This is a genomic window from Arthrobacter sp. CAN_C5 (assembly GCF_017875735.1).
Lineage (GTDB): Bacteria > Actinomycetota > Actinomycetes > Actinomycetales > Micrococcaceae > Arthrobacter_D.
The window spans coordinates 3,267,500-3,728,872 of record NZ_JAGGMZ010000001.1 but is presented as its reverse complement, the minus strand read 5'-3'; the positions used below and the strand labels follow the sequence as shown (position 1 = coordinate 3,728,872).

Sequence of the window (461,373 nt, the reverse complement as noted above, 5' to 3'; positions counted from 1 at the left end):
AGAATCGACGGATCGATGTCGCCGGAGCGGGTGCCCATCACCAGACCCTCGAGCGGGGTGAACCCCATTGACGTGTCGATGCTGGCCCCGGCCTGCACCGCAGTGATCGAGGCGCCGTTCCCGAGGTGGGCGATGATCCCGGTGAAGGCGGCGGGGGCGACCCCCAGCAGGGCGGCGGCGTGGTCGGTGACATACCCGATGGACGTGCCGTGGAACCCATACCGGCGGATCCCGAACCGGGTGTAGAGCTCATCGGGGACGGCGTAGCGCCAGGCCTGCTCGGGGATGGTGCGGTGGAACGCCGTATCAAATACAGCCACCTGGGGCATGTCAGGCCATTTGGCGGTGATGGCCCTGATGCCCTGGACATTCGCCGGGTTGTGCAGGGGTGCGAGGGGGCTGAGGCGTTCGATTGCCCTGGTGATCTCGTTGTCCACCAGGACCGGCTCGCTGAACCGTTCACCGCCGTGGACCACCCGGTGCCCCACAGCGTCAATGGCTTTGCCCTGCAGCGCCTGCTCGACGTCGTCGGTCACCCGGTCGAGCGCCGCCTGGTGGTCGGCGGGCCCACCGTGGGTGGAATCACCGATCCGTTCCACGGTGCCGTCGGCCAGCCGTTCGCCGGTCCCGGTGTCGCGCACCTGGTACTTCAACGATGATGAGCCCGAATTGATGACAAGAATGATCATGATGCCTCCTGTCAGAAACTCTACTGGAGGCTGCTGACGTCGTCCGGCGGCGTCTTACGGCAGGCGACTGGGGCACCAGCAAAAACCCATTTCCGATGTAGGTGGATGGCAAGTCGAGTAGCATCGGCGTATGGAAGCTACCGAGGTGGTCCGGCAGTATTGGTCGGCGGTGTGGAGCCGGGACTGGAACGCTGTTGGACGAACCCTTGCCGACAACGTGGAGGTCTTCTGGCCCGTCACGCGCGAAATCATCCGTGGCAGGGACAACCTGGTTGCGGTGAACTCGGAGCATCCAAACGGGTGGAGCATTGACGTGCTAAATGTTTACGACGCTGGCGACGTGGTGGTGTCTGAGGTGCAGGTGCCTCAGGAGGACGTTGGCATCTTCCGCGTTGTGTCCATCTGGACCGTGGCCGACGGCGTTATCATTTCGGGCCGCGAATACTGGACCCTCTACGGCGGGGAGGAAGGCCGCGACTGGCGGCGCAAGTACAGCACCGTTGGCGACATTCCCTCCTGAGATCAGCGTCAGGCAAGCCGAACCAGTCGATCGCCTCTGCCAATCACTCCCCGGTGTTCTGCGCCTGGACCGCTGTGATCGCGACGGTATTCACGATGTCCTCAACGGTGCAGCCACGGGAGAGGTCATTGACCGGCTTCCGGAGCCCCTGCAATACCGGCCCCACCGCAACCGCACCGGCCGACTGCTGGACCGCCTTATAGGTGTTGTTGCCCGTGTTGAGGTCGGGAAAAATGAACACGGTGGCCTGACCGGCTACCGAGGAACCCGGCAGCTTGGACTCGGCGACTGTCGCATCGACTGCGGCGTCGTACTGGATGGGTCCCTCCACGGGAAGGTCGGGCTGGCGTTCGCGTACCAGTTCGGTGGCGCGGCGCACCTTGTCCACCGCACCTCCGGAGCCTGACTCGCCGGTCGAGTAGGAGAGCATCGCCACCCGGGGTTTCACACCGAACTGCTGGGCTGTTGCGGACGACGCGATAGCAATATCGGCGAGCTGCTCGTCATTGGGGTCGGGGTTGACCGCGCAGTCACCGTAGACCAGGACACGGTCACGCAGCAGCATCAGGAAGACCGACGAGACAATCTTTACTCCCTCCTTCGTCTTCACGAACTCAAGAGCCGGACGAATGGTGTTCGCGGTGGTGTGGGCTGCCCCGGACACCATTCCGTCCACTTTCCCGAGCTGCACCATCATGGTCCCGAAGTAGGCACCTTCCAGCATGCGCTCGCGGGCGCTTTCGATGGAGACGCCCTTGTGGGAGCGCAGCCGCGTGTACTCGGCGGCGAATTCCTCGCGGAGCGCGGAGGTCGCAGGGTCAATCAGGGTCAGCCCGGTCAGGTCGATACCCTGTCCGGCAGCGAGTTCCCTGACCTTCGCCTCCGGCCCCAGAATGGTGAGATCGCAGACGTCGCGCCGGTGCAGGATTTCGGCGGCCCGGAGGACCCGCAGGTCCTGCCCCTCGGGCAGGACAATGTGCCGGCGCTGGGACCTCGCCCGTTCAATCAGGTCGTGAAGGAAGCGCAGCGGGGTCATCGTGAGTGCCCGGGGCAACTCCAGCCGCTCAAGGAGTTCCGGCTCGTCCACCTGCCGCGCCCACGCGCCCAGGGCTGCCGCCGCCTTGCGCCGCAGGCCGGTAGCGATCTCGCCGCGCACCTCGCTGACCCGACGCGCTGCGGTATACGTGTCGTCGTCGACCGCGAACACGGGGAACGGCGCCTGGGCCAGCAGGGAAAGGATCGTGGAGTCAGGGGCGAGCCCTCCGGTGAGGATCATCCCGGACGGGACCGGGAACTCGGCCGAGAAGGATGATGCGAGGGTTGCCACCATGACGTCGGCCCGGTCGCCGGGAACAATCACCAGGGCGCCGTCGGTGAGCTTGTGCAGGAAGTTGCCCACATTCATCGCCGCGACCTTGATCGACGCGACATCCCGCTCAAGGGTAGGACTACCGGCGATCTGACGGGCGCCGAGTGCCTTCGCCACCTCGCCGACGGTGGGCCGGGAGATCTCGGACAGTTCGGGAATCACATAGACGGGACGCCCGGAGCGCCCCGGCCGGACCTGCGCACTGATCTCGGCGACGGCGTCGTCGGCGGCCCGGTTCACCATCATCGCCAGCAGCGAGACCTGCGCGGCGTCCAGTTCCCTCCGGGCGACGTCGACGGCGTCGGCCGCTTCGGGAACCGACATCTCCTTCGCGTTCACCACCGCCAGCACCATGGCGCCCAGGTTGTTTGCCAACCGGGCGTTGAGATCGAACTCGAGGGCGGCGTCGTGCCCGCTGAGATCGGTGCCCTCGACGATGATGACATCGCAGTCGCGCGCGATCTCGCTGTAGATGGCAACGCAGCGGGTGTCGATCTCCTCACGCTGCCCCTTGACCAGCAGCGCCCGCGCTTCCGTGCGGGTGAGACCGCCGCGCGCCCGCGACGCGGACAGGTCGAAGGTGCGTTGCATCAGGTTGACCATCGGGTCCGCCTCAACGTCATCCCCCTCGACGATGGGCCGGAAGAATCCGACCCGGTCGGAGTGCCGGTGCAGCATGTCGGCCAACCCCAGTGAGATCAGTGACTTTCCTGAGCCTTCGGTCATGGCGCTGACGTATATTCCACGAGTCATTGACTCATCCTCCCAAACCGCGGCGTCAGTAGCCATGACGGCAGGCACATCCGCGGGCTTTATCTTCGGACCGGGGACTTTTTTGGGGTGCACCAGGGCACCTGCGGCGGGACCAGGTACGCCCAACCCGCCACCCCTGCGCACAAGATTCCCGACGACGGCCGGTCTGGTTGATCACGGACCTTCATGCCAGACTTGGACCATGCTTGTAGCCTTCTCAGTTGCCCCAGCCGGACACGGCGCCACCACAGGTGAAAACGCGGACGGCTCGGTCCACGATGCGGTGGCCGAGGCCGTGAAGATCGTCCGCGATTCGGGTCTGCCCAACCAAACCGACTCGATGTTCACCACCATCGAGGGTGACTGGGACGAGGTGATGGAGGTGATCAAGCGGGCCACCGAAGCTGTCGGCAAGTACGGAAGCCGTGTCTCACTGGTCCTGAAAGCCGACATCCGGCCCGGCTATTCGGGTGAGTTGACCGGCAAGGTGGAGCGCCTTGAACAGGCCATCGACGAGATGGACGAGTACCAGGGCCATTCATGACCGGCGGGGTTGACCAGTGACCGAATGGGCCGACGTCGAGCGTTATCTGGTGGATACAGTGGTCCACCCGGATGGCGCGTTGGTCCTCGCCGTTGAGGCGACAGCCGACGCGGGAATGCCAGCCATCGAAGTGACCCCTACCCAGGGGAAGTTCCTGATGCTGTTGGCGAGAATCGCTGGCGCTCGCCGGGTTCTCGAGATTGGCACCCTCGGCGGGTTCAGCACCATCTGGTTGGCGCGGGGGATTCCCGACGACGGGACGGTTGACACCTGCGAGTACGAGCAGGCTCACGCCGACGTCGCCCGCAGGAACCTTGACCAGGCGGGTGTGGGCGGGAAGGTCAGGATCCATGTGGGCGCGGCATTGGACACGTTGCCCACCCTGACCGGGCCCTACGATCTGTTTTTTATCGACGCTGACAAGGTCAACAACCCTCGTTACCTCGACTGGGCTGTCCGGCTCTCCCGGCCGGGCAGTGTCATTGTGCTCGATAACGTGGTGCGCGGGGGATCAGTCCTGGACGTAGACGGGGATGAGGCGGTGCAGGGTACCCGCGGCGCGCTCGAACTGCTGGGCTCCCACCCCCAGCTGGAGGCCACCGCGCTGCAGACCGTCGGTTCCAAGGACTGGGACGGGTTGGCGTTGGCCGTGGTGGTAGCCGCCGCGCCCTAAACTGGACTGGTGAAATTTTCCATCCGCCGTGCGTCCCCCGACGACGCCGAAGCGTACTCGCGCACGCATCTGCAGGGCCTCCACGAGACCTACGCCCAGATCATGCCACCGGCCTTCCACAGCCATTACGACGCCGAACTTCCGGTCCTGATGGCCAAGCGACGGGATGCACTCGAGGCTGGCGCTGCTAGTTGGCTGGCGTTCGATAAGGCAGGGACAGCGGTCGGCATTGCGACCTCGGGGCCGGGCCGCGACGACGACCGGCCCGACTTCGAGCTGCACCACATCTACACCCTCGCCTCCACCCACGGCACCGGGCTGGGCCAGCAACTGCTGGACACGGCGATCATGGACCAGGCAGCATACCTGTGGATACTGAACGGCAACCCCCGGGCTGAGCGCTTCTATCGGCGCAACGGGTTTGAACCCGATGGCACGTCCACTCTGTGTGGGCCCACCTGGCACCACCGGCCCATGTTCAGGATGCACCGGCAGCGACAGGTACGCAGCAGCGACGAACGGACGCCGGCGTCGGATTCACGGCAGTGACGGATGCACAGGCGGTTCAGACCCCGGTGCGACTAGCATGGGCCCCATGTCCCCGTTCACCATCCGGCCAAGCGCCGCCGACGAGGTGGAGGCCGTGCTCCGCATGAAGAACCTCGCGTGGCGGCAAACCTATGCCGGCAAGCTCAGCGATGCTGTGTTTGACCGGCTCGACGCGGAGCTCCCCGCACAGGCGGTCGCCCTGCAGGACAGTATCCTGCAGGGCGCGCAGCCACCGCGGGTGGCAACGGATGCCAGCGGCCACATCGTCGGGGTCGCCGCTGGCGGGCCCGCGCGAGGTGACAACCCCCCGACAGAGGTCGAGCTCTACATGGTCTACGTGCTGACCGAAGCGCACGGCATGGGTGTGGGCCATCAGCTGGTGAGTGGAGCCATCGGTTCCGCCCCGGCCTTCGTCTGGGTGTTGGAGAGCAACGCCCGAGCCATTGCGTTCTACCGGAAACTCGGCTTCACCCCCGACGGAACCGCTGAACCCCTGTCCGCGCAGTGGAACCACCAGCGCGAGCTGCGCATGGTCCGGGCAACGACGCCGTGACCGTGACAGTCCGCCGGGCGACCCCCGACGACGCCGACGCCCTGGTGGTGCTGCATAACCGGACCTGGCGCGAAACCTACGGCCACCTGGGACCGCCCGAATTCTTCGACGCCCGAGACGCACGCGCCGCCGCGGACGCCGTCGACCGCCGCCGCCAGCTCGACGACGGCGTCCCGTGGACGGTCGCGGTCGACGACGACGACACACTCGTCGGGTTGGCGCTTGCGGGCCCCAGCCGGGACGCGGACCGCGACGGAACTGAGCTGTACTTTCTGTACGCGCTCCGGCGGGTTCACGGCCGCGGAGTGGGTCCGGCGCTGCTCACCGAAGTGCTTGGTGAACGGGCGGCAAGCCTCTGGGTGCTGGAAGTGAACCACCGGGCTACCGCCTTCTACGGCAGGAACCGGTTTGTCGCTGACGGTGCCCGCCGGAAGGTCAGGACCGAAGGATCCGATCTGCAGGAAATCAGGATGGTGCGTCACTAATGGGCCGGCAACGTGCGCCCCGCTCCGGAGCTCCGAAAGCAGCGGCTGACAATGAAACGGGACCGGTCTCCGGAATCTACGAGACCGACACCGGCACGTGCGAGCTGGAACCCGATCCGTTCAACCCCAACGGCTGGATCCTCAAGGTCAACGGGGTGCCGAGCTCCCACATCGATCTCAGCGACCCGCTGCAGCTGGACTTCGAGTACATGCGGTGGATTGCGGCACTCGTCGAATCCCACCGCCGCGAACTTCACCGCGGCGAGGGCGCTCCACTGCGCGCCCTGCACCTCGGCGGCGGCGCGTGCTCGTTGGCACGCTATCTGGCAGCGGCATTTCCTGAAGCGCGTCAGGTGGTGGTGGAGCTCGACGGAAAGCTCGCCGGGCTGGTGCGGGACTGGTTCGATCTGCCGCGGGCTCCCCTGGTGCGTATCAGGGTGGGGGAGGCGAGGGAAGTGACCGAGTCCCTCACCGCCGGCAGCCGGGACCTGATTATTCGTGACGTCTTTGCCGGCAGCACCACCCCGCGGCCATTGACCACCCTTGAGTTCACCCAGCACGCCAGACGGGTCTTGAGCGAGGGTGGTCTCTACCTGGTGAACTGCGGTGACTCGCCGGCTCTTGCCGGCGCGCGACGGGAGGCGGCCACGATCGGTGAGGTCTTCGCGTACACGGCGATCATCGCTGATCCGGCAATGCTCAAGGGCCGGCGCTACGGGAACGTGATCATCGCGGGAAGCGACAGTCCGCTGGGCCAGGACCCAGGTCTGGCACGCGTGCTGCTGGGCGGTGGGGTGCCCGCCCATGCCTGGGATGACGCGCGGGTGCGGAAGTTCAGCAACGGCGCCCAGGTGCTCCGCGACCAGTAGGCCCGACCGGAACGCAGTGGGGCCTCAGCCCGTCGCGTGCCGGCCCAGCAGGCGGTCCTCATAGGCGGTGGTTGCCTCCCGCAGTGAGGCAACCACCGCGGCGACCGCAGGCTGGCGGAGCGAATCCGGCCTCGCCACCAGCCAGTACCCGAGCCGCTCCGCAATCTGGTCGGGGAGTAGGCGGACCAGGTCGCGGTGGCGGTCGGCCATGAAGCACGGCAGCAGACCGATTCCGGCGCCGGAACGGGTTGCCTCCACGTGCACAAAGACGTTGGTTGAACTGAGCGAATCCCTCATGGCCGGGAGCAGGCGGCGCGGGGTGTCGAGGCTATCGACCTGCAACATCGAGTCGATGAAGTAGACCAGCTGGTGCTCGGTGGCTTCAGCGACGCTCCGCGGTGTCCCCCACTCGGCCAGGTAGTCACGCGATGCATAGAGTCCCAGCATGTATTCACCCAGGCGGATGGCCTCCGCGCGATGCACCTGCGGTTCACCGACCACCACCTCCAGGTCGAGCCCGCTCCGGGTCTGGGACGCGCGGCGGGTCGCTGCGACAATCTCGATCGACAGTAGCGGGTGTAGACGGCGCAATCTGGCGAAGGCCGGTGCGGCAATATACGCGCTGAACCCGTCGGTGGCACTCATGCGCACGACGCCGGCAACGGGGGCGTCGTCGTCGTCCCCGCTGGCGAGCCCCGACACCGCTGAGGCTACCCGTTCCGCTGCGGCGACAGCCCGGTGCCCCAGCTCGGTAAGCTCCCATCCTCCGCTGGCCCGGACAAGCACATGGCCGCCGAGGCTCTTTTCCAGGGCCGCGATCCGGCGCGAGACGGTCGTATGGTTCATCTCAAGGGCGTCCGCGGCGGTGGTGAAGCGACCACTGTGCGAAACGGTGAGCAGGATCAGCAGGTCGTCGGGATTCAGTGAGCTCATATCTGCATTTTCGCACCTTGCTGGTGCGATATTGATCATTGAACTGCCTCGAATCTGCAGTGATACTCAATGAGGTTGTCCGTGGAGTGATGTCAGTCACTACGCCACGCAGTACGCATCGTGTCACCGACGACACAGAAGGAGAACGCCATGAGCGTCAATCAACGCTCCACCCAGCCCGGGCCTCAAGGATCCGCCGGGAACGACCGAACCGACGAATCTGGCCTGAAGAAGGTCGTCGCCGCCTCAATGGTGGGAACCGTCGTCGAGTGGTACGAATTTTTCCTCTACGCCACGGCCGCAACTCTGGTCTTCGCGGTTGTTTTCTTTCCCAACGCTGCCACGCCGCTGGACGGGATCATCGCCGCGTTCCTGACCTACGCCGTCGGCTTCATCGCCCGCCCCCTTGGTGGGATCTTCTTCGGCCAGATCGGCGACAAACTCGGACGCAAGCACACCCTGCAGGTGACGATCATTCTGGTGGGCGTCGCTACGTTCCTGATGGGCTGCCTGCCGGGTTTTAACACTATCGGCTACTGGGCTCCCGCTCTCTTGGTGGTCCTGCGCTTCATCCAGGGTTTCGCGGTAGGTGGTGAATGGGGCGGAGCTGTCCTGCTGGTTGCCGAGCACAGCCCCAACAAGTCCCGTGGTTTCTGGGCCAGCTGGCCACAGGCGGCTGTGCCGGTCGGGAACCTGCTCGCCACGGTGGTTCTCCTGACCATGTCCTTCATCCTGCCGGAGGACGAGTTTCTCGCCTGGGGCTGGCGGGTGGCGTTCTGGCTGTCAGCAGTCATCGTGGTGATTGGCTACTACATCCGGACACACGTCAGCGAAGCTCCGATCTTCCTTGAGGCCCGCGAGCAGGTGGAGCGGGAGAAATCGATCAACTACGGGGTCCTTGAGGTAGTGAAGAAGTACCCCAGGGGGATCCTCGGGGCGATGGGTCTGCGGTTCGCCGAGAACATCCTGTACTACATCATCGTCAGCTTCTCGATCGTCTACCTCAAGACCGTCCACGAATACGACACCAGCCAGCTCCTCCTGGCGCTCCTGATCGCGCACGTGGTGCACTTCCTCGTGATTCCGCAGGTGGGACGGTTGTCCGACCGGTTCGGTCGGAAACCTGTCTACCTGGCGGGAGCCATCCTCGGGGCGACCTGGGCGTTCTTCGCCTTCCCCATGTTCGACACCCAGAACCCCGTGATCATCATCCTGGCCGTCACCATCGGCCTGTGCTTCCACGCACTGATGTACGCGGGCCAGCCGGCGATCATGGCGGAGATGTTCCCCACCCGGATGCGGTACTCAGGCGTTTCACTTGGCTACCAGGTGACATCGATCATCGCCGGGTCGATGGCCCCCATCATCGCGACCGCCATCCTGCAGGAGACAGGCTCCTGGGTTGGCGTGGCCCTGTATGTCCTCGGCGCCTGTGTGGTGACCGGAATCGCCGTCGTGACCCTGCGTGAAACCAGGGGTATTTCCCTGCGCGACGTCGACGCCGAAGACGCGCACCGGCATGGCCTCTCGGCACCCCAGGCTGCCAGCTAGTGGTGGCTTCACGCGCGCAGCACCCGGCAGCATCGGAAGCCACCGGCGGGCAGCCACTCGTTGGGCGCCGGGCGCTGGTGACCGGCGGTGCCAGCGGCATTGGTGCTGCGACCGTGCGCGCCCTCGCCGCACAGGGTGCGTTCGTAACCGTGGCCGATCGGGATGGTGACGGAGCGGCCGCGCTGGCGAAGGAGGTTGGCGGAGTCGCCTGGGCGGTGGACCTGCTGCACACCAGGGAGCTGGAGGGCATCTCCCTTGATGTGGATATCCTGGTCAACAACGCGGGGATCCAGTCCGTACAGCCGATCCACACGTTTGCCCCGGCCGACTTCCGACGCATTCACACCCTGATGCTGGAGGCCCCCTTCCTGCTGATCCGCGCGGCACTGCCGGGGATGTACGAGAGGGGATTCGGGCGCATCATCAACCTGTCCTCCATCCATGGGCTCCGGGCGTCACCGTTCAAGGCGGCGTACGTCTCCGCGAAACACGGTCTCGAAGGTCTGTCCAAGGTGACAGCGCTCGAAGGCGGGGAGCACGGTGTGACGAGCAACTGCGTGAACCCCGGGTACGTACGGACACCGCTGGTCGAGAATCAGATCAGTGACCAGGCGCGCCTGCATGGGATCTCCGAGGAGGACGTGCTCGCGACCATCATGCTGACGGAGAGCGCGATCAAACGGATGGTGGAGCCGGAGGAAGTGGCGGGACTCGTGTGCTGGCTGGCATCCGACCTGGCAGGCATGGTGACCGGTTCGTCTTACGTGATGGACGGCGGTTGGTCGGCACGCTGACCGGCTGACGGGTGCTAGCGCAGGCCCAGCGCCAGTTCGATCGGCCCAATCCCGAAGAACACGACGAACGCTCCGGCGACAGCCCACATCAGCGGGTGGATCTCGCGTGCCCGGCCCTGGAAGGTGCGGACCAGGACGTAGGCGATGAACCCGGCCCCCAGCCCGTTGGCGATTGAGTAGGTGAACGGCATCAGGATGAAGGTCAGGAACGCGGGGATGGCGACCCCCCAGTCCTCCCAATCAATCCGACCGACCTGCGCCACCATCATGAACCCGACGACGACGAGAGCCGGCGCCACCGCCTCGAACGGCACCAGGGAGATCAGCGGGGTGAAGAACATTGCCAGCAGGAACAGGACACCTGTGACGATGTTGGCGATGCCGGTGCGTGCACCCTCGCCGATCCCGGCACCCGATTCGACGTAGATCTGGTTGGAGGACACGGACCCGGCGCCGCCAGCGACGGCGCCAAGAGCGTCAACCACGAGGACCCGGTTGACGCCCGGGATATTCCCCTTCTTGTCCACCAGCTTCGCCTCGTTGGCCAGACCCACCATGGTGCCCATGGCGTCGAAGAAGATGCTCAACAGGATGGTGAAGGTCAGCAGCAACGCGGCGGTCGCACCGATCGTGCCGAAGGCGCCGAACAGGCTCACGTTGCCGATCAGGGACAGATCCGGCACGCCCACCCACGAGCCGGTCGGAATCTCGGGTACCACCAGGGACCAGCCCTGGACGTTTGCGCCGTCGGGGCCGACGCTCGGACCCACGTTGGCTACTGCCTCGATGATGACGGCGAGGATGGTGGAGGCAATCACGCCGATCAGGATGCCGCCGCGGACCTTCCGGACCACCAGGGCGATGGTGAGGATCAGCCCGAACACGAAGACGAGCGTGGGCCAGCCAAGCAGCGCGCCCTCGAAACCCAGACCCACCGGGACGGTGGTCTGCGCGTCGTCGGGGACCCGCCTGACAAACCCCGCGTTGACCAGGCCGATCAGGGCGATGAACAGACCGATGCCCACCACGATCGCGGTCTTGAGGCTTTCGGGGACGGCGTTGAAAACGGCGGTCCGGAAGCCGGTGAGGACCAGAATCAACATGGTCAGTCCAGCCAGCATCACGAGCCCCATCACCTGTGGCCAGGTGAGTTCGGGGTTGGTTGCCACAGTGATCGCAACGAAGGCGTTCACCCCGAGTCCTGTGGCCAGCGCGAACGGGTACTTGGCCCACGCCCCCATCACGATCGTCAGTACTCCGGCCACGAGCGCGGTCACTGCCGCAACCCGCTCGAAGCCCAGTTCGGCGCCGGAGGAGTCCGCTCCCGCCAGAATGAGCGGGTTAAGGACCACGATGTAGCTCATGGCAAAGAAGGTGGCCACCCCACCGCGGATCTCCCGCGCGTAGGTGCTGCCTCGTTGGGAGACTTCGAAATAACGGTCCAGTACGGAACCCTTTTTGAGCATGGTCATTCCTTGAACGAAGTGGGGAGGTCTGCGGATCGAGTCTATCTGCTGCTCAACGGTCTCCCGCTCCCTCCCAGCGAGCTGACAGGACCGACACGTAGAGTTGGCCTATGAGTAGCACCAACCCCCGTTCAACACGGACCGCAGCCGGCCACCTTTTCGTCAGGGTGCCCGCCCTGCTTGCCGCGATGCTGCTGGTGGTCCTGATGACAGCATTGGGCTCCGCGTCCACCGCCAACGCCCACGACGAGCTGGTCGGCAGCAATCCCGAGGCCGGAGCAAGCGTCGAGCAGCTCCCCGAGGCGATTGAGCTGACATTCTCCAGCGTGCCGTCGGGGATCGGATCGGAAGTTGAAGTTCTTGACGAGACTGGCGGCAACTGGGCCGAAGGCGACGTCGCCATCGTTGATCGGGTGGCGAGCCAGCCGCTCCGCACCGGAGCGCCAGCAGGCGAATATACGGTGAACTGGCGCGTAGTTTCCTCGGATTCGCACCCGATCGAGGGAACCTTCACCGTCACCGCGGCTGCCGCAGGTACTGCCCAGTCCCCTTCCGCAGCGGTAGGCACCCAGATGCCGATCGAAATCGAGGAAGCCGAGCAGACGGTCCAGAACGATTTCCCGTGGAGCATCGTGGTGATGGTGGTAGTTCTGATCGGGCTGGCAGTCTACCTGGCAGTTACAGCACGGAAGCGGTTGCGGCAAGGATCCGATTCCTAGCACTCCCGCAAGGATCGGCGCACCGATTCAATTCGCAATTTTTGCTCATTAGCTGATGTTTGCTTATCGCCCTATGGGCTGTACTCGGCAATTAATGCACCGGCCAAGATAACGAAAGAACATCAATTCGTTGACGTCTCGTGGTGACTTCGTCCGACGTCGATAATCCCCGAGTTCATCGGGATCGAGGCGCCTTCAGGGTGTGTCGGAGGGCTCCAAAGCTGCCATCAAACGGCGCCGATCCCAGCTTTTTTACGGGGTTCGGCCGCGCCTGAGGCGAGTCATCGCCGGTATATTGGGGTTATTCAATACCGCTGATTGTCATCGCCGATTTTGGACTGAGGCCATTGTTGCCCGTCCCCTCCTGCAAATAAGCAGGCTTATTTTCCGATTTATCCGTGATCCGCAGGGTGTGATTTTAATGCCTTGACCGCCAGGTCCGATTGTCCTGGGTGGTGCCATTCAGCGTTCCGTGCGTGTCCAAATTGTGCTGTCCCAGGGCAGGCATCGAAAGCAACGCAGAGCGAGGAGCAAGATAACTGTGCCAGTCATTGAGGCCCAAGGGGTCTTTAAGATCTTCGGAAACAGACCCGTTCGCGCCGTCGAGCGGTTGCGTGCCGGGGCGACCCGTGAGCAACTTCGCAAGGACAACCTGACCCCCGCGGTCATCGATGCCACTTTCGACGTCGCTGAAGGCGAGATCTTCGTTGTGATGGGCCTGTCCGGGTCAGGCAAGTCGACCCTGATCAGGATGGTTAACGGTCTACTCATGCCAACCGCCGGATCGATGAGCATTGCCGGCAATGACATCACCCGTCTGAAGGGCAAGGATCTGCGGCGGGTGAGGCGGGAAAAGGTCAGCATGGTCTTCCAGCACTTCGCGCTGTTGCCCCACCGAACGGTCGGCGAGAACGCCGCCTATGGGTTGAAGGTGCAGGGGCTGAACCGTTCCGAACGGGAGAGAAAGGCTGAGGAAGCACTGCGACTGGTCGGGCTGGATGGCTGGGGAGGATCGCTCCCCGGTGAGCTCTCCGGTGGAATGCGGCAGCGGGTGGGGTTGGCGCGTGCCCTGGCAGCCGAGACCGACGTGATGCTGATGGACGAAGCGTTCAGCGCGCTCGATCCGCTCATCCGACGCGAGATGCAGGACCAACTGGTCGAGCTGCAGCACAAGCTCGGCAAGACCATCCTGTTCATTACCCACGACCTCAACGAAGCGATGCGGCTTGGCGACAGGATTGCGATGATGCGAGACGGTCGGATAGTGCAGATCGGGACGACCGAGCAAATCCTGAACGATCCTGCCAACGATTATGTCGCCCAGTTCGTCCAGGACGTTGACCGGACGCGGGTGCTTACCGCATCGGCGGTCATGGAGCCGGCCGTTGCCGTGCTCGGAAGCGAACAGGGCCCACGGGCTGCCCACAAGCTGCTGAGAGAGCATCAGCTCTCCAGCCTGATGGTTGTCAGCCGGGACAAAACCCTGCAGGGGATCGTGCATGAGCAGGACGTGGCCGTCGCCGTTTCGCGGGGCGCCGACAACCTCGACGGCCTGCTGCGGTCGGCTGCGACGGTTCGCCTGGATACGCCGCTCGCCGACCTGATGACGGCCGCGGCGGAGAGCGTCGTTGCCCTGGCGGTGGTCGACAACCAGGGCCGGCTCTCCGGAGTGATTCCAAGGGTCACCCTGCTCAACGCGCTCGGCGACCCCAACGCGAGAGTCGAACATATCGGTCCCGATCAGGAGGTGATGGCATGAGCCTCACAACCAGCCGCACCGACGGCGAAATAGTGCCCCGCATCCCTGTCGGCGAAGGGATCGAGACGGTCTTCGACTGGGTGGACGACACCCTGGGCAGCTTCTTCACCTCTGTCCGCGATGTGATTCTAGGCGCGACCGACGGCCTGGCCGACGCGCTCAACACCCCGGCTCCGCTCGTGATGGTGATTCTGTTCTCGCTGTTGGCATTACTGGTCAAGGACTGGAAGTTCGCCCTCGTGGCGTTTGTGGGGCTCGTTTTCGTTATCGGCGTCGACCAGTGGGAGAACGCGATGACGACGCTTGCCCTCGTGCTGATTGCCACTTTTATCGCCCTGGTGATAGCCATCCCGCTCGGTGTCGTCGCGGCAAAGTCGGATTCGATGAGCAATGCGATCCGCCCGGTGATGGACCTGATGCAGACCATGCCGGCTTTCGTCTGGCTGGTACCGGTGGTCACCCTCTTCAGTATTGGTGTTGCTGGCGGTGTCGTCGCCACAGTCATCTTCGCGTTGCCGCCGGGTGTCCGGCTCACCGAGCTGGGCATCCGTCAGGTGGACTCCGAGGTGGTCGAGGCCGGTCACGCGTTCGGCAGCACCCCGGGACAGATCCTGCGCGGCATCCAGCTTCCGCTGGCGTTGCCGACGATCATGGCGGGCGTCAACCAGGTGATTATGCTCGCGCTCTCCATGGCGGTCATTGCCGGTCTTGTGGGCGCTGGTGGGCTCGGCGGCGCCGTGACCTCCTCGATCTCGCAACTCGACATCGGGCTTGGCTTCGAAGCTGGCCTGTCCGTGGTGGTCCTGGCGATCTTCCTCGATCGTGCGACGGCGGGCGTCGGCGACGGCAGGTCGGACCGCGACCGCCGACTCATGAGAGGGCTGGCCAGGATATTCGGCCGGCCTGGGGCGAAGCCGGTTCCACAAACCACTACATCTTGACCCTCCAACCACTCCACGGGCGCCCTTTCGATGGGCACCCTCCGATGAATAAGGAAAGAAGATCAATGACTAAGAAACTAGGCACACGACGCGTCGGAGTACTTGCGGCACTGATGACAGTTGCTCTCGGAGTGACAGCCTGCGGCGGATCAGATGCGTCCAGCGACGAGGGAACCGAAGATGCGGCACAGGCCATTACCCTGGGCATCATCCCCTCCTGGACTGACGGACTGAGCACCGCCTACCTGTGGGAGAACATCCTCGAAGCCGAGGGAATCGACGTCGAGATCCAGGAACTGAGCGAGGCTGCCCCGCTCTACACTGGCCTTTCGAACGGCGATCTTGACGTGTACCCCTCGGGCTGGTCCGAAGCGACCCACGCCGAGTACATGGAAGAGTACGGCGACGACATCGAGGATCTTGGCGCTTACTACGACAACGCCAAGCTCACCTTCGCCGTCCCGGAATACACGGACATTGACTCGATCGCTGACCTCACCGGCAACGCCGACATGTTTGACGGCCGGATCGTCGGCATCGAACCGGGAGCCGGCCTCACGGCCGTGACCAAGGACGATGTCATGCCCGCGTATGGCCTTGAGGACGACTATGAGCTTGTCGAGTCGTCCACGACGGCGATGCTGACGGAGCTGCAGAGCGCCGTCGACGCCGAGGAAGACATCGTGGTGACCCTGTGGAAGCCTTTCTGGGCGAACAGCTCCTTCCCCCTGAAGGATCTTGAGGATCCCGAGGCTGCGCTGGGCCCGGTTGAGGGACTGCACACGTTGGCGCGGACCGGGTTCACCGAGGACTTCCCGGAGGTCGCCGAGATGATGTCCAACTTCAAGCTCGACGACGAACAGTACGGTCAGCTTGAGAACCTCGTCGTCAACGAGTTCGGTTCAGGCCAGGAAGCTGAAGCCGTCGAGCAGTGGCTCGAGGAGAACCCCGACTTCATCGATGGCCTGAAGGGCTAGCACTCAGCTGATTTTTCAGGGGTAGCGCCCCGAGGCGGGAGGACCGGACATTTGTCGGTCCTCCCGTTGTCGTCGATGCCCGGTTCGTGTACCAGGAAAGCTCCGGTCGGCTGACTAGACGTTGATGGCCCGCGTCGGCACGAGCAGCGGTGGATGCTGGACTATCGCGGCGCTGACCAGCTTGGCCTGACGGACAATTTCCCGGGTGGTGGGGCTCAACAGCTCTCCCACCCCCACCAGATGCAGGCCGATCGCCTGGGTGGCCGACTTCAGGTCATGGCCTACAGCTAAGCCCAGGGAGAGCAAAAACCGGCGCAACTGATTCTGGGGGTACTTCGTGAGCACCACATGGTCAGCCAGCAGCACGCCGCAGTCAGTTTGCACAGCCCATTTCTTGGCTCCAAGGATCGGGGCGGGCAGCAGCTTCGAATGGCCTACCACGCACAGGTTCTCGGCGAGCGTGCTGTGACGGATATCCAACGAATGGCTGCTGGCATACCCGCGCAACAGCCGAAGCAACTCGGTCCGCTCAGCGAGGGACACCGAATCGGTCAGCGCGGTCCGGGAAAGCTGCCCGGTGTCCACCGGGTCCAGACACTCGACCACGATGGAGTGGATACCCCGTCGACTCAGTTCGCTGGCCACCGCCAAACCGGGAAGTCCCGAGCCAATCACCACCGTGGTAGTGAGTTCCGCGCCGCCGTGCACGGCTGAGCTTGTGACCACAGTTCCGGGCATCGGCGAACTCACAGATAGACCTCCGGGGGATGGTGTAATTCCGCACAGCCCGGCGCCTCTTCCGGGCCGTGCGGACACTTGGCTGCGAACGGGTCAACCAAGCGCACTTCGTTACAGACGACCCACGAGTGGCTCATTCCAGTAACGATTTCTCGAAGCGTACATAACTTTGGCCACGGTGAATAGTCCTATGCGGGAGAGTAGGCTTTGAAATAGTGTGGCGGCGGTTCGCGATTGGCGACTGGGTGCCGGAGTTTGTAACCGTAGAGAGGCGTGGCCATGAAAAAGGCACAGTCTGAGAATGGTATGAACAGTCGCTACGGCAGTGGGATTGTCGTCGGTGTGGACGGGTCCGACCAGAGCCAGTGCGCTCTGGTCTGGGCGGCCCACGAGGCCGAGCGCAGAGGCACCCGCCTGAGTGTGGTGACGGCCTACACCGTTCCGGTGTTCGCAGCGTCCAGCATGGACGCCGGATACGCCACGATTGATGACGCAGTCATCCGTGAGGGTGCGGAGGCAGTGGTCAACCAGGCCGTCGAACGTGTCAAGGGCCTCCCGATCGACGTCGTCCCCAGGGTGGAAGCTGGCGACGCCGCCGGGGTGCTTCTGGAGCTTTCGGAGGAAGCCGAACTGATTGTGGTCGGCTCCCGCGGGCGAGGCGGCTTCGTCGGTCGACTGCTGGGGTCGGTCAGTAGTGCGGTCCCCGGACACGCCAAGTGCCCCACTGTGGTGATTCCCCTCTGCGCAGCCCGCCGCCTCCATGAGGCAGGTGTGGAGCCGCCCCGGATGAAGGGCGAGCCCGGCCCCACCGCTGATCAGGTGGAAAAGGTGGTGGTGGTGGGCGTTGACGGTTCGGAGCAGGCTCGCATGGCGTCCCTGGCCGCAGCCGAGCAGGCGGTTTCACGGGGAATGCCACTGCGGGTGGTCTGCTCGCTTCCGCCGTTCACCGGGTCACTGGCGTGGGTGCCAGCCCCGCTGGACCGGGAGGCGCTGCACGCTGACATCCGCGTCCAGCTGAACGCCGGGAAGAAATGGCTGCAGAGTCACTTCCCAAGCCTCCAGATTTCCGTCGACCTCCTCGATGGACCTCCGGTGGAGGTGCTCATCGAATCCTCCCGCACGTCGGAGTTGCTGGTGGTTGGCACCCGTGGGCGGGGAGGGTTTGCGGGAATGCTGCTTGGCTCCACCAGCCAGGGGGTACTGCATCACGCCAAAGGTCCGGTGCTGGTTGTCCCCGACAGTGATGACCCACGGCTAGTGGACCGCGAAAAGTTCGGACCGATGGTCGCACCCACCAGCTGATGGGCGGCCGTCCGGCCAGCCCGCCAACCAGGGCCGCAGCTGCGGTGTCATTTCCGGGCTTTCCGGCGCGGCGTGTCACACATCCGCGTCCTGTCAGGCATGTTTGCGGGTTTCGTGGACGGCATGTTCGGTTGGTTCGATCTGGAAGGTGCAGTGGCAAAATGGTTTCGAAGACAGTGGGTCAGTCGGTCAAGAACCTGATCCACTCCCTCCGCATGGAGGGTTCCGCCGTCAACCACCACATGGGCTGAAAAGACCGGAACGCCTGAGGTGATGGTCCAGGCATGAATATCGTGAACCCCCAGGCTTTCCGTTTGGCCGTCACGCAGGCTCAGGAGGCAGGCCAGGTTGGCAGCCGCGCCGATCATCGCGGTCACAATCATCACGTCGGTACGAATGTCGGGCCTGGTCGAGATGCGCCGCAACGCCTCGATAATGATGACAACGGCGATCACCACCAGGATGATCGCATTCGCGAGGGCCGCGAGTACCTCAGGCCGTTGATACCCATAGGTACTTCGTCGGGTGGCGGGGCGGGTGGCTATCGAGGCGGGGAAGTGGGCAATCGAGGCGAGCCGCGGAGGCCTGCATCTATCCCCAGCCCAGTTCGTGCAGCCTGTCGTCGTCGATTCCGAAATGATGGGCCACTTCGTGGATGACCGTGATGAGGATTTCCTCTATGAGCTCCTCGCGGGTTTCACAATGGCGCATCAGCGGCTGCCGGAAGATGCTGATGCTGTCCGGCAGGGAACCGGCCTCCCACCAGGAGTCACGTTCGGTCAGAGGGGTGCCCTCGTAGAGTCCCAGGAGCTCGGTGTCCGGGTCCTCGCCAGGACCGGGCTCGTACTCCTCCCGCACAAAGATGGCGACGTTGTTCATGGTGCGCATCAGATCCTCGGGAATCTGATCGATCGCGTCATCCACAGCTGACTCGAAGTCTTCAAGGGTTATCTCTATCGGCACACTCACGACTGTACTGCCGCCGCCGGATGGCCGCAGCGGGCAGCCGCCGTCGCCGTTTTGTGGAATCGCCGCACAGGCCCTATAGTTTTATAGGTCCACAGCAGGGGAAAATTTCTTGCCCCGTGTGGTCCAGGCCCCCATCGTCTAGCGGCCTAGGACACCGCCCTTTCACGGCGGCGGCACGGGTTCGAATCCCGTTGGGGGTACGCAGGAGCAGAACGTCATCGGGTAAAACTGGGACGGTCAGGAAGCGGCAGAGATGCTGGTAGGCTGAAGCTCTTGTAAAAAAATGCAAGGCCCTGTAGCGCAGTTGGTTAGCGCGCCGCCCTGTCACGGCGGAGGTCGCGGGTTCAAGTCCCGTCAGGGTCGCTCAGGTTTGCCAGTTTAGGCTGGTTGACCGCGGTGACTGTCGTAGGATAGTTGCACGGCTCTGTAGCTCAGTTGGTAGAGCGTTCGACTGAAAATCGAAAGGTCACCGGATCGACGCCGGTCGGAGCCACCAGCTAAAACCCCCGGTCAGCCGGGGGTTTTTTCTTTTTAACCGCCCTTTCAACCGGCCTATCAGAATCATCTGGCCCGCGCGGGGTTCCAGCCGATCGCTCCGGATCTGAGAGGCGAAGGATGGATCGAACTGCCCTTCAGCGCGATCTCGCGGACGCAGCGCGCAGCGGATGTTCTGACGCTGCTTGACTCGCTTGGTCATGACCGGGTGAAAGTGGCGAGCCACGACATGGGTGCAATCACTACGTACCAGCTCGCCCTGAACTTCCCCGACCGCGTTTCTGCCCAGGTAGTCCTCGCGGTGCCACCCCCACAACTGAAGTTTTCTCCCGACATGGCCCCGGCATGAGGCATTTTTGGCAGCGGGAGCCGGGCACTTCGTCGTCGACGAGGAGCCGGACGCCACAGCGGTGCTCATTGTGGAGTTATTCGCGTCGGTCTGACATCCGGTTCACACCCGACAGGGCACAGAAAAGCGAATGCCCCACCCTCCGCAACTGCGGAAAGCGGGGCATTCGGTGAATCGACTCAGAGGACGTCTACCTAGACGGTGTTGGGGCGGGTGTCGTCATCCTGGTTCTGGAACGGTGTTTCCTCGACCTTGGCCGGGTTGCCGCCGCTGGGGCCCGTCGATGCGGAACCAGCGGACGGTGAGGTCTTGGCGTCGTCCGCCTTGTCGCTGCGGTGCAGCGCGCCCGTGACGGTTTCCCTGGCCTTCTTGACGGCGCCGCCAGCCTGCTCCTGCACCTCGGGCATCTTGTTCTTCAGGGTCGAGGTCGTGTCTGCGACCGTCTCCTGTACCTTCGGGTTGTTCCACAGCTCATCGGCTTTGGTCTTGAGCTGCTCATAGCTTTCCCTGCCGGCACGCGAGCCGAGCACATAGCCTGCGGCCATGCCTGCTACGAATACAAGTTTGTTCTTCAAAATGGTGCTCCTGTCTGATTGTCCAAGGTGGTTGTGGAAGGCTGGTTGATCCCGATTGTCACCGAATACCGACCAAGCTCATAAGTAACCTTAGTTTATTTCCGGTGTTCCCAACAGTTCCCGCGCTGACCCTCCGCCCTCTCGTTGGCTTCAGCGACGGCCAGCGTTCAATGCCAGCTGCAGTTCGAACCGGACCTGGGGGTTCTCCAGATCTTCGCCGAACGCTTCCCTCAACTGGGTCAACCGGTAGCCCACCGTCTGGGGGTGGATCTGCAGCTCGGCAGCAATCGGAGCCCGCTGGCCCCAGTGCTTCAACCAGGACAGGAGCGTCTGCACCAGCCGTTCCCGCTGGGCAGGCCGGAAGCCGTCCAGTGGGGCCAGGCGGCGCTGGGCAAGTTCGGTGATTGCGGTGGGCTCCGCGCCAAGGATCACCTGGGCGAGGTGCTCATCAGCCCAGACCGGCGGATCAGCGGGCCCTTCCCGCGGCGGGAAGACCGTAGCGGCGAGGACCGCCAGCCGCAGCGAATCCGGTACGCGCTCCCAGCCCCCAGCAGGGCCAACAGCCGCAGACCTTCCCTGGAGGGCCTTCGACAACGCTCGACGCGTCGATGGTGTATCCCGGGTAGGAACCAGCACCACCGCATCTGTTTCCCGTTCAACCAGGAGCGAGCCGGGGTCCAGCTGCCTCCGCAATCCCGCCGCCCGGTCAAGGGGGAGGGTAACCACGGTCATCTGTGCCGGGAGCGCCCAGTCGGCGATCGACGCCGCCTGCCGCAGCGCCGCCTCATCAGCCTGCCCCAAGAGGAGTAGCTCCAGGAGTTCGGTTCGCCGTCGGTCAACGGCACCGGCGCGTTCGGACTGTTCAAACGCGTACGCCTCGGCACTGACCGCTGATAGCTCGTCAATATAGGCAAGGATTGACTCGCCCAGGTTCACCACCACATCGAGACCGAGGTTCTCCTTCATGGAGATCCTCGACATCTCCCGGAAGGTGACCCGGGCACCCATCCGATAGGCACTGAGAAGTGCGTCCATACTCCGTCCCTGACGGAATTCGCCACTGCCCAGGCCCGCCACCAGCTGGCGGCTCTCCTCCGACAGGGCGGGAAGATGGGTGCCGGGAAGCTGGAGGAAGCGTTCCAGTGCGACGGCTACCCCTCGGCGGAGCCCCCGCCCGAACCGGCCCTCGATGGGCCGGGCATAGGTGGGGACCAGTTGGGGCACCGCCTCGATGATCGCTTCAACCACCCCCGGCATCAGGGGTCGGAGTAGCCCACTGATCTCCGCCGGGAGGGCGAGCCAGGGCGGATCCAGGGCGATGTTAGCCGGGTCATCGAGGGGCATTGAGCTCATGGGTGCCTCAGAAACTGTTTCGACGGGATAGATTCGAGAGGTCAATCGTATGCCCTGCTAGGAGAAGTGTGACGGAGCATCTCCTAGACTTAAAGCATGATTCGGCTCCGTCGACTGGCTCGCGCCGCATCCGTCCTGACCACTCCTCTCACCGCTGAAGACGTTCTTGCGCTCTTCAACCCGGTGTATTCGAGCCGTCAGCTGCGTGGTGTGGTCACTAAAGTCGTGTCCGAAACCCCAGACTCGGTCACCATCGCCTTCCATCCCGGGTGGGGATGGAAGGCCCATCAGGCCGGCCAGTGGGCCCGCATCGGGGTTGAGCTGGACGGCGTCCGCCACTGGCGCTCCTATTCGCTCAGCGCCGCAGCAGGAGAAGATCCTGCGATCACCGTGACCGACGCCGGGGCGGTATCGGGTGTCCTGGTGCGGAACACCAAGCCCGGCGACATCCTGTTCCTCGCACCCCCGCAGGGTGAGTTCGTGCTCCCGGAGCACCCCCGACCACTCCTGATGCTCACCGCAGGAAGCGGCATCACCCCGGTCATGTCAATGGTGCGCACCCTGGTGCCACGCCGCCCGGACGCCGACGTCGTCCTCATCCACTCTGCCCGGACGCCCGCGGACAGTCTGTTCCTTGAGGAACTGAACGAACTGGCCGACCAGTTTTCCAACCTCCGCGTGACCCACCTGTTCACCGCCGAGCGGGGCAGGCTCGACTTCCAGTCCGACGCCGATCTCGAGTCGCTCTGCCCCGACTGGCGGGAGCGTGCGGCCTACGCCTGCGGCCCCGAAGGGTTCCTCGACGAAGCCGAGGCGCTGTGGGCTGCCCAGCCCGAGCTGACACCGGAGCATACGGCCTCCGAACGGAGCACGCTCACGATCGAGCGGTTCAGCACCAATCTGGCTGGCGGCGACGGGCACGATGGGGGACTCGTGCAATTCGAAGCCTCCGACCGCGAAGTCGAAGCGGACGGCGATACACCACTTCTCGACGTCGGAGAGGACGCCGGAGTCCTCATGCCCAGTGGATGCCGCATGGGCATCTGCCACAGTTGTCTCACCCCATTGCGTGCCGGACAGGTTCGTGATCTGCGCACTGGGGAAGTCCATGGGGAACCCGGCCAACTAATACAGACGTGCGTTTCGGCAGCAGCCGGACCCGTCAATCTGGACCTTTAAGGAGCAGCACCGCATGACCACACTGACTGAACGCACCAAGACCACGCCTGCAGTTACCCGGCCCGGGGCGCTCGCCGCAACTGGGCATCCACTGGTGCGGCCGCCGGCCGCCGCGCACCTGTCCGATGAGCAGGTCGCTGAACTGGGTCGCGAGCTGGATGCGGTCCGTGACGAGGTGCTCGCGAAGCGCGGAGCCACCGACGCCGCCTACATTCGCCGGGTCATCAAGGTGCAGCGCGGGCTGGAGATTGGTGGCCGCGCCGCCCTGTTGGTCGGACGCAACAAGGCAGCCTGGGTGGCTGGCACGGCGATGCTGAGCGTCGCCAAGATCCTCGAAAACATGGAAATCGGGCACAACGTCCTCCACGGGCAGTGGGACTGGATGCGAGATCCAGACATCCACTCCACCACCTGGGAATGGGACTTCGTCACCCCAGCTCGGTCCTGGCAGCACACCCACAACGACCTCCACCACCGCTGGACCAACGTGGTCGGCAAGGACCGCGACGTCGGATACAACCTGCTGCGTATGGACGCTGATCAGCCGTGGACCCCCTTCAACCTGGGCAACCCGCTGTACAACGCCATCCTGGCACCCGTCTTCGAATGGGGGATTGCGCTGTACGATCTGGAGCTCCCCGAGTTCAAGGAAGGGCTGAAGTCCAAGGAGGCCATGAACCGCGACCTCAAGGCCGTGGGCGTGAAGGCTGTCAAACAGTTCACCAAGGATTACGCGGCCACCCCTGCGGTCGCCATGCTCACCGGCTCCGGCAAGCAGGCGCTGTATGGCACGCTGGCCGCCAACGCCATCCGCAACGTCTGGGCGCACGCGGTGATTTTCTGCGGGCACTTCCCTGAAGGCACCGACACGTTCACCGAGGAAATGGTCGAGGGAGAAACCCGGGGCGACTGGTACGTCCGCCAGATGATTGGGTCAGCCAACATCTCCGGCTCCAAATTCATGCATCTGATGACCGGCAACCTGTCGCACCAGGTGGAGCACCACTGCTTCCCCGATCTGCCGTCCAACCGCTACGCGGAGGTTGCCGTGAAGGTCAAGGAAATCTGCAACCGCTACGGACTGCCCTACACCACCGGACCGCTGCCCAAGCAGGTTGCGTCCACCTGGGCCAAGGTGTTCAAGCTCGCGCTGCCTGACAGCGGACCCTTCTCACTGAAGAAAAAAGCCGCACCAGCGGGCGTCAGCTAAACAGTCGCCCAGAAAGCGCCCCGGTCAAGGAGAAGACCGGGGCGCTCGTGCGTTAAGTACCATTGACATGTTCATTTCGTAGCCGTGAAGATCAGGAGTTGCTTGGGTGTTGAGACCGCGTTTCGCCGCCGCTGCCGTGCTGGCGCTGGCATGTTCCCTCACCGGGTGTGTCGGCTCAACGCCCGACAGCGCCGGAACAGCGATCGAGCTTCCCGAAATAGTCACTGAGACACCCACTCCCGACGCGCCCGACGATGCGACGGACCTGGACAGCGAACCGGACACCGGCGGCGAAGCCGCGGCAACGGAGTCAGAACCAGCGGACAGCGGCTCGCCGTCACCCGGCGCCGCGGACACCACGCAGCCGGAGACCACCCTGAAGGACTGCGTCATCGTGGCGGCAGGCGTGTCCTCGATCCTGCTTGCACCCCTCAGCCTTCTGGGTGGAACTGACAGCGACAATGTCGACCGGTTGCATGAGCAGATCGACGATCTGCGGTCAATGGTTCCACCGGAGCTCACCGATGACTTCGACCGGTTGCAGGACGTTGTCCCTGCCAGTACCCAGGCCGGTGGAACCTTCGACGAAGCCGCCTACCGGGCCGCCGTCGCCCCCATCGAGGAGTGGCTCCACCAGCACTGCAGCGAGCCCATCAAATAGTTCCTTTTCACTCGCCGACTAGCGACCGTGCCTTCGTGGCGGGGTAACCGTTAGGCTGAGCACAACGAAAGGCGAGGACAGCTGATGGATGAGAGACGGACACCGCCGCCGCAGCGACGGCCGATGGATGAGCTTCCCAGGTTCCCGCATGACTCACCCTCGGGCGAGGTGGCGCTGGCGAATGACCATGAGGTTGCGACCGGCGGACGAACCACCATCGCCGACCCCGCCGTCGCGAAGGTCGCAGCTATCGCCGCACGCAAGGTCCCGGGCGTCTACAGCCTCGGTACCGGGACGGGCAGGGCGCTCGGCGCCATCCGTGACGCCGTCGGCGGCAGCGATCTCAGCCAGGGTGTGCAGGTCGAAGTTGGCGAAACCCAGGTTGCCGTGGATATCGTTCTGGTGGCTGAATACGGCCATCCCCTCACCGGCGTTGCCGACCAGGTGCGCGCCGCCGTCTACCACGGGGTGCAGGAGCTGGCGGGGCTACAGGTGATCGAGGTCAACGTCGAGATTACCGATGTTCACGTCCCGGGTTTGAATGATCCCAAAAGCCCCGACAAATCCCGCACAGCAGGTTAGGCCACATGATGACTCCCACAGCAGTTGGCATAGCGATCGGCGCCATCCTCGCCTTCACCGCCCTGATCTTCGGGTTCTGGGGCTTCCTCCTGATGACCTTGTTCCTAGCCGTCGGGGCCCTGCTCGGTCGGGTCGCTGAAGGCAAGCTGGATCTGGGTAGCGTCCGTGACGCGCTCACAGGCCGCCGCTCGTCCTCGTGAGCGGCGCACCCTCGGAATTTGCGGGACATAACCGGATCAGTACACAGGCCCTGACCAGTACCGCCCAAGCCGTTGCCGCCGACGTCTTTGGCGTACCGGCGCAACAGATCAAGGCAAGCTGGTCCGACGACCGGGGTCTGCTGGCACTCCGCCTGTCGCTGCCGATTGGCGTGCCCTCACTGACCCGTGCCGCCCGCGAGCCCTCCCTGATCAGTGGTATCGGCGGATCGATCTGGGACCGCACGCACGCCGCGAAGGCGCTCATCCTCCAGCGAGTTGCACACTTGAGTGGTTCACGGCTCAGCAGGGTCGATATCCGCATCACCGGTATCAAGCTGATTGAAGGGGGACGCACCAGGTGAGCGAACGGATGACGCAGCTGACCCAGCGGGCGGTGCGCCGTGAGCTACACTCCTCACGCGCTGCACCCTCTATCGCGGCGGCGGTCCTCATTTCCGCATTCTGCCTTTACGTGATGTTCGAGGCCGCCTTGAAGGCCACCGGGCAAAACCCGTGGCTGGTCGGCCCGGATCGGGCGGCCGGATGGCTGGGCAGCCTCTCCGACAACGTTGCGGCGGCACCGCTGGTCGGCGCCGGACTGCTGGTATTCGTCGTCGGGCTGCTGTTCTTCCTCAACGCTGTGCTCCCCGGACGCCGGGCCCGTCACACCATTCCCAACCCGCGCACCGCTATCATGGTGGACGCCGAAGTGCTCGCGTCGGCCCTGGCCCGCCGCGCGCGGGTGGCCGCCGGCGTAACAGGAGACCAGGTGATGGTGACAGTGGGACGCCGCGCCGTCGAGGTGCAGGTGCGCCCCACGTCCGGCGTACCCGTCGACGTCGAGGGTGTTCGCGGTGTCGTCGAGGACGAACTGCGGAAGACGTCCGTTGAACCGCTGCCAGTCGTCCGGGTGGCAGCCGCGCCGTCGGGGGTGATCGGCCAGTGAATAACACACCGCGGATGCTGAACCGGGTGATGTTGGGGTTGCTTGGCGCCATGCTCATGGCCGTGGGCGGGCTGACCGCACTTCAGGTGGTCCCTGCCGTGGCCCGCTGGTGGAACTCGGCCGCAGCGGATCTGGGCCGGTCGATCGATGGGCTTCTCGAACGAACCACCCTCACCGGTCAGCAGGACAGCTGGCTCTGGATTGTGGTCGCGCTGCTGATGTTGCTGATGGTCATTCTCATGGCGGTCTGGGTTGCGGCGCAGGGTCGCGGACGATCGGGAACCCTGGCGCAGGATTACGCCGACGGCGGGGACGGCGGGGAGGCTGCCGGGCGGATTATCATCAACGGCTCAGTGGCAGAGCAGGCGTTGAAGTCAGCGCTGCAGGAGCGCAGCGACCTGGTGAACGCCACCGTCACCACCTTCGAGTTCGGCGGGGAACCGGCGCTGAAGGTGAGGGTGTTCCCCCGGCCGGGCGTCTCCGCGCATGAGGTGGCAACCGAGGTCACGGAGCTGGTCGAAGCCCTCGACCTGATGGTCGGACGGCAGACGCCGGTGCTGATCAGTATCAGCGCCGGCGCCCGCACCCGTTTCACCCGGGTGGAACGGGTCCGCTAACCTGCGGACTCTGCGGACTCTGCGGACTCTGCGGACTCTGCGGCCACCAGCCACACCGACGCATCGGCAGTGAGCCGACCGCCGTCGACCGCCGCCTCACTGCTGGACAGGATCACCCGGTGGTCATTCGGAAGGTCGATCGTTTCGCCGCCCATGTTGGCGAAGACCAGGACCTCGCCATTGCGGTAGCAGAGCACCCCCTCCTGGGGGCTATTCAGGGGGGTCCACTCAAGGCGGCCCGTTCCCAGCCCATGCCTGCGGCGCAGGCCGAGGGTGCTGCGGTACAGCTCAAACGTGGAGCCGTCCACGCCCACCTGTCGGTCGGCGGCGTAGCCGGCAAAACTGGTCGGCTGCGGCAGCCAGGGGGCCGCGCCCGGTGCACTGACGGCGTCGTACACGCCGAAGCCGAAGCCCGGGGCCTCCGCCACCCAGGGCAGGGGCACGCGGCACCCGTCCCGACCGATCTCGCTTCCGCTGGTGCGGGCGTAGGTGGGGTCCTCACGGACGCCGTCGGGAAGTGTGGTGTGCTCCGGCAACCCCAACTCATCACCCTGGTAGAGGTAGGCGGAGCCGGGAAGGCCCAGCATCACCAGTGCCGCGGCACGGCCACGCGCCAGGCCGAGGGACTCATCCGGCTGCTCGTGCTGTGAGCCCAGCCCCTTGGGGAACTGGGTGGGGTCCTCCAGACCGAACCGGCTGGTGTGCCGGACGGTGTCATGGTTGGACATCACCCAGGTGCTCGGCGCGCCCACCTTTCCCGCCTCTGTCAGCGACTCGGTGATGCTGCTGGTCAGCTGGGCCGCATCCCAGCCGGCCAGCAGGAAGTCGAAGTTGAACGCCTGCTGCATCTCATCGTGCCGGACGTAGCGGAAGAGTCGTTCAGCCGGTTCAACCCAGGCTTCGGCGACCAGCATGCGGTCCCCGTCGTACTGGGCCAGCACCTTGTTCCACTCGCGGTAGATATCGTGCACGCCCGGCTGATCGAAGTAGGGCGGGGTCTTCTCGGTGCTGACACCGTCGGAGTCGGCAGGCTGGTCGGAGTGTCCGCCGTCGATCATGCGGGCCTGCTCCGCCCAGTCGGGCAGTCCCTCGGCTTTGACCATGCCGTGCGCGACGTCGATGCGGAAGCCGTCCACGCCGCGGTCCAGCCAGAACCGCAGCACCGAGACCATCTCGGCCCGCACCTCGGGGTTGTCCCAGTTCAGGTCCGGCTGCTTGGTGTCGAAGAGGTGCAGGTACCACTGGCCGTCGTCGAGCCGTGTCCAGGCGTTACCACCGAAGATTGACTGCCAGTTATTCGGTGGCAGCTCGCCTGCTGAGCCCTTGCCATCGCGGAAAATGTACCTGTCACGTTCCGGTGAGCCGACCGGCGCGGCCTTGGCGGCCTTGAACCAATCATGCTCGTCCGACGTGTGGTTTGGAACCAGATCAACGATCACCTTCATGCCGGAATCGTGGGCCTCGGCGAGCATTGAATCGAAATCGGCGAGCGTACCGAAAAGGGGGTCCACGTCGCGGTAGTCGGCGACGTCGTACCCGGCGTCCGCTTGCGGCGAGACGTAGAACGGGGACAACCAGAGTGCATCCACCCCGAGGTTCCTGAGGTAGGGGAGCCGGCTTCTGACTCCGGGCAGATCGCCCATGCCGTCGGCGTTGCCGTCCGCGAAGGACCGCGGGTAGATCTGGTAGATCACCGCGTCCGCCCACCACGGGCTCTGGGTAGCGGGTGTATCGGTCGAGCGGCCGACAACGGGTGCCGAGGCAGTCATTACTCTCCTAGGAGAAATTGGGGGAAGGGCGCGAGTCACGATTTGGTATCAAACAGTGTGACTTCTGGCAGACGTATTGTCGCAAAGTACGTAAGCGCTTACATTCATTCTATCAAACGCTGAGGCGGGGCGCTCTTTATTCGCTGCCACCGCCAGACAAAGGAGTCTTTTTCATGGCGACAATTCGCACCAAGAAAGCGCTGCTGCCGATCGCGGCACTGAGCGTACTGACACTGGCCCTATCGGCCTGCGGCGGCGGGGCAGCCGACGACAGCGAGGGTGGCGGCAACGAGCCAGCTGCTGACTGCGCGGCTTACGACACTTACGGCACCTTCGAGGACACCGAGGTGAGTGTCTACGCAACCATTGTGGACACCGAGGCTGAACTGTTAGAGAACTCCTGGGCGGACTTCTCAGAGTGCACCGGGGTGGAGGTGGTCTACGAGGGATCGAAGGAATTCGAAACCCAGATCGGAGTCCGCTCGCAGGCAGGCAACCCGCCGGACATTGCGATCTTCCCGCAGCCGGGCTTGCTCGCTGCCGAAGTAGCGGGCGGCAATGTCCTACCTGCCCCGTCCGAGGTGGAAGCCCTCGTGGACGAGAACTGGTCCGAGGACTGGAAGGGCTACGGCACAGTCGACGACGTCTTCTACGGCGCTCCCATGCTCGCGAACATCAAGGGCTATGTCTGGTACGACCCGGCAGTCTTCACAGAGATGGGATGGGAAATTCCTGAAACACTCGACGAGATGATGACCCTAACCGAAGACATCGCAGCTGACGGCACAATGAAGCCGTGGTGTGCAGGCTTCGAGTCGGGTGAGGCGACAGGCTGGCCGGGCACCGACTGGGTTGAGGACTACGTCCTCCGCCAGGCTGGTCCGGAGGTCTACGACCAGTGGGTGAATCATGAGATCCCCTTTAACGATCCGCAGATAGCCGAAGCGTTCGATTCCGTGGGCGAGATCCTGAAGAGCGAGGAGTTCGTCAATGGTGGTATTGGGGACGTGCGCTCGATCCTTTCGACACCGTTCGCTGATGCCGGCCAGCCGGTTCTCGACGGTACGTGTGCAATGCACCACCAGGCATCGTTCCAGGCCGCCAACTGGCCGGAAGGAACAACAGTTGCTGAGGACGGCGACGTTTGGGCGTTCATGACGCCAGGCGTAGAGGCAGGGAGCAGCGCAGTTACCGGCGGCGGCGAGATCATCGGCGCCTATGCCGACCGCCCCGAGGTTGTTGCGTTCCAGACCTTCATGGCCAGTGGAGAGTTCGCCAATGCACGAGTGTCCCAGGGCAGCGGAATCAGCGCCAACCTTGCGCTTGACCCATCGGTGGCAACCTCTGATTTGGACCGGCAGTCAATCGAACTGCTTCAGAGCGAAGATACGGTCTTCCGGTTCGACGCATCGGATCTGATGCCGGGTGCGGTCGGCGCTAACTCCTTCTGGAGCGGCATTGTGGAGTGGATCAACGGTACCGAGACAGAGGAAGTCCTCGACACCATCGAAGGCACCTGGCCTCAGTAGTCTCCAACCCAAACCCGGCGTCCCGTCCATCAGGCGGGACGCCGGGTTTGTCCTGACACTCTTCACACGGTGTAGTTTCGCACCGACCCTTTTCGCACCAAGGAGGCTGCGTTATGGAGGATCTTGGAAATAAGTTCCTGCAGGTGGTGGTGGCTCTTGCCATTTTCGCCGCCATTATTGGATTGATCATGCTGCTGGTCGACCGGGCGCCGAAGTCCTTCCGGGACAAGGCAACTGTCATTGGCTTCCTCGCGCCAGCAGCGATCCTTCTGGTTGTCGGGATGATCTGGCCCGCAGTCCAGACCACCCTGCTGGCGTTCACCGACCGTGACGGGAACATCAATGGGATCGATAACTTCATCTGGATGTTTACCGAATCGACTGCCCTCATCACCCTGCGCAATACGGTGCTGTGGGTGATCCTGGTTCCCCTGCTGTCATCCGGCATAGGTCTGGTGTACGCCGTATTCATCGACAAAGCTAAGGGCGAACGCACCCTGAAGGCTCTGGTCTTCATGCCGATGGCCATCTCAATGGTCGGTGCCGGCGTTATCTGGCGGTTCATGTACGCCTACAAGGGGCCGGAGCAGGACCAGATTGGGCTACTCAACCAGATTCTGGTGTGGTTCGGGGGCGAACCCCAGCAGTTCCTTCTTGATGCCCCCGGCAACACCTTCTTCCTGATCGCTGTGATGGTCTGGATCCAGGTGGGCTTCGCGATGGTGATTCTCTCGGCAGCCATCAAGGGTATTCCGATGGAGATCGTCGAAGCGGCCCGGCTCGATGGCGCGTCAGCGTGGCAGCAGTTCCGTGACATCACCATTCCCTCCATCCGCGGAGCCCTGGTGGTGGTGGTGACCACCATCACCATTATCACGCTGAAGGTCTTCGACATCGTGCGCACCATGACTGCAGGCAACTACGATACCTCAGTGATCGCCAACGAAATGTATACCCAGGCGTTCAGAGCCAACGAACCGGGCCGCGGCGCCGCGCTGGCCCTCATTCTGTTTCTGATGGTGCTCCCCGTGGTCATTTACAACGCACGAGTCCTCAAGCAGCAAAGGCAGATCCGATGAGCTCGACGCCGACCATCCCGCCGATCCCCGCTTCTCCCGGACCTGCCGACTCCCCGGCCGTGGCCCAACCGCCCATCACCCGCCGGGTGAAGCAGCGCCTGACATCTCGCGGGGCCACCATTGCGGCGATCATTATCGCCATCGTGTGGACCATTCCCACCCTGGGGCTCCTGATCTCTTCCTTCAGGCCAGAAGAGAATATTCAGCGCAACGGCTGGTGGAATGTACTGAGTGATTTCGAGTTCACCCTCGACAACTACGCGGACGTGCTGGTGTCGGGAGGTAGCCAATCCCCGAATTTGGGTCAGTACTTCGTTAACTCACTGGCGATCGTCATTCCGGCCACACTCATACCCCTCGTCATTGCGGCCATGGCTGCCTATATGTTCGCGTGGGGGAAGTTCCGGGGTAAGGACACGATGTTCGTGTTCATCTTCGCGCTGCAGATCATCCCCCTCCAGATGGCGTTGATCCCGCTGCTGAAATTGTTCGTCAACCTGCAGATCGGTGACTTCCAGCTACTCCCGTCGGGTTCCTACGCCCAGCTATGGATCGCGCACACCATCTTCGCGCTCCCCTTGGCGATCTTTCTGCTCCACAACTTCATTGCCGAGATCCCCGGAGAGGTAATCGAGGCAGCCCGGGTGGATGGGGCCGGGCACGCCACCATCTTCTGGCGGATCATCATCCCACTATCGGTTCCTGCGCTCGCCTCCTACGGCATCTTCCAATTCCTGTGGGTCTGGAACGACCTGTTGGTGGCACTGGTCTTTTCTGGAGGTACGGGCGACGTCGCCCCCATCACCCAGCGGCTGGCGGAACTCACCGGGACCCGCGGGGGCGAATGGCACCGACTAACCGCCGGCGCGTTCGTTTCGATGATCGTTCCACTGCTGGTGTTCTTCGGCCTGCAGCGGTACTTCGTCCGCGGGCTGCTGGCGGGTGGTCTGAAGGGGTGATCCGCCATGACCAGCATTGACCATGTCGCCAGGTCAATCGGGGTTTCCACCGCCACCGTCTCCCGCGCACTCCGGGGGCTGCCAGGGGTATCGGCCGACACCCGGACAAGGGTCCTCGCCGCGGCGGAGGAGCTCGGCTACGTACCGTCGTCGTCGGCTTCTGGGCTGGCCTCCGGCCGGACCATGGCGATGGGGGTGCTGTTGCCGCTGATCGAACGCTGGTACTTCTCTGCCGTGCTGGAGGGGGTGGACCGCCAGTTGCGTGCCGCCGGTTATGACCTGGTGGTGTTCAGCCTCGGCGGGACCGGCGTGAACCGGGAGCGGGTGTTCCACCGGTCGATACTCCGCAAGCGCATCGACGCGCTGCTGGTGATGTGCATGGAGCTCACCGATGATGAGCTCCAGTCGTTGCACGCGATGGAGTCGCCAACCATCGTGGTCGGCGGATCGGTCAGGGGGGTGCGCCACGTGGGGATCGACGACGACGCTGCCGCCCGCGACGCCGTCGAACACCTCATCTCGCTGGGACACACCAACATCGCCCACCTGCGGGGCGGGGGGTCCTACGGCATCGAGTTCGAGGTGCCACGGATCCGGGAGGAGGCGTATCTCGGCGCAATGGCAGCCCACGGTCTGCTGGTGCGGCCGGAATGGTCACTGTTCGGTGATTTCCGGTTCAAGCAGGGCAAAGAGGCCGCCATGACCCTCCTGCAGGATCCCACCGATCGGCCGACGGCCGTCTTCTGCTCGTCGGATGAAATGGCGTTCGGGGTCATCACCGCGGCCGCCGAGCTGGGCATCAGCATCCCGGAGCAGCTCTCGGTGGTGGGTATCGACGACCACGAGTTCGCGGAGCCGATGAACCTGACAACCATTCGTCAGCGACCGGAGGAGCAGGGTGCCTACGCGACCGATCTTCTTCTCGCCGAACTGGAGGGTGCGCCGCCGCTGGCCGTGCCTACCCCCCGGCCGCACGAACTGATCATCAGGAACTCCACGGCACCACCCGGGGGGCGTGTCAGAGGTCGCTAGACTCGGCAGATGGCTACCGAACTGATGTACCTCAACGACTTTGACGTGTTGACCCTTACCGCCCGCGTCCTGTCAGTGACCGACGAGCCGGTGAACGCTGACTCAGCGAATACCGATTCAGCCAACGAAGACGGCGACGGCCGCACCGTGGTCGTCCTGGACCGCACCTGCTTCTACCCGCGCGGCGGCGGCCAGGACTGGGACACCGGCGTGATCCGCACCCTCTCCGCCGCAGGAGCCACTGACGGGTTCACCGTGGAAGAGGTGCGGCTGGATCCCGACGGCGTGGTGCACCACATCGGGACCGGCGCGATCACTGCGGGCAGCGAGGTGTCGCTGGAGGTCGAGGCCGACCGGCGGGCAGTGAACACCAGGCTGCACTCGGCCGGACATGTGGTGGATCTGGCCGTGGAGCGCCTGGGACTCCCATGGGTTCCCGGCAAGGGCGCCCACTATCCGCATATGTCCTTCGTCGAGTACACCGCCAGCCTCGCCCCGGAGGAGGTCGACGCCGTCGTCGCGCAGGTCCAGGAGGCCGCCCGGGGTGTGATCGACGCGGGCAGCACCAACGAGATCCGGTTCATGCCGGTTTCCCAGATGGGCGGGTACTGCCGGAACGTCCCGGACAACATTCCGACTAACAAGCCGGCCCGGATCGTCCTGTACACCGCAGATTTCGGTGTCCCCTGCGGCGGCACCCATGTGGTGGACGTCCGCGACATCGGGACCCTGACCATCACCAAGATCCGGTCCAAGAAGGGCATCACCAAGGTGTCCTACGCGGTGGAGGGCATCAACTAGGACAGGGCGCGTCAGCCGGGCAGACGTCGTTGCGCAGTGCCTAGTTGGCCCGCGCCAGCTGCCGGATCGGGATCCAGCGGGACGCCAACCGCCGATATGAGGCAGCGGCACCGGTCATGTCCCCCTCGGAGAGACACTCGATGCCCAGGCGGACATCCATGGGTGATTCATCGGGAAACACCAGGTCAGCGACCGGGCCGTAGTCCAGTTCCACCACGGCGTCCAGGCGGAAGAGTTGCAGCCACTCGATGATGTCGGTCAGGTCATCGATCAGGTCGAGCTCCGGCGCGGCAATAGCCAGCGAGGCCATCGCGTGTTTGGCCCGCTCGATGCACTCGTGCACTGGCGCAGCGACGCGGACGGTGCGTACCTCCCCGCCGTCCTCGATCACCTCGGTGAGGTCATCCTCATGGATCAGGACGAACCACGAAAACGGGATCCCCCAGGTGGCCGAGCGGGTGTGCAGCTTGGCGGTGGTCTCCGCGACGGTCTCGGGGTCGAGCCGTGCCTGGTGGGCGTCGGTTGCGGCTTCGGGAAGGAGCACGTCCACCAGCGGACCGCGGATGGTCTGGCCCAGGGATTCGGCGGCCAGGGACGTGCGTACCGCCAGCTGGTTGGGGCAATAGTACTGGGTTGTGGTGCCGCTGGCGCCCGGGAAGTGCAGCACCCGGACCAGGTCCGCTCCGTGATGGGGGAAGGGGTCGGACACCTGCCGGAGGATCCGGTGCAGCGAATGGGTGCGCTCAATCCCCTCGGTGACCTTGCGCTCCCGGGAGCGCTGTTCGAGGATGACCAGCTGTTGGGCATCACTGAAAGCCTCAAGCGGCTCATAGACCCTGAGGTAGGACACGTAGGGGAAGGTGTGGCCCGTGGCGGCCGGACCGGTGGCCGCCACCAGCTACCCGAGCTCCACGATGACCGGGGCATGGTCGGATGCGCCCTTGCCCTTGCGTTCCTCGCGGTCAATCGATGCGCCTCTCACGCGTTCCGCCAGCGCAGGCGAGGCCAGCACAAAGTCGATACGCATGCCCTTCTTCTTGGGGAAGCTCAGTTGCTTGTAGTCCCAGTACGTGTACACGCCGGGTCCAGGGGTGTGGGGCCGGGCGACGTCGGTGAAGCCCGAACTTTCGAAGGCGTGGAATGCCGCACGCTCCTCGGGGCTGACATGGGTGTAGCCTTCCCGCTGAAACAGGTCGATGTCCCAGACGTCCTCATCCTGAGGGGCAATGTTCCAGTCGCCGGTGAGGGCGATCTGCGCCGACGGGTCAGCCTCGATCCAGCCGAGCGCCTTGGCCCGCAACGTGTCCAGCCAATCGATCTTGTACCGCATATGCGGGTCGTCGAGGGACCGGCCGTTGGGCACGTACAGGCTCCACACCCGGACGCCGCCGCAGGTGGCGCCGATCGCGCGTGCCTCCTGGATCGGTTCCGCGTCCTTCCCGAAGGTCGGTTGGTCCTCAAAGGTGCGTTCGACGTCGGCGAGTCCCACCCGTGACGCGATGGCGACACCGTTCCATTGGCTCAGGCCGAAATGAGCCACTTCGTAGCCGTTCGCTTCGAAGAGCTCCCAGGGGAAGTTCTCGTCCTTGCACTTGGTTTCCTGAATCGCCAGCACATCGACGTCGGAGCGGGCGAGCCAGGCCTCGACGCGGTCGGCGCGGGCTCGGAGGGAATTGACGTTCCAGGTGGCTATCTTCACAGGGAACACGTTACCAAGGACCTGGAAAGCGTCAGCTCCGCCACCAGGTGTCGAGGATGGTGACCGGCACGGTGCGCTTGTGGCGGGTGATGGCGTGACGGCGTTCGATGGCCAGCGCGGCCGCCTCGTCGATCTCCCGGCCCTGAAGATAATCGTCGATCTGATCGTAGGTGATCCCGAGTTCGTGCTCGTCGGTGCGGCCGGGCTGGAGGTCGAGCAAATCGGCCGTCGGCACCTTCGCGTAGATCTGCTCGGGCGCGCCGAGCTCCTTCAGGAGCTCCCGGTTCTGGCGTTTGTTCAGGCCGAACAGGGGGAGGATGTCCGCGCCGCCGTCTCCATACTTGGTGAAGAACCCGGTGACCGATTCGGCGCCGTGATCAGTGCCGATCACCAGCAGGTTGTGCTGCCCGGCGAGGGCGTACTGGGTGACCATCCGCGCCCGGGCCTTGATGTTTCCCTTGGTGAAGTCGGAGATGTCCTCGCCTGTCGCGGTGGCATACTCGGCCTCGAAACCGTCGACGGCCGCGGCGAGGTTGAAGGAGCGCTGGCTCTTCGGCTGGATGAACTCGAGGGCGGCCTGGGCGTCATCCTCGTCGTGCTGCTCGCGGTAGGGAAGCCGGACGGCGATGAAGTCCGCCTCGACGCCCTCAGCGGTCAGCTCGGTCACAGCCAACTGGGCGAGCCGGCCGGCGAGGGACGAATCCACTCCGCCGCTGATCCCGAGGACAAACCCGTTGGTGCCGGTGGCCCGAAGGTAGTCCTTCAGGAAGGTGACCCTGGCCCTGATCTCCGCGGCGGGGTCAATGGTGGGCTGCACACCCATTTCCTCAATGATCCTGGCTTGGTTTTTGCGCATGGGGACAGGCTACTACGGGGGCGTAACGGGCGTGTTACGGCAAATCACACCGGCCCCGCCGTTCACGCCCGCCAGCCCCGGGTTGCCGGCGGGGAGGCGCGGATTACTGTTTGAAGGCCGCGTCGAAGGAGGTCCCGGACGGGGCGAAATTGAACCCCTTCAGGAAGGCCAGCGCCTCCGGGGCGCCCTGCAACCGGTCCATCCCGGCGTCCTCCCACTCGACCGAGAGGGGACCGTCGTAACCAATGCTGGTGAGCGCCCTGAAACTGTCCTCCCAGGGCACATCACCGCGGCCGGTGGACACGAAGTCCCAGCCGCGGCGGGGATCGCCCCACGGCAGATGGGAGGAGAGGATGCCGTTCCGCCCGCCACCCATCCGCATCTTCGTATCCTTGCAGTCGACGTGGTAGATCCGGTCGGCGAAGTCGGAGATGAATGCCACCGGGTCGATCTGTTGCCACATGAAATGGCTGGGATCCCAGTTGAGGCCGAACGCGGGACGGTGACCGATGGCCTCGAGGGCACGCTGGGTGGACCAGTAGTCGTAGGCAATCTCTGACGGGTGCACCTCGTGGGCGAACCGGACGCCGCACTCATCGAACACGTCGAGGATGGGGTTCCAGCGGTCAGCGAAGTCCTGGTAGCCGGCGTCGATAACGTTCTGGGATACCGGGGGGAACATGGCCACGTACTGCCAGATCGAGGACCCGGTGAATCCCACAACCGTTTGCACCCCGAGCTTTTGTGCCAGCCGTGCAGTCAACTTCATCTCCTCGGCGGCGCGGGTCCGTACGCCGTCGGGATCCCCATCACCCCAGACCCGGGGCCCCACGATGGCCTCATGCCGGAAGTCGATCGGGTCATCGCAGACGGCCTGTCCCTTGAGATGGTTGGAGATGGCCCACACCTTCAGCCCGTTGCGCTCAAGGATGTCGAGCCGCCCGGCGATGTACTCGTCGTCGTCCCAGCGCCACGCATCCAGGTGGTCGCCGGAGACGGCGATCTCGAGGCCGTCGAAGCCCCACTCGCCAGCCAGACGCGCCACCTCCTCGAAGGGGAGGTCGGCCCACTGGCCGGTGAACAGAGTGTAATTGCGTGGCATGGGGTGCTCCTAGGTCAGGGTGAGCTGGGCTGGGTCCCAGTCCTCGGGAAGGGGATCGAGCGCCGCAGCGGAACTGGTCACCGGGACAAACTCGCCCGTCTCGATGGACTCGGCGGTCGCCACCATCGCATCCAGGATGTGGAACGCCGTCGAGCCCTGCGCCCGGTGCGGGTGGCCCGCCCGGATGGCGCGTGCCATGTCGAGTACACCGGAGCCCCGGCTGAACACCGACCCGACGGCGGGGATGGTCTCCCAGTCCGCCGCGCCGTGCCGGTAGATCCGGACATCGCCGTGGAACTCGTTCGGGTCGGGAAACGCGATCGTCGCCTCGGTGCCGGTGATTTCGACGAAACCGGTGCGGGGCAGGGGCGAGTCGAAGCTGAAGATGCTCTGCGACGACTGGCCGCCGTCGAACTGGGTGAGGGCGCTGACATGGGTGGGAACTGACACCTGGAACTCCTTACCGGCAATCGGTCCAGATCCGACCACCCGGGTGTCGCGGGCCCGCGAGCCAGCCGCGGCCACCCGCCGGATCGATCCGAAAACCTGGACCAGGGTGGTGAGGTAGTACGGCCCGATATCGAACAGGGGACCAGCACCATCCTGGAACAGGAAGGCGGGGTTGGGGTGCCAGGACTCCGGTCCGGGGGACTGCATGAGTGTCAGAGCCGTGAGCGGGGTCCCAATGTCCCCGCGCTGGATGCAGCGCAGCCCGGTCTGCAGCCCAGCACCGAGGAAGGTGTCGGGGGCGCACCCCAGGCGCACCCCGGCCGCTTCCGCTGCGGCCAGCAGTCCTGCGCCGGAACTCCGGTTGAGTGAGAAGGGTTTCTCGGACCAGACATGCTTCCCGGCTGCCACCGCGGCGAGGGCCACCGGCACATGCGCGGAGGGGGTGGTCAGGTTCACCACGATCTCCACATCGGGGTGGGTCAGGGCAGCTTCCACCCCTCCGGACGTGTCGATTCCGAACTCGGCCGCCCGGGTGCGGGCCGCGTCCTCGGAAAGGTCGGCCACAACGTGCACAGTGAGATCGGGGAACGCGGTCAGGTTGGTTAGGTACTCCTTGCTGATCACCCCGGCGCCGATCACGGCGACGCCGACCGGACCCCTCATGCGTCGGCCCGGGCGAGCAGGAACCGGCGGCTGTCCTCGATCGCCGCGAAGAGGTCCCCGGCGCTGTCGTCGAGTTCGACGACGACTGTCTCCACCATTGAGGCCGCCTGCAGGACGCCCTCGATGTTCATCCGGCCCGCGCCGACAGCGACCTGCGAGGTGGGGTCCCTGTCGACGGCGCCATCCTTGAGGTGGATGAGCCGGACCCTCTCGCCCAGACGCTCCAGCAGGGCAGCAGGATCCTGCCCGCCGACCGCCACCCAGTAGGTGTCCACTTCCAGGACCACTGCAGGGTCCAGGTGCTCTGCCAGCACTTCAAGGCCGGTGCGGCCATCGAAATCCGTCTCCACCTCGAACCAGTGGTTGTGGTATCCGACCCGGAGGCCGTATCCGGCCGCCACCGTGGCAGCATCGTTAAGCTGCGCGGCGGTGGCTGCGATGTCCTCGACCGATGCCCAGCGGGCCGGATCCACGAACGGGTCGATCACGGTGCGCATCCCGAGTGATTGGGCGGCCGCGTAAATGTCATCCTGGTTCGCGGAGAGCAGTGGTGCGTGGCCGGACGGGGCTGCCAGGCCGTTGCGTCGAAGTGCCGCAGCCAGCCGGTCGTGGTCGGCTGCAAAATTGTAGGGCTCCACGTTGGTGAAGCCCATCGCAGCTATCCGGTCGATGGTGTTCTCGAGGTCGGCAACGAGAGCGTCGCGGACCGTGTACAGCTGGACTGACAATTCCATGGATCTCCTTCGTGCGGTGGGCAACTCAAGCGGGTGGGACGGCGGTGCCGGCCTGGGAGGCACTTTCCTCCAGCGCGGCCAGCACCCGCTGGGTGGCCAGCCCGTCCTCGAACGACGGCGACGGCGGTGTCCCCGAGTCGATCGCGGCAAGGAAGTCGGCCGCCTGGCTGGTGAACGTGTGATCCCAGCCGAGGGTGTGGCCAGCGGGCCACCATGACCCAAGGTACGGGTGCGACGGTTCGGTGACCAGTATTTTGCTGTAACCCTGCAGCTCGGGTGGCACACCGCTGTCGTAGTACTGCAGTTCGTTGAGGTGCTCAAGGTCGAAGCGCAGGCCCCCACGGGAACCGTAAACCTCGATCTGCAGAGAGTTCTTGCGCCCGGTCGCGAAGCGGGAGACTTCAAGGCTTGCGACGGCGCCTGAGGCGAGTCGCAGGGTGGCCCAGGCGGCGTCGTCGACGGTCACCGGTTCCAGGCCGTCCGGGCCTGGGCGCTCAGTGACGAAGGTGTTGACCGTTCCGGATACGGTGACTACCGGGTCGCCAAGCAGGAAGCCCACCTGGTCGACGGCGTGGGAGGCCAGATCGCCGACGGCGCCCGAGCCGGCCGACGCCTTGCGTAGCCGCCAGCTCATCGCCGCACGCTCATCGGCCAGCCAGTCCTGCAGGTAGCTCACGCGAATCTGGCGGACGTCCCCCACCCGCCCGCCAGAAATCAAGGACCGCGCCAGGGCTAGCGCGGGGAGACGGCGGTAGTTGAACCCGACCATCGAATGAACGCCCTGGGCCCGCGCGGCGATCGCAGCGGCCACCATCTGCTCGGCTTCGGCCACTGAATTGGCCAGTGGCTTCTCCACCAGGACGTGTTTGCCGGCCTGCAGGGCAGCGATCGCGAGTTCGGCGTGCAGATGACCAGGGGTGCAGATGTCAACGATGTGGATGTCGTCGCGCTCCAGCACCTCACGCCAATCGGTTGAGCTCTCGGCCCAACCGAACCGGGTTGCCGCATCCGCGACCTTCCCGGCGTCGCGTCCCACCAGGACTTGCTGTGCCACCCGGGGCGTCGGATAGAAGGCGTTCACGTTGCGCCAGGCGTTGGAATGAGCCTTCCCCATGAAGGAGTAACCGAGCACGGCCACTCCGAGCGTGCCGGGCACGTCAGCTGCTGCCGGGGAGGGGGTGGTCATAGGTGGTCTCCTTGAAACAGGGGCGTGCCGGTCCTGGGCGGGGTGATCGAGCGCAGGAACGCGAGGCCGTCTTGGGCGAGCCGGTCCTGGGACTCGGCGAGGGGCCGCCAGATGGAGGCGGCGGTGGCAATGCTGGCGTTATGGGCGGTGAAGCTCTCAATGTTCAGCGGACCCTCGTACCCGATGGTGTCGAGGGCGGCAAGGATGGCTGTCCAATCGGTCTGGTCGCCACCCGGGGCGCCGCGGTCATTGCCGCAGACCTGCAGATGCACGAGGTGCTTTCCCGCAGCCCGGATGGCATCCGCCGAGGAACGCTCCTCGATGTTCAGGTGGTACGTGTCCAGTGCCAGGCCAAGGTGCGGTCCCAGGAGCGGGTCCAGCGCATCCAGTCCCTGGGCGACCGTGTTGATGAGCGGCGTCTCGTACCGGTTCAGTGGCTCGATTCCGAGGACGACGCCGGCGCCGGCTGCCTCGTCGACGAGCGGGGCGAGGTTGTGGCGCAACTGCCGGTACGCCGCCGCACGTTCGTCGTCGTCCATCCGCCAGACCCGGCCGGTGGAGGAATAGAACGGTCCACACACCGATGGTGCGCCGATGTCGTGCGCCAGCTGGATGCAGGCGCTGAGGTACCGCTGGGTCCGCAGAATGACCGGGCGGTCGGCGAGGATCAGGTCACGGCCGAGCGCCATCGCACCCACCAGGTACGGGTGCATCCCGTGCAGGGACTCGGTGACAACATCCACGGTGAAGTCGCCGATGTTCTCGAGCGGCAGTTCAACGGCGTCGAACCCCATGTCGGCAATGGACCCCAGCAAGGGAGGCAGGATGGCGTCGGCGAGGGGGGAAACCCACACCCAGGTGTTCACGCCGATGGGTCGCTGGAATGAGCTCTCCAAGGCCCTGCCTCCTCTCGCTATGGTGGGTTGACTGTTGTGCCGCCGGTGCGGCCGGTTACGGAATCTGGCGTTCCTGCCAGACCTCGGGGTAGCCCTCCATGTCCTCGCCGCCGAACTTGGCGTAGTGGCCATCGGGCATGCCCTCGTTGGCGGTCAGGAACTCGCCCCGTTCGTCCTCGGTGATTGGTGTCTGGGGGAGGATCCATTCGGCCGGGACTTCCTCGCCGGCGAAGATCTTCTCCAGCGCCAGCAGCGGGGTCCGCCACTGGAAATTGGAGTAAACCGGCGCGAGCGCGTCGATGCCCGTTTCCTCCCACTTGCGCAGGAAGCTCATCTCGTCCTCGCCGGTCATGACCGGGAGATCCGCGCCGGCATCCTCGAAGGCCTCGATCGCCGCGACAGCGCCGTCGCCGGCGTCCATCCAGATGCCCTGGACGTCACCGGTCGCCAGTTCATCCGCCAGGAGGTCCTTGATCTCGGTGGGGTCTGCTCCGGTGAAGTAGTCCACTGCCTCGATGCCGTTCTCCTCGAAGATCCGCTCGGCAGCGGCCCAGCGCTGCTCCAGGACGTCAACACCGGGCAGGATGCGCAGGGCAACCACCTTGTCGCCTTCCTCGAGCCGTTCGCTCAGGAACTCGGCGGTGTCGATTCCCCAGGCGAAGCCACCGATGGGGTGGATGAAGGTGACGGCGCAGTCGGTTTCGACGCCGCGGTCAAACACCACCACCGGTTTTCCGGTCTCGCAGGCCCGCTCAACTGCTGGGGTCATGGCTGCCGTCGAGTTGGGGGAGATGATGAACGCGTCGCAGTTGCCTTCAGCGATGAAGTAGTCGATGTCGGCGATCTGGGTGTTGTCGTCGTCCTGCGCGTCCCGGGTCTCCATTTCGGAGATGACCCCCGAGTCCTGCAGTGCCTTCAACTGTTCGTTCATGGTGATCCAGCCGGTCTGCCGCCACGGGTTGGAGATCGAGGCGTTGGCGAAGCACGCCTTCTGCGCGCCGTCCGCCGCGTACTCGGCGGTGTCGGTCATCTCCCCGTCGATGTACTGCAACCAGGGCTGCTCCGGGTCACCCTCGAAGGTGGCGGAGCGCTGCTCGAACTGGTCGTCGTACACCTCCTGCACAAACCACTCGTCGCTGCTGGTCTCCTCGGCAGCGGGTTCGGTTGCCGCGGCGGACGCCGCGGTGTCTTCCGTAGGCGGGTCCTCAATGGATGAATCGGTAGTGCACGCGGTCAGGGCGAGCAGCGAGGTTGCTGCCACCACCGTGACCTTTGTCAGGATGCTTCGTTGCATCATATTCCTCTCTCATTGGTGCCCACGGTGGGCGGTGGAGCGATGGGGTGTGTCGGTTCGTGGGTGCGGGAGCTGGTGCCCCGGCGTGTGCGTTGCCAGGTCTGTGCCGCCGCGGCGACCGCGACGATGATGATGATGCCCTGGACGGTGTCCCGCCAGGTCGACTGGACGCCCAGGAAGTTGAGCAGCGTGAACAGGGTTTCGAGGGCGAAGGCCCCTGCCGCTGCCGAAAGCACCCAGCCGCGGCCGCCGCCCAGCACCACCCCGCCGAGGACGACGGCGGTGATGGCGGTGAACTCGTAGCCGCGCCCCACGGACGGATGAACCCCGGCGTAGCCCACCAGGATGATGCCAGCGACCGTCGCCGACAGCGACGACAACATGAACGCGCGGGTCTTGACCCACCAGACGCGGGCGCCGGTCAGTGCTGCAGCGCGCGAATTGTCGCCGACGGCGATCAGGGTGCGACCATACGGGCGGCGCATCAACCACAGCGCTGCTGCGGCGGTGACAATGAAGATAATGACCGGGTAGGGGATGATCTCCAGTATCGGGACATCGCGGATGCCGCCCCGCCCGATCTGCCGGAAGCTGTCCGCCGGGTTGCCGGTTGCGGCGCCTCCGGTTGAGTACAGCACCATGCCGAGCAACGCGAGCATCATGCCGAGGGTGACGATGAAGCTCGGTACCTTCAGCAGGGTCGTCACCAGCCCATTGATCAGGCCAATAAAGGCGCCGAACACGAACATCAGCACCAGTACCGGGATGACCCGGGCGTCGTCGTCGCCAATCAGGTTGCCGGCGATGAAGACCTGCGCCGTGACCACCGATCCCATCGACAGATCGAATTCTCCGGAAACGATCACGAAGTACTGTCCGATGGCCGCGATCGCAATCGGCGCTGTCCGGCCGATGAATCGGATCAGGGAACCGGGTTCACTGAACGACGGGTTGGCCGCAATCACCGCGATCAGCAACGCGATAAGGAGGATGAACACGCCCCCGCTGGGGGTCCGTAGGGCCCGGAGCAGCCGGTCCCCGGCCGAAGAGCGGTTCCGGGCGAGGACCTCGTTCCGGGTTCCCTGGGCGTTTTCGCTGACGCTCATGCCGACACCTCGCGTGCTGCGGTGGTGGCGGATTTCTCGAAACGCGGTGGGCGGGTGATGACCGTGCGGCGGGCGTAGACGGCGACGGCGATCACGATCACCAGCCCCCGGACCACGTCCTTGAGGAAGGGATTGATCTGCATGACGCTCATGATGTTGTCCAGCATGGCGAAGATCAGCACCCCGCCGAGCGTCCCCACCAGGGACCCCTTGCCGCCGGCAAGGAGCGTCCCGCCAAGAACGACGGCGGCGATGGAGAGCAGGTCGTACCCACCCTGGGAGCCGATGGTGGGGCTCCCGACACCGAGCCGTGCGGCCAGCAGCAGGCCCGCCAGGCCTGCCATGACCGAGCACAGGACGTGTGCGGTGATGATGGGGGTGCGGGTGCGGATCCCTGACATCCTGGCGACGCCGAGGTCCCCGCCGACCGCGTAGATATGGTGGCCCACCCGGGTTCGGTTCAGCATCAGCAGGACCAGGCCCGCGGTGGCGAGCATGATCAGGGTGGAAATCGGGACGGGTCCGAGCCCGGTGGCCCCGATCAGCCGGAAGGACAGCGGTGCCTGGCCGGAGCTGCCCTGGTAATTGGTGGCGAGGTAGCCGCTGATGATCAACCCCATCCCGAGGGTGGCGATGAAACCGTGCACCTTTAGGCCGGAAACCACAAGACCGATGGCCAGCCCGATGAGCCCTGAGATAGCCAGGGCAGCGAGCACCCCGGGGAGCACGTTCGCGCCCTGGTTGGCCATGATGCCTGCGGCGATGAGGCTGGACAGGCTGATCACGTACGGGACTGACAGGTCGAGGCTGCCGACCAGGATGACCAGGGTCTGCCCGATGGCAATGAACCCCAGGACGCTGGTTCCGGTGAGGATGTCGGAGATGTTGCCGGTGCTGAAGAAGCTGCGACCTACCGAGCCGACCAGGACGGTGCCGACGATGATGGTCAGCAGCACCACCAGGTACACGATGTGCGTCGAGGTCAGCCGTGAGAGTCGGTTCATGATGGGGTCTCCTCGGTCCGCGCGCCGGTGGCTAGCTGCAGGACTTCTTCCTCGGTGGATGTCGGTGACAATTCACCGGCGATGAGCCCGTCCCGCATCACCAGCACCCGGTCGGACATACCCAGCACCTCCGGCAACTCACTGGAGACCATCAGGATGGCCTTACCCTCGGCGGCGAGCGCCCGCATGAGGTTGTACACGGCCACCTTGGCCCCCACATCAATGCCGCGGGTCGGCTCATCGAGCAGCACCAGCCGTGGGCTGATGGCCAGCCACTTGGCGAGAACCACCTTCTGCTGGTTTCCCCCGGAAAGGTATTGGACCTCCTGGTCAAGGTCACGGGCAATCACTTCCAGGGAGGAGAACACTCCCGGTGCATCCTGGCGTGCCTGGTTGGTGCGGCCCGGGAACACCGAGCGGATCACGCTGAGCGCGTTGTCCAGAATCGACTGGTTCAGGCTCAGCCCCTGCGATTTCCGGTCTTCGGTGATGAGGGCAACGCGGTGCGTGATGGCGGCCCGGGTGCTCCGGGCCGCGTAGGCTTCGCCGGCGAGCCGCATGCTGCCCCGGGTGAAAGGGGCGGCACCGAAGATCGCTTCGACCAGCTCGGTGCGTCCCGAGCCCTGAAGCCCCGCGATGCCGACAATTTCGCCGGTGCGGAGGGTGAGGTTGATCGAATCGAGCTGTTCGTTGCCGGCGCCGGTCACTTCGAGCAGCGGTTCACCGATGGTGGTGCCGGGGGTAACCTCCGGGAAGTAGGCGGAGATTGGCCGGCCAACCATCATGCGTACCAGTGAGGCGTCGTCCATTGACGACGCCGGTTGGGATCCGACCACTTCGCCGTCTTTCAGGACGGTGATCGTGTCGCAGAGGTCGAAGATTTCCTTGAGCCGATGCGAGACGTAGAGGATCGCCACACCCCGCTCCTTCAGGCGCCCGATGATGCCGTAGAGCAGTTCGACCTCCGGCCCGGCGAGCGCTGCGGTGGGCTCGTCCATCGAGATAATCCGTGCGTCGTAGCTGACTGCCTTGGCGATCTCCACAATCTGCTGCTGGGCGACCGAGAGGTTGCTCACCGGGGTGGACGGCTGGATGCTGGTGATTCCGAGTTGGTCCAGCAGCTCTGCGGTGCGTTCCAGCATCGCCTTCCGGTTCACCAGGATCCCACTTCGGGGTTCCCTGCCCAGGTAGATGTTCTCCGCGACGGTCCGGTCGGGGAGAAGGTTGAACTCCTGGAAAACCGTTGAGAGCCCGGCCTCGTGCGCCTGGGTGGGATGGGAAAAATCAACGGGGGAGCCTGACAGTTCGATGGTGCCCGAGTCCCGGTGGTGTACGCCGGCCAGCAGTTTCATCAGGGTCGACTTGCCGGCACCGTTCTCGCCGACCAGGCCGTGGACTTCACCCGAGCGCAGCTCAAGAGAGACGTCCTTCAGTACCTCGATGCCGAAGAAACTCTTCGACAGTCCGGAGACACTCAGCACCACCGGCGTGCTGACCCGAGACTCCGCGGGGAAGACTTCTTTATCCACTCGCTCACTGTGACATAAGACTCATACTTTTGTCGAGCATCACGCAAAAGTATCCCTTCGATCATCAGTTAGTAGTTTGTGAGACAGCTCCAAGTTCTGCGTGGTTTACTAAAACCGTGTTGAAGATTGAGTCCGAGAAGCAGGGCCGCACCTCCGCGTTGCCCGCGCCCGGCGCCAGCGAGGTGTTCCAGCTCCTGCGCGACGGACAACCGCGGACCCGGGCGGAACTGGCGCAACTCACCGGGCTCGCACGTTCCACCGTCGCCTCGCGGGTGGAGACCTTGATGACCCTCGGACTGGTGGCCCCCTATGGTGGAGCCGTGTCCACCGGGGGGCGGCCGCCGTCGTTGTTCGCGCTGAACCCCGGAGCCCGGGTAGTGATCGGTGCCGACATCGGCGCCACCCACGCCCTGGTGATCCTGACCGATCTCTCCGGCGCAGAACTGGCCAGCGCCCGGCAGACACTGAACATCTCCGATGGGCCGGAAGCGGTGCTGGGCTGGCTGGTCGCAACGATCGGTAAACTGTTGGTGGAGGCACACCGGAGCAGTTCCGAGCTCGCGGCCATCGGCATCGGGCTGCCCGGTCCGGTGGAGCACGAGACCGGACGCCCCATCAACCCGCCGATCATGCCGGGCTGGGATCGCTTCGATGTGCCAGGTCTGGTGCAGCGAACTTTCGACGTCCCGGTACTCGTGGACAACGACGTCAACATCATGGCCCTGGGGGAGCTGAGCAGCAACTGGCCGGACACCTCCGACCTGATGTTCATCAAGGTGGCTACCGGCATCGGCGCCGGGATCATCTCCGGGTCAATGCTGCAGCGCGGCGCCCAGGGAACCGCGGGGGACCTCGGCCACGTACGCGTGCCGCGCGGCGGGGACATTCCGTGCCGGTGCGGGAACACCGGGTGCCTCGAAGCAATGGCCGGCGGCCCGGCGCTTGCCGCCGCCCTTAATGCACTGACCGGCGGAACCCTCACCAACAGCCAGGGCGTGATCGACCTGGTGCGCTCAGGTGACGGGAACGCCATCCAGGTGATCCGTCAGGCCGGCCGTGATATCGGCGACGTGCTGGCGACCTGCGTGAACCTGATCAACCCCGCGGTGGTGGTGATTGGCGGAAGTCTGGCGCAGGCCGGTGAACACCTGTTGGCGGGGATCCGCGAAGTGGTCTATCGCCGCTCCCTGCCGTTGGCCACGGAGCACTTGCGGATTGTCCCCTCGGTTGCCGGGCAGAATGCTGGGGTCAGGGGTGCCTCGGTGATGGCCATCTCCCATGTCCTGTCTCCGGAGTCGATCGAGACCGCGAGCCTGGCCGCACCCTGACCCGTGCCGCGCCACGGCTCATCCCGACCGGCTCAGCCCCACCGGGCGGGGTCGGTTTCCAGCTGGGTCCTGTCCCAGCGGCCGGTCGTCGCGGCGGCGGCGTAGGTGGCCTGCAGGAATTCGAGCAGCACCCGGTCGGGGTCCGCAGCGGACCGCACCCTTTCATACGGAAGGAGAAACTGCCCATTCTCGGCCGAATAGAACGCCCCCGGCGGTCCCGGTGGCTGGTCGGCAAAACCGGACGGCTCCGGATAGGCGTACGCGTAGAACGCCCCCTCCTCCCCACCGCCAGGCCAAAATCCGCAGCTGCTGAGCTCCTTGGAATAGCCCTCCTCCATCACCCAGTCACCGCAGTTCGGGGCCCCGCCGGGGTGGACTGGCGCGTCCCGACCGGAGAAGCGGGTGCACGCCAGGTCCATTGCGCCCCAGAAAAAGTGGACAGGGCTGACCTTGCCGATGAAGTGGGCCCGAAATTGATTCATCACCCGGTCCGCCTGGACAAGCTGGCGCCAGAACAGGTGGGCGGCCACCGGGTCGTAGGAGGCGTGCACGGTGTCTTCCGCGAACGGGATCGCCGGGTCCACCTCGTTGGGTTGTGACTGGATGACCGTCTCGATGCCCAGTTCGGTGAGCGCCCCCATAATCCAGGAATGAAAATCCTTGACCGGCATGGACGCCAGGGCGAGCTCCCGGGTCTGCCCATCCCCGCTGCGGAGCCGGAGCCGATGGTCGCAGAAATCGAATTCGATGTCGAAGACGGTGTCCCGGTGGGGGATTGCCGACGTCCTCAACCCGCGGGCACTCACGTACAACGTGACCTGCCACCAGTGGTTGACCAGCGGGGCGTGGGCGAGACGGATCTTGCCGATGATCTGCGTCCACATGTGCAGGGTGTCCCGCGTGTCAGACCAGTCGTCGACCCGGAGCCGGGGCCATGCTGTTGATGTTTCCTCGCGCTGCACCATGGGCTTACCTTCCGTCCGCTCTCCTTGTGATGCTGAGCCTAATCCAGACGGGATATTCAGCCCAGGGAGTGGGTGGCAGACTCATCAAGGCTGCCGGGCACTCGGATAGGCTTGAGCGGCAGGGCGGCGCATCGACGCCAAAGCATAGAAATGGGGAAATGTGCATCGATTCCTGATCCGATTGCTGGTGGTTTTGACAGTGATTCTGGGGGTCAACTACATCGGATGGCGCTGGCTGGAGTCATTGAACTGGTCTGCCTGGTGGATCGCTATTCCGCTGGTCTTAGCCGAGACCTACAGCCTGATCGACGTCATGCTCTTTGGCCTGACCACCTGGCGGACCCGGGAACGGATACCCCCGCCCGCTCCCGAGGGCTTGACCGTCGACGTTTTCATCACCACCTACAACGAGCCGTTGGACATGGTGATGGACACTGCCGTGGCGGCCCAGCGGATCAGGTACCCACATCAGACCTGGATTCTCGACGACGGCGCGAGGGACGAACTCAGGTTGCTGGCCGAGGAACACGGGATCGGGTATCTCACCCGGGGAGACGAATGGGCGAATCGGCCCCGCCACGCAAAGGCAGGGAATCTCAACAATGCGCTGATGATGACTCAGGGTGAATTCATGCTGATCCTCGATGCGGACCAGATCCCCAGGCCGAAAATCCTGGACAGGACGCTGGGTTACTTCAATAACCGCAAGGTGTCCCTGGTGCAGACCCCCCAATGGTTCGTCAACGTTCCTGAGGATGACCCGCTAGGTAGTCAGGCACCCCTGTTTTACGGCCCGCTGCAGCAGGGCAAGGACGGCTGGAATGCCGCCTTTTTCTGTGGTTCGAACGCACTGCTGCGCCGTGAAGCGCTCATGCAACTGGGCCTGGTGGGCTACGTCGACGAGGTTGAGCGCAATATCCATTCCGCGTTGAAGGGCGCTCGGACGGCGGTGCGTAAGGCGCGCAAGTCCAAGGACTCCACCGCTCCAATGGTGGCCGGCCTGCTGGACGAGGTGGAGGTTGCAACGAGGAAAGCCAGCGCCGATCTCAAGGCCGGCAGGTCGTTCAGCGAGATCACCTACAACCTGCGCCGCACGGTGGATGGTGCCGTCCAGCAGCTCGTCGCGGCGGACTTCTCGGTACTCCAGGCTGACCTGGCTGAGATCTCGGCGATGGGCCTGGACGGCGGTGTCCCTCTCACCCCTGACGACGTCGATGCTGCCGTAGCGCACCTGTCGTCGAGGCATTGGTCCCCTCTGGGCGCCCTGGAATCAGTGCAGGCGGTGCTTGAGGCCATCTCGGTGGAGCGTAATGACGAGGCCCAGCCGGTGATGCCTTTGGCCACGATTTCCGTGACGGAGGACATGGCCACTTCTATGCGGATGCACTCTCTCGGCTGGAAGAGTGTCTACCACCATGAGATCCTCGCCGTTGGCCTCGCCCCGGAGGATCTCAAGACCATGCTTACCCAGCGGCTGCGCTGGGCGCAGGGCACGATCCAGGTGCTGCTGCGGGAGAACCCGCTTACGAAGCGGGGAATGAAATGGACCCAACGGTTGATGTACTTCGCGACGATGTGGAGCTACCTCTCAGGATTCGCCGCCGTGGTCTACATCGCCGCGCCGGTCATCTATCTCCTGCTCGGCATCCTGCCCGTCAACAGCCTCAGTACGGAATTCTTCATCCGTTTCATTCCCTTCATGGTGGCCAACCAACTCCTGTTCATCGTGGCCGGACGAGGCGCGAAGACGTGGCGGGGACAGCAATATAGCCTTGCTTTGTTCCCGATCTGGATCAAGGCATGCACCTCAGCGGCACGCAACGTGTGGTTCGGCCGCCCCTTGGATTTTGCCGTCACACCCAAGGTCAAGCAAGGCAACAGCCGCGACTGGCACCTGATCCGCCCGCAGCTGCTTGCGATGGCTCTGCTGGCTGGAGCAGCGGTGGTCGGGCTGGTGCGGCTCGGGGTAGGCCTGAATGAGCCGCTCGGCACAGCAGTCAACGTGTTCTGGGTTGTCTACGACCTGGTTGTGCTCAGCGTCCTGATTAAGGCGGTTCGCTATCAGGGGTTCGCCCCCAACGAGCAACCAGTTGGCGTCCTGAAACCGTGACCGACTCCAGCATCCCCGGAAGGATCAGCCGCTCTGGATGATCAACGCCGGCTCACGAGCGCCGCTTTGAATGCGTTGGCGGATGCTTCGCTGCTGTTGATCCGCCAGTCGGCTTCCTTTGCCAGGTGGAACCAGACCAGAGCAACGATGTCTGGTTGGTTGGAGAGGTAGTCGAAAAGGGCCGTATTCCACGCTGCTTTTGACCCGCCGAGTTCCGAGGATGCTGTCTCGGCGATCATGATGGGCTTCCCCGGTGCCAACCGCCTCAGTTCTGCGAGACCCTCACCGAATAGCAGCCCAGGCTCTTGCCAGGCGCTCCAGATCTGGGAAGTGCCCCAGTTGTAGCCGTCCAGTGCGGTCACGTCGACATAGGCTGCTCCCGGGAAAAGCTCTTCCAGTGGGGTGGAACCCGCATAGGGGACATTCGGGTTCCAGATCCAGCGGATGTTCGTCGCCCCGGTGGCGGTGACGACGTCGTGGACGTGCCGGTAGGCGGCCACATAGTCACCCGGCCCGTTCCCGTTGACTCCCTCAGCCCACGGGTACCAGTCACCGTTCATTTCATGACCAAACCGCAAATAAACCGGGTGACCCCACTGGCCGAGAGCCGTTCCCCATTGCCGCAGGTAACCGTCGAAATCGCCGGCGGCGATGCGGTCCAGCGAATAGGCGGGCTGTTCCACGCCGCCACCCCAGGACCACGGTTCCCAGGTCAGGATTGTCTCTGCGCCACGGGACCTCACCGCGTCAAGTTCGGTCAGCGGTGGTGGTTGACGGAAGTCCTTGTAGGAGAGCACCAGCGAGGGTGCCTCTCCGGCAATGGCTTCGACCTCGTCGAGCTCTGCCGTTGCTGCCGGACCACCATTCGTTCCGACACCGAAGCGGATAGCTTTGGGGGTTGACGAATCGGGGCTGGTGGAATGAACAGGGTCCGTGACGGTGAAGATGGAGGTGGCCGATGCAGAGCCTGCAGTCGCCCTGATCTCCACACTCGATGCCCCGGCAGGGATGATCACTGAGGCCTGGAACGAGCCAGCTCCGTTCACCCGCATCCCGACACTCGTCGACGCGGCAACTATCGAACCCTTCGTGTTCTTGGGGAAACCCAGGCCGGTAATGGTCACTGACGTCCCGGCTGGCCCCTGGGAACTGCTAAGGCTTATTGCTGCGCCTGCCTGGGCGGCGGGAAGAATCCCCGTCGATAACAGCGCAACGGCGCACATCATCAGGAGCACCCTGGTGGTAGTCCTCCGCGCATGTCTTAATGCTGGTGCGAATGAGCGAAGCGGCACGGGGAAGACCATGGCTGGCACCTTTTTTGAGAATCAGTAGCCCGGCTGACCCGTGCGGGCCCCGTGGCTTTGCGTCGCCGGCTTGCACCGGTTTGGCCCTTTACATCATGACGGTCGCCCTAATGTGCCGGCTCGGTGGCTCGATCCGGCTCCTCATTGTCCCGTGGATGCGGTCGTGAGAACCGGTGAAAACAACAAGTATTTGTGCAGGTTTTCCACAGGGTGGACTGATCCCCCGCGGGCTCTCATCATCAGACTCAGCTCTGCGGGGTCCGGGACAGTACCCAGGTATTGGTCGCATCCTGCCGCTCGAATGTGACAGTTGTGACCAGAGCCTCGATGAGCGCAAGTCCCCGGCCAGACTCCGCGTCCTCACCAGGCATGTGCGGATTCATCATGCCAAGGGGAGGCTTGGCGTGGTAGGCGCTGATCTCAGCTTTCAGCTGGGTGGTTCGGACCTCGACGTGAACGCTCAGCTCCACCGGTCCCCGACCTTCCGGCTCGGCGTGCTGGACAATGTTCGACACGGACTCGATGACCGCCGTTGTGAAAGTCATCTGGTCCATTTCCTGGACAAAAGGGGCATCGGTCCAGAGCTCGTCCAGATCGGTGTGGACCTCATCGATGACGCTTCCTACCGCCAGCCCCCGATACCGTCGGGAGGCGAGAACGTCACTCATTGCTGAACGCATCATCGGCAGATGCATAGGGTGTGAGGACCTTGTCCATACTGGTCAATTGAAGAACCATCTTCACCTGGGGTTGGACACCTGCGATCCGCAAATCACCGCCGGCCTGACGGGCCGCTTTCAGGCAACCAATCAGCGCGCCGAGCCCGGAGGAGTCCATAAACACCGCCTGTTCCAGGTTGATGACAATCCGGGAGGACCCCTCGGTAATCAAGCCGGACACGAATTCGCGCAGCTCTGGGGCGGAAACCATGTTCAGGCGTCCATCCGCCTTGACCTCGGTGTACGTACCTTTGGGCATATGACTGAACTTCATTCAATTCCTTTCGAAAACATTCAAGCTGCACACCGACCAATGCTCGTCAAAGCATCGCATGTACTGGGTTGCTAAAGACCATCTAAACCGACTGTGAGCTCGTTCCTGCGCAGGATGAGAACGGTGGTGTCGTCGGCGCCGGTGACCGCTTCGCTGGAGAGTCTGTCAATGAAGTCTCTGGGGTCGTCAGCGGAGGAAAGCTGCGCCAGGACATGCGCGAGTTCTTCCAGGTCGTCGTTGACCAGTTCAAGGACCCCGTCGCTGGGAATCATCAGGGCGTCGCCGGGGCCCAGGGTCAGAGACTCGGTGTGCCATTGCATGCCAGGAAAGATCCCCAGCGGGCCGCTGGAGGTGGGAAGCCGGATCGGTCGCCCGCCCGCAGGCAGATAGTGCGCCAACCCGTGTCCCGCATCCGAATACGACACGGTGCCCGTGTCCGGGTCCAGGTCGCCGTGGAATGCGGTCACGAAGGAATCGGTCCGCTCCAGGTTGCAGGTCAACTCGGTTGAGACTGCTGCGAACGCGCCGGCGGGATCCAGGTTTGCGTTGGCTCGCAGGCCAGCTCTCACGGTGGCAGCCAGAATGGCCGGGCCAGTTCCCTTGCCCATGACATCGGCCAGTGTGAACCGGAACCGCCCTTGTACAAGGTCCCAGTCATAGAAGTCACCTGATAATTCGCCCGCCGGACGAAAAGCCGCGGTTACCCTGTAGCCGGGGAGGGATGGTGCGCTTTCCGGAAGATGAGCGTGCTGAATTCGTGCGCCGTTCTGGAGATCCGTGCGAACGTTAATCTCGCGCTGCACGACGGCGGCAAGGTCGCGGAGGACTTTTTCCTGTTCACCGTTGAACGTGCGTGGCTGCTGATCGCTGATGCAGAGAGTGCCGATATTGTGTCCCCCTGGGCCCTGCAGGGGCTGCCCGGCGTAGAAGCGGATATTGGGGATGCCCAGGACATAGGGGTTGGAGCTGAAGCGGTCATCTTCCCCGGCATCCTCGACCACCAGGGTGTCCGGGGTCATGATGGTGTGGGTGCAGAAGGACGCCTTTCGGGGGCTGTTGACGTCGAGGGTGCCGGCGACTGATTTGAGGAACTGTCGGTCTTCCGCGATCAGCGACACCGAGGCGGAGCTGACCCCGAAGAGCTTCTGAGCCAATCGGGTGATCCGGTCAAACCCCTCCTCGGGCGGGGTGTCGAGCAGTGCTGTCTCTGCGAGGGACTTGAGCCTCTCGGTTTCGTTGTGAGCAGACCCGGCAGATTCGTTGAAGAGGTTAGGCGATGGTTCGTTCATGCGTACACCTGTTCTTTCACTTGCCAGTCTGTGCTGGCGGTTGAGCTGGGACTCACGCCGGTGAGTTCCCCTCCGTGTCAGGCAGCGCCTACCTGGAGGGTTTCGCTGTGGGCCGCGTTAGGCGATGCTGTCTGGTGCGCGGACCTTCGGACCGCGAGGATGGTCACGTCATCAGGGTTGACAGATCCTGACGCGAGGACCTGAACAGTTTCCACGATATCTTTCGCCGAAGAGGCTGAGATGGCCAGCAGGGCGAGCTCGTCGATGGCGCTCAGAGTTCCGTCATAAAGGTCCAGCACTCCATCGCTGAAACTGACGATCATATCGCCGGGCTCAAGCCTGATTTCGAACGAATGCCAGGTGGATTCCGGGAGGAGGCCTACCGGCAGTTCCCGGGAGGCGAGCCTTTCCCAGCTCCCATCTGCTCTGATGCAAAGCGTTAGCCCATGTCCCGCATCACAGAAGGAAAGGCGACCATCCGCTGCGCGGAGTCTTGCGTGGAAGAGGGTTGCAAAGGATGCGGCCTGGCTTAGCTCCGACGTAAGACAATCTGAGGTTAATCTGAGCGCTACCGCCGGGTCCTCGTTGTTTCGGGCGCTGCGGATCACCGCCCGGGTAGTGGCGGCGATCATGCCCGCCCCCGCGCCCTTGCCCATCACGTCGCCCAGGGTGAACCCAAGACCCCCGTCGATTTCGTACCAGTCGAAGAAGTCGCCACCGACAGCTTTCGATGGCACACAGGCCCCGGCAGTTTCGTATCCAGGTAGTGGAGCTGCTTCCTGGGGGAGGAGATAGCGCTGAATTTCGGCGGCCCGGCTGAGCTCCTCTGCTGAAGCCGCTGCCTGCGCACGCGCCGAAGACAGTCGTCGTCGTGACCTCGAGGCGAGCTCATTGACAATTCCGGCGGCCAGGGCGAACACGAGGAGGCTGTACATGCCTCGGAGCAGTTCGTTGGGATTTTCGTCCGTCCCGGCGCCCAGGGCGAACGGCACCAGGATGGCCACTACGCCACCGAGGATGGCGTAGAGCACATGACGTCGCCCTTCGATTGTTGCCAGCCACAGAATGGGTAACAGCACCAGGGAAGCGTAGATCGACTGGCTTTCGCCGGTCGCGTATCGAAGCATACCCGCAGCGAGCAGATCAACGGCCGGGATGAGTACCGAGAAGCGCGATAGCGTTGGTCGCGAAAAAGCTAAGGCAAACAGGGTTGCGGCAATGGTTAGACAGACGCCGATAATCAATACTGGTCTGCTGCTGACCGTCAGAGTAGGTACCAGGCTGCTCATCACCGCTGCGGCAACGAAGAGGACAGCGATCGGAAGCTGTTTGACGAGGGGTGAAATGTCATCCGGTCCCGTCAAACGTCGAACGGGACCGAAAGTCATGGTGGTTCCTCTCTAGGGCTGCTCGTTATTGCTCCGGGGGCAAGACCAGGTGCTCTTTCTGCAATGGTATCCGGCGGCCGGTGGACGCGCCGGACCTCCGCTGTCGGCCCGGTGGGTCGCATGCAGCGCAGGTCGCCACCGGAGGAGAGATTAGGATTGCAACCATGACCGTCGATACCGCCGCCCGCGACCGCCTGCGTGAACTCATCCAGGAACTGGCCATCGTTCACGAGAAGGTGACCCTGTCCAGCGGTAAGGAAGCCGACTACTACATCGACCTGCGCCGGATCACGCTCCACCACGAGGCGTCGCAGCTGGTGGGCCGGGTCATGCTGCAGATGCTCGACGACGCCGGCATCGCCTTTGAGTGCGCTGGTGGGCTGACCATGGGCGCCGACCCGGTGGGAACCGCCGTCATGCACGCCGCGGCCCGCGACAATCGGGGCATTGACGCGTTCGTGGTGCGCAAGACCCAGAAAGCCCACGGCATGGCGCGACAGGTGGAGGGCCCCGACGTCGCCGGCCGGACCGTCGTCGTCCTTGAGGACACCTCAACCACTGGCGGGTCGGCACTGACCGCCGTGGAAGGTGTCCGGCGGGCGGGTGGCAACGTGCAGGCCGTGGCGGTCATCGTCGACCGGGACACCGGGTCCAGGGAACGCATCGAGTCGGAAGCAGGGGTGCCCTACCTCTACGCGTTCGGTAAAGATGAGCTCGGCCTGAGCTAGCACCTGAGCAGACCGATGACTGAGGACGCCGAACGGCTGCTTCGCTATGCGCACGGGATCAAAGGCATGTCCCGCCGCTCCTTCATCGCTGGTTCAGCGTTTGGGCTTACCCTTGCTGCCGACCTGTTCCTGACCCGGCAGGTCCAGGAGGAACGCGAGGAACTGCAGATCCTTCCGGTTGAGGACGCGGAAGCCGCACGCCGGTTCCCGCGAACACGGTGGATCATCTTCCCCGGCTACAAGACTGGCTGGGAAGAGGGCGGCTGGATCGCGAACTCACTCCAGCCAGCCCTGAGCCAGCGTGGGCAGATCGCGGTGATGGGATATTCGAACCGTGGGCTGAACATCGCGAGCATCGTCGCAGCGCTGAACCGGTACGTGAGGATCTTCCAGGTTCAGACCCTCTACTTCTACGGCCACAGCTTCGGCGGGATGGTGGCGGTCGAGGTGGCTTCGCAGTTGCGCGGGCTGGGGATCGCGGTGGAGCTGATCATCCTCGATTCCAGTCCGCACTCCCGTGATGATGTGCTGGACCAGGCCGTGTTCGAGGGCGTGGTGTTCCTGTATGACGCCGGCTACCGGGTCCCCACCGTGCTGCGCGGCGGCTATGAACTGGGGGAGCGGATTGTCAACAAGAACGAGCGCACTTGGCGGCAGGTCCTGAACCAGAGCCTTGAGCAACTCTCCCCGTTCGCACCATCGAGCGTCCTGATCCAGTCGCAGTCTTCGTACATCTACCACTACAACGTCACCCGCTTCCAGGGGACGCTGGGCGATACGCAGATCGCTTTCATCGGCAACCCCAACGACGGTACGGTCAACTACGCCCGGGCCAGGCCCGGCTGGGCGGAAGCCTTCCCGGACAACCTGGTGTCGGCCGACTACGTCACCGACGGCGCCCTGCCCGCGCACGCCAGCCCGCAGTGGAACCCGCTGATTTACCAGAGCATCGTCGTCGCGCTGCAGGACGAATTCCTGCCCGTGCCGCGGGGCGGTTCCCGGCGAAGCGCCTACTGACCCCTGAGGGTTCTCCGGAGTTGACCCAGGTCGCGGCGGTCCATCCCGGCGCCCTCCAGGAACGAGTCGACGGTGCCGAACTCGCGGCGCATCCCCTCAATGAACGTGGCCATGGCGCCCGCCGGTGAGGTCAGGATCACCGGCGGGTTCTCGATCGACAGCCGGCCCGACCCCGCGGGCGCGTCACCCATCCATAGTTTCGCCAGTGCCGGCAGAATCTCCGGCAGGGCGCCTGTCGTGTGGGCGTAGTCCTTGATGATCAGGTCATCGGAGACCCCGGCAGCCAGGAGAATCACCGCGGTGATCACTCCCGTGCGGTCCTTGCCTGCGGCGCAGTGCACCAGTGTGGTCCGGCCCGCCACAATCGGCTCGAGCGCGTCGACCACCACCGCGGGCCGACTGTGCAGCCAGCCCAGGTAGTAGTTCCCCAGGTCCGCAGCGGTCAGTAACCCCATGGTCGACGCCGGGTTGGCCTCGGAGGGGTCCAGCGGGGCGGCAACGACGTCGATTCCCGTATCGGCGGCCACCTGCCAGGGTGCCATTCCGGCCTCGCGTTGACTGCGCAGGTCAACGATCGATTGGATCCCTTGACCCGTGAGGAAGTTCATGGTCGACTCACGGTCCCAATCGAGCGGCTGGCTGGAGCGGAACACCTTGCCCGGCACCGGGGCCCGGGGGTCGGCGGCGGTGAGCTCCGCGATGTCGCGCAGGTTGAGCACCCCCGGCACGGGACTAGACCTGGTCGATCAGGTCCGCCACTGACTCCATGATTTGGGCGGGCCGGAACGGGTAGGCGTCGATGTCGGCGCGCTGGGTGATGCCGCTGAGCACCAGCACCGTGTGCAGGCCCGCTTCCATCCCCGCAATAATGTCGGTGTCCATCCGGTCGCCGATCATCGCGGTGGTTTCGGAGTGGGCGTCGATCTGGTTCATGGCCGAGCGGAACATCATGGGATTGGGTTTACCCACAATGTAGGGAACACGGCTGGTAGCAGCGGTGATCAGGGCCGCGACTGCCCCCGTCGCAGGCAGCGGTCCTTCCTTCGACGGCCCGGTAACATCAGGGTTCGTTGCAATGAACCGGGCCCCGCCCTCTACCAACCGGATGGCCTTGGTGATCGCCTCAAACGAGTAGGTGCGGGTTTCCCCGAGCACCACATAGTCGGGCGCCTGGTCCGTGAGTACAAAACCGGCCTCATGCAACGCCGTCGTCAGGCCGGCCTCCCCGATCACGTACGCCCGGCCCCCCGGCAACTGCTCCTTAAGGAATTGCGCGGTGGCCAGGGCCGAGGTCCACAGGTTCTCCTCGGGGACTTCCAGGCCGGAGGCCTTCAGCCGGGCTGCAAGGTCCCGCGGAGTGTAGATGGAGTTGTTGGTCAGCACCAGGAACCGCTTGGACGTGGCTACCCAGCGGTCAATCAGCTCTGCTGCGCCCGGGATCGCCTGGTTTTCATGCACCAGGACGCCATCCATGTCCGTCAGCCAGCACTCGATATGTTCGTTCTCACCCATGTGATATCTCCCTGCCGTCCGGCGGTGCTCTAGGACCCCAGTCTTTCACCTTAGGCTGGGAGCGTGAAAGAAAATCCCGAAATCCCGCTGGTCCCGGTCGGCGTGGGCCCCTGGGAGGGGCAACTTCCAGAGGGAGAGCACTGGGATGCCGACCTCCTTGCTGCTGGGGACACCCGCAACGTCGTCGACCGGTACCGGTACTGGACCCACGATGCGATCGTCGCGGACCTCGACTCCCGCCGCCACAACTTTCACGTCGCCATCGAGAACTGGCAGCATGACCTGAACATCGGTTCGGTGGTGCGCACGGCGAACGCCTTCATGGCCAGGGAAGTCCACATCATCGGACGACGGCGGTGGAACCGTCGGGGTGCGATGGTGACCGACCGCTACCAGCACGTCCGGCACCATCCCACGGTCGAGGAATTCGTCACGTGGGCGGCAGGGGAGGGGCTGCGGATCATCGGGATCGACAACTTTCCGGATTCAGTGCCCCTGGAAACCTATGAACTGCCGGAGAACTGCGTGCTGGTCTTCGGCCAGGAGGGGCCGGGCCTGACACCCGAGGTGCATGCCGCCGCCGACGCCACCCTCTCCATCGCCCAGTTTGGGTCCACCCGGTCCATCAACGCATCTGCCGCTGCCGCGATCGCCATGCACGGATGGGTCCGCCGGCACGTCTTCGGGCAGGGGATCTGACCAGCAGTGCACCTGCCTGGGTCAGAAACGTCTGGACAGTCAGAACTGCCGCGCGCAACCGGCGAACCCGACCCCGGGGGCCGTTTCTGCTGATCGAGCAGTCGAATAGGATGGCTTAAGCGGTCAGTTTTCATCCCGCCTGTTTACGCACGCATTCCACAAAGGAGTCCTTATGCCTATCGCAACACCTGAGATCTATTCAGAAATGATCGACCGTGCCAAGGCTGGGGGCTTCGCGTATCCGGCCGTGAACGTGACCTCCTCCCAGACCCTCAACGCTGCGATGCGTGGGTTCGCCGAGGCCGGTTCCGACGGCATCGTGCAGGTGTCCACGGGCGGCGCTGCCTACTGGTCGGGCGCATCGGTGAAGGACATGGTGGTCGGTTCTCTTGGCTTCGCCGCCTTCGCCCACGAGGTGGCCAAGAAGTATGACGTGAATATTGCGCTGCACACCGACCACTGCCCCAAGGACAAGCTGGACGAGTTTGTCCTGCCGCTCCTCGCGGCATCGGAAGAGGCGGTCAAGCGCGGCAACAACCCGATCTTCCAGTCCCACATGTGGGACGGCTCAGCGGAAACCCTTGAGGAAAACCTGCGGATCGCCAAGGACATCCTGCCCCGCGCAGCCGCAGCGAAGATCATCCTTGAGGTTGAGATCGGCACCGTCGGCGGTGAGGAGGACGGCGTCGAGAACGCCATCAACGACAAGTTGTACACCACTGTCGAAGACGCGCTGGCCACTGTCGAGGCGCTGGGCTCCGGCGAGCACGGCCGCTACCTGACCGCCCTGACCTTCGGGAATGTGCACGGCGTGTACAAGCCCGGCGGCGTCAAGCTCCGCCCCGAGATCCTCAAGGACATCCAGGACCAGATCGGCTCACGGCTCGGCAAGGACAAGCCCTTCGACCTCGTGTTCCACGGTGGATCAGGATCCTCGGACCAGGAAATCTCCGACGCCGTCTCGTACGGTGTCATCAAGATGAACATCGACACCGATACGCAGTACGCGTTCACCCGCCCGGTGGTTGACCACATGCTGAAGAACTACGACGGCGTGCTCAAGGTCGACAACGAGGTAGGCAACAAGAAGGTTTATGACCCCCGCGTGTGGGGTGCAGCCGCCGAAGCCGGACTGGCCGCCCGCGTGGTGGAAGCCGCAGCATCCCTGGGCTCCGCCGGAAAGAAGCTCTAACATGTCCGATGAATTCCGCCGGAACCTTCTGGGCCCCGAGCCCACCCTCCTTCCCGAGGAGACGGACCTCGGCGTCCGGATCGACGCCGGTGACGAAGCGGTAGATCTCGCCGCCAAGTACCCGACGTCGTCGTTGGTGTGGGCCATCCTGGCCGACGAAGCCTACGCCGATGGCCGCACCATCGAGTCCTATGCGTACGCCAGGACCGGCTACCACCGTGGTCTTGACGCGTTGCGGCGCAACGGCTGGCGCGGCACCGGGCCCGTGCCCTACTCGCACGAACCCAACCGTGGATTCCTCCGCTCGCTTTATGCGCTGGGCAGGGCAGCGGCCTCGATCGGCGAAATCGACGAGGCCGAGCGGATCGCGAAGTTCCTCGGCGAATCCGACCCGGAAGCCAGTAAGCAACTGGGCAATTAGGTCCAGGTAGGCAACTGGCTCAAGGACGCCTGATGCTGGTCACCACGGTGACCAGCATCGGCGCGGCAGGGGCAGAGCTGAACCCAAACCGCACTGGCGGTGTCAACGGTGCCAGGATCCCCAGGTCCTTGCCGTGCCAACGCACCGACGCGGCGGTGATTTTCACCGCCGTCGTCACCCCGTAATATATTTTCACCGCCGTCGTCACCCCGTAATATTCAGTGCGGCCATTGCCAGCCGATCCCGCCGTGCTGACCCCGGGCATGAGCAGCCCAGCCACCGGATTGATGAGGCTCAGCCAGCGCGGCGACGTCGCGAGCCGCGCCGGAATGAGGCGCAACATCCGCCCCAGCCCGGTTACCGCGCCGAGCTGCGCGGTGACTGCCAGCCCTCCCGCGGTCACGGTCAGTTGCCGGTCGTCGAGCGTTGAGTCCACATCCACCACCCGGACCACATCGAAGCTGTAGGTAGAGCTGACGTAGTCGGCAACCGCCTGCGACGGGGCGAGCAGGGTCCGCTCACCGTTGGCATCCTCCATCATGACGTCGGTGAACGCCCCCAACGGCGACGTGTCCCACCTGCCGATCACCAGCCGTGTTCCCGACGCCGTGCCCAGCCCTGCAATGTTGCCCGCGAAACGATCCATGAGGACATTCTCTCCTCCTTGGGGGCCCCATGGCATCATGGCGGTATGCAGAAGAGCCGGAGTGAACTGGTGTGGTTGGGGCTGGCAGCGATCCTGGCGTTCTTTTTTGTGCGGGCCGGGATCGAGAAGGTGATCGGCGAGCCTGCTGCGCTGCTTCCCTTCCAGAAGTCGGGGCTGCCGGAGTGGACGGTGTACCTGACTGCCGCCGGCGAGTTCCTCGGCAGTGCCGCGCTCTTCGTTCCCCGGCTGCGCACCCTGGGAGCACTGGTGCTGGTGCTGGTCATGCTGGGTGCCGCAGTGACCAACATTTTCAACGGCGACGTCGGGTACGTGTGGACCAACGTGCTGCTGGGCGCCGGAGCACTGCTGCTGGCCTGGCAGGGGCGTGGTCAGCTACCGGGCCGTGGCCGGCGAGGCATACCCCGCGACTGACAGGGAGGCGAATCCCACACCGGTCGGGTCTCTCGAGGAGCCTCCCGTCCACACCGATTGGTCACCAAGCTGAGGGTCGGCGGGATCTCTTGCTAAACTTGGGTGGTAAGAGCCCCAGATCTCTTGCGCACACGCACTCGCAGGTCTTGGGGCATTCTCATGCACTTCTGGCGGCATCGCGTGTGGTGCGGGTGCTGCCGCAACGATGGGGGAGGATCCCATGCCAGCGATCGTTATTGTCGGAGCCCAGTGGGGCGACGAAGGTAAAGGCAAAGCAACCGACCTGCTCGGCGGACGGGTTGACTACGTCGTCAAGCCGAACGGCGGAAACAACGCGGGGCACACCGTGGTCGTCGGCGGTGAAAAATACGAGCTGAAGCTGCTGCCCGCAGGCATCCTGAGCCCCAACGCGATCCCGATCATCGGAAACGGGTGCGTCATCAACCTCGAAGCACTGTTCGAAGAGATCGAAGGGCTTGAAGCCCGCGGCGCCGACACCTCAAAGCTGCGCATTTCGGCGAACGCCCACCTGGTGGCGCCGTACCACCAGGTCCTGGACAAAGTCACCGAACGATTCCTCGGCAAGCGGGCGATCGGCACCACCGGGCGCGGTATCGGGCCCGCCTACATGGACAAGGTGGCCCGGCTCGGTATCCGCGTCCAGGACGTCTTCGACGAATCGATCCTGCGGCAGAAGGTTGAAGGCTCCCTCGCCCAGAAGAACGAACTCCTGGTCAAGGTATACAACCGCCGCGACGTGGAGGTGGAGGAAGTGGTCGAGTACTTCCTCGGCTTCGCCGACCGCCTCCGGCCGCTGGTCATCGACTCCACCTACGTGCTCAATGAAGCGCTCGACGCCGGAAAGGTGGTCCTCATGGAGGGCGGCCAGGCCACCTTCCTCGACGTGGACCACGGCACCTACCCGTTCGTGACCTCGTCGAACCCCACGGCCGGTGGCGCGTCGGTCGGTTCGGGCATCGGCCCCACCCGGATCAGCCGCGCCGTGGGCATCATCAAGGCCTACACCACGCGGGTGGGAGCTGGACCGTTCCCCACCGAACTGTTCGACGACATGGGCATGTACCTGCAGACGAAGGGCGGCGAGTTCGGTGTCAACACTGGCCGTCCCCGCCGCTGTGGCTGGTACGACGCCGTTCTTGCCCGCCACGCTGCCCGGGTCAATGGCTTCACCGACTACTTCGTGACCAAGCTTGACGTACTCACTGGGATCGAACGGATCCCGGTGTGCGTGGCGTACGACGTCGACGGCGTCAGGCACGACGAGATGCCGATGACCCAGACCGACTTCCACCACGCCAAGCCCATCTTCGAGTACTTCGAGGGCTGGACCGAGGACATCACCACGGCACGCACCATCGACGACCTGCCGGAGAACGCGCAGGTCTACGTAAGGGCGCTGGAGAAGATGTCGGGCGCACGGTTCTCAGCCATCGGGGTGGGCCCGGACCGCGACCAGACCATCGTCATCAACGACCTGATCGGCTAGACCAGCTAGTGGACCCCGCCAGCGCCGGCACCGGCCAGCTCCTTGAGGCCGCCATCCGGCGGTTGCTCGACGATCGCGCACCCGAGGCGACGATCTGCCCGTCGGAGGCCGCCCGCGCCGTCTCCGACGGGCAGTGGCGGGACCTGATGGACGCGTCCCGCGACGCCGCCAGGCGGTTGGTGGCGGCCGGCGAAGTGGAGATCACCCAGGGCGGGACGGTCATCGACCCGACGACGATCAAGGGTCCCATCCGGATTCGGCGCCGGCACCCTTAGACCCCTTACATTTCCAGCGTACCCGCCGACAGTTCAGTGAGGAGCCGACGGCCACAGACCGACCGTCGCACACGCTTTCCTAGGTGGCAGCAATGGCGTTTCATGAGCGGGCACAGCCCGCGCCCCGGCGCTCGCCGTGAACGGCGACGGGCTGGACTACGAGGCGTTGTTCCAACAAGCTCCCTGTGGGTATCTGCTGACCGACGACGACGGCACCATCACCGCCGTCAACGGCACCTTCCTCTCCTGGTCGGGTTACGCCCGCGCGGACCTGCTCGCAACACCGCTGCACCAGTTGCTGCCCGCCAGCGACCAGTTCCTGTACACCATGCACTGTGTCCCGCAGCTGCACCTGATCGGTTCGGTCGAGGAACAGGCGCTGGAGGTGATCGGCAGGGACGGGGTGCGGCGTGCTGCACTGCTGTCCGCAACCCGGGTGCCCCCGTCCGGGTGCACTCCGGCCATGGTGCGGGTCGGGATCTTCGGGGCGCACCAGCGGCGCCGCTACGAAGAACACCTTCTCGAAGCGAGGCGTCAGGCTGAAGAGTCGGAGGCGCGGTGCGCCGCGGCCGAGGCAGTGATGCGGCGTCTTGCATCCCATGACCCCCTGACCGGGCTGCTGAACCGCCCCGCGTTGGTCACCGCGTTGGATGCCGCTCTCGCCGGCGTCGCACCTGGACGGCGCACCGTGGTGTTCTTCGTCGACCTGGACCATTTCAAGGCGGTCAATGACAGCCTCGGCCATGCCGCGGGCGACGAACTACTCAGCTCGGTGGCGCGACGGCTCCAGGTCGCTGCCCGTGATCCCCTGTGCATCGCCCGGCTGTCGGGGGACGAGTTCGTCGTCGTCGCGGCCGTCAGCGGCGCGACCGCGGTCGACGAGGTGGGTCAAATGGCAGAACGGCTGCTGGGCGCCCTCCAGGAACCGTTGGTGATTGAGGGCCTTGAGGTGGTGGTGAGCGCCAGCATTGGTGCGGCGGTCTGCGAGGACGGTGACGCCGCGGAACGCTTGCTGCGCCGGTCCGACATCGCCATGTACCAGGCAAAGGCCAGCGGGCGGAACACCTGGGAACTGCACGATCCCTCGCAATCGGATCCCGCGGTGGATCGGTTGCAGCTCGTGGGGGAGCTCCGCCACGCAATCAGCGATGGCGAGTTGCGCGTGTACTACCAGCCCCGGGTGAACCTGCGGGACGGACGGCTGACCGGGGTGGAGGCACTCGTCCGGTGGGAGCATCCCCGCCGGGGACTGTTGCCGCCGTCGGAGTTTATCGGCCTCGCGGAGGAGTCGGGTGTGATTCGCGAACTGGGGGCGTGGGTGCTCAACGAGGTGGTCGCCCAGGCAGTGCGCTGGGCCGACGAGGATCCCAACCGTGGGCCGGTGGAGATGGCCGTAAACCTCTCCACCCGTCAGCTGGCCGACCCGGAACTGCCACGACGGGTCGCCTCGGTGTTGGGCCGCCATGGCTTCGACCCGTCGCTGCTGACCCTGGAATTGACCGAGACCTCGCTGATGGTGGGACCGGAGGCAGCCCTGCGGGCGCTCAGCGCGTTGAAGGCACTCGGTGTCGGGTTGGCTGTCGATGACTTCGGGACCGGCTACTCAAGCCTCACCTACCTGAGGCAGTTCCCCATTGATGAGCTGAAAATCGACCGATCCTTCGTTTCGGGGTTGGGTATCAACAGTGGCGACTCGGCAATCGTGGCCAGCTGCGTGCAGTTGGCCCACGCCGTCGGTATCAAGGCGGTGGCTGAGGGCGTCGAGACCGAGGGGCAACGAGAGGCCCTGATCGGCCTCGACTGCGACCTCGCGCAGGGGTACCACTACGCCAGGCCGCTACCGGCGGAAGAGCTGGCGTCCTGGTTCGCGATGGAGCCAGTCGTACCGGTGCAAGCTGTCGGCGGCGCCGCGGGCTGATCGCCTTGGCGCCGCCTGACGGTCCCTGGGCTACAGGTTGACCGTCACATCAGCAGCCTCACGGAGGCTGGAGACCAGGGAATCGGCGGCAGCCGACTGCTTCTGCGTCTGGAGCTGCTCCTCGAGAGCGGTGCGCACCTCTTCAAACGGGGGAATCTCGGGTTCCTGTTCGCTGGCGGCGTTCTGCTCCTCCTGCTGTGCCACTGCCTCGTCGTAGGCGGCGGTGAGCTCCTCCTCGGTGGGCGCGGTGTCGCCAGCCTCTTCCTCTATCAGCTGCTCCACCTGAACCTGGGTGGCGAGCTGCTCGTTGACGGTTTCCTCGTCGGTGCCCTGTTCAGCCAGGGTCGCGTAGAACTCGTCGGCTGAACTGAGCTGGTAGGTCGCAACGAGCTCGTCGAGTGCGGTGGCGATCGCTTCGTCGGTTGCCTCGATACCCCGCTCGGACGCTTCCTGGATCAGCAGTTCGGTACCGATCATGCCCTCGATGGTCTGGCTCTTCAGGGCGTCCTGATCGACGGGCTCACCTGACATCTGGGACTGTGTTGCTGCCGTCTCGTACTGGGCGGTGTACACAGACTCGAAGTCGGTCTTTGGAATTTCGGTCCCGTTGACCACCGCCACCACGTCGGGCACACCTTCCAGGTCAGGGTCGGCTACCTCTGGTGCTGCCTCGGGTGCCGCGCTCTCATTGGCGGGCGCCTGCGACGTCTCGGATCCCGATTCACTACCGTCATCCGCGGTGCCACATGCCGACACCACCGAGACAATCCCGGCCAAAGCAATACTCAGTAACAACTTCTTCCGCACAACGATCTCCTGCCAGTTGGTTAATCAACCTGCGAAGCTATCAGGCTTGAATGGGTGTTAGCTGGGCGTCGCCCGGCCGGCGCCGCAACGACACGCTGCACCGGCGGTTCACCACCCCCAGGTGCCGGGCGCTCCCTTGAAGGGCCCGACAACGCGCTTGGTAATCCAGCCACCGTAGAAGTCCCCTTCCTGCGCCTGGACCTCCTCGCCGTCGATCAGGCATTTGTCCATGGCACCCGGGTAGATGGCTATCCGGGTGCGTAGGGGTTCGAACCCTGCGGTCGGGGTGGGATAGGTCCACCCGGCCCGCGGTGCCCGGTGGCGCCGGCTGACGACGTCGTAATAGGCGGCCATCCCCTTGTACTCACACAGGGATGAGCCTTCCGCGGGGACCAGCGCGCCACCCTCAAAATCGGAGATCGGCACGTAGTACACCGGCGGGTGGCTGGTTTCCAGGACTCGGACCGCGTTGGTGGTGTCAGCGATGACCACCCCACCAAACTCGATCACCACCCGCTCGGAGGTGGTTTCCAACCGTGGCGGTCGCGGGTAGTCCCAGACGGATTCCTGGTCAGGGCCAGGGACAATACGTTGCAGTCTCATAACCCAACGATAGGACCTGGCGGCATTCGGTACGCTGTGAGGGCACCTGTTTCTTAACTGAAAGCGGAAACGATGAAGATCAGTGTTGGGCAGTTCCGCCCGAGTGGGGACGTTTCGGAGAACTTGTTGACCATGCGCAGGCTTTCCGAGCAGGCCCGCTCGGAGTCCTCGGAGCTGATCGTCTTTCCGGAGGAATCCATGTTCTCCATTGGGAAGGTGGAAGGGTCTCTCGCTGCCGCCGTCGACGAAAACTGGTCCAAGTTCGTGCAGCAACTTTCCTTCATGGCCGTCGAACTGGGGATCGCGGTGGTTGCTGGCGGGTACGAAGCCAGCGGCGAGGATCGCCCCTACAACACGCTCGTCCTGGTCGATGCCACCGGCCGGATTGTCGATACGTACCGCAAGCTGCACCTCTATGACGCGTTCAGCTATCAGGAATCCACCCGGATCAAACCGGGCGACGGCGGCATCAAGGTGGTCCAGATCGGCGACCTGTCGGTCGGGCTGATGACCTGTTACGACATCCGCTTCCCCGAACATGCCCGCGCGCTCGCCGACCGTGGCGCGGACCTGATCCTGGTGCCGGCGGCCTGGTTCAAGGGCGATCACAAGGTGGACCACTGGGAGACCCTGCTGAAAGCACGTGCCATCGAGAACACCGTGTGGATCGCTGCTGCCGGTACCTCCAGCGGACACACTATCGGCCACTCGGCCATCATTGATCCGATGGGCATCCCCCAGGTCTTCCTGACCGACGAGGATGAGTCAGTGGTGACCACTGACGTATCCCGACGGCGGATCGCCGACGTCCGGGAGTTCCTGCCGGTCCTGAAGAACCGCCGCTTCGCTCGCAACGAGGAGATCGTCGAGTCCCACTGAGGCGGATCCCGGTGTAGCCGCGTCGGGACGGCGGCCGTGGGATAGTCCTGGAGTACCCGCACGCGGTCATGGATCGGGTGCTCGCCGCCGCCGGTGAGCGGCTGCCACCGCAGTGGGCGCTCCAGGTCCCCCCTAACTACGTGGACGTGCTCCGCACCGCAGTGCCCGAGGCCGTGCGGGCCGCAGGAATCGACCCCCGCGACGTTATCGGCATCGCCACCGACTTCACCGTTTGCACCATGACGACGGCGGACGGCACGACGACGACGACGACGGCACGCCCGCTCAACGAACTTCCCGGTCTTGAGACCCGGCCGCATGCCTACGTCAAACTTTGGACGCCGGGAATGCACTGAAATAGCTGGGGTCGCATCTGACCCCACGCACAAAAGGCCCTGAGGCCAAGGAATGCCGGTTCCTACCGGCGTTCCTTGGCCTCAGGGCCGTTTCTGTGAGGGATGGAGTCGAGTGGTTTTACCCGGCCCGCGTTGCCCGAACGGCGTCCATGATGGTGGCGTCGGGATGTTCCTCACGGTATTGACACACCTTCGCGGCGTTGGCTGGTCCGGTGCCGGTTGGTCCGGCGTTGGCGCCGCCCGGTGTGGCGCGTCCGGCGGTGGTGGCCGAATAGGCCCAAAGCCCGAGCGCCAGGGCGACCCAAGCAAGGCCGGTGAGAAGGTTCGAGAAGACCACGCCAACGGTGATCCCCGCGGCGGCAAGCACCAGAATGGCGATCGGTAAGAGCTTCTTCATGGATTGCCCTTTCGCGTCGGTAGCCAAGGTAGTTTTCGCTCCGGTAATCAGGCTAGTTGAAGCACGTCGACGGGTTCAGCCTGGATACGCAAAAACGGCCCTAAGGCCAAGGAGTACCGGTTCCTACCGGCGTTCCTTGGCCTCGGGGCCGTTTCTGTGAGTCGCTAACCGAGCTAGCGGCGTGTTTGCGGGAGTTAGGCGGTGACCTGCCGCTTCGAGGAAATCACGCCGGTGTTGAAGCCGGCCAGGTTCAGCCCGCCGTGGAACCGGGCGTGTTCAATCTTGATGCACCGGTCCATCACCACGTTCAGGCCAGCCTCCTCGGCGTCGTGAGCGACGTCCTCGTGCCAGGAACCGAGCTGTAGCCACAGGGTCTTCGCGCCGACGGCTTTCGCCTCCGTGAGGACACCTGGCAGGTCGTCGTGCTTCCGGAATACGTCAACAATGTCGGGCACCTCCGGCAGGTCCGCCAGCGACGCGTACACGGGCTTGCCCAGGATCTCCTTCGCCACCGGGTTCACGAAGTACAAGCGGTACGGCGACGACGACTGCAGGTAGGTCGCCACGAAGTAGGACGCGCGGGACGGCTTGTCGGACGCCCCGACAATCGCCACCGACTTGGCATTACGCAACAGGGAGAGCCGCTCAGGGGCTGATGGGCCCTCCCAGGTACGTGCCGTTTCCAGGTCAGCGCTCACGCCTTCACTCCATCAACATTCGGGTCCAATTTATCCTCCAGGTTCGGTGCCGTAGCGAGGTCCAGGGCTTGGTCGAGGTCCCACAGGATGTCCTCCAGATCCTCCAGGCCGATCGAAATCCTCACCAGATCCTCGGGGATGCCTGCCGTGACCAGCTGCTCGGCGGAGAGCTGCTGATGCGTCGTCGACCCGGGGTGGATAACCAGCGTCCGTGCGTCGCCGACATTCGCCAGGTGGGAGGCCAGCTGCAGCGACTCGATGAACGTCTGCCCCGCAACGCGGCCGCCCTTCACCCCGAAGCTGAACACCGAGCCGGGGCCCTGCGGCAAATACTTGGCGGCCCGCTCGAAGTGCCGGTGGGAGGGCAGCCCCGCATAGTTGACGTACTCCACCCGGGGATCGTTCTCCAGCCACTCGGCGACTGCCTGCGCGTTGGAGAGGTGTTCATCCATCCGCTGGGCCAGCGTCTCGACCCCCTGGAGCAGCTGGAACGCGGACATGGGGGACAGCGACGGGCCGATGTCCCGGAGCTGCTCGGTGCGCAGCTTGGTCAGGAACCCGTACTCCCCGAAGTTCGCCCACCACTGAATGTTGCCGTAGGAGGGCACCGGTTCGGTCATGGTGGGGAACCGGCCGTTACCCCAGTTGAAGGTGCCGGCCTCGACGACGACGCCGCCCAGGGTGGTCCCGTGCCCGCCGATGAACTTCGTCGCCGAGTGGATCACAATGTCGGCGCCGTGCTCGATCGGACGAATCAGGTAGGGGGTGCTCAGGGTGGAGTCGATGATCAACGGCACACCGGCGTCGTGAGCGATCTTCGCCAGCCCCTGAATGTCGGCCACCTCGCCCGATGGGTTGGCGATCACCTCGGCGTAGACGGCCTTCGTGTTGTCCTGGATGGCGGCCGCATAGTCGGCTGGGTCGGTGCCCGGGACGAAGGTGGTATCGATGCCAAACCGGCGCAACGTCACGTCGAGCTGGGTGACGGTGCCGCCGTACAGCTGCGACGCGGCGACGATATGGTCCCCGGCCTGGCAGAGCGCAGCGAAGGTGATAAATTCGGCGCTCATGCCCGACGCCGTCGCGACCGCCCCGATGCCACCCTCCAGCGACGCGATCCGCTCCTCGAAGGCCGCGACCGTGGGGTTGCCGATCCGTGAGTAGATGTTGCCGTACTTTTGCAGCGCAAAGAGGTTTGCGGCGTCGGCCGTGTCCTTGAACACGAACGATGTCGTCTGGTAGATGGGGACGGCCCGGGCACCATGTGCCGAGTCGGGGGTGCCCCCTGCATGGAGTGCACGCGTACGGAATCCGAAGCTGCGGTCAGCCATTAGACACCTGCCTTAATGTTCTCGTGAGTGACGTCGTTGACGATGAAATCCAGGCCCTCTTTGCGGGCGAGGTCCGCTTCAAGTTCGCGGACGATGGGGAGGACGTCTTGGCCGAAGGCTTCGACTTCCTCCTGGAAGTGGAGGTAGCAGGTCAGCATCAGGTTGACGCCGATCTTCTTGTACTCGACGATCCGCTCGGCAATCTGCTCGGGCGTGCCGATCAGCTGGGTCTTGAAACCGTCGTTGTACTGGATCAGGTCCTCAAAGGAGGAATCTGCCCACATGCCCTTGCCGTCCTTGGTGGAGGCACCGGCTTCCTGGACGGCGCCACGGAACCCCTCGACCGCTGGCTTGTGTGCCTTGGCCACAATCTCGCGGAGGGTTTCGCGGGCTTCCTTCTCGGTGTCGCGGGCAATCACGAACCCGTTGAGTCCGAACCGTGGCTTGCGCCCGGCCTCGGCGGCGGAGGCCTGCACGCCGGCGATGTTCTCCTTGAACCCCTCAAGGTCCTTGCCGTTGGAGAAGTACCAGTCGGCCACCCGGCCAGCGGTGGCCTGTGCCGCGGTGGAGTTCCCACCGAAGAAGACCTCCGGGTGCGGCCGCCCGGGCACGTCAACGGGTGGTGGGTTGAGGGTGAAGTCGGTGATGTTGTAGTACTTGCCGGACTGCGAGAAGTTCTGCTCTGTCCAGAGGCCGCGGAGGATTCTGATGAATTCCTCGGTGCGGACGTAGCGTTCGTCGTGCTCCAACCAGGGGAGGCCGAAGCCCGTAAACTCGCTCTTCAACCAGCCCGAGACAATGTTCACGGCCGCCCGGCCCTGCGAGATGTGATCAGCGGTGATGATGAACTTCGCGAGGACACCGGGCTGCCACATGCCGGGGTGGACGGCGGCAATCACCTTCAGCTTCTCGGTCGCGCCGAGCAGGGCCAGCGAGAACGCCGTCGCCTCGTGCTGCTTGTCTGCCCCGTAGCTTGCCGCATACCGGGTTTGCGAGAGGGCGTACTCGAACCCAGCGTTCTCCGCGATGCGGGCCAGCTTCTTGTTGTACTCAAAGTCCCAGCCGGTGCGCTGCTCAATAGTGGAGACCACCAGGCCGCCGCTCACATTGGGAACCCAGTACGCAAACTTCAGGGGTTGGGAAAGGTCAATAGCCATATTTGTCCTCCATCGTGCCTGGCATTAGCACCCTAATGTCACTGCCGTGGGCAGCGGCCAGGGTTGCTGCGGTGTCAATGAGCCAGATCTCTCAACCGCTCGGGATGGTCCCCACCAGTGTGACAGCACGATCGCGGTGCACCAACATTGTTGCTCTCCGTTGCAGTGGTTGGCGGAGTGGCGACCTCACAGCTGGCGGCGGACGCCCGCCTCCCGGGCTATCCCTTCGACCTGCTCGCCCATGTCGTCGGCCAGCGGCTTGGTCCCCGATCCGCGGCGCAGCAGCGGGACATGGAACGGCCCGCCTGCTTCCTCCGTTTCGAAGCCGATCGCTGCGTAGATCGCCAGGGCGCCGAGCGCGAACCCAAAGATCCCGGCGGCGGTCTCCCAGCCATCCGCACCCGTCAGGTGGGCGACGCCGGTGAAAGCGAACCGCAGCGCGGAACCAGCGAGCACGGCGGCGGCCACCAGCTTGCCCTTCGCGCCCAGGATCGGTGCCAGCATAGCTACCGCCGCGGTAATCAGGAGCACCCCGAGCGCGGAAATCGATGCGCCCCCCGGGGTGACCAGCATCGCCACCGCGATCAGCGCCCAGGTACCGGCAACCATGGCCATCCCTGTCCCGGCAATCGGATCACGGGCGCCGAAGCCAATGACGGAGGAGAACAGTTGCAGCGGTACCGTGAGCACCAGGATCCCCAGCGCAACGATCTGTTCCTCTTGAGCCGGAATGATCCCCAGTTGCAGCGCGCTGACGCCGATGGTCGCCACTGCCAGCGCCATGAACGCCAGCGGGAGGGGTGTTCCGGTGGGCCGAAGCACGATCCGGGTAATTGCCAGCCGTTCCTCGCGCCGCTTCTGTTCATCCTTGTCAATGCTCATGGCACAACCCGATCACACGCGCGTAACAACCGACAAACGCTGCGTCGGGGCGGCCCGATGCCCGGGAAGGGTGAGCAACCTGGACCGGATGGGTCAACCTGGACATCCGTGAGGGACATGGTGATCACCGATGTCCAGGTTGCTCACCGGAAGGAGGTGCGGGTCACCGGACCGGGCGCGCGGCGAGCACTGCCGCGATGCCGGGCACGCACCCCTCGTTCTGGAGCGACGTGGTGTCGCCGAGCGCCGTGTTCTCGAACAGCTGGGTCAGGAGCCGCCGCATGATCTTCCCGGATCGGGTCTTCGGCACGTCGTCGACGACGACGACGGCGGTCGGTTTCGCGATCGGCCCGATCACTGCGGCGACATGGTTCCGCAGCACCCGGTCCACGTCCTCCCCGACGGCGGGACCGGTGCCCTCCGAGGGTGACAGGACCACGAACGCGGCGATTGCGTGACCGGTCCGCGGATCAGCAACAGGGCAGACACCGGCCTCGACCACCCAGGGGTGGGCCACGAGGGCCGATTCGATCTCGATGGTCGAGAGCCGGTGCCCTGACACGTTGAGCACGTCGTCCACCCGCCCGAGGATCCAGGTGTCGCCGTCGTCGTCGTACCTCGCGCCGTCCCCGGCGAGGAACCAGCCCTGCGCAGCGAACTTCCGCCAGTAGGAATCGAGGTAGCGCTGGGGGTCGCCCCACACGGTGCGGGCCATCGCCGGTCCGGTCCGGTCCACGACGATCAGGCCTTGTTCGCCGACGGGCACGGGGTGGCCGGCGTCGTCGACAATCCGGGTGCTGACACCGGGCAGCGCACGTGTTGCGCAGCCAGGCTTGAACGAGGGGTCGGTCGGTCGGGGGGAAAGGATGGTCGCGCCGGTCTCGGACTGCCACCAGGTGTCCACCACAGGTGCGGTGCCCGCCCCGAGGTGTTCCCTGAACCAGCGCCACGCCTCGGGGTTGGTGGCCTCGCCGACGGTGCCGAGAAGCCGGATCGAGGACAGGTTGTAGTCGTTGGGCACCCCGTCCGGGAACCAGCCCATCAGCGACCGGATCAGCGTGGGCGCCGTGTAGTAGCTGGTGACGCCGTAGCGTTCGATGATCTCGAAGTGCCGGCCCGGGTGCGGCGTGTTGGGGGTGCCCTCGAAGATCACCTGGGTGACGCCGTTGGAGAGCGGACCGTAGATCTCGTAGGTGTGGGCGGTGACCCAGGCCAGGTCGGCGGTGCACCAGTGGACGTCGTGCTCCCGCAGCTCCGGGTCGGGGTGGCTGAACAGGTACTCGAAGCTCCAGGACGCCTGGGTGAGGTAGCCGCCGGAGGTGTGGACCAGACCCTTGGGCTTACCGGTCGTCCCGGAGGTGTACATGATAAACAGGGGGGTCTCGGCGTCGAACGCCTCAGGAGTGTGGTGCGGGGAGGCGGAGCCGACGACGTCGTGCCACCAGACGTCGCGCCCCTCGGTCCACTCGACGTCGTCGCCGGTGCGGCGGATCACGAGGACGTGCTCGATGCTGGGTGAACCGGACACGGCCTGGTCAGCATTGGCCTTCACGGGGACCGCAGCGCCGCGACGATACTGCCCGTCGGTGGTCACCAGGAGCTTGGCGCCGGTGTCTTCGACGCGGAAACGGAGGGCTTCGGCCGAGAAACCGCCGAACACCAGCGAGTGGACCGCCCCGATTCGGGCGCACGCCAGGGTGATCACCACCGTTTCCACGAGGACCGGGAGGTAGATCACCACCCGGTCGCCCTTGCCGACTCCGAGGGACAGCAGCGCGTTGGCGGCCCGTGACACCTCGTCCTGCAGGTCCGCGTAAGTGACGGTGCGCCGGTCTCCCGGCTCGCCCTCGAAGTGCAGGGCCACCTTCTTCCCCAACCCGGCATCGACGTGCCGGTCCACGCAGTTGTGAGCCACGTTCAGGCGGCCGCCGGCGAACCATTCGATGACCGGGACGGTCAGTTCGACGTCGTCCCCACCGTCGTCCCCACCGTCGGCCCCTCCCGGAAGCGGGCGGGCGGGGTCGAAGCTGTGCACGGCCGACCACTCGGTGTCCCAATCCAGCCGGCGGGCCTGCCGGTCCCAGAAGTCGAGATGCTCTGCCTCGGTGAGCGGGTCGGCGTCCTGCAGGCTTAGGCCCATCGTCGTACCGCCCACTTCTCGGCGATCCCCAGCAAGGCGTCGGTGGTCTTGCCAATGATGGCCAGCAGGATGATGGCCAGGAAGATCCTGTCCACCCGTCCATTGTTCTGTGAATCACTGAGCAGATAGCCGAGCCCCAGGGAGGAGGCAATCAGTTCCGCGGCGACCAGGAACAGCCACGCCTGGGCGAGCCCCAGCCGCAGGCCCGAGAAAACGGCGGGAATCACCGCCGGGAGTTGCACGGTGGTCAGCAGCTTCAGGCCCTTGAGGCCGAACGCCCGGCCAGCTTCGACCAGGTTCCGGTCCACGTGGCGCAACGCAATGTAGACGGTGGTGAACACCGGGAAGAAGGCGCCGATGAGAATCAGGGTGATTTTCGAGTCTTCACCGATTTTCATCCACAGGATCAGCAGCGGTACCCAGGCCAGGGAAGGGACGGCCCGGAGCGCGCCGATGGTCGGTGCCAGCAGGGCGTCGGCGATCCGGGACAACCCCACCAGTGAGCCGACCACCAGTCCCAGGGCCGCGCCGAACGTGAAGCCCAGCAGCACCCGTTGGGTGGAGATACCGATGTGGGTCCACAGCTCGCCGCGCTGAATGAGTTCGACGGCGGCGTTGAACACCGCAGCCGGCGGCGGGACCTGGACGGAGCTGAACAGGCCGGTGACCGAGTTCAGCTGCCAGACGGTGATGATCAGCGCCGGCAGGAGCAACCCGAGGAGCAGACGCACCCAGCCACGCCGCAGCGGGCCGGTCTGGGACCATCCATGTGCCGGCCCACCCCGTTCGGGCTGCGGCTGGGTGGCGTCTGCCGTTGTCACGGTGGAGCCTGAGGCCTCTAAACCGGCCTTGCTCGCTGCCGTAACACTGTTCCCGGTCACGTACGGGTTCCCCAGATGGGTCATGAGGAGGCCTCAATCGCCGCGGGGTCCGCGTTGCGCACCAGGGAGTCATCAAAGAGGGTGTCCAGCGCTTCATCGACCTGTTCCTGGCTGGAAACATCACCGGATTCGACGAATACCGGCCCGATCTTTTCCAGCACGGCACGCTGCGCATCCCCCGGGGCGGGGTCGACGGACAGGTTGGTGCGGTCGATGATGACGGCGTTGGCGATCTCGACGTCGATTCCAGCGACTTCGGCGAGGATTTCCGCTGTCTCTTCGGGGTTCTCGGTAGCCCATTCGCGGGCCTTTTCGTAGGCATTCACGACGGTCTGGGCCAGTTCGGGGGATTCTTCAATGAACTCCTCGGTGGCGTTGAGGAAACCGTAGGTATTGAAGTCGATGTCCCTGAAGAAGAGGGTGGCGCCATCCTGCTCGGCGGAGGCCATGATCGGGTCGAGTCCGGACCATGCATCGACCGACCCGTTGGCCAGCGCAGCCCGCCCATCGGCGTGCTGCAGGTTCTGCACCGTCACCTCGGAGGGATCTACCCCGCCGGCCTCCAGGGCCTGCAACAGGAAGAAGTACGGGTCAGTCCCTTTGGTGGCGGCGATTGACTTGCCGCGCAGGTCCCCGATTTCCTCGATCCCGGAATCCGCGTTGGTTACCAGGGCAGACCATTCCGGCTGGGAGTAGATGTCGATGGTCTTGATGGGTGAGCCGTTGGAACGGGCGAGCAACGCGGCCGAGCCGGCGGTGGACCCGACGTCGATCGCCCCGGCACGCAGGGCCTCGTTGGCTTTGTTGGACCCGGCGGACTGGATCCAGTTGACGGTGACGTTCTCCTCGGCCAGTTCAGCCTCGAGCCAGCCCTGTTCCTTGATGACCAGGGACAGGGGGTTGTAGGTAGCAAAGTCGATGTTCAGTTCCCCGCCCGCCGGACCGGCGGCGTCCTCGCCGGCCATGCACCCGGTCAGGGCGAAGGAGGCGACGACGGCGAGGGAGGCCGCGCCCAGGGCGGTGCGGCGGGGGAGGTGCGATGGGTGGCGGTTCATGGGGGTCCTTTGGTGAGACACGTCGTGGGGGACGGGGTGGGTGGGAATGGGAAAAAACTGGGTGGTACTGGGTGTGGCGCGGGTGCCGGGGGTGCAGGAAACTACTGCAGCGCCGGGAGGTGGGTGGCCGCGGAAGAAGGACAGGAAGGCGCGGCCTAGTGGCCGGTCACTCCCAGGGAAGTCAGCAGGGAACTGCGCATTCGGCCGAGATCGGCCGAGTTGCGGTCGCGTGGCCGGTCCCCGGGGACGGTGAGGACCTCGGTGATGGTGGCGCCGGGTTGGTCGCCGTCGGCGCCCAGGACAATGATCCGGTCGGCGAGCTGCAGCGCTTCATCGACGTCGTGGGTGACCAGCAATACCGTGGTCGGTTGGGCCTTGTGGATGTCGAGCAGGAGGTCCTGCATTTTGATCCGGGTGAGGGCGTCCAGGGCACCAAACGGCTCGTCGAGGAGGAGGACCCCGGGGTTCCGGGCCAGCGCCCGGGCCAGGGAGGCCCGCTGTGCCATTCCGCCGGAGACCTCCCTCGGGCGGTGCTTGGCGAACTGGTCGAGCTCGACCAGCTGCAGCAGCTCAGCCACTTTCGCCTTGCCCTCACTGGCGCTGGACGCCTTGGGCAGGCCGATCGCGACATTGGCCTGAAGGGTGTGCCAGGGCAGCAGTCGTGGCTCCTGGAAAGCCACCGCGCAGCGTTCGTCGATGCCACGGACCTCGGTGCCGTCGATCACCACCGAGCCGGCGTTGAGGGCGTCCAGGCCCGCTGCGGCCCGCAGGAGGGTGGATTTTCCGCACCCGCTGGGCCCGAGGATGGCGAGGACTTCCCCCGCAGCGACGTCGAAGTTGATGTCGCGGAGGACGGTGCGCCGGTCAGCGGCGGGTCCAAAACTGCGGCCCAGGCCGGTGAACCTCACATTGAGCGCCTGCTTGGCGGACACGGTGGTAGGGGACTGTGGTGATGCCAGAACGGTCATAGGATTAACTCCATCGATCCTGGCGGTAGCACCCTACTGTCACCGGCTGCCCTCTGCACTGATGCTTTGCAAATGGTTAGCCGGATGGCCAGGGTTGCTGCGGCTTCATCGATCCAGGTCTCTCGGCCGCTCGGGATGGTCAACCACTACTAAACTCCTGTGCAGGGGTTCCCCGCAAGTGGTGGCGTAACAATCCGACCGATTGCAGCGAAAGGCATAGCACCGTGACTCACAGCAACGATCCTGAAGTGATCCGCAAACTCCTGACCACGCCTGGACGCTGGGCGGTGGTGGGGCTCTCCAACAACCCCCGGCGTGCGGCGCTCGGGGTCTCCCGATTTCTGATCGACAACCTCGGCCTGGACGTGGTTCCGGTCAGTCTCAAGGGCGACGACGTGCACGGGCGCACCGGGTACCAGCGGCTCGCTGACATCCCCGGAGCTATCGACGTCGTCGACTGTTTCGTGAACTCGTCGAAGGTTGGAGCGGTAGTGGACCAGGCCATCGAGGTGGGCGCCAAGGCGGTCTGGCTGCAACTCGGGGTCATTGACGAGGCCGCGGCGGAGCGGGCCAAGGCGGCAGGGCTCGACGTCGTCATGAATACCTGCCCGGCCATCGAGGCCCCGGGAATGCGTCGCTAAGTGGAGGCCTGTAACCGCTACATCTTCTGGTAGCGGGACCGGATCACCATAAACACGCCGTAAGCAATCAACCCGAGAGCCACTACGCCCAGGATCCAGGCGCCGTACGGCTGACCCTGCAGCGACTTCAGCGCGCCGTCCAGGCCGGTGGATTCCTCGGGGTCATTCTGCACCGTCGCGACGATGAACAGCAGGCCCAGCACCAGGAGGGCAACCCCCTTGGCAATGTAGCCCACCACGCCAAGATTGACGACGGCGGCCCCGGCGCCCTTTCCGGGCAGCGCCTTGAGGTTCTCCTTGAACTTCTTCGTGGCACCGCTGTAGACGAAGTAGCCGCCTACCACCATGACACCGGCGCCGACCGCCATCAGCAGCACCGAACCCGCCGGGTTGGACATCAGGGAAGCGCTCACGTTCTGGGTGCTCTCGCTGCTGTCGCTGCTGCCACCCGAAGCATAAGTGGCGAACGTTCCACCGATCACGCCGTAGGTCACGGCCTTGGCCGCATTTTTGGCGCGGAACTTGAGCTTGTCGGAGTCCTTCATGCCGCGGGCACCGAAGAACACCTCACTGAGCATGAACAGTGCCAGGGCGATCGACCCGATCGAGCACGCCCACAGGAGGAGCGAACCGCCGGGGCCATCGCCGAGGGCGCTGATCGCACCGCTCTGGTCCGCACTGCCGGAGCCACCCATGGCGACGCGGAGGGCGATCACCCCGATCAGGATGTGCAGGAGCCCGGCAGCGATGTAGCCGGCCCGTGCAGCGACCTCGAATGCCTTGGAATCCGATACGTCCTCGGCGGCATCTGCTGCCTTGCCAGCCTGGCGTTTTGCCTCGCCCATGGTGTGCTCCTGCGGTTGGTTTTCTCCTATCCTGCCACCTTTTGACGGTAGGCTCGGCCCATGGATCCAGTTGTTCTGCGGGAGTTCTGTCTTGCGCTGCCTGGAACCTACGAGGACTTCCCGTTCGGTCCGGACGCCTCGGTGTTCAAGGTGAAGGCGCCGGGCGGCGCCGCGAAGATGTACGCCCTGTCAGACCTTGCCGCCCCTGACCTGTCGGTGAGCCTCAAGTGCGACCCACTCCTCGCCGAACAGCTGCGTGCCGCGCACCCCGAGATCGTGGGTGCCTACCATCTGAACAAGACTCACTGGAACGGTGTCTCGTGCACCGGGGAGCTTCCGGATCCGATGATTCGGGACATGATTGAGGATTCATACGACCTGGTGGTGGCGTCCTTGCCCCTCCGGGACCGCGTAATGCTCGGCTGGAGCAGATTGGCAGCAGATGACGACTCCTGAATTCACCTATCCGACCGTTGGCCTGAGCCAGCGGGGCGAATCTCCGGCGGGGTTCCGCCTGGTGACCCGGCGGGTCCGGGTCGGAGCGGGTTACGCCGCCTACGCCCGACTCGCCGAGGGGATCCTGTCCTGGCAGCTGCACCGGGGGGCCGGGTTGAGCGTTCCGGCGGGCCAGGCCAGGGCCGCCGTCGGCGTTGAGGTGGTACCAGCGTTTGGGATCGGCCCAGTCCGGTTACCCGCCCCGTGCCGGGTGGTGTGGGTCGAGGAACCGGGCGACGACGACGGCGGACCGCAGCGTGCCGGGTTCGGGTACGGCACGCTTCCGGGTCACCCGGAACGGGGTGAGGAGGCGTTCATCGCCGTGCTTGATCCGGAGGGTGCGGTGTATTTCGAGGTCTTTGCCTTCAGCCGGCACGCCAACTGGTTCTTCACGCTGGGTGCGCCGGTGGCCCGGTTCTGCCAGGAGCTGGTCACCCGCCGGTACCTGTCCACGGCGCAGCGGCTAGCCAGCTAGCCTTCGCGACAAAGGTGCCGGGAGGGTGCAGGTTTCCCCACCTTCTGGCCCAAACCCTGCGTGTCGCAGTGCAACACGCAGGGTTGCTGGGTAATCCAGACGACTGGGTGGGGAAACCTGCACGGTTGACGGATGCTCGACAGCAACACCCGCAACTCGATCAGACCCTCGGCTACGCGAAGTGCTCCGGCAGGGTCGCCTCGTGGGCTTTCCGCAGTTCCTCCAACGGCAGGGTGAAGTGGCCCTGCACGTCCAGGGCGCCATTTTCCACATCGACCACACCGATCCGCAGATGCGGGTAGTTGCGCGCCGTGCACATGTCGTTGAACCGCACCTCTTCGGAGCGGGCGACGCTAACGACGGCGCGGCCCTGGCTCTCGGAGAACAGGGCGGTGAACGGGTCGATGCCGTCGCGCTCGCAGAGTTCGTCGATCCCGATCCGCGCGCCCACGCCGAAGCGGAGCGCCGACTCGGAGAGTGCAGCCGCGAGGCCTCCCTCGGAGAGGTCGTGGGCGGCGTCGATCATCCCGTCCCGGGAGGAATTGATCAGGATGGCGGCGAGGGTTTTTTCAGCGGTCAGGTCTGCGGCCGGGGGCTGCCCGCCGAGGTGCCCGCGGAGGTTGGCCCATTCCGAGCCGTCCAGCTCGTCCCGGGTGGTGCCGAGCAGGTAGATGGCCTGCCCGTCGTCGCGCCATCCTGAGGGGGTGCGGCGGGCGACGTCGTCAAACACGCCGAGCACGCCGACCACCGGGGTCGGGTGGATGGGAACGCCACCGGTCTGGTTGTACAGGGACACGTTGCCGCCGGTGACCGGGACGCCGAGTTCCTGGCAGGCGTCGGCGAGGCCGCGCACGGTCTCAGCGAACTGCCACATCACCTCGGGGTCCTCGGGGGAGCCGAAGTTCAGGCAGTCGGTGACGGCCAGCGGCTTGGCGCCGGTGGTGGCAACGTTCCGGTAGGCCTCGGCGAGGGCCAGCCGGGCACCCTCGTAGGGGTTGAGGTAGGAGTAGCGGCCATTCGCGTCCGTGGAGATGGCGACGCCGAGACCGGTTTCCTCATCCACCCGGACCACGCCGGCGTCGTCGGGCATGGCCAGAGCCGTGTTGCCCTGCACAAACCTGTCGTACTGGTTGGTGATCCAGTCCTTGGAGCACATGTTCGGCGCGGCCATCAGCTCCAGCACCGCGGCGCGCAGGGCGTCGCCGTCCGCCGGCCGGTCGCCGTCGAAGGTGTTTTCCTGCAGCGCGTCGAGCCACTCGGGGCGGTGGAACGGCCGGTGGTAGACGGGCCCGTCGTGGGCGACGGTCCGCGGGTCGACGTCGACAATCTTCTCGCCGTCCCACTCGATGATGAGCCGGCCGGTGTCGGTGACCTCGCCGAGCCAGGAGTATTCGACGTTCCACTTGTCCATGATGGCTTCAAACGCGGCGGCGTTGGCCGGGGTGACGACGGCCATCATGCGTTCCTGCGACTCGGACATCAGGATCTCGCCGGGGGTCAGCGACGGATCGCGGAGCAGCACGTCGGTCAGCTCGACGTGCATGCCGCCGTCGCCGTTGGACGCCAGTTCGGACGTGGCACAGGAGATGCCAGCGGCACCCAGGTCCTGGATACCCTCCACCACCGAGGCCTTGAACAGCTCGAGGCAGCACTCGATGAGGACCTTCTCGGCAAACGGGTCGCCCACTTGGACGGCGGGGCGCTTGGACGGCTTGTCGGCGTCAAAAGATTCGGAGGCGAGCACCGATGCGCCGCCGATACCGTCGCCGCCGGTGCGGGCTCCGAAGAGCACCACCTTGTTACCGACGCCGGAGGCGTTGGCCAGGCGGATGTCCTCGTGGCGCAGAACCCCGACAGCCAATGCGTTGACCAGCGGGTTGCCCTGGTAGACGGAGTCGAAAACCACCTCGCCGCCGATGTTCGGCAGCCCGAGGGAGTTGCCGTACCCGCCGATACCCGAGACGATCCCGTGCACCAGGCGCGGGGTATCCGGGTGGTCGATGGCGCCGAACCGCAGCGGATCCATGATCGCCACCGGGCGGGCGCCCATGGAAATAATGTCGCGGACAATGCCGCCGACGCCGGTCGCAGCGCCCTGGTAAGGCTCCACGAAGGAGGGGTGGTTGTGGGATTCCACCTTGAACGTCACGGCCCAGCCGTCACCGATGTCGACGACGCCGGCGTTCTCGCCAATGCCCACCAGAAGATGCTCCTTCATGGCGTCGGTGACCTTGTCGCCGAACTGCGCCAGGTGCACCTTTGAGGACTTGTAGGAGCAGTGCTCGCTCCACATCACCGAGTACATCGCCAACTCGGCGGCGGTGGGGCGGCGTCCAAGGATCTCGACAACCCGGTCGAACTCGTTTTCCTTCAGGCCGAGGGCGGCCCAGGGCAGTTCGACGTCGGGAGTCTCGGCGGCGTGGGCCACGGTGTCAATGTTGAACTTACGGGCCTCGGCGGGCGCGGAGGAGCTATTGATCGTCACTTACTTAACCAGCTTCTTCAGTACAGAGGTGAATATTCCGAGTCCGTCGGTGCCACCGCGGACACCAACCAGCCCTGCAGCAGAGGAATCCGGGCCAAAACCCGCCTCGACCGCGTGCTCGGGGTGCGGCATTAGGCCCACCACGTTGCCGGCGGCGTTGGAGATCCCGGCGATGTCGCGGCGTGAACCGTTGGGGTTGGCGCCGACGTAGCGGAACACCACCCGGCCCTCACCCTCCAGCTCGTCGAGGGTGCGCTCGTCGGCGACGAACTGTCCATCCTGGTTCTTCAGGGGGACCACAATCTCGTCACCGGCCGCGTAGGAAGCGGTCCATGCCGTGTCGGCGTTCTCAACCCGGAGACGCTGGTCACGGCACAGGAAGTGCAGGTGGTTGTTCTTGATCATTGAACCGGGCAACAGGTGGGCCTCGGTGAGGACCTGGAACCCGTTGCAGATGCCCAGGACGGGCAGCGCGCGCTCGCCGCCGGACGCGGCAGCGGTGATCTGTTCCATCAGCGGTGCGAACCGGGAAATGGCGCCAGCACGCAGGTAGTCGCCGTAGGAGAAACCACCGGGGACGACGACGGCGTCCACACCCTGCAGGTCGTGGTCCCCGTGCCAGAGCGGGACTGCGGTGCCGCCGGCGAGGCGTACTGCGCGTGCCGCGTCGCGGTCATCGAGCGAGCCGGGGAAGGTGACAATGCCGACCCGGACGGAGTCCAGGGCTGGAGCGCCGAACGGTGCGTCGGTTTTCAGGGTCACTGCTCGCCCTCGGCGGTGTCGTCGGCAAGGACCTCCACACGGGTGACGTCCTCGATGACCGGGTTCGACAGCAGGGTGCTGGCGGCGGTCCGTGCCTGCTCCAGCAGTTCCTCGGTCACCTCGCCGTCAACGGTAAGTTCGAACCGCTTGCCCTGCCGGACTCCGGAGAAACCGGTAAAGCCCAGCCGGGGCAGTGCACCGGCAATGGCCTTGCCCTGCGGGTCAAGGATCTCGGGTTTGGGCATGACGTCGACAACTATCCGGGGCATCCGGTAACTCCTGGGCTCAAGGTGCGTTAAATGCAGTGGCTCCGGAGGTGCCGTCTCACGCTGAAAAGTATGGTGAATCCAGCGCTCCGCGAGCTTGCCCTACCAGTCTAGCGGCGATCGCCCATCACCCGTCATTTGCTGGCGATTCCACGGCGGAGCTACTGGACGCCCCCGGGGGAGCCGAGCAGCGGCTCGAACATGTCCCACCGGTCGATGGCGCACCCATTGTCCCGGGAGAAGGTGGCGTTTACCTGGGTTTCGTTGAGGGTACCGGTCACGACGGCGGTCTCCGGTCCGCCGTACAGCTGGGTGCACATCATCCCGGGATCAGGCTCGTCCATGAGCAGGTCTCCGTTCGACGCCAGCACGTCGCAGGCCGCCGCCGGATCCGGGAGCGCGGATTCCCCGACCGGCTCGCCGGCCTCGCAGGCGAGTTCGTAGGTAACCGGTTCGGCGCCTTCCCCGGCGGTGAGCACCACCGAGAGTTGGGACTCGGCGGCGGCGTTGCCGGTCGCTGGGTCCGAGGTTTCGGGCGTCGGCTGCCCGGAAGGCGCGGGCGTCTCACTCTGGGGGACGGTGGTCGGGGAACCTAGCGTGGTGTTTGGTGCCGTGCCGCCGCTTTCGGCGCCACACCCGGCAAGCACCAGCAGTGCAAGGCCGGAACCCACCAGAAATCTGCTGGTCGAGAGCTGTCGACGTGCCAGACGGTCGCGGATCATTGAAACTCCTTCACCAGCCGACGGCGACTCTGCCGTGGCTATCGGATGCTGCTCTGGACTGGAACCGTTCCTTCACCTAGCTCAACGCTGGCTCGTTTGTGAGCAGTTCCACGCTTTCCAAAGCGGTACCCAATTGTTGCCGGAGCGCCTGGGACTCTTCGGAGAAACCGCGCTGGAGGCGCGCGTATTCGGCACGCCCCTCAGGCGTTTCGATACGGATCGGCGCGTACCCCCATGCTCCCAGGTCATACGGCGAGGCACGCATGTCCATGGCACGGATCCGCCAGGCCAGTTCAAAACAGTCCATCACCAGGTCGCTGGGAAGCAGGGGAGTGAGCTTGTACGCCCACTTGTACAGATCCATATTGGCGTGAAGGCAGCCAGGCTGTTCCAGGTCGCGTTGTGTCTCCCGGGTGGGCTGAAGGGTGTTCAGGGGTGTCGCCTGCGGGGTGTAGAAGCGGAACGCATCAAAGTGGGTGCACGTGATCCTGCTGTCCTGAACCAGCTGGTCGGTACCGGCAGCACCGAGCCGCAGTTCAAGGTACTCATGCCGGATGCCGTTTACCTGCGACCGGTAGGCCATGGCCCACTCGTGCAGCCCAAAGCAACCCAACTGGGCTCGCCGGGCCTGGGTGCGCCGGACGATGATCGCAGCGAAGTCCAGTGCCTCAGCCCGGTCGCGCCGGAACCCCTCAACGTCTCCGGTGACGGCGTCGACGTCGTCCGGCAGGTCGAGGGCTACGCGCTCCGCGGCGCTAATCGGCCGATAGTGCTTCCAGCTGGCCCGCTCGGCGGCCTCGGGCCCAATCAGGACGACGCCGGCGCCCGGGTGCCACCGCGCCAGCGGGCCAGGTTTCTGGGTGTAATAGGTGAACAGGAAATCCTCCACCGGGTGTTTCTTCCCAGCGGCGCGCCGCTGAAGGTAAGGCCGGGCAAACGGCTCCACCCGGTCCCGGTGTGCTGCCGCGGCGGCGAGCCATTCCTCACGCTGGAGCACCGTCAGGGTGGGAGCGCTGGGGGGTGCCGTCGCGCTGCTGGGTGGGCTGATCACCCTTCCAGTGTCTCACCGCGGCCTCCCGGGGGTCCCCGGGGGTTCACGGGATCCCGGGCGCAAACCCGGGGGATCCACCGGGAGGATAATGGGAAGGGACGGCACCATCTTGCCGATCAGGACGCGTGGAAGGAACGAGATGGCTAAGCCAAGTTTTGTACAGCGGTTCATGACGGCGACCGGCCGCGCGCGGGCCGTTTTCGGTCCCGCGCAGAGCAGCTCGCTGGATCACCCGATGACACGCGAGAATCAGGCGTTGCTGAAGGAGCGGGAGGCTGACGCGTCGCAGTGGGAAACGGTGAAGCGCCCCGACGGCAGCACCTATATCGTGCCGAAGAACTAGCCCGCTGCCGCATGACCGCTCAGGCGCGGGGCGCCGCCGCCCGTGAGGCGGGCGGCCTCCACCGTTCGCCCCGAGACGGCGAGGAGCAGATCGATGCCGTCGGCCTCGACGGTGTCCCCCTGGCCCCACGAGGCGCCGGTGTCCCGGTCAACCAGCCGGAGATTATGCGCGCGCTCCCGCCCTCCGCCATAGGAGACACGGGTTTTCAGCTGGTAGTCGAGGGCGGTGGCTACCGCGTCGTGGGGATACCTTGCCGGGATGCCGAGGGGCCGGCGGATGTCCTCACCGTGCACAAAGGCTTCGACCAGCCGGGTGGCCAGGTTCGCAGGCGGTGTCCGGGTGAGATACGCGTCGCGGCCGAGCGCGGCAAGGGTATCCCGCGGGTCGGAGTGTTTAGCCCTGGCGATACCGATCTCATTCAGCCGATCAAAATCAAGTCGGGCCGCCAGCAGGCCCCTGGCGAACGACGCACGGCCGGTGCGGGCTGTATCGACCAGGTGGGCCAGGACATCGTGGATATCCCAGCCCGGGCAAAGCGACGGGGTCAGCCATTCGTCGCCGCTCACCGACGACAGGTCTTCGACCAGCTCGCGTCTTGCGGCATGGACGGTCTGCCAGATTTTCGTCGTTGACTTCCGCATGAATGATCCTTCGGGTGGGTGGCGTTGATTGTCCTCCCGATTCTGGTGCATGCGGGCCGGAAGGAGAAGGAAAGACCCCCGAAAGCGGCGGCGCCTTTTCTGCGGTTCGGCAGTAAAATTAGCTTCAGGCGTATCGCACAGAGAGAAGGCGGTTCGAATGAGCAATTCCAAGAAGCGGTCCCCCCGGAAGTGGCTGAAGAACCCGGCCAGGGTGTTCATGGGCCCCGCCGAGCGCAGTGATCCTACCCTCCCGGTCGTTCACCGGCACGACGAGTTTGAGCAGGCATCGGAAGCGGACCTCGCTGGTTTTGAGGTGGAGGAGGATTCCGCGGGGCATCACTACGCCGTGCGGAAGGAGCACCCGCCGGTCCGCTCGCCGGAGCCACCGGTGAGATACACGGACTACACGGGCAAGAAGGCCCTACACACCGAGGTTTAGCGCCCGGTCCCCGCGTGGACCGTGGCCACCGACTCGCCGTCGAGGTCAAACGCGGCATGCACTGCGCGGACTGCGCGGTCCAGCAGGTCCGCGTCGGTCACCACCGAGATGCGGATCTCCGAGGTCGAGATCATGTCGATGTTCACGCCGGCGTCGGAGAGGGCCTTGAAGAACCGGTAGGAGACGCCCGGGTTGGATCGCATGCCCGCGCCGATCAGGGAGAGCTTCCCGATCTTTTCGTCGTAGTCGACGCTCTCGTATCCCACCCGTTCCTGCGCGGCCTTCAGCGCGGCCAGGGCGTCTGAGCCCTCGACGATCGGCAGCGTAAAGGAGATGTCAGTGCGGCCGGATCCGTGCGTGGAGACGTTCTGCACGATCATGTCGATGTTGGAGTGGGCGCCCGCGACGATACCGAAAATTTCGGCGGCCTTGCCCGGGATGTCGGGGACACCCACCACCGTGACCTTGGCTTCCGATCGGTCATGGGCCACGCCCGAGATGATGGGTTGTTCCATGGGATCTCCCTCTTGAATCTTGATCTGGTCGTCAGGGCTGGGAAGCACCCAGGTGCCAACGTGGTCACTGAACGATGAGCGCACGTGGAGCCGGACCCCGAACCGCCGCGCGTATTCCACGCTGCGCAGGTGCAGAATTTTCGCGCCCGAAGCAGCCATTTCGAGCATCTCCTCGCTGGAGATCTCCTCGATCTTCTTTGCGCTCGGGACAACCCGCGGGTCTGCGGTGTAGATGCCGTCGACGTCGGTGTAGATCTCGCACACGTCAGCGCCCAGCGCCGCGGCGAGGGCAACCGCCGTCGTATCGGAACCGCCCCGGCCCAGCGTGGTGATGTCGTTACTCTCCCGGCTCATGCCCTGGAAGCCGGCCACGATCGCGACATCGCCGCGGTCGATTGCGGTCCTGATCCGGTGGGGCGAAACGGAGATGATGCGGGCACGGCCGTGGATCGCGTCGGTGATCATGCCAGCCTGGCTGCCGGTGAACGACTGGGCGGATGCGCCCAGGCCGTGGATTCCCATCGCGAGCAGCGCCATCGAGATGCGTTCGCCGGCGCTCAGGAGCATGTCCATTTCGCGGGGGTTCGCGACGGCGTCGTTGGAGACCTGGGAGGCGAGGTCGAGGAGCTCGTCGGTGCTGTCGCCCATCGCCGATACCACCACCACCACCTGGTGGCCGGCGCGCTGGGTCTGGACAACTCGTTGCGCGACACGCTTGATTCCGGCGGCATCCCCAACTGAGGAGCCACCAAACTTCTGGACGATCAAGCTCATGCGCACGCTCGCTGACGGATGTTGGGGTTAGCCGTGCGACATCATTGGCGCCTCGGTAGACGGTCCAAGTTTAGCCCTGCGCGTTTTGCGACAGCCAATTGCGCGTCCGATTGTTCCGTCGATGTCCCCCACACGTGACGCACGTCGCATAGGGTTCACCCTATGAACAACGGGTATGGGGGAATCGTTGCCACGGGGATCGCACGGAGCTTCGGCACCGTCGCCGCGATCAGGCACATTGACTTTGCAGCGCCGGCCGGCGAGGTGACGGCTCTGATCGGGCCTAACGGGTCGGGTAAGACCACACTGCTGCTGATTTTGGCGTCCCTGTTGGCGCCCGATACTGGAACCCTGCGGGTCGGGGGCGTGGACCCTGCGCAGGATGCTGCGGCAGTGAGGCGCACCGTCGGCTGGATGCCCGACACCCTGGGTGTCTGGGAATCCCTGACTGCCGCCGAGATTCTGACCACGATGGGGTCTCTCTATGGAATGCCAGTAGCTCGGCGCCGGGAGCGGGCCGCCGAGCTGCTGGCTGCGGTCCGGCTGGAGGAGTTCGCTGACAAGCCCGCACGGGTGCTCTCCCGGGGGCAACAGCAGCGGCTGAGTCTCGCCCGTGCGTTGATCCACGATCCGGCGGTGCTGCTGCTGGACGAGCCGGCGTCAGGACTGGACCCGGGATCACGGGTGGAGCTCCGCGCGACCTTGCGCTCCCTGGCAGACCGGGGGAAGACGGTGGTGGTGTCCAGCCATGTGCTCTCCGAACTGGACGAGATTGCGGACCGCGCGGTGTTCATCAACCGGGGCGAATCGGTCAAGAACCAGACACTTGATGAGGCTGGCACCCAGATTCGCCGCTACTACATTCAGGCTGACCCAATGGAGCCGCTGGCGGAGGCGCTCGCCAGTCACGGAGTCACGTTCGAGGTGCGGGGTGACTCCCGCCGTGTCGAGTATCAAGTGATGGTCAGCAGTACTGATCAGGCGGCCTGGCTGCTCCGTACCCTGATCCTGGCCGACGTCGCGGTCACCGCCTTCGCGCCGGCGGGCGGGGCCCTCGAAGAAACCTACATGAGCCTCGATACGGACAGACAATGAGCACCTCAATGACTGAGCAGCCGGGCTCAACCGGCGCGTCGACCGACCTTACCCTTTCCTACTGGAGCGGGGTGAAAGCAGTGTTCGGCCTCGAAATGCGTCAACGGTTGCGGGCCCGGGCCTGGTACATCATGCTCGTCATCTGGTTCTTCGTCATCGGCCTGGTGTTTCTGTTGGCCTCGGTCACCACCTCGGCCACCGTTGGTTCGGGCGCCATCCTCTTTGACATGGTGGTGGGGTTTGTCTTGTTTTTCGGCCTGCTCGTGGCACCGGGGCTTTCGGCCAATGCCATCAACGGTGACCGCGCTGCCGGGACGCTCGCCATCCTGCAGATCACCCTCCTCACCCCGGGCCAGATCCTGTGGGGCAAATGGCTTGCCTCCTGGGTGGCTTCGCTGGCCTTCCTCCTGGTCAGCTCACCGTTCATCTTCTGGGCGCTGGCGCTGGGCGGGGTGAACCCGGCGGAGGCCTTCATCTCGCTGCTGATGCTCAGTGTGGAGTTAGGGATCGTGTCGGCGATCGGCATCGGCATCTCTGCCCTCGCCAACCGGCCGCTGTTCTCCATTGTCACCACCTACATGGTGGTGGCGCTGCTTGGCATCGGCACCCTGATCACGTTTGGTCTGAGCTACGCTCTGGTCGATGAGGAAAATGTGGAAGTGACGTACTCCTACCTGGATTACCCGCCGGGCACCGACTTTTCGGCCGAGATCCCTGCGTCGGTCCAGATGGAATGCATCACCCGTACAGAACTGCAGACCGTGCATCACACTGAACGGACCACCTGGCTGCTGGCCGCCAATCCCTTCGTGATCGTGGCCGACTCGGTGCCGTACTCCCGAGGTGGTGACTTCGGGCAGGTGGCCCAACCCGGTTACCCAGACGTGTACGTCCAGCCCGGCGTAATGGAAAGCATTAGTGAGGGGGTCCGCCTGTTGCAGGCCGGCCCAGACTACGAGACGACCTGCGAAGAAGCTCAGGGTTTTGGCCGGGAGCTGGCGGAGGACAGTTTTCCCATCTGGCCCCTGGGCCTCGTGCTGCAGTCGGCGCTCGCCGGTGGCCTGCTGTGGCTGGGACGCGGAAAACTTGCCACCCCCGCCAGGCGGCTCGCCCAGGGGACCCGGATCGCCTGAGTGGTTCGCTGGCGCAACCCTCGGGTCGCCCCGTTTCAGTGAGCAACCTGGACCGGAGGTGTGAACCTGGACATCCGTGAGTGAAAGGTTGCTCACCAATGTCCAGGTTCCTCACCGGATCACCGGATCACCGGAGCTGGGGTCAGGAGACGGTCCTGCGTCCTTCGAAGGCCCTACCGAGCGTCACTTCGTCGGCGTACTCAAGGTCGCCGCCGACCGGTAGCCCCGAGGCCAGACGGGTCACTTTGATCCCGATGGTCTTGAGCATCCGGGCGAGGTAGGTAGCGGTTGCCTCGCCCTCCAGATTCGGGTCGGTGGCGATGATGATTTCTTCGATTTTGTCATCGGAGAGCCTGCTGAGCAGTTCGCGGATGCGGAGCTGGTCCGGCCCAATCCCGGCGATGGGGTTGATGGCCCCGCCGAGCACGTGGTAGCGCCCCCTGAACGAGCGGGTGCGTTCGACGGCGATCACGTCTTTTGACTCTTCGACGACGCAGATTGCCGTCGGGTCCCGCCGCGGATCACGGCAGATGCCACAGGTGTCCTGCTCGGCGACGTTACCGCAGACACTGCAGAATTTAACGCGCTCTTTCACCGTGACGATGGCTGTGACAAGGCGTTTGATATCTTCGCTGTCGCCTTCGAGGATGTAGAACGCCAGCCGTTGCGCTGACTTGGGCCCTACCCCGGGAAGCCGGCCCAGTTCGTCGATGAGCTCCTGGACTGCGCCTTCGTACACTGAACCTTCTTCTGGTTGCTGGTTTGCTGGGAGGAGAGCTAGGGGCTGTCGACGCCGCGTTCCTCTATCAGCCTTCCATTGAGGATGCGTTCGATTGCCGAACGGCCCACCAGCCCAGACTCCTCGATGGTGACATCGTCGGCGCTGGGCTCGTCCTCAACGTAGGTCAAGTCTACGGCGCCCTTCCGGGGATTCGCCGCTTCCTCCTCCTGCCGTTTCCGCTCGGCTTCATCCAGGAGCCGCTGGTACCGGCTGAGCGGTTTAGCCGCGGACGCGGCTGCCTCCGGTGAAGGGGCTGCTGGATGCTGCACGGGCGGGGTGACTTCCGGGCGCTGCCCTGAATCCGCCCGGCGCGAGGGTGCACTCTCCTGCAGAGAGGTGGCGGGTGGCGTGGCTGGTGCAGGCTGAGCCGATTCGGGTGCCCAGGTTTCAGCTTCGGTTGGCTCCGGGGTCTGCCAGGCGGTGCTTTCCGGTCCCAGGTCGTACTCATCGGAGGGAGGTTCCACCGAGGCCCACGAGTCGTCCGGCGGGGGAGCGGTCCGCGTGGTCCGGGCGCGGCCGGGCGCCCCCGATCCATCGCGTGCGTCTGGTCCGGGGCTTGCGCGTGGTTTTTGGGCGGGGGACTGGTTCCCCGCAGTGGCTGGGCCCGTGTTCCACCGGGTTGTGGGGGCGTGCCCCGCCGTCGACGACGTAGCGGGGGGCCGACTCGTCGACTGCACGGCCTCCGGGGCGGATGCGGGTGGGACAGCTGCCGGGGTGGCAGGTGTTGCAGCCGACGGGGCCTGCCTCACGGTGGCAGGCTCGGGAGCTGCCGGTGCCACGGTGGCGAGGGAAGCGGCAGAGGGTGTCACGGTGGCGGGTAAGGCGGCAGAGGGGGCTTGCCGTGTTGGGTTGGGCTCGGCACGCGTCGGCGCAGCAGCCGGTACCGCAGCGACGGGAGCTGGGTTCGACTGGGGCTCGTCGGGGGAGTTGAGCGGTGCGGTGGCACCGGGTGGCTCGGTCGAACGCATATCCGGGGACGCCGATGCCGGTCGCGGGGTCGCGACGGCGGGCTCGACGCGACGTGTTTCGGGCGTTGAGCTGCTGGGCGGCTCCGTCGGCGCCTGCCGACTAGTGGGTACTTTTGGGTTTGGCTCACCCGCTGCCGCCGCTCCGTCGTGCACCACGTCGATGGTGACGTCGAGCGCAAGGATTTTGTGGATGGCCTGCTTCACATTGTCCATGTGGGTCCCACGCTGGAAGGCGATGGCGTTTCCCTGGGTGGCGAAGGCGAGCACCAGCTGGTTGCCGTTCATGGTGCGTGGCTTGGCGTCGGGGTTGACGTTGAGCCAGGTGGTGCGTTTGATTCTCGCCAGCTCGTCCATGATTTCGGGCCAGGCACGCCTTATCATCTCCACCTGGGGTGCACCCGCGGCGGTGGGGGCGGGCTCCGCCTGGGCTGACGTCCCCGCCGCCGGTGCGGGCGTGGTTGGGGCAGCCGGTGCTGATCCTGTTGAACCGGGTGCGGACCCAGCGAAGGAGGACTCATCGGGCCACGCGGCGTCGTCCTGAGCCGGACGCGCGTTGTCCTGGGTCGGGCCGGGGTCAACCGCGTCCGCTGCGGGCGGGGTGGTTGGCTCCCGGGGGGCCGCGCCGGCGCCCGGGGCAGTGACCGCAGGAACACCCCGCTCAGGGGCGCCACGTTCAGGAACACCTTGATCAGGGGCGCCGTGTTCAGGGGAGACACGATCCGCTGCACCGGGGTCCGGCTCACGTGCGGGCGCCGGCGCGGTGGGTGCCGCTGCGGGCACGGCGTCGGACCCGGCGTACTGCAGGCGACGTTCAATCCGGTCCACCCGGGCCAGTGTTCCCCGCTCGGTTTCATCGGCGGCTGGCAGCAGGATCCGCGCGCACAGCAGTTCAAGGTGAAGGCGCGGGGAGGTGGCGCCGGTCATTTCGGTCAGTGCCGTGTTGGTGATGTCGGCGGCGCGGGACAGCTCACCGCGGCCCATCTGATTGGCCTGGGTCCGCATGCGGTTCAGCTGGTCATCGGGGGTGCCGCGGAGGATCGCGGCGGCACTGTCTGGGACGGCATTCACGATGATCAGGTCACGGAATCGTTCCAGCAGGTCCTCGACGAACCGGCGGGGGTCGTGTCCGGTCTGGATGACCCGGTCGACGGCGCTGAAAACGGCGCCGGCGTCGCCCGCGGCGAAGGCGTCGACGACGTCGTCGAGCAGCGAAGCGTGGGTGTACCCGAGGAGGGACACCGCCAGTTCATAGTCGAGGCCGTCGGGACCGGCGCCGGCCATCAGCTGGTCGAGGACCGACAGGGAATCCCGTACCGATCCGCCGCCGGCGCGGATCACCAGGGACAGGACCCCGGGGACAACCGGGATTCCTTCCTGCGTGCAGAGCAGATCCAGGTATCCCATCAGTGGCTCGGGTGGTACCAGCCGGAACGGATAGTGATGGGTGCGGGACCGGATGGTGCCGATCACCTTGTCCGGTTCAGTGGTGGCGAAGATGAACTTGATGTGCTCGGGCGGCTCCTCCACGATTTTCAGGAGCGCGTTGAAGCCCGCCGACGTGACCATGTGGGCCTCATCGATGATGAAAATCTTGTAGCGGTCACGGACGGGCGCGAACGTGGCACGCTCGCGGAGATCCCTCGCGTCGTCGACGCCACCGTGGCTGGCGGCATCAATTTCGATGACGTCGAGGCTGCCGGATCCGCCGCGGGCCAACTCAACGCAGCTGTCACAGACACCGCAGGGGACGGGGGTGGGGCCCTGCGCGCAGTTCAGGCAGCGGGCAAGAATGCGGGCGGAAGTGGTCTTTCCGCAACCGCGGGGACCGGAGAACAAGTAGGCGTGATTGACCCGGCCCTTCTCGATGGCAGCCATGAGGGGAGCGGTAACGTGCTCCTGGCCGATGACATCCGCGAAGGCTTCTGGACGGTATCGGCGGTAAAGGGCTGTGCTCACAGAAGAACCCTATCGGTTGGTGGTGACGTAGTGCAGTGGCGGAATCAGGACAGCTCGCCGGGCTCGACCACCCAGGCTTCCCGCGGTAACCCTGCGGGATCAAACGCCTCAAGCGCTCCTGCCAGCGTACCCGCAGGGAGGCCCGCCGAGCGAAGGATCAGGTCCCTCACCAGCTCCGGGCCCAGGCCCTTCCCGGCGAGCGATTCAAGGGTGACAGCACCGTCGCGTTTGGCCAGGCGTCGTCCGTCCTTGTTCAGGGCGAGAGGGACGTGGGCGTACCGGGGCGGGGTCAACCCCAGGAGGCCAGCCAGGTAGGCCTGCCGCGGCGTGGAGCTCAGCAGATCATCACCGCGGACCACCTGGTCGATGCCCTGCGCGGCGTCGTCGATGACCACCGCCAGGTTGTACGCGGGCACCCCGTCGCTGCGAACGATGACCAGGTCATCCACCGGGCCGGTGTAGCTTCCCTGCAGCTGATCTTCGATGGTCCAGCTGGTGACCTCGGACCGCAGGCGGAGCGCCGGCGGTCTGTCGTGGCGCTGGCCATCCTGCTCGGGAGTGGCCGCCTTCGACAGGTTGCGGCAGGTACCGGGGTAGGAGCCGGGGAGGGAATGGGGTGCGGTGGCGGCCTCGGCAATGTCACGGCGGGTGCAGTAGCACTCGTACAACAGGCCGGCTGCCTGGAGCGACCCAATCGCCTGCCGATAGAGGGGGAGACGGTCGCTCTGGCGGACGGGTTCATGGTCCCAATCGATCCCGACGGCGGCAAGCTCGGCGAGTTGGGCGGCCTCGGCTCCGGCGCGGGAACGGTCCAGGTCTTCGATCCTCACGAGGAACTCCCGGGAGGTGCTGCGCGCGAACAGCCAGGCCAGCATGGCGGTGCGAAGGTTTCCCACGTGCAGCTCCCCGGAGGGGCTCGGGGCGAAGCGGCCAGCGCCGGGGCTGTTCATCGGTGCTCCTGCTGCGTCAGGGAATGAGAAGACCCCCCATGCACCTGCCAGAGCCCGCTTACCCTTGCTACCTTCCGGTCCTGGGGGAGTTCACAGGGTGACACCACATGAGGGGCCGGGAAATAGTCTACAGGAATCCCTGGGGCGGTTTTGAACCGTTGGAATCGCCCGGTGTAGTGCTGGAAGGCGGGCCAGATTGCGGGTCAGAGGGCGGCCCAGGAACCGATCGGCATGGGCTCAGCGTCCGTGAATTGAGTTCCTCCCGGTGAACCCATATGGGGTTTCTGTGAGGGGCACAGGACCGCGATTCGTTAGATCGTTCCCTAGTGGGTATTCTGGTATCTGCTCCAAACTAGGAGGATTCGCCTAGCGGCCTATGGCGCACGCCTGGAACGCGTGTTGGGTTAACGCCCTCGGGGGTTCAAATCCCCCATCCTCCGCCACATGTGAGTTGCAACAAAGAAACACCCCCGGCTTTGGCCGGGGGTGTTTTTTATTGGTCAACCGTCGAGTTGCCCATTGATGGGCGGCGATCGGTGGGAATGTCTAGACAATCCCACTCATTGCGACTGTTCAGTGTGAAAAAGCGCAGCCTCACACCTCGGGCCGGGGCGGATTCGCCTCGGCTTCGGTGCCGCGCAGCCGGTCCAGGCGGCGCTTGGCAGCCGCTTCGCTCGGGCCCTCGGGGCCGAGTCCCAGGCGCACTATGAACATCACCAGCCGGGTCGCGGTGCGTACCGGGAGCGGGAGGGGACCCAGCGAGGGGACGCGGAGGCCCAGCAACTCCCGGTGCCGCGGCTCGAGCGTGGAAACCGCGCCAGCGAACAGCACCTGATACCCGAACCGCTGCGACACGGGCAGTGGCGGGCGTTTGATGTAGCGCAGGGCTTCGGTGACCTGCGGGCCACAGACCAGTCGGTCGTCGAACGCTGCCAACTGGGCGGCGAGTTCGGCCGCCGAGGTCGGGGGATCGGTCACCCCCATCAGGCGGCCGGCCTGAGCCCACTCTGCCACGTACCCGTCGGCGCCGCCCGGGATCGGCGGACCATAGGCCAGATGGGATGCGAGGAACGCGTCCGTGAATGCCAAATGCACCCAGCGCAGCAGGTCGGGGGAGCCCGCGGAGTAGGGCTGGGTGGCACCCTTGCTGTCGATGTAGGTTCCGGTGACCCGCTGGTGTAGCCGCTGCACCCAGGCTGAACCACCCTTGGCCGCCTCTGCAGAGCCGTAGGTGACGGTGAAGATCCACTGGATGGTTCCCGCCAACCGGCCGAGCGGGTCTTCGCGGTAGCGGGAGAAGTCATGGACGCCCGCCATGGCCCCGGGGTGTAGGGCCTGCAGGAGCAGCGCGCGGATCCCGCCGACCAGCGGGGTCATCGAGCCGTGCACCGCCCAAGCCGCGGACGACGGCGGGAAGTACCCGACGTCGTCGCCCTCGTCCAGTTTCTCAGCCCAGGACGGAGGCACCTCGGAGTTGCCGGTGAACGTCTTGCGGAGCTGCGTCCGCCAGCTGTCGAGGGAACGGTTGAGCCAGGTGTTCTTCAGTGAGGGCACCCCCTCATTATTGCGTAGGCCAATCCACCGGCTGCTACCGTACGAATGCTAAGCAGTCGCCTACCGGGAGTAACCATGCCATCAACGAATCTTCACTCAATTCCTCTGACCATGAACGACGGCGCCGAGAAGTCGTTCGGCGACTTTTCGGGGAAGACGGTGATGGTGGTCAACGTTGCGTCGAAGTGCGGCTACACCCCGCAGTACGGCGGACTGGAGAATCTGTACCAGAAGTACCGGGATCAGGGATTCGTGGTGGTGGGGGTGCCCTGCAACCAGTTCATGAGCCAGGAGCCCGGCACCGACGAGGACATTCAGGCGTTCTGCTCCACCACCTATGACGTCACATTCCCGCTGACGAAAAAGGCCGATGTGCGGGGAAGGAACCAGCACCCCCTGTACTCGGAACTGACCAAGTTCAAGAACGGTGTGCTACCCGGGCTGGTGAAGTGGAACTTCGAGAAGTTCCTGGTGAACGCTCAGGGCTCGGTGGTGGCGCGCTTCGCTCCCACGGTTGAGCCAGAATCGGCCGAGGTGGTCGCCGCAATCGAGGAGACCCTGGCCAAGACGGCCTAACTACCGGCTGGCTCCTCGCTGACGGCCTGCAGGGACTGCACGCAGCCGGCGAGGAAAGCGGCGCCCGCGTCGTCGTTGGTCAACTGACCCTCGGTGAGCACCGGGTACGGCTTGTCCGGGACGCCGTCGGCTGGGCGGACATCCACGTGCGCGACGTCGTACCCGTGCTCATGGAGGTAGTCGGCCATCGCGTAGTCGGTACGTGAATCCCCAACGGTCCGCCAGCGGGCCGGGATGGCGGTGCCCAGCAGGCCCAGGGCCCGCTCAGCGCCGAGATCCTTCCCCAGCCGGACGGACTCGATGTCGGTGGAGATGATGGTTGGGTCGATCCGGAAGTCGATGTTGTCGTCGCTGTCCGGGGCGTGGTGGGCCAGCCGGCATACCCCCATCCCGAAGGAGCGCATCAGGGCCAGCGCGTCGGCGTCGAACCCGGCCTGTTCCGCCAGATAGTCGGTGTTCTCCACCTCGATGTGCTGTTCCACCGACACCATTGCGTACTTGGTCTCATCAAAGAACATGTGGTCCGAGTACTTTTCGGCCACCAGGTCACGGATCCCCGCGCCGAACTCCCGTGGCAGGGCGAGCGACTCGTCGACGTTCAGCTCTCCCGCTCCGGACTGGTCGAAGCTGAACCACACGCCTCCCTTCTCACAGATAGCGTGGAACACCACGCCCTCGGGGATGCCGGCCGCGAGCATCGGGGCCATGACCTCGCTGCGAATAAACGCGTCGGAGCGGCCCGTGTTGAAGATCACCGGCCACCCGGCGGCGGCAAGGGTCAGGAGGTCGCCGATGATGGCGGGGCGCACGGTCCGCGACACGGGACTCGCGACAGGTCCGTCGACGTCGAGCAGGAGTCCGGTCAGTTCGGGGGAAGTCATGGGAGCAATTATTCTCGCACTTGCCCGGTATCCACTATTCGGGGCCCGGGCGTAACCTTTTGGCTACTAAACCCCGTGGGATCCAGCCCGTGTTCCATTGCCCCGTGATCTTCTCTAGTCTGTATTGGTGATATTCAAAGCCGTAAGCGCAGGACGTCCCTACCCTGACCATGGTTACGTGACCCCCAAGGACTGGGCCGGAGTCGCCCCCCGCCAGGTGCGCCTGGACGACTTGGTGACCACCAAGACCACCCTTGACCTCGAGGCGCTGTTGGCTGAGGATTCCACCTTTTTCGGGGATTTGTTTCCGCACGTGGTCCAGTGGAACGAGACGCTATACCTGGAGGACGGTCTCCACCGAGCGGTGCGCACAGCGCTGCATCAGCGAACCATTCTGCACGCCCGCGTGCTGGTGATCGATGACTGATCAGCCCCCGCAGCGGCATGTGACCAAAAAGTCCAGGAAGAACCCGATTGAGTGGCACGGCCACCGGATCGTCACCGAGAACGACCTGGACAACGTGTTCGCCGACACCGGCGACGTCGAACGCCCCCACATCTACATGCGGCGTCTCCGCCACGGCGTGGTGCTCGTGCTCCTCGTTGTGCTGGTGGCGGCGGCAGTGTTTATGGCGATCGGCATTAATCGCGGCGATATCCGGATCGCCGCGCTGGAACCAGACCCCGAACCCACCTACACCTGCCCCGCCGGTCCGTTCGAGGTGCAGTCGCCCTCGGCGGTCACCGTCAACCTGTACAACAGCACCACCATTTCCGGGTTGGCCGGTACGGTCGGGGAGAGCCTGCGGGAGCGGGCCTTCGTCCTTGGCGAGATCGGCAACAGGACGGTGAACCGGGAAGGGATGACGGCGATCGTGGTGGCGGGGCCCAACGGCTACGCGAACGCGTTCACGGTGCAACGCCAGATCCCGGGGACCGTCTTCGTTGAGGACGAACGTGTCGATGCGTCGGTCGACGTCGTGGTCGGCTCGGGTTACCAGGCGCTCATTCCCGAGGAGGACCTCGACGCGACAGCCGCGGGCCTGGTCTGCACGGATCCGACGACGTCGTCCGCCGAGGCGGAATCGACGACGGGTGCGCCAGCGTCAACCCCGGCGGCTCCCTAGCTGCAGCCGTCCGGTCCGCAGGCTTCGCCGTCGGCCGATTGTGCGCCGGTGCGGGCAGGACTCACCAGGGTCAACGGGTTGGCTTCCTTCCACGCGGTGTCGAGCGCCTCGGCGAACAGGTCTGTCGGCTGCGCACCGGAGATCCCGTACTTCCGGTCAATGACGAAGAACGGGACGCCGCTGATGCCGAGGGTCTGAGCCTCGGCGATGTCGTGATGTACGTCGTCCGCGAACCGGTCGGAGCCCAGCGTGTCACGCACGTCCTGCTCGGTGAGGCCGATCCCGGCTCCCAGTTGCACCAGGAACTCGGTGTCGGAGGTGTCCTTGCCCTGCTCGAAGTGTGCGGACAGGATGGCTTCCTTCGCCTGGTCACCCAGACCCTGGGACTTGGCCAGGTGCAGGAACCGGTGCGCCGTGAAGCTGTTGCCCACCACCACGTCCTCGAAGCGGAAGTCCAACCCCTCGCCCGCTGCCGACGCGGACAGGCTGTCCCACATCGCACGGACCTGATCTTCGGGGATGCCTTTGCGCTCGGCAAGGTACTGCTGTTCGGTCCCGTCATAGTGGTCCGGGAGGTTCGGGTCCAGCTGGAAGCTCTTCCAGGTCACGGTGACCTGTTCCCTGTGCTCAAACCCTTCGAGGGCTTTCTCGAACCGGCGTTTCCCTACGAAACACCACGGGCACTTCACATCTGACCAAATTTCAATCTGCATATCCGGCATAACGCGGGGGTGGCTCCGGGGTATTCCCGGGACCACCCCCGCAGCCAGCTGGGACTAGACGGCCGCCAGTTCCCGGCTCTCGTGCAGGTAACGGGCGTAGGCCGGAACGGTGAGGAAGGTGGGGAACTCCTCGCCGAGGGCCACCTCCTCGAAGATGGCGAGAGCGTCGTCGAACCGGTCACCGTCGAAGCGTTCCACCGCCTCGAACTCTTCCTCCAGGAGTTCAGCGACCCAGTTGTGGGTGATCATTTCGCCCTCATCGGTGACGGCGCCGGAGTAGATCCACTGCCAGATCTGCGACCGGGAGATCTCTGCCGTCGCCGCGTCCTCCATCAGGGAATTGATGGCCGCAGCCCCGTTGCCGCGCAGCCACGACTCGATGTACCGGACCCCCACTTCCAGGTTTTCGCGGATCCCCGCCTCGGTGATGACCCCCGGGGTGCCGGCGATGTTCAACAGCGCCTTGGCATCGGGTACGACGTCGTCACGCAGCTTCCCCAGCTGGTTCGGCTGCTTGCCCAGGACGGCGTCGAACACCTCCATGGCCACCGGAACCAGGTCCGGGTGCGCCACCCAGGAGCCGTCGAAACCGTCGTTCGCCTCCCGGGTCTTGTCGGCCCGCACCTTCTGAAGCGCGACGGCGTTGGCCGCTTCGTCCCGCCGGTTCGGGATGTTCGCTGCCATGCCGCCGATCGCATGGGCTCCACGACGGTGGCAGATCCGGACCAGCTGCTCGGTGTAGGACCGCATGAACGGGGCGGTCATGGTCACCATTGACCGGTCGGGCAGGACGAAGCGCGGTCCCCGGGTCCTGAAGTTCTTGATCACCGAGAAGATGTAGTCCCAGCGGCCGGCGTTCAGGCCCGCGGCGTGTTCGCGCAACTCGTAGAGGATCTCCTCCATCTCGAACGCCGCGGTGATGGTCTCGATCAGCACCGTCGCGCGGATGGTGCCCTGGGGGAGTCCCAGGAGCTGCTGGGCCTGGACGAAGATGTCGTTCCACAGCCTCGCTTCCAGGTGGTTCTCTATTTTCGGCAGATAGAAGTACGGTCCCCGCCCCTGGCTGATCAGGGTGCGCGCGTTGTGGAAGAAGTACAGGCCGAAGTCCACCAGGCCGCCGGCGATCGGCGTGTTGTTGATCAAGAGGTGCTTCTCGGGCAGGTGCCAGCCGCGGGGGCGGACAACGATTGTCGGCCGGTCGGCACCGAGCCGGTACTCCTTGCCCTCCGGGGAGGTGAAGTCGATCCGCCCGGCCAGCGCATCGCGCAGGTTGAGCTGCCCGTTGATGACGTTGGACCAGCTGGGGGTGGACGAATCCTCCATGTCGGCGAGCCATACCCTGGCCCCCGAATTCAGGGCATTGATGGTCATCTTGCGGTCCACCGGCCCGGTGATTTCCACCCGGCGATCCTCCAGGCCGGGAGCGATCGGCGCCACTTTCCAGCCGTCGTCGTCCCTGATGTGTTTGGTCTCCGGGAGGAAGCGCGGGTCGGTGCCGTTGGAGATCCTGGCACGGGACTGCTGCCGCAGTTGCAGCAGCTCCTGCCGGCGGCTGGCGGTCGACTGATGCAACCGGCGCAGGAATTCGAGGGCCTCGGGGGTGAGGATTTCGTCCTGGCGGCGCACGGCCGGCGCCGTCAGGGTAACGCCGTTGAGGGTGATCAATTCGTTCATGGTGTGCCTCCTGGAAAAGTGGGGCCCCACGATCGAGCCAACAGAAGTAGCAGGTATCCGGGTGGACGGTGGCCACTTCTGTTGACTCGATGCAAGGCAGGGGTCAGACGGTTAGTGGAACTGCTGTGCCTCGGTGGATCCGGCCAGTGCAAGGGTGCTGCCGGTCGGGTTCAGTGCGGTGGCGATCTGGTCGAAGTAGCCCGTTCCCACCTCACGCTGGTGTTTTGTCGCGGTGTACCCGCGGGACTCGGCAGCGAACTCCCGCTCCTGCAGTTCGACGTACGCGCTCATGCCGTTGCGGGCGTACCCCTCGGCGAGGTCGAACATCGAGTAGTTCAGGGCGTGGAAGCCAGCCAGGGTGATGAACTGGAAGGTGAAGCCCATCGCTCCGAGCTCCCGCTGGAACTTGGCGATGGTCGAGTCGTCGAGGTGCTTCTTCCAGTTGAACGACGGCGAGCAGTTGTAGGCGAGCATCTGGTTGGGGTGCTCCGATTTGATACCCTCCGCGAACCGGCGCGCCAGGTCGAGGTCCGGGGTCCCGGTCTCCATCCACAGCAGGTCAGCGTACGGGGCGTAGGCCCGGCCCCGGGCGATGCAGGCGTCAAGGCCGTTGCGCACCTTGTAGAAGCCTTCGGGGGTGCGCTCGCCGGTGATGAACGGCTGGTCCCGCTCGTCCACGTCCGAGGTGATGAGGGTTGCGGCCTCCGCGTCGGTACGGGCCACCACCACCGATGGCGTGCCCGCCACGTCGGCGGCCAACCGGGCAGCGTTGAGGGTGCGTACGTGCTGCTGCGTCGGGATGAGCACCTTTCCGCCGAGGTGCCCGCACTTCTTCTCGGAGGCCAACTGATCCTCCCAGTGAACGCCAGCAGCGCCAGCCTGAATCATCGACTTCATCAGCTCATAGGCGTTGAGTGGTCCGCCGAAGCCGGCCTCGGCGTCGGCGATGATGGGAACCAGATAGTCCTCCACCGTCTGGACGCCCTCCGCGAAGTCGATCTGGTCGGCGCGGAGCAGCGCATTGTTGATGCGACGCACCACAGTGGGTACGGAGTTGGCGGGGTACAGAGACTGATCCGGGTAGGTGTGTCCGGAGTTGTTCGCGTCCGCCGCGACCTGCCACCCGGAGAGGTAGATGGCCTTGAGTCCGGCCTTGACCTGCTGCACCGCCTGGTTCCCGGTGAGCGCGCCCAGGGAGTGGGTGTAGTCCCCGGTGCGTGCTTGGGTAGTCAACTGGCTCCACAGCTTCTCGGCGCCGCGCCGGGCCAGGGTGTGCTCCTCCTGGACCCGGCCGCGGAGACGGACGACGTCGGCAGCGGAGTAGTCGCGACTGACGGATTCCCAGCGGGGGTTGGCTGCCCATTCGAGTTCCAGTTCCCGCTCCGTCGAACCCTCGGTGGTGGATGGTGTTCCCTGGTCCTGTGTCATTGCATTCTCCTTTGAATTCCCGTGCCGTCGGTGTCTTGGGCTTCGTAAAACCAACCTTTCTCTCTTTTCAACCACCTTTCTAGGGAAAACCTCTGGCAAGAAACGCACTTCTTGGCGTAACCTCAATAAATGACGAAGATGAGGACCACGTCCACCTGGAACCGACCCGGCCCCGACGCTTCCGGTAGCGGTTCGCCGGTGGCGCCTGAGGAGCTGGACGTGATCAGTCTGGGTCGCCGGATCCGCCACCTTCGTAAAGCCAAGGGCATGACGCTCGACGATCTGGGGGCGCTGGTGGGGACGGTGGCGTCCCAGCTATCGCTGATCGAGAACGGCAAACGGGAACCCAAGCTGGGCATGTTGCAGGGTCTGGCCTCCGCCCTCGGGGTGGGGATCGACCAGCTGCTGGGTGCTGAACCGCCGACCAGGCGGGCCGCCCTGGAGATCGAGCTGGAAAGGGCCCAACGCGGGCCACTCTACGGGTCCCTGGGGTTGCCAAAGGTGCGGATCTCGTCCCGGCTGCCCATGGAGGTGCTCGAATCCCTGGTGGGCCTCCAGGGCGAATTGGAGCGGCGTCTCAACGAGCAGGTCGCCACACCGGAGGAAGCGCGGAGGGCCAACGCCGAACTGCGGCGGGAAATGCGCAAGCAGAACAACTATTTCCCCGAGCTCGAGGCCGAAGCGCAGAAGGTCCTCGACTCGGTGGGACACACCTCCGGGCCCATGTCGCAGCACCTGATTGCCGACATCGCCGCCCACTTGGGGTTCACGCTGCACCATGTGGGGGACCTGCCGCACTCCACGAGGTCAGTCACCGATCTGAAGAACCGCAGGATCTACCTGACCCAGTCGCAGCGGACCGACCACGACCCGCGCTCCGTCCTGCTGCAGGCCCTCGGCCACTACGTGCTGGATCACCAGACGCCCGAAAGCTACCGCGAGTTCCTGCGGCAGCGGGTCGCAACCAACTATTTCGCTGCGGCACTGCTGCTCCCGGAGAAGCCAGCAGTGGAGTTCCTGCAGCGGTCCAAGGCGGCCAAGGAGATTGCCGTCGAGGACATCAGGGACGCCTTCGCGGTGTCCTACGAGACGGCGGCGCACCGGTTCACCAACCTCGCCACCGAGCATCTGGGTATTCCCACCCACTTTCAGAAGACCCATGAGAGCGGGATCATCTATAAGGCGTATGAGAACGACGGCGTCACCTTCCCCCAGGATCACACCGGAGCCATCGAGGGACAACCGTCCTGTAAACGGTGGACCTCGCGGGTGGTGTTCGAGGTGGCCGACAAGTTCCGTGCCTACAACCAGTACACCGACACTCCCAGTGGCACCTACTGGTGCACGGCGCGCACCGAGCGGTCGGCGGCCGGTGAGTTCTCACTGAGCATCGGGGTGCCGTACGCGCACGTGAAGTGGTTCAGGGGCAGGGACACCCCCATGCGGGAGAAGTCATTCTGCCCCGACGAGGCGTGCTGCCAGCGGCCGCCGTCGTCGTTGGCGGAAAACTGGGCGGGCCACGCCTGGCCCAGTGCACGGGCACACTCTCACCTGTTGGCCGCGATGCCCCCCGGGGCGTTCCCCGGCGTCGACGAAACCGAGGTCTACACCTTTCTCGAAGCCCACTCGGGCTAGATCGTCAGCACTATCCACACCTAGCGCAGGAGACACCATGGAAACAGCTACCGCAGACCTGTACGACGAGCTCGGAGAGACTCTCCAGTCGGTCCCCACCCAGTTCCAGGACCTGGGCCTGACGAAGGCTTTCAGCGGGCGGGTCAGGACCGTGCAGTGCCACCACGACAATGTGGTGCTCAAGGCGGTCCTCTCCACGCCCGGTGCGGGCGACGTCCTCGTCGTCGACGGCGGTGGCTCACTCGAGCGTGCGCTGATGGGTGACATGATCGCCAAAATCGCGGTGGAGAACGGGTGGCACGGGGTGATCATCAACGGAGCCGTTCGGGACCGGGCGGTCCTGGCCGGCCTCCCACTCGGAATCAAGGCGCTCGGCAGCAACCCCCGCAAGAGCGCCAAGGAGGGGGCCGGTGATGTTGATGTACCCGTCACCATCGGCGGAGTCGTCTTCACCCCCGGTGCCACCGTCTACGCCGATGAGGATGGCATCCTCGTGCAGGAACCGACGCAGTAGCGCGCTCGCTGATGCCGCGTCCGGCCGGGACGCAAGAACGTCTGCAACAAAAAGTGGTGGCCACCCGTTTCCGGGTGGCCACCACTTTTTGGTGTCTAACTGTTTTAGCTGCTGCTAACCCTGGTTACGGGTTGCAACCGCCGTTGTTCTCGGTGTAGCCATCGAGACGCTGGATGAAGGCTGCCATCGCATCACGGGCGACTGGCTGAAGGCGCTTGTATTCGCCGTCAGGGAAGCCGGTGGTGATTTCATTCTCAGCCATCCAGGAGATCTCCCGGTGGAACTGATCGTTCACGGGAACATCCGGGAACGGTGCAACCTGGGGTGCCTCGTAATCCTCGGCGTCCGCAATGCTGCAGTACTCGCCAGCGAAGCGGTTCATGAACGCGGCCATGGCGTCGCGGTTGACGGGTGCGAGCGGACGGAAGGTGCCGTCGCTGTAGCCGGTCGACAGGCCAGTCTCAGCCATCCATGCCATCTCCTTGTAGAACTGGGTTTCAGGAGTGATGTCAGCGAATGGTGAGGTGGTGGGCTCGGCGTAAGCCGGCTCACCGGCCAGGCGGTAGAGGAACGCCGCCATGGCATCACGGTTGATCGAGGCGGGCGGGCGGTAGGTACCGTCGCTGTAGCCGTTGGTCAGACCCTGGTCAGCAAGCCAGTTGATGGCATCTTCGTGAAGGTTGCCAGCAACATCAGGGAACCGGATCAGCGGCGACTCGTTCAAGGGTGGAGCATTGCTGACGGTCACCGTCTGAATAATCGAGGACGTAGTACCGTCGGTGACGGTGACGGTGACGGCGACGTCATAAGTGCCAGCCGATGCGAACTCCCGGGTGAAGACCGCTGCCGTCCCGGATCCGCCGTCGCTGCTGGTCCAGGCAAAGGTGTTGATAGTCCCGTCGGAATCGGTGGATCCTGCACCATTGAATGTGCACTCGAGACCATCACATGTTTGACTGAAACTGGCCGACGGCGGCTCGTTCATAGGTGGGGCATTGCTGACAGTCACCTTCTGAGTGGTCGAGGACGTAGTACCGTCATTGTCGGTGACGGTGACAGTGACATCGTAGGTGCCGGCAGTGGCGAACTCCCGGGTGAAGACTGCTGCCGTCCCAGACTCGCCGTCGCTGCTGGTCCAGGCGTACGAGTCGACAGTTCCGTCCGGATCGGTCGATCCTGCACCATTGAATGTGCACTCAAGACCATCACATGTCTGGTTGAACCTTGCGGAAGGTAGGCCATTGGCTGGTGGAGGGGCCGTTCCCGGTTTGGTGATCAGCGCCTTCGCTGTCCAGTTGGTCCCATCCCGTACTGGACCGCTCACGGTAGTGGAGGTGCCTGAAACGGTTCCGTCACCCACCGATTCCGTCCAGTCCAGAGCATTGAGATTGCCGTCCGCGGACGCCCAATACAGCCTGTTGCTCGCCAGGAACATCCCCCGTACGTTGCTCCAGGTCATGCCGCCAGTAGCCCCAGCGATGGTGAACCGCTGGGCACCGACGATCCCACTGTCAATCTCGAAGTGGCGCATGAACAGACTGGTTTGGCCTGCCAGGGTGAAGTAGATGCGGCCGTTCGAGTAGAACAAACCAGTCATTGTCTGCATCTCGTTAGCGAAGTTCGTTAGACCGTACAGGTTGAGAATCGTTGGCCCGCCAATCTGCGACCCGTTGAAGGATCGCTGATGCAGTTCTCCGTTCGCCATTGCGAGATACATCGATCCAGCTGCAACAAACCCACCACGAACGTTGTCCCATGGGACAGTACCCGTCACATTCGGGCTGCCTGATGATCCCTGACTACCTGTGAAATACACCTGGCTCAGCTGGTTTGTCTGGCCGCTGGGTTTCCCACTTTGTAGCACATCGACTGGCAACGATGGCGCCGATGCAGCGGGTATCGCCGTCCCGCCGGCTACCGGGAACAGGGCTATTTTCGCGTGGTACAGGTACCGCGCAATGCGGTCTGTGTCAGATCCGACCCACAGTCCTTGGGACGTTGCGAGAAGGTCAAAGACACCGCGTCCGCGGTCTCTGCCCGGATTCCACTTCATGGGTAGTCCGCTGAGAGCGCTCAGGGCGCCGATCCCCTCACGCCCTACCGCGCCTTGTCCTGCAGCATCAGCTCGGAACGGGTTGTTCATCCAACGATTGTGTCCACCGAAGTAGACAGTATGCCCTGTCGCCTCAAGTGCGTAAACGCTGTCACCACCTGTGTAATCCACCCACACTGGGTTCAGTGCGGCACCGCGAGCGTTGGTTTCCCACCTGGAGACGGTGTCGCAGAGGGTTGGCGGACCGCTGCCGTAACCGCCCATGGAGCCGAGCACGAAGTAGGATCCGTCGGGCGAAATATCCAAGTCGTTGAGGTAGTAGGCGAATACTGAGTAGCAGTTCGGCTTCCACCGGTTGGTTTGCCAGTTCGCCACGGTGGAGGTAGCTGAAGATAGATCTACCATTCCAACCTGGACCCGGTCCAGGCCGTTCATGGTTGTGAAGTTGCCTGTGACCACCATGGTCCGGCCGTCCGGGGTGACATCGAACTTGTGGACGAAGGTGTTTCCGCCGCGGTGGGTGCCGGCGAAGACAATGTTGGTGTTGGTGCGCAAGGCGCCTGAGACGGGATCAAGTTCGGCGAGTGCGGTTCGTGCCTGTCCTCTGACTGCGGTGAACTCTCCGCCGATGAAGAGCCGGTTGCCGGAGAGTTTCATGTCGTGGACGACGGCGTTGATATTCCCCGCATTGAATGCGGTGATTCGGGCTCCATTGCTGAGAGCAAGCCGGACCACCTTCGGGGTGCTTGCACCGTTGAGGGTCCCGAACTGTCCGCCGACGTAGACCGACTGTCCATCCGCCGCGGCTACCACGCTGCGGACTGTGCTGTTGAACTGGGGTGCAAAGCCAGCACTGATCTGACCGTTGTTCTTGTTGAATGCAACCACACCGTTGCGGGTCAATACTGGTCCGCCGGCGCTGGCTTGAACCTGGGTGAACGAGCCCCCAAGAACGATCGTGTCGCCTACCTCGGCGACTGAGAACACAATTCCGTCAAGCACATGGGGGGTGTAGTTGACAGGTGTTGAACGGACTACCGATGACAGAGTCTGTTCTGATGCGGTTGCTGCTCCGGGAATCGCGACACCGAAGCCAGCAACCATTAGCAACCCGAGAAGGATCGAAATGAGTTTTCGCACTGACATTCTTCTTCCAGTTTTGGCTACGCCAGAGCTGATTGCCGCACTCCCTTGTGCAGCAAACTGAGACCGGACGAGGCCTCGGATGCATCATTATGAGATCAAAAAAATAGAAAAGAAACACTCATAACGCGCATCGGCTACTGGTCTTTTGGCACTCGCTACTCGGTTTTTGAGAGGCAGCGCCGGAGAGAATCCGTCGACCCCCTCGTCGGCACCATCTCGGATCAAATCGCGAAGATTGCGATGGGGAACGGGCGGCAGGGTGATCACCTACGATGTCCTTCAGGACCGGGATGTTGGCCGGTCTTCCGCTCGGGATACCAGCGTCTGACCGGCAACAAAAAAGTGGTGGCCACCCGTTTCCGGGTGGCCACCACTTTTTGGTGTCTAACTGTTTTAGCTGCTGCTAACCGTGGTTACGGGTTGCAACCGCCGTTGTTCTCGGTGTAGCCATCGAGACGCTGGATGAAGGCTGCCATCGCATCACGGGCGACTGGCTGAAGGCGCTTGTACTCGCCATCAGGGAAGCCGGTGGTGATTTCATTCTCAGCCATCCAGGAGATCTCCCGGTGGAACTGATCGTTCACGGGAACATCCGGGAACGGTGCAACCTGGGGTGCCTCGTAATCCTCGGCGTCCGCAATGCTGCAGTACTCGCCAGCGAAGCGGTTCATGAACGCGGCCATGGCGTCGCGGTTGACGGGTGCGAGCGGACGGAAGGTGCCGTCGCTGTAGCCGGTCGACAGGCCAGTCTCAGCCATCCATGCCATCTCCTTGTAGAACTGGGTTTCAGGAGTGATGTCAGCGAATGGTGAGGTGGTGGGCTCGGCGTAAGCCGGCTCACCGGCCAGGCGGTAGAGGAACGCCGCCATGGCATCACGGTTGATCGAGGCGAGCGGGCGGTAGGTACCGTCGCTGTAGCCGTTGGTCAGACCCTGGTCAGCAAGCCAGTTGATGGCATCTTCGTGAAGGTTGCCAGCAACATCAGGGAAACGGAGCTCGTCAACCTGCAGGTCGAGGATTTCATCCTTCAGACCCGTTGCGTTGTGGTGGTGCAGGAACAACGCGCGGGCGTCGGTGACGCCTTCCTGACGGTTGACGTTGAGGGTTGCCCCGTCGGTTGAAGGGAACACAGTGCCGGGAGTTGCGCCTTCGAACCACAGCTCAGGCTCGGTAACGTTGAAATCGATCCAGTCGGTTGAGTCAACCGGACCGTTCTCGCCTTCTTCGTCCACGTTGAATGGACTGAATGTCGACACCCGGTACTGAATCGGGGCTGAAGCTTCCAGATCCAGATCAAGCGCAGCAGCAGAAATTGGGAAGGTGACGACGTTGGTATCGAAGGTATTTGTGTCAACGTCACCAAAGACGCCATTGGCGAAGGTCTGAGCTAATGGCACCGGGTTACCCGCAGCATTCACGGGGCCAAGTGAACCGTCAGCGTTCAGGATGTAGACCTCAAACAGGATGAGGTCCAGGTCGTCGAGGCGGCGCGTGAAGCCCACGTAATCTGTTTCGCCGTCGCCATCGGTGTCGAATTCAACCTCGATGCTGCTATTGCCGCCAAGCTGTGCCCAGTTCTGCCAGGTGCTCACTCCGATGTTCAGGACGCCGTCGTCAGCCGAGCCTCCCGATGCAACCTCGGCGGGAACCGTTGAGGCAATCCCGACCGAACGCAGGTCAAGGGAGTACAAAGACTCCAGTGGACGCTCGTCGGCCCGAGGGCTTTCGGCGCCAAGAACCAGCGGGGTCACGAGGGAGAGGTAAGTTGAATCCGCGCCGCCCTGTGCGAGGCCGCGGCCCTCCATCGTTATTGTGGTCTCAAGCGTTGAAGCGTTCTCGAACAGGATCTGCGATCCAGCCGAGATATCCGAGGTGGGCTTTGGGGCCGAGTAGACGGGAACGCGCAGGGTGTTCACTTCACTCGCGAACTGAACGCGGCCTGAAACGTCGGCCAGGTATTGACGGGGGACACCGAGCTGGGTTTCCTCAGCGGCCGGATCGATCGTCTTTGCCAGTGCGGCGGGATCATCGATGGTCAGTGTGACGTCGACTGTTGCCGTGCCGTTGGCTGGGACATCGAAGGCGTTGGTGAGGGTTCCCGGTGCGAGTACCTGTGGGGTCACAGTGATCTCGGCACCTGGCATCGTGGACGCCTCCAGGTAGGAAGCGCTGTAGCGAATCACTTCGTCCGACTTGTTCTCGACGGTGATCTGTTTGGTCATGGTCGTGGCTTCGCTGCCCAGTTCCAGAACGCCGAAGTTTACCGAGGTCAGTGATGGCTGCTCTGTTGCGTAGGCGAGGACCGGGGTGTCGAGTGCCAGTACGGCGTCGACGCGTCCGGAACCCACGCGGTTGGGGGCGTACTCGACACCTTCGTCAGTCACCAGATCGGCGATCGCCGTGTTCATGATCATCGACTTGATCTCGTACGGGTTGAAGTCGGTCTCTGCGTAGAGCAGGGCGGCGATGCCAGCCACGTGTGGGGCTGCCATCGAGGTGCCGCTCTTGACCGATGCGCCAGTTCCCGTGCCCACCTGGACTGAGCCAGTGGATACGCCGGGGGCCGCTACATCGGGCTTGACCACTCCGTTGGAGCCGTGCAGGCCGCGGGAGGAGAAGGCCGCCAGCGTGTCGAGAGCCTCGGAGCTGCCACCGGCAGTCGCCTGGTACTCGGAATCCAAACGGATTTCCAGGGTGCCAGCTTCTGCGGCCGGTTCCAGCTGCTCGGAGAACTCGGCGTTGAACTGAACGCCGGGGATGGTGGCGTTGCCGCCGATACCTGATTCGAAGACCGAGCGAGGCGAGTCGAGGACCACACCTGCTCCGCCTGCGGCTTCAACGTTGTTGAAACGTGTGACGGAGCCACAGGGGAAGGCGCCGTCCTCTTCCCACTGCAGCCATACCCACTCGCCATCGAAGGTGCCGGGCGCGAAGGGGGCGCAACCAAACGCATTGGCGGGGTCAGCCTTGACGACAGTACCGGTGAGCTCTTCCTCGGATGCGGTGGAGTAGTCGAAGTTGACGCTGTACTGGCCAGCGGCCTGTCCGACGACGTCGTCCGGAGCGAGCACATCGGCCCGGTCCAGGGTGATCTGCGAGCCGACGCTGGCAGCGACGGTCAGGGCTGACTCGGAGCTGCCGGGGGAGCCACCGATGTCGTAGACATCGCCGCTGTTGCCGGAGGAGACAACCGACAGGACGCCCTGAGCGGTGAGTGCGTTGACAATGTCGTTTTCGGGATCGTCATAGGCGGGGAATGCTGCGCCGAGTGACATGTTGACAACCTGTGCGCGGTCATCGAAGTTGCCGTCGCCGTTGGGGTCAAGCACGAAGTCGAGGGCCGATCCGACTACTGCGCTGGAGCCCGTGCAGCCGAAGACGCGGAGTGCGACCAGCTGGGACTCGGGAGCGGAGCCGGGGCCGATCCGCATGGCGTTGACGCCGTCGGCGTCGAGGGTGCCGTAGTCGCCCTCGAAGGTGGATCCGTCATCGTTTACGCCGTAGCCGGAGGAGGTGCCGGCGACGTGGGAGCCGTGGCTCTGGCAGTCGAGGGGGTTGAGGTCTGGCTGAGGAATGTCATTATCGGGGTCGCCAGCGTTGTAGTCGTCGCCCACCAGGTCGTAGCCGCCAACGTACTTGGCAGCGTCGAAGAGTGCGGGGTCAGGAACCAGATCCGCCTGTGCCTGCTCGAAGGCCTCGATGGTTCCCGGTCCGCCGAAGCCGGCGTGGGTGTAGTCGAGTCCGGTGTCGAGGACGGCGACGGTGATGCCGTCGCCGGTCTGATCGCGTGTGGTCCAGGCATCAAGTGCACGGGTGTCGATGTCCGCGCCCTTGTTGGTGACGGTCTTCGGCACGATACCGGTGATTTTCACGACGTCGGGGCGGGCAGCAAGTGCCTTGATGGCCTCGGCGTCACCCTGGATGGCAACACCCGGGATGGTGTTGGTGGTGGTGTAGAGCTGAGAGGCTGATGCCTCGGCCGCTACGTCGTCAGCCTGAGCCTGGATGCCGGCCCTGATGTTCAGCACATCGCTGGTCCGATTGACCGGGGACTGGATTCCGTCGCGCACCTCGACGGGCTGCGTTTGTTCGAAGGCGCCTTTTCCGGCGAACTGGACGTAGGCAGCCGTTGGGCCCGTCCGGTCCGCCAGTTCGCTACTGACCTTCAGTTTTTCGGGGACCGCCCGGAGCTCGATTCCCTCAGCTGTGGGCTCACCCGATGACGGTGATTCCAGAGCTGAAGCAGGCGCCCACATGCTGGAAGCCAGGACAAGCCCTGTTAGCGAAGCCAACACAGCCTTTCCCGTATTCCGGTGGTATGACTTGCTCATACTTCTCCTTAGTGAGGCTCAGTCATGGCCACCCGCTGAGATCTTTGATTAGCTCCCCGCAAGTACTGCTGACACGGCCGTGACAGATGTGAGTGACATTCCTGGTGTGAACAAGTTGCGTCAGCAGTAGTTGATCTGTGGATGCCGGACACCCGGCCCCCTCCACCCACACCACTTTTCTGTGTAGTGGGTCACAAGTCAACGGGTAGCACACAAAAAACTTAGTTAAGTTAGGCAATTTCCTGATAATTGCCTGAGAACAGCATCGCGTCACACAATTGGTGACCAGAATCGGGGGTCTAGCGGCGGAGCGCGCGGTCTTTCAATCGACGGTATCGGCGCCGTAGCAGGGCGACCAGGCTGGCGTCGCTGATCGACTGCTCGAGGACCTGCACGCGGTCGACGAGGTGACGATTCGTCTCGAGGATCTGCCGTAGCAAGTCCTCCGAGTAGTTCTGGCGTTCGTGCAGATGGTCAAATTCCCGCTGCTGGTAGGCCGTCTGATAGAGCACCGCGCCCAGGCCTGACTGGCTGACGTGCTCCTTGAGGTGGTGTTCGCGGACACTCTGGTCCAGTCGTTTGTGCTCGGAGTCCTCGACGATGACACTGTTGCCCAGATCTCCGATCGCCTCCCGGCGTTGGTTCCAGTAGGCCAGCGGGACCTCGTCGATGAATCCCAGCGTGTGCTGCTGCAACAGGCGGAGCTGGAATTCCCAGTCACCGACTACCGAGAGGGATTCGTTGTAATAGCCGATCTGATCGTGAATCGCGCGGCGATACAGCACCGAAATGGGGACGCAGCGGTTGTGCCGGATGGTGTCGAAAAGGGTGACCGCCTTGAGCGCTGGCTGGAAAATCTCCCGGCTGACCTCCTCGATGGTCCCGTCGGTGATCCGCTCGAACACGATCTCGGTGCGCACAGCAACGCCGGCGTCGTCGTGCTGGGCCAGGTACGCGAGGGTGCGTTCGAGGAACGTCGGGTGCCACTCGTCGTCGTCGTCGTGGATGGCTATGTACTCGGAGTCCGACGCCCGGATTCCGGCGTTGGAGGCGGCCTCCATCCCCAGGGAGGTGTCGTGGTGGATGACCTGTAACCGGTCGCCCAGACGTGCGCGGTGACGCTCCACGACCGGGTCCACTTCGGCGCGGTCGCCGCCGTCATTGACGACGACGACGGTCCAGTCCGTGACCGTCTGCTGGAGAACGTCCCGGAGGGCTCTGTCCAGTAGCAGCGAACGGTTCCGGGACCGCATGATGATGGCTACTGACGGTGTGGGTGCAGTCGGCACGGGCAGTCCTTAGGGGTTTCGGCGCGGGCGCAGCCGCGATCGTAATGAGGCAAGCTTGCGAACCAGCGTGAAGCTGCTGGAGTTGAACCATCCCTGCAGCTCGGCGCGGGCGGCGGACGCCTGGCCCTCGAGATCCTCGCGGACCTTGCGCAGCTCGCCGAGCTCGGCGGACATGGGCAGGAAGACCACCCTCGCTGCTCCGGCGTCGGAGGCCCAGGACCCCTCCACCTCCAGCCGGTGCCCCGGGTCCGGTGTCGGGGCTTCCACTTCCAGCCCCTGCAGGGCCCGGACCACCAGGTCCCACCAGGCGGCGGATTCCGCGACCTTCCGGGGGTGAAGAGAGTGCACGTGGGCGGCTATCTCGTCGCGGCGCTGCCAGGCTTCGCGGATGGCGGCTCCGACCGATCCGGCCAGGAGCGATGGCAAAGGCAGCGCGAAGTCGGCGAGCCCCCAGTTGGCCATTGCCCCGCGCAGCCGGACATCGCTGTACTCATCGAGGGACAGGGCGACCGTCGGGACACCGCCGTCGAGGGCAAACACCACCGGGTGATAGCGCGAGGCGATCACAAGTGCTGCCCGTGCGGTCAGGGCCGCTGTGTCGCGGGCGGACGCGATGTGCCGTGACTCGACCCGGGCGGTCATCGCCGCCGCAATCTCGGAGTGGAGCGTTTCGTCGACACCACCCTCGCCTTCCACCGCCATATGGGGCAGGAGGAGGACGGGCAAGCCGGAAAGCTCCGCGGCGTCGTCCAGGATCTTCGCGGCCGCGGCCACGAACTGACCGCGGGGGCAGGCACCGGTGCTTCCCGAAAAGGTCCCCACCAGGTAGGAGTCCGCTGGCGGTGCGGTGTCTGATGGGGCTGCGTCTGGGGTGGTGGTGGCGAGAAACGACGCGTCGTCGAGGCAGGGGACCACGGTGGCACCCGCCAGCGCACGGCCCAGTATTAGCGAACTGTCCTCCCGCGCACCCACCAGCGCGGCGCGGGAAAGCATGCGTGCTGCGACATCGCGGTCGGCACCGTAGAGCAGGGGGCCGATGGTCTGGCCGGCAATCACCACGGCCTTGCCGAGGTGGTGGGCAATCTCAACTACTGCCGCCCGCTCGTACAGCAGCCAGCCGTACACGGAGTTCATGTTGCCCCCGCCAGCGATCAGCACCGCATCGCAGCCGCTGAGCGTGTCGATCAGGCGGTGGACCTGGTCATCCGGTGCGAGCCCGTGCGGCTTGCCGGCCAGGAAAGACCGAATGTCGGTCAGGTATCGCTGGTAGTCGGCGTACGGCCACGGGAATTCGATCGTCGGGGCGGCGTCCGTGCCGAACCGCACGGTGGTGTCCTCAACGTTCCGGCTCAGCAGCACGACGTCGTTGACGCCCCGTGCAGCGAGCTCATCGACAGCGGCATGGGTCATCGCGTCATCGCCCACGTGGTAGACGTGCTGCCCGATGTCACCCAGGATGGCTACCCTCATGCGGAGGTCCCGGCGGCGCCGCCCTGCCAGACGGCGTCGAACGGTGCGTGCGAGGAAAGCCGGTTCTGGATAGCCCTGGTGACAAACGCCTTGGCGGTGCGGGCCGCGTCCAGCGGGGTCGCGCCCTTGGACAGTTCGGCGGCGATGGCCGCAGCGAGGGTGCAGCCCGCGCCGCTCACCGCCACGTCGCCCACCTTCGGGGCGCTCAGCAGCTCAAGGGTGGTGCCGTCGTAGTACACGTCGACGGCGTTCTCGCCCTCCAGCCGGATTCCGCCCTTGGCGACGACGACGGCGCCGCTAAACTCGTGAATCCGTTTCGCCGCTTCCTGCAGATCCTCAATGCTGTTGATGGACATGCCGGAGAGCGATTCGGCTTCGAAGTGGTTGGGAGTGACGACACTCGCCAGCGGAAGGATGTGCGCCTTCAGCGCCTGATCGGTGTCGAGTGCGGCGCCCGGTTCCTGCCCCTTGCAGATCAGCACCGGGTCCAGCACGATATTCCGCCACGGCTGCGACTTCAGCGCCGTAGCGACGGTGTCGATGGTGGCCGGGGTGCCGAGCATCCCGATCTTGACGGTTTCCAGCGGGTGGCAGGTCTGCACCGCTTCCAGCTGGTCGGCGATGACCTGTGGCTCCACCGGGACGAAACGGTGATTCCAGTTGTCCTTCGGGTCGAACGAGACAATGCAGGTCAGGGCCGCAACTCCGTATACCCCCAACTCCTGGAAGGTCTTCAGATCCGCCTGGGCGCCGGCGCCGCCGGTGGCTTCGGATCCGGCGATGGTGAGCGTCACGACTGGGGCAGGGTTAGTTTGCGACATTTGTACAGTCTGCCCATTTTCTGTCGGGGCGGCCAGTTCAGGCTCCGCCCGCCGACCGTGGCAGAATTGAACTGCCCGGGGGCAGCCGGGCATCAGTGCTAATACAGCGGACCAAAAGCGTTCGCGAACCACTTCGATGAATGAGATGACGTTGACTCAACTGCAGGAAAAAACCCGCGCCAAATTTGCCTCCTCCGGGAGTACCTACTTCGCCATCATGCTGGCGACCCTCGCCGTCGTCGTCCTGCTGTCCAACATTGGTGCCTCCAAGGGCGTGGTGATCGGACCGCTCTTCGACGGCTTCAGCATCATCACCGATGGCGGGTTCTTCCTCTTCCCGCTCGCCTACATCCTGGGTGACGTGATCAGCGAGGTGTACGGGTTCAAGGCCGCACGCCTCGCCATTGTGGTGACGTTCCTGTTGTCGGCCTTCGCGTCGCTCTGCTACCTGATCATCATCGCGCTCCCCGGATTCGACGACGACTTCGGCACGTCAAAGCAGGCCGCGATTGAGGGGGCGCTCGGGCCGGTGCCATTGATTGTCCTGGCCTCGCTGCTCGCCTTCGCCGTGGGTCAGACCCTCAACGCCTGGGTGCTGGTCAGGCTGAAGGGCCGGTTCGGTGAGCGTGGCCTGGTGGGCCGCCTGCTCGGTTCCACGGTGGTCGGTGAGTTCGCCGACACCCTGATCTTCTGCGCCATCGCCGCATCGGTCATCGGCATCACCACCTTCGGTGGGTTCCTGAACTACCTGCTGTTCGGGTTCCTCTACAAGACCTTGATCGAGGTCCTGTTTGTGCCAGTCACCGCGATGGTCATCCGCTGGATCAAACAACGCGAGCCAAGCTACGCCGCCTCCTAGGAGCGCCCGCGGAGCCGCGAACGCACCGCCGGAAAAGTGCCGGAGCCGCGAACGCACCGCCGGAAAAGTGCCGGAGCCGCGAACGAACCGCCGGAAAAGTGCCGAAGCCGCAGACGAGTGGTGGGGCGGCCACTCGTCTGCGGGTCAAGCACTTTTCCGGCGGAGCAGGCTGGCCCGGTGCAGGGCGTTGGCGATCCGTCGCCTCAGTTTGGCCTCCCGAAACAGGTCTGCCCATTCAAGACGAACGAACTGCCAGCCGTCCTCCATCAGCGCCTTCTCCCGCCGGCGCTCTTCGAAGAGCACCTCGTCGGTCGGCGCATACGCGAAGTACTTGATCCGGCCGTCGAACTCAAGGGCCAGCAACAACTCACGCCAGGCGAAATCCAGCCGATGGTCGCCATGCCTGGTCCGCACCTGTACCTGCTGCTCGGGCATCGGTACCCGCATCTTCCTGATGAAGTGTCTGGAGAGGGTCTCACCTGGCGACTCGGCCAGGGGGCTCGCGTCCGCCGTGACCCTTCGCGCGTTGGCTGCGCCTTTGCATCCTGCCAGGCGACCAGCGATGTCCTGCATCTGCGGCTGGCTGCCGCCGAGCCGCAGCGCGTGGTCCGCAACGATGAGCGCCTTCTGATAGGAGAGGACTCGCGCGCAATCCACTGCAGTGCGTTCCAGGGTCGTCACGCGAAGATTCTGCCGGTACGTGATCTCCTCGGGTTCCAATGGTGAGCAATGGGCTCTGACGTCCGCAGCGGGACCGTGTGCCGAGGTGGGGTACTTCTGAGCCAGATGGATGGTGTGGTCCACGTTCCACAAATGCAGTCCGTGAATCCGTGCCGCCGAAACGTGGGTGTACACAGGCGGTGTCGGAGCACCCCGCTGCCGCGAATGATGGTGGGCGTAAATGCGGTGTAACGCCCGCGTCTCGGCTGACTGCTGCTCCCAGAAGTGGCCGGGGATGTAGCACCCGCGACGCAATCTCACCAGGTCTCCCGACTGGACTAGCCGTGCCACCTGTCGACCGCTGATCAACCGGTCAGCGAGTTCCTCGGTGGTCCAGGGAGCCCGGGAGTCCGTCAGCCAGGGTGGGCATTGGATGTTCATGCAGCCAGCATGCGCCAGTCCTGGTCCGCGTTGTCCGACCGGTCCGGAAATGTGGACAACTCCAAGGGATCGGTGGCTGTGGAGGGGCGGTGAGTCGAATCGCGGGGCGCTGGAGTCTCATAGGGGGCAGGTGTCTGAGCGAAAAGTGCTGACCGTGCAGGAACGCCGTTGCCTGACCACTGACCTGCCGGTTGACCACTTTCCTGGGGCGGACCCTGCCGGTTGACCACTTTCCTGGGGCGGACCCTGCCGGTTGACCACTTTTCTGGGTGGAAAAGGCCGGTGCTAGGCGTAGTAGCGGCCCAGCACCTCCGCCTTGAAGTCGAAGAAGGTGCCGTCCTCGATCGCGTCGCGGGCATCGTCGACCAGTTTCACGATGAAGCGTTCGTTGTGGATGGAGATGAGGGTGGCCGAGACCATTTCCTTGGCTTTGAACAGGTGGTGGATGTAAGCGCGGGTGTAGTTGGTGCAGGTGTAGCAATCGCACCCGTCCACCAGCGGGGTGAAGTCCTTCTTGAAGCGGGCGTTGGACAGGTTCCACCGTCCGTCGGGAGTGTAGAACGCCGAATTCCGGGCGACGCGGGTGGGGGAGACGCAATCGAAGGTGTCGGCGCCGTTCTCGATCCCCGTGAAGAGGTCATCCGGTTCCGAAATTCCGAGCAGGTGCCGCGGCTTGTTTTCCGGTAACTCGTCGGCGCACCAGCCCAGGATGGTCCCCAGATTCTCCTTCTCCAGTGCTCCGCCGATGCCGAACCCGTCGAAGTTCATGCCACCGAGATCGCGGGAGGCCTTCCGGCGGAGATCTTCATACTGGGCACCCTGGATGACCCCGAACAATGCCTGGTACGGCTTCCCCACTCGTTCCTCGGTCAGCCGGTCGTGTTCGGTAAGGCAACGCTCGGCCCATAGGCGGGTGCGCTCAAGGGACTCCTCCTGGTAGCCACGGGAATTCATCAGGGTGGTGAGCTCATCGAACGCGAACATGATGTCGGCGCCGAGCTGGTGCTGCACCTGCATCGAAATTTCGGGGGTGAACCGGTGCCGGTCTCCGTTGAGGTGGGACTTGAACCACACGCCGTCGTCGTCAATGTGGGCCAGACGCTCCTTCCCGGCGGCCACCGCATGGTCGGAGGTGCCGGCGTCGGCGACGTTCATGGTGATCACCTTCTTGAACCCGGAGCCCAGGCTCATCACCTGGAAACCACCCGAGTCGGTGAACGTGGGCCCGTTCCAGTTCATGAAGCGGCCCAGCCCGCCCGCCTCGTCAAGGACGTCCGGGCCAGGCTGCAGGTACAGGTGGTAGGCGTTCGCCAGCAGGGCCTGCGCGCCGAGGTCCTTCATGGACTCGGGGAGCACCGCCTTGACAGAGGCCTTGGTGCCGACGGCGATGAACGCGGGGGTACGGATCTCGCCGTGCGGGGTGGTGATGGTGCCCGTGCGGCCGTGCAGCGGCCCGCCGGTTGGGTCACTCAGGCGCTGGTCGACGGTGAAGGAGAACGAGGGTTGCTGAGTATCAGTTGGCACCAACCCATTTTGCCAGCAATTACCGGGCTGACTTGCTCCTGTGCTTGAGGGTGGAGGTGACCAGCGGGTCGGCATTCGGGTAGTGGTCGCGCCGCACGGCCTCCCAGCCGTCCCAGACCTCGTGCAGGGCTTTGGCTCCCAACTCGTACGTCGAGGCGATCACCAGGTCCGAGGGTTCGTCACGGACGCCTTCGGTCAGCGGCTGCTCGGCGAGGATCAGGAGCCCGTCACCGTGTTCGGCGTACTGGGCGACGGTGAGCCCTAGCTGGCGTTCGGTCCTGAACCACACCTTGCCGGTGAGCTCCTGCCCGCTGGGCAGGGTCAGGGCGTAGGAGTCCCCGGGGTCGCCCACCGCGGTGGCCCCCACTTGTTGCACCAGGGCGCGCCCGTCAGCGGGGGTGCCGGAGAAGAAGGCTGTGTGTCGGTTGGTGTTGGGGCGGCGTTCCAACGCGAACCGCAACTGCTGAAGGAATGAGATCCATCCCTCGGTGATGTCCTCATGCCAGTCCGACAGGTCCGACCCGGGCTCCGGCTGGCCCCGTTCAAGCGTGACCTCAGTGCCGTCGGGGCCGGGCGTCAACCGGAAGGTGTCGCCGTCCTCCAGGGCCAGCGAGAGGTGGTCGGAGCCTTCAGCGACACTGGGGGAGAAGTAGATGAGCCGAATTTCCTCGGCCAGGCCGTCGTAATCCCAGCCCTGCCATTGCGCGACCTTCGCCGGTTCGCGGAGCATCACCCAGATCTGGCGGGCATCGGCGTTGATGTGGACACTCAGCGGGTTGGCACCGCCACCGGAATCGGTGTCGGTGCCCGCTGCGGGGGCTGATGAGTGATTCATGGCGTCACTCTACTCCCGCGGGTGTTACCGCTCCAGAGCGAAAAATTACCTACAGTGCGCGGATTGCGACGAGTTCGTTGTGGATCCGTCGGGCCAGCTCCTCGGCGGTCAATGTCTCGGACCCGCCGTGCGAGCGCAGGTACAGGAGGGCGGTGAGGCGCACCACCCGCCAGTCCTTCTCGGCCCTCGTATCGCCGGCCGCTGCTGCCCGGTTGATCTCCGGATCGTAGAGGTTGGGTGCGTTGAGCTGGCGCTGCCGGACAGCCGCCGCGAGCTTGGCCTTGAGCGGATCGGTTTCGGCGTCGTCGGCAGTCCGGAGCGACGCCGAGTAGGTCTCCGCGCGGTCGGTGTCGCCGTCGTCGAAGGCCAGATACGACGCGAGTGCCAGCGCGCCCTCAATCCACTTCCAGCGACCGAAGTTTCCGTCGAAGGGCAGCGGGGTGAGCAGATCGCAGACCCGCCGGGCGTTGGCGACGTCGGCAAAATCCACCAGGAGGCTCAACGCGAGGTCGTGCACATCCTGCAGGTTGCTTCCCGATTTGAAGTTCATGCCGCGGGTGAGGCGTTCGGCGATGCCCTGAAGGTGCTCGCTTTCGGGATGGACCGACACGACATGCGCGATCACCGCCTCGGGGGTCCCGTCCTGGGCGGGGATGGACCCGGCGGCGACCTCACGGTCGTCGACAGCAACCTGGACCTGTGACCCCGTGGCGATCCGCAGGGTGTCTCCGGAATCGAGCGTCGCGACGACGACGGCGGGAGTCCCGTAGTCATCCGTCTCGATGTCGGTATCGACCACCTCGGCGGCGTCCGTGCCGTCGGGGCCAATGATGTGGTGACCGGCGGCGACGGCCTCGGCGTTAAGCCGACGCACCCGCGTCGGCTTCCGGGATTCGTTCACCGCTTAGCGTCCCCAACCGGCGTAGGCCAGTGCCTGGCGGAGCAGTCCGCCGCGTCCGCCGGAGAACTCGGACTGCACGCCTGGGCTCAACGCCTCATCGGGTGTCATCCAGGAGAGTTCAAGGGCGTCCTGCCGGGGCTGGCATTCCCCGGTGACGGGAATCAGGTAGGCGAGGGCGACGGCGTGCTGTCGGTCGTCGGTCATCCCGGTTTCGGACGGCGACGGGAAATACTCGGCGACGGTAAAGGGGACCGGGCAGGGTGGCAGCTGGGGGAGGGCGAACGGTCCCAGGTCCTTCTCCAGGTGGCGGACCAGCGCCGCGCGGATGGTTTCCCGATACATGACCCTGCCGGACACGAACGTCCTGACCATCTCGCCCTGGTCGTTCGCCTGCAGCAGCAACCCCACCTCGGTCACGTAGCCGAGTGAGTCGCAGCGCACCGGAACGGCCTCCACATACACCATGGGTAGGCGGCGGCGGGCTTCGTAGAGGTCATCTTCCGAAAGCCACCCGGGATTGGGGTCTGGTGTGCGAACGTTCATACCTTTGTTTTATAGCAGACACGGGCACGACGGCGGACGGCGCGCTGCGCTTCGGCCATTGGCTGAATCTGATGACACGACCGTTAACCCCCGCAACCGGGTGCCGTTGGGTGCTGACGGGACAATCGCCGGGTCAGCCGGAGGGTAATCGCCTTAGCCCCGTGACCCCGCCCGTGACCCAGCCCCGTGGCCCCGCCCGTGACCCAGCCCCGTGGCCCCGCCTCGGCCTCAGGAGTTGGTTCAGCGCCGAGCCTCGCGCCCGGGGTCAACCTCTGGCCGTTTGGCAATACGGACCGGCCGGCCAGCGCCGAGGTCCACGGTCAGGTGGCGGTCGGCGTCGGTGACTCGTCCGGCAAAGCCGGCCGCCTCGACCCGTTCACCCAGCACAGTCAGGTCTCCCGCGTATTCAAAGCCCACCTCGAACTCCTGGCGCGGTGCCCGCCGTACAGCCACCACCCCACCATTCTTCGCCAGAAAGTCCACGGGCCCGTGACCCGGAAGATCGCTGGCGTCTCCGGCGTCCGGGGTGGCGGCCCGTACCCGGGCGCCCATGTTGGCGAGCACCCCGGCCGCGCCCGCAGTGTCCGGCGTGCGCCAGATCGTCACCACGGTCAGGGCCGGGTCGGGGCCGGTGGGAAGCTGCCGCTCGCCGAGCCCGGCATGGAAGGTGAGCGGGGGTGCCGATACCCGGACCCTTGGGACGCCGTCGGGATCGTTGACGACCTCCGCCGCGGTGCCGCTCACGCGGGTACGCTGGGCGAAAACTTCGAGGTCCCCCACCTCGAACCCCAGGGTCGTCGACGCCCCGCCAGGCCCGGACGGGCAGAGCGTGATCCGCCCGCCGCCGGCATCGAGCACCATCCACCCGTTTCCCTGGGCGGCCCGGGCCAGCCCGAGAGCGACAAGCACGGCGCCCAGCCGCCCGGGATCAGGTGTGTGGAGCAGAGGGTGGACCCGCAGCATCGGTTGTTCTCCAGGTTCGGGGTAGGGACTCGACGGAGCTCAGGGGATTACAGTAGCCCCATGAAGGCCGAACTGCCCGAACTGTTGGTCCCCGATGCTGACGCGTGGAAGGCCTGGCTGGAAGCCAACCACTCCACCTCTGGCGGTGTCTGGCTGATCCTGCACAAGAAGGGCGGGTTCGTCACCGAGTTGACCTACGCTGCCGCCCTCGATGAGGCGCTCTGCGTGGGGTGGATCGATGGCCAGGCGCGCCGGCGAGGCGACGAAAGCTCCCTCCAGCGGTTCACGCCCCGCGGCCCACGCAGTATCTGGTCGCTGCGCAACATCGGGTACATCGAGCGGTTGACTGCGGAGGGGCGGATGAGGGCGGCCGGGCTCGACGCCGTCGCCGCGGCGAAAGCGGACGGCAGGTGGGAGCGGGCCTACGCCGGGCCGGCGTAGGCGGAAGTTCCCGCCGCCCTGGCAGAGGCCATCGCCGCCGACCCCAACGCACAGGCGATGTTCAACGTTCTGACCTCCCAGAACCGGTACGCGATGATCTTCCGGCTCAGTCAGCTCAAGACCGAGGCGGCCAGGGAACGGAATATCGCCAGATTCGTGGCGATGCTGGCCCGCAGCGAGACGCTCTATCCGCAGCGGAAGCTCCCTTAGAGCCCCGCCAGACCGCATCGGAATAATTACGTCACATTTTCGTGACTAATTCGACGGCGAACCGGTGTAAGGTGATCCTTAGTTCATATCCAAAGTTCACCCCTGGAGACCACCCCATGCACAATCGATTTGCCGCCGTCGCGGCCGGTGCCACCATCCTCGCCCTCGTCGGGTGCGGAACGACCACCGAGCCCGCCGCCGAATCCGACACCTCACCCGCCGCCACCGAGCTGGAGAGCGACAACACGTTCACCCTCTACTCGGGACGGGACGAGGACCTGATCCAGCCACTCATCGATCAGTTCGAGGAAAGCAGCGGCATCGAGGTGGACGTGCGCTACGGCAACACCGCCGAACTGGGTGCACTCCTGCTGGAGGAGGGGGAACAGACCCCCGCCCAGGTGTTCCTCTCCCAGGACGCCGGTGCGCTCGGCGCCCTCAGTAGCGCGGGGCTGTTCACCACCCTGCCTGAGGACGTCACCGCAACCGTCCCCGACGGATTCACCTCCACCGACGACAGCTGGGTGGGAATCACTGGCCGTGCCCGCGTCATCGTGTACGACGGCGAGACGCTGGAAGCCGACGAGGTCCCGGCCACCGTGGATGAGCTGACCGACCCCGACTGGTCTGGCCGGGTTGGCTTCGCGCCCTCCAACGCCAGCTTCCAGGCCTTCGTCACGGCCTACCGGGTATTGAAGGGCGAGGAAGCCGCGGATGAGTGGGTAGCGGCGTTGGCCGCCAACGAACCGCAGATCTTTGAGAACAACGGCGCCGTCCTGACCGCCGTGAACGAGGGAGTGGTCGAGACCGGGCTGATCAACCACTACTACTGGTTCCGCCAGGCCACCGAAACCGGGGAGGAGAACATGCGCGCCCAGCTGTCCTACCCTGAGGCTGGCGACCCCGGATCGATTGTCAATGTCACCGGCGCGGGGATCCTCTCCAACGCCGGCCAGGACGCCGACGCTCTGGAGTTTGTCGAATTCCTCGTGTCCGCCGACGCCCAGCAGTACTTCGTCGAGGAGACCTTCGAGTACCCGCTGGCCGAAGGGGTCGAGGCTCCCGAGGGGCTGCCCGCCCTGGATTCGCTGGTCAACCCGGACCTGGACCTGTCGGACCTCGAATCGCTTGAGCAGACCCAGGAGTTACTGAGCAAGCACGGCCTGATCTGAACCTGATCAACTATTGGTAGCAGGTGACCCACGAATGACCCTCACCCGAACGGAACGTGCCAGCGCTGAGCCGGCGCGTTCCGTTCGTGTGCCCAGATCGGCTCCACCGGTCTGGCTGCTGGTGCTGGCGGGACTGTGTGCGGCGACGGCCGCCATCCCCCTGGTCTATCTGGTGGCGCGGACCACCGACGCCGGGTTCGCCGAACTCGCTGACACCCTGCTGCGGGCACGGGTCCTGCAGCTCGCCCTGAACTCGGTGCTGTTGGCGGCGGCAGTGACAATCACCTGCCTGGTGGTCGGAACGGCGTCGGCCTGGGTGCTCACGCGGGTGCGCATCCCGGCGCCGCGCGCCATGCTCCTGATCTCCGCGCTGCCGCTCGCCGTCCCGTCCTACCTTGCGGCCTACGGGTGGCTGGTCTGGCTCCCGACCCTGGACGGGTTCTTCGCGAGCTGGATGATCATGACCGCGGTCTGCACCCCGTACGTCACCCTGCCGGTCGCCGCCGCCCTCCGCGGGACGTCGGGGGATCTCGAAGCGGTGGCCCGCACCCTGGGGCGTGGGCCCTGGGGCGCTTTCCGTGCCGCCACCTGGCCCCGGGCACGACCCGCCGCGGCGGCCGGTGCCCTGCTGGTCGCCCTGTACACCCTTTCCGACTTTGGGCTGGTCTCCATGCTGAGGTATCAGACCCTGACCTGGGGCATCAACTCGGCATACGGGGCGAGCTTCGACCGGAACCAGGCAGCACTGCTCGCGCTGATGCTGGTCGTCCTGGCTCTCACGGTGGTCGCCGGAGAGAAGAGGTTCCGGGGCCAGGTCACGGCGGGGGCCGGGCGGGGAAGGATCGCGCTCGTCCGTCCCGGACGGTGGCTGCCCGTCGCGATGGCCCTGGTGCTCAGTGCTGCGTTAGTGAGCGTCGTCGTCCCCGTGGGCGGTCTGATGAGCCGGCTCCTGGAAGCCCAGACGCTCCGGGAGATCGACACCGTACGCCTCGTCGAGGCCATCGGGGCAACCCTGGGCCTCGCGGTCGCCGGTGCGCTTGCCGCGGTGGTGCTGGCCCTGCCGATCGCAGTGCTGGCCGCCCGCTACCGGGGACGCCTGGTCGCCGCGGTGGAGGCGGTGGGGTTCCTGGGGCACGCTCTGCCCGGAATCGTGGTGGGGCTGGCCCTGGTGTTCTTCGCGCTCGCCGCCGTCCCCGCCCTGTACCAGACGGTGGTGGTCCTCGTCTTTGGCTACGCCGTCCTGTTCATGCCGAAGGCGATCGGGACCATGCGCAGCGGGATCGCCGCCGTGCCCGGAAATCTGGTGGACGTGTCCCGGATGCTGGGCCTGTCACCATTGCAATCATGGTGGCGGGTGACCGCCCGGCTGGCGCTACCCGGGATCGGCGTCAGCGCGCTGCTGGTGGCCATCTCGGTCATGAAAGAATTACCTGCGACGTTGCTGCTGCGGCCCACGGGAACCGCCACCCTCGCCACCGAACTCTGGTCCCGCACCACGGTGTTCGAATACGGGGCGGCCGCACCCTATGCTGCCACCCTGGTGCTGCTCGCCGCCGTCCCCGCGGTGGTGCTGTCCGGATTTCGGGGCGTCGCGAAGGAGGATCTGTGAGCTGGGTAACCATTGACGGGTTGAGGGTGACCTACGGGAGTGCCGCCGTGCTCGACGGTGTGAACCTGCAGATCCCGCGGGGCGCGCTGACCGCCGTGCTGGGTCCGAGCGGCTGTGGCAAGACCACGCTGCTGCGGGCCATCGCCGGGCTGCTCCCAGCCGCCGGCGGCACCATCCGCGTCGGAGATAAGCTGCTCTCCTCCGCGACCGTCCAGTTGGCCCCCGAAAAGCGCGGTGTCGGCTGGGTCCCGCAGGATGCGTCGCTGTTCCCTCATTTGTCGGTGGGGGAGAACATCGGTTTTGGCCTCAAGCGGGGCCCTGGACGGGCAGGCCGGATCACCGATCTCGCCGCAATGGTGGGCCTGGCTGATTTCGTCGATCGCGCGCCGTCCCAGCTGTCGGGTGGTCAGGCGCAGCGGGTGGCCCTCGCCCGGTCGTTGGCTCCGCGCCCCGACCTGATTCTCCTCGATGAGCCCTTCGCCGCGCTGGACCCCCAGTTGCGTTCGACGTTGCGGCGTGAGGTCTCCGACCTGCTGCGCGGGCAAAGCAACACCAGCCTGCTGGTCACCCACGACCAGGAAGAGGCACTCTCGCTCGCCGACTACGTCGCAGTGATGCGCGACGGCCGGATCCTGCAGTGGGGCACCCCGTGGGAAGTTTACGAACGCCCGGTCAGCCGCTGGGTGGCGGCGTTCGTGGGCGACACCGTGGAACTTGATGGACACTGGGCCGATGGGCAGGTGCAGTGCGTGCTCGGGCGGGTGGATGCAGAGACCGCAGACGGCACAGCACCGGTGGACGGGGCGGCGGTTTCCCTGATGCTGCGGCCGGAATGGCTGCAGGTCACATCCGGAGGGTCCGATGCCACAGTCACTTCGGTCGCCTATGCCGGCCATGACGCACTGGTAAGCCTGGAGCTCCTGTCAGGGGCGACGGTGCGGGCACGGGTTGCAGCACCTGGCCTGCCGCGGCGGGGTGAGAGGGTGTCGATCGGTATCAAACACCGCGCGCTCGCCTACCCTCGCTCATCCGCCGCCGCGCGGGTGGAGCCGGCGGCCACCCGGTAGCCAGCTTCCAGGATCATCCACGCCTGCAGTTGTGTGGAGAGCTGGGCTCCCCCGGGTGCGGCGGCCTCTCCCGTTCCGGCCGGGAAGGTCAACAGGTCGGGGGCTCCGCCGGGACGAACCCCCCTGAAGCGATGAAAACGACGAGGCGATGGCGCTGTCTCAGCAGTCCGTCCGGCCCAGAGATTCTCGGACGTCGCCGTCACCAGGGTCTCGGCGGTCCGCCGGGCGGAATCCGGGAGTAGGGGGTTGAGCGCGGCGAAGGCCAGATACCGGACGAGGATGCCGGTGAATAGTCCGCCGTCCCCGGCCCCATGGGTCAGCAGGACACCCTCCGTGCCGAGTTGGCTGTCGACAGCGGAGACCAGGTCCGCGGCCGTGGCAAGGTTGGCCGTTCCTCCCAGTTCCAGTAGCGCTCCCAGCACCGGACCCTGGTTGTAGGTGTAGACGGTCGGGACCAGCGTCTCCCGTCCAGCCTTCACCCTGATCCCATCCAGGTACAGCCCGGTCTGGCCGTCCCGCAGGCGCTCACCGAGCCAGTCCACAAGTTCCTGCCCCCGCTCCGGTTGTCCGCGACGGGCGAAGAATAGTGCGGCGGGTCCGGTGGCCGGGGTGTTCTTGAAATCGCGGGAAGTATTCCAGTAGAGGCCGCCGCCCAGGTCAGCTGTGTGAGCGGAGCGCAGCGCCCGGTCGAGGGGTGCCAGGGCCCGCCCTCCTCCGCCCCGGACCCGTCCCATCCGGTCGACGGCGAGGGCCAGCCAGGCCATGTCGTCGTAGTAGGCGTTGGTCCACCGCAGACCATTGCGCAGGTGGATTCCCCGTAGCAGCCGCAATGCGGTGAGCGCAGACCGGGCCGCCGCGGAAGAGCTTCCCCGGTCCGCCTCGCGCAGCGTCTCGTCCACCAGGACGTCAAGGTACTGTGCCTGCCACCAGTAATGCCAGGGGGAGCGAGTTCGCTCCCGGGGGTGCTGCACGGCACCAAGGTGGGTAAACGGCAGCCCGAACAGGCGGTGGCCGAACCGGGACCTGACGGACTCCGCCGCAGCCCGCGCACGATGATCAGCCGTACGGATGGGGTCATCCTGGCGCGAAGTGAGCATAATTCCACCCTAGCCGGACGGCCCGGCGCCGGTATTGAGCACTCTGCCAACCCCAGCGGACCGCGGGTGCAGTATGGGCTGGGTCACAGTAGTGTTTGGTTGGCATCAGGTTCGTCCTGCGCACCAGATACTGACAGAACGCCCAATGCCGCCAGAAGCTCGAGGAGACACCATGGACATCACCAACACTGTTGCCCTGATCACCGGGGGCGCTTCCGGGCTGGGCCAGGCGACTGCCAGGAAACTTTATGGCGAGGGCGCCACCGTGGTCCTGGTCGACCTGCCCCACTCGTCAGGTTTAGAGGCAGCCGCCGAGCTGGGTGAGCGGACCGTGTTTGCCCCCGCAGACGTGACCGATCCGGCGCAGGTCCAGGCCGCCGTCGACACCGCCGTCGCGCTGGGCCCCCTCCGCACCGTCGTCAACTGTGCGGGGATCGCCACCCCCGGCAAGGTACTCGGACGCGACGGTGTGCTTCCACTGGAGGATTTCGCCAGGGTCATCAACATCAACCTGATCGGAACCTTCAACGTCATCCGGTTGTCTGCGGCGGCGATCGCGGCGACCGAGCCGGTCAGCCCTCCCGAAGGGTCCCCCGAGCGGGGGGTCATTGTGAACACTGCGTCGGTGGCGGCGTTCGATGGTCAGATCGGTCAGCCAGCGTACGCCGCCTCCAAGGGCGCGGTGGCGGCGATGACCCTGCCGATCGCCCGGGAGCTCGCCCGCTCCCTGATCAGGGTGGTCACCATCGCACCGGGGATCTTCGAAACCCCGATGATGGCGGGCCTGCCCCAGCAGGCCCAGGACTCTCTGGGAGCCCAGGTGCCGCACCCGTCCCGGCTCGGCCGCCCCCATGAATACGCGGCCCTCGTTTCACACATTCTGCAGAACCAGATGCTGAACGGCGAAACCATTCGCCTCGACGGCGCCATCCGCATGGCGCCAAAATAGCTGCCCCCGCAGCCCACGAAAGGAACAGCTCAATGGAGAGCACCCTCCCCACCGCCGACTTCATGGGCTTCGAGTCCCTGCTCAGCCCGACGGAGAGCGCCAAACTCGCCGATGTCCGTGACTTCCTCGACAAAGAGGTGTCGCTGAACGCGGAAGGCTGGTGGAACCGGGCCGAATTCCCCATCGAGGTGCTACCCAAGCTCGCCGCCCTGAACCTCAGTACCCCGGTGCAGCAAGGGTATAGCTACCTTTTCGGCGGCATGGTGATCGCCGAAATGACGCGGGCCGACACGTCCCTGGCAACCTTCTTCATGGTCCACCACGACCTCTTCGTCGAGGCCCTGCACGAGTTCGGATCCGAGGACCAGAAGGCCCGGCTACTGCAGGACGCCATGGATCTGAAGATCACCGGCGCGTTCGCCCTCACCGAGCCGCTGCACGGATCCGATGTGGCCGGCGGGCTGGCAACCACTGCAACCCGCGACGGTGACACCTGGGTCCTCAATGGGGCCAAACGGTGGATCGGCAACGGAACATTCTGCGACTACATGCTGCTCTGGGCACGGGACACCGCCGACGGAAGCATCAGGGGGTTCATCCTCGATGCTTCCCTGCCGGGGGTAAGCCGCACCCGGATCGAGAACAAGATCGCACTGCGTACCGTCCAGAACGCTGACATTGTGCTCGACGGTGTGCGCGTGCCCGAGGCGGACCGTTTCGCGGGCATCAACACCTTCGCCGACACCCGGAAGCTCCTCCTCGGTTCCCGGATCCTGGTGGGCTGGCAGGCGGTGGGCCAGCAGCTTGCTGCCTTCGACGTCGCCCGCCGGTACGCGGTGGAACGGCACCAGTTCGGCCGCCCGATCGCAGGGTTCCAGCTGGTGCAGGACCAGCTGGTGCGGATGCTCGGCAACACGACAGCGAGCCTGGGAATGATGGCGCGGGTGGCGCAGCTGCAGGAGGATGGCGGCGGTGACATGCCGCAGGCGGCTCTCGCCAAGGCATACACCACGGCACGGATGCGTGAAACCGTGGCGCTGGGGCGGGGGATTCTCGGCGGTAATGGCATTACCACCGAGTTCCGGATGGCCAAGATCTTCGCTGACGCCGAGGCCATCTACACCTACGAGGGCTCCTACGAGATCAACACCCTGATCGTCGGGCGTGCCATCACCGGGCTCTCCGCAATCAACTAGGCCGCGCAACGCCGGTACGTCCCGCGGGCGCGGGGTATATCGTGGGGCTACCTGCGAGGTCGGAGCCCCGCCAGTCACGCCCACTCCCTTGAGACGAGGTGCCGATCAAGCGTTTCCGCATCGGCCACTACCTGAAGACGAGCCTCTGGACCATCCCGCTGCTCTTTATTCTTGGTGGGGTCGCGATATCTCTCATCACCACGTCGATCGATGACGGGACGCTGGTCCCGGAGAGCATCAGTGGTGACACCACCGCAGCCCTCCAGATCCTCTATCTGATTTCTTTCGCCATGCTGACCCTCACCGGTCTGGTGCTGTCGCTGCTGATGGTGATGGTCCAACTCGCGATGGGCGTGTTCTCCCCGCGTATTGTGAGGCAGATTCTGCAGGACCGGCCGAGCCAGTGTGCGATCGGGCTGTTCGCTGGGACGTTCGCCCACTCGATTCTGTCCATGCGCTCGGTGAAGACCACCGCAGACGGCGGGACCGTGCCCGGTCTGGCGGTTGTCGTGGCAATGGTCCTGGTCTTGGGTTGCATCGGCACCCTGGTCTGGTATTTGAACCATATCGGGCAGTCGCTGCGGACCGCGGCCCTGGTCGGGTGGGTGGCCAGAGGCACCATGAAAACCCTCGACCATGTCTACCCGGACCCTGGCACTGAAACGGACCTTGATCCAGAACTGATTGTTACTCCGAGCGCCGGAGTGATGTTCGCCGTGGACCACAAGAAACTCGTCACCCTCGCCGGTCGCGCCGAATGCCAACTGGAGTTGCTGTGGGCGGTCGGGGACTACATTCCCACGGGTTCCGCTCTCTTCCGGATTGTCGGTGAGCAGGGTGCGCTCTCGCGGTCCGGCGTCGTGAGGGCAGTGGCGATCGGCCCGGAACGCACCATGAACCAGGACGTTGCTTACGGCCTCCGAATGCTGGTGGACATCGCCATTCGTTCGCTGTCCTCGGGGCCTTTCGAAGACCCCACCACAGCGGTTCAGGCCATCGATCGGATCCACGACATCCTGCGGCAAATCAGCCGCCGCCCGCTGCATTCAGGGCATTACGACGACGACGGCGGTACCCTCCGGCTGACGGTCCCCACCATGCTGTGGGACGGCTACGTGCGGCTCGGGTTCGACGAAATCCGGATCGCAGGGTCGGGCTCCCCCCAGGTGGCCAGACGGCTGCGGCTGGCCCTGGACGACCTGATGGCGGTGACCCCCGCCGACCGGCAGCTGCCGTTGAAGTACCAGCGGGAGCTGCTTGATGGCAGCGCCCGCGCCGCAGCCTCGTCGAAGGCGGACGGAAAAGCGGCACTGGTACCAGACGCGTCCGGAATCGGTTCCGCGGCAGACCTCGTGACCGCTCCCCACGAAGATCGCCGCTGAAGCAGGCCGGACCAGGCCTGGCGGGCCCGACGGTGGCAGACTTTGGGGATGTCCTCCTTCCGCGCCCAACTCGACATCCTGGGTCTTCTCCCAGGGCATGCACCCGAAGCCGTCATGGAGTCAGCGGAGGCCGCCCTTGGTGCCGCCCACCTGGTGGAGGCCAAGCAACTCGATGTGGTGGCAGGGGTCCCCCGGATCACCCTGCGTTTCCTGGTGGAGGAAACCGACTACGAGACCGGCGCCAAACAGGCCGTGCAGGCTGCGGTGAAGATGCGCCATGCCGTCGAACGGGTCGCTACTGTCGGGCCGTTACGGGTTCTCCGTCGTCGAAGAAATCGATGGGAGGGACTGTAGCCATCTGGCGCGCCCGCAGCTCGCGCCGGTAGGCATGGTCCACCCGGTGGCGCCGCGACCCGGCGGAAATGATCAGCAGGAAAGCCCCCAGCCCGGCGGCGAACGCGACCGGGATGGACTGGGGGTCACCGAGCAGCCGCTCGGGAACGATCAGGACCAGACCCCAGACGACGGCCAGCGCGACGGCGATCCGGCCCCGATCGGTCATGCAGACGGCCATCGCGGCGAGGGTCAGCAGGATTACCCCGATGAGCGCCCACCGCTGAGCGCCGAACTCCAACCAGTCAACGCCCAGGGTGGTCAGCACCGCAGCGGTATGTACGGTCGCGGTGACGCCGGTCCAACCGAGGAAGAGGCCCAGCGGTATGTCCACGAGGAGGCCTTCCGGCCGGGTCTGCGCCGGGTAGTGGTTGAGCCAGCGGAGGGAAGCCAGCAACGTGGCCAGGAGCAGGAAGATCAGCACCAGGCTCATCGCGGGCATGCCCCGCTGAACGGCCACCGCCCAGCCGAGCGTCACCAGGAGGGCAACCACCACTGCCCACCCGAGCCCCCGGTGCCGGGGGCTCCGCTGGTGGGCGGGCAGCCACTGGTGGATGGTGTACCCGATCAGTCCCACACCGATCAGCAGCCACGCATAGGCTGCCGGTGCGGCCGGCGAGACCAGGGTGGCGGCAGGATCAAAGGTCCCCAAAGAGGCCTCACGGAGGTCCGGTCCACCGAAGGCGCCAGCTACCTCGGCCGTCCCCAGGACGGCGCCGATCGTCACCACGGTGACGACGATCCGCCGCACCAAATCCGGGTCCCAGGAGCCAATGTGTCGAATCACCGACGACCCACCCGCCGCCGCACGGGAAGCCGTCACCCGGACCGCCGCCGTCGTCGACCCGGTGGGTTTCTTGCCGGCAGGCTTCGGCACTGGAGGTGCCGGTGCTCCCGGCTTCGTTCCTGCCGGTGAGGTGCGGGCTGACGTGGCGGGTGGTGGTCCCGGGTAGGAGCTGCCGGGTCCGGCGTCGTCAGAAGGAGCCGCGGGGCCGGTATTCTTCGGCCGCGCGGCACGGAGCCGCTCCAGCACGGGAGAAGGCGTCTCCGATGGCGCCTCGGATCCGTTGGAGTCTGGGGTCCCTGCAGGCAACCTAGTCGGTTTGGCTGGCAGCCGGGGGGTGGGCGGCGTCGGGGTGCTCATCGGTTGTCTTACCCTTCCGGCGTTGCTTGAGCGCGAGGAATGCAGCAATTACAAGTCCCACCAGAGTACCTACCCCCATTCCGAGGAGGGCACTCACCCACAACGGGAAGCCCGTGGTGGCATCGGTGACATACCCCAACATCACCAACCAGCAGGACCATAGAATACCGCCGACGGCGGCGCACGCGAGAAACGGCCGCAGCGGAAGGTCGGCGATCCCGGCCGCTGCCACGCCCGCGGTCCGGCCCGCGGGAAGGAATCTGAGGGCGATGAGACCGGCGTAGGTGGGAGACTTGCCTGCCTTTTCCACTGCCGTGCGGATGCTGCGGTGAATGGCGCGGCCCCACCTGAACTTGTCCAGCCACAAGGTCAACCGGTTGCGGAAGAGCAGATACAGGATGATGTCGCCCAGCCAGCTTCCGAGCGTGGCTGTCAGCAGGGCGATGGGGAGGAGCAGTGTCCCTTCGGACGCCATGGTGCCCGAGGCGATCACCAGGAACTCCGAGGGCACGGCGGGGATGAACACGTCGACGACTACGACTATGAAAGTCAGGGGATGGAACAGCGGCGACCATGCTCCGAGATCGGTGAGATCCACTTTTCCAATCTACAGGGGACCGGTGGGGTGAGGTCTAGGGGGTGGAACGGCTCCTAGCCGAAGTCCTGCAGGCTCAACCGGCTGTCGAAGCGCCGTTCGGCGCCGCTGAGCGGGTCGGTGAAAGCGATACTTTTGGCAACGAGTTGCAGTGGCTTGCTGTAGTCGTCGGGGGCCTGGGGGAGCAGCACCGGGTAGAAGGGGTCGTTCACGATCCCCAGTCCAAGACCGGCCATGTGCAGGCGCAACTGGTGGGTCTTCCCGGTGTGGGGGGTGAGGCGGTAGCGGCCGCGGCCATTGCGGTCCTCCACCAGGTGCACCAGGGTTTCCGTGTTGGGTTCCCCGTCCACCTCCTGGGCGAGGAGGTACGTGCGGCTCTTGACGATGCGGCTGCGGACCACCCGCGGCTGCGCCATCAGGTCCAGGCAGGGGTCCACGGGGGCGGCAGCCTCATACTCCTTGGAGATGAGCCGGTTCTCGAAGAGCAACTGATAGTTTCCGCGGGTCGCCGGGTTGGTGGAGAAGAGCAGAATGCCGGCCGTCAGCCGGTCGAGCCGGTGCATGGGGATCAGGTCGGGCAGGTCCAGTAGGACGCGGAGCCGGACCAGCGCGGATTCCGCGACGTACCGGCCGCCCGGCGTGGTGGGCAGGAAATGCGGCTTGTCGACCACCAGCAGGTTTTCGTCCTGGTGCAGTATGCCCACCTCGACCGGGAGCCGCTCCTCGACCGGCAACTCCCGGTAATACCAGACGAAGGTGTGCTCGGTGAGGGGCGTGGTCCGGGTGAGCCGCTCCCCGTTCAGGGCGACCACCTCACCGCGGTCGAACCGGGTGGCGATGCCTTCGGGATCGACGTGGTCCCAGCGGTCCAGAATGTAGTCGAGCGCGGTCCCCCAGGGGCCCTCAGAGGGCAGGCGCAACCGGGTGGCGTTGACACCGTTGCGGACGGGAAGGGGGGATTGCATCACCTATCTAGGGTACGCGTGTGCGGTCCCCGGGCTGCCCGGTCTTAGTTGCACCCCACAATCCGGTACAGCGACGCCTCCCCTTCGCGGTCCACCAGCTCAAAGCCGCCCGCCAGGGAGAGGTCAGTCAGGCCGGCGAAGGGAACCACCTGCCCGCCGTGCACGGAAGCCGTCCCGAAGTCCAGCACAAACGCTGTGTTGGTGCTGCGCACCGCGTCGCAGACCGAAGGGTTCAGCCGCATGGTGTCGAGATAGCCGAAGACGGTGCGGGCCTCCTCGGTGGCGGGATTGGTGCCGTAGGGGAGCAGCGACTGCCGGCCGGCGAAGGCGTAGGACAGCGAGGCGCCGGTCAAGGGGTTACCCGCGATCACCGCATCGGCTGGGACCTGCTCCGGGAGCCGTTCCAGCAGCGTCAGCTCATCGATGGTCAGCAGCCGGGAATCCTCGGTGTACCGGTAATGGAAGGCTGCCTCACTGACTGCGCGCTGTACCGCGAAGAGCGGTGCGACCGCCAGGCCGATCACCACGAGGACCGCCGACGCCGCCGGGAGGAACCACGCGGGCTCGGGGCTGCCCCGCCGGGCGCGTAGGCTCTGCAGACCCAGGATCAGTGTCTGGGCCAGTGCGACCCCGCCGATACTGGCCACCAGGATCCCCGCCGGCGCGAGCATGGCGCTGATCCGGAAGTAATCGTTGTACCAGACGCCCGCGACAATCCACCGCAGGGTGGGGGCTTCCTGCCAGCTGCCGAGCACGAACAGCGCGCCAGCCACGAGGTACATGGCGATGACCCACCGATGGCTGCGCAGGTAGAGGACGACGGCGGCACCCACCGCGGTGAGCACCGTGACCAAGAGTGCCACCGGGCGTCCCAACGGGCCGTGGAACAGCACCTCCGAGACGGCTCCTCCGGCGTCGCCCATCTGTGCCCAGTTCTCGGCGCTGCTCCGTGCGGGCCGCACCGTCATCCACAGCACGGCGGTGAGCACCAAAAATGCCGCAGCCCCGGACGCCGCGGCCAGCCGACGTCGGCCGCTGCTGTTCCGGATCCGGGCTAACGCCACCGAAAGGACGGCCGGGGCAGCCAGCGCGAGGAGCCCCAGCAGGGACGAGGGGTGTGCCAGCAGCAGTCCCGGGAGGAGACCCAGGAGCAGCAGGGCACTCCCGGCACGGGTGAGGGACACCTCGGTACCGGCGCGGATCAGCTGGATCACGAGTCCCAGCGCGGCGGGAAGGATGGCGATGGACAGCATGAACGGGTAGACCACGCCGAACTCGAGGAGCAGGTAGGGAAAGGAGCTGTAGGCGGTGGAGAGCACGCCGGCAACCAGGAGGGGAAGCGCACGTTCACCGGTGAGACGGCTGACCAGGAACAGGCAACCGACGCTCCAGATGCCGGTGATCAGCACCAGGTTGGTCACATTGATTGCGGCGGTGAGGGGGATGCCGGCGGTGGCGATCACCAGGGAGACCACGGCGTGCCACCCCGCAGGGTAGAACGTGCCCTCCCGGGTCCCCAGGTACCCCAGGGTCAACGACGACGAATTGCCCGTTTCGGTGATGTACCGCAGGGCATTGAGATGGAAAATGTTGTCGTGGGACTGGGCGATGTTTTCGGGTGCGCCGAACATCCAGAACATCACCGCAGCTACCGGCACCGCAGCAACTGCCCACGCGGTGAACACCAGCCGCCAGCGGGCGGTCGGCTCGGCAGGCATGGGGGGACCATGAATCAGGTGCCCGAACTGTCGGCGCAGGAACCAGAGCGCTCCGGCGACAACCGCTGTGACCGCCAGCACCGGCGGTAGTGACCAGCCCACGCCGGCGAAGGCTGCGACCTCGGCGGACAGCACCACGGCGGTGATGCTGAAAGGCCCGGCGAGGGCCAGCAGGGTCAGCCGTCGCAGACCCAGCGCGGCCCCCCAGGCCAGGCCGGGTCCGAACACGACGGCGAGTGCCACCACGAACGCCGGGAGGGTCGCTGCCCAGCTCATAGGCCCCCTCGGGTGATGGTCGGTGAACTCATTCGGCGGCCGCCGTGCTGGCGGGCTGACAGTACGGGCAGTAATACAGGTCGCGCAGTTCCAGTTCGTTGTCCCCGAGCTGTTCCAGTGTGACCCGGGTGCCGCAGCGCAGGCAACCGCGGTGTTCCCTGCCGTACACCCACAGGGTGTTCCCCCTCAGATTCCCGGTGGTCGCCCGGGTGGACCGTGCCTTGTTGGCCTCCAGAAGTTTCTTCGCCAGCGCCACCATCCGGGGGAGGTCCCTGACTCCCGCCACCGGGGTCAGCGGGTGGACCCCGGCGAGGAAACACAGCTCACACCGATACACGTTCCCGATCCCCGCCAGGTTCCGCTGGTCCAGCAGGGCCAGCCCGATGGGGCGGTCCGGCTGGGTGCGGAGCCGGCGCAGCGCCTCCTCGGGATCCCAGTCCGGGCCCAGCAGGTCCGGACCCAGATACCCCACAGCTTCTTCCTCGGCGGAGCGGGGGAGGACCTTCAGGAAACCCAGTTCAAAACCGACCGCTGCGGAGTCGGGGGTCTCCAGGATGCAGCGCGCCTTGAACGCCGGACGGCGCCACTTGGCCCCCTTGGCGTAGATATGCCACAGGCCCTCCATCTTCAGGTGCGAGTGGATGGTCCACCCGTCCTCGCCGCCCACCCGGATCAGCAGGTGTTTGCCCCGTGCCACCACGTTCTGCACCGTTTCGCCGGTGAAGTCCACCGTCGCGAACTTCGGGACCCGGATATCGCACCGGGTCAGCGTGCGGCCCGCGAGGGCCGCGTTCAGCTCGCGTGCCGCCCGCCAGACGGTATCCCCCTCAGGCACGAATCCTCAGTCCCCGCGGGGTGGAGTAGAAACCCGCAGCGGTCAGCGCGCGGCCCACCTCCGAGTCCAGCACCGGTTCCCCGTTGACCTTCTCGATCGCCATCTTCTCGGCCGCGCCGCGGCGGATGATGGCAACCAGGGCACCGGCCGCGGCGTGCAGCGCTGCCGAATCCTCGGTGAACGCCAGCACCGTCTTCCCGCCCCGCTCGACATACAGGGCCAGGCGCCCGTCCTGCAGAATCACCAGCGCGCCAGCTTTCCGGCCCGGACGGTGCCCGCCATCGGAGGAGGGCCACGCCAGGGCCGCCCCGTAGGGATTGGCCGGGTCCGTTGCCGCGAGGGCGATCGAGGACCGCACGACGCCGGGGTCCTCACCCGGGCGCCGTTCCTGCTGGGCGTCGCCGCCGAACGAGCGGAGCCGGTCAACGGTTGCGGGAACCGCGAACTGGGCGGCGCCGAGGTGTTCGATGAAATACCCGCGCCGGCACCGGCCCATCTCTTCGAGCCGGGCCAGGACTTTGTATTGCAGGCCGAAGCCGCCGGGGGTGCCCTCGCTACCCACCGAGCCGCGGGTGACAACCCCGTACCGGTCCAGGAGCAGCTCGGCGGTGGCGTGCGCGTGGACGGTGGTCTCCGCTTCCACGGGCGGCAGCATGGTCCACCGTCCGGCCGCCATCGGCGGGGTGCTGCGCTGGTAGCCGCGGGCGCCGTCGTCGGCCCCTGACATCCGCAGGGAGGAACCGGTCAGCGATGCCCCGGGGGCACGACCGAGCCGTCCCAGCCGGGAGGATCGCGCGCGGGGTGGGGCGGCACGCTGTTTGTGAGCGGTCTTGCCACCGGCGAGCAGGCTGCGCACCGGAGTGAAGGTGTCGTTGCTGATCCGCCCGGCCCACACCAGTTCCCACAGGGCGTTGACCACCTCGGTGTCATTCAGGGGCGCCGTGGAGTCCAGGGACTCCACGAGCTGCCGGAAGAAATACGCGCCGCCCCGGTTCAGCAGTTCGAGCAGGTTCAGTTGCAGGGCGGAAGGGTCGAACACGGGGTCGGGGCGGAGGGTGAGCGGCGCGTTCTCCGCGAGGTGCAGGGCAATCCACCCGTCGTTGCCGGGCAGGGAACCGTCACCGGACCAGACCACCTCCCCGGTAGCCGTCAGCTCGTCAAGCATCGCCGGAGTGTAGTTGGCCACCCGGGACCCGAGGATCAGCGGTTCCCAGGCGGACGCGGGGATAGGCACCCCTGAAAGCTGGTCGACGACGGTGGCCACACCGTCAAGTCCGCGCAGGGTGGACCCGACATGCTGCCAGGCGGGAAGGAACCTTCCGTAGGCGGCGGGATCCACTGGTTCCACTTCCTGCCGGAGCGCGGCCAGGGAACGGCGGCGGAGCCTGCGGAGCACTTCGACGTCGCACCATTCGCTGGGGGCCGCGGTGTGGGTGGTCTCCGAGGTACTCTCCGGGAGGGAGGCAACCGGGCGGAACTCGCCCTCCACCACCCGGCCGTCGGCGGCGAGGCGTTGCAGGGCGGTCAGCACCACGGCAACACCCAGGCCCAGGCGCTGCGCCGTTTCGACGACGGTGAACGGCCCGTGGGTGCGAGCGTAGCGCCCCACCAGGTCCCCGAGGGGATCCGCGACAGGTTCAATGAACGCGAGCGGAATCCCCATCGGCAACGGGACCCCGAGCGCGTCGCGCAGCCTGGCGGCATCCTCGACCGCGGACCAGCGTTCCTCACCGGCGACGAACACCTGCAGCGCACGGTTGGCCTGCACCAGTTGTGTGAGCAACGGGCCCACCAGGTCGACGGCCGGGGTATCGCCGGATTCTTCGGGAGTTTCGAAGCGCTCGGCCACCTCACGGGTGGTCAGGGGCCCGAGGAGTCTGAGCAGGTCGGCCACCCCCTCAAGCCCACGCACCAGGCGGTCCGGGGCGAGACGCTGCAGTTCGCTTTCCGTGGAGGTGATCACCCCCGGGTCGAGGAGCTCACGCAGTTCGGCCCGTCCCAGAAGCTCGTTGAGCAGGGTGGGGTCCAGGGAGAGGGCGGCTGCCCGCCGTTCGGCCAGGGGCGAGTCCCCCTCGTAGAGGAACGACGCCACGTAGCCGAACAGCATGGAGCGGGCGAAGGGCGACGGCTGGGAGGTGGTGGTCTCCACGATCCGCAGTTCCCGGCGTTCAATGCTCGCGGCAATGTCCTTCAGGGCGGGCAGGTCGTAGACGTCCTGCAGGCATTCACGGACCGTTTCGAGCACGATCGGGAACGTGGGGTACTTCCGGGCGACGTCGAGCAATTGCGCGGAACGCTGCCGCTGCTGCCAGAGCGGGGACCGTTTCCCCGGGTTCTGGCGGGGCAGCAGGAGGGCGCGGGCAGCACACTCGCGGAACCGTGAAGCGAAGAGGGCCGAGCCGCCCACCTCGGTGGTCACAATCCCGTCCAGCTCCTCGGCGTCGAACAGGAACAGCTCCGCACCCGGCGGCTCGTCCTCCATCAGGGGTACCCGCAGCACGATCCCGTCGTCGGAGGCCATCGCCGAGCCGTCCATGCCGTACCGCTGCTCGAGGCGTGCCCCGACGGCGAGCGCCCAGGGGGCATGCACCGGCATGCCAAACGGGCTGTGGAGGATGACCCGCCAGTCGCCGAGCTCGTCATGGAATCGTTCGACCACCAGGGTGCGGTCGTTGGGCACAATTTCGGTGGCCGCCCGCTGCTCGGAGAGGTAGGTCAGGAGGTTGCCCGAGGCCCAGTCGTCCAGGCCGATGGCCTTGCACCGTGCCTGCGCGTCCTCGGGGGAGGCGAGGGACGTTTCTCGGACGAACGCGCCGACCGCGCGGCCCAGTTCCACGGGGCGGCCGAGAGAATCGCCTTTCCAGAACGGCAGCCTGCCCGGCTGCCCGAAGGCGGGGGAGACGAGCACCCGGTCGTGGGTGATGTCCTCGATCCGCCAACTGGTGGCGCCCAGGGCGAACACATCGCCCACCCGGGATTCGTAGACCATCTCCTCGTCGAGTTCACCAACCCGCCGTCCGCCCTGTTTGCCGCCGGTCCCGGGTTCGGCGGAGCCCACCAGGAAGACGCCGAACAGGCCGCGGTCGGGAATGGTCCCGCCGGAGGTGACGGCCAGGCGCTGGGCGCCAGGCCTGCCGGTAATGGTCCCCTCCACCCGGTCCCAGATGATCCGCGGCCGCAGCTCGGCGAACTCGTCCGAGGGGTACCGGCCGGCCAGCAGGTCGAGGGTCGCGTCGAACGCCGAGCGGGGCAGGGTGGCAAACGGTGCGGAGCGGCGGACGACGTCGAACCATTCCTCCACGTCGATGGTGCCCAGGGCTGCGGCTGCCACCGTCTGCTGCGCCAGGATGTCCAGGGGGTTCGCGGGAATGTAGAGGGGCTCGATCTTCCCGGCGAGCATCCGCTCCACGGTGACCGCGGTGTTCACCAGGTCGCCGCGGTGCTTGGGGAAGAGGACACCCTGGGATACCTCACCCACCTGGTGCCCTGCGCGGCCCACCCGTTGCAGGCCGCTGGCCACCGAGTAGGGCGACTCGACCTGGACCACCAGGTCAACGGCACCCATGTCGATGCCCAATTCCAGCGACGACGTTGCCACCACGCAGCGCAACCGCCCGGATTTGAGGTCATCCTCGATCAGCGCCCGCTGGTCTTTGGACACCGACCCGTGATGGGCCCGCGCCAGGAGCGGCTCAGCGCCGTCGGTCTGGCCGGCCTGGCCCATCAGCTGGGCGGGGGGTGCCTGCTCAGTCCACTGACCTGCGGGCCGTCCGGCTGCGGGACCCGATTCGTCGGGTCCCGCAGCCCGCAGGGCTGCCGCTTCCAGCCGCTCGGCATGGATCTCGTTCAGGCGGGCGGTCAGCCGTTCGGCGAGCCGACGGGAGTTGGCGAACACGATCGTCGAGCGGTTCGCCTGGATCAGGTCGACGATCTTCTCCTCGACGTGGGGCCAGATGCTTCCCTGCGGGACGGCCTCGGCGCCGTAGGCGTCGTCGTTGTCAGGCTCATTGCCCCCGTTTTGCGTCGGCGGCCCGCCCAGCTCGGTCATGTCCTCCACCGGCACCGTGACGGTCAGGTCCCACTGCTTTTTCGACGGCGGGGCGACGATTTCCACCGTCGCATTGCCGCCCAGGAAGCGGGCCACCGTTTCCTTCGGTTCCACGGTGGCGGATAGCCCGATCCGCTGCACCGGCTTCTCCAGCAGCGCATCCAGCCGGGCCAGTGACACCGCAAGGTGTGCCCCGCGCTTGGATCCCGCCACTGCGTGGACCTCATCGACGATGACGGTGTCGACGTCGGTGAGGGTTTCCCGCGCCTTGGACGTCAGCATCAGGAACAACGATTCCGGGGTGGTGATCAGGATGTCCGGGGGCCGGGTCAGCAGGGCCCGCCGGTCCGCCTGCGAGGTGTCGCCGGACCGCACCCCCACCGTGATGGACGGCGCGGGCAACCCCAACCGTTTGGCCGTCTGGGTGATCCCGATCATGGGGGCACGCAGATTGCGTTCGACGTCGACGCCGAGGGCCTTCAACGGCGAAATATAGAGGACCTTGGTGCCGCGCTTCTTCGCCGGCACGCCCTTGGTCGCCGGTTTGTCCGTGGCCGGTGTCCCCTTGGCTGGCGGCCCGGAGTCGTCGGTGCCGGCGGCGATGAACTTGTCCAGTGCCCACAGGAACGCCGCCAGGGTTTTGCCGGAGCCGGTGGGTGCGATCACCAGGGCGTTCGACCCCGCCGAGATAGCGTTCCAGGCCCCCTCCTGCGCGGAGGTGGGCGCGGCAAAGGCCCCGGCGAACCACTGATGGGTCGCGGGGGTGAACTTGTTCAGCACCGAGGTCACCGGTTTATCATCTCGCAGCCTGCTGACATTTTGTGACGCTGCGGGCGTAGGCTCCCGCGCCGCGGGCAAATGCGGGGTAGCTTTCAAGGTAGAACGCCCTGCTGCAGGAGGAAAGGCTCGTACATGAGTGGCCAGGTAGGCAACAACTGGGTCCCATTGGCCGGAGTATCGGTGCTCTTTGTGGGTGGTGCTGTCGCGAGCTTGCTTGCGGGTGACAACACCGGGGCCGTGGCCGCCTACTTCGTCGTTGCGACCCTGGTACTGATCCTCGTCGCCGGGCCGTGGCTGGTGCGCAACCCGCCGGCGATCAACGCGAACACGGGCGCCTACCTGGTGCTGGCCGTCGTGTTGGAGCTGGGAGCCCTGCTCGGCGGATCAATCGGGGTGCTGCGTGGTCTTGGCGGGTGGATCGTGCTGGGCCTGGGCCTGGTGGCGTACGGCCTGCTGGAACGTGGCCGGGTCATGGTGACGGCCGGGGTTTTCGCCGTCGTTGCCGGCGTCGTGGCCGTCGTGGCGCACCAGACCTGGCTGACGCTGGCCCTCCAGTTGCTCACCGCCGCTGTCTTCGCCCTCGCGACGGGGCGGCTGCGGCACCTGTTGCTGTCCCAGCGACACGCTACCGAGTCCGTCCCGGCTGCTGCCGCGGGCTAACCCACCCAGCACCGGCCTGCCTGTGCCGGCCGACTACTTTCGGAACGGCGCCCGCGGCACTGCTAACCCGCGGCATTCCTACATGGCAGCCATCGGGCCGATGGTCATCAGGACGATGTCCTCGGCTGCGCAACCAACCGATTCCTGGAGCGCGATCAGGGAATCGGTGGCGCCCGGCGGATAGATGCGCACACCGGTGGTGTCGGTGAGGTTGCAGGCGTCCCCGTAGTTCTGGGCACTCGTCTGCAAGAGGGTGGAGATTGCCGATTGGCCCGGCTCCAGGACCACGGTGGGGACCTCGACGCCGGGTTCCCGGTCAGCGGGGGCGCCCACCTGTGCCTCAGCCGCATCCACGTAGGACACGCCCGGGTAGCCGGTCATGGTGCATTCCGCGTCCGAGGTGTTCGAGAGGATGAGGGTGCGCTCCACCGTCCCGGCGCCGCCCGCACCCATGGGGGTCTCCACCACCGCGGAGAGATCTGCCGCAGTGCACATCCCGGCCTCGGCCGGCTCGGTAGCAGACGGCCCCTCGGAGGCTTCCGCGGTGGGGGTGGCAGAGGTCGCCGGTCCGGGAGAGGCCGACTCGCTTTGTGCTTCGGTGGGCTCCTCCGCCGGCTCTTCAGAGGACTCGGCCGATGTGCTGACCTCGGCCGCGGGCGCAGTGGTGTCCTGGTCGGCGGGGTCTGATGTTCCACAGCCCGCGAGTAAAGCGATGGTGCTCAGGGCCGCGAGGACGGCAGCGGCTTTGGACGAAGTCCGTGTGTGGATACCCATTGACTCACCATCGCCGTTGATCGCCCCTGCGTCAATCGGCCGCGGTACTTCGCAGCCGATTGACGCAGGGATCGTTACGGACAGTTACTTGGTGCTGCGGGTCCGGACCAGGGCCAGTACGCCAGCGACCAGGCCGAGCAGGCCGGCGGCGAGAGCCACCCAGAGGACCGGCTGGTTGGTGGTGGACTCGGTGGCGGAGGCCTGCTCGGCGTCAGCTGCCTCGGCCTCGTCGGCCGCTTCCGTGCTGTGATGTCCACCCTCTTCGGTCTCGGCCGTGGTGACGAAGGACGGAGCGGGGCTCTCGGGCTCCTCCGCGCCTTCCTCGGCGACCTCATCCCAGCTGGACACACTGCCATCAGAGTAGGTCTGGATGGCAGGCAGCGTCACGGTGGTTCCTTCTTCCGGGAGTCGCCCGACTGACAGGGAGAAGATCTGGTATTCGTCGGCCGTGAGCTGGTCTTCCGCACTGTCCGCCGTCCAGATCACCGACAACACACCCTCGGTGACGGTGGCTCCATCGATTTCCACGGGCTCTGGAAGTTCGCCACGGACTACTTCGGCGGTCCAGCCCTCGACTGGCTTTGCCCGGACCGAGGTGAAGGGTGAATCGGTCGGCAACTGGACCTCAATTTTCTCGGTCAGTGCGGTGTCCGACTCGCTGGGCACCGAAAAGTTGAGCTGCGTGTAACCGCCGGCAGTCGTGCTGGCCGGGCTGACGTTCACGTGTGCTGACGCTGTGCCGAGGCCCAGCGCCATGAGGCCGGCAGTGGTGGCGGCGAGCGCGGAGGTGGTGACAGTGCGGCGTGCTGAAGTCTTCATGGAATTGCCTTTCTGGATGCTGTCCGGGCGCATGGCGCTCTCAGGCAGCGAAAAATGGGTGGGGTGATGTGTGCACCCCGGCCGTCCGGTGGATCAGGCGGGGGAAAGAGCTGGGACGGGCCTCAACGGTGGGCCACGCAGCGGCGGAACGTCCCGAAAGGCTCGGGCGGACCGGCGGACGGGGGCGGGCGGAAACAGCGGGATCCGCGGTGCTGGGACGGGGCCGACGACGTCGGGCAGCCTCAACAGTGGGACAAGCCAGGACGCTGCCAGCCGTGCCGCGGCCTCACCCCGTTGCAGCATGAACCCGGTGGCGACGACGGCGAGCGCATGGAGGGCGAGCATCCACACGTCGGTGTGGGCGGAGGCCGCATGGGCGTGCGCGCCGTTGGGGAGGCAGCTGACTGACTGGACGGCGTAGTGCCGGGCCGGTGCGGCGACGCAGGCTGAAGTGGTGGAGGCGAGACTGAACGCAGTGTGCAGGAGCCACTGACCCAGCCCGAGAACCAGAAGGAGGGCGGGTAGCGATAGAGCCTTTTTGGCGATGACAGTCACTGCTAAGAGCGTTGCCGAACCCAGCACGGCAACGATCAACGGGGCGGGGAGATGTCCCCCACCGATCACGTGCGCCCCGGCAGCAAGGGAGAGGACAACCACTGACGTCGCCAGAGAACGGGCCAGGCGGGAGAAAGGCGATGCGCCGTTCATAGTCCCCCTGGATCAAGTGGTTGTCCGCACTTTTACTGCAGCTGTTGGGCTACCCGCCCCACCTAAGAGTATTCGACGCGGTGGGGTGCTCGGCTTGGTGGAACGGGGCTACTCGTGGTGGTAGGGCCGACCGCCGGCAATCTCCTGCGCACGGTAGAGCTGCTCGGCGAGGATCAACCGCACCAGCTGGTGGGGAAACACGAGGGGGGAGAGGGACCACACCAGATTGGCCCGGGCATGCACCGACGGGTCCACGCCATAGGCTCCGCCAATAATCATGACCACCGTGCGGGCGTTATCAATGGGTTGCTGCAGGGTGCGGGCCAGGCCCGGCGAATCCAGGGCCTTGCCCCGTTCGTCGAGCAGGATCACAAAGTCGTCCACTGTGAGTTTCGCCAGCAGCCGCTCGGACTCTTCCCGGCGGGCTGCATCGTTTTCCCGCGACGAGTGGGGGATCAGCTGCCAGCCCAGGTCGAACGGCTTCTTGAGGCGCTTCTCGTACCGCGCGATGCCGTCGCTGACCCACGCCTCGTGCTTCTTGCCGACCGCCAGAATCTTCAGTGCCACAGCCCACACGATACAAGGAGGGGCATGCCCGTGGAGAATGAGGTGATGGCCCACCGACAGCGCGAAACGGCTCGCGTACCGGAAGACAAGACCTGCGTATCCTGCGGGCGACGGATTCAATGGCGGGCCAAGTGGACCTCGAACTGGGACGAGGTGCGCTATTGCTCCGCCGACTGCCGACGCCGCGGGGTGACCCAGATTGATCAGGAGCTGGAAGCCCGGATCCTCACCCTGTTGAGGACGGCATCGAGCATCGGCTCGGCGGACGCCGCCCACGCGGTGGGTGGCGACGGCTGGCGGGACCTTGTCGAGCCCGCGCGGCGAGCAGCCCGGCGGCTGGTGAGCGCCGGCCAGGTCCAGATCATCCAGAACGGGTCAGTGGTCGATCCGTCCACTGCGAAAGGGCCCTTCCGTATCCGTAGGACGCGGTAATTACGCCTGAATTCACGTCAGACATCGAAACGTGTCGATGTCATACAGTATTGTGGCTCCCACGAGGACCACTCACATCACGGGCTTGAAGCTAAGGGCGACACATGACGAATCATTCCGACGAGCGTGCGGACCGCGTGCTTCCTGCTGTGCTGTTCGTGTGCGTCAAGAACGGCGGTAAGTCCCAAATGGCTGCCGGCCTGATGAAGCATGAGGCGGGCGCCCAGGTCCTCGTCTCATCGGCCGGTATCAAGCCGGGTGCGGCAATCAACGCCCTCTCGGCCGAGGTCCTGATTGATCTGGGTATCGATATCAGTAGCGAAAAGCCGACGCTGCTTACCGAAGACAACATGCGTGCCGCGGGACTTGTCGTGGTGTTGGGGACCGAAGCCCAGGTGCCTGCCGTTGACGGGGTTGCAGTGGAGGTGTGGGACACCGACGAGCCCTCACTGCGGGGAATCGAAGGCCGCGACCGGATGGAGTTGGTCCGTGATGACATCCACGCCAGGGTCCGGGATCTCAGGGACCGCCTGCTCCCAGCGGACTAGTACCGGGCCAAACAGGGCGGTCTGTGGGCGGTAGCTGGCGGAGCGGCGTCGTACTTGGTGGGATCCAGTACCGGCATCATCGATCGGTTAACGCGAAAGGCCCTCGAGTCTCTGGTAAACCAGGAGATCGAGGGCCGTTCTGAGTGGCGGTGACGGTGGGATTTGAACCCACGTTGGCTTTCACCAAACAACATTTCGAGTGTTGCACCTTCGGCCGCTCGGACACGTCACCAACGCGTCCACACTACCGGCTGGCGGGCCCAAGCCCCAAAACGGCTAGAGGTCGACGACCTCGTTCTTGCCTGGATCGGCGCGCTCGCCGGTGATCAGGCCCTTGGCGATCTTGAATGCCGAGACGATCTTCGGGGAGTCGAGGGTCCAGTATTCGGCGGTGTCGGCGTCGACCTTGATCAGGGCAACCGATGTGTCGTCCTTGCCGTTCTCGAACCATGGCTCCACCGACGCGCTCCACAGCTCGTCGATCTTCGCTCGGTCCTTGGTCACAGATGCTGTGCCGGTGATCGAGACGTAGCCCTTGCCGCTGCTGACCGAGACGTTTACCTGAGGGTTGGTGCGAATCTCGGCGGTCTTTGGTGACGGGTCCTCGGTGAAGAACCACAGATCGCCGTCGAACTCGGTTTTTTGTACGGCGAGTGGGCGGCTGACCAGCTGGCCCTCACCGTTGATAGTGGTGAGGATCGCGATGTCCGCGTCCTTCAAGACCTTGTGAAGTTCTTTCATGCCATCCTGCTGCGCGTTCATCAAGTGCTCCTTAAACTGTGCGGCTGTACCGGATTTAGTCAGCCTACGCACTACCTTTGTTCAGCGACACCGACTCAGCGGGGAGCGAAATTGATTACCGGCTTGGCGGCCTACCGTTCCCGGCGGTGGGCAGCGAAAAAGCTGCGCAGCAGCTCGGCACATTCATTCTCACGCACCCCAGGGATGACCTCGGTCCAGTGGTTGAGCCGCCGTTCGCGGAGGACGTCGAAAACCGACCCGGAGGCCCCGGCCTTGGGATCCCAGGCCCCGAACACCACGCGGGGAATACGTGCCAAGACGGACGCCCCGGCGCACATGGCGCATGGCTCCAGCGTGACCACCAGGGTGCAGTCATCCAGCCGCCAACTGCCTGTGGCCGCCGCCGCACGCCGCAGGGCCAGCACCTCCGCATGGGCGGTCGGGTCGCCGGACGCCTCCCGCTCGTTCCAGCCGGTGCCCAGTACCGTTCCGTCAGGGCCGACGACGACGGCTCCGATCGGCACGTCAGCCGTCTGTTCGGCCCGCCGGGCAGCGTCGAGGGCGAGGCCCATCCACAGGGAATGGAGTGGGCTGGCTCCGGGGGAGGTTCGAGGCATGTCCCCAATGATACTTTTGAGCTATGCGCGTACTGGTTGTAGATCATCCCCTTGTAGCCCACAAACTCACAGTCCTCCGGGACAAGGACACGGCTTCACCGGTGTTCCGGCAGCTGACGGAGGAGCTGGTCACGTTGCTCGCCTACGAGGCGACCCGCAACGTCCGGGTGGAACCCGTTGAGATTGAAACCCCCGTGACAACAGCCATCGGAACCGGACTCGTGAAGCCCACTCCACTGGTGGTCCCGATTCTCCGCGCTGGCCTGGGCATGCTGGAGGGAATGACCCGTCTGGTCCCCACTGCCGAAGTGGGCTTCCTTGGCATGGCCCGCAACGAGGAAACCCTCGAGGCCATCACCTACGCCGAACGGCTGCCCGATGACCTGACCGGGAGGCAGGTCTTTGTTCTTGATCCGATGCTGGCCACCGGCGGCACCCTGCGTGAAGCCATCAAGTTCCTCTTCAAGCGCGGCGCGGCCGATGTCACCTGCATCTGCCTGCTGGCTGCACCGGAAGGACTTGCAGCCCTGCAGGCAGAACTCGAGGACGCTAACGTCACCATCGTTCTGGCCTCCATTGACGAGAAGCTTAACGAAAACGCCTACATCGTGCCGGGCCTCGGCGACGCTGGCGACCGCCTGTACGGCGTGGTCGGCTAGCTCTTCCCAACGGAGCTCCTCGCCCGGGTTGGGTCGGCAGTGTGTCTCCCAACCGCGGTGGGAGTGATCATTCCTCGCGCGAGCGCTGGCCACTCTGGACGAATAACGCGATTCTGGACGTAGGTGTGGACAAAAGTGATACTCGCAGCAGGCTTAGGGTTGCCCACGAACAGTTTGTCCAGCCCGAATGTGGGCAGCAGTATGCCCAATAATGCTTTGTTACTTGCGCGTAAAGGAATGTGACGTGCAATAATCGGTAACGTGTTTACCCACTCATCGGCATCTCCAGCCGCATTCTCCACAGCAGGCGCCAAGCCTGCCCGTGGGGCGCGCTGGTGTCGAATGCACGCGTAACGGCTCACCCCCACCCGTACGCACTCCTAGTCCAACGGCGGGCTCCATTGAAGCCATCTCGACCGGGCACACCCCCGCATTCGTGCCGTGATGACGGCCATTCACGTAGAGGCAAGCAATATGTCAGTAGCATCTGGATACGTCCACATCTCACTTCGCAACGCTCAGAATCGCGGTACGCTCCAGGCCCGCTCCTACCAGCCGCGGCCGTCCTTTGTTCCCTATGGTGAACTGCCGGCACAGGACCCGCCGACGCCAAAATATCGGCCCCTGCAGGCGGTGCCGGGCTCAGCCGACGGCTCCCACACTGACACGGCACCCACCCCTGTCGTCACCCCGAACGGGATCCCCGGACCGCAATCGGTCAGCGGAGACACCACCGCCCGCGGCTTTGTCCTGTATGTGGCACTCGACGAGGAGACCGCCGCCGCGAACGGAACAACCCTGACCAGGCTGGCGCAGGATGTCCGGGCCCACGTCCGCTCCCTTGTACCGCAGGCCCAAAGTCACGCCGCAGTGGCGCTTGCCCCGGCGGATGCCGTCGGCAGCGATATCGACGTCGTCAGGCAGGCCCTCGGCGATCCGACAGTCACCCGCCGGGCACCTGCGGCCCCCGCCCAGCCGGCCGCGTCGCGTCCGACCGGGGTGCTGATCGATCTGTCCCGCCGTGAGGTCCATCTCGATGGCGACACCCTGAACCTGACTTTCAAAGAGTTCGAGCTCCTCAACTACCTCGTCGAAAATGCGACGCGGACGGTTGGTCGCGAGGAACTCCTTAGCGGGCTGTGGCGCAACGCCGAGGAAGTACCCAACGAGCGAACGATCGACGTCCATATCCGGAGGCTGCGTTCCAAGCTCGGCCGACTAGCCAATACGGTTCGGACGGTTCGCGGCCAGGGCTACCGGTTTTACGAGCATCCCGAAGTAATCGTCTGGGCTGCCCCCGAATACTCCATTTAGGCCGTCAGAGGTTTGGGCTCCGTGGAGGGGTTCCCAACCCGTGGCGTAAATGGTAGCCTTCGGAAATCTTGTCATTGGGACGACTGTTGGGAGTCTGTCGTCCACGTAGATGAGATGAGCCGGGTAACCAGTGGCTGCAGAAGCGGAAGATTTCACCATTCCCTGCGCCCGGTGGGCGTGGGGCGGTGTTTAAAGAGGCGGTAGTAGCTGCCAGTTCCCTGTTAAGAAAACGCCACATTGGGGACATGTATGAGTGGGGACAGCACCCGAGGCCAGCTGATGACACAGCTGGAGGATTTCCTCCAGCATGGAGTCTCCGTGGTCGTCGAGGGACAATTCGGGTCAGGAAAGACCGAGTCTTTACGGGCGGCATCCCTTTCGCTCGAATCCGACAGCCACATCGTCCGTCTTCGAGGGACGCCCCGGGGCAGCGGAACCGCATACCTCGCACTGGGAGAGCTCATCCGGGTGCCTGCGGGCTCGACCCTCCACCCGGCGACCGTTTTCGCCCAGCTCTCGGCCAGGCTGCGGGACTTGGCCACTGACCGGCCGGTCATCCTGCTGATCGACAATTTCGATTTCCTGGACCCCGAGAGCCGGGCCCTGTGCACCATGGTGCTGGGAATGTCATCGGTCACACTTCTCGTGTCCTGCAACCGGGTAGACGACAGCCCGGAATTGCGGGCAGCAGTCAATAGCCGGTCCATTGAGCTCCTGACTCTCACGCCCTTGTCGGTGGACGAGGGCAGGGACGTGATTACACGTGTCCTGGGTGGACCGGTCTCCACCTCGGTGGCGAACTCCCTACACGCGCATTCCCGGGGGAACGCCCGGATTCTGGCCATGCTCTGCGCCCACGCACGGGAGAACGGCAACATTGCCCTGGTCGACGGGCGATGGCGGACTACCCCGCACTACTCCGAACCTTTCACCAGCGGATCCCTCCGCAGCGGTCTGGCTGTGCTGCAGTCACGGCTCAATAGTGCTGAGCGGGCTGCGCTGGAGATCCTCGCCGCCGCCGGGTCCGTCCACATCGACGTCCTTGCCCAGCACTGCGACATGGGGGCGCTGGAACGACTGCAACGCGAAGGTATGGTCGAGGCGCGCGACGGTGGAAACACGTATTGGCTGCATAGCAAAGGCCTCGCCCACATCCTGCGGCAAACCCTGGGCATAGCCAGGAGCCGTGAGGTTTGGTCAACAATTGTCGAGCCCGGGATGGCGCAGCGAGGGGTGCGGCCGCCCGGTGCCAACATCGTCTGGGCATTGCAGCGCGGTATTGAGGTGAATGACTCGGCACTGCTGGCCGCAGCCGACGACGCGCTGCGGGCCTACTCGCCACGAATAGCGCTCGACCTCGCCTCGGCGGTCGCAGCGCAAACCGGATTGGCCCAGCGGGTCCAGGCCGAAGCGCACTGGTTCCTTGGACAGTCCGAGGAGGGCAGGAAATTCCTGTTTGCAGGTGCCGCTGACGTTGCAGGGGCACCCGGAGCGGTAGTAGGCGAAGCCGACGTCGGACGACTCTTGCAGTCCGTCTTTGCTGCCCGTGAGGCTTCGCTGGAAGAGGTCGGGGGCGACACCGTGGCGCAGTTGCTGGTCCTGCGGCGCACCGGCGACTATCGGGCAGTGCTTGATCTCTTTCGCTCGATTACCCTCCCTGCGTGGCCCGACGCCCGCTACCTGGTGACCATGGTCGCCGCCGAAGCCCATGCGGTATGCGGGGACTCGGCCCGTGCCCGCATGCTCACCATTGAATGCGGGCTGGTGTACCGCAGCGTGCGCTCCGCGGTGGTGCGGGAGATTGGTGAGACCGCCCACTACCGGGTGCTGTTCCTCAACGGCGAGTGGCGCGGTCTCACCGACATCCTCAGCCAGAATGTACTCCGGCGCCCAGGCCGGCTTCTCTTCGGGGAACAGTCCACGCTCCTGCTGCCAAGCCTGGTCTCCCGGGAACCACGTGACGCGGTGATCGGTGGGGAGCGTGGCGTGCGGATTCCTACCGACACGTTTGGCTGGTTCGCAGCCCGATGCGCCGACCTCTTCGGAGAACCGGACGACCATGGACAGGTCGCCGCCGGGTTCAAGGAACTTGCTGGACATGGGAAGCTGGCGGGGCTGCTGGGCCTGCAGCTCTTCGCGCTCGGATCCATGGTGTTAACACAGGGCCAGCACAACGCGGACGCCACTCCCGACCACGGCTTCAACGAGTTGGATCTCAAGCGTCTTGAACGGTGTGCCCGATCCACCACGGGGCCTCTCGCCCGCCAGCTGGGCCTGCTCGCCGATGGTGTGCTGTCAGGAGAGCCGATCACCCTCGTCAGGGCCGCGCAAGCAGCAGCCCGGCAAGGCAACACCGCGTTGTCGGGGGTGGCCGCCACTCTGGCGTCCCGCGCAGCGGGCAGGGTCAGGCAGCCTGACGTCCAACGGGCCGCCCAGGAGCTGGTCCCCGGACCTGAGCTTCACCTTGACCTGCAGGCAGAGACCGAGGTGCTGACGCGCCGGGAGCGTCAGGTGGTTGATCTTGCCGTGTCCCGCAGCAAGAACTCCGAGATCGCGGCACTGCTGGGAATTTCCCCCAGGACCGCCGAGCGTCACCTGCAGAATGCGTACCGGAAACTGGGGGTCTCGACCAGGGAGCAATTGCGGCAGGCACTGCTGCCTCTCGATGACGGTGCAGAATCGGGCGGTGCATGACCAGCCAGCCCCGCGCAGACAACCTCAAACGAAGCATTCTCGACGAGGTACTTCACGCAGCGGGACGCGAGTTGGTGACTGACCGAGGAGGCGGGTTGATTCTGACCACCTCCACCGTCTTCGGCGGAGACTTCCTGCTTGCACGCATACTGGCATCCGCTGCCCCCGGCTGCACGGTGAACGTGCAGGGCACCGAGCCCTTCGCGGATGTCTCGTATGCCCCGCTGGCACCCCTCCTCCTCGATTCGCCCGACATCAACTTCCGGTCGGAACTTGAAGTGTTGTCCGCTGTCCGGGACCGTATCAAGCGACTGGCCGACGGGGGGAGCTGCGTGGTGGTGGTGCGTGGCCCCGAGCACCTCGATTCGTCGAGCATTGCCATCCTGACCAGGCTCGCGGAATCTCCGGAGATTGGACTGCTCATTCGAAGCGGCCCCCGTAGCCAGCTTCCCCTGGACCTTGAACTGTCGCTGGCGGACGGCTTCATCGACGAGGTCCAGATCCCGGTACTCTCCCCGGCAGACGTCCGGGAGTACTTCGGGACCATCCTGGGAGCGACGCTGCCGATGCTTTCCAGCACCCTCGTATGCGACGTGATCGGGGGAAGCCCGGTGTTGCTGGAAATGGTCTCCCGGGATGAAGAGTTACAGCATCTGATCGAGGTCCGTGACGGTGTCTGGATACTTCCCCGGGAGCTCAGCCTGACCGATCGAATGGCTGAAAGGATCTTCAGCCTGATCGCCGACTACGGTCAGCAGGAAACCGATGTCCTCCTCACAGTCGCCCTCGCCCACCAGATTCCGGTGGACGTGGTCGTTGATCTGTGGGGGGTTAATGCGGTCAACGACCTGCTTCTGGAGGGTGCGCTGACCCGGGTGGAAGACGCCGGACAGATCTGGCTGCGTGCCTCCCCACCCATCCTTGGAGCGGCCATCCGACACCGGATCGAACCGTTCCGGTCGCGACGGCTCTGGGAGAACGTCAACCAGCACCTCAGTAACCTCTCCAACACCCCTGGCGTGATCCACCGGGTGATGTGGAAGCTGTCAGTGGGGGTGGTCGTCGAGGACCGGGAGGTTCTCATCGCCGCCACACTGGCTAACTGCCTTGACCAACCGGACACCGCCGAACTGCTGCTGCAACTGCTCCCGTCCGACTTGACCGTTGACGATGCAGGGATCGTCGCAGCCGCCGAGGTGCAGCGGGCACGGGCCGAATTCTACGACGGCCGGACAGATCTCGCGCTGTCCCGCATCCGCCAGCTCCTGATGGGAAACCCTGGCCCTGAGGTGCTCGCCTCGGTGGTCCACTTTGTCTTCCAGCTCAATCTTGCCACCGGGATGGGCGCCTCCACGCTGGCGCAGGCGATCCGGCGTCGGTCCGCTGCAGCGTCAACGGGGGAGACCTATGAGCGCACGCTGATGATGCGGCTCGGCAGCGACCTGCAGCAACTCGTGGGGGGCACCATTCCGGAGGAACCGGTTGTAGAAGCGGCAGGGCTGCCCGACGATCCGAATGAGGCGATGTGCTGGCACGTCGTCGCAGGGGAGTTGCACTACCGCCGTGGGGATCTTCACGCTGCGGCCGCGGAGTTCACGCGCGCCCTCGACATCATCCTTGAGGAAGATTGTCTACGGAACTACGGCGGGTATGTGGTGGTGCGGCTGATGTTCCTGTTGGCCGGCGGTGGCTTTTGGGAGGACCTGGCGGCCCTCCAAGCCAAGCTCACGCATGGCAGGGCGCCGTGGGTGAAACGGTCTATCGGTTTCTGGGAGCTGGTGGTGGGCCTGACAGAGCTTCGTCGTGGACGGCCGGTAACGGCCCTCGTCCATCTGCGGACTGCCGTGGTGGTGCTCCGGGGCAGGGACATCAAGCGGTTCAGGCCACTAGCCAACGCACTGGCCGCCTACACGGCCTGGCTGATCGGAGATCCCAGCCTTGAGGGGTACGTCGCGGAATATGGCCGGCTCACTCACCTGGGGCCCCCCGAACGCCTGATGCTGGCGGAGGCCTACATGGCGGTGGTCCGGGAACCACCCGATTCCCCGTTGATCCGTCAGCGCAACGCTGTGACGGCGGAGGTGGCGAATCCCCAACTCCGCACCGAACTGACCGTTCTGGGGGTGCAGGCTGGTGCGTCCGATGCCATCTCCAGGGCCATCCACTGTTCGGCAGGGCTGACTGATCCACGTGCCCAAAGCCTGAACACGGTGTTGAGCGCCCTGGCGGAAGGGGATCCGGCCCGACTCATCGAGGCAGCGGAGTTTTGCCTCGCCCATCGGCAGGAGTTGCTGGTTCCCGTCTGTCTGGGGGTGCTGCTTACCCAATCAGCTGGCTCGAACGGCAAGGTGGTCAGGAGTGCATCGAAACTGCTGGGGCAGCTCGATCCTGAACTTCAGCGGGCGCACCCACAACTGGCGGCCCTCCGCCAGGCCACCCGTCTTACCCCTCGTGAGACGGTTGTCGCCGCAGATGTCGCCGCCGGGAAAACCGCCCGCCAGATCGCGAAGGAGCAGGGAGTGTCCATCAGGACCGTGGATGGGCACGTGGAGAGTATTCTCACGAAGCTGGGTTTGTCCTCACGCAAGGACATCGGTAAGCAAGATCGCTAGGTACCCGCAGCCGCATTTCAAAAACTACGTAAGCGCCACGAAAAGTCAGGTAGTACCTGCGTAGAGAAGGTCAGCCATTCACGGCATAGATTGTTTTCAGGGAAGAAATTCCCAGGTCGGTGCAGACACCAGCACTGAAGCTTAGAGCCGGAGGCGGCTGAGGGACTCCCCAACGATCCTCGCCGCCTCCGCCTCCGCCAGTGCGGAGGTCAGCATCGACCGAGCGGATAACCGACCGCTGACCCACAGATCGGGGCGGTTTCCCGGGGCGAGAGCCGGGAAGCCGCTCTTTCTGTTTTAACCCGGCGTCCTGTCAGCAACGTCAAACCCCATAGACTTCAGGCCATGGCATCCCATCACCTGAAACGACTTATGCTGCTGCGGCACGCCAAATCGGACTGGCCCCGCAACGTCGAGGATTTTGAGCGTCCCCTGAGTTCCCGCGGGCACCGGGATGCCCCGCTTCCCGGTGCGTGGATGGTGGAGCACGACGCCGTCCCGGACCTTATCCTCTGTTCCTCGGCTCTGCGGACGCGTCAGACCTGCACCTGGATTTGCCAGGAGCTGGGCGACAAGGCGCCCACCCCCAAGCTCGAGGACCGCCTCTACTCTGCGACCGCCACGGACATCCTGGCACTGATCAATCACGTGCCGGCAACGGTCACGAGCCTCCTGGTCATCACCCATATGCCGGGCGTCCAGGAGCTGGCCATGCGGTTGGCCTCAGCGGACTCCGACGAGGATGCGGTGATGGAAATGGCAACCCACTACCCCACGTCGGGGCTGTCGGTGCTCGAGCATGACCGGCGCTGGAGCGAACTGGATGGACGCGACGCGGTCATGACCGACTTCGTGGTGCGGCGGGCCTAGAGTCCATACTTCTCGAGCAGGCGCAACCAGACTTCGCTGATGGTCGGGTAGGCGGGTACCGCGTGCCAGAGCCGGTCCAGCGGGACCTCGCCCGCAATCGCTATGGTGGCGGCATGCAGCAGTTCTGCTACGTCTGGCCCGGCGAAAGTCACCCCGACGAGGACCCGGCGATCCTCATCAACGACCATCTGGGCCCACCCCTGATAGCCATCCGTGTGCAGGGCCGATCCGGCCACGGCGATTTCCAGCGACGTCTCGCTGACGGTGAGTCCGGCTTCCCGTGCCTGTTCGACGGTGCGCCCGGCCATCGCGATCTCGGGATCGGTGAACACCACCTGGGGTACGGCGTAGCGGTCAGCTGACGCCGCGTACGGGCTCCAGTCCTCGACGGTGTCGCCGAGGGTACCCGCCGCGCGTGCCGCGATTGCCGAGCCGGTGACGCGGGCCTCGTATTTGCCCTGGTGGGTCAGCAGGACCTTGCCCGCCGCATCGCCGACGGCGTACAGCCAGTCCGCGCCCTCGACCCGGCCGGACTGATCGGTCACCAGGTTCCCGGGGTCGAGGTCAAGGTCTTCCAGGCCCAGATTTGCCAGCGCCGGACGCCTGCCGGTGGAGACCAGGAGCTTCTCGGCGGTCACCGTCTTGCCTCCGCCGAGGGCGATCGTGAATGAACCGCCTGCTGGCTGCCGCACGGACTCAGTGGCTGTGTCAGTCAGGACGACGACGCCGTCGCCTTCCAGCCCCTTGCGGACCAGGGCACCAGCAGGCTGCGGGTAGTTGGAGAGCAGGCCGCTTCGGGCGATGATGGTGACCTTTGTCCCCAACCGGGCGAAGGCCTGGGCCAGTTCGGCGCCTGCGACGCCGCCGCCCAGGACTGCCAGCGACTCGGGCACCTGGGTGGCAGAGGTGGCTTCCCGTGTACCCCAGAATTCCACATCGTCCAGGCCGTCAATGGGCGGGGTGGTGGGTGTGGATCCGGTGGCAAGGACTACCGCCACGCGCGCGGTCAGGTCAGTGGCGTCGTCGTTGTTGTCCCTCACCTCGACCGATCGCTCACCCGTGAGCCGCGCCGTTCCCCGGACCAGGGTGATGCCGCTGTCCCTGACCCAGTCGGCCTGCGAGGAATCGTCCCAGTTGGAGGTGAACTCGGTGCGACGGTCCAGGACCTGTTGGGCGTCGAGGGTGCCGGTGACTGCCTCCCGCGCACCGGCGACCGAGGATGCGGCCTTCAGCGCGGTCCCGGGGCGGAGGAGGGCCTTGGACGGCATACACGCCCAGTAGGAGCATTCCCCGCCCACCAGCTCGGATTCGATCAGCGCGGCGGACAGGCCAGCCTGCACCACACGATCCGCTACATTCTCGCCGACAGCGCCGGCGCCAATCACGATTACGTCGAAGTCATGTGAGTCAGTCATGCCTTGAGCTTTTCACCGTCGGTGCCGCGGGGCAACCTCTGCGGGCTGCGGGCAAAAGAAATGCCCTCCACCTGTGGGGGAGGGCATTTCATCAAACCGTGCGCGCGAAGGGACTCGAACCCCCAACCTCCTGATCCGTAGTCAGGTGCTCTATCCATTGAGCTACGCACGCATCGCCGTTAGCTAACGTTGTGTCACTGCCGTTTTCAGGCGAACCACGCGGTTATTGGCCGTAGATAACTTTACAGCTATTGCCGACCTACGCCTAATTTGCCGGACCCCAGGGGCTGATCGAGGAGGCAGGGGCTTCCCTGGCCCGTTCGTGACTAGACCGGTCTACGTGACCTTAATCACATTAAGTGCTCTTGACACGGCCAAGTCACCGTGAATTCTAGGGAAATATCTAGGAAGACCCCGGTGAAGCCCTCGTGACGGTGCTCAGCGCCTGAGTGACATGGACCATAGCATCGTTACACCACCGACCCAACGAAGGGACATGTTATGGGCGATCCCGTACGCCAGCTGGTTGATGACCACCACCTGAACGCAACTGATCAGGGCACGCAGGCCCCTGCGCCGACCACTCACGCTGGATTGATCGCGTGGGTTCAGGAAGTTGCCGATATGGTCCAGCCTGAGCGGGTGTATTGGGTCACCGGATCCGTTGAGGAGAACAAGGCGCTCACCGACGAACTGGTGGACGCTGGAACCCTCCGGCGCCTTAACCCTGAAACGTTCCCCAATTCCTTTGCGGCCTTCTCTGATCCAGCGGACGTGGCACGGGTTGAGGAGCAGACCTTCATCTGTTCCCAGAACGAGCGTGACGCGGGGTTCACCAACAACTGGATGGACCCCGACCAGATGAAGGAGAAGCTGAGGGGACTCTTCACCGGTGCCATGCGCGGCCGCACTATGTACGTGATCCCGTTTGTGATGGGTCACCTCGATGCCGCCAACCCCAAGTTCGGTGTCGAAATCACCGACAGTGCCTACGTGGTCAGCTCCATGCGCATCATGGCCAACATCGGCACCGAGGTGCTGGCACGGATGACGGAGCTCAACGCCGAGTACGTCCCCGCGCTGCACTCCCTCGGTGCGCCCCTCGCCGAGGGTGAGACGGACGTGCCCTGGCCGTGCAACGCCGACAAGTGGATTGTCCACTTCCCGGAGGAGCGTTCCATCTGGTCGTTCGGTTCCGGATATGGCGGCAACGCCCTGCTGGGCAAGAAGTGCTACGCCCTGCGGATTGCCTCGGTGATGGCACGGGATGAGGGGTGGCTGGCGGAGCACATGCTCATCCTCAAACTCACCTCCCCGGAGAACAAGACCTACTACGTGTCGGCCGCATTCCCCTCTGCCTGCGGCAAGACCAACCTTGCCCTGCTGGACCCCACCATTGAGGGCTGGAAGGTTGAGACGCTGGGCGATGACATCACCTGGATGCGGTTCGGCGACGAAGGCGAACTGCGGGCCATCAATCCCGAAGCCGGCCTGTTCGGCGTCGCGCCCGGCACCGGCTGGCTCACGAACCCCAATGCGATGCGCGCGATCGCCAAGGGCAACTCAATCTTCACCAATGTTGCCCTGACCGATGACGGCGGCGTGTGGTGGGAAGGGATGACCGCCGAGGTGCCCGATCACCTGACCGACTGGCAGGGGAATGAATGGACGCCCGCGTCGGACAAGACAGCGGCCCACCCGAATGCCCGGTTCTGCACCCCGATCGACCAGATCGACATGCTGGCCGACGAGTTCAACCACCCGGAAGGCGTGGAAATCTCGGCCATCCTCTTCGGCGGCCGACGGAAGACCACAGTGCCCTTGGTCACCCAGTCGCGCGACTGGACCAACGGCATCTTCATGGGCTCCACCCTCTCCTCCGAGACCACCGCGGCGGCAGCAGGCGAGGTCGGCCGGGTACGCCGCGACCCGATGGCAATGCTGCCCTTCATCGGGTACGACGCCGGTGACTACCTGCGCCACTGGATCACCCTGAGCGGCAAGGCCGACCAGGACCGGTTGCCCAAGATCTTCCTGGTGAACTGGTTCCGGCGGACCGCTGACGGTGGATTCGCCTGGCCGGGCTTCGGCGAAAACTCCCGGGTGATGAAGTGGGTCATCGAACGCCTGGAAGGAACCGCCGACGCCGTCGAAACTCCCATCGGTTTCGTGCCTACCGGAGATTCGCTGGACCTCGCCGGTCTGGACATGACCCCGGAGGAGGTCGACGCCGCCGTGCGTGTTGACCCCGAGGAGTGGGCGACCGAACTGGCCGGTATCGAGGAGTGGTACTCCCGGTTCGGGGACTCCCTCCCCGCCGAGCTCCAGGATCAGCTGACCGGGCTCAAGGAGCGATTCGCTCACTGATTGGCTCGATCCCTCTGACTGACGGAAGGCACCCGGTGAAGAAATCTACCGGGTGCCTTCCGTTGTCCACGGGCTGCGGGGAGATGCCGCGGCGTCCCTTACTGGCGAACCTGCTCCAGCACCTGCTCGGTCAGCGTTTCCAGGACCTGTGGATCGACGGCTTCAGCGTTCAGCCGCAGGTAGGGCTCAGTGTTGGAGGCACGGAGATTGAACCACCATGATCCGTCATCCGCTGTAAACGTCAACCCGTCGAGTTCGTCCACCGTGACGCCGTCGTTCTCGAATTCCTCGCGCACCCGGGCAACAGCCGAGGGGACGTCGTCCAGCCGCGAATTGATCTCACCCGAGGCGAAGTAGGGCTCGTACTCGCGGCCCAGTTCGGACAGCGGCCCGGACTGCTCACCCAGTGCGGCCAGCACGTGCATGGCCGCCAGCATCCCGGTGTCGGCGTTCCAGAAATCCCTGAAGTAGTAGTGAGCGGAGTGCTCGCCGCCAAACACGGCACCCTCCTCGGCCATCACGGCCTTGATGAAGGAGTGCCCCACCCGGGTGCGGACGGGGCGTCCACCCAGGCGTTTTACCAGTTCGGGCACCGCGCGGGAGGTGATGAGGTTGTGGATGATGACGGGGGTATCTTCTCCGTCGGCCTGCGCGCGCACTATTTCCCGGCGGGCCACCATCGCGGTGACAGCGCTGGGTGAGACCGGGTTGCCCTGTTCGTCGATGACGAAGCAGCGGTCGGCGTCGCCGTCGAAGGCAATCCCAATATCCGCCTGGTTGCTGACCACTGCCGCCTGCAGGTCCCTGAGGTTCTCCGGTTCCAGCGGGTTGGCCGGGTGGTTCGGGAACGACCCGTCGAGCTCGAAGTACAGGGGGATGATCTCGAGGGGAAGTTGGGGCAGCAGCGTGTCGCCCAGAACGGCCGGTGTGGTGAGACCGCCCATCCCGTTGCCTGCATCCACCACCACCTTCAGCGGGCGCGACCCGGAGAGGTCAACCAGCGAGCGCAGGTACTCGGCGTAACCGCGGAGCGCGTCTCGGACGCCCATGGTGCCGGTGCGTTCCGCCGCTGGAATGGACCCGCTGTTCAGGTACTGCTCGGCGAGGGCCTGGATCTCTACCAGGCCGGTCTCCGAGGACACTGGAACGGCTCCGGCCCGGCACATCTTCATGCCGTTGTACTCGGCAGGATTGTGGCTCGCGGTGAAGGTTACGCCGGCTGCGTTGAGGGTGCCGCTGGCGTAGTACAGCTCATCGGTCGAGATCAGGTCCAACAGCACGACGTCGGCACCCCGGCCAGTGGCACCGCGCGCGAACGCCTGGCTGAACTCGGGCGACGACGGGCGCATGTCACCGCCCACCAGAACGGTCTGCCCCCCGAGGTCGAGCACGTCCACGAAGGCAGCGCCCACCGCTTCGACAATCTCGGTGGTGATGCTCTCGCCCACGATGCCGCGGACATCGTAGGCCTTGAAGGATGCTGAAAGATCGAAGGATTTGTTCACTGGGAGAGTCTAACTGTTGGCCTCCGCCAGACAAGGCGTGTGGAGGCGAAGACGGGTGCGGTATCCACAGCCGGTGACCCGCCCACCGAGGGTGTCAGTGGGGGCTGCAATACTAGGGCTCATGGTTGACACCACAACACTCCATGACCAAGCAGCCGAAATTCTACGGACCCTGGTAGGTCGGGACGACGCCGAGTTCCATGACGGCCAGTTCGAGGCGATCGAGGCTCTGGTGAACGGCGGGCGACGGGCGCTCGTGGTGCAGCGCACTGGCTGGGGCAAGTCAGCGGTGTATTTCGTCGCGAGTCTGCTGCTGCGATCGCGCGGCGCGGGGCCCACGCTTATCGTGTCGCCCCTGCTGGCGCTGATGCGCGACCAGGTCGCGGCGGCGGCGCGGGCCGGTGTCCGGGCCGAAGCGATCAATTCTGCGAACCAGACGGACTGGCAGGAGATCACCGCCAAGCTCGACGACAACACGGTCGACGTCCTGCTGGTATCACCGGAGCGCCTGAACAACCCGGCGTTCCGCGAACGACACCTTCCAGAGCTGATCCGGCGCACGGGCCTGCTGGTGATCGATGAGGCACACTGCATTTCCGATTGGGGACACGACTTCCGCCCGGATTACCGCCGGCTCCGGGACCTGATCACCCAGCTGCCGGCAGGAGTGCCGGTGCTGGCGACCACGGCAACCGCCAACTCGCGCGTGGTCAGCGATGTCGAGGAGCAGCTGGGCACCGATGGCACCGAGGTGTTCACGCTGCGCGGCACCCTGAAACGTGACTCCCTGCGGCTCGGCGTGCTGCGGTTGCCGAGCCCCCGGTCGCGGTTGGCCTGGGTGTTGACCCATATCGAGGAGCTGCCGGGAAGCGGGATCATTTACGCGCTGACGGTTGCGGCGGCCGAAGATACGGCGCACCTGTTGCGGGCAAACGGGCATCAGGTGCTCGCCTATACCGGCCGCACAGACCCGGCGGATCGCGAGTCGGCCGAGGCTGCCCTGAAAAGCAACGAGGTCAAGGCGCTGGTAGCCACCAGCGCACTGGGCATGGGCTTCGACAAACCGGATCTGGGTTTCGTGGTCCACCTCGGTGCGCCATCGTCCCCTGTCGCCTACTACCAGCAGGTGGGGCGCGCCGGACGTGGCACCCCCAACGCTGACGTTTTGCTCCTGCCGGGCACCGAGGACCGCGAGATCTGGGAGTACTTTGCCACCTCCTCGATGCCGTCCGAGGAAAAGGCAACCCGGGTGCTCGACGCGCTCGGCTCCGGAACGGTTTTGTCCACGCCGGCCCTCGAAGCGCAGGTCAACCTCAAACGCACCCCGCTGGAGCTGCTGCTCAAGGTGCTGGACGTGGATGGCGCCGTCCGGAAGGTGCAGGGCGGCTGGGAAAGCACCGGCACCCCGTGGCTGTATGACAGCGAACGGTATGGGCGGATCGCCCAGGCGCGGGTCGCCGAGCAGAAATCAATGCTGGACTACGAGAACACGACGGGCTGCCGGATGGAGTTCCTGGCCGCGGCCCTCGACGATCCGACGGCGGCGCCCTGCGGACGGTGCGACAACTGCGCCGGCCCCTGGTACTCGGATGAGGTGGCGCACGACGCGTCCGATAGCGCCCAGAAGGCGCTCAGCAAGGTTGGCGTCGAGGTGGACCCGCGTGGCCAGTGGCCCAGCGGGATGGACAAGCTGGGGGTGCAGGTCAAGGGCCGCATCCCCGCAAACCAGGCCAACGGGTCGGGAAGGGCGCTGGCACGGTTCACCGACCTTGGATGGGGGAGCCGCCTCCGCGAGATGCTCGCTGATACGACCCCCGATCAGCCCCTCGGCCCGCTGGCCGTTGAAGCCTGTGTCTCGGTGCTGGCCCAGTGGGGATGGGAAACCCGTCCGGTCGCCGTGGTCAGTGTGCCATCGCGGCGGCGCCCCCTGCTGGTGCAATCTCTGGCGGAAGGGCTGGCCGGAGTGGGCCGGATCCCGTACCTCGGCGCCCTGCAGACACCGCACGGTTGGCCCACCGGAGCTCCCGGCGGCAACAGCGCGTTCCGGCTGGCAGCGGTCTGGGATCGGTTCGCCGTCCCGGAGGAGGGCCGGGAATGGTTCGCGGCCAACCCTGGGCCGGTGCTGCTGGTGGACGATCTTGCCGACAGCCGCTGGACCATCACCGTGGCCGGCAAAGCGTTGCGGGACGCCGGTACACAGGAAGTTCTCCCGTTTGTTCTGGCGTTGAAGGCTTAGTCCTTCCCCGGACACACAAAAGCACCCCCAACCGAGGTTGGGGGTGCTTTCACTTTTCGCGGAGACGGGGGGATTTGAACCCCCGGTAGGCTTTAGGCCCACACTTCATTAGCAGTGAAGCCCATTCGGCCGCTCTGGCACGTCTCCAGCGGCTATTACTAGCCACCCAAGGCTACCTGTAAGAACCGGGCAAGAGCAAAACCACTGATGGCTACAGCCCGCCGGTCAGTGCCTTCCACAGAAACTCCTGCGACATGACGTGCATGCGGGCCGCCTGCCGGTTGTCTGACGCGCCCGCGTGGCCACCCTCCAAGGCCTCGTGGAACCACACATTGCCGATCTCCATCGCCTTCATCCGGGCGGCCATCTTTCGCGCCTGGACCGGCCCCACCCGGTCATCGCTGGTAGCGGTCCAGATCAGCGTGCGCGGGTAGCTGACCCCTGTCCGCAACTGGTGGTACGGGGAGAAGGTCTTCACGTACTCCCATTCCTCAGGCTTGTCTGGGTCACCGTACTCGGCAATCCAGGAGTAGCCGGCAGAGAGCTTCGTGTAGCGGCGCATGTCCAGCAGCGGCACCCCGCAGGAGATGGCGCCGAAGAGGTGCGGGTAGTGGGTGAGCATGTTACCCACCAGCAGTCCGCCGTTGCTGCGCCCAGTGCACCCGAGCAGCTCGGGGCGCGTCACCCCGCGGGACACCAGGTCTTCGGCGATAGCCGCGAAGTCCTCGTAGGCGCGGTGGCGGTTGGCATGCAACGCCGCCTGATGCCAGGCCGGGCCGTACTCACCGCCGCCGCGGATATTCGCCAGCACATACACGCCATTCCGGCCGCCGTCGGTAGTCCGCTCCAACCAGCCGCGGCCGATGACACCGGAGTAGGAGGGGAGCATCGCGTTCTCAAATCCTCCATAGCCGGACAGGAGGGTGGGATTCGTGCCGTCGAGCACCAGGTCCTTCGCCCCGACCTGGAAATACGGCACGCGGGTGCCGTCCTTGGACACTGCAAAGTGCTGCTCAACCGTGAACCGGTCGTCATCGAAGAACGACGGCGTGGCCTTCACCGGGGCATGCGTTCCGCCGATGGCGCCACGCAGCAGGGTCGACGGGGTGAGGAAACCGCTGATCACCAGCCAGTAGTCGTTTCCTGCGTCGTCCTCGTCATCCACGGCGAAGGCCTCCACCGAATGCAGCGGCGGGCACGCATCAAGGATTTCCGACCGCCAGTTGTCCGAGGGCTTCAGGACCCGAATCTCCGAGGACACATCGTTGAGGAGGTTGACCATGAGGTAGTCCCGTGTCCAGCTCCAGGACTGCAGTGAGGTCGTCGCATCGGGCTGGAACAGGGTGATCAGTGAGCGGTCGCCAGCCAGGAACGAGTCCAGTTCCACCCCGAGCAGGGACCCTGCGGCAAACACCGTGCCGTCTACGTCCCAGTCCGTCCGCGGCCGGAGAATCAGCCATTGCCGGTGAAACGAGACGTTCACGTCGTCGGGCACATCCAGCTGGACCCACCCGTCGGCGCCGCGCAGGTGGGTCCGGCTGGTGTAAAAGTCGATGGTGTCCACGGCGATGTCCCGCTCGTAACCGGGTGTCTGGTCCCGCACCACCAGGGCCATCATGTGGGTTTCAGGGATCTCGAAATCCAGTGCCGCGGTGGCCAGCGGCTGACCCCGGCGCACCGTGCGGACCGTCCGGGGGTAGGAACTGGTGGTGATGGACCCGGGACCGAAGTCGGTGGCGACGTGCAGTGCATCAGGTCCGGCCCAGCTGATCCGGCTCTTCGCGGCCGGGACGTCGAAACCGCCCGCCACGAAAGTCCGGGAGACGACGTCGAACTCGCGGTAGCGGCGCGCATCTCCACCGTCGGGGGAGAGCGCCACCAGGCAGCGCTGGTAGGGCGCTCCATCGACCGGGCGGAGGAACGAAGCCCCGCCCCATACCCATTCGGTGCCCTCGTCGGCGCTGAGTGCATCGAGTTCCAGGAGCACTTCCCACTCGGTGTGGGCTGCCGTGAAGCTATCCCAGGTGGTGCGGCGCCACAGTCCCTTGGGATGTTCGCGGTCCCGCCAGAAGTTGTAGTAGTGACCGCCCCGCTTGGAGACCAGCGGGATGCGCTCCGTCGAGTCGAGGACTTCCAGGACTTTGCGCTCCATGTCCTGGAAATCGTCGGTGACCAGCTGCTGCTCGGTGACAGCGTTCTCGGCTCGGACCCATTCAAGGGGTGAATCGCCGTAGATGTCTTCGAGCCAGATGAACTCGTCGTCGGAGGTCGGACCGGTTTGCTGGTCTGTGGTGGAGGTCATATTTCTATCCTATGCACGCCTCGCGCGGCCCCCGAACCGGGGGCGGCCCGGACGGGCGCCCTGCCCACCGCCGTCGGAGCGGATACCCTTGTCTGATGCAGACGGGTCGTAACCAACAGGTAGCTGTGGTGGGCGCCGGCCCCCGCGGCACCTCAGTGACGGAACGGCTGATCTCCCAGTGGAGCGCCCTTCCGGACGGTCAGCGGCAACGCCTCGACATCCACCTGATCGACCCGGAACTCCCCGGGCCCGGCCATGTGTGGCGCCCCGACCAGTCGAGACTGTTCCTGATGAACACCCCGTCGCTGTTCCCGTCGGTGGTGCCCGTGGGGCGTGCAGCTGACGGGCTCGTGCCTTCGGTGGTGGACCGATCGTTCAATGACTGGCGTACCGAGATGACCACCGCTCCGGCGCCGTCCCTCTCCTCGGGTGACCGTGAGGAACTGGCACGCCTAGGGGGCTCCGACTTTCCCAGCCGCGCGCTGTACGGCAGGTACCTGGAGTGGATCTACCAGCGGTTGGTGGCCCACTGCGGGGACGGCATCACCGTCACCCACCACGCCACCGACGCACTGAAACTGACGCGGGAGGCCACCGGGTTCCGGGTCGACCTGGCCGACGGTGCGGCCCTCGCCGCCGACGCCGTCGTGCTGTCTCTCGGCCACCTCCCAGCGCAACTCAACCCCGAACAGGACGCCCTGCGCGACGGCGCCGCCCGGCACAGCCTCAACTATTGGCCCCCCGCAGTCCCGGCCGATATCGACTGGAACAGGATTCCGGCGCGGAAACCTGTCCTGGTCAGGGGGCTGGGGCTGAACTTTTTCGACGTGATGATTCAGCTTTCCGAGGGGCGCGGCGGACACTTCGCTCCGGATGAGGCCGGCCAGCTGCAGTACCATCCCACCGGGCGGGAACCGCTTCTCATTGCGGCGTCCCGCCGGGGCGTTCCCTACCGGGCGAAGGCCCAGCTGGACAGTTACCTTCCCCGCAGTGTGTCGCTGCGGCATTGCACGGTGGCTGCCCTGCGGTCCTTCGCGGGCCAGGGTATCCGGCCGGGGTTCGACCATGACATTTGGCCATTGCTTCACCGGGACGTTTTGGGCACCTACTACGCCACCCTGGCCCGGGGCGCGGGTGACCGGCCGGCCGACCCTGACGCCTTCCTGGCGCGGCTCCACGCGGCCCTGGACGTCACCGGCCCGGGGTGGACCTCGGCACTCGAGATGCTTCTCGCCGAGGAGATGCCAGGAGCGCACCGGCTCGACGTCGAAGGGCTTGCACGCCCGTTTGCGGGCCGCCGGTTCGCTGATGCGCAGGAGTACCAGGACGCGGTGCTCGCCTTCCTCGACGCCGACGTCGACGAGTCGATCCGGGGTGAGGACAGTCCCCTGAAGATGGCAATCGGTGCGATGAATGCCGGCCGGACCGTCATCAAGACGGTTGTGGCCGACGGCGGATTGACCGACCAGGCCTGGATGTCCGAGCTCCGCGGCTGGTTTGAGCCCCTCGTGGAAGGCCTGGCCAGTGGTCCGCCGGCTGTGCGGATCGCACAGCTGGCCGCGCTGGCGCGTGCCGGCGTCGTCCGGTTCGTCGGCCCGAATCCCCAGTTCACCATCGACGGCGGGACGGGGCGGTTCGTGGCGTCCTCCCCGTGGGTCGACGGCGAGGAGGCTTCGGCCAGTCATCTGGTGGATGCCATGATGCCGCCGAACCGTGCGGAGGACAGCCTGTCCCCGCTGCTGCGGCAGCTGCTGGAGGACGGGTTGGTCCGGGCCAGGGTGATGATGTCAGAGGACGGTGCGCCCGTCACCTCTCCCGGACTGGACGTGACCCTACCGCCCTACCGGGCGATCGATGGGGCCGGCAGGGCGCAGCCGAACCTGTACGTGATCGGGCTGCAGCTCGCCTCGGTCCAGTGGGGGACGGCCATCGCCGCCGAGGCGCATGCACCCGCCGACGCCGGGGGACGGACCCTGCGCGATGCCGACGGTATTGCAGCGGCGATCCTCGCCAACGGGAGGCAGCCAACAGGGAGCTAGCCATCAGGCTGTCAGCATCGGGTGGTGAGCTGACGGCTGGTTAAGCGCCAAGCGGCGGGCCCCCGAGGGGACCCGCCGCCTGACTGGCAGTTTGGTTGGTTCTGAGAATCTACCGCAGGGGTTACCTGCCGCAGGATCCAAACGTGTCATCGAACCGGTTGACGAATGCTGCCATTGCGTCACGGGCTACCGGGGTAACCGGACGGTAGGTGCCGTCGCCCCAGCCCTCGGAGATCCCGGTGTCTTTCATCCAGGAAATTTCCTCTTCGAACATCTTGCCCTCGGGAACGTCCGAGAACGGAGCGCCACTGGGGTCGACGTATTCGATTGCTTCCTCGTTCAGGCAGATCTGCCCGGCGAAGCGCTTCAGGAACGCAGCCATCGCGTCCCTGTTGACCGGGGTGACCGGACGGAAGGTCCGGGTACCATCGGCTTCGGGCCAGCCGGTGGACAGGCCCGTGGAGTGCATCCACATGATCGCGTCGAAGTGCTCAACCCGATCGGCTTCATCAGCCGGGAAGGCGATGTCGCTGAACGGTGACTCCGCAGGCAGACGGTATTCCGGTTCGCCAGCAAGGCGGTACAGGAACGCGGCCATCGCGTCGCGGTTGATGTTCGACAGCGGGCGGTACGTGCGGGTGCCGTCTGCTTCGAGCCAACCGGTGGCGAGACCGTTTTCGGCCATCCACTCGATGTGGTCCTGGTGCTCGTTGCCTTCGATGTCCGTGAACTCGACGACCTCGACGCCGATGGGCAGGCGCACCATGGTGCCGGAGTCTGGCGCAGTCAGGCGGAAAGTCGCACCGAAAGCGTCGGCCGGAACGGTGAACGCAATCCGCGCGGCACCGTCGGTGACGGAGTAGGTGTCAATTTCCACTGGATCTCCGTCGCCGACCGAGTAGGACAGGACGATGCTGGTGTTGGTGGGGCTTCCCAGCGAGGTCAGGTCCAGCTTGGAGACGTCGAAGGCGACTTCCTGGCCGGGTGCCACGATCTCCGGAGCATCCTGGACTGCCACAGCGCGGCGGTCGAAGGTTGGAGAAAGTGGTGAGTTGGCCTCGATGTAGTCGAACCAGGCATCGCGGTCCACCAGACCTGAGTCCAGGGTGTCGCTGCCTTCGGTGAAGACAGGGAAGTCGTCTCCTCCCTGAGCCAGGAAGCTGAAGGTTCCGATCCGGTAGTCCCGGGCCGGATCCAGCGGCTCCCCATCGATGCTTACCGATGTGATGCGTGAACCCTGGGCGGCCGCGGGGTCGTAGGTGTAGGTGACGTTATCCGACAGTCCCAGGTGCGCGAACGCGGTGCGGGAACCACCCTCGCGGGGCCACTGCTGTTCGAGCAGTTGGGTGAACTGTTCCCCGGTCAGCGTGGTGGTCCACAGGTTGTTCAGGAATGGCAGCACCGCGTTGGCTTCAGCCACCGTGATGTCACCGTTCTCGTCGTAGTACAGCTCGGCGCGGAGGCCACCCGCGTTGGCTACGCCGATCTCGGCGCCGCCACGTTCGGCAGGTGCCAGCGAGGACAGCAGCGAATCGGCGACCAGGTTGCCGAGGGTGGACTCCGAGGTGCGGTCATCGCGTGAGTCACCGACGAACGCTGTGGTGATGTCGTCGGTGACCTTGCCGAGAACCACGCTACCGAGTTCCTTAGCGGTCTCCAGTGCCTGGTTGACGATGGTCTGGACCTCGGCGACCCGTGGGTACGTGGAGGCCAGAGCCGCGTCGTCGGCAGTGGTGCGGGGCACGTTGCGTGCCTCGTAGTCGACGACGTCACCTGTCGCGATATCGACGGTCAGTTCAACCTGACCAATGAATTCGCCGTAGGACCCGGTCTGTACGATCGGACGGGTTTCTCCGGCTTCACCCGGCACTGGCGCATCCGATGCGTAGAACGAGTGGGTGTGACCGTTGAAGATCGCGTCGACGAGGGGAGTGGTCTCGTTGACGATCGCCTCGAATTCGCTGCCCGGGATGATTTCCGGGAGCACTGTCGAATCTTCGCTGGAGCCATCAGCACCAGCGTGGAACTCGGCGATGATGACGTCGGCGAGGCCGCCGTCCTCAATCTCCTGTGCTACCCGGTTCACTGCTTCCACGGGGTCCCCAAAGTCGAGGTCCGAGATGCCGCCCGGGCTGACCAGAGTGGGAGTCTCGACGGTGACCGCTCCGATGATTGCAACATCGATGCCATCAACGGTGAAGATGTCGTACTCGTCCATCGCTGGATCTTCGGTGCCCTTGGTGTAGACGTTGGCGCCAAGGTAGGAGAAATCAGCGAGGGGTTCCACGCGGTCCGTGAGGTCGGCGAAGCCGCCGTCGAACTCGTGGTTTCCGACGGCTGAGGTGCTCAGTTCCAGTGCATTCAGTACGTCGATCGTGGGCACGTCGCCCTGCGATGAGGACGCGTAGAGTGACGCTCCGATGTTGTCGCCAGCAGAGATGAACAGGGTGTTCTCCTCGCCTGCGGCTTCACGCAGCTGCTCCACTGTTCCAGCGAACTTCACCGTGTTGGCGTTGATTCGTCCGTGGAAGTCATTGATGTTCAGCAGGTTGATCTCAGCCGTGGTGCTCGGCTCGGTCACCTCGGCGTCGAGATCCAGACCAACAATCACGGGGTCGTGGTCGCTGGCACGGTACTGGTCCGGGGTGTAGTAGTTCACCGGGGTGTAGTTGAACCGGCTGTACTCAAGCGCCAGCGATTCCACTGCGTTGATGTTCCAGATGTCCACGCCGGTCACGGTTGCATCCGCCTCGGGTGAGGCGAGGATGTGGTCGAGCGACCCGGACTGTCCGCCGAAGACGTACGAGTACTTTCCGGTCTCCAGTCCCTGGTTGATGTATCCGGCCTCGTAGAACACCTGCATGGGGTCTTCTGCGGAGTAGGAGTTGAAGTCGCCCGTGAGGAAGACGTTCTCGGTGCCGGCCTCATCCTGCATGGTGTCGGCGAACGCCACCAGAGCGGTTGCCTGCTCCACACGGTCAGCGTTGGAAGCGCCCTGGCCGTCACCCTGGTCAGCGTTTTCGCCTGAACCGGAACCCTTGGACTTGAAGTGGTTCACGATGGTGAGGAACTTGGTCGACTCGTCGCCGTCCGCGGCCTGGAAGACCTGGGCCAGCGGCTTGCGGGCGTTCGAGAACGCAATGTCGTCGTCAAGGATGACCGACTCGCCGACGGTTTCCACGGCTGCGGTCTTGTAGATGAATGCGTTGCGGATCACGTCTTCGTTGGCCGGAAGGTCAGCGGGGGACCGAACGTAGTCCCAGACGCCGGGCTCAGCCTCGTTCAGTGCGGCGGTCAGGGTAGCGAGGGCTTCGTCGCGGTCCTTGCCGAAGGCTGCTGAGTTCTCGATTTCTTCCAGCGACACCATGTCGGCGTCGAGGTTCGTCAGGGCATCAACGATCTTCGCTTCCTGACGCTCAAGGCTCTCAATGTTGGCCGCGCCGCGTGCGTCACAACCGCCACGGACAGTGATGGGGTTGCCTGCGCGGTCGTTGAAGTAGGTGCAGCCCTGGAGCTCAGCTCCGGTGGTACTGAAGTAATTCAACACGTTGAACGAGGCGATCTTGATGTCGCCGCCCACATCAACGGGGGTGGCTGGACGCTCTCCCGCGAAGGTTACAGGCTGGACCGTTTCGGCGTTCTCAGCGGTCAACTGGGTCACCGGCTGGAACCGCCACACGCCGAAGTCGAAGTCGACAATGACGTCGGAGGTGAATGTCGCCGTGCCGTTGACCCGGACCGGATTATCGAGCGACAGGTAGGGCAGGGCCAGGTCCCTGTTCTGCACATAGTCCACTGTGGCGCCGTCGTCGAGCGTAACTCCGAGGGCGCTGTTGGTGGCCTGCACCGCGAGGTTCTCGGGGGTACCCGGAGGTGCAACCTCGGTGGGCTGGACCAGGGCGTCAGGCCCGGAAGCCAGATCGATTTCGCCGTAGCGGTTCAGGTCATAGTTGTCGGAGACGGTGAACTCGCCGTCGGGCCTGATTAGCATGCTTTCCAGCAGCTCACGCTCTTCGGCGGTTTCAGGCCACGCGGTGACGAGGGACTTGACCTCTTCGGCCGGCTCGGTGAGGACGCTCGCGGCTCCCGCGATTACCTCAATCTGGGTGACCCCGAAGTTCTCCGAAACCTCACCGGTAACCTCTACGTGGTCACCTATCTCCATCTCATTGACGGTTCCCGGGGAATAGATGAAGATGCCATCGGAGGCGGTGCGCCCGGCCGAGGCGGTCACGCCGGTGCCCTCGGTCTGGATCACGTAGCCGTCGATGCCCCCCGTGGGGTAGGCAGCGGTGACGACGCCCCGCGTAGTGAGGGTGTCACCCACAAACGGTGACGTGTCAGTGGTGCCCTGGATCTCGGCAATCGGGACTACCTCACCCGCGGTGGGGGGTTCCGGCTCGGGCTCCGGTTCAAACGTGCCGGTCTCGCCGTCGGCGTTCGTCGGAGTCACAGCTTCATTCAGGGTGAAATCGGCCGAGTTGTCGTTGGTGTCAACGAAGTCAGTCCGGTTCAGGGACCGCGGATCGGAGTTGGTGTCCGGCTTGGGTGCGACAGCCGTTTCGAAGGTGTTGGAGGACCCATACCCCAACAGGTCTTCGACAGCCGGGTTGTCGGTTACCGAGCCAACTGCCAACGGGTCGACTGCCGTCGAACCGTTGGACAGGATCAGGGTTCCGCCGCCCCCGGCGAAACTTGCTCCGATGGTGGCATCCGTTGCAGGAAGTGCGACTCCATTGTCAGCATTGCTGGAGCCACCAATCAGGTAGTAGCCATTTGCCGGGATGATTCCGCTGAGCGATGACACCCCCGTTGGTGCGCCGGTGCTCCCCGATGCGCGGTACTGCAGCGACCAGCCGCTGATGTCGACCGGTTCGTTGGTGGTGTTGCGCAGTTCGACAAACTTGTTCAGATACGGGGCGTTGGCGCTGCCGCCATTGACGTACGCCTCATTGATGACGACGCCGTTTGGCGCCGCATAGGCGGGTAGTGCTGCGATCGGCGAGGCAAGAAGCCCGACCGTGATCACGGCACCAAGCCCGCCCTTCCATGACGAATGTTTCATCCGGTGGTTCTCCTTGGCTTTTGGCTGCTGACAGCCGCGAGTGAGTCCGCAAAAAGACAGCATCTTCGAACGGTTATTGGCCCGAGATCTGGACAATTGTGATCCAGATAACCAAATGGGTCAGGTTCGAGCCAATCAGACAATAGTGAACGAGAGATTACGGAAAGTGAAGGGCCAAGGCGATTGTGGTTAACAAAAAGTTGGCCCCGGCAACTACCGGGACCAACTTTTTGTTACGGGCGGAAGGTAAGAGATTCGAACTCTTGGTACGGGGTTACCGCACACTGGTTTTCAAGACCAGCTCCATCGGCCGCTCGGACAACCTTCCCAAGTGAGTAGTGTTTCACGTAGTTTCCAGTTCAGCCAAAAACCATTCCCCCGGAGGACCCTTTGAGAGCAGTAGTCATCACTGAACCAGGTGGGCCGGAGGTGCTCTCCGTGTCCCAGGTGGCGGCACCCCCTACGGAGCAGGGCGAGGTGCTGATCGACGTCGTCGCCGCCGGATTGAACCGGGCCGATGTCCAGCAGCGTCAGGGCCACTATCCTCCGCCGGCGGGTGCGCCGGAGTATCCGGGTCTGGAGGTCTCCGGGAGGGTTGCTGATCCCGGTGCGTCGGGATTTGCCGTCGGGGACGAAGTGGTGGCGTTGCTGGCCGGCGGAGGCTATGCGGAGCAGGTAGCGGTACCGGCAGGCCAGGTGCTGCCTGTTCCCGCGGGCGTGGACCTGGTGGCGGCTGCGGCACTGCCGGAGGTGGTAGCCACTGTCTATTCGAACCTGTTCCTCACGGCACAGCTGCAGCCGGGGGAGCGGGTGCTCATCCATGGGGGCTCCGGCGGGATCGGGACCATGGCTATCCAGTTGGCGCTCGCGTTTGGAGCCATCCCCATCGTCACCGGAGGGTCAGCGGGGAAGCTTGAGGTCGCCCGCAGCCTTGGCGCCGCGACCTGCATCAATTACCGGGAGCAGGACTTTGTGGCCGAGGTGGCCGCCGTCACCGGAGGCAAGGGGGTCGATGTGATTCTCGACGTCGTCGGCGCCAAATACCTGGCGCGGAACGTCGAGTCCCTCGCGACTGGTGGGCGCCTGGTGGTGATTGGGCTGCAGGGCGGAGCGAAGGCCGAACTGAATCTTGGCGCCCTGATGACCAAGCGCGCCTTGGTGGCGGGCACCACCCTCCGGGGCCGTCCCGTGGCCGAGAAAGCATCCATCATGGCTGCAGTGCGGGATCACGTTTGGCCTCTGATCGCATCCGGGTCGGTTGCAGGGATGGTGGACCGGACCTTCCCGCTGGACGACGTCGTGGCGGCGCACCAGTACTTCGATTCCGGCGAGCACACGGGGAAGATCCTGCTCACCATCGATCCTGCCCATTGACCAGCGGCCGCCAGTGGGATAGTCCAGACAATCCCACTGACGGCGCTGATCTGGTGGGAAATCATCCTTCATTTGCGGTGTGTCCGACATACCTTTCGGCGCAGAAAAGTTGCCGCCTGGCAGGATGCCAACCCCGAGGGGCGCTGCTGCTAGACGGCCTCTTGACCACAACTGCCCGCCCACTGGTGAGTCTGCTGAGCATGAACGTTGATGCTCAGCAAACCGCACCGGTGGGTGGGCGGTTGTGCCTGGACTTCAGCCGTCCCTGACCAGCAGGATCCCTGAGCGGGTCGGTTACCTGTCGAAGTGCGTGGTGGTGGGAGCCTGGTTTGCCGACGCCACGACGGCGCTGGCGACGTCGCGCAGTTTAATGTTGCGGGCGCTGGAGGCGGTCTTCAGGATTTCGACGGCCTCGTTCTGGGAGCACCGGTTCTGGGCCATGATGATGCCAGCTGCCAGGTCGATGACGGTGCGTGACTGCATCGCCGCTTCCAGATGCTTGCTGGCATCGCTGAGCTGGGCCATCCGCACCGCCAGGCGCAAGGACTTGGAGGCCTCCAGGGCGAACGTCTCGGCGGCCGCGACGGCGTCGTCGTCAAACGCGTTCGCTTCGGTGGAGTAGAAGTCGAGTCCGGCGCGGGACTCACCAACCAGCGGCACGGGAATTCCCAATGCAGAGCGGAGGCCGTGTTCGGCCACAGCGTCCCGGTAATGAGGGAAGCGGGTGTCATGAGGGATGTCCGGAACATGAACAACCACGTTTTCCCGCGCTGCCCGCAGGCAGGGTCCATCATCGAAGGCGTACTGGATTTCGTCGGTCCGCTGGGCCAGCTCGCTGCTGCTGGCAACGGTTCCCATCGTGCGGGGCCGGAGCAGGGTCAGCCCACACAGGACCTCGCCGGAGGCTTTCGATGTGAGGGTGGCGGCGGCCAGCTGCGTCAGCCCCGTGAGGAAGGTGCTCACGTCGTCGGTGTCCATCACCATGTCCAGCAGGACGTTGTGAACGTCCGGTTCCATGGGGGGGACTTTCGACATGATGCTCTCCGTTCCGGGCGCCGTCCAGAGACTCCCTACCTGACGAACTCAACTGTAATCGTTGAGAGCGAAGTGTTGGTCATAGCTGCCCCCGAAGGCTGTGGATACGATGGCTGAAGGTAGGTCCGGATGGGATATGGTCATAGTCAGGTTGAGCAGACAGCCACGGGAACTTCTCCTCAGTAAGCAGGATTTTAATGGCGACAGTGCTGCACGGATTGCCCCTCTGGGCCCCGGTCAAGACATCCCTTTCTCTCCGCACGGCGGATATCCTTCACGCGCACATCCCGCTGGCTATTTCGCGCCTGTAGACGCCCTACCCTGCGTCCGGCCAACTGGTGTCCCACCCGCTTGGCCCTGCTGTTGAGTCAGCACCTCCCAGCACTAAGTCATTTGGAAGGACCCCTCATGAACGACATCACCCGCCTCGCTCCCGATGAGCCGTTTCCGGAAGACCTGACCCAGCTCCAGAACGTTGAAGTTGAGGTCCTTAACAGCAGGATTCATCGGGAACTTGATGCCGAGTACGTGCGCTATGGTCTTCCGGATCCGGAAACGGAGGGACGCCTTGAGGAGCTCACCGAGGAACTCGACCGCCGCGAGCACGAGAACTACCGGGCCGATCTGGCTCCGACGGAGCGTGCCGGCGAGTAGTCGCAGCCGGACGGCAGGGGGCCGGGGGGATAGGCTGGAGGATTCCCCGGGCCGGCGGGCCTGCCCCTCATGAGACGATAATCCCATGAGTGAACAGCAGGGATTCGACCATCTGGACACCATGCCGACGCCTTCCGTCGCACCGGCATGTCCACCTGCCCAGCGTTCGCACGCCTAAGCGGCCATGGGATTTTTCACTGCTGCCCGTCAAGGACGCAAGGACGACGCGGAACTGGGTACCGGCGTCTGGCGTCGCGCGCACGACCGTTTTCGGCGAGGCCTGGACCGTTACCACCAGATCCTGGAGGGGGTGGCCGACGACGACGTCTACAACCAGCTCGCCCGGCTCGCCAACGACCTGGGACCGCTGCTCGAGCGGGTACGGGTGGTCTGCGTCACCGCTCAGGCGTCCTCCCCAAGCGAGGGAATGGATATTCCCGGAGCCCTCACGCCCGTGCACCGCGCATTGTCGCGGGCCGGCAACGCCCTGGCCACCACTGCGGAGGCGGCAGCCATGGCACGGCTCGACGGCGAACGGTGGGGGCTCGCGTCAGCCGGCGTGGAGAACGTCAGACGCCGGGCCGAGCTGGTGGAAGAAGACATCGCCGATGCTGAGCGCCAGTTGGCCAGCAGCTAGCCCCGTGGATCAGAAGTAGGCTGACGAAATATTTGGGCGCGGGCGGCGGTTCACTTAACCACACAGTATTTATTCGCATCGCGAAAGGCATACATGACTACCTCACCGAACCTTTCCTTCCACAACGGCGTCACCATCCCCCAGCTGGGTTACGGGGTGTGGCAGGTTGACGACAACACCGCCGAAGACGTCGTGGGGCGGGCCTTCAAGGCTGGCTATCGCCACATCGACACGGCTGCCGCTTACCAGAACGAGGCAGGTGTAGGCCGGGCGATCGCCAATTCTGGCCTCGACCGAAGCGAACTCTTCATCACCACGAAGCTGTGGAACGCCGACCAGGGCTACGAAAGCACCCTGAAGGCCTTCGACACCTCGATGGAGAAGCTCGGCCTGGAAAAGCTGGATCTGTACCTGATCCACTGGCTGCAGCCCAAGCAGGGCAAGTACCTTGATACCTGGAAAGCTCTCATCGAGCTGCAGAAGCAGGGCCGCGTAACCTCGATCGGTGTCTCGAACTTCACCGTTGAGGCACTGCAGGAGATCATCGACGCAACAGGCGTGGTCCCGGTCATCAACCAGGTGGAAACCCACCCGTTCTTCAACCAGGCCGAGCTGCGGGCGTTCCACGAGGACAAGGGCATCCTGCACGAGTCCTGGTCGCCCCTCGGGTCAGGTAAGGGGCTCCTCGAGGACCCCACCCTGGTGGAGATCGCTGCCAAGCATGACGCCACACCGGCGCAGGTTGTTCTGGCCTGGCACCTTGCGCTTGGCAACGTCGTAATCCCGAAGTCGGTCACCGAATCACGGATCGTCGAGAACTGGGACGCACTGGACGTCACGCTCGACGCGGGCGACCTCGACGCCATCACCGCACTCGACAAGGGTGCTGACGGCCGGATTGGCGCGGACCCGGCAACTGCCGACTTCGCCTAACAACCCGTTCCGATAAGGAACCTGGACGATGGTGGGTGTCTTTGCCTGCCATCGTCCAGGTTGCTCACTATGGCGGCATCGCATGATCCAACGTCGGTGGTATCTTTCATCTTGTAACCGTCAGCGCAGGGGCAACAGTTCTCGGCCTAGCTAAAAGCGTGCTGGCGACTCTCGCACCAAAAGAGTTGGGGAACTCAAGATGAAGCGGTCCAATCACAGCATGACTGGCGCAGACCCGCACCAACAGAGCCTGATGAGTGACGGATGCCCGGGATGAGCGATTTTGTATCGGCAGTCGCTACGGCCATCATTGGCGCCCGGACTGGTTCGCAGAAGGCCGCTTCGGTGTTGATGAGTCTGCACCCTGACCAAGCGGCAATGGTCTTAGGCATGTTTTCGCCCAGCGAAGTTGCAGAAATTACTGCCGAAATGATGCGGCTATGCGAGGCTGGTTGGGCCCCCGTTAGCAGTCCAGCGGCTATGCGATAGCTAATTGGTTCTCTGCGGTCCAGCGTTCCCAGTATCTGGACGGAGTCAGTCCGTCGAGGGATCCGTGGGGTCGTTCATGATTATAGATCTCTTTCCATTCGTCGGCCAAGTATTTCGCCTCGGCCATCGTGTCCATGATTTCTCCGGTCAGTTGTTCCCTTCTGAATTGGGCGTTGAATGATTCGGCGAATCCGTTCTGCCAGGGTGAGCCCGGGTCGATGAACGCGGTATCGACTCCGGCGGTGGCACACCAGTCGATCAGCGCGCCGGCGGTGAACTCCGGACCATTGTCCGATCGGACATAGGTTGGCACGATGCCGGTTTCGGCGATGATGTCCTCCAGCACTGCGACCACATCGTTGGAGGTGAAGGACCGGCGCGGGATGATGGCCAGGGCGGTGCGGGTGTATTCGTCGATGACGTTGAAGAACCGGATATGCCGACCGCAGGAAGTCACGTCGGATTGGAAGTCGAAGCTGACCACGTGCATCGGGTACTCGGCCCGCAGGCGCTTGTGCTCGCCGGCGCCGGGACCGGTGCGGCGCTTCTTGCGCGCCTTGGGCTTGCACGTGAGTCCTTCGAGGCGCCAGAGCCAGCGCACGCGCTTCTTGTTCAGCGCCACGCCGTCCCACTGCGGTTGCTCGAGCAGGTGCCAGCGCGCCTTGCGCCAGCCCCACGCCGGATGCTTGCCGGCAACAGCCCGCAGATCAGAGCGCAACTGTGCCTCTTCAAAGCTGACCACGGGTCGGCCTTTGCGCAGCGCTGACCGGTTCTGCCCCAACACCTTGCAGGCGAACCTCTCGGACGCCCCGAACTTCTCCTGCGCCATACGAACGGCGCGGTGACGTGGTTCGGGGCTCAGAATTTTCCCCGCGCCACCTCATTCAAAATGTCATTGGCCAGGACCTGATCGGCTAACAGCTTCTTCAGTCGCGCGTTCTCCTTCTCGAGGTCCTTGACGGCCTTGGCCTGGGTGGCGTTCTTCTCGGACCCGTACTGCTGCAGCCACCGATACCAGGTCGCCTCGGTCACCTGTAACTCTTTGATGACCTCGATCATCGGTCGTCCGTCGTTGAGCATCTTCTGGCCCTGACGCACTTTCGCGATGACCTGATCCGGGGTATGTCTACGTGCCATAATCTGTGAATTTCCTCCTGCATCCATTATCGGATGCGAAACTCACACAGTCACCGGACTCCTACCCGGGGACCCAACCAAGGCGACCCCGCCCCAGTTGGATGCGCTGCCATCCCATAGCAGCCGGACACCTTGGCAACCGTACTGTGCTGCCCAGACTTAGTGGAGCCTCCTGCCAGAGTCGAACTGGCGACCTTCTCATTACGAGTGAGACGCTCTACCGACTGAGCTAAGGAGGCTGAAGCTTCATGGAACACGCGTTGACGCGGCCCAATCCACAAGCGACAACTCTATAAGAGCAGCCGCGTGCAGGTCAAAAGCGAGTAACCCGGGGCGCTAGTCGCAGCGCACTCCATCCTCAGGCACCGTCCCGTCGACGAAGTACGCGTCCACCAGGTCTCCGATGCAGTCACCTGCACGGCCGTAGGCGGTGTGGCCCTCGCCCTCCCAGGTGACGTGCACGGCGGTCTCCAGTTGGTCGGCCAGGGCCAGCGACCAGTCGTACGGCGTCGCCGGGTCCCCGGTGGTCCCGATGACCACGATCGGTGCGGCATCCGGCGCCGACGCCGGTGCGGGTTCGAGCACGGGGCCATACTCCCACGCGTCACAGGTGACGCCGCCATAGGCAAGGTACGGGCCAAACGTGGGGGAGACCTCCTCGAGTTCCTCGGCATCAGCGTTGAGCTCTTCGAAGTCGCTGGTCATGGGGTAGTCGAGGCAGTTGATGGCGACGAACGCCGCGTTGCTGTTGGTGGCGTAGACGCCGTCGGGCCCGCGCTCGGCGCCCAGGTCGGCCAGCTCCAGCATGGCCGTGGGGTCGCCCTGCAGTGCCTGGTCGATCGCGGCGGACAGCAGAGGCCAGTTGTTGTTCTCGTAGAGCGGCAGGATGAAGCCGGAGAAGAAGGTGCCGATGGTGACCAGGCGCCCGTCCGAGGCCGTCATGGGGCTTTCCTCCACCGAACGGAACAGCTCCTGGATCACTGCGACACCCTGGTCCACCCCGGACGGCAGGGGACACTCACTGGACAGCTGGCAGTCAGCCACAAACGTGCGCAGGGCGGCCTCGAAGCCTCGGGCCTGGCCCAGGGTAATCTCCTCGTTGCTCAGCGACGGATCCACGGCACCGTCAAGGACCAACCGGCCGGTGTTGGTGGGGAACAGCTCGGCATACGCGGTACCGAGCGCGCTGCCGTAGGAGAAGCCCAAATAGTTCAGCTGCTCATCACCCACCACGGCCCGCAGGATGTCCAGGTCACGGGCTGCGCTGTCGGTGTCGATGTAGCCCAGCAGCTCGCCGGTCCGTTCAGCGCACTGCGCGGCGAATTCCTCCGCCTCGGCGGAAAGCGTCTCAAATGCCTCGGCGTCCGGGATACCCGGCTCCAGGAACTCCAGCCGGTCCGCCTCGCGTTCCTCGTCCGTCAGGCAGTCGACGGCGCTGGACTGCCCCACCCCGCGCGGGTCGAAGCCGACGACGTCGTAGTGCTCGCGCAACCGGTCGCTGGTAATGAACGGCAGCGCATCCCTGACAATGTTGACGCCGGACCCGCCCGGGCCGCCCGGGTTTACCAGGACGGTGCCCTGTGCCTCGCCCGTTGCGTCGCTGCGGATGACTGCGACGTCGATCGACTCACGCGAGGGATCAGCGTAGTCCAACGGCATCTCGATCGTGGCGCAGGCGAACGCCTCCTCGCACAGCTCCCACTGAACTACCTGGGTGTAGAAACCTTCAAGGTCCGCAGGGACCTCGCCCACCACCTCCGGGGCGGCGGACTCCACCCCGACCTCCGGCGAGTCACCTGACCCGGGCGAAAGCAACTGGCAGCCCGAGAGCACCAGAGCGCCAGACAGGACGACGGCGGCGGTAGCCAGGCGGCGGGGTGAAAATCTTCTCACGCGGTGTAATCCTTTTCGGGCAAAAGACTGACGGCCATCGCCTCGATGGCCAGGAGCGGTGCAACGTTGGTGTTAACGATCCGGTCGCGCACTTTGTTGATTGCCTCGATCCGCGCCAGCGTCCCCTCGGGGGTGCCGCCGCGGGCAAACGCCTCCAGCTCGGGGCGGAGCGGCTCATTCACGAGGTCCCTCCCGCTGGAAACCTGCAGCATCAGCACATCCCGGTAGAACGAGGTCAGATCGGTCAGCGCACGGTCGAAGTAGTCGTTCTTGGACCGTTTGGCCCTGCGGGTCTGGTCATCCTCCAACCGTTTGACCTGCCCCCGGATAGCCGGCGGCAGGGTGCCGCTTTCGGGTGCGCCCAGCGTCGCCAGCAGGGCAGCCTTCTCCTGGGCGTCCCGCTGCTCGAAGGAGCTCTGCGCCTCGGCCTCAGCGAGTTTCACCAGGTCCGCTGCGGCCTTCATCGCGCCGGCTACATTCTTCAGGTCCAGGGGCAGCCGGACGATCTGGTTCCGCCGGTCCCGCGCGCCGTCGTCGGTGGCCAACCGCTTCGCGACGCCGATATGGCTCTGCGCCGCCCGCGCGGCAGCTTCCGCGGTGGCCGGGTCGATGCCGTCGCGGCGGACCAGCAGGTCGGCAACATCCTGCACCGGGGGCAGCCGCAGGTTCACGGCGCGGCACCGCGACCGGATGGTCACCAGCACGTCGCCGGGGCTGGGTGCGCACAACAGCCAGATGGTCCGGGGCGGTGGCTCCTCGATCGCCTTGAGCAACACGTTGGTGCTGCGTTCCTGCATCCGGTCGGCGTCCTCCACGATGATGACCCGCCAGCGTCCGGTAGAGGGCTTGTCCTGGGCCTTGCGGACCAGTTCCCTGGCCTCGTCGATACTGATGGTCACCTTCTCTGTGGTGACGTTGGTGATGTCAGCGTGGGAGCCGGCGAGTGCTGTCCGGCACGCCCGGCACTCCCCGCAGCCCCGCTCGTCCAGGGGCTCCCGGTCGCACAAGAGTGCCGCCGCGAACGCGCGGGCTGCGTTGGACCTGCCCGATCCGGGTGGGCCCGTGAACAGCCAGGCGTGGTTCGGCTGGTCGGCGGACGCCGCACGCTTCAGCTGCTCGACCACCGGCTCCTGGCCCATCAGGAAGGTCCACACGCTCATCCGAGGCGCTCCTCGACGGCGGCGAGGATCGCCGTCGCCAGTTCCTCGACGGGCTGCCGCGCGGGCAGCACCAGGTACTGCGCAGGGCTAGCCGCGGCCCGGTCCAGGAAAGCACCCCGGATCAGGGCGTGGAACGCGTCGGGCTCGGACTCCAGCCGGTCTTCCGCGCCGTTCTGGACGCGACGGCCACGGCCCTCGAGCGGCTCGACGTCGAGCAGCACCGTCAAGTCGGGCCGCAGCCCCTCGACGGCCCACAGGTTGACCTCGAGGACGCTGTTGGTGCCCAGCCCCCGGCCGGCCCCCTGATACGCCACCGATGAGTCGATATACCTGTCACAGACAACGACGGCGCCACGCGACAGGGCGGGCAGGATCGCCTGATGGACGTGGGCTGCTCGTGACGCGGCGAAGATCAGGGCCTCGGTGCGGGGGTCGATCTCGCCCTGCCCGTGGTCGAGAACCAGGGACCGGAGCTTCTCGCCGATGGTGGTGCCACCGGGCTCGCGGGTGCGCAGCACTTCCAGGCCGCGCTCCTGCAGGGCAGCAGCCAGCAGGCCGGCCTGGGTCGACTTGCCGGCACCGTCGCCGCCCTCAAAGGCGATGAAAAGCCCGGACGTGCGGCGGGGGGAAGGTGTAGTCACCTGCCCAGCCTATCGAGTCTCACCGACCTCCCGGTTAGCGTCCCAACGCCCCACTCCCAGCGGGCCGGGGAGAGCAGTCACATTTCACCCGGTTGCCACAGCCAACTACCCTGAATCCATGACCCACCACGCTGACCACGAGCTCGCCCAGGACACCATCGTGGTGGCCTCCGGACGCCCCCCGCGGGAGCATGACGCCCCGGTGAATCCGCCGATTGTCCTGTCCTCCACCTTCCACGAGGCCGTCGACCCTGCTGTGGGGGACCGTATTTACGGCCGCATGTCCAACCCCACCTGGGACCCGTTCGAGGAGGCCCTCGGCCAGCTTGAGGGTGCGGCCCTGCCCGCCCTGGTGTTCAGCTCCGGTCTTGGCGCCGCGGCGGCCGCGCTGTCACTCGTGCCGACGGGCGGCGTCGTCGTCATGCCCCGCCACGCCTACGCCGGTTCCCTCAGCCTCGCCGACGACGAAGCGGCGCGCGGCCGGTTCGCCCTCGTCCGGGTGGACGTCGCCGACACCGACCAGGTGCTCGCCACGCTGGACACAGCAGACCTGCTCTGGCTGGAAAGCCCGACCAACCCGATGCTTGAGGTCGCCGACCTCCGCACCCTCATCGCCGCTGCGAAGGCCGCCGGAGTGACAGTGGTCGTCGACAACACCTTCAACACGCCGCTGGTCTGCAAGCCGCTCGACTTCGGCGCCGACGTCGTGCTGCACTCGGTCACCAAGTACTTGGCGGGCCATTCCGACGTCGTCCTCGGCGCACTTGCCACCTCCGACGCCGCAGTCCGGACGGATCTGCTCAAACACCGCACCCTGCACGGTGCCATCGCCGGGCCCTTCGAGGTATGGCTGGCGCTCAGGGGGCTGCGTACGCTCGCGCTGCGGGTGGAACGGTCCCAGGCGAACGCGCTCTACCTGGCGGATAAACTCGCTCAGCATCCCGCCCTGACAAGGGTCCGCTTTCCCGGGCTGGCCACCGACCCCGGCCACCAGCGCGCCGCAGACCAGCTGAACGGGTTCGGCTCGATCATCAGCATCGAACTGGCGGATGTTGCCGCCGCCGAAGCCCTCGTTGCCGCCGTCCGCCTGTGGCTGCCGGCTACCTCACTGGGCGGCGTCGAGTCTTTGATTGAACGACGACGGCGGCAGCCGGGTGAGCCCGCCACCGTGCCGGAGGCGCTGGTCCGGCTGTCGGTCGGGATCGAGAATCCCGAGGATCTGTGGGCGGATTTGGAGCAGGCCCTCGCTCCGCTGCGACCAGGCGGCGACTCCACCCGATAGGCTTGTGCCGTGGACATCGCATATGACATTCGGAACTATCTGTACCTCGCGCTCGGTTTGGTGGCGCTGGGCATTGAGATCTGGGCACTCATCGACTGTGTAAAGCGTCCCGCGGCCAACTTCGAGGCCACGATGAAGCGCACCAAGGGCTTCTGGACCGCGATGACCGGTGGCGCTGTCGCCGTCGGCGCGCTCACCGTGCTGGTGACCTCCACCGGGCTCTTCGGGCTGCTGCAGATCGTCGCCGTGATCGCCGCCTGCGTCTACCTGGCCGACGTCAAGCCAGCTGTCTCAGAGGTCCGTGGCAGCAGCGGTCCCTACGGCCCCTGGTAACCGTTCGCGGGTAATAGAACCGCGCCACAGGTGAACCTGCGGCGCTCATGCGGCAGACTGAACCTATGACTTCCTACAAAGTGATCCTGCTCCGCCACGGCCAAAGTGAGTGGAACGAGAAAAACCTGTTCACCGGCTGGGTCGATGTCCCGCTGACCGAACAGGGCCGAGCCGAAGCCATCCGCGGCGGGGAACTGCTCGTCGAAGCCGGCCTGCTTCCCGACATTGTGTACACGTCCCGGCAGAAGCGGGCCATCATCACCGCGAACCTGGCACTCGAGGCGGCTGACCGGAGCTGGATTGACGTCAAACGCCACTGGCGGCTCAACGAGCGCCACTACGGTGCCCTGCAGGGCAAGGACAAGGCGCAGACCCTCGCGGAGTTCGGCGAGGCCCAGTTCATGGAGTGGCGCCGCTCCTACGACACCCCGCCACCACCCATCGAGGACGACAGCGAATTCTCCCAGGCAAACGATCCGCGGTACGCGGACCTCGGCGACGCCATCCCCCGCACCGAATGCCTCAAGGACGTCCTGGACCGGTTCCTCCCATACTGGGAATCAGACATCGCGCCGGACATCAAGGAGGGCAAGACGGTCCTCATTGCAGCGCACGGCAACTCCCTGCGCGCGCTGGTGAAGCACCTCGACGGGATCAGCGACGGCGACATCGCCTCCCTGAACATCCCGACCGGCATCCCCCTGATCTATGAACTGGATGAGAACCTCGTTCCGGTCAAGGCAGGCGGCACCTACCTCGACGCCGACGCCGCGGCGGCAGCGATTGAAGCCGTCGCCAACCAGGGCAAGCACTAGCACCCAGGGTCACGAGACCACCACAGCACGAACGACGACGGCCGGCCCCGAGGGGACCGGCCGTCGTCGTTCGTGCTGCGCCGCACCAAAGGCGGCGTCAGTTCAGCGGAGCGCTGGGCTGCCATTCACCGGTGACCAGGTAGGTGACCTTGCGTGCCACTGAGACGCCATGGTCAGCGAACCGTTCGAAATAGCGGCTGGCCAGTGTCACGTCCACGGTGATGGGCGCCGAGACGTCCCAGTCCGGGGCGGCAATAGCCTTGAAGACCCCTGCGTGCAACTCGTTGATCCGTGCGTTGTGCGCGTAGATCTCGTTGCTGAGCTGCAGGTTCCGGGTCTCGAGCAGCTCGTTCACCTTTTTGGCGATCTGCTGATCCAGCTCTGCCATCTCCTCGAAGGTGGGGCGGATGGCCGCCGGGATCACGTGTTCGGGGTACCGCAGCCGTGCCAACTGGGCCACATGCCGGGCCAGATCACCCATCCGCTCCAGTGATGCACTCATCCGCAGCGCCCCCACGATCATCCGCAGGTCGCTGGCGACGGGCCCCTGGAGGGCGAGAATGTCGATGGCGCGCTCATCAAGATCATTCTGGAGGAAGTCGATGCGTGCGTCGGCGGCAATCACATCCTGGGCAAGTTCGGTGTCAGCGGTCTCAAACGCGGTGGTGGCTTTGCCCAGCGCCTCCGCGACCAGCTGCGAGATTTCGATGAGCTGTTCACCGATCTGATGAAGCTCTGCCTGAAAAACCTTCCGCACGGGAGGCATCCTTTCCATAGAGATGACTGCGTACGTCTATGCACAGTCCCACACAGCACATTCTCAGTTGGTGATGAACTGTTATGCACCTTTGAGTGAACGTTAGTTGAACCACTTCCCTATTGCCACCGGAACACCCTTCCGGGCACGGCTGGTACGCATAAGCTAGGCATTGTGGATCCCGTTCTTCTCATCCTTGTTGCCGGGCTTGTCGGCGTCGCCCTGGGCACAGCTGGCATGGCTGCCTTCCGGCTGAGTGAAATCCAGCGCCGTTCCCTCCTTTTTGTCGACGAGCCGACCCTGCCCGAGGGGGCCGCGGAGGTCTTGTCAATCATCGGACGCGCCTACGTGGTGGTTGATGCGATCGACGGCGTGGTGCGGGCCAGTCCCGCCGCGTACGCCTTCGGGCTGGTCCGCGGGCACACGGTGGTGCACTCCGAACTGCTGGAACTCACCGCCCGGGTGCGCCGCGATGGGGTGATTGAGCAGAAGCAGCTGGAGCTGCCGCGTGGACCCCTGGGGCAGGGAACGATCATCGTGCTCGCCCGGGTGGCGTCCCTGGGGGAGGAGTACGTCCTGATCCTCGCCGACGACCGGACGGAGATCACCCGCACCGAGGAAATCCGCAACGACTTCGTGGCGAACGTGTCCCACGAGCTCAAGACCCCCGTGGGTGCGATCTCCCTGCTCGCTGAAGCGCTCGACGACGCCGCGGAGGATGAGGAAGCCGTCCGCCGGTTCGCCCGCAGGATGCACAAGGAGTCAGCCCGCCTGTCCGCCCTGGTGCAGGACATTATTGAACTGTCGCGGCTGCAGGGTGCCGACGTCGTGCGCCGCGGGCGCCCCGTCGATATCAACACGGTGATCGCGGAGGCGGTGGACCGCAACCGGCTCCCGGCGGAGAGCAAACAGATCGACATCGTGGTGGGCGGGCGCATCGCCGAGCCGGTCTACGGGGACCCCGACCTGCTCATGACGGCGTTCAGGAACCTGATCGACAACGCCATCCGCTATTCGCCCGAGGGCACCCGGGTGGGGGTGGGGCTGCGCTCCCGCGACGGTCTCGCCCAGATCTCGGTCACCGACCAGGGCATCGGGATCACACCTGAGGAACAGGAACGGGTTTTCGAGCGGTTCTACCGGATCGATGCTGCCCGCTCACGGCAGACCGGTGGCACCGGGCTGGGCCTGAGCATCGTCAAGCATGTGGTCTCCAACCACGGCGGCGAGGTGACCGTCTGGTCCCAGTCCGGCCAGGGGAGTACCTTCACCGTCCGGCTCCCGGAGATGGAAGCGGACAGCGATGCCGCCGACGGACTCGGGGCCACCGAGAAACGCGCCGACCGGCGCGTCGAAGCGTCGCCCGGGAAGTCCGGTCCGTCGGTCGAGAAACAGGGCGGACCGTCCGCCCACGAACAAGGAGTGAGCGTTTGACCCGCATCCTGATGGTGGAGGACGAAGAGTCCTTCAGCGACCCGCTGTCCTACCTGCTGGGCAGGGAGGGTTTTGAGGTCGCGGTGGTGGGCGACGGCAATGAGGCGATCGTCGAGTTTGACCGCGCCGGCGCTGACCTGGTGCTCCTGGACCTGCAACTGCCCGGCCAGTCGGGGACCGAGGTCTGCCGGCAGCTGCGCCAGCGTTCAAGTGTGCCGGTGATCATGCTCACCGCCAAGGACTCCGAGATTGACAAGGTTGTCGGCCTGGAGCTGGGAGCCGATGACTACGTCACGAAGCCCTACTCCTCGCGGGAGCTGGTGGCGAGAATCCGTGCGGTGCTGCGGCGGCAGGCCGAGCCCGAGGAGCTGATCTCCACCACTGTGCAGTCAGGGCCGGTGCGGATGGACATCGAACGGCACACGGTCAGCGTGAACGGCGCCCCGGTGTCGATGCCGCTGAAGGAGTTCGAGCTGCTCGAGATGTTGCTGCGCAACGCTGGTCGGGTGCTGACCCGGGGGCAGCTGATCGACCGGGTCTGGGGCTCGGACTACGTCGGTGACACCAAGACCCTTGACGTGCACGTCAAACGGCTCCGCGGGAAGATCGAGGCGGACCCGTCCAACCCCAGCCATCTGGTGACGGTGCGCGGCCTGGGCTACAAGTACGAGTCCTGAGATTTACTCTTCCTCTTCGCCTGTTTCCACCGGCGTTGGGGTGGGCTCTGGGGTGTAGCCACCGGGAACGTAGTCGCGGTACTCGGCCAGGGTACCGTCCAGCACGGGGACCCGCAGTTCGGCGGTCTCGGAGTTCACGACGAAGTTCAGGTCGACCAGCGCGCCGGGGATCTCGCTGACACCCTCGAGCACGCCGTCGTCGGTGGTCTCGTCCTCGAAGACCCACTTCCCTTCGGCAGGGACGGTGATGTCCACCGTCGAGTTCTCACCCTCGATGGTCAGCTGCACTGCCGAGTCGGTGGGGTTGAACACCGTGCCGAGGATGGTGCCCGGCTCGCCCTCTTCGGAGGTGATGATCAGGATGTTCCGCAGTTCCAGGGGGCCAACCTCGTCGACGATTCCGTCCGAGGCCGCGTACTGGATCGTGGTGGCCTGCTCACTGGTCACACTGCAACCGGTGGCACCAAGGAGAGCGACCAGTGCTGCACCAGCAGCCAAGCTCCGGGTCGCCCGGATGTGCTGCAGGGGGTTGATTCGGTCACTCTTCACAGCGCAAACTCCTACGGTGGTCGATCATCTGGTGGGGAACTGCCAGTTCAAACTTTCCTTACAGCCTATCGGGAAAAATTACCCGGTGAGGGAGCGCGTCGCGTCACTTGCAACACTTTCGACGCGACGTGGATCACTAAAACTCTCATCCGTCAAGGGGCGAATCATAGCCACTCCTGTTCACATGTCCGCGCTGACCTGCGAAAACACGCCTTCGGCGTGTCGAATTCGTGATAAACTGATCTGCGGGAAAGGGGAAAGTCCACATGGTTTTTGAGGTCGGCGAAACAGTAGTTTATCCTCACCACGGCGCAGCGAAGATCGAGGAGATCAAGATGCGCGTCGTCAAGGGCGAAGAGAAAATGTATCTCAAGCTCAAGGTGGCACAGGGTGATCTAACCATTGAAGTTCCAGCAGAAAACGTTGACCTCGTTGGGGTGCGCGATGTAGTGGGCAAGGAAGGTCTCCAGCACGTCTTTGATGTGTTGCGGGCCGAGTTCACTGAAGAGCCCACCAACTGGTCGCGACGCTACAAGGCAAACCTCGAAAAACTTGCCTCGGGCGACGTGATCAAGGTTGCGGAAGTAGTCCGCGACCTGTGGCGCCGTGATCATGACCGTGGGTTGTCAGCGGGGGAGAAGAGGATGCTCGCCAAGGCGCGGCAAATTCTGATCTCAGAACTGGCACTCGCAGAGAAAACCGACGAAGAGAAGGCCGCAAGCGTTCTTGACGAGGTACTGGCTTCCTAGTTCTTCAGGAATAAGGTTTGGTGAGGGACCGCCCCGGGTGGGCGGTCCCTTTTTCTTGCCCTGACGTAGGGTAATCAGGTGTCGCGAACTCACCCCGGATCCCAGACCAGCCCCGTGCCCGACGCCGGGGCGCAGGTCGGCGTCATCATCGTGGCTGGTGGGGCAGGCCAACGGCTGGGGCTCGGCATTCCCAAGGCCCAGGTCCAGGTGGCGGGCCGCAGCATCCTCGACCATGCCCTCCAGGGAGTGCTCGACGCCGGCGTCGCCCACGAAATCTGCGTGGTGGTCCCCGCCGACGACACTGTTCTCCGGGCGACCGTCGCTGAGGTGGTGACCGATGTCCCCGTGCTGCTGGTCGCCGGGGGTGCCACCCGTCCCGATTCCGTCAACGCCGGCCTGGCCGCCCTGTCTCCGGGCATCAGCCATGTCCTGGTGCACGACGCCGCCCGCGCCCTTACCCCGCCCGCCGTCTTCCGGCGGGTGGTCGCTGCGCTCCATGCCGGCGCCGAAGCGGTGATTCCCGTGATTCCCGTGGTCGACACCATCAAGACCGTTGACGGCGGTCTGGTCACCGGCACACCGCCACGCGAAACCCTGCGGGCGGTCCAGACACCCCAGGGATTCAACATCAATACCCTCCGCCTTGCCCACCAGGCCCCGGGCGCCGCCGTCACCGACGACGCCATGCTGCTGGAACGCCTCGGCATTCCCGTCCAGGTGGTCGACGGCGACGACGCCGCCTTCAAGGTCACCACCGCCCAGGACCTCCAGCTAGCGGCCATCCTCGCCCGTAACCCCACCGGAAGGCCCCAACCATGAATCTCCCCCGCACCGGCGTCGGCGTCGACGTGCACGCGTTTGCCCCCGAGGACGCACCCCGGCCGCTGTGGGTTGCCGGGTTGCTCTGGGACGGCGAACGGGGCCTGAGCGGACACTCCGACGGCGACGCGGTGGCCCATGCCGCCGCTGATGCGCTGTTCTCCGCCGCGGGTGTGGGCGACCTCGGCACCCACTTCGGTACCGACCGGCCGGAATTCGCTGGTGCCTCCGGGATCAGCCTGCTGACCGAGGCCGCCAGGATTGTGCGCGCCGCAGGCTTTGAGATCGGCAACGTCGCGGTGCAGCTGGTCGGCAACCGTCCCAAGTTCGCGCCCCGCCGAGCGGAAGCTGAAGCGGTACTCAGCGCTGCGGCGGGAGCACCCGTCAGCGTGTCAGCGACCACCACGGACGGGCTGGGCTTCACCGGCCGGGGGGAGGGCATCGCGGCGGTCGCGACCGCCGTCGTCGTCAGCGTTGCGGACCCTGCCGCAGAGGCCATCTCGAACGACGCCGGATGAAGCCGTCCACCGCGACCGGCTAATCTGGAGCGGTGAGCCTGAGATTCTATGACACCGCGACCGCGCAGATCCGCGACTTCGTTCCCCTCAAGCAGGGTGAGGTGGGACTGTACTACTGCGGCGCCACCGTGCAGGGGATGCCGCACGTGGGCCACATCCGCTCGGCGATCGCGTTCGACCAGCTCACGCGCTGGCTGAGCGCCAGCGGCTACCGGGTCACGACGGTCCGCAACGTGACCGACATCGATGACAAGATTCTTGCCCGTGCCAAGGAATCCGAGCACGACGACGCCCTGCCCCGCCAGTTGCGCGGCGAACAGTGGTGGGCACTGGCCTACCGCTACGAACTGGAATTCCAGCGGGCCTACGACACCCTCGGGGTGCGCCGGCCCACGTACGAGCCGCGCGCCACCGGCCACATCCCCGAAATGCACTCCCTGATTCAGCTCCTGATCGACCGGGGGCACGCCTACCCGGCCAACGACGACTCAGGAGACGTCTATTTCGACGTCCGGTCGTGGAAAGGGTACGGCTCGCTGACACGGCAGAACATCGACGACATGCAAAGCGCCACCGACGTCGAACCCGAATTCATCAACCGGAAGCGCGATCCACGCGACTTCGCACTCTGGAAAGGGTGGAAGGAAGGCGAGCCGGACACCGCGGCCTGGCCCAGCCCGTGGGGGCCCGGCAGGCCGGGCTGGCACCTGGAATGCTCGGCCATGGTCACGAAGTACCTTGGCACCGAGTTTGATATCCACGGTGGCGGCCTGGACCTGCGATTCCCGCACCACGAGAACGAAATGGCCCAGTCGCAGGCCGCCGGGCACCCCTTCGCCCGATACTGGATGCACAACGGCATGGTCACCTTCGAGGGCGAGAAGATGTCCAAATCCATCGGTAACACGGTCAGCCCCGCCGAGATGCTTGATCTCGCCAGTCCGCGCGTGGTGCGGTACTACCTCGGGCAGGCGCACTATCGTTCGGTGCTCGACTACCGGCCCACCTCCCTGCACGAGGCAGCCGCCGCCGTCGAACGCATCGACGGGTTCCTCGCCAAAGCCGCAGCCCGGGAATTCCCGGACGGATTCGGGTTCACCTCTCCCGGAGCGCCAGCGGCCTTCAGCGATGCCATGAACGACGACCTCAACGTGCCCCAGGCGCTCGCGGTCCTCCACGACACGGTGCGCGCCGGCAATACGGCGCTGGCCGCCGGGGACAGCGAAACCACCCGGAAGGCGTTCATCGACGTCATGACCATGACCGGGATCCTGGGACTCGACGACGTCCAGGACCCCAGTAAGGGCCCCCGCAGCCCCGAGCACCAGGCACTGGACACCTTGATCGCCTCCCAGCTGCAGCAGCGCACCCTTGCCCGGGAAGCGAAGGATTGGGCGCAGGCCGACGCCATCAGGGACGCGCTCACCAGCGCCGGTATCGTCATTGAGGACACTGCCGACGGCGCCTCCTGGACCCTGAAGAACTGACCCGTCACGTCTCCGCCGACGCGGCGGTGAACTCGACGGCTGTACCCGCGTAAACTGGGGTGACCAATCTTCTACCCAAAGGTGTTTTCCCCATGGCCACTCACGGACGTCCCGGCGCTGTGCGCAAGAGCAAAAAGGGCCCCTCGGGCGGAACCGGAGGCCTTGGACGCAAGGCGCTGGAAGGCAAGGGTCCCACCCCGAAGGCCGAGGACCGCCCGTACCACAAGGCACACAAGAGCAAGCAGCTCGCCGAACGGTCGGCGGCCAAGCACTCAGGCAACCGCAACCCCGGGTCGTCCCGCAACACGCGCGGCAAGGGCACCGAAGAAATGGTCACCGGGCGCAACGCGGTGGTCGAGTCCCTCAGGGCTGGTATCCCCGCGAAAGCGCTGCACGTGGCTATCCGCATCGAAATGGACGAGCGGATCCGCGAATCGCTGAAGCTCGCCACCGAGCGGGGTATCCCGCTGATGGAAACCGGCAAGACCGAGCTGGACCGGATGGCGGATGGCTCGGTACACCAGGGCATCATGCTGCAGATCCCGCCCTACGATTACGCCGACGCCGTCGACCTGGCCACCGAGACCATCCAGAAATGGAAGAAGGGCCACATCAACAACGCACCGTTGTTCGTGGCCCTGGACGGCATCACCGACCCGCGTAACCTCGGCGCCATCATCAGGTCGCTGTCCGCGTTCAGCGGGCATGGCGTCATCGTGCCCGAGCGACGGTCCGTCGGGATGACCGCCTCGGCGTGGAAGACCAGTGCCGGCGCTGCCGTGCGGGTCCCCGTCGCCAAGGCCGGCAACCTGAACTCCACCCTGAAGTCCTTCAAGGACAAGGGCATCTTTGTGCTGGGCCTCGACGGCGACGGCGACGTGTCCCTCCCGGACCTGACACTTGGCCGCGAGCCGGTCTGCCTTGTCGTGGGTTCGGAGGGCAAGGGCCTGTCACGCCTCGTGCGCGAGAACTGCGACCAGATCGTCTCGATTCCCATTGATTCCGCGATGGAGTCGCTGAACGCATCAATGGCAGTGGGGATCAGCCTGTACGAGATCTCGCGCCAGCGTTCCGCCTAACCGCCGCGCTGACCACCCGCCATGAGCGTCTCCCTCGAACTGAGCCCCCGGTCCAGCGAGTTCCCGCTGGGAGTGCACCGCTCCCGCGGGCGCTCCACCCCCGCGGACAACGTGAACGTCGCCGTCTACGCGCCCGGAGTGTCGGCCCTGGCCGTGCATTACCAGGGTCAGGACGGCGCCTGGCACTCCACCACCTTGGCGGACTACACCCACGGGGTGCACCACGGCGTGGTGGAGGGGCTCGCCGATTCGGTGCGCTACGCGTTCTGGCCGGTCGAAACCGCCCTGCCTGACACATCCCAGCTGCTCCTCGACCCGTATGCGCGGGCCATCGACACAGTGGACACCGAATCCGGACCGGTCTACTGGTCGGTCTACGTCCAGGACAACGGATTCGACTGGGGAACATCCGCACCACCCCGGACCAACTGGCGCGACACGGTGGTCTACGAGGCGCACGTCAAGGGGCTCACCCGGTTGCACCCGGACATCCCGGCGGAACTGCGGGGCACCTACGCGGGGCTCGCGCACCCCGTCATGATCCGATACCTCAGGGAGCTGGGCGTCACCGCGGTGGAACTGTTGCCTGTCCACTTCCACATCGACGAACCGCATCTCGGTCCGCTGGGGCTGACCAACTACTGGGGCTACAACACCCTCGGGTACTTCGCCCCGCACCCTGGCTACGCCACCGAGGCCGCCCGCGCCGCGGGGCCCCGGGCCGTGCAGGATGAGTTCAAGGGAATGGTGAAGCTCCTCCACGAGGCGGGCCTCGAGGTGCTCCTGGACGTGGTGTACAACCACACCGCCGAGGGCCCCCCGGACCTCCCGGCGCTGAGCTGGCGCGGGCTGGCCGAGCAGCAGTACTACCGGCCCGGCGATCACGGTCGCTACGTGGATACCACCGGCTGCGGCAACACCCTGAACTTCGCCCACCCCCGCGTGGTCGCCCTGGCCCTGGATTCCCTGCGGTACTGGGTGGAGGAATTCCACATCGACGGGTTCCGCTTTGATCTGGCCGTGTCAATGGCGAGGGACGAGACCAACACCTTCACGCCGCGTCACCCCTTTCTGGTTGCCGCCGGCGCCGACCGCGCCCTGCGCGGCGTCAAACTCATCGCTGAACCGTGGGACATTGGGATGGGCGGCTGGCAGACCGGCAACTTCCCGCAGGGCTGGGCCGACTGGAACGACCGTTTCCGCGACACCGTGCGCGACTTCTGGCTCACCGACCAGGCCAGCCTCGCAGCAGGCGGCGCCGCGGGCACCGTGGCCCGCCTGGCCGGATGCCTGAGCGGTTCCACCGACCTTTTTGCACCCTCGGGGCGGACATCGGTCGCGAGCATTAACCTCATCACCGCCCATGACGGGTTCACACTCGCCGACCTCACCGCCTACAGCCGCAAGCACAACGAGAACAACGGCGAGCAGAACCGTGACGGCCACAACGACAACCGCAGCTACAACCACGGCATGGAAGGCCCCACCGACCAGGAGGCCATCTCCGCGGCGCGGTCCCAGACCTCCCGCAACCTGATGGCTACCCTGCTGCTCTCCCTAGGCGTTCCCATGATCACCGCCGGCGACGAGTTCGGCCGGTCGCAGCGCGGCAACAACAACGCCTACTGCCAGGACAACGAGCTCACCTGGCTGCACTGGGATCACGACGACGACGCCCGCCATCTCCTGGATCACACCCGCTCCCTGCTGCGGATCCGGCGGGAGTTCCTGGCACACCAGCCGCACGGCTACCCGGCGCGGGACGACAGTTCATACCTGCACTGGTTCAACCCGGCTGGCACCATCATGAGCCAGGACCAGTGGAACGACCCCGGATCGCGGACGGTTCAGCTGCTCCTGGGCTCACCGGACGGCATCCTGGACGGGCTGGTGGTGATCAACGGCAGCATGGAGGGCGCCAGGATCACCCTGCCCAGCAGGAGCGCCCTGGAGGATAACGGTCTGCCGACGATCAAACGGTTCGAGCTGCGCTACACCACCGCCGGCGACCAGGACCGCCGGCGCGGCGCGAGGGTGGGCCCGGGCGAGACCGACCTCGTCCCCGCCAACTCGATCAGCGTGTACCGGGTCTAGCCCCGCCGCCAGGATTCAGCCGCAGGTCTCACCCGCACCCCGGGTTCCCCTTCGCGCAGGGGTGCTGAGGCGCGGCCCTGCCGGTACGCAGCCCTGCCGGTACGCAGTTTTCCGGCCACGCAAAAGCGGCACCCACACCAGGAAACTCTGGCGCGACTGCCGCTCATGCTGAACAGGCGCTGGGCCTGCAAGTTGTTGTCCTACGCGTTGGCGACCAGTCCGAGTTCGGACTTCGAGGCCAGGCTGACGTGCTTCGGCAGCACCCGGACGGTGTACCCGAAGGATCCTGAGTGGTCGATCGTCACTCCGCCGGAGAACTGGTACCGGCCCGCTCCGAGGTTCTCGGAGACCTCAAGGTCGGCCAGGGCCACCTCGCTGAGCTCGTCATTCTCGGAAGCCCGACCGTATGCCACCTCGACGGCGACATCCTCAGGGGAGAGGGCACCGAGCGACACGTAGGCGTTGATGGTCAGCGAATCACCGATCTGGGGATCCTCGGCGACGCCGATTGAGTCGACGTGTTCCACCTGGACAGCCGACCAGCCGTCGTTGATGCGCGACCGCCAGGCAGCGGTGTGCTTCGCTGCCGTGTAGTCCGACTCGGCGGCCAGACGACCGGCCCGCCAGGCCGGCTGGTACAGGTGGCTGACATAGTCCTGCAGCATCCGCTCGGCGGACACCGCCGGTCCCAGGTTGGCCATGGTGTGCTTGATCATGGCCACCCACTGGTGCGGGACGCCGTCGTGGGAGAGCTCCGACGGTCCCGCAGCACCGGCGCCTTCCGAGCGCACCGTGCTGTAGAACCGTGGTGCCACCTGCTCCTCGAGCAGGTCGTACAACGCCGAGGCCTCAATGTCGTCGCGCTCCTCGGGGGAGGCGTCGTTGTTGGCCGTGGGGATGGCCCAGCCGTTGTCGCCGTCGTACATTTCATCCCACCAGCCGTCGAGCACCGACAGGTTGAGTCCGCCGTTGATGGCCGATTTCATCCCTGACGTGCCACAGGCCTCGAGCGGCCGCAGCGGGTTGTTCAGCCAGACGTCGCAGCCGGGGAACAGGGTGCGTGCCATGGCGATGTCGTAGTTCGGCAGGAACACGATTCGGTGGCGTACCTCCGGGTCGTCGGTGAACCGGACCAGGTCCTGGATCATCCGCTTGCCCTGCTCGTCGGCCGGATGCGATTTTCCGGCAATGACCAGCTGGATCGGGTTGTCCGGGTGCAGCAGCAGGGCCTTCAGGCGGGCGGGGTCCCTGAGCATCAGGGTCAGCCGCTTGTAGGTGGGCACCCGGCGGGCAAACCCGATGGTGAGGATGTCCGGGTCGAGCACGTTGTTGGTCCACGCCAGTTCGGCGTCGGCCGCTCCCCGCTTCTTCCACGAGGACCGCAGGCGCTGCCGGACGTCATCGATCAGGTTGGACCGCAGGCGGCGGCGCAGGGCCCAGATATCCGAGTCCTCGACGTCGTACACGTTGGACCACTGCGGGTCGAGGACCGACTCGGCGCCGAACCTCTCCTTGGCGAAGTCCGCGATCAGCGGGTCAACCCAGGTGGGGACGTGGACGCCGTTGGTGACCGAGGAAATGGGGACCTCGCTGGTGTCGAAGCCCGGCCACAGCCCGGAGAACATGCCGCGGGACACCACGCCGTGCAGCTTGGCGACGCCGTTCGCGCGCTGCGCCAGGCGCAGGCCCATGACCGCCATGTTGAACTTGTTGGGGTCGCCGTCGACGTAGTTCTCGGCGCCGAGAGTGAGGACCTTCGCCGTTGGTACGGATGGTGCCAGCCCGGCGTCGAAGAAGTGCTCGATCTGGGACTTCTCGAACCGGTCGATCCCCGCGGGCACCGGGGTGTGGGTGGTGAACACGGTGCAGGAGCGCCCCGCGGTGAGCGCCTCTTCCCAGCTCATCGGCGAGAGGTTGGACGGGTCCATCAGTTCCCGGATCCGTTCGATGCCGAGGAAGCCGGCGTGACCCTCGTTGGTGTGGAACACCTCGGGTGCCGGGGTGCCGGTGAGGCGTTCGAAGACGCGCAGCGCCTTCACGCCGCCCATGCCCAACAGCAGTTCCTGCTGCAGGCGCTGGTCGCCGCCACCACCGTAGAGGCGGTCAGTAACATTACGGGCGGCCTCATCGTTGCCAGCAACGTTGGAGTCCAGGAGCAGGAGGGGGACGCGGCCGACGTCGGCGCGCCAGATGTGCGCGATCAGCTGCCGTCCGGCGGGCAGCGGGAGGACCACCTTGGCCGGACTGCCGTCCTCCTCGCGGAGGAGGGTCAGGGGCAGGCCGTCGGGATCGAGGACCGGGTAGGTTTCCTGTTGCCAGGCGTCGCGGGAGAGGGACTGCTTGAAGTACCCGGCCTGGTAGAGCAGCCCAACGCCGATGAGCGGTACGCCCAGGTCGGAGGCAGCCTTGAGATGGTCGCCAGCGAGGATGCCGAGGCCGCCTGAGTACTGGGGGAGGACGGCGCTGATGCCGTATTCAGGGGAGAAGTAGGCGATTGAGCGCGGTGCGTCATCGCCGAGGGACTGGTACCAGCGCGGTTCGGTCAGGTACTTATCCAGATCGCTGCCCAGTTCGGCAATCCGGGCGACAAGACGCTCGTTGTCGGCGAGCTGGCTGAGCTGCTCGCGGGTGACCGAGCCGAGGAAAGCGACGGGGTCCTGGCCGCTCGCCTCCCACGCCACCGGGTCGAGGTCCCGGAACAGTCGGGTGGTCGGCAGATGCCACGACCACCGCAGGTTGCCTGCCAGCTTGCCCAGTGGGGCGATGCTTTCGGGGAGAACGGTACGGACTGTAAATCTGCGGATTGCCTTCACCCGGGAAAGGCTAGCGTACTTTCCCGGGCGCAGGTGGGCATGCCACCGCCGATGAGAGCAACTGAGAGTAAACGTTTGTGTTATCGGTCTACTCAACAGTTAAATGCGCACATGTTACGTCCGCGCGCCTTAGCAATCTCGGCAAATACTCGCTAACGTCTAACCTGTGACGACTTCAATAGAGCCACCACGTAAGGGACGTACCGCCAGGAAGCCGATAGACGGCAAAGATCTGCGGTTCGGACGAATTCCAATTACCAACATTGCGCCGGTGGTGGACGGCGGTGCCTTCCCGTCCAAAGCGATCCCCGGATCAGACATTACGGTCGGCGCGACGGTATTCCGCGAGGGGCATGACCAGCTGGGTGTCTCAGCGGTCCTGCTGACCGGAGCCGGTGTTGAGGTCCAGCGGGTACGCCTGAGGCCTGTGGGCCAGGGGCTTGACCGGTACGAGGGCCAGTTGCGCCCGCCGTCGGTCGGCAGCTACACCTTCGTCATTGAAGGGTGGGGGGACCTGTACGGTACCTGGCACCACAACGCCGAAGTGAAGATCGCCGCCGGCGTCGACGTTGAATTGATGCTCGCCGAAGGCGCAGCCCTGTTCACCAACGCGGCGAAGTCCCGCCCGGGCCAGGACGCAGAGGTCTTCACCGCTGCCGCCGGGATCCTCGCGGACACCGAACTTCCGGTCGGCGAGCGGCTGGCCGCCGGTGAATCCGCCGACATTCTGGCTGCCATCGACCGCGAACCGTTGCGTGACCTGGTCACGGTGTCCCAGCCTTACCGCATCCTGGTGGAACGCGAGCTCGCCGGGCGCGCGTCCTGGTACGAGTTCTTCCCCCGCTCCGAAGGGGCCACCTACGACCCGGCCGCCGGGCAGTGGACCTCCGGTACCTTCGTCACCGCCGCCGAGCGGCTTCACGCCGTCGCGGACATGGCGTTCGACGTCGTCTACCTTCCGCCGATCCATCCGATCGGACGCACCCACCGCAAGGGGCCCAACAACACACTGACCGCTGGCCCCAGCGATCCCGGATCACCCTGGGCCATTGGCGCCGCGGAGGGTGGGCATGACGCGATCCACCCAGACCTGGGTACCTTCGCCGACTTCGACGCCTTCGTGGCACGAGCCAACGAGCTGAACCTGGAAATCGCCCTGGACCTTGCCCTGCAGGCGTCCCCGGACCACCCCTGGGTGATTTCCCATCCCGAGTGGTTCACCACGCGGGTGGACGGGTCCATCGCCTACGCGGAGAACCCGCCGAAGAAGTATCAGGACATCTACCCGATCAACTTCGACAACGACCCTGACGGTCTCTCGAACGAGGTGCTGCGCATCGTTCTGCTGTGGGTCAGCCACGGGGTGAAGATCTTCCGGGTGGATAACCCGCACACCAAACCGGTGGTGTTCTGGGAGTGGCTCATCCGTGAGGTCAACCGCGAGCACCCTGAAGTGGTTTTCCTGGCCGAAGCCTTCACCCGGCCGCCGATGATGCACGCGCTGGGCCGGGCCGGATTCCAGCAGTCCTACACCTACTTCACCTGGCGCAACACCAAAACCGAGCTCGAGGAGTACTTCACCGAGGTCAGCAAGGTCAGCGCGCCTTACTTCCGCCCCAACTTCTTCGTCAACACCCCCGATATCCTCACCGAGTTCCTCCAGTACGGCGGACCTGCGGGATTCAAGATCAGGGCGGTGCTCGCCGCCATGGCCAGCCCACTCTGGGGTGTCTATTCGGGCTACGAGCTGTACGAGCATGTTGCGCGGCCGGGTGCCGAAGAGTCGATCGACAACGAGAAGTTCGAGTATCGTCCCCGCGACTTCAAACGAGCCGAGGCCGAGGGGCGCAGCCTGGCGCCTTACCTCACCAGGCTTAACCACATCCGCCGGGACCACCCGGCGCTGGGCGACCTGGAAAACCTCACCCTTCACCACAGCTCCGACTCGGAAACCCTCGTGTTCTCGAAGCACAAGGACAACGTCGGCGGTGACAATAGCGCCAAGGACACGATCATCGTGGTGGTAAACCTCAATCCGCACGGGGCCCGGGAAAGCACTGTTTCGCTGAACCTCGACGCCCTCGCCCTTGACCCGGAGGACTGCAATGAGGACGGCACCTTCTGGGTGGATGATCTCATCACCGGGCAGAGCTGGGTCTGGGGCACCCACAACTACGTCAGGCTGGACCCACATGTGGAACCAGCACACATTCTTTACCTCAGGAGGAAGCCCTAGTGGCTAACCCGTTTCAACTCAACGCGCCCGGTCTCGCGCATGACCCACACTGGTACCGCAAGGCCGTATTTTACGAGGTTCTGGTGCGCGGATTCGCGGATGCGAACGGCGATGGCTCGGGCGATTTCTCCGGTCTGATCGACAAGCTGGACTACCTGCAGTGGCTGGGGGTGGACTGTCTGTGGCTGCCGCCCTTCTTCAAGTCGCCGCTGCGCGACGGCGGCTATGACATTGCCGACTACTACAATGTCCTCGACGAGTTCGGCACCATCAGTGATTTCAAGCGGCTGGTTGCCGAGGCCCACGCCCGCGGCGTGCGCGTCATCATCGACCTGCCGCTGAACCACACCTCGGACAAGCACCACTGGTTCGAGGAATCCCGGAACGATCCTGATGGTCCCTACGGTGATTTCTACGTCTGGAGCGACACCGACGAAAAGTACGAGGATGCCCGCATCATCTTCGTGGACACCGAGGAATCAAACTGGACCTTCGACCCGGTCCGCCGGCAGTTCTTCTGGCACCGGTTCTTCTCCCACCAGCCGGATTTGAACTTCGAAAACCCCAAGGTGATCGAGGCGCTGTTCGACGTCGTGAAATTCTGGCTCGACCAGGGCATCGATGGTTTCCGCGCGGATGCCATTCCCTACCTGTTCGAAGAGGAAGGGACCAACAGCGAGAACCTTCCCCAGACGCACGCGTTCCTCAAGGACCTGCGCACGATGGTGGACGAGAATTACCCTGGCCGCATCATCGTCGCGGAAGCCAACCAGCTCCCGGACGAGGTGGTCGAATACTTCGGCGACGCCGAAGGCCCCGAGTGTCACATGTGCTTCCACTTCCCCATCATGCCCAAGCTCTTCTACGCGCTGCGTGACCAGAAGGCCGGCCCGATCATCGAGACGATGGCCGAAACCCCCGACATTCCCGCGGGGGCCCAGTGGGGCACTTTCCTCAGGAACCACGACGAGCTCACCCTCGAAATGGTCACCAACGAGGAACGCGAAGCGATGCTCGGCTGGTATGCCCCGGATTCGAGGATGCGCGCCAACGTGGGTATCCGCCGTCGGCTGTCCCCGCTGCTCGATAACTCGCGCGCCGAAGTGGAACTCATCCACGCCCTGCTGCTGTCCCTGCCGGGCAGCCCGTTCCTGTACTACGGGGACGAAATCGGGATGGGTGACAACATCTGGCTTGAGGATCGCGACGCGTCGCGTACCCCGATGCAGTGGAACCCCGATCGGAACGCTGGGTTCTCCACCGCGGACCCCGGAAAGCTGTACCTGCCCGTAGTGCAGTCGCTGGTCTACCACTACAACCACGTCAACGTGGAAGCCCAGCTGGCCAGCTCCAGTTCCCTGCTGCACTGGATGCGGCAAATGCTCTCCGTTAGGCGCACCCACCCCGCGTTCGGCCTGGGGTCCTACCGCAACGTACCCACCGAGGCGGAATCGGTCCTGGCCTTCATCCGTGAAGTTGCGCCCGGCAACGATGAGGGTGAACAGCCGGAGGTCGTGCTCTGCGTGTTCAACCTCTCGCAGCACCCCGTGGCCGCCGAACTGAACCTGCCCGAATACGCCGATCGGGGTCTGCGGGACCTCTTCGGCGGCACCCCTTTCCCCGCCTTCGGTAGCGACGGCACCCTCACCCTGACGCTGGGCAGCCACGACTTCTACTGGCTGCGCCTGCGCTCGGCCAACTCAAACACCGCTTCACCGCTCACCGAAGCACTGCCCGTCATCCAATCCCCGGAGGCCGCAAAATAATGCCCAAAATGACGCCGACCTTTCCAGAACTTCTTGCAACCTGGCTACCCGCTCAGCGGTGGTTCCCTGCCAAAGGCCGCGAGTTTGAACTTCGTCGGGTCGGCGGCATCCGGCTGGAGGACCCCAAAGGTGAGGTGGGGCTCGATGTCCACCTGATCGCCGTTGACACCGGTACCCGCCAGGACATTGTGCAGGTTCCGCTGAGCTACCGGAAGGCTCCCCTGCGGGGTGCCAAGGCCGCGCTGATCGGTGAAGCCGAGCACTCCGAACTCGGCCACCGGTGGATCTACGATGCCACCCACGATCCGGTGTTCGTCACCGCGTGGATGGAGCTGATCCGTTCCGGTGGGGTCACCGAGGACGGGCGGACGCAGGGGACTCCCCAGGGGGCCTTCGCCGACCAGAAACGGTTCGCCCGGTCCCTCAAGCCGACGGTCCTCAAGGGCGAGCAGTCCAACACCTCAGTGGTGGTCAAGACCAAATCCGGATCGATGATCATCAAGTTCTTCCGCGTGCTGGCCCCGGGTGAGAGCCCCGACGTACAGGTCAGTGCCAAGCTGACGGATGCCGGATCCGTCGACGTCCCGGCCACGTACGGGTGGGTCACTGGCAGCTGGGAAGACACCAACGCCGAGGGGAAGTGGCTGACCGGCCACCTCAGTGTGCTGCGCGACTTCATCGACGACAGCACCGACGCTTGGCGGACCGCCTCAGCCGCGGCGGCAAGCAACACCGATTTCACTACCGAGGCAGCCGAACTGGGCCGGGTGACCGGACGTATCCACTCCCAGCTCGGGGAGGCCTTCGGTAGCCGGGCAGCAAGCGACGCCGAACGCGCCGAGTTCATCGAGACCCTCGTCCAGCGGATCGAATGGGCGTGGGATGAAGCCCGGGATGTCGTCGGACCGCTTGAAGCCGAGGTGGCCAGGGTGGTGGACCGTGTCCGCGCTGTCACGAACCTGCCCGATCTGCAGCGTATCCACTCCGACTACCATCTGGGCCAGGTCCTCAACGCCCCGGACGGATCCTGGTTGGTCCTGGACTTCGAAGGTGAGCCGCTGCGCCCCGCAGCGGAGCGTTCGGTACCCGACGTGGTGCTACGCGACGTCGTCGGCATGACCCGGTCGCTTGAGTACGCCGGCGCGGCGGCAGCCCACGGCAACGACGCTGCCATTCCGGCCGCTGACCAGTGGACCGTGGCCGCCGCTGCCGCCTTCGCTGCCGGCTACCAGGAGCAGACTGGTATGCCGATCGACCGTGCGGACCCCCTGTTCCTTGCCCTCTGGCTGGATAAGGCGCTGTACGAGGTCGTGTACGAATTGCGCAATCGTCCGGACTGGGTGGACATTCCCGTCCGGGACGTGCGCCGTGCCCTCAGCGGGCAGGGAGAGGCCACCTCGGCGCAGGCTTCGGCTGCCATTCCCGCGTCCGCGGGTCCGATCGATCCGATGATCGCCGTCGACCCCGTGGCAACCTCGGCGGCAGTCGCCGCGACCAGTGGCGGCTCAGCGGTGACCGGTCGGATCAACCACCCGGAGGATGTCCTCCAGGCTGTCTCCGAGGGTCGCTACCACCAGCCGCACGCTGTCCTGGGTGCTCACCTTGAAGGGCAGACCCAGGTGACCATCCGGACCCTGCGCCGGCTGGCGCAACGGGTCACGGTGGTGACCGGCAGCGGCCGGGTTGAGCTCGAGCATGAACATAACGGCATCTGGGTGGGCACCATCGAGTCGGAGACCCCCGGGCACGTTCCCGACTACCGGCTTGAAGTGACCTACGACGGCAGCCCGCAACTGGTCGATGACCCGTACCGTTTCCTGCCCACCCTGGGCGAGATCGACATGCACCTGCTGGCGGAAGGGCGCCACGAGACCCTCTGGACGGCTCTCGGTGCCCACGTCCGTCACTACGCCTCGGTGCTGGGCGATATCGACGGCGTCAGCTTCGCTGTCTGGGCGCCGAACGCTCAGGCCGTGCGCGTCAAGGCCGATTTCAACGGCTGGGACGGCTCAATCAACGCGATGCGCGCGCTGGGCAGTTCAGGCTTCTGGGAAATCTTCATTCCCGGAGCCGAGGCAGGATCCCGCTACAAGTTCGAGATCCTCGCCACCGACGGCCAGTGGCGCGAGAAGGCGGACCCGATGGCACGTGGGACCGAAATTCCACCGCTGACCGGGTCGCGGGTAGTCGAATCCCGGTACACGTTCCAGGACGACGAATGGATGACGGCGCGCGCTGCAGCCGATCCCCACAACGGACCCATGAGTGTGTACGAAGTGCACCTCGGCTCGTGGCGACTTGGACTGAACTACCGGGAGCTCGCTGACCAGCTCACCGAATACGTCCAGTGGCAGGGCTTCACCCACGTCGAGCTGATGCCTGTTGCGGAACACCCCTTCGGCGGCTCCTGGGGCTACCAGGTGACCTCGTACTACGCTCCAACCTCGCGGTTCGGTCATCCCGATGACTTCAAGTATCTGGTGGATAAACTGCATCAGGCGGGCATCGGCGTCATCATGGACTGGGTGCCGGCTCACTTCCCCAAAGACGAATTCGCCTTGGCCCAGTTCGACGGCGGAACCCTCTACGAGCACGGCGACCCGTTCCTCGGGGAACACCCCGACTGGGGAACACTGATCTTCGACTTTGGTCGTCGCGAGGTGAGGAACTTCCTCGTCGCCAACGCACTGTATTGGCTGGAGGAATACCACATCGACGGGTTGCGTGTGGACGCTGTCGCTTCGATGCTTTACCTGGACTACTCCCGTGAGGATGGCCAGTGGACACCGAACCGCCTCGGCGGCCGGGAGAACCTTGAGGCAATTGACTTCCTGCAGGAGGTCAACGCGACCGCCTACAAGCGGGTGCCCGGCATAGTCATGATCGCCGAGGAGTCCACTTCGTTCCCCGGAGTTACCCGCGCCACCAGCGGCGGCGGGCTCGGATTCGGGTTGAAGTGGAACATGGGCTGGATGCATGACTCGCTTGAGTACATGGCCGAAGACCCGGTCAACCGCGGCTACCACCACGGCAAGGCCACGTTCTCAATGGTCTACGCCTACACGGAGAATTTCCTCCTGCCGATCAGCCATGACGAAGTTGTGCACGGTAAGGGATCCCTGTTGCGCAAGATGCCTGGTGACCGCTGGCAGCAGCTCGCGAGTGTGCGCGCCTACCTGGCATTCCAGTGGGCCCACCCCGGCAAGCAGCTGATCTTCATGGGCACTGAGTACGCCCAGGAATCTGAGTGGTCGGAACAGCACGGTCTTGACTGGTGGCTCTCGGACACTCCCGCGCACAAGGGGGTCCAGCATCTGGTGCGGTCGCTGAACGGCATCTACCGGGACACCCCGGCTCTTTATCTTCGCGATAACGATCCGTCCGGATTCCAGTGGATCGACGAGAACGACGGCGCACGCAACACGCTGTCCTTCATTCGCTGGGATGGCCAGGGCAACCCGCTGGTCTGCATCGCGAATTTCGCTGGCGCGCCGCACGAAGGATTCAGGGTGGGACTCCCTTGGTCTGGCGACTGGGAAGAAGTGCTCAATACCGACGCTGAGGAATTCGGTGGATCCGGGGTCATCAACTCCGGCGGTGTGACTTCCGTTGAAGGACCGTGGAGCGGACAGCCGGCTTACGCCGACCTCCGGGTGCCGCCCCTGGGTGTCGTTTACTTGGCGCCAAAGAAGGCCTAGATTGGCGTGGGGCCGGGCTTCGTCAGCCCGGCCTCCCCGCCGATTTACAACCTCGGCCGAAGGGTGCTAGAGTTTATATCCGCGCTGGTCGAGGGAATTGACCGGTTGATCACCCCAGAACTTCGGTTTGTCTCAGAGTGCAGTAGGACTCAGAGATTGGAAGGATCAGCCGATTTGACCCGAAGATGATTAGCCGGTAAGTTTGAAAAGTTGCTCCGGAGCGATGATGGAACTGTTTGGTTCTGTTTGGTGCCGGGTGTGTCTGTTGTTTGAGAACTCAATAGTGTGCCATGTTTGTTGATACCGATTGTTTTATTGATTGGTTGAATTTGGCTGCATGATGCCACCCCGTGGTGTTGTGTGGTTGTTTTTGGCTGGTTTCGAATTTTGCGCGTGCCTGTTTACTGGTTTTTCCTGGTGGTGGGTGCGTGTCTGTAATGCATTTACGGAGAGTTTGATCCTGGCTCAGGATGAACGCTGGCGGCGTGCTTAACACATGCAAGTCGAACGATGATCCCAGCTTGCTGGGGGATTAGTGGCGAACGGGTGAGTAACACGTGAGTAACCTGCCCTTGACTCTGGGATAAGCCTGGGAAACCGGGTCTAATACTGGATATGACCTTCTGGCGCATGCCATGTTGGTGGAAAGCTTTATTGCGGTTTTGGATGGACTCGCGGCCTATCAGCTTGTTGGTGGGGTAATGGCCTACCAAGGCGACGACGGGTAGCCGGCCTGAGAGGGTGGACGGCCACACTGGGACTGAGACACGGCCCAGACTCCTACGGGAGGCAGCAGTGGGGAATATTGCACAATGGGCGCAAGCCTGATGCAGCGACGCCGCGTGGGGGATGAAGGCCTTCGGGTTGTAAACCTCTTTCAGTAGGGAAGAAGCGAAAGTGACGGTACCTGCAGAAGAAGCGCCGGCTAACTACGTGCCAGCAGCCGCGGTAATACGTAGGGCGCAAGCGTTATCCGGAATTATTGGGCGTAAAGAGCTCGTAGGCGGTTTGTCGCGTCTGCCGTGAAAGTCCGGGGCTTAACCCCGGATCTGCGGTGGGTACGGGCAGACTAGAGTGATGTAGGGGAGACTGGAATTCCTGGTGTAGCGGTGAAATGCGCAGATATCAGGAGGAACACCGATGGCGAAGGCAGGTCTCTGGGCATTAACTGACGCTGAGGAGCGAAAGCATGGGGAGCGAACAGGATTAGATACCCTGGTAGTCCATGCCGTAAACGTTGGGCACTAGGTGTGGGGGACATTCCACGTTTTCCGCGCCGTAGCTAACGCATTAAGTGCCCCGCCTGGGGAGTACGGCCGCAAGGCTAAAACTCAAAGGAATTGACGGGGGCCCGCACAAGCGGCGGAGCATGCGGATTAATTCGATGCAACGCGAAGAACCTTACCAAGGCTTGACATGAACTGGAACAGCGCAGAGATGTGTTGGCCGCTTGCGGCCGGTTTACAGGTGGTGCATGGTTGTCGTCAGCTCGTGTCGTGAGATGTTGGGTTAAGTCCCGCAACGAGCGCAACCCTCGTTCTATGTTGCCAGCGCGTTATGGCGGGGACTCATAGGAGACTGCCGGGGTCAACTCGGAGGAAGGTGGGGACGACGTCAAATCATCATGCCCCTTATGTCTTGGGCTTCACGCATGCTACAATGGCCGGTACAAAGGGTTGCGATACTGTGAGGTGGAGCTAATCCCAAAAAGCCGGTCTCAGTTCGGATTGAGGTCTGCAACTCGACCTCATGAAGTCGGAGTCGCTAGTAATCGCAGATCAGCAACGCTGCGGTGAATACGTTCCCGGGCCTTGTACACACCGCCCGTCAAGTCACGAAAGTTGGTAACACCCGAAGCCGGTGGCCTAACCCCCTTGTGGGGAGGGAGCTGTCGAAGGTGGGACCGGCGATTGGGACTAAGTCGTAACAAGGTAGCCGTACCGGAAGGTGCGGCTGGATCACCTCCTTTCTAAGGAGCACCTCGAGCCTGTTCTCATTGGCCCTGTGTGGTTGGTGGGGGGTTCGTAGGAGTATGGCCTATTGCGCGGGCGTTTGTTCCGCGGTGGGCTGCTCAAGGGTGGAATATCAATGAATAGGTGCCTGGTGGCGCTGGCTGGCAGTTGAGTACGGTCATCCTTTCGGGGGTGGTGTGGAAAGGGTGTTGGTTGGTGGTGATCGGGTTTATCGTATGGCACACTGTTGGGTCCTGAAATAACAGGGCCCTGATTCTCGTGCACGTCTTACATGTGTTGTTCTTCTCCTGCTGTTTGGTGGGGGTGGGGCGGGGTGTGTGGGTGGTGTGGGTTGGGTTGGGGTGTTGGTGTTTCTGGTTTTTCCCTGCCATGGCAGCGGGATCCTTTGAATGCATGCTGGTGGTTTGATCTGTTTGGGTCGGGCTGGTTGGTGTGTGTGGGGGGTCTGTGCTGGTGGTGTGGGGTTGTTGGTTGAGAACTGCATAGTGGACGAGAGCATCTTAAAAATAAGAAGCAATTTCAAAAAATCTTGGTTTCAGACTTTATGTTTGTTTCCATGGTTTTCTCGATATGTTTTTTGATCTTTTGTGGTCAAGTTTTTAAGGGCACACGGTGGATGCCTTGGCATCAGGAGCCGAAGAAGGACGTGGGAATCTGCGATAAGCCTGGGGGAGTCGATAACCGGACTGTGAGCCCAGGATTTCCGAATGGGGAAACCCCGCCTGGCCAGCGATGGACCGGGTGACCCGCATCTGAACACATAGGGTGCGTGGAGGGAACGTGGGGAAGTGAAACATCTCAGTACCCACAGGAAGAGAAAACAATAGTGATTCCGTTAGTAGTGGCGAGCGAACGCGGATGAGGCTAAACCAGTGGTGTGTGATAGCCGGCGGGCGTTGCATCACTGGGGTTGCGGGACTTTCCGTTCTGATTCTGCCGGATCAGTGAAATGAGTGCAGGCGTATAGGTGAACGGTCTTGAAAGGCCGGCCGGAGAGGGTGTAAGTCCCGTAACCGTAATGCGTGCTGCCGTTTGGAGAGTATCCCAAGTAGTACGGGGCCCGAGAAATCCCGTGCGAATCTGCCAGGACCACCTGGTAAGCCTAAATACTCCCTGATGACCGATAGCGGACAAGTACCGTGAGGGAAAGGTGAAAAGTACCCCGGGAGGGGAGTGAAACAGTACCTGAAACCGTGTGCCTACAATCCGTCAGAGCGTTGTCATCCCTTCGGGGGTGGTGGTGTGATGGCGTGCCTTTTGAAGAATGAGCCTGCGAGTTAGTGTTACGTCGCGAGGTTAACCCGTGTGGGGAAGCCGTAGCGAAAGCGAGTCTGAATAGGGCGAGTGAGTGGCGTGATCTAGACCCGAAGCGAAGTGATCTACCCATGGCCAGGTTGAAGCGACGGTAAGACGTCGTGGAGGACCGAACCCACTTCAGTTGAAAATGGAGGGGATGAGCTGTGGGTAGGGGTGAAAGGCCAATCAAACTTCGTGATAGCTGGTTCTCCCCGAAATGCATTTAGGTGCAGCGTTGCGTGTTTCTTACCGGAGGTAGAGCTACTGGATGGCTAATGGGCCCTACAAGGTTACTGACGTCAGCCAAACTCCGAATGCCGGTAAGTGAGAGCGCAGCAGTGAGACTGTGGGGGATAAGCTTCATAGTCGAGAGGGAAACAGCCCAGACCACCAACTAAGGCCCCTAAGCGTGTGCTAAGTGGGAAAGGATGTGGAGTTGCGAAGACAACCAGGAGGTTGGCTTAGAAGCAGCCATCCTTGAAAGAGTGCGTAATAGCTCACTGGTCAAGTGATTCCGCGCCGACAATGTAGCGGGGCTCAAGTACACCGCCGAAGTTGTGGATTTCAGATATTAGCTAAGCCGGAGACTTGTTCTCCTGAGTTCAGGCGTCTGGAGTGGTAGGGGAGCGTCGTGTGGGCGGTGAAGTCGCGGTGTAAACCAGCGGTGGAGCCTACACGAGTGAGAATGCAGGCATGAGTAGCGAAAGACGGGTGAGAAACCCGTCCGCCGAATGATCAAGGGTTCCAGGGTCAAGCTAATCTGCCCTGGGTAAGTCGGGACCTAAGGCGAGGCCGACAGGCGTAGTCGATGGACAACGGGTTGATATTCCCGTACCGGCGAAAAACCGCCCATACTGAGCAGGGGATACTAACCGCCCAATACCTGACTGCCCACCCTTCGGGGTGACGTGGTTTTTGGTGGAGCGCGGGACCTGATCCTGGGAGGTAAGCGTATTAACAGGTGTGACGCAGGAAGGTAGCCGGGCCGGGCGATGGTTGCCCCGGTCTAAGGATGTAGGAGGGACCATAGGCAAATCCGTGGTCCTGGTTTTGATACCGTCTCTGAGACCCGATGGGCCCCGTTATGCGGGGATCCGGTGATCCTATGCTGTCTAGAAAAGCATCGGCGCGAGGTTTTAGCCGCCCGTACCCCAAACCGACACAGGTGATCAGGTAGAGAATACTAAGGCGATCGAGAGAATTATGGTTAAGGAACTCGGCAAAATGCCCCCGTAACTTCGGGAGAAGGGGGGCCTCACCCGTGACCGACACTTGCTGTTGTGAGCGTTGTGGGGCCGCAGAGACCAGGGGGAAGCGACTGTTTACTAAAAACACAGGTCCGTGCGAAGTCGCAAGACGATGTATACGGACTGACTCCTGCCCGGTGCTGGAAGGTTAAGAGGACCGGTTAGTGCCCTTCGGGGTGCGAAGCTGGGAATTTAAGCCCCAGTAAACGGCGGTGGTAACTATAACCATCCTAAGGTAGCGAAATTCCTTGTCGGGTAAGTTCCGACCTGCACGAATGGAGTAACGACTTCCCCGCTGTCTCAACCATAAGCTCGGCGAAATTGCACTACGAGTAAAGATGCTCGTTACGCGCAGCAGGACGGAAAGACCCCGAGACCTTCACTATAGTTTGGTATTGGTGTTCGGTGTGGCTTGTGTAGGATAGGTGGGAGACTGTGAACCCTGGACGCTAGTTCAGGGGGAGTCATCGTTGAAATACCACTCTGGTCATACTGGATATCTAACTTCGGCCCGTAATCCGGGTCAGGGACAGTGCCTGATGGGTAGTTTAACTGGGGCGGTTGCCTCCTAAAAAGTAACGGAGGCGCCCAAAGGTTCCCTCAGCCTGGTTGGCAATCAGGTGTCGAGTGTAAGTGCACAAGGGAGCTTGACTGTGAGAGAGACATCTCAAGCAGGGACGAAAGTCGGGACTAGTGATCCGGCGGTACATTGTGGAATGGCCGTCGCTCAACGGATAAAAGGTACCTCGGGGATAACAGGCTGATCTTGCCCAAGAGTCCATATCGACGGCATGGTTTGGCACCTCGATGTCGGCTCGTCGCATCCTGGGGCTGGAGTAGGTCCCAAGGGTTGGGCTGTTCGCCCATTAAAGCGGTACGCGAGCTGGGTTTAGAACGTCGTGAGACAGTTCGGTCCCTATCCGCTGCGCGCGCAGGAAATTTGAGAAGGGCTGTCCTTAGTACGAGAGGACCGGGACGGACGAACCTCTGGTGTGTCAGTTGTACTGCCAAGTGCACCGCTGATTAGCTACGTTCGGATGGGATAACCGCTGAAAGCATCTAAGCGGGAAGCCTGCTTCGAGATGAGATTTCCATACACATTTGTGTGAGAGGCCCCCAGCCAGACCACTGGGTTGATAGGCCGGACGTGGAAGCAAGGACTAACGACTTGTGAAGCTGACCGGTACTAATAAGCCGATAACTTACACCACACACACCACCCGTGAACGGCATCAAAAGACGTTCACACCCCGGATGGTGTAAAAGATATGCTGCTTTCGTCCACTATGCGGTTCCCAACCAACAACAGGAACCACCCCCACCATAAAACCGTGGGGGAACAACAGAATACAGGAAACAACCACTGAAAATGTTGTAACCACAAACTTCCCACCCCCGGATACGGGTGCGGTCCACACCAGGACCAACCACCACGGGGGACGGGTAAAAGGGTTACGGCGGTCACAGCGTGGGGGAAACGCCCGGTCCCATTCCGAACCCGGAAGCTAAGACCCACAGCGCCGATGGTACTGCACCCGAGAGAGTGTGGGAGAGTAGGACGCCGCCGGACAACCATTAGACGGAAGGCCCCACCCCACCGGTGGGGCCTTCCGCACTTAACCACCCCACCAGGCATGGCCCGATAGTCTGGTACCCAGGCCCCACCCCACGGTGGGGCCTTTTGTGCTTAAAACGTGGGCCCGCGGTGTGCGCTTGAAGTGCAGACAAGGACCCTAGGGAAGTTCAGAGCTGGCGTCTAGATGCCCGGCCAGCAAAGTTAGTCCGGCTTGCCCGGTAGCTATCTCCAGGTCACCCTTGTCGGTGCCAATTGCTGCGATCTTCCACGATCGCGCGAGTTCCGCCGGCTTCTTCGGGGGCAAGTCAAGCAATTCAAGGCGGCGTAGCCCGCTGAACTCCCGCATCTGTGGTGCGGGGGCACCCAACCCTCCGGATAGCGGCATGAACCTGACGATGCCTTGATCCACTTGCGCGAACCCCCGTTCCCACCTGCTGCGCAGTGAACCGGGGAGGGCCTTGGGGTAGCGGATCGCGCATTCGATGAGTCCGCGCTCAACATCACGGACGAGCCGCGCTTCCCTCTCCGACCCTGACAGTCGTCGGACTAGGAGGGCAAAGGCAGCCAGCAACGCCGCAGCGAGTGTCAGCGATAGCCAGAAGCCAAGTGGTTCCCGGAGGACAGCTGAGACCAGCAGGCCACCGAGAAGAACCCACCAGTTCGACCGCATCAAGGTTTTTTCCCACCTCCCGAGGGGCGAGGGCTTCTTCATCTCAGCTGCCATGTCCCGATCCTAGCGGCGTGCTGGTCCATACTTCACCGAGATCCACCCTCCAGGTACGCGCTGAGGCCAAACGTTCATCAGTGGGTGTCGGTGTCTGCAGGTCTCGCGATGAGTTTCAGGTCCAACCGCGCATTCAATTGGGTAAGGCTCGCCGGCTATGACAAGCACCTGCAGGGAGGCCGCCGCGCTGTTGAGTGGTTCGTGTAGAGAACAGAGCGGTAATTGTGAACGCCGACCCAAGATGGGACCATTGGGCCTGTTGGCACCGGCGCTGACACAGGGAAGTAACCCTATGGCGTCACAGGAGAGGGGCCGGCCGATGTTGATGCTTCTGCCGCTTCCGATCGTTTCCATGAGGATCGCCATATTGATGTTTTCGATCTGCCCGCGTTGGTGATGGGGCTCGACAAGCCAAGCGACTCCTGCGAACACAGATGGACTCGATGGCTAGGCGGTCCAGGGCAGTCGGTGGTGCAAGGCATGAAGGGTTACGGTTCCGCCGTAGATGGGAGATGTCAAGGGCCAGTTAAAGGTGCCCACGGGTGGCCAGCATTACTGCCCGCTGGTGGCCATGAAAACTGCCCGGTCATGGCCATTGGATCTGCCCACCGGGTATTCGGCGGCGTTGGCCATGTTCGGGATTTGTTTAGCTCATTGGCGTGACTCCTTGTCCGGCCAGGGCTTGGCTGAGGCGGATCGATTCCCCGGTGGTTTGGCAGACGTGTGCGTGGTGCAGCAGCCGGTCGACCGTCGCGGTGGCGAGGGTTTTGGGCATGAGCTCGTCGAAGCCCGCGGGATGCAGATTCGAGGAGACCGCGATGGAGCGTTTCTCATAGGCTGCGTCAACAAGGCGGTAGAGGCCCTCGGCGGCATCGGTCCCGACAGGCAGGAGCCCTATGTCATCGACCACCACTAAATCCGCGCGCAGGATCCTGGCGACCACTTTCGTGACGCTGTCGTCGGAGCGGTGCGCGCGCATCAGCGCGCCGAGGTCTTCAAGGCGGAACCATGCCACGCGCATGCCGGCCTCGACGGCCTGCTGCCCGAGGGCTTCGAGGAAGAACGTTTTCCCGGTGCCGGAGGGCCCGCAAATGACAACGTTTTCCTTGCGCCCGATCCATTCCAGTGTCCGCAGCGCCTGCTGTGTCGGTAGCGGGACTGAGGACGCGGCGGGATCCCAGGTGCCGAAGGTCTTCCCGGTCGGGAACCCTGCGGCTTTACGCCTGGTGGCGAGCATGGACCGGGACCGGCCAGCGACTTCCTCGGTGAAGAGGGCCTTGATGACCTCGGCCGGTTCCCAGCGTTGCGTACGGGCGGTCGCGATCAACTCCGGTGCCAGAGCCCGCGCGTAGGGCATCTTCAGCTGCCGCATCAGCGCCTCCAGGTCCGCCGGCAGGACGGGCGCGGTGACCGGGACCGGGCTCATGCGCTTTCCTCCAGTCCGGTCTCACCACGGCCGGCACCGGGGGGACGTCCGATGGCCGCCCACCCGGCCGTGCCCTGGGTCAAGGACCGGGTTTCGTCCGCGGCGTGGGTCGTGGTGCGGGCGCCCCCGGCGGTCAGGATTGAGGCCAGGTCTTTGTGCGCGAAGCGGCCATGGACGGCCGCGGTCCCCAACGCCTGATCGACGTCGGCCTGCCCGGCGATCTTCGCCAAGGCCACCGCTTCGGCCATCTTCACGTTCATCCGCGCCGTGCCCGCGGCGGCGGCTTCGAGCAGCCACGCGCGGGCGCCGTCCCCGATGCCAAGGAACTCCGCCTCCGCGGCGTTGCGGGCCTTGACCGCGTAATCGCCTGGGATCTTCGGCCGGTGATCAGGGAAGTGGGCGTCGTTGATCGCGGGGCTGCCCGGGCGGGCCCGCTGGTGCCGGGCGATTTCCACCGGGCCGGCGCTGCCGTGATGGACGATGATGACCTGCTCACCGGGTCCGGCGCCGTGGCTGCGCACGAATACGCGCGCGCCGAGCAGGGCTGCCGGGACGGAGTACTGGCCGTTTTCGAAGGTGACCATCGGCGTGTTCTCCGGCACCGTCCGGGAGAGCCCGAACGCGACCGTGTGCGCGGTGTCCGGGATCCGGTGCAGCCGGGGTGCTTCCTCGGCGAGCATCACCGCTGGTTTGCGGCGGGTGGCACGGTGCTCACGGTTGTTGACCTCGTCCATGAACACTTGGCACGCCGCTTCGATCTCCGCGAAGGAGGCGTATTCGGCCCGCAGATTCGTGTCTTTGGGGACGATGTCGGCTTTAGCGACCCGCACCGATGCCTCCACGCCGCCCTTGGAGGCAGGATCCGCCGGCTGGCAGGTCAACACTGTCACACCGTAGTGGCGGGCGAAGTCCACGGTCTGCTGGTTACGCACCGGGACCCCGGCAACATGGGAAACGGTGACCGTTTTCTCATTGTCGGTCAGGACATAGGTTGGCGCGCCGCTTAGGACACGGAAGGTGCGGTCCAATGCCGCGAACACACTCGGCGCCGTCCGGTCCCGCAAAGCGATCACGATCCTGAACCGCGACCACGCCAGCCATGCCACGAACAACACGGTCTTCCTCCCCTCGATCAGGGGGCCGTCGCCGAAATCGTACTGAAGCCACATCCCCGGCTCGGTGATCCAGGGCCGGTGCACCCGGACATGACCCAGCCGCCACGCCGCCCGCACCTGGGCGACAGCACGGCGGGTCGAGCGTTCCGAACCCTCATAGCCCAGGGCCCGGAGTTTGTCGTGGGCTTTGTCGGCGCGGATCTTGCCCTTGGAGGCCTCAACCCATTCCTCGATCTTGGGCAGGAACGCGTCAGTGACACGGCCCCGGTAGACCGGCTCGGCCATTGGCTGGCCCGCGTTCCGCGCCCCAACATGCCGGTTGACCGTGTGGTGGGAACAGCCCGTAAGCTCCGCGGCAGCGCGCAACGACCCGGTCAGATCATAAGCAGCAAGTATTTCCATGATTTCTCCGTCAGACTTCAATTGGGCCTCTTCCCGGGCGACTTTGGTGCGACTAGACACCGTCATCAAACCCCGGGAAGAGGCTCCCGCCGCGCAAGCGCGGTCGATCCAGTAAAGAAGTGGGCAGATCCCATGGCCACCGGCGGGCAGTTTTACTGGCCATCAGTGGGCAGTTCCGTGGCCGCCTATGGGCAGTTTTTCATGGCCGCTGACAGGGAGAGGCTCCAAGCTCCAAAAAACCCCAGCGTCCATACATCTCGCGGACCTGGAGTGCCTGGCCAAAGACGCCTAAGACGGCATCGTGTTCTGTCCGGTTCGAGAGGAGCTCACGGACGCACTGTTTGGCTATCCCACGGCCCCGAAAGCTTTCGTCAACGGCGAGTTCCTGGACAATAACGGTCCTCGATGGTGTGATCACAGCGTCTTGCGCTGGCGCCATTCCGTCTAGTCGTCGCTGCCAGGAGGTGTCCTGGTCGAGCCTCTGAGATAGCGCGAAGCCGATCACATGCCCATGGTGACTTGCCGCGACAAGTCGCCCACCGGGACTCGCAAGCTGGCCGCGCCCCCATTGTTCGATGCTTTCTAGCTCGCCTGGTGATTCGTTGTAGGGAGGAGCTGCGAAGCTCGAGACAAAGAGATTCGTGATCTCAACCCAAGTGTCGTCTGGAGCGGCATGCTCGAACTGGACGTAGCTAACTTCCCGGTCGATGCCTCTCATAGTCGTTCAGACTATCCCCTGTTTCCTCGGGCGAAACATCGATCCGAGGAAGTCGGATGAGCAGATGAAACGCGCTCAGGCCCCGTGATCCTTGGGTTGGGGATGAGGATGTCAGTCGGTCAACTATCGCGGTGTAGGAGTCATCGATCGAGTGGCCGCTGGAAGATGCGCGTCCGGGTGGGGGAGACCAAGGACAAATTGACCGTCTGGAGGAAGTAAAGAACTCCTCGCCCGAGGAGTGACGCAGCCCACCTAATGGCTTGAGTGCGCTGAGGGGCGAGATGGAGCGCTTTCGAGAGGTTGAGTTCCCGGGAAATCCGCGCGGATACTGGAGTCCAAGCACCTCCAGGAACCTGGGTGCGGACCCCAAAAGGGCGATTTGGCGCCAGTCCATGTGGTGTGTAAAGTAGAACAAGTCGCCGCCGCTGAAGCGGAAAGATAGCGACCGACCCCTTACAAACAGCCTGATAATGGCACGCTTCAAGCGTGCGATTGCGGCAGGTAGGGACCCACAAGGTAAGCGAAAATCGCGGAAACGCTGATTTGCTAAAGCTTCCGAGTTCGGGTAAGTTTGAAAAGTTGCTCCGGAGCGATGATGGAACTGTTTGGTTCTGTTTGGTGGCGGGTGTGTCTGTTGTTTGAGAACTCAATAGTGTGCCATGTTTGTTGATACCGATTGTTTTATTGATTGGTTGAATTTGGCTGCATGATGCCACCCCGTGGTGTTGTGTGGTTGTTTTTGGCTGGTTTCGAATTTTGCGCGTGCCTGTTTACTGGTTTTTCCTGGTGGTGGGTGCGTGTCTGTAATGCATTTACGGAGAGTTTGATCCTGGCTCAGGATGAACGCTGGCGGCGTGCTTAACACATGCAAGTCGAACGATGATCCCAGCTTGCTGGGGGATTAGTGGCGAACGGGTGAGTAACACGTGAGTAACCTGCCCTTGACTCTGGGATAAGCCTGGGAAACCGGGTCTAATACTGGATATGACCTTCTGGCGCATGCCATGTTGGTGGAAAGCTTTATTGCGGTTTTGGATGGACTCGCGGCCTATCAGCTTGTTGGTGGGGTAATGGCCTACCAAGGCGACGACGGGTAGCCGGCCTGAGAGGGTGGACGGCCACACTGGGACTGAGACACGGCCCAGACTCCTACGGGAGGCAGCAGTGGGGAATATTGCACAATGGGCGCAAGCCTGATGCAGCGACGCCGCGTGGGGGATGAAGGCCTTCGGGTTGTAAACCTCTTTCAGTAGGGAAGAAGCGAAAGTGACGGTACCTGCAGAAGAAGCGCCGGCTAACTACGTGCCAGCAGCCGCGGTAATACGTAGGGCGCAAGCGTTATCCGGAATTATTGGGCGTAAAGAGCTCGTAGGCGGTTTGTCGCGTCTGCCGTGAAAGTCCGGGGCTTAACCCCGGATCTGCGGTGGGTACGGGCAGACTAGAGTGATGTAGGGGAGACTGGAATTCCTGGTGTAGCGGTGAAATGCGCAGATATCAGGAGGAACACCGATGGCGAAGGCAGGTCTCTGGGCATTAACTGACGCTGAGGAGCGAAAGCATGGGGAGCGAACAGGATTAGATACCCTGGTAGTCCATGCCGTAAACGTTGGGCACTAGGTGTGGGGGACATTCCACGTTTTCCGCGCCGTAGCTAACGCATTAAGTGCCCCGCCTGGGGAGTACGGCCGCAAGGCTAAAACTCAAAGGAATTGACGGGGGCCCGCACAAGCGGCGGAGCATGCGGATTAATTCGATGCAACGCGAAGAACCTTACCAAGGCTTGACATGAACTGGAACAGCGCAGAGATGTGTTGGCCGCTTGCGGCCGGTTTACAGGTGGTGCATGGTTGTCGTCAGCTCGTGTCGTGAGATGTTGGGTTAAGTCCCGCAACGAGCGCAACCCTCGTTCTATGTTGCCAGCGCGTTATGGCGGGGACTCATAGGAGACTGCCGGGGTCAACTCGGAGGAAGGTGGGGACGACGTCAAATCATCATGCCCCTTATGTCTTGGGCTTCACGCATGCTACAATGGCCGGTACAAAGGGTTGCGATACTGTGAGGTGGAGCTAATCCCAAAAAGCCGGTCTCAGTTCGGATTGAGGTCTGCAACTCGACCTCATGAAGTCGGAGTCGCTAGTAATCGCAGATCAGCAACGCTGCGGTGAATACGTTCCCGGGCCTTGTACACACCGCCCGTCAAGTCACGAAAGTTGGTAACACCCGAAGCCGGTGGCCTAACCCCCTTGTGGGGAGGGAGCTGTCGAAGGTGGGACCGGCGATTGGGACTAAGTCGTAACAAGGTAGCCGTACCGGAAGGTGCGGCTGGATCACCTCCTTTCTAAGGAGCACCTCGAGCCTGTTCTCATTGGCCCTGTGTGGTTGGTGGGGGGTTCGTAGGAGTATGGCCTATTGCGCGGGCGTTTGTTCCGCGGTGGGCTGCTCAAGGGTGGAATATCAATGAATAGGTGCCTGGTGGCGCCGGCTGGCAGTTGAGTACGGTCATCCCTTCGGGGGTGGTGTGGAAAGGGTGTTGGTTGGTGGTGATCGGGTTTATCGTATGGCACACTGTTGGGTCCTGAAATAACAGGGCCCTGATTCTCGTGCACGGTTCACATGTGTTGTTCTTCTCCTGCTGTTTGGTGGGGGTGGGGCGGGGTGTGTGGGTGGTGTGGGTTGGGTTGGGGTGTTGGTGTTTCTGGTTTTTCCCTGCCATGGCAGCGGGATCCTCGTTTGTGGGGGTTGTCTGCTGGTGGTGTGGGGTTGTTGGTTGAGAACTGCATAGTGGACGAGAGCATCTTAAAAATAAGAAGCAATTTCAAAAAATCTTGGTTTCAGACTTTATGTTTGTTTCCATGGTTTTCTCGATATGTTTTTTGATCTTTTGTGGTCAAGTTTTTAAGGGCACACGGTGGATGCCTTGGCATCAGGAGCCGAAGAAGGACGTGGGAATCTGCGATAAGCCTGGGGGAGTCGATAACCGGACTGTGAGCCCAGGATTTCCGAATGGGGAAACCCCGCCTGGCCAGCGATGGACCGGGTGACCCGCATCTGAACACATAGGGTGCGTGGAGGGAACGTGGGGAAGTGAAACATCTCAGTACCCACAGGAAGAGAAAACAATAGTGATTCCGTTAGTAGTGGCGAGCGAACGCGGATGAGGCTAAACCAGTGGTGTGTGATAGCCGGCGGGCGTTGCATCACTGGGGTTGCGGGACTTTCCGTTCTGATTCTGCCGGATCAGTGAAATGAGTGCAGGCGTATAGGTGAACGGTCTTGAAAGGCCGGCCGGAGAGGGTGTAAGTCCCGTAACCGTAATGCGTGCTGCCGTTTGGAGAGTATCCCAAGTAGTACGGGGCCCGAGAAATCCCGTGCGAATCTGCCAGGACCACCTGGTAAGCCTAAATACTCCCTGATGACCGATAGCGGACAAGTACCGTGAGGGAAAGGTGAAAAGTACCCCGGGAGGGGAGTGAAACAGTACCTGAAACCGTGTGCCTACAATCCGTCAGAGCGTTGTCATCCCTTCGGGGGTGGTGGTGTGATGGCGTGCCTTTTGAAGAATGAGCCTGCGAGTTAGTGTTACGTCGCGAGGTTAACCCGTGTGGGGAAGCCGTAGCGAAAGCGAGTCTGAATAGGGCGAGTGAGTGGCGTGATCTAGACCCGAAGCGAAGTGATCTACCCATGGCCAGGTTGAAGCGACGGTAAGACGTCGTGGAGGACCGAACCCACTTCAGTTGAAAATGGAGGGGATGAGCTGTGGGTAGGGGTGAAAGGCCAATCAAACTTCGTGATAGCTGGTTCTCCCCGAAATGCATTTAGGTGCAGCGTTGCGTGTTTCTTACCGGAGGTAGAGCTACTGGATGGCTAATGGGCCCTACAAGGTTACTGACGTCAGCCAAACTCCGAATGCCGGTAAGTGAGAGCGCAGCAGTGAGACTGTGGGGGATAAGCTTCATAGTCGAGAGGGAAACAGCCCAGACCACCAACTAAGGCCCCTAAGCGTGTGCTAAGTGGGAAAGGATGTGGAGTTGCGAAGACAACCAGGAGGTTGGCTTAGAAGCAGCCATCCTTGAAAGAGTGCGTAATAGCTCACTGGTCAAGTGATTCCGCGCCGACAATGTAGCGGGGCTCAAGTACACCGCCGAAGTTGTGGATTTCAGATATTAGCTAAGCCGGAGACTTGTTCTCCTGAGTTCAGGCGTCTGGAGTGGTAGGGGAGCGTCGTGTGGGCGGTGAAGTCGCGGTGTAAACCAGCGGTGGAGCCTACACGAGTGAGAATGCAGGCATGAGTAGCGAAAGACGGGTGAGAAACCCGTCCGCCGAATGATCAAGGGTTCCAGGGTCAAGCTAATCTGCCCTGGGTAAGTCGGGACCTAAGGCGAGGCCGACAGGCGTAGTCGATGGACAACGGGTTGATATTCCCGTACCGGCGAAAAACCGCCCATACTGAGCAGGGGATACTAACCGCCCAATACCTGACTGCCCACCCTTCGGGGTGACGTGGTTTTTGGTGGAGCGCGGGACCTGATCCTGGGAGGTAAGCGTATTAACAGGTGTGACGCAGGAAGGTAGCCGGGCCGGGCGATGGTTGCCCCGGTCTAAGGATGTAGGAGGGACCATAGGCAAATCCGTGGTCCTGGTTTTGATACCGTCTCTGAGACCCGATGGGCCCCGTTATGCGGGGATCCGGTGATCCTATGCTGCCTAGAAAAGCATCGGCGCGAGGTTTTAGCCGCCCGTACCCCAAACCGACACAGGTGATCAGGTAGAGAATACTAAGGCGATCGAGAGAATTATGGTTAAGGAACTCGGCAAAATGCCCCCGTAACTTCGGGAGAAGGGGGGCCTCACCCGTGACCGACACTTGCTGTTGTGAGCGTTGTGGGGCCGCAGAGACCAGGGGGAAGCGACTGTTTACTAAAAACACAGGTCCGTGCGAAGTCGCAAGACGATGTATACGGACTGACTCCTGCCCGGTGCTGGAAGGTTAAGAGGACCGGTTAGTGCCCTTCGGGGTGCGAAGCTGGGAATTTAAGCCCCAGTAAACGGCGGTGGTAACTATAACCATCCTAAGGTAGCGAAATTCCTTGTCGGGTAAGTTCCGACCTGCACGAATGGAGTAACGACTTCCCCGCTGTCTCAACCATAAGCTCGGCGAAATTGCACTACGAGTAAAGATGCTCGTTACGCGCAGCAGGACGGAAAGACCCCGAGACCTTCACTATAGTTTGGTATTGGTGTTCGGTGTGGCTTGTGTAGGATAGGTGGGAGACTGTGAACCCTGGACGCTAGTTCAGGGGGAGTCATCGTTGAAATACCACTCTGGTCATACTGGATATCTAACTTCGGCCCGTAATCCGGGTCAGGGACAGTGCCTGATGGGTAGTTTAACTGGGGCGGTTGCCTCCTAAAAAGTAACGGAGGCGCCCAAAGGTTCCCTCAGCCTGGTTGGCAATCAGGTGTCGAGTGTAAGTGCACAAGGGAGCTTGACTGTGAGAGAGACATCTCAAGCAGGGACGAAAGTCGGGACTAGTGATCCGGCGGTACATTGTGGAATGGCCGTCGCTCAACGGATAAAAGGTACCTCGGGGATAACAGGCTGATCTTGCCCAAGAGTCCATATCGACGGCATGGTTTGGCACCTCGATGTCGGCTCGTCGCATCCTGGGGCTGGAGTAGGTCCCAAGGGTTGGGCTGTTCGCCCATTAAAGCGGTACGCGAGCTGGGTTTAGAACGTCGTGAGACAGTTCGGTCCCTATCCGCTGCGCGCGCAGGAAATTTGAGAAGGGCTGTCCTTAGTACGAGAGGACCGGGACGGACGAACCTCTGGTGTGTCAGTTGTACTGCCAAGTGCACCGCTGATTAGCTACGTTCGGATGGGATAACCGCTGAAAGCATCTAAGCGGGAAGCCTGCTTCGAGATGAGATTTCCATACACATTTGTGTGAGAGGCCCCCAGCCAGACCACTGGGTTGATAGGCCGGACGTGGAAGCAAGGACTAACGACTTGTGAAGCTGACCGGTACTAATAAGCCGATAACTTACACCACACACACCACCCGTGAACGGCATCAAAAGACGTTCACACCCCGGATGGTGTAAAAGATATGCTGCTTTCGTCCACTATGCGGTTCCCAACCAACAACAGGAACCACCCCCACCATAAAACCGTGGGGGAACAACAAAATACAGGAAACAACCACTGAAAATGTTGTAACCACAAACTTCCCACCCCCGGATACGGGTGCGGTCCACACCAGGACCAACCACACCAGGGGGAACGGGTAAAAGGGTTACGGCGGTCACAGCGTGGGGGAAACGCCCGGTCCCATTCCGAACCCGGAAGCTAAGACCCACAGCGCCGATGGTACTGCACCCGAGAGAGTGTGGGAGAGTAGGACGCCGCCGGACAACCATTAGACGAAAGGCCCCACCCCACGGTGGGGCCTTCCGCACTTAACCACCCCACAGCAGGCGGCTCCCTAAGGTGCTGCTTGCAGCCGGTAAAGTCGTCAAATATGAGCAACCTCTTTTCGGACGCCGTGCCCCTACCGGCAGAACCCGACCCAGCACCGGTGCTGGCCTACAGCGTGAACGTCCCGGTTCCGCCGGATCATGCGTATGCGGGCTTTGTCGACAACATTCATCTCTGGTGGCCCGCACAAAACCTCAGTATCTACGGTGTCGGCAGTTTCTTCGATCTCGAGGACGGAACACTGGTCGAAACCTCTCCCGAGAATGAGGAAGCCGTGTGGGCCGACGTCGTCGGACGAGAAGACGGGTGCCGGCTTGACCTCGCCTGGCACCATCAGTTGCCCGGAGGCACCCAGACAGAGCTGTCCCTCAGGTTTGATCGCATCCCAGACGAGGGCACCTTGGTATCCCTGACACACGGGGGGTGGTCTACGGCCCAGCAGTCGCACACGGAACGCTCCCTCTACGAGGCCTTCTGGCCGACAGCGCTCGAGAAGTTCAAGCGCTTCATGGGAGCAATCCTGTGACTCCCGAACTGATAGCGGAGTTGAGTGCACTCCTGCCGCAGGGTGCAGTGTTGTCTACCGATTTCGACGTCGAACCCTACGCCAGGGACCAGGGTCCGGTCCTGAGCCTTCACTCTCCTGCGGCGGTGGTCTGGGGGCAGTCGGTCGACGAGGTGCAGCAGATCATGCGGTGGGCGCACACTCACCAGGTCCCGGTGGTTCCCCGGGGCGCGGGTACCGGAGTCTCGGGAGGAGCCCACGCCACTGCGGGATGCATTGTGTTGAACCTGGACCGGATGAACCGCATTACTGCGATGAATCCACTGGACGAGACCGCCGTCGTCGAGCCCGGTGTGATCAACGCCGACCTCAACGCTGCAGCCGCCGAGCATGGGCTAATGTATGCGCCGGATCCCGCCAGCTACCGGATCTCGACCATCGGTGGGAATGTGGCGACCAACGCCGGCGGTCTACGGTGTGCGAAGTACGGTGTGACCCGCGATTCGATCCTTGCTCTGGACGTGGTCCTCGCCGATGGAACGCTGATCCGGACGGGCGTGCAGACCTTCAAGGGCGTCGCCGGGTACGATCTGACCTCGCTGTTCGTCGGATCGGAAGGCACACTGGGGATCGTCGTCGGCATCACTGTGCGCCTGCGCTACCTGCCCCACAGCGAGCAGACCCTTGCCGCCTTCTTTCCCGACGTCCAGGCCGCTGCCGCGGGGGTCCTCGCGGTAGGGGAGGCACGCGTCCAGCCAGCCATCATGGAATTGCTGGACGGCATGACTTTGACTGCCCTGGACGGAGCGCATGGGTCCAACCTTCGCGAGCGGGGCGGTGCCCTGTTGCTGATTCAGACTGATGGATTCGGGGCTGAGGCGGAAGCCGCCGTCGTCCGCGTGGTTCTGACGGCGCTTGGCGGTACGGTCAGTTCACAGGACGTCGGTGAGGCGGCACGCCTGATTGATCTTCGTCGGCATAGCCGTGGGGACGAGGTCGACGACGAATTCCGGGTGGGCGAGGACGTTGCCGTGCCGCGGTCCCAGCTGGTGCACTACATTGCACAGCTCGAGCGGGTGGCTGCCGAGCATGCGGTCCTGCTGAAAGTGGTGGCCCACGCCGGTGACGGTAACCTGCATCCGACCTTCTGGGTGTCGGCGGCCGAGGGCCCGGCGGGCGTGGCGCGGCTCGACCTTGCCCTCGACGAGTCGGTGCGTCTGGCGCTGGGCCTGGGCGGCACAATCACCGGGGAGCACGGGGTTGGCCAATACAAATTGAGGTGGCTCCCCTGGGAGCAAGCGGAGGAAGTCCTGGACCTCCAGCGTCGAATCAAAAAAGTGTTCGATCCGCGGGGCATCCTGAACCCGGGGAAGGCCATTACCGCCACGGCATAGCCTCCGGTGGATAGAATAAGTGCTATCGCTGCCAGGTGGCAGCATCATGAACATGAATGGGGATTCAACGTGTCTGACAACTATCCGGGCAATCAGCCCAACCAGCAGGGCAGCGGCCATGGCGAGGACCCTTCGAAGTACCCGGCCGGCCCGCAATGGCAGCAGCCCGCACCGGGCAGCCAGCCCGCTCCCTACGGGCAGCAGGGGCAGTCCAGCCAGTCTCCGTATGGTCAGCAGCCCCCTTACGGTCAGCAGGGCGGGTATGGCCAGAGCCCGTATGGAACCGGCCCAGGCGGATACGGACAGCAGACCGAGAACCCCGGCAAGACACTTGGCATTATTGGTTTCATTTTGTCGTTGATCCCGTTCCTCAACGTTGTCGGTCTGATCGTCAGCATCGTGGCAATGGTGAAGTCCCGCAGGGCACGGATGGGCAATGGGTTCGCCCTTGCCGGAATTATCATAGGTGCGCTTGCTGTGATCGCCACTGTTATCCTCATCGTCACGGTCATCGCGTTCGCACCTCTAATCTCCGAAGTAGCAGAGTTCTGCGAACAGGCCGGTCCGGGCACCCAGACGTTCAATGGCGAGACGATTCAGTGCCCATAAAGCGCTAGTTCCCTAACGCCACCAGACGCGCCCAGAGGCTGGTGGGAAGTGCCGGTATCGGCCCTTCCCACCATGACTCCGGGCGTGTTTCCGGTGTAGGCGAGTGGCTCTGCGAGCCGGGTTAGGGCGAGTCGCGCGCGCCGCCGCCCAGAATGTCGATCGACTTTGTGTCGGCGGTGAGCATGATGGCTGCCTCGTCGCGGCGGTGCACCAGAATGGAGTCGAGGTAGGACTGCACAGCCTCAGCCATTGGCACGTTGCGATCCTCCTTCTCCGACATGTACCAGCGGTGCTCCAGCACCTCGTGGACCACCTCCGCCGGTTCCAGCTTGCGGCCCAGTTCGCGCGGGACGGAACGCACAATCGGTTCGAACACCTGGGTGACCCAGAGATGGGCGCTGAGCTCCTCGTCGACGTCGGGGTTGTTGTCAGCGCGGTAGGCGTCCATGTCGTTGAGGAGCCGTCTGGCCTGGTTTTCCTGGGCATCGAGCCCGGTCAGCCGCAGCAGCCGCCGGCTATGGTGCCCAGCGTCGACTACTTTGGGCTGTAGTTGGATCTGGGAGCTGTTGGCCTCGGTCTGGATGGCGTATTCTTCCACGTCGAACCCCAGCTCGTTGAGCCGGCGGATCCGGGCGTTCACGCGCCACCGGTCGTTGAGGTCGAAGGATTCCTGGTCTGTCAGCTCGGCCCAGAGACGGCGGTAGCTGTCCATGATGAGCTCGCTGGTGGCCAGGGGGTCAACCTTCTCCTCAATCAGGCCACCCTCGGCGAGGTCCATCAGCTCACCGGCGATGTTCACGCGGGCGATCTCGAGGTCATACTCCCGCTGCCCGGAAGATAGCCCCGGGTACAGCTCTCCCGTCTCGGCGTCGACCAGGTAGGCGGCGAAGGCTCCAGCATCACGGCGGAACAGGGTGTTCGACAGGGAAACGTCGCCCCAGTAAAACCCGATGAGATGCAGCCTGACCAGCAGGAGCGCCTGGGCATCGATGAGGCGGGTCAAGGTCTCCCGCCGCAGTGTCTGGGAAAACAGCGCGCGGTAGGGCATCGAGAACTTCAGGTGCCGGGTGACGAGCACCGGATCAAGGTCGGAACCGTCCAGGGCCTTCCGGCCGGTGATGACAGCGACCGGCTCCACGCTCGGCACATCAAGCCGCCGAAGCTTCCTCAGCATGTGGTATTCATGCCGGGCAACGTGCTCGCTGGTCTCCTTGATAGCAATGACCGAACCGCCAAGGTGGGCAAACCGGACAATGTGCCGTGAGATTCCGCGGGGTAACGCGGCAAGGTACTGTGCTGGCCACTCTTCCAACCCAATATGCCAGGGCAGGTCCAGGAGTTCGGGGTCGGTGGCGGCAGCGGTGATGTTCAGGGAGCCCAGTGTGCCTGGACCCGAGCCGCCCCTGGTGCGCGGCAGCTTGCCGGGCTGGTCCCAGTCGGTTGGCTCGTCGTGCCACTCGGCGTCTGGCAAATCGTTCATGTGTTGCCCTTTGTTGTAACTGTTTACTACTTAACGAAATACGGTACTTAACGAAGTACGGTGGCCCCTGAATTGAAAGACAATCCAAAGACCACCGTACTCGGGTCAGTTCCGCTCGGACAGCGGGGCTAGCTTAGACGTGGTCGGCCAGCCGCAGTCCGTCCTTCATGTCGAAGAGGTGTACGTGGCCCTTTTCTGGGGTGACGTAGATGGTGTCGCCCTTCATTGGTGGGCGCCGTCCGTCGACGCGTGCCACGATGACCTGCTCTTCCCCGTTGAGCGTGGTGTGGCCGTAGATGTAGGCGTCGGCGCCGAGTTCCTCGACGACGTCGACCTCAACCTGCAGGCCCTGGCCATCCGGTGCGATCTGGAGGTCTTCCGGACGAACACCCAGGGTCACGGTGCCGCCGTGTGCTGCGTCGAGCACCTCGTGGGCAACCGGGTAGGTGATGCCACCGAACTTCACGCCGCCGTCGGTGACGGGGAGTTCCAGCAGGTTCATGGCGGGGGAGCCGATGAAGCCTGCCACGAAGACGTTGATGGGGCGTTCGTACAGGTTGCGTGGAGTGTCGACCTGCTGGAGGACGCCATCCTTGAGGACCGCCACGCGATCGCCCATGGTCATTGCCTCAACCTGGTCGTGCGTCACGTAGACAGTGGTGACACCCAGGCGGCGGGTCAGCGACGCGATCTGGGTGCGGGTCTGCACGCGCAGTTTGGCATCGAGGTTGGAGAGGGGCTCATCCATGAGGAACACCTGTGGGTTACGCACGATCGCGCGTCCCATTGCAACACGCTGCCGCTGGCCACCGGAGAGTGCCTTGGGCTTGCGGTCGAGGTAGGGCTCAAGGTCAAGCAGTTTCGCGGCGTCGCGAACCCGCTCGGCCCGCTCTTCCTTGGATACGCCAGCGATCTTCAACGCGAAGCCCATGTTGTCAGCCACCGACATGTGAGGGTACAGCGCGTAGTTCTGGAAGACCATCGCGATATCGCGGTCCTTGGGCGGGACATCCGTGACGTCGCGGTCGCCAATGAGGATACGTCCCGAGTTCACATCTTCGAGTCCGGCGAGCATCCGCAGCGACGTGGACTTGCCACAGCCGGAGGGCCCCACGAGAACGAGAAATTCGCCATCAGCGATTTGAATGTCGAGCTTGTCAACCGCGGGCTTATCTGTCCCGGGGTACAGGCGTGTTGCCTGGTCAAACGTCACCGTTGCCATTTGTTTTTCCTTTTCACGGGCAGGTACGTGCCCGACGATCCGTTGTGAATGGAGAGTATTCAGTTACCTGTGTCGCCCTGACCACGCCTCATCGAGACGGCAGGTGGTGTGCGTCACAGAATCCGAGTATGGCAGATAAATCAGGATTGCGCACTGCCACGGCGCAGCGTGAGCAAATGCTCCAGGACCAGTACCAGTTCTTCGGGTGAATGGACCCGGTGAGCGGCCTGGGTCTGCCCTTCACCGATCTTGATGCCGAGGTCCTGAGCTTCGAGTGCTGCGAATGCATGCTCGTCGGTGACATCGTCGCCGGCGAACAGCACTGCCGTGGCACCGGTGTACTCCCGCAGCGACCTGATGCCCTGACCCTTGTCGGCACTGATCACTGAGGTTTCCAATACGCGCTTGCCATCGGTGATGTGGGCACCCTCCAGCTGATCCAGTGCGGCGCGGGCCGCGTCCGTTGCGGCTGCCGCGACGTCGTCGTCAGCGGTCCTGGTGTGGAGGACGACGCCGGCGGGCTTGGACTCGAGCATGGTCCCGGCGTGGGCATCCACCACGCGTTGGACGGCGGCAGTGGCCCGGCGAAGCAGGTCGGTCTGCTGATCGGTCAGTGTCAGGGGAGCACCATCGGGTCCGGTCCAGGTCTCGGCGCCGTGGCTACCGATCAACAGGGTTTCCGGGTCGGGGGTCGCGACCGAGCGGAGGCTGTCAAGGGCCCGGCCGGAGACGAGCGCCGTCGTCGTCTCCGGGAGCTGCCCCAAGGCTGACAGCGCGCTGGCTGACCCGGGGAGCGGCCGGGCGTCAGCGGCGAGGGGGACGAGCGGTGACATGGTGCCGTCGAAGTCCAGGGCGATCAGTAGGTGGTCGGCGGCGGCGATCGATTCCAGCGCCTTCAGCAGCACGGGGTTCAGGCTCTCAGGCATGCGGTGTCTCCTGGGGGTTCTCTTGGTTGCCCGCCTGCAGCGCTGCGAGGAAGGCCTGGGACCATCGTTCGACGTCGTTCTGCAATACCTGGCGGCGCATGATGCGCATCCGCCGGGTCGCTTCGGCCGGGCTCATGTTCACCGCGGTGACAATTGCGGCCTTGAGTCCGTCGATGTCGTGCGGGTTGATCAGGACCGCCTGGCGGAGGGTGTCGGCGGCCCCGGCGAACTCGCTGAGCACCAGCGCACCCCTGTTGCTGGTGCGCGCTGCCACGTATTCCTTGGCCACCAGGTTCATGCCGTCGCGCAGGGCGGTGATCAGCATGACGTCGGCGGCCAGGTACAGGGCAACCATCTCTTCCACCGGGTAGCTGTGGTGCAGGTAGCGGATGGCGGTGTTCTTGATGGTGTCGTAGGTGCCGTTGATCCGCCCGACGGCTCCCTCGATTTCCTCGCGCAGCAACCGGTACTGTTCGACCCGTTCCCGGCTGGGGCTTGCCACCTGGATCAGCGCGGCATCTTCCACCTTGACATGCCCGTCGGCGAGGAGCTCCTCGTAGGCCTTGAGCCGGTGGCCGATCCCCTTGGTGTAGTCGAGCCGGTCGACGCCGAGCAGGATGTGCTTCGGGTTGCCGAGCTCACGGCGGATCTCCTTGGACCGTTCAATGATGTCCTCGCGGTTGGCGAGCGTGATGATCTGGTCGACGTCGATCGAGATCGGGAAGGCCTCAGCCCGAGAGGTGTAACTGGGGCCGCCCTCTTCCAGCTCGACGTGCACCTGCTGCTGCTTGACCGTGTGCCCAACGAAGCGTCGGACGCAACGCAGGAAGTTGCTGGCGTCGCTGGGGCGCTGGAATCCGATCAGGTCGGCGCCCAGAAGGCCCTCGATCACCTGGCGGCGCCAGGGCAGTTGGGCGAAGATCTCCAACGGGGGAAACGGGATGTGGTTGAAGAAGCCAATCTTCAGGTCGGGCCGGGCCGCGCGCAGCATTTTGGGTACCAACTGCATCTGGTAGTCCTGTACCCAGACCGTGGCGCCCTCGGCAGCGACCGCAGCGGTGGCTTCAGCGAAGCGTTCGTTGACCCGGCGGTAGGAATCCCACCAGTGACGGTGAAACTCCGGGGGGGCAATCACGTCGTGGTATAGCGGCCACAGGGTGGCGTTGGAGAAGCCCTCGTAGTAGAACTCCACTTCGTCGGCGGTGAGGTGCACGGGGACCAGACGCATGTCGTCGTGGTCGAACGCGTCGAGGGATTCATCGGGTGCGCCGTGCCAGCCCACCCACGCGCCGTCGGCCTTGGCCATGACAGGTGCCAGGGCAGTGACCAGGCCACCGGGGGAGCGACGCCAGGAACTGCTGCCGTTGGTGTCCACCCGGTCGACCGGCAAACGGTTGGACACCACAATGAACTCGAATTCGCCGTAGGCGGTGGTGTTATCGGACGGGGGTGTAGCTGACGGCACGCTGACTCCTGCACATAGTAGGCCTACTTAGTACTTTACCGTTTGGGCGGCGACGACTGTTCAGTCGTCGGCGGCAGGCGATGGCTCGCTAAGCTTGAGACTACGCGTACCCAACGATGACGAGGACTGATGACGCCCAGCTCCAGCCAAAAACCGTCCAAATCGCAGCGCTCGGCGCAAGCCCGCGAGCAGGCGAGGTTGCTTCGCGAGGCCCATGAACGCCAGGAAAAGCGCAAGGGTCTTCTCATCCGATGGGGGGTGGTGGCGGCTGTGGCGGCCATCCTGGTGGTCGTGGCGCTGATCGTCACCAACACCATCCGCGGGCAGGTGCCCGACGCCGGCCCGGCACCGTCCGGCGGCAATGAACATGGCGGGATTGTGCTTTCGTCGAGCACCGGGATGGAATCCTTCGAGACAGGAAACGTCGACCTGGCGACCCTGCCGACCGACCCACGACCTGCCGGGGAACTGCCGCCAGGCATCGCTGCTTCGGCCGATGCTGAGCCGGTCCAGGTGGTCTCCTATGTGGACGTAAACTGCGTATTCTGCGCCGAGTTTGAGAGCACCCACGCGGAGCAGATCAGGACCTGGCTCGACGCCGGTGAGATCACAATGGAGCACCGCAACGTGGCCTATCTGGACCGCAACTCGTCCACCGACTTCTCCTCACGGGGCGCGAATGCCCTCGCCTGCGTCGCCGAGGAATCCCCCGAGGCGTACTTCGACTACTCCACCGGGGTGTTCGCCAACTATGAGAACGGCGAGCTCGACGACGCCGGGCTGGCGAGTCTCGCTTCGACGGTGGGTGCGGCAGATATTTCCACGTGCCTGTCCGAGGGCACCTTCCGGCCCTGGGTCAACTTCACCACCGAAGCGGCCGAGCTGGACGGCATCACCGGGACGCCGACCATCTACGTGGATGGCGAAGCGGTGCCCGAGGCCATTGACAATTTCGCGGAATTCACGCAGGAGAAGATCGACGCCAAGGGCTAGTTTTCGCTGACGCTTCGGCTGGGCTAATCTGGACTGTGCGCAATCGGCCGGTTTTCTGGACGACGGCGCCAGCTGGCTCTGCCAGTAGTTCGCCTCCTTAGCTCAGTTGGCCAGAGCACCTGTCTTGTAAACAGGGGGTCGCCGGTTCGAATCCGGCAGGAGGCTCCACCAATTTCTCCGCTGCGCCTCTTGTGCCAACCGTTCCGGACTGCTTAGCTTCGTGAAACGGCGCGTCTGGGCCGGGGGCCAAAATCGACGTCGATCAATCTGGGTCGGCGGAAATACTGAAGCCTCTCAACAAATGTTGGAGGGAATCTGATGTATTCGATGCGACAGAGCGCAGCCACCTCTCTGGCCTTGGGCTTCCTGATCGCCGGGGCCGGTTGTTCCCTCAGCCCGGGATACTCCAGCATCCTCACGGATGAAGGCCTCGATGAAATGTGCTTTGTGGATGTCCCACCCAGTGAGGGAACGGCCGTCGTCGGTGAAGTAATCAACAACAACGGCGACCAGCCGGTAACCATCATGGCTGTGACCCTGCTGGATGCCAAGGACATCCTGATCGAGGACGCCTACATCATTCCCATGGAACCTGGTCCGGGCACCGCCATCGGCGTGAGCTCGACACTGACCAAAGACCCGGAGATTCGGGTCCGGTTGGATCAGGCCCTACCGGCTGAGGGATACGTCATTGATCCTGGAGAGCAGGTCAACATCGTGGTAGCCGTGTCCATCCCCGCCGAGGTTCGCCAGGGAACGGCCTCCGGGATAGACGTGCGCTACGAACAGCAGCCCAACATCAAGGTCACTGATACCCGGGTCAAGATGACCATGGCGAAAGAGTCATGCTCCTGAACCCTCAGGTTCGAGTGATCCGTTGCCCCCGTCCAACAAGCTTTTAGCGGAGCCCCTGGCTGCCCCGGCTCCGGATTTCCTCCGCCCTTGCTGCCTGCCTGCCTGCATGCCGTGCGTCACGCCAAACCACAAGGGGGGCACTTCGGCCCTACCGCTCCACGCCCGCGGGGAACACCATTGAAGGAGCAGCATCCCCAAGAAAAAGGATCACCCATGGAAACACCATCCGACGCCCACCAACGTGCCATTGTGGTCGGCGTGGATGGGTCACCGTCGTCTGTTGCCGCCCTGCAGCTGGCGATGAGTCTGGTTCCGCTCGCGGGCGACGTGGTTCATGCCGTTGCAGCGTGGCACCACCCCGTTGCCCTCAGCGTGTACACGCCCCTGGATTGGAACTATGAGGAAGTAGCGGGGAAGGCACTCGACCAGGCGCTGATTGATGCGTTCCCCGAAGGAATTCCCGCCGTGGTTGACCGCCGTATTCGTCAAGGAAACGCTGCGAAAGTGCTCATTGACGAGAGCGAGCGTGCCTCGATGGTGGTCGTCGGCTCACGGGGACACGGTGGATTTGCAGGCCTGCTGCTGGGATCGGTGAGTTCAACGGTCGCCGAGCGGGCCCCTTGCCCCGTCCTCGTCTCACATGGTGGCCTGGAGACAGCAACAGCTGGCTCCGGCACCCTGCCCGGCGTGGGAGCCTCCGCTGGTCAAGTCAATTGAGTAAAACGTCCCTGACCGCGCTGCAGAGCCATCAACTGGAGATCGCTGTGCACGCACCGAGTGGCCGCAGCGCGCACACCATAGTCGGTGGGCCTGAGAAGGTCATGCGCCAAACCGTGATCGCGCTCCGGGGCGGCAGCCGACTGAGCGAACACGAGAATCCGGGTGAAGCGACCGTGCAAGTGCTCCACGGTCGCGTGGAATTGACCGCTGGGCAGGATACCTGGAACGGGTTACCCGGCGATCTCCTTGTTGTTCCCGATTCACGGCACGCCCTGGAGGCAATTGAAGACTCGGTAGTGCTCCTGACCGTCGCCAAACACCAGTAAAAAGTGCTCCCAGCAGGGGACCGCGGACGCTCTCGGGCGCTCGCCACCACATCAAGACTCTCGTCACCACCAAACTAAGGACCCAAATGCTTTCTGATACATCCCGGCCGGTCATCGCAGCGACGCTTCCGGTTGTTGGCGAGAATATCGGCGAAATCGCTAAGCGGTTCTATGTCCACATGTTCGAGGACCGGCCGGAGTTGCTGGACGGGCTCTTCAACCGCGGAAACCAGGCGGATGGACGACAGCAGCAGGCGCTGGCTGGATCCGTTGCTGCCTTCGCCGGCATGCTGGTGAATCAGCCCGACGAAATGCCGGATCACCTGATGTCGCGGATTTCCCACAAGCATGTCTCACTGGGGCTTCAAGCAGATCAGTACCAGGTGGTGCACGAACATCTCATGTGGGCAATCGTCGACGTTCTTGGAGATGCTGTGACAGCGGTGGTGGCAGCTGCCTGGGACGAGGTGTACTGGCTGATGGCCAACATGCTGATCAACCAGGAACGCACCATGTACGCCGCCGTAAACCTGACACCGGAATCCGTCTGGCGCACCTGGCGGGTCACCGAGAAGATTCAGGAAACCGACGACGTCGTCACTTTTGTCGTGGAGCGCATCGACGCCCGTGAGGTGAAACCGTCGTTGCCCGGCCAATACGTAACGTTGAAGGCCCTGATGCCCGACGGCATCCACCAGCCGCGGCAGTACAGCCTCACCCAGGCTGATGACGGTCTGCACCGGCAGTTCTCCGTCAAACGGGTTCATGGCCTTCCCACCCCCGACGGTGAGGTGTCCAACCTGTTGTGCTCGAGCGTCGAGGTGGGGGATGAGGTGGTGCTCTCGGCCCCTTTCGGCGACGTGGTGCTCGCTGCCGGCGGCAGGCCGGTGGTATTCGCCAGCGCGGGGATCGGCATCACACCGATGGCAGGGATGATCTCCCACCTCGCCCAGTCCGAGTCCACCCGCAGCGTGACTCTGCTGCACGCAGACAATTCAAACGCTTCCTTTGCCCTGAAGGACCAGGTGAGCGCGGACCTGGCGGGCCTTGCTGACGCGTCGCTCACCACCTGGTTGCTTGAACCGTCACAAGACGAGACCCCGCCGGGCGAACTCGCAGGCTTTATGGATCTGAGCACCCTGGCGCTGCCCGACGACGCCGAGTACTACCTGTGCGGACCCCTGGCCTTCATGCAATCGGTGCGCAGTTCACTCATCCTGCGCGGTATCCCCGCGAAAGACATCCAGTACGAGGTCTTCGGCCCCGACCTTTGGCTCGCCGACTTCCAGTAATCCCGATCGCGCAGCAGTTCCTCTGGCTGATCTAGGGGTATAAAAAGGGCACTGGCCCCTGTTGGGACGGACCTCACCGCCCGGGCTGAGGTCCGTCCCCACGGACGCGCTCCGGGATAGGGTGTCAGGGTGAACCCGCCAACGACGTCCCCACTGTCCCTGACCCATCGGCCCTGGACAGCCGCGCAGACGAGGCCGACGATGGCGAACCTTCACGATCAACACACCCGGATTGGCCTGACCACCCGCTATCTGGAACGCGACGGCGCCCCCTACATCCCGGTGTCGGGCGAGTTTCACTTCAGCCGTGTTCCACGCCGGGACTGGGCCCGCCGACTGCAGGCAATGCGGGCCGGTGGCATCACCACCGTCGCCACCTATGTGTTCTGGATCCACCACCAACCGCAGAGCGAGCAGCCGCCGGACTTCGCCGGCCACCTCGACCTCGCAGCGTTTGTCGAGCTGTGCGCCGCCCACGATCTGGACGTGGTGCTCCGGATCGGACCGTGGTGCCACGGCGAGGTCCGCAACGGTGGGTTCCCCGACTGGGTCCAGAATGCGCCGGTCCAGCATCGGACGGATGACCCACCGTACCTGGAGCTGGTCCGCGGGTGGTTCACGGCGATCGCGGCGCAGCTTCCCGGGCGTTTCGGTGACACCTCGCGCATCATCGGGATCCAGCTGGAAATTGAGATCTATGACCAGCCCCAGCACATCCTCACCCTGAAGCGGATGGCACGCGACTGTGGGATGTCCGCCCCGCTGTGGATGGCGACGGGCTGGGGCAGCGCGGAACTGCCGCCGGATGAGGTGCTGCCCATGTACGGAGGGTACGCGGACGGATTCTGGGTTGACGCCGACGCCGACTGGGACCCGACGTTCCGTGAACACTACTTCTTCTCCCATGTGTGGGACGATCCCGGAATCGGCGCGGACATCCTCCTGATGAACGGTGGCCAGCGGCCAGACAGCCGCGGGACCGTCTCGCCCCAGTTCCCGCCGGTGACCTGTGAGCTTGGCGGCGGAATGGCCACGGCCTATCACCGCCGTCCACTGCTCTCCGGCGCCGATATCGCTGCCGTCGCCAACGCAAAGATCGGCAACGGGTCGGCCTGGCAGGGATACTACATGTACGTCGGGGGAACCAACCCGGGTCCCGGACTCCAGGAATCACAATCCACCGGCTACCCCAATGACATGCCGGAGTTCGACTACGACTTCCACGCCCCGGTCGGCGCCTCGGGCCGACTCAACGAAACCCACGCCATGCTGCGACGGCAGCATGCGTTCCTCGCAGCGGTCGGAAGCCGGTTGGCGACGATGCCTTCCTCCCTGCCGGACCGAATGCCGGGGGGAGTGCAGGACAAGGAGGTGCTCCGGTGGGCGGTCCGCAGCGATGGCACCAGCGGGTTTGTCTTCATCAACTGTCACCAGCCGCACGACCCACTCAGCCCACTGCCCGGGGCCACGTTCGACCTGCAGCTCGGCAAGGAATCGCTGAGCTTCCCCGACCAGCCGATCACCATCTTCCCTGGAACTGTCGCACGGTGGCCGTTCAGGCTCGAAGTGGGGAAACTGACCATCCAGTGGGCGACGGCCAGCCTCCTCACGCTCCTTGACCGGCCGGTCGGGGGCACCGTGGCGGTGTTGACGGCGGAACCAGGGGCCTCGGTGGCTGTCGCTTTGGAGGATGGGACGGTGCTCCGCCCACCGAATGACCAGGTGTTCGTCCACGCGGTAGGTGACGACGCCGTCGTCGTCCTTCCATCCGCAACCGCGGATCTGGCGTGGGTGGTGGACGGCACCCTCTACCTCTCCGCAGACGAACTGGATGCCGCCGACGACGACGTCGTCACCTGGGTGCGGACGCCAGGACCTCCGCCGCAGATCTTCGATACCGACTCGCTCGCATTCGTCTCCCTGACGCCGACTGAACCGACGGTCCGGTCTCACCCCGGACGGCGGCCGGTTACGGCCGAACAACTCCAGACAGCCAAACCGCCAGCACCCGGGTACGGCTCACATCAGGGGAGGGCCAGCGCGCCGGGTCACGAGATGCTGGTGAACGAGGGTGCCGCCTTTCGGCTTCAGCTCCCTTCGGAGGCTATCGCGGAGTCCGCACTGGAACTGGAGATCGACTGGGTGGGCGATGTCGCGGTGCTCGAAGCCGACGGGCGGGTGATTGCCGACCGGTTCTGGGACGGCACTTCGTGGACGGTCGATCTGGGGCCAGCTGAGGAAGCCCCCCGCGAACTGATCCTCCGTGTCTTGCCCCTGCACCCTGACGCCCAGGTGTGGCTCGACCCCTCAGCCCGAACTGACCCGCAGGAGCAGGGCCTCATCAGCGCAGCTGTATATTCAGCTAGGGCTGTGCGCCACAGCGTCGCAGCCGTGAGCGCGCGACGAACCTGGATAACGCGATGAACCCAAGCGCAATGTCAACGCAACGAAAGTGCTGAACGAACAATGGAACCGAACAACGAGGTTGAACACATCCTGGCACTTCACTGTCCGGAACGCCCGGGGATTGTCCACGCGGTTTCCGGCTTCCTCCTGGAGCAGGAGCGGGACATTGTTGAACTCAAGCAGTTCGGGGACCGGCAGTCGGGACACTTCTTCATGCGTGTTCACGTGGCCGGGCCCGACGTCGACGGACTGACCGAATCGATGCAGGCCGCGTTCAGCCCGATCGCCGAGGAGCTCGACCTGACGTGGCGACTGGAGCCCCTGGGCACCAGGCGCAGGGTCCTGATCATGGTCTCGAAGTTTGGGCATTGCCTGAACGACCTGCTCTACCGGTCACGGATGGGTGAACTCCCGATCGACATCGTTGCAGTGGTGTCCAACCATCCGGACCACCAGGACCTGGTCGAGTGGCACAACATCCCGTTCTTCCACGTACCCGTCACCGCCGACACCAAACCGGCCGCGGAAGAACGCCTCATGGAGCTCGTGGACCAGCTCGACGTCGAACTGGTGGTGTTGGCGCGCTACATGCAGGTGCTGAGCGATGAGCTGACCCGCCGTCTCAATGGCCGCGCCATCAACATCCACCACTCTTTCCTGCCCAGCTTCAAGGGTGCGAAGCCCTACCACCAGGCTCATGCGCGGGGTGTGAAGACTGTTGGTGCCACCGCACACTACGTCAACGCAGAGCTGGACGAGGGCCCGATCATCTCCCAGCAGGTGGTCGAAGTGGATCACACCTACAGCGCTGACGATCTGGTGACCGCGGGGCGGGACACGGAGCGGAAGGCCCTGTCCAACGCAGTCCGCTGGCACTGCGAGGGGCGTGTCTTCCTCCACGGAAACAGGACAGTGGTCTTGAAGTAGCTGGCCGTCCTGGCGGGAGGGCTTTCGCTCCAGACGGTCTGCACGCGGCAGAGCTAACTGGCTTTCCGCTGCGGCTCATCGTTGAGTCAATGCAGCGGGAAAGAGGGGGTGAACTGTTTAGGCGGCCTCTGCGAGGCAGCAGTCCTCGCAGAACACTGCTTGAACGAGTTCGCCGCAACATTGGCACCTATGATCCGTGTTTGTCATGAGCCGAGAGTACGGGGACGCCGGTGCTGCGTCACGAGTAGAGGGTACTCGACTCAACACCACCGGCGAGGTAGGTAATTACTCGCTTGTCGTGGTTCCAAGCCTTGCGGGTCAGGGTGCTGCTGGAGCCGACTCCGGGGCCGGGTTGCTGGGACCCTCGGTTGCATCTGCTGCGCCAGCTGCGGCGGAGTCCGTCGCTGTTTCCTCGGGGTGCGGTGACTGGCCAGATTCATCCTCGGCCTCGCATCCCGAGGCGGGGTCAATGGGCTCTTCCCCCTCGGGGGCACCATCTTCGGGGTTTGCTTCCACGACTGGTTCTGGCGCCGGGGTTGGCTGCGGGGATGGGATTGGTACAAGGGCGGGCTCCAGATTGGACTCGCCACCAGCTTCGAGGCCCCCTGCACCTTCTGGGTCCGGTGCCGGCTCGGGGTCACAGGTCGGTTCGGGGTCGGGGTCCGGAGTGGGCTCGGGGTCCGGTGTGGGCGAAGGCTCGGGGGTTGGTGCGGGCGAAGGCTCGGAGGTTGGTGCGGGTGATGGCGACGGCGACGGCTTGGGGATTGGTGTGGGCTTGGTGGTCGGGTCGGGTTTACCAGCTTCGGCCGGATCCGGGGTGCTGGGTGAGGGCTTTAGAGTGGGCTCTGGTGGCGAGGCCGAAGGGGCAGGCTGAGCCTTTACTGGTTTCGCTGGTCCGGGTTTGGCTGATGGATCAGCGCTTGGAGCGGACGACGGTCGTGTCGGCTTCGAGGTGGCGGCGGGCGCGGGCGTGTCCGTCCGGGGTACAGGGGTACTCGCCGACGGTGTGCCCGGGGAGGGTGCAGCGCCGATAACCAGCCCTGCACCAAAGTTGCCGGATCCCTGATTGGCAGCATGGTTGTGGGAAACCTCGTGTGGCATGGCGATCACCCACGGGACGGGTCCGCTGGCCCCCGACTCGCCGGGCTCGTAGGACGTCATCGCGGGTGTCTGGAAACTTGTTGCCTGGCCTAGCGGGGTGAGCGTCCAGCCTTCCGGGTCCACATGGGAGCCGTCGCGGATGGTCTCGAAGTGCAGGTGGCAGCCGGTCGACGAGCCGGTCGACCCGATGGCCGCAACCACCTGGCTGACGGCAACGGTGTCGCCAGCCTTCACGGAGATGCCTTCCAGGTGGTTGTAGGTGGTGATCAGACCGTTGCCGTGGTCGATCTCCACCCGGTTGCCGCCACCCCAGGGGTGCCAGCCGACGGCGCGGACGGTGCCGGCGTCGGCGGCGTGGACGGGTGTACCGCACGGGGCCGCGAAATCGAGTCCATAGTGGAATTCGCCCGCCTCGCCGGTGATGGGGTTGATGCGCTCGCCGAACGGGGAGCTCGGGCTGAGGAGCGCGAGGGGAGCCATCAGGGTACCGGGTGCGGGGCGGGCCGGGTCATCGGACTGGACGCTGGTGACCGTGAACTCGTCCGGCTCGTCGGCTGCCTTTCCGGTCGCTGACGGGAACCCCCTGAAGGGATCTACCGGAGTGAGGAAGTTTTGTGCTGCGGGGACCGGGAGTGCCAGGAGATCCCGGCCGACCCACCCGGTGGGGAGAGTCGAAGACGCTGACGCGCGGTCCGCCGCCGAGGCCACCAGCTGGCCGGGGGCGCCGCTGAACGAGCTCTGGTAGCCGGAGCCACATACCGCCGCGACAGCGATGCAAACTGCGAGTGTGGTCCGCGTTGCGGACTTTCTCAGTCCCAGCATCTTCGGGTCGGCGATCGGTCGGGCAGGTGTCACGTTCAGCTCCAGGCATATCCCCGCTGAGTGAGCTGATTGGCAAGTAAAAACCCGTCAAGCGGAAAGCGATCTGGCCCCCACCACCTCACCCCTGTACGGGGAACTTCATATGTACTCACTCAGCGTGACGCAAGCCGCACCGATGCGCAACGGGTTGGGGCAACGGACTTGCTAAGTTTTTGCGCAGGAGTTCTGCAGGGACTCGACCGAGTCCCTGGGGACGTCGTCGCCAGCAGCCGCGATCTCACTCAACGGCTCCGTGAACTCGGCCGGCAGCCCGGCTGTTGCGGCTGATTCGACCATTTCTGAAAGGAACTGCTGATCCGCCAGGCTGACTGTTCCGTCCTCGACGAGGCGGCAGGCCTGGCCACGGAGTTCGTCTGCGGTGGCCTCAGCAAACTGTGATGCAGCGTCGCTGGCTATTCCCGAGGCGCTTTCTTCAAGCTGGGCGCAACTCGAGAGCACGAAGGCGGCAGGGATGAGGGTAAGGACGGCAAGACGTTGTTTCACCGGGCGATTCTATCCTCGACTGCGCGCTGATAGCTTGCATGGTGATGGGCCTGCTTGGGTGTTTGTTTGTTCCCCGCGCCTTCCAACCAGCCTGGATGCTAGGAGACGGGAGCGGCCGCCTCCGGGTCCTGATAGAACGGATAGTCGGTGTAGCCCTCGGCGCCGTGTGAGTAGTAGGTCAGCGGGTCCGGCTCGTTCAGGGGCAGGCCCTCCTGCCAGCGGCGTGCCAGGTCCGGGTTCGCGATGGCCTGACGGCCGACGACGACGGCGTCGCCCAGGTTCGACGCCAGGATGTCTTCGGCTTCGTCCAGGTCGGTGATGACGCCGAAGCCGCTGTTCACGAGGAAGGGCCCCTTGAAGCGTCCGCGGATCTCCTGGATCAAGGCACCGGCAGGGTCTTCATGCAGCACACTCAGGTAGGCGAGGTGCAACGGGGCGAGGGCGTCGGCCACGGCGCCGTAGGTAGCGAGAATGTCCTCCGGGTCGGCGGGAAGGACATCCCGGCCGCTCGGTGCGGGGGAGATGCGCAAGCCCACGCGCTCGGCTCCGATAGCCGCAGCGACAGCCTGCACCACCTCGATCATGAACCGGGCGCGGTTCTCGGGGCTTCCGCCGTAGCCGTCCTCGCGCTGGTTGGTCTCGGTGAACATGAACTGGTGCAGCAGGTAGCCGTTGGCCCCGTGCAACTCCACCCCGTCCATGCCAGCCTCAATCGCGTTCTTCGAGGCCTGCACAAATTCCTCGATGACGCCGGGCAGCTCCTCGGTGGTCAACGCGTGGGGGATTGGGTAGGGCTGCTTCCCGTCGTAGGTACGGGTTTCGCCGTCGATGGCGACGGCGCTCGGTGCGACGACGGTGTGCCCACCGGTCGTGGCCTCGTGCGTCACCCGGCCCGCATGCATGACCTGTGCGTAAATCAAGCCGCCGTCCTCGTGCACCGCATCAGTCACCTGGCGCCACGCTGCCACCTGTTCCGGGGTGACCAATCCGGGCTGGCCGGGGAAGCCGCGGCCAGAGTCACAGGGGTAGGTGCCCTCAGTGACGATCAGGCCCAGTGAGGCTCGCTGGCGGTAGTGCTCAACCACCATGGGGCCGGGAATGCCCTCCCGGCTCGACCGGACCCGGGTGAGGGGCGCCATCACGAGACGGTTGGACAGTTCAATGTCACCAATGCTGAGCGGGGTGAAGAGAGTCACAGGCTGCACTTTCCGTTGGAAGTAGGTTCTGCAGTGAGCAACCACGCCCACGGATGGCGTATTCCGCAGCATCTCCGAAGGGGGACCGGAACCGGCGCTTCAGGGGAATATTTGGGCTTCGGTTTCCCTTACACAGGTGTCATCGGGTGAGTCCTTCCGGGAGGCCCGAAATACGGCGTCTTAGTCACGCAATCGTGCGAGAATATCCCCGGCACGTTGGCCGGGATAAACCGGTTAGACTCGGTGGCTGCATTGCCCCCGAGGGCACTAACGAATTCAAGAGAATGGCACCGGCATGGCAACGGATTACGACGCACCGCGCAACAACGATGAGGACAAGGAAGCCGAGTCCCTCGAAGCCCTTCAGGCCAACCGCGGCAGCAAGTCCCAGTCGGCTTCGGTTGATGTCGAGGACGCAGATACCGCCGAGGGCATTGACCTTCCCGGGGCCGACCTGTCCGGTGAAGAACTGCTGATCCGGGTTATCCCACCGCAGGAGGACGAATTCACCTGCTCCTCCTGCTTCCTGGTCCGGCACCGCAGCCAGGTAGCCCGCCAAAAGGGCGACCTTCTGTTCTGCCGGGAGTGCGAAGGCTAACACCGGATCGGGGGTCTTAACGGACGAGCCACTGCGCCGTCGGTGGTCCCCGATCGGGGTGTCGACGACGCAGCGGCGTCAGGCGCGGCCCCAGAAGGGCGGGTGCGTCCTACTGGTCGAGCAGATCCTGCGCTTCCTGATCGAGCGGCGAGCCGCCCAGGTGGGCGCTGTCGTCGCTGGCATCAATCTCCGATTCATCGGCCGGATCCTCGAAATCCACGTCCGCGACAGCTTCGCCCAGCGTCGGGACATCGGGTGCCAGCGCTCCGTCAGCGCCGTCGCGGAGCGCCTGCTCGCTCATGATGTCTTCTTCGGTCGCTGTCGCGGCCGGCTCCTCCTGCAGCAGCGGGTCGTTGCGCCACTGGTCGGGGTTGTCTTCAGCCGCGCCGGGGTAGCTGTCGGGCTGCCCCTCGGTCACGGGATCCAGTTCTTCCGGACCCGCCGGGTCGATTCCGTCGGTGATGCTCAGGTCCTCTTCGGGACGATTCGTTTCCTCAGTCAAGACATGCCCCTTTCGAGTAAACACGTGAACTACCCAGCCTACTGATCAGTTGATCAAAGAGATAGTTTCCCTAGCGTGGCTCAGGTTGAATGGAGACATGACTTCCGAAATATTACCCAGGACGACTACCCGCTCCGACCTATACCGACAGATTGCAGTCACGCTGAGCATCATCATCTGTGTTGTCGGATCCATGATCGGCGTCGGCGTCTTTGGCGGCACTCCCATCGCGGAGGCCGCCGGTGGCGCCCTGGGCTCGGACGCCACGCTGCTCGCCCCCGCCAGCGCCGCCTTTTCCATCTGGAGCGTTGTGTACCTCGGGCTGGTCGCTTATACCGTGTGGCAGTGGCTGCCGGCTCAGAAGGCGAGTCCGCGTCAACGGGCGTTCGGCTGGCTGGTAGCGGCTTCCATGCTGTTGAACGCCGCCTGGATCCTGAGCATCCAGGCCGGCTGGTTGAACGCCAGTGTGCTGGTGATCCTGGTGCTGCTGGCAGTTCTTACCGTGGTGTTTGTCCGCTACAGTTCGCGTCCCGCCGGCTCGTGGGTGGAGGCAGCGATCGTCGACGGCACTCTCGGCCTCTACCTGGGCTGGGTGTCGGTCGCCGTGTGCGCCAACATTGCAGCGGCGCTGTCCGCAGCGGGGTTCGACGGTTTCGGCCTCAGCCCCGACCTCTGGGCCGTTGGCGTGCTACTCGTCGTTGCGGTGGTCGGGGTCGGCTTGGCGGTGAAGGGTAACGGCCGGCTCGCGGTAGCCGCGGCAATTGGCTGGGGCCTCACCTGGATCGCCGTCGGACGCACCAGCGGCCAGATGGAGTCGATGACGACGTCGATCACGGCCGCCGTCGTCGCCGCGGTCATCGTGCTCGCCACCATCGCCATCAGGGTGCGTTCGGGGCGCCGTTCCGAAGCTGAGCCGCGCACGGCCTGAGACAACACCCCTCCCGCCGGGCGGTGATCTTACCGCTCGGCGGGAGGGGTGTGCCGGAAGGGCCAGCTACACGTGATCCCGCCAGCTGTACTGCGGATCGAAGCCCAGAACGCGGCGAGCGTGGTCAATGGAGAGCAGCGTCTCGTGCTCGCCCACGTCCTTCACCACCTCGACGTCGGGAAACACCTCGGCTGCCAGTGAAGTGCTGGACCGGCTCATCACCGTGTCAGCCGCAGCAATGATGAACCGGTCGAAACCGGGGCCGGCGTTCTCCAACGCGCGCTGCACTGCCTGCGCGCCGTCGCGGCCGTCGATGTATCCCCACAGGTTCCACTTCCGGGCCATGGCGTCCTCGTCGAACGAGGGGAACGTCGCGTAGTCCTCCGGGTCCATGACGTTCGAGAACCTCAGGGCCGTGATGCTCAGCTCGGAGTCCCAACGGGTCAGCTGGATCGCCATCTGCTCTTCCAGGTGCTTCACCAGGGAGTAGGTGCTTTCCGGGCGTGCCGTGTACTCCTCGTCGACGGGGATGTACGGCGGATCCTGATCGAACGGCAACCCCAGCACCGTCTCGCTGGAGGCGTAGACGATCTTCTTGATCCCAATCCGCCGGCACGCCTGGAACACGTTATAGGTGGACGGCATGTTGTTGTGGAAGGTGGCGGCATCCGAGTAGATGCCCGGAGCCGGAATGGCGGCCAGATGAACGACTGCGTCGAAGCCCTGGTGCCTGTCGTCTACACCCGAGAACGCGTCAATGACATGCCCGTAGTTGGTCAGATCGACCTTCACGAAACCGGGCCCGCGTTCGCCGAGCACATCCATCCCGATGACGTCGTGCCCGGCAGCCCGTAGGACCGTCACCACCGTCTTGCCCAGTTTTCCGCTGGCACCGGTTACGGCGAGCCTCATGCGGGGCGCTGCTCAGGAGAGACGGTCTGGGCGGGGTCGGTCTCGGCCATCGAGCCAATGGCAGCGTCGATCTTCGCCATCACGTCGGCTTCCAGGGTCACGCCCGAGGCGACGGCGTTGGACTTCACCTGCTCCGGCTTGGACGCGCCAATGATGGCGGCTGCCACATTCTTGTTCTGCAGGACCCAGGCGACGGCCAGTTGGGCCATGGTCAGGCCCACCTCGTCGGCGACCGGCTGAAGTTTCTGCACGCCGGTGAGGGTCTCATCTGACATCCACCGCTTGATCATGTTCGAGCCGCCCTTGTCGTCCGCCGCCCGTGAACCCTGCTCGGGTGTGCCACCCGGCTGGTACTTCCCGGTCAGCACACCCTGGGCCACCGGGGACCACACAATCTGGGACAGTCCCAGTTCCTCGGATACCGGCACCACCTCGCCTTCAATGACCCGCCACAGCATCGAGTACTGCGGCTGGTTGGAGATGAGCTGGAAGCCGAGCTCCTTGGCCAGTTCGTGGCCTGCTCGGATCTGCCGCGCGTCCCATTCGCTGACCCCGATGTACAGGGCCTTGCCCTGGCGGACGACGTCGGCAAACGCCTGCATGGTCTCCTCCAGCGGCGTCTCGTGGTCGTAACGGTGCGCCTGGTAAAGATCCACATAATCGGTCTGCAACCGTTCCAGGGATCCGTTGATCGACTCCATGATGTGTTTGCGGGAGAGGCCGCAGTCGTTGGGCCCCTTGGGCCCGGTGGGGCCCCAGACCTTGGTGAAGATTTCCAGCGACTGCCGCCGCTCGCCCTTCAGCGCTTCACCGAGCACGGTTTCAGCCGCCGTGTTCGCATATACGTCGGCGGTGTCAAAGCTGGTGATACCCATGTCCAGGGCGGCCCGCACGCACTGGGTGGCGACGTCGTTCTCCACCTGCGATCCGTGGGTCAGCCAGTTGCCGTAGGTGATTTCTGAAATCTTGAGTCCGCTGTTTCCGAGGTATCGATAGTCCATGCTTTCGATGCTAGGGCACCCGCTGCCCAATGAGGAGGATCACATCGCGGTGTCGGTTGCCTAAGGTGACAAGTTTTCCCATCCTCGATTGTCGCCCGGGGCCGGTGGCCCCGGCGCCGCCCGCCGGCTGACCGATGCAAAGCGGGTCAGCCGTTACACTGAATTGTCTTTGTGTCACCACCACTGATTGAGGAATTTTGGTTAAGTTCACCGCGCGTCTAGCCACGGCCGAGGAGCGGGATAACTGGGATGCGCTGGTGACGGCGAACCCCAACGGCGGAAACATACTCCAGTCGGCATCCTTCGCCGAGGTGAAGTCCCAGCACGGCTGGACGCCTCGTTTCCTGGTCTTCGAGTGCCCCGACTACACCACCTACAACCTGGTGATCGAAAAGCGGCTCCCCGTCCTGGGTGCTCTCTGGTACCTCATCAAGGGACCCGATGTCGCCGAGCCGGCCCATGTGCCCGAAATCCTCGACGCCTGCCGGGAACTCGTCCGCACCGGACGCCACAACGTGTTCGCCGTCAAGGTGGAGCCGGACATCTTCGCTAACGACGACGTCGACCGGCAGTTCCGGGCGGCGGGCCTGATCAAGACCTTCGACCTGCAGCCGAACGACCACACGGCGCTCCTGGACACCACCCCTGAGCCCAACCAGTTGTTGCGCAATCTGCATTCACGGGGGCGCAACGCGGTGCGGCGCGCCATCCGGGAGGGTGTTGAGGTGCGCCGGATGGATCCCACCGACGAGAACTTCCGCACCATGTACGCGCTGATGGCCCACATTGAGGACCGGTCAGCCGCGAAGCTGCGCTCCTATGAGTACTACAGCCGGTTTTGGAAGAACTTCGCCGACGCCGGTCAGGGCCGCCTGTACTTCGTTTATGAGGACGGCGAACCGTCGGTGGGCGCGTTTGTTATCAACTACGGGCTGAAGGGCACCTACAAGGACGGCGGCTCCCGGCCCAAGCGGTCCCAGTACGGTGATTCCCATTTGGTGCAGTGGCAGGCGATCACCGACCTCAAGGAAGAGTTCGGCATCATCGAGTACGATTTCTGCGGCACGCCGCCCAGCGACCGGCTCAAGGACAGCTCCCATCCGCACCACGGGCTGGGGTTGTTCAAGACCAGTTTCACCAAGACTGTGACGGACTTTGTCGGCTGTTATGACCTACCGCTCAGCGCATGGAAGTATCGACTGTGGAATGCCATCGGGGAACGAGTTGCCCGGCAAATCTACTGGCGCCGACACCACCAGCCGTTCTACTAACCACCGTTCCCGCCGCGCGCGGCCTACCTGATGAAAGGTTTTGCCCATGGGTGAAAAGACCGAGTCAGACGATGGCCGCAACCCCAACACCAACCCGGCGCCGGTAGCCGAGCAGCTGCCCATCATCCCCACCGCGGAGACGCCCGCCAGTGTGGTGGCACCCGTGTCACGGCCGGTTCACTCGCTGCCGGGAACCCCCGACGCGCCGGGGTCCGTGGGACGCCCCGGCAAGCCGGCTAGGGTCCCGTCGGCGAAAGGAAAGGCCAAGCCGCGTCCGACGGCCGCCAAGCCTGATCGCCGGACCTACTCGACACCCACCGACGCACTGCCGACCACCCCGCGTTCGGTCCGCCCCGACCGGTCCAATGCCGCTGCCCGCAAGGTCCTCCGCAGGCTGGTCCAGGGGGAGACCCCGCCCACCCAGGCAATGAGTATCGTGGAGCGGCTCGCGGGAAGCCCCTATGCCAATCCCACCATCCAGGCATCCGGGCCGGACATCAACGCCCGGCGGACCCTTGACTTCGCACTGAGCCTCGCCGAGACGATGTTCAGGTACGGCGCCGGTGCGCTCGAGGTCGAGACCAGCATCATCGCGGTCACCGCCGCGTTTGGGCTGGATAACATTGAAGTGGATATCACCAACCAGTCGGTCATCCTCAACTATTCGGCCAAGGACCAGACGCCCGTCACCGTTCTGCGCGTCGTCCGGTCGTGGACCAACAACTACGCCGGACTCCTGAAGGTGCACCAGCTGGTGACCGATATTGTCGGCGGCAGCACCACCCGGATCGAAGCCGCGGCGCGGCTCGATGAGATCACCCACAGGCCGAAACCGTTCCCGCGCTGGATGGTGACGGCCGCGTTCGGCATCTTCGGCGCCGCCATCGTTGGCTTCCTCGGCGGCACCCCGCTGGAATCGCTGATTAGTTTCGTCAGCTGCATCGGCGTGGATCTGATGCTGCGGCAGCTGGGGAAGTGGCGCGTCCCCGAGTTCTTCTCGGTGGCCACTTCCGCCGGGATGGTCACCATCATCGCCATGTTCTTCTGGTGGCTTGATATCGGTATCAGGCCCTCGTTCGTGGTGGTGGGCGGGATTTTGCTGCTGCTGCCGACCGGGCGGCTGGTCTCGGCCACCCAGGACGCGATCAATGGTTTCCCCGTTACAGCGGCTGGGCGATATTTGTCCGCGTTCCTGGTGTTCGCCGCAATCATCTCGGGTCTCGCTGTCGCGCTGGTGTTCGGTGCCCTGATCGGCGTTCCGGAGCTGGAACTGACCACGTCGGTGGGGTCCCTCTACCCGGTACCGGTTGTCGCGGTCCTGGTCTTCATCGCCGTCGGGATGATCTGTGTGGCGGAGCAGACCGACATGAAGCTGGTGATTCCCACATCACTGATCGGCGTGACCGGGTTCCTGCTCTATTCGCTGGTGGTCTTCCTCGGCGTCGGCTACCGGTTGGCCCCGGCGGTCGCAGCCGTGATGATTGGGATGCTGGCCCGGGTGGTGGCCTTGCGGATGGGTGCCCCCCAGCTGGTGGTGGCTGTCCCCGCCGTCATGTTCCTGTACCCGGGGCTGATGGTCTTCCGGTCGATGTACGGACTGACCATCGAGACCGAACTGATCGGCACCGGCACCAACTCCCTGTTCAACGCGCTGACCATTATCCTGGCCGTCGCGGGAGGCGTGGTGCTGGGCGACAATCTGGCCCGCCCGCTCACCAAGGGTGCCAGCAGCAACGAACGCCGCAACCGGCGACGGTAACTCCTAGCGCAACTGCCAGTCCACCGGGCTGGCGCCTTGGTCAGCGAGGAGCGCGTTGGTCCGGCTGAAGGGGCGGCTCCCGAAGAATCCGCGTGACGCCGAGAGCGGACTGGGGTGGACCGACTCGACGGTGGGGGTGGAGCCGAGCAACGGCTTCACCTGTTGGGCGTCCCGCCCCCACAAGACGGCGACCAGGGGGGCGTTCCTCGCCACCAGCACCTCGACGGCTGCACTGGTCACCGCCTCCCAGCCCAGACGCCGGTGCGAGGCGGCGTCGCCAGCGCGCACCGTCAGTACCCGGTTCAGCAGCAGCACTCCCTGCTCGGCCCAGCCGGTCAGGTCCCCGTGGGCGGGGACCGCCACCGATGTGTCAGTGGCAAGCTCGCGGTAGATGTTCGCGAGGCTCCTCGGCAGCGGCCGGGTGCGCTCCGACACAGAGAACGACAGCCCGACGGCGTGACCGGGCGTTGGATACGGGTCCTGGCCGATCAGGAGCACCTTGACCTCCTCCAGGGGGTAGCTGAAGGCACGCAGGATGTTCCCGGGCTCGGGCAGAATCTGGTGACCGGCGTCGACCTCGGCCTGCAGGTCGCGCGCCAGGTGGTGCAGGTGAGGTTCCACCGCGGCCAGGGCTGCTGCCCAGCTGGGGTGGACGACGTCGGCCACCGTACTGGGCGCGGCGAACGGAAACGGTTCGCTGTCCCGGCCCTCCGCGGACGATGCGCGCTGGGACGTGGTGGCAGCAGCCACGGGTTCCGGGAAGAGGGCAGCCTGATGATCCGACATCATCCCATCCTGCGGCTCCGCAGTCCCAAATGACAACCTTGTTATTCCCAATTACCATGGGGAGCAATCGGGCAGCGTGAAAGCGGGCTGCATTTTGCTAAGGGGCGGTGGAGAGTGACGGAAGCAGCGGGCGCGGATAACGCGGTGCAGGCATCCCCGGACAAGCACCCCCGGGCAGGGGATCTGGGCGACCGGGAGCAGCAGATGCTTGCCCTGGAACGCCAGTGGTGGAAGTATTCGGGCGCCAAGGAACAGGCGATCCGGGAACTGTTCGACCTGTCGGCCACCCACTACTACCAGATCCTCAACGCCCTGATCGATACCGAGGCGGCCCTCGCCCACGACCCCATGCTGGTGAAGCGCCTGCGTAGACTACGTACATCCCGTCAGCGTGCCCGCTCAGCCCGCCGCCTCGGCGCTGAGATCTAACGCCTCTCGTGAGCCAAAACGGGCACCCAAACCAAGGACAACGCAGCACATGAGCCAATACCCCCGGGACGAGTTCGACAAGATCCCTGAATCCGCCTCGCGGCAGGGCGTCCACCGGGAAAGGCTGGTGCCGCCGGGCTCCAGTGGGCTCGCGTTGAAGATCCTGGTCGGAGTGCTGGCGCTCGCCGTCGGGCTCGCCGCCTTCTTCATCCTTCCGCGGCTGGGCTTTGGCAGCGGGGCGGAACCGACATCCGGCCAGTCCACGGCGACCGCGACCGCCGACGCATCACCCAGCCCCGCGGCCGGCGCCGACTCGTCCGAACCAGCCCCGTCCGACCCCGCCACCGATGGGCCGGCCGGGGGAGGGACTGAGGGCAGCGACCCGACTCCCACCGCGGACCCGGACGGCATCGACCGCAGCGAGCCAGTGAATGTCTACAACGCCAGCGGAATCGGGGGACAGGCCACGCTGGCCGCCGGTCGGGTGACCGCCGACGGATGGACCGTGGAAGAGATCGCCGACTGGGGTGGAGCGCCCCTGCAGAACTCGGTGATCTTTTACAACGACCCCTCCCAGCTCGAAACGGCGCAGGAGCTGAGCGGTGTGCTCGGGATTCCGACCCTGATCGAGACCACCGAGGTTTCACCGGATGTCACGGTAGTGATCGGGCCCGGTTTCCAGTAGAGACCGACGGCGCATCCATGCTGACACTCGAGGGGACGAAGGTCCGGCTACGCGACTGGCACGCCGCCGATCTTTCCGCTTACCGCGAATGGCTTCGCCCCCATCAGGAGTGGCACCAGTGGGATGGGCCGTACTTTCCGCCCCTCACCACGCAGGAGGCCGACGCCGCGCTCGCGCGTCTTGCGGAGCAGCTTTCGACGGGAGAAAGCCCCGAGGTCCGACGCCGGATGGTGATCGCCGACGCTCTGACCGACCACCTCGTTGGGACCGTTTCCTGGCACTGGGAATCGGAGGAGACCGAATGGCCCCGAGCCGGAATCACCGTCTACGACCCGTCCCAGCGCGGGCGCGGAGTCGGAAGCGAGGCACTCACCCTGTGGGTGGACTACCTTTTCGCCGTCACCGGCTTCCGCCGCCTCGACTTTTCCACCTGGTCCGGAAACCTCGCGATGTGCAGTGTGGGGCTGAAACTCGGGTGGACCGAGGAGGCCAGGTTTCGTGATGCCCGGGTGGTGCGCGGGGTCGTGTACGACTCGGTTGTCTCCGGTGTGACGCGTGCTCAATGGGCCGAGCTCCGCTTGCACTCAAGCAGCCAGAGTGCTAATTATTGAGTTAGCACTCTAAGCCGCTGACTGCTAACCGTCCGCGGCTGGCGAGTGAATCGCACACCACTGTGGTGAGGGCCGTGTCGGGACGTAAAGAGATCGTCCGGATGTTGCCCGTCCGTCGCGGGCACCGCAGCAGGTGAGCATAAGTTTGCTGATAAGCAGGACTGTCCCCGAAAGGACCTAAGCCACTATGGCCAAGATCATTTCTTTTGATGAAGAGGCACGCCGCGGCCTCGAGCGAGGACTCAACATCCTCGCCGACGCCGTCAAGGTAACGCTGGGCCCACGCGGCCGCAACGTAGTCCTTGAAAAGAAGTGGGGCGCCCCCACGATCACCAACGATGGCGTTTCCATCGCCAAGGAGATCGAGCTGGACGACCCGTTCGAGAAGATCGGCGCCGAGCTGGTTAAGGAAGTCGCCAAGAAGACTGACGACGTCGCCGGCGACGGTACCACCACCGCCACCGTGCTGGCACAGGCACTGGTCAAGGAAGGCCTGCGGAACGTTGCCGCCGGCGCCGACCCGCTGAGCCTGAAGCGCGGCATCGAGAAGGCTGTCGAAGCCGTCACTCGTGAGCTCCTCGCCTCCGCCAAGGAAATCGAAACCAAGGAAGAGATCGCCGCGACCGCGTCCATCTCGGCCGGCGACCAGCAGATCGGCGATCTCATCGCCGAAGCGCTGGACAAGGTTGGCAAAGAAGGCGTCATCACCGTCGAGGAATCCAACACCTTCGGCCTGGAGCTTGAGCTCACCGAGGGCATGCGGTTCGACAAGGGCTACATCTCCGGCTACTTCGTCACCGACGCCGAGCGCCAGGAAACGGTCCTCGAAGATCCGTACATCCTGATCGTCAACTCGAAGATCTCCAACGTCAAGGACCTGGTTGCTGTCCTCGAGAAGGTCATGCAGTCCGGCAAGCCGCTGCTGATCATCGCCGAAGACATCGAAGGCGAAGCGCTGGCCACCCTGGTGGTCAACAAGATCCGTGGCACCTTCAAGTCAGTTGCCGTCAAGGCTCCAGGCTTCGGCGACCGCCGCAAGGCCCAGCTGGCCGACATCGCCATCCTCACCGGTGGCCAGGTTATCGCCGAAGAAGTTGGCCTCAAGCTTGAGAACGCCACCCTGGACCTCCTGGGCAGCGCACGCAAGGTTGTTGTCACCAAGGACGAGACCACCATCGTCGAGGGTGCAGGCAACGCCGACGAGATCGCCGGACGCGTCAGCCAGATCCGCGCCGAGATCGAGAACTCCGATTCCGACTACGACCGCGAGAAGCTGCAGGAGCGCCTGGCCAAGCTGGCCGGCGGCGTTGCAGTCATCAAGGCCGGAGCCGCGACCGAGGTTGAGCTCAAGGAACGCAAGCACCGCATTGAGGACGCAGTCCGCAACGCCAAGGCTGCAGTCGAAGAAGGAATCGTCGCCGGTGGCGGCGTAGCCCTGATTCAGGCTGGCGCGAAGGCTTTCGCATCGCTGCAGCTCGAAGGCGACGAGGCAACCGGCGCGAACATCGTGCGCGTTGCCATCGACGCCCCCCTGAAGCAGATCGCCTTCAACGCTGGCCTTGAGCCAGGCGTTGTTGTCGACAAGGTCCGCGGACTGCCTGCAGGTCACGGCCTGAACGCAGCAACCGGGGTCTACGAAGACCTGCTGGCCGCCGGGGTCAACGACCCCGTAAAGGTGACCCGCTCTGCCCTGCAGAACGCGGCATCCATTGCTGGCCTGTTCCTCACCACCGAAGCCGTTGTAGCTGACAAGCCTGAGAAGGCTCCAGCTGGCGGCGGCGGCGGCGACGAAATGGGCGGCATGGGCGGTATGGGCGGCTTCTAGTCCCCACCCACGAGGTCTCGCACCTCACCTGGCTGTAACCGGAAGGACGGCATCCCCGATAGGGGATGCCGTCCTTCCGGCGTTAAGCGGCTAGTACTGGAACATCCGTGCGTTACTCAGCTCGGCGTCGACGTACTGCTGGGTTGCGACCGAAAGCGAATGGTTGATTTCGGCCAGCGACTCCTCGACCCGCGCCTGGGTGGCCCGCCACTGGATGACCAGCTGCTGGAAGTTCGCCGCGGCCTGGCCACGCCACAACTGCTCAAGGTCCTGCAAACCCGCCTGCATGGTGTTGACCTCGGCTTGCAGCCGGCTGATCGTTCCCTGCACCTCTTTGTTCTTGGCCACGAGGGCGTCAGTGTCGACCTGGAAGTTTGTCATTGTTGTCCTCCTTTCCCCTCGACCCTAGGCCGGGGAAGGGCGCCGCGAATGGGCCGGTGGTGAAGTGTGGGCAAACCCCACCAAACTCAGGACATTGTGGAGGACGAGTCTGCTTCGACGGCCGTGTAGGGCAGCCTGATGGACAGGGTGGCACCGCCGCCGACCGTCTCCTCCAGACGCACCGAACCATCATGCTGCGCCACCAGCGCCGCCACGATGGCCAGACCCAGGCCGGTACCACCGGTCTCCCGATACCTGGACGAGTCGGCGCGGTAGAACCGTTCGAAGACCCGGGCCGCGTCTTCCTCCGAGATCCCGGGACCGTGATCGCGCACCTCAATAACTGAGTCCATCCGACCATGAATCACCGGAGCCACACCCACGGCGATCTCAATGGGCGTCCCGTCGGGTGTGTAGCGGAGCGCATTGGTCATCAGGTTGGCCACCACCTGCCGCAGCCGCGCCTCGTCCCCGACCGTTGGTGCCGGCTGTGCGGGCCCGCCGTCGAGGCCGATCACGGTGATCTGCCGGTCAGGGGCGATGGCCCGGGCGTCAAGGGCAGCGTCGTTTCCCAGGATGACCAGGTCCAGCGGCTCCGATTTCAGCGGCCGCTGTTCGTCGATCCGGGCCAGCGTCAGCAGATCCTCCACCAGTTCGCCCATCCGCTTCGCTTCGCTTTCGATCCGGCCCATTGCCGCGCCGACGTCGTCGTCGTTCTGCAGGGCGCCGTGGCGGTACAGCTCCGAGAACCCCCGGATGGTCACCAGGGGGGTCCGCAGCTCATGCGACGCATCGGCGACGAACCGGCGCATCTTGCGTTCGGATTCGGTGCGGGCGGAGAACGCTGCCTCAATATGCGCGAGCATCGCGTTCAGTGAGCGTGACAGCCGGCCCACCTCGGTGGCGGGCCGCTCCACCTCGACGCGTCGAGACAGGTCTCCGGCAGCGATGGCGGCGGCCGTTCGTTCCACCCGGCCCAGCGGCCGGAACTGTCGGGTGACCGCAATGAAGGCAATGCCGCTGGCGACCATGGTGGCCCCGAGCCCGACACCGAAAATGATCTGTCCCACCTCCTCCAACGACCGGTTGACCGTCGAGAGGCTGGACGCCACTGCCACGCTGCCCTGCTCGTTCCGCAGCGCGAAGAGCACCACCCGCCATCCCGGGCTGCCACTGACGCTTCCCGGGACAGTAAACCCGTCCTGCCCCCGCGCCTGTACCTGCTCGACATTGAGCACTGGGATGTCCGGAACATCGGTCGACCCCTGGGAGACGGTCGCGCGGAGCAATTGCCCGTCCTCGTTCCTCAGCTCCCCGTAGAACCTGAGCAGCGAGCCGTCGGCTGAGCCGTCGGGGAGGATGTTCTGCGCCACATTGGGTGCATTGACGAGAATGTCCGAGTCCATCTGCTCGATGAGGTTGGTGCGTAGCAGCGACACGGTGACGATTCCGGTGATCGCAACAGTGACCACCATGAGCAAGGTCATGATGGCCACCAGTTGGGTGCGCAGTGATGCCGCTTTCCACCGATCGATCACGTGAAGGGCTACCGCTTGTCGGCGGTGCGCAGCAGATACCCGACGCCCCGCTTGGTCTGGATCAATGCCGTGGCGTCGGGGTTCTTGTCAATCTTGCGCCGCAGATAGGAGATGTAGGACTCGACGATCGACGCATCACCGTTGAAGTCGTATTCCCACACGTGGTCGAGGATCTGCGCCTTCGAGAGCACCCGGTTGGGGTTCATCATCAGGTAGCGCAGGAGTTTGAACTCGGTGGGGGAGAGGTCGATGACCTCGCCGGCGCGGCGCACCTCGTGGGCGTCGTCGTCGAGCTCGAGGTCGTCCACGCGGATCACCGCGTCGTCGTCGTCCATCGGCTGGGTGCGGCGAAGGACGGCGCGGATCCTGGCCACCACCTCGTCGAGGCTGAAGGGTTTCGTGACGTAGTCGTCGCCGCCCACGGTGAGGCCGGTGACCTTGTCGTCCGTGTCGTCGCGGGCGGTGAGGAACACCACCGGGAAGTGGCGTCCAGCGGCGCGGAGCCTGCGGGTCACAGTGAACCCGTCCATGTCCGGCAGCATGACGTCCAGGACCGCCAGATCAGGGTTGTGGGTTTCTGCGGCGGCAAGCGCCTCCCGGCCATTGGCGGCCGCGACGACGTCGAAACCGGCGAACCGCAGCGAGGTGGAAAGAAGCTCGCGGATGTTCGGCTCGTCATCGACAACAAGAAGTTTCGCTTCGGGTCCAGTCTTTTTCACAGTTCCAAGTATCCTCCCAGACTCTGAGAGTTCTCTGGATGGTGAGTGGGAGCTTCCCGTATGTCAGCCCTGAGGAATATCGGTCGCATCCATGATCCGGTACGCGTAGCCCTGCTCGGCCAGGAAACGCTGGCGCTTGGCCGCAAAATCCTGGTCGATCGTGTCGCGTGCCACCACCGTGTAGAACCGGGCCGCCCGGCCGTCGGCCTTGGGACGCAACAGGCGCCCCAGCCGCTGGGCCTCCTCCTGGCGGGAACCAAACGACCCTGACACCTGAATGGCAACCGACGCCTCGGGTAGGTCAATGGAGAAGTTCGCAACCTTGGAGACCACCAGCGTGTGGATTTCCCCGTTCCGGAATTCACCGAAGAGTCGCTGCCGTTCCTTCACCGAGGTGTCGCCCTTGATGACCGGTGCATTCAGACGCTCACCGAGCTCATCCAGCTGGTCGATGTACTGCCCGATCACCAGCAGCTGCTCGCCCTGATGAGCTGCGACGAGCTTTTCGACGACGCCGGTCTTGGTTTCCGACGTCGCACAGAGACGGTACTTGTCGCCGTCCTCGGCCATCGCGTAGGCCACCCGTTCGTCCCGTGGCAGGTCCACCCGCACCTCGACGCAGTCCGCGGGGGCAATGTACCCCTGCGCCTCGATGTCCTTCCACGGCGCGTCATAGCGTTTGGGTCCGATCAGCGAGAACACTTCGCCTTCCCTGCCGTCCTCGCGCACCAGGGTGGCGGTCAGGCCAAGCCGGCGCCGCGCCTGCAGGTCGGCGGTCATCCGGAAGATGGGGGCGGGCAGCAGATGCACCTCGTCGTAGACGATCAGACCCCAGTCGTTGGCATCGAGCAGTTCCAGATGCGGGTACAGGCCGCCGCGACGGAGGGTGAGCACCTGGTAGGTGGCGATGGTGACCGGACGGATCTCCTTGACGGCACCCGAATACTCTCCGATCTCGTCCTCGGTGAGGGAGGTGCGCTTCAGCAGCTCATCCTTCCATTGCCGGGCGGATACCGTATTGGTCACCAGGATCAGGGTAGTGGTCTGGGAGGTGGCCATCGCCGCCGCGCCCACCAGCGTTTTCCCCGCACCGCAGGGCAGGACGACGACGCCGGAGCCGCCCGCCCAGAAGTTCTCCATCGCCAGCTTCTGGTACGGGCGCAGCGTCCAACCGTCTTCCAGCAGGGCGATGGGGTGGGGGGTGCCGTCCACGTAGCCGGCGAAATCCTCGGCTGGCCAGCCCAGCTTCAGAAGCAGCTGTTTGAGCTGCCCGCGCTGGGAGGAGTGCACCACCACGGTCTCGCCGTCAATCCGCGGGCCCAGCAGGGGCTGGATCTTCTTGGCATGCAGCACCTCTTCAAGCACCGGGTAGTCGTTGGTGCGTAGGACCAGCCCGTGCTGGTCGTCCTTCTCCAGCCGCAGCCGGCCGTACCGCGACATGGTCTCCTCGATGTCGACGAGCAAGGCGTGCGGCACCGGGAACCGGGAGTACTTCAGGAGGGTGTCGAGCACGTGTTCGGCATCCAGGCCGGCTGCCCGCGCGTTCCACAGACCCAACGGCGTCAGCCGGTAGCTGTGGACATGTTCCGGGGCACGCTCCAGCTCGGCGAAGGCAGCAATCGCATGCCGCGCCTCGGTGGACTGTTCGTGGTCCACCTCAAGCAGGATGGTTTTGTCGCTCTGGACAATCAGTGGACCGTCAGGCATCGGTTGCTGCCCCTTCATCGAGTGTCAATAATTCAACGTCCATGATCCGATGGATCGAGACAACTTTCTCCACCTCGTTGTCCGGGTCGATGACCCGCACCCTGCCGCCGGACACCGATAGTGGAACAAGGATCTGGCGGGTGGAATTCCCCTGGCTGTCGGCAAAGCCGAGCCGTACCGGGCTGCGCAGCCGGATGGCCTTGCGGAGGGTTTCCAGCCCCAGCAGGGTATCGCTCTCGGCAGTGGTCATCCCGCTGGCCGGCGAAGTGCCGGCACCGCGCAGCACCTCGATCTGTTGCGCGATGTCCTCTGTGGAGAGCGTCCACGGGTTCAGGGTCACCCGCGACGACGACGGCGACCCCGAGCCGCCCGCCGAGGTGGACCGCCCGGCTGAGGGCTGCAGGGGTGCCCCCTCGAGTGCGGGAGCGTAACCGAGGTCGCGGAGGACCGCCGCGAGTTCGGGGCCGGATGCCTGCGACACGACCACCGTGGGCGCGAGCTGCACCAGGCCCAGGGCGGCCGCCCTCGGGTCGATGAGGAGCGCCGACAGTGCGGCGTCGTCGTCGCTACGGACGTAGCTGTGGGCCCGCCCCACTCGAAGCCTGCCGTACCTGGACGCGGTGTCATCCACCAGATACTTCAGCGGCTGGGGGACGTCAGTGGCCGAGTGTCGGGCCAGGAACACCAGAATGGACGAGGCGTCCTGTCCGGCGTCGAAGGCCCGCCGCAGGGAGTCAGCCGAGAACCGGTAGATGCTGGCCGGCCCCTGCCCCTCGGGGGTCGAGAGGAGCGCCAGCTCGGCTGTGACCTCCGGTTCCAGGTAGCCGGGGGCGACGGCGGTCAGGTCGGCCTGGAGCATGAAGTGCCGCAACGGCGCGGGAAGGGCCGAGCGCAGGACGGCGGCGGCGTCGTCGAGCCTCCCCTCCGCGGTCAGTGCACCCAGTTCGGTGAGCGCGCCGGATCCGAGGAGGCCCAGCCGTGTTGCCTCGGCCATCATGCCCGGGACGAGGCGGGCAAAGCGCCGCTGCAATCGGGGCTGGCTCCAGGTGAGCCGCTCGACCACCGCGCTCTCGGTGAGGACCGGCGCCCGCCCACTGGCGCCGGGCTCACTCCCGGCAGCGGTGCTCAGCGCCGACAGCACGGTCAGCATCCGGGACCTGATGTGGGGTGCATCCGGCCGGCCCGCCTCGGCGGCCAGTGCGTTGATGGTGGTGCCGGCGGTCAGCTGGGATCCGACGAGGGCCGGTGCCCGCTGCGCGTCCTGCCACGCTGCCACCAGCAGCTGCCATTGCTCCACCCGGTCCTGGGTGAGCCAGGGCATCTTCGGTTCGACCCGCCAACGGGAGGTGTCTACGTCGAGGCTCAACAGACCCGCAATGGCGCCGAGCTCCACCAGCCAGGAGGTCTGGTCAGTGTCCACCCGCAGGGCATCGGCGACGCGCCGGATCTCCCTGACCCCCACTCCGCCAGACCGCAGGGTGGTGATGGGATGCTCGTCGACGACGGCCACCAGCTCGGTGACCAAGCGGAGTGTCTCGGCGACGGCGCCGTGCGCCGCGTTGTCCCGCAGGCTGGTGCGAATGGCACCCAGATCCGGGCTCGGCGGGTCAGGCCGAAGGCGCCCGACGATCACATGCCCGCGCGCTGCATGGCCCACCACGCGCGGCAGTTCCACGTGGCTCGCATCCAGCCGGGCCAGCAGCCCGTGCCGGATCAACCATTGGATAGGCGAGGAATCGTCGCCGGTGGCGGCCGGTGAGGTGCCCACCGCCGAGGTGCTAAGCCTGCCGAGGAGTTCGTCGGTCCGCTCAGGTGCCGTCGCCAGGAGGGCTTCCCAGCTGGCGGGGGAGGATACTGCGCGCTGCACGACCGCCGCGGCGTCGTCGGTGGTGCCGGCGGCGGGAATCTCGAGGCCCAGGCCTCGCAGCAGCTCGACGGCGGCCGGAAGCCGCTGGGCGTAACTGGGCAGGAGCCGGGCCAGCTGCTGCAGCTCGCGACCGAGCCCGGCGGGGTAGGGGCCCAGCGCCTCGCCGAGCGATTGCACCGGCAGGTAGAACCGGCGGTTCCGGTCCGCATCGGAGGCGTCTGCGGGTGCCGGGGTTCGGCGGACCAGGGCGAGAGCATGCAGGTGGGCGAGCAGGCCGTCCAGCACCTTCACCGTGGCCCCGCTGATTTCCGTGCGCAACCAGGCGGCGGTGGTGCTCTGCCCGATGTCGCCGTGGGTGGTCAGCTGCACGACCGTCAGAACGTCGAGTTCGGGTTCGGTGAGGTTTTCCAGTGCCCGCTGGACGCTGACCCGGGTGGATGCCCTGGCAGCAAGCGCCGCGAAGTCGGGCACCGAGGGAAGGATCAGATCCGGGCGCGCTGCGAGAAGGTCACGGAGCTGGGCGTCGCTCCGTGCAGCCAAATCGGAGGCCAAATCGCGGATAGCGGACATTATGACAACGTTACCCCGTCTACCTGCGGCGGGCCCTCCCTCGAAGGGCTGACGGTCGAGGGGCCGGCTGAAAGGGCTAGAGCCGCCGTCGGGCCCGGACGCCCGAAATCACCAGGCCCATCATGAGGACGAAAGCGATCGGAAGAAAGAAGTAGGCCCCGGCCATGAAGCCCGGCCAGACTTCGCCCTGCAGGAAGGCGGTGACCAGCACAGCCGTCAGGCAGAGAAGGCCGACAGCGGCCAGCAGCACTGCTGCCACCATCAGCACCAGTCGGGGCTTACCCGGTGCGGGTTCGCGGGAACCGTGGTCAGGGGTGGGGCTGGGGGAAGTATTTGACATAACGCTAACAGCGTACACAGTGTGTCCCCTTCACAGAGCACCCCGGTGTAGGGGATATTCTGGAGGATAGAGACTTTCCCGACGAGACGCTGACCCGCCGCAGAACCTTAGGCACCGAATCCTTACCAGGGGATCGGCACGGTAATCGCAGCGTCCGACGCAGAACCTAAAGAACGAGGTAACGACGTGCCTATTGGCAAGGTCAAGTGGTTTGACGCTGAAAAGGGTTTTGGTTTCCTGGCTACCGACGACGGCCAGGAGGTCTTCCTCCATGCCTCGGCGCTGCCGGCCGGTGTGACCGAGGTGAAGGTGGGCACCAAGCTGGAGTTCGGCGTCGCCGACGGCCGCAAGGGGCTGCAGGCCCTGTCCGCGCGCATCCTTGAGGCGCCGCCATCAGTGGCGAAGGCGTCCCGCAAGAGCGCCGATGACATGGCAGTCATTACCGAAGACCTCATCAGGCTGCTCGACGACGTCTCCAACGGGCTGCGCCGCGGCCGATACCCGGACAAGTCGCACGCCGGCAAGGTGGCAGCGGTGCTGCGCGCCGTTGCCGACGACCTGGACGCGTAGACCTCCATGGACTCCGACCTTGAGATTGTCGCCCACCCGGACGCCAGCGCGTCCCCCGACGCTGACCCCGGTGTTGCCGGGACCGCCGCCGTCCCGCCAAAGCGCAGGGCACCGCGCAAACCGTCGAAACCCGACTCGGTGCTGGCCGACGCCGTGGAGTTCGCACGGAACGGCGTGCTGCAGGTAGCCGAACCCGGGCAGGTCGGCGACCACGTGGGTTCCTATCCCGACGCCGAACGGGTGGTCACCCACCGTTTCGTCGCACACCTGCCCGGCTACGGCGGCTGGCACTGGTTCGCCACCCTGGCGCGGGTGCCCCGCGGCAAGGAACCGACCATTTCCGAGGTGGGACTCCTGCCGTCGGAAACCTCTCTCCTCTCCCCACCCTGGGTTCCTTGGGCCGAACGGGTGCGCCCCGAAGACTCCGCTGGACAAGACACCGCTGGCGAAGACACTCCCGGTGAAAGTTCCGCCGGCGAAGATTCGTCCACCGACGCCTCGTCCAGTGGGCCCAACTCCCGGGAAGTATCCGCCAGGGAAAAGCCTGCCAGCGGCGAAACACCCTCCTCCGACGAAACACCCTCCGACGCAGCACCCTCCGACGCGGCACCCGGAGGCGAATAACCAGTTGACTCACGGTAGACGTGGAGTGCGCCGAGCGGAAGTCACCTGATGGGGATGTTCCGTTCGCTGCATATCCACAACTACCGGGTCTGGTTCATCGGCGCGCTGGTCTCCAATATCGGGACCTGGATGCAGCGCACCGCCCAGGACTGGCTGGTGTACGACATCCTCACCGACCAGGACGCTGCGGCCATGGGCATCGTGATGGCCCTCCAACTGGGCCCCCAGCTATTCATCGCACCCTGGGCCGGATTGATCGCCGACTCCGTCGACCGGCGCAAACTGCTGATCCTCACGCAGCTCTCAATGGCTGCACTCGGGGTCGGTCTGGGTCTGATGGTGATCCTCGGGGTCGCCGAGCTGTGGCACGTGTACGCGTTTGCCCTGGCGCTTGGTTTCGTCTCGGCCGTTGATGCCCCGGCTCGCCAGACCTTCGTCTCCGAACTGGTCCGGGACGACTACCTGCCCAACGCGGTGGCCCTGAACAGTGCATCCTTCAACGGTGCCCGGATGGTTGGCCCGGCGGTGGCGGGACTGCTGACGGTGGCGGTCGGCGCCGGCTGGGTCTTCATGATCAACGCTCTGACCTTCGGCGCCATGATCTTCGTCCTCATGACCATCAGGCGCTCCGAGCTGCGGGTCCTGGAGAAATCACCGCCCGGCAAGGGCCGGATCCGTGAGGGTTTCCGCTATGTGCGCAACCGCCCGGACCTGATGATGGTGATGCTCGCGATCTTCATCGTCGGGACCTTCGGGCTGAATTTCGCAATCTACATCGCGGCGATGGCCCGCACCGAGTTCAACAGCGGCGCCGGCGTGTTTGGTGTGCTGTCATCGGTGATGGCCGTCGGATCGGTGGCCGGCGCACTGCTCTCCGCCCGGCGCAGCAAGCCGCGCCTGAGGTACATCTACGGCGCGGCGGCCGCCTTCGGGGTGGCGTGCGGGGCCGCCGCGTTGGCCCCCACCGTCTGGCTCTTCGGGATCACGCTGGTCCTGGTTGGCCTGTTCGCCCTCACCCTGATGACCAGTGCCAACGCCTATGTCCAGACCACCACCGAGCAGGTGATGAGGGGTCGGGTGATGGCGCTGTACTTCGCTATTTTCCTGGGTGGCACCCCAATTGGTGCACCGATCGTCGGTCTGGTCTCCAACGCGTTCGGGCCACGCTGGAGCCTCGCCGTCGCCGCAGCCGCAGGTATTATCGCGGCAATGGCCGGGATGATCTGGGCCTGGCGCGCCCACCACCTCAGGCTGCGGTACGAATCCGCCCCGCGGCGACGGTTCCGGATTGAGACCGACTTCGGGAAGCCGGCCACCGACCCCTGACAGGACGGTTCCTCCCGGTTACGAAGCCTGCCCGATCACGAAGTCGATGCACGCCAGCAGCGCCGACACGTCGTCCGGCTCAATCGAGACGAACGTCGCGATACGCAGTTGGTTGCGGCCCAGCTTCCGGTAGGGCTCGACGTCGACAATTCCGTTGGCGCGCAGCACCTTCGCCACCAGTGCGGCGTCGATGGATTCGTCGAAGTCGATGGTCGTAATGACGTTGGAGCGGTCCTCCGGGCGGGCCACGAAGGGGGTGGCGACGTCGGACGCCTCAGCCCACTCATAGATCCTGCCCGCCGAGTCGGCCGTGCGGGCGGCAGCGAACCCCAGCCCGCCGCTCTGGTTCAACCATTCGACCTGGGCGTTCAGCGTGACCAGGGTGGCCAGGGCGGGAGTGTTGTAGGTCTGGTTCAGCAGCGAATTGTCGATGGCGGTCTTGAGGCTCAGGAAGTCGGGAATCCAACGGTCCGTGGCGGCGATTCGCTCAGCGCGTTCCAGCGCGGCGGGGGAAAACAGGCCCAGCCAGAGTCCGCCGTCGGACGCGAAGTTTTTCTGCGGGGCAAAGTAGTAGACATCGGAGGCGCTGACGTCGACATCGAGGCCACCGGCCGCCGAGGTGGCGTCAATGAGGACCAGCGCGTCGGGTGCGGCGCCGTCCACCCGGTGGACCGGCGCGGCAACGCCGGTGGAGGTTTCGTTCTGCGGCCAGGCGTAGACGTCGACGCCCCCCTCAGCCTCGGGGGTGGGGCGCGTCCCGGGAGGGGAGGTGATGACCGAGGACGCCTGCAGGAAGGGCGCCCGGTTGGTCGCGGACGCGAACTTGGAACCGAATTCCCCGAACGACAGATGCTGGGCCTTGTCCTGCACCAGCCCGAAGGACGCTACGTCCCAGAAAGCGGTCGACCCGCCGACGCCCAGGACCACTTCATAGCCGGCCGGCGCAGAAAACAACTGGCTGAGGCCCTCGCGGACGGAACCGACAAGGTTCCGCACCGGTGCCTGACGGTGGGAGGTTCCCAGCAGCGTTCGGCCAGCCTGCGTCAACGCCTCCAACTGGGCGTCGCGAACCTTCGACGGGCCAGCACCAAAGCGCCCGTCGGCGGGGAGGAGCCCCGCGGGGATCTTTTGGTCCGGGGAAATGCTCATGGTCTCTCCAAGCGGTTGGCGCGGGACGTCGTCGGGATACATTCTGCCGCACGGCGGCCTAGCCCCCGCAATTATGAACAGCCCTACGCCGCGCCCCTCGTAGGGCAGCCAATTGCCGTGGCCAGCAGGAAATGGGTTAACCTTGGGAGGCGTAGAACTTGTGTTCGGCGCTGGCATCAGGCGCCGCGCTTGCACCGCGAAAGCCGCCCGCTGTTCCATCCCGCACCAGTGCCTAGGAGCTGAACCGCATGACGGACCTCATCGATACCACTGAGATGTATCTGCGGACCATCCTGGAACTGGAGGAGGAGAACATTGTTGCCCTCCGCGCCCGGATCGCTGAACGCCTCCGCCATTCAGGCCCCACCGTCTCGCAGACCATCGGACGGATGGAGCGCGACGGACTGGTGGTGGTGTCCGGCGACCGTCACCTCGAATTCACTGACCTGGGACGGCGCCGCGCGATCGGTGTAATGCGGAAGCACCGCCTTGCTGAACGGCTGCTGTCGGATGTGATCGGCCTCGACTGGGCCTACGTCCACGAGGAAGCCTGCCGCTGGGAGCACGTCATGAGCGAACGGGTTGAGCAACGCCTCTACGAGCTGCTCGGCAAGCCGACCGAGTCCCCCTACGGCAACCCCATCCCCGGGCTGGAAGCGTTGGGCGGCCCGCCCGCCGAAGGGTTCTCCGTGGGGGTGCGCAGCCTTTCATCGGTGATCGGCACTTCCCCGGCCGGATCTGTGATTACCCTGGTCCGGCTTGCGGAACCCATCCAGGTGGACCCGGAGCTGCTTTCCCAACTGGACGAGGGTGGATTGCGTCCCGGAACTGCCATCTCTGTGCAGTCCGTCGGGGACTACGTCTCGGTCCGCGTGGACGGCATCGAGGGTGCGCTGGAGCTCCCACCCGAGGTGGCAGCCCACGTGTTCGTGTCAGTCTCCCCAGCCGCCGGCTAGCGCCGAGCGGCAGCCGCGTGGCACTGAACCGTGAATGGTCCGGACAAGTTGCCCACCTTTGGGGTAACAAACGAGTATCTTTCGCGTGCACCTAATCATCTCGAAGCCAGTAGCTGTGAAGGACCGATGTGATGGCCGTAACCATCTCCATACCATTCCGTGACCGGAATGTGACATTAGGTCTGATCTGATGTACCGTCGATCTCGTGCCCAATTCTTCTAGGTTGGTCACTCTCGAGCAGATCGCCTAGCTCTGCCACTGCCCGAGATCCGTTCGCACAATTCGCATGGCAGAGGCGGGGGAACCACATTAGTGGGTTTCGCAAGAAATCCTGGGGTTAAGTCGTGCCATTCCGAAAAGGAACCGCGCGGCCGGGTGACTCCCATCCGAATCCGACAGCTCACCTCGCAGGCAATTGGGAGAGGCAATCGAACGTGTCATACAACTCTGCTCTGGGCCGCCACCGTGCCGTCCGCACCAACCCCTTGACCGCCATCTCAGATGCCGTGTCCTCCAACGCTGGTTCGGTAGGTCGTCAGGCCGCAGTCCTCGCTGCCGCAACCGGTCTGGTACTGACCGGCGGAGTATCAGCCAACGCCGCTGATCTCTCCCCTCAGGCTAACGAGCGCGCCACCATCGCCTCCACTCTGGAAATCCAGGCGGCACCGGCAGTTGTCGAAGCTCCGGCAGACGCCAAGATCGCCTTCAACCGCACACCGGTTAAAGCTGTGGCCGCCCCCGAGGTAGTCGAAGCCCCGGCAGTCAAGGTTCAGTCCGAAACGGTTGCCGAGATCGAGGAAGCCCCCGTCGAGGCACCGGCAGCAGAGCCCGTCGCCGCGGAGCCCACTGTCTCCGAGCCGGTAACTGTAGCCCCAGCGGTCGCAGCAGAACCAGTCGCGCCGGCAGCCCCTGCCGCAGTCGTTCCGGCAGCTCCGGCAGCCGCAGTCGCAGTCGCTCCAGCAGCCCCAGCCCCAGCCCCAGCCGCACCGGCTCCCAAGGCTCCAGCCGCCAAGAAGACCCCCGCCGTATCCTCAGGCGTGGCCGCCACCATTGCTGCCGCAGCCCAGGGCCAGCTCGGTGTCACCCAGGACTGCACCCGCCTTGTGAGCAACGCCCTTGCAGCCGCAGGCATCAACTTCCACGGCTGGCCAGCCGGATACCTTTCCCTGGGCCGCACGGTCAGCGGCGGCGAGGCCATCCCCGGCGACCTCATCTACTACGCAGACGGTGGCGCCGGCGTTGCCCACATCGCCGTCTACATCGGCGGCGGCAAGGCCGTCCACGGTGGATTCAACGGCAACCAGACGGTAGTCGCCCCCGCCGATCTCGGTTCCGGCCCGGTCTACATCCGCGTCGGCGGCTAACCCACCACGAACCACCAGAAAGGACCCGGAGGATTTCGATCCCCGGGTCCTTTCTGCGTCTGGGGCCGTCACTCCAGAGGTACGACACGCACGACACGGGCGGCCACCAGCGGTGAGAATTGGCAAACCGGGTGCCAGCCGAACTACCCTTACATAAAATAAGTCAGTTGTAGTCCTGTTTCCCCGGACCACAGGGACGCGGGCAATTCTCGGCAAAGAGGAATGTGCATGCGCACTCTCGTTCTGAATGCTGGATATGAGCCACTGGCGGTAGTGACCTTCCGCCGGGCGCTGGTCCTTGTGCTCGCGGGCAAGGCAAGTATCGTCGCGGAGGGGGAGGAACCGGTGATCGGACCCAACGAAATCCTCGGTCGGCCCTCGGTCATCCTGCTGAACCGGTACGTGAAAATTCCCTACCGGCACACCCTTGTTGCTACCCGGCGGGGTGTCCTGCGGCGTGACAACCACCTGTGCGCCTATTGCGGCAAAGCCGCCGCCACCATCGACCACGTCTTCCCCCGGTCCCGCGGCGGGGACTCGAGCTGGGAGAACCTGGTGGCCTGCTGTCTGCGGTGCAACAACGACAAGGGCGACAAAACCCTCGCCTCGCTCGGCTGGCAGCTCCGGATGACCCCGCAGCCGCCCCGCGGGAACCCCTGGCAGCTTCGCGAGATTGAGAAGCCTGCCCCACAGTGGAGCGCTTTCCTCCGCTCGGAGACCGCCGCTTGAGTGCTCAGTCACCCGTTGTCTTCAACGCCGTTGTGCTGTCTGGGGGGCGCTCGTCCCGCCTGGGAGGCACACCGAAGGCCCGCCTGGAACGCGATGGGCGGAGCTTGCTCGACCTCACCTGTCTCGCCGTAGCAGACGCGCGCCGGGTGGTGGTAGTGGGACCCGAGGAACATTCGCTGGCCGGTGGACTTGGCTCGGACGGCGCAACCACAACGCCCGCCGACGGACAGCTGCTCCGTGAGTTTGTCCGAGAGTCGCCGCCCTTTGGTGGGCCCGCCGCCGCACTGGCTGCCGCCGTCGACCATTTGGGTGACGACGACGCACCGTGGCTTCTGGTCATGGCCTGCGACATGCCCCGGGTCGACCAGGCCATTCCTGCCCTGCTGGCGGCCGCGGCCGGCGACGCCGATTCTTCGTACATGGCCCGCGACGGCGGGCGGGACCAGCCGCTGGCCGCGCTGTACCGAATGGATTCCCTCCGTGACGCGGTGGCGGCGGTCCACCGGAGCGGCGGCGCCCAGAATCTATCGATGAAGGCACTCCTTGCTAGGGTGCAATGGAGAGCAATCGACGTTCCGCCGGGAAGCACCGCCGACGTCGACACCTGGGCCGACGCCCAAACCCTCGGTGTCTCAGCCACACCGACCTAGACCGCAGGAGCAGCGATGAAAAAGCAGGATCAGATCCTCCAGGAGTGGAGCGCCCAACTTATCGAGGCCTTCGAACTGGAGGGGACAACCATCGACATCGATGCCATTCTCTCCCTCGCCGGGGATGCAGCCCATTCGATCGTGCGCCCCGCAGCACCCCTGACCACCTTCATCGCTGGCTACGCGGCCGGCCTCGCGGTGGCCAGCCAGCAGGCCACCGAGGCGGTGGCCATGGAGTCGGCCATCGAGGCGGCCCGGCGTCAATGCCCGCCCCAAGAGGCAAGCCCTGCAGCGACGGACGCCCCGTGAGCGAATCACCGACGACGGAAACCGCTGCGAACCAGGCCGAGACCCCCCTGGTTGCGGCGCCGGGTGGCCATAACCTCGACTGGGAGCAGGCACGACGGGCCGCTTTCCACGCCGGCAGTCCGCTGGCACACCAGACGGTTCCCCTGTCCGAGGCGCTCGGCCAGACACTGGCTGAACCGGTCACCGCGCTGCAGGCCATCCCGCACTACGCCTCCTCAGCGATGGACGGCTGGGCGGTCAACGGTGCCCCACCCTGGCAACTGGTCAGTCACGCACCCAAGGAAGAACACCCGTGGCAGCGCCCCGCCCCGCACCGGGACTCCGGGGCAGGTCCCTTGGCGCCCGGAGAAGCGACCTTCATCCTCACGGGCGGTGTGGTTCCCGACGGCGCGACCGGAATCCTTCGCACCGAGCACGGGATGGTGCGCGGGGACGTTCTGGACCGCAATGATTCCGCCCGGCCCGACGAGCCCCGACCCCAGGAGCACATCCGCCCGGCAGGTGAGGAAGCGCCCGAGGGCAGCGTGACCATTCCGGCGAATGTGACGCTCAACCCCGCCCAGATCGCCCTGGCAGCAGTCTGTGGGTACGATAACCTTCCCGTGCTGCGTGCCCCCCGCGTCTCCCTCCTCCTCACCGGCGATGAGGTGATCGAAGCGGGCCTCCCCGAACCGGGACAGGTGCGCGACACCTTCGGCCCGCAACTGCCTGGGCTGGTGCAGCTGATGGGTGGACACGTGGACACCTCCGGCCGGGCCAAGGACGATCTCGACGACGTCGTCGCCGCCATCAGCGCTGAGGCCCTCGACGAGCTCTCCCTCGCCCGGGCCTCCGGCGATGTGCTGATCACCACCGGTGGGACCGGCAGTTCCTCGGCCGACCACATCCGGCGCGCACTGGAGACCCTTGAGGCGGAGTTCATCATTGATGGCATCGCGATGCGCCCTGGTCACCCGACCCTGCTGGCGCGGCTGCAGGATGGTCGGTTCCTGGTGGGTCTTCCCGGCAACCCGCTGGCGGCCATGATGGCCATGTTCACCGTGGTTGGTCCCCTCCTCGCCGGGCTGCGGGGCGCACCGTTCCCCGAGACCGAGGAGACCACCGTGGGGGAGGACTTCGACGAGCTCCCCGGCCGCAGCCGGCTCGTGCCCTACAAACTGCAGGATGGTCGGGCCGTCGCCGCAACGCATCAGCGCTCGGGGATGCTCCGTGGGCTGGCCTCGGCCGGCGGGGTGATGGTGGTGCCAGCCGAGGGCTGCGTCGCCGGGGACCGCCTCAAAGCGCTGCGCCTGCCCTGGATCAGCTGACGTACCTCTGCCAGGTCCTACTCCTGCTTCGGTAGCGAAACACGCCGTAAACACCAGACGCCCCCGTTCCTCGGAACGGGGGCGTCTGGTGTTTACGGGGTGAACGGGTTACGCGATTTTTTCCAGTCTGATGATCACAGATTTGGATGTCGGCGTTCCACTGACATCGGCAGTGGAATCCAGTGGCACTAGGACATTGGTCTCCGGGTAGTACGCGGCGGCGCAACCCCGGGGCGTCTGATAGGTGACCGCACGGAAGTTTTCCGCCCGGCGCTCCACCCCGTCGGAGAACTGCGACACCAGGTTCACGATCTCGCCGTCGGCAATGCCTGCAGCCGCCAGATCATCCGCATGAACCATCACCACGCGTCGTCCGCCATGGATACCGCGGTAGCGGTCGTCCTTGCCATAGATGGTGGTGTTGTACTGGTCGTGCGACCGCAGGGTCTGCAGCAGCAACCGTCCCTCGGGGATCTTCGGGTACTCGAGCGCGTTTCCCGTGAAGACCGCCTTACCGGAGGGAGTGGTGAACTTCCGGCCATCGCGGGGGCCGTTTGGGAGCACAAACCCACCGGTGTCAATCCGGGTGTTGTAGTTCTCGAAGCCCGGAATGACAGCCTCAATGTGGTTGCGGACCACCGAGTAGTCGGCCTGCGCCGCTACCCAGTCGATCTGGGGGGCGTTGTCGCGGAACGGGCTTTGCGGCCGGGCGAATAGCCGGTCACTGAGCTCGCACACGATCGCGATCTCCGATCGCACATCCGGTCCCGGGGGCCGAAGCCGTCCACGGGAGGCGTGCACGGCGCTCATGGAATCCTCGACAGTGACCCGCTGGTCGCCGCTGGCCTGGGTGTCCTTGTCCGTCCGGCCCAGGGCCGGCAGGATCAGGGCACGGCGACCGGTGATCAGGTGCGAGCGGTTCATCTTGGTGGACACCTGCACCGTGAGTCGGGTGCTGCGCAACGCCTTGTCGGTGACGTCGGAGTCCGGGGTAGCGCGCACAAAGTTGCCGCCCATCGCCATGAAGACCTTCGCGCCGCCGTCGCGCATGGCCCGGATGGCTGCGACGGTGTCGAAGCCGTGCTTCCGGGGGGAGGCGAAGCTGAAGTGGGAATCGAGGGCGTCGTGGAAGCCGTCAGGCATCCGCTCGAAGATCCCCATGGTCCGGTCACCCTGCACGTTCGAGTGCCCGCGGACAGGGCAAACGCCCGCGCCCGGCTTGCCAATGTTGCCCTGCAGCAGCAGCACGTTGACGACGTCGCGCAGGGTCTTCACCGAGTGCTTATGCTGGGTCAGGCCCATCGCCCAGCAGACGACGGTGCCGGGGGAAGCGATCATCCGGTCGCCCACCGATGTGATCTGCGACTTCGGGATACCACTGGCCTCGACGATCTCGTCCCAGGAGACGTCCCGCAGCTCCTGCAGGTACTCCTCCAGGCCGGTGGTGTGGGCCTTGATGAACTCGTGGTCGAAGACCAGACCGGTCTTCTCTTCCTGCTCCAGCAGATACTTGCCGAGGCCCTGGAAGAGGGCCTGGTCCCCGCCGAGGCGGATCTGCAGGAAGTCGTCCGCGAGCTGGGTGCCGCCGCCGAACTTGGTGCCGAGGATGCCGGAGATCTTCTGCGGGTTCTCGAACCGCAGCAGCCCGGCCTCGGGGAGCGGGTTGATGGCGACGATCTGGCCGCCGTTCTTCTTCGCCTTTTCCAGCGACGTCAGCATGCGGGGGTGGTTGGTGCCCGGGTTCTGGCCGGCCACGAGGATCAGCGGCGCCTTGTCGACGTCCTCCAGGGAGACAGTACCCTTGCCGATCCCGATGGTCTGGGTCAGCGCCGAGCCGGAGGATTCATGGCACATGTTGGAACAGTCCGGCAGGTTGTTGGTGCCGATCCCGCGGACCATCAGCTGGTACAGGAACGCTGCCTCGTTGGAGGTTCGCCCCGAGGTGTAGAACACTGCCTCGTCCGGGCTGTCGAGCGCTGCCAGTTCCTCGACGATGATGTCGTACGCCATGTCCCAGGTGACCGGGCGGTAATGCGTGCCGCCCTCGTCCAGGAGCATCGGGTGGGTGATGCGGCCCTGCTGGCCGAGCCAATACTCGTCGCGCTCATTGAGTTCGGCGACCGAGTGCTCCTCGAAGAACGATGGCGTCACGATCCGGCGGGTCGCCTCTTCAGCGACAGCCTTCGCGCCGTTTTCGCAGAATTCAGCCGTGTGTCGTTTGTCGCCCTCGGGCCACGCACAGCCCATGCAGTCGAAGCCCTTGACCTGGTTGACTGCCAGCAGCGTCTGCGCGCTGCGCACTGGACCCATCTGATCCAGCGAAATTTTCAGGGAGTTGAGGACAGCAGGAAGACCTACCGCTTGTCTCTTTGGCTTACCGACCTTAATTTCGGCTTCGTTGATTCCGTCTTTCGGCGCTCGAGTCGCCATAGCCATCACATCCTCGTGTCAGAAGTCCACTAGTCTCATCCTAGGACAATGGCAGGAGTGGAAATTGAAGAAGCGCGTGAGTCAGCGCCGCCAGATCACCCGATTCCGTGTAGGCGAAGCGGACAACGGCACCAGCAGGCGCGAGGATGTGCTGGCCGGTGAGGAACCCCTGGAGATCAGATTGGGATCAAAGTCCTTCTCTGTAACCATGCGCACCCCCGGGGACGACTTCGACCTGGTGGCAGGGTTCCTGGTGTCCGAAGGCATCGTCTGGGAGAGCGGGCAGCTGATCAGCCTGCGGTACTGCGCTGGTGTGGATGACGCCGGCCAGCAGACGTTCAACGTGGTCGAGTCACAGCTCCGGCCCGACGTGGTCCTCCCGGACACCACCATGGAACGCCACGTCTACACCTCCAGTTCCTGCGGAATCTGCGGGACCGCGTCCATCGATGCGGTGCGGAAGTCCTCACGCTTCGACGTGCACGACGACGACGCCCAGGTCGCTCTGCCAGCGCTCGCAGGCCTGCCCGACCGCCTGCGCGAATCCCAGAAACTCTTCGACAGCACCGGTGGCGTGCACGCCGCGGGGCTGTTTACCCGAGAGGGCGAATTGTTATGCCTTCGCGAGGACGTGGGTCGACACAACGCGGTCGACAAGGTAGTGGGCTGGGCGCTGCGCGAGGGAATGCTGCCACTGAAGGGCACCATCCTGCAGGTGTCCGGCCGCGCGTCGTTTGAGCTGGTGCAGAAGGCGCAGCTCGCGGGAATCCCCGTGCTCTCGGCGGTCAGCGCGCCGTCGTCGTTGGCAGCGGATCTGGCCGAGGAAACCGGGATCACGCTGGTCGGCTTCAGCCGCGGCACCTCCCTGAACTGCTACACCCACCCGCAGCGGATCGCGGCCTAGGGCCTCCGACCTACCAGCCAGGGGGGGCCTGCTCATGGAACTCGGTATCTACAGCTTCGGAGACATCCATCCGAACCCGGTGACGGGGGAGCGGGTTTCCCCGCAGCAGCGCATGCTTGACCTGTTGGAGCGCGCCCGGCTCGCCGACCAGGTGGGCCTGGACTACTTCGGCATCGGTGAGCATCACCGGCCCGACTACGCCGTGTCCTCGGTGGTGCCCGTGCTCGCGGCCGCCGCGGCGCAGACCGCCCGCATCCACATCGGCTCGGCGGTCACCGTGCTGAGTACCGAGGACCCGGTCCGGGTGTACCAGCAGTTTGCCACCCTCGACCTCCTGTCCGGTGGCCGGGCGGAGCTCACTGCCGGACGAGGGTCCTTCATCGAGTCCTACCCGCTGTTCGGGGCGGAACTCGGAGACTATGAGGAGTTGTACGAGGAGAAGATCCGGTTGCTGCTGCAGCTCGACGCCTCGGAACGCATCACCTGGACCGGGAAGTTCCGGCCGGCGTTGCATGATGCGTTGATCCTGCCGCGGCCCACCTCAGGGCACCTGGACATTTGGATCGCTACCGGCGGCACACCCGCGTCGTCAGTGCGGGCGGCACGGCTGGGGACCCCGGTGATCTTTGCCTTGCTCGGGGGAGCCGTGGGGAACTTCGCCCAGCACGCGCAGCTCTATCGCGAGACGGCTGCCCAGGCTGGCCATGATCCCTCCACCCTGAAGGTGGGGCTGAGCGGCGTCGGGCTGGTGTTGAGGAAAGACGCGCAGACCGTCTTCAAGCCGCACTGGCTGGACACGATGAAGCGGATTTCGTCGGAGCGGGGCTTTCCAATGCCGAGCGAAGTCACCTACAACATGCAGGCGGCCCGATCCGGGGCGATCTTCGTGGGGAACGCCGAGGAAGTGGCGGAGAAGATTGTGCTGGCCCACTCGCAGATGCGCCACGACCGGCACATCCTGCGGTCGACTGGTCCTCGGTGCCGCAGGCGCAGGTGCTGGAGTCGATCGAACTCCTCGGCACCGAGGTGTTACCCCTGGTGCGCCGCGAACTGGGCGTGGTGGCGCCGTCGCGCTGATGCGTCATTACGGTGATTCGCCGTAACGGTGAGCAACCTGGACAGACGGGGTCAACCTCGCCATCGGTGAGCGAGATGTTGGACCGATTTGTCCAGGTTCCTCACCGAATCCGGTCAAACGGGAACGACGGCGACTGGCATTCGGGTGACGACGCTAGGCGGGGATGCGCTCGCCGGCCTCCACGGGGACGCCCACCCGGTTACCTTCCACCGGCATGGGGCAGGTGCCGAAGGGAGTGAAGGCGCTCGGGTAGTTCAGCGACCGGTTGAAATCGAGGGTGACAGCGCCACCCGGTGACACCTGGCCGGTGACGAGGAACCGCCAGCCGGCGGTCGAGTGGCCGTTCGTCTCGTCGTGGAACGCCACCTTCAGGGACCCGTCTGGCTGCTGCTCGGCCCGCAGCGTATGGACGTTGCCGCCGAGGGTGAAGGACACGGTCCCGGTCGCGTGGACCAGGTCGTCAACGTCGGGGTGGGCCGTCCGGATCGGGACGGTCTGTGGCGTTGGGTAGGCGGTGTACGACCCCTGGACCACGGCGCTGGAATCATAGGCGTAGGCGGGGACGCCGTCGAACCCGGTCAGGGTGGGCGCCGAGTTGTCACGGGTGCGCACCACATACCGGTTGCCGCGGACCGCGAGTTCCACCACCGTGTCCTGAAAGCGCACCCAGTTCTCGGAGCCGCCGTCGGTCAGGGAGAGCGTGATGGTCCCATCGACAGGTTCGCCGGTGCTCACCAGCGTCAATCCGTCCGACGCCCGGGCGGTCAGCCTGGCTCCAGGCCCGGTGCCCGGGACGCTGGCACTCCAGCGGCCGGGAACCTGTTCCAGTGCCGACGGCTCGGCCGGTAACCACTGCAGGGAGGTGAGCGTCAGCCAGCCGTGCCCGACGGCGAGGGATGCGTCCCGGCGCTCGCGGAAACGGCGCCACTGCTCGATCTTGGTCGGCTGGGCGGGGGTGAACTGGGTCATGGGCGGTCTCCTTGGCTGAGAACGTGTCGCACTGGGTCAGTAAAGGGTGGTGGGCTTATCAGCAGTGCGGGTCAGAACGGGTGGAGGAGTCGTTGGACGAAACGTTGGGTCCGCTCCTGGCGGGGATTGCGCAGCACCGTGTCGGGGTGTCCGCGTTCCACCACCACGCCGCCGTCCATGAACACCACCTCGTCGGCGACCTCGCGGGCGAAGGCGAGCTCATGGGTGACGATCATCATGGTCCACTGTTCGTCGGCGAGTTCCTTGATCACGCCCAGGACCTCACCCACCAGTTCGGGATCCAACGCGGAGGTGGGCTCATCGAAGAGCAGCAGTGCGGGTTTCAGTGCCAGCGCACGAACGATGCCCACCCGCTGCTGCTGGCCGCCGGAGAGCTCGAACGGGTACTGGTCCTTCTTGTCCGCCAGGCCCACCCGGGCGAGCAACGACTCGGCGTCCCTGATGGCGTCAGCGCGGCGCATCTTCTTCACCTGAATGGGACCTTCGATCACATTCTCGAGGACCGTCATATGGGGGAAAAGGTTGTAGTGCTGGAAGACCATCGCACTCTGGTCCCGCAGTTCCGACAGGTCCCGGGCCTTGACCTTGCCGCCGAAATCCACTGACGGTCCGCCAGCGACCGCGACGGTTCCGCCGTCGGGCGTCTCGAGCCCGTTCAGGCAGCGCAGCACCGTGGTTTTACCTGAGCCGGAGGGGCCGATCAGGGCTGTCACCTGTCCGGGCCGGATGGCCAGGTCAATGGACTTCAGCACGACATTTTCGCCGAAGGCCTTGCTGAGACCGGTCACGGTCAGCAGGTCGCCCGACTGGCTGCCGGCTGCTGGGGTGGGCTTAGTGTGCGACATAACGATCCAACCTTTTCTCCAGAGAGGACTGCCCGCTGGAGAGCACGAAGCAGAACACCCAGTAGACCAGTGCGGCCTCCAGATACAGCATCATGAACTGCTGGCTGAACGCCGCAATTTCCTGGGCCTGCCGGAACATCTCGGTCACCAGGATCAGGGACGCCAGCGAGGTGTCCTTGACCAGGCTGATGAAGGTATTGGAGAGCGGCGGGACGGACACCCGGGCCGCCTGGGGCAGGATGATGCGGCGCAGTGTCCGTGCGCGGGACATGCCGATGGTATGCCCCGCCTCCCACTGACCCTTGGGTACCGACAGGATGGCTGCCCGGATGATTTCCGCCGCATACCCCGCCACGTTCAGCGAGAAGGCGATGATGGCGCTGGGCCAGGGATCGATCACCAGACCGATCGAGGGCAGTCCGTAGAAGATGACGAACAGCTGCACCAGGAGGGGGGTTCCCCTGATGATCGACACGTACACCCGTGCCGCTGACGACGCGATCCGGTTCCGGCTCAGCCTCATCAGCGCAATCAGGAGCGCCAGGAGCAGACCGAGAACAAACGATGCCAGGGACAGCGGGATGGTTCCGGTCAGGCCGCCCAGGACCAGGGGCCAGAGCGAATCCCAGAACAGTTCCCAGTCGATGGTGATCCTCCGTTGAGTTGGCGGGTGCTATTCGGTGACGTCGGAGCCGAAGTACTTCTCCGAGATCTCGGCAAGCGTACCGTCTGCGCGCAGGCTAGCAAGAGCCTCGTTGACTGCGTCGATCAGGTCGTCACTGCCCTGGGTGAAGGTGAAGGCGCTCTGCGACTCGTCATCGGTCTCGGCGGCAATCTTGATCGCATCGGTGGGGTTGGTCTGCTGGTAGTCCAGGTAGGTCAGCGTGTCGTTGATCGTGGCGTCGACCCGTCCCTGCTCCAGGAGTGCAACTGACTGCGCCCAGCCTTCCACTGCCTCGATCTCGGCGCCGCTTTCCTGCGCCAGCGCGTGCCAGTTGCTGGTCAGCGACTGGGCAGTGGTTTTGCCTTCCAGATCTTCGAAGGAGGTGATCTCGGTGTTGTCTGAGGTGGTGACGATGACCCCGGTGCTGATCGTGTAGGGATCGGAGAAGGCATAGGTTTCGAGGCGCTCATCGGTGATTGACACCTGGTTCGCGATGACGTCGAACCGGCCGGCATCGAGTCCGGCGAAGATGGCGTCCCACTGGGTTTCTTCGAACTCCGCCTCCACACCGAGCTCCTCGGCGACGGCGGTGATGACCTCGACGTCGAACCCGGTCAGATCGCCCGCGCCGCCCTCATGGAAGCTGAACGGCCGGTAGGTCCCCTCGGTGCCGACGGTGATGACTCCGGCATCCTGGATGTCTTGCAGCGTGGTGGGCCCTGCGGTGGCGCTGCTGTCAGCGGGCTCCCCGGTGGACTCTCCGCCGCCGCAGGCCGCCAGGGCCAGGGTGAGAGCGGTGGCTGCGCCAAGGATTGAAAGACGACGGGTCAACATTTGCGGGTCCTTAATTACTGGGGGATGGTTCAGGGGTCTCTTGCCGTTGTACAGGGCAGGGTTGTGCGGGCACAAAGTGCACAGCCACATAGTGCAACAAAGCCCACAGCGAAATTAGTTCCGAGTCCCCTGTGATCCGGCCAACTCGCCCAGTGACACGGGTTGAGCGGGCATAAGCTGAAGACCTGAGCAATGGAGGCAGTACATGAGTATGGAAGGCGCGGCCTGGAACTCCCTTTACCGGATTTCCACCGCCAAGGACAGCAACAACAAGTTCTCGAAGGAAACGCTGAAACGCATCCTGAGATTTGCTGTGCCGTACCGGACCAAACTGATCTTCTTCATCGCGCTGTCGGTGGTGTCAGCGTTCCTCGCGGTCGCGACGCCGGTCCTCGCCGGTCAAGTGGTCAACGAGATCATCGCCGGCACCGGGCTTGAGACTGTTGTGTGGCTCGCCGTCGTCATCGCGCTGGTGGCGGTTGCCGACGCCGTGGTGTCCATGGCAACCCGCTGGTTCTCCTCGAAAATCGGAGAGGGTGTCATTCTGGATCTGCGCACCACCGTTTTCGATCATGTGCAGAAAATGCCGATTGCCTTTTTCACCCGCACCCGGACGGGCGCGCTGGTGAGCAGACTCAACAACGATGTGATCGGTGCGCAGCAGGCTTTCAGCGGCACCCTCTCCGGGGTGGTCAGCAACATTGTGGCGCTCGCCCTGACCCTGGTGGTCATGCTGACGACGTCGGTCCTGGTCACCGTCTTGGCCGTCCTCATGCTGCCGATCTTCCTGCTGCCCGCACGGCGGATGGGCAACCGCCTCGCCGCCCTGCGCCGTGAGGCAGCCGACCACAACTCGGCGATGAGCACGCAGATGACCGAGCGCTTCTCCGCTCCCGGCGCCACTTTGGTCAAACTGTTCGGCCGCCCGGACGAGGAGTCGCAGGAATTCGCGGTCCGCGCCGCACGGGTCCGCGACATTGGCGTGCGGATGGCGATGCTCCAGTGGGTCTTCGTTACCGCGCTGATGCTGGTCTCCGCGCTCGCCCTCGCGCTGGTGTACGGACTCGGCGGCGCACTGGCCCTGAACGGTGCGCTGAACACGGGTGAGGTGGTCACGCTCGCGCTGCTCCTCACCCGCCTCTATGCACCTCTGACCAACCTGGCGAACGCCCGGGTGGAAATCATGAGCGCTCTGGTCAGCTTTGAGCGCGTCTTCGAGGTCCTCGACCTGGACCCGTTGATCAAGGAGAAGCCCGACGCGGGCCGCATCCCCGCCGGTCCGGTCTCAGTGGAGTTCGACGACGTCCGGTTCGCCTACCCCTCGGCGGACAAGGTCTCCCTCGCCTCCCTGGAGGAGGTCGCCACCCTGGATACCCGGGGCGGCGAGGAAGTGCTGCACGGGGTGTCCTTTCTGGTGGAACCGGGCCAGACGATCGCCCTGGTGGGATCGTCGGGTGCCGGAAAGTCGACCATCGCCCAACTGCTGTCGCGGTTGTACGACGTCGACAGCGGTGCGGTCCGCCTCGCCGGGACCGATGTGCGGGACGTGACCTTCGAATCCCTCCGGCACACCATGGGCATGGTCACGCAGGACGGCCACCTTTTCCACGAGACCATCAAATCGAACCTGCTACTGGCCCGGCCCGGGGCAACCACCGAGGAGCTCTGGGACGCCGTCCGGCGTGCCCGGCTCGAGCCGCTGCTGAGGTCACTGCCCGATCAGCTCGACACCATGGTGGGGGAGCGGGGGTACCGGCTCTCCGGCGGTGAGCGGCAGCGGATGACCATCGCCCGCCTGCTGCTGGCCCAGCCGCGGGTGGTCATCCTGGACGAGGCGACGGCGGCACTTGACTCCACCTCGGAGGCCGCGGTCCAGGCGGCGCTCACGGAGGCCCTTGAGGGGCGGACCGCCATCGTGATCGCGCACCGGCTCTCGACGATCCGTTCCGCGGACCAGATCCTCGTGATCGAGGAGGGCCAGATCGCCGAACGGGGCACCCACGACGAATTGTTGGAGCGCGGTGGACGGTACGCCGAACTGCACCGCACCCAGTTCGCCGTCAGGAAGAACGTCGCCACAGGTCTTTAGGAGTCCGGCAACCCTTTCGGGGTATCCGGACTTCTCGGGGGTTGTGGCGCCTAGAGGGTTTTGGAGACGCGGGGGCGCGGTTCCGGGATGTGCAGCAGGGGCAGGGCAGCGTTGACCATCGGGCCGATGAGGAGGGCGAAGGCCACGGTGCCGACGCCGACCGTCCCGCCGAGCAGCCACCCGATGGTCAGGACTGTCAGTTCAATGACCGTCCGGACCTTCCAGATCTTCCAGCCCCATTTCCGGTGGATGCCGGTCATCAGGCCGTCGCGAGGACCGGGACCCATCCGTGCCCCGATGTACAGGCCAGTCGCCAGGGCCAAGAGGGTGAGACCGCCAGCGAAGAGGAGGATCTGCGCCCACAGCTCGGTGGGCATGGGCAGGACAGCCAACCCCACCTCGGCACTGGGGCCCACGAGCAAGACGTTGAGCACCGTGCCGATCCCGGGCTTCTGCCGGATCGGAATCCAGAGCAGCAGGACGAGGAGGCCAATCATGTTGGTGGCCACGCCGAACGGCAAACCGGACTGCAGGGCAGTGCCTTGTCCCAGGACGTCCCACGGCGATACGCCAATCCCTGCCTGGATCATCATGGCGATGGCGAAGCCGTAGCAGAACAGGCCAATCAGTAGCTGGGGCACGCGTCGGGCGAGGAGGTGGGTCATAGTGCAAGTCAATACCGATATTGGCCTTCCCACAAGGCGCCAATTTGCCTAAACTGGTCTGATGCAGGTGATCTCGGCTACTAAATTGGACTCGCTCCTGACGGGGTGGCGGAATGGGTCATCGGCCTATACCGCGTTGGCCGACCGCATTCGACTGCTGATCCTCGATGGTCGCATCCCGGTGGGTGCGCGTCTCCCCGCTGAACGGGACCTTGCGGTCCGGCTGGTGGTCAGCAGGACCACCGTGTCGTCGACTTACGCCCGGTTGCGGGACACCGGTTACCTGAGCAGCGTCAGGGGATCAGGCAGCGTTGCCCGGTTGCCCGGGTCGCTGGGTGCCCCCGTTGAGCCCGGAGGTGGCGGACTGCTCGACTTCAGCAAGGCCGCGATGCCAGCCTCACCGCTGCTGGCCGGCGCCGCAGTGCGAGCCGCACAGGATCTGCAGCAGTACCTGGGCGGTGCCGGGTACGACCCGGTTGGCCTTCCCCAGCTGCGTGTTGCGATAGCTGCCCGCTACCAGAGCCGCGGACTGCCGACCGCTCCCGGACAGATCCTGGTCACGTTGGGCGCCCAGCACGCGATTGCCCTGCTGACCCGTCACCTGATGGATCGCAGCGACAGCGCAATCGTGGAATCGCCGAGCTACCCGCATGCCTATGAGGCAATCCGGGCAGCGGGGCGGCGGCTGGTGCCGGTTAACGTCACCACCGAGGATGGCTGGGACGACGACGCCCTGCAGCAGGCATTTCGGCGAACCAGTCCCGCCATCGCCTACCTGATGCCGGACTTCCACAATCCGACGGGCCGGGTCATGGGCGAGGACCAGCGACGGCGGGTGCTCGCCGCGGCCGAACGCCAGGGGACAGTCGTAATTGCCGATGAAACCATGGCGGAACTCGCGATCGAGCCCATGGACGTCCCGCTTCCGCTCGCGGCCTATGGGCCGGCGGTGTTGATCGGATCGCTGGGCAAGACCATCTGGGGTGGGCTACGGATCGGCTGGATCAGGGCGGAGGAGCCGATGATCGGGCAGCTCGTCCGTGCGCGCTCAGCTTCCGATCTGGGTACCCCCATCCTTGAACAACTCATCGCTGCGGAGCTGCTGGGCAGCTACGACCAGATCCTTGCGGAACGGCGGGACCAGCTTCGGGTCGGTCGGGACCACCTGATCGCCGCCCTCCACGACAGGATCCCCGCCTGGTCGGTGCCGTCCACCGCAGGTGGCCTCTCGCTGTGGGCAAACCTGGGGCGTAGCGTCAGCTCGCAGCTCACCCTGGCGGCGCGGCAGGAGGGGCTGCTGATCGCAGCGGGTCCGAGGTTCGGGATTGACGGAGCATTCGAGCGGTTTCTGCGGCTGCCCTTCAGCTACTCGATCGAGGACACCGACAGCGCGGTGGGGATGCTGCAGCGCGCCTGGGACCGGGTGGGTCAGGGAAGGCTGGCTCCGGACCCAGAGCTGCTCGCCGACGTCGTGTAGCCGGAACCGCCGAGGGACGAACTACGTCACGCGGGTCAGGTGCGTATCCAGCGTCAGGTCCTTGGCTGGTCCGCTGACCCGCCACGTGTACCGCCAGTGAGCGCGATCCTGCAGAACAAATGACCCACGGTAGTGGTCGGGCGAGCACGGGTGCTCCGGTTGATCCTGGCCATCGGAGAGGTCAAGGCCGTGAAAGAAGCGGCCGTCCGGAAAGAATACCTCGGCGGAGTGCACGGACACCGTTGCCCGCCACAGCAACTCGCGGGTCGCGATCGTGGGAGCAGTACCAGCCCAAGCCAGACTGCCGCGCTCGCGGTGCCGGAGACCGTCGTCGTCGGCTGCGAAAGTGGCGGTGCCGGTGAAAACGCCTGTCAGCCCCGAGGCGTGGTCCTGTAGTGTCCGCTCCACTGACCAGGTCCCCCGGAGGTGATCAAGGAGTGTGGTGGCGGTGCCGAGCCGGAATGGCTCACTTTCATTCATGGGTAACCCGTCGTGCGGTGGTGCCCCTGGCCGGAATCGAACCGACGACCTTCCCTTTAGGAGAGGGACGCTCTATCCTACTGAGCTACAGAGGCGAGTACAGCGGTACCAGCTTACCTGCTTTCGGCTGGTGGCCCAGCCGGCCCGTCCTGTCGACCGGGAACCTTGCCGCGGACCGCAGCGGGAAGCAGAACGGCCAGCAGGCCACCAATGCAGGAGAGCCCCAGCAGGACCCAGCGGGCCACCGTGAGCGCGGAGGCCAGTGCCACCTGGCCGTCGTCGGGGGCTGAGTTGGCAAGAAGCGCATCGATCGCGACGTTCTCCCAAAGGTCGACCGCCGCGAAGAGCAGGGGAGGCAACCACAGCAGCCACCGCAGCCAACGCCGCTCAACGTTCAGCTGGATCAGCAGCAGCCAGGCGATGCCGAAGATCAACGGGAACAGGGTGCCTGCGGTCTTGTGCAGGTAGCTCAGTTGGCCGAGGGCGTCCTCGTCCATGGCCGCCTGTAGGTCGGCGATGTGCGCCGCACCGTAGCCGCCGAACATCATGTCGGGCATGGTCAACCCGTCAGCGAGCTGGCTCATCTGGCCCAGGGCAAGCAGGTGGTAGTACCCGAACAAGAGCACCGCCGTGGCGGCCGCGGCAATGAGAAGCATATTCCCGTTGCTGCGGGGAGCGGCGGGAGCTGGCCCCGGTACGCCAGCAGCGGCGGCTCCGTGTTTCCTGGCGATCTGCGCGCGGGTCTTTGACATGATCCGATTATCCCAGTCCGTCATGGAGGATCGCGAGCTGCACAGGGAGATCTGAGGAATATCTGTGAACCACGTTACATTTTGGCGTCAAATTTGCTGTTATTGGCGTGTGTGATTGCGAACACAACACATTCTGCGGTTATTTTATTAGATGTCAATTAACCAAGCACTACCTATGTCAAGCGTTGCGGACGAAGTCGGATGGCTTGCGGCAGTCGAAGATGCGATCGATTCGGTCTTCGAACCCGTGACAAAAGTGTTTTCGGACATCGTCTTTTTCCCCGTCACCATAGGGGACATCAGCTTCCCGGTGGTGGTCGCGTGGTTGATCGCCGCCGGCATCATCTTCACCATCTACTTCGGGTTTGTACAGTTCCGGCACCTCAAGGTCTCCTACGAAGTAGTCAGGGGGCGATACTCCTCCAAGGACGACCCGGGGGAAGTGCCTCACTTCCAGGCTTTGACCTCGGCACTGTCCGGCACCGTAGGGCTCGGCAATATTGCCGGCGTGGGTGCGGCGATGGCCCTCGGTGGGCCTGGCGCAACCTTCTGGATGATTCTCGCCGGCCTGCTCGGGATGGCCACCAAATTCGCTGAATGTACCCTCGGTGTGAAGTACCGTGAGGTGCACCCCGATGGCACCGTCAGCGGCGGGCCGTTCAAATACCTCCCCATCGCCTTCGAGAAGTTCGGGCGTCTCCCCGCAAAGATACTGACCGGCATCTTCGCCGTCGCCATCCTCATCTTCGGTGTGGCCGGTGGCAACATGTTCCAGGCCAACCAGACCTTCGCCCAGGTTCAGAACGTGACCGGCGGTGACGAGGGCTTCCTCGGCAGCGCAGGAGCCGCCCTCATCTTCGGCCTCGTCCTCGCCGCGCTTGTCGGCGCGGTGATCCTCGGTGGCATCAAGTCCATCGGTGCCACCACCAGCCGGCTCGTCCCAGCCATGGCAGCCGTCTACATCGCCGCCTGCCTCTTCGTCATCGTCGTCAACATCGGCAACGTACCCGCAGCGTTCGGCTCCATCATCGAGGGTGCGTTCGCTCCCGCCGGTATGGCCGGTGGCTTCATCGGTGTCATGATCGTCGGTTTCCAGCGTGCAGCGTTCTCCAACGAGGCCGGCCTCGGCTCCGCAGCGATCGCCCACTCCGCAGTCAAGACACGCCGTCCAGTCAGTGAAGGGTTCGTCGCGATGTTCGAACCGTTCATCGACACGGTGGTCATCTGCACCATGACCGCTCTTACGATTGTCATTGCCAGCGCACCGAGCCTGCAGGCCGGAATCGACCAAGTCCAGGCCGGCGACGGTGCTCCCGACGGCGTGATCCTCACCTCGGACGCCTTCGCATCGGTTATTTCGTGGTTCCCGATTGTCCTGGCCATCGCCGTTGCCCTGTTCGCCTTCTCCACCCTGATCACCTGGTCGTACTACGGCCTCAAGGCCTGGGAATACCTCTTCGGCCGCAGCAAGGTGTCGGAAATCATCTACAAGTGCGTGTTCCTCTTCTTCACCGTTATCGGCACGGTCCTGACCTTCACCCAGGTCCTGAACTTCGCCGACGCAGCACTGTTCGTCTGCGCGTTTGTGAACCTGCTCGGCGTGTACCTGCTGCTGCCGGTTATCAAGCGGGAGATGAAGGCCTACCTGGCCGACCGCAAGAGCGGCACGCTGCTGCAACTCGGTATCGATGCTGACGATATCGAAGAAGCCAAGCCCTAAGCGGTTCCCACCAGTCCCTCCATCAAGCGCACGACGCCCGCCGGTTCACTCGAACCGGCGGGCGTCGTGCGTTGCGGGGCACAGGGCCGCACCTGTTTCGTCGGAGCCAGCGCCTAGACTTGATGGCACCATGGATATGCTTTTCGACCCACACCTCGGTTCATCACCCGCAAGCTCAGGAAAGCGGTCGACGTCGTCGGCCCGGCCCGGCCCTGCCGGAGCCGAGTCAGCGGAGGGGCAGGGCACCGCGGGCGGACGCCGGGACGACGCACGGGCGCAGGAACTGCTGGTCGGCCTGAACCCGCAGCAGGAAGAGGCAGTGCGCCACAGCGGATCCCCGCTGCTCATCGTGGCCGGTGCCGGCTCCGGCAAGACCCGCGTCCTCAGCCACCGGATCGCCTACCTGATGGCGATGGGCCGTGCGCACCACGGCGCCATCCTTGCCATCACGTTCACCAACAAGGCAGCCGCCGAGATGCGTGAGCGCATCGAAGCCCTGGTGGGTGATGTCGCGAAGCGCATGTGGATCTCCACCTTCCACTCCTCCTGCGTGCGGATCCTGCGGCGCGAGGCTGCCTCGGTGGGGTTGAACTCCAACTTTTCCATCTACGATTCGGCAGACACGCTGAGGCTGGTCACCCTGGTGGCGAAGGGCCTGGACCTGGACCCCAAACGGTTCACCCCCAAGGCCATCCAGCACAAGATCTCGGCGCTGAAGAACGAGCTGATCGACGAGGAAAGCTACGCCAGCTCCGCGAACTACTCGGACCCGTTCGAGCAGGCGGTCGCCGAGGTCTACAAGGGCTACGCGCAGCGGATGCGCCAGGCCAACGCGATGGACTTCGACGACCTGATCGCCCAGACCGTCTACATGTTCAGGGCGTTCCCCGGGGTGGCTGACTACTACCGCCGCCGGTTCCGGCACGTCCTGGTGGACGAATACCAGGACACCAACCACGCCCAGTACGCACTGGTGCGCGAGATTGTCGGGATCACCCAGGACCCCAGCGACGGCGCCGAGCTGATCCCGAACGCCGAGCTGACGGTGGTCGGCGACTCCGACCAGTCCATTTACGCGTTCCGCGGCGCCGACGTCCGGAACATCGTCGAGTTCGAAAACGACTATCCCAACGCGCGCACCATCCTGCTGGAGCAGAACTATCGGTCCACGCAGACCATCCTCAGCGCCGCCAACGCGGTCATCTCCCGCAATCCGGACCGCCCCGAGAAGAAACTGTGGACCGCCGAGGGCGACGGCGAACCGATCGTCGGGTACGTCGGGGAGAACGAGCACGAGGAAGCCCGCTTCATCGCCGAGGAGATCGACCGCCTCCAGGATGAGGAGGACCTACGGCCCGGCGACGTCGCGATCTTCTACCGGACCAACGCGCAGTCCCGCTCCATCGAGGAAATCCTGATGCGTGTCGGCCTGCCCTACAAGGTGGTGGGCGGCACCCGGTTCTACGAGCGCAAGGAAATCAAGGACGCCCTCGCCTACCTGCGGGTGCTGGTGAACCAAGACGACGTCGTCAACCTTCGCCGGATCCTCAACGAACCGAAGCGGGGGATCGGCGACCGCGCCGAGTACGCCGTCGCGGCGCTCGCCGAACGGGAGCGGATGTCCTTCATGGCAGCACTCCGCCGGGCAGACGACGCACCCGGGTTGGCCACCCGGTCGCTGAACGCTGTCAACGGTTTCGTGAAACTGATCGACGACCTCGCCGACGTCGCTGACGGGTCGGGCGCGTCGGCGGCGCTCGAAGCGGTGCTTGAGCAGACCGGCTACCTGGCGCAGTTGAGGTTGAGCAACGACCCGCAGGACGAGTCGCGGGTGGAGAACCTCGCCGAACTTGTCGCCGTGGTGCGTGAGTATGAGCAGGAGAACCCCGAGGGGACGCTCGGTGACTTCCTTGAGCAGGTCTCGCTGGTGGCGGACGCCGACCAGATCCCCGATTCCCCGGAGGGCTCGGCGGCCGAGGTGGAGCAGGCCGTGGCCGAGGCCAAGCGCCTGGGCGTGGTCACCCTGATGACCCTGCACACCGCCAAGGGCCTCGAATTCCCCGTGGTGTTCCTGACCGGCATGGAGCAGGGCATCTTCCCGCACCAGCGCTCGGCCACCGACCCGAAGGAGCTCGCCGAGGAACGCCGGCTCGCCTACGTCGGGTTGACCCGGGCCCGGAAGCGCCTGTACATCACCCGTTCCGAGGTGCGCAGCATGTGGGGTCAGAGCCAGTACAACCCGGCGTCGCAGTTCGTCGGTGAGGTACCCGGTGAGCTCATCAAATGGAAGCGTGAAGGCGCCTCGGGCCCACTGTGGGGTGGCGGTGGCGCCATCGGTGGAGGCAACAAGTTCAGCGGATCGCACTGGGGGGCCGGAGCCGGCGGTGACGACAGCGGGCGGGGGCTGCCCACCCGCTCGGCGACCGTCGTCGGGCGCGTCCAGCCACAGAAGGAGGTCCTCGCCGTCGCGGTGGGGGACAGGGTCAACCACACCAGCTTCGGCAACGGGACCATCCTGGCCGTCGAGGGCGCGGGGGACAAGACGGTCGCGAAGGTGTCGTTCGACATCGGCGAGAAACGCCTCCTGCTGCGGTACGCGCCGCTAACGAAGACCGGGTAGCTCCTTAGCTCATCGCGTTACTTTTCTACAAACCATAGAAGTGTGCCCTTGGTCACTAAACCGGTAGTCTGTGAAAGGCGCCGAACGCCAAGGGACTAAAGTTCCCTGTGTAAACCTACTTCGACGTAGAAGGACACTGGCCTGTGGATCTGTTCGAATATCAGGCGCGCGATCTTTTTGAGGCACACGGAGTACCCGTGCTCGCCGGCATCGTGGCGCACACCCCCGAGGAAGCAAAGGCGGCAGCCGAGAAGATCGGCGGCGTTGTCGTCGTCAAGGCCCAAGTCAAAGTTGGAGGCCGCGGCAAAGCGGGCGGCGTCAAAGTCGCCAAGACCCCTGACGAGGCGTTCAAGTACGCCTCGGACATCCTGGGCATGGACATCAAGGGCCACACCGTCCACAAGGTGATGATCGCGCAGGGCGCTGACATCGCCGAGGAGTACTACTTCTCGGTACTGCTGGACCGGTCCAACCGCAACTACCTGGCCATGTGCTCGGTTGAAGGCGGCGTGGAAATCGAGCAGCTGGCCGTTGAGCGCCCCGAAGCGCTCGCACGCATCGCCGTCGACCCCGCCGTGGGGATCGACCAGGCGAAGGCCAAGGAAATTGTCGAGACGGCAGGGTTCGCCCCTGAGCTGCACGACGGCGTCGTCAACGCGATCATCAAGCTGTGGGACGTCTTCGTCAAGGAAGACGCCACTCTCGTTGAGGTCAACCCACTGGTGAAAACCGGAAGCGGCGACATCATCGCCCTCGACGGCAAGGTCACTATTGACGAGAACGCTGCGTTCCGCCAGGCGGGCCACGCCGAGCTCGAGGATCAGGACTCAACCGATCCCCTCGAAGCCAAGGCCAAGGAAAACGACCTCAACTACGTCAAGCTCGACGGCGAAGTGGGAATCATCGGCAACGGTGCGGGCCTGGTGATGTCCACGCTCGACGTCGTCGCCTATGCGGGAGAAGCCCACGGCAACGTGCGCCCCGCGAACTTCCTGGACATCGGCGGTGGAGCATCGGCCGCTGTGATGGCTGCCGGTCTCGACGTCATCCTCAACGACCCTCAGGTCAAGAGCGTGTTCGTCAACGTGTTCGGCGGCATCACCGCGTGTGACGCGGTCGCCAACGGCATCGTTGAAGCCCTGGAGATCCTGGGCGACAAGGAAAACAAGCCCCTGGTAGTCCGCCTCGACGGCAACAACGTCGAAGAAGGCCGCCGCATCCTCGCCGAGGCGAACCACCCGATGGTCACCCTCGCCGACACCATGGATGAAGGCGCCGACAAGGCCGCCGAATTGGCTTACGCCGCCCGCTGATCGAGCCTGCACTCCCCGGCCAGTGTTTCGCCGGGTCCAAAGGATTAAGGAATAACGTATGTCAATTTTTCTCAACAAAGACTCCAAGGTCATTGTGCAGGGCATCACCGGCGGTGAAGGCACCAAGCACACCGCACTGATGCTTGCCGCTGGCACCCAGGTGGTCGGCGGCGTCAACGCCCGCAAGGCCGGCACCACCGTCACTCACGGTGACGTCACCCTGCCGGTGTTCGGCAAGGTCAGCGAAGCCATGACCGAGACCGGCGCCGACGTGTCGATCGTCTTCGTCCCACCGGCCTTCACCAAGGATGCGGTTATCGAGGCCATCGAGGCCGGCATCGGACTCGTCGTCATCATCACCGAGGGCGTCCCGGTGCAGGACTCGGCCGAGTTCTGGGCGCTTGCCCAGTCCAAGGTCGACGCCGACGGCAACCAGGTCACCCGGATCATCGGCCCCAACTGCCCCGGCATCATCACGCCGGGCGAGTCGCTGGTCGGCATCACCCCGGCGAACATCACCGGCAAGGGCGGCGTGGGCCTCGTGTCCAAGTCCGGCACCCTGACCTACCAGATGATGTTCGAGCTGCGCGATCTTGGCTTCTCGACCGCCATCGGCATCGGTGGTGACCCCATCGTCGGAACCACCCACATCGACGCACTCGCTGCGTTCGAGGCGGACCCCGAAACCAAGGCCATCGTGATGATCGGCGAAATCGGCGGCGACGCTGAAGAGCGTGCCGCCGAGTTCATCAAGGCCAACGTCACCAAGCCGGTTGTCGGCTATGTGGCAGGCTTCACCGCCCCTGAAGGCAAGACCATGGGCCACGCTGGCGCCATCGTGTCGGGCTCAGCGGGCACGGCCCAGGCCAAGAAGGAAGCCCTCGAGGCTGCAGGCGTCAAGGTCGGCAAGACGCCGTCCGAGACCGCCAAGCTCCTCCGCGAGGTCTACGCGGGACTGTAATTCTCCCCGAGGGGCCCCGGCAGCTGGATTCGTCCAGCGGTCGGGGCCTCTTCTGTCAGGCGACCGCGCTAGGCTAACGTTTTCACCCACCACCCCAGTTGGAGGAGTACGCATGCGTGCCACCATCATCCACGGCCCCGGCGACATCAAGGTTGAGGACCGCGACTACCCCACGATCAAACTCCCCACCGATGCCGTCGTGAAGGTCACGGCCTCCTGCGTCTGCGGATCGGATCTCTGGCCCTACCGCGGCATCAGCAAGAACCGTGGCACCCGGGCGATCGGGCACGAGTTTGTTGGCGTCGTCGAGGAAATCGGCTCCGAGGTGACAGGGCTGGCGGTGGGTGACTTCGTCATCGCCCCCTTTGTCGACAGCTGCGGCATGTGTCCCCAGTGCCTCAACGGTGTGACGGTGGCGTGCGACCACCTCACCTCCTGGGGCGGCGACGACGAAAACGGCCACTACGTCGAGGGCGCACAGGGCGAAGCCGTCCGCGTGCCCCAGGCCGAGGGCACCCTCCGCCGGGTCGACGGGGTCACCGACCCCGGCAAGGAACTGACGGCGAGCCTGCTCACGCTCTCCGATGTCATGTCCACCGGGCACCACGCTGCGGTCAGCGCGCAGGTTGGGCCGGGCCGCACCGTCGTGGTGGTAGGCGACGGCGCCGTCGGCCTGTGCGGCGTCCTGGCAGCGAAGCGCCTCGGCGCGGAGCGCATCATCGCCATGTCCCGGCACGAGGACCGGCAGGCGCTGGCCCGCGAGTTCGGCGCCACCGACATTGTCGCCGAACGCGGCGACGCTGGCGTCGAGAAGGTCCGCGAACTGCTCGGGGGAGTGCTCGCCGATTCGGTACTGGAATGTGTCGGCACCAAAGAATCGATGGAGCAGGCCCTCGCCAGCACCCGTCCCGGTGGAAACCTCGGATTCGTTGGTGTTCCCGCTGGTGGAGCAGAGCTCCCGATCGGCCTCCTGTTCGCCAAGAACATCACCGTGGGCGGTGGCATGGCCCCGGCCCACACCTACATTCCGGAGCTGCTTGCCGACGTTCTTGCCGGAAAGATCAACCCGGGCAAGGTGTTCGACGTCGAGATGCCCCTCGAGGACGCCGCCGAGGCGTACAAGGCCATGGACGAGCGGCGTGCCATCAAGGTGCTCCTGAAGCCCTAGGTCTCAACGGACGCGTCGGTAACTGTGTTTCACACGGCGGCCGGCGCGTCCGCTGTTTAACTGTCGGACCATGTCGCCGTGGCGTCCGAAATATGCAGCGCCGCAATTTTGCAGTTGTGTAAAACGACGCCGAGTGTCATGATAGTTCGGTGAGTCAACTACTTTCCCTCCGGGACCGCAAACGCACCGAGACCTGGGCTGCCCTGCACCACGCCGCCGCCCGGCTCACCCTCGAGAATGGGCCGGACCGCGTCACCACAGAGGCCATCGCAGCCCAGGCCAACGTCTCGGCCCGCACCTTCTTCAACTACTTCAGCACCAAGGAAGACGCGATCCTTGGTCTCCAGGACCCCTCCATCGACCACGCCTGGCTGGAAGCGTTCGACGTCGATACGAACCTCCTCGACCAAGTTTCCCGGCTGCTCGTGAATGTGGTCCACTCCACCGAGGGCGGCGCTGACGGCGACAGCCTCCGGATGGAGGTGGTGCAGCGGTTCCCGCAGCTCCGCCAGCGCCGCTTCGGCTACTTCCTGAAGGTAGAGCAACTGGTTCGAGACGTCGTCACCGAGGGCATTAGCTCCTCAGCCAAATGGGCCGACGTCGCACAGCACCACCGCGCCGAAGACATCTCCCGCATGATCGTCCTGATCGCCGGTGCGCCCATGCGGTACGCCATGCAGGAATCCGCGCACGCGCCAACACTCGACAACCAGTTCGCGGCTCTCAGTAGCGCCAGCGCACTCCTCAGAGAGGTTCTCCCGGAAATCCAATGAGTACCACTACCAAAACCAGTCCTCAAGCCGTTGTCGAGAAACCCACTGGCATGCTGCTGCTCTTCATCGGCCTGATGCTTTCGATGCTCCTCGCCGCCCTCAGCCAGATGATCCTCAGCACGGCCCTCCCCACCATCGTGGGCGAACTGAACGGCGTCGACCAGATGCTCTGGGTCATCACCGCCTATATCCTGGCCGCCACCATCGTGATGCCGATCTACGGCAAGCTTGGTGACCTGATGGGCCGCAAGAACCTGCTGCTCATTGCAATCAGCATCTTCATGGCCGGCTCCATCGTCGGGGGGCTCGCCCCGGACATGCCGTGGCTGATCACCGGACGGGCGATCCAGGGCCTTGGTGGTGGCGGGCTGATGATCCTGGCCCAGGCCATCATCGCCGACGTCGTCCCCGCCCGGGAGCGCGGCAAGTACATGGGCGTCATGGGCGGCGTGTTCGCCTTCGCCTCAGTGGCTGGTCCCCTGCTCGGCGGATTCTTCACCGAGGGCCCCGGCTGGCGGTGGATGTTCTGGATCAACATGCCGCTGGGCGTCCTTGCGCTCCTGGTCGTCGTCTTCTTTCTGCACCTGCCCGGCAAGGAGCGTCAGCGGACCAAGCCCGATGTCGCGGGCATGGCACTCCTCGCCATCGCCACCACCTCGATTGTGCTGGTCGGCACCTGGGGCGGCACCCGTTACGACTGGACCTCCGCCATCATCCTGGGCCTGGCCGCTGCTGCCATCATCACCAGTGTCGCCTTCGTGATGGTCGAACGGCGTGCCGACGAGCCCATTCTGCCGATGCACCTGTTCCGGGAACGCAACTTCAACCTGACCACGTCCGGGGGGCTGCTGATCGGGGTCACCATGTTCGGTGCCGTTGGCTACATGCCGACCTACCTGCAGATGGTCACCGGGGCCAGCGCCACCAACGCCGGCCTGCTGATGATCCCGATGATGGGGGCACTCCTGCTCACCTCCACCGGATCGGGGGTGCTGGTCAGCCGGACCGGCCGCTACAAGTGGATGCCGATCGCCGGCTCCCTCATGGTCGCCGTCGCGCTGTTCCTGCTCTCCACCATCCAGCCGGAAACCGCGCTGTGGGTCATCTGTACCTACATCGGTCTGCTGGGTGCGGGACTGGGCCTGAGCATGCAAATCCTGGTGCTGATTGTCCAGAACACCTTCCCCAACCGGATGGTGGGCACCGCCACCGCCTCCAACAACTATTTCCGCCAGATCGGCGCCACTCTGGGCTCCGCGATCGTGGGTAGCCTCTTCACGGCGCGGGTCGCCGACCTGCTCACCGAACGGCTACCCGGCGGAGCGGTGGACACCGAGGGCGGCGCCAACTCCCTGACCCCGCAACTGGTCTACACGCTGCCCGACGCCGCCAGGAACGCGGTGATCGAGTCCTACAACGATGCGCTCACCCCGCTCTTCCTCTACATGGCTCCACTGGGAATCATCGCCGCGATCCTGCTGTACTTCGTCAAGGAAGCACCGTTGGCTACGTCGATCGCGGACGAGCCTGAAGTGCCGGTCGAGGTCAGCAAGGCAGAATAGGAGCATGAGCCCCTACCTGATCACCCGTGAACGATTCATCAACGCGCCAGCCAGTGACATCTTCGAGGTCCTGGCCACCCCGGCGCTCCATAGTGTGATTGACGGCTCGGACACCGTCCAGGGCGAGCAGCCCGGCGGGCCGCAGCGCCTGTATCAGGGGGCCAAGTTCGGGATGGACATGCGCATCGGGGCGAAGTACAAGATCCTCAATAAGGTGGTCGAGTTTGAGGAGGGGCGCCGGATCACCTGGCGTCACTTCACGAAGGCCACCTGGAGTTACGTGCTGGAGCCCCGCGACGGCGGCACCCTGGTTACCGAGCAATGGGATGCCCGCGCGGTGACCGGGAAGATCGTCCTCCGGCCGATGGGGTTCCTCCGCAAGAACCCCGTCGCCATGGAGAAGACGCTCGCCAAGCTCGAGGACTACGTCACCAAGGCCTGATCGCCCGAGGTCTTGCCGGGACCTGTCAGTGGAGCAGTCCGACGCCGAACAGCAGGCCCAGCAGGTAGGTGGCCGCGGCCGCACCCAGTCCGATCGCCACCTGCCGCAGCGCCAGTTTCAGCGGTGAGGCTCCCGAGAGCAGCCCGACGACGGCGCCCGTTCCCAGCAGCGCCAGACCGACCAGGACGCAGGCGACGATGACCGCCGTCGTCCCGCTGAGGCCGAACAGGTAGGGCAGGATCGGGATCAGGGCGCCCGAGGCGAAGAAACAAAAACTCGCCCCCGCGGCGCCGAGGCCGGTGCCGATGTGCTCGTGGTGGTCCCGGTCGCCGGCCGTCTCCGGCTGGAGGGACAGGCTCGGATCGCAGTCGCAGTCCCGGACCCCTAACCGCTCCTCGGCGCGGTGAGTTGCGGCGTCCCTGGACATTCCCCGTGCCCGATACACCAACACCAGTTCGTTGGCGTCGATATCCAGTTCCTTCGCCGCGGTGAGCGTGATCTGGGTGGGGCGGGACGCCGCCAGCAGTTCCCGCTGCGACCGCACCGACACATACTCCCCGGCACCCATGGACAGCGCCCCGGCGAGGAGGCCAGCGATCCCGCTGAACAACACAAACCCGGTGGAGACACCGGTGGCACCCACACCCAATACGAGGGCCAAATTGCTGACCAGCCCGTCATTGGCGCCGAACACGGCAGCTCGGAAGTTGCCGGAGAGCCGGTTGCGCCCCCGGGTGGCGAGGCCGCGGATGACTTCTTCGTGGATCTGCTCGTCGGCTGCCATGGCATCGGTTGCCATCGGATCGGACGAGTACGGCGACCGGCTTTCGGCGCGCTGGGCGAGGGCCAGGACGAAGACACTCCCGAACCTTCGGGCCAGGAACCCGAGCGCCACGTTCCGGAAGGAGGGCCGGGCGGGCTTGCCCTGATGGTCGCCAAGCAGGGACAGCCAATGGGCTTCGTGACGGCCCTCAGCCTTCGCCAGGGCGAGCAGGATCTCGCGTTCTTCGCCCTCGCGGCGGCTTGCCAGGTACCGGTAGGTTGCGGCTTCGGCGCGTTCGTCGGCCAGATACTGGCGCCACCGGCGAATATCGGCCGGGGATGGTTTGCTGTGTGTTGCTGTCACAACGGTCTCCTGGGATATAGCGACCAGGACCGTGACGGGGCTCCGGCCGTCGTTAACGCGGCCGAAGGTCTCGCTCGCCGGACTCTCTCCGGTGGACTGCCGGGCCAGCGTCATTGGTAGCCAGTGTGTCGACAGGCCTCCGTTCAGGGTTCGTAAAAGACCGGACCCGAACAGGAGCTACTCCCCTTCTCGGAACCAATCTTAGCCCGACTTCGGCCCAGTACTCGACCGCACCAGTCCCCTTCTGTGACCCGGCAACTTCGCCCCGGTAGAGAAGACCCGGCAACTTCGCCCCGGTAGAGAAGACCCGGCAACTTCGCCCCGGTAGAGAAGGGGGAGAGAGGGAAGGGGGATCGCTAAGATGAAACGATGGCCGCCCCACCCGAAAAACCGCCCCGCCGCAGTTCACTGTCCCAATGGCTGCTGCGCGGCGGGACCGATCCGGATCCCCGGTTCACCCTGGCCAACGAGCGGACCTTTCTTGCCTGGGTCCGCACGGCCCTTGCCCTCCTCGCCGGTGGCATTGCGGTGGAGGCGTTCACTGTCGATCTTTTCGATCCGGCACTCCGCAAGGGCATCGCGATCCTGCTGCTCCTCCTGGCCATGCTGATCGCTGCTGCCGCCAGTGGCCGGTGGCTCACGGTCGAGCGGGCGATGCGGCACGGATTACCGTTGCCGTTGCCCCTGCTGGCTCCGCTCCTGTCGGTTGGCGCGACAGTGGTGGTGGCGATCGTCGTCGTTGTCGTGTTCCTCCGCCCGGCCTGAGTGGCCGTGACGAATCCAACCAGCCCCGTGAATCCCCCCGATCCGGGCCTGCAACCGGAGCGCACGTCGCTGGCCTGGGGCCGGACCCTGCTCGCCCTGGTGATCTGCGCTGTGCTGTTTATCCGCTGGGTGCCCCAGTATGGAGGCTTCGTTCTGGCTCTGATCACGATGTCGCTCGCAGCAGCCCTCGGGATCTATGTCAGCCAACAGCTCCGTTACCGCCGCAGCCTCAACGGGATCAGCAGCGGGGTGCTGAAGGCGGATGTGGCAGCGGTGCTCTGGACCGCGGGCGTGGTGATTGCCGTGGGTGCCGCAGGCATTTATGCGGTGCTGTTCCGCTCGCTGCACGAGTAATTCCGGCGGACTCCAGGACCATGGGATCCATTTCGGGCGCCAAGCAGGATAGAGTTCAACAGGCCGAGACAGGAAGTAGACTGATGACTTTTGAATCCACCGCCCCCTGGGTGCGGAACTACAGCGCCGGAGTGCCAGCCGCCGTCGCGCTCCCTGAGGGCTCCCTCGTCAACCTCGTTGAGGACGCGGCCAACCAGTACGGCAAGAACGTCGCACTGGAATTTTTCGGCGCCGAGACCACTTACCGTCAGCTCGGGGAGTCAATCCAGCGGGCAGCCGAAGGACTGCGGCGTCTGGGGGTTGTGGCTGGCGATCGGGTGGCTCTGGTCCTACCTAACTGTCCGCAGCACGTGGTGGCGTTCTACGCCGTGTTGCGACTCGGAGCGATTGTCGTCGAACACAACCCGCTCTACACCGACCGGGAGCTGAGGCACCAGTTCGAGGACCATGGAGCCCGCGTGGCCATCGTCTGGGACAAGGCGGCGCAGCGCGTCCAGGACCTGCCGGGGGACGTACACGTCACATCGATCGTGACTGTCGACCTGACGCGGGCCATGCCGTTCTCCAAACGGGCAGCGCTGCGGCTTCCCGTCACGAAGGCCAGGCAGGCACGAGCGGCCCTGACCACCACCGCCAAACTGTCCGGTAACCGAAGCGTCACCCGCTGGGACCAGCTGGTCAGCAACCGGCCCCTCGCCGCAACGCACCCCGGGCCAGTGGCCACCGACGTGGCAGCCCTGCAATACACCAGCGGCACCACCGGCCATCCGAAGGGCGCAATCCTCACCCACCGGAACCTGCTCGTCAACGCGGCGCAGGGGCGCGCCTGGGTTCCCGGGCTGGAGGACGGCAAGGAGGTCATCTATGCGGTCCTGCCGATGTTCCATGCGTACGGACTCACCCTGTGCCTGACCTTCGCAATGAGCATCGGGGCGAGGCTGGTTCTCTTTCCGAAGTTCGACGAGGATCTGGTGCTGGACGCGGTCAAGACCAGCCCACCAACCTTTTTGCCTGCCGTACCCCCGATCTATGAGCGACTTGCCAAGCGGGCGGTGGAGCGGGGTGTCAGCCTGAAAAGTATCCGGTTTGCGATTTCTGGAGCAATGAACCTTCCCGCCAGGACCATCGAGTTGTGGGAGTCCGTGACGGGCGGGTACCTGGTGGAAGGTTACGGACTCACCGAAACGTCACCCGTCTCCCTTGGCAACCCCATCGGGCCCACCCGCAAGCCGGGGACGGTCGGTGTGCCGTTCCCCAACACTGAAATCCGGGTGGTCGATCCCGAGAACCCTGACCGTGATCGCGAACCCGGCGATTCGGGCGAACTACTGATCCGTGGACCCCAGGTGTTTCAGGGGTACTGGCGGAATGACGAAGACACCAGCGCCGTCCTGACCGCCGACGGGTGGTTCAAGACCGGCGATATCGTCCGGGTCGATGCCGACTCCTTCGTCACCATCGTCGACCGGATCAAGGAGATGATCGTCACAGGTGGGTTCAACGTCACCCCCACCGAGGTGGAGGAGGTGCTACTCGACCATGACAGCGTCGCCGATGCGGCCGTGGTTGGTCTGCCCCTGGCTGGCGGCGGCGAAGAAGTAGTCGCCGCCGTCGTCGTCCGCGATGGGCAACCGTTCAGCGCGGACGTGTTGAAGGCCTTCTGCCGTGGTTCCCTCGCTGCCTACAAAATACCTCGTCGTATTGTTGAGGTAGACGAACTGCCAAGGTCGCTGATTGGCAAGGTACTGCGACGCCAGGTTCGTGACCAACTTATTGCCCGGGACAGCTGAACAGCGCCACCGGAGGAAGCAAGGAGAACCAGAAGTGTTGAACATATTCAGGCGCGCCAAGGGCGCCCCCCGCGGCGAGGAGCACCGCGAGGTAGCCGCCAGCGCCGATCCGCCGCAGGGGCCCGGAAGTCCGTGGAAGGACTCCCTGGGAAGGACCAGCACCCGGGCGGCCCAGGTGCTGCTGATCCTGGTTCTGGCAGTGATCGTGATCTTCGGGCTGATCCAGGTGCGCCTCGTAGTCATCCCACTGATCATCGCGCTCATTCTGGCAGCCGCTATCGGCCCGCTGGTGAACTGGTTGCGGCGGAAGGGCTGGCCGAGCGTGCTTGCGACAGCCTTTTCCTTCCTTCTCCTGCTGGGCGTGCTGGGCGGGGTCATTACCGGCATTGTGTTCGCGGTCCGTAGCCAGGCCGACGAACTGGTCGACAGCGCTACGCAGGGCTTCGACCAGATCTACGAGTTCGTCCGAGACGGTCCGCTACCGATCGACGAACAGCAGATCGCCGACGCCCAGGAGTGGTTGATTGACTTCGCCACCAGCGCCACGGTCGGGGCCGGTGCGGTATCAGGCATCACCGCCGCCGGAGAGTTCCTGACCGGTGCGGTGCTGATGGTCGTCATTCTGTTCTTCTTCCTGAAGGACGGCGACAGGATCTTCGCGTTCGCCCTCCGTCCCTTCAAGGGCGAGCGGCTGGTCAAGGCGCGCCGCGTCGGCACCCACGGGCTGGAAACCCTCGGCGGCTACGTTCGCGGGACGGCAATTGTCGCCCTTGTGGATTCGGTGTTCATCGGCATCGCCCTCTTCTGGCTGGGCATCCCGCTGGCACTGCCACTGGCAGTCATTGTGTTTGTCGGTGCGTTCATCCCGCTGGTGGGCGCCACAGCAGCCGGAGCGCTCGCCGCCCTGGTGGCTCTCGTCTCCGATGGGCCCACCACTGCCCTGATCGTGATCATCGTGGTGGTGGCGGTGAACCAGATCGAAGGTAACTTCCTGCAGCCGGTAGTGATGGGCCGCTCCCTGAGCGTCCACGCACTGGTCATCCTGGTCGCCTTGACCGCCGGCACCATTCTGGCTGGCATCGTCGGAGCGATCCTTTCGGTCCCGATTGCCGCCGTCACCTGGAGCGCTATCAAGTCCTGGACCGGTGAAGAAGACGGACCCGTGACCCCTGCCGACATCAAACAAGCCGAAATCGATACGAAAGCCGACGCCGTAGGCCGCGGTCGCAGCAGCCGGCCAGGCCGCAAAATCGGAGCCTCGATCGCCAAGCCATAACCGGTGACATCACAAAAGGCCGGCGCCCACTGACATGCAGTGGACGCCGGCCTTTTGTAATGCCGAATGCCTTCTCTAGCGGCGGGCTGCCCGCCGGGTATCGGCGACGGGAACCTCGTCTTCAGCGGCACCTGCCACGCGCCGTTCCCAGGCGGCCATGACCGTTGGGTCGGTGCGCTTGGTCAGGAACGAGACGGCGATGAACACGATGGCCGACGCGCCAAGACCCCAGTAGATCGGGTCATTGGCGTAAATGCCGTCGTACTGGTTCTCGGCGTTGACCTCAAGGTAGATCATGGTGCCGAGGGTGAAGACCGTACCTGCGGCCATTGAGGCCGCTGCTGCGACGCCGGTGGCACGCTTCCACACCAGTCCACCGAGGATGGATACCAGGAGGCCGCCCACCAGAATGGCGTACGCAATGGTCAGCGCGGCGACGACGTCCTGGACGATGACGGCCAGTGCGATGGCGACCAGGCCCAGGCCCAGCACCCACCAGCGGTTGGCGGTGACGTCGTGCTCGGGATTTTCGGCGTCGGCTTCGGTGGTGGTATCGATGCTGGTCTGGCCGCTGCGTCCGAACCAGCTGCTGACAAACGGGACGACGTCGGCCCGCGCCACGGTTGCTGCCGCGATCAGTGAACCGGAGGCGGTGGACATCATGGCCGCGACGGCTGCCGCGAGGACCAGTCCGCCAATGCCGATCGGCAGGACGTTGATCGCGATGTCCGCGTACACATCGTCCTGGGATTCGATGTTGGGCAGGATGACGCTGGCTGACATGCCGATGACGGCACCGGCTACGCCGTAGAGAATGCAGTACACGCCAGCGGTGACGCCGCCCCAGCGGGCGACCGTGGGGGTCCGTGCCGTGAAGACGCGCTGCCAGATGTCCTGACCGATGAGCAGGCCCAGGGTGTAGACCACGAAGTAGGTGATGATGCTTTGCAGGCCGATGCCGGTGATGCTGAAGAATTCGGCACCGGCGCGCTCGGAGATGCCGCTGAATCCGCCGGCGTTGATGAGCGCAAACGGGAGCATCAGGGCAAACACACCCACGGTCTTGATGATGAACTGCGCCATGTCCGCGAGGGTGATGGACCACATGCCACCGATCGTCGAGTAGATCAGGACGATCGCGCCGCCGACGGCGATGGAAACGGCCCGGTCCCAGCCGAACAACACCACGAAGATGGTGGCGTAGGCGCCGGTCGAAGTGGCGCACAGCATCAGCGTGTAGGCCAGCATCACGATGCCTGAGGCCTTGGTGGCCTCGGTGCCGTAGCGCAGGGTGAGCATCTGCGAGACCGTGTAGATCTTCAGCTTCTGCAGGGTAGGGGCAAAGAGGAGGCTGAGCAGCAGCACCCCAAAGCCGATGGCGACGACGAGCCACATGCCGGAGATGCCGTAGGTGTAGCCGAGGCCAACGCCGCCGACGGTGGAGGCGCCACCGAGAACGACGGCCGCCATGGTCCCGGTGTAAAGGAGGGGGCCGAGGCGGCGGCCAGCGACGAGATAGTCGCTGGTGTTCTTGGTGCGTGACTTGCCCCACCAGCCGAACGCCAGCATGCCCACGAGGTAGACCACCACGATCGCAATGTTGATGAATTCCATGGTGCTCCTGGAAAAATGGTTTGCGGTAGAAAGTAACCTATAGGAAACTTATGTTTCGCTATAGGCTAGTTGTGACCTTGCTAACACGTCAAGTGTGGACCCACCAGGTTACAAACAGATTCCTCGGTATGCTCATAGTCTTGTGTCAGCCCGGGGAAGCGACCTATTGCGGAGAGATGGTACGTAGTGAAGGCTCTGCCTGTAGAACCCAGTAACGCCCCCGTAGCCATTGGATCGCGGATCCGCGCGGCGCGGCAGGCCCAGCGCATGACCATCGAACAGGTGGCCGCCGCGACCGGTCTCACCAAGGGTTTTCTGAGCAGGGTGGAACGTGACCTCACGTCGCCGTCGGTCGCCTCCCTGGTCACTCTTTGCCAAGTGCTGTCGGTGTCGATAGGTGATCTGTTTCTGGTGCCTGAGACGCACCTCACCCGGCTCGGGGAGGCGCCGCACATCAGCCTCGGCGGGGAAGGCATCAACGAGCGGTTGATCACTGCGCGTTCGGAGCGCCGGCTGCAGATGATCCGCGCGGTGATCGCACCGCACGGTCGCGGTGAGGCCGAGCTCTACTCGGTGGACTGCGAGGTGGAAACCCTCCACGTCATCGCCGGAAGTTTTGTGTTGATCTTCTCGAACGACCGCTATGAGCTGGAGGCAGGGGACACCGTGACCTTCCCCGGACGCGAACCACACACCTGGTTCAACCCCACCGGCGTCGAGGCGACCGTGCTCTGGACCCTCGTCCCGGCGGCATCCGGCGGGTAGCACCCTAACCGACGTGCACCCAGGGCCTGCGGCTCACGTCGGGCTCCGCCTCGCGCAGCACCTCGCGGGTCACCGGCGCAATCTCCCCCTCACCGGTGATGAGGAACTTGAACAGGTTGGTGAGCGGGTGCCCCTCGGTCCACCGGAAGTACACGTGCGGCATCAGGCCGGTGATGTCCCTGATATGCAGCATCACCGCGGCAATGGTGGTGGGCACATTCGACCCGTGCACTTCGAGGATCCGGTACCCGTGCCGGGTGATTCCGCGCACCTGGAGAGCGGTGGCGAACTCGGAGGAGTCGTCGACAGTCACCTCGATGAAGAGCGGGTTGTCAGCCGGGGTCAGGTGGCTGACCGTGCACGCATGTTCCAGCTTCCTGCGGTAGGCCCCGGCGGAGAGCCGTTGCGGCTCATGTGCGATGAGGAGGATCTCGCCGTCGTCGGTGGACGCCACGAACCGTAGCGCCTCGTCATCGAGTCTGATCCCGGTGCTGCGCAGCTCGAATGCGCGGCGGAAGCGGGAGGCAAAGGACACCACCACGATTCCGAGGATGAACAGTCCGGCGATCCGGACGCCGTCGGGACGTTCCACCATGTTGATCAGGGTAGTCAGCGACAGGACCACGGTCACGGCGCCGAAGCCCACCGTCGCCAGGCGCTGCCTCCGGCGTCGCGCGGACAGGGTGACGGCGACGGACGCGGAGGTGATCAGCACCAGGACGCCGGTGGCGTAGGCTCCGCCCTGCGCCTCGACGTCGGCCCGGAATGCGATGGTGACCAGGAAAGCGACGGCGGTGAACACGATCACCAGTGGGCGGACGGCCCGGGACCAGTCGGGTGCCATTCCGTAGCGGGGTAGGTAGCGGGGGACCAGGTTCAGCAGACCGGTCATGGCCGACGCCCCAGCGAACCAGAGGATGGCGATGGTGCTGATGTCATAGGCGGTGCCGAAGCCGTCACCGAAGTATTTATGCGCCAGATAGGCGAGGGCGCGGCCGTTGGCCTCGCCACCCTCCTGAAATTCGGCAGCGGGAATCAGGACGGTGGTCGCGAGGCTCGAGGTGATGAGGAAGCCACTCATGATCAGGGCTGCGGAGGTGAGGAGCTTCTTGGCCCCGGCGATGCGGCCCGCGAGGTCTGCGTGCTCATCGCCCGGGTGCCCTTTGATGAGGGGCATGACGACGACGCCGGTTTCGAAGCCCGAGAGGCCCAACGCCAGTCGGGGGAAGATCAGCAGTGCCACGACCACCATCAGCATCGGGTTGCCGTGCTGGGTGTTCAGGGCCGTCCACCAGTCCTGGACCAGGGGAGGATCAAGCACTACCTGGCCCAGGGCCACGGTGATGACCACCAGGTTCAAGGTCAGGAAAACGGTAACCAGTGCGACGGCGATCCCCACGGCCTCCCGGAATCCCCGCAGGAACACCACCGAAAGCAGTCCCAGGAAGACCAGGGTGATGATCACTTCCTGGCCGTGCATCCAGCCGGGTGCAAACGGGTTCTCAATCAGGTGGGCGCTGGCATCGGCTGCCGACAGCGTCATGGTGATCAGGAAGCTGGTGGCGGCGAACCCGAGGAGGACCAGCACAAACAGCTTTCCACTCCAGCGGGGGAGGAGCCGCTCCAGCATGGCGATTGAGCCCTCGCCGTGGGGGCTCTCCTCGGCGACCCGCTTGTAGACGGGAAGGGCGCCGAGCAAGGTGACCAGGACCAGGACGATCGTCGCGATGGGGGAGAGCACGCCGGCGGCGACGGCGGCGATGGCCGGCTGGTAGCCGAGCGTGGAGAAGTAGTCGACGCCGGTCAGGCACATCACCTTCCACCAGGAATGGGTCGCGGTGTGGTGGGTCCGTTGTGGCTTGCGCTGGTTCTCGTCGTCCAGCAGCCAGTGGCCTAACCGGCGGGCTCGGCGGGATTCCCTGATGCTCTGGATGGCACTGGTCAATGTTGTGGTCACTGCTTGACTGTAGGCCTGGGACAGGGGTGGAAGGGCCGGTTTTTATGGATCCTTGATGGGGCAATTTCCTGCCTGTTTCCCGGGGGTAATGTTGACCGAGACGGACATCACAATTAGCCTTATGAAAAACAGTTGATGCTTATATGGCAACTTCTGACCCATTCGAAAGACTTGTGCGGGCAGCCCCTGCCCCAACCCGGAGGTACCCATGGACCAGCCGCGCGTCACGGCCAATGGAAATATTGGCCCCATCGACTCTTCACGGATTCCCCGGTACGCCGGCGCCGCGACCTATGCCCGGCTGCCACGGCTCGATGAGGTGGAACGCGCCGACATCGCCGTCGTCGGTGTCCCCTTCGACTCGGGTGTCTCCTACCGGCCCGGGGCGCGGTTCGGGTCGAACCACATCCGCGAGTCCTCGCGCCTGCTCCGGCCGTATAACCCGGCCCTGGACATCTCCCCGTTTGAGCGGGTGCAGGTTGCCGACGCCGGCGACATGGCGGTCAACCCGTTCAACATCAACGAGGCGATCGAAACCATCCAGCAGAATGCGCTGGACCTGACCCGCGACGGCGCCAAACTGGTGACCCTCGGTGGCGACCACACCATTGCTTTGCCGCTGCTGCGTGCCGCCTCCGAACGGGCAGGCCAGCCCGTGGCGATGCTGCACTTCGACGCCCACCTCGACACCTGGGATACCTATTTCGGCGCCGAGTACACGCACGGCACCCCGTTCCGCCGTGCCGTTGAAGAGGGAATCCTCGACACCGAAGCCATCTCCCACGTAGGTACCCGCGGACCGCTGTACGGGGTGAAGGACCTTGAGGACGATCGCCGGTTCGGCTTCGGCATTGTCACCTCCTCCGACGTGTTCCGTCAGGGTGTGGACGAGGTGGTAGCCAAGCTGCGTGACCGGATCGGGAACCGTCCGCTCTATATCTCAGTGGATATCGATGTGCTGGATCCCGCTCATGCCCCCGGCACGGGAACCCCCGAGGCTGGCGGCATCACCAGCCGCGAACTACTGGAAATTCTCCGCGGGATGCGTGGGATGAACCTGGTCGGCGCCGACGTCGTCGAGGTGGCCCCGGCCTACGACCACGCGGAAATCACCGGCGTTGCCGCCTCCCACGTCGCCTATGACCTGGTCAGCCTGATGGCCGACCAGGCAACCTCCACCCGCGCCACCCCGAACAGCACAACAGAGGAACGCTAAATGGTCACCACCGACAGTGTCGCAGCAGCACCCCCGCAGCCCCTCACCGGAGAACGCAACGGCGGGGACCTCGTCGTCGAAACCCTCAGCGCGCTGGGCGCCACCACGGTGTTCGGCATCCCCGGCCAGCATGCCCTGGGCCTGTTTGACGCGCTCTCGCGCTCGGACCTGCGCTTCGTATCCTCCCGGGTGGAAAACAACTCGGCGTTCGCCGCCGACGGATTTTCCCGCGCTACCGGACAGGTAGGAGTGCTGTTCCTATCCACCGGGCCGGGCGCCCTGACGGCGCTCGCGGGCCTGCAGGAGGCCTACGCCACCGGCGTACCGATGGTGGTCATCGCCAGCCAGATCCCGCTGGAGGGCCTCGGCGCCCGGCGCAAGGGCATGCTTCACCAGCTTGATGACCAGAAGGCCTCGGCCGCCAACGTCACCAAGAGCCAGCGGCTGATCCAGCACGCGTCGGGTATCCCCTCAGCCATTCAGGACGCCTGGACCGAGGCCGTCTCCTCCCCGCAGGGTCCGGTCTGGATCGAGGTGCCGCAGAATGTCCTGCTGGACCCGGTGATGGTGCCGCAGGTCGAGGATGCGCTCGCCGAGCCGTTCGACAACCCGCCCCGGGTGGAACTGGTCCGGGAGGCAGTGAAGTGGCTGACCGAATCCAAGCGGCCCGCCATTGTCGCCGGCGGCGGCACGCGTCGCGGCAAAGCCGAGCACTGGTTGCTCTCCATCGCTGAGAAGCTCGGCGCCCCCGTCCTGTGCTCGCCCGGTGGGAACGGTGCATTCCCCTGGGAACACGAGCTGTCCCTGCAGGCGTGGGTGGAAGACCGTTACGTCACCGAGGTCCTCGAGGACGCCGACGTCGTTCTCGTGGTCGGTTCCTCCCTCGGCGAGGTGACCAGCAACTACTTCACCCTCGAACCCCGCGGGCGCATCATCCAGATCGATGCCGAACCCCGGGTCCTGGAATCCAACCGACCGGCTCTGGGCATCCGCGCCGACGCCGGCCAGGCGCTCTCCGCACTGGACGAGGCGCTGCCAACGCTCGAGCGTGACCGCACCGACGGGTATGACGCCGTCGCACTGGTTGCCGAGACCCTCGCCAAGGTGCAGGGCCGGCTGGACTCCCAGGACCTCGCGATGGAGCGCACGTTCATGGCGGACATCCGCGCCGCCGCACCCGCCGGGCTCCAGACCTACTGGGACATGACGATCGCGGCCTACTGGGCCTGGAGCTGCTGGGATGCCAAGGATGGCCAGTTCCATTCGGCGCAGGGTGCCGGCGGGCTGGGCTATGGATTCCCCGGGGCCATTGGTGGCGCCGTCGGGCTGGGGGAACGCGTCCTCGCGGTGTCCGGTGACGGCTCGTCGATGTACTCGATCGCCGAGTTGGCGACCGCCAAGCAGCACAACCTGCCGGTCACCTGGCTGATTGTCGACGACGGCGGCTACGGGATCCTCCGTGAATACATGGAGGGTGCGTTCGGGAAGGCCACCGCCACCGAGCTGACCCGCCCCGACTTCGTCAAACTCGCCGAGGCGTTCGGCGTGCCGGCGGTCAAGGTGGCGCCGGGCGATGTGCGGCAGGCGCTGGAGGACAGTTTCGCCGCCGAGGGGCCGAACGTCGTCGTCGTCGAAACCCTGCTGCGGCTCTTCGCCCCGACCCACCTCTAGCCCGTCGGGATAGGGAGGGCAGCTGCCGCGATACTGAGCGGTCCGGTTACTGCATGGTGAAGGTGCGGGCAATCGTGTCGTGAACCGCGGGCACCCGGTTGCCCCGGCCGAAGAGCGCGTTCCGAAGGGCCAGGACCGGCGCCGGGAGCGGGCGTCCCAGGGCCATGTTCAGGTGGGCCTGCCGGGCAGCGGTCCTGGCTGCCCGGCGACGGCCCGCATCGAATTCGGCCAACGCCTGACCCACGTCGGCTCCGTCGATCAGGGAGGCGGTGATGATCGGCACCAGGGCGGTGACGTCGAGCCAGCCAAGGTTCATGCCCTGCCCGCCGATGGGGCTGACCTGGTGCGCAGCATCGCCGATCAGCACGGTCCGGCCCACCACGAAGCGCCGGGCCAGCCGCCGGTGTACGCCGAAAGCGCTCAGCATCGAGGTGCTGCCGACGTCCACTGAAACGCCGGTCCGGTCGAGGATCAGCTGCCCCAGCATCGCGGCAGTGGGGGAGTCGATGAGCGACGGCGTCCGCACCACCCAGCGCCGCACCCCGTCCGGGAGCGGGAAGGACTCGACGATGCCGTCCGGTTCCAGGTACAGCACCGCTGACGACCGGTCCTCCGAGGTGTCCGCGAAGTCGCCCATCAGGTAGGTGTCCGGGTAGTGCTGCAGCGACGAGGTGACGCCGGCGCTGGCGCGGACGGTGCTTTTGCCGCCGTCGGCCCCGATTACCAGCTGCGCCTGCAGGACCTCCCCGGAGGCTGTGGTCACCAGCATTGACGGGCCCGTATCAAACACGCCGGTCACTTCGACACCCCGGCGGAAGGACCCGGGCGCGACCTCGGCGAGCCGGTCCTCAAGCACCCGCTCCGTCTGGACCTGCGGGACGGCGAGGACAAACGGGTAGTCGCCGGGCAGCCCGGTGAAGGACAGGCGGGTCACCTCCCGGCCTGCGCTCCGTGCCACCCCCTCGCGGATTTTGACGCCGCGAAGCATCAGCTCGTCGGCCACTCCCGCCTCCGCCAGCGCCTGCAGTGCGGGAGGGTGAATGCCGATGGCCCGCGAATGGTTGCTCCGCGTGGTCCGCTGCTCCAGGACCAGCACGTCGAGGCCGGCCTGGCGGAGCAGGATCGCCGCGTACAGACCCACCGGACCTCCTCCGACGAGGATCACGTCATGCATCGGACGCCCGGTGGACCAGCAGGTTGTGCGAGGGGAACCTTCCCGTGACCGTCCACTGGGGCGGGGTAGCCTTCTCCAGTTCAGCGGCCGTGTAGCTGCGGCGGATCGAGGTCAGCCCGTCCTGCCGGATCAGTGACCGGCGCAGGGGCAGGGTGCCCACGGAGAAGAGCAGGTAGCCCAGCCGGCTGCGCTCAATGTCGTTGTGCACGGCGACGCGCCGGGTCAGCTGCTCCGAGTCGGCCAGCAGCCCGGTCAGCTGCTCAGGGGTCAGATGGTGCAGCAGGTGGTTGGAGGTGACGACGTCGAACCGCTCACCCTCCGCGACCAGCTCGGCGCTGAAGGCCCGCCGGAAGCGAAGCCCCGGGAGTGGGGGCTGCCTGACGGCGAAAGCGTGGGCCCGTTCATCGGGGTCAATGGCCAGGATGGACAGCTGCAATCCATCCCGTGCCGCCCACCGGGCGAACGCCCGCGGCATGTCCCCGCCGCCGGATCCGATGTCGAGCAGCGTCGAGGGGCGCGACGTCGACAGGTGCGGTCGGATCTGCTGCGCCCAGGTGCGTCGCCAGCCGGCGACGGTGGCATTGATCAGCCCAAACTGGGCGTAGGTCCGATCCAGCAGCAGCGGGTCGCAGTCCGGTTTGTCCATCTCCTCCACCGCATGCAGGTCGCGGTGAGCGAGGAACTGCACTCAGGGACCCACCTTGGTGAGCAAGGCGGTCTCCACGGTGAGGCCGGGGCCAAACGCCATGGAGCAGATCCGCTCGTCCTGGCCGTCGAAGGGCTGCTCAAGGATGTGCTTCAACACGAACATCACGGTCGCGCTGGACATGTTTCCGTAGTCGCGCAGCGTTTCCCGTGCCGGCACCAGCTGGTCCTCCTTGAGGTCCAGCTTGGCCTCGACCTTGTCCAGGATGCTGCGCCCACCCGGGTGGATGGCCCAGTGCTCAATGTCCTTGTACTGCAGGTTGGCGAGGGTTTCGTCGCGGGCGAGGAGGGGTTCCAGTGCACCCACGATGTGCTCGTCGATGATGTGCGGTACGTAGGTTCCGAGCACCATCTCGAACCCCTCGTCACCGATGTTCCAGGCCATTGATTCTTCGCCCACCGGGGTCAGGACCGTCTCGAAAAAGTCGAGGCTCAGCGCGGGTGCCGTGGGCGTGTACTCGCGGGCGCTGATCACCGCAGCGGCGGCGCCGTCGGCAAACAGGGAGGATCCCACAATGGTGTCCGGGTTGTTCGAGGAGCGGACATGCAGAGAGCAAAGTTCGGCGGCCACCACCAGGACGACGGCGTCCGGCTCGGCCTCGCAGAAGGATTTCGCGGCGCGCAGGGCCGGGAACGCCGCGTAGCAGCCCATGAAACCCAGGTGGTAGCGCTGCGCGGCGGGGCTCAACCCGAGGGCGCGGACCACCTTGTAATCCGGCCCGGGATTGAAGAACCCGGTGCAGGACACGGTGATGACATGGGTGATGTCGGCCGCTTCGATCCCGTCGGCGGCGGCAAGGGCCTTGCTGGCCGCCTCGATGAACAGCTTGGTGCCCTCTTCCGCGTACACCTCGTTGCGGACCTTCGTGCTGGGGGAGAGGATACGCCGGTCAGCAGCGTCGAAGAACACGGGGTCCTCGGAGGAGGCTTCCAGCGTCATTTCCTTCACCGCCGTGTACCGGCGTTCAATGCCTGACGAATCGAACGCCGCACCCACCAGGCGGGTGCCGAGCCGGCTCAGCCCGGGTTGGGCGGCGAAGACGTCCCTCACATCAGACTGCACCATGACGGTCTCTGGAACGGCGGTTTCAAGGGACCTCATGATTACTGTCATAGTTCATTCTTAGGGGTGGGCGCCCGTTAAGACAATGTGGCCCGGGTTTTCGCTCTTAGCTCTTAGCTCTTAGCTGTTGCCGGGGGCGGGGTACTGCGCGTTGTCGTTCTCCAGCAGCGACTGCAGGTTCGTCAGCACTGGCGCCCATTCAGCGCCTACCGCGTCGACCTCCGATGGTGATGCCAGCCGGTCATGGGTGAGGCGGAATCGCATGCCGCCGCCGCTGATCTGGTCCAGGTCCACGCTCACCCGGGTGGCGGCGTCCTCCTGCGGGTCGGTGAGCCCATCCTCGCCCTCGGGGACCTCACGGAACGTGTAGGACAGGCGGCGGGGCTCGTCGGCTTCCAGGACCACGCCGTGGTGGGTGATGGTCTCCGAACTCCCGTCGTAGAAGCGGATGGGGGACCCGGGGACCCAGGTGGATTCCAGGCGGCGTCCGGACCAGTAGCGCCGGGTCACGTCGCCTTCGGTCAGCGCTTCCCACAGCCGGAGGGGGGAGGTGGCAATTTCGGTTTCATGCACGAACTCAGGCTCTGTCATGGCTAAATCGTAGCCCAGCACCTGTAACGTTAAACCCGCGTTGATCCACTGACACTCTCGCCGAGGAATGACATGCGACACACCAGCCAGCCACGCCCCTCCCTCCGCCGCTTTTCGGTGCCATTGGCGGCTGCTTTTTGCCTCCTTCTCACCGGGTGTGTCACCAGCGAACCGGCAGCAGATGGGGCCAGCGGCCAGGCAGTCGACAGTACGACGACGTCGCCCTCGCCCGCCGCTGGTGCAGCCTCCAGCGCCAGCCCGAGTGTGTCCCCCGCCCCGAGTGTGGCCCCCACCCCGGCGGCGGAACCCCTCGAACTCCCCCGCGGCGGCACCGACCTGTTTCCCGACTACCGGCTGGTCGGGTTCAGCGGCCACCCGACCGCCGAGGGGATGGGCAGGCTCGGCATCGGCGACATCGACGAGCGCGTGGATGAGATGGAGCTACTCGGCGAGCAGTACGCCGACGGACGCAAGGTGATGCCGGTGCTGGAACTGATCACCGTCGTCGTGCAGGCCTCCCCGGGAGCCGATGGCCTGTACCGGGCGGCAGCCAACGATGACTTCATCAGCTCCTACCTGGAAGCGGCGCGCCGGCACGACGCGCTGTTGCTGCTGAACGTTCAGCCCGGCCGGTCCACCATGACCGCGGAGGTGGAGTTACTGGAGAAATGGCTGCTGGAACCCGACGTCGGGCTGGCACTGGACCCCGAGTGGGACATCACTGGCGATCAGCTCCCCGGGGTGTCCTACGGCCAAACCTCCGGCGAGGAGATCGACCAGATCGCGAACTACCTCGACGAACTGGTCGCCGAGCATCAGTTGCCCCAGAAGGCGCTGGTCTTCCACCAGGTGGCGCCCTCGGTGGTGACCAACGAGGCAGCGGTAGGCGAGTACGACGGCGTCGAGGTGATCAAGAGCGTCGACGGGATCGGTGCCCCCGGGTCGAAGATCGAAACGTACAACCAGCTGATGCTGGAGCTACCCCCAACCGTGAACCCGGGTTTCAAGCTCTTCTTCGAGGAAGACACCGTGCTGGGCCCGCTGATGCTGCCGCCGGAGGTGCTGGGACTGGACCCGAAACCGGACTACGTGCTGTACGAATAGGTTCGTCATGGGTGGGACGAGCCCGCAGTTGTGAGGACCACCAAGCCATCGGGGCGGCAGGAACGAATGACTGCTAAGCGCGGACCGGAGTTCGGTCGCGGCCGGCGACACCTTGAGAGCATGAGGAACCATGATCAGCAGAACCGCAACGATGCTAGGCGTTTCAGTGATCACCGCAGCCCTGATCTCCGGGTGCGGCGGGGTGGAGGAGAATCCCCTCAACGTCAACAGTGCTCCGCAGCCAGTCCAGAGTGCTGACGTCGCCGGGGAGCCTGATACCGGAGTGCTCGCCGGGGCGTTGGGCGAGGATCCGCTGCAGCTCGGCGCGAATGGCTCCAAGTTGTGCTCCGTTCAACCTGCCCTGGGCTACCAGAAGTACACGGTGCTGATCCATAACGAGACCCTCGAATCATTCACTGTCGACGACGTCAGCCTGGGATCGCCTTCCGGCGTCACCCTGAACGCGGCCGAGGTCACCCCCGCCAACCGTGGCGGCCATGGCACCCACGGGATGGACGACGGAACCGTGATGGGCGGCGACGAACACACCGGAGCCCACGGCGCCGGCGAAATGGCCGACATGGAGGACATGCCGGAGAACGTGTTCTTCACCGAGCCGGTGCCGGCCATCGGCTACGAAATCTCCACCCTCGAGTACCTCAACGTGGTGGTCTCGGTCTCCCTGGACGACGGGGTGGACCGCGGCACCTCCGGGTTTATCGAGATCGGCTACTCCACCGCCGAAGGCTCCTTCAGCGGCCAGCACCCCCTCGCCATCACCATGGACCGTGACTCCTGCGCCTAGGATGCCCGCAGCCGTCCGCTGTTGATTAACTTTTGCCGCGCAGCTGCTCACCCTCCACGGGTGATGCGACTCGCGTCGTCTGGGTGAAGACTCTCGGCATAGGCATCCACACGTCCGTTGCCATAGGGGACCCACGTGAGCACAGCACCGGCCGAAGTACTTGGCCCAGTCGACTACGTCCTTCTCGAGTTCCCGCACGGCCGGTTCACCGGCGAGGCAAGCGATGCACTCCGGAACATCGTGGACAGCGGGGTGATCCGCCTTTATGACCTGACGGTCATCAGCAAAGACCCGGACGGTGCAGTCACCGTGCTGGACCTCACCCAGGCAACGCCCGACGCCGGCGGTTTTGACCTTTTCGCGGGCGCCCGGTCCAACCTGCTGACGACGACGACGACGACCTGCGCCAGGCTGCCAACGCACTCGAACCCAATACCGTAGCCGTACTGATCGTCTACGAGAACACCTGGGCCATCCCTTTCGTCGCGCTGCCCGTCGCAGCGGCGGTGAGCTCATCGCCAGCGCCCGGATCCCGGCGGCCGACCTCGTGGCCGCACTGGATTCCACCATTACCTGAGGAGCACCACCATGGGATTACTCCGCGGAATCGCCAGAACCGCTGCCATCTCGGGAACCGCCACGGCCGTCAGCGGCCGGGTCCAGCGACGCCAGGCCGAACGGTTCGCCGAGCGTGAAGCAGCGATCATCTCGGAACGCCAGCGGGCCTACGATCAGCAGGCTGCCGCACCGCCGCAACCCCCGGCACCGCCGCAACCCCCGGCAGCGACGCAGCCACCGGCAGCTGCAGATCCGATCCAGCAACTCAAGGACCTCGCGGCACTTAAAGTCCAGGGCATCCTGACCGAGGAGGAGTTCGCCGCCCAGAAAGCACGGGTCCTGGGGACTACGTCCTAGCCGTCCGCCTGGGAGCCAGGCCGGTTGGGACCTCCCGCCCGCGGTAGGCGAGAATGGCCTACGTGCTATCTCTGACTTCCGACGCTGCCATCTTTGACCAACTCGCCGCCGAACTCGGTGTCCAACCGTGGCAGGTGAAAGCCGCGGTGGACCTGCTCGACGGCGGCTCGACGGTGCCGTTCGTCGCCCGGTACCGCAAGGAGGCCACCGGCTCCCTTGACGACGCCCAGCTCAGGACCCTCGAGGAACGGCTTGGATACCTGCGCGAGCTGCGTGACCGCCGTCGGGCAGTGACCGAGGCGATCGAGGCGCAGGGGAAGCTCACCGATGACCTGCGGGCGGCCATCGCCGCAGCGGACACCAAGTCGCGGCTGGAGGACATCTACCTGCCGTTCAAAACAAAACGACGCACCAAGGCGCAGATCGCCCGCGAGGCCGGACTGGAACCGCTGGCCGATGCGCTGGTCACTGACCCGTCCCTTGACCCGACCACCGAGGCGGCCCGGTATGTGAGCGACGCTGTCCCTGATGCGGAGGAGGCGCTCGCAGGGGCCCGGTCAATCCTCATCGAACGCGCCGGCCAGGACGCTGACCTCCTGACCTCGGCGCGCGAGAAACTGTGGAAGCACGGCCAGCTGCGCTCAAAGGTGCGCGCGGGCAAGGAGGCGGATGGACAGAAATTCGCCGACTACTTCCAGTTCACCCAGGCGCCCGCCACCATGCCCTCCCACCGTGTCCTGGCGCTGTTCCGCGGAGAGAAGGAGGGTGTGCTGGAACTGGCCATCACCGAAGCTGACCCCGCGGACACCAGCGAATTCCGCAAGATCCGTGCCACGTATGAGAATTTCGTGGCAGCGGTCCTGGGAATTGCAGCCTCCGGACGGGCCGCCGACCCGTGGCTGACCCAGACCGTGGGCCAGGCCTGGCGGCGCGTCCTGGCCAAGCTCTCCCTCGACCTCCGGGTCCGGCTCTTCGCCGCAGCCGAGACCGAGGCGGTGCGGGTCTTCGCCGCCAACCTTCGGGACGTGCTCCTCGCTGCACCGGCGGGAGGCAGGACCACCGTCGGGCTGGATCCTGGGCTGCGCACCGGAGTCAAGGTGGCAGTGGTCGACGGCACGGGCCAGGTGGTCGCCACGGAGACCGTCTACCCGCACGCGCCCGCCAGGAAGTGGGACGCCGCCCTGGCAGCCCTGACCAATCTGATCACCGGGCATGACATTGAACTGATCGCGATCGGGAACGGAACCGCGTCGCGGGAGACCGACAAGCTGGCCACCGAACTGATCAAGCGGCTTCCGGAGCGCAAGCTGCAGAAGCTGGTGGTTTCGGAGGCTGGAGCCTCGGTCTATTCGGCGTCCGCGCTTGCCTCAGCCGAACTCCCGGATCTGGATGTGTCGCTCCGCGGGGCCGTCTCCATCGCCCGGCGGTTGCAGGACCCGCTGGCCGAACTGGTGAAGATCGACCCCAAATCGATCGGGGTGGGCCAGTACCAGCACGACGTCACGGCGGCCAACCTGGAACGGTCGCTGAACGCGGTGATCGAGGACTGCGTGAACGCCGTTGGCGTTGATGTGAACACGGCGTCACCGTCGCTCCTCAGCCGGGTGGCCGGCGTCGGCCCGCTGCTGAGCGAGAACATCGTGGCACACCGGAACGCGAACGGGCGCTTCACCCGCCGGGCCGATCTGTTGAAGGTGCCACGGCTGGGGGCGAAGGCGTTCGAGCAGTGCGCGGGCTTCCTGCGGGTCTCCGGCGGATCCGAGCCGCTGGACGCATCAAGCGTCCACCCGGAGGCCTACGGGGTGGCCCGCCGCATCCTGAGCGCGGGTGGCGCGTCGCTGCGTGACGTAGACCTGCAGGCGTTCGTGGATGACAGCTTCGGGTTGCCGACCCTGAAGGACATTGTGGCGGAACTGGAAAAGCCTGGCAGGGATCCGCGGCCCGAGTTTGTCACGGCGTCCTTCTCGGAGGGTATCGAGAAGATCTCCGACCTCCGACCAGGGATGATTCTGGACGGTGTGGTGACCAACGTGGCCGCGTTCGGGGCGTTCGTGGACGTGGGAGTGCATCAGGACGGTCTGGTCCACATCTCGGCCATGTCGAACCGTTTCATCAGCGATCCGCACGAGGTGGTGAAGTCCGGCCAGGTGGTCAAGGTGAAAGTGCTCGAGGCAGACCCTGAGCGCAAACGGATCGCCCTGACCCTGCGGCTCGACGACGACCCGGCATCAGCCGCCGCCGGTGGTGGGCAACGGCAGCCCCGGCAGGAACAGCCCCGTAAGGAGCAGCCCCGGTCCGGTCAGCGCAGCCAGCCCCGCAAGGATCAGCCCCGGTCCGGTGGAAAACCTGCAGCGGGGAAGACCCCGGCGGCACGGAATCCTGCACCGCCCGCGAACTCCGCCATGGCCGAGGCCTTGCGACGGGCAGGTCTGGCCTAACCCCTTAGAGCACAATAACGACGACGGCGGCCGCCCGGGATATCCCGAACGGCCGCCGTCGTCGTTATTGAGTCCGGCTGGTGAGAGCCGGTTACAGCATGGGGCTACTTGGCCGGGAGCTGCAGGACGTCACCGGTGAAGATGAGGTCAGCGTGGATCACTGTGCTGGAGTTGGCTTCGTACAGGGCCTGCCAGCCACCGACGACGCCGAGCTTCTCGGCGATGGTGCTGAGGGTGTCGCCGGACTGGATCGTGTAGGTGTCACCGCTGAGTGCGGGAGCTGCTACTGGAGCCTGAGCCACTGGGGCCTGGGCTACGGGTGCCTGCACAACGGGAGCCTGAGCCACTGGGGCCTGGGCTACGGGTGCCTGCGCTACTGGGGCCTGGACGACAGGTGCCTGAACAACCTGAGGCTGAATCTGCTGTGCCTGCGCCTGAACCGGTGCCTGGACAACAGGTGCCTGCTGCATTGGCTGGGCTGATGGGTTGGCGCCACCGCTCAGGCCAAGCTTGGCCGAGCATGCTGGCCATGCGCCCCAGCCCTGACCCTGCAGTACGTTTTCTGCTACAGCGATCTGCTGCTCCCGGCTGGCGTCCTGGGGAGCACCCTGACCGCCGAAGCCGGCCCAGGTGGATGGAGTGAACTGCAGGCCGCCGGAGAAGCCGTTTCCGGTGTTGATGCCCCAGTTGCCGCCACTCTCGCACTGAGCGAGGGCGTCCCAGGTGCTGGCGGGGGCTGCGTTGGCAACTCCTGCCGATGCTCCGAGGCCGAGGCCTGCGAGGGCGATGACTGCGACGCCGCGGCGCGCGGTAGTGCTGAATTTCTGGTTCTTCATGGGTCAGATGCTCCGAAAGGCCACCAACGCTAGTTCCGTCCCCGGACATTTTTGCGCCGTTGCTCGCCTCGACTGTTTTTGTGGTCAGGTCTTTGGTGTCTGCCGGACGAGCAACGTCGGGTGGAGTGGCAGCACCGGGCATTTCCGCAGAGGTCTCGTAAGACCTGATAGCGGAGGGTTTCCTTGAGCGGGTTATCGTCTACGGTAGAACAGAATTCAATCGTTGCCAAATCGAGACGTGTCGGAGCTTGACGAACGAGGGGGAACCGGGTGGTTTTGGTTGGCCAGATACTGACCTGCAGGGTGCCGATGCGGTGGTCCGATATGGACGCCTATGGGCACATAAACAATGTACAGGTTTTACGCCTGCTGGAGGAAGCGAGGATCCACGCTTTTGGGCCTCCTGGGGGCACCGGAGCCGAGGGGGAGTCACCGCCCGTTGCCGTGTTTTCCTCAGTGGAACCGGGCACCCAGGCCCTTGTCGTCGAGCATCGCGTGCGGTTTGTGGACACGCTCGATTACAGGAATGTTCCGGTACGCATCGATGTGTGGGTCAGCGCAGTGAAGCCGGCCAGTTTCACTCTCGCCTACCGGATCCACGACCCAGCGACGGGCGCTGTCTGCGTGAAGGCCGAAACAATCCTCGCTTTCGTGGACACGAACCTGGGGAGCCTGCTCCGGCTGACCGCCGAGCAGAAGCGCGCGCTGGCCCCCTACCAAGGCAGCCCACTGTTCGCTTGAGGGTGCTCCGGCCGGGCGGCAGGGCAAAACCGCGGGCACCACAGGGGTGCCCGCGGTCCGCATCCGTGTCAGCTACGCAGCAACGTACCCGTGGGGGTCGAGCACGTACTTCGTGGCTGCCCCGGCGTCGAACTCCTCGTAACCGCGAGGAGCGTCAGTCAGGCTGATCGCCTTGGCGTTGACGGCCTTGGCAATCTGCACCTTGTCGTGCAGGATCGCCATCATCAGGCCCCGGTTGTACTTCATCACCGGACACTGACCGGTGGTGAAGGACAACGACTTGGCCCAGCCGGTTCCCAGGCTGAGTGACAGGGAACCAACCTTCGCGGCGTCGTCGACCGCTCCCGGGTCGCCCGTCACATACAGCCCCGGGATGCCCAGCGCACCGCCGGCGGCGGTGAGGCCCATCAATGAGTTCAGCACCGTTGCCGGTGCCTCCTTGGCGGAGCCGTCACCGTGACCGCGAGCCTCGAAGCCCACGGCATCCACACCGCAATCCACTTCAGGGATGCCGAGAATCTGCTCGACCTGGTCCTTGGGATCGCCCTTTGACACGTCGACCGTCTCGCAGCCGAAGCTGCGGGCCTGGGCCAGCCGTTCCTCATTCAGATCGCCCACGATGACGACGGCGGCGCCAAGCAGCTGAGCCGATACGGCGGCTGCCAGGCCGACAGGTCCCGCACCTGCAACGTAGACGGTGGATCCGACACCCACACCTGAAGTGACTGCACCGTGGAAACCCGTGGGGAAGATGTCCGAAAGCATGGTCAGGTCAAGGATTTTCTCCAGGGCCTGGTCCCGGTCCGGGAACTTCAACAGGTTCCAGTCGGCATAGGGCACCAGCACGTATTCGGCCTGCCCGCCGACCCAGCCGCCCATGTCCACGTACCCGTAGGCGCTTCCGGGACGGTCGGGGTTCACGTTCAGGCAGATACCGGTCTTGCGTTCCTTGCAGTTCCGGCAGCGCCCACAGGCGATGTTGAAGGGCACGGAGCAAATGTCGCCCTTTTTGATGAATTCGACGTCGCGGCCCACCTCGACCACCTCACCGGTGATCTCATGGCCGAGCACTAGATCGGAGGGGGCAGTGGTACGGCCCCGAACCATGTGTTGGTCGGAGCCGCAGATATTCGTCGTAACAGTCTTGAGGATGACACCGTGATGCACCTTACGGCCCACATTGGCCGGGTTCACCCCTGGTCCATCCTGCAGCTCGAAGGTGGGGTAGTCGATATCGATGACCTCCACTTTCCCGGGTCCTTTGTAAGCAACGGCTTTGTTTCCAGGCATGAGCTTCCCTTCCGTTTCCGAACAGCCCTGTCGTCGGTGACGGGGCACAGGGTGAACGTACCGCGATTCGGGTTGCACCAAGGTTGCATTCACGTTGCATTGGTTTTGGGTGGAAGCCCACACAAAGTTGCCTTGCGGCGGAGAGAACCGGCGCAAGGCAGCATTGATGATCTGGGCCCTAGGCCGCTGGTTAGGTGTGGGTTGATCGGCCACCTCCACGGGTCCGCGCCAGGTGAGTGAGGGCGATGCCCCCGGCGATCAGCGCCAGGATCAGATGCAGCCAGTTGCCTGCCGCGTTGAAGGACAGAAAGTTGGCCGTCGACCCCAGGTCGATGACCATGCCGTAGATCCACATGATCAGGAATAGTGCGCCGCTTCCCAGCAGAAAGTTGCGGGCGCCGCTACTGTCCCTACTCATGATGATTCCGGCCGCTCCAACCAGCAGATAGACGATGTTGAGCAGGATCGACACCTGGAAGACGCCGAAGAGTAATGCCTCTGACTCGCTGGCGAGGGCCAGCGAACCGTACTGTGTTGTCAGTCCCGGCACGAAGGCCAGGACGCCCAAAAGCAGAAAGACCACGCCCAATCCCATCGAGCCGCTACGAACGAGCTCGTGGGTCACGTGAAAGTCACGTGCATGATGTGATGCGGTAGTCATCTCCCCTCCCTTGAAACAAGAAAATAACCCCAAATACTGCGGAACTATTCGCCGAGCTTCTACAGGGCCGTTGGCATGGGATCGCTGCCCATGCCAGCACTACTATTTTACCGCCGGTAGAGAACCAGACAAAGGACGAAAGACCCTGAAATGGCGGCGAAAATAACACCCCGCACCATATCCACCGGCGCTAAGGATGCTTACTATGAAAGGTACCCGTAACGACATTCCTTACAAGGAGGTAAGAAAGTGTCAGGCTACTTCAAAATAGTGGATGCGCACGACGGTGGATACCGGATCAAACTCATGGCCGGCGACGGAGTGCTCGTCGCCGTCTCCACGTATTATCCGACCAAGTCGCAGGCCATCGCTGGCATCGAACAGATCCGCGAAATCGCTGGAACCGGTCCCGTGGTGGACCAGACCCGAGGGAACCACATCGGCGCGACTGCCAGCGCCGCAGGCAGGAAGAGTTACAGCGCCCCGCGCCGCTAGCCCGCCAGACCTGGCCCGCCTCTCCGCAGCCTTCACCCCGAGACCTTACCCGGCGGTCGCCAACCGCCGGGCGAGGTACGGTGCGGTCCGGCTTTCCGGAGTACTTGCAACCGACGACGGCGTCCCCGCTGCAACAATCCGGCCACCCTCGTCCCCGCCGGACGGCCCCAGGTCGATCACCCAGTCAGCCGCGGCGATGACTGCCATGTCGTGTTCCACGACGACCACTGTGTTGCCGGCGTCGACCAGGTTGTTCAGCTGAGCCAACAGCAGCTGCACATCGGAGGGGTGCAGCCCGGTGGTGGGCTCGTCGAGCACATACAGGGTGTGCCCGCGGCGCGCACGCTGCAGTTCGGTGGCGAGCTTGATGCGCTGTGCCTCGCCGCCGGAGAGCTCGGTGGCTGGCTGGCCGAGCCGCAGGTAGCCGAGCCCCACCTGCCGGAGGGTGGTCAGGCTGCGCGCCGCAGCGGGGACATCGGCGAGGAACTCGGCGGCGGCGTCCACGGTGAGCCTGAGGACCTCGGCGATGGTCCGGCCCCGGTAGGTGATCTCCAGTGTCTCGGGGTTGTAGCGTGACCCGTCGCAGGTGGGGCAGGGCCCGTAACTGCCGGGCAGGAATAGTAGCTCCACCGAGACGAACCCTTCGCCCAGGCACGTCTCACAGCGGCCGCCGGTCACATTGAACGAGAACCGTCCGGCCCCGTAGCCGCGAGCCTTGGCCTCATCGGTCCCGGCGTAAAGCTTCCGGACGGCGTCGAACAGGCCCGTGTAGGTGGCCAGGTTGGACCGGGGGGTCCTGCCGATTGGGCGCTGGTCCACCCGGACGAGCCGGTCGATCAGGTCGAGGCCCTCCACGTGGCCCACCGTCATGTGGTCACCCGGTGCGCAGTCGCGGTCGCTGCCGTCGTCGGCGTCCTCCGCCGGAACACCGGCGTGCAGGTAATCATTGACGACGTCGGCAAGCACCTGGGAGACGAGCGTGGACTTGCCGGAGCCGGAGACACCGGTGACGGCGGTCAGCACATTCAGCGGGATGGTGGCGTCGAGGCCCCGCAGGTTGTGGCGGCTGATGTTGTTCATGCTCAGCCAGCGGTCCGGCTTTCGCAACGCGGCGTCGGCGGCCGGGGGAGCCTGCTCGGGGAAGAGGAACGGCCTGGTGACCGAGTCCTTGACGTCCGCGAGACCGGACACGGCGCCGCTGTAGAGGACCGAACCGCCGGCTTCGCCGGCCTTGGGTCCCACATCCACCACCCAGTCGGCGCTGCGGACCACGTCCATGTCATGTTCCACCACAAACACCGAGTTGCCGGAGGACTTCAGCTGCTGCAGCACTTCGAGCAGCGGTTCGGCGTCGGCGGGGTGCAGCCCGGCCGATGGCTCATCGAGCACGTAGATGACGCCGAAGAGGCCGGACCGCAGCTGGGTGGCAATGCGCAGCCGCTGCATCTCACCGGGCGAGAGGGTCGGCGTGGGCCGGCGAAGGCTCAGGTAGCCCAGGCCAAGATCCAGCAGGACACCGACGCGCTGGTGCAGGTCCTTGGTCAGGGTGACGGCCACCTCCGTGGTCTCGCCGGAGCTCAGGGCACGGGAGCTGGATCCTGCACCCTGCAGGGTGGCGGTGGGTTCGACGATGGCTGCCAGCTCGGCGAGGGGCACATCGGTCAGTTCGGCGATGGAGTAGCCGGCGAAGGTAACCGCCAGTGCTGCCTGCTGCAGCCCGCTGCCATCGCAGAGGGGGCACGGGCCGCTGTGCATAAACTGCAGGACGCGTTCGCGCATCGACTGGCTGGACGAGTCGGCGAGGGTGTGGAGCACGTAGCTCTTCGCGCTCCAGAATCGGCCCTTGTAGGGCTTGGCGACCCGGTCCCGCTGCGGGGTGACCTCCACCACCGGCTGTTCCTCGGTGAACAGGATCCAATCGCGGGACTCCCTGGGGAGCTGGTCCCACGGAGTGTCGATGTCGTGACCAAGTTCACGCACGATATCGCGGAGATTCTTGCCCTGCCAGGCTCCGGGCCAGGCAGCGATCGCTCCATCGCGGATGGTCAGCGACGTATCGGGGACCAGGGATTCCTCGCTGACCGTGTGGGCGATACCCAACCCGTGGCACTGTGGGCAGGCGCCGGCGGCAGTGTTGGGGGAGAACGAATCAGAGTCCAGGGACTCGGCACCCTCGGGGTAGGTGCCGGCGCGGGAGAACAGCATCCGGACGGAGTTGGAGAGGGTGGTGACGGTACCCACGGTTGACCGGGAACTGGGAGTGCCGCGGCGCTGCTGCAGCGCGACGGCGGGCGGCAGGCCGGTGATCTCGTCGACCCGGGGGTTGGAACCCTGCTGGATCAGACGCCGCGCGTAGGGGGCCACCGATTCGAAGTAGCGGCGCTGGGCTTCGGCGTAGATGGTGCCGAAGGCCAGGGAGGATTTGCCTGAGCCGGAGACGCCGGTGAAGGCCACGATGGCGTCCCGGGGGACGTCCACGCTCACGTTGCGGAGGTTGTTTTCCCGGGCACCCCTCACCTGGACAAAACCGGTCAGGGGGGAGGTTGCGGGCAGATCGGCTGATAGTTGTTGACTCACCCCTCCGACTCTAGCCCTCCAGCAGCCCCCTGATGTCGTCGGCGGTCAGTGCTGAGCTGAAGACGGCGTCGTCGTCCATCACCGAGCTGAAGAGCTTGGCCTTCTGTTCCTTGAGCTTCATCACCTTCTCCTCGATGGTTCCCGACGCCACCATCCGATAGACCATGACGTTGCGGGTCTGACCGATCCGGTGGGTACGATCCACGGCCTGCGCCTCGGTAGCCGGGTTCCACCAAGGGTCCAGCAGGAACACATAATCAGCCTCGGTGAGGTTCAGGCCGAACCCGCCGGCCTTGAGGCTGATCAGGAAGACGGGCGCCTCCCCGTCCTTGAACCTGTTGATGACGTCGCCGCGGCGCAGGGTGGACCCGTCAAGGTAGCTGTAGGCGATGCCCTGGGCGTCGAGCCTCTCTGCGGCTTTCTTCAGGAAGGAGGTGAACTGGCTGAAGACCAGCGCCCGGTGGCCCTCGGCCACCACATCCTCGAGCTGCTCGAACAGGACGTCGAGCTTGGCGGAGGGGACGCCGTCGTACGCCTGATCCACCAGCGACGCGTCGAGGCTGAGCATTCGCAGCAGGGTCAGCGACCTGAAGACGATCATCCGGTTGCGGTCCAGGTCCTCGATCAGGCCCAGCAATTTTTGCCGCTCGCGCTGCAGGTGGGTCTGGTAGATCTTCCAGTGCCGGGAATGCAGTTCCACCTCCAGTACCTGCTCCTGCTTCGGGGGCAGGTCCGAGGCGACCGCTTCCTTGGTGCGCCGCATCAGCAGCGGCCGGATCCTGCGGCGCAGGCGCGCAAGCCGCTCCGTGTTGGCTGACTTCTCGATCGGGTTCCGGTAGTCCTCGGTGAACCGGCGGGCCGAAGGGAACAGGCCGGGAGCGGTGATCGAGAACAGCGACCACAGCTCCATCAGGTTGTTCTCCATCGGGGTGCCGGTGATGGCGAGTTTGAAGGGCGCGGAGAACTCCTTGGCGCACAGGTGCACCTTCGCGGTCCGGTTCTTCACGAACTGGGCCTCGTCGAGGATCAGCCCCGCCCATTCCTGCGACTGGTACCCCTCGAAGTCCAGCCGGAACAGCGTGTAGGAGGTCACGACGACGTCGGCCCCCGCCGTCAGCGTGGCCAGGTCGACGCCGCTTTTCGCCTGGGTGTCTGCGACCCCGGTCACCGCGAGCCCGGGGGCAAAACGGTGCGCCTCGGATACCCAGTTGGGGACCACCGAGGTGGGTGCGACGACGAGGAAAGGCTTCGACTCACCCTGTTCCTTCGCATGGGTGAGCAGTGCCAGGGCCTGCAGGGTTTTGCCGAGCCCCATGTCATCTCCGAGGACACCGCCGAGCCCGTGCTGGTAGAGGAACGCGAGCCAGTTGAAGCCGTCCTGTTGATAGGGGCGAAGGGTTGCGAACAGGGTGGGCGGTACGGGGGTGGGGCTGATTTCCTGCAGGTCATTGAGCCCGGCGACTGCGGCCCGCCAGCCCTGGGCCTCCTCCGTCTCCTCGGCCAGGTCCTCGAACTCCGCCCAGAGTCCCGCCTGGTAGCGGCTGATCTTCAGGCCCGGCTCCCACTCGTTGAGCGCGCGGGCTTCTTCGATCAGCTCACGCAGCTGCTCGAAGACCGGCTGGTTCATTGAGAGGTAGCTGTTGTCCACCAGTTTGATCTTCTTCTTGCCCTGCGCCAGCGCCCGAAAAATATGGTCGAAGGGGATCTTGCGCCCCTGGACGGTCACCAGCACCCCGAGGTCAAACCAGTCGCGGTTGTCCGTCTCCACAGTGGTGATGGTCAGTTGGGCAGGTTCGGTGAGCTCTTCATAGCTGGGCTGCTCGCCGACGACGTCCACGCGGATTCCGTCGAGTTCCAGGAGCTTCGGCAGGGTGTCTTCGGTGAACTCGACGGCACCCATGTCCTCCAGGGTGAGAGCCTCCAGGGGGGTCGCTCCGAGGTGGACGCGCGCGGTGCGGAGCAGCGCCTCCTCCACCACAGGGTCCCGGTAATCCTGGGCGCCCGGCTCGGGGTGCAGGGCTTTGCGGGTGGTGTCCTCGCCGAGCCGGTACTCCCAGTCCCAGGCCAGTTCCAGGCGGTCTCCGGAGGTGTAGTGGGCCGTCAGGACCAACAGGGGCGGGGCAATGTCCGGGAAGGTTACCGAGTCGTCGCTGCTGATGACTTCGATGGCCTGGCGGAGCCGCGGGTAGAAACTGTCGAGGAACAGGGGCCTTTCCGCGGCGGGGATGACCACCGGGGCTGTCTGCAGCAGCAGCCCGATGTCATGGTCGGTGAGCCGTTTGGCGGAGGGGGCCAGGGTGATGATGGTGCTCTGGGTGGGGCTGCCCGGGTGGACCGTATAGATGCCGTGGGTACTGATTGGCTGCGCGGTTTCCGGCGCGTGCTGATGGCCGTCGATTTCCAGAATCGGGCAGAGACGCAGTTGGTCGTCGGTAGTGGTGGCATCGAGCTTCAGGGTGGCGCTGCCGGCCAGGACCACTGCGACCCCCTTCGTGGACGCAACAAACTCAACACCCAGGCGCTGCGCCTCCCTCAGTAACTGCCACAACAGGGGGTTGCTGAAGTCCTCCAGATAGAGCCAGGAGTCGTTGTTGCCGAAGTAACTGACACCCGTTCCCCGGTGCAGGGACGGGAACTGGGAAAACCACCGGTGTTGGTCCGGGTCAAGGAGCATCCCGTAGGTCTGATAGCTGATGCTGCCCCACGACAGGTTGTTCTTGACCCAGTTGCCCTTGCTGTTGCGGATCACCGGCCGCACGCCGAGCTGCGGCTTCGCCGTCCGGCGCTGCGTCTTCGGGGTGGACTGCCAACCGGTGTGGAGGCCCTGGACGGAGCGCAACTCAAACTGGAGCGCCAACGGTGTGCGGGCGGTGACCGGTCCTGTGACCTCATCGGTCGGCGGGTTGATGAGTCCAGAAAGCGAGCTCTGCCACCCCTGCGGGGCAGATTTTCGGACCGGCGCGGTGAGCTCTTGCCGGGAGAGCAGGTGCTCGGTGTTGCTCTGCAGGGCCGTGGCGGCGACGTGCTTGCAGTCGAGGCTGATGGGGCAACTGCAGAAGCTGTCCCTGAGGTGGTAACGCCCGTCGCCCTTCGCGCTGAGGAAAAGCCGGGTGCGGTAGGCACCGGGGGAGTTGCCCTGCACCCTGGCGTCCAGGGTGTTTGCCGACGGGTCCCAGGCCAGTTGGGTGACCGCACCCTGTTTCGCGTAGGTCTGGCCCCGCTGAAATGAGGCGCCGCCCACCATGCGGATGATGTCGGTGACATCGATCATGGGGGAGCTGGTCTGGGGCATGGATTAATGCTCTCACGCACCACCGACCGAATGGTCGGTGGTGCGGCGGGGCGGCTGAACGGGCCCGCAGGACCGACGTCAACCTGACCTTGAACCGAGGGTGAGCTGACGTTGACCTGACGGTGAAACTGGCTGTCCGCGATCGGTGACTCACGCCGTTCCCGGGAGTAAAATTCAGAGGGAGGGCAGGGAGATGGCCATGAAGCCACGCACGGGGATACAGCGCCAACTTATCGGGTGTGTCATCGCGTTGGGGCTCATTGCTCCGACACTCTCTCCGGCTGCAGCGGCGGCACCGCCTGCGGGTGCGAAACCTGATGACCTGCGCTACTACCAGGCGGCGGTCAACCTCATCCCGGACACGGACGGAGCCTATGCTGGCGCCGTCTCATTCCGGCAAGACTTCAGGGGCGAAGCATCGGTCGACGTATTCCTGTCCCGGGCGGCCACGATCACGTGCCCGGACCTGAGCGAGGACTTCGCTACCACCACGATCCAGACCGAAGATCGGGAGGCGCGAGCGCCCGGCCCGGTGGAGCTCGACATCGGGCACAGCCTGGACCAGGCTTTCGGGCACGCAATTGTTGATCTGACAGTCACGGCCAGCCCGGGGTGCGGCGAACCTGAGTCGGTCACGGTGCTGCGCGCCCAGGACGTCCAGATCACGGTGACTGGGACGACGCCGAGGTTCTTCACGGGCATCGGTGGAACCACCTCGTCGGGCTCGGACCGTTCCAGCGGACGATTCTACGATTTTTCACGAGATGGGACCGGCACCCTGAGCGTTGGTTCGCTCATCGTGGGGGTCGGGAGTCCCGCCGCGTTCCTGAAATTCGCCGTCGAAAAGCGGCGCACCCACGGAGAGGCCCCGGTGGCGCCGGATCCGGTCGCGCCGTCAGGCGGCACCGGAGCGCGGGGAGATTACAGTGCCGAATTTGAGCTCACCGGCAATCCCGGGGTGGTCTTCGAGGATGCGATTGTGCAGGCCAGCACCACCAGCCCACCGGAGCGAGCTACGACCGTCAGTGCGTCGAGCCTCACCGTTGAGCTGATCGACTGTGGTGACGGCACCACCGGCTTTCGCGAGCAGTTCGTTGTCGGGTCAGGTCCTGGTGTGCTGACCATCGCGCGCAAGCTGGGATCGGCTACCGCATCCGGTTCCATCCAGTTCGACCGATTCGTCAATGACGAATGTCAGGGTGGTGGGACGGTCGTCGACACCGTTGTTCTCCCAGTAACGCTCGACCTCGTAGCAACGGGGCCCCTCGTGCGGGTGAGCGATACCCGCTGGCAGATCAGGCCGGGCGACGGTGCTGAGCGCACCAAAGGGTGGTATCTCGGGCGGGAGGCAACCGGCACAGTGGCGGTCGGGTCGGTAGGTGGGACGACGAATCTGGGCGCAATCGGCTCCTCCGGACCCTGACCGGCGGTGCGGGGTGGAGCAGTGGTGTGGTCAGGACCTAGCCGTTTCCTCCGCCGATCACGTCCACGTGGACATGGTCCAAATGGCGCAGGATTTCGTTTCCGGGGGCAGGAGCGTCGTAGTAGTGCCATCCTCCGCGGGCAAGGCGCGCACTCCAGAACTCGTCGTCGAAGATGACGTACTGGATGTCCAGGTCTGCCGCGTGGGCGACCAGCCAGTGGGACAGAATCCACCCCTGACGCCGGTTGTCTTCGGTCACCGGGCGGAAAAAGACGTCGATCGCCCGGCCGTCGTAATGGGTGGATTCCCCGCCGTGACCCTGGCCGACGCCACCCGGGGCGAAGCCGCCCAGGCTTTGGTCGCCGAACACCTCGGCCATCGCTATCCGTACCTGCTCGGCGCGCGGTGTCAGACCGGAGGCGGTGATGTCCTCGACCTCAAGGTCGCTGGCGGCCGAGCCGCGGCAGTGGAGACTGGGGCCAGCGTCGTCGGCTGGCCCGTCGACGAGGCGCTCGATGACCGCGTCGTCGATGCCGGTGGTGTCGGGGGCCTCGGCGCCGCGGGCCAGAAGCGCCGCGGCGGTGGTCGCCCGCTTCGCCATTTCACGGTCCAGACCGACGTTCCCCTCGGCGGTTTCAACGGTGCATTCCGGGCCGCCGAGCAGTGATCCTCCCTGGCTGGCGAGAGGGCCCACCAGGCGTGGCCCCACGAGCATCAGCGCCGCGGCGATGACCCCGACGACCAGCAGGCCCACGAGCACCCGGTACGGCCGACGTCGTCCGGGTGTCTCGTTGCGGGGCATGCGTTAAATGCTCTCACGGGACGTGGGAGCGGGTGGCCCTACGGGCGGAGCATGACCTTCCCCTTGCGGCCTGCGACGAAGTTCGCTTTCGCCGCAGCCTGCACCTGGTCAAACGGGTAGACCGCCTCGACGGGCAGCGAAATGGAGCCGTCCGTGACCCGCGTCAGCAGTTCACCCAGGAGCTCCCCACGCCGCTCGGGAGTCATCGATCCCATGACCCGGCTGCCCCAGAATCCCTTGACGACCAGATTCTTGAAGATGATCGACCCGGAGTTCAGCGCCAGGTTGCTGCCGCCCATGGCACCGAAGATCACCAGGGTGGCATCCTCGGCGAGTTGGGAGAGGACATCGTTGCTGGCGTCGCCGCCGACTGAATCCACTCCGGCCACGATCTTTGCGCCGCCGGTCAGCTCGGCGACGCGGTCCTGCCAGCCGTCGCTCTCGGTGGACACGATGCGCTCGATGCCCTGGGCCGAGAGTTCCTCGACGCCGGCGTCACGACGGACCAGGCCGATGACGTTGATTCCGCGGGAGGGCGCCAGCTGCGCCAGCAGCCTTCCAACGGCGCCGTTGGCGGCATTCTGGATGATCCAGTCACCCTCGGAAAGCTCCAGCCAGTCAAGCAGGGCGAGGGCAGAGAACGGCATGGCGACGAGCTGCGCCGCAACCTCGTCGGTGGCACCCTCAGCCACCGGAATGAGGCCCGCCGCCGGGGCGATGAAGTACTCGGCCCAGACACCGAAGGTACCGCCGGTGGCAACCCGCTGGCCGATGCTGAGGTGCTCGACGCCGTCGCCCAGGGCGTCCACCACCCCGGCGGCCTCGGTGCCCGCCTGGGCAGGGAGCGTGGGCTTGAAACCGTAGGTGCCGCGAACGGTCCAGAGGTCGTGGTTGTGGATTGCTGACATGAGGGTGCGGACCCTCACCTGGCCGGGGCCGGGTTCCGGTGTGGCGATGTCCTCTACCTGCAGGACGTCCCATGGTTCGCCGAATGTGTGCTGACGAATAGCGCGCATGATTGCCTTCTCTCGTTGCCGTGCGGTTACGGGGAAAACAACCACGGGGCCGGGTGCGGTATTCCACCAGCACGGGCCGGTCGGCGGAGCTGGGGGTGGGCCCCGTTTTTGCCTGCCGTGAAATCCATGTAGACTCGTACGCAGTTGTAGTGTTGCGCATTTTGTATTTCAAGCGGCGAAACCCAGACGGGCCAGCCGCTTTTTCTGTAGAAGCGGGAAACGAACGCCGCGACTGAGACTACCCGACAGTCGGGATCGGTTTCATATTTCCAGAAGGATGTTTTAAAAATGGCAACAGGTACCGTGAAATGGTTCAACGCTGACAAGGGCTTCGGCTTCATCGAGCCAGAAGATGGCAGCGCCGATGTGTTCGCTCACTTCTCCGCTATCAACTCGAGCGGCTTCAAGTCCCTCGACGAGAACCAGAAGGTTAGCTTTGAGACCGAGCAGGGCCCCAAGGGTCCTCAGGCCGTAAACATCCAGGTCGTCTAATTCGACTTAGTGGTCAATGACCACTGAAATAGGGCGGGAAGCAATTCCCGCCCTATTTTGCGTTAACGGCTAATTCCGGACGGCTCAATCACTGAGATACTGGCTCATTATTCGGCCGGTCTGAATGAGAGGCGGGGAAATGCTGCTGGGCCAGGGCGTCGAGGCTCGACATAGCGCGGTGCACCCCGATCAGGACCAGCACGAACCCGGCGACGGCCAAGGCAATGCCCGTGGTGGTCCAGAAGTTCGGTCCGGAACTGATCTGTTGCGGTACTCCCAGGAAGAGCCAGGCCAGGATGCCGGATACCGTCAGGAATAGGCCAAGGGTCGTAGCGCCCGCCGATTTTTCTACTGTGAACTCATTCATGGCATATAACCTACCCTCGCCGCGGCCTCTTTCGGCTCGATTATCCAGAAATCGCGACCTATGGTCGCTGCCAGGTCGGTCATTGGTGTTCAGCAGATCACGGGTTGGTGCGGTGCCGGGGCGACCGCGCAGCCGGGCGTTCCAGCACCCACCGGACCAGCAGTCCGGCAATCAGGGCCCAGAACGCACCGCCGATGCCGGCCAAGCTCAGGCCGGACGCCGCGATCAGGAAGGTCACCACCGCGCTCATGCGCTGGCCGACGTCGGACAGGGCTGCTGCCAGCGCCGACGCCATGGTTCCCATCAGGGCCAGACCGGCCACCGCCTCGATCAGGCCGGGTGGGGCGGCGGAGATCACGGTGACCAGCGCTGCTGATGCCGCCGCCAGGATGAGGTAGCAACATCCGGCGCTGACCGCAGCAATCCAGCGGCGACCCCGGTCCGCACCCGCCGTCTCACCAGCCGAAAGCGCGGCCGAAAGTGCCGCCAGGTTGATCGCATGACCGCCGAACGGCGCCGCCGCGGCCGTCCCGATGCCGGTGACCAGCATCGACGCCCGCCACGGCGTCGGGTAACCGAAGGACTTCAGCACGGCCACGCCGGGAACATTCTGTGATGCCATCGTCACGACATAGAGCGGGAGAGCCAGGCTGGCAACCGCTTGGAGGCTGAACTCCGGCGGGGTCAGCTCGACCGCGGGTGCGGCGGCACTCCAGTCCAGTGCAATCCGGTTCACCGTCAGGTAACCGCCGATCACCAGCAAAGCGCCGGCCAGGGTGAGCGGCACCGCCCATCGCGGGGCGAACCGGGTCCCGATCAGCCAGATGGCGAGCACGGGAAGCACCAGCAACGGGATCGTGCCCAGGGCGCGGAAGGGGGCCAGGCACAGGGGGAGCAACACCCCGGCGAGCATCGCCTGCGCCAGCGTGGTCGGAATCCGTCCGATCAGCCGGCCCAGGGCAGGCACCGTTCCGGTTGCCACGATCAGCACCCCGGTGACCAGGAAGGCGCCGACGGCGGCCGGCCACCCGCCATCGTACGAGGCCGCTCCGGCCAGCAACGCCGCTCCTGGGGTGGACCAGGCCAGGGTCACCGGGACCCGGTACCTTACCGAGAGAAGAATCATCCCGAGACCGAAGAGCACGGTCAGCGCGAGCAGCCCCGAGGCGGCCTGCTGCTCCGTGGCGCCGGTGGCCCGCAGCCCGGCCAACACCACGGCAAACGAAGAGGTGAAACCCACAAGGGCGGTCACCACCCCGGCCAGCACCGGTTCCCGGAGCGGGGTGTGCACAACTGCGGAGCTGGCGGGTGGCACGGGACTGGCTCGCAATCTGGCTAGCGGAAGGATCGCATGTTCCGTAAACAGAACGCTGCTATCGTAGCCGCAGGAGGCACGCAATGACCAGCAACACCACACCCGAGCGTCTGACCGCCGTCGGCCGCAGAATCAGGGAACTGCGGGAGGGGCAACGGGTTTCCCTCTCCGCGCTCGCGGCCCGGGCCGGCATCGGCAAAGGGACCCTGTCGGAGCTCGAGACCGGTCAACGCAACCCGACGCTGGAAACCCTCTACGCCCTGGCGGCACCCCTGCGGGTGCCGCTGGCCGTGCTCCTGGGAGAGGAACTGGGAGCCGAGGCCAGCGACGAGGCGGTCACGGCCCGGTTGCTGGGAGTCCGCCACCACGACGACGGCGGCATTACCGAGGTCTACTGGCTCGCCATCGCGCCGAACGGGTCCCGGGTGTCGCCACCGCACGGGCCGGGCGTCTCCGAGCACCTGCTGGTGGTGAGGGGGAGCGCAACGGCGGGGCGCACCGGCGAGCAAGCGTCGATACCCACCGGCGGGTTCCACGCCTGGGCCAGCGACACCGAACACTCCTATGGCGCAGGTGCTGAGGGGGCGGTCGCCGTCCTGACGATCACCTCCCCACCGCCTAGTGGAAACCCGACCCCCTAGCGGGGCTGCAGCATGCCCGCGCTCGCGGTGCACAGGCCCACAAAGGCGCCCAGTTCCTCAAACTGCTCCGGACGGGGAGGCAGATGGTGGGTGAGTTCCGGGGAACGGACCACCACCGCCCGCCATTGCCCTCGCGACACCGCGACGTTGATCCGGTTGCGGTTCAACAGGAATCCGATTCCCCGCGGCGCTTCCGCAGCCGAAGAGCAGGCCATCGACACGATCACTACGGGGGCTTCCTGACCCTGGAACCGGTCAACGGTTCCCACCCGCACACCATCGAGCCCGGCTGCCGCCAGGGCAGCCTGGATCTTCTGGACCTGTGCGTTGTAGGCAGCCACCACCAGGATGTCCTCTGGCTCCAGCGGCCGCGCGACGGCGTCCGGGCCGCCGGTCCACTGCAGCCCCAGGTGTTCCGTGACCTGGCTGACTACCTCGTCGGCTTCCTCGGCTGACGACGTGGTGTTGCCGACGTGCGGAATCAGCACGCAATCCACACCCGCCGGTTTGCCCGCCAGGAAGCGCTGCCTCGCCGCCGGAGCCGCCTCCAGTTTGCCGTCGTAGGACAGCCGGGACACCACCGCGCACAGGTCCGGGTGCATCCGCCAACTGTCGGCCAGGAAGTACCCGAACTCCGGCGGGAGGGTGGCGTGCCCAGCTGATAGCCAGCCTAGGGCCGAGGTGTCCACCGGTTCGGGGTGGCTGCCCTGGGTCACCTGTGGCAATTGCTGCGGGTCGCCGAGCAGCAAGAGTCGCTTGGCCGCCCGCGACACTGCGAGCGTGTTGGCCAGCGAGTACTGTCCCGCCTCGTCGATAACCAGGAGGTCGAGTGAACCCGCCGGCACCTTGCTTCCCGTCATGGTCCAGGCGGTGCCGCCCACCAGGGCGCCACCGGGCGAATCGAGGAGTTCCGCCAGACCCTCGTCGGTCTGGTGCCCCCAGGGGGCCTGGGCGTCGCTGGTCTTCTTGGCCGTCCGGCCCGCCGGTACGCCTGCAGTAAGCGCCTGCTGGATCATGTGCTCAACCACCTTGTGGGACTGCCCCACCACCCCCACCTTCCAGCCGTCGGCCACCAGGGCAGCGATCACATGGGAGCCGACGTAGGTTTTGCCGGTGCCAGGTGGCCCCTGCACAGCAAGGTAGGAGTGGTCCAGGGCGACGACGGCGGCGGTAATGGCGGTGACGTAATCGCCGTCGACCACGGTCGGCAAAGACTGCCGCCCGGAAAGAATAGGCGCGGACCGGCGCAGCACCTCAAGACCCGGGTTGCAGGGGAGGTCAGGCAGCGTGGATCCCACCTGGATAGCCAGCTCGGACAGGGCCGCGCGGATGGAGGCGGTGGCAACCGGTTGGTCGGGAGTCAATGCGATGGGCAGCTCGCTGTACTCGCCCCCCTTCGTCCGAAGCCTCTCCCGGACCACCAGCACGTCCCGGCCCCCGTCGTGGCTGCGGGACACCACCTCGGTGCCAAACCAACCGGCCCGCGGGGAGGTTCCGCCCTCCGCCTCAAGAACAAGGTCCTCCGGCAACGGCGGAGCGAACATCCTGAACACCTTCTTGCCCGGTACAAATTCGGAGCCGTCCGAGGCCACACCCGTCAGCTTCAGGGTGCGCACGGGGTTGCTGCGGGAGGTGGGACGTTCCCAGCCGGACAGTATTTCCGCTTCCTGCACCACGAAAAGGGTGCGGGTGTCCGGCCAATCCTCGATTGCCTTGTCCAGCCGGTCAAAGTGTTCCCACCAGAACTGTTTGTCCTCGCGGCGGTGGTAGCCGACGGCGGCCGCGACCATCGCCACGGTCTGCTCGTCTGCGGTCAGGGCCCGGGTCAGCGGGAGACCCTCCAGATAGTCCAGCAGCCGGGTCTCCTCCGGTCTGGGCTCCTGCACCACAGTTGGTTCCTGGGCGCGCGACGCTGCGGGAATGATCTCCCGTTCCGCGGCACGGTCGAGCAGCCAGTTCCGGAGCCGGAGCGTCGACAGGCAGTCATATTCGTTGTAGTCGCGGATACCCGCGAGGATCTCAGCGGCCAGTGCGCTGTCCCCGGCATCCCGGGCGGTGCAGTAATCCGCGTAGGCCACCACCGAAGCTCCAGCGTCCTTGACATACCCGCTGCGCAGATTCTCCCCCATATAGAGGGGCTCCAGCTTCTTGATGCTGTACGAACTCTCGGAGATGCGCAGGCTATGCCGGACGGTCTCATAGAGGTCCACCAGGACGCCGTCGCGGAGGAGCGCGTCCACCGCGTCCTCGCCCACCACGTGGGCAAGGGAAAGATTGCGCAGCGCCGTCTTCTCGTAGGAGGCGTAGTGGTAGATGTGCAGGTCCGGGTACTGCGCGCGCCGCCGGGCCACATAGGCCAGGAAATCGGTGAAGGCGTGCCGTTCCTCGCCGCGCGAATGGGCCCAGAGCGGCCGGAATGGGGGAGGGTCGCCGGGACGGTCGGGGTTCTCGACCACGCCGAACAAATACTCAAGCCCCCACCGACCGGCGTCGTCCTGCCAGAGGGGATCGCCCTCGAAGTCGAAGAAAATGTCGCCCTGGCTCGGTGCCGGAAGGGTAGCGAGCGTGTGGTCGGACAGCACCCGGTAACTCAGCGTGGCGGGGAGCCCGTCCTTGCCGGTGTACTGGACGCTGCCGTCGGGCTGGGCTGAGCCGGTCTGCATGCGGGCCTGGTCGCGGAGCCGGAGCAGGCTTCTGTCTGTGGTCGGGACTTCCAGGGCGGCAAGTTCGTCGATGGTGTGGATACCGTCGGCGTGGAGCTTCGCCCGGCGGGTGGTGCTCATCCCTCCCACCAGCAGCAGGTCACGGGTGTCGGCAACCTGGACCTGGCAGTAGGGGCAGCGGCCACAGGCGCTGTGGTCCGTGCCTCCCCACTGCACCGGCTCGTGCTGGTTGCGGTGGCGGTCGACCAGATTCAGGAACCGGTCCCGGCGCTCGCGGAACACGGGCAGGATGTCGGCGAGGCTGTGGATGCTATGAGCGCCGTTCCCGAGCACCAGGGTGACCTCGGACGCCGTCGGGATGCCCGCGGCCACGAGCTGATCGCCGTACGCGGCCAGTTGCAGCAGCGCGCTCACCTTGGCGTGGCGGGCCAGCTTGGTATCCCAGACCGCATAGGAGCCGTCAGAGGTTTTTACCAGGAAGTCGGACCGGCCGTGGAACTGGCCGTCGAAGAACGCTGCCTGGAAGACGACGTCGGCTCCGGAACGGAGTGCGGCGGTCGATTCCCGGTGTTTGTCCGCCAGCAGGGTGCGGTCCATGCCGGTGGCGGGAACGACGTCGTACACGCCCGTCCCGCTCTCGGGGTTCCAATCGCCGTGCTCGGCGACCAGGGCCTCAAGCACCCGGTGTTCATGGACGTCGCCGAGGACTGCCGTTCGCTCCAGCATGGCATCCACCTCGAACTCCGGGCGGGTGGCGCGGCCCAGCTTCTCGTCCAGGATGTAGAGCAACCGGTACTCACACTCGGCTGCGGTCACCAGATCGGTGGCAGAAAAGATCAGGTCCGGCGGCTCACCGGGGAGTGTGGGGTCGAGAAGAAACACTGTGCCTCCCAGCGGCTGCAACCTTGAAGCTGTTCACGGTATCCGGACGGTTTCAGCTAACCATCCGCCACTGACAGTGTGACATTTCCAACGCCCACCAAATGCCGGTGGCGGAACCGGCTGCGGTAATTTGGAAGGACCGACCATTCTGGAGAGACCCGCATGAGCCCCCGCATCCTGTTCCGTACCGTCGCCGTCGCCGAGGCCCTGACCTGGGCGTTCCTGCTCCTGGCCATGTTCCTCAAGTACGTCACCGAGACCACCGAGGCGCTCATCTCCCCGGCCGGTGGGATTCACGGGTTCGTCTTCCTGGTGTTCGTCGTGGTCACGGTCTTTGTCTGGGTGAACCAGCGCTGGTCCTTCAAGACCGGGCTGCTGGGCCTGGTCTCGGCCATCATTCCCCTTGCCTCGGTGGTCTTTGACCAGACGATGGAACGCCGCGGGAAGCTCGACGGCGGCTGGCGGCTCGCGCCGGGCGCCGACACCCCGCGCGGCCCGATCGAGCAGTTGCAGGCGTGGGTGCTACGCAAGCCTTTCCTCGCTGCCGCCGTCACGGTAGTTGCGGTTGCCGTGGTTTTTGCCGCACTGCTGGTAATCGGCCCACCGGTTCCCAGCAGCTAGTAGGTTGGTAACCCACCACTTTCTTCGATAGGCCCCCATGCCCAGCACACCCCAGACCCCCGACGACGAGCGCTTCTTCCTGCACGAAGGCCGAAAGTGGCGCCGCGCCGATCCGAGCCTGCCCGACGACGTCGCCAAGCAGTTGCTCTCCCAACTGGGTCGTGCCCGCTCAGCGGTCAACAAGCACCGCAAGGCCAAGCAGGAACCCAAGGTCAAGGACGCGCGCCGCCGCGTGCAGATCGCCAAGGAAGGGCTCGGCGAACGCGGAACACCCTGGTGGGAGCAGTCGCCGGCCGAGCGGCAGCAGCGCTGGGAGAAGGCCATCAAGACCCTCGACGAACTCCGGACTCCCGACGACGGTCCGCAGCAGGCAGACAAGCCCTAGTCGATCTAGCCCCGGGCAATCCCGGTCTTGGCGGGTGCGTTGTGCCCGGCGCAGACCCACCGGACGCCCCCGCCCGCGATCCGGGCGCGCAGCAGCTCCTCCGTTCGCCGTGCCTGCGCCTTATCGGTGATCGACAGGCGGTAAAACTGGCTGAGCTCTCCGGATTTGGAGACCATCACTGCATCGCCTGAGAACAGCACCTCACCAAACTGGAACGCCAGGTGCCCGGGGGTGTGTCCCGGCGTCGGGAAGGCGGTGAGGCCCTCGAAGATGCTTTGCTCGCCGGTCAGTTCCCTGACCTCCGCCGGATACTGGGAGGGAAAGGCCCTGGCAAGGAACCGCCGGAAACGGGTCGGCGGCGGAACCTCGCCGCGCAGGATCGCGGCATCCGCAGCGCCCAGCCACACCGGCACCTTGAGGGTCTGTTGCAGTTGCTTCACTACGCGGGAGTGGTCGGCGTCGTAATGGGTCAGCAGGATGTGGGTGACCGGGCCTATCACTGGTTCGGCGTCGCGCAGCTCCTCCAACAACCCGGTGTACCCGCCGCGCATGCCCGGGTCGATGATCGCCGTCGACCCGTTGCCGCTGACCACGTAGCCGTTCGAGCCTCGGGACCGTTCCAGTTGGTAGCAGTTCTCGGCGATCAGTCGCATGGGGGGATCCTCGTTCTCTCCTCTAGTAGCTCAAGGATATGGCGATAATCGTCCCCGGTAGCCCGGGTCATGCCGAGTTCGCAGGTGCGGTTGCACGAGGCGTGGGCCGAGGCATTGAAGCCGGCAACCTCGACGGCCTGCCGACTCGTGGCGGACGCGGTGAGCTCGGGGTGAAGCATCCCGCGGTCACCGGCGAAGGCGCAGCACCCCCACGTTTCGGGGACCAGTACTTCACCCGCGACGGCGCTGGCCACTGCCTCCAGTGCTGGGTTCAGCCCCAGCCGCGTCGAGGAACACGTGGGATGCAGTGCCAGCGACTCGAGCGGTTCAACGGTGCCGAGCCGGGGCAGCACCCGGTCGGCCACAAACTGCACCGCGTCCAGTACCACCAGCGGTGGCCGGCCGGTTGCCACCAGTTCAAGGGAAGCGTGCTCAAGCGCGCCGATCAGCCCCTCCGTGCAGGAGGAGGCGTCGCAGACGATCGGGAGTTCGCCGTCGTGGGTGGCCTCCCGCAACGCTGCGACGGTTTTCGCCCGCATCGTCGCTTCACCGGCGGCCATGCCCTTCGACGACCACGGCGTCCCGCAGCACAGCCCATCAATCCCGGACGGTACCAGCAGCGACAGCCCCGCGCGCTCGCAGAGCACCGAGAAACTGTCCTGTACCCCCGACCCGGTCCCAGCCGGCCCAAACATCGTCCCGACGCAGGCCGGAAAGTACACGGCATCGGGCGCCGCGGTGGGGGTGGCCCGCGCCCGCCGAGCTCCACCCGACGGCAGGTCGGAAGAATAGAGGGGCACCGTGTCGTGGCCCAGCACCGTCCGGGCCAGCCGGTTCGCCGGAACGACGACGGCGCCGGGAACCTTCGCGGCGGCGTCGAGCACCAACCCGCCCCCGCGCGTGATCAGGTTCCACCGGTGTGCCGCCCCACTCCATGCCAGATTTACCGCTGGTCCGGCGTCCTCGCGGCGCAGCCGTTTGACCAGTGATCCCGTGTTGATCTCCACCGGGCACGCGGTCTGGCACATGCCGTCGACGGCGCAGGTCTGGACCGACTCGTAGTCGTAATCGTTCTCGAGCCGCGCCACCAGGCCGGTGTCACCGTCGAGCCGTGCCTGCTCGATGGCGCGCAGGGTCACGATGCGTTGGCGCGGGGTGAGGGTGATGTCCTTGCTGGGACAGACGGGTTCGCAGAAGCCGCAGGAGACGCAGCGGTCCACCTCGGGGGCTACCAATGGCACGGTCTTGATGTGGCGGAGGTGCGCCTCCGGGTCGTCGTCGAGGATGATCCCCGGGTTGAGCATCCCGGCCGGGTCGAACAACTGCTTGAGTTCACGCATGACCGAGTACAGCTCATCGCCATACTGCCGGCGGACGTAGGGTGACATCATTCGCCCGGTGCCATGCTCGGCTTTCAGCGACCCGTTCTCACCCAGCACCAGGTCCACCATGTCCTCGGTAAACGCCCGGTACCGCTCCAGTTCGTCGGGGGCCGCGAACCGGTCGGTGAGCATGAAGTGAATGTTGCCGTCCTTGGCATGCCCGAAGATCACGGTGTCGCTGTAACGGTGCTCGCCGAACAGCCAGGTCAGTTCGGTGCAGGTCCGGGCCAGCGCCGGGACAGGGACCACCACATCCTCCAGCAGGGCCGTGGTGCCCGGCGGCCTGGCACCGGACACCGACGCATACAGGCCCTTGCGTAACTGCCACAGGCTCGCGCGGGCCGCCGGGTCGGAGCTGAATCGGGCAGGTTCGCTGAGCCCGAGACCTGCGAGTAGTCGTGGCTGGTCGCCCTGCACGTCGTCGAGTTCAGCCGTCGACGACGCCGAATACTCCACCAGCAGCGCGCAGTGCTGCAGAATGTCGAAGCCGCGGACGACGTCGGGAGCCCCCGTCAGGGTCTGGCCCACCTTCAGGGAGACGGCGTCCATCAGCTCAGCGGTCGCCGCTCCTGAGTCGACCAGGGCAGGCAGGGCTGCAGTAGCGGTGTCCAGATCCGGAAACACCAGCAGGCCGGTCGCCGCGAACGCCGGGCGGGGAATGGTCCGGAACACGGCCTCGGCGATGAACCCCAGGGTGCCCTCACTGCCCACGATCAGATGGGCCAGCATGTCGGCGGGGGTTTGGAAGTCCAGCAGGGAGTTCAGCCCGTATCCCATGGTGTTCTTCATGGAGAACTGGTGGCGTACCGTCCGCACGGACGCGGGGTTACCCCGGAGCCGCTCGGATAGCCTCAGCAACCCCTCATGCAGGTCGGGTTCGAGGGCCCGCAGTCTGGCGTCGGCATCGACGGCCCCGGTGTCGACGACGGTGCCGCTGGGCAGCACCACCGTTACCGATTCAAGCGTCCGGTACGCGTTGTCCGTGGTGCCGCAGTTCATCCCCGACGAGTTGTTTGCCACCACCCCGCCGATAGTGCAGGCCGCTTCGCTGGCGGGGTCGGGCCCGAACTTCCTCCCATACCGGGCCAGCCGCGCATTCAGCGCCCGGACGGTGACGCCCGGCTGGACCCGCACCCGGGCGCCGTCGTCGAGCACCTCGATCTCCCGGAAGTTCCTGCGCACGTCGACGAGCACACTGTCGGTGACCGCCTGCCCGCTGAGGCTGGTGCCACCAGCTCGGAGGGTCAGCGGAATGCCCTGCGCGGCGCTGGCCCGAAGCAAGGCCCCCACCTCTGCGGCGTTGGACGGCACCACCACCGCCTGCGGGATGAGGAGGAAATGCGAGGCGTCGTGCGCGTTTGCATGCAGGTCGATGGCGCGGGTCTTGACCTGCCCCGGGTCGGCGACTGCCGCCCGCAGGGCATCGAGCATCTGCGGCGCCGGGCGGGCGCTCAGTGCTTCGCCTTGTACTGCACTGGTTCGGGCAGGCCCGCCTGGCGACGGATGCCGGCCGACAGCCTTTCGATCGACTTCAGGGCGCTCGTGAGGTCGTCGACGCCCACGGGGAAGGGCATATTGTGGATGGTTTCGCCGGTCACGGTTGCAGCTTCTGCCACCCGCCGCAGGTCCTCGTCGTCGTCGGGGGACAGGCCCACCTCGGTCAGCGTATTCGGCAGCCCCACCCGGGTGGTGAATTCGACGAAGTCCCGGATGTCGGCGCTGGGCGCGCCCTCAAGGACCAGTTGGGTGAGGGACCCGATGTTGACCTTCTGCCCGTGCGCCAGGCCGTGGGTCTGGTTAGCGGCGGTCAGCCCATTGTGGATGGCGTGGGCGGCGGCCAGCCCACCGGACTCGAACCCGAGCCCGGACAGCAACGTGTTGGCCTCCACCACCTTCTCCAGGGCGGGGGTGACTACGTTGTCGCGGACCGCGTCGAGCGCCGGCAGGGCGTTTTCCCACAGCACGTCCCACGACAACCGGGCCAGGGCTGTACCGGTCAACGTGGGCAGGCCGCCTGCCATGGTGTTGGCGAAGGACTGGGTGGTTGCGCGGGCTTCAAGCCAGGTGGCGAGGGCGTCGCCCACCCCGGCGGCGAGGAACGACGCCGGCGCGTTGGCGACCAGCTGGGTGTCCACCAGCACCAGGTCCGGGTTGCGGGGGAAGAAACGGTACTCCTCGAAGACGCCGTCGTCCGTGTAAATCACTGCCAGAGCGGAGGTGGGCGCGTCGGTGGAGGCGATGGTCGGCACGGTGACCCAGCGGATCCCTGATGCGAAGCCCGAGGCTTTGACCGCGTCGATGGTGCTGCCGCCGCCCACTGCCACGATGACGTCGGTCTGATGTTCGGCGATCAGGGCGGTCAGCCGGTCGACCTCGTTGGCGCTGGGGACCCCGCCGAACCCCACCCGGGTGGTGGGCAAACCAGCGGCGGTAAGGGAGGCTTCGACGTCGTGCGCTACGAATCCCCAGACCAGATCGTCCGCCACGATCAACGGTTTACTGCCCAGCGGGGTGAGGAATTCGCCCACCCGGTGGATAGCGCCTTTCCCCTGGACGTACCTGGCCGGGCTGATCATGGTGCGGACCTGCATGGGATTACTCATCTCAATCTCCTTTGATAGAGGGTGGTCTACTGCCAGCGTAGGCCTCCGTCGCCTGGACGGCACCGCGTATTCTCACAAGGCGAGAACGGAAGTTGGAGGCGGCGGTGATTAACGGCAGACTGCTGGGAACACGAGCTCAATCCCACGACCCAAAAGGCAGGCGCGCAGTGATCTTCATCGTCGTCAAATTCAACGTCAAACCAGACTGGACCGACCGGTGGCTCGACCTCACCCGCCAGTTCACCGAGTCCACCCGCAACGAGCCCGGGAACCTGTGGTTCGAGTGGTCGCGCAGCGTCGAAAACCCCAACGAGTTCGTCCTGGTCGAAGCGTTCCAGGACGATGCCGCCGGGGACCACGTCAACAGCGCCCACTTCCAGCAGGCAATGAAGGACATGCCGCAGGCACTCGTGGAGACGCCGCACATCATCAGCGAGAAGATCTCCGCCGACGGGTGGGGTCGCATGGGTGAGCTGACCGTTGAGTAGGTTGCCTATGGCTTGACGGACCGGCGAAGATGGGGGTATGGGACGCAACGATGCTCTGACCGGCATGGCCTCGGTGCAGAAGGCTTTTGCGCTGCTCGACGTCGTCGCCGCCGACGAGCGTGGACTGTCCGCCAAGGAAATCGCGACAGCCCTGGAGATGCCGCTCCCGAGTGTGTACCGGCTCCTGAAAACCCTGGTTGAATCACGGCATCTGGTTCATTTGAAGGAGGAGAGTCGGTACGCCCTCGGCTACAAACTGCATGCCCTGGATGCGTCGCTGCACCGCCAGATCGGAACGCCGTCGGCCGTCGCCAGGCTGGTGCTCGAACTGCATTCGAGGGGCGACGCCGCCGCCTACTATGCGGTGCACCGCGGCGATCATATTGTGGTGGCCCACGTGGTGGATTCCCCGGCCCGGCGCCGCATCACCCCCATGGGCTTCGGTTTCAACGACGCTGCGCACGCCACAGCCTTCGGCAAGATCCTTCTCGCCGGGATGGACCCCACACGGCGGCGGGCGTTCCTGGGCAGGCAAGGGCTGCCCCCCATGACGTCCAACACCATCCGGACCCGCGACGAACTGGAGCTGGAACTGGAGAAGGTCAGCGCGGGCGGCATCGCCGTCGAGCGCGAAGAGTTCATGATCGGGTCGTCCTGTCTGGGGGCGCCGGTGCGGAACGCAGCCGGGCAGATCGTTGGATCCGTTGCGGTTTCCCTCGACGCGGCGGACTTCGATCGGCGGGCGGGGCGGATCGCCGTGCTGCTGCGTGACACCGCCGACAAGGTGGGCCGTGCGCTCCGGGCCACCTCAGTGTTACCGCAGCGTCGATAGATTCTCGATAGCATCGAGTTATGGAGAACCAGTCTCAGTTGTGGGGTGTCATTACTGAGGTGCTGACGTGGGTGGGGCTGGTGCCGGGGATTCTGCTGATTCTCATCGCCTGGATCATCCGCACCTCCCAGCTCGGCTGGACCGCCACTGACGCAGTGGTTTTCGTCACCGGCGAGGGCATCGGCTATCGCTGGCATGACCAGGAATACGAGATCCGGGAGGCCCTGTTCTCCTTCAGGGAGGGCAAGGACATGGTGCCGGGCACCGAATTCACCCTTTACTACAACCGGCGGGATCCCGACCAGTACTCCCTGACTGAACCGGTCCCACCGGCGCACTCGCTCAGGGTCCTTGGCTGGGTCCTGACCGGGATTGGTGCGGTCGCCGCGGTGGTGGGGCTCGTGCTGATCTTCGTGTGATGTTCCGGCGGGTGTGGTCCCGAGCCTCGGCTCGGGACCACACCCCTTGGCGGTCCTCCCGACCGCCTTATAGGGCCGACGTCGCCAGTTGCTCCGCGATGTACTCCGCCTGCCGGATCGCCAGCGCCACGATGGTCAGGGTCGGGTTGGCCGCCGCGCCCGTCGTGAACTGCGAACCGTCGGACACGAACAGGTTCTTCACATCGTGGGTCTGACCCCACTGATTGACCACGCCGTCTTCCGGGCGCTCGCTCATCCGTGCGGTTCCCATGTTGTGGGTCGACGGGTACGGCGGGGTGTGGTGCGAGGACAGGGCGCCCACCGCCTCGTAGAGTAGCGACGCCTGATGGTAGCCGTGGTTGCGCATCGCCGTATCGTTGGGGTGATCGTCGAAGTGGACGTTCGGGACAGGCAGGCCCAGCCGGTCCGTCACGCTGGTGTTCAGGGTGACCCGGTTGGTCTCCTGCGGCATGTCCTCGCCGACAATCCACAGACCCGCCGTGTTCTCGTAGTCGTCGAGCAACGACGCGAAGTTCGGACCCCACGCTCCCGGGTCCGCGAAGCTGGCCAGGAACGCCGGACCCAACGCAATGGTCTCGAGGTAGTAGCCACCCGAGAAGCCGCGGTCGACGTCGTGCCGTGACTCGTCAGCCACGAGACCGGCCATCGTCTCCCCGCGGTACATGTGGACCGGCTTGTCGAACTTGGCGTACACCGAGCCGGTGGTGTGGCGCATGTAGTTCCGGCCCAGCTGGCCGGAGGAGTTGGCCAGCCCATCCGGGAACAGGGGAGACCCGGAGAGCAGCAGCAGGCGCGGCGTCTCGATCGAGTTTCCAGCCACCGCCACGAGGCGAGCCTGCTGGCGTTGGAGGTTCCCGGCGTCGTCGATGTACATGACGCTGTCCACGGTGCCTTCGGGGGTGTGGGTGATTTGCACGGCGTGGCAGTTCGGGCGGAGGTCCAGCTTCCCGGTGCGCAGTGCCTTCGGGATTTCGGACACCAGGGTGGACCATTTGGACTTGTTCTTGTCGCCCTGGAAGTTGAAGCCGTCCTGGATGGAGGCGGGCCGGCCATCGTAGGGTTCGGCGTTGGTGCCGTACGGACCGGTGGCGTAATGCCGGTAACCGATCCGCTCGGCGCCAGCCGCGAGCACCTTGTAGTTGTTGTTGGCGGGCATCGCCGGGCGCCCGTGGCGGTGGGTGCTGCCGATTTTCTGCTCGGCCTTGTCGTAATACGGTGCCAGATCGTCGAGGGTGATGGGCCAGTCCAGCAGGTTGGCGCCGTCGATCCGCCCGTAGGTGCTGCGGGTCTTGAACTCGTGGGCCTTGAACCGCGGGGTGGCGCCGGACCAGTGGGTGGTGGTGCCGCCCACTGCCTTCACCAGCCAGGCGGGCAGATTCGGGAAGTCGCGCGCAATCCGCCAGGTGCCCGACGTCGTCCGCGGGTCCAGCCAGGCCATCTGGTTGAACGATTCCCACTCGTGGTTGATGTACTCGTCGTGCTTGATGTGGCCGCCCGCTTCGAGGACCACCACCTTGATGCCCTTCGCGGTGAGTTCGTGGGCCAGGGTGCCGCCGCCCGCCCCGGAGCCGATGATGACGACCACCGAGCCGTCGTCCAGGCCGAAGTGTGCGCTGTCAAAGTGTTCAGCGGTCTCGTTGCTCATATGGTCTGTGCTCCTTGAACTTTGTCCTGGCCCTTGAAGAGGTCCTCGACGGGCTCTTCGCCGGTGCTGTCTGCGGCGTCCCTGACCCGCTGCGGTGCCTGCTGCGCGATGTCGTAACCGAGCGGCCCAATTTCGGTGAGCGGCTCGTCCGCCTCCTCGACCCGGGGGTTGGGGAGCCAGTCCAGGTCATCGAATCCGCGGTGCAGGTAGCCGCCCTTGGAGAATGACTCGCCCTCGTAGCCGAAGACGTCCCAGACTTCGGGGTCGTCATAGAAGTTCAGGACGGTGGTGCGCCGGATGAAGCCGAAGAACTCAAGGTCGGCGATGCGCTGCAGCACGGCGAGGGCGCGGTCGTCGGAGAGGTCGAGAAAGTTCTCACCGCCCTGCTGGTTCAGCGTCAGCAGCCCCTGGGTCAATGCCACCCTGAACCAGGTGGATTCGTTGGACTCGGTGATGATCTTGTCGGCCATCCGCTCGTACGGCCCGTCCGGAATCTTCGGGTGCGGGAACGCCACCCGGATAATCCGGACCAGGATCCGCCGGGCCTCCTCCGTCAGTTGCAGCTCGTTGAGCGTCGAATACTTAGCGGGATACGCCATTGTTAACTCCCTTGGGTGTGGTTGGGAACGAGAATGCCACGGCCGACCAGCTTGCCGCTGTCCAGATCGTGCATCGCCTGGACGGCGTTTTCGAGGTCGTACGTCTGGGTGTGTAGGGTGACCTGGCCCTGCGCAGTGAGGGTCATAAGTTCCACGAGGTCGAGGTAGGTGCCCACGAGATTTCCCACGATGTTGATTTCCCGGGAAATAATCTCGATGGTGTCGATGCTCACTGCCCCGCCATAACCGATCGTGTAGTAGCTGCCACGGTTCCGCAGCACGTTCAGCCCGAGTGCCTCAGTGCCGTGTTCACCGACGAAGTCGAAAACCACGTGCGCGCCGCCGCCGGTGATCTCGAGGAGCTTCCCGCCGTCGCCCGCCTGGGACAGCGTGTGGTCAGCGCCGAGTGCCGTCGCCAGCTCGAGCGCCTCCTCGGACGTGTCGACGACGGTGATCTGGGCCGCCGTGAGTGCCTTCAGGGACTGGATGCCGATGTGGCCCAACCCGCCGCTTCCGATCACGACCGCGTGGGTTCCGGGGTGCAGCAGCGGCGCGGCCTTGCGAACCGCGTGATAGGCGGTGAGGCCGGCATCGGCCAGGGCGGCGATGTCGGCGGGCTTGAGCGACGGGTCGAGTTTCACGACCGAGCGGGCGTTGGTCTTCATCACCTCGGCCATCCCGCCGTCGACGTTCAGGCCAGGGAAGGTGGAGTTTTCGCAGTGGGAGTCCTGACCTTCGCGGCATGCCAGGCAGAGGCCGCATGTGACGATCGGGTGCATGATCACGGTGTCGCCGGGTTGGACGTTGGTGACGGCTGAGCCCACCTCCCGGACCCACCCGGCGTTCTCGTGTCCGAGAATGTAGGGGAGTTTGGGGTGCTGGATGGTGTCCCACTGCCCCTCGATGACGTGCAGATCGGTGCGGCATAGGCCCGCAGCGCCGATGTCGACGACGACGTCCCACGGGCCGGTTACCGTGGGTTCCGCCACGTCATCGATCAGCGGGTCTTCCTGGTAGCGGTGTACCCGAACGGCTCTCATGGTCCTCCTCGGCGATGGCGTACGCGGGCAGGTTCCGACGGACTTCCGGCGCTCTCCCAGCGGTAAATGAGTGCTGGTGCAAGTGTGCCCGGCGTCACATCGATAGGGAAGGGGGCTTATCGCGGGGTGAGAATCCCGCTGCCGCGCTGCAACGGTGCCGGTTGGGCGGCTGGCGGCCCAGAAAAGTGGCCGACCCGCATCGAAGCGGTGGGGCCACCACTAGCCTGCGGGGCCGCCACTTTTCCGGGGCGCCACGCTAGTGTGTACGACTGTATACAGCATTCTTGCGTTTCGGGATATGATGGGTTCAAAGGCGTAACCAATCCTGGAAGGGATACTAGCAATGACTGCTGTCGACACATTCGGTTCCAAAGACGTACTCGAGGTAGCGGGAGCTGAGTATCAGATCTTCCGCCTCGACGCTGTAGAGGGATCAGAGAAGCTTCCCTACAGTCTCAAGGTGCTCCTGGAGAACCTGCTCCGCACCGAGGACGGCGCCAACATCACGGCCGACCACGTGCGTGCCCTGGCCAACTGGGACCCCGAAGCTGAGCCCGACACCGAAATCCAGTTCACCCCGGCCCGCGTGATCATGCAGGACTTCACCGGTGTGCCCTGCATCGTCGACCTTGCCACCATGCGCGAGGCGGTCGTCGAACTCGGTGGAGACCCCAAGCGCGTCAACCCGCTGGCCCCCGCCGAACTGGTCATTGACCACTCGGTGCAGATCGACTTCGCCGGCAACGCCAACGCACTCGAGCGCAACATCGAGATCGAGTACCAGCGCAACGGCGAGCGGTACCAGTTCCTGCGCTGGGGTCAGACCGCGTTCGACGACTTCCTGGTGGTCCCGCCCGGCATGGGCATCGTCCACCAGGTCAACCTCGAGTACCTGGCCCGCACGGTGATGACCCGCGAGGTCACCACCGACGGCACCACCGCCCTGCAGGCCTACCCCGATACCTGCGTCGGCACCGACTCGCACACCACCATGGTCAACGGGCTCGGCGTCCTCGGTTGGGGGGTCGGCGGCATCGAAGCCGAGGCTGCCATGCTGGGCCAGCCCGTCTCCATGCTGATCCCTCGGGTGGTGGGCTTCAAGCTCACCGGTGAGATCCCCGCCGGTGCCACCGCGACCGACGTCGTGCTCACCATCACCGAGAAGCTGCGCAAGCACGGCGTCGTCGGCAAGTTCGTCGAGTTCTACGGCGAAGGCGTCAGCGCTGTGCCCCTGGCCAACCGCGCCACCATCGGCAACATGAGCCCGGAGTTCGGCTCCACTGCTGCCATGTTCCCGATCGACGACGTCACCATGGACTACCTGCGGCTGACCGGCCGCTCGGATGAGAACCTGGCACTGGTCGAGGCCTACGCCAAGGCTCAGGGCCTGTGGCATGACCCCAGCAAGGAGATTGCCTTCTCCGAGTACCTGGAACTGGACCTTTCGACGGTTGTCTCCTCGATCGCCGGCCCGAAGCGTCCCCAGGACCGCGTTGAACTGACCAACGCCAAGCCTCAGTTCCGCAGCGACCTGGAAAACTACGTGCACCGCTCGGTCGAGGAAGAGGGTGCGACCGTCGATGAGGCCCTTGAGGAATCCTTCCCCGCCTCCGACCCACCCTCGTCCAACGGTGCCGCCACCAAGATCGACGATCACCCACACGAGACGGTCACCGAGACCGAAGCCAACCGCGACTCGAGCCCCGTGGAGGTCACCACCGCTGACGGCCGGAGCTTCACGCTCGACCACGGTGCGGTCACCATCGCCTCGATCACCTCCTGCACCAACACGTCCAACCCGTCGGTGATGATGGCTGCAGCAGTGCTGGCCCGCAACGCCGTCGACAAGGGCCTGATGTCCAAGGCCTGGGTCAAGACCTCTGTTGCTCCCGGCTCGAAGGTAGTCACCGACTACTACGAAAAGTCAGGCCTGATCCCGTATCTGGAGAAGCTGGGCTTCTTCGTTGTCGGTTACGGCTGCGCCACCTGCATCGGCAACTCGGGTCCCCTCGATGAGGAGATCACCCAGGCCATCCAGGACGCCGACCTGGCCGTCACAGCTGTCCTCTCCGGTAACCGTAACTTTGAGGGCCGGATCAACCCGGACGTCAAGATGAACTACCTGGCATCCCCCCCGCTGGTGGTTGCCTACGCACTGGCTGGCACGATGGACTTCGACTTCGCTGCCGATCCACTCGGCCAGGACGACGACGGCAACGACGTCTTCCTGCGCGACATCTGGCCGAATCCGGTCGAGGTGCAGCAGATCATTGACGAGTCCATCGACAAGGAGATGTTCAAGACGAGCTACTCGACCATCTTCGACGGCGATGAGCGCTGGAAGTCACTGCCGACCCCGGCCGGCGACACCTTCGAGTGGGATTCAAAATCCACTTACGTTCGGAAGCCTCCGTATTTTGAGGGCATGAAGTCCGAGCCTGAGCCAGTCACCGACATCGAGGGTGCACGGGTTCTGCTGAAGCTGGGAGATTCGGTCACCACTGACCACATTTCACCCGCCGGTTCGTTCAAGTCAGACACTCCCGCGGGCCGGTACCTGCTGGAGCACGGTGTGGAACGCAAGGACTTCAACTCCTTCGGCTCACGCCGCGGAAATCACGAGGTGATGATCCGCGGGACATTCGCCAACATCCGGATCCGCAACCAGCTCCTTGAGGACGTTGAGGGTGGATTTACCCGCGACTTCAGCCAGGCAGATGCGCCACAGGCTGCCGTCTACGACGCTGCAATGAACTACCAGGCAGCGGGAACACCGCTGGTCGTCCTGGCTGGTAAGGAATACGGCTCGGGTTCGTCGCGTGACTGGGCTGCCAAGGGCACCGCGCTCCTGGGTGTGCGCGCAGTGATTACCGAGAGCTACGAGCGGATCCACCGCTCCAACCTCATCGGTATGGGAGTGCTTCCCCTGCAGTTCCCCCAGGGGCAGAACGCTGAATCGCTGGGCCTCACCGGTACCGAGACCTTCGCGGTGTCAGGCGTCACCGAACTGAACAACGGCACCACCCCGAAGACCGTCACCGTTACCGCTACCCCCGAAGATGGCGGCCAGCCGGTCACCTTTGAGGCAGTGCTGCGGATCGACACCCCCGGTGAAGCCGAGTACTACCGCAACGGCGGCATCCTGCAGTACGTCCTGCGTCAGATCGCCGTCTAGCAGTTCTATCCGAGTCGCCCGTCGACGCGTCCGAACATCCGTTCCATGAGTATTGTCCTGGCCCACACCGTGGGCAGGGTGCCTAATCTCCAGGTCCTACTTATAGGAGCACCAAGTGTCTGAATCGGCTGAAAGTGTCTGATCCGGCTGAATCGACGGGACGCGTCGACGGATCAGTAGTGTTCCGCGTACTCCGCAGCGAGATTCTGGCAGGAGTCCACCCTCCCGGAACGCCGTTACGGGAGGTGGGCCTGTCGGAGCGGTTCGGCGTCTCGCGGACCCCCATCCGCGAGGCGCTCAGCCGGTTGCAGCACGAGCGCCTGCTGGAGCGCGCGGCGCGGGGTCTTCAGGTACCGCAGATCGACCCGCAGGAGGTCATCCAGATCTATGATCTGCGGGTGATGCTTGAACAGGAAGCTGCCGGCCAGGCCTCCAGCAGTCGAACCGCATCGGACATCATGCGTCTTGAAGCCCTGGTGGAACGGGATCGCGATCTCGGCTCCCCTGATGATCAGACACGCATCCGCTGCAATATCGAGTTTCATACGGCGGTCAGCACAGCGGCGAATAACCGGGTACTGCAGGATCTGCTCGAACGGCTCTCCACCCACCTCATCAACACCCCACGGTCCACCCTGTCAGTGGGAAACCGGTGGGAAGATGCGCTGGATGAGCACGAAGCTTTGGTGAAGGCCATAGTTGATCAACGAGCCGACGATGCGCGCCAGATCGCCCGGCAGCACATGGAAACCGCCCGTGCTTTGCGGCTTGAACTGTTGAAATCGGCGGCGAAGACCGAGTAGCTCTCCTGCAGACGCTGGTTTCAACCAAAGGAGTGGCTTAGGTGCAGACGCGTGGTGGGGCAACCGCTCGGGTGTAGCTACGCCACTTTTTTGCGGTTTCGGGTGGTGCCCTGACCGGGGTCTGAGTCGAATGCCATGTGCTTGCTGACCTTTCCGAGCAGCACCGCCGGGGTATCCAGCAGATAGTTGACGCCCACTGTCCACGGCCGGCCCGATCCTTGCCGATGAAACACATCGCCGGCCCGTTGGACGTATCCAGAGGACAGGTCCAACAACGGACGCCGCGATATGCCCGCCTCCGGTACCGGGGTCGCCACCGTGTACCCCTTGCGGTCCATGTGCTTCAGCAACCGGCAAACAAACCGGGAGCTCAGGTCCGATCGCAGCGTCCACGACGCATTCGTGTACCCCACGCAGTACCCCAGGTTAGGGATCCCGGTGACCAGCACCCCCTGGTGGACCCACGCGTCACTGAGATCAACCGCGACACCATCAATACTCAGCTGTGCGCCCCCGAGCGATTGAAGGGCGAGTCCGGTAGCAGAGACGACGACGTCGGCGGCCAGCTCCCGCCCCGACTCAAGCCTGATCCCGCCCGGCGTGAACCGGTCGATCCGCTCGGTCACCACCGAAGCCTTCCCTGATGTCAGGGAACGGTAGAAGTCACCGCCCGGAGCCACACAGAGGCGTTGCTCCCACGGATTGTAGGCCGGCATGAAATGCTCCCGGATTTGCTGCTCGTCCTTGAGGATGCCGCGGGCCTGGCTTCGCAGGTACGCCATCGCTACCCGCGGCATGCGCATGCAGAGCTGGTAGAACGCCAGCGGACACACCACGTTGCGGGCCCGGGCTACACGATGGGCCGGTCCGGCAGGGAGGACCTTTCGGGCAGCATCGGCGATCCGGTCGCGGCGTGGAACGGACACGATGTACGACGGCGACCGCTGCAGCATGGTGACGTGGGCCGCTTCGTCGACCAGTGACGGGATGAGTGAGACGGCGGTGGCGCCGCTGCCGATCACCACCACCTGCTTGCCGGCATAGTCCAGGCCCTCGGGCCAGAACTGGGGGTGGATCACCTCGCCGGCGAAGTCCTCAAGGCCTGCGAAGTCCGGCTGGTAGCCCTTGGTGTAGTTGTAGTAGCCGGTGCAGGCGTAGAGGAACGAACAGGTGACCGTTCGCCGCTGGGGGTCGCCGCCGTCGTCATCGGTCTCCAACTGCAGGGTCCAGCGCGAGGTGGTGGAGGAGAAGTCGGCGCTGACCAGCCGGGTGTTGAAGCGGATGTGAGGTGTCAGCCCGGCGTCCCCGGCCGTGTCCTGGAGATAGCTCAGGATTGAGGAGCCGTCCGCGATGGCGTCCCGGCCGGCCCAGGGGCGCCAGGGGTAGCCGAGGGTGAACATGTCGGAGTCGGACCGGATGCCGGGATATCTGAACAGGTCCCAGGTGCCCCCGATCGCACCGCGTGCCTCAAACAGCGCGAACGTCTTGCCTGGGCATTCGGTCCGCAGCCGGTGGGCTGCACCGATACCTGAGAGGCCCGCTCCAATGATCGCGACGTCGAGGTGCTCTACGGAAGGGGACATCACTCCATTATTGGTGACGGCGCGCGCGTCCGCACATCGTTGTGTAATGCTGCAACTGGTGCTAATCCTTGAGGTGACAGTATCTTCCGACAACAACTGGAGTGACCCATGAACGGCATCGACGACGAACTGCGGACCCTTAGCGAATGGAGCCGTCAGCTGACCCAGGCCCTTCAGATCCTCGATCTTGAGGTAGACCATGCACGGATTGTGGAGGTCGCTGAGAAGACGTCCGATACGGTCTCTCCTTCGGCTGGAGCAATCAGTGCCTTCCTGATTGGTTACGCCGCTGGCACTGCAGACACTAGCGGCCGCAAGGGCTCCGACGATGCAGTGCAGTCAGCGGCCGACGTCGTCATGCAGGTCCGTGCGAAAGGCCTCGAAGACGGTCCGGACGCCAACGGCTGGACGAAGACCGCCCAGTAGCAGGGGTCTTTGCTCGGTCAGTCACGGTATTTGCCCGGCCAGTCACCAAAAAAGTGGCTCACCCGCAGGAAAGTGGTTGCTAGACCACGATCCTGCGGGTGAGCCACTTTTTTTGCGCCCTGGTGGACGCTGGGAGCTACGAGATGGGCTACGAGATGGAAGCCTTCGCGGCTGCGGCGGATGCCGTCGCGTCGCCCTTCGTCGGCTCCAGCCGCACGATCACTGCCTTCGACACGGGCGTGTTGCTGCCCTCCGCGAGCTCCTCCAGGGGGACCAGCACGTTGGCTTCCGGATAATACGCGGCGGCACAGCCACGGGAGCTCGGGTAGGAGACCACGCGCCAGTTCCGCAGCACGCGTTCCCGGCCGTCCTGGTATTCGCCGCGGATGTCTACGTACTGACCGTCAGTGAAGCCCAGCTCGGCCAGATCTTCAGGGTTCACGAACACCACGTGGCGGCCCTTTTTGATGCCGCGGTAACGGTCGTTGTGACCGTAGATGGTGGTGTTGAACTGGTCGTGTGAACGAAGGGTCTGCAGGATGAGGGTGCCCGCGGGCCGTTCGACAGCCTGCAGATCATTCACCGTGATCATCGCTTTGCCGGTGGGAGTGCTGAAGGTCCGTGAATCGCGCGGGCCGTTTGGCAAGACGAATCCGCCTTCGCGACGAACCTTCTGGTTGTAGTCCTCACACCCGTCGACAACGCGTGAAATGTGCTCGCGGATGGTGTCATAGTTGGCCTCGAACCCTGCCCAGTCCACATTCACCTTGTCTCCGATCACAGCCCGCGCGAGGCGACTGACAATGGCGACCTCGGACAGCAGGTTCGGTGCAACTGGGTCCACTGTGCCGTGCGAGGGGTGCACGGCACACACCGTGTCCTCGACGGTGACGAACTGTGGACCGTTGGCCTGCATATCGATCTCGGAACGGCCCATGGTCGGGAAGATGACCGCCTCTTTCCCAATCACCGCGTGCGACCGGTTCAGCTTGGTGGAAATCTGCACCGTCATGTCGGTAGCCTGCATCGCTTCTTCGGCGGCGAGCGTGTCCGAGATCGCTGCGACAAGGTTCCCGCCGAGTGCGACGAAGACCTTAATGTCGCCGTCGCGCATCTGGCGAATGGTTTCCACTGCGTCTGTACCGTGGTCCCGGGGTGGGTCGAACCCGAATTCCTCTTCGATGGCGTCGAGGAACGCTGGTGGCATCTGCTCCCAGATGCCCATGGTGCGGTCGCCCTGCACGTTGCTGTGCCCGCGGATCGGTGATGCGCCGGCGCCTGGCTTGCCAATGTTTCCACGCAGCAGGAGGAGGTTGATGATCTCCTTGATGGTTGCCACGCCCTTTTTCTGCTGCGTGATGCCCATGGCCCAGGTAATGATGACCTTGTCGGCCTTGATGTAACGTGCAGCCAACTCATCGATTTCCTCGACTGAAAGCCCCGTTGCTTCGAGGACAGCACCCTCGTCCAGCTGGGTCAGACTGACTTTGAGTTCGTCAAGACCCTGACAATGCTTCTCCAGAAAATCATGATCCAGGACCGTTCCTGGGTTCTCCGCTTCGGCGTCGAGGACCCGCCGGCAGATGGCCTGCATGAGGGCCATGTCGCCGCCGATTCGAATCTGCATGAACTGGTCGGCGATCTCGGTGCCGCGGCCGAGAACGCCCTTGATCTCCTGCGGGTTCTTATAGCGCTTCAGGCCCGCCTCAGGCAGCGGATTGACGGCGACGATTTCGGCGCCGTTCTCCTTGGCATGTTCCAGCGCTGTGAGCATCCGGGGGTGGTTGGTACCCGGGTTCTGGCCCATGATGATGATCAGATCAGCCTTGGCGAAGTCGTCGTATGCGACAGTGGCTTTGCCAATTCCGATGGTCTGGCCCATCGCCCAGCCAGAGGACTCGTGGCACATATTGGAACAGTCGGGAAGATTGTTGGTTCCGAAGGCCCTGACGAACAACTGGTAGGAGAACGCAGCTTCGTTCGAGGCGCGGCCGCTAGTGTAGAACGCTGACTGGTGCGGGGTCTCCAGCCCGTTCAGCTTGTCGGCAACCAGGGAGAACGCCTTCTCCCAGCTGACCGGCTGGTAGTGATCGCTGTCCGCCGGCTTGTAGACAGGCTCGGTCAGGCGGCCCTGCATGCCCAGCCAGTATTCGCTTCTGGTGAGTAGATCGGTGACTGAATGCTCGGCCCAGAACTCGGAGGACACCAGAACGGGAGTTGCTTCCCAGGTAACAGCCTTTGCGCCGTTCTCACAGAACTCGAAGTTGCTGCGCTTACCCGGATCCGGCCAGGCGCAACTCATGCAGTCGAAACCGTCCTTCTGGTTCAGCGCCAGCAAGGTCTTCCGTGTCCGGTTGACGCCCATGTGCTTAATCGCCGGCTGCATCGAATGGATGACTCCAGGAATACCTGCTGCCCAGTCCTTCGGCTTGCCGACCTCGATTTCACTCTCATCGGCGTCTTCCACTGGCGGGTTGCTACTGGTCATGTTCACATCTCTTTTCTTACCGTCGTTACCTTCAGATTTAGCAGCCCGAGCGCGGCATCGCAAGGGGCCGCGCTGCTACCTGCCGTGATCGGACGTCTGGGTTCGTTGCTGGCCTTCCCCGGCGGTGAGGTCGTCGGCGAACCCGGCAGCGCGAGCGTCTTCACGAAACGATTCGGTCCACGCGTCCCGGGATCGCTCGGTCTGCTCCTCATGGGGGCTGGGTTCGCGGTCTTCGCGATCGGTCTGGCCGAAGGCCTTGACGCGTCACTCTGGGTGATGGGTGCTGGGGTACTCCTGTTTGGGGTCGGCTTCGGAATGGGCATCACCCCCGGCACCGAACTGATTATCGAGGGGCTTCCCGCAGAGCGGCGGTCTGTCGCGAGCGCCGTCAATGACATCACGCGCGAAGTCGGTGGGGTTCTGGGTATTGCTGTTTTGTCGAGCATCCTGGTCAGCTACTACCGCGCCGACATCAGGCCAGCAATCGAAGGCCTCCCCGATCAGGTCCGGCAAATCGTCGATTCGGGGGCGGGAGCCGCGCTCGGAGTCGCCGACTCCTTCGGGCCCGACGGCGAGAATCTGGCCAACGCCGCCCGTGAAGCATTCGCTCAATGTCTCAGTGCAAGTATGTGGTTCGGTGCGACCATTCTGGGTGTAGCCGCAGTGGGTGCAGCGATCGTCGCTCCTCGGTCCGTCACCAGCAAGGAAGGCATCGACGTCCAAGAGCAAGAAATCAGCTCATAGTCGAAAGCAGGCGTGTGGGCAGTAGTCTCGATGAGTGAAACCGTTTCTGCTGATTGCCACCCGTTCCGAGGACGACGCCGCCGACGGCGAGTACCAGGCGTTCCGGCGCTTCGGTGGGCTGCAGCCGCACCAGCTGCACCGCATCCGTGCCGAGTCCGGTCCGATCCCGCACCTCGACCTTGACCACTATTCCGGGATCATCGTGGGCGGCAGCCCCTTCAACTCTTCCGACGCCGAAGAGGTCAAGTCCGCCGTGCAGCGGCGGGTAGAACGCGAGATCGGTGAGTTGCTGGGCCGGGTTGTCGCCGCTGACTTCCCCTTCCTGGGCGCCTGTTACGGAGTCGGGACGCTCGGTCGGCACCAGGGGGCGCTCATCGACAGGACCTTCGCCGAGCCGATCGGGCCGACGTCCATCACCCTGGCCCCCGCCGGTGCCGACGATCCGCTGCTGGCGGGCGTCCCGGCGTCGTTCGATGCTTTTGTGGGTCACAAGGAGGCCTGCACCACACTGCCCGACGGTGCGGTGCTGCTCGCGTCGTCCGCCAGTTGTCCGGTCCAGATGTTCCGGATCCGCACGAACCTGTATGCCACCCAGTTTCATCCCGAGCTCGACGTCGACGGACTGGTGCAGCGAATCGATGTGTACCGCAATGCAGGGTATTTCCCGCCGGAAGAGGCGGAGGACTACATGGCCCGGGCCCGCGCCTCCCGGGTGGAATGGCCGTCGGTCATCCTGCGGAACTTTGTGAACCGGTACGCGGCAGAGTAGCCGCGGCGAGCTTTCACGCTCCGTTTACCCGGTATTGATGTCCGGGATGCCCTAGTGCGGCAGCGTCTGTGGAGGAGGGGATCACGCCCCACCACAACGAAGGGAACATCTTCTATGGCATCCCGTTTCGCCAAGACCCTCACCAGCACAGCCGCCGCAGCGGTGAGCCTCACCCTCCTGGCAGCGCCCGCCGCGTCAGCGCAGGCTCCCGCACCGGCTCCGGCACAAGACGGCGCATCGCCCATCCTCATCGGACACCGCGGCGCCGCCGGGACTGCGCCGGAGAACACCGTTGCCGCGTTCAAGGACGGCCGCAAATCCGGCGCCGACTTCTTCGAAATCGACGTCCAGCTCAGCTCCGACGGTGTTCCGTTCCTCTTCCACGACGACACCCCGGCGCGCACCACCAACGTCGAGGACGTCTTCCCGGACCGCGCCACCGACCCGATTACCTCCTTCACCTGGGCCGAGCTGCAGCAGCTCGACACCGGATCCTACTTTGACGACCAGTTCGTCGGTGAACGCATTCCGCACCTCGACGACGCCGCGAAGGTCGCCACCACCAAAACCGGTGTGTACATCGAGATCAAGTCGCCGGTGAACTCGGCAGGCGTCGAACAGCTGGTCGCCGACGAACTGCGCACCGACAAGACCTGGCAGCGCCTCGTCGCAGCGGACAAGGTTCAGGTCCTCGGGTTCGATGAGGGTTCCAACCGGACGTTCGCCGAGCTCGCACCGGAGATTGAACTGCAGCAGCTCGCCGGGGTGGTGCCCGGCCCCGCAGTGCTGGCATCCTGGGCTACGTTCGCTGATTCCGTGGGGACCAACTACCGTGTCCTGACGCCGCAGAATGTCAGCGATGTCAAGGCGGCGGGTCTGGTGCTCGGCGTCTACACAGTGAACTCGCCTGAGGCGGTCCAGACGTCCACCGACTTCCCTATCCAGAACGCCCGGTATCTTAAGGGAGCGCCGGTGTTTCCCGGCAGCGGTGTGGAAATTGTCGACTCGGTGAACAACCCAGCCGGCGACGACGTCCAGCCCGAAACCGGCGAGCATGTCCTGCTTCGCAACACCAGCACCAGCACCATTGACGTCAGCGGGTATCTCCTTCGGGACGCCGCTAACAACATCCTCACCGTCGGTGACGGATATGTGCTCGCCGCAGGTGCCGAACTGCGGGTCTACACCGGCCCGGGAACCAACTCCCCGGAGGCCTACTACAACGGCGGGACGACATCGTTGCTGAACAACGGCGGCGAATCGTTAGGTCTGTGGACTCCCGAGGACAAGTTGCAGGACGTCTTCGCCAACTAACCGGCGCGGCCGGAGGGGTGTCTCTTCCGGGAAGTGCATGCAATGCATGCACTTCCCGGGACGGCTACCAGGGCTCGCCGAAACAGCGCGCCATCGGCATAGCTATGCGTCCTCCGGGACAAGGGATGACCCGATGCGAAGCCCGGAAGTGGCGACGTTCAGGGCGAGGCCAGTTTCACTCCGAGCGCGGGCCTGTAACCGCTGCAGCAACCTGTCCCGGTGCGGTAGCGCAGCAGGGTCCTGCAGGATGGCCAACCACACGTCATTGACCGTCGCGCATTGGATGACCGTGCCGGTCATTCCGCGGACCAGCCAGCTATCCCCGGCAGCTTGCACGTTGGGGATACCTGGCAGGCCGTGGCAGAGGGCGTTGATGGTTTGCGCAGCGATCAGCCGGTGACGAAGGGTGCTGATTGGACCGAGCACCTCATCTGCAGTGACCGTCCGTCCGCAGGCGCCACACATTTACGGGCCGCTCCGTTCACATGCGAGAGACATCCGGGAGATCATCACTGCATCACGTCTCCGGAGTTGGGCCCCAGCGTCTGGCCGACGAAGAGGTTGCCGCCGGGGTCGCTGGCGAGTAGCAGGGCGACGGGGGCGACCTCGGCCGGAGTGCCGAAGCGGCCAAGCGGAAGCTCCTTCCGTTTGGCGGCTTTCCAGTCCTCGGAGATTCCTTCCACCAGCGGTGTTTCGATGGGTCCCGGGGCAATGCAATTGACCAACACGTTGTCGCCAGCCACCTCAAGAGCGAGGGATTTGGTCATGCCGATCACCCCCGCCTTCGCCGCACTGTAGTGGCTGAGGCCGGTCCCGCCCTTGATGCCCAGCTGGGACGAGATGTTGATGATCCGTCCCCATTTGTTCGCCCGCATCTCGGCGACCACCTCACGGCAGCAGAGGAAGACCCCCGTCAGATCGACCGTGATGGTTTCCTGCCACCGGGCCAGAGACATGTCCTGGAGTGGCGATTCGGTGAGCAGTCCAGCACTGTTGACGAGGATGTCGATCCTGCCCAGCTCTGCCCGTGCCGCGGCGAAGCCGGCCACCACGCTTGCCTCGTCGCCCACATCGACGGTGATCGAGTGGGGAGAGGGCGTCCGGTCCAGTAACACCACCCGCGAACCGGTCTCCCGGAAGGCCTCGGCGATTGCCGCCCCGATGCCGCTCCCGCCGCCGGTGACGACGACGGTCCGGGCGGCGCTCATGCCTTCATCTTGACGGTGAGGCCGCCGTCGACAATCAGCGACTGCCCGGTCACATAGGCGGCGTCGGTCGAGGTGAGGAACCCAATCACACTGGCCACCTCCTCCGGCCGCCCCACACGACCCCACGGGATGTCCTGCCCCGCGCGTTCCAGGCCGTCCGGCCCCAGCGAGTTCACGGGATCCAGGGACTGCGGGGTTTCGATCAATCCAGGAATGACCACGTTGGCCCGGATCCCGCGGGGACCCAGTTCGACGGCGATACTTCTTACCAGCCCGAGAATTCCCGCTTTTGCCGCCGCATAGTGCGCGTGCTCCTCCCAGCCGTAGACTCCACCCGCGATGGACGACACGGCGACCATCGCGCCGCCGTCGTGCATCCGGGTGGAGCCGGCCCGCAGGGTCCGTAGCACACCGGTCAGATCGACGTCGAGCATGTCGTTCCAGCGAGAGTCGGTGAGCTCACCGAGCGGAGCATTGCGCAGGACGCCGGCGTTAGCTACCGCGTAGTCCAGCCGCCCAAACTCGTTGAGCGCCCGGTCTGCGAAGGTCTCCACCGATTCAGTGTTCCTGACATCCACTTCCTGGATGACGGCCTGGCCGCCCGCCTGCTCGACCAGGCTGAGGGTTTCCTCCGGGTCGTGCGGATCGCCGGGGAACGTGCCGATGATCGAGCGGACCCCGCGTTGCGCGTAGTGGACGGCGAGAGCACGTCCAATACCGCTGGCAGCGCCGGTAATGATGGCTACAGGTGACTCAGGCACTCGGGTCCTCCAGCAGCTCCTTGGGGATGGGCTTCGCCATCATCATCAGCAACCCGGAGATCAGGGTGCCAAGGGCGCCGACCCACAGGGCCGCCGCTGTGGTCCCTGCGGCAGCGGTGACCACAGTGAACAACGCTCCGCCGAGGATGATGCCCGGCTGGCTCATCGCACCGATGAAGGCCAGCCCGGTGGCCCGGCAGCTGACCGGGTAGCACTCGGCCATGAAGTATTGGATGGCTGCGTACGGGCCCACCAGGAAGAAGAGCCCGACGCCGTAGGTGAGGATGATGAGGAAGGGGGTGGAAGCGATGGGGCTGAGCATGACCGAGAAGGAAATGCCGGAGATGATCCAGCCGATGATGATGGTCTTTTTCCGGCCAATGACATCGCCGAACCAGCCGTGGAAGACGTAGCCGAAGTAGGCGAGACCGTTGATGACGATCAGCATCCAGAAGGCGTCTGACAGTTCCACTCCGCGGGAGTTCACCAGCACCGAGGAACCCAGGATGCTGAAGACCATGATGCCGAAGAAGTTCACAATCCAGGCCAGGGAGAAGACGATCGTGTTTCGTCGCAGCTGTGGTTCCCAGATGCGCTTCAGGGGAGCCGTCGAGGAGTGCTGGACGCCGAAGGAGCCGGCCAGCGCGTGGGCTTCGTCTACGTTGCCGGACTTCTCCAGCTGGGTCAGCTTCTCGTGCAGTTCAAACTGAGGGGTTTCCTTGAGCTTCTTCGCGATCAGGTACACGATGATTGCCGCGGGGATGGCCGCCATGATGTACAGCGCACGCCACCCGAGGGAGGGTAGGAAGGCGAAGGCGAGGGCAGCCGCAAGCAGGAAGCCCAACGGCCAGCCGCCCTGGACGAAGGAGTAGTAGAAGCCTGGACGCTTGCGCTTCTTTTCGTCCTCAGTGACCTGGAAAACCTCGTTCATGTAGGTCGCGTTGACGGCCTGCTCCGAGAAGCCGAGCCCACCGAAGGAGCGAACCACCACGAGCATGGCGTTACTGATGAAACCCAGTCCGGCGGGGATCACCGAGGTGAGCGCTGACACGACGGCGGTGCCACCGACGGTGAGCATCATTCCCTTGCGCCGGCCGAGCCGGTCAATTACCGGGCCGATGCCGAAGCAGACGATCGCCGTGCCAACAGCAATCCAGGTGTTGATCGCGTAGGCCTCGGTCTCGGTCCACCCGAATTCTTCCTGCATGGCGGGAAGCAGCGTGCCGAACAACCCATAGTCGAAGACCGCGACGGTCCACGCGAGCAGTGCCAGGATCATCGCCGTATTGGTGTTTTTCTTGCTGAAGATGGGCAGCGCGCGTTTTTCGTCAGCGGTGGGCGTGGACAGGTCAATCAGTGCCGGAGCCTTCATGAGTTGGCTTCCTTTCTGGAATTGTCGGACAGGAACTTGTCGGCGATCTGGTCGAACGTCCGCCAGGTAACGCCGTCGTGCGAGTTGAAGTGCTGGATGAGGCGCTCAAGCATGAGCAGGACCTGGGGGCGGCCCGACACATCGGGGTGGATGGTCATGGTGAAGACGGCGTCGTCCATCTCCTGGTAAACCCAGTCGAACTGGTCCTTCCACATCTGCTCGATATCGCGGGGATTAACGAATCCGTGGGAGTTGGGGGCCGCCTTGATGAACATCATGGGAGGCAGATCGTCGAGGTACCAGTTGGCCGGGATCTCCACCAGGTCAGTTTCGTGGCCGCGCACCAGCGGTTTCATCCACGCCTCGGCGGGCTTGCTGTAGTCGATCTTCGTCCAGCTGTCGCCCACCCGGACGTAGTACGGCTCGAAGTCGTTGTGCATCAGGGAATGGTCGTACTTGATGCCCCGCTCGAGCAGGATTTCGTTGGTGATGGTTGAGAACTCCCACCACGGCGCCACATACCCGGTGGGTCGCTTCCCGGAGACCTGCTCAATGAGTTCGATCGACCGGTCGAGGATGGCCGTTTCCTGCTCACGGGTCATCGCGATCGGGTTTTCGTGGGAGTAGCCGTGGACCCCGATCTCGTGACCGGCCTCCACCACCATCCGGGTCAGCTCAGGGAAGGTCTCCAGTGAGTGTCCCGGGATGAACCAGGTGGAGGGAAGGTTGTACTTTTCGAAAAGTCGGAGAATGCGGGGACCTCCCACCTCGCCGCTGAACAGCCCGCGCGAGATGTCGCAGGGGGAGTCCTCGCCGCCGTAGGAGCCGAGCATGCCAGCAACGGCGTCGACGTCTACGCCGAATGCAATCTGTATGTTCTTAGTCATGGGTCAGCCTTTCGATGGGGTCAAAGCGGTCAGGGCGTCGCTGTCCTGCGGGACCAGGAGGCCCCGCCGGTGGAAATGTTGTTCGATGAGGGGGCGGGTCATCCCGAGGGCGAGAAGCAGTTGCAGCAGAATCCTCGCCTGCCCCGGGCGGAGGAGGCCGGACGGGATCGCCCCCGCGGCGAGGAGGTCCTTCCCGCCGCCCGTGCCATAGACCGGCACCACAGGTCCGGCATGGACCCGCGTACTGGTGACGACGACGGCGCCTCCGGCCGTCGCCTCCGCCACCGCCGTGCACATTACGGGGTTAGCGTTGCCGATCCCCGTGGCCTCCAGCACGATTCCTGCTGCTCCCGCCGCCAGCGCGGCCTCGATCATCACTGCATCGGCGCCGGGGTAGGAGGCGACGACGTCGGTTCGGGGGAAACCGACGCCGTCGCCTGTCTGGGGGGCGGGCAGGGGTTCGAAGCGGGCCGGGCGGGAGTCCATCGACACGACGCCGGTGCCGGTGACGCTGCCGGCCGGGATGCTGTCGGGACTGTCGAAGGCCGCATGGGCGGTGGTGTGAACCTTCCGCACTCCCGCCGAATGGAAGATCTGCCCGGCAAAGCTGACCAGGGCGCCTCGCCCACCCGCGTCACGGGAGGTGGCGACGGCGATGGCCCGCCGCAGGTTATCCGGCCCGTCAGGTGTGGGGTGATCCGCGGCAAACTGGGCGCCGGTAAAGACCACCGGCCGCCAATCGTCGTGAAGCAGATCGGCGAGGTAGGAGGTTTCCTCGGTGGTGTCAGTTCCATGGGTGACGACGACGCCCACCACCAGCGGGTCGCTCAGCGCGGCCTTGACCTCCGAACAAATGTCCAGCATGTCCGGAAAGGTGAGCCGGTAGGAGCCTTTCCGCATCACATCGACCACCTTGACCGGAATCGAACCGTAACCCGTGCTCTGCAGAAGCACCTCGCCGGAGTCCTCAGCGACAGTCGCACCACCGGCCGCGGCAGAGTTTCGGGAAGCAATGGTGCCACCGGTAGCCAGCAGCACCACATACTGATCCTCACCAGCGTTCATGATCACCTCCATCTCGTTCGGCACGCATTTACACAATCGTTTGGGTAAGCGGCAATCCGCGCCTGTCAGATGCTCCGCCCTGGGGCGATTTCCCCCAGACAGCCGACGTGAATGTCCTGTTTGCCCACGCAACCCAATCGTTTGGGTTGCGTTGAGGAAAAGACTAGGATGTGATCTGGATCTCGTCAAGAGTTCGGGTAAAAGTTTTCCTGTCTGAAACAATCGACGTACTACGCAATGGCTGGACGGAGGGGAAGCTTCATGGATGCATCAGGATCAGGATCAGGATCAGGATCAGGATCAGGATCAGGCCGTGCGCCGATCACGCTGAAGGACCTGGCCAGCGAGCTGGGGATTCACCCCTCGACGGTGTCCAGGGTCCTGCATTCCACGTCGGACGTGGCCCGTGGCGCCGCGTCGTCGGCCACCGCCCGGAAGGTGCGGGACCTGGCCCGCGAGCTCGGTTATTCGCCGGATCCCCAGGCCAAGAGCCTCAGGACCCGCCGCACCAGGGCCCTCGGTGTGATCGTCCCACGGCTCTCCGACATTGTGCTGGCCACGATGTATGAGGGTATTGAGGAAGCGGCAGCCGAAAATAACTACTCGACCTTCGTGATGAATTCGCACGACAGTACCGACGAGCAGCGCCGGAAGGCCGAGATCATGCTGGCCCGCCGCGTGGATGGGCTCATCCTCGGCGACGCGCACGCCGGCAGCGACCTGTTACCGGATCTTCGTGCTCGACAGATCCCGTTCGTGCTCATGAACCGGCGGCACCCAGGGTTTCCCTCGGCGACGTGTGACGACGTCGTTGGTGGTGAATTGGTGGCCGACCACCTGTGGCAGGCAGGTCACCGCCGTGTCGCCCTGATCGCCGGAGAACCGTATGCGAGCACTGCCCTTGACCGTACCGCCGGGTTCCGGCAGCGCTGGCGGGATCTCGGCGGCGAGCTTCCGGACAGCTCGGTGATCTGGTCGCGTTTCGACACTGAGGGCGGCAGGGACGCAGCGGAAACCATCGTGGGGCAGCCTGGTCCGGCACCGACAGCGGTTTTCGCGGTCAACGACTTCGCGGCGATCGGAGCCATGGGAACCTTCCGCGCCCATGGCCTGACCGTGGGCCTGGACATCGCCGTCGTCGGCTTCAACGACACCTCGCTCGCGGCGCAGTTGCCTATTCCGCTGTCCTCGGTGCGCTCGCCGATGTTCCAGATTGGCCGTCAGGCGATGCTGATGCTGCGGCGGGTCATCAACGGCGAGCGGGTCGAGTCGGTCAGGATGACCCCCGAGCTCTTTGTTCGTGAAAGCAGCGCAGCGGCACCCCTCGATGAATCGCAGCGTTCACTGGCCAGCTGACCCCCAGATTCTGGACCTGATCTCCTTCCCTTCCGCGCGGGCGGCAAGGGCTTCTTCCATGGTGACCGGCGTGAAGGTTGTCCGCGTTCCCGGAGCACTCCGCGCCAGCAGATCCATATCGGAGCTGATGACGGTGGCCACCATGGCGTAGCCGCCGCCGGAGACTGCGTCGCGGTGGAGCACAATGGGTTCCTTGCCGCCGGGAATCTGGATGGAGCCGATCGCGTAGCCGGCGTCGACGATGTTCGACGGGTCGGAACCGGCACCGAACGGCTGGACCCGCGGCTTCCACGAGACTGACGGGCCGGAGTATCGCAGGCCCGTCCGGTCAGCGACGGGCGTTAGCTTCCACGTGGCGCTAAACAGCGTGTCAAGGCCTTCCTCGGTCAACCGATGGTCATACAGGCCGGGCATGACTCGCACCGTGATCTCCTTGGCGAAGGTTGGCCGGAGGGACTCGTCGATGAAGTCCGCAGCCGAGGCGTGGCGTTCCGATCCAGCCGCCCCGATGTCCAGGGTGTCGCCCGCTTTGAGGGTGCGCCCCTCGAATCCGCCCATGGCACCCAACGCGTAGGTGGAACGGCTGCCCAGCACCACCGGGACGTCGATTCCGCCCTGGACGGCGATGTAGTAGCGGGTTCCGGCGTGGATCATCCCGAAGGACACTTCGTCGCCTGCGACCAGCTCAAGCCGGGTCCACTGCTCCCGGGGCGTTCCGTTGACCAGCACGTCCACGGGGGCGCCGGCGACGGCGATGACGGCGTCGGCATCGGTGGTGAACCTAGGTCCGATGTAGGTGCACTCCAGGACAGCCTCCGCCGGCGTGTTACCGACGAGCGCGTTGGCCATTTCGGCCGACAGCTGGTCCATTGACCCGCCCTGGGGGATGCCGACATGGTAGTAGCCGGGCCGACCTGTGTCCTGGACCGTCGTTGCAAGCCCGGGCTCGGTGATCTTAATGGCCATTGAGGTGCTCCATGATCTCCTGGTTGTATTCGGTGGGGTGGGCGAGCGCCTGCTCAAGGTCGAACACCACGGGCGCCTGCCGGTAGGTAAATGACCCGTCGGCCACCAACTCCTGGATATGCCGGTATTCGGTTTCGTCCACCGGTTTGAACTTCACAATGTCTCCGGGTTTGAAGAAGATCATGAAGTCGTCAAAATTCGACAGACGCTGGGCAGGATCAAAGATCGGCGCTGCGGCGATCCCGAACATCTGGTACCCGCCGGCGCCCCGGACCGAGTAGATGCAGGCAAAACAGCCGCCGTGGCCCACGGTCAGGGCGGGAGTGTCGGTGCGGGGGCTCAGATACTTGGGTACCTCGAGTTGCTGGTCCTGCGGCACGATCTGGAACATGAAGGGCAGGCCTGCCACGAAACCGACCATCGACACCAGCCATGGAGACTCGTGATGACGGCTGATGAACTCGGCCGGCGACGCCAGATTATTCTCTTGGGCCGCGAAATCGAGGTCGTTGCCTTCCGGACGCTGGTGTCCCGAGCGGAAACGAGCGCCGGTTTCCCTAGTGTAAGGATCGTCGTACCACACCGGTACCTCAATGATGCGGGTTTGAAGGGTGTGCTGCGACATCTGCGCCACCTCGGCCTCGACACCCCTGACAGCTTCCTCAAGAGCGTTGGGCGGGAGGTCGTCCGGGTTGAAGCGGATCAACAGTGACGCGTTGGCCGGGCAGATATCGGTGATCCCCGGCAGCTTGCGGGACCCGAGGGCGGCAGCCATCGCGTTGGCCTTGAAGTTGGCGGCGAGGCTCATTCCCTCGGCAATTTCGACGAAGAGAAATTCGTCTCCACCCCAGGTGTAACGGGCCGCATTGAGGTGCAGGGCTGTGTCGCTCATGCACTAGCTCCTAACAGGTCAGGGGTGGTTTCGATGAATTTGGAATGGTGCTCGACGGCGGCCACTTCGCTCCGCGCGAGGACAGCCTTAAGCAAGGGGAGAGTGGTCTTCACCCCGGAGATGAGGACCTCGCCGAGCGCCCCGGCAGACCGGGCCATCGCCTGGTCCCGGCTGGAATCCCAGACGATGAGCTTGGCCAGCAAGGAGTCGTAGAACGGCGCCACAGCTGACCCCGCCACCACCCCCGAGTCGATGCGGACGCCCGGCCCTCCCGGCCATTGCAGCCGCTCCAGGGTGCCCGGGCTCGGCATGAACCCGTTTTCGGGGTCTTCGGCATTGATCCGGAACTCGAAGGCGTGGCCGCTGAACCTGACGTCCTCCTGTGTGAGGCGGAGCGCGCCGTCACGCGCCACCAGAATCTGCTCACGGATCAGGTCCAGGCCGGTGATCATTTCCGTGACGGGATGCTCGACCTGCAGACGGGTGTTCATCTCGATGAACGCTGCCTCCTGGGTGTCAGGGTTGTAGAGGAATTCGACAGTGCCAAGCCCGCTGTAGTGACATTGGCGGCCCAGCTCGATGGAGGATGCCAGGATGGTTGACCTGACATTGTCGGGCAGCCCGGGGGCTGGGGCTTCCTCTACGATTTTCTGCTGTCGGCGCTGCAGGGAGCAGTCCCGGTCACCCAGGTGGATGACCTGGACTCCGTCGCCGATGATCTGGACTTCGACGTGCCGGGCGCGGTGGACAAATTGTTCAAGGTACACGGTGGAGTCCCCGAAGGCCGCCTGGGCTTCGGCCTGTGCGATCTCCACCGTCGACAGGAGGTCTGGTGCTGCGGTGACGAGGCGGATGCCCCTGCCGCCACCACCAGCGGAGGCTTTGACCACGAGGGGAAAGCCCACTTTCTCGGCGATCCCCAGAATGTCGCTGTCGGTTGTGAGAGCGCCGTCGCTGCCGCGCAGGGTGGGAACGCCCGCGGCCCTGGCCGCCTGCCGGGCGCGGGACTTGTTGCCCATGAGCTCAATCGCATCAGCGGACGGCCCAATCCAGGTCAGTCCCCGATCAGTGACGGCCCGGGCGAAACCGGCGTTCTCGGAGAGGAAGCCGTAGCCAGGATGCAGGGAATCACACCCGGTGGCCGATGCCGCCGCAAGGACCGCTTCAGCGTTGAGGTAACTCTTTCCGGCCGGGGCAGGGCCGATGATGTGGACCTCGTCAGCCAGTTGCGCCGCGTAGGAGCCTTCATCGGGCTCACTGGCCGCCAGCACCGTCCGGATACCCAGCTCGCGGGCCGCACGGATGATCCGGACGGCAATCTCGCCCCGGTTCGCGACCAGCAGCTTCTCCACGGTCATCCCTCGGTCACCGTCGCAATGACGTCGCCCGGGTTGACAGTGCCCGAATCCTCGATGGCGAAACTTTCGAGAGTCCCCGAGACATCACTGCGCACCTCGGAGAACTGCTTCATGATTTCGACGACGCCGACCGTCTGGCCCGCCTCGATCCGGTCTCCAACCTCAGCGTAGGGCTCCTTGTCGGGGCCAGGCTTGCGGTAGAAGATGCCGGGCAGCGGGGAGATGATGTCGGTCATGGGTGGCCTTTCAGGGCTTTGGTCGGGATTGCTTCATTAATTGGTGGACTGGTGGGTCTGGGGAACGATAAGACACTAGCCAGAGAGAACGGCGCGCACGGCGGCGGCGACGTCGGGGGAGTTGGGCGCGTCCGAGTGCACACAGATGCTCTGGAAGTCGATGTGAAGTTCGGTGCCGTCCGACGCCTCGACCACGCCGTCCGCCAATGCGCGGCGCACCCGCGCTGCGGCCATGGCGGGGTCGGTGGGTTCGGGTCGACGCTGAATCAGCAGTTGGCCACCTGGTCCGTAGTTGAGGTCCACATAGAGCTCGCTGACGAACTGCACACCCAACTCGTCGCAGACCGTCTGGTGTTCGGTGGCGGCCAGACCATAGAACGGCACGTCATAGAGTGCTGCAACCTTGGCTGCTGCGGTCATCAGTGAGCGGTCCCTGGCTAACATCCCGTACAGCGACCCGTGCGGTTTGATGTGATGCATTGTGGCGCCGGCAGCGGTGAGGAACGACTGCAGTGCCCCCACCTGATACAGCAGGATGTTCTCCACCTCTTCGGGCGTCAGCTTCATTTCGCGGCGGCCAAAGCCGACAAGGTCCGGCAGTCCTGGATGGGCACCGATGCCGAGCCCCCGTTCGGCGGCAGCGGACACTGTTGCGGCCATGGTGTCGGGATCCCCGGCGTGGAATCCGCACGCCACATTGATCACGTCGACGGTTTCCATCAGGGCGAGGTCATTGCCGAAGGAATGGAGGCCCAAAGACTCCCCCATATCCGAATTCAGGCTGGGGATAGGCGTGCTGGTGGTGCGGGTCACAGCTGGCGAAGTCATGCGCTTCACACTAGTGGGCGCGGACCTAGCCGATATAGTGGACTTCCGCCCTCGGATAAACCGGCTTGATGGGCATTTGCACAGGTGGACCTAATGATTATTGCTGACCTGCTGTCCGAAGACACCCTGCAACTCCGGTTGCACACGCCCACATCGAGCGACCGGTTGGCCCGGGAGATCAGTTGGTGCGCCCCCGCGGAAACGATCGACCCCACGCCGTTCCTGAGCCGGAACGTCCTCCTCCTGACCAACGGTATCGGCCTGAATATCGAAGATGACCGCACCTGGTCGGCATACGTGGAACGGCTGGTTTCGGTGCAGGTAGCCGCGGTGGCGTTTGGTACCGGATTCGCCCACCGCCTGATCCCGCCGGGGCTGGTGCGGGCGGCAGCAAACCATGATCTGCCACTGCTGGAAATTCCTCGGTCTGTCCCGTTCCTGCAGGTGCATCGCCACGTCACCAATGTGTTGCAGGCCGAACGTTTCACGGCGGTCACCCGATCATGGGACCTCGCCCAGATGTGCGCTGGTCTCGCATCATCGGGCGCCAGGCTCGCTGTCATCCTCGATGCGGTCACAGCGACTGTGAGGGGTGAAGTGGCAATTGTCGACGCCGTCGGTGCCGTGATCGCCAGGTCGCCGGAGCGATCAACCTGGAGCCAGGAGGACTTGGAGCTGGCAGCATCGGCTGGAGTGGACGCCACGGTTCCGCTGCCGATGGGAACCGGGGATTCTTTCCAGTTAGTGGTCCGAGGCGCAGAGGTGGAGCATCCCGTATCCACCCTGCTGGCGCCCGTTGCATCGATCATTGCCGTGCAGTTGCAGACCGCGCTGCTCACCACCACGTCCAAGCAATCCGAGCTGATGACGCTGCTGGACCAGGTGGCCGACTGGAATGGGGTTGCGTTGGAGCAGTTCGCCGAGACCGTGCGGTCCACCGGGCTCCTCAACGACGAGGCGACGGTCGTCATCGCGGTCCGCACCGGCCACGGCACCCTGTCTGACGCGTGGAAGACCCGGCTTATGCTGCAGTCAGCGTTCGACGTCGTCAGGGTGCAGGTGCGTGGCGGGACCCTGTTCGCGTTCGCCCAGCGGCCACAGGCGACCGGTGCGCAAACCGAAGACCTTGAGCCGCTGCTGTCCTGGTTCATGAAGGAGATGCCGGGCCAGGCAGTGGTGCTCAAGGGTCCGTGTGCGAGCAGCGATGAATTGCGACTCGGCGTCTACCAGGCTCAGGAATTGCTGGCGGCTGTGAGGGGGCCAACCATCGCCCCGGAGCTGGGGATCAGCGCTCTAATCGCTTCGACCGCCACCCACGGAGCGAGGGCCGGCGCGCAGAAGCTCCTGGCCCCCGTGGTCGCCTACGATTCGACGCATTCGCTGGCACTGCTAGACACCCTCGAATGCTTCCTCGCCCACGATGCGCAACCGTCCCGCGCCGCCGCGAGCCTGTACATTCACCGGAACACTCTGAGCCAGCGGATCGGCAAACTCGAAGGGTTGTTGAAGTTGTCCCTCTCCACCTTGGAGGGGCAAGCGACCTGCCTGATGGCCTTGCGGATCCTCAAGAACTGACCCTCCCATCAGAGCGTCGTAGGCTGACCCCATGACCATTCCCTTCCTTAAGCCGACCCCGGACACCACCACACAGGTGTTCTCGCGCGACGCGCCACCGGTGCTGACCGTCAACCCGGGCGACTCGGTGCGGGTCAGGTCCCTTGACGCCTGGGGGCATCTGGAGCACCAGACCGTTCCCGGGGAGGATAAACCACAGCTCTTCCCCGAGCGGAAGGGACACTGCCTGACCGGCCCCATCGCGGTGGCGGGCGCGAAGCCGGGGGACATGCTGGCGGTCACCTTCGTGTCCCTGACCCCGGATACGTGGGGCTTCACCAATGCCGGACGGAAGGATGACGCCTTCACCCGGCTCCTCGACGTCGAGGGCGGCACCCCGCAGTGGCTGCTCTGGGATATCGACGTGCCTCAGGGCACCGCCACTAACCAGCTGGGCCAGAGCGTCAAGCTCAACCCGTTCCTCGGCGTCGTCGGCGTCCCGCCGAACCGCCCCGGCAACTTCGCGACCACCCCACCGCGCGCCGACGGCGGCGGCAACATCGATTGCAAGGAGCTCACTGCCGGGTCCACCTTGTTCCTGCCCGTGACCGTCCCGGACGCACTGCTGAGCATCGGCGACGGCCACGCGGTACAGGGCGACGGTGAGGTCGGCGGCACCGCAATCGAGTGCGGGATGACCACCGACCTGGTGCTCGACGTCGTCCGAGACGCGCCGCTGCAATCCGTGCATGCGCTCACCCCGACGGCGAAGATCACCTTCGGCTTCAACGCGGACCTTAACCTCGCGACGGCCGGGGCGCTCGCCGCGATGCTGACCTGGATGCAGCAGCTGTACGGCATGGAGCGCACCCAGGCGCTCGCCCTCGCCAGCACCGTCGTCGACCTGCGCATCACGCAGATCGCCAACGAAACGTGGGGCGTTCATGCGGTGCTGCGCCACGATGCCGTGCAGGCATCCGCCCTCGGCTGAACCCTCCCTCCAGGAGCGCAGTCCAACGAATAGCAAGTATGCTGATCACCTGCGATACCAACTGTTTGACTGCCTACGATAGGGGTCCGTCATGAAGCAACCTCAGCCTCGCGGTCCGGTGAGCTCACTGCTCCTGAACATTTTGAACGGATCGGCGCACCGCAGCGCCGATGCGCCAATCCCGGCCAGCGACCTTGTTCCCGCCGTGCTCGACGCCATCACGGCGACGGATGATTTCGCGTTCGACGACGATCTCCAGCTGACCCTGTTCTGCCTGTTCGAACTGCACTACAGCGGCATCGATGGCACCGGCTCCGACTGGGAATGGAATCCGGACCTGATTGCTGCCCGGGGTCTGCTGGAGCAGGCGTACGAGGCGCAGCTTCGATCGGCCACGACCTTGCCCGAACTGCCCGCGCCCACCAGCGCAGCCGTCGCAGCCAGCCTGTTCGAACTGACGGGCGCCGACGGGGGTCCGAGCATGTCCCGCTACGTCGCCAAGCGGGCCACCGAGGAACAGATCGGTGAGTTTCTGATCCAGAAGTCCATCTACACGCTCAAGGAAGCCGACCCGCACACCTGGTCCATTCCCCGACTCACCGGCCGGGCCAAGGCGGCGATGGTGGAAATCCAGGCGGACGAGTACGGGGGAGGAGCGCCCGACCGGATGCACTCCGCCCTGTTCGCCCAGTCAATGCGCGGCGCCGGGCTGGACGACAGCTACGGTCACTACCTCGACGCCGTCCCCGCCATCACCCTTGCGTCGTCGAACATGATGTCGCTGTTTGGGCTCAACCGACGCCTCCGTGGTGCGATTGTGGGTCACCTTGCCGCCTACGAGATGACTTCATCGCTCGCGAACCGCATGTATGCGCGGGGGTTCCGGCGGCTCGGGTACGACGACGTCGTGTCTGCCTACTTCGATGAGCATGTGGAAGCCGACGCCGTGCACGAGCAGATCGCCGGCCGGGACATGGCCGGCGGGCTGGTCGAATCCGATCCGGATCTCCTCGAGGACGTGTTCTTCGGCGCTGCGGCGGCCGCCGTCGTCGACACCTGGATGACCGGCCACATCCTTGACGCCTGGAACGCCGGTGCATCTTCTCTCTATTCGCCCGCCACGGTAGACGCGTGAGCGGATGTGAGCGGGACGCGCGCGACGACGACGGCGCCTCCCCGGACGACGGTCCGACGCCCGCCAACTCCCGGCAGACCATCGTGGCGTTCCCCAACGGTCCGCTGTTGGTGCGGGGGGACTTCGACATTGTCGACCCTGACGGCAACCAGCTGCGCCGTAGCCGCAAGACCGTCGCGCTCTGCCGGTGCGGGGCGTCCATGCTGAAGCCCTACTGCGACGGCAGCCACAAGATGATCAACTTCAAGACCGAGCCCGAAAGTTAGGTTCGTCCTTTCGGCGGCTTAGCACTCCGGCAGCGTCAGTTCGAGGATGAAGTCGTGCTCGACGCAGGCGCCCAGTCGGAACGTCTTGACTCCCACCTTGGTGAAGCCGTGCTTCTCGTAGAAGCGGATCGCACGAAGGTTTTCGTTGTTCGTTCCCAGCCATGCCGCCTGCACGCCGGTCTCCGCGGCGGCCTTCAGGGTTGCCTGCATCAGGGTAGATGCCTGTCCTTGACCGTGATGGTCCGGGTGGACGTAGAACTTGCTCACCTCGATGGTGGGGAACGTCGACAGGGCGGAGCGCACCCCGGCGTCCGTCGGGTCACCGTGGATAAGCATGCTGAAGCCGTCGAGGCGGTCACCGTCGCGCAGGCACAGCAGGGTCTTGGTTGGATCGGCGAGGTGTTCGCGGAACTTCCCGGCGGAGAGCTCAGTGGCGATGTGGTGGGCGATGTCGTCGGGCTGGGACGAGGCGGGGCAGGCCAGGGGAAAGGTGATGGCGGCGAGGTCGGCGAGCCGATCGGCGTCCTCGGCGGTCGGCCGATCAATGTGTAGATTCACGGGATTCATAATCCCATGCCGGTTCAGCACCTGCCATTATGACGCGAAACGCACCAATCCCGTCTGCCTCCCGCCGCGCGTTTCGGCAGTAGGCAGACGGGTACGCTGAACTAGGAGCTGGTGACGAGGGTGGGGTAGTCGGTGTAGCCCACCTCGGTGCCGCCATAGAATGTGCTGCCGTCGGCTTCGTTGAGCGGAGCATCGGTGGCGAGCCGCTCCACGAAGTCCGGGTTGGCGATGAACATGCGGCCGAACGCGATGAGGTCCGCGCCGCGTGCCAGCCACTGGTCAGCACGTTCCTTGTCCGCTGCCTCCTGGTTCTGGACCAGGGGTGACGGGTTGACGATAAGAGTCCCCTCCCAGAGGCCCAGGATGCGCTGATTGACGTTCTTCTCGCGGGCTTCGACGATGTGAAGGTATGCAGGGCCCAGGGGAACCAGCTGCTCGAGGAGGGACGTGTAGGTGTCCATGACGTCATCTTCGGAAATGTCATTGAAGTCATTACCGGGGGAGAGGCGGAAGCCCACTCGTCCTGCGCCAATAGCTGCCACGACCGCCTGCATCACTTCGACCAGGAAGCGGGTGCGGGCAACAGGCGAGCCGCCGTATTCATCGGTGCGCTGGTTGGTGCCGCTTGCGAGGAACTGGTGGGGCAGGTACCCATTGGCGCCGTGGATTTCGACGCCGTCGAACCCGGCTTCGACAGCGAGGCGCGCAGCCGTGGCGTAATCGGCGACAGTGTCGGTGATGTCCTGCACGGTCATCGCCTGCGGGACCACAAAGTCCTGCATCCCATCAGCGGTGAAGACCTGGCCGGCCGGGCGGACGGCTGAGGGTGCGAGGGGGACCTGACCGTCGGGCAGCAGGCTGGGGTGGCCGATGCGGCCGGTGTGCATGATTTGGGCGAAGATCTTGCCGCCTTCGGCGTGGACGGCCTCGGTGACCGAGCGCCAGCCGGTAACTTGCTCAGCAGTGTGGAGACCGGGGGTAAAAGGGTATCCCTGGCCTACGGCATTGGGCTGCGTCCCCTCGGTGATGATCAATCCGGCCGATGCGCGCTGCGCGTAGTAGGTGGCCATCATCTCGGTGGGGACACCGTCGTCATTGGCGCGGGAGCGGGTCATTGGCGCCATGACGGCGCGGTTCGCGAGCTGCAAACCACCGACGGTGGTGGTGTCAAAAAGTGTTGCGTCAGCCATGGCAATGCCTATCGATCGGTTGATTGGTACGATAGTCAACGTACAACGATAAAAGCCTTAGTACAACTTTGATCGTACTAGTTCGAATTTTGAGGAAGTCACCATGAGCGCAGAATCCCTTCCACGGCAGGTGGGGCACCCTTCGGCAGAGGAGTTCCTTCTGACGGAGGTGCTCCAGGCGCTTTCAGACCCGCTCAGGTTGGACATTGTTGCGGTGCTGGCCGAGTCGGACGCCGAGCTGTCCTGTAGCGCGTTTCATCTTCCCGTGACGAAATCGACCAGCACACACCACTTCCGGGTGCTTCGTGAGGCGGGCATTGTGAGGCAGCGCTATGAGGGTACCGCCCGAATGAATAGTTTGCGCCGGGATGACCTGGAGGCGGTCTTTCCGGGGCTTCTAGCATCAGTGCTTGCCTCGGCGCATCGGCAATAGGTTCCGAGGCGTTAGCCTCTTAGCGGCTCGTTTATTCGCGATATCCCTTGCTCCTTATCAACGCCGGGGTATTGCAACGGGCCGACTAGAAATTCAGGCTGGCTGCGTCGTCCCGCCTCACTAAGAAGGGGCTAATTCCTGATGCTCTCTTGCGCGAATACTGCACCACTCCAATCAAGTGCGGATCTAGGCTGGGATCAGGATCTGATGGGGGATGAGCGATGGCTGCTGGTGCTGGAGCGACTGAACAGGCGCGCCTGGCCGCTGAACGTGTCATTCGCCTGAAGCGTGAGTTAGCAGACGCCCACGTGGCCGTTCAACGCTTGCAGCAACAGGTTCAGCACGCTGAGCGTGCCGAACGGGCGTGGAACGCTGGCGCTGCGGGCGAGTTGTTGGTGGCCGACCGCCTTGATCTGCTTTCAAGCGACGGCTGGCTTGCTCTGCACGATGTGCACTGGCCGGGCAGGCCAAAGGCCAACCTCGATCACCTCCTTGTCGGGCCGGGCGGCATAGTGATTGTCGATGCCAAAAATTGGTCCGGCGAGGTTCAACTTCGGCGCGGTGAACTGACCCAGAACGGTTCGGTCCGGTCCAAGGAGTCGGCTTCCGCCATGGACCAGGCGGGAGCGGTTGCCGCACTCCTTGAACCTCAACATCGGCAGCTCGTCCAAACCTGGCTGTGCATGGTGGGGCATCCGGATCTCAAGGTTGTGACGGGAGCTGGAGTACGGGTCGAGGGGTTGAACACGATCTCGGCATCGGTACTGGAACTGCCGAAAGTGCTGGAACCGGAATTCGTCGGTGCCATCCACCACTACCTCCTGCAGCTTCTAGGCGGAGAGCGGAGCCCGGCCCTGCTGACAACCGCGGGTCTGGCATCGGCAGATGGTGCTGGCGCTACCCTGCAGCAGCGCCGTTTGGCGAGCGGACGTATGCGGTCCCAACAGGCTGACAGGTCGATCGGCCCCACAGGGGTGAGGCGTTCACAGGGCACCAGGCCTCAACGGCGGAAGTCGGGACGATCGAAAAAGAAGCCAGGCTGCCTGGCCGTATCGGCTCAGCTAGCGGCAATCGGTGTGGCCCTGATCTTTTTGGTGAACCTTATCGGTGGGCCGGATCCGTCGGATGTGATGGTGCCGCAACCCACTCCCACGGTGAGCCAACCCGCCGATAGCGCCGGATGACCGGCCACCCGGGGCAATACATCTAGGACCCGAGGATCCGGGCAGCATCCTCCTGAGCGCGCAGCTCCACCGGGTCGACAACGGACCCCTCCAGATGAATCGACGGGCGAATCAGCCGCCGCAACTCGGCCGGCGAATACGGCTCAGGCGTTCGCCGGTGCGCCATCGCGTGGCAGTTGGGGCACAACGGAACGAGGTCGGTGAGCGGATCCAACACATAGTTGGCATCCACCCGCAACCCCGGCACAATGTGGTGGACCTGGATGAACCCGCGCCCCACCTCCCCATAGGATTCCTCGAAGTTGAACCGGCAGACGGCGCAACTGGTCCCGTGGTGAGCGATGCACTGCCGGAGGGCGTCGGGATCGCGTTCATGCCGGTTCACCGCGATCCGGGTGAGCGCACTGGTCGGCAGGGTGCCGGGGATGGAGGTGACCGGATCAAACGCGGACGACGGCGCATGTTCGGCCCATACCGTCCTCAGCAGCAACTCGTCCCCGGGAGCGAGTGACGTTCCCGACGGCGGATCGGCGTCCCACCCGACCCCCGGCACCCGGTCGAGCAGCACCGACTCCGTGATGTGCTCACCGCGGGGGAGCAGCAGGTCCAGGTCGACGGTGAGGGAGCCGCCGTCGTCGGCTGAACGGTCGGCCGTGCCGAGGGAGGACGGGGCAACGGTGCCGTGCCCAAGAAGACCGCGCTCGTGAGCACCCTGCAGAAGGATCCAGACATCGGCCCCAGCAGCAACAAAAGGGAAAGACACCGGCCAGCGGATCGACACGACGCTGTCGTGACGGATGGTGTCAGCCGCTGAGGCGTAGGCGAATTGCCACCCCTCCCGGTGATCCGGGTCCCACCCGAGCATGATTGCCGTCATGGCACTCATTGTGTCACCAGCGATTGTGCCAGCAGCCTTAACGCCAGAGGCCGCACACCGGAACTCCGGTGCACGGCCTCTGTGAGGTACTGCCTACGCTGGGTCGGTCGAACCCTCGGCGACGGGAGTCTTCTCCGACTCTGACTTGGCGTCGCCCGCCAGGGTCTTGTGCCGGCGGTAGAGCTGGATGCCGATCGCGACGGGGATCGCAGCCAACGCGGTGGCCCGCATCCACGGCCGGTCCAGGACGTGCCCGGTGACCGAGTCCAGCGAGACGGCGCCCGCACCCGCAATAGCGAACGATGCCGCTGCGATGCCCAACACCACCGGGTACTCGAACCCGCCGTCGGACGCGAAGAAACCGTTCGGGGTGTGAACGCTGGCGGCGACACCCATCGTGGTTGCCGCGGCAGCACCGGCTACCGGGGTGCCCAGGCCGACGGCGAGGGCCAGACCCGCTCCGGCCTCGCCGACTCCGGCCAACACAGCGCTGGTCTTGGCCGGGCGGAAGCCCATGGCGTCCATGCCCTTGCTGGTGCCGTCGATGCCTCCGCCGCCGAACCAGCCGAACAGTTTTTGCGACCCGTGCGCCACCAGGACGCTGCCCAGGGCAACCCGGAAGATGGTCTGCGCGGTGGTCGCAGCGACAGGCGTGTGTGCTTGATACGTCATGGAATTCCTTAAGTGTGGGGGTGTGATGCTGCGAGCAGCTCCCCTTCTATAAGGCATGGAGTCCTCGAATCCTTCCCGAGGGCAAGACAATGTTCCCTACGCCTTCCGGCGCGCGCTCAGCACGGCGTCGTGAATGGTGATCGCCTCGCCGTCGTGATCCTGCACCCGTTCCCGGGATTCGGTCGCAATCTCCCACTGCCCCGGATCGAGCAGCGGGGCGATCTCCTCCGCCGAGTAGAAGAGGTCAAGCCGGGGCGGCCGGTGCGCGCCGGACTCCATGTCGCTCGGGTGGTGTCCCACGATCAATAGGGTGCCACCCGGAGCGACAGCCGATGCCAGCCGGGTAAACAGGGGCTCACGCTCGGCCTTGGGCAGGTGCAGGAACTGGGCGGTAACGAGGTCAAACGACAGCTCCTGCGGGGCCCATCGCAACAGATCCTGGCGGTCCCAGGTGATCCGGGCGGCGGAGTCCTCGTCGGCTGCCGCCATGGCCGCCCCACGTGTGAGCGCCACCTCGGAGATGTCGACGGCGGTAACCGTCCAGCCGCGGCGGGCCAGCCAGATCGCGTCGGCACCCTCGCCGCTGCCGACGTCGAGCGCTCTCCCTGGCGTCAGCTCAGCCGCCTCGGCGACCAGCTGCGGGTTGGGCTGACCACTCCAGGCAGCGGGCCGCTCGTTGTAGAAGGTGTCCCAGTAGGTCTGGTCGTACTCGGTGGGCGGGTGATCATCGTGGCTGTGGTGGTTGTGGGAGGTCATGCTGCGGTCACCTTCGTTTGATTGGCGTCACGGGTGCTGCGGTGTGCCGCGAGGTCGCGCTGCAGCTCGTCTTCCATGAGACTCATATTAATCATCGCGCCTGTCCACGAGCCTTCGGCCGCCGACGCGAGCACCTGCGCCATCAGGTTCGCCGCGTTCCCAACGGCCCAGACGCCGGGAACGTTGGTGGCACCGGCATCACCAGTGGCGATGAAGGTCCCCAGGCCAGATTCGTGCGCGACCGTCGCCACGCCCAGATCAGCGAACACGTCGGCGCGGGCGTTGAAGGTCGGCCCAACGACGACGGCGTCCAGCGGGATGGTCCGGCCGTCGTCGAGCGCGACGCCGCGCAGCGAGTCCTCCTCGACTGTCAGTTCCCGGACGGTGCCCTCGACCACGCGGGTACCCCGGGCGGCGATCTTCTCCAGCTCCTCGGCGGAGGGCCTGGGGTTGGTGTGGAGGAACAGGGTGATGTCAGTGCTCCACTGCCGGAACAACAGGGCCTGGTGTGAGGCCATCGGGCCGGTGGCGAGAATGCCGATCGCCTGGTCGCGGACCTCCCAACCGTGGCAGAACGGGCAGTGCAGCACGTCGCGGCCCCAGCGCTCGCTGACGCCGGGGACGTTGGGCAGCCCATCAATCAGGCCGGTCGCGATCAGCAGGCGTTTGCCCGTGACGACCTGACCGCTGGCGAGGGTGACGGTGAAGTCCTCGCCGTCGCGGCCAGCGGCGATCACCTGCCCGTCAATGATGATGCCGCCGTAGGACTCGACCTCGCCGCGGCCGATCGCCAGCAGTTCGACGGGCTTCATACCGTCCCGGGTCAGGAAGCCGTGGACCCCCGCGGCGGGAGCGTTGCGTGGCTCGCCGCCGTCGATGATCGCGACCGAGCGGCGGCAGCGGCCGAGCATCAGCCCGGCACTCAGGCCAGCGGCACCGCCGCCGACGATGACGACGTCGTACCTGTGGGCGGATGTGAATGAAGTGGTATGTGTGCTCATGTCCTTCATCCTGTGCCCACACCTCAAGGAGTGCAAACATCTTTGCTGAGATGGCAAACTAGGGCCATGGACAAAGCAATCGATGAGGCGCTGGCCGCAGTCGGGCCGCGCCTGAAGGCCCTCCGGATCCGCCGGGACATCACCCTGACCGCGCTCGCCAAGGCCACCGGCATTTCGGTCAGCACCCTCTCGCGGATGGAAACCGGCCAGCGGAAGGCCACGCTGGAACTGCTGCTACCCCTAGCGAAGGTGCATCAGGTACCGCTTGATGAGCTGGTGGGAGCCCCGACCACCGGAGATCCGCGGGTACACCTGCGCCCGATCACCGCCAGCTGGGGCACGTTGATACCGCTGACCCGCAAGCCCGGCGGCATCCAGGCGTACAAGCACATCCTGCCGGGCGGTACAGGGCGGGAGACGCCGACGCAGCAGGTGCACGAGGGGTACGAGTGGCTCTACGTGCTGAACGGCAACCTGCGGCTGGTGCTGGGGGACCGGGACATCGTGCTGCCGGCGGGGGAGGCTGCCGAGTTCGACACCCGGACGCCGCACTGGTTCGGCCGGGCCGATGACAACCCGGTGGAGTTCATGAGCCTGTTCGGTCGGCAGGGTGAGCGGATGCATTTGCGGGAGGTGTCCGACGACGGCGCCTAGCTGACTACCGCTTGTCGCAGAATCGGACCATCGCGGCCGATTACACGTGCCAACCATTGACTGATCCTGTGGTCAGACCTAAGGTCTTACTCGTTGGTAGAAAACTTATTCCACGATGTGGAAGGCATTCGTCGCGCGAAATGCGCGGTCGGTAGCGTTCATCATCGTGGAGTCATGCGGTAGCCACAGTCAAAGGGGACTGGTTTATGGATAATCTTGCGGTGCTTAGTTTATTGGCGTTGGCGCCGATCCTGGTGGTGGGGGTATTGCTAGCGGGGTTCCGCTGGCCAGCGAAATACGCCATGCCGGTCGGCTACGTGCTGGTGGTGCTGGTGGCGCTGCTGGTTTGGGAGATGGATTTCACGGGCATCCTCGCGGCGTCGCTCGAAGGGTTGATCGTTGCCGGGACTCTGCTCTATATCGTCTTCGGTGCGCTGCTGTTGCTCTCGACGCTCACCATCGGTGGCGCCATGGCGAGCATCAGGGCGGGTTTCAATAACATCTCGGCTGACCGCAGGGTGCAGGCCATCATCATCGGCTGGCTGTTCGGTAGCTTCATCGAGGGTGCGTCGGGCTTCGGTACGCCGGCCGCCGTCGTCGCCCCATTGCTTCTCGCCATGGGCTTCCCAGCGATGGCAGCCGTCATGGTGGGTCTGATCATCCAGAGCACACCGGTGAGTTTCGGCGCGGTCGGTACGCCCATCCTGGTCGGTGTGACCAATGGCCTGGGTGGGGATCCGGCAGTGGACGAGCGCATCGCCGTCCTCGGGCTGACCATGCCGGAATATGTCTCGAACATCGGCTTCCAGGTGGCAGCCATCCACGCCATCGTGGGCATCCTGATTCCCCTGATCCTGGTCTGCATGCTCACCGGGTTCTTCGGACCGGAACGCCGCTTCCGCGACGGCCTGGCCGTCTGGCCGTTCGCCATCTACGCCTCGCTCGCGATGACCATCCCGTATGTGACCGTTGCGCGTTTCCTCGGACCGGAGTTCCCGTCCTTGTTCGGCGGGCTGATCGGGTTGATGCTGGTCATGTTCACCTCCAGCAAGGGCTTCCTGATGCCGAAGGACACCTTCGACTTCGGACCGCGCTCCTCCTGGTCCGACCGTTGGATGGGCACCATCGAACCGTCCGAGGCAACCGACGTCCGGACCCACATGAGCATCATCAGCGCCTGGTCGCCCTACGTGCTGATGGCGGTCCTGCTGGTAGGCACCCGGGTGATCGCTCCGCTGAAGGAGTTCCTGACCGGAATCCAGATTCCCTTTGAGAACATCCTCGGCACGAGCATCACCACCAATGTGCAGCCGTTCTACTCGCCGGCGTTCCTGATGATCCTCGCCGCTATCTTCGGTTACCTGATTCACCGGATGAGCGGGAAGCAGATTGCCCAGACGCTGAAGGTGTCAGGGAAGCAGTTGGCTGGCACCGCGGTCGCCCTGCTGTTCGCCGTCCCGCTGGTGCGGGTGCTGATCCAGTCGGGTCCGGACCTCAACGACTCGGGCCTCTCAAGCATGCCGGTCACCCTGGCCGAGGGCGCCGCAGCCATATCCGGAGTCTCGTGGCCGGTCATCGCGCCGTTCATCGGCGCGCTGGGGGCGTTTGTTGCCGGGTCGAACACCGTGTCGAACCTGACCTTCGCCCAGTTCCAGTTCTCCACCGGTGTGGCCATCGGTGTTCCACCTGAGCAGGTTGTCGCCGCACAGGCGGTGGGCGGTGCCGGTGGTAACCCGATTGCGATCCACAACATCGTTGCGGCCTCCGCGACCGTTGGCTTGCTGGGCCGGGAGGGTGACCTGCTGCGCAAGACCATCCTCGTGACCCTTTACTACTGTGTGGCGGCAGGAGCTGTTGCGTCGCTGTTCATCTTCGGTCTGGGCCTGAATCTCGGCACCTTTGTGCTGGCGGCCCTGCTGATCGGGCTGGTCTTCCTGGCCCGATGGATGATGCGCTTCCAGGGTAAGGATGCGCTGTCGCTGGTCGGTGGTGGATCCGTGAATGGTGATGGTTCTGTCAATCGTGATGGTGCAACGACCGGTAGCGGTTCGACTACCCGCCGTTCGGCCGGGCGCGGTTCGACATCGGGGGATGACGACGTCGACAACCGGGATCGGCTCTAAGCCACACCGGCGTGTCCAGGTCACTCCGCAGGGCCTAGACACGACCAACGAAGGGGCGGCATCCACAGAACCCGGATGCCGCCCCTTCGCTCGTCACAAAGAAGTGCCCGAACCGCACCGGCGTCCACGGAAAAGTGGTCAACCCGCAGGATTGCTGTTGGGCGACCACTCTTGTGCGGCTAGGGCGCTTCACTGCGCGCCAGCCTGTTTCGTCTTCGACACTCCGGCTGGCCCGCACCAGGGAAACGCGCATAAAAAAGAGGGGCGGCCCGGGTAACCGGACCGCCCGTCGCGAGCTAGATGGCCTTACCGGGGTTGAGGAGTCCGTGCGGGTCGATGGCGTCCTTGATGGACCGCATCACGTCGAGGGATACCTCGCCCAGTTCAGGCAGGAGCCAGTCACGCTTGAGCAGCCCGATGCCGTGTTCGCCGGTGAGGGTGCCGCCGAGGCTCTTCGCCAGGTAGAACATCTCGCCGAGGGCGACCTTCGCTGGCCCCTCGGTGACTGAGTCCTCGGGATTCAGGACCAGCATGGGGTGCAGGTTGCCGTCCGACGCGTGGACCACCGAGTAGATCCGCACCCCGGTGCGCTCTGAGATGTCCTTCAACCCGACCGCTACCTCGGCCAGCCGGCCCCGCGGGACGCCGATATCGCCGATGGACACCCGGCCCAGTTTCTCCAGGCAGGGAATGGCTTCCCGGCGGGCGGTAATGAGTTCCGCGGCGTGTTCGTCGTCCTTCGCTTTCTCAATCGAGGTGGCGAACGGCCTGATGGCCTCTATCAGCACATCCTGCTCCAGATGGGCGCCATAGCCGTCGGTTTGCGCCAGCAGGAACGCTCCGCCCTGCGACCGGTAGGTGGTGCCCATCGCCATGTCAATCGCCTCGAGCGTCTGACCGTCGATCAGCTCCAGCATGGACGGCTGAATCCGGGACGCGATGACCGCCGATGCCGCCTGCGCCGCGGTGGCGAAGTCCGGGAAAAAGGCGGCGACCGTCGCCGTCGCCACCGGGAGTGGGCGGAGCCGCAGCGTCGCCTCGGTGACGACGCCGAGCGTCCCCTCGGAGCCGACGATCAGTGCGTTGAGGTCATACCCCGAGACGCCTTTCATGGTTTCGCGGCCGGTCCGGAGCTGACGGCCATCGGCGAGGACCACGTTCAGTGACAGCACCGCGTCCCGGGTGACACCGTATTTCGCGCACCGCATGCCACCGGCGTTAGTGGCGACGTTGCCGCCGATCGAGCAGATGGATGTGCTGGCCGGATCCGGCGCGTAGAACAGCCCGTATTCTCCGACGGCGGCGTTCAGGTCGGCGTTCAGGACTCCGGGTTCGACGACGGCGAGCTGCTCTACCGGGTCGATGCGCAGGATCTTGTTCATCCGGGACACGTCAAGCACCACTTCGCCGGACCGGGCGGAGGCGCCGGCGGCGAGCCCGGTGCCAGCACCTCGAGTGACGATCGGGGTACGGTGGGCGGCGGCCAGCCGGAGGGTGGAAACGACGTCGTCGGTGGTCTCGGCGAAGACAACCCCGTCCGGCAGGGACTGCGAAACGTAGCCGGAGCGGTCGGTACTCGCATCGCGCCGGTCTGCTTCGGACAGGGAAGCTGACCGTGCCCCGGCCAGGACGGCTGATGTGGAGCTGGTGTGCAGTGACATTGGCGTAAAACCCCTTTGTTGTACGGATCCGCGGTGATCAATGACGGTGCGATTATTCGCATCGTGGAAGAACACTTCTGCTGATTGGATAAAATCCTAGGGGGTCTCACGGGGCGGGTCAATGTAGCTGCGCCGAATGCCCTCGCCTGTGCGCCGGAAGGATGCCACTGCCCCGAACCCAGTGGGAGGTTCTGACCAGGCCCGGCGGGTCAATGAAACGCGGTCGGGTGTCGCGCTGCGGCGCAGTTCGCCTACGCTACGGCCGAGGCCTGACTATTCGCCGGGCTGTACTCGGCCCGGACCAGGATGGGGAGGTGGTCCGAAGCGCCGCGCGGCAGCGTCTCGACGCTCTGGATGTCCAGCCCGCGGGAGGTCGCGAAATCGAAGTGTCCCCGGAAGACCCGGTACCGGGTGTAGGTCCGCAGATCGCTGAGCGACAGGTCGTAGCCGGCGTCCTTCATATTCCTGGTGAGGCGCTGGGTGAAGAACGGGTAGTTGAAATCACCCACCATGAGCGTTGCCACTCCGGGGCCCATCCCGAGGAGTTCGGCGTGCGAGGCATGGATTTGTTTGCGGCGCAACGAGTTCGACGCCGTCAGCGGCGCAGCGTGAAAGGATCCCACCACGAGGTCGTGGTGGGTCGTGTTGTCGGTGAGTTGCAGGCCGATCAGTCGCTCATGTGCCGGGGCGAGCACGCGGTCGTGAAGCGACTTTTTCAACGCCATGGCCCTGGTCTGGTGGGCAGTGAAGCGCTCCTCCCGATAGTAGAGGGCAAGCCCGAGCCGGTTCTCCTGCGTGGCAATCGCCAGCTGCAGGTCGCCCACAGTTGCCGGCAGATCGGAGGCATCGCACTCCTGAAGGCACAGCAGATCTACTGCGTACCGCTGGACAAGGTCCTCCAGCTCATCGCTGGCCTTGTGTTCGCGCAGGTTGTAGCTAACGGCCCGTATCAGGTGATCACTCCTTCATCTGGCTGATGACAGCAGGATCATTGTACGCACCTCAGCACGAGGCGGGGTATCAGGACTGGTGGTGAGGCCACGGACAGCCGATCCCCGATTTGGTTCGCCTCCCGAGCGGTCTCGGCGCGCCTTTGCGTCATCGCAGCATCCTATGCTTGGCTCAGCGGATGGATGATGAGCAGGCCAGTGCCGCGGTCGAAGTTTTCGGAACGCCGATCACCCTGGTGGAAGTGCTAACCGCCGTCGGCATCCTGGTTGCTGCTGGTGTGATGGCATTCGTGCTGCGCAGGATTATTTTGCGTCGCTCCCGTACCCAGCAGAGCTCCCATATCGCGACCTGGTACACCCTTTCGAGGCTGGTTGCCTACACCGTTCTGGTGGTCGGGTTTATCCTCGCGATTTCGGCGCTCGGAGTCCCTCTGAGTGACTTCGCTGTAGTGGCCGGTGCACTGGGGGTGGGCCTCGGTTTTGGCCTGCAGACGCTGTTCAGCAACTTCATTTCGGGCGTGGTGCTGCTGTTGGATAAGTCGCTGAAGATCGGCGATTTTGTGGAACTCGAATCCGGCGTGACCGGGGAAGTGCGCGACATCAAGATCCGGGCGACGACGATCGTCACCAATGACAACATCGACATCTTGGTTCCGAACTCCGAGTTCGTCGCCGGCCGGGTGGTGAACTGGACTCACCGGGACGTGCTGCGGCGGCTTCGTGTGCCATTCGGGGTCGCCTACGGCACGGAAAAGAACGTGGTGAAGAAGGCGGCCCTCGAAGCGGCCGCTGCCGTGCCATTCACCCTTCACCTCGACGGTCCGCAGCGGCCTCAAGTCTGGCTGAGCAAGTTCGATACAAGCTCGCTGAACTTTGAACTTGTCATCTGGCTCAACCCTGAGGCAACCAAGAAACCGGTGGCCGTGACTGCTGCCTACAATTGGGCGCTGCACTCCGCCCTACAGGCGCATGGCATCGAGATCCCGTTCCCGCAGCGTGACTTGCACGTCAAGACGCTCTTCGGACTCAGCGAGGATGATGCCTGTCGTGCACTGGGACTGGCCGAGAACGTCACCCGGGACGAGGCGGGCAGCCGGCACTCACAGCCGACAACCGGAGGCAAGGACAAAGACGACGACGTCGATAGCAACGACCACAACGACGCCGCGGACGACGTGAACGCCGACAATGTCCCGGATACCGCGCCCGAGGCTCGCCCATCGACGGACGGCTAACCCCCGACTGTCACCAGTTAGGAGATCTGCAGGCCGCCGTTGATGTCGTAGGTTGCGGCGGTGATGTAGCCGGCGTCGGGGCCCACGAGGAAGCAGATCAGGGCAGCGATGTCGTCGACTGTGCCGACCCGGCCCATCAGGATGTCCTTGGACATGTCCTGCTTGCGCTCGTCGGTGAGGGTGCCGCCCATGATGTCGGTGTCCACCGGTCCGGGGGACACAGCGTTGACGGTGATGTTGTGCTCGCCCATTTCGCGGGCCAGCGCACGGGTGAAGCCGATGATGCCGGCCTTCGACGCACTGTAGGCGACCTTCGAGTAGGTGCCGCCGCCACGCTGCGCCGAGATGGAGGAGATGCTGACCACGCGGCCGAGCTTGCGTTCGATCATCCCGTGCAGTGCGCGCTGGGTGACCAGGAAGGTGCCGGTCATGTTGACCGCGAAGACCCGGTCCCAGGCTTCCTTGGTCTCCTGCATGAACTCGGTGGGGGAGCTGATCCCGGCCAGGTTCACCAGCGCGACGATCGGCGGGACGGCTGAGGCTTCAACAGCGGTGATCGCGGCGTCCACTGACGCCTCGTCCGACACGTCGGCTGCAACGCCGACGGTCTGCACGCCGTGACGCTGCGCAATGTCGGCTGCGGCTTCTTCGGCAGCGGCGCCGTCGATGTCGAGGATCGCGATGGACCAGCCATCGCGTGCCAACCGGTCCGCCGTCGCGCGGCCAATGCCGCGGGCCGAGGCTGCGCCGGTGAGGACTGCTGTGCGTTCTGTCGGAAAGGTCACTGAATCTCCTGCTGTTGTTTTTCTGAATGGATGAAGTGTTCGTAGTCGTCGTACGTCTGGTTGATGTGGGCCTGCATCGCCTTGCCGGCCACCTCGGGATTGCGGCTACGGATCGCCTCCAGCACCAGGCGGTGGTGCTCGATGGCGTGCTGCTGCACCTCGTGGAACGACGACGTCTCCCGGCGCATCGTGTAGAGCAGCTCGCTGAGCGGTCCGAGGATCACCGGAAGGAAGGGGTTGGCTGACGCTCGGAAGATCGCCTCATGGAAGGCGATGTCCGTTGAGGTGACGGCGTCCAGGTCCTTGGCCTCGTGGGCGGCCTGCAGCGCACTATTCGCCTCTTCCATCCGGGCGAGGTCCTCGTCGGTGGCATGCAGGGCCGCCAGTTCGGCGGCGCCGGTTTCCACCATCCGCCGGATTTCCAGCAGCCGCAGCGAGACATCGGGGGAGTCGGCTTTGGTTGAGGCGTACCTGACGATGGCCTGCAGGTTTGTCCATTGCGCCGTGGGATTCACATAGGTGCCGAGTCCCCGCCGGATCTGCACGACATTCTGCGCCTGGAGCTGCTTCAGCGCCTCGCGCACGGTGAGGCGGCTGACGTCGCTGGACGCCGCGAGGTCGTTCTCCGGCGGGAGTGCGGAACCGGGCGGGTAGGTGCCGTCGATGATCCGTTCCAGGAGCTCATCGAACACCGACTCAGCGAGCGGCTTGCGTGCCACCGGTTGTCCCTTCGGCGCTGTCCACTGTAGAGGCGGTGTCATCGACAGTGGTGCGCCGCTGGGGCGCGACCACCTTGATCACTGCCGAGTCATCGGCGGTGCCCAGCCCCTGGGTCTGCCCGAGCAGGAACAGCTGCTCGGCCGCAGCCGCTACCGGAGCCGCGAGTCCTGCGCCCCGGGCGGCTTTGCCCACAATGCCGAGGTCCTTCACGAAGATGTCGAGGCGGCTGAGCACCTCGGCGTCGCCGTCGTACCCCTCCACCATGCGTGGTCCGCGGTTGGACAGCATGAACGACGACGCCGCTCCGGTCTCCAGCGCGGACAGCGCCTTTTGCTGGTCAAGCCCCAGCGCGTCGGCAAGGGCGAGGGCTTCAGCTGCGGCGGCGATGTGCACACCGCAGAGCAGCTGGTTGACGGTTTTCATGGCCTGTCCGTCCCCGGGCTTGTCTCCCACCACGGTGAGCGTCGAGGCAAGCCGCTCCAGGACGGGCCGGGCGGTGTCCAACGCCGCGGGTTCGGCGCCGACCACAATCAGCAGGTCCCCTTCGCCGGCCCGCTTCGGTCCGCCGGACAGGGGCGCGTCGACCAACGCAACGCCCAGTTCGCCGAGCCGCTCCGTCCAGGAGGCAACTGCGTCCATCCCCACGGTGCTGGTCATCACGACGACGGCGCCCCGCGTCAGCGCGGGAGCAATCCCGTCGTCGCCGAACAGGACACCCTCTACCTGGGCTGCGTCGCGGACCGCGAGCAGCACCACACCGGCGCCGTTGACGGCGTCGGCGGCTGTCGTGGCGCAGATCAGCCCCGTCGCTTCGGCACGGGAGCGGGAGGCTGGCATCGGATCGAACCCGGTCACGTCGAACGCCCCGGCCAGCCGGGTGGCCATCGGCAGGCCCATGGCGCCGAGGCCCAACACCGCAACAGTATTAGGAGTCATGGGTGGATCCTGTCGTTGTAGGAGAGGCAGCGGGGGAGCGGAGGATGTCCACCACGTCGGCCAGGGAATCATCAGTCCCCACGTTGCCGGCGAAGACCACGAATGGGATGGAGCGCGCCGGCCCGTCGGCGGGCTGCCACAGGGAGACGATGCCCGGGAGCATCGGTCCGCGCACCAGCGCGTGGCGGATACTCAGCCCGTGGGCGGCGACGTCGGAGGAGGTGATGCCGCCCTTCGCGATGACAAAGCGCACGGGAGCCGTCGCGATGGTTTCGCGAACGACGTCGACCACTGCCTGCGAGATGGTGCGGGCAATGTCCAGGCTCTGCTCCGGGTCATCGGAGCGGATCAGGGTGCGGCTGGTGTGCAGGATGACCTCGCCGGTGGGGAGGCCGTCGACGACGGCGCGCACCGCCTCGGCGACTCCCGCATCCCGGCGTTCGGGGTCCAGGACGGCTTCCACGTCGAGTTCCACGAGTCGTGCTTCGGGGCGTCGCGCCACCAGAGCGTCCAGCTGGCGGGTGGTCAGTCCCACATGGGAGCCCACCACAATCAGTCCACCGGAGGCCGGAGCGTCCAGGTCGGCGAACACTTCCTCAGCTGTCAGCGGTGGACGCTCCTGCTGCCCGATCCGGGCCCGGACGAATGGTGGTCCGACGCGGTAGAGCAGCTTCTTGCCGCGGCTTTCGGCTTCCTCGAGGCCCAGGGCGAGTGCGCGGAGGTCGTCCTCGGTGACGGCGTCCACCACGATGGGGACGGCGTCGGACGCGTGGATCAGCGCGTCGGCGATGCCCTGCGCACCGCCGCGGATGAGTGACAGGTCCAACCGGATGACAGCGCTCGCGGACCCGCCGGTTTTCTCTGCCACATAGTCGCCGAGGTCCGAGGAGGTGAACCCGAACGTGGCGTCCTGGGCGAACTCGGTGTCGGCGACGGGGGTGAGGGCGCCGTCGTTCCCGCGGAGGTAGTGGACGCTGCCGATGGTGACGCGGCCGGCGTCGGGAAAGGCGGGAACCATGACGACGCCGTCGGTAGCGATGTCTGCCAGGGACAGCAGGGTGGCGGCGATGACGTCGGTCTCCAGCGGGAAGTGGCCGCGGAGGGTCGAGTCGCTGCGGCTCACAAACCCGATGGTGACGCCCGCTGCGGTGGCGGCGTCGAGGGAGTTGGTGACGATCTCCCGGTTGCGTGTTGCAGCGGTCTCCGGGTCGAGGCTGCGGGTGTTGGTGAGGACGTAGACCGCCGGTGCCGGTGCGCCACCGATGCGCTGGGCGAAAGCCCACTCGAAGTCGCTCGGCTCCCAGCAGGTGAGGACCGGCAGGTCGGCGACGGACTGGGTGCCGGTGGGGTCGTCGTCGAGTACCACCAGAATTCGGCCGGAGGTCCGGACAGCTGCAGCGATCACCTCCGGCTTGATGGCCTGGACAGCTGGGTAGCCGCTGAGCAACTCTTCTTCGAGTATCACTGGTCCGCACTTTCGTTTCCGGGTCTTCACCACAGGCACTTGTCAGATGTCATATGTCTAGTGCTAGTGTGACACCCAGCACAGTGCCCGTCAAAAGTACGAGACCCGGCCGGTGCAGTCCCTGAGATGGCAACGAGGCCTGCTCAGCTCAACGAGGAGCAGTACGTGGATATACAACTTCTTTTGGCGCTCGTCCTGGGTATCGCCACCATTATTGTTTTGGTGTTGAAGACCCGGCTCGATGCGTTTGTAGCACTCTTGATCGCGGCGCTGGTGACCGGCATTGTCGCTGGCCAGGCCCCGCTGGATATCGTCTCGTCGATCACGATGGGCTTCGGTAACACCCTGGCGTCGATCGGCATCGTGATCGGCCTGGGTGTCGGCATCGGCAAGATCCTCGAAGTCTCGGGAGCCGCCAACTCGTTGGCGATGGCGTTCCTGAAGCTCTTCGGCAAGGGCCGCGAACCCTGGGCGCTTGGCAGCGTGGGCGCACTCGTGTCCATCCCGGTGTTCTGCGACTCCGGCTACGTCATTATGAACCCGCTGGCCCGCTCCATTGCACGGGTCAAGCGCGCCGGGTACATCACCCTCGCGCTCGCCCTCGGCTGTGGCATGACCCTGACCCACCACCTGGTGCCACCGACGCCGGGCCCGCTGGCCGTCGCCGGCATCCTCGGTGCCGACCTGGGTGCGCTGATCCTCGCGGGTCTCGCGTTCACCGTGTTGCTGCTGCCGATCGTCGTCTTCTACGCCCAGTGGATCGGCCCGAAGATCGAACCCTCAATGAACCAGACAGTCCGCGAAGCCGTGTACGGCACGGCTCACGCCCAGTCGGGTCGCCGTAGCGGCGGTACCGCTGTCGCCGATCACGACGGCGGCGCTGGCACCACCGAGGACGACGCTCCCTCCATGGACGTCGACAACAACACCCTCGGCACCCCTCCAGCAGGAGCCAAGCCGCACAGGGTTGGCGCCTTCGTTGCGTCCCTGCCGCTCTTGGTGCCGTTGCTCCTCATCATCATGAACACCGTCAGTGGTGCCATCGACCAGAACAACCAGGGTGTTGTTGGCGGCGGCGATTACACGCCGTCGGACTGGGTGGTTCCCCTCGCGTTCATCGGTAACCCCGTTGTTGCCCTGGTGATCGGTGTGATCCTCGCCGTCTACGTGCTGCTGCCACGTTGGACGCCGCGCAACAAGGTGCAGGGCTGGTTTGGTGAGGCTGCTGCCTCGGCCGGTCTGATCCTGCTCATCACCGGTGCCGGTGGTGCACTCGGCCAGGTGCTGCGGAGCTCGGGTGTGGGCGACGCCCTCGCCGAAGCAATCGCCGGTACTCCGTTGCCAGCGTTCCTGGTGCCGTTCATGATCGCCACGCTGGTCCGTATTGCCCAGGGCTCCGGCACCGTCGCCATGATCACCGCAGCGTCAGTGACGGCGCCGCTGGTTGGTTCACTCGGTATCGATCCGATCGTTGCGGCTCTTGCCTGCACCGCCGGTTCGATGGTGTTCAGCTACTTCAACGACTCCTACTTCTGGGTGGTCACCCGCTTTGCCGGTCTCGATGGCATCGCGGCTCTCAAGGGCTGGTCGGGCATTACGACGGCGGTCTGGGCAGGTTCGATCCCGCTGCTCTTCATCGCCAACGCGATCCTCGGCTGATTTAGCGAGTTCTTTTCAACGGTGGCCGGGCGGCTCGGGTTTCTATCCGAACCGCCCGGCCATCGCTGTTTTCAAAGTATGTCGTTTTCGCTCTTTCGAGCTCCTCACGATTTTTAGTGGCCTAAGTCACAATCGTGACCTACGATTGCGCTACCTGGATACCCGAACCTGCAGAATGCGCGCCTCAGTCCGTCGGGTAACCGGATGCTCCGTCCAGCATTCGAATCCTGCGCGCCTAGGGGGACCCATCAAAAAACCACTGTTTACTGCCCTGATTGCAGCTGCCCTGGCTGGGGCGGGAATTGGCGCACCTGCCGCTGCTGCGGCGTCGGTGCACACCGTCTGTGAGACCGGCTGCGACTACTCAACCATCCAAGCTGCCGTCAATGCGGCCGCTGCTGGCGACACTATCCAGATTTCCGGAGCACTGGCCGTATCCGGGACCACCACGGTCAATAAGGACGTCACGGTCACCGGATCGGACGAAGCTACGGTCGCCCAAACCGGCACGGCGATTACCTTTCTGATGTCGGGAGCTGGATCCACCCTGTCCAACCTCACCATCACCAGCGATGCCCCGGTTGCCAGGGAGTTTGTTCAGGTCGGCGCAGCTGACGTCACCGTCAGTGACAACGTGATCTATGGTCCGGCTCAGCCCCTGCCGATGAGCAGCTGGGTGGGCAACCGGGGGATAGTGACGCAGGGCAGCATCGGCGGATTCGCGCTGACCGGCAACACCATGCACACGCTGCGAAGCGGCGCCTACCTGAACCCGAACGGCACCGGAACGATCGCGGACAACACCCTCTACAACACGAAGGGCGATTTCCTCATCGATAACGCCAACTTTGAGTTCATCAACAATCGGTCCGGTGATGAGGCGCAGCCGAGTGAGTGGGGTTTTGTGGTTTTCGGGAACACGGCCCCTGACCGCTACCCCAGCATGGCAGCGCTTAGTGCAGCCAATAACTTCATGACCGCGTGGGACCAGCGCGACGGCGAAACCTTTGTGGCCCCGCGGTCCGCCGAGGAGTGCAAAAAAGACGGCTGGAAGACACTGAGCCCGGGCTTTTCGAACCAGGGCCAGTGCATCAGGTTCGTGAACACTGGGCGGTAATCCCTGATAAGGCGAGAGGAAGAGCATGACTCCACCAACGTTTGGTGACATCACTGATCTTGTCGGCATTGTGATTTGGCTAGCGATCCTGTTGTTTATTCTCTTCTGGTTTCGGGAACCTGTTCGCGCTTTTATCCTCGATGTCAGGGAGTTCACTTCGCCGTTTATCTCGGCGAAACGGGGGGATATGCGGGCGCAATCCATTGCTGAGGACGTTGGTTCTCCAGAAGAGGTCGTCGCTAACGGAACCGTGGGAGCTCCGGATGTTCTGTCGCGTCGCGTCAAAGGACGGGAGGTGGCGCGTGTTCAGAAAGGGGACGCGGAGCTCAGCAGATTCGTCGCCGAACAAACTCTGAATCGACTGAAGAACATGGGGGCTCGGACGCGGTCTATCAACTCCACTGAGTCTGCTCGCTTCGTCGTCCTGAGCGCGTATACAGAAATGTTGTCTTTCATTGTTTACCTCGACTATGTACTCGGCGCTGATGCCCAGTCGAAGCCTGGCAAAGTGCAGATGCCTTCTTACAAACTTCTCCAGAACCTGGGAGCGCCAACTGAGATTGTCGAAGTATTTAGGGAGCTTCGAACTCTACGGATGGACGTCAACTCCGGGAAAACCAGGGTAAGTCAGCAGGGGGCCTATGCATTTATCGATTCAGCCAGCGCAACTGTCAGAAACCTGAACGAGTGGTCCCGAGAACGGCTCTAGTCACTGCGCACTGTTCCATTGACCGCGAGATGTCCACCAGCATGGCGGCGCATTGCGGCGGAGGACTCTGCGTCCCGCGGCTACTAAAGCTGCGGGACGCACGGCCCTGCGCCGAGCAGTGCAAGTCCCGCCCGGTCGCCGTCTCCCAGAGTTGTCAGCTCGTTGTTCTCCTCGTACATCAGCTGGCTGGGGTCATCGACATGATCGAGCCCGACGACGTGAGCCAACTCGTGCACAATGAGTGCTCTTACCTGGTCGCGCCCGCCAGGATATTGAAGGTGGTCCGTAAGGTCAGGTGCGTCGAGTTGAACCTGACCGGCAACATAGACGAACGGCTTGTCAGGGGTATGCGCGTAGAGGCTGCCTCCGAGGCCGGCGACGTCTCCCTCAAGCCCCGGGATCTCCGCCGGGCTGGTCCAGGAAATGAGGATGGGTGCCCAACGCTTGCCGTAGCGATCGGGTTGGTAAGTGTCCCGTTCCTCGCTGGGCGCCTCGGTAGTGATTCCTCGGTAGGCAAAAGTTAGTCCGGTTGCTGCCGCTATTCCGGCGACGGCTTCCTCGATGAGCCCGTCCGTGCCGGCTGGTGCGAAGTCCGGCCGAACTACGTAATCCACGGGTCGGCAGGGGTCATACGCGACAAAGTCCTGTGAATCGTCCGGTGATTCCATAAGAACGAAGGACGTGGCCCCGTTGCTCGCCGGTGGCAGACCGAGTGGGACATCCGATGCGTCGACCCCGCGAGGCGGAACGGGCGACCCGGGCAGATAGGGGAGCGCCGTAGCGAGGATGTACCGGTCGAAGATGGTCGGAGTCAGGTACAGACCCACCACCAGTGCAATGACACCGACCGTGCCGAGTCTCAGTCCGCGGCCGGACCCTCGACGTCGTTGCCTACGGACGCGTTTCGGTTTCCGACCGCGCGACGTGCGACCAGGCGCATGCTCGAGTAGTTGACCGTTCAGGGATTCTTCGAGCGCCCACAGGGGTACCCGGCCCGAAGCCGACCGCTGTACACCGGATCCAACTCCCGGCCCGGACGCACCACGACGGACAGGCTTGGTGTCGTTGTCCTTATAAAACCACTCACGATCCATTGCCCCCATGGCACTGCTTCCCCCGTACTCGTGAACGTTCCAGGTTCAGCATTGCCGATGGCTCCCCGCGGACGGCACTTCTTTCGGCAATCCTGACGCAATGCTGTGCCAAGTAACCGGTGAGAAGGTACCGGGCGCCCGTAAGCTTCAGTCACGAGCATGAGCGGGGGACGTCATGCGCTGGGGGTCCCAGACGTTCAAAGTTCTTCTACCTGTGTGTCGCGTTGTGCCATTTTCATCCGCGTTAGCACTCACTGGAGAACCTATGAAAACAATCAGAGCCACCCTCATGATGCTCGCCGTGCTGGTGATAGGCGCCGGCACCCTGGTGGCACCCTCTCACGTCAGTGCGGCCACCACCTTCAAAGACGTTCCATCGACCAGCCAGTTCCATACCGAGATCACCTGGCTTGCCGATCAGGGAATCTCGAAGGGATGGTCGGATGGCACGTTCCGCCCGTTGCAGTCGGTAGCGCGGGACGCGATGGCAGCCTTCCTTTTCCGGTTGGCTGGCTCGCCTGCCTACCAACCACCCGCACAGTCGTGGTTCACCGATGTCCCAGTGGGAACACAGTTCTATAAGGAGATCCATTGGCTCGCGTCGCAGGGCATCACCACCGGCTACCCGGACCGGACCTTCAAGCCACTCAGCTCAGTCAATAGGGATGCCATGGCGGCGTTCCTCTACCGTTTCTCGGTGAAGCCAGCGTTCACTGCGTCCAAAACCAGTGCGTTCCGTGATGTGCCCACTTCCAACATGTTCTACAAGGAGATCAGCTGGCTCGCGAACACCGGGATCTCCACCGGCTGGCCCGACGGACGCTTCCTGCCCCTGCAATCCGTCAAGCGCGACGCGATGGCCGCTTTCATGTACCGGACGAAGAGTGAGCTTCCGCTGAACCGTCCCGCCGCCTACGGGTCGACCGCGGTCCAGGTGCTGCAGACCATCCCGGTCAAGGGCCGTGCCCCGAAAACCGGGTACACCCGGGATCAGTTCGGACCCACCTGGTTCGATACCGACAACAACGGGTGCGACACCCGCAACGACATGTTGAAGCGCCAGCTCACAAACATCACCTACACGTACGGAACCTGTCAGGTCGCGACCGGGGTTCTCAACGACCCCTACACCGGTATGGTGATCAACTTCGTCCGGGGCACGACCACCAGCACTGCGGTGCAGATCGATCACGTGGTGGCGCTGTCAGATGCCTGGCAGAAGGGTGCCCAACAGCTCAGCGCCGATCAGCGTCTGATGTTTGCCAACGATCCTCTCAACCTGCAGGCAACCGACGGTCCCACCAACGGACAAAAGGGCGACGGTGACGCCGCCACCTGGCTGCCGCCGAACACCTCCTACCGCTGCACCTACGTTTCGCGACAGATCTCGGCCAAGGCCATCCACGGCCTGTGGGTCACCCAGGCGGAGCGCGACGCCATGGCCGGTGTGCTGAACAACTGTGCCGGTCAGCCGGCCGCCGTGACCCAGTCAGCTCCCGTGGTCATGACCCCCGCACCGAAGCCCGCGCCAGCTCCGGCGCCCGCACCGACGCCAACTCCTAAGCCGATGCCTAAGCCCACCCCGAAGCCGACACCGCCTGCCAAGCCTGCGAATCCGGGCGATTCAAAGAACTGCGATGACTTCAGCACCTGGCGGGAAGCGCAGAACTGGTACGAGAAGTACTTCCCCTACTACGGCGACGTGGCAAAGCTTGACCGGGATAAAGACGGTATCGTCTGCGAGTCACTCCCCGGCGCCCCGTAAGTTACACGGGTAGCGCGGCGCCTGAGGGTCCTGTCCTCTGGCGCCGCTGTTAGGCTTCCCACGTGAGTGACCTTCCTACCCTGTCTCCGTTCCGAACCATCGCCCGCATCGCGCTGGGAGCTTTCCTACTCTTCGCCGGAACGGCGCACCTGTTCTTCGCCCGTGAAGAATTCGCCGCCCAGGTCCCCTCATGGATGCCCCTCGATACCGACTTTGTGGTCGTGGCATCAGGCATCGTCGAGGTGGTTCTGGGGGCTGCGCTGGTTTTCCTCCCGCGTTGGCGCGTGCAGGTCGGCTGGATCGTGGCAGCCTTTTTCGTGGCGGTGTTCCCCGGCAACATCGCCCAGTACGTCGACGGCGTAGACGCCTTCGGCTTGGATACCGATTCCGCCCGCCTCACGAGACTCTTCTTTCAACCGCTCCTGGTCGCGTTGGCTCTGTGGTCCACCGCAGCCTGGCGCGACCGCCACATGCTCCGTTCGCACCGAGGAAATGACTCCCCTAAGTCGTAATGTCCAGCGTGTGGATCAGTCCGTCTTCCAGATCGAAGGTGTACTTCAGGTCGACGGTTCCGCCGGGGAAGTTCCCGTCCAACCGGTTCCAGACGACATGGCGGTCTCCCTGGCTCTCAGCCCGGAGGAGAGTGGTGGTGGGCGAGTGGTGGACAGTGCTGATCCTGCACGACGTCTTTGACGGGTTCACGCGCTTCGACCAGTTTCAGGAGAATCTGCAGATTTCGTCCAGTCTGTTGTCATCACGGCTGAAGGACCTCGTGGCTGGCGGGGTCTTGGAGCGTCGTCAGTACGAGCTGCACCCGCCGCGCTACGAGTATGTGCTGACTGATTTGGGCCGCTCCCTGCGCCCGGTGCTGGTCGCCATGGCGGGCTGGGGTAACTCACGGCTGGAACCTGAGAAGCGGGCCAAGATTCTGGTGGATGCGCAGACGGGCGCTGAAGTACATCCGGTGATCGTTGATCGAAATACCGGACGGGAGCTGACTCCGGGGGAGTTCCGGTTCGCCGACGGCCCGGCGGCCAGCTCGGTGATGCGGGCCCGTTATCAACGGAAGCTCACGGTGGCTGCGGCACTCCGGGAGGAAGCCGAGCTCGCTGAAGCCTAACGATGAAAGGCCCACAGGGTTAGGAGCTTACCGGGTCAGAAGGCCCTCCACCTGGTCGCCCATCAGTTCTCAGTCGCGATCCATCCAGTACCGGCGCAGTCCGTTCAGGTCCACACAGGTGTCGATGGACTGGATGCCGGAGAGTGCGCCGATTTCGTCGGTGATGAAGTGGGCCAGTTCATCGGGCCCTCTGAAGGTGCCGTGGTAGATGATCGATGCCTTTCCGGTCACCATCGACACCATGCGGGCGGGTCTCTTTGCGGTGAGACGTTCGAAAGCTTTCGCATTAGATTTAGGCTTCACGAGAGAGATGATTGCACGAAGGATGAAATGGTCTGCAGCTTTCACTTCGACACGCGTGACATGGAACGATTGTTCATTTTGAGTTTCGTCCTCAAAAAGCGAGTTGCCGAGCTCAATAGCACTCATGCCATCGACGGCCCGTTAACCCGCACCCAGTGTATCGCTAGTCCTGCCATCTGCCCGGGCACGCTCTGTCCAGCTGCAAGGAGTGTCCTACCAGCTTCGCAGCTGATCCCTCGGTCCGTCCCCGGCGTAATGATTGCTCGTGCTCCACAGGGCCGAATCAGTATTAGAGTGTTACCGGATTGCCGTAATTCACACTCCTCTCGTCGAGATAGCTTGCCTCAGCTCGTCCGGGGTGACTGGGGGCCATTCCCGATGCGCCATCCGGTGGCAGTTTGCGCAAAGAGGTACGAGATCCTCGCGTGGGTCTAACTTTGCGGGATTTTTCATCATACTTACTGGTATTAAGTGGTGAATTTCGATATAGCCACCTGATAGGGACCCATAGGTCGATTCAAATGAAGACCCACAGACGCAACACTCCCGTCCGTGCAGTTCTATCGCAACCCGGCGATTGAGGCGACTGCGTTCGAATCGATTCGAAAGAACTCGCTGAAAACCACCCTCAATGCCAAAATCTTGATCTTCAGGATGAGTTCGACCTGTAGACCCGATTGACCAAGAATTATCGAGTCGTTCCTCGGTGAACGCTGGAGGTTCTTCATCTTGCATTGCTTTCGGGTCTATTCGGTCGATAGACAGCCAGAAAAGTTCGACTTCCTTCTCGATGTGCAGGATGTCGCCCACACGTCACGTGATGCTTGCGAAAGAAATCACTGGTTCCCGTAAGACGATATTCATCGCGAGTATTCTTGCTATGTATTTTTCCATTGTAATATATGTACTCTAGATCAAATATTTCATGAGTGTGAATATCTATCGCTTGAAGCGTATGCCGAGGATTGAATTTCGCGGGATCAAGACGTGGGAAAAACTCTATTGACGAGGCTTTTTTTGGAACTGTAACGCCGGACTGGTGCCCTCCTGTTTCACCAATATCATTGGCGGTCAATTGTTTACTAATCCTGAAATTCATAGATTCTGCTTAGCTTACGTTGTCCGATTACTATTGTTTAAGTCGTGTTTAATTCGGCGACTCCGGAATGCGAGTTATCGGATGTCTCAAAACCGTGCTGGAGGTCATGCTTGTCGAAAAGTTTAGCAGTACATTCAATATATCTGCGCGGTCCCGCTTGGTGTCATAGCCTCGTAGCAACAAACATTGTTGGGTAGAGGGAGTTGCTGGTGGCGCGGAGGTTGTTGACGTTTGCTGATCGGGCGGACATTGCGGTGGGGATTCGGGCGGGCCATACGGACCGTCAGATCGGGACGGAGATCGGTCGTGACCATACGATCGTGTGGCGGGAGCGGCTCCGGAACTCCACGAAGACCCGCGGCTACAAACCCGTGGCCGCGGACTGTAAGGCCGAGACGCGTCGTAAGCGTCCGCAGATACGCAAAATCAACGCGGACCCGGTCCTTCTGGCCCGGGTGAAAGCTGACCTCTTCCGGTCTCGGACACCACGTCAGATCGCTGGGCGTTTGCTTTTGGAGGCCACGGACTCCAGCGTTGAACCCATGGTCAAATCCCCCGACGCCCAAGGCCGGACCGTGTCCCACGAAGCGATCGGCGAATTTAGGCGGTCGTTGCAACGATGGGTTTGCCTGGTTCGAATAGTAGTCGTTCCATGGCTTGTGCGGGGGTGATCCCGCCGAGTGTTTTGCGGGGCCGGTCGTTGAGTTCGGTAGCGACTTCGAGCAGCCGCTGGGGTGAGTGCACGGACAGGTCTGTGCCTTTGGGGAAATACTGGCGCAGCAACCCGTTCGTGTTCTCATTGGAGCCCCGCTGCCACGGTGAATGAGGGTCGCAAAAGTAGATGGCCATTTTCGTGGCCATGGTGATCTGGCGGTGCTGGGCCAGCTCGGTGCCCTGGTCCCAGGTCAGCGACTTAGCCAGGTGTGCTGGGAGGGTCTTGATGGCCGCCAGGAGACCGTCACGGACCGCGATGGCGCCATGGTCCTCGGGCAGGTGGATGAGCATCGTGAACCGGGTCTGGCGCTCCACGAGGGTGGCGATGGCCGAGCGGCAGTTTGAGCCCAGCACCAGATCCCCTTCCCAGTGGCCAGGGACGGCGCGGTCTGCGACCTCGGCGGGCCGTTCGCTGATCAGGATCATGTCTGGGATCTTCCCCGAACTCTTAGCAGCGGTGGAGCGTCTGGGACGCCTCATGGCACGGCCGGTGCGCAGGTGTTGGTGCAGGTCAGCGCGTAAATGACCGCGGCCCTGGACGTACAGTGCCTGGTAGATCGTTTCGGGACACACCTGCATCTCCGCTCGGTCTGGGAACGCCGCGGCGAGGTGGTCGGTGATCTGCTCGGGGCTCCACTTCACGCACAGCTTGGCCTGTACTAAGGATGCCAGTTCCAAGTCATCAAACTTGCTGGCCTTGGGTCGGCGTCCGCGCAGCTCGGCCCGTTTCTGGGCAGCATACGGAGCGTACTTCCCCCGCCCCCGCGGACCCGGTTCGGGGCCGTTGCGGTGCAGCTCACGGCTGACCGTCGAGGCCGACCGCCCCACCTCTCGGGCGATCCCCCGCACGCCGGTCCCGGCCAGATGCAGGTCGGCAATCCGCAGCCGATCCTCCAGGCACAGGTACCGACCCGACGGCTCCGGCTTGGCACGCGGGATCCGCCCACCGGTTGCTTGCCGCCAACGTCGCCCAGTTTGTCGATTCACACCCACAGCATCACACGCCGCCGTCAACGTGGAGCCCTGCGCCATCAACACCCAAAACCGCGCCTCTTTCTCGATCCGTTCCTTCTTCGACAACGTACGCAGCACCTCACATCAATAGGGGTGTTGCAACGACCGCTTGAGCTCGCCATGTACCGGTGGATCTACGCGATGCCCAAAGGCGAGCTCGCACGCGAAGGGATCATCCTGCAATCCAAGCGCACCATGCGTAAACGCCGCCGGCCTCTGGGTGAGCGTACCGGCGGGAGGATCATCGGGATGGTCAGCATCGATGACCGGCCAGAGATCGCCTCCGACCGCCGCGTCCCAGGATCGTGGGAAGGTGACCTGGTAGTCGGTAAGGCCGGCAAAACAGCTGTCGCGACCCTGGTGGAGCGCTCCAGCAGGTTCCTGATCATGCTGGGCCTGCCCGAGGGTAAAAAGGCCGCTGGCCTGGCGGATGTGCTCATCGATCGGGTCAACGACCTGCCAGCGCTGATGCGCGGTGCGCTGACCTGGGACCAGGGCACCGAGATGGCCCGCCACGCCCAACTCACCGTGGCCACGGACCTGCCCGTGTACTTCGCCCACCCCCACTCTCCCTGGGAACGGGGCACGAACGAGAACACCAACCGCCTCATCCGGGAGTACCTACCCAAAGGCATCGAGATCACCAGCCACCAGCCCTACCTCGACGCCATCGCCGACGAACTCAACGACCGACCCCGCGCCACTCTCGGCTACCTCACACCACGAGAAGTATTCACCAAACTACTCAACGACAATGTTGCTACCACCGCTTGACACCAAGCCGATTTAATTCGGTTAGACATTCGGTGATCCAAGTCTTCAAACGGATGACGTTGTTCGACCGTCTTTGTGGGTCGAGTGTGTCAGCCAACTCATGGATCGGGGACCTGAAATTTATAGGTGCAGTGGAGGTCGGAGCCAGTAGATAGAGTGCCTTACCGCGGCAGGCAGCCGTTCATGAAGAAAAGACGCCTCGGGCGTGCTGTTAGCGCATCGGGGTCAAAAACAGGACATACTGTCTACAGGATGACCCAGATGAAGGATGTAATGAACAGCGCGTATGAACTCCTCGACCACGCCCGTGCCCGGTACAGCCAGCGGCAGCTGGCTGAGATGCTGGATGTCGCACCGAAGACGGTAGCTCGGTGGGAGCGCCACGAGACGGCCCTGCCCACAATGCTCGCCCCCGCCCTGCGGGAGATTCTCGGTCTGAAGGAGCCGGCGGGGAACCCGGAGTTCACCTTCATCGACCTGTTTGCCGGCATCGGCGGAATCCGTATGGGCTACGAAGCCCACGGGGGCCGCTGCGTCTTCACCAGCGAGTGGAACAAGTTCTCGGAAAAAACGTACCTGACGAACTTCCCCGATGATGAGGACGCCGGGCACACGTTCATTGGGGACATTCAGCAGTACGAGGCAGAACTGGTACCCGATCACGATGTCCTGCTGGGTGGCTTCCCGTGTCAGCCGTTCTCGATCGCCGGCGTCAGCAAGAAGAACGCCCTTGGGCGTGCTCACGGGTTCGAGGACGCAACCCAGGGCACCCTGTTCTTCGATGTCGCCCGAATTATCGACGAGAAACGCCCCACAGCGTTCATGCTGGAAAACGTGAAAAATCTCCGCTCGCACGACAAGGGCAAGACTTTTGCGGTGATCATGGCGACCCTTCAGGAGGAACTCGGGTACGAGGTACACACGAAGATCATCGACGGGATTAGCTTCACTCCGCAGCACCGAGAACGCATCATTATCATCGGTTTCCGCGAGCCAACCGACTTCACCTGGGACGACCTTGAGCTGCCTCCGGTGGGACCCAAGCTTGAGGCCATCCTGCACCGCACGGACGGGACCGAGCCGGTGCTGGAATGGGACGGTGACCGCTATTTCGACCACGAGAACCATAAGGTGCAGGACAAATTCACCCTGACTCCGCGCCTGTGGGCATACCTGCAGGCGTACGCTGCCAAGCACAAGGCTGCCGGTAACGGATTCGGTTTCGGTCTAGTCCATCCGACCGGCACCTCGAGGACCCTGTCCGCGCGCTACTACAAGGACGGATCCGAGATTCTCGTCGCCCAAGGAACTGACCGACCCCGCAGGCTCACCCCACGGGAGTGCGCGCGTCTGATGGGCTTCGATGACAGCTTTCGGATCCCGGTCAGCGACACCCAGGCGTACCGGCAGTTCGGCAACAGTGTCGTCGCCCCGGTCATGCAGGAAGTCGCCCGGATCGTCGCCCCCCACGTTGGAGTCATTAAGGCCCGGGAAGCACAGCAGTCGACAGGTGAGAACACGGCGGCGGTGGCGGAGGCCAAGCCGGCGGGGGAGGAAAGGGGGGTCGGCAGCGGAGTCCTGGTGGATGCACTGACAGCCTGAGCCATGGCCGACATGGTGGATTCCGCGACCCGGAGCCGGATGATGTCCGGCATCCGGGGCAAGAACACCAGGGGAGAGGTCCTGATCCGCAAGGGCCTCCACGCACGTGGACTGCGGTACCGCCTCAACGCAAAGGACCTTCCGGGGAAACCGGATATCGTGCTGCCCCGGCACCATGCCGTCGTGTTCTTCAACGGGTGCTTCTGGCATCAGCACGACTGCCAGCTGTTCCGGTGGCCAAAGACCCGCGAGGACTTCTGGCGGGACAAACTCGGAAAGAACAGGGAACGCGACCGGCGTGTCCTCGCCGAGCTCGCGGGCAGCGGCTGGCGAATCGGTATCGTCTGGGAATGCGGCCTCAAGTCAGTGCGCAGGGATCCTGCGGTTCTGCTCGACGAGGTCGCGAGATGGGTCAGGGATGACCTGCCTGGGCAGCAGGGTCTCGAAGAACGCACTATCCGGCCTGCAGCGGAGCAGGCCGGCAGCCAAACTATGGGGGAGCAGTACATGAAGGAATGGCGGACATGAGGCTCGGGTATCTGGCTGACCACTTCGATGGAGTGGCGGCCAAGGTCCTAAGCGCGGTCGAGACTGTGGGCAAATATTCCAACCAGCATGAGCTGGATGGGGTGCAGTCACTCAGAGAGCTGTTCGGCACCCCGGAGGAAAAAATGCGAATCCCGACCAGGTTCCTGTGGATGAGCGATGACGCAGACGAGCCAGTGGACGAGGACGGCAGCCTCACCTACTACGATGCGCGGGCCAACCACCCCACCCGCTCGGAGTACCGCCTGTACTACCCGGCCTCCGTCAACGCCATGAAAAAGGCTCAGCTAGGTGACCTGGTTTTCATCGCCCGGCAAAAAACGGGGAATGCACTGTTCATCGTGGCACCCGGCAACTCCAGTATCGCAGCGCAGCTGGACTGGCTATTCGGTACCAGTGTCGCTGAATATAAGGGCTTCAGCATCCGCGCGGACTTCAACGAGTCCGGCGGGGGAAGGACCGAAGTAAATAACCTCGGGCTGCCGGCCTTGTACCTGCTGGACCTGCTCGGCATCGCCGTCGAACCGGCAGACCCATCCGCTGCAGAAAACTGGCTGGAGAAGATTCTCGCGAAGTTCGGGGAACGGTTCCCCACATCCGCGGAGTTCGGGGCCTTCACGCGTTCCACCCTGCCGGATCTGCATCCCGCTGACGATCCGGACGCTGTCCTCATGTCTTGGCTAGAGCAAGAGGAAATCCTGTTCCGGGTACTGGAGCGGCACTTGGCCAAAGACACTCTGGACGCCCTGTACGTCGACGGGCACGTTGATGTGGACCGGTTCATTGAGGTATCCCTGTCCATGCACAACCGTCGGAAGAGCCGGGCAGGTAAAGGGCTGGAGAACCAGCTCATTGCCCTGTTCAATGCGCTCGATGTGCGGCACTCGTTCAATCCTGTCACCGAGAACAAGACCAGGCCAGACTTCATATTCCCCGGCATTGACGAGTACACAGACGGGGACTTCTCTGCCCTGAACTTGACCATGCTGGGCGTCAAAACCACATGCAAGGACCGGTGGAGGCAGGTCCTCAGCGAGGCACAGCGTGTCGAGGACAAGCACCTCCTAACATTGGAAACACCCATCAGCCCCGCCCAGACAGATGAAATGCGCGAATGGCGTCTCCAGCTCGTTGTACCCGCGGCACTCCATACCCCCTACAACCCCGCGCAGCAGCAGTGGCTGATGAGTATCGCTGATCTCGTCGCGATGGCTCGGGAGAGGGACCGCCGGGGCCCGGCTCAGGCTGTGCTGCTCTGACCACTCAATCCTGCGCCGGATCTTGTGTTCAGGAGATGCGTCCACTGGTGGTGGCGTATGCCAGACCCCGTTCCAGCTGGGCATTGGCGGTTCTGCTTCCCCTTTTCCGCCCGAACTGCTGGAGTACGAGCGTGCGCAGCTCGCCGGACGGGACGGCATTATCTGCGTCCCTGACAACGGATGCTGCCGCGTTGGCAATCTCCACGGGAGAAATATGTTCGAAGGGGCGTTCGGCATCGCTGCTTGTGCGGTGGATTAGCCAGGTGTCGCGGTCCACGCCTTCTGGCCAGACGAAGCCATCGGCATCGACGGTGACGGAAGCGCGTGGAATCTGTCCCACAATGCGCCGTGCCCGCGCCGACACCAACCGCGAAAATCCGAAAGCGAGGCCAACAAGCCGGGCCACCTGGTCCTGGTGTACAGTACCTTCTGCCTGTGCGATGTCCTCGATGAGAGCACGGACAGTCTCCCTTACGCGGGTCCTGCGCATCGAGTCGAGATCCTCCTGCTCACCCACAATCACCGGCGTCCATGGCTCCCACACCAAGGCGGCCTGCAGGTCTCCGATGGGTGTAAGCCATGGGTATGGCACTCTGAAATGGCCCCACTTAGGGGACTTTTAGCCGTTTGAAGTGGCCCCACCCTCGACCCGCCCGTAGCGTTCTTTTTGTCGGCCAAGACGAAGAGATCGGAACGGGTTTGAAAGAGAGATCGAGAGTGAAGCAATTCGAGCGTATCCGCCTTGATGCGAGGGATAAAGATATGTCGGTCAGAGAGTTGGCACGGGTGCACGGCGTTCACCGCCGTACCGTCCGGGCCGCGTTGGCGGAGGCCACGCCGCCGGCACGGAAGACGCCGGAGCGGAAGGCTCCGAAGCTGGGGCCCTGGGAGGACACCATCCGGGCCTGGTTGACCGCGGACCAGAAGTCACCGCGCAAACAGCGCCACACGGCCCGCCGGATCTGGCAGCGGCTGGTCGATGAACACGGCGTCGTGGTTGCCGAGTCCACGGTCGCCCACGCTGTGGCCAGGATCCGCCGCGGGCTCGTCGACACGCAGGCTGACGTCGCGGTCCCGCAGACCCACACCCCGGGCGGGGAAGCCGAGGTCGATTTCGGCGAGTTCCAGGCCGTGATCGGCGGCGTGCAGGCGAAGCTGTTCATGTTCGTGATGCGGCTGTCCTACTCCGGACGCGCCGCGCATGTGGCCTACGCGAACCAGTCGCAGGAGTCCTTTCTGGACGGGCATAACACCGCGTTCGAACGCTTCGGCGGGATCCCGGCCAAAATGATCCGCTACGACAACCTCAAACCCGCTGTCACCACCGTGATCCTGGGCCGTGAACGGTTGGAAAACGAACGCTTCATCGCCCTGCGCTCCCATTACGGGTTCGACTCGTTCTTCTGCCTGCCCGGCATCGACGGCGCCCACGAAAAGGGCGGCGTCGAAGGTGAAGTCGGCAGGTTCCGCCGCCGCTGGCTGACCCCGGTTCCGGAGTTCGATACCCTGGCCGGGCTGAACGCGTATATGGCTGGCTGCGATGTCAAAGACGACCACCGCGTCATCACGGGCCGCCCCGTCACCGTCGGTGCCGCGGCAGCGGAGGAAGCCGGCATGCTTCGGCCGTTGCCGGCGGACACGTTCGAGGCCGCCTCGACGTTCTCGTTCAAGGCCGACCACAAGTCCCAGGTCTGCGTCCGCCAGTCCTACTACTCGGTCCCGGCCCGCTATGCCGGGCGCCGGGTCAGCGTCCGGCTCGGTGCCCGCACCATCGAGATGTTCGCCGAAGGCGCCCGGATCGCGTCCCACGTCCGGGCCATCCACAAGTATTCCTACGTCCTGGAACTGGACCACTACCTTGAGGTCCTCACCCGCAAACCCGGCGCCCTGGCCGGGGCAACAGCGCTGATGGCCGCCCGCGCCTCCGGGGCCTTCACCGGAGCCCACCAGAAATACTGGGACAGGGCCCGGGCCGCGCTCGGCGACAAGGCCGGCACGAAGGCCCTGATCGAGGTCCTGCTGATGGCCCGGACCCTGCCGGCCGCCGCGGTCACCGGCGCCATGGAGAACGCCGTGAGGACCGGGGACTTCGACCCCGATCATCTGGCCATCGACGCCCGTGCCAGCCAGAGCTTCCACCACGTCCCGGCGGAAGTTGTCAAGGTGAATGGGGCCAGTGGGAGTTAGGCGGCTGCTTCTGTCTGGGTTTCCTGGGATGGTTTGTTGATCCATGCCGCGCCGGGGACGGTGAGTATTTTTGGGTCCGTTTCGGTGCTGAATCGTTCGGGATTCTTCTGCCGTGCGGCGGCCAAAGTGATGGAGCGTTCGGTGGCCTTCGTCGCGGCAAGACCGTAGTGGACGTCTGCCGGGGTGTTTAGTCCGATTCCGGTATGGCGGTGGCTGTGGTTGTATCCTTCGACAAAAGTCGCCATGAAGGCCCTCGCATCGGCCAGGGAGCCGAATCGTTCAGGGAACACGGGAGCGAATTTCAAGGTCTTGAACCACGCCTCGCTGTAGGGGTTGTCATTGGATACGCGGGGCCTGGAGTGTGACCTGGTGACTTCCAGATCGGAGAGCAGTACAGCTACGGTCTTGGACGTCATAGAAGTCCCGCGGTCCGCGTGCACGATTTCCGGGATGCCGTGGATACCGAAGATTTCCTTCATCATCTCCACCGCCAACTCCCCGGATTCGTGGGCATGGACGTATGCGCCCACGATGTAGCGGGAGTAAATATCGAGCATCACGTAGGCATCGAAGTACTTACCCCTGACCGGGCCGGCAAGCTTGGTAATGTCCCAGCTGTAGACCTGCCCGGGGCCAGCCGCTGTCAATTCCGGAACGGTCCTGGGCGGATGGCGTGCCTGCCGGCGGCGCTCTTTGACCTGCTTATTCTCAGTCAATATCCGGTAGATCGTTGAGATTGAGCACAGGTAGGTCCCCTCGTCCAGCAGCTGCGCGTAGATCTGGACCGGGGCTAGATCCACGAAGCGGGCAGAGTTCACGGCAGCGAGGATACCGGCGCGTTCGTCCGGGTCGAGCTTGTTTGCCGGGACAGACACGGGCATCGGCCCGGCCTGCGGGATCCGCGGGCTGCGGGTTGCGGTCGCCCGCGGTATCCCGGCCAAGACCGCCGCTTCCCGCGTGGGGATATGCGCACCTGTGAGTTCGGCATAAACCCCCATCAGGGTTTCCTGTACCACTGCTGCTGCTCCTCGCTTTCGGAGATTTCCTCCAAAAGCTGCCGTGCTTTTCCCATGATGTCCAACGCTGCCCGAGTCCGTGCCAGCGTGCGTTCATTCACCTCCAGTTGCCGGCGTAGACGGGCGATTTCGGCCTGCTCAGCGGTAAGCTTGCCGATCTTCTCCCCGGGCTTCCTACCCTCGAGCACACCTGCATCACGGAGTTTGCGCCACTCAGTGATCTGGGAGGAATAGATGCCCTCACGACGAAGGTACGCCCCGCCTCCGGAGCCATCGTCACAGGCCTGTTGGTAAGCGGCCAGATGGGCTAGTTTCTGCGCCGGGGTAAACGACCTTCGAGGCCTTGGACCGCCGGCACGAGGGCCAGAATTACTCATGGACCCATCTTCCCGCACCCGGGAAATTGTGGAGATAGACATTGGTTCTGATCCTGATTCTCGCCCTACGAATTAGACGGACTTGCTATGAGCCACTGGCCTCAACTCACCCTGACACGTAGGGCGGCGGCGCTACCTGATGAAGTTTCCGGACGGATCAGGCACCTGCCCGACCGCTGGGAGCCCTCGCTGGCCGGCTATGACGGGCTGCTGGCCGCGGCGGGCAGCCGATGAGCGCCGGGCAAGGACCGTCCATGGGCCAGCTCAGTGAGCCCGCCGCCGCGGCGGCGATCGGCGCAGCCTGCAAAACCCTGTATCTGAGAGGCACCGCGCAGGTCGCCGGGTCCATGGCAGCCGAAGCCGCCCGGCAGCGCCTCAGCCACCAGGCCTACCTCGCCGAGGTCCTGACCTATGAATGTGAGGAACGCGATAACCGCGCCCGGGCCCGGCGGATCAAGGAAGCGAAGTTCCCTCGCAGCAAACGCCTCGAAGACCTGGACCTGGCCCAGATCCCTGACCTGCCGCCGGCGACCCTGACACACCTGGCCACCGGCGCGTGGATCGATGCCGGGGAACCACTGGTACTCCTCGGCAATTCCGGGACCGGGAAAACACACCTGCTCATCGGCCTGGGCATGGCCGCCGCCGAGCAGGGACGGCGGGTCCGCTACATCACCACGGCCGCGCTGGTCAACGAACTCGTCGAGGCTGCCGACAACAAGGAGCTATCAAAGCTGGTGGGCAAATACGCGCGCCTGGATCTCCTTTGCCTCGATGAGGTCGGCTACGTCAAGCTCGATACCCACGGCGCCGAGCTTTTGTTCCAGATCATCACGGCCAGGGAAGAACGGGCGTCCATCGCCTGCGCAAGCAACGCCCCGTTCAGCGAGTGGGGCCAGACGTTCACCGACCCGCGCCTCGCGGCGGCGGTCGTGGACCGGCTGACCTTCCGCGGCCACATCATCAACACCGGCACCGATTCCTACCGGCTGAAAACCACCCAACAGACCATCAACAAGTCCCGGCAAAACTGACCGGAACACCAACAGGGTGGGGCCAAAACAAGCGGCGAAACCGGGGCCAAATCAACTTGCTATTCCCAAAGCCAGGACGACCGATTTCCTGATGCAGCATCGGACATGGACGAGCCCTTCTCCCCGAGATTCCCGACGCTATCCTGTCCAGAAAAGGACGTGTCCGTTTTCTCGTTTGGCCCTGTTCTTCCGCCGATACCTGTGTCGCTGTTTTCCAGAAATTCGCTGATCAGGGCCGTTCGTATGCCGGCAGCCACGACAGTACCGGATTCGTCACCGATGTGGGCCAAGATTGTCCGCACCGTGTCCACAGCATGAAGGGCGTCAAAGGCTTCGAACGTGTCACCGTGGGACAGCCGGTTGCGGACAATCCGCATGACCTGCCCGTACGTTCCCAGCGTGCGGTTCCTGTCCCCCTCATCAAATGGATGTCCCAGCGCGCCCAAGCGCTCGGTTAGCATGCGCAACTGCAGGGATGGGTCGGAGCGAGAGTACGTCCACGCGCCCTTACCCCCCGCATCCTGTCGAGCTCCTGCAGGACAACGGTCCACTCAAGTCCGCCCGTGAAGGGCCTCATTCGTTCTTCGATGAACGGATCCATTGCGCTGCTTAGGAGGTCCAGCGCCTCCTGTGCGTGGTGCTTTCCCATGGGGTGTCCTCTCTTGGTTCCAGCAGTCATTCAGGTCCGTGCTCCGGTTTGCGCCACTCACAGTTCGAGCGATCTGCTTTGGGGAACGACCCTCTTGCCAAAACTATATATCAGATATATAGTGGATATATGCCAAACATTATCGGATCTGGACATGCCTGACGAGTCGAGGAACGAACGGTTCCGTCGTCTCGCCGAGACGCGAGGCGACCGGCTCATACGGGAGATTTCCCTGCTGGGTAACCTGGCGAACCGCAAGAACTACGACTACACGCCCGAGGAAGTGGATGCGCTTTTCAGACCGATCGAGGCCGAACTCAAGGAAGTGCGTGCCCTCTTTGACCCTGCAGCCCCCTCAACACGAAAGGTGACATTCAATTGACCACATCCAACTTTGGGTTCTATTTCGAGAGATCCGGTCTGGGCGCTGCCCAAGGGGCAATCTCGCCCGCACAGCAGTTCTTTGAAGGATCCCTCGCCGAAGCCTCGCTGGTCCGGGAAACAGGCCAGAACTCCATTGACGCCCGTGCGGGGGAAGCTCCTGTGAGAATGGTCTTCGAGCTGTCCGATATGGCCACCGAGGACATTCCGGGGATCGATGGACTGCGCGAGCATATTTCACAGGTTGAACGGCAAACCCGTGGAACGCAGGGCCACGCAGGCATGTCCACAGCGCATACGACCGCCGGCCGGGACAGTTTGGCCGTGCTTCGGATCAGCGACTACGGCACGAAGGGACTCACAGGCTCGGAATCGATCAACCAACCCGAATCACCGCTTAGCGCGCTAACCCGTGGTGCCGGGATTTCCTCTGACGACGGGTCCCGTGGTGGTTCATTCGGAATCGGTTCGGCCGTCGGCCCCATGGCCTCGGACATGAGCACCGTTCTCTACTCATCCATGCCCATCGATGGCCCGGAGGTTGTTCTCGCGGGTTATAGTTCGCTGGCGTCACACCGGGACTCCAGCGGTACATGGCGCACCGGTGACGGGTTCCTCACCGACCTCGGAATTCCGGATGACTTCCGCTACCTCCGCAACCCTGCACCTCTCGGGTCCTTCTCCCAGAGAACCGAGCCGGGCACCGACAGCTACATTCTTGGCTACAGGAACGCGACACATGATCCGAATCTGCAGCACATCAAGATCGCTGCCCTGAGGAACTTCCTGCTTGCCATCCACCGTGGAACCCTTATCGTCGAGGGTGTCACCAACGGAGGTTCATGGCGACTGGATACAGCGACACTCGCGGATCATGTGAAGGATGATGCGGAAGCTGCCGCCTTCTACCGGGCGATCAATGACCCGAACCCCATCACGAAAACCAGTACCAGACTGGGGAGGATCACCCTCTACGTTGACGTGGATGACAGCCTCGCTAAGACGCTTCACACGATTACGACCCGGGCGCCACTGATGAGGATCAGCACCTTCCGGCACACTTCGATCCCGATGAAGTATGCCGCCGTACTCGAGTGTTCAGACCCCAAGGGCAATCAGCTGCTTCGGGCACTGGAGCCACCACAGCACAACACCTGGGATGCTGCGAGGGCGGCCAACGGCAAAGCCCTGCTGGATGAGCTCAAGTCGTTCGTCCGCGAAGGACTCAAAAGCCGGGTCAAGCAACAGGTCGGTGATCAGGTTGAAATCAAAGGGCTAGCGCGGTACTTGCCTGTCGAGCTGCTGGAGGATTTAACCACCGGTAAAACGGGGACCGGTACACCTTTTGCGGGGGAGGGAACCACCCGAGAGGCGTCCACTGTCCAAGGCGCTGAGCAGAAGCCGATCCCAGCCAGTCCGGGGACACGGAAGACCGTGCGGGTTGCAGTGCGAATCTCCGCATCAGACACCGGCGAGAAGACAACCGAAAAGGGAAAGGACCGTGGCGGTCCGGGAACACGGAAGAGCAAGGGTGGAGGCATGCCAGGGTCTGGTCAGCCAGGTGATGGACAGAGCCGCATCAGTGCCGGCGATGTCCGGTTCCGGAGCTGGTCCGACACCGGCGCAAGCGACATCTACCTTGCGCTCACACCCATCGAGGATATTGAAGGTGATCTGGAACTGGTTGCCCTTGGCCCGGGAGGCCGCAGCGAGGATGACTACCGGTTGCCTATCGCCAGTAGCACGATCACAACCAACGGAAGAACGTCTCTCCTGACCCACGAGGGGAACACTCTCTCAGGTATGAGTCTCTCCGCGAACGTGACCTCTCAAGTGCGCATTTCGCTTTCATCCAACCACCGCTACCGTCTGGGGATCAAATGAGCACGGCCACCATTCGGGGTTCATACCCCCACCCTGTTCTCGATTCATCAGATGATGTCGCAGCAGTCATCGAAGTATTCAACCCGGCGTTCGGAACCACTGTGGACGATGTTGAGATCCGGTTCCAGGTGCGGATGACGGACCCACAAATTCAACGATTGATTGAAGAAGGGCGCGCCCGATACAGCTTTCGATGGAGCTGCAGCTCAACAATCGCAAACGGCGACCTCTATGCGCGAGTTGCCGACACCTATGCCGACAGCACCGGATACGTGGGATGGATTGACCAGTTGGACATCCGGGGTGTGGTGAAGATTGAGATCAAAATCGTCGCAACCCAGCCGATCGAGGGATACACCCTCGACCATCAACACGCCGACTACGGTGGAGCTTCTTTCCATCTTCAGTCTGGCGATGTCCTTGCCGATGGGGGATCCTTCGAAATCGAGCCCGGCAAACTCTACGATCCCCTCCGGCCCCCTGTAGGGTCCTGCTTCCGATTTGTGTCCGACAGGACCATGAGTCGTGGTCTGCAGATCCGGTTCGACTACGACGACCAGGTTCTCATCCTTTTTCCCGAGAGGGTCCTCACTGGTTTCGGGTTACTCAAGGAGAACCCAGAACTGCAAATCGGACTGGTCGTGCTTCCGGCTCTGATGGAAACCATCAGCTTCATCAAGAGAAACCGCGACGCTGAAGCTACCGGAGAACACGAGGACCTGTCTGGCAAACAGTGGTACGCCGCCATCAGCCAACTGGTGGAGGACTTGTCATCCTTTGAGGCGTCATCCTTCGAAGCAGCACAGAAGATTCTTGGGCAGCCAATGGATGCCGCCATCACCAGCAAGCTGACCGAACAAGACCAGGAGGACACCGATGACTGAGAACGCTGCGCACGCATTGACCTTCGAGGCGCTGGTATTGCTCACGCGCGCCCTCGAGACCTCAAATTCACCCGAGGACTTTTTGGCGGCGGCCGACGCCATCATCGCGCAACCCGACAACGTACTGCCCCTGCCCTTCGACACCGGTCGGCCGGAACCCCTCTCGCCCAGCGCGGGAAAAACGAGTAAAGATGTTGATACCGCCCCACAGGTATACGAATATTTGGGCGCACTCGACCGATCAAACGCCTCTGATCGCCGGCTCTGGACGTATCTCGCTTTCTCTACCTTCCGGAGTTACATGGAGGAAAGGTGGCCTCTTGCGGGTGCAAGGAACTGGAAGGGCCGTGTTCGCGACCGTTGGTTGCTGCTCAATGTCAGCAGAAGCCCGCTTGTTCGACATGGCATCGCTCGGCTGTGGTGGGTGACGTCATTGACCTATGACCCTTTGCATGAATACGCTCTGTCGAAAGAGTCAGGAGATCCCTTTGCCTACACACGGGAAATCTTCCGCAATGAGGACCGCTTGAACTCGCTTTTTGAGAGGGAATCGGGGGCTCTTCCAAACTTGGTGCGGGCAGTGCTTGAACATGTCGCGCGGGGTGGAGCTAACAGTACAGACGACCACCTCAGGGCGATCATGACGGAAGTGACCCTCGTATACGGATACCGCGATCTCGGTCTACTTGATATCGACGACCTCCGAACGTTGGTTGCGCAAGCCGCTCCTGTGCTCGCTTCGGCCTGATGAAAGTCGAGTTTCGCCGGACTAGTACCCACGATGTAGAGCCGATAGCGGGGTGCATAAATGACAAGCCAGCGCTTCAACGGCGTGACCGAGAGCCCGAAACCATTCGCGATCTGCGCCAACGTCGTCTCACCCTTCCGGGCCACATCAATAACATACTGGCGGAACTCCGCCCCATAAGCCGTCGGCATGGTCAACATCCTTCCACGAGCCTCAGTTCGCTACGTCAGGGAGTCAACAAAACCGGGGGCAGTCCCGTTCGGGGTCCTCGAGATTGCGGGGCGCAAGCAGTTGTGCAGGCACACAGCGTGCACTCTGGAAACGGTTGGCCTCTGCCAGCCCCAATTCAACGCTACCTTGCCAGTATTGAATAAAGCCTCTAAATAGACAAAGGATCCGCTCTATGAACAACGGCGCCGTACCCGAAACCGACCCCTCCCAGTTCAAGGGGGCGGATGCTATGTTCCTGAGAGACTTCGCGACGCTAAGCACCTTCGGTGCCACCGCGGGGGGAGGGGTGGATCGCCAGGCCGGATCCAGTGCAGACGGGGAACAGCGCGCCTGGTTCACCCAGTTACTGACTGATAGTGGATTCACCGCCAGCTTCGACCAGATCGGCAACCAGTTCGGCTTGCTGGAACTCGAGGCTGGCAAGCCCTACGTCGTCGTTGGCTCACACCTCGATTCCCAGCCGACCGCTGGCCGGTATGACGGTGCTTATGGTGTTCTCGCGGCAGCTCACGCCGCGTTCCGCCTCGCAGCTGAATGGAAGACCAGCGGGGTCCGCCACCGGTACAACCTCGCGGTCGTGAACTGGTTCAACGAGGAGGGAGCCCGCTTCAAGCCGTCGATGATGGGCAGCTCCGTCTACACCGGAAAAATGACTGTCGACGCGGCGCTGGCCACCACTGACCCGGCGGGCATCACCGTCCGGGAGGCGCTGGTATCGACCCGCGCACTTGGTGAAGGTGTCGGGCCGGAGTCAGCCTACTGCGCTGAGATCCACATCGAGCAAGGCCGCAGCATGGAACGTGACGGCATCGCAATTGGGGTCGTCGATTCCAACTGGGCTGCCAACAAGTACGAGTTCGTGGTTCACGGAGTACAGGCCCACACCGGTTCCACCGTCATTGCTGACCGGCATGACGCCCTCCTCGGCGCCTCCCTGCTCGTCGTCGCAGCACGGGAGATCGCCGACCACTTCCCGGACGGTGCCGTCCACACCTCGGTTGGCCAGCTGGACGTCTACCCCAACTCACCCGTCGTCGTACCGTCACGCGTAAATCTCATGCTCGACCTGCGCTCAGCCGACGAGGCGCTCCTTCAGGAAGCAGACCGCATGCTGCACGAACGCATCGAACAGATCGAACGCTCCGCTCAGGTCAAGATCGAGAAGATCGGCTCCCACTGCTGGCCGGTCACGCCCTACCAAACCGAAGGCGTCGCCCTCGCGGAAAAGATCGCCGCCAACCGCGGAGTCACCCACGCCCGGGTGAAGACCCTGGCCGGACACGACTCCACCAACATGAAGGACATCGTTCCGACCGTCATGCTCTTCGTCCCGTCGGTCGAAGGCATCTCCCACAACGAACACGAGTACACCACTGACCAGGACATCGTCACGGGCCTGCACGTCCTGACCGACGTCGTCCGGAGCCTGTGCGAGGGCGAACTCGACCCGCAGTAGGTGCCACAGCATAGAGAAGTGGACGTCCGGCCGGACGTCCACTTCTTTGTAAGCAGGGGGTTCGGGGTTCGAGTCCCCGCTCCTCCACCGAATGTAGTTACAAAGGAGCCAGACGTCTAAGACGTCTGGCTCCTTTATTTTCCCAAGTCAGGGGAATTTTTCCTCAAGAGATTGATCCGGGGTTGCCATTGCAAACCGCGGCAACGATTTGGGGTGGTACCGAAATGGTCCACACTGGTACCAATCGGTGTTGGGCTCGGTATGCCCGGTGTGCCCAATGATCTTCCGGGATTTGGTAGTCCGATGTGCTCGGTGCGCCCAGCGTGCGTCTGACGCGGACTTATGTCCCAAGCTGGATCCGGCTCGGTACTAGACGAAGAATAGGACCACTTGTAATGAGCGCACACAGCGGGCGCACCGGGATCCAGTCCCACAGGGACCTACAAGAATATTTACTCGCTGATCTGTCCCCTACCGGACTGGATTTGCTGGTCATTGGCAAGGAGGTGAGAACAGGGGGACGACTCGTCGATCTGCTCGCTATCAATTCGGCCGGTGTTATCTACATCATCGAGCTGAAGTGGGATTTAGCTGCTTCTGACACCATTACGCAGATTCTCGGCTATCGTCGCTCGATCAAGCAGTTGGACAGAGAGAGAATCATTCGTCTTGTCGCTGACGGCCAGCTGAAGACCGCTCTGGTCGGGGCATTCCAACGGCACTTTGGCCACCCGCTACCAGAGACAGTGAATGAATCTCAGGTGCTTATGGTCATCGCGGGGTCTGTCCAACGGGAAACGGCTACCACCATCCTTGAGTTGCTGGATGAGGGACTATCGATCACAACGTTCCGTCACGGCGTGCGAGGAGACTCCGTCAACCTCATCCCGTGCTGTCGTAACGACCAGGATGTTGCAGAAGGCTTCCATCTCAGGACAGAGCCGTCACACCCGTCTATTGCATCGTTGCTATACCGAAGAGATCACCGATCTGCCGGACACCCGTTGACAAGAGAACCCGGCGGTTCTGGGTGACCCACGCTCAGGACTTCATGATTTTCGTAACCTTCCAGTTCATCTACAAGCGGTTCGAAGACTGGGTCCGCGTGGAAGAAGGCGAAGGCACAACCCACCCCAATCAGGGACAGTTCGTGAAGGAGTTGCGTGCCCTCGTCGCCGAGTCCAACGAGTGGACTCCGGGACTGCTGAAGGTTTGCTTGACACTTTGACGTCCGAGCACTGCCGAGCGGTGGGCTTTAATATCAGAGGCTCGCTGTCAGCTGCTGCAACGTCACGGTTAGTTCCCCCGGGGAGACGCAAATGTCCGGCTTGTTCGGAACTCTACGTCCGCTTGTCACCATTCGCGCACCGACTTTGATCAGCTGGTTGCCGATTTGCGTGCAACAGACAGCAACTTCCTGCTTAGAACCCTGCCTCACTCCCAAAAGGCAGTGTAAGTGCCCAGTATGCCTAACGCGGTACCAATCCCGGCTGCCGTGGACTGCCCCCACCAAGGAATTGCCGAATTCTGTAGCGGTCAGGTGGCGCAATGTCGGTTCTGGGTTGAGCGATTTCCGAACGACGGACCCGACGGCTCGCGACACATGCGGGGCTACGGTGCGGAGCTCTCGAATTGAGCCGGCGACGATCAGATCCATCTGTGCTTGCTTCGAAATCCGGTGATCCACCGGGTACTCCCCGCTGAGAAGATAGAACGCCGTCGCTGCAAGGGAGTAAACATCGGTGGCTGGCGAGCATCTGCCATTCCGCCCGAGTACCTCGGGGGCAACCGTGCAAAAGGTTCCGTTTGGTGGCGCTGTTCCTTCGGCATCGAGGTTGTGGCAGAAGCCCAAGTCACCCAGAACTGCCTCGTCGCTCCCTACTAGGGCGTTGCTAGGCTTGACGTCCCGATGAACCATTCCAGCCCGATGGATGCGGTCAAGCCCGGAGGCGATCTGTTGAATCAGATCAGCTGCCTTTGACGGCCGCAACCCGTGCGGTTCGGCGATTCCTTCGAGATCGCCACCACTCATGACCGGAGTGACGATGAACCGGATGTCGCTGTTGATTTCCACGTCGGCGTTCAGCACGTCGAGTAGGAACCGCGACTTGAGGTGTTGAAGCAGTTGGGCTTCTCGCCAGGGTCCTGCCGTGCCTTCCTCTTCCGGAATGAGCAGCTTCAACGCGACCACAGCATCGAGGTGTCGGTCGTGCGCCTCGTAGACAGAACCTCCAGCCCCGCCACCGAGGTACCCCAATACCTCATAGCGGTCGCCTATTGTTGTTCCGGGGACAATCTTCGACAGGTTCACATACCAAAGGATAAGGTCTGCGTATGCGCACGTTGGGAATCTCCGTTGATCCCGCCGCTGGGAGTCCGAAGATCCACGTTGCCGCTGTCGAGCTTTTACCTTCCGGTCCAGCCTTAGTCGAAAGCTTCACCGTCAAAACGATGGAGACCGAGCCCGGCCGACAGGCGGTTAACCTGGCTCGGCTTCTCCAAGGACGGCTTCCGGGACTGACTTTCGGAGCCGTCGCGATAAAGACTGCAGGCGCATCCCCAGTTGCGCGTAGGAACCGCGCAGGATTCCACCGGGCTCACGCTGAGGGCGCCCTTCTCTTCGTCCTGCACGAGTTCGCCGACGTCCGGGTGGAGGCCAAAGACGCTCAAGGGCTCGCGACGCTTGCAGGGAAGAAGAAAGTGGAATTGGAAGCTACTGCGGCGACTTTATCCGCGCCCAAATATCGCGACGCGGTCTACGCCGCACTGGTCCTTCTGCCTTAGGAGAGCTCTCCTGGACTCTACGTGTACGCAATCAAGCTCGGTGACAACGATCTCGGTGTTTGCGTCGATCAAAGGATTGAGGACGATGCCGATCAGCGGTGAGGCGTTTCCACGGTCCCGCAACCGTCGCGCCGCGCGGGCCAGAAGGGTCCCGCTCGCGTAATTAATGTCAAAGACAATGGAGGGGCCATCACTGTACCCGTGCATCTTCGGAGCCAGCATCATCGCGGCCCCGAGGACTCGCTCAGCCTGAGGACTGGCCGCCACTACGCCGAAACCTTCGTATGCAGAGGCCGCACTAACGAGAGCCTCAGCGCAGCGTCGCAGATGGTTCGCGGCATTGTTCTCCAGAACAACTTCTGAGCCGCGGTTAATAATGCCTACAAGGTCCACAAGGGCTCCTTTCCGGTTCTTCTGCAGCAATGCCGAATCTGTTGAGAGTATCGCGCGAAGCGTCGATACCCTCGGACGCGACGCGGACGTTCTAATCCTCTCAGCGCGTTTTGTCGCGCACAGGGCTTTCCCGATCAAACAGCCTGGGCCATTTAGCGGTCCCTGCTGATGCTTTCGAGCGCATGACAATGGCCTGGGTCGGGCTGACATTCTATGGTTTGAGCATACCCCCGAGGCAGATTCGGTTGTCTAGGCCCTCTTTTTTATGGAGACTGATGGAATTTAGATTCGTGCCCCACACTTGGGGTGCGCTGCCGTGATCTTGGTGGCACCGAGTCAACTCAGACGGAACGCTTCGAACGGTGGGTAAAGGAGGAAAGGGTCATCGCGACCCGGTTCCTCGGCCTATGAAACGAATAGTAGCGAGAGTTGCCCGCTGCCTGCTTTACGAATGTACTGCTGTCAGGTCCGCGTGAGCAGCGAAGTTTGGTGCCGTGTGCTCGTTGTGGACAGTGCACGACTTGCCAACAAGCAGATCAACTGCCGCTTGGACCTCCTTGGTTTCAGCGCGGATCCCGGGGCACACACGACCAGTAGGATCCACGATGATGTATCCCCAGCCGAACAGCGCGTCGCAGCCCAGGCTGCAGACGAGCATGGCCACTGATCGGAAGTCCTTACGTTCTCCCTCAGTGCATTTGCTGCGCGGCTTGATGTGGCCAGCGATCAGCAGTCGGGAGGGCCGCGCCTCACCGCAGAGCGAGCAGGGCGCTACAGTCCGACCCTGTAGCAGATGACGGCGCAGGTCCGACTGCTCCCGCCGTACTTCACCCAAGGACATCTCATTGGTTTCCCCACCGCCCCAGTATTCGTCCGGACGACCGAAGAGACCCTGAGTGTTGGGACCCGAAGCCGGTAGATCGAGCTCGGTCAATAGTGCCAGTCCGTCTTCTTCCGAAAGCGCGGATAGGTATTTCTGCTGTGGCCGGCCCAGGATGTTCAATGGGGCTTCGGCACCTATCCGAATAAGCTCAGCAACACGCTCGTAGTGCAGCATGAAGTCGGTTCGGATCGGGTCAACAGTGACAAGCCAGCCGTCGTCGCCTTCCTTCATGTAGACCTTGGGGTATCCCTCCGGGCGCACCCAGGGTACCCATGACTCCGTCACTCGGCTTACAGCCCGCAGATAGCTTTTGTAGTGATGAAAGACAATGTCCCCGGGCTTCAGGGATTTGATCATGCCCCGGCTGCTATCGACGCTTCCATTTTCTCGCGGACAAGTCCAAAGGGTCCCCAATTCGATGACCTTCGGGTAATTCGCGTTTTGGCTAGCCCACCAGTATTCGACCATTAATACTTCCCCTTTGGATCAACCGGGGCTCCATCGCGAGCCGGGTTGAGCTGATTCTATCCGGGGGTATACACGTATGCGTGAACAGTTCACTCTTCTCGGTGATTGAGTTGTTCTTTCTACTGGCATGGATTGCTTCTCAGCCTCAAGAGCAACTGGGGCGCGGTGCGGGCACACAATCGTCACCGTATGCTGTGTGACTGTCAAGGGCCAGTTAAAGCTGCCCACGGGCGGCCAGCATTACTGCCCGCTGGTGGCCATGAAAACTGCCCGGTCATGGCCATTGGATCTGCCCACCGGGTATTCGGCGGCGTTGGCCATGTTCGGGATTTGTTTAGCTCATTGGCGTGACTCCTTGTCCGGCCAGGGCTTGGCTGAGGCGGATCGATTCCCCGGTGGTTTGGCAGACGTGTGCGTGGTGCAGCAGCCGGTCGACCGTCGCGGTGGCGAGGGTTTTGGGCATGAGCTCGTCGAAGCCCGCGGGATGCAGATTCGAGGAGACCGCGATGGAGCGTTTCTCATAGGCTGCGTCAACAAGGCGGTAGAGGCCCTCGGCGGCATCGGTCCCGACAGGCAGGAGCCCTATGTCATCGACCACCACTAAATCCGCGCGCAGGATCCTGGCGACCACTTTCGTGACGCTGTCGTCGGAGCGGTGCGCGCGCATCAGCGCGCCGAGGTCTTCAAGGCGGAACCATGCCACACGCATGCCGGCCTCGACGGCCTGCTGCCCGAGGGCTTCAAGGAAGAACGTTTTCCCGGTGCCGGAGGGCCCGCAAATGACAACGTTTTCCTTGCGCCCGATCCATTCCAGTGTCCGCAGCGCCTGCTGCGTCGGTAGCGGGACTGAGGACGCGGCGGGATCCCAGGTGCCGAAGGTCTTCCCGGTCGGGAACCCTGCGGCTTTACGCCTGGTGGCGAGCATGGACCGGGACCGGCCAGCGACTTCCTCGGTGAAGAGGGCCTTGATGACCTCGGCCGGTTCCCAGCGTTGCGCACGGGCGGTCGCGATCAACTCCGGTGCCAGAGCCCGCGCGTAGGGCATCTTCAGCTGCCGCATCAGCGCCTCCAGGTCCGCCGGCAGGACGGGCGCGGTGACCGGGACCGGGCTCATGCGCTTTCCTCCAGTCCGGTCTCACCACGGCCGGCACCGGGGGGACGTCCGATGGCCGCCCACCCGGCCGTGCCCTGGGTCAAGGACCGGGTTTCGTCCGCGGCGTGGGTCGTGGTGCGGGCGCCCCCGGCGGTCAGGATTGAGGCCAGGTCTTTGTGCGCGAAGCGGCCATGGACGGCCGCGGTCCCCAACGCCTGATCGACGTCGGCCTGCCCGGCGATCTTCGCCAAGGCCACCGCTTCGGCCATCTTCACGTTCATCCGCGCCGTGCCCGCCGCGGCGGCTTCGAGCAGCCACGCGCGGGCGCCGTCCCCGATGCCAAGGAACTCCGCCTCCGCGGCGCTGCGGGCCTTGACCGCGTAATCGCCTGGGATCTTCGGCCGGTGATCAGGGAAGTGGGCGTCGTTGATCGCGGGGCTGCCCGGGCGGGCCCGCTGGTGCCGGGCGATTTCCACCGGGCCGGCGCTGCCGTGATGGACGATGATGACCTGCTCACCGGGTCCGGCGCCGTGGCTGCGCACGAATACGCGCGCGCCGAGCAGGGCTGCCGGGACGGAGTACTGGCCGTTTTCGAAGGTGACCATCGGCGTGTTCTCCGGCACCGTCCGGGAGAGCCCGAACGCGACCGTGTGCGCGGTGTCCGGGATCCGGTGCAGCCGGGGTGCTTCCTCGGCTAGCATCACCGCTGGTTTGCGGCGGGTGGCACGGTGCTCACGATGGTTGACCTCGTCCATGAACACTTGGCACGCCGCTTCGATCTCCGCGAAGGAGGCGTATTCGGCCCGCAGATTCGTGTCTTTGGGGACGATGTCGGCTTTAGCGACCCTCACCGATGCCTCCACGCCGCCCTTGGAGGCAGGATCCGCCGGCTGGCAGGTCAACACTGTCACACCGTAGTGGCGGGCGAAGTCCACGGTCTGCTGGTTACGCACCGGGACCCCGGCAACATGGGACACCGTCACCGTCTTCTCGTTATCGGTCAGGACATAGGTCGGCGCGCCGCCCAGGACACGGAAGGTACGGTCCAATGCCGCGAACACACTCGGCGCCGTCCGATCCCGCAAAGCGATCACGATCCTGAACCGCGACCACGCCAGCCATGCCACGAACAACACGGTCTTCCTCCCCTCGATCAGGGGGCCGTCGCCGAAATCGTACTGAAGCCACATCCCCGGCTCGGTGATCCAGGGCCGGTGCACCCGGACATGACCCAGCCGCCACGCCGCCCGCACCTGGGCGACAGCACGGCGGGTCGAGCGTTCCGAACCCTCATAGCCCAGCGCCCGGAGTTTGTCGTGGGCTTTGTCGGCGCGGATCTTGCCCTTGGAGGCCTCAACCCATTCCTCGATCTTGGGCAGGAACGCATCAGTGACACGGCCCCGGTAGACCGGCTCGGCCATTGGCTGGCCCGCGTCACGGGCCTCAACGTGCCGGGCGACCGTGTGATGCGAACAGCCCGTAAGCTCCGCGGCAGCGCGCAACGACCCGGTCAGATCATAAGCAGCAAGTATTTCCATGATTTCTCCGTCAGACTTCAATTGGGCCTCTTCCCGGGCGACTTTGGTGCGACTAGACACCGTCATCAAACCCCGGGAAGAGGCTCCCGCCGCGCAAGCGCGGTCAATCCAGTAAAGAAGTGGGCAGATCCCATGGCCACCGGCGGGCAGTTTTACTGGCCATCAGTGGGCAATTCCGTGGCCGCCTATGGGCAGTTTTTCATGGCCGCTGACATGTGACCCTTGATTCCTGCTCTAGGAGGAAGACTCGCTTATCCCAGCAATGGAGGCGACACTTCCACAAGTGGGGATCAAGAGATTCTCTGAAGTACACGATTTCGCCACTAAACCAGGTGCCGTCCCATCAAGTGGCTATAGTGTCCCGCGCTTCCCCCAGCCGGGATGTAGTTCTGCTTTCGGTAAAACTCATCGGCAGGTGGGTCGTACTCACGTGAATGTTGACGCCAGCCCAAAGTTGGGGCAGGAACGCCAACTCAAAATAGGGCCACCGACCATGATGGAAGGTGATCAAATTTGGATGATTGGGCGAAGATACGCCACCTGTTTTCGACGGGTCAGCACTCGAAGCGTGAGATCGGCAGGATCGTGGGGGTTTCCCGCGGAACAGTGGATCGGGCGTTGGCATCGGATCGGGTGCCGAAGTATCAGCGGGCGTCCGGGGTGTCGAGTTTCGACGCGTTCGCACCGAGGGTGCGGGAGTTGTTGGTGAAGACACCGACGATGCCAGCATCGACGCTCGCGGAGCGGGTGGGATGGTCGGGTTCGTCGTCACTGTTCCGGTCGAAGGTCGCCGCGCTGCAGCCTGAGTACGCGCCGCGGGACCCCGCGGACCGGCTGGTCCACTTACCGGGCTTCCAGATCCAATGCGATTTGTGGTTCCCGCATGAGCCGTTGCCCGTAGGCGAGGGCCAGCACGATACGCCGCCGGTGCTGGTGATGACTTCGGCGTTCTCGGGATTCATCCAGGCCCGGAGGCTGCCCTCCCGGACAACCCCTGACTTACTTGGCGGGATGTGGGCACTGATCCAGCACGCGCAAGCGGTCCCGGCGCGCCTGTTGTGGGATAACGAATCCGGTATCGGCCGTCGCCAGCCCACGGAGCCAGTGGCCGCTTTCGCTGGGTCTCTGGGTTTGGAAGTTCGATTGCTTCCACCGCGGGATCCGGAGTCCAAAGGCATGGTGGAGCGGATGAACAGGTTCTTCCGGCAACGCTTCATGCCGGGCCGCGCAAGCAGTCGTACAGAGAACATCAGAAGGCCCAGGCGTACCAGGATGACGCTAATCAAATTGGCCTGCCCATGGCCCACGCCGTGCGTTTAAACTCGATTACCGTTGGCACCCTTTTGGGCCGCCAGCTGGCTGCGAAGGCAGACCCTGGCAGCTCTCCTAACACGATCAGCACTGACCGTCACCACGCCCGCTCTGTCCGTGACGCGTTCGGTGACCGCGTGGTGTCGACCCTTGATACTACGGAGATCGAGATTTGGTCGCGCCGCCGTGGCTTAGCTGCCTTGTCAAGGAAAAAACAGGTCGAAATCTTCCGCGGTGCTTTCAAACGAGGTGTCCAAGACAGGCTCATTGACGCCGATCTTACCGAAGGGATCGTCGTTTCTCTTGGCCACGTAGTGGTTGGGCCCCCGTTAGCAGTCCAGCGGCTATGCGATAGCTAATTGGTTCTCTGCGGTCCAGCGTTCCCAGTGTCTTGACGGTGTCAGTCCGTCGAGGGATCCGTGGGGCCGTTCATTATTGTAGATCTCTTTCCATTCGTCGGCCAAGTATTTCGCCTCGGCCATCGTGTCCATGATTTCTCCGGCGAGTTGTTCCCTCCTGAATTGGGCGTTGAATGATTCGGCGAACCCGTTCTGCCAGGGCGATCCCGGATCGATGAACGCGGTCTCCACCCCGGCAGTGGCACACCAATCGATCAGCGCGGCCGCGGTGAACTCCGGACCATTGTCCGAGCGCACATAGGTCGGCACGATGCCGGTTTCGGCGATGATGTCCTCCAGTGCCGCGACCACATCGTTGGAGGTGAAGGACCGTCTCGGGATGATAGCCAGGGCGGTACGGGTGTATTCATCGATCACGTTGAAGAACCGGATATGCCGACCGCACGAAGTCACATCGGATTGGAAATCGAAGCTGACCACATGCATCGGGTACTCGGCCCGCAGGCGCTTGTGCTCGCCGGCGCCGGGACCGGTGCGGCGCTTCTTGCGCGCCTTGGGCTTGCACGTGAGTCCTTCGGCCCGCCACAGCCGGCGCACACGCTTCTTGTTCAGCGCCACGCCGTCCCACTGCGGTTGCTCGAGCAGGCGCCAGCGCGCCTTGCGCCACCCCCACGCCGGATAGTTGCCGGCAACAGCGCGCAGATCAGAGCGCAACTGTGCCTCTTCAAAGCTGACCACGGGTCGGCCTTTGCGCAGCGCTGACCAGTTCTGCCCCAACACCTTGCAGGCGAACCTCTCGGACGCCCCGAACTTCTCCTGCGCCATACGAACGGCGCGGTGACGTGGTTCGGGGCTCAGAATTTTCCCCGCGCCACCTCATTCAAAATGTCATTGGCCAGGACCTGATCAGCTAACAGCTTCTTCAGTCGCGCGTTCTCCTTCTCGAGGTCCTTGACGGCCTTGGCCTGGGTGGCGTTCTTCTCGGACCCGTACTGCTGCAGCCACCGATACCAGGTCGCCTCGGTCACCTGTAACTCTTTGATGACCTCGATCATCGGTCGTCCGTCGTTGAGCATCTTCTGGCCCTGACGCACTTTCGCGATGACCTGATCCGGGGTATGTCTACGTGCCATAATCTGTGAATTTCCTCCTGCATCCATTATCGGATGCGAAACTCACACAGTCACCGGACTCCTACCCGGGGACCCAACCAGTAGAGCGACCCTATTGGTCCTCCGAAGAGCTCATGCCAGTAATTGATGCCACCCCGAAGATTGCTGACAAAGCTCTGCTAGGAGTGCTGAGCCTTATGGGGGTGGGTTCCGGAAAGCCCGCTCACTGCTTGTCGGACTTCTGATTGACGACAGGCTCTGGGTAAGGAATTCGGGGTCCGGCACGGATACTACCAAGACCGGGCCAGTTGGCGACGACTCCCGGTGCCTGAGGTTATGCTGCCTTGGCTGCTTGAACATTCCGACGGACGTCCCGAATCAGCTCCTCTGTTCGAAAGCCCCCGCAAGTCCGGCCATCCGGTCGGAAAGAGGTATGTGTCCGATGTCCTTACCCTCGACGTAATCAGAGCGAATGACGGTCGATCCGAACGAATCGCACGCATGAACGTTCATGGGCTCCGACACACTTTCGCTGCCATCGCGCTCTCCGAGGCAGGCGCCGACATCCTGTCGGTCAGCCGGGCCTTGGGTCACTCCATGCCTTCGACTACATTAAACGAGCACGGACATCTGGCCCCCGCAGGACTCGAACCGCTGATGGCCAGAATTGATGAACTTGTAGGTGCTCAGGCGAAGTTGGCGTGACACCTGTCTGCCGGGCCACTCCGTCCAAATCTGGGACGCTGTCGTTTTCAGAAGTCGCCTTCAGTCATTAACCCGGTCATCGCAGACGTCCCAACCGCCCTGACCGAGTTCCGCCGCCTCGGTCGGGCCCTGAAACGACGAGCAGCCTGAAGTAAGAAGAGCCGGTTATCGGGAACAGGGTAGGGGTGAACCGCGACCGAGAACTAACATCCTAGTCTGGAGGTGAAGTAGACGTCCTGAGGCGGGAAGGACATTCACCGTATCTGGTGCGTACTATGCCCGGAGCACCTGAAACCAGAAAATCGGACCAAAACTATACCTTCAGCTAACCATCGCCGCTATGGTTCAGTACATGACCGCACCCGATCGCTGGATTGAAGATATACGTACGCGAGCCGCCGAGGGCAAGGTTGCCCTCGTCTGCGGAACGGGAATCAGCGCGGCAATTTCCGACAACCAGAAGTTTGCGACGTGGGCATCATTGCTCATCGCAGGGTTTGAGTACCTAGGATCGATTCGGGAGGAGTGGAAAGCGCAGGCAGAACTCTACAAGTCCCAAGTAGAAGGCACCACTGATGCAATGACGCTCATCATCGCAGCTCAGTGGGTGCAGATGTGCTTCGACCGGCTCGACGAATCGGGTGAATCGGGCGAATACCGCTCTTTCCTGCGCGACACCGTGGGCACACTGAAGGTTAATAATTATGCGTTTGAGCGTGTGTTCCGCTCAGAGGTGCCAGTTCTCACCACCAACTATGACAACTTGATCGAACAGTTGTCTGACCGGCCCCCGTTTTCTTGGGTCGAGTCCGCGCGAATAGCGGACTACCACGATCGAAAAGCGTCTAGCGTATTTCATCTTCACGGATATTTCGAAAACCCAGAATCTGTAGTCTTGTCGGCATCTGATTATGAGAGGCTCAGACTAGCTAAGCCGATCTCGCAAGTCCTGCAACCACTCGCGACGACCCACACTTTGATAATGATTGGTTATGGAGCAGGGCTCTCTGACCCAAACTTCACTGGCTTCTTAAAATGGTTTAGCAGTAACTTTGGAGACACAGTTCGCCGTATCTATGTACTAGTCCGTGAACGGGACTTACCTGCTAACACGCTCGATGGCAAAGTTGCTTATATTTCATACGGCAAGGAGCATGGAGATCTACCGAATAAGATCAACGACCTACTAGGTCTGTCAGATCCTCCACTGGTTCCCACTCCTCCAGATAGCCTTGGCTTGGGAATGAAAGGGTCGTCGGGTGAGGGGATCACTGACGGGCGGCTACCCAACGTCGTTTTGCCGGACACTCAACCCGGTCCATTGGCAGCATTCGTTGGATTACCGCCAATAGTCGTAAATGAGGCTCGCAACCAGCTCGGTGAATTGTCAGAACTTGACCCTTTTCAGCATTCGATGTTGGGCGACGGCGCCACCGAGCTTCGAGGCAGATCGAGTGTATTGGCCGCCGCTGTGACGGGTACGGGGAAGACCACCCTTGCGCGGGTACTCATGAATGGCGCTGTGTCTCGTCGGTCGTCCACCGTCATGGTCGTGCCCACCAAGGCACTCGTTTCGCAGGAGCTTCGTGAGTGGGATAAGTGGGTAAATGCCTGGACTCTTGAAGATCGACATATTCGAGTATTTGGTGCGTCGAGAGACTACCCGGAGAATGATTCACTCGTTGCCAAGGGACGTTTCGAGGTGGCTCTGGCGATTTACGAGAAACTGGCTGGATATATGGTCGCGGGTGGCACCACGTTGTCGAATGCGGAGCTTGTGGTGGTGGACGAACTTCAAACCTTGGTTGAGGACAGGGACCGCGCGGTGAAGTTAGAGCGACTCCTTACCATGATCCGACTCATCCCATCGGAGATTCGACCGGCAATTCTGGGCTTATCGGCAACACTCGGCGCTGAATCGACCGATGTGCTGCGTAGCTGGCTCGGCGTACATAACTCAGGCTTCATTCAAACCGTCGACCGGCCTGTGCCCCTCGACACCTTCGTAGTCAACGAAACAACCTGGCGGATTCAGCGTGATGCGCATCTGATGGCCCTTGGCAAGGTTGATGCCAACCGCCGCCCTGAATTCATCGAAGAGCGTCATGACCTGTCCAAGCGCTTAGACAAGCTTGACCCTACGAAGATCCAAGTCAACCAGCTGCGGACAGCGCCACTTGCGGTGGCGTTGGTTGGTGAGCTACTCGAAACAGACCCAAGCCGACGCATAATCGTCTTTGTCCCCGGACGAACTGCGGCTCAGGACCTCGCGTTTGCCATCCAGAAGATGCTGGAAGCACAGCTGAGTGAACCGATCCGTAAGGGGAACCCCTGGCTGCAGGGCCGGTTCGCCACCGCAGGTTATGAGCCTCAAGCGGCTGCCGCAAAGTTTGCCGATCTCAAGTTCTCCGATCTTCCACTGTGGGAACAAGTGCTCCGTGGATTACGGCATGGCGTAGCCTTTCATAGCGCTCGTCTCGCACCACGGTTTCGGCGACAACTTGAAGATGAATTCCGACGCCCTGATGGCCTACTTCGGGTGTTAGTTGCAACAGACACTATAGCGATGGGCGTCAACTTGCCGGCTGACGCAGTGATCGCGACCAGCCTCTCAAGCTTCGGAAGTGACCGACAGCTTCGTCTTGCAACGCCCGCACAGCTGGACAATAAGGCCGGACGCGCTGGGCGGCGTGGGCTCGCAGCGCGCGACCGCGGGGAGTTCTACATTATCGTCCCCAGTCCGAATGATCTCGACAGCGTCACTGGCTTAACTGCCACCGGCAAGTCTGAACTTTCCACGCTCGCCGGGGTTTACGAGCGATACGTTACCGTCGATGCGCGAACTCCTCACGTCGTCGGCCAGATTCGCTCCCTCGACGATATTGCGGTGCTTGCACTCCACGTTTTAGCTGCCGATGGATCCAGTCGTCGCGCGATCGCTCTCGAAGCGAGGGTCGAGTCTGTAATCGGCGCTCTCCTGGCGCATCATGAGGGGGACGAAGACCTGCCAAGTGCTTCGGAAGTCGTGGCCAGGCTTGACGGACTCTCCCTTCTAAGCGAGGAAAAGGGTAAGATACGTCCATCAATTCTTGGCCTCGCCCTAAGCAGATCGGCTCTGAGCCTCGGCAGCGCGGACATTCTCGAACGTCTCGCTAGGCTTGCGCTTCGCGGCGCTGGAGCAATCGACATTTTATTCAATGCCTGTCGGAGCAGCGAAATTGAAGGTGTTACGGCATGGGTTGGGCTACCAAGTGTGCCGCGATTCCATTATCCCTCGCTCAAAGAAGCAATCCTTACATATGCTCTCGCGTACGTGGACGGGAACCTCACTCGGCGCCAGGACTGCGCACGGTACTTCGGCGAACGCTACGCCCTTCCTTCGCAGCTCGTTGCCGATGGGCAACTTGTCGTATCCGAAGAGCTAAAAAAGCTACTGGACGCGGATACTGAGGCAATCGAAGATCGGGATGCCACAGCGCTTCTTCGGGCTATCGTGGCCTTCGAGTGGAGCCGGGGTATACCCTTCGCGGAGATTCAAGCTCGATTCTCATCAGCGATCCGATCAGACGAGCAACAACCGCGCCAAAAGTCGGTTGAACTCAAACTCCACTACAGCGACGTGGAACAATTGTGCGAGCAAATTGCGGGAGTGATCCGTGGCGCGGTCGACATATCATTTGGCGAGAAGATCGATCTATCAAACCGCATGCGTATGCTCGCTCTTCAGACGGAAGTGGGACTACCGGCTTGGCTAGCACCAATTGCTAAAATGAGAATAGAATGCCTTCATCGGAACCGGTTAGCGCGGCTATGGGATCTTCCACCAGAAGCTGGAGGGTGGTCGGCAGTTCTGGATATGGGTCCCCTCGCTAATCACGAGGGTATAAGTGAGCGGGACAGAGAAGCTGCCAGATCGCAGCTTGAGAATCGCCAGCGAGAGCAGGATCGATCCCGGCATCGCGTTTCTCAGGAATGGTCGACAGAGTTCGTCCCCGGCCTAGATGGCATCACTTTCGATGAACTCAGTGACGACCTCGAGAAAGCAGGATTGGAGCAGTACGTCGATCTGTTCAGGCAGATGGCTGCTGGGCTCGGAATGAAAACGACCGAATCGGCTGAGGTACCGGGCTTTACCGGACTTGACTGGTCGTCTGGCGTGGAGCATCTACGATTTTTGTTTCCGCAGAACGAGCTCGGCGCTGAGGAAGTAGAGTCCGTGTCGAGGACTGACGCTATCGTCGTCTTACGCACTCGTCTCCGCCCAACCTTCTACCAAGCGGCTGCAGATCTCGAAATGGTCGCAAGATTTGTTGCTCCAGAAGCATTATTGGAGATAATTGCGCGGCTTCGCCAAGCGCGGGGAGAGGCTCTCGAAGGCGAGGAAGTAGTGCGGAGGATCGCGACAATTCGAGTTAGCGCAATCGACGGCGAGAGTCTGGTTTCAGTAATGGATACCACGCAAGCGCCGCCCCCGTTTAAGGGCGCGATCCCGCCACTCCGGGACGCCCCATCCGATCCGACTCTGATTCTCAACGTTGAGGACGACCTCCCCTGAACTGTAGAGACAACTGAGCGCGGGGGCGCCTCCCCGGGCGGGATTACGGCCAGAACCTTGGCTAAAGCCATCCGGGACGAGTCAGGCACGTTGAAGCGCCCTGGGTTCGTTGGAGGGTCCTGATCTTGGAAACGAGAATAGAGTCATGGCAACGAGTTAGGGGTCTTGGAAGTCAACGGCACGCAGGTACTCACCGGAAGAGAAAGCGGCCGCGGTGCGGATGGTACAGACCTTGCGAGGAGGGCTCGGAACCGTGCACGGGACAGTGGACCGCGTCGCATCACAGCTCGGGTACGGAACAGAATCAGTCCGGGCGTGAATTCGGCAGACTGACGTCTATGACGGTCACGCTGGCGGCGTGAGCACCGCCGAAGCCCGGCGGATGCATGAGCTCGAGCAGGAGAACCGGGAGCCGCGCCGGGCGAACGAGATCCTAAAACGGGCCGCGATCTTCTTCGGGCGGAGTTCGACCGTCAAAACCAGAGATAGTTGCGTTTATCGACGCGAACAGACACGACATCGTCGATGGCCGAATGCGTGGAGTCGAGCCATCTATACCCCCTTGCAAGTGGCCCCAATCACCTATTACGCGGCGAAGAACCGCACCCCGTACGCACGTGCTATCAGCGACGCCACCGTCACACCAGAACTGGTGGCCCTGTGGGAGGCCAATTACCGCGTCTACGGTGTCCGCAAGCTCTGGAAAGCCGCCCGTCGTGCCGGAATAGCTATCGGTCGGGATCAGACGGGCTGGCTGATGCGGGCAGCCGGCATCGAAGGAGCAACGAGGACGAAGCCGGTCAGGACGACCAAGCCCGATCCGGCTGCGGCGAGGCACCCGGACCTCGTGAACCGACAGTTCACCGCGACGGCACCGAGCCGGCTCTGTCTGACGGACCTCACCTTCGTTCCGACGTGGGCAGGGTCACCTACGTCTGCTTCATGATCGACGCGTACTCGCGGACGATCGTCGGTTGGCGGTGCGCGCTTCATATGCGCACCGAGATGGTCCTCGACGCGATCGAAATGGCGAGGTTGAGCCGTGGCCGTCATCAGGCGGATCTGCGCCGTCGCAGCGATGCGGGCAGCCAATTCACCTCAATCCGTTACGGCGAACGCCTCGCAGAGATAGGCGCGACCCCCTCGATCGGGACCCTCGGCGATAGCTACGACAACGCGCTGGCCGAGACAGCGAGCGGCTATTGCAAGACCGAACTCGTCCGTGGTCCAGCCCGCCCGGGCCTTGGAAAACCGTCGAGGACCTCGAGCAAGCGACCCTTGGATGGGTTCACTGGCACAATACGCAGCGCCTTCACGGGCACCTCGGCGATGTCCCGCTAGCTTCAGCTCGAGCCGGCGTTTTATGCTGACCAGACCGACCACAACTGGTTGGTAGGAATCACATATCGCGAGCCTCCATTAAACCCAGGGCGATTCGTACTTCCTCTGGGGCGTACCAAGGACGGACGGATCCTTCGCCCTGCAGGTGTGGGATGTAGAAGCAGCGGCCTTGCGGGACGTGACCTACGACGTCACAGTGCGGGATCCCGCCACACGGCCGGCAGCAGTTGAGCTGGAGCACCGTTAACTTTGCTGATGTTGTGACTGTCCTTGGGATGTGGGGGACCAAGAACGCGCCGGGGGCATGGACGACCAAATAAAGGGCCTCGGCGCGACACCTTTCGGCCGGACTACTCCGTCCAGATCTGGGCGCACCGGACCTGCCCTCGGACATGTGCGCTCCGGATGCGCCCGAGCCGGACAGAAATGCTGAATAACCAGCAGGAAAACCCCCTGTATTCATGCTTTGCACCCAGAGACCTACGGGGTCTCAGTCACCCCGCACCACTCGGCAATAAACAGTGCGATCGTCTTCGTGACCTTCCGGACCGACTCGACGTGCACCCGCTCATCGAAGCCGTGGATTGCCTCCGACACCGGCCCGTACACCAACGCCGGAATCCCGCCGTACAGGGTGAACACCCGACCATCCAGGTAGCCCGGCGTCGTGAACGACTCCAGGGCCGACCCGAACACCTCCTGATGCGACGACGCGAGGACACCCTCGGCGTCGGACCCCTCCTCCAGAACATAGCCCTCCGAGAAGAAGCCGCTCCGCACCGCTGACACCTCAGCGCCGGACGTGGAATCCTGCAGGCAGTTCTCGATCTGGGCCCACGCATCAGCCGCCGTTACCCCCGGATACAGCGCCGCCCGCACATCGAACTCACACCAGGACGGCACGCTCGACGGCCAGTCGCCGCCGGAAATCATCCCGATGTTGAAGTTGATCGGATGATCCAGGTCCTCGAAGTACCGGTGGCTGCCCTTGTCGGCATTCCACTTGTCCTGCAGTTCCCGCAGATCGCCCATCACTGTGTAGGCGGCGTCGATCGCGTTGAACCCGGTCGCCATCTCCCGCACATGGGTCGGCTTCCCGGAGACGCGTACCTTGAACCAGATCACTCCCACGTTGGCTCGCACCAGCATGTTCTCTTCCGGCTCGGGGATGATCACGGCCTCCGCCGTGTAACCACGCTGCAGGGCAGCCAGTGAGCCGTTGCCTGTGCACTCTTCCTCCACAACAGATTGCATGTGGATGACCGCCGCCGGAGCCAGCCCGGCGGCCCGTAGCGCATCGAACGCGAACAGGTTCGCGGCCAGTCCGGCCTTCATGTCGCCGGACCCCCGCCCATACATCCAGCCGTCCTTGATCTCGGCGTCCCACGGACTCCGCGACCAGGTGTCTTCCGGCCCGGTGGGAACGACGTCGATGTGCCCGTTGAGGATCAGCGACCGCCCCGTGGCGGGTGCAGCAGGCGTATACGTGCCGACCACGTTGGTGAGGTCCTCGAACGCGACGGTCGTCGGCCCGTAGCCCACATGAGCGGACAGGGTTTCCTCGTCCAGCTGCCACCGGTCCATCGAGAGCCCTCGGGATTCCATCTGCGCGAACATCAGGTCCTGCGCGCTGGCCTCCTCGGCCCGCAGCGACGGGTGCCGCACCAGCTCGGCGGTGAACTCGAGCTGGCTAGCGAAGGCGGCGTCGACGGCGTCGGTAATCCGTCTCGTGATTTCTGGAGTCAACATGACTACTGCACAATCGCTTTGTCTTTGACGCGGAGCTTCTCGCCGAAGAACCCGCCGGCCGCCGTAATCAGCGCCACGGCCATCAGCAGCAGCGACGCGGTCCACGAACCGCCGTCGGTAGCGCCCAGCAGCGCCACAGCGATCAGCGGCAGGAACCCGCTCAGTGCACCGGCCAGGTTGTAGCCCAGGGCCACACCGCTGTACCGCAGGTGTGGTGGGAACAATTCGGTGAGCAGCGCGCCGGTCACGGCGTAGGCGAGGGAGACCAGCGCAATGCCGATGGTCACCGCGAGGATGATGGCGGCAGGGTTGCGGGTGTCGATCATCCAGAACAGCGGGAACGCGCCCGCCGCCGTCGCCAATCCGCCGAAGAAGGTCATCCGGCCCGGACCGACTTTCTCGCTGATCCGGCCGACCAGCAGGACGACGCCGATCTGCACGACGGCGGCCACCAGGGTGGCGTTCACCATCAGCTGGCGGTCCATGCCCAGGGTGGTGGTGCCGTAGCTGATCACAAAGGTTGTCATCACGTAGAACCCGCCGACGCCCAGGAACGCTGCGGCGATGGCGACGAGCAGCCGGCCCCAAGCCTGCTTGAACACGTCGACGGCGGGGATCTTGGCGCGCTCTTCGAGCTTGACCAGTTCACGGAAGATCGGGGATTCTTCGACCTGCAACCTGATGTACAGGGCGATGAGCAGCAGCGGGAACGCGGCCAGGAAGGGCACGCGCCAGCCCCAGGCGTCGAACGCTTCGGAGGGGAGCAGTAGCACCAGAGCAAACGCACCCGAGGGCATCAGCGTGCCGACCGGCGAACCGACCTGCACCAGCGCCGCGTACCGGCCGCGCTTCTCGATCGGGGCGTGCTCGACGGCGATCGTCATGGCACCGCCCCATTCGCCACCGACGGCGAGTCCCTGCATCAGCCGCAGCACCGCCAGCATGACGGGTGCCGCGAGGCCCATACTGCCGAAGTCCGGCAGGAACCCGATCAGGCCGGTGGCGACACCGATCATCACGATGGTGATCAGCAGGGCCGGTCTGCGGCCCACCCGGTCGCCGATGTACCCGAAGAGCACCGCACCGATCGGGCGGGCGGTGCCGATCGCGTCGGCGAGATCGGTCGCTGCCCGAGCATGGATTCACCGCCGGGTCTCGCAAAGCGAAGGTTTGCCGTGGCAATGTATTCGGTCAGGTGAGAGAAGCAGTCAGGGGAGAAGATCGAGCCTCTCGGGTCGTGCCTTCATGGCGTGGATGACGAGTTCGTTCCCGCTGTCGAACACGAGCACAATGGTCTCCAGCAGTCGACCTTGGGTATCAAACCCGAGCCGAAGCTGGCGCGCTGGACTTCCTTCGTCGAGCTCCTCGATCCATAGTGCCCACGTGGCGGCCTGAATAGCGTCCACAGGAAGGATGCCGTGCCTGAGCGCAGCATCATGGACCTTCATGCAGCGAACGTCGCTAGCGCCTCGCGGATAACCTCGGAACGTGTTTTCCCTTCATGTGCCGCCCGAACGTCGATCGCGGCGAGCTCCTCTGAAGTGAGACGAAGCGCGACGACCTGCGTCGGCCCTGCGCCCCGCCCCGGCCGTCCGCGCCCGCGCTTCTTTAACGCCCCGCCGTCGTACCCAGCTTCGGCCTCGGCTGCCCATTCCTCGATTTGATCCTCGCAGACCGGCAGGCCATTGATCGTCTCTCCTGTGCACATAATAATATCGTATTACGCAATCACCTGGGCATCAAGGTATTGGTTTGGCTTTTGGCTTCGGGGGATGATGCGGGTTGGGGCAGCGCCTGATGCCCGGATATTAGGACGATGCGCAGTGTTCGGATATCCGGACATCGCTGGAAGCGGAGGAAGCGACCGGTGCCCCTCAAGGCAGGAAGCTCCAATCTCTGAGTTTCTTGCATATTTCGCGCTGCGTCACTTGCGGATCACCGCCACCGGTGGGTAGTAACGTTAACTCAATGGCCTTTGCTGCTCCTCCCTCCGCACTTCCCGAACAGGTTCGGGGCCTCGTCGGTGACACCAGTTTCCGCCGTGGTGGTACCTACGCCCGCAAGGGCTCGGTTTACGATCTGACGTGGAATGCCGGCTTCACGGAGCTGTCCGGAAAAGTTGAGGGATCCCGCGGTTCGGCGTACCGGACGACTGTGAAGTTCTCGGGCTCCTCCGGTGCCATCCCCGGTTTGTCGTACGGCCTGTGTTCGTGCCCGATGCGCAGCAACTGCAAGCACGTTGCAGCGTTGCTGCTCACGCACAATGCCGCCCAGCCGCGCGCATCCAGGAAGCCAACCAAAGCCACCCCTGCCCCAGCACCGGGACCATCGCCCGCACCCCAGCAGCAGAAGCCGTCACCCTGGCAACGCCGGCTGGACGCCCTGGTGAACGTGCCGAAGCCAGCCTCCACCACTCACTACTCAGCCAGCGGCTACGGATCCCGGGCCGCAGCACCCACTGTTCCACTCGCGCTGCACTTTGAGGTGCACGGGGAACGAGACTACTCAACGTCAGCCGTCGCGGTCTTCCTCTCGGTGAAGGCGGTCCAGCGCAGCACCGCAGGCAACTGGGTGACTGGCCAGTTGCGCTGGGAGAAGTTTCAGGGCGGATACTCAGCCGGTGGGCTGGAGGAAGCGCACTGGGACTGGATGTGCACGTTCGCGGCAGTCGGCGGGCGGGGCCAAAGCTACGGCTACAGCCACGGAACCTCAATGAAGCTGAACAATTTTCGGTCGCCGCTGCTGTGGGATCTCCTGGCGCAGGGCCGTGAGGCCGGCGTGGAGTTTGTGGGGACGGGCGATGCGCGGGTCACCCTCCACGACGTCGCTGACGTGCACCTCGATGTGAGCGCTGCGGGTCGGGGGCTGCATCTGGCTCCCCACCTGGAGGTGGGCGGGCGCGTCCTGGACCCGGCAGCGTTTGGCCTCATCGGCACACCCGCGCACGGTCTCTTCTGGTGGGACGCCATCCCCACCCAGGCGGCAGGCAATATTTCGCTCGCCAGAACCCGGGCTCCCGTACCCGAAGCGTTGCGGTCGTTGGTAACTGCGAACGCCCCGCTGAAGATTCCCGGTACCGGACGTCAGGCGTTCCTGGAGGAGTACTACCCGCAGCTGCAGCAACAGGTACGGGTGATCTCTAGAGACGGCTCTGTCGACCTCCCCGAGATTGCGCCACCCACGCTGGTCCTCACGCTCACCTACATTCCCGCGCCGTCGTTGTCGGGCGCCCGGTCCCGCCGTCGCTCTGCCGGATCCGGCGAGGCGAGCCACGGCGCGGTGCGGTTGGGCTGGTCCTGGGACTACACCCACGCCGGCACGACGACGACGCACCTCCTGCCGGACGACGGCTCCCGCCACCGTGACCGCGCCGCCGAGAAGGCGACGCTCGCCGCCGTCGCGGGCGTCCTGGATGGGTTTCGTGCCGCCTGGTTTGACGCCTTCCCCCGCCCGGCTGACGGCGTCCCGGGTCGGTCCGAGTCACTCCAGTTGGAGGGTGTGGCTGCGGCCCGCTTCGTGGCCGAACTGGTGCCCGAGCTGGAAACCGTGGAACGGGTGCGGGTGGTACAGGGCGAGGATTTGCCGGACTACACCGAGCTGACGGAGCAGCCGGAGGTGTCGGTGAGCACCACCGAAACAGAGGACCGCGATTGGTTTGGCCTCGGCGTTAGTGTGTCGTTGGGCGGGATTGAGGTGCCGTTCGGTGAGTTGTTCCGTGCGTTGGCCCTTGACGAACGGCACCTGCTGCTGCCCGGCGGCGGCTATTTCGCGCTGGATCAGCCGGAGTTCGAGCAACTGCGGCGGCTCATCGAGGAGGCGCGGTCGCTGCAGGAGAAGGACACCGGCGAGCTTCGGATCAGCCGGTTTCAGGCGAGTCTCTGGGAGGAGTTCACCGACCTCGCGACGGTCGCAGCGCAGGCCGACGCGTGGCGGGAGTCGGTGTCTGCCCTGCTTGAGCTCTCCGAGGTTCCCGTCGTGCCCGTCCCGGCGGGTATCAACGCGACGCTGCGCCCCTACCAGCAGGAGGGCTTCAGCTGGCTTGTCTTCCTTTGGAAGCATGGGCTCGGCGGCGTTCTCGCTGACGACATGGGTTTGGGGAAGACGCTGCAGACCTTGGCGCTGATCTCCCATACCCGCGAGTCGGCGGAAGAGACAAGGCCGTTCCTGGTGGTGGCTCCCACCTCGGTGGTTCCCAACTGGGCCGCTGAAGCGCACCGCTTCGCGCCGCACCTGCGGACAACGGCTGTAATGGATACCTTGCGCCGCAGCGGTGCGCAGCCCGCAGAACTCGCCGCGGATAACGACGTCGTCATTGTGTCCTACACCCTTTTCCGGTTGGACTACGAGTTGTATGCAACTCAGGATTGGGCTGGCCTGATCCTGGATGAGGCGCAGTTCGTGAAGAATCCACTGACCCGGGGCAGCCAGAACGCACGAAGTTTCCCTGCGCCGTTCAAACTGGCGATCACGGGCACGCCGATGGAGAACAACCTGATGGAGCTGTGGTCGCTGTTCGCGATTACGGCGCCGGGGCTTTTCCCTAGTTCCAAGAAATTCGCCGAGTACTATCAGCGGCCCATCGAGAAGGACGCGGACCGCGAGCGGCTGGCGCAGTTGCGGCGACGGATCCGTCCGCTGATCACCCGGCGCACCAAGGAACTCGTTGCCAAAGACCTGCCGCCGAAGCAGGAGCAGGTGTTGGAGCTCGAGCTGTCGCCGCGGCACCGCACCATCTATCAGCGGCACCTGCAGCGCGAACGACAGAAGGTGCTGGGCCTGCTGGATGACATGAACAGGAACCGGTTCGAGATCTTCCGTTCGCTGACCATGCTGCGCAGGCTCAGCCTCGACGCATCGCTGGTCGATGAGAAGTATGCGTCGGTGCCGTCCAGCAAGCTCGATGCCCTGTTCGAGCAGCTCGAAGACATCGTTGCCGAGGGGCATCGCGCGCTGATTTTCAGCCAGTTCACCGGGTTTTTGGCCAAGGCCGCGGAACGACTGGATGCGGCCGGAATGGAGTACGCCTACCTGGACGGAAAAACCCGCCGCCGCGCGCAGGTGGTGGAGAAGTTCAAGTCCGGGAAGGCTCCGGTGTTTCTGATCAGTCTCAAGGCGGGTGGGTTTGGGCTCAACCTCGCTGAGGCGGACTACTGCTTCCTGCTGGACCCCTGGTGGAACCCGGCCAGCGAGAACCAGGCGGTGGACCGGGCACACCGGATCGGCCAGACCCGCAACGTGATGGTGTACCGGCTGGTGGCCAAGGACACCATCGAGGAAAAGGTGATGGCCCTCAAAGAGAAGAAAGCCAAGCTTTTCACGGCGGTCATGGACGACGACGCAATGTTCTCGTCAGCCCTCACAGCGGGCGACGTGCGGAACCTGTTCGAATAGGTCATTCGCGAGAATTGTTGAACAATACCTTGCGTAGATTGTTCAACAACCTGTAGGGTCTTTCCCAATACTAGATGTGACTCCAGTCACCTTGACGTAACGGACGGACCAATGGCAGATACCGAGAACAAACCAAAGTTGAGCTCTTCGGCTCGGCGCACAGCGCTGTTGGGGGCCATGTTCCTGATGGCCACCAGCGCCATTGGGCCGGGCTTCATCACCCAGACCACAGTGTTCACCGCCCAGATCGGCGCGGCCTTCGCCTTCGCCATCCTGGCCTCGATCCTCATCGACATCGCCGTCCAGATGAATGTCTGGCGTGTCATCGGCGTCTCAGGACTTCGCGCCCAGGAACTCGGTAACAAGGTCATCCCCGGGGTGGGCTGGTTCCTTGCCGGGCTGGTCTTCATCGGCGGAGTGGTATTCAACATCGGCAACATCGCCGGCACCGGGCTCGGCGCCAATGCGATGCTCGGCGTCGACCCCAAGATCGGCGGCGCCATCTCAGCCGTCATCGCGATCATGATCTTCGTCAGCAAGAAGGCCGGCATGGCGCTGGACCGCATAGTAGTATTCCTCGGTGCGATCATGATCCTCCTGATGATCTACGTCGCCATCGTTGCGGCCCCGCCGGTCGGCGAAGCACTGAAAAACGCGATCCTGCCCGAGCAGATCGACTTCCTGATCATCACCACTCTCGTCGGTGGCACGGTCGGTGGCTACATCACCTACGCCGGCGCGCACCGCATGCTCGACTCGGGTGTCACGGGCATCGAGAACGTCAGGGAAATCACCCGCAGCTCGGTGCTGGGCATTATTGTCACCGGCGTGATGCGGGTGCTGTTGTTTCTGGCGATCTTCGGCGTCGTCGCAGGCGGTGCGGTGCTGACCAGCGACAACATGGCCGCCGAAGCCTTCGGCATTGCAGCAGGGGAAATCGGTATGCGGGTCTTCGGCATTGTCCTCTGGGCCGCCGCGATCACCTCGGTGATCGGTGCCGCGTTCACCTCGGTCTCCTTCATCACCACCTCGAAGACTTCAGAACGCAAGCGCAACCTCATCACCGTTGCGTTCATCGCCGGCTGTGCGACTGTTTACCTCTTCCTGGGCCAGGCGCCGCAGCAGCTACTAATCTTCGCCGGTGCGTTCAACGGGCTCATCCTGCCGGTCGGCTTTGGGGTGCTCCTCTGGGTGGCCTGGCGCCGCCGGGACCTGCTGCACGGCTATGTCTACCCCAAGTGGCTGCTGATCGTGGGCGTCATCACCTGGTTCCTCACCCTGTTCCTCGGCTACACCTCCATCACTGGGCTGGCGAAGCTATGGGGCTGAGCGCCGGGCTGATCGACCTGCCGGCTGACCCAGCCTCGATGCTGCCTGCCGACGCGCGAGCCGCGTTCCGCGGCGGACTGGTGACGCCGACGTCGGGCTGGTCCCGCGGCTACGCGCAGGTGAACGTGCTGGCGATCCCGCGGGAGCAGGCGTTCGATCTGCTGCTCTTCGCCCAGCGCAACCCCAAACCGTGCCCCATCCTCGGGGTGCTGGAGCCGGGCGAAACCACCGGACCGCTGCTGGCCGGCGGTGATATCCGGACCGACGTCCCGAAGTACACCGTGTATCACGAGGGCGTGAAGGTGGACGAGCCCACCGACATCACCGAACACTGGCGCGATGACCTGGTGACGTTTTTGTTTGGTTGCTCATTCACCTTCGAGGCCGCACTGCAGGACGGCGGCATCAGGATCGCCCACATCGACCAGGGCGTGAATGTGCCGATGTACCGGACGAACCGCGACGCCGCTCCGGCCGGAGCCATGTCTGGTCCGCTGGTCGTCTCGATGCGGCCGGTGCCAGCAGCCCAGGTGGCCGACGCCGTCCGCATTACCTCCCGCTATCCAGCGGTGCACGGGGCTCCCGTGCACGTGGGGAATCCGGAGGAGCTCGGTGTCGACCTGGGCTCACCAGACTTCGGCGATGCGGTGCAGATCCCCGAAGGCCACCTGCCGGTGTTCTGGGCCTGCGGCGTTACGCCGCAGGCGGCGGTGATGCATTCACGCCCGCCGCTGGCGATCGGTCACGCGCCGGGGCACATGCTGATCACCGATGCCCGGGACAGCGACTACCTGGTGCCATAGAACGCTTCGCTGACGTGGCGGGGTTCCAATCGCCGGGCTAGAGAGGGACGTTGCGACCCGAGGTGCCGCGCTCTACCGCGGACAAGCGACCGTCCAACTGCTCAAGCCTGGCGCGCAGGGCCTGGTTACTGTCGCGGGTCTCCCGAATGGCCTGCATCAGCTGATCGTCTGAGGGCTCAGATCTCCTGCGGGCGAGCTGGGTCGCCACCTGGGTGACGGCGAAGGCCGCAATTCCTGCAATAGCGATCCATGCGAACCAGGGGAAATACTCCATGGTGTGTCCTTTCGGGGGTTTTTACGAGTGGAGAAGAATTTTTCGGGCAGTGGTGGCGGTCAGCCAAGTCACGGGGTGACGTCCATCAGCTCGCCCAGAATCTGGGATGCGATGTCCGAAGCGCCGGCATCGGAGTAGAGCTTGGCTGCGAGCATGAAGTGCTTCTTGGTAGCGTCATCGTCGTTGATGCTGGCGTAGTAGCGGCCCAACAGGTGCTGCAGCAGTCCGGCTGCCTCGAATTCAAGTCCTGACGCCTGCTCCAGGACCTCGAGAAGCAACGGTTTCGCCGCTGCATAGTCGCCCCGCATGCTGTGCAGTTGTGCCTTCGTCAGGGCCAGCTCGCGATGCTCTTCGGAGCTGCCGGAGATGCGAAGACCGAGTTCGGCGTTCGCAATGCACTGGTCAACGCCGTCGTCAGCTATTCCAGCCGCCAGCCGCCTCGATGCGCTGGCACGGTTGAACTGTGCCCACATCCTGAGATCGGCATGGGGGGTGATGTGTTCTGCGGCCAGCCGGTGTTGCTGCAGTCCGGTCTCGGAGTCTCCGCGGCGGAACGCAACGTTGCCCACCACCCAGGCAGCCCGGCCGATGGACAGGGATGGCACCTCCGGAAACTTATCCATCTGGGCGAGCTCCGAGGCGTAATGCCAGGCTTCGTCGAGGTTCCCCCGGACCGCCAATGCCGCAACCAGCACGTAGCCGGATTCGAGTCGGGTGGCTGAGTGCTGGGGCAGGCTGGCAGCCGCCCTGGTGGCAGAGCGTGCCAGCGCAATCGCGCTTTCGAGTTCGCCAGTGGCGCGTTTGATCGCCGACAGTCGCGCGAGAACCGTTACCTGGAGTTCCGGCTGCGTCAGAGTGGTCGGGTGTTTCAGGAGTTCATCCAGAGTGGCAGCGGCCTCACCGAACCGGCCCAGCGCCAGATAGGCGTCAGCCTGCACGGCGGTCATTGTCCACCAGACGACGGTGTTCGACTGTTCCTTGGCCAGGCTTGCCGCGTACTCGGCTTCCGACGCTGCCAGCGCCTGATCTTTTAGGTTCCAGGCGCTGTTCGCATGAAGCACTGCGGCCGACAATCCACCGCTGTCGGCCTCGGGCGGATCAATCCAGCCGGCAACCAGCTCTGCATCAACCCCCAGGATGCCCGCGAAGTGGCGGGTCATCGCCGGGGTGGGCTGACGCTGGGCCCGTTCGAGCAGTGACACATAACTGGTGGAGTACTTTCCTCCACCCACTTCATTTTGCGTTAAGCCTTTGGCCATCCGCGCTTCACGAAGCTTTTCTCCAAAAGTCACTGCCACTCCTTCATGCACGTACCCAGACCAGCGGTATCTATTGACAACCCTGCAGATCTCCGTTTGACTCATTTTGTCAAACGTCGAGAACAAGTAGTCGAAATTCTACTTCACATCACACTCAGGAGGTAGGCAGCGATCGGGTGCAAGCCCTAGCTGGGAGGTGGATGTAGTCGGATAGGGGTCATCTTCTGGCTATCTAGTCTGACCCTCACGCATACATTCCTCGAAAAGTGAATTGACAAAAAAGTGTCAAACATGAGTCCCATTTTGGTGATGTCGGTCCGCAAAGCGGTCGTCGTACCCGAGACCGGCGCAACGAGCGGGTCGGGTTCATGCAGCTCGATAAAAGAGATGAGGAACAGCCAGTGAGCGCAATCAACGCGGTAGGTGTGGTGAAGGCCTATTCCGCCACTCCGGTTCTCCGAGGCATTGATCTTTCAGTTGCACAAGGAGCGATCGTTGCGTTGCTTGGTCCCAACGGGGCCGGCAAGACCACCCTGGTCGAAATCCTGGAAGGCCACCGCATGCGCACCGGGGGGACCCTCAGCGTCCTGGGACTTGACCCCGCAAAACGGACCGACTTCCGGTCGCTCCGTCAGCGCATGGGCGTTGTCCTGCAGCAGACCATGCTGGAACCGGGCATCTCCTCCCGGGATCTCCTTCGGCGGCAGTCCTCCTACTACTCACATCCCATGGAGGTGCAGGACATCCTGCGCAAGGTGGGGTTGGCCGACAAACAGAACGACCTGGTCCGAACGCTCTCGGGCGGAATGCGTAGGCGCCTCGACATTGCACTCGCACTGATTGGCCACCCAGAGATCCTGTTTTTGGATGAGCCGACCACGGGTCTGGACCCGTTATCCCGCCGCAGCATCCGCGAACTGATCCGCGAAGTCAACAGTGCAGGAACTACGGTGATTCTCACCTCCCACGACCTTGAAGAGGTTCAGGATCTGGCGCACACAGTCCACGTCCTGTCCGACGGAGCGTTCATCGCGTCCGGATCGCCCCATGAAATCATCGCGGGCTCAAATTCCAAGACGCAGGTCCGTTTCCTGCTGGGCGGCATTGAGCCGTCGTCGTTACCAGCCGGTGCCGAGGTGAACGCCGGAATGGTGCGCTATGAAACGCTCGACCAGGATCACCTGATCGCCGCACTGCAGCGGTGGTCCACCGACGCTGGCCAGCCACTTCAAGGCCTCACCGTCATCCCTCCGAGCCTGGACGACGCCTACGCGACCCTGCTCCAGCCAGCAGTCACCACAGGAGGAAACCCATGAGTACCGCAACCGTCGCTCCCACCACCAACGAGGGAACCTTCGTCCGGTCATTCCTGCTGCACGTCGAAATTGAGTTCAAGGATTTTTGGCGGTCAATCATCTCTTTGGCATTTATTGTCCTGTTGCCGGTGATGTTTTACGTGGGTTTCGGTTTCGCCTACCGTGACCAATCCGCAGTCGTCCTGGATTTGGGGTCAAACCAGATCACCCAGGGCAACTACAGCTACGCAGGGGTCCTGACCTTTGCGCTCCTGTCCGTCTGTTTCGCGAATGTCGCGATTGGACTTGCGATCCGCAGGCACCACGGACTCTTCAAACGGTTCCGGACGACGCCGGTATCCCCGCTGGTGGTGATGGGAGCCTTCCTCGCCAACGCGATCGTCACCCTGGTGGTGGTCTTCGTGACGCTGACCCTCATCGGCACTCTTGGCCTCGGGGTGGATCTGATCGTTGACCGGCTGCCTATGTTGTTGGGCGCCACCGCCATCGGTTTCCTCTGCATTGCGCCCCTTGGCACCGCACTCTCCCTCGTCCCGCCGAATGCAGACTCCGCCGTTCCGATCGTCAACGGCATCTTTTTCCCACTCGCGTTCCTATCGGGCGCATTCTTCGCCCTCTCGCTGGGGGAGACCGCCGACGGTATCCTGGCCCTGCTGCCAGGCAAACCCTTGATGGCGTTGTTCACTGGGGCACTGTCTCAGAGCGGTCCGTCCTGGGACACCGGTGCGATGCTGCTGCTGCTCGCCTGGGGAGTTGCTGGAACCTTCCTGTCCCTGAAGTTCTTCAAGTGGGCCTCGGAAAAGGAACCGCGCGGATTCACCCAGCGGAAATCGGCCAAGGACGAAACCGGTGAATAGAGTTGCACTAGCGGGAAAGGTCCGGCTGGCAACCAGCCCCTACCGGGCACCCTCGCCGGCCCGGGCCTGCCCGGCGGCAGCTTCCCCTGCGAGGTGCCCCAGGAGCTCAGCCTCAGCCGAGTCCAGATAATCACGCAGCCCGGCGGCGGCTTCCTCGCGGTGCCCAGCGCGCAGCCGCTCAACGAGCTCCACGTTGCGGTCCACATAGTGGCTGTGGAAGTCGGGGGCCGACGCCATCGCGTGGAACACCAGCCGCATCTCGGCAAGCACCCGGTCCATCAGGGTCCGCAACGATGCGCTGCCAGCCAGGCCAACCACGGCACTGTGGAGCGCCTGGTTGGCGTCGGCCATGCCGGGGACCGATCCGGCGTCGCGGGCCGCCTGCGCGCGCCGCACGATGGCTTCCATGTTTTCCAGGACCTCGGGGGTGGCCTCGCCCCACAGGGCCGCCGCCGGTTCGATCATCCGGCGCACCCGGTAGATTTCGCGCACTTCCTCGATCCCGGGAGAGGCCACAAACACGCCGCGATTCGGAATTTTCGTCACCATCGACTCGCTGGCGAGCGTCGAAAACGCCTCTCGGAGAGTATTGCGGGAGACTCCCAGCGCCGTCGACAACGTCTGTTCCGACAACTTGGACCCGGGCGTGAGCTTTCCTGCGGCTATCCGGCCCCTCAGGACGGTGGCGATCCACGTCGCCGTGTGCGCGTGCTCGGCCACACCCGATGTCCTGTCCAGCTCAGTTGCGGCTTCTATTGCCATTGCTTTCCCCCACCTTCGTCACCAACAGATGTTAGCCGACTGTGCCCAGCACCTCACCGCGCGCGACGGCGGCGCCCGGCTGCTGTCCGCCACGGCTGAAGGTCCCGGACGCCGAGGACACCACTTCGGTCTCCATCTTCATCGCCTCCAGCACCGCAACAGCCTGCCCCGCGGTGACCTCGGCGCCGTCGTCGGCCAGCCACTTCACCAGGGTGCCGCCCATCGACGCGGCGACGTGGCCGTCGTCGGCCGTCGTTCCCGAGGTCTGCCCGACGGCGGCGCCTCCAGTGGTTCCGCCGCCGCTCATCAACGCGGCGAAGATCTCGGCGGGCAGCCCCAGCTGGACCGCCTTGCCATCAAGCTCCACCGTGAGCGTTTCCCGGCGGGCGAGGGGACCCTTAGTCCCGCTGGACAGGGCAGCGTCCAGACGTTCGGCGAACGCATTCTCGATCCACGTGGTGTAGACGCCGAGCCGGTCCGGGTTGGTGAAGTCCGGGTCCCGCACCACTGCGCGGTGGAACGGCAGCACGGTGGGGAGGCCCTCGATCCGCAACTCGTCGAGGGCGGCGCGGGCGCGTCGCAACGCCTGCGGCCGGTCCTCGCCGTGGACGATCAGCTTGGCCATCAGGGAGTCGTACTCGGCGGGGACGCTGGAGCCGGACCGCACCCCGGTGTCGACGCGGATGCCGGGGCCCGTGGGCGCCTCGAACACGTCGATCGGGCCGGGGGAGGGCAGGAAACCGCGGCCAGCGTCCTCGGCGTTGAGCCGGAACTCGATCGCGTGGCCCCGCGGGGCCGGATCCTCAGTAATGCTGACGGGCAGTCCCGCGGCGATGCGGAACTGTTCGCGCACCAGGTCGATGCCCGACGTCGCCTCCGTCACCGGGTGCTCCACCTGCAGGCGGGTGTTGACCTCGAGGAAGGAGATCACGCCGTCAGGCGCCACCAGGTATTCGACAGTTCCTGCGCTGGTGTACCCGGCCTCCCGGCAGATGGCGCGGGCGGATTCGTGGATGCGGGCGCGCTGTTCATCGGTGAGGAACGGCGCCGGGGCTTCCTCGACGAGCTTCTGGTTGCGGCGCTGCAGGGAACAGTCGCGGGTGCCGACGACGACCACGTTGCCGTGCGTATCGGCCAGCACCTGCGCCTCGACGTGGCGTGGCTTGTCCAGGAACCGTTCGGCGAAGCACTCGCCCCGGCCGAACGCAACAGTGGCTTCGCGGACCGCGGAGTCGAATGCGTCGTCGATGTCTTCCATCCGGTGGGCGATCCGCATGCCGCGACCGCCGCCACCGTAGGCCGCCTTGATGGCGACGGGGACGCCGAATTCCTCCGCGAACGCGCGGACTTCCTCGGCGTTGGCGACCGGTCCGTCGGACCCGGGGACCAGCGGGGCACCCACCTTGACGGCGATTTCCCGTGCGGTGATCTTGTTGCCGAGACTGCGGATCGCCGCTGGCGAGGGGCCGATCCAGATCAGTCCGGCGTCCTGCACCGCCTCGGCGAAGTCGGCGTTCTCGGAGAGAAACCCGTAGCCGGGGTGGACGGCGTCGGCGCCAGCCTTTTTGGCAATGGCGAGGAGCTTGTCGATATTGAGGTAGGTGTCTGCGCTGGCCGATCCGCCGAGCGCATAGGCCTCGTCGCTGAGCCGGACGTGCAGGGCATCGGCGTCCGGTTCGGCGTACACGGCCACCGAGGTGAGCTCCGCGTCGGTGCACGCGCGGGCAATGCGGACGGCAATTTCCCCGCGGTTGGCGATCAGGACCTTTTTCATGGGTGCTACTTTCACGAGCTGTGGGTGGTGATCGGGCGCGGTGTCTGTTTCGACTGCAGGGTTGTGGGATCCACGGTCTGGAACTGGAGGGTAGTACCGGGTGCCAGTTGGGCGGCAATCGGCAGGTCCTCGGGCACGACGACGCCGATCACCGGGTACCCGCCGGTCACCGGATGGTCGGCGAGGAAAAGGACGGGCAGGCCCGACGGCGGCACCTGCAGTGATCCGGCGACGACGCCCTCGCTGGGGAGTTCATCGGTGGTGACCCGTTCCAGTGGTTGGCCAGTCTCGTCTGGTTGACCAGTCTCTTCACCTACCGCGAGGCGGACGCCGATCCGGTTCGATTCGGCCGTCACGGTCCAGGTCTGTCCGGTGAGTGCTTCTTGCGATTCGGGAGTGAACCAGTCCTGGCGGGGACCGGTGGTGATCCGGAGGAGCACTGGCTCTTTCGACCCCCTGAGGATGGCGTCGGGCAGGGTGGACGGTTCCGCGGCGCCGACCGTGCGGCCCTGATCGATCGGGCCGATCGGCAGCAGGGTGCCCGCAGCGAGAGGATCAGGCCCGATCCCCGACATCACGTCGGTGGAGCGGCTGCCGAGTACCTCCGGCACGTCGATGCCGCCGCGGATGGCTAGATAGGTGCGCAGCCCGGTGTCGGGCGCGTCGAGGTGGAGAGTCTCGCCGTCGTGCAGGGCGAACGGGGAACACAGGGGGACGGTCCGGGTGCTGTCCTTGCCGCTGATCCCGGCGGGGGTGATGGCACCGGTCAGTGCGAGGGTGAGTTCGCCGTGTGCCCTGACCGTGAGGCCGCCGAGGATAGTTTCGATCACGGCATCGCCGGGGGCGTTTCCGACCAGCCGGTTGGCTTGACGGGCGCTCGCGGTGTCGGCCGCGCCGGCTTTGGAGACGCCGACGTCGCCGAATCCGGGGCGTCCCAAGTCCTGGATGAGGGACTGCGGCCCGGGGGCGATGACCTCGAGGGCATGGCTAGTGGACTGAGGCGTCGCGACTGCGGGAGCGTCGTCGTCGGCTGCTCGGTCCGGGAGGGTCACGGTTTCCCGCACGGCGACGTACTGCACCGCGGTGCCGGGGCGCAACAGGGCGGGCTGGTCCCGGTTCAGGTCCCAGAGGCGGGACGCGGTCCGGCCGATGAGCTGCCAGCCGCCAGGGGAGCGCCGCGGGTAGACGGCGGAGAAGTTGCCGGCCAGGGCGACCGCGCCGGCTGGGACAGCGGTGCGCGGTGAGGTGCGGCGGGGGACGGTGAGGGTCTCGTTTTCACCGACCAGGTAGGCGAAACCCGGGGCGAAGCCACCAAAGGCGGCGGTCCAGAGTTGGCCGGTGTGGGCCGCGATGACGCCGTCGGGGTCGAGGCCGGTGAGGCGTCCCACTTCGGCGAGATCGTCGCCGTCGTACACCACCTCGATCCGGACCGGATCCCCGGTGGCCGCGGTGTCGGTTGCGGGAGCGGTGTCGAGGTAGGCGAGGGCGGTTCGAGCTGCGCGGGCGGCGGTGCCGGAGTCGAAGACGGCGAGCACGGTTTGGGCGGCGGCGAGAACGTTGACCTGGCCGCGGAGTGGCCGCTCCTGCAGTCGGGAGTGGACGGCGAGGACGGATTCCAGGGAATCGAGTTCGATCAGGAGGGCGCGAGGCCCGGCCCAGCGGATCTCGGGCTGGCTCATACGAAGCTCCGGATGCTGACGCCGGCTGCCTCCAGGTCTCGGCGGACGGCGGCGGACATCGAGACCGCGCCGGTGGTGTCGCCGTGGAGGCAGATGCTTTCCGCGGTGGTCTTGAGGGTGGATCCGTCGCGGGCGATGATGACGCCGTCGGTCGCGAGGCGGACCATGTTGGCGGCGACCTCGTCCTCGTCATGCAGGACGGCGCCGGGTTCGCGGCGGGAGACCAGGGTGCCGTCCGGGTTGTACGCGCGGTCGGCGAAGGCTTCGGAGACCCCGCGGAGGCCAGCTTTCTCGGCGGCTTTCAGTGCGACGGAGCCGGGGAGGAGAAGGAGTGGCAGGTCGCCGCCGAACGCCTTGACGGCGTCGACCACGGCCTGGGCCTGCACCTCATGGGTGACGATCGTGTTGTAGAGGGCGCCGTGGGGTTTCACATACTTAATGGTGCCGCCGGCAGCGCGGGAGAGCGCGTCGAGCGCTCCGATTTGGTACAGGACGTCGTCGGCCAGTTCGGTGGGGGAGCAGTCGAGGAAGCGGCGGCCGAATCCGGCCAGATCGCGGTACCCCACGTGGGCGCCGATGGTGACGTTCGCGGCGACGGCGTCGCGGCAGGTTTGGGCGATGGTGGATGGATCGCCGGCGTGGAAGCCGCACGCCACGTTGGCGCTGGAGACGGAGCGGAAGATGGCGGCGTCGTCGCCCATGGTCCAGTTGCCGAACGATTCACCGACGTCGCTGTTGAGGTCGATCGAAACCATTTGTGATCCTCGTCTCTTTTGGGTGTCCCTCAAGGATGCACGAAAAGTGAGGATTGTTCAACAATTTAAGAGTTGGGCTCTTTTGGCAAGAGTGCCATCATCGACTCATGAGCCCGAAGAGTCGCACCCGTAAACCGAAGTCCGCAGGCAAGGATAAGCGGCACACCGTCGAATCCACCACCAGCATCATTGCCACCATGTACCGACGGGTGGCCCCGTTCTTCGAGCAAGCCCTCGACCAAACGTCGTCGTTGGAGTCAGAGCAGCTGGCGTCCAACATCTACAGCGGCATGCATGAGACCACCAATCTGGGTCCGGGTATCGACAGCAAGCTGTTCGGTGAGTGGCTACGCTACCTTGAGCGCCAGGGGAACCGGTCGGCGGCGGCCATTCTCTGGGCCATGGCGCAGGTCGCAGACGATCCTGGAGCCGACCAGGCCGCCGCCGCCGCTGAACGCCTGGCCGAGGCCGGGGTTGCTCCGCCCGCATGGCTCGAGCCGGTGCGCACCCTGAAGGCCACCGAAGCCTGGATACTGACCGACGTGTTTGGCGACTCCATCGAGCTGGTGATTGAGTTCCGGACCGGACGGCGCAAACATGGCATGCATCTCAGTATCGACACCAACCACCTGGGCGGTTACGCCATCGACGTGGGGTTCAGCAACAGTGCCCGTGACCTGCTGAAGACTCTCGAACGACTGGCTGGGCAGATGCAAGGCATGATGTCGGTTGCGCCGGTTGGGCTACCCGAAGCGCGGAAGCTGGGTATTGCAGCAATCGGCGCCACCGATACCACCGCCGATCCCGAGGTGGGTCAGGATTACAACGTTGAGCGAGCGCTCGCACTGAAGCGGTTGCAGGCAATGCCTGGTGGCGACGTCGTGGACCTCGACGCACGAAGGGTGCCCAGTGAAGCCGATGGAATGGCGCAGAGTGACGCTGACGAGGCTGAGTCCAAGCGACTGATGACCACCTTCATGGCGGACATCCGACAGACCATCGCCCCCACATCGTCCCAGACGTTCAGGGCGCAGTTCCTTCGTCTTGCCGAGTTGGCGATTAGTTTTGGCCGTTACTACGACGACGGCAGGCTGGTGCGCGTGAGCCCGGTCAAAATGGAAACGTTCATCAGCTGGTTCCTCCCGAGGAAGACAATGCTCGACGCCGACGAGCTTGATGCCCTTCCCTGGTTCCTCGGTGCGTGGGTCGACTGGTGCGGCGCACAGATGGAGCTGCCCGAGGCGGCTATGGACATACTGGTGGATGTTGTGGGGGAAGTTCTCGAGGAGGCTCAAGAAATGAGGGAATCGGGCGAGGAGGTGCGGTCTCCGGGGCTCAACTTCCTCGAGGGGCTTGAGTTAGCCGACCTGGAGGAGGCCCAGGCTGCGATGGCCCGCCGCCAACTCGCCATGCCGTACTACGGCACCTGGATTGGCGCCGTCGACTATCCACATCTCAACGCCAACCTTCCGGGCGAACTGCGATTGCTGGTGCTGGGCGAGCTCAAGGAACTGCATGCTGTGGGAACGGACGAATACCCGAGCGCTGGGGAACCCGATGGCAGTCCCGTGTGGGTTGCCGCTCTGCGCGAACTGGTCGTGGCGCAATTGTGGAATGGTGAACCCCTGCAGGTGTGGGACGCCGCCCAACGGTTGCAGGCGCAGGGTCTGAATCGGCAGGAGATCCTGGATCAGCTTCAGTCGGTGCTTGCCGGTCATGTGGATGCGAGCCGGTATAGGCCTGCCGCTGGGTTCAGCACGACGGTGGACAGCACCGGATACGTGGCCGCGCTGTCAGCTGTCGGCGGGGGAAAGGGCAGGGGTGGACACCTCCGCTTGGTGTAGGGCATCTAGGTGTAATGCCCAGATAGGGTGGTCTCGGGTGCCTACCCACCCCCACTGAACCCTGAGTTAAGGCCACTTCTGAGACGCGGAAGTCGCCATAGGTCACACATCGGCGGAATGGACGGTTCGGGCTACGCTCTTTCCATGACTAGCAGTCAGCCTCAGAATCGACCGCCCGGCGGGTCAAACGCTACCGGCGCCGCATCCGCATCCGGAGCCCTCGGCACCCACAGCGGTCCCGGCGCCCACGGCGCTCCCGGCACCCACGGCGCTCCCGGGGCAGCCGGACCGACCCAGACGATCGACGTCGTCGCTGTCCAGCGGCGGACTGTCGCGGTGCTGATCGTGGGGCAGGTGCTGGGCGGGATTGGTATTGGCTGCACCCTGTCGATTGGCGCGGTGATGGCCGCCAATATCTCCGGCTCCGACGCGCTGTCCGGGACGGCTAGCACGCTGAGCACGCTCGGCGCCGCGGCGAGTGCCATCCCGCTGGCCAGACTGGCGCAGCGGTTGGGCCGTCGTCGGGCTCTGACCACCGGTGCGCTCTTGGCTGCTTCGGGGTCGGTGGTTGCCATCACCGCGGCCGCCCTTGGTTCCTTTCCTCTACTGATGCTCGCCTTTGCCCTCTTGGGTGTGGGTGCTGCCGTGAACCTGCAATCCCGGTTCGCCGCTACCGACCTCGCCAGCCCGCAACATCGGGGCCGGGATTTGTCCCTGGTGGTGTGGTTTACGACCGTTGGCGCCGTCCTGGGTCCTAACCTCATCGGGCCGGGTGAGACGATTGCTTCGACGCTGCGAATGCCCGATCTCACCGGCTCCTTCCTTATCGCCTTCACCGCCCAGCTTGCCGCCGCGGCTGTTTATCTGGTGGCGCTGCGTCCGGACCCGTATCTGTTGAGCACGTCGAATGCGGCAAAGAGTGCCGAGGAGACCGATCCCGGGGCGATCCGCGGACGGGGTCCGTTGATTTTCGCGATCGGATCTATTGCCATCAGCCACGCGGTAATGGTGGCGGTCATGTCCATGACGCCCGTCCACCTGATCAACCACGGCGTCACGCTGACGATCATTGGGCTGACCATCAGCCTGCACATTGCCGGCATGTTCGCGTTGTCGCCGCTGTTCGGATGGCTCAGCGACAAAGTGGGGCGCGTCACCACCATCTTGATCGGCCAGGGCCTGTTTGCTGTGTCGCTGCCGATTGTGGCGTTGGGCGAGGATGATCCGGTCCTGGTAACGGTAGGGCTGGTATTCCTTGGGTTGGGGTGGAGTGCTGCGACAGTTGCGGGATCGGCACTGGTGGCGGATCTGGTGACCGGCGCGGCCCGGCCAAAGATTCAGGGTCGGACCGACCTCATCATGAACCTCGCCGGGGCGGTTGGCGGAGCCTCATCGGGCGTAGCTTTGGTGCTGATCGGGTATGCCGGGCTGGCTTGGTCGGCGGGTGTGCTGGTGTTGGTTGTCGTGGCGGGATCGGTCATTACCAGGTCGGGTGCCACACGGTCCGGCGTCACTGGGTAGGCCACTTTGTAGACTACGGTCGCCTGGGGCCTGGGGCCTGGGGCCTGGGGCCTGGGGCCTGGGGCCTGGGGCCTGGGGCCTGGAGCGCTGAGTGGTGCGGTGGGACAGTAGTCGCACTCGATCAGGGTCGTGACCTGACCTGCTTCAGGGTCTTGACCTGCTCACGTTCGATCGTCGCTGCCCCTGGCAGAGGTGGTGCGGTGGAGTGGTAGGTGTGGCCGGCAGGCGTGGTGACTCGGAGTCTATGCCTGGGTCCGGGGACGGGGACTACAGCCCAGCCATGGTGTTCTTTGGTGTGGTTGCACGCTTCGCAGAGTCCTGCCCCGTTCGTGGTGGTGGTCGGTCCGCCCCGATGCCACGGGATGATGTGGTCGAAGTGGCGGATCGGTGCGTCGCAGTACGGGGTGCGGCAGGTGTCATCACGGGCGGTGATAAACCGGCGTTGCGCTTTCGTGAAGAGCCGGGCGGTGGAGTCCATCGCCACCAGGTCCCCGGTCGATGGGGCGGTGTAGAGGCGACGCAACCAGACATCGAAAGCTCGATGTTCGTGACCATTAAGCTTCTTGCTGCGCGCCGAAGGGTCTGAACTAGCCGGATAACAGGAGCTTCCCGAACCATCTGTGCCCATCAATTGGTGGTCTGAGCCTGTTGGCGTGCCGGAGTCTGTTGGTGTGCCGGTGCCGATGAGGTTGCGTGCCCAGCTGGAGGGGACGATGCCGTAGCCGGGGATCCTGGCTGGTTCGCTGTCGCCCTGGAAGAGGGCACGGTCGGTCATGATGAGCTGCAGCTCGACCCGGCTGATACCCCCGGGGACCCCGGTGACGCGTTCGACGAGGGTATCGGCCATCACCTGGCCCCGGGACCTGGGGTCACCGGTCCCCCGGACGGTGTCAGCGTGACGAGTCAACACGGCGTAGGTGGCGACGGCCTCTTTCACTGGGAGCAGGGCGGTCAGATAGGCCATGGTGTCTGGTGCTGGACGGATACTCACACACCGCTCCGTCGCAGCGTGGGCGGCCCGGTTCACCACTGACCGGGGATCCCGCCGGTACGCGGCTGCCTTCGCCGCGGCGACGACCGCCTTATCCCCGTACCCGGTGAACCTACCCGTATCAGCTGATAGCTCTTCATCCACGGCAGCACGGTCAACACTGCTGAGGCACGCGGTCTCTTTCACCAACAGGGTGGCCCGCCACTCATTGAGTTGCCCGGTGTGGAGGGCGGCTAGTGTGTGGGGCATCTCCGTCACCAGCGCCCGCGCCAAGCCGAGGAGCCGGCTGCCGCGGGCCGGGGATTCACGCCTCGCCAACGCGACCTGCGCCCCCACGCCTTTGCCCTGTTCGGCGGCGGGTACCCCGGCGAGGGTTTGGGTGTCGCGTTCGGAGACGTCGATCGCGACCGTGATCCGGGCCTGCACCCCAGCGATCGCCGACTTCAGATCCTCCAGCTCCCGCAACTGATCAATCAACCCTGCCGCATCCACCGCCGGTTTCAGGGAGTTCAGGGCTTCGGCCAGGGCCCGGGTGGAACGCTTACGGCCAGCCCCGGCAAGGGTGCTCACAGGAGTGTTGCTCGTCGGAGCAGCACCGGCAGACGTAGCAGAAGAAGAATCGACAGGAATGCCGTCCGCAGCACCAGAGAGTCGGCCGCCGTCGGGCCCATAACCGGTACCAGAGGCACCCCGCGGAGCCGTCACCCGGGAGGGGGTTCCCTTCCGTTTCGGTGATGGAGCTGTGCTGCCTTCCATACCTCTATTGTCCCAAACCCCACCGACATTCCTGCGGAATTCCCGGCTATGTGGACAAACCTCTCGAATGAATGTTCGAGTCTAAGTTGTCGTTCTGCGGATGGCTTGCAAAATTCAACAAGGGCACCCGGGCAACCCTCAGATCCCCGTTATCAAGGTGCTAGCCAGCCGTAATGCCGAAGGTGGACCACCGCGCGACCGGCGTGTTTGTGCGGTCGAGCTCAGACCGAGTTCAGGTTGATACTCATCGAAGGCTCGGAAGACCTGACCGGCTACCCCTCCTGAAACTGCAGCACGCCGCCCTGGTAGACCTGCCCGATCATGCCCCTCAATCCAGCCAGTTGCTCGGTCGATTCCAGCAGCCCATTAAGCACCACGACGTCGGCCAGGTGCTTCTCGGCCAGCCGGCCCACAGCACCCACCGGTGTGATCAGCTCACCCGGCACCGACGTGGAAGCGGCCAGCACCTGCTCAAGGTTCATGCCGGCGTCGGCCATGAGGGAAAGTTCTTCCAGATTGTCTCCGTGCTCACCGACACCGGCATCGGTGCCCATTCCGATCTTCACGCCGGCCGCAATTGCCCGCGCGACCGACTGTCGGTGGTTCTCCGCAACCCGTTGCGCTTTATCGATGACCTGCTGCGATAGTCCGCTGGAGCCGGACTCACCCTTGCGGATTACTGCCAGGGGAGCGGAAAGGGTCGGCACCAGGTAGGCCTCGGAGTCGAGGAACAGCTGGATTGCTTCATCGGTGAGGTAAATGCCGTGCTCGATCGTCCGGACTCCCGCCCGCAACGCATTGATGATCCCGGCGGTTCCCTGCGCGTGTGCCATCACGTATTTGCCCTGCATCCCGGCTTCCTCGACGATTACAGCGATCTCAGCGGGGGTGAACTGGGAGTGCCGCGGATCGGTGGTCGGCGAGAGCACGCCTCCGGTGGAACAGATCTTGATTTGGTCGGCGCCTGCCCGGAGCAGGGTGCGGGTCACCTTCCGGACTTCCTCGACGCCGTCGGCGATTCCGCTCGGGCGCCCGGGATGGGGGCCAAAGTCGGGCGACTCAAGCCCTGAAGGGTGCCACATATCGCCGTGTCCGCCGGTCTGGGACATGATGCTGACCGCCAACCGGAGCCGTGGACCCTTGATGAGGCCTGATTCGACTGCCGTCTTGGCGCCCAGGTCGGCACCACCGGCGTCGCGCGCTGTCGTGACGCCAGCCCGCAGCGTTGCCTCAAGGTTCTTGACGGACTCGTAGAACTGCAGCGAATAGGGCTCCACCATCGACTGGATGGAACCGGGCGTCGAAGTCATCACATGCACATGCAGATCGATGATGCCCGGCAGCACCGTGCGCCCGGCGCAGTCCACCACGGTGGCCTCCGCGTACTCCGCGGCCAATCCGGCGTCCCGTCCCACGGCCACAATCGCTCCGTCCCGGAAAACGACGTCGGTGGCGCCGGGGAGGAAGCGTTCGCCGTCGAACACGTGGCCGTTTTTGAGGACAGTCGCTTGCGTCATGGGTGCCTTTCGCTGGTGGTAGTGGCCTAATTCACCCTACCGGGGTGATACCGCTGAAAGTCCCGCATCTACTGCTGCGGCAACAAGCTCGCCGTCATACGCCGCCAACGAATCCGCCTCGAGGCGGAGTGCCACCGCTAGGTGAATCGCGTCTGCGCTGCGTAGGCCATTGGACAAGGCGGCTGCATACACCATGTCCGACCGGGTGAGGTCAACGAGGCTGATTCCCCGCAGGACCGCATTTACCGCGGAGGACGGGATGCCCAAACGTCTACGCGAGGCGCAATGTAGCTCGGTGTAGAGCAGCATTGACGAGACAAGCTGATCTCCTCTGTCGGCAGCAGTGGTGAGAAAGTCAGCGAGCGCGCTGGACTCTTTTTCGTCGATGATGAGTTTGAGTGCCGCCGACGTGTCGACGTAGACGATCAACGGTCTCCCCGCAGATCAGACAAAATTCCGGTAGTTTCCTCGCCCGGGCTACGGGGCAGGAGACGAAAATCGACGCCGCCTACAACTGCGGGTCTGATATTGCCTGATAGGAGCAGTTGCTCAAGGGGGGACGCTGACGGCGGAACCAGAATCGCCGCGACTTCACCGCTGTTGGTGACGGCGATTGTTTCGCCACCTTTGACGCGTTCGAGAATTTTGCTGCTCTGATTCCGCAACTCTCTATGGGGAATTTGGGTTGTCATAAGTAGCCTCCGTACCAGGGTTCAGTACCTGTAGCAACTGTAGCACATCGGGAATTAAGGTGGACGTCTATCGTGCTTTCTGTGCTGATTGCAGAAGTTGCGTCAGGGCATAAGCCCACCCAATCCGCTCCTGCTCAAGCCGCACGTTCCCAAGGCGCTGGAGCTCGGCCACGACGACCAGCTCGTCCGGTAACAGATAGCCGAACACGCCACTGTTCGGTGAGGGTTCCTCCACCCACAGGTCACGGTGGGCCCTGAGGGTTTCTAGGTCCATCAGCACCACCGACACGTCTGAGCAGGACGACCGGACCCGGTTGAGAATCCCGAACCCATGCGAGTCGAGGTCTCCCCAATAGACCACGTGGCCGTCGCTGACCCACGGGATCCCGCTCAACCGGCCCACTGCGTACCCGGAACCGTGGATCACCACGGCGCCGGGTACCGGGGGCATTGCGACCACGGATTCGAGATTCTCGAAGACAAACACAGTTCGGGGCTGGATGTGCAAGTCAGCCAGCTCAGTAATCGGGACGGCAACGTCCACCAACCCGCCGGGAGCATACTCAGGATCCAGGAATCTTATTCTCACCTGGGCGGGAGGTAGCGCCAACCCCAACGAATCGTGACCGGTTACCGCAGCAAACAGCCGCTCCACCAGCACACGGTGTATGGAGATCCATTTGGTGTCCACACCGCGAACCGGCAGTTGCCTGATATACAACCCCGAATCGGGGTTGGCCTCCAGCCAGAGAAGAACCGACAACAGCCGCTCGAAGTCGATGTCGGCCAGGTCCGATAGTGCTCTGGAGCTGCGCTGCACTGCGTCAGCGACACGATTGCCTCGATCGCTGGTGGACTCACCGGCAACAGGGTCATCAGGAACACCGGTGCGCGCAGCCGGCCCGGGCGCAAACTGCGTCAGCAGTGCGTCGGCCCGGCTACGGATCTGCAACCACTGGGATCCCTTCCGAGCGAATCCAGCGATTGCCGCCGCACCTTCCAGTCGCAGACGGTCGGGTATCTCCTGGCTTCCAACGCTCGCCCAGCGGCGTGTAGTCCAGACCACCGAGTCATCCAGGCCAGCGTTGCGCCAAGATGTCACCCAGGCGATAGCCGCAGCCTGATCCGCCAGAGCGCCTGATTCTGTCGGTGGGTGCAGCGGAACGTCCATCAACGCGGTGCCTCTGCCCACCGACCACTCACCGAAGCTGCGGGAGTACTTGGTGGCCGCTGTCCTTCTCGCCGCCTCGACGGTGACCCAGGGGCGGGCCATTAGGAAACCCGTCCCCAATGCGTGGTCATGCGTCGTCCAGCGAGGCCTGCAGTTCTCCGTCGTTGACTGACACCACACCCATCCGGGAGTCCTTGAAGTCCCGGCACACCACAAGCGCAATACCGCCCACGTAGTCTTCGAGGGTTTGTAGCAGTTTGAGGGGCGTGGCAAGCACCATGTGGAAACCGAATTCCAGGAACACGTTCATGGCCATCTTGGTGAACGCGCTGTCCGCCTTGTCGAACGCCTCGTCGAGGATTACGGTGCCGTACCCGGGGATGTCGTCCTCATCCTCAGCCAGCTGGTAGCGCAGGGCTGCCGCCAGACAGAAGATCACCAGCTTCTGACGCTGCCCGCCGGACAGGCCCGCGCTAGAATCATGGATATTGACTGTATGCCCGGACCCATCCAGTTCCACCCCGGTGAACCGGACGTGCAGCCGCGTGTCGAGGCACTGGTTCTGCCAGCTTCTGTCCCCCGATTCGCTCGAAGACAGGCGTGCCATCAGCCGGTTCATCACGTCAAACTTCTGTTCCGCAGCGTCCCGGCTGCCAGCCGCCCAGGACCCGGCCGAGACCGTCTGGAGGTCCTGCATGAACCTGGCTTTGACTGCCGAGTTGTTGTCCTTGACAGTGATCTTCAGGTACCGGCCCTGGTCAAAGGGTGACCGCCTGAGCGAGCGGTTCACTGGATCGATCCGTTCCCGGATCTGGCCCGGGGCGCGCCGGATCTCGTTCGCAAGCTGCCCCACGTTCCGCTGCGCCTGGCTCTCCAACAGGTCGAAGAACTTCTGTTCGAAATCCGGCAACCGATCCGCCCGGAGCTGCCCGAGAATGTCGAGGAAACCGCCGCGATCGGTGATCTCGGGGGTCAGATCCCCTGCCATCGCGTGCCAGAAGTTGATGAAGCCCCGCTGAATGTCGGCAATGGCCTGCTCCGCTTTGAGCGCCGTTCTGCGCGCAGCGTTCTCGTCCTCGGTGAGCGAGTTGCTGACCCGCAGCGCGACGTCGTCAATCTGCGCATGTGTGATGCTGCGCCGTACCGATCGGAAGAGCTGTTCGAGGGTTGCCATGTCCTCGGCCTCGACGGAACCCGTGTCCTGTCCGATGAGGGCGTCGATGACGGTTTCCAGCTCCCTGAGCTGGCTCCGATAGTCGGCGAACCGGGTACGCACAGCGGTTTCGTGGTTCTTCGCAGCGGATCGGCGCTCCGACGCCTCCGCCTGCGCCTTTTCGGCTAACCTCAGGTCAGTGCTGGCGGCGAGCAGCGAAGTCAGCTGCTGCTGTTGCTGCCGCCTGGCAGCGGTTGCGGCCGTGACGTCCAGACTTTCCCAGCTCTGCCGGTTCAGGGATTCGAGTACCTTGACCCGGATGCGTGCCGCTTCGCGGAGCCGCTCAGCCTTGGTGACCTGCCCGTTCACGGCGTCGAGTTGCCCGGTGACCTCCCTCACCAATCCGAGCAAGTGTTCGACTTTGGCCTCGTTGTCGAAGCCCAGGATCCAGAACTCCCGGTCCTCGACCCGGTGGCGGTCGTCCTTTTCGTAGCGGGTCCGTGACCGTTTCACCTGCCCAGCGATGGTGACAGCCTTCTCCAGGCCCTTCAGCTCGGCCGGGTCATCGACGCACTCGTAGTCATACAGTTTGGACAACTGTCCGTGGACCCACTCCGCCATTGGGCCCCGGTGAACCTCCAACCTGTGGATCAGCGAGCGGTCGGAGCGGGCGGTGCGCGGTGCCTCGATCCGATTGCCGACGGCTTCCACTACCAGCCGGGTACCCAGGTCGATGCTGTTCATCGCTGCGGAGACGGCGCCCTCGTGGACTGCCGGAACAGCCATGATGGTGGCCAACGGACGAAGCACCCGTTCCAGGGCCCCGGTCCAGGACGCATGCTCGCGTCGTACCTGGATCAGTTCGGCGACGAACGGTAGCGACGACGCCGGTAGGCCGGTGGCGTGGCAGATCAAGCGCCGCGCGTCCAAATACCGTTTGTCCATGTTGGAGGACTGTTGGCGCAGCGACCGAACCTCATCGGTCAGCGCGTCACGACGACGGGTCAGATCGGTTCGCGTGTCCCTTAGCCCGTCCAGCTGGGCATCCCCGCGGACCTGTGCCGCAGCCAGTTCGGCACGTTCCCGTTCGGCCATGGACCGCAATTCCTCAAACTCAACAGCAGTGCTGGGAAACTCCACACCCACCGAGGTGAGATCGTTCTCCAACTCAGCCTGACGGCGTCGTACGTCTTGTTCCCTGGCCTCCGCAATGGTCAGCCATTCCTTCTGCTGAGCCAGAGCCTGGCCGCCGCTGTTCTCCACCTGGGCGCGGGCGAGGGAATGAGCCCTTTCCGCTGCCTCGATTGCGGCAGCTGCAGCAGCCAGCTCGCTTTCGGTCACCTTCAGCAGCTGGTCGGCTACCGCCTTTTCCTCTGTTGCTAGCCTGAGCTTCCACCCATCCTTAAAGGGAGTGAGCGCTTGCCGCAGACCGGCTGTCCGGTCCATCGTGGAGGTGCTCTCCTCATAGTCCTGACACAGCGGGACCAGCGGTTGAAGGTGCTCCACCTGCCTGCGGGCCTCCACCACGAGCCGGTGGGCCTCGGCGAGCTCGGAGAACTGGTCGACGGCGGTCTTCGCCAGCTTGAAGGTAGCCGGCTCGTCGAGCATGAAGTTGCGGAACAGCTCATCCAGATTCCCGAGGCTCTTGGCTGACTGGGTTTTGTGAAGCAGGAGCAGCGCGTTGTCGCTGCCAATGCCCAGGAGGCCCCGGAACTTCCGGGCAAACGCGGAATGCTGGTCGGTGACGACGGCGGC

Annotated in this window: 400 protein-coding genes, 12 tRNA genes, 6 rRNA genes, 1 other RNA gene, 4 pseudogenes and 3 riboswitches (2 of these 426 only partly in view); of the genes and pseudogenes, 212 read left to right on the top strand and 211 right to left on the bottom strand. The window is 64.4% G+C overall.

Annotation, left to right across the window (positions count from 1 at the left end):
• Positions 1-689, bottom strand: partial view of an acetate/propionate family kinase gene (locus tag H4V95_RS17425; protein ID WP_196867055.1) — the 5' portion only. The gene continues 445 nt to the left of window position 1, outside the view; only the first 689 of its 1,134 coding nucleotides appear in the window; its start codon is at positions 687-689; the stop codon falls past the left edge of the window.
• A gap of 130 nt (positions 690-819) precedes the next feature.
• Between H4V95_RS17425 and H4V95_RS17420 the strand changes: the two genes are divergently transcribed.
• Positions 820-1,209 carry a nuclear transport factor 2 family protein gene (locus H4V95_RS17420; protein WP_196867056.1) on the top strand — a complete coding sequence of 130 codons (390 nt, stop codon included), beginning with the start codon at positions 820-822 and terminating at the stop codon, positions 1,207-1,209.
• 43 nt (positions 1,210-1,252) lie between these two features.
• Here the strand turns inward: H4V95_RS17420 and pta are convergent, their stop codons facing one another.
• A complete protein-coding gene (pta, locus tag H4V95_RS17415; protein ID WP_209731189.1) occupies positions 1,253-3,331 on the bottom strand; it encodes a phosphate acetyltransferase in 2,079 nt (692 codons plus the stop codon).
• Between the two features lie 202 nt (positions 3,332-3,533).
• On the opposite strand from pta, the gene H4V95_RS17410 reads away from it, so the two are divergent.
• Genes H4V95_RS17410 through H4V95_RS17385 form a run of 6 tightly spaced genes read left to right on the top strand, consistent with a single transcriptional unit; the run spans position 3,534 to position 7,004 of the window.
• Complete coding sequence (locus H4V95_RS17410; RefSeq protein WP_196867058.1) at positions 3,534-3,875, top strand: thiamine-binding protein; 342 nt, start codon at positions 3,534-3,536, stop codon at positions 3,873-3,875.
• 16 nt (positions 3,876-3,891) lie between these two features.
• Positions 3,892-4,548 carry an O-methyltransferase gene (locus H4V95_RS17405; protein WP_196867059.1) on the top strand — a complete coding sequence of 219 codons (657 nt, stop codon included), beginning with the start codon at positions 3,892-3,894 and terminating at the stop codon, positions 4,546-4,548.
• A 9-nt stretch (positions 4,549-4,557) separates the two neighbouring features.
• On the top strand, positions 4,558-5,097 hold the full coding sequence (locus H4V95_RS17400) for a GNAT family N-acetyltransferase (RefSeq protein ID WP_312884075.1): 540 nt from the start codon (positions 4,558-4,560) through the stop codon (positions 5,095-5,097).
• 46 nt (positions 5,098-5,143) lie between these two features.
• The gene (locus H4V95_RS17395; protein WP_209731188.1) at positions 5,144-5,650 is read left to right on the top strand and encodes a GNAT family N-acetyltransferase; all 507 of its coding nucleotides are present in this window, start codon (positions 5,144-5,146) and stop codon (positions 5,648-5,650) included.
• Positions 5,647-6,135: a GNAT family N-acetyltransferase gene (locus H4V95_RS17390; protein WP_196867061.1), complete on the top strand. Its 489-nt coding sequence runs from the start codon at positions 5,647-5,649 to the stop codon at positions 6,133-6,135. The genes H4V95_RS17395 and H4V95_RS17390 overlap by 4 nt, the downstream gene beginning before the upstream one ends.
• On the top strand, positions 6,135-7,004 hold the full coding sequence (locus tag H4V95_RS17385) for a spermidine synthase (protein ID WP_209731187.1): 870 nt from the start codon (positions 6,135-6,137) through the stop codon (positions 7,002-7,004). Before H4V95_RS17390 ends, H4V95_RS17385 begins: the two co-directional genes overlap by 1 nt.
• 24 nt (positions 7,005-7,028) lie before the next feature.
• Here the strand turns inward: H4V95_RS17385 and H4V95_RS17380 are convergent, their stop codons facing one another.
• Complete coding sequence (locus H4V95_RS17380; RefSeq protein ID WP_196867063.1) at positions 7,029-7,937, bottom strand: LysR family transcriptional regulator; 909 nt, start codon at positions 7,935-7,937, stop codon at positions 7,029-7,031.
• A 150-nt stretch (positions 7,938-8,087) separates the two neighbouring features.
• Between H4V95_RS17380 and H4V95_RS17375 the strand changes: the two genes are divergently transcribed.
• Complete coding sequence (locus tag H4V95_RS17375; RefSeq protein ID WP_281064539.1) at positions 8,088-9,488, top strand: MFS transporter; 1,401 nt, start codon at positions 8,088-8,090, stop codon at positions 9,486-9,488.
• Positions 9,488-10,282 (top strand): 3-hydroxybutyrate dehydrogenase, encoded by a 795-nt coding sequence (locus H4V95_RS17370; RefSeq protein WP_312884074.1) that lies wholly within the window; start codon positions 9,488-9,490, stop codon positions 10,280-10,282. The genes H4V95_RS17375 and H4V95_RS17370 overlap by 1 nt, the downstream gene beginning before the upstream one ends.
• 14 nt (positions 10,283-10,296) lie before the next feature.
• Here the strand turns inward: H4V95_RS17370 and H4V95_RS17365 are convergent, their stop codons facing one another.
• Positions 10,297-11,748 (bottom strand): NCS2 family permease, encoded by a 1,452-nt coding sequence (locus H4V95_RS17365; protein WP_209731186.1) that lies wholly within the window; start codon positions 11,746-11,748, stop codon positions 10,297-10,299.
• 110 nt (positions 11,749-11,858) lie between these two features.
• On the opposite strand from H4V95_RS17365, the gene H4V95_RS17360 reads away from it, so the two are divergent.
• The 4 genes from H4V95_RS17360 (at position 11,859) to H4V95_RS17345 (ending at position 16,144) form a co-directional block, all read left to right on the top strand.
• Complete coding sequence (locus H4V95_RS17360; RefSeq protein ID WP_196867065.1) at positions 11,859-12,467, top strand: copper resistance CopC family protein; 609 nt, start codon at positions 11,859-11,861, stop codon at positions 12,465-12,467.
• Positions 12,468-13,008: 541 nt separating this feature from the next.
• On the top strand, positions 13,009-14,226 hold the full coding sequence (locus H4V95_RS17355; protein ID WP_196867066.1) for a glycine betaine/L-proline ABC transporter ATP-binding protein: 1,218 nt from the start codon (positions 13,009-13,011) through the stop codon (positions 14,224-14,226).
• Entirely contained in the window at positions 14,223-15,167 is a 945-nt protein-coding gene (locus H4V95_RS17350; RefSeq protein WP_196867067.1) for a proline/glycine betaine ABC transporter permease, read from the top strand. The genes H4V95_RS17355 and H4V95_RS17350 overlap by 4 nt, the downstream gene beginning before the upstream one ends.
• A gap of 65 nt (positions 15,168-15,232) precedes the next feature.
• A complete protein-coding gene (locus H4V95_RS17345; RefSeq protein WP_209731185.1) occupies positions 15,233-16,144 on the top strand; it encodes a glycine betaine ABC transporter substrate-binding protein in 912 nt (303 codons plus the stop codon).
• 114 nt (positions 16,145-16,258) lie between these two features.
• Here H4V95_RS17345 and H4V95_RS17340 read toward each other — a convergent pair whose 3' ends face one another.
• Positions 16,259-16,894, bottom strand: coding sequence for an FAD-dependent monooxygenase (locus H4V95_RS17340; protein ID WP_312884073.1), 636 nt, complete (start codon positions 16,892-16,894; stop codon positions 16,259-16,261).
• A 294-nt stretch (positions 16,895-17,188) separates the two neighbouring features.
• Between H4V95_RS17340 and H4V95_RS17335 the strand changes: the two genes are divergently transcribed.
• Positions 17,189-18,184 carry a universal stress protein gene (locus tag H4V95_RS17335; protein ID WP_245345763.1) on the top strand — a complete coding sequence of 332 codons (996 nt, stop codon included), beginning with the start codon at positions 17,189-17,191 and terminating at the stop codon, positions 18,182-18,184.
• A gap of 47 nt (positions 18,185-18,231) precedes the next feature.
• Here H4V95_RS17335 and H4V95_RS17330 read toward each other — a convergent pair whose 3' ends face one another.
• Together H4V95_RS17330 and H4V95_RS17325 are read right to left on the bottom strand one after the other, a co-directional pair.
• Positions 18,232-18,729, bottom strand: coding sequence for a cation transporter (locus tag H4V95_RS17330; RefSeq protein ID WP_312884111.1), 498 nt, complete (start codon positions 18,727-18,729; stop codon positions 18,232-18,234).
• A gap of 46 nt (positions 18,730-18,775) precedes the next feature.
• A complete protein-coding gene (locus H4V95_RS17325; protein ID WP_245346304.1) occupies positions 18,776-19,183 on the bottom strand; it encodes a metallopeptidase family protein in 408 nt (135 codons plus the stop codon).
• 97 nt (positions 19,184-19,280) lie between these two features.
• Between H4V95_RS17325 and H4V95_RS17320 the strand changes: the two genes are divergently transcribed.
• The 4 genes from H4V95_RS17320 to H4V95_RS19050 all read left to right on the top strand — a co-directional run bounded on the left by H4V95_RS17320 (position 19,281) and on the right by H4V95_RS19050 (position 19,997).
• Positions 19,281-19,353: transfer RNA gene (locus H4V95_RS17320), tRNA-Glu, on the top strand.
• Between the two features lie 89 nt (positions 19,354-19,442).
• Positions 19,443-19,516, top strand: a tRNA-Asp gene (locus H4V95_RS17315).
• A gap of 57 nt (positions 19,517-19,573) precedes the next feature.
• A tRNA-Phe gene (locus tag H4V95_RS17310) sits at positions 19,574-19,649 on the top strand.
• A 69-nt stretch (positions 19,650-19,718) separates the two neighbouring features.
• Positions 19,719-19,997: an alpha/beta fold hydrolase gene (locus H4V95_RS19050; protein WP_196867156.1), complete on the top strand. Its 279-nt coding sequence runs from the start codon at positions 19,719-19,721 to the stop codon at positions 19,995-19,997.
• A gap of 194 nt (positions 19,998-20,191) precedes the next feature.
• On the opposite strand, the gene H4V95_RS17300 is transcribed toward H4V95_RS19050, so the two are convergent.
• Positions 20,192-20,572, bottom strand: a complete 381-nt coding sequence (locus tag H4V95_RS17300; protein ID WP_196867070.1) for a YtxH domain-containing protein — start codon at positions 20,570-20,572, stop codon at positions 20,192-20,194.
• A gap of 150 nt (positions 20,573-20,722) precedes the next feature.
• Complete coding sequence (locus H4V95_RS17295; RefSeq protein WP_245345762.1) at positions 20,723-21,925, bottom strand: CdaR family transcriptional regulator; 1,203 nt, start codon at positions 21,923-21,925, stop codon at positions 20,723-20,725.
• 96 nt (positions 21,926-22,021) lie between these two features.
• On the opposite strand from H4V95_RS17295, the gene H4V95_RS17290 reads away from it, so the two are divergent.
• The 8 genes from H4V95_RS17290 (at position 22,022) to H4V95_RS17255 (ending at position 27,320) form a co-directional block, all read left to right on the top strand.
• Entirely contained in the window at positions 22,022-23,104 is a 1,083-nt protein-coding gene (locus H4V95_RS17290; RefSeq protein ID WP_196867071.1) for a ferredoxin reductase, read from the top strand.
• Positions 23,105-23,117: 13 nt separating this feature from the next.
• Positions 23,118-24,314 carry an acyl-CoA desaturase gene (locus H4V95_RS17285; RefSeq protein ID WP_209731183.1) on the top strand — a complete coding sequence of 399 codons (1,197 nt, stop codon included), beginning with the start codon at positions 23,118-23,120 and terminating at the stop codon, positions 24,312-24,314.
• Between the two features lie 106 nt (positions 24,315-24,420).
• Positions 24,421-24,975: a hypothetical protein gene (locus tag H4V95_RS17280; protein WP_209731182.1), complete on the top strand. Its 555-nt coding sequence runs from the start codon at positions 24,421-24,423 to the stop codon at positions 24,973-24,975.
• A gap of 84 nt (positions 24,976-25,059) precedes the next feature.
• A complete protein-coding gene (locus H4V95_RS17275; RefSeq protein ID WP_209731181.1) occupies positions 25,060-25,557 on the top strand; it encodes an Asp23/Gls24 family envelope stress response protein in 498 nt (165 codons plus the stop codon).
• Between the two features lie 8 nt (positions 25,558-25,565).
• Complete coding sequence (locus H4V95_RS17270; protein WP_171587168.1) at positions 25,566-25,757, top strand: DUF2273 domain-containing protein; 192 nt, start codon at positions 25,566-25,568, stop codon at positions 25,755-25,757.
• Positions 25,754-26,119, top strand: coding sequence for a hypothetical protein (locus H4V95_RS17265; protein ID WP_209731180.1), 366 nt, complete (start codon positions 25,754-25,756; stop codon positions 26,117-26,119). Before H4V95_RS17270 ends, H4V95_RS17265 begins: the two co-directional genes overlap by 4 nt.
• Positions 26,120-26,127: 8 nt before the next feature.
• Positions 26,128-26,703, top strand: coding sequence for a DUF6286 domain-containing protein (locus H4V95_RS17260; RefSeq protein ID WP_245345761.1), 576 nt, complete (start codon positions 26,128-26,130; stop codon positions 26,701-26,703).
• Positions 26,700-27,320 carry a hypothetical protein gene (locus tag H4V95_RS17255; RefSeq protein WP_209731178.1) on the top strand — a complete coding sequence of 207 codons (621 nt, stop codon included), beginning with the start codon at positions 26,700-26,702 and terminating at the stop codon, positions 27,318-27,320. The genes H4V95_RS17260 and H4V95_RS17255 overlap by 4 nt, the downstream gene beginning before the upstream one ends.
• Here H4V95_RS17255 and H4V95_RS17250 read toward each other — a convergent pair.
• Positions 27,317-29,089, bottom strand: a complete 1,773-nt coding sequence (locus tag H4V95_RS17250; RefSeq protein ID WP_209731177.1) for a glycoside hydrolase family 13 protein — start codon at positions 29,087-29,089, stop codon at positions 27,317-27,319. The genes H4V95_RS17255 and H4V95_RS17250 overlap by 4 nt on opposite strands.
• A gap of 173 nt (positions 29,090-29,262) precedes the next feature.
• Between H4V95_RS17250 and H4V95_RS17245 the strand changes: the two genes are divergently transcribed.
• From H4V95_RS17245 to H4V95_RS17225, 5 genes are all read left to right on the top strand, one after another.
• Positions 29,263-30,618 carry an ABC transporter substrate-binding protein gene (locus H4V95_RS17245; RefSeq protein ID WP_196867079.1) on the top strand — a complete coding sequence of 452 codons (1,356 nt, stop codon included), beginning with the start codon at positions 29,263-29,265 and terminating at the stop codon, positions 30,616-30,618.
• Positions 30,619-30,731: 113 nt separating this feature from the next.
• Positions 30,732-31,697 (top strand): carbohydrate ABC transporter permease, encoded by a 966-nt coding sequence (locus H4V95_RS17240; RefSeq protein ID WP_026551855.1) that lies wholly within the window; start codon positions 30,732-30,734, stop codon positions 31,695-31,697.
• Positions 31,694-32,656 carry a carbohydrate ABC transporter permease gene (locus tag H4V95_RS17235; protein WP_196867080.1) on the top strand — a complete coding sequence of 321 codons (963 nt, stop codon included), beginning with the start codon at positions 31,694-31,696 and terminating at the stop codon, positions 32,654-32,656. The genes H4V95_RS17240 and H4V95_RS17235 overlap by 4 nt, the downstream gene beginning before the upstream one ends.
• A gap of 6 nt (positions 32,657-32,662) precedes the next feature.
• On the top strand, positions 32,663-33,688 hold the full coding sequence (locus H4V95_RS17230; RefSeq protein WP_196867081.1) for a LacI family DNA-binding transcriptional regulator: 1,026 nt from the start codon (positions 32,663-32,665) through the stop codon (positions 33,686-33,688).
• 9 nt (positions 33,689-33,697) lie between these two features.
• Complete coding sequence (locus tag H4V95_RS17225) at positions 33,698-34,489, top strand: alanine--tRNA ligase-related protein (protein WP_196867082.1); 792 nt, start codon at positions 33,698-33,700, stop codon at positions 34,487-34,489.
• 40 nt (positions 34,490-34,529) lie between these two features.
• Here H4V95_RS17225 and H4V95_RS17220 read toward each other — a convergent pair whose 3' ends face one another.
• The 12 genes from H4V95_RS17220 to H4V95_RS17165 all read right to left on the bottom strand — a co-directional run bounded on the left by H4V95_RS17220 (position 34,530) and on the right by H4V95_RS17165 (position 47,008).
• Positions 34,530-35,384, bottom strand: a complete 855-nt coding sequence (locus tag H4V95_RS17220) for a hypothetical protein (RefSeq protein WP_209731176.1) — start codon at positions 35,382-35,384, stop codon at positions 34,530-34,532.
• Between the two features lie 3 nt (positions 35,385-35,387).
• Positions 35,388-36,188, bottom strand: a complete 801-nt coding sequence (locus H4V95_RS17215) for an exodeoxyribonuclease III (protein ID WP_209731175.1) — start codon at positions 36,186-36,188, stop codon at positions 35,388-35,390.
• Between the two features lie 31 nt (positions 36,189-36,219).
• Positions 36,220-37,044 (bottom strand): ammonia-dependent NAD(+) synthetase, encoded by an 825-nt coding sequence (gene nadE, locus H4V95_RS17210; protein ID WP_209731174.1) that lies wholly within the window; start codon positions 37,042-37,044, stop codon positions 36,220-36,222.
• Positions 37,045-37,147: 103 nt separating this feature from the next.
• Positions 37,148-38,146, bottom strand: a complete 999-nt coding sequence (locus H4V95_RS17205; protein ID WP_209731173.1) for a sugar phosphate isomerase/epimerase — start codon at positions 38,144-38,146, stop codon at positions 37,148-37,150.
• A 9-nt stretch (positions 38,147-38,155) separates the two neighbouring features.
• Positions 38,156-39,259 (bottom strand): Gfo/Idh/MocA family protein, encoded by a 1,104-nt coding sequence (locus tag H4V95_RS17200; protein WP_209731172.1) that lies wholly within the window; start codon positions 39,257-39,259, stop codon positions 38,156-38,158.
• Entirely contained in the window at positions 39,256-39,993 is a 738-nt protein-coding gene (locus H4V95_RS17195; RefSeq protein WP_209731171.1) for a sugar phosphate isomerase/epimerase, read from the bottom strand. Before H4V95_RS17195 ends, H4V95_RS17200 begins: the two co-directional genes overlap by 4 nt.
• Positions 39,994-40,018: 25 nt before the next feature.
• Positions 40,019-41,179, bottom strand: a complete 1,161-nt coding sequence (locus H4V95_RS17190) for a Gfo/Idh/MocA family protein (RefSeq protein WP_209731170.1) — start codon at positions 41,177-41,179, stop codon at positions 40,019-40,021.
• Positions 41,176-42,075, bottom strand: coding sequence for a sugar phosphate isomerase/epimerase (locus H4V95_RS17185; RefSeq protein WP_245345760.1), 900 nt, complete (start codon positions 42,073-42,075; stop codon positions 41,176-41,178). The genes H4V95_RS17190 and H4V95_RS17185 overlap by 4 nt, the downstream gene beginning before the upstream one ends.
• Before the next feature lie 55 nt (positions 42,076-42,130).
• Positions 42,131-43,369, bottom strand: a complete 1,239-nt coding sequence (locus H4V95_RS17180) for a substrate-binding domain-containing protein (protein ID WP_209731414.1) — start codon at positions 43,367-43,369, stop codon at positions 42,131-42,133.
• A complete protein-coding gene (locus H4V95_RS17175; RefSeq protein WP_209731168.1) occupies positions 43,369-44,475 on the bottom strand; it encodes an ABC transporter permease in 1,107 nt (368 codons plus the stop codon). The genes H4V95_RS17180 and H4V95_RS17175 overlap by 1 nt, the downstream gene beginning before the upstream one ends.
• Positions 44,472-45,479, bottom strand: a complete 1,008-nt coding sequence (locus H4V95_RS17170) for an ABC transporter permease (RefSeq protein WP_209731167.1) — start codon at positions 45,477-45,479, stop codon at positions 44,472-44,474. Before H4V95_RS17170 ends, H4V95_RS17175 begins: the two co-directional genes overlap by 4 nt.
• On the bottom strand, positions 45,476-47,008 hold the full coding sequence (locus tag H4V95_RS17165) for a sugar ABC transporter ATP-binding protein (RefSeq protein WP_196867093.1): 1,533 nt from the start codon (positions 47,006-47,008) through the stop codon (positions 45,476-45,478). Before H4V95_RS17165 ends, H4V95_RS17170 begins: the two co-directional genes overlap by 4 nt.
• A gap of 116 nt (positions 47,009-47,124) precedes the next feature.
• Between H4V95_RS17165 and H4V95_RS17160 the strand changes: the two genes are divergently transcribed.
• A complete protein-coding gene (locus H4V95_RS17160; protein WP_196867094.1) occupies positions 47,125-48,336 on the top strand; it encodes an ROK family transcriptional regulator in 1,212 nt (403 codons plus the stop codon).
• A 32-nt stretch (positions 48,337-48,368) separates the two neighbouring features.
• Here the strand turns inward: H4V95_RS17160 and H4V95_RS17155 are convergent, their stop codons facing one another.
• The gene (locus H4V95_RS17155; protein WP_245345759.1) at positions 48,369-49,301 is read right to left on the bottom strand and encodes a DUF5996 family protein; all 933 of its coding nucleotides are present in this window, start codon (positions 49,299-49,301) and stop codon (positions 48,369-48,371) included.
• Positions 49,302-49,461: 160 nt separating this feature from the next.
• Between H4V95_RS17155 and H4V95_RS17150 the strand changes: the two genes are divergently transcribed.
• On the top strand, positions 49,462-51,411 hold the full coding sequence (locus H4V95_RS17150; protein WP_209731166.1) for a glycosyltransferase: 1,950 nt from the start codon (positions 49,462-49,464) through the stop codon (positions 51,409-51,411).
• Between the two features lie 41 nt (positions 51,412-51,452).
• Here H4V95_RS17150 and H4V95_RS17145 read toward each other — a convergent pair whose 3' ends face one another.
• The 5 genes from H4V95_RS17145 to H4V95_RS17125 form a co-directional block, all read right to left on the bottom strand.
• Positions 51,453-52,535 (bottom strand): glycosyl hydrolase, encoded by a 1,083-nt coding sequence (locus H4V95_RS17145; protein ID WP_312884072.1) that lies wholly within the window; start codon positions 52,533-52,535, stop codon positions 51,453-51,455.
• A 200-nt stretch (positions 52,536-52,735) separates the two neighbouring features.
• Positions 52,736-52,811, bottom strand: a riboswitch (cyclic di-GMP riboswitch).
• 149 nt (positions 52,812-52,960) lie between these two features.
• A complete protein-coding gene (locus H4V95_RS17140; RefSeq protein ID WP_196867097.1) occupies positions 52,961-53,383 on the bottom strand; it encodes an ATP-binding protein in 423 nt (140 codons plus the stop codon).
• The gene (locus H4V95_RS17135; RefSeq protein ID WP_196867098.1) at positions 53,376-53,708 is read right to left on the bottom strand and encodes an STAS domain-containing protein; all 333 of its coding nucleotides are present in this window, start codon (positions 53,706-53,708) and stop codon (positions 53,376-53,378) included. Before H4V95_RS17135 ends, H4V95_RS17140 begins: the two co-directional genes overlap by 8 nt.
• Positions 53,709-53,779: 71 nt before the next feature.
• Complete coding sequence (locus tag H4V95_RS17130; protein ID WP_209731164.1) at positions 53,780-54,997, bottom strand: GAF domain-containing SpoIIE family protein phosphatase; 1,218 nt, start codon at positions 54,995-54,997, stop codon at positions 53,780-53,782.
• A 77-nt stretch (positions 54,998-55,074) separates the two neighbouring features.
• Positions 55,075-56,385: a PP2C family protein-serine/threonine phosphatase gene (locus H4V95_RS17125; protein WP_196867100.1), complete on the bottom strand. Its 1,311-nt coding sequence runs from the start codon at positions 56,383-56,385 to the stop codon at positions 55,075-55,077.
• A 164-nt stretch (positions 56,386-56,549) separates the two neighbouring features.
• Here H4V95_RS17125 and pyrE point away from each other — a divergent pair, with 164 nt between their 5' ends.
• Both pyrE and H4V95_RS17115 read left to right on the top strand, forming a co-directional pair.
• Complete coding sequence (gene pyrE / locus H4V95_RS17120; protein WP_196867101.1) at positions 56,550-57,113, top strand: orotate phosphoribosyltransferase; 564 nt, start codon at positions 56,550-56,552, stop codon at positions 57,111-57,113.
• 15 nt (positions 57,114-57,128) lie between these two features.
• Entirely contained in the window at positions 57,129-58,130 is a 1,002-nt protein-coding gene (locus H4V95_RS17115; RefSeq protein ID WP_196867102.1) for a thioesterase domain-containing protein, read from the top strand.
• Here H4V95_RS17115 and H4V95_RS17110 read toward each other — a convergent pair.
• Together H4V95_RS17110 and H4V95_RS17105 are read right to left on the bottom strand one after the other, a co-directional pair.
• The gene (locus H4V95_RS17110) at positions 58,124-58,858 is read right to left on the bottom strand and encodes a tyrosine-protein phosphatase (protein ID WP_209731163.1); all 735 of its coding nucleotides are present in this window, start codon (positions 58,856-58,858) and stop codon (positions 58,124-58,126) included. The two genes, H4V95_RS17115 and H4V95_RS17110, sit on opposite strands and share 7 nt — an antisense overlap.
• 4 nt (positions 58,859-58,862) lie before the next feature.
• Positions 58,863-59,642 carry an HAD-IIA family hydrolase gene (locus H4V95_RS17105; RefSeq protein WP_196867104.1) on the bottom strand — a complete coding sequence of 260 codons (780 nt, stop codon included), beginning with the start codon at positions 59,640-59,642 and terminating at the stop codon, positions 58,863-58,865.
• Positions 59,643-59,705: 63 nt separating this feature from the next.
• Here H4V95_RS17105 and H4V95_RS17100 point away from each other — a divergent pair, with 63 nt between their 5' ends.
• From H4V95_RS17100 to H4V95_RS17090, 3 genes are all read left to right on the top strand, one after another.
• Positions 59,706-60,341: a TrmH family RNA methyltransferase gene (locus H4V95_RS17100; RefSeq protein WP_196867105.1), complete on the top strand. Its 636-nt coding sequence runs from the start codon at positions 59,706-59,708 to the stop codon at positions 60,339-60,341.
• 172 nt (positions 60,342-60,513) lie between these two features.
• Positions 60,514-61,533 carry a class II fructose-bisphosphate aldolase gene (gene fbaA / locus H4V95_RS17095; protein ID WP_196867106.1) on the top strand — a complete coding sequence of 340 codons (1,020 nt, stop codon included), beginning with the start codon at positions 60,514-60,516 and terminating at the stop codon, positions 61,531-61,533.
• Position 61,534: 1 nt separating this feature from the next.
• On the top strand, positions 61,535-61,954 hold the full coding sequence (locus H4V95_RS17090) for a DUF3151 domain-containing protein (RefSeq protein ID WP_196867107.1): 420 nt from the start codon (positions 61,535-61,537) through the stop codon (positions 61,952-61,954).
• A 19-nt stretch (positions 61,955-61,973) separates the two neighbouring features.
• On the opposite strand, the gene H4V95_RS17085 is transcribed toward H4V95_RS17090, so the two are convergent.
• Positions 61,974-62,600, bottom strand: coding sequence for a hypothetical protein (locus tag H4V95_RS17085; RefSeq protein ID WP_209731162.1), 627 nt, complete (start codon positions 62,598-62,600; stop codon positions 61,974-61,976).
• A 45-nt stretch (positions 62,601-62,645) separates the two neighbouring features.
• On the opposite strand from H4V95_RS17085, the gene H4V95_RS17080 reads away from it, so the two are divergent.
• The 4 genes from H4V95_RS17080 to H4V95_RS17065 all read left to right on the top strand — a co-directional run bounded on the left by H4V95_RS17080 (position 62,646) and on the right by H4V95_RS17065 (position 66,732).
• A complete protein-coding gene (locus tag H4V95_RS17080) occupies positions 62,646-63,032 on the top strand; it encodes a DoxX family protein (protein ID WP_209731161.1) in 387 nt (128 codons plus the stop codon).
• A gap of 220 nt (positions 63,033-63,252) precedes the next feature.
• Positions 63,253-64,539, top strand: a complete 1,287-nt coding sequence (locus tag H4V95_RS17075) for an adenylosuccinate synthase (protein WP_209731160.1) — start codon at positions 63,253-63,255, stop codon at positions 64,537-64,539.
• A gap of 8 nt (positions 64,540-64,547) precedes the next feature.
• On the top strand, positions 64,548-64,814 hold the full coding sequence (locus H4V95_RS17070; protein ID WP_209731159.1) for a DUF3253 domain-containing protein: 267 nt from the start codon (positions 64,548-64,550) through the stop codon (positions 64,812-64,814).
• Positions 64,815-64,950: 136 nt separating this feature from the next.
• Positions 64,951-66,732 (top strand): GGDEF and EAL domain-containing protein, encoded by a 1,782-nt coding sequence (locus H4V95_RS17065; RefSeq protein WP_209731158.1) that lies wholly within the window; start codon positions 64,951-64,953, stop codon positions 66,730-66,732.
• Positions 66,733-66,762: 30 nt separating this feature from the next.
• Here H4V95_RS17065 and H4V95_RS17060 read toward each other — a convergent pair whose 3' ends face one another.
• Both H4V95_RS17060 and H4V95_RS17055 read right to left on the bottom strand, forming a co-directional pair.
• A complete protein-coding gene (locus tag H4V95_RS17060; protein ID WP_209731157.1) occupies positions 66,763-67,539 on the bottom strand; it encodes a SurA N-terminal domain-containing protein in 777 nt (258 codons plus the stop codon).
• 108 nt (positions 67,540-67,647) lie between these two features.
• Positions 67,648-68,142, bottom strand: a complete 495-nt coding sequence (locus H4V95_RS17055; RefSeq protein WP_209731156.1) for a DUF427 domain-containing protein — start codon at positions 68,140-68,142, stop codon at positions 67,648-67,650.
• 72 nt (positions 68,143-68,214) lie between these two features.
• Here H4V95_RS17055 and H4V95_RS17050 point away from each other — a divergent pair, with 72 nt between their 5' ends.
• Both H4V95_RS17050 and H4V95_RS17045 read left to right on the top strand, forming a co-directional pair.
• Positions 68,215-69,021 (top strand): carbon-nitrogen hydrolase family protein, encoded by an 807-nt coding sequence (locus tag H4V95_RS17050; RefSeq protein WP_196867115.1) that lies wholly within the window; start codon positions 68,215-68,217, stop codon positions 69,019-69,021.
• 44 nt (positions 69,022-69,065) lie between these two features.
• Positions 69,066-69,359, top strand: a pseudogene (locus H4V95_RS17045) (ribulokinase); the annotation flags it as partial.
• A gap of 136 nt (positions 69,360-69,495) precedes the next feature.
• Here H4V95_RS17045 and H4V95_RS17040 read toward each other — a convergent pair.
• From H4V95_RS17040 to H4V95_RS17000, 9 genes are all read right to left on the bottom strand, one after another.
• Positions 69,496-69,774, bottom strand: a complete 279-nt coding sequence (locus H4V95_RS17040) for a hypothetical protein (protein ID WP_209731155.1) — start codon at positions 69,772-69,774, stop codon at positions 69,496-69,498.
• A gap of 194 nt (positions 69,775-69,968) precedes the next feature.
• Positions 69,969-70,472: a CoA-binding protein gene (locus tag H4V95_RS17035; RefSeq protein WP_209731154.1), complete on the bottom strand. Its 504-nt coding sequence runs from the start codon at positions 70,470-70,472 to the stop codon at positions 69,969-69,971.
• The gene (locus tag H4V95_RS17030) at positions 70,469-71,803 is read right to left on the bottom strand and encodes an O-acetylhomoserine aminocarboxypropyltransferase/cysteine synthase family protein (RefSeq protein ID WP_196867118.1); all 1,335 of its coding nucleotides are present in this window, start codon (positions 71,801-71,803) and stop codon (positions 70,469-70,471) included. Before H4V95_RS17030 ends, H4V95_RS17035 begins: the two co-directional genes overlap by 4 nt.
• Positions 71,803-72,960, bottom strand: coding sequence for a dimethylsulfone monooxygenase SfnG (gene sfnG / locus H4V95_RS17025; RefSeq protein WP_196867119.1), 1,158 nt, complete (start codon positions 72,958-72,960; stop codon positions 71,803-71,805). The genes H4V95_RS17030 and sfnG overlap by 1 nt, the downstream gene beginning before the upstream one ends.
• Positions 72,961-72,966: 6 nt before the next feature.
• A riboswitch (SAM riboswitch) is annotated at positions 72,967-73,071 on the bottom strand.
• A 75-nt stretch (positions 73,072-73,146) separates the two neighbouring features.
• Positions 73,147-73,842 carry a hypothetical protein gene (locus H4V95_RS17020; protein ID WP_196867120.1) on the bottom strand — a complete coding sequence of 232 codons (696 nt, stop codon included), beginning with the start codon at positions 73,840-73,842 and terminating at the stop codon, positions 73,147-73,149.
• Between the two features lie 163 nt (positions 73,843-74,005).
• The gene (gene acs, locus H4V95_RS17015; protein ID WP_196867160.1) at positions 74,006-75,982 is read right to left on the bottom strand and encodes an acetate--CoA ligase; all 1,977 of its coding nucleotides are present in this window, start codon (positions 75,980-75,982) and stop codon (positions 74,006-74,008) included.
• Positions 75,973-76,887 carry an ABC transporter permease gene (locus tag H4V95_RS17010; protein ID WP_209731153.1) on the bottom strand — a complete coding sequence of 305 codons (915 nt, stop codon included), beginning with the start codon at positions 76,885-76,887 and terminating at the stop codon, positions 75,973-75,975. The genes acs and H4V95_RS17010 overlap by 10 nt, the downstream gene beginning before the upstream one ends.
• On the bottom strand, positions 76,884-77,918 hold the full coding sequence (locus tag H4V95_RS17005) for an aliphatic sulfonate ABC transporter substrate-binding protein (RefSeq protein ID WP_209731152.1): 1,035 nt from the start codon (positions 77,916-77,918) through the stop codon (positions 76,884-76,886). The genes H4V95_RS17010 and H4V95_RS17005 overlap by 4 nt, the downstream gene beginning before the upstream one ends.
• Positions 77,919-78,073: 155 nt before the next feature.
• A complete protein-coding gene (locus H4V95_RS17000; protein ID WP_196867123.1) occupies positions 78,074-78,886 on the bottom strand; it encodes an ABC transporter ATP-binding protein in 813 nt (270 codons plus the stop codon).
• Between the two features lie 224 nt (positions 78,887-79,110).
• Between H4V95_RS17000 and H4V95_RS16995 the strand changes: the two genes are divergently transcribed.
• Entirely contained in the window at positions 79,111-79,527 is a 417-nt protein-coding gene (locus H4V95_RS16995; protein ID WP_196867124.1) for a CoA-binding protein, read from the top strand.
• Between the two features lie 17 nt (positions 79,528-79,544).
• Here the strand turns inward: H4V95_RS16995 and H4V95_RS16990 are convergent, their stop codons facing one another.
• Positions 79,545-80,372: a DUF1206 domain-containing protein gene (locus H4V95_RS16990; RefSeq protein ID WP_209731151.1), complete on the bottom strand. Its 828-nt coding sequence runs from the start codon at positions 80,370-80,372 to the stop codon at positions 79,545-79,547.
• A 60-nt stretch (positions 80,373-80,432) separates the two neighbouring features.
• Between H4V95_RS16990 and H4V95_RS16985 the strand changes: the two genes are divergently transcribed.
• Positions 80,433-80,828 carry an MmcQ/YjbR family DNA-binding protein gene (locus H4V95_RS16985; RefSeq protein WP_209731150.1) on the top strand — a complete coding sequence of 132 codons (396 nt, stop codon included), beginning with the start codon at positions 80,433-80,435 and terminating at the stop codon, positions 80,826-80,828.
• Positions 80,815-81,342, top strand: coding sequence for a DUF1990 family protein (locus H4V95_RS16980; RefSeq protein WP_209731149.1), 528 nt, complete (start codon positions 80,815-80,817; stop codon positions 81,340-81,342). Before H4V95_RS16985 ends, H4V95_RS16980 begins: the two co-directional genes overlap by 14 nt.
• Before the next feature lie 172 nt (positions 81,343-81,514).
• On the opposite strand, the gene purL is transcribed toward H4V95_RS16980, so the two are convergent.
• The 5 genes from purL to H4V95_RS16955 form a co-directional block, all read right to left on the bottom strand.
• Positions 81,515-83,827, bottom strand: a complete 2,313-nt coding sequence (gene purL / locus H4V95_RS16975; protein ID WP_196867137.1) for a phosphoribosylformylglycinamidine synthase subunit PurL — start codon at positions 83,825-83,827, stop codon at positions 81,515-81,517.
• Positions 83,828-84,583, bottom strand: a complete 756-nt coding sequence (gene purQ / locus H4V95_RS16970; RefSeq protein WP_196867161.1) for a phosphoribosylformylglycinamidine synthase subunit PurQ — start codon at positions 84,581-84,583, stop codon at positions 83,828-83,830. It lies immediately after the preceding gene.
• Between the two features lie 2 nt (positions 84,584-84,585).
• Complete coding sequence (gene purS / locus H4V95_RS16965; RefSeq protein WP_196867138.1) at positions 84,586-84,858, bottom strand: phosphoribosylformylglycinamidine synthase subunit PurS; 273 nt, start codon at positions 84,856-84,858, stop codon at positions 84,586-84,588.
• 158 nt (positions 84,859-85,016) lie between these two features.
• Positions 85,017-85,577 (bottom strand): serine protease inhibitor, encoded by a 561-nt coding sequence (locus H4V95_RS16960; protein WP_209731148.1) that lies wholly within the window; start codon positions 85,575-85,577, stop codon positions 85,017-85,019.
• A gap of 76 nt (positions 85,578-85,653) precedes the next feature.
• Positions 85,654-86,628: a 3-methyladenine DNA glycosylase gene (locus H4V95_RS16955; RefSeq protein WP_312884070.1), complete on the bottom strand. Its 975-nt coding sequence runs from the start codon at positions 86,626-86,628 to the stop codon at positions 85,654-85,656.
• A 139-nt stretch (positions 86,629-86,767) separates the two neighbouring features.
• Between H4V95_RS16955 and H4V95_RS16950 the strand changes: the two genes are divergently transcribed.
• Positions 86,768-86,971: a hypothetical protein gene (locus tag H4V95_RS16950; RefSeq protein ID WP_196867140.1), complete on the top strand. Its 204-nt coding sequence runs from the start codon at positions 86,768-86,770 to the stop codon at positions 86,969-86,971.
• On the opposite strand, the gene H4V95_RS16945 is transcribed toward H4V95_RS16950, so the two are convergent.
• Complete coding sequence (locus H4V95_RS16945; RefSeq protein WP_196867141.1) at positions 86,968-87,612, bottom strand: maleylpyruvate isomerase family mycothiol-dependent enzyme; 645 nt, start codon at positions 87,610-87,612, stop codon at positions 86,968-86,970. The genes H4V95_RS16950 and H4V95_RS16945 overlap by 4 nt on opposite strands.
• Positions 87,613-87,769: 157 nt before the next feature.
• On the opposite strand from H4V95_RS16945, the gene H4V95_RS16940 reads away from it, so the two are divergent.
• Positions 87,770-88,051 carry a hypothetical protein gene (locus H4V95_RS16940; RefSeq protein ID WP_196867164.1) on the top strand — a complete coding sequence of 94 codons (282 nt, stop codon included), beginning with the start codon at positions 87,770-87,772 and terminating at the stop codon, positions 88,049-88,051.
• Here H4V95_RS16940 and H4V95_RS16935 read toward each other — a convergent pair.
• Positions 88,048-89,340, bottom strand: a complete 1,293-nt coding sequence (locus tag H4V95_RS16935) for an aspartate kinase (protein ID WP_196867142.1) — start codon at positions 89,338-89,340, stop codon at positions 88,048-88,050. The genes H4V95_RS16940 and H4V95_RS16935 overlap by 4 nt on opposite strands.
• Before the next feature lie 162 nt (positions 89,341-89,502).
• Between H4V95_RS16935 and H4V95_RS16930 the strand changes: the two genes are divergently transcribed.
• Together H4V95_RS16930 and H4V95_RS16925 are read left to right on the top strand one after the other, a co-directional pair.
• Positions 89,503-90,435: an ABC transporter ATP-binding protein gene (locus tag H4V95_RS16930; protein WP_196867143.1), complete on the top strand. Its 933-nt coding sequence runs from the start codon at positions 89,503-89,505 to the stop codon at positions 90,433-90,435.
• Between the two features lie 8 nt (positions 90,436-90,443).
• Complete coding sequence (locus H4V95_RS16925) at positions 90,444-91,568, top strand: ABC transporter permease (RefSeq protein WP_196867144.1); 1,125 nt, start codon at positions 90,444-90,446, stop codon at positions 91,566-91,568.
• Positions 91,569-91,710: 142 nt separating this feature from the next.
• On the opposite strand, the gene recR is transcribed toward H4V95_RS16925, so the two are convergent.
• The 4 genes from recR to ffs form a co-directional block, all read right to left on the bottom strand.
• A complete protein-coding gene (gene recR, locus H4V95_RS16920; RefSeq protein ID WP_196867145.1) occupies positions 91,711-92,307 on the bottom strand; it encodes a recombination mediator RecR in 597 nt (198 codons plus the stop codon).
• Between the two features lie 38 nt (positions 92,308-92,345).
• A complete protein-coding gene (locus H4V95_RS16915) occupies positions 92,346-95,273 on the bottom strand; it encodes a DNA polymerase III subunit gamma and tau (protein WP_209731147.1) in 2,928 nt (975 codons plus the stop codon).
• A 44-nt stretch (positions 95,274-95,317) separates the two neighbouring features.
• Positions 95,318-96,223 (bottom strand): tRNA glutamyl-Q(34) synthetase GluQRS, encoded by a 906-nt coding sequence (gene gluQRS, locus H4V95_RS16910; protein ID WP_209731146.1) that lies wholly within the window; start codon positions 96,221-96,223, stop codon positions 95,318-95,320.
• A 24-nt stretch (positions 96,224-96,247) separates the two neighbouring features.
• Positions 96,248-96,343: signal recognition particle sRNA small type (gene ffs, locus H4V95_RS16905), an RNA gene on the bottom strand.
• A gap of 235 nt (positions 96,344-96,578) precedes the next feature.
• On the opposite strand from ffs, the gene H4V95_RS16900 reads away from it, so the two are divergent.
• A tRNA-Ser gene (locus tag H4V95_RS16900) sits at positions 96,579-96,666 on the top strand.
• Between the two features lie 151 nt (positions 96,667-96,817).
• On the opposite strand, the gene H4V95_RS16895 is transcribed toward H4V95_RS16900, so the two are convergent.
• A complete protein-coding gene (locus tag H4V95_RS16895; RefSeq protein ID WP_209731145.1) occupies positions 96,818-97,777 on the bottom strand; it encodes an oxygenase MpaB family protein in 960 nt (319 codons plus the stop codon).
• 75 nt (positions 97,778-97,852) lie between these two features.
• On the opposite strand from H4V95_RS16895, the gene H4V95_RS16890 reads away from it, so the two are divergent.
• Complete coding sequence (locus H4V95_RS16890; RefSeq protein WP_196867149.1) at positions 97,853-98,353, top strand: glutathione peroxidase; 501 nt, start codon at positions 97,853-97,855, stop codon at positions 98,351-98,353.
• Here H4V95_RS16890 and H4V95_RS16885 read toward each other — a convergent pair.
• Positions 98,350-99,234, bottom strand: a complete 885-nt coding sequence (locus tag H4V95_RS16885; protein WP_245345758.1) for a hypothetical protein — start codon at positions 99,232-99,234, stop codon at positions 98,350-98,352. The two genes, H4V95_RS16890 and H4V95_RS16885, sit on opposite strands and share 4 nt — an antisense overlap.
• Positions 99,235-99,361: 127 nt before the next feature.
• Between H4V95_RS16885 and H4V95_RS16880 the strand changes: the two genes are divergently transcribed.
• Together H4V95_RS16880 and H4V95_RS16875 are read left to right on the top strand one after the other, a co-directional pair.
• The gene (locus H4V95_RS16880; RefSeq protein ID WP_209731144.1) at positions 99,362-99,661 is read left to right on the top strand and encodes a type II toxin-antitoxin system VapB family antitoxin; all 300 of its coding nucleotides are present in this window, start codon (positions 99,362-99,364) and stop codon (positions 99,659-99,661) included.
• Positions 99,654-100,361, top strand: coding sequence for a LytR C-terminal domain-containing protein (locus H4V95_RS16875; protein ID WP_209731143.1), 708 nt, complete (start codon positions 99,654-99,656; stop codon positions 100,359-100,361). Before H4V95_RS16880 ends, H4V95_RS16875 begins: the two co-directional genes overlap by 8 nt.
• On the opposite strand, the gene H4V95_RS16870 is transcribed toward H4V95_RS16875, so the two are convergent.
• From H4V95_RS16870 to aceA, 3 genes are all read right to left on the bottom strand, one after another.
• Positions 100,358-101,074 (bottom strand): DsbA family protein, encoded by a 717-nt coding sequence (locus tag H4V95_RS16870; protein ID WP_209731142.1) that lies wholly within the window; start codon positions 101,072-101,074, stop codon positions 100,358-100,360. The genes H4V95_RS16875 and H4V95_RS16870 overlap by 4 nt on opposite strands.
• Before the next feature lie 63 nt (positions 101,075-101,137).
• Positions 101,138-102,757 (bottom strand): malate synthase A, encoded by a 1,620-nt coding sequence (gene aceB / locus H4V95_RS16865; protein ID WP_209731141.1) that lies wholly within the window; start codon positions 102,755-102,757, stop codon positions 101,138-101,140.
• A gap of 111 nt (positions 102,758-102,868) precedes the next feature.
• Entirely contained in the window at positions 102,869-104,185 is a 1,317-nt protein-coding gene (aceA, locus tag H4V95_RS16860; protein WP_209731140.1) for an isocitrate lyase, read from the bottom strand.
• Between the two features lie 138 nt (positions 104,186-104,323).
• Between aceA and H4V95_RS16855 the strand changes: the two genes are divergently transcribed.
• Entirely contained in the window at positions 104,324-105,820 is a 1,497-nt protein-coding gene (locus H4V95_RS16855) for a helix-turn-helix domain-containing protein (protein WP_395939880.1), read from the top strand.
• A gap of 37 nt (positions 105,821-105,857) precedes the next feature.
• On the top strand, positions 105,858-106,334 hold the full coding sequence (rraA, locus tag H4V95_RS16850) for a ribonuclease E activity regulator RraA (protein ID WP_209731138.1): 477 nt from the start codon (positions 105,858-105,860) through the stop codon (positions 106,332-106,334).
• Positions 106,335-106,458: 124 nt separating this feature from the next.
• Here the strand turns inward: rraA and H4V95_RS18835 are convergent, their stop codons facing one another.
• From H4V95_RS18835 to thiD, 5 genes are all read right to left on the bottom strand, one after another.
• Positions 106,459-109,527, bottom strand: coding sequence for a PKD domain-containing protein (locus tag H4V95_RS18835; protein ID WP_209731137.1), 3,069 nt, complete (start codon positions 109,525-109,527; stop codon positions 106,459-106,461).
• Positions 109,528-109,946: 419 nt separating this feature from the next.
• Complete coding sequence (locus tag H4V95_RS16840; protein ID WP_209731136.1) at positions 109,947-113,864, bottom strand: S8 family serine peptidase; 3,918 nt, start codon at positions 113,862-113,864, stop codon at positions 109,947-109,949.
• A gap of 299 nt (positions 113,865-114,163) precedes the next feature.
• Positions 114,164-115,153 (bottom strand): glycosyltransferase family 2 protein, encoded by a 990-nt coding sequence (locus H4V95_RS16835; RefSeq protein WP_209731135.1) that lies wholly within the window; start codon positions 115,151-115,153, stop codon positions 114,164-114,166.
• 9 nt (positions 115,154-115,162) lie between these two features.
• Positions 115,163-116,623, bottom strand: a complete 1,461-nt coding sequence (locus H4V95_RS16830; protein WP_209731134.1) for a polysaccharide pyruvyl transferase family protein — start codon at positions 116,621-116,623, stop codon at positions 115,163-115,165.
• Positions 116,620-117,444, bottom strand: a complete 825-nt coding sequence (thiD, locus tag H4V95_RS16825; protein WP_209731133.1) for a bifunctional hydroxymethylpyrimidine kinase/phosphomethylpyrimidine kinase — start codon at positions 117,442-117,444, stop codon at positions 116,620-116,622. Before thiD ends, H4V95_RS16830 begins: the two co-directional genes overlap by 4 nt.
• Before the next feature lie 145 nt (positions 117,445-117,589).
• Here thiD and H4V95_RS16820 point away from each other — a divergent pair, with 145 nt between their 5' ends.
• Positions 117,590-118,303 (top strand): queuosine precursor transporter, encoded by a 714-nt coding sequence (locus H4V95_RS16820; protein WP_209731132.1) that lies wholly within the window; start codon positions 117,590-117,592, stop codon positions 118,301-118,303.
• A gap of 144 nt (positions 118,304-118,447) precedes the next feature.
• Here the strand turns inward: H4V95_RS16820 and H4V95_RS16815 are convergent, their stop codons facing one another.
• From H4V95_RS16815 to H4V95_RS16790, 6 genes are all read right to left on the bottom strand, one after another.
• Entirely contained in the window at positions 118,448-119,404 is a 957-nt protein-coding gene (locus H4V95_RS16815; RefSeq protein ID WP_209731131.1) for a type IV toxin-antitoxin system AbiEi family antitoxin domain-containing protein, read from the bottom strand.
• A gap of 285 nt (positions 119,405-119,689) precedes the next feature.
• Positions 119,690-121,003 (bottom strand): tRNA guanosine(34) transglycosylase Tgt, encoded by a 1,314-nt coding sequence (gene tgt, locus H4V95_RS16810; protein WP_395939854.1) that lies wholly within the window; start codon positions 121,001-121,003, stop codon positions 119,690-119,692.
• Positions 120,948-121,763: an SRPBCC domain-containing protein gene (locus tag H4V95_RS16805; protein WP_209731129.1), complete on the bottom strand. Its 816-nt coding sequence runs from the start codon at positions 121,761-121,763 to the stop codon at positions 120,948-120,950. Before H4V95_RS16805 ends, tgt begins: the two co-directional genes overlap by 56 nt.
• 49 nt (positions 121,764-121,812) lie before the next feature.
• On the bottom strand, positions 121,813-122,664 hold the full coding sequence (locus H4V95_RS16800; RefSeq protein ID WP_196866384.1) for a DUF6707 family protein: 852 nt from the start codon (positions 122,662-122,664) through the stop codon (positions 121,813-121,815).
• Positions 122,665-122,667: 3 nt separating this feature from the next.
• A complete protein-coding gene (locus tag H4V95_RS16795; RefSeq protein ID WP_196866385.1) occupies positions 122,668-123,207 on the bottom strand; it encodes an NUDIX hydrolase family protein in 540 nt (179 codons plus the stop codon).
• A 240-nt stretch (positions 123,208-123,447) separates the two neighbouring features.
• Positions 123,448-124,170 carry a VOC family protein gene (locus H4V95_RS16790; RefSeq protein WP_196866386.1) on the bottom strand — a complete coding sequence of 241 codons (723 nt, stop codon included), beginning with the start codon at positions 124,168-124,170 and terminating at the stop codon, positions 123,448-123,450.
• 60 nt (positions 124,171-124,230) lie between these two features.
• On the opposite strand from H4V95_RS16790, the pseudogene H4V95_RS16785 reads away from it, so the two are divergent.
• The 4 genes and pseudogenes from H4V95_RS16785 to H4V95_RS16770 all read left to right on the top strand — a co-directional run bounded on the left by H4V95_RS16785 (position 124,231) and on the right by H4V95_RS16770 (position 128,669).
• Positions 124,231-124,821: pseudogene (locus H4V95_RS16785) on the top strand (YdeI family protein).
• A 116-nt stretch (positions 124,822-124,937) separates the two neighbouring features.
• Complete coding sequence (locus tag H4V95_RS16780) at positions 124,938-125,993, top strand: iron ABC transporter substrate-binding protein (protein ID WP_196866388.1); 1,056 nt, start codon at positions 124,938-124,940, stop codon at positions 125,991-125,993.
• Positions 125,994-126,027: 34 nt separating this feature from the next.
• On the top strand, positions 126,028-127,602 hold the full coding sequence (locus tag H4V95_RS16775; protein ID WP_209731128.1) for an iron ABC transporter permease: 1,575 nt from the start codon (positions 126,028-126,030) through the stop codon (positions 127,600-127,602).
• Positions 127,599-128,669, top strand: coding sequence for an ABC transporter ATP-binding protein (locus H4V95_RS16770; protein ID WP_196866390.1), 1,071 nt, complete (start codon positions 127,599-127,601; stop codon positions 128,667-128,669). Before H4V95_RS16775 ends, H4V95_RS16770 begins: the two co-directional genes overlap by 4 nt.
• Here the strand turns inward: H4V95_RS16770 and H4V95_RS16765 are convergent.
• Positions 128,618-129,766, bottom strand: a complete 1,149-nt coding sequence (locus H4V95_RS16765; protein WP_209731127.1) for a glycoside hydrolase family 76 protein — start codon at positions 129,764-129,766, stop codon at positions 128,618-128,620. The genes H4V95_RS16770 and H4V95_RS16765 overlap by 52 nt on opposite strands.
• Before the next feature lie 172 nt (positions 129,767-129,938).
• On the opposite strand from H4V95_RS16765, the gene H4V95_RS16760 reads away from it, so the two are divergent.
• The 4 genes from H4V95_RS16760 (at position 129,939) to H4V95_RS16745 (ending at position 133,647) form a co-directional block, all read left to right on the top strand.
• Complete coding sequence (locus H4V95_RS16760) at positions 129,939-130,715, top strand: 3-hydroxyacyl-CoA dehydrogenase (protein WP_209731126.1); 777 nt, start codon at positions 129,939-129,941, stop codon at positions 130,713-130,715.
• Positions 130,716-130,747: 32 nt separating this feature from the next.
• Positions 130,748-131,911: an acyl-CoA dehydrogenase family protein gene (locus H4V95_RS16755; protein ID WP_209731125.1), complete on the top strand. Its 1,164-nt coding sequence runs from the start codon at positions 130,748-130,750 to the stop codon at positions 131,909-131,911.
• A 98-nt stretch (positions 131,912-132,009) separates the two neighbouring features.
• Positions 132,010-133,293, top strand: coding sequence for a DUF2254 domain-containing protein (locus H4V95_RS16750; RefSeq protein WP_209731124.1), 1,284 nt, complete (start codon positions 132,010-132,012; stop codon positions 133,291-133,293).
• Between the two features lie 48 nt (positions 133,294-133,341).
• Positions 133,342-133,647 carry a hypothetical protein gene (locus H4V95_RS16745; protein ID WP_209731123.1) on the top strand — a complete coding sequence of 102 codons (306 nt, stop codon included), beginning with the start codon at positions 133,342-133,344 and terminating at the stop codon, positions 133,645-133,647.
• Here the strand turns inward: H4V95_RS16745 and H4V95_RS16740 are convergent.
• From H4V95_RS16740 to H4V95_RS16715, 6 genes are read right to left on the bottom strand one after another with little or no spacing between them, the layout of a single operon-like run.
• Entirely contained in the window at positions 133,589-134,830 is a 1,242-nt protein-coding gene (locus tag H4V95_RS16740) for a hypothetical protein (RefSeq protein ID WP_209731122.1), read from the bottom strand. The genes H4V95_RS16745 and H4V95_RS16740 overlap by 59 nt on opposite strands.
• Positions 134,781-135,428 carry a VTT domain-containing protein gene (locus tag H4V95_RS16735; RefSeq protein WP_312884069.1) on the bottom strand — a complete coding sequence of 216 codons (648 nt, stop codon included), beginning with the start codon at positions 135,426-135,428 and terminating at the stop codon, positions 134,781-134,783. The genes H4V95_RS16740 and H4V95_RS16735 overlap by 50 nt, the downstream gene beginning before the upstream one ends.
• Positions 135,429-135,481: 53 nt before the next feature.
• The gene (locus H4V95_RS16730; protein WP_209731409.1) at positions 135,482-136,390 is read right to left on the bottom strand and encodes a pseudouridine synthase; all 909 of its coding nucleotides are present in this window, start codon (positions 136,388-136,390) and stop codon (positions 135,482-135,484) included.
• A 44-nt stretch (positions 136,391-136,434) separates the two neighbouring features.
• Positions 136,435-138,384: a DUF6541 family protein gene (locus H4V95_RS16725; protein ID WP_209731121.1), complete on the bottom strand. Its 1,950-nt coding sequence runs from the start codon at positions 138,382-138,384 to the stop codon at positions 136,435-136,437.
• 28 nt (positions 138,385-138,412) lie between these two features.
• Positions 138,413-139,219, bottom strand: coding sequence for an Fpg/Nei family DNA glycosylase (locus H4V95_RS16720; protein WP_209731120.1), 807 nt, complete (start codon positions 139,217-139,219; stop codon positions 138,413-138,415).
• Entirely contained in the window at positions 139,212-144,056 is a 4,845-nt protein-coding gene (locus tag H4V95_RS16715; protein WP_209731119.1) for an ATP-dependent helicase, read from the bottom strand. The genes H4V95_RS16720 and H4V95_RS16715 overlap by 8 nt, the downstream gene beginning before the upstream one ends.
• Positions 144,057-144,179: 123 nt before the next feature.
• On the opposite strand from H4V95_RS16715, the gene H4V95_RS16710 reads away from it, so the two are divergent.
• The gene (locus H4V95_RS16710; RefSeq protein ID WP_209731118.1) at positions 144,180-144,707 is read left to right on the top strand and encodes a hypothetical protein; all 528 of its coding nucleotides are present in this window, start codon (positions 144,180-144,182) and stop codon (positions 144,705-144,707) included.
• 78 nt (positions 144,708-144,785) lie between these two features.
• Here H4V95_RS16710 and H4V95_RS16705 read toward each other — a convergent pair whose 3' ends face one another.
• The 4 genes from H4V95_RS16705 to rlmH form a co-directional block, all read right to left on the bottom strand.
• Complete coding sequence (locus H4V95_RS16705; RefSeq protein ID WP_209731117.1) at positions 144,786-145,481, bottom strand: DUF4232 domain-containing protein; 696 nt, start codon at positions 145,479-145,481, stop codon at positions 144,786-144,788.
• 84 nt (positions 145,482-145,565) lie between these two features.
• Positions 145,566-146,300, bottom strand: a complete 735-nt coding sequence (locus H4V95_RS16700) for a YcnI family protein (protein ID WP_209731116.1) — start codon at positions 146,298-146,300, stop codon at positions 145,566-145,568.
• 93 nt (positions 146,301-146,393) lie between these two features.
• Positions 146,394-147,008 (bottom strand): hypothetical protein, encoded by a 615-nt coding sequence (locus tag H4V95_RS16695; RefSeq protein ID WP_209731115.1) that lies wholly within the window; start codon positions 147,006-147,008, stop codon positions 146,394-146,396.
• A gap of 108 nt (positions 147,009-147,116) precedes the next feature.
• The gene (rlmH, locus tag H4V95_RS16690) at positions 147,117-147,575 is read right to left on the bottom strand and encodes a 23S rRNA (pseudouridine(1915)-N(3))-methyltransferase RlmH (RefSeq protein ID WP_209731114.1); all 459 of its coding nucleotides are present in this window, start codon (positions 147,573-147,575) and stop codon (positions 147,117-147,119) included.
• 24 nt (positions 147,576-147,599) lie between these two features.
• On the opposite strand from rlmH, the gene H4V95_RS16685 reads away from it, so the two are divergent.
• On the top strand, positions 147,600-148,007 hold the full coding sequence (locus H4V95_RS16685) for a DUF3253 domain-containing protein (RefSeq protein ID WP_312884068.1): 408 nt from the start codon (positions 147,600-147,602) through the stop codon (positions 148,005-148,007).
• A 104-nt stretch (positions 148,008-148,111) separates the two neighbouring features.
• Entirely contained in the window at positions 148,112-148,555 is a 444-nt protein-coding gene (locus tag H4V95_RS16680; RefSeq protein ID WP_209731113.1) for a low molecular weight phosphatase family protein, read from the top strand.
• A 144-nt stretch (positions 148,556-148,699) separates the two neighbouring features.
• Here the strand turns inward: H4V95_RS16680 and H4V95_RS16675 are convergent.
• From H4V95_RS16675 to tadA, 3 genes are all read right to left on the bottom strand, one after another.
• Positions 148,700-148,787, bottom strand: a tRNA-Ser gene (locus tag H4V95_RS16675).
• 44 nt (positions 148,788-148,831) lie between these two features.
• Positions 148,832-149,317, bottom strand: coding sequence for a pyridoxamine 5'-phosphate oxidase family protein (locus tag H4V95_RS16670; protein WP_196866407.1), 486 nt, complete (start codon positions 149,315-149,317; stop codon positions 148,832-148,834).
• Between the two features lie 110 nt (positions 149,318-149,427).
• On the bottom strand, positions 149,428-149,913 hold the full coding sequence (tadA, locus tag H4V95_RS16665) for a tRNA adenosine(34) deaminase TadA (RefSeq protein WP_196866408.1): 486 nt from the start codon (positions 149,911-149,913) through the stop codon (positions 149,428-149,430).
• Between the two features lie 23 nt (positions 149,914-149,936).
• On the opposite strand from tadA, the gene upp reads away from it, so the two are divergent.
• The 5 genes from upp (at position 149,937) to H4V95_RS16640 (ending at position 158,062) form a co-directional block, all read left to right on the top strand.
• On the top strand, positions 149,937-150,572 hold the full coding sequence (gene upp / locus H4V95_RS16660) for a uracil phosphoribosyltransferase (protein ID WP_171586171.1): 636 nt from the start codon (positions 149,937-149,939) through the stop codon (positions 150,570-150,572).
• Between the two features lie 474 nt (positions 150,573-151,046).
• On the top strand, positions 151,047-151,886 hold the full coding sequence (locus H4V95_RS16655; protein ID WP_196866410.1) for a winged helix-turn-helix domain-containing protein: 840 nt from the start codon (positions 151,047-151,049) through the stop codon (positions 151,884-151,886).
• A 279-nt stretch (positions 151,887-152,165) separates the two neighbouring features.
• The gene (locus H4V95_RS16650; RefSeq protein ID WP_209731112.1) at positions 152,166-154,580 is read left to right on the top strand and encodes a LuxR C-terminal-related transcriptional regulator; all 2,415 of its coding nucleotides are present in this window, start codon (positions 152,166-152,168) and stop codon (positions 154,578-154,580) included.
• Complete coding sequence (locus H4V95_RS16645) at positions 154,577-157,192, top strand: LuxR C-terminal-related transcriptional regulator (protein WP_209731111.1); 2,616 nt, start codon at positions 154,577-154,579, stop codon at positions 157,190-157,192. The genes H4V95_RS16650 and H4V95_RS16645 overlap by 4 nt, the downstream gene beginning before the upstream one ends.
• A gap of 345 nt (positions 157,193-157,537) precedes the next feature.
• The gene (locus tag H4V95_RS16640) at positions 157,538-158,062 is read left to right on the top strand and encodes a histidine phosphatase family protein (RefSeq protein ID WP_196866413.1); all 525 of its coding nucleotides are present in this window, start codon (positions 157,538-157,540) and stop codon (positions 158,060-158,062) included.
• On the opposite strand, the gene H4V95_RS16635 is transcribed toward H4V95_RS16640, so the two are convergent.
• Complete coding sequence (locus H4V95_RS16635) at positions 158,059-159,477, bottom strand: NAD(P)/FAD-dependent oxidoreductase (RefSeq protein WP_209731110.1); 1,419 nt, start codon at positions 159,475-159,477, stop codon at positions 158,059-158,061. The two genes, H4V95_RS16640 and H4V95_RS16635, sit on opposite strands and share 4 nt — an antisense overlap.
• A 99-nt stretch (positions 159,478-159,576) precedes the next feature.
• Positions 159,577-159,649 (bottom strand) — tRNA-Arg (locus H4V95_RS16630).
• A gap of 329 nt (positions 159,650-159,978) precedes the next feature.
• Here H4V95_RS16630 and H4V95_RS16625 point away from each other — a divergent pair.
• Positions 159,979-161,844, top strand: coding sequence for a phosphoenolpyruvate carboxykinase (GTP) (locus H4V95_RS16625; RefSeq protein WP_245345755.1), 1,866 nt, complete (start codon positions 159,979-159,981; stop codon positions 161,842-161,844).
• 98 nt (positions 161,845-161,942) lie between these two features.
• On the opposite strand, the gene H4V95_RS16620 is transcribed toward H4V95_RS16625, so the two are convergent.
• A complete protein-coding gene (locus tag H4V95_RS16620; RefSeq protein WP_196866415.1) occupies positions 161,943-163,349 on the bottom strand; it encodes a phosphomannomutase/phosphoglucomutase in 1,407 nt (468 codons plus the stop codon).
• A gap of 121 nt (positions 163,350-163,470) precedes the next feature.
• Here H4V95_RS16620 and H4V95_RS16615 point away from each other — a divergent pair, with 121 nt between their 5' ends.
• Entirely contained in the window at positions 163,471-165,585 is a 2,115-nt protein-coding gene (locus tag H4V95_RS16615) for a RecQ family ATP-dependent DNA helicase (protein WP_209731109.1), read from the top strand.
• Between the two features lie 59 nt (positions 165,586-165,644).
• Here H4V95_RS16615 and H4V95_RS16610 read toward each other — a convergent pair.
• Both H4V95_RS16610 and H4V95_RS16605 read right to left on the bottom strand, forming a co-directional pair.
• Positions 165,645-165,732, bottom strand: a tRNA-Ser gene (locus H4V95_RS16610).
• A 64-nt stretch (positions 165,733-165,796) separates the two neighbouring features.
• Positions 165,797-167,887: a prolyl oligopeptidase family serine peptidase gene (locus H4V95_RS16605; RefSeq protein WP_196866417.1), complete on the bottom strand. Its 2,091-nt coding sequence runs from the start codon at positions 167,885-167,887 to the stop codon at positions 165,797-165,799.
• A 95-nt stretch (positions 167,888-167,982) separates the two neighbouring features.
• On the opposite strand from H4V95_RS16605, the gene H4V95_RS16600 reads away from it, so the two are divergent.
• Entirely contained in the window at positions 167,983-169,926 is a 1,944-nt protein-coding gene (locus H4V95_RS16600) for an FAD/NAD(P)-binding domain-containing protein (RefSeq protein ID WP_209731108.1), read from the top strand.
• A 121-nt stretch (positions 169,927-170,047) separates the two neighbouring features.
• Here the strand turns inward: H4V95_RS16600 and H4V95_RS18510 are convergent, their stop codons facing one another.
• Entirely contained in the window at positions 170,048-174,991 is a 4,944-nt protein-coding gene (locus H4V95_RS18510; protein ID WP_245345754.1) for an ExeM/NucH family extracellular endonuclease, read from the bottom strand.
• 240 nt (positions 174,992-175,231) lie between these two features.
• A tRNA-Ser gene (locus H4V95_RS16580) sits at positions 175,232-175,319 on the bottom strand.
• A gap of 62 nt (positions 175,320-175,381) precedes the next feature.
• Here H4V95_RS16580 and H4V95_RS16575 point away from each other — a divergent pair.
• Positions 175,382-176,365 (top strand): NAD(P)H-quinone oxidoreductase, encoded by a 984-nt coding sequence (locus H4V95_RS16575; protein WP_196866419.1) that lies wholly within the window; start codon positions 175,382-175,384, stop codon positions 176,363-176,365.
• 294 nt (positions 176,366-176,659) lie between these two features.
• On the opposite strand, the gene H4V95_RS16570 is transcribed toward H4V95_RS16575, so the two are convergent.
• Positions 176,660-177,400 (bottom strand): GAF and ANTAR domain-containing protein, encoded by a 741-nt coding sequence (locus tag H4V95_RS16570; RefSeq protein WP_209731107.1) that lies wholly within the window; start codon positions 177,398-177,400, stop codon positions 176,660-176,662.
• 408 nt (positions 177,401-177,808) lie between these two features.
• Between H4V95_RS16570 and H4V95_RS16565 the strand changes: the two genes are divergently transcribed.
• From H4V95_RS16565 to H4V95_RS19045, 4 genes are all read left to right on the top strand, one after another.
• On the top strand, positions 177,809-178,054 hold the full coding sequence (locus tag H4V95_RS16565; protein ID WP_196866421.1) for a hypothetical protein: 246 nt from the start codon (positions 177,809-177,811) through the stop codon (positions 178,052-178,054).
• A 184-nt stretch (positions 178,055-178,238) separates the two neighbouring features.
• Positions 178,239-178,691, top strand: coding sequence for a hypothetical protein (locus H4V95_RS16560; RefSeq protein WP_209731106.1), 453 nt, complete (start codon positions 178,239-178,241; stop codon positions 178,689-178,691).
• Between the two features lie 93 nt (positions 178,692-178,784).
• Positions 178,785-179,624 (top strand): aldo/keto reductase, encoded by an 840-nt coding sequence (locus tag H4V95_RS16555; RefSeq protein WP_196866423.1) that lies wholly within the window; start codon positions 178,785-178,787, stop codon positions 179,622-179,624.
• 264 nt (positions 179,625-179,888) lie between these two features.
• On the top strand, positions 179,889-180,113 hold the full coding sequence (locus tag H4V95_RS19045) for a hypothetical protein (RefSeq protein ID WP_395939853.1): 225 nt from the start codon (positions 179,889-179,891) through the stop codon (positions 180,111-180,113).
• Here H4V95_RS19045 and H4V95_RS16545 read toward each other — a convergent pair.
• The 5 genes from H4V95_RS16545 to tmk all read right to left on the bottom strand — a co-directional run bounded on the left by H4V95_RS16545 (position 180,103) and on the right by tmk (position 184,944).
• A protein-coding gene (locus tag H4V95_RS16545; RefSeq protein ID WP_209731104.1) for an IS3 family transposase occupies positions 180,103-181,250 on the bottom strand; the annotation gives its coding sequence in 2 pieces (ribosomal slippage) (positions 180,103-180,986 and positions 180,986-181,250; 1,149 coding nt in all). The genes H4V95_RS19045 and H4V95_RS16545 overlap by 11 nt on opposite strands.
• 163 nt (positions 181,251-181,413) lie before the next feature.
• Positions 181,414-181,489, bottom strand: a tRNA-Thr gene (locus tag H4V95_RS16540).
• A gap of 97 nt (positions 181,490-181,586) precedes the next feature.
• The gene (locus H4V95_RS16535) at positions 181,587-183,143 is read right to left on the bottom strand and encodes an alpha/beta hydrolase (RefSeq protein ID WP_209731103.1); all 1,557 of its coding nucleotides are present in this window, start codon (positions 183,141-183,143) and stop codon (positions 181,587-181,589) included.
• On the bottom strand, positions 183,140-184,303 hold the full coding sequence (locus tag H4V95_RS16530) for a DNA polymerase III subunit delta' (RefSeq protein ID WP_196866459.1): 1,164 nt from the start codon (positions 184,301-184,303) through the stop codon (positions 183,140-183,142). Before H4V95_RS16530 ends, H4V95_RS16535 begins: the two co-directional genes overlap by 4 nt.
• Positions 184,300-184,944: a dTMP kinase gene (tmk, locus tag H4V95_RS16525; RefSeq protein WP_209731102.1), complete on the bottom strand. Its 645-nt coding sequence runs from the start codon at positions 184,942-184,944 to the stop codon at positions 184,300-184,302. Before tmk ends, H4V95_RS16530 begins: the two co-directional genes overlap by 4 nt.
• Before the next feature lie 118 nt (positions 184,945-185,062).
• Between tmk and H4V95_RS16520 the strand changes: the two genes are divergently transcribed.
• The 3 genes from H4V95_RS16520 to H4V95_RS16510 all read left to right on the top strand — a co-directional run bounded on the left by H4V95_RS16520 (position 185,063) and on the right by H4V95_RS16510 (position 187,374).
• Positions 185,063-186,226 carry a PLP-dependent aspartate aminotransferase family protein gene (locus tag H4V95_RS16520; RefSeq protein WP_209731101.1) on the top strand — a complete coding sequence of 388 codons (1,164 nt, stop codon included), beginning with the start codon at positions 185,063-185,065 and terminating at the stop codon, positions 186,224-186,226.
• Positions 186,227-186,235: 9 nt separating this feature from the next.
• Positions 186,236-186,559, top strand: coding sequence for a DUF2516 family protein (locus H4V95_RS16515; protein ID WP_196866462.1), 324 nt, complete (start codon positions 186,236-186,238; stop codon positions 186,557-186,559).
• A gap of 65 nt (positions 186,560-186,624) precedes the next feature.
• Positions 186,625-187,374 carry a phosphoglyceromutase gene (locus tag H4V95_RS16510; protein WP_196866463.1) on the top strand — a complete coding sequence of 250 codons (750 nt, stop codon included), beginning with the start codon at positions 186,625-186,627 and terminating at the stop codon, positions 187,372-187,374.
• A 97-nt stretch (positions 187,375-187,471) separates the two neighbouring features.
• Here H4V95_RS16510 and phoU read toward each other — a convergent pair whose 3' ends face one another.
• On the bottom strand, positions 187,472-188,131 hold the full coding sequence (gene phoU / locus H4V95_RS16505) for a phosphate signaling complex protein PhoU (protein ID WP_171586118.1): 660 nt from the start codon (positions 188,129-188,131) through the stop codon (positions 187,472-187,474).
• A 174-nt stretch (positions 188,132-188,305) separates the two neighbouring features.
• Here phoU and H4V95_RS16500 point away from each other — a divergent pair, with 174 nt between their 5' ends.
• Positions 188,306-189,565 (top strand): cell wall metabolism sensor histidine kinase WalK, encoded by a 1,260-nt coding sequence (locus H4V95_RS16500; RefSeq protein WP_196866464.1) that lies wholly within the window; start codon positions 188,306-188,308, stop codon positions 189,563-189,565.
• Positions 189,562-190,242: a response regulator transcription factor gene (locus H4V95_RS16495; protein ID WP_196866465.1), complete on the top strand. Its 681-nt coding sequence runs from the start codon at positions 189,562-189,564 to the stop codon at positions 190,240-190,242. The genes H4V95_RS16500 and H4V95_RS16495 overlap by 4 nt, the downstream gene beginning before the upstream one ends.
• Before the next feature lie 3 nt (positions 190,243-190,245).
• Here H4V95_RS16495 and H4V95_RS16490 read toward each other — a convergent pair whose 3' ends face one another.
• A complete protein-coding gene (locus H4V95_RS16490; RefSeq protein WP_196866466.1) occupies positions 190,246-190,791 on the bottom strand; it encodes a hypothetical protein in 546 nt (181 codons plus the stop codon).
• Positions 190,792-191,057: 266 nt separating this feature from the next.
• On the opposite strand from H4V95_RS16490, the gene H4V95_RS16485 reads away from it, so the two are divergent.
• The 6 genes from H4V95_RS16485 (at position 191,058) to glgX (ending at position 197,537) form a co-directional block, all read left to right on the top strand.
• Positions 191,058-191,540, top strand: coding sequence for a CarD family transcriptional regulator (locus H4V95_RS16485; RefSeq protein WP_026551934.1), 483 nt, complete (start codon positions 191,058-191,060; stop codon positions 191,538-191,540).
• Between the two features lie 78 nt (positions 191,541-191,618).
• The gene (ispD, locus tag H4V95_RS16480) at positions 191,619-192,359 is read left to right on the top strand and encodes a 2-C-methyl-D-erythritol 4-phosphate cytidylyltransferase (protein WP_312884067.1); all 741 of its coding nucleotides are present in this window, start codon (positions 191,619-191,621) and stop codon (positions 192,357-192,359) included.
• The gene (gene ispF, locus H4V95_RS16475; protein ID WP_196866467.1) at positions 192,356-192,877 is read left to right on the top strand and encodes a 2-C-methyl-D-erythritol 2,4-cyclodiphosphate synthase; all 522 of its coding nucleotides are present in this window, start codon (positions 192,356-192,358) and stop codon (positions 192,875-192,877) included. Before ispD ends, ispF begins: the two co-directional genes overlap by 4 nt.
• Positions 192,878-192,909: 32 nt before the next feature.
• Positions 192,910-194,364 carry a cysteine--tRNA ligase gene (cysS, locus tag H4V95_RS16470; protein WP_209731100.1) on the top strand — a complete coding sequence of 485 codons (1,455 nt, stop codon included), beginning with the start codon at positions 192,910-192,912 and terminating at the stop codon, positions 194,362-194,364.
• Positions 194,365-194,456: 92 nt separating this feature from the next.
• Entirely contained in the window at positions 194,457-195,443 is a 987-nt protein-coding gene (gene rlmB / locus H4V95_RS16465) for a 23S rRNA (guanosine(2251)-2'-O)-methyltransferase RlmB (protein WP_209731099.1), read from the top strand.
• Positions 195,444-195,464: 21 nt separating this feature from the next.
• The gene (gene glgX, locus H4V95_RS16460) at positions 195,465-197,537 is read left to right on the top strand and encodes a glycogen debranching protein GlgX (protein ID WP_209731098.1); all 2,073 of its coding nucleotides are present in this window, start codon (positions 195,465-195,467) and stop codon (positions 197,535-197,537) included.
• A gap of 200 nt (positions 197,538-197,737) precedes the next feature.
• Here glgX and glgP read toward each other — a convergent pair whose 3' ends face one another.
• A complete protein-coding gene (gene glgP / locus H4V95_RS16455; protein WP_209731097.1) occupies positions 197,738-200,350 on the bottom strand; it encodes an alpha-glucan family phosphorylase in 2,613 nt (870 codons plus the stop codon).
• Between the two features lie 178 nt (positions 200,351-200,528).
• Here glgP and H4V95_RS16450 point away from each other — a divergent pair, with 178 nt between their 5' ends.
• The 6 genes from H4V95_RS16450 (at position 200,529) to rrf (H4V95_RS16425) (ending at position 214,136) form a co-directional block, all read left to right on the top strand.
• Positions 200,529-202,586 carry an alpha-1,4-glucan--maltose-1-phosphate maltosyltransferase gene (locus H4V95_RS16450; protein WP_395939879.1) on the top strand — a complete coding sequence of 686 codons (2,058 nt, stop codon included), beginning with the start codon at positions 200,529-200,531 and terminating at the stop codon, positions 202,584-202,586.
• Positions 202,586-204,352, top strand: coding sequence for a maltose alpha-D-glucosyltransferase (treS, locus tag H4V95_RS16445; RefSeq protein ID WP_209731096.1), 1,767 nt, complete (start codon positions 202,586-202,588; stop codon positions 204,350-204,352). Before H4V95_RS16450 ends, treS begins: the two co-directional genes overlap by 1 nt.
• Positions 204,352-208,050, top strand: a complete 3,699-nt coding sequence (glgB, locus tag H4V95_RS16440) for a 1,4-alpha-glucan branching protein GlgB (RefSeq protein WP_209731095.1) — start codon at positions 204,352-204,354, stop codon at positions 208,048-208,050. Before treS ends, glgB begins: the two co-directional genes overlap by 1 nt.
• A 442-nt stretch (positions 208,051-208,492) precedes the next feature.
• Positions 208,493-210,019: ribosomal RNA gene (locus H4V95_RS16435) — 16S ribosomal RNA — on the top strand.
• 593 nt (positions 210,020-210,612) lie between these two features.
• Positions 210,613-213,777 (top strand): 23S ribosomal RNA (locus H4V95_RS16430).
• A gap of 242 nt (positions 213,778-214,019) precedes the next feature.
• Positions 214,020-214,136, top strand: a 5S ribosomal RNA gene (gene rrf / locus H4V95_RS16425).
• Together the 16S, 23S and 5S rRNA genes form the textbook arrangement of a ribosomal RNA operon.
• Positions 214,137-214,299: 163 nt before the next feature.
• Here rrf (H4V95_RS16425) and H4V95_RS16420 read toward each other — a convergent pair.
• From H4V95_RS16420 to H4V95_RS19040, 4 genes are all read right to left on the bottom strand, one after another.
• A complete protein-coding gene (locus tag H4V95_RS16420; RefSeq protein ID WP_196868254.1) occupies positions 214,300-214,866 on the bottom strand; it encodes a hypothetical protein in 567 nt (188 codons plus the stop codon).
• A gap of 646 nt (positions 214,867-215,512) precedes the next feature.
• On the bottom strand, positions 215,513-216,292 hold the full coding sequence (istB, locus tag H4V95_RS16415) for an IS21-like element helper ATPase IstB (RefSeq protein ID WP_196842421.1): 780 nt from the start codon (positions 216,290-216,292) through the stop codon (positions 215,513-215,515).
• Entirely contained in the window at positions 216,289-217,830 is a 1,542-nt protein-coding gene (istA, locus tag H4V95_RS16410; protein WP_209730746.1) for an IS21 family transposase, read from the bottom strand. Before istA (H4V95_RS16410) ends, istB (H4V95_RS16415) begins: the two co-directional genes overlap by 4 nt.
• Before the next feature lie 178 nt (positions 217,831-218,008).
• Entirely contained in the window at positions 218,009-218,527 is a 519-nt protein-coding gene (locus H4V95_RS19040; RefSeq protein WP_209731094.1) for a GNAT family N-acetyltransferase, read from the bottom strand.
• Positions 218,528-219,338: 811 nt separating this feature from the next.
• On the opposite strand from H4V95_RS19040, the gene H4V95_RS16400 reads away from it, so the two are divergent.
• The 6 genes from H4V95_RS16400 (at position 219,339) to H4V95_RS16375 (ending at position 227,510) form a co-directional block, all read left to right on the top strand.
• A 16S ribosomal RNA gene (locus H4V95_RS16400) occupies positions 219,339-220,865 on the top strand.
• A 547-nt stretch (positions 220,866-221,412) separates the two neighbouring features.
• Positions 221,413-224,577, top strand: a 23S ribosomal RNA gene (locus H4V95_RS16395).
• 244 nt (positions 224,578-224,821) lie between these two features.
• A 5S ribosomal RNA gene (gene rrf / locus H4V95_RS16390) occupies positions 224,822-224,938 on the top strand.
• A gap of 107 nt (positions 224,939-225,045) precedes the next feature.
• Entirely contained in the window at positions 225,046-225,528 is a 483-nt protein-coding gene (locus H4V95_RS16385) for a hypothetical protein (protein ID WP_209731093.1), read from the top strand.
• A complete protein-coding gene (locus tag H4V95_RS16380) occupies positions 225,525-226,901 on the top strand; it encodes an FAD-linked oxidase C-terminal domain-containing protein (RefSeq protein ID WP_196868117.1) in 1,377 nt (458 codons plus the stop codon). The genes H4V95_RS16385 and H4V95_RS16380 overlap by 4 nt, the downstream gene beginning before the upstream one ends.
• Before the next feature lie 69 nt (positions 226,902-226,970).
• A complete protein-coding gene (locus tag H4V95_RS16375) occupies positions 226,971-227,510 on the top strand; it encodes a DUF4190 domain-containing protein (protein ID WP_196868121.1) in 540 nt (179 codons plus the stop codon).
• A gap of 121 nt (positions 227,511-227,631) precedes the next feature.
• Here the strand turns inward: H4V95_RS16375 and H4V95_RS16370 are convergent, their stop codons facing one another.
• From H4V95_RS16370 to H4V95_RS16355, 4 genes are all read right to left on the bottom strand, one after another.
• On the bottom strand, positions 227,632-228,990 hold the full coding sequence (locus tag H4V95_RS16370) for a DUF4032 domain-containing protein (protein WP_196868116.1): 1,359 nt from the start codon (positions 228,988-228,990) through the stop codon (positions 227,632-227,634).
• A 133-nt stretch (positions 228,991-229,123) separates the two neighbouring features.
• Positions 229,124-230,212, bottom strand: a complete 1,089-nt coding sequence (locus H4V95_RS16365; protein WP_196868115.1) for an ABC transporter ATP-binding protein — start codon at positions 230,210-230,212, stop codon at positions 229,124-229,126.
• 140 nt (positions 230,213-230,352) lie between these two features.
• Positions 230,353-231,138, bottom strand: a complete 786-nt coding sequence (gene otsB / locus H4V95_RS16360) for a trehalose-phosphatase (protein ID WP_209731092.1) — start codon at positions 231,136-231,138, stop codon at positions 230,353-230,355.
• The gene (locus H4V95_RS16355) at positions 231,131-232,603 is read right to left on the bottom strand and encodes a trehalose-6-phosphate synthase (protein WP_196868113.1); all 1,473 of its coding nucleotides are present in this window, start codon (positions 232,601-232,603) and stop codon (positions 231,131-231,133) included. The genes otsB and H4V95_RS16355 overlap by 8 nt, the downstream gene beginning before the upstream one ends.
• Positions 232,604-232,732: 129 nt before the next feature.
• On the opposite strand from H4V95_RS16355, the gene H4V95_RS16350 reads away from it, so the two are divergent.
• The 8 genes from H4V95_RS16350 to purU all read left to right on the top strand — a co-directional run bounded on the left by H4V95_RS16350 (position 232,733) and on the right by purU (position 240,122).
• Complete coding sequence (locus H4V95_RS16350; RefSeq protein ID WP_245345753.1) at positions 232,733-233,596, top strand: thioredoxin domain-containing protein; 864 nt, start codon at positions 232,733-232,735, stop codon at positions 233,594-233,596.
• Positions 233,597-233,687: 91 nt separating this feature from the next.
• Positions 233,688-233,764 (top strand) — tRNA-Thr (locus H4V95_RS16345).
• Between the two features lie 150 nt (positions 233,765-233,914).
• Positions 233,915-234,451, top strand: coding sequence for a hypothetical protein (locus H4V95_RS16340; RefSeq protein ID WP_209731091.1), 537 nt, complete (start codon positions 233,915-233,917; stop codon positions 234,449-234,451).
• A gap of 213 nt (positions 234,452-234,664) precedes the next feature.
• On the top strand, positions 234,665-235,168 hold the full coding sequence (locus H4V95_RS16335; RefSeq protein WP_209731090.1) for a universal stress protein: 504 nt from the start codon (positions 234,665-234,667) through the stop codon (positions 235,166-235,168).
• Positions 235,165-235,497 (top strand): cupin domain-containing protein, encoded by a 333-nt coding sequence (locus tag H4V95_RS16330; protein WP_196866064.1) that lies wholly within the window; start codon positions 235,165-235,167, stop codon positions 235,495-235,497. The genes H4V95_RS16335 and H4V95_RS16330 overlap by 4 nt, the downstream gene beginning before the upstream one ends.
• 86 nt (positions 235,498-235,583) lie before the next feature.
• A complete protein-coding gene (locus H4V95_RS16325) occupies positions 235,584-236,789 on the top strand; it encodes an FAD-binding oxidoreductase (protein ID WP_196866063.1) in 1,206 nt (401 codons plus the stop codon).
• Between the two features lie 129 nt (positions 236,790-236,918).
• Positions 236,919-239,213 carry a beta-galactosidase gene (locus tag H4V95_RS16320; RefSeq protein WP_209731089.1) on the top strand — a complete coding sequence of 765 codons (2,295 nt, stop codon included), beginning with the start codon at positions 236,919-236,921 and terminating at the stop codon, positions 239,211-239,213.
• Positions 239,214-239,255: 42 nt separating this feature from the next.
• Positions 239,256-240,122 (top strand): formyltetrahydrofolate deformylase, encoded by an 867-nt coding sequence (gene purU / locus H4V95_RS16315; protein ID WP_209731088.1) that lies wholly within the window; start codon positions 239,256-239,258, stop codon positions 240,120-240,122.
• A gap of 318 nt (positions 240,123-240,440) precedes the next feature.
• Here purU and H4V95_RS16310 read toward each other — a convergent pair whose 3' ends face one another.
• The 3 genes from H4V95_RS16310 to H4V95_RS16300 form a co-directional block, all read right to left on the bottom strand.
• Entirely contained in the window at positions 240,441-242,078 is a 1,638-nt protein-coding gene (locus tag H4V95_RS16310) for a peptidoglycan DD-metalloendopeptidase family protein (protein WP_312884065.1), read from the bottom strand.
• Positions 242,079-242,249: 171 nt separating this feature from the next.
• The gene (locus H4V95_RS16305; protein WP_196866060.1) at positions 242,250-242,588 is read right to left on the bottom strand and encodes a hypothetical protein; all 339 of its coding nucleotides are present in this window, start codon (positions 242,586-242,588) and stop codon (positions 242,250-242,252) included.
• A gap of 98 nt (positions 242,589-242,686) precedes the next feature.
• A complete protein-coding gene (locus tag H4V95_RS16300) occupies positions 242,687-243,784 on the bottom strand; it encodes an alkene reductase (protein WP_312884064.1) in 1,098 nt (365 codons plus the stop codon).
• A gap of 295 nt (positions 243,785-244,079) precedes the next feature.
• Between H4V95_RS16300 and H4V95_RS16295 the strand changes: the two genes are divergently transcribed.
• The gene (locus tag H4V95_RS16295; RefSeq protein ID WP_026553250.1) at positions 244,080-244,382 is read left to right on the top strand and encodes a DUF4193 domain-containing protein; all 303 of its coding nucleotides are present in this window, start codon (positions 244,080-244,082) and stop codon (positions 244,380-244,382) included.
• A 109-nt stretch (positions 244,383-244,491) separates the two neighbouring features.
• Here H4V95_RS16295 and H4V95_RS16290 read toward each other — a convergent pair whose 3' ends face one another.
• Complete coding sequence (locus H4V95_RS16290; RefSeq protein WP_209731086.1) at positions 244,492-244,884, bottom strand: hypothetical protein; 393 nt, start codon at positions 244,882-244,884, stop codon at positions 244,492-244,494.
• Positions 244,885-244,981: 97 nt separating this feature from the next.
• On the opposite strand from H4V95_RS16290, the gene H4V95_RS16285 reads away from it, so the two are divergent.
• On the top strand, positions 244,982-245,812 hold the full coding sequence (locus H4V95_RS16285; protein WP_209731085.1) for a tryptophan-rich sensory protein: 831 nt from the start codon (positions 244,982-244,984) through the stop codon (positions 245,810-245,812).
• A 66-nt stretch (positions 245,813-245,878) separates the two neighbouring features.
• Here the strand turns inward: H4V95_RS16285 and H4V95_RS16280 are convergent, their stop codons facing one another.
• Positions 245,879-246,724 (bottom strand): NAD(P)-dependent oxidoreductase, encoded by an 846-nt coding sequence (locus H4V95_RS16280; protein WP_196866056.1) that lies wholly within the window; start codon positions 246,722-246,724, stop codon positions 245,879-245,881.
• Positions 246,721-247,725 (bottom strand): aldo/keto reductase family protein, encoded by a 1,005-nt coding sequence (locus H4V95_RS16275; protein ID WP_196866055.1) that lies wholly within the window; start codon positions 247,723-247,725, stop codon positions 246,721-246,723. Before H4V95_RS16275 ends, H4V95_RS16280 begins: the two co-directional genes overlap by 4 nt.
• 197 nt (positions 247,726-247,922) lie before the next feature.
• Here H4V95_RS16275 and H4V95_RS16270 point away from each other — a divergent pair, with 197 nt between their 5' ends.
• Both H4V95_RS16270 and H4V95_RS16265 read left to right on the top strand, forming a co-directional pair.
• Complete coding sequence (locus tag H4V95_RS16270) at positions 247,923-248,996, top strand: peptidoglycan bridge formation glycyltransferase FemA/FemB family protein (RefSeq protein ID WP_209731084.1); 1,074 nt, start codon at positions 247,923-247,925, stop codon at positions 248,994-248,996.
• Between the two features lie 46 nt (positions 248,997-249,042).
• The gene (locus H4V95_RS16265) at positions 249,043-250,755 is read left to right on the top strand and encodes a threonine/serine exporter ThrE family protein (protein ID WP_196866053.1); all 1,713 of its coding nucleotides are present in this window, start codon (positions 249,043-249,045) and stop codon (positions 250,753-250,755) included.
• A 3-nt stretch (positions 250,756-250,758) separates the two neighbouring features.
• On the opposite strand, the gene H4V95_RS16260 is transcribed toward H4V95_RS16265, so the two are convergent.
• Complete coding sequence (locus tag H4V95_RS16260; protein ID WP_209731083.1) at positions 250,759-251,541, bottom strand: uracil-DNA glycosylase; 783 nt, start codon at positions 251,539-251,541, stop codon at positions 250,759-250,761.
• A 144-nt stretch (positions 251,542-251,685) separates the two neighbouring features.
• Here H4V95_RS16260 and H4V95_RS16255 point away from each other — a divergent pair, with 144 nt between their 5' ends.
• The 4 genes from H4V95_RS16255 to groL all read left to right on the top strand — a co-directional run bounded on the left by H4V95_RS16255 (position 251,686) and on the right by groL (position 255,091).
• Entirely contained in the window at positions 251,686-251,970 is a 285-nt protein-coding gene (locus tag H4V95_RS16255) for a DUF3263 domain-containing protein (RefSeq protein ID WP_312884110.1), read from the top strand.
• 49 nt (positions 251,971-252,019) lie between these two features.
• Entirely contained in the window at positions 252,020-252,655 is a 636-nt protein-coding gene (locus H4V95_RS16250; RefSeq protein ID WP_209731081.1) for a LytR C-terminal domain-containing protein, read from the top strand.
• Positions 252,656-252,672: 17 nt separating this feature from the next.
• Positions 252,673-253,266: a GNAT family N-acetyltransferase gene (locus H4V95_RS16245; protein ID WP_209731080.1), complete on the top strand. Its 594-nt coding sequence runs from the start codon at positions 252,673-252,675 to the stop codon at positions 253,264-253,266.
• 187 nt (positions 253,267-253,453) lie between these two features.
• Entirely contained in the window at positions 253,454-255,091 is a 1,638-nt protein-coding gene (groL, locus tag H4V95_RS16240) for a chaperonin GroEL (RefSeq protein ID WP_196866048.1), read from the top strand.
• Between the two features lie 90 nt (positions 255,092-255,181).
• On the opposite strand, the gene H4V95_RS16235 is transcribed toward groL, so the two are convergent.
• The 6 genes from H4V95_RS16235 to H4V95_RS16210 all read right to left on the bottom strand — a co-directional run bounded on the left by H4V95_RS16235 (position 255,182) and on the right by H4V95_RS16210 (position 262,213).
• Positions 255,182-255,472, bottom strand: a complete 291-nt coding sequence (locus H4V95_RS16235) for a WXG100 family type VII secretion target (RefSeq protein WP_209731079.1) — start codon at positions 255,470-255,472, stop codon at positions 255,182-255,184.
• Positions 255,473-255,558: 86 nt separating this feature from the next.
• Complete coding sequence (locus tag H4V95_RS16230) at positions 255,559-256,959, bottom strand: cell wall metabolism sensor histidine kinase WalK (protein WP_245345752.1); 1,401 nt, start codon at positions 256,957-256,959, stop codon at positions 255,559-255,561.
• A gap of 59 nt (positions 256,960-257,018) precedes the next feature.
• Positions 257,019-257,729, bottom strand: coding sequence for a response regulator transcription factor (locus tag H4V95_RS16225; RefSeq protein WP_196866045.1), 711 nt, complete (start codon positions 257,727-257,729; stop codon positions 257,019-257,021).
• 63 nt (positions 257,730-257,792) lie between these two features.
• Positions 257,793-259,436: a DNA repair helicase XPB gene (locus H4V95_RS16220; protein ID WP_196866044.1), complete on the bottom strand. Its 1,644-nt coding sequence runs from the start codon at positions 259,434-259,436 to the stop codon at positions 257,793-257,795.
• Entirely contained in the window at positions 259,429-261,873 is a 2,445-nt protein-coding gene (locus tag H4V95_RS16215; RefSeq protein ID WP_209731077.1) for a helicase-associated domain-containing protein, read from the bottom strand. Before H4V95_RS16215 ends, H4V95_RS16220 begins: the two co-directional genes overlap by 8 nt.
• A 76-nt stretch (positions 261,874-261,949) precedes the next feature.
• A complete protein-coding gene (locus H4V95_RS16210; protein ID WP_196866042.1) occupies positions 261,950-262,213 on the bottom strand; it encodes a hypothetical protein in 264 nt (87 codons plus the stop codon).
• Positions 262,214-262,399: 186 nt separating this feature from the next.
• On the opposite strand from H4V95_RS16210, the gene H4V95_RS16205 reads away from it, so the two are divergent.
• The 3 genes from H4V95_RS16205 to H4V95_RS16195 are packed head-to-tail and all read left to right on the top strand — an operon-like array spanning position 262,400 to position 264,733.
• The gene (locus H4V95_RS16205) at positions 262,400-262,783 is read left to right on the top strand and encodes a cold-shock protein (RefSeq protein ID WP_196866041.1); all 384 of its coding nucleotides are present in this window, start codon (positions 262,400-262,402) and stop codon (positions 262,781-262,783) included.
• 6 nt (positions 262,784-262,789) lie between these two features.
• Positions 262,790-263,407, top strand: a complete 618-nt coding sequence (locus H4V95_RS16200; RefSeq protein ID WP_196866040.1) for a DUF3027 domain-containing protein — start codon at positions 262,790-262,792, stop codon at positions 263,405-263,407.
• Positions 263,408-263,455: 48 nt separating this feature from the next.
• Complete coding sequence (locus H4V95_RS16195; RefSeq protein WP_196866039.1) at positions 263,456-264,733, top strand: MFS transporter; 1,278 nt, start codon at positions 263,456-263,458, stop codon at positions 264,731-264,733.
• Positions 264,734-264,751: 18 nt separating this feature from the next.
• Here H4V95_RS16195 and serC read toward each other — a convergent pair whose 3' ends face one another.
• A complete protein-coding gene (gene serC / locus H4V95_RS16190) occupies positions 264,752-265,882 on the bottom strand; it encodes a phosphoserine transaminase (protein ID WP_196866038.1) in 1,131 nt (376 codons plus the stop codon).
• Positions 265,883-266,130: 248 nt separating this feature from the next.
• Here serC and H4V95_RS16185 point away from each other — a divergent pair, with 248 nt between their 5' ends.
• The 6 genes from H4V95_RS16185 to H4V95_RS16160 all read left to right on the top strand — a co-directional run bounded on the left by H4V95_RS16185 (position 266,131) and on the right by H4V95_RS16160 (position 271,198).
• Positions 266,131-266,838: a metal-dependent transcriptional regulator gene (locus H4V95_RS16185; RefSeq protein WP_209731076.1), complete on the top strand. Its 708-nt coding sequence runs from the start codon at positions 266,131-266,133 to the stop codon at positions 266,836-266,838.
• 250 nt (positions 266,839-267,088) lie between these two features.
• Positions 267,089-267,268, top strand: a riboswitch (cyclic di-AMP (ydaO/yuaA leader).
• 5 nt (positions 267,269-267,273) lie between these two features.
• Positions 267,274-268,203: an NlpC/P60 family protein gene (locus H4V95_RS16180; RefSeq protein ID WP_209731075.1), complete on the top strand. Its 930-nt coding sequence runs from the start codon at positions 267,274-267,276 to the stop codon at positions 268,201-268,203.
• Positions 268,204-268,431: 228 nt separating this feature from the next.
• Complete coding sequence (locus H4V95_RS16175; protein WP_209731074.1) at positions 268,432-268,932, top strand: HNH endonuclease; 501 nt, start codon at positions 268,432-268,434, stop codon at positions 268,930-268,932.
• Entirely contained in the window at positions 268,929-269,582 is a 654-nt protein-coding gene (locus H4V95_RS16170) for a molybdenum cofactor guanylyltransferase (RefSeq protein WP_209731073.1), read from the top strand. Before H4V95_RS16175 ends, H4V95_RS16170 begins: the two co-directional genes overlap by 4 nt.
• A gap of 15 nt (positions 269,583-269,597) precedes the next feature.
• A complete protein-coding gene (locus tag H4V95_RS16165) occupies positions 269,598-269,891 on the top strand; it encodes a DUF6457 domain-containing protein (RefSeq protein WP_196866033.1) in 294 nt (97 codons plus the stop codon).
• Positions 269,888-271,198 carry a molybdopterin molybdotransferase MoeA gene (locus tag H4V95_RS16160; RefSeq protein WP_209731072.1) on the top strand — a complete coding sequence of 437 codons (1,311 nt, stop codon included), beginning with the start codon at positions 269,888-269,890 and terminating at the stop codon, positions 271,196-271,198. Before H4V95_RS16165 ends, H4V95_RS16160 begins: the two co-directional genes overlap by 4 nt.
• A 108-nt stretch (positions 271,199-271,306) precedes the next feature.
• On the opposite strand, the gene H4V95_RS16155 is transcribed toward H4V95_RS16160, so the two are convergent.
• Positions 271,307-273,628, bottom strand: a complete 2,322-nt coding sequence (locus H4V95_RS16155) for an FdhF/YdeP family oxidoreductase (protein WP_209731071.1) — start codon at positions 273,626-273,628, stop codon at positions 271,307-271,309.
• Between the two features lie 64 nt (positions 273,629-273,692).
• Here H4V95_RS16155 and fdhD point away from each other — a divergent pair, with 64 nt between their 5' ends.
• Both fdhD and H4V95_RS16145 read left to right on the top strand, forming a co-directional pair.
• Positions 273,693-274,532, top strand: coding sequence for a formate dehydrogenase accessory sulfurtransferase FdhD (fdhD, locus tag H4V95_RS16150; protein ID WP_196866030.1), 840 nt, complete (start codon positions 273,693-273,695; stop codon positions 274,530-274,532).
• Positions 274,533-274,566: 34 nt separating this feature from the next.
• A complete protein-coding gene (locus H4V95_RS16145) occupies positions 274,567-275,625 on the top strand; it encodes an LLM class flavin-dependent oxidoreductase (RefSeq protein WP_245345750.1) in 1,059 nt (352 codons plus the stop codon).
• A 138-nt stretch (positions 275,626-275,763) separates the two neighbouring features.
• On the opposite strand, the gene H4V95_RS16140 is transcribed toward H4V95_RS16145, so the two are convergent.
• The 4 genes from H4V95_RS16140 to H4V95_RS16125 all read right to left on the bottom strand — a co-directional run bounded on the left by H4V95_RS16140 (position 275,764) and on the right by H4V95_RS16125 (position 278,943).
• Positions 275,764-276,579: a DUF1684 domain-containing protein gene (locus H4V95_RS16140; RefSeq protein ID WP_209731070.1), complete on the bottom strand. Its 816-nt coding sequence runs from the start codon at positions 276,577-276,579 to the stop codon at positions 275,764-275,766.
• Positions 276,580-276,650: 71 nt separating this feature from the next.
• Positions 276,651-277,445 (bottom strand): amino acid ABC transporter ATP-binding protein, encoded by a 795-nt coding sequence (locus tag H4V95_RS16135; protein ID WP_281064538.1) that lies wholly within the window; start codon positions 277,443-277,445, stop codon positions 276,651-276,653.
• The gene (locus H4V95_RS16130; RefSeq protein WP_196866084.1) at positions 277,432-278,091 is read right to left on the bottom strand and encodes an amino acid ABC transporter permease; all 660 of its coding nucleotides are present in this window, start codon (positions 278,089-278,091) and stop codon (positions 277,432-277,434) included. Before H4V95_RS16130 ends, H4V95_RS16135 begins: the two co-directional genes overlap by 14 nt.
• Positions 278,092-278,118: 27 nt before the next feature.
• The gene (locus H4V95_RS16125) at positions 278,119-278,943 is read right to left on the bottom strand and encodes an amino acid ABC transporter substrate-binding protein (protein ID WP_196866027.1); all 825 of its coding nucleotides are present in this window, start codon (positions 278,941-278,943) and stop codon (positions 278,119-278,121) included.
• A gap of 205 nt (positions 278,944-279,148) precedes the next feature.
• Here H4V95_RS16125 and H4V95_RS16120 point away from each other — a divergent pair, with 205 nt between their 5' ends.
• A complete protein-coding gene (locus tag H4V95_RS16120) occupies positions 279,149-281,032 on the top strand; it encodes an ABC transporter ATP-binding protein (RefSeq protein WP_209731069.1) in 1,884 nt (627 codons plus the stop codon).
• A gap of 50 nt (positions 281,033-281,082) precedes the next feature.
• On the opposite strand, the gene H4V95_RS16115 is transcribed toward H4V95_RS16120, so the two are convergent.
• Positions 281,083-281,697 carry a YitT family protein gene (locus H4V95_RS16115; RefSeq protein WP_196866025.1) on the bottom strand — a complete coding sequence of 205 codons (615 nt, stop codon included), beginning with the start codon at positions 281,695-281,697 and terminating at the stop codon, positions 281,083-281,085.
• A 61-nt stretch (positions 281,698-281,758) separates the two neighbouring features.
• On the opposite strand from H4V95_RS16115, the gene H4V95_RS16110 reads away from it, so the two are divergent.
• Entirely contained in the window at positions 281,759-283,174 is a 1,416-nt protein-coding gene (locus H4V95_RS16110; protein ID WP_245345749.1) for a PLP-dependent aminotransferase family protein, read from the top strand.
• 21 nt (positions 283,175-283,195) lie between these two features.
• Here the strand turns inward: H4V95_RS16110 and H4V95_RS16105 are convergent, their stop codons facing one another.
• The 3 genes from H4V95_RS16105 to H4V95_RS16095 form a co-directional block, all read right to left on the bottom strand.
• Positions 283,196-283,654, bottom strand: coding sequence for a DUF6314 family protein (locus H4V95_RS16105; protein ID WP_196866024.1), 459 nt, complete (start codon positions 283,652-283,654; stop codon positions 283,196-283,198).
• 18 nt (positions 283,655-283,672) lie between these two features.
• Positions 283,673-283,749, bottom strand: a tRNA-Arg gene (locus H4V95_RS16100).
• An 18-nt stretch (positions 283,750-283,767) separates the two neighbouring features.
• Positions 283,768-284,406 (bottom strand): hypothetical protein, encoded by a 639-nt coding sequence (locus tag H4V95_RS16095; protein ID WP_196866023.1) that lies wholly within the window; start codon positions 284,404-284,406, stop codon positions 283,768-283,770.
• A gap of 175 nt (positions 284,407-284,581) precedes the next feature.
• On the opposite strand from H4V95_RS16095, the gene H4V95_RS16090 reads away from it, so the two are divergent.
• The 8 genes from H4V95_RS16090 to H4V95_RS16055 all read left to right on the top strand — a co-directional run bounded on the left by H4V95_RS16090 (position 284,582) and on the right by H4V95_RS16055 (position 294,965).
• The gene (locus tag H4V95_RS16090; protein ID WP_245345748.1) at positions 284,582-286,126 is read left to right on the top strand and encodes a sodium:alanine symporter family protein; all 1,545 of its coding nucleotides are present in this window, start codon (positions 284,582-284,584) and stop codon (positions 286,124-286,126) included.
• 136 nt (positions 286,127-286,262) lie between these two features.
• Entirely contained in the window at positions 286,263-288,746 is a 2,484-nt protein-coding gene (pcrA, locus tag H4V95_RS16085; RefSeq protein WP_196866082.1) for a DNA helicase PcrA, read from the top strand.
• 143 nt (positions 288,747-288,889) lie between these two features.
• Complete coding sequence (gene sucC, locus H4V95_RS16080; RefSeq protein WP_196866021.1) at positions 288,890-290,059, top strand: ADP-forming succinate--CoA ligase subunit beta; 1,170 nt, start codon at positions 288,890-288,892, stop codon at positions 290,057-290,059.
• A 58-nt stretch (positions 290,060-290,117) separates the two neighbouring features.
• Positions 290,118-291,020 carry a succinate--CoA ligase subunit alpha gene (gene sucD / locus H4V95_RS16075; protein ID WP_171620499.1) on the top strand — a complete coding sequence of 301 codons (903 nt, stop codon included), beginning with the start codon at positions 290,118-290,120 and terminating at the stop codon, positions 291,018-291,020.
• Between the two features lie 112 nt (positions 291,021-291,132).
• On the top strand, positions 291,133-292,188 hold the full coding sequence (locus H4V95_RS16070) for a zinc-dependent alcohol dehydrogenase family protein (protein ID WP_196866020.1): 1,056 nt from the start codon (positions 291,133-291,135) through the stop codon (positions 292,186-292,188).
• 149 nt (positions 292,189-292,337) lie between these two features.
• A complete protein-coding gene (locus H4V95_RS16065; RefSeq protein WP_196866019.1) occupies positions 292,338-292,961 on the top strand; it encodes a TetR/AcrR family transcriptional regulator in 624 nt (207 codons plus the stop codon).
• Positions 292,958-294,523: an MDR family MFS transporter gene (locus H4V95_RS16060; protein ID WP_196866018.1), complete on the top strand. Its 1,566-nt coding sequence runs from the start codon at positions 292,958-292,960 to the stop codon at positions 294,521-294,523. Before H4V95_RS16065 ends, H4V95_RS16060 begins: the two co-directional genes overlap by 4 nt.
• Before the next feature lie 4 nt (positions 294,524-294,527).
• Positions 294,528-294,965: an SRPBCC family protein gene (locus H4V95_RS16055; protein WP_196866017.1), complete on the top strand. Its 438-nt coding sequence runs from the start codon at positions 294,528-294,530 to the stop codon at positions 294,963-294,965.
• A 25-nt stretch (positions 294,966-294,990) separates the two neighbouring features.
• Here H4V95_RS16055 and H4V95_RS16050 read toward each other — a convergent pair whose 3' ends face one another.
• Complete coding sequence (locus H4V95_RS16050; protein WP_395939878.1) at positions 294,991-296,199, bottom strand: VIT1/CCC1 family protein; 1,209 nt, start codon at positions 296,197-296,199, stop codon at positions 294,991-294,993.
• A 261-nt stretch (positions 296,200-296,460) separates the two neighbouring features.
• Here H4V95_RS16050 and H4V95_RS16045 point away from each other — a divergent pair, with 261 nt between their 5' ends.
• The 4 genes from H4V95_RS16045 (at position 296,461) to H4V95_RS16030 (ending at position 300,276) form a co-directional block, all read left to right on the top strand.
• Positions 296,461-296,856, top strand: coding sequence for a YidH family protein (locus tag H4V95_RS16045; RefSeq protein ID WP_209731068.1), 396 nt, complete (start codon positions 296,461-296,463; stop codon positions 296,854-296,856).
• Between the two features lie 6 nt (positions 296,857-296,862).
• The gene (locus H4V95_RS16040) at positions 296,863-297,210 is read left to right on the top strand and encodes a DUF202 domain-containing protein (protein ID WP_209731067.1); all 348 of its coding nucleotides are present in this window, start codon (positions 296,863-296,865) and stop codon (positions 297,208-297,210) included.
• A gap of 83 nt (positions 297,211-297,293) precedes the next feature.
• Entirely contained in the window at positions 297,294-299,000 is a 1,707-nt protein-coding gene (locus H4V95_RS16035) for a long-chain-fatty-acid--CoA ligase (RefSeq protein WP_209731066.1), read from the top strand.
• A gap of 34 nt (positions 299,001-299,034) precedes the next feature.
• Positions 299,035-300,276, top strand: a complete 1,242-nt coding sequence (locus H4V95_RS16030) for an AI-2E family transporter (protein WP_196866012.1) — start codon at positions 299,035-299,037, stop codon at positions 300,274-300,276.
• A gap of 75 nt (positions 300,277-300,351) precedes the next feature.
• Here the strand turns inward: H4V95_RS16030 and H4V95_RS16025 are convergent, their stop codons facing one another.
• Positions 300,352-301,890, bottom strand: coding sequence for a sodium:solute symporter (locus H4V95_RS16025; RefSeq protein WP_209731065.1), 1,539 nt, complete (start codon positions 301,888-301,890; stop codon positions 300,352-300,354).
• Positions 301,891-302,076: 186 nt separating this feature from the next.
• On the opposite strand from H4V95_RS16025, the gene H4V95_RS16020 reads away from it, so the two are divergent.
• The gene (locus H4V95_RS16020) at positions 302,077-302,655 is read left to right on the top strand and encodes a helix-turn-helix domain-containing protein (RefSeq protein WP_209731064.1); all 579 of its coding nucleotides are present in this window, start codon (positions 302,077-302,079) and stop codon (positions 302,653-302,655) included.
• 4 nt (positions 302,656-302,659) lie between these two features.
• On the opposite strand, the gene H4V95_RS16015 is transcribed toward H4V95_RS16020, so the two are convergent.
• Entirely contained in the window at positions 302,660-304,468 is a 1,809-nt protein-coding gene (locus tag H4V95_RS16015; protein ID WP_209731403.1) for an amino acid transporter, read from the bottom strand.
• Positions 304,469-304,820: 352 nt separating this feature from the next.
• On the opposite strand from H4V95_RS16015, the gene speB reads away from it, so the two are divergent.
• Positions 304,821-305,828, top strand: a complete 1,008-nt coding sequence (gene speB / locus H4V95_RS16010; protein ID WP_196866009.1) for an agmatinase — start codon at positions 304,821-304,823, stop codon at positions 305,826-305,828.
• On the top strand, positions 305,829-307,499 hold the full coding sequence (locus tag H4V95_RS16005; protein WP_209731063.1) for a thiamine pyrophosphate-binding protein: 1,671 nt from the start codon (positions 305,829-305,831) through the stop codon (positions 307,497-307,499).
• Positions 307,500-307,545: 46 nt separating this feature from the next.
• Here H4V95_RS16005 and H4V95_RS16000 read toward each other — a convergent pair whose 3' ends face one another.
• The 4 genes from H4V95_RS16000 to H4V95_RS15985 form a co-directional block, all read right to left on the bottom strand.
• Entirely contained in the window at positions 307,546-308,673 is a 1,128-nt protein-coding gene (locus tag H4V95_RS16000; RefSeq protein ID WP_209731062.1) for an NAD(P)/FAD-dependent oxidoreductase, read from the bottom strand.
• Positions 308,666-309,361, bottom strand: a complete 696-nt coding sequence (locus H4V95_RS15995) for a class I SAM-dependent methyltransferase (protein ID WP_209731061.1) — start codon at positions 309,359-309,361, stop codon at positions 308,666-308,668. The genes H4V95_RS16000 and H4V95_RS15995 overlap by 8 nt, the downstream gene beginning before the upstream one ends.
• On the bottom strand, positions 309,362-310,492 hold the full coding sequence (locus tag H4V95_RS15990) for a type III polyketide synthase (RefSeq protein WP_196866005.1): 1,131 nt from the start codon (positions 310,490-310,492) through the stop codon (positions 309,362-309,364).
• Between the two features lie 69 nt (positions 310,493-310,561).
• Entirely contained in the window at positions 310,562-311,032 is a 471-nt protein-coding gene (locus H4V95_RS15985; protein ID WP_209731060.1) for an SRPBCC domain-containing protein, read from the bottom strand.
• Between the two features lie 72 nt (positions 311,033-311,104).
• Between H4V95_RS15985 and H4V95_RS15980 the strand changes: the two genes are divergently transcribed.
• The 5 genes from H4V95_RS15980 (at position 311,105) to H4V95_RS15960 (ending at position 316,294) form a co-directional block, all read left to right on the top strand.
• Positions 311,105-312,136 (top strand): hypothetical protein, encoded by a 1,032-nt coding sequence (locus H4V95_RS15980; RefSeq protein WP_209731059.1) that lies wholly within the window; start codon positions 311,105-311,107, stop codon positions 312,134-312,136.
• Between the two features lie 130 nt (positions 312,137-312,266).
• Positions 312,267-312,941: a hypothetical protein gene (locus tag H4V95_RS15975; protein ID WP_196866002.1), complete on the top strand. Its 675-nt coding sequence runs from the start codon at positions 312,267-312,269 to the stop codon at positions 312,939-312,941.
• A gap of 135 nt (positions 312,942-313,076) precedes the next feature.
• On the top strand, positions 313,077-313,382 hold the full coding sequence (locus tag H4V95_RS18505; protein WP_312884063.1) for a DUF6325 family protein: 306 nt from the start codon (positions 313,077-313,079) through the stop codon (positions 313,380-313,382).
• Positions 313,383-313,529: 147 nt separating this feature from the next.
• Entirely contained in the window at positions 313,530-313,856 is a 327-nt protein-coding gene (locus tag H4V95_RS15965; protein ID WP_196866001.1) for an SHOCT domain-containing protein, read from the top strand.
• Positions 313,857-313,909: 53 nt separating this feature from the next.
• The gene (locus H4V95_RS15960) at positions 313,910-316,294 is read left to right on the top strand and encodes a Tex family protein (RefSeq protein WP_196866000.1); all 2,385 of its coding nucleotides are present in this window, start codon (positions 313,910-313,912) and stop codon (positions 316,292-316,294) included.
• 104 nt (positions 316,295-316,398) lie between these two features.
• Here the strand turns inward: H4V95_RS15960 and H4V95_RS15955 are convergent, their stop codons facing one another.
• A complete protein-coding gene (locus H4V95_RS15955) occupies positions 316,399-317,130 on the bottom strand; it encodes a transglycosylase family protein (RefSeq protein WP_209731058.1) in 732 nt (243 codons plus the stop codon).
• A gap of 309 nt (positions 317,131-317,439) precedes the next feature.
• On the opposite strand from H4V95_RS15955, the gene H4V95_RS15950 reads away from it, so the two are divergent.
• On the top strand, positions 317,440-317,871 hold the full coding sequence (locus H4V95_RS15950) for a thioesterase family protein (RefSeq protein ID WP_196865998.1): 432 nt from the start codon (positions 317,440-317,442) through the stop codon (positions 317,869-317,871).
• A 72-nt stretch (positions 317,872-317,943) separates the two neighbouring features.
• Here H4V95_RS15950 and fdhA read toward each other — a convergent pair whose 3' ends face one another.
• Complete coding sequence (fdhA, locus tag H4V95_RS15945) at positions 317,944-319,161, bottom strand: formaldehyde dehydrogenase, glutathione-independent (RefSeq protein ID WP_196865997.1); 1,218 nt, start codon at positions 319,159-319,161, stop codon at positions 317,944-317,946.
• A 190-nt stretch (positions 319,162-319,351) separates the two neighbouring features.
• Positions 319,352-319,822, bottom strand: a complete 471-nt coding sequence (locus tag H4V95_RS15940) for a DUF4383 domain-containing protein (protein WP_209731057.1) — start codon at positions 319,820-319,822, stop codon at positions 319,352-319,354.
• A gap of 249 nt (positions 319,823-320,071) precedes the next feature.
• Between H4V95_RS15940 and H4V95_RS15935 the strand changes: the two genes are divergently transcribed.
• On the top strand, positions 320,072-320,317 hold the full coding sequence (locus tag H4V95_RS15935; protein WP_196865995.1) for a YegP family protein: 246 nt from the start codon (positions 320,072-320,074) through the stop codon (positions 320,315-320,317).
• 45 nt (positions 320,318-320,362) lie between these two features.
• On the opposite strand, the gene uvrA is transcribed toward H4V95_RS15935, so the two are convergent.
• Both uvrA and H4V95_RS15925 read right to left on the bottom strand, forming a co-directional pair.
• Complete coding sequence (gene uvrA / locus H4V95_RS15930) at positions 320,363-322,894, bottom strand: excinuclease ABC subunit UvrA (protein ID WP_196865994.1); 2,532 nt, start codon at positions 322,892-322,894, stop codon at positions 320,363-320,365.
• A gap of 10 nt (positions 322,895-322,904) precedes the next feature.
• Positions 322,905-326,186 carry a DEAD/DEAH box helicase gene (locus tag H4V95_RS15925; protein WP_245345746.1) on the bottom strand — a complete coding sequence of 1,094 codons (3,282 nt, stop codon included), beginning with the start codon at positions 326,184-326,186 and terminating at the stop codon, positions 322,905-322,907.
• 199 nt (positions 326,187-326,385) lie between these two features.
• Here H4V95_RS15925 and H4V95_RS15920 point away from each other — a divergent pair, with 199 nt between their 5' ends.
• Entirely contained in the window at positions 326,386-327,609 is a 1,224-nt protein-coding gene (locus H4V95_RS15920; RefSeq protein WP_196865993.1) for a hypothetical protein, read from the top strand.
• Positions 327,610-327,646: 37 nt separating this feature from the next.
• On the opposite strand, the gene H4V95_RS15915 is transcribed toward H4V95_RS15920, so the two are convergent.
• On the bottom strand, positions 327,647-328,411 hold the full coding sequence (locus tag H4V95_RS15915) for a hypothetical protein (protein ID WP_196865992.1): 765 nt from the start codon (positions 328,409-328,411) through the stop codon (positions 327,647-327,649).
• Between the two features lie 38 nt (positions 328,412-328,449).
• On the bottom strand, positions 328,450-329,427 hold the full coding sequence (locus H4V95_RS15910; RefSeq protein WP_196865991.1) for a zinc-binding dehydrogenase: 978 nt from the start codon (positions 329,425-329,427) through the stop codon (positions 328,450-328,452).
• Between the two features lie 288 nt (positions 329,428-329,715).
• On the opposite strand from H4V95_RS15910, the gene H4V95_RS15905 reads away from it, so the two are divergent.
• Positions 329,716-329,919, top strand: a complete 204-nt coding sequence (locus tag H4V95_RS15905) for a cold-shock protein (RefSeq protein WP_019483883.1) — start codon at positions 329,716-329,718, stop codon at positions 329,917-329,919.
• An 88-nt stretch (positions 329,920-330,007) separates the two neighbouring features.
• Here the strand turns inward: H4V95_RS15905 and H4V95_RS15900 are convergent, their stop codons facing one another.
• Complete coding sequence (locus H4V95_RS15900; protein WP_209731056.1) at positions 330,008-330,286, bottom strand: hypothetical protein; 279 nt, start codon at positions 330,284-330,286, stop codon at positions 330,008-330,010.
• Between the two features lie 97 nt (positions 330,287-330,383).
• Positions 330,384-331,601 carry a benzoate/H(+) symporter BenE family transporter gene (locus tag H4V95_RS15895; RefSeq protein ID WP_312884062.1) on the bottom strand — a complete coding sequence of 406 codons (1,218 nt, stop codon included), beginning with the start codon at positions 331,599-331,601 and terminating at the stop codon, positions 330,384-330,386.
• Between the two features lie 83 nt (positions 331,602-331,684).
• Between H4V95_RS15895 and H4V95_RS15890 the strand changes: the two genes are divergently transcribed.
• Positions 331,685-332,242, top strand: a complete 558-nt coding sequence (locus tag H4V95_RS15890; protein WP_196865989.1) for a helix-turn-helix domain-containing protein — start codon at positions 331,685-331,687, stop codon at positions 332,240-332,242.
• Here H4V95_RS15890 and H4V95_RS15885 read toward each other — a convergent pair.
• Positions 332,239-335,787, bottom strand: a complete 3,549-nt coding sequence (locus H4V95_RS15885) for a TM0106 family RecB-like putative nuclease (protein WP_196865988.1) — start codon at positions 335,785-335,787, stop codon at positions 332,239-332,241. The two genes, H4V95_RS15890 and H4V95_RS15885, sit on opposite strands and share 4 nt — an antisense overlap.
• A gap of 162 nt (positions 335,788-335,949) precedes the next feature.
• Between H4V95_RS15885 and H4V95_RS15880 the strand changes: the two genes are divergently transcribed.
• Positions 335,950-336,408 carry a DUF3817 domain-containing protein gene (locus tag H4V95_RS15880; protein ID WP_196865987.1) on the top strand — a complete coding sequence of 153 codons (459 nt, stop codon included), beginning with the start codon at positions 335,950-335,952 and terminating at the stop codon, positions 336,406-336,408.
• A 37-nt stretch (positions 336,409-336,445) separates the two neighbouring features.
• On the top strand, positions 336,446-336,793 hold the full coding sequence (locus H4V95_RS15875) for a 2-polyprenylphenol hydroxylase (protein WP_196865986.1): 348 nt from the start codon (positions 336,446-336,448) through the stop codon (positions 336,791-336,793).
• A gap of 5 nt (positions 336,794-336,798) precedes the next feature.
• Here H4V95_RS15875 and H4V95_RS15870 read toward each other — a convergent pair whose 3' ends face one another.
• Genes H4V95_RS15870 through H4V95_RS15860 form a run of 3 tightly spaced genes read right to left on the bottom strand, consistent with a single transcriptional unit; the run spans position 336,799 to position 341,431 of the window.
• Positions 336,799-337,446, bottom strand: coding sequence for an MBL fold metallo-hydrolase (locus H4V95_RS15870; protein ID WP_196865985.1), 648 nt, complete (start codon positions 337,444-337,446; stop codon positions 336,799-336,801).
• Entirely contained in the window at positions 337,437-340,259 is a 2,823-nt protein-coding gene (locus tag H4V95_RS15865) for an FAD-binding and (Fe-S)-binding domain-containing protein (protein ID WP_209731055.1), read from the bottom strand. The genes H4V95_RS15870 and H4V95_RS15865 overlap by 10 nt, the downstream gene beginning before the upstream one ends.
• Positions 340,260-340,279: 20 nt before the next feature.
• Complete coding sequence (locus tag H4V95_RS15860) at positions 340,280-341,431, bottom strand: glycerol dehydrogenase (RefSeq protein ID WP_245345745.1); 1,152 nt, start codon at positions 341,429-341,431, stop codon at positions 340,280-340,282.
• A gap of 167 nt (positions 341,432-341,598) precedes the next feature.
• Here H4V95_RS15860 and H4V95_RS15855 point away from each other — a divergent pair, with 167 nt between their 5' ends.
• From H4V95_RS15855 to H4V95_RS15845, 3 genes are read left to right on the top strand one after another with little or no spacing between them, the layout of a single operon-like run.
• Positions 341,599-341,919, top strand: a complete 321-nt coding sequence (locus tag H4V95_RS15855; protein WP_209731401.1) for a putative quinol monooxygenase — start codon at positions 341,599-341,601, stop codon at positions 341,917-341,919.
• Between the two features lie 37 nt (positions 341,920-341,956).
• Entirely contained in the window at positions 341,957-342,751 is a 795-nt protein-coding gene (locus H4V95_RS15850; RefSeq protein ID WP_209731054.1) for an IclR family transcriptional regulator, read from the top strand.
• Positions 342,752-342,771: 20 nt separating this feature from the next.
• Positions 342,772-343,170, top strand: coding sequence for a hypothetical protein (locus tag H4V95_RS15845; RefSeq protein WP_196865982.1), 399 nt, complete (start codon positions 342,772-342,774; stop codon positions 343,168-343,170).
• 67 nt (positions 343,171-343,237) lie between these two features.
• Here the strand turns inward: H4V95_RS15845 and H4V95_RS15840 are convergent, their stop codons facing one another.
• From H4V95_RS15840 to H4V95_RS15830, 3 genes are read right to left on the bottom strand one after another with little or no spacing between them, the layout of a single operon-like run.
• Positions 343,238-344,836: a GMC family oxidoreductase gene (locus H4V95_RS15840; protein ID WP_209731053.1), complete on the bottom strand. Its 1,599-nt coding sequence runs from the start codon at positions 344,834-344,836 to the stop codon at positions 343,238-343,240.
• Positions 344,833-345,435, bottom strand: coding sequence for a hypothetical protein (locus H4V95_RS15835; protein WP_196865980.1), 603 nt, complete (start codon positions 345,433-345,435; stop codon positions 344,833-344,835). Before H4V95_RS15835 ends, H4V95_RS15840 begins: the two co-directional genes overlap by 4 nt.
• Before the next feature lie 2 nt (positions 345,436-345,437).
• A complete protein-coding gene (locus H4V95_RS15830) occupies positions 345,438-346,475 on the bottom strand; it encodes an NAD(P)-dependent alcohol dehydrogenase (RefSeq protein ID WP_196865979.1) in 1,038 nt (345 codons plus the stop codon).
• Between the two features lie 343 nt (positions 346,476-346,818).
• Between H4V95_RS15830 and H4V95_RS15825 the strand changes: the two genes are divergently transcribed.
• Together H4V95_RS15825 and H4V95_RS15820 are read left to right on the top strand one after the other, a co-directional pair.
• Positions 346,819-349,650: an aconitate hydratase gene (locus H4V95_RS15825; RefSeq protein ID WP_209731052.1), complete on the top strand. Its 2,832-nt coding sequence runs from the start codon at positions 346,819-346,821 to the stop codon at positions 349,648-349,650.
• 134 nt (positions 349,651-349,784) lie between these two features.
• Positions 349,785-350,453, top strand: coding sequence for a GntR family transcriptional regulator (locus tag H4V95_RS15820; RefSeq protein WP_209731051.1), 669 nt, complete (start codon positions 349,785-349,787; stop codon positions 350,451-350,453).
• 77 nt (positions 350,454-350,530) lie between these two features.
• Here H4V95_RS15820 and H4V95_RS15815 read toward each other — a convergent pair whose 3' ends face one another.
• Positions 350,531-352,036, bottom strand: a complete 1,506-nt coding sequence (locus tag H4V95_RS15815) for an NAD(P)/FAD-dependent oxidoreductase (protein ID WP_209731050.1) — start codon at positions 352,034-352,036, stop codon at positions 350,531-350,533.
• Positions 352,037-352,144: 108 nt separating this feature from the next.
• On the opposite strand from H4V95_RS15815, the gene H4V95_RS15810 reads away from it, so the two are divergent.
• A complete protein-coding gene (locus H4V95_RS15810; RefSeq protein ID WP_209731049.1) occupies positions 352,145-352,462 on the top strand; it encodes a DUF6457 domain-containing protein in 318 nt (105 codons plus the stop codon).
• Positions 352,463-352,610: 148 nt separating this feature from the next.
• Here the strand turns inward: H4V95_RS15810 and H4V95_RS15805 are convergent, their stop codons facing one another.
• Positions 352,611-354,950 carry an FdhF/YdeP family oxidoreductase gene (locus H4V95_RS15805; RefSeq protein ID WP_209731048.1) on the bottom strand — a complete coding sequence of 780 codons (2,340 nt, stop codon included), beginning with the start codon at positions 354,948-354,950 and terminating at the stop codon, positions 352,611-352,613.
• 84 nt (positions 354,951-355,034) lie between these two features.
• Between H4V95_RS15805 and H4V95_RS15800 the strand changes: the two genes are divergently transcribed.
• The 3 genes from H4V95_RS15800 to H4V95_RS15790 all read left to right on the top strand — a co-directional run bounded on the left by H4V95_RS15800 (position 355,035) and on the right by H4V95_RS15790 (position 357,777).
• Positions 355,035-355,694, top strand: coding sequence for a hypothetical protein (locus H4V95_RS15800; RefSeq protein ID WP_209731047.1), 660 nt, complete (start codon positions 355,035-355,037; stop codon positions 355,692-355,694).
• A 34-nt stretch (positions 355,695-355,728) separates the two neighbouring features.
• Positions 355,729-356,463 carry a glutamine amidotransferase gene (locus H4V95_RS15795; RefSeq protein WP_209731046.1) on the top strand — a complete coding sequence of 245 codons (735 nt, stop codon included), beginning with the start codon at positions 355,729-355,731 and terminating at the stop codon, positions 356,461-356,463.
• Between the two features lie 114 nt (positions 356,464-356,577).
• Positions 356,578-357,777, top strand: a complete 1,200-nt coding sequence (locus tag H4V95_RS15790; RefSeq protein WP_209731045.1) for a glycerophosphodiester phosphodiesterase family protein — start codon at positions 356,578-356,580, stop codon at positions 357,775-357,777.
• Between the two features lie 102 nt (positions 357,778-357,879).
• Here H4V95_RS15790 and H4V95_RS15785 read toward each other — a convergent pair whose 3' ends face one another.
• The 6 genes from H4V95_RS15785 to H4V95_RS15760 form a co-directional block, all read right to left on the bottom strand.
• Positions 357,880-358,203 (bottom strand): hypothetical protein, encoded by a 324-nt coding sequence (locus H4V95_RS15785; protein WP_209731044.1) that lies wholly within the window; start codon positions 358,201-358,203, stop codon positions 357,880-357,882.
• A gap of 83 nt (positions 358,204-358,286) precedes the next feature.
• Positions 358,287-358,985: an SDR family NAD(P)-dependent oxidoreductase gene (locus H4V95_RS15780; RefSeq protein WP_209731043.1), complete on the bottom strand. Its 699-nt coding sequence runs from the start codon at positions 358,983-358,985 to the stop codon at positions 358,287-358,289.
• Positions 358,982-359,746, bottom strand: a complete 765-nt coding sequence (locus tag H4V95_RS15775; protein ID WP_209731042.1) for an SDR family NAD(P)-dependent oxidoreductase — start codon at positions 359,744-359,746, stop codon at positions 358,982-358,984. The genes H4V95_RS15780 and H4V95_RS15775 overlap by 4 nt, the downstream gene beginning before the upstream one ends.
• Positions 359,739-361,118, bottom strand: a complete 1,380-nt coding sequence (locus H4V95_RS15770; RefSeq protein ID WP_196865965.1) for an MFS transporter — start codon at positions 361,116-361,118, stop codon at positions 359,739-359,741. Before H4V95_RS15770 ends, H4V95_RS15775 begins: the two co-directional genes overlap by 8 nt.
• Complete coding sequence (locus H4V95_RS15765) at positions 361,115-362,005, bottom strand: polysaccharide deacetylase (protein ID WP_209731041.1); 891 nt, start codon at positions 362,003-362,005, stop codon at positions 361,115-361,117. Before H4V95_RS15765 ends, H4V95_RS15770 begins: the two co-directional genes overlap by 4 nt.
• 3 nt (positions 362,006-362,008) lie before the next feature.
• Positions 362,009-363,070, bottom strand: a complete 1,062-nt coding sequence (locus H4V95_RS15760) for an asparaginase (protein ID WP_209731040.1) — start codon at positions 363,068-363,070, stop codon at positions 362,009-362,011.
• Between the two features lie 261 nt (positions 363,071-363,331).
• Between H4V95_RS15760 and H4V95_RS15755 the strand changes: the two genes are divergently transcribed.
• The gene (locus tag H4V95_RS15755; protein ID WP_209731039.1) at positions 363,332-364,426 is read left to right on the top strand and encodes a LacI family DNA-binding transcriptional regulator; all 1,095 of its coding nucleotides are present in this window, start codon (positions 363,332-363,334) and stop codon (positions 364,424-364,426) included.
• On the opposite strand, the gene H4V95_RS15750 is transcribed toward H4V95_RS15755, so the two are convergent.
• From H4V95_RS15750 to pxpA, 5 genes are all read right to left on the bottom strand, one after another.
• Positions 364,412-365,392, bottom strand: coding sequence for a biotin-dependent carboxyltransferase family protein (locus H4V95_RS15750; protein WP_196865961.1), 981 nt, complete (start codon positions 365,390-365,392; stop codon positions 364,412-364,414). The two genes, H4V95_RS15755 and H4V95_RS15750, sit on opposite strands and share 15 nt — an antisense overlap.
• Complete coding sequence (locus H4V95_RS15745; protein WP_196865960.1) at positions 365,382-366,284, bottom strand: allophanate hydrolase subunit 1; 903 nt, start codon at positions 366,282-366,284, stop codon at positions 365,382-365,384. Before H4V95_RS15745 ends, H4V95_RS15750 begins: the two co-directional genes overlap by 11 nt.
• Positions 366,281-367,642, bottom strand: coding sequence for an acetyl/propionyl/methylcrotonyl-CoA carboxylase subunit alpha (locus H4V95_RS15740; RefSeq protein ID WP_245345744.1), 1,362 nt, complete (start codon positions 367,640-367,642; stop codon positions 366,281-366,283). Before H4V95_RS15740 ends, H4V95_RS15745 begins: the two co-directional genes overlap by 4 nt.
• Positions 367,639-367,878 (bottom strand): acetyl-CoA carboxylase, encoded by a 240-nt coding sequence (locus H4V95_RS15735; RefSeq protein ID WP_196865959.1) that lies wholly within the window; start codon positions 367,876-367,878, stop codon positions 367,639-367,641. The genes H4V95_RS15740 and H4V95_RS15735 overlap by 4 nt, the downstream gene beginning before the upstream one ends.
• 75 nt (positions 367,879-367,953) lie before the next feature.
• Entirely contained in the window at positions 367,954-368,706 is a 753-nt protein-coding gene (gene pxpA / locus H4V95_RS15730; RefSeq protein ID WP_245345743.1) for a 5-oxoprolinase subunit PxpA, read from the bottom strand.
• A 93-nt stretch (positions 368,707-368,799) separates the two neighbouring features.
• On the opposite strand from pxpA, the gene H4V95_RS15725 reads away from it, so the two are divergent.
• The 4 genes from H4V95_RS15725 (at position 368,800) to H4V95_RS18830 (ending at position 372,652) form a co-directional block, all read left to right on the top strand.
• Positions 368,800-370,281 carry a PucR family transcriptional regulator gene (locus H4V95_RS15725; protein ID WP_209731038.1) on the top strand — a complete coding sequence of 494 codons (1,482 nt, stop codon included), beginning with the start codon at positions 368,800-368,802 and terminating at the stop codon, positions 370,279-370,281.
• A gap of 31 nt (positions 370,282-370,312) precedes the next feature.
• Positions 370,313-371,251, top strand: coding sequence for an acetamidase/formamidase family protein (locus H4V95_RS15720; protein ID WP_209731037.1), 939 nt, complete (start codon positions 370,313-370,315; stop codon positions 371,249-371,251).
• A 91-nt stretch (positions 371,252-371,342) separates the two neighbouring features.
• Entirely contained in the window at positions 371,343-372,386 is a 1,044-nt protein-coding gene (locus H4V95_RS15715; RefSeq protein WP_209731036.1) for an iron-containing redox enzyme family protein, read from the top strand.
• A gap of 80 nt (positions 372,387-372,466) precedes the next feature.
• A complete protein-coding gene (locus H4V95_RS18830) occupies positions 372,467-372,652 on the top strand; it encodes a CDGSH iron-sulfur domain-containing protein (RefSeq protein WP_395939877.1) in 186 nt (61 codons plus the stop codon).
• 18 nt (positions 372,653-372,670) lie between these two features.
• Here H4V95_RS18830 and H4V95_RS15705 read toward each other — a convergent pair whose 3' ends face one another.
• Together H4V95_RS15705 and H4V95_RS15700 are read right to left on the bottom strand one after the other, a co-directional pair.
• The gene (locus tag H4V95_RS15705; protein ID WP_209731034.1) at positions 372,671-373,219 is read right to left on the bottom strand and encodes a GNAT family N-acetyltransferase; all 549 of its coding nucleotides are present in this window, start codon (positions 373,217-373,219) and stop codon (positions 372,671-372,673) included.
• 101 nt (positions 373,220-373,320) lie between these two features.
• Positions 373,321-374,409 carry an alkene reductase gene (locus H4V95_RS15700; RefSeq protein ID WP_209731033.1) on the bottom strand — a complete coding sequence of 363 codons (1,089 nt, stop codon included), beginning with the start codon at positions 374,407-374,409 and terminating at the stop codon, positions 373,321-373,323.
• A 103-nt stretch (positions 374,410-374,512) separates the two neighbouring features.
• Here H4V95_RS15700 and H4V95_RS15695 point away from each other — a divergent pair, with 103 nt between their 5' ends.
• The gene (locus H4V95_RS15695; protein ID WP_209731032.1) at positions 374,513-374,842 is read left to right on the top strand and encodes a helix-turn-helix transcriptional regulator; all 330 of its coding nucleotides are present in this window, start codon (positions 374,513-374,515) and stop codon (positions 374,840-374,842) included.
• Between the two features lie 221 nt (positions 374,843-375,063).
• On the top strand, positions 375,064-376,026 hold the full coding sequence (locus H4V95_RS15690) for a nuclease-related domain-containing protein (protein WP_209731031.1): 963 nt from the start codon (positions 375,064-375,066) through the stop codon (positions 376,024-376,026).
• A gap of 22 nt (positions 376,027-376,048) precedes the next feature.
• On the opposite strand, the gene H4V95_RS15685 is transcribed toward H4V95_RS15690, so the two are convergent.
• The 4 genes from H4V95_RS15685 to H4V95_RS15670 all read right to left on the bottom strand — a co-directional run bounded on the left by H4V95_RS15685 (position 376,049) and on the right by H4V95_RS15670 (position 379,332).
• Entirely contained in the window at positions 376,049-376,912 is an 864-nt protein-coding gene (locus tag H4V95_RS15685; RefSeq protein WP_209731030.1) for an HNH endonuclease, read from the bottom strand.
• 84 nt (positions 376,913-376,996) lie between these two features.
• Positions 376,997-377,575, bottom strand: coding sequence for a DoxX family protein (locus H4V95_RS15680; RefSeq protein WP_209731029.1), 579 nt, complete (start codon positions 377,573-377,575; stop codon positions 376,997-376,999).
• Between the two features lie 96 nt (positions 377,576-377,671).
• A complete protein-coding gene (locus tag H4V95_RS15675; protein WP_209731028.1) occupies positions 377,672-378,331 on the bottom strand; it encodes a cyclopropane-fatty-acyl-phospholipid synthase family protein in 660 nt (219 codons plus the stop codon).
• Positions 378,328-379,332, bottom strand: coding sequence for an NAD(P)/FAD-dependent oxidoreductase (locus H4V95_RS15670; RefSeq protein WP_209731027.1), 1,005 nt, complete (start codon positions 379,330-379,332; stop codon positions 378,328-378,330). The genes H4V95_RS15675 and H4V95_RS15670 overlap by 4 nt, the downstream gene beginning before the upstream one ends.
• Before the next feature lie 66 nt (positions 379,333-379,398).
• Between H4V95_RS15670 and H4V95_RS15665 the strand changes: the two genes are divergently transcribed.
• Entirely contained in the window at positions 379,399-379,986 is a 588-nt protein-coding gene (locus tag H4V95_RS15665; protein ID WP_209731026.1) for a helix-turn-helix domain-containing protein, read from the top strand.
• Between the two features lie 206 nt (positions 379,987-380,192).
• Complete coding sequence (locus tag H4V95_RS15660; protein ID WP_209731025.1) at positions 380,193-382,109, top strand: L-lactate permease; 1,917 nt, start codon at positions 380,193-380,195, stop codon at positions 382,107-382,109.
• A gap of 296 nt (positions 382,110-382,405) precedes the next feature.
• Here the strand turns inward: H4V95_RS15660 and H4V95_RS15655 are convergent, their stop codons facing one another.
• Positions 382,406-383,770 carry an FAD-binding oxidoreductase gene (locus H4V95_RS15655; RefSeq protein ID WP_019481866.1) on the bottom strand — a complete coding sequence of 455 codons (1,365 nt, stop codon included), beginning with the start codon at positions 383,768-383,770 and terminating at the stop codon, positions 382,406-382,408.
• Positions 383,771-384,021: 251 nt separating this feature from the next.
• Positions 384,022-384,720: an endonuclease/exonuclease/phosphatase family protein gene (locus tag H4V95_RS15650; RefSeq protein WP_209731399.1), complete on the bottom strand. Its 699-nt coding sequence runs from the start codon at positions 384,718-384,720 to the stop codon at positions 384,022-384,024.
• A 179-nt stretch (positions 384,721-384,899) separates the two neighbouring features.
• On the opposite strand from H4V95_RS15650, the gene H4V95_RS15645 reads away from it, so the two are divergent.
• On the top strand, positions 384,900-385,955 hold the full coding sequence (locus H4V95_RS15645) for a mechanosensitive ion channel family protein (protein ID WP_245345742.1): 1,056 nt from the start codon (positions 384,900-384,902) through the stop codon (positions 385,953-385,955).
• A 17-nt stretch (positions 385,956-385,972) separates the two neighbouring features.
• Here the strand turns inward: H4V95_RS15645 and H4V95_RS15640 are convergent, their stop codons facing one another.
• The 4 genes from H4V95_RS15640 to H4V95_RS15625 are packed head-to-tail and all read right to left on the bottom strand — an operon-like array spanning position 385,973 to position 389,861.
• Complete coding sequence (locus H4V95_RS15640) at positions 385,973-386,740, bottom strand: SDR family oxidoreductase (protein WP_209731024.1); 768 nt, start codon at positions 386,738-386,740, stop codon at positions 385,973-385,975.
• The gene (locus tag H4V95_RS15635) at positions 386,737-387,459 is read right to left on the bottom strand and encodes a FadR/GntR family transcriptional regulator (protein ID WP_209731023.1); all 723 of its coding nucleotides are present in this window, start codon (positions 387,457-387,459) and stop codon (positions 386,737-386,739) included. Before H4V95_RS15635 ends, H4V95_RS15640 begins: the two co-directional genes overlap by 4 nt.
• Positions 387,437-388,396: an NAD(P)-dependent oxidoreductase gene (locus H4V95_RS15630; RefSeq protein ID WP_245345741.1), complete on the bottom strand. Its 960-nt coding sequence runs from the start codon at positions 388,394-388,396 to the stop codon at positions 387,437-387,439. Before H4V95_RS15630 ends, H4V95_RS15635 begins: the two co-directional genes overlap by 23 nt.
• Positions 388,386-389,861, bottom strand: coding sequence for a four-carbon acid sugar kinase family protein (locus H4V95_RS15625; protein WP_209731022.1), 1,476 nt, complete (start codon positions 389,859-389,861; stop codon positions 388,386-388,388). The genes H4V95_RS15630 and H4V95_RS15625 overlap by 11 nt, the downstream gene beginning before the upstream one ends.
• Before the next feature lie 165 nt (positions 389,862-390,026).
• Here H4V95_RS15625 and H4V95_RS15620 point away from each other — a divergent pair, with 165 nt between their 5' ends.
• From H4V95_RS15620 to H4V95_RS15610, 3 genes are all read left to right on the top strand, one after another.
• Complete coding sequence (locus H4V95_RS15620; RefSeq protein ID WP_209731021.1) at positions 390,027-391,520, top strand: GntP family permease; 1,494 nt, start codon at positions 390,027-390,029, stop codon at positions 391,518-391,520.
• A 175-nt stretch (positions 391,521-391,695) separates the two neighbouring features.
• Positions 391,696-392,637 (top strand): right-handed parallel beta-helix repeat-containing protein, encoded by a 942-nt coding sequence (locus H4V95_RS15615; protein ID WP_209731020.1) that lies wholly within the window; start codon positions 391,696-391,698, stop codon positions 392,635-392,637.
• Positions 392,638-392,662: 25 nt separating this feature from the next.
• Positions 392,663-393,346, top strand: coding sequence for a hypothetical protein (locus H4V95_RS15610; protein WP_209731019.1), 684 nt, complete (start codon positions 392,663-392,665; stop codon positions 393,344-393,346).
• 83 nt (positions 393,347-393,429) lie between these two features.
• Here H4V95_RS15610 and H4V95_RS15605 read toward each other — a convergent pair whose 3' ends face one another.
• Positions 393,430-394,449, bottom strand: coding sequence for a M10 family metallopeptidase domain-containing protein (locus H4V95_RS15605; RefSeq protein WP_245345739.1), 1,020 nt, complete (start codon positions 394,447-394,449; stop codon positions 393,430-393,432).
• Positions 394,450-394,705: 256 nt separating this feature from the next.
• On the opposite strand from H4V95_RS15605, the gene H4V95_RS15600 reads away from it, so the two are divergent.
• The 3 genes from H4V95_RS15600 (at position 394,706) to H4V95_RS15590 (ending at position 397,325) form a co-directional block, all read left to right on the top strand.
• Positions 394,706-396,205 (top strand): S-layer homology domain-containing protein, encoded by a 1,500-nt coding sequence (locus tag H4V95_RS15600; protein WP_245345738.1) that lies wholly within the window; start codon positions 394,706-394,708, stop codon positions 396,203-396,205.
• A 62-nt stretch (positions 396,206-396,267) separates the two neighbouring features.
• Positions 396,268-396,717 (top strand): DoxX family membrane protein, encoded by a 450-nt coding sequence (locus H4V95_RS15595; protein ID WP_312884061.1) that lies wholly within the window; start codon positions 396,268-396,270, stop codon positions 396,715-396,717.
• Positions 396,718-396,854: 137 nt separating this feature from the next.
• Positions 396,855-397,325, top strand: coding sequence for a helix-turn-helix domain-containing protein (locus H4V95_RS15590; RefSeq protein ID WP_312884060.1), 471 nt, complete (start codon positions 396,855-396,857; stop codon positions 397,323-397,325).
• A 69-nt stretch (positions 397,326-397,394) separates the two neighbouring features.
• Here H4V95_RS15590 and H4V95_RS15585 read toward each other — a convergent pair whose 3' ends face one another.
• From H4V95_RS15585 to H4V95_RS15565, 4 genes are all read right to left on the bottom strand, one after another.
• Complete coding sequence (locus H4V95_RS15585; protein WP_209731016.1) at positions 397,395-397,754, bottom strand: Lrp/AsnC ligand binding domain-containing protein; 360 nt, start codon at positions 397,752-397,754, stop codon at positions 397,395-397,397.
• A 189-nt stretch (positions 397,755-397,943) separates the two neighbouring features.
• Positions 397,944-398,363, bottom strand: a complete 420-nt coding sequence (locus H4V95_RS18690; protein WP_281064605.1) for an HNH endonuclease — start codon at positions 398,361-398,363, stop codon at positions 397,944-397,946.
• Positions 398,353-398,727 (bottom strand): EcoRII N-terminal effector-binding domain-containing protein, encoded by a 375-nt coding sequence (locus tag H4V95_RS19035; protein ID WP_209731014.1) that lies wholly within the window; start codon positions 398,725-398,727, stop codon positions 398,353-398,355. Before H4V95_RS19035 ends, H4V95_RS18690 begins: the two co-directional genes overlap by 11 nt.
• A gap of 600 nt (positions 398,728-399,327) precedes the next feature.
• Positions 399,328-400,473 carry an IS30 family transposase gene (locus tag H4V95_RS15565; protein WP_395939852.1) on the bottom strand — a complete coding sequence of 382 codons (1,146 nt, stop codon included), beginning with the start codon at positions 400,471-400,473 and terminating at the stop codon, positions 399,328-399,330.
• Here H4V95_RS15565 and H4V95_RS15560 point away from each other — a divergent pair.
• The 4 genes from H4V95_RS15560 (at position 400,396) to H4V95_RS15545 (ending at position 404,636) form a co-directional block, all read left to right on the top strand.
• Complete coding sequence (locus tag H4V95_RS15560; RefSeq protein WP_395939851.1) at positions 400,396-401,229, top strand: IS30 family transposase; 834 nt, start codon at positions 400,396-400,398, stop codon at positions 401,227-401,229. The two genes, H4V95_RS15565 and H4V95_RS15560, sit on opposite strands and share 78 nt — an antisense overlap.
• Positions 401,230-401,481: 252 nt before the next feature.
• On the top strand, positions 401,482-402,831 hold the full coding sequence (gene dcm / locus H4V95_RS15555) for a DNA (cytosine-5-)-methyltransferase (RefSeq protein WP_209731011.1): 1,350 nt from the start codon (positions 401,482-401,484) through the stop codon (positions 402,829-402,831).
• A gap of 3 nt (positions 402,832-402,834) precedes the next feature.
• Positions 402,835-403,359: a very short patch repair endonuclease gene (locus H4V95_RS15550; protein WP_209731010.1), complete on the top strand. Its 525-nt coding sequence runs from the start codon at positions 402,835-402,837 to the stop codon at positions 403,357-403,359.
• Positions 403,356-404,636: a type II restriction endonuclease gene (locus H4V95_RS15545; protein ID WP_209731009.1), complete on the top strand. Its 1,281-nt coding sequence runs from the start codon at positions 403,356-403,358 to the stop codon at positions 404,634-404,636. The genes H4V95_RS15550 and H4V95_RS15545 overlap by 4 nt, the downstream gene beginning before the upstream one ends.
• 28 nt (positions 404,637-404,664) lie before the next feature.
• On the opposite strand, the gene H4V95_RS15540 is transcribed toward H4V95_RS15545, so the two are convergent.
• A complete protein-coding gene (locus tag H4V95_RS15540) occupies positions 404,665-405,228 on the bottom strand; it encodes a hypothetical protein (RefSeq protein ID WP_209731008.1) in 564 nt (187 codons plus the stop codon).
• 125 nt (positions 405,229-405,353) lie between these two features.
• On the opposite strand from H4V95_RS15540, the gene istA (H4V95_RS15535) reads away from it, so the two are divergent.
• A complete protein-coding gene (istA, locus tag H4V95_RS15535; RefSeq protein WP_312884059.1) occupies positions 405,354-406,823 on the top strand; it encodes an IS21 family transposase in 1,470 nt (489 codons plus the stop codon).
• Here the strand turns inward: istA (H4V95_RS15535) and H4V95_RS15530 are convergent.
• A protein-coding gene (locus tag H4V95_RS15530) for an IS3 family transposase (protein ID WP_209728238.1) occupies positions 406,820-408,216 on the bottom strand; the annotation gives its coding sequence in 2 pieces (ribosomal slippage) (positions 406,820-407,865 and positions 407,865-408,216; 1,398 coding nt in all). The two genes, istA (H4V95_RS15535) and H4V95_RS15530, sit on opposite strands and share 4 nt — an antisense overlap.
• 87 nt (positions 408,217-408,303) lie before the next feature.
• On the opposite strand from H4V95_RS15530, the gene H4V95_RS15525 reads away from it, so the two are divergent.
• Together H4V95_RS15525 and istB (H4V95_RS15520) are read left to right on the top strand one after the other, a co-directional pair.
• Entirely contained in the window at positions 408,304-408,450 is a 147-nt protein-coding gene (locus H4V95_RS15525; protein ID WP_209731006.1) for a hypothetical protein, read from the top strand.
• A 20-nt stretch (positions 408,451-408,470) separates the two neighbouring features.
• Positions 408,471-409,250, top strand: a complete 780-nt coding sequence (istB, locus tag H4V95_RS15520) for an IS21-like element helper ATPase IstB (RefSeq protein ID WP_245345517.1) — start codon at positions 408,471-408,473, stop codon at positions 409,248-409,250.
• Positions 409,251-409,309: 59 nt separating this feature from the next.
• Here the strand turns inward: istB (H4V95_RS15520) and H4V95_RS15515 are convergent, their stop codons facing one another.
• Complete coding sequence (locus H4V95_RS15515) at positions 409,310-409,711, bottom strand: hypothetical protein (RefSeq protein ID WP_245345737.1); 402 nt, start codon at positions 409,709-409,711, stop codon at positions 409,310-409,312.
• Positions 409,712-410,053: 342 nt separating this feature from the next.
• Between H4V95_RS15515 and H4V95_RS15510 the strand changes: the two genes are divergently transcribed.
• Genes H4V95_RS15510 through H4V95_RS15495 form a run of 4 tightly spaced genes read left to right on the top strand, consistent with a single transcriptional unit; the run spans position 410,054 to position 413,796 of the window.
• Entirely contained in the window at positions 410,054-410,281 is a 228-nt protein-coding gene (locus H4V95_RS15510) for a hypothetical protein (RefSeq protein ID WP_209731004.1), read from the top strand.
• Positions 410,278-412,164 (top strand): hypothetical protein, encoded by a 1,887-nt coding sequence (locus tag H4V95_RS15505; RefSeq protein ID WP_209731003.1) that lies wholly within the window; start codon positions 410,278-410,280, stop codon positions 412,162-412,164. The genes H4V95_RS15510 and H4V95_RS15505 overlap by 4 nt, the downstream gene beginning before the upstream one ends.
• Positions 412,161-413,048, top strand: a complete 888-nt coding sequence (locus H4V95_RS15500; RefSeq protein ID WP_209731002.1) for a hypothetical protein — start codon at positions 412,161-412,163, stop codon at positions 413,046-413,048. Before H4V95_RS15505 ends, H4V95_RS15500 begins: the two co-directional genes overlap by 4 nt.
• Positions 413,041-413,796 (top strand): DUF6339 family protein, encoded by a 756-nt coding sequence (locus tag H4V95_RS15495; RefSeq protein ID WP_209731427.1) that lies wholly within the window; start codon positions 413,041-413,043, stop codon positions 413,794-413,796. Before H4V95_RS15500 ends, H4V95_RS15495 begins: the two co-directional genes overlap by 8 nt.
• A gap of 14 nt (positions 413,797-413,810) precedes the next feature.
• Here H4V95_RS15495 and H4V95_RS15490 read toward each other — a convergent pair.
• Positions 413,811-413,987: pseudogene (locus H4V95_RS15490) on the bottom strand (IS3 family transposase); the annotation flags it as partial.
• Positions 413,988-414,199: 212 nt separating this feature from the next.
• Here H4V95_RS15490 and H4V95_RS15485 point away from each other — a divergent pair.
• From H4V95_RS15485 to H4V95_RS15470, 4 genes are all read left to right on the top strand, one after another.
• Positions 414,200-415,483: a M20 family metallo-hydrolase gene (locus tag H4V95_RS15485; RefSeq protein WP_209731001.1), complete on the top strand. Its 1,284-nt coding sequence runs from the start codon at positions 414,200-414,202 to the stop codon at positions 415,481-415,483.
• 13 nt (positions 415,484-415,496) lie between these two features.
• Positions 415,497-415,570, top strand: a tRNA-Thr gene (locus H4V95_RS15480).
• A gap of 308 nt (positions 415,571-415,878) precedes the next feature.
• Positions 415,879-416,517 carry a hypothetical protein gene (locus tag H4V95_RS15475; RefSeq protein ID WP_209731000.1) on the top strand — a complete coding sequence of 213 codons (639 nt, stop codon included), beginning with the start codon at positions 415,879-415,881 and terminating at the stop codon, positions 416,515-416,517.
• A gap of 17 nt (positions 416,518-416,534) precedes the next feature.
• On the top strand, positions 416,535-416,711 hold the full coding sequence (locus tag H4V95_RS15470) for a hypothetical protein (protein WP_209730999.1): 177 nt from the start codon (positions 416,535-416,537) through the stop codon (positions 416,709-416,711).
• Between the two features lie 33 nt (positions 416,712-416,744).
• Here H4V95_RS15470 and H4V95_RS15465 read toward each other — a convergent pair whose 3' ends face one another.
• From H4V95_RS15465 to H4V95_RS15435, 7 genes are all read right to left on the bottom strand, one after another.
• On the bottom strand, positions 416,745-417,794 hold the full coding sequence (locus H4V95_RS15465) for a serine/threonine-protein kinase (RefSeq protein WP_209730998.1): 1,050 nt from the start codon (positions 417,792-417,794) through the stop codon (positions 416,745-416,747).
• 416 nt (positions 417,795-418,210) lie between these two features.
• Positions 418,211-418,690 carry a hypothetical protein gene (locus tag H4V95_RS15460; RefSeq protein ID WP_209730997.1) on the bottom strand — a complete coding sequence of 160 codons (480 nt, stop codon included), beginning with the start codon at positions 418,688-418,690 and terminating at the stop codon, positions 418,211-418,213.
• 415 nt (positions 418,691-419,105) lie between these two features.
• On the bottom strand, positions 419,106-420,011 hold the full coding sequence (locus tag H4V95_RS15455) for an HNH endonuclease signature motif containing protein (protein ID WP_209730996.1): 906 nt from the start codon (positions 420,009-420,011) through the stop codon (positions 419,106-419,108).
• A 334-nt stretch (positions 420,012-420,345) separates the two neighbouring features.
• Positions 420,346-421,125 (bottom strand): IS21-like element helper ATPase IstB, encoded by a 780-nt coding sequence (gene istB, locus H4V95_RS15450; protein WP_209728298.1) that lies wholly within the window; start codon positions 421,123-421,125, stop codon positions 420,346-420,348.
• Positions 421,122-422,663 carry an IS21 family transposase gene (gene istA, locus H4V95_RS15445; RefSeq protein ID WP_209730995.1) on the bottom strand — a complete coding sequence of 514 codons (1,542 nt, stop codon included), beginning with the start codon at positions 422,661-422,663 and terminating at the stop codon, positions 421,122-421,124. Before istA (H4V95_RS15445) ends, istB (H4V95_RS15450) begins: the two co-directional genes overlap by 4 nt.
• A gap of 623 nt (positions 422,664-423,286) precedes the next feature.
• Positions 423,287-423,604 (bottom strand): hypothetical protein, encoded by a 318-nt coding sequence (locus H4V95_RS18495; protein ID WP_245346332.1) that lies wholly within the window; start codon positions 423,602-423,604, stop codon positions 423,287-423,289.
• Positions 423,605-424,297: 693 nt separating this feature from the next.
• A protein-coding gene (locus tag H4V95_RS15435) for an IS3 family transposase (RefSeq protein ID WP_209730994.1) occupies positions 424,298-425,445 on the bottom strand; the annotation gives its coding sequence in 2 pieces (ribosomal slippage) (positions 424,298-425,181 and positions 425,181-425,445; 1,149 coding nt in all).
• Positions 425,446-425,760: 315 nt separating this feature from the next.
• On the opposite strand from H4V95_RS15435, the gene H4V95_RS19030 reads away from it, so the two are divergent.
• From H4V95_RS19030 to H4V95_RS15420, 3 genes and pseudogenes are all read left to right on the top strand, one after another.
• The gene (locus tag H4V95_RS19030) at positions 425,761-426,129 is read left to right on the top strand and encodes a tyrosine-type recombinase/integrase (protein ID WP_209730993.1); all 369 of its coding nucleotides are present in this window, start codon (positions 425,761-425,763) and stop codon (positions 426,127-426,129) included.
• Between the two features lie 352 nt (positions 426,130-426,481).
• Positions 426,482-430,684: an SIR2 family protein gene (locus H4V95_RS15425; RefSeq protein WP_209730992.1), complete on the top strand. Its 4,203-nt coding sequence runs from the start codon at positions 426,482-426,484 to the stop codon at positions 430,682-430,684.
• A 169-nt stretch (positions 430,685-430,853) separates the two neighbouring features.
• A pseudogene (locus H4V95_RS15420) lies at positions 430,854-432,085 on the top strand (IS3 family transposase); the annotation flags it as partial.
• A 420-nt stretch (positions 432,086-432,505) separates the two neighbouring features.
• Here the strand turns inward: H4V95_RS15420 and H4V95_RS15415 are convergent.
• From H4V95_RS15415 to H4V95_RS15400, 4 genes are all read right to left on the bottom strand, one after another.
• The gene (locus H4V95_RS15415; RefSeq protein WP_209730991.1) at positions 432,506-433,774 is read right to left on the bottom strand and encodes an ArgE/DapE family deacylase; all 1,269 of its coding nucleotides are present in this window, start codon (positions 433,772-433,774) and stop codon (positions 432,506-432,508) included.
• Between the two features lie 2 nt (positions 433,775-433,776).
• A complete protein-coding gene (locus tag H4V95_RS15410) occupies positions 433,777-434,862 on the bottom strand; it encodes an MFS transporter (RefSeq protein WP_312884109.1) in 1,086 nt (361 codons plus the stop codon).
• Positions 434,863-434,982: 120 nt separating this feature from the next.
• Complete coding sequence (locus H4V95_RS15405; RefSeq protein WP_196867242.1) at positions 434,983-435,222, bottom strand: toxin; 240 nt, start codon at positions 435,220-435,222, stop codon at positions 434,983-434,985.
• Positions 435,219-435,482, bottom strand: a complete 264-nt coding sequence (locus H4V95_RS15400) for a ribbon-helix-helix domain-containing protein (RefSeq protein WP_209730990.1) — start codon at positions 435,480-435,482, stop codon at positions 435,219-435,221. Before H4V95_RS15400 ends, H4V95_RS15405 begins: the two co-directional genes overlap by 4 nt.
• A 260-nt stretch (positions 435,483-435,742) precedes the next feature.
• On the opposite strand from H4V95_RS15400, the gene H4V95_RS15395 reads away from it, so the two are divergent.
• From H4V95_RS15395 to H4V95_RS15385, 3 genes are all read left to right on the top strand, one after another.
• The gene (locus tag H4V95_RS15395; RefSeq protein WP_209730989.1) at positions 435,743-439,165 is read left to right on the top strand and encodes a DEAD/DEAH box helicase; all 3,423 of its coding nucleotides are present in this window, start codon (positions 435,743-435,745) and stop codon (positions 439,163-439,165) included.
• A gap of 111 nt (positions 439,166-439,276) precedes the next feature.
• Positions 439,277-440,494 (top strand): NRAMP family divalent metal transporter, encoded by a 1,218-nt coding sequence (locus H4V95_RS15390; protein ID WP_209730988.1) that lies wholly within the window; start codon positions 439,277-439,279, stop codon positions 440,492-440,494.
• Positions 440,485-441,297 carry a putative hydro-lyase gene (locus H4V95_RS15385; protein WP_209730987.1) on the top strand — a complete coding sequence of 271 codons (813 nt, stop codon included), beginning with the start codon at positions 440,485-440,487 and terminating at the stop codon, positions 441,295-441,297. Before H4V95_RS15390 ends, H4V95_RS15385 begins: the two co-directional genes overlap by 10 nt.
• Before the next feature lie 37 nt (positions 441,298-441,334).
• Here the strand turns inward: H4V95_RS15385 and H4V95_RS15380 are convergent, their stop codons facing one another.
• Together H4V95_RS15380 and H4V95_RS15375 are read right to left on the bottom strand one after the other, a co-directional pair.
• A complete protein-coding gene (locus H4V95_RS15380; protein ID WP_196867237.1) occupies positions 441,335-441,571 on the bottom strand; it encodes a hypothetical protein in 237 nt (78 codons plus the stop codon).
• 68 nt (positions 441,572-441,639) lie between these two features.
• The gene (locus H4V95_RS15375; protein ID WP_209730986.1) at positions 441,640-442,863 is read right to left on the bottom strand and encodes a helix-turn-helix domain-containing protein; all 1,224 of its coding nucleotides are present in this window, start codon (positions 442,861-442,863) and stop codon (positions 441,640-441,642) included.
• Positions 442,864-443,121: 258 nt separating this feature from the next.
• Here H4V95_RS15375 and H4V95_RS19025 point away from each other — a divergent pair, with 258 nt between their 5' ends.
• Genes H4V95_RS19025 through H4V95_RS15365 form a run of 3 tightly spaced genes read left to right on the top strand, consistent with a single transcriptional unit; the run spans position 443,122 to position 445,003 of the window.
• Positions 443,122-443,235: a thiopeptide-type bacteriocin gene (locus tag H4V95_RS19025; protein WP_395939850.1), complete on the top strand. Its 114-nt coding sequence runs from the start codon at positions 443,122-443,124 to the stop codon at positions 443,233-443,235.
• Positions 443,232-444,146 carry an ABC transporter ATP-binding protein gene (locus H4V95_RS15370; RefSeq protein ID WP_209730985.1) on the top strand — a complete coding sequence of 305 codons (915 nt, stop codon included), beginning with the start codon at positions 443,232-443,234 and terminating at the stop codon, positions 444,144-444,146. The genes H4V95_RS19025 and H4V95_RS15370 overlap by 4 nt, the downstream gene beginning before the upstream one ends.
• Positions 444,143-445,003: an ABC transporter permease gene (locus H4V95_RS15365; protein WP_209730984.1), complete on the top strand. Its 861-nt coding sequence runs from the start codon at positions 444,143-444,145 to the stop codon at positions 445,001-445,003. Before H4V95_RS15370 ends, H4V95_RS15365 begins: the two co-directional genes overlap by 4 nt.
• A gap of 39 nt (positions 445,004-445,042) precedes the next feature.
• Here the strand turns inward: H4V95_RS15365 and H4V95_RS15360 are convergent, their stop codons facing one another.
• The 4 genes from H4V95_RS15360 to H4V95_RS15345 are packed head-to-tail and all read right to left on the bottom strand — an operon-like array spanning position 445,043 to position 449,973.
• Positions 445,043-445,765, bottom strand: coding sequence for a GntR family transcriptional regulator (locus H4V95_RS15360; protein WP_209730983.1), 723 nt, complete (start codon positions 445,763-445,765; stop codon positions 445,043-445,045).
• Between the two features lie 31 nt (positions 445,766-445,796).
• Complete coding sequence (locus H4V95_RS15355) at positions 445,797-447,539, bottom strand: biotin carboxylase N-terminal domain-containing protein (protein WP_209731395.1); 1,743 nt, start codon at positions 447,537-447,539, stop codon at positions 445,797-445,799.
• An 11-nt stretch (positions 447,540-447,550) separates the two neighbouring features.
• Positions 447,551-449,218, bottom strand: a complete 1,668-nt coding sequence (locus tag H4V95_RS15350; protein WP_209730982.1) for a 5-oxoprolinase/urea amidolyase family protein — start codon at positions 449,216-449,218, stop codon at positions 447,551-447,553.
• Positions 449,215-449,973 carry a LamB/YcsF family protein gene (locus H4V95_RS15345; protein WP_209730981.1) on the bottom strand — a complete coding sequence of 253 codons (759 nt, stop codon included), beginning with the start codon at positions 449,971-449,973 and terminating at the stop codon, positions 449,215-449,217. Before H4V95_RS15345 ends, H4V95_RS15350 begins: the two co-directional genes overlap by 4 nt.
• A gap of 107 nt (positions 449,974-450,080) precedes the next feature.
• On the opposite strand from H4V95_RS15345, the gene H4V95_RS15340 reads away from it, so the two are divergent.
• Positions 450,081-451,817 (top strand): hypothetical protein, encoded by a 1,737-nt coding sequence (locus tag H4V95_RS15340; RefSeq protein WP_209730980.1) that lies wholly within the window; start codon positions 450,081-450,083, stop codon positions 451,815-451,817.
• 144 nt (positions 451,818-451,961) lie between these two features.
• Positions 451,962-453,338 (top strand): MFS transporter, encoded by a 1,377-nt coding sequence (locus H4V95_RS15335; RefSeq protein WP_209730979.1) that lies wholly within the window; start codon positions 451,962-451,964, stop codon positions 453,336-453,338.
• 121 nt (positions 453,339-453,459) lie between these two features.
• Here H4V95_RS15335 and H4V95_RS15330 read toward each other — a convergent pair whose 3' ends face one another.
• The 6 genes from H4V95_RS15330 to H4V95_RS15305 all read right to left on the bottom strand — a co-directional run.
• Entirely contained in the window at positions 453,460-455,085 is a 1,626-nt protein-coding gene (locus H4V95_RS15330) for an HNH endonuclease (protein WP_209730978.1), read from the bottom strand.
• A 272-nt stretch (positions 455,086-455,357) separates the two neighbouring features.
• Positions 455,358-456,602, bottom strand: a complete 1,245-nt coding sequence (locus tag H4V95_RS15325; protein WP_196867226.1) for an amidohydrolase family protein — start codon at positions 456,600-456,602, stop codon at positions 455,358-455,360.
• 36 nt (positions 456,603-456,638) lie between these two features.
• Positions 456,639-457,031, bottom strand: a complete 393-nt coding sequence (locus H4V95_RS15320; RefSeq protein WP_196867225.1) for a type II toxin-antitoxin system VapC family toxin — start codon at positions 457,029-457,031, stop codon at positions 456,639-456,641.
• Positions 457,028-457,294, bottom strand: a complete 267-nt coding sequence (locus tag H4V95_RS15315; RefSeq protein WP_209730977.1) for a type II toxin-antitoxin system Phd/YefM family antitoxin — start codon at positions 457,292-457,294, stop codon at positions 457,028-457,030. Before H4V95_RS15315 ends, H4V95_RS15320 begins: the two co-directional genes overlap by 4 nt.
• A 67-nt stretch (positions 457,295-457,361) precedes the next feature.
• Positions 457,362-458,567, bottom strand: coding sequence for a Wadjet anti-phage system protein JetD domain-containing protein (locus tag H4V95_RS15310; RefSeq protein ID WP_209730976.1), 1,206 nt, complete (start codon positions 458,565-458,567; stop codon positions 457,362-457,364).
• 25 nt (positions 458,568-458,592) lie between these two features.
• On the bottom strand, positions 458,593-461,373 hold the 3' portion of the coding sequence (locus H4V95_RS15305) for an ATP-binding protein (protein WP_209730975.1). Its footprint extends 585 nt past the window's final position; the window shows 2,781 of its 3,366 coding nt (coding positions 586-3,366); the start codon falls outside the window, past its right edge; its stop codon occupies positions 458,593-458,595.

Bases quoted from the DNA above. Each gene is read 5' to 3' on its own strand.
- H4V95_RS17420 (WP_196867056.1), top strand. From the start codon at position 820: ATGGAAGCTACCGAGGTGGTCCGGCAGTATTGGTCGGCGGTGTGGAGC.
- pta (WP_209731189.1), bottom strand. From the start codon at position 3,331: ATGACTCGTGGAATATACGTCAGCGCCATGACCGAAGGCTCAGGAAAG.
- H4V95_RS17410 (WP_196867058.1), top strand. From the start codon at position 3,534: ATGCTTGTAGCCTTCTCAGTTGCCCCAGCCGGACACGGCGCCACCACA.
- H4V95_RS17395 (WP_209731188.1), top strand. From the start codon at position 5,144: ATGTCCCCGTTCACCATCCGGCCAAGCGCCGCCGACGAGGTGGAGGCC.
- H4V95_RS17385 (WP_209731187.1), top strand. From the start codon at position 6,135: ATGGGCCGGCAACGTGCGCCCCGCTCCGGAGCTCCGAAAGCAGCGGCT.
- H4V95_RS17380 (WP_196867063.1), bottom strand. From the start codon at position 7,937: ATGAGCTCACTGAATCCCGACGACCTGCTGATCCTGCTCACCGTTTCG.
- H4V95_RS17375 (WP_281064539.1), top strand. From the start codon at position 8,088: ATGAGCGTCAATCAACGCTCCACCCAGCCCGGGCCTCAAGGATCCGCC.
- H4V95_RS17365 (WP_209731186.1), bottom strand. From the start codon at position 11,748: ATGCTCAAAAAGGGTTCCGTACTGGACCGTTATTTCGAAGTCTCCCAA.
- H4V95_RS17360 (WP_196867065.1), top strand. From the start codon at position 11,859: ATGAGTAGCACCAACCCCCGTTCAACACGGACCGCAGCCGGCCACCTT.
- H4V95_RS17350 (WP_196867067.1), top strand. From the start codon at position 14,223: ATGAGCCTCACAACCAGCCGCACCGACGGCGAAATAGTGCCCCGCATC.
- H4V95_RS17345 (WP_209731185.1), top strand. From the start codon at position 15,233: ATGACTAAGAAACTAGGCACACGACGCGTCGGAGTACTTGCGGCACTG.
- H4V95_RS17335 (WP_245345763.1), top strand. From the start codon at position 17,189: ATGAACAGTCGCTACGGCAGTGGGATTGTCGTCGGTGTGGACGGGTCC.
- H4V95_RS17295 (WP_245345762.1), bottom strand. From the start codon at position 21,925: ATGAGCTCAATGCCCCTCGATGACCCGGCTAACATCGCCCTGGATCCG.
- H4V95_RS17290 (WP_196867071.1), top strand. From the start codon at position 22,022: ATGATTCGGCTCCGTCGACTGGCTCGCGCCGCATCCGTCCTGACCACT.
- H4V95_RS17285 (WP_209731183.1), top strand. From the start codon at position 23,118: ATGACCACACTGACTGAACGCACCAAGACCACGCCTGCAGTTACCCGG.
- H4V95_RS17275 (WP_209731181.1), top strand. From the start codon at position 25,060: ATGGATGAGAGACGGACACCGCCGCCGCAGCGACGGCCGATGGATGAG.
- H4V95_RS17270 (WP_171587168.1), top strand. From the start codon at position 25,566: ATGACTCCCACAGCAGTTGGCATAGCGATCGGCGCCATCCTCGCCTTC.
- H4V95_RS17260 (WP_245345761.1), top strand. From the start codon at position 26,128: ATGACGCAGCTGACCCAGCGGGCGGTGCGCCGTGAGCTACACTCCTCA.
- H4V95_RS17250 (WP_209731177.1), bottom strand. From the start codon at position 29,089: ATGACTGCCTCGGCACCCGTTGTCGGCCGCTCGACCGATACACCCGCT.
- H4V95_RS17245 (WP_196867079.1), top strand. From the start codon at position 29,263: ATGGCGACAATTCGCACCAAGAAAGCGCTGCTGCCGATCGCGGCACTG.
- H4V95_RS17240 (WP_026551855.1), top strand. From the start codon at position 30,732: ATGGAGGATCTTGGAAATAAGTTCCTGCAGGTGGTGGTGGCTCTTGCC.
- H4V95_RS17235 (WP_196867080.1), top strand. From the start codon at position 31,694: ATGAGCTCGACGCCGACCATCCCGCCGATCCCCGCTTCTCCCGGACCT.
- H4V95_RS17230 (WP_196867081.1), top strand. From the start codon at position 32,663: ATGACCAGCATTGACCATGTCGCCAGGTCAATCGGGGTTTCCACCGCC.
- H4V95_RS17225 (WP_196867082.1), top strand. From the start codon at position 33,698: ATGGCTACCGAACTGATGTACCTCAACGACTTTGACGTGTTGACCCTT.
- nadE (WP_209731174.1), bottom strand. From the start codon at position 37,044: ATGCGCAAAAACCAAGCCAGGATCATTGAGGAAATGGGTGTGCAGCCC.
- H4V95_RS17205 (WP_209731173.1), bottom strand. From the start codon at position 38,146: ATGCCACGCAATTACACTCTGTTCACCGGCCAGTGGGCCGACCTCCCC.
- H4V95_RS17200 (WP_209731172.1), bottom strand. From the start codon at position 39,259: ATGAGGGGTCCGGTCGGCGTCGCCGTGATCGGCGCCGGGGTGATCAGC.
- H4V95_RS17195 (WP_209731171.1), bottom strand. From the start codon at position 39,993: ATGGAATTGTCAGTCCAGCTGTACACGGTCCGCGACGCTCTCGTTGCC.
- H4V95_RS17190 (WP_209731170.1), bottom strand. From the start codon at position 41,179: ATGACCACCCCCTCCCCGGCAGCAGCTGACGTGCCCGGCACGCTCGGA.
- H4V95_RS17180 (WP_209731414.1), bottom strand. From the start codon at position 43,369: ATGCAACGAAGCATCCTGACAAAGGTCACGGTGGTGGCAGCAACCTCG.
- H4V95_RS17175 (WP_209731168.1), bottom strand. From the start codon at position 44,475: ATGAGCGTCAGCGAAAACGCCCAGGGAACCCGGAACGAGGTCCTCGCC.
- H4V95_RS17170 (WP_209731167.1), bottom strand. From the start codon at position 45,479: ATGAACCGACTCTCACGGCTGACCTCGACGCACATCGTGTACCTGGTG.
- H4V95_RS17155 (WP_245345759.1), bottom strand. From the start codon at position 49,301: ATGGTGCAGCGCGAGGAAACATCAACAGCATGGCCCCGGCTCCGGGTC.
- H4V95_RS17140 (WP_196867097.1), bottom strand. From the start codon at position 53,383: ATGAGTGACGTTCTCGCCTCCCGACGGTATCGGGGGCTGGCGGTAGGA.
- H4V95_RS17135 (WP_196867098.1), bottom strand. From the start codon at position 53,708: ATGAAGTTCAGTCATATGCCCAAAGGTACGTACACCGAGGTCAAGGCG.
- H4V95_RS17130 (WP_209731164.1), bottom strand. From the start codon at position 54,997: ATGAACGAACCATCGCCTAACCTCTTCAACGAATCTGCCGGGTCTGCT.
- H4V95_RS17125 (WP_196867100.1), bottom strand. From the start codon at position 56,385: ATGACTTTCGGTCCCGTTCGACGTTTGACGGGACCGGATGACATTTCA.
- pyrE (WP_196867101.1), top strand. From the start codon at position 56,550: ATGACCGTCGATACCGCCGCCCGCGACCGCCTGCGTGAACTCATCCAG.
- H4V95_RS17115 (WP_196867102.1), top strand. From the start codon at position 57,129: ATGACTGAGGACGCCGAACGGCTGCTTCGCTATGCGCACGGGATCAAA.
- H4V95_RS17105 (WP_196867104.1), bottom strand. From the start codon at position 59,642: ATGGGTGAGAACGAACATATCGAGTGCTGGCTGACGGACATGGATGGC.
- fbaA (WP_196867106.1), top strand. From the start codon at position 60,514: ATGCCTATCGCAACACCTGAGATCTATTCAGAAATGATCGACCGTGCC.
- H4V95_RS17090 (WP_196867107.1), top strand. From the start codon at position 61,535: ATGTCCGATGAATTCCGCCGGAACCTTCTGGGCCCCGAGCCCACCCTC.
- H4V95_RS17085 (WP_209731162.1), bottom strand. From the start codon at position 62,600: ATGGATCGTTTCGCGGGCAACATTGCAGGGCTGGGCACGGCGTCGGGA.
- H4V95_RS17080 (WP_209731161.1), top strand. From the start codon at position 62,646: ATGCAGAAGAGCCGGAGTGAACTGGTGTGGTTGGGGCTGGCAGCGATC.
- H4V95_RS17075 (WP_209731160.1), top strand. From the start codon at position 63,253: ATGCCAGCGATCGTTATTGTCGGAGCCCAGTGGGGCGACGAAGGTAAA.
- H4V95_RS17055 (WP_209731156.1), bottom strand. From the start codon at position 68,142: ATGAGACTGCAACGTATTGTCCCTGGCCCTGACCAGGAATCCGTCTGG.
- H4V95_RS17050 (WP_196867115.1), top strand. From the start codon at position 68,215: ATGAAGATCAGTGTTGGGCAGTTCCGCCCGAGTGGGGACGTTTCGGAG.
- H4V95_RS17040 (WP_209731155.1), bottom strand. From the start codon at position 69,774: ATGAAGAAGCTCTTACCGATCGCCATTCTGGTGCTTGCCGCCGCGGGG.
- H4V95_RS17030 (WP_196867118.1), bottom strand. From the start codon at position 71,803: ATGGCTGACCGCAGCTTCGGATTCCGTACGCGTGCACTCCATGCAGGG.
- sfnG (WP_196867119.1), bottom strand. From the start codon at position 72,960: ATGGCTATTGACCTTTCCCAACCCCTGAAGTTTGCGTACTGGGTTCCC.
- H4V95_RS17020 (WP_196867120.1), bottom strand. From the start codon at position 73,842: ATGAGCATTGACAAGGATGAACAGAAGCGGCGCGAGGAACGGCTGGCA.
- acs (WP_196867160.1), bottom strand. From the start codon at position 75,982: ATGGGCCTAAGCCTGCAGGACGCCGACCCGCTCACCGAGGCAGAGCAT.
- H4V95_RS17010 (WP_209731153.1), bottom strand. From the start codon at position 76,887: ATGACCCATCTGGGGAACCCGTACGTGACCGGGAACAGTGTTACGGCA.
- H4V95_RS17005 (WP_209731152.1), bottom strand. From the start codon at position 77,918: ATGAACCGCCACCCATCGCACCTCCCCCGCCGCACCGCCCTGGGCGCG.
- H4V95_RS17000 (WP_196867123.1), bottom strand. From the start codon at position 78,886: ATGACCGTTCTGGCATCACCACAGTCCCCTACCACCGTGTCCGCCAAG.
- H4V95_RS16990 (WP_209731151.1), bottom strand. From the start codon at position 80,372: ATGGGCGAGGCAAAACGCCAGGCTGGCAAGGCAGCAGATGCCGCCGAG.
- H4V95_RS16985 (WP_209731150.1), top strand. From the start codon at position 80,433: ATGGATCCAGTTGTTCTGCGGGAGTTCTGTCTTGCGCTGCCTGGAACC.
- H4V95_RS16980 (WP_209731149.1), top strand. From the start codon at position 80,815: ATGACGACTCCTGAATTCACCTATCCGACCGTTGGCCTGAGCCAGCGG.
- purS (WP_196867138.1), bottom strand. From the start codon at position 84,858: ATGCCCCGGATAGTTGTCGACGTCATGCCCAAACCCGAGATCCTTGAC.
- H4V95_RS16960 (WP_209731148.1), bottom strand. From the start codon at position 85,577: ATGATCCGCGACCGTCTGGCACGTCGACAGCTCTCGACCAGCAGATTT.
- H4V95_RS16950 (WP_196867140.1), top strand. From the start codon at position 86,768: ATGGCTAAGCCAAGTTTTGTACAGCGGTTCATGACGGCGACCGGCCGC.
- H4V95_RS16945 (WP_196867141.1), bottom strand. From the start codon at position 87,612: ATGCGGAAGTCAACGACGAAAATCTGGCAGACCGTCCATGCCGCAAGA.
- H4V95_RS16940 (WP_196867164.1), top strand. From the start codon at position 87,770: ATGAGCAATTCCAAGAAGCGGTCCCCCCGGAAGTGGCTGAAGAACCCG.
- H4V95_RS16935 (WP_196867142.1), bottom strand. From the start codon at position 89,340: ATGAGCTTGATCGTCCAGAAGTTTGGTGGCTCCTCAGTTGGGGATGCC.
- H4V95_RS16930 (WP_196867143.1), top strand. From the start codon at position 89,503: ATGAACAACGGGTATGGGGGAATCGTTGCCACGGGGATCGCACGGAGC.
- H4V95_RS16925 (WP_196867144.1), top strand. From the start codon at position 90,444: ATGACTGAGCAGCCGGGCTCAACCGGCGCGTCGACCGACCTTACCCTT.
- gluQRS (WP_209731146.1), bottom strand. From the start codon at position 96,223: ATGAACAGCCCCGGCGCTGGCCGCTTCGCCCCGAGCCCCTCCGGGGAG.
- H4V95_RS16890 (WP_196867149.1), top strand. From the start codon at position 97,853: ATGCCATCAACGAATCTTCACTCAATTCCTCTGACCATGAACGACGGC.
- H4V95_RS16885 (WP_245345758.1), bottom strand. From the start codon at position 99,234: ATGACTTCCCCCGAACTGACCGGACTCCTGCTCGACGTCGACGGACCT.
- H4V95_RS16875 (WP_209731143.1), top strand. From the start codon at position 99,654: ATGACTGATCAGCCCCCGCAGCGGCATGTGACCAAAAAGTCCAGGAAG.
- H4V95_RS16870 (WP_209731142.1), bottom strand. From the start codon at position 101,074: ATGCAGATTGAAATTTGGTCAGATGTGAAGTGCCCGTGGTGTTTCGTA.
- aceB (WP_209731141.1), bottom strand. From the start codon at position 102,757: ATGAACGAATTGATCACCCTCAACGGCGTTACCCTGACGGCGCCGGCC.
- aceA (WP_209731140.1), bottom strand. From the start codon at position 104,185: ATGACACAGGACCAGGGAACACCATCCACCACCGAGGGTTCGACGGAG.
- H4V95_RS16855 (WP_395939880.1), top strand. From the start codon at position 104,324: ATGAGGACCACGTCCACCTGGAACCGACCCGGCCCCGACGCTTCCGGT.
- rraA (WP_209731138.1), top strand. From the start codon at position 105,858: ATGGAAACAGCTACCGCAGACCTGTACGACGAGCTCGGAGAGACTCTC.
- H4V95_RS16840 (WP_209731136.1), bottom strand. From the start codon at position 113,864: ATGAGCAAGTCATACCACCGGAATACGGGAAAGGCTGTGTTGGCTTCG.
- H4V95_RS16830 (WP_209731134.1), bottom strand. From the start codon at position 116,623: ATGAGGGTAGCCATCCTGGGTGACATCGGGCAGCACGTCTACCACGTG.
- thiD (WP_209731133.1), bottom strand. From the start codon at position 117,444: ATGTCGCAAACTAACCCTGCCCCAGTCGTGACGCTCACCATCGCCGGA.
- H4V95_RS16820 (WP_209731132.1), top strand. From the start codon at position 117,590: ATGACGTTGACTCAACTGCAGGAAAAAACCCGCGCCAAATTTGCCTCC.
- H4V95_RS16815 (WP_209731131.1), bottom strand. From the start codon at position 119,404: ATGAACATCCAATGCCCACCCTGGCTGACGGACTCCCGGGCTCCCTGG.
- tgt (WP_395939854.1), bottom strand. From the start codon at position 121,003: ATGCCGACCCGCTGGTCACCTCCACCCTCAAGCACAGGAGCAAGTCAG.
- H4V95_RS16805 (WP_209731129.1), bottom strand. From the start codon at position 121,763: ATGAATCACTCATCAGCCCCCGCAGCGGGCACCGACACCGATTCCGGT.
- H4V95_RS16795 (WP_196866385.1), bottom strand. From the start codon at position 123,207: ATGAACGTTCGCACACCAGACCCCAATCCCGGGTGGCTTTCGGAAGAT.
- H4V95_RS16790 (WP_196866386.1), bottom strand. From the start codon at position 124,170: ATGCTGCGGGTCCACCCTCTGCTCCACACACCTGATCCCGGGCGGCTG.
- H4V95_RS16780 (WP_196866388.1), top strand. From the start codon at position 124,938: ATGCACAATCGATTTGCCGCCGTCGCGGCCGGTGCCACCATCCTCGCC.
- H4V95_RS16775 (WP_209731128.1), top strand. From the start codon at position 126,028: ATGACCCTCACCCGAACGGAACGTGCCAGCGCTGAGCCGGCGCGTTCC.
- H4V95_RS16765 (WP_209731127.1), bottom strand. From the start codon at position 129,766: ATGCTCACTTCGCGCCAGGATGACCCCATCCGTACGGCTGATCATCGT.
- H4V95_RS16760 (WP_209731126.1), top strand. From the start codon at position 129,939: ATGGACATCACCAACACTGTTGCCCTGATCACCGGGGGCGCTTCCGGG.
- H4V95_RS16755 (WP_209731125.1), top strand. From the start codon at position 130,748: ATGGAGAGCACCCTCCCCACCGCCGACTTCATGGGCTTCGAGTCCCTG.
- H4V95_RS16745 (WP_209731123.1), top strand. From the start codon at position 133,342: ATGTCCTCCTTCCGCGCCCAACTCGACATCCTGGGTCTTCTCCCAGGG.
- H4V95_RS16740 (WP_209731122.1), bottom strand. From the start codon at position 134,830: ATGAGCACCCCGACGCCGCCCACCCCCCGGCTGCCAGCCAAACCGACT.
- H4V95_RS16730 (WP_209731409.1), bottom strand. From the start codon at position 136,390: ATGCAATCCCCCCTTCCCGTCCGCAACGGTGTCAACGCCACCCGGTTG.
- H4V95_RS16725 (WP_209731121.1), bottom strand. From the start codon at position 138,384: ATGAGCTGGGCAGCGACCCTCCCGGCGTTCGTGGTGGCACTCGCCGTC.
- H4V95_RS16710 (WP_209731118.1), top strand. From the start codon at position 144,180: ATGAGTGGCCAGGTAGGCAACAACTGGGTCCCATTGGCCGGAGTATCG.
- H4V95_RS16705 (WP_209731117.1), bottom strand. From the start codon at position 145,481: ATGGGTATCCACACACGGACTTCGTCCAAAGCCGCTGCCGTCCTCGCG.
- H4V95_RS16700 (WP_209731116.1), bottom strand. From the start codon at position 146,300: ATGAAGACTTCAGCACGCCGCACTGTCACCACCTCCGCGCTCGCCGCC.
- H4V95_RS16695 (WP_209731115.1), bottom strand. From the start codon at position 147,008: ATGAACGGCGCATCGCCTTTCTCCCGCCTGGCCCGTTCTCTGGCGACG.
- H4V95_RS16685 (WP_312884068.1), top strand. From the start codon at position 147,600: ATGCCCGTGGAGAATGAGGTGATGGCCCACCGACAGCGCGAAACGGCT.
- H4V95_RS16680 (WP_209731113.1), top strand. From the start codon at position 148,112: ATGACGAATCATTCCGACGAGCGTGCGGACCGCGTGCTTCCTGCTGTG.
- H4V95_RS16670 (WP_196866407.1), bottom strand. From the start codon at position 149,317: ATGAACGCGCAGCAGGATGGCATGAAAGAACTTCACAAGGTCTTGAAG.
- tadA (WP_196866408.1), bottom strand. From the start codon at position 149,913: ATGCCTCGAACCTCCCCCGGAGCCAGCCCACTCCATTCCCTGTGGATG.
- upp (WP_171586171.1), top strand. From the start codon at position 149,937: ATGCGCGTACTGGTTGTAGATCATCCCCTTGTAGCCCACAAACTCACA.
- H4V95_RS16655 (WP_196866410.1), top strand. From the start codon at position 151,047: ATGTCAGTAGCATCTGGATACGTCCACATCTCACTTCGCAACGCTCAG.
- H4V95_RS16650 (WP_209731112.1), top strand. From the start codon at position 152,166: ATGACACAGCTGGAGGATTTCCTCCAGCATGGAGTCTCCGTGGTCGTC.
- H4V95_RS16645 (WP_209731111.1), top strand. From the start codon at position 154,577: ATGACCAGCCAGCCCCGCGCAGACAACCTCAAACGAAGCATTCTCGAC.
- H4V95_RS16640 (WP_196866413.1), top strand. From the start codon at position 157,538: ATGGCATCCCATCACCTGAAACGACTTATGCTGCTGCGGCACGCCAAA.
- H4V95_RS16635 (WP_209731110.1), bottom strand. From the start codon at position 159,477: ATGACTGACTCACATGACTTCGACGTAATCGTGATTGGCGCCGGCGCT.
- H4V95_RS16625 (WP_245345755.1), top strand. From the start codon at position 159,979: ATGGGCGATCCCGTACGCCAGCTGGTTGATGACCACCACCTGAACGCA.
- H4V95_RS16615 (WP_209731109.1), top strand. From the start codon at position 163,471: ATGGTTGACACCACAACACTCCATGACCAAGCAGCCGAAATTCTACGG.
- H4V95_RS16605 (WP_196866417.1), bottom strand. From the start codon at position 167,887: ATGACCTCCACCACAGACCAGCAAACCGGTCCGACCTCCGACGACGAG.
- H4V95_RS16600 (WP_209731108.1), top strand. From the start codon at position 167,983: ATGCAGACGGGTCGTAACCAACAGGTAGCTGTGGTGGGCGCCGGCCCC.
- H4V95_RS18510 (WP_245345754.1), bottom strand. From the start codon at position 174,991: ATGAAACATTCGTCATGGAAGGGCGGGCTTGGTGCCGTGATCACGGTC.
- H4V95_RS16570 (WP_209731107.1), bottom strand. From the start codon at position 177,400: ATGTCGAAAGTCCCCCCCATGGAACCGGACGTTCACAACGTCCTGCTG.
- H4V95_RS16565 (WP_196866421.1), top strand. From the start codon at position 177,809: ATGAACGACATCACCCGCCTCGCTCCCGATGAGCCGTTTCCGGAAGAC.
- H4V95_RS16560 (WP_209731106.1), top strand. From the start codon at position 178,239: ATGGGATTTTTCACTGCTGCCCGTCAAGGACGCAAGGACGACGCGGAA.
- H4V95_RS16555 (WP_196866423.1), top strand. From the start codon at position 178,785: ATGACTACCTCACCGAACCTTTCCTTCCACAACGGCGTCACCATCCCC.
- H4V95_RS19045 (WP_395939853.1), top strand. From the start codon at position 179,889: ATGCCCGGGATGAGCGATTTTGTATCGGCAGTCGCTACGGCCATCATT.
- H4V95_RS16530 (WP_196866459.1), bottom strand. From the start codon at position 184,303: ATGAGCGTGTGGACCTTCCTGATGGGCCAGGAGCCGGTGGTCGAGCAG.
- H4V95_RS16520 (WP_209731101.1), top strand. From the start codon at position 185,063: ATGACCCACCACGCTGACCACGAGCTCGCCCAGGACACCATCGTGGTG.
- H4V95_RS16510 (WP_196866463.1), top strand. From the start codon at position 186,625: ATGACTTCCTACAAAGTGATCCTGCTCCGCCACGGCCAAAGTGAGTGG.
- H4V95_RS16485 (WP_026551934.1), top strand. From the start codon at position 191,058: ATGGTTTTTGAGGTCGGCGAAACAGTAGTTTATCCTCACCACGGCGCA.
- ispF (WP_196866467.1), top strand. From the start codon at position 192,356: ATGAATCTCCCCCGCACCGGCGTCGGCGTCGACGTGCACGCGTTTGCC.
- rlmB (WP_209731099.1), top strand. From the start codon at position 194,457: ATGGCCACTCACGGACGTCCCGGCGCTGTGCGCAAGAGCAAAAAGGGC.
- glgX (WP_209731098.1), top strand. From the start codon at position 195,465: ATGAGCGTCTCCCTCGAACTGAGCCCCCGGTCCAGCGAGTTCCCGCTG.
- glgB (WP_209731095.1), top strand. From the start codon at position 204,352: ATGCCCAAAATGACGCCGACCTTTCCAGAACTTCTTGCAACCTGGCTA.
- H4V95_RS16420 (WP_196868254.1), bottom strand. From the start codon at position 214,866: ATGGCAGCTGAGATGAAGAAGCCCTCGCCCCTCGGGAGGTGGGAAAAA.
- istB (WP_196842421.1), bottom strand. From the start codon at position 216,292: ATGAGCCCGGTCCCGGTCACCGCGCCCGTCCTGCCGGCGGACCTGGAG.
- H4V95_RS19040 (WP_209731094.1), bottom strand. From the start codon at position 218,527: ATGAGAGGCATCGACCGGGAAGTTAGCTACGTCCAGTTCGAGCATGCC.
- H4V95_RS16385 (WP_209731093.1), top strand. From the start codon at position 225,046: ATGAGCAACCTCTTTTCGGACGCCGTGCCCCTACCGGCAGAACCCGAC.
- H4V95_RS16370 (WP_196868116.1), bottom strand. From the start codon at position 228,990: ATGAACGATTTGCCAGACGCCGAGTGGCACGACGAGCCAACCGACTGG.
- H4V95_RS16365 (WP_196868115.1), bottom strand. From the start codon at position 230,212: ATGGCAACGGTGACGTTTGACCAGGCAACACGCCTGTACCCCGGGACA.
- otsB (WP_209731092.1), bottom strand. From the start codon at position 231,138: ATGCCTGAGAGCCTGAACCCCGTGCTGCTGAAGGCGCTGGAATCGATC.
- H4V95_RS16350 (WP_245345753.1), top strand. From the start codon at position 232,733: ATGACGCCCAGCTCCAGCCAAAAACCGTCCAAATCGCAGCGCTCGGCG.
- H4V95_RS16340 (WP_209731091.1), top strand. From the start codon at position 233,915: ATGTATTCGATGCGACAGAGCGCAGCCACCTCTCTGGCCTTGGGCTTC.
- H4V95_RS16335 (WP_209731090.1), top strand. From the start codon at position 234,665: ATGGAAACACCATCCGACGCCCACCAACGTGCCATTGTGGTCGGCGTG.
- H4V95_RS16325 (WP_196866063.1), top strand. From the start codon at position 235,584: ATGCTTTCTGATACATCCCGGCCGGTCATCGCAGCGACGCTTCCGGTT.
- purU (WP_209731088.1), top strand. From the start codon at position 239,256: ATGGAACCGAACAACGAGGTTGAACACATCCTGGCACTTCACTGTCCG.
- H4V95_RS16295 (WP_026553250.1), top strand. From the start codon at position 244,080: ATGGCAACGGATTACGACGCACCGCGCAACAACGATGAGGACAAGGAA.
- H4V95_RS16285 (WP_209731085.1), top strand. From the start codon at position 244,982: ATGACTTCCGAAATATTACCCAGGACGACTACCCGCTCCGACCTATAC.
- H4V95_RS16280 (WP_196866056.1), bottom strand. From the start codon at position 246,724: ATGAGGCTCGCCGTAACCGGTGCCAGCGGAAAACTGGGCAAGACGGTG.
- H4V95_RS16275 (WP_196866055.1), bottom strand. From the start codon at position 247,725: ATGGACTATCGATACCTCGGAAACAGCGGACTCAAGATTTCAGAAATC.
- H4V95_RS16265 (WP_196866053.1), top strand. From the start codon at position 249,043: ATGGGTGAAAAGACCGAGTCAGACGATGGCCGCAACCCCAACACCAAC.
- H4V95_RS16260 (WP_209731083.1), bottom strand. From the start codon at position 251,541: ATGTCGGATCATCAGGCTGCCCTCTTCCCGGAACCCGTGGCTGCTGCC.
- H4V95_RS16250 (WP_209731081.1), top strand. From the start codon at position 252,020: ATGAGCCAATACCCCCGGGACGAGTTCGACAAGATCCCTGAATCCGCC.
- H4V95_RS16245 (WP_209731080.1), top strand. From the start codon at position 252,673: ATGCTGACACTCGAGGGGACGAAGGTCCGGCTACGCGACTGGCACGCC.
- groL (WP_196866048.1), top strand. From the start codon at position 253,454: ATGGCCAAGATCATTTCTTTTGATGAAGAGGCACGCCGCGGCCTCGAG.
- H4V95_RS16235 (WP_209731079.1), bottom strand. From the start codon at position 255,472: ATGACAAACTTCCAGGTCGACACTGACGCCCTCGTGGCCAAGAACAAA.
- H4V95_RS16230 (WP_245345752.1), bottom strand. From the start codon at position 256,959: ATGACCTTGCTCATGGTGGTCACTGTTGCGATCACCGGAATCGTCACC.
- H4V95_RS16220 (WP_196866044.1), bottom strand. From the start codon at position 259,436: ATGCCTGACGGTCCACTGATTGTCCAGAGCGACAAAACCATCCTGCTT.
- H4V95_RS16215 (WP_209731077.1), bottom strand. From the start codon at position 261,873: ATGTCCGCTATCCGCGATTTGGCCTCCGATTTGGCTGCACGGAGCGAC.
- H4V95_RS16210 (WP_196866042.1), bottom strand. From the start codon at position 262,213: ATGTCAAATACTTCCCCCAGCCCCACCCCTGACCACGGTTCCCGCGAA.
- H4V95_RS16200 (WP_196866040.1), top strand. From the start codon at position 262,790: ATGGACTCCGACCTTGAGATTGTCGCCCACCCGGACGCCAGCGCGTCC.
- H4V95_RS16195 (WP_196866039.1), top strand. From the start codon at position 263,456: ATGGGGATGTTCCGTTCGCTGCATATCCACAACTACCGGGTCTGGTTC.
- serC (WP_196866038.1), bottom strand. From the start codon at position 265,882: ATGAGCATTTCCCCGGACCAAAAGATCCCCGCGGGGCTCCTCCCCGCC.
- H4V95_RS16185 (WP_209731076.1), top strand. From the start codon at position 266,131: ATGACGGACCTCATCGATACCACTGAGATGTATCTGCGGACCATCCTG.
- H4V95_RS16175 (WP_209731074.1), top strand. From the start codon at position 268,432: ATGCGCACTCTCGTTCTGAATGCTGGATATGAGCCACTGGCGGTAGTG.
- H4V95_RS16165 (WP_196866033.1), top strand. From the start codon at position 269,598: ATGAAAAAGCAGGATCAGATCCTCCAGGAGTGGAGCGCCCAACTTATC.
- H4V95_RS16155 (WP_209731071.1), bottom strand. From the start codon at position 273,628: ATGGCGACTCGAGCGCCGAAAGACGGAATCAACGAAGCCGAAATTAAG.
- H4V95_RS16145 (WP_245345750.1), top strand. From the start codon at position 274,567: ATGGAACTCGGTATCTACAGCTTCGGAGACATCCATCCGAACCCGGTG.
- H4V95_RS16140 (WP_209731070.1), bottom strand. From the start codon at position 276,579: ATGACCCAGTTCACCCCCGCCCAGCCGACCAAGATCGAGCAGTGGCGC.
- H4V95_RS16135 (WP_281064538.1), bottom strand. From the start codon at position 277,445: ATGTCGCACACTAAGCCCACCCCAGCAGCCGGCAGCCAGTCGGGCGAC.
- H4V95_RS16125 (WP_196866027.1), bottom strand. From the start codon at position 278,943: ATGTTGACCCGTCGTCTTTCAATCCTTGGCGCAGCCACCGCTCTCACC.
- H4V95_RS16120 (WP_209731069.1), top strand. From the start codon at position 279,149: ATGAGTATGGAAGGCGCGGCCTGGAACTCCCTTTACCGGATTTCCACC.
- H4V95_RS16115 (WP_196866025.1), bottom strand. From the start codon at position 281,697: ATGACCCACCTCCTCGCCCGACGCGTGCCCCAGCTACTGATTGGCCTG.
- H4V95_RS16110 (WP_245345749.1), top strand. From the start codon at position 281,759: ATGCAGGTGATCTCGGCTACTAAATTGGACTCGCTCCTGACGGGGTGG.
- H4V95_RS16105 (WP_196866024.1), bottom strand. From the start codon at position 283,654: ATGAATGAAAGTGAGCCATTCCGGCTCGGCACCGCCACCACACTCCTT.
- H4V95_RS16095 (WP_196866023.1), bottom strand. From the start codon at position 284,406: ATGTCAAAGACCCGCGCGCAGATCGCCAGGAAACACGGAGCCGCCGCT.
- H4V95_RS16090 (WP_245345748.1), top strand. From the start codon at position 284,582: ATGTCAAGCGTTGCGGACGAAGTCGGATGGCTTGCGGCAGTCGAAGAT.
- pcrA (WP_196866082.1), top strand. From the start codon at position 286,263: ATGCTTTTCGACCCACACCTCGGTTCATCACCCGCAAGCTCAGGAAAG.
- sucD (WP_171620499.1), top strand. From the start codon at position 290,118: ATGTCAATTTTTCTCAACAAAGACTCCAAGGTCATTGTGCAGGGCATC.
- H4V95_RS16070 (WP_196866020.1), top strand. From the start codon at position 291,133: ATGCGTGCCACCATCATCCACGGCCCCGGCGACATCAAGGTTGAGGAC.
- H4V95_RS16060 (WP_196866018.1), top strand. From the start codon at position 292,958: ATGAGTACCACTACCAAAACCAGTCCTCAAGCCGTTGTCGAGAAACCC.
- H4V95_RS16055 (WP_196866017.1), top strand. From the start codon at position 294,528: ATGAGCCCCTACCTGATCACCCGTGAACGATTCATCAACGCGCCAGCC.
- H4V95_RS16045 (WP_209731068.1), top strand. From the start codon at position 296,461: ATGGCCGCCCCACCCGAAAAACCGCCCCGCCGCAGTTCACTGTCCCAA.
- H4V95_RS16035 (WP_209731066.1), top strand. From the start codon at position 297,294: ATGACTTTTGAATCCACCGCCCCCTGGGTGCGGAACTACAGCGCCGGA.
- H4V95_RS16025 (WP_209731065.1), bottom strand. From the start codon at position 301,890: ATGGAATTCATCAACATTGCGATCGTGGTGGTCTACCTCGTGGGCATG.
- H4V95_RS16015 (WP_209731403.1), bottom strand. From the start codon at position 304,468: ATGTGCCTGACCGGCGTCGACTACTTCTCCACGCTCGGCTACCAGCCG.
- speB (WP_196866009.1), top strand. From the start codon at position 304,821: ATGGACCAGCCGCGCGTCACGGCCAATGGAAATATTGGCCCCATCGAC.
- H4V95_RS16005 (WP_209731063.1), top strand. From the start codon at position 305,829: ATGGTCACCACCGACAGTGTCGCAGCAGCACCCCCGCAGCCCCTCACC.
- H4V95_RS16000 (WP_209731062.1), bottom strand. From the start codon at position 308,673: ATGCATGACGTGATCCTCGTCGGAGGAGGTCCGGTGGGTCTGTACGCG.
- H4V95_RS15990 (WP_196866005.1), bottom strand. From the start codon at position 310,492: ATGACAGTAATCATGAGGTCCCTTGAAACCGCCGTTCCAGAGACCGTC.
- H4V95_RS15985 (WP_209731060.1), bottom strand. From the start codon at position 311,032: ATGACAGAGCCTGAGTTCGTGCATGAAACCGAAATTGCCACCTCCCCC.
- H4V95_RS15980 (WP_209731059.1), top strand. From the start codon at position 311,105: ATGCGACACACCAGCCAGCCACGCCCCTCCCTCCGCCGCTTTTCGGTG.
- H4V95_RS15975 (WP_196866002.1), top strand. From the start codon at position 312,267: ATGATCAGCAGAACCGCAACGATGCTAGGCGTTTCAGTGATCACCGCA.
- H4V95_RS15965 (WP_196866001.1), top strand. From the start codon at position 313,530: ATGGGATTACTCCGCGGAATCGCCAGAACCGCTGCCATCTCGGGAACC.
- H4V95_RS15960 (WP_196866000.1), top strand. From the start codon at position 313,910: ATGGCCTACGTGCTATCTCTGACTTCCGACGCTGCCATCTTTGACCAA.
- H4V95_RS15955 (WP_209731058.1), bottom strand. From the start codon at position 317,130: ATGAAGAACCAGAAATTCAGCACTACCGCGCGCCGCGGCGTCGCAGTC.
- H4V95_RS15950 (WP_196865998.1), top strand. From the start codon at position 317,440: ATGCGGTGGTCCGATATGGACGCCTATGGGCACATAAACAATGTACAG.
- fdhA (WP_196865997.1), bottom strand. From the start codon at position 319,161: ATGCCTGGAAACAAAGCCGTTGCTTACAAAGGACCCGGGAAAGTGGAG.
- H4V95_RS15940 (WP_209731057.1), bottom strand. From the start codon at position 319,822: ATGACTACCGCATCACATCATGCACGTGACTTTCACGTGACCCACGAG.
- H4V95_RS15925 (WP_245345746.1), bottom strand. From the start codon at position 326,186: ATGCCCCAGACCAGCTCCCCCATGATCGATGTCACCGACATCATCCGC.
- H4V95_RS15920 (WP_196865993.1), top strand. From the start codon at position 326,386: ATGAAGCCACGCACGGGGATACAGCGCCAACTTATCGGGTGTGTCATC.
- H4V95_RS15915 (WP_196865992.1), bottom strand. From the start codon at position 328,411: ATGCCCCGCAACGAGACACCCGGACGACGTCGGCCGTACCGGGTGCTC.
- H4V95_RS15910 (WP_196865991.1), bottom strand. From the start codon at position 329,427: ATGCGCGCTATTCGTCAGCACACATTCGGCGAACCATGGGACGTCCTG.
- H4V95_RS15905 (WP_019483883.1), top strand. From the start codon at position 329,716: ATGGCAACAGGTACCGTGAAATGGTTCAACGCTGACAAGGGCTTCGGC.
- H4V95_RS15900 (WP_209731056.1), bottom strand. From the start codon at position 330,286: ATGAATGAGTTCACAGTAGAAAAATCGGCGGGCGCTACGACCCTTGGC.
- H4V95_RS15890 (WP_196865989.1), top strand. From the start codon at position 331,685: ATGACCAGCAACACCACACCCGAGCGTCTGACCGCCGTCGGCCGCAGA.
- H4V95_RS15880 (WP_196865987.1), top strand. From the start codon at position 335,950: ATGAGCCCCCGCATCCTGTTCCGTACCGTCGCCGTCGCCGAGGCCCTG.
- H4V95_RS15875 (WP_196865986.1), top strand. From the start codon at position 336,446: ATGCCCAGCACACCCCAGACCCCCGACGACGAGCGCTTCTTCCTGCAC.
- H4V95_RS15870 (WP_196865985.1), bottom strand. From the start codon at position 337,446: ATGCGACTGATCGCCGAGAACTGCTACCAACTGGAACGGTCCCGAGGC.
- H4V95_RS15865 (WP_209731055.1), bottom strand. From the start codon at position 340,259: ATGCTCGATGCCCTGCGGGCGGCAGTCGCCGACCCGGGGCAGGTCAAG.
- H4V95_RS15860 (WP_245345745.1), bottom strand. From the start codon at position 341,431: ATGAGTAATCCCATGCAGGTCCGCACCATGATCAGCCCGGCCAGGTAC.
- H4V95_RS15850 (WP_209731054.1), top strand. From the start codon at position 341,957: ATGGGACGCAACGATGCTCTGACCGGCATGGCCTCGGTGCAGAAGGCT.
- H4V95_RS15845 (WP_196865982.1), top strand. From the start codon at position 342,772: ATGGAGAACCAGTCTCAGTTGTGGGGTGTCATTACTGAGGTGCTGACG.
- H4V95_RS15840 (WP_209731053.1), bottom strand. From the start codon at position 344,836: ATGAGCAACGAGACCGCTGAACACTTTGACAGCGCACACTTCGGCCTG.
- H4V95_RS15835 (WP_196865980.1), bottom strand. From the start codon at position 345,435: ATGGCGTATCCCGCTAAGTATTCGACGCTCAACGAGCTGCAACTGACG.
- H4V95_RS15830 (WP_196865979.1), bottom strand. From the start codon at position 346,475: ATGAGAGCCGTTCGGGTACACCGCTACCAGGAAGACCCGCTGATCGAT.
- H4V95_RS15825 (WP_209731052.1), top strand. From the start codon at position 346,819: ATGACTGCTGTCGACACATTCGGTTCCAAAGACGTACTCGAGGTAGCG.
- H4V95_RS15815 (WP_209731050.1), bottom strand. From the start codon at position 352,036: ATGTCCCCTTCCGTAGAGCACCTCGACGTCGCGATCATTGGAGCGGGC.
- H4V95_RS15810 (WP_209731049.1), top strand. From the start codon at position 352,145: ATGAACGGCATCGACGACGAACTGCGGACCCTTAGCGAATGGAGCCGT.
- H4V95_RS15805 (WP_209731048.1), bottom strand. From the start codon at position 354,950: ATGACCAGTAGCAACCCGCCAGTGGAAGACGCCGATGAGAGTGAAATC.
- H4V95_RS15790 (WP_209731045.1), top strand. From the start codon at position 356,578: ATGGCATCCCGTTTCGCCAAGACCCTCACCAGCACAGCCGCCGCAGCG.
- H4V95_RS15780 (WP_209731043.1), bottom strand. From the start codon at position 358,985: ATGAGCGCCGCCCGGACCGTCGTCGTCACCGGCGGCGGGAGCGGCATC.
- H4V95_RS15770 (WP_196865965.1), bottom strand. From the start codon at position 361,118: ATGAAGGCTCCGGCACTGATTGACCTGTCCACGCCCACCGCTGACGAA.
- H4V95_RS15765 (WP_209731041.1), bottom strand. From the start codon at position 362,005: ATGACTAAGAACATACAGATTGCATTCGGCGTAGACGTCGACGCCGTT.
- H4V95_RS15760 (WP_209731040.1), bottom strand. From the start codon at position 363,070: ATGAACGCTGGTGAGGATCAGTATGTGGTGCTGCTGGCTACCGGTGGC.
- H4V95_RS15755 (WP_209731039.1), top strand. From the start codon at position 363,332: ATGGATGCATCAGGATCAGGATCAGGATCAGGATCAGGATCAGGATCA.
- H4V95_RS15750 (WP_196865961.1), bottom strand. From the start codon at position 365,392: ATGGCCATTAAGATCACCGAGCCCGGGCTTGCAACGACGGTCCAGGAC.
- H4V95_RS15745 (WP_196865960.1), bottom strand. From the start codon at position 366,284: ATGAGCGACACAGCCCTGCACCTCAATGCGGCCCGTTACACCTGGGGT.
- H4V95_RS15740 (WP_245345744.1), bottom strand. From the start codon at position 367,642: ATGACCGTGGAGAAGCTGCTGGTCGCGAACCGGGGCGAGATTGCCGTC.
- H4V95_RS15735 (WP_196865959.1), bottom strand. From the start codon at position 367,878: ATGACCGACATCATCTCCCCGCTGCCCGGCATCTTCTACCGCAAGCCT.
- pxpA (WP_245345743.1), bottom strand. From the start codon at position 368,706: ATGACTTCGCCAGCTGTGACCCGCACCACCAGCACGCCTATCCCCAGC.
- H4V95_RS15725 (WP_209731038.1), top strand. From the start codon at position 368,800: ATGATTATTGCTGACCTGCTGTCCGAAGACACCCTGCAACTCCGGTTG.
- H4V95_RS15720 (WP_209731037.1), top strand. From the start codon at position 370,313: ATGACCATTCCCTTCCTTAAGCCGACCCCGGACACCACCACACAGGTG.
- H4V95_RS15715 (WP_209731036.1), top strand. From the start codon at position 371,343: ATGAAGCAACCTCAGCCTCGCGGTCCGGTGAGCTCACTGCTCCTGAAC.
- H4V95_RS15705 (WP_209731034.1), bottom strand. From the start codon at position 373,219: ATGAATCCCGTGAATCTACACATTGATCGGCCGACCGCCGAGGACGCC.
- H4V95_RS15700 (WP_209731033.1), bottom strand. From the start codon at position 374,409: ATGGCTGACGCAACACTTTTTGACACCACCACCGTCGGTGGTTTGCAG.
- H4V95_RS15695 (WP_209731032.1), top strand. From the start codon at position 374,513: ATGAGCGCAGAATCCCTTCCACGGCAGGTGGGGCACCCTTCGGCAGAG.
- H4V95_RS15690 (WP_209731031.1), top strand. From the start codon at position 375,064: ATGGCTGCTGGTGCTGGAGCGACTGAACAGGCGCGCCTGGCCGCTGAA.
- H4V95_RS15685 (WP_209731030.1), bottom strand. From the start codon at position 376,912: ATGAGTGCCATGACGGCAATCATGCTCGGGTGGGACCCGGATCACCGG.
- H4V95_RS15680 (WP_209731029.1), bottom strand. From the start codon at position 377,575: ATGACGTATCAAGCACACACGCCTGTCGCTGCGACCACCGCGCAGACC.
- H4V95_RS15675 (WP_209731028.1), bottom strand. From the start codon at position 378,331: ATGACCTCCCACAACCACCACAGCCACGATGATCACCCGCCCACCGAG.
- H4V95_RS15670 (WP_209731027.1), bottom strand. From the start codon at position 379,332: ATGAGCACACATACCACTTCATTCACATCCGCCCACAGGTACGACGTC.
- H4V95_RS15665 (WP_209731026.1), top strand. From the start codon at position 379,399: ATGGACAAAGCAATCGATGAGGCGCTGGCCGCAGTCGGGCCGCGCCTG.
- H4V95_RS15660 (WP_209731025.1), top strand. From the start codon at position 380,193: ATGGATAATCTTGCGGTGCTTAGTTTATTGGCGTTGGCGCCGATCCTG.
- H4V95_RS15655 (WP_019481866.1), bottom strand. From the start codon at position 383,770: ATGTCACTGCACACCAGCTCCACATCAGCCGTCCTGGCCGGGGCACGG.
- H4V95_RS15645 (WP_245345742.1), top strand. From the start codon at position 384,900: ATGGATGATGAGCAGGCCAGTGCCGCGGTCGAAGTTTTCGGAACGCCG.
- H4V95_RS15630 (WP_245345741.1), bottom strand. From the start codon at position 388,396: ATGACTCCTAATACTGTTGCGGTGTTGGGCCTCGGCGCCATGGGCCTG.
- H4V95_RS15615 (WP_209731020.1), top strand. From the start codon at position 391,696: ATGCGCGCCTCAGTCCGTCGGGTAACCGGATGCTCCGTCCAGCATTCG.
- H4V95_RS15610 (WP_209731019.1), top strand. From the start codon at position 392,663: ATGACTCCACCAACGTTTGGTGACATCACTGATCTTGTCGGCATTGTG.
- H4V95_RS15605 (WP_245345739.1), bottom strand. From the start codon at position 394,449: ATGGGGGCAATGGATCGTGAGTGGTTTTATAAGGACAACGACACCAAG.
- H4V95_RS15600 (WP_245345738.1), top strand. From the start codon at position 394,706: ATGAAAACAATCAGAGCCACCCTCATGATGCTCGCCGTGCTGGTGATA.
- H4V95_RS15585 (WP_209731016.1), bottom strand. From the start codon at position 397,754: ATGAGTGCTATTGAGCTCGGCAACTCGCTTTTTGAGGACGAAACTCAA.
- H4V95_RS18690 (WP_281064605.1), bottom strand. From the start codon at position 398,363: ATGCAAGATGAAGAACCTCCAGCGTTCACCGAGGAACGACTCGATAAT.
- H4V95_RS19035 (WP_209731014.1), bottom strand. From the start codon at position 398,727: ATGAATTTCAGGATTAGTAAACAATTGACCGCCAATGATATTGGTGAA.
- H4V95_RS15565 (WP_395939852.1), bottom strand. From the start codon at position 400,473: ATGGCGCAGGGCTCCACGTTGACGGCGGCGTGTGATGCTGTGGGTGTG.
- dcm (WP_209731011.1), top strand. From the start codon at position 401,482: ATGACCCAGATGAAGGATGTAATGAACAGCGCGTATGAACTCCTCGAC.
- H4V95_RS15550 (WP_209731010.1), top strand. From the start codon at position 402,835: ATGGCCGACATGGTGGATTCCGCGACCCGGAGCCGGATGATGTCCGGC.
- H4V95_RS15545 (WP_209731009.1), top strand. From the start codon at position 403,356: ATGAGGCTCGGGTATCTGGCTGACCACTTCGATGGAGTGGCGGCCAAG.
- H4V95_RS15525 (WP_209731006.1), top strand. From the start codon at position 408,304: ATGAGCCACTGGCCTCAACTCACCCTGACACGTAGGGCGGCGGCGCTA.
- istB (WP_245345517.1), top strand. From the start codon at position 408,471: ATGGGCCAGCTCAGTGAGCCCGCCGCCGCGGCGGCGATCGGCGCAGCC.
- H4V95_RS15515 (WP_245345737.1), bottom strand. From the start codon at position 409,711: ATGCTAACCGAGCGCTTGGGCGCGCTGGGACATCCATTTGATGAGGGG.
- H4V95_RS15510 (WP_209731004.1), top strand. From the start codon at position 410,054: ATGCCTGACGAGTCGAGGAACGAACGGTTCCGTCGTCTCGCCGAGACG.
- H4V95_RS15500 (WP_209731002.1), top strand. From the start codon at position 412,161: ATGAGCACGGCCACCATTCGGGGTTCATACCCCCACCCTGTTCTCGAT.
- H4V95_RS15495 (WP_209731427.1), top strand. From the start codon at position 413,041: ATGACTGAGAACGCTGCGCACGCATTGACCTTCGAGGCGCTGGTATTG.
- H4V95_RS15485 (WP_209731001.1), top strand. From the start codon at position 414,200: ATGAACAACGGCGCCGTACCCGAAACCGACCCCTCCCAGTTCAAGGGG.
- H4V95_RS15475 (WP_209731000.1), top strand. From the start codon at position 415,879: ATGAGCGCACACAGCGGGCGCACCGGGATCCAGTCCCACAGGGACCTA.
- H4V95_RS15470 (WP_209730999.1), top strand. From the start codon at position 416,535: ATGATTTTCGTAACCTTCCAGTTCATCTACAAGCGGTTCGAAGACTGG.
- H4V95_RS15455 (WP_209730996.1), bottom strand. From the start codon at position 420,011: ATGGTCGAATACTGGTGGGCTAGCCAAAACGCGAATTACCCGAAGGTC.
- istB (WP_209728298.1), bottom strand. From the start codon at position 421,125: ATGAGCCCGGTCCCGGTCACCGCGCCCGTCCTGCCGGCGGACCTGGAG.
- H4V95_RS18495 (WP_245346332.1), bottom strand. From the start codon at position 423,604: ATGAATCCCGAGAACGCCGAAGTCATCACCAGCACCGGCGGCGTATCG.
- H4V95_RS19030 (WP_209730993.1), top strand. From the start codon at position 425,761: ATGCTGCCTTGGCTGCTTGAACATTCCGACGGACGTCCCGAATCAGCT.
- H4V95_RS15425 (WP_209730992.1), top strand. From the start codon at position 426,482: ATGACCGCACCCGATCGCTGGATTGAAGATATACGTACGCGAGCCGCC.
- H4V95_RS15415 (WP_209730991.1), bottom strand. From the start codon at position 433,774: ATGTTGACTCCAGAAATCACGAGACGGATTACCGACGCCGTCGACGCC.
- H4V95_RS15405 (WP_196867242.1), bottom strand. From the start codon at position 435,222: ATGAAGGTCCATGATGCTGCGCTCAGGCACGGCATCCTTCCTGTGGAC.
- H4V95_RS15400 (WP_209730990.1), bottom strand. From the start codon at position 435,482: ATGTGCACAGGAGAGACGATCAATGGCCTGCCGGTCTGCGAGGATCAA.
- H4V95_RS15395 (WP_209730989.1), top strand. From the start codon at position 435,743: ATGGCCTTTGCTGCTCCTCCCTCCGCACTTCCCGAACAGGTTCGGGGC.
- H4V95_RS15390 (WP_209730988.1), top strand. From the start codon at position 439,277: ATGGCAGATACCGAGAACAAACCAAAGTTGAGCTCTTCGGCTCGGCGC.
- H4V95_RS15385 (WP_209730987.1), top strand. From the start codon at position 440,485: ATGGGGCTGAGCGCCGGGCTGATCGACCTGCCGGCTGACCCAGCCTCG.
- H4V95_RS15380 (WP_196867237.1), bottom strand. From the start codon at position 441,571: ATGGAGTATTTCCCCTGGTTCGCATGGATCGCTATTGCAGGAATTGCG.
- H4V95_RS19025 (WP_395939850.1), top strand. From the start codon at position 443,122: ATGAGTCCCATTTTGGTGATGTCGGTCCGCAAAGCGGTCGTCGTACCC.
- H4V95_RS15365 (WP_209730984.1), top strand. From the start codon at position 444,143: ATGAGTACCGCAACCGTCGCTCCCACCACCAACGAGGGAACCTTCGTC.
- H4V95_RS15360 (WP_209730983.1), bottom strand. From the start codon at position 445,765: ATGGCAATAGAAGCCGCAACTGAGCTGGACAGGACATCGGGTGTGGCC.
- H4V95_RS15355 (WP_209731395.1), bottom strand. From the start codon at position 447,539: ATGAAAAAGGTCCTGATCGCCAACCGCGGGGAAATTGCCGTCCGCATT.
- H4V95_RS15350 (WP_209730982.1), bottom strand. From the start codon at position 449,218: ATGAGCCAGCCCGAGATCCGCTGGGCCGGGCCTCGCGCCCTCCTGATC.
- H4V95_RS15345 (WP_209730981.1), bottom strand. From the start codon at position 449,973: ATGGTTTCGATCGACCTCAACAGCGACGTCGGTGAATCGTTCGGCAAC.
- H4V95_RS15340 (WP_209730980.1), top strand. From the start codon at position 450,081: ATGAGCCCGAAGAGTCGCACCCGTAAACCGAAGTCCGCAGGCAAGGAT.
- H4V95_RS15335 (WP_209730979.1), top strand. From the start codon at position 451,962: ATGACTAGCAGTCAGCCTCAGAATCGACCGCCCGGCGGGTCAAACGCT.
- H4V95_RS15330 (WP_209730978.1), bottom strand. From the start codon at position 455,085: ATGGAAGGCAGCACAGCTCCATCACCGAAACGGAAGGGAACCCCCTCC.
- H4V95_RS15325 (WP_196867226.1), bottom strand. From the start codon at position 456,602: ATGACGCAAGCGACTGTCCTCAAAAACGGCCACGTGTTCGACGGCGAA.
- H4V95_RS15315 (WP_209730977.1), bottom strand. From the start codon at position 457,294: ATGACAACCCAAATTCCCCATAGAGAGTTGCGGAATCAGAGCAGCAAA.
- H4V95_RS15310 (WP_209730976.1), bottom strand. From the start codon at position 458,567: ATGGCCCGCCCCTGGGTCACCGTCGAGGCGGCGAGAAGGACAGCGGCC.